This window comes from Klebsiella sp. KP20-425-1, assembly GCF_025813515.1.
In the GTDB taxonomy this organism is placed as follows: Bacteria; Pseudomonadota; Gammaproteobacteria; order Enterobacterales; family Enterobacteriaceae; genus Klebsiella; species Klebsiella pneumoniae.
On the sequence record NZ_CP109614.1, the window covers coordinates 4,003,231 to 4,464,603 of the forward strand.

Annotated in this window: 424 protein-coding genes, 8 tRNA genes, 3 rRNA genes, 4 pseudogenes, 1 riboswitch and 1 other annotated feature (2 of these 441 cut by a window edge); of the genes and pseudogenes, 194 read left to right on the forward strand and 245 right to left on the reverse strand. The window is 57.3% G+C overall.

What is annotated here, in order from left to right; genetic code table 11:
* Both dxs and OHJ17_RS19665 read left to right on the forward strand, forming a co-directional pair.
* Nucleotides 1-896: the end of a 1-deoxy-D-xylulose-5-phosphate synthase gene (gene dxs / locus OHJ17_RS19660; protein WP_023287303.1), read on the forward strand. The gene continues 967 nt to the left of window position 1, outside the view; 896 of the gene's 1,863 nt are visible here — the last part of the coding sequence; its start codon lies beyond the left edge, outside the window; its stop codon occupies nt 894-896.
* Between the two features lie 60 nt (nt 897-956).
* Nucleotides 957-1,931 (forward strand): aldo/keto reductase, encoded by a 975-nt coding sequence (locus OHJ17_RS19665; RefSeq protein WP_004147313.1) that lies wholly within the window; start codon nt 957-959, stop codon nt 1,929-1,931.
* Between the two features lie 45 nt (nt 1,932-1,976).
* Here the strand turns inward: OHJ17_RS19665 and pgpA are convergent, their stop codons facing one another.
* The 6 genes from pgpA to nrdR form a co-directional block, all read right to left on the reverse strand.
* Complete coding sequence (gene pgpA / locus OHJ17_RS19670; protein WP_004204830.1) at nt 1,977-2,444, reverse strand: phosphatidylglycerophosphatase A; 468 nt, start codon at nt 2,442-2,444, stop codon at nt 1,977-1,979.
* Between the two features lie 28 nt (nt 2,445-2,472).
* Nucleotides 2,473-3,444 carry a thiamine-phosphate kinase gene (gene thiL / locus OHJ17_RS19675; RefSeq protein WP_004177267.1) on the reverse strand — a complete coding sequence of 324 codons (972 nt, stop codon included), beginning with the start codon at nt 3,442-3,444 and terminating at the stop codon, nt 2,473-2,475.
* A 71-nt stretch (nt 3,445-3,515) separates the two neighbouring features.
* Nucleotides 3,516-3,935, reverse strand: coding sequence for a transcription antitermination factor NusB (gene nusB / locus OHJ17_RS19680; protein WP_002891356.1), 420 nt, complete (start codon nt 3,933-3,935; stop codon nt 3,516-3,518).
* Between the two features lie 19 nt (nt 3,936-3,954).
* Entirely contained in the window at nt 3,955-4,425 is a 471-nt protein-coding gene (gene ribE, locus OHJ17_RS19685; protein WP_001021161.1) for a 6,7-dimethyl-8-ribityllumazine synthase, read from the reverse strand.
* Nucleotides 4,426-4,512: 87 nt separating this feature from the next.
* On the reverse strand, nt 4,513-5,616 hold the full coding sequence (gene ribD / locus OHJ17_RS19690) for a bifunctional diaminohydroxyphosphoribosylaminopyrimidine deaminase/5-amino-6-(5-phosphoribosylamino)uracil reductase RibD (RefSeq protein ID WP_004144650.1): 1,104 nt from the start codon (nt 5,614-5,616) through the stop codon (nt 4,513-4,515).
* 3 nt (nt 5,617-5,619) lie between these two features.
* A complete protein-coding gene (gene nrdR / locus OHJ17_RS19695; RefSeq protein WP_002890417.1) occupies nt 5,620-6,069 on the reverse strand; it encodes a transcriptional regulator NrdR in 450 nt (149 codons plus the stop codon).
* A 147-nt stretch (nt 6,070-6,216) separates the two neighbouring features.
* On the opposite strand from nrdR, the gene OHJ17_RS19700 reads away from it, so the two are divergent.
* On the forward strand, nt 6,217-6,756 hold the full coding sequence (locus OHJ17_RS19700; protein WP_002890414.1) for a SadB/YajI family lipoprotein: 540 nt from the start codon (nt 6,217-6,219) through the stop codon (nt 6,754-6,756).
* A 298-nt stretch (nt 6,757-7,054) separates the two neighbouring features.
* Nucleotides 7,055-7,939 (forward strand): nucleoside-specific channel-forming protein Tsx, encoded by an 885-nt coding sequence (locus OHJ17_RS19705; protein ID WP_002890412.1) that lies wholly within the window; start codon nt 7,055-7,057, stop codon nt 7,937-7,939.
* 54 nt (nt 7,940-7,993) lie between these two features.
* On the opposite strand, the gene OHJ17_RS19710 is transcribed toward OHJ17_RS19705, so the two are convergent.
* The 8 genes from OHJ17_RS19710 to OHJ17_RS19745 all read right to left on the reverse strand — a co-directional run bounded on the left by OHJ17_RS19710 (nt 7,994) and on the right by OHJ17_RS19745 (nt 14,907).
* Nucleotides 7,994-8,689: a helix-turn-helix transcriptional regulator gene (locus OHJ17_RS19710; RefSeq protein WP_004144646.1), complete on the reverse strand. Its 696-nt coding sequence runs from the start codon at nt 8,687-8,689 to the stop codon at nt 7,994-7,996.
* A 23-nt stretch (nt 8,690-8,712) separates the two neighbouring features.
* Nucleotides 8,713-9,078, reverse strand: a complete 366-nt coding sequence (locus OHJ17_RS19715; protein ID WP_002890404.1) for a VOC family protein — start codon at nt 9,076-9,078, stop codon at nt 8,713-8,715.
* A 136-nt stretch (nt 9,079-9,214) separates the two neighbouring features.
* Nucleotides 9,215-10,186 carry a protein translocase subunit SecF gene (gene secF / locus OHJ17_RS19720; protein ID WP_002890403.1) on the reverse strand — a complete coding sequence of 324 codons (972 nt, stop codon included), beginning with the start codon at nt 10,184-10,186 and terminating at the stop codon, nt 9,215-9,217.
* 10 nt (nt 10,187-10,196) lie between these two features.
* Nucleotides 10,197-12,044, reverse strand: coding sequence for a protein translocase subunit SecD (secD, locus tag OHJ17_RS19725; RefSeq protein WP_002890400.1), 1,848 nt, complete (start codon nt 12,042-12,044; stop codon nt 10,197-10,199).
* Between the two features lie 26 nt (nt 12,045-12,070).
* The gene (gene yajC / locus OHJ17_RS19730) at nt 12,071-12,403 is read right to left on the reverse strand and encodes a preprotein translocase subunit YajC (RefSeq protein WP_002890398.1); all 333 of its coding nucleotides are present in this window, start codon (nt 12,401-12,403) and stop codon (nt 12,071-12,073) included.
* 22 nt (nt 12,404-12,425) lie between these two features.
* Nucleotides 12,426-13,553, reverse strand: a complete 1,128-nt coding sequence (tgt, locus tag OHJ17_RS19735; RefSeq protein ID WP_002890395.1) for a tRNA guanosine(34) transglycosylase Tgt — start codon at nt 13,551-13,553, stop codon at nt 12,426-12,428.
* A gap of 108 nt (nt 13,554-13,661) precedes the next feature.
* The gene (gene queA / locus OHJ17_RS19740) at nt 13,662-14,726 is read right to left on the reverse strand and encodes a tRNA preQ1(34) S-adenosylmethionine ribosyltransferase-isomerase QueA (RefSeq protein ID WP_002890390.1); all 1,065 of its coding nucleotides are present in this window, start codon (nt 14,724-14,726) and stop codon (nt 13,662-13,664) included.
* A 64-nt stretch (nt 14,727-14,790) separates the two neighbouring features.
* The gene (locus OHJ17_RS19745; RefSeq protein ID WP_004218831.1) at nt 14,791-14,907 is read right to left on the reverse strand and encodes a hypothetical protein; all 117 of its coding nucleotides are present in this window, start codon (nt 14,905-14,907) and stop codon (nt 14,791-14,793) included.
* A 74-nt stretch (nt 14,908-14,981) separates the two neighbouring features.
* Between OHJ17_RS19745 and acpH the strand changes: the two genes are divergently transcribed.
* Both acpH and OHJ17_RS19755 read left to right on the forward strand, forming a co-directional pair.
* A complete protein-coding gene (gene acpH, locus OHJ17_RS19750; protein WP_012737492.1) occupies nt 14,982-15,563 on the forward strand; it encodes an ACP phosphodiesterase in 582 nt (193 codons plus the stop codon).
* Nucleotides 15,564-15,690: 127 nt separating this feature from the next.
* Nucleotides 15,691-16,293 (forward strand): peroxiredoxin, encoded by a 603-nt coding sequence (locus tag OHJ17_RS19755; protein WP_004178733.1) that lies wholly within the window; start codon nt 15,691-15,693, stop codon nt 16,291-16,293.
* Between the two features lie 123 nt (nt 16,294-16,416).
* Here OHJ17_RS19755 and OHJ17_RS19760 read toward each other — a convergent pair.
* A pseudogene (locus OHJ17_RS19760) lies at nt 16,417-16,584 on the reverse strand (hypothetical protein).
* Nucleotides 16,585-16,639: 55 nt separating this feature from the next.
* On the opposite strand from OHJ17_RS19760, the gene OHJ17_RS19765 reads away from it, so the two are divergent.
* From OHJ17_RS19765 to fba, 5 genes are all read left to right on the forward strand, one after another.
* Nucleotides 16,640-17,083 carry a PTS sugar transporter subunit IIA gene (locus tag OHJ17_RS19765; protein WP_002890380.1) on the forward strand — a complete coding sequence of 148 codons (444 nt, stop codon included), beginning with the start codon at nt 16,640-16,642 and terminating at the stop codon, nt 17,081-17,083.
* 5 nt (nt 17,084-17,088) lie between these two features.
* Nucleotides 17,089-17,376 (forward strand): PTS sugar transporter subunit IIB, encoded by a 288-nt coding sequence (locus tag OHJ17_RS19770; RefSeq protein ID WP_002890376.1) that lies wholly within the window; start codon nt 17,089-17,091, stop codon nt 17,374-17,376.
* A gap of 20 nt (nt 17,377-17,396) precedes the next feature.
* A complete protein-coding gene (locus OHJ17_RS19775) occupies nt 17,397-18,788 on the forward strand; it encodes a PTS ascorbate transporter subunit IIC (protein WP_032432656.1) in 1,392 nt (463 codons plus the stop codon).
* Between the two features lie 65 nt (nt 18,789-18,853).
* Nucleotides 18,854-19,816, forward strand: coding sequence for a carbohydrate kinase family protein (locus OHJ17_RS19780; protein ID WP_002890372.1), 963 nt, complete (start codon nt 18,854-18,856; stop codon nt 19,814-19,816).
* Between the two features lie 35 nt (nt 19,817-19,851).
* Nucleotides 19,852-20,706 carry a class II fructose-1,6-bisphosphate aldolase gene (gene fba / locus OHJ17_RS19785; protein ID WP_004218830.1) on the forward strand — a complete coding sequence of 285 codons (855 nt, stop codon included), beginning with the start codon at nt 19,852-19,854 and terminating at the stop codon, nt 20,704-20,706.
* 58 nt (nt 20,707-20,764) lie between these two features.
* Here the strand turns inward: fba and OHJ17_RS19790 are convergent, their stop codons facing one another.
* The 3 genes from OHJ17_RS19790 to OHJ17_RS19800 all read right to left on the reverse strand — a co-directional run bounded on the left by OHJ17_RS19790 (nt 20,765) and on the right by OHJ17_RS19800 (nt 24,031).
* Nucleotides 20,765-22,633 carry an amidohydrolase gene (locus OHJ17_RS19790; RefSeq protein ID WP_002890368.1) on the reverse strand — a complete coding sequence of 623 codons (1,869 nt, stop codon included), beginning with the start codon at nt 22,631-22,633 and terminating at the stop codon, nt 20,765-20,767.
* A gap of 24 nt (nt 22,634-22,657) precedes the next feature.
* The gene (locus tag OHJ17_RS19795; RefSeq protein ID WP_002890365.1) at nt 22,658-23,203 is read right to left on the reverse strand and encodes an antibiotic biosynthesis monooxygenase; all 546 of its coding nucleotides are present in this window, start codon (nt 23,201-23,203) and stop codon (nt 22,658-22,660) included.
* 186 nt (nt 23,204-23,389) lie between these two features.
* Nucleotides 23,390-24,031 carry a hydrolase gene (locus tag OHJ17_RS19800; protein ID WP_002890357.1) on the reverse strand — a complete coding sequence of 214 codons (642 nt, stop codon included), beginning with the start codon at nt 24,029-24,031 and terminating at the stop codon, nt 23,390-23,392.
* 266 nt (nt 24,032-24,297) lie between these two features.
* On the opposite strand from OHJ17_RS19800, the gene OHJ17_RS19805 reads away from it, so the two are divergent.
* Nucleotides 24,298-25,200, forward strand: coding sequence for a LysR substrate-binding domain-containing protein (locus OHJ17_RS19805; protein WP_004218829.1), 903 nt, complete (start codon nt 24,298-24,300; stop codon nt 25,198-25,200).
* Here OHJ17_RS19805 and malZ read toward each other — a convergent pair.
* The 5 genes from malZ to phoB form a co-directional block, all read right to left on the reverse strand.
* The gene (gene malZ / locus OHJ17_RS19810; RefSeq protein ID WP_004147293.1) at nt 25,197-27,014 is read right to left on the reverse strand and encodes a maltodextrin glucosidase; all 1,818 of its coding nucleotides are present in this window, start codon (nt 27,012-27,014) and stop codon (nt 25,197-25,199) included. The genes OHJ17_RS19805 and malZ overlap by 4 nt on opposite strands.
* 151 nt (nt 27,015-27,165) lie before the next feature.
* The gene (gene proY, locus OHJ17_RS19815) at nt 27,166-28,539 is read right to left on the reverse strand and encodes a proline-specific permease ProY (protein WP_002890348.1); all 1,374 of its coding nucleotides are present in this window, start codon (nt 28,537-28,539) and stop codon (nt 27,166-27,168) included.
* Nucleotides 28,540-28,625: 86 nt separating this feature from the next.
* The gene (gene brnQ, locus OHJ17_RS19820) at nt 28,626-29,945 is read right to left on the reverse strand and encodes a branched-chain amino acid transporter carrier protein BrnQ (protein WP_004144627.1); all 1,320 of its coding nucleotides are present in this window, start codon (nt 29,943-29,945) and stop codon (nt 28,626-28,628) included.
* A 414-nt stretch (nt 29,946-30,359) separates the two neighbouring features.
* Nucleotides 30,360-31,655, reverse strand: a complete 1,296-nt coding sequence (gene phoR, locus OHJ17_RS19825; protein WP_002890344.1) for a phosphate regulon sensor histidine kinase PhoR — start codon at nt 31,653-31,655, stop codon at nt 30,360-30,362.
* Nucleotides 31,656-31,676: 21 nt separating this feature from the next.
* Nucleotides 31,677-32,366 carry a phosphate response regulator transcription factor PhoB gene (phoB, locus tag OHJ17_RS19830; protein ID WP_002890343.1) on the reverse strand — a complete coding sequence of 230 codons (690 nt, stop codon included), beginning with the start codon at nt 32,364-32,366 and terminating at the stop codon, nt 31,677-31,679.
* Nucleotides 32,367-32,548: 182 nt separating this feature from the next.
* Here phoB and sbcD point away from each other — a divergent pair, with 182 nt between their 5' ends.
* A complete protein-coding gene (gene sbcD, locus OHJ17_RS19835; protein WP_032432655.1) occupies nt 32,549-33,754 on the forward strand; it encodes an exonuclease subunit SbcD in 1,206 nt (401 codons plus the stop codon).
* A complete protein-coding gene (gene sbcC, locus OHJ17_RS19840) occupies nt 33,751-36,888 on the forward strand; it encodes an exonuclease subunit SbcC (RefSeq protein WP_023300788.1) in 3,138 nt (1,045 codons plus the stop codon). The genes sbcD and sbcC overlap by 4 nt, the downstream gene beginning before the upstream one ends.
* A gap of 73 nt (nt 36,889-36,961) precedes the next feature.
* Here sbcC and mak read toward each other — a convergent pair whose 3' ends face one another.
* Nucleotides 36,962-37,876 carry a fructokinase gene (mak, locus tag OHJ17_RS19845; RefSeq protein ID WP_002890286.1) on the reverse strand — a complete coding sequence of 305 codons (915 nt, stop codon included), beginning with the start codon at nt 37,874-37,876 and terminating at the stop codon, nt 36,962-36,964.
* Nucleotides 37,877-37,967: 91 nt separating this feature from the next.
* Here mak and rdgC point away from each other — a divergent pair, with 91 nt between their 5' ends.
* Nucleotides 37,968-38,879, forward strand: coding sequence for a recombination-associated protein RdgC (gene rdgC, locus OHJ17_RS19850; RefSeq protein ID WP_002890285.1), 912 nt, complete (start codon nt 37,968-37,970; stop codon nt 38,877-38,879).
* Between the two features lie 71 nt (nt 38,880-38,950).
* On the opposite strand, the gene ppnP is transcribed toward rdgC, so the two are convergent.
* From ppnP to aroL, 4 genes are all read right to left on the reverse strand, one after another.
* On the reverse strand, nt 38,951-39,235 hold the full coding sequence (gene ppnP, locus OHJ17_RS19855) for a pyrimidine/purine nucleoside phosphorylase (protein ID WP_002890284.1): 285 nt from the start codon (nt 39,233-39,235) through the stop codon (nt 38,951-38,953).
* Between the two features lie 77 nt (nt 39,236-39,312).
* On the reverse strand, nt 39,313-39,993 hold the full coding sequence (locus tag OHJ17_RS19860) for an AroM family protein (protein ID WP_072196906.1): 681 nt from the start codon (nt 39,991-39,993) through the stop codon (nt 39,313-39,315).
* 250 nt (nt 39,994-40,243) lie between these two features.
* Nucleotides 40,244-40,435 carry a YaiA family protein gene (locus OHJ17_RS19865; RefSeq protein WP_002890278.1) on the reverse strand — a complete coding sequence of 64 codons (192 nt, stop codon included), beginning with the start codon at nt 40,433-40,435 and terminating at the stop codon, nt 40,244-40,246.
* Between the two features lie 71 nt (nt 40,436-40,506).
* Nucleotides 40,507-41,040, reverse strand: a complete 534-nt coding sequence (gene aroL, locus OHJ17_RS19870) for a shikimate kinase AroL (RefSeq protein ID WP_002890276.1) — start codon at nt 41,038-41,040, stop codon at nt 40,507-40,509.
* A 328-nt stretch (nt 41,041-41,368) separates the two neighbouring features.
* Between aroL and OHJ17_RS19875 the strand changes: the two genes are divergently transcribed.
* A complete protein-coding gene (locus tag OHJ17_RS19875) occupies nt 41,369-42,079 on the forward strand; it encodes a DUF2076 domain-containing protein (RefSeq protein WP_002890273.1) in 711 nt (236 codons plus the stop codon).
* On the opposite strand, the gene OHJ17_RS19880 is transcribed toward OHJ17_RS19875, so the two are convergent.
* The gene (locus OHJ17_RS19880; protein ID WP_002890230.1) at nt 42,076-42,534 is read right to left on the reverse strand and encodes a YaiI/YqxD family protein; all 459 of its coding nucleotides are present in this window, start codon (nt 42,532-42,534) and stop codon (nt 42,076-42,078) included. The genes OHJ17_RS19875 and OHJ17_RS19880 overlap by 4 nt on opposite strands.
* Nucleotides 42,535-42,650: 116 nt before the next feature.
* Between OHJ17_RS19880 and proC the strand changes: the two genes are divergently transcribed.
* Nucleotides 42,651-43,460, forward strand: coding sequence for a pyrroline-5-carboxylate reductase (gene proC, locus OHJ17_RS19885; protein WP_002890227.1), 810 nt, complete (start codon nt 42,651-42,653; stop codon nt 43,458-43,460).
* 67 nt (nt 43,461-43,527) lie between these two features.
* Here the strand turns inward: proC and OHJ17_RS19890 are convergent, their stop codons facing one another.
* The 5 genes from OHJ17_RS19890 to OHJ17_RS19910 form a co-directional block, all read right to left on the reverse strand.
* A complete protein-coding gene (locus tag OHJ17_RS19890; protein WP_032432652.1) occupies nt 43,528-43,845 on the reverse strand; it encodes a PsiF family protein in 318 nt (105 codons plus the stop codon).
* Nucleotides 43,846-43,936: 91 nt separating this feature from the next.
* The gene (phoA, locus tag OHJ17_RS19895) at nt 43,937-45,367 is read right to left on the reverse strand and encodes an alkaline phosphatase (protein ID WP_032432650.1); all 1,431 of its coding nucleotides are present in this window, start codon (nt 45,365-45,367) and stop codon (nt 43,937-43,939) included.
* Nucleotides 45,368-45,456: 89 nt separating this feature from the next.
* On the reverse strand, nt 45,457-45,717 hold the full coding sequence (iraP, locus tag OHJ17_RS19900) for an anti-adapter protein IraP (protein ID WP_002890221.1): 261 nt from the start codon (nt 45,715-45,717) through the stop codon (nt 45,457-45,459).
* A gap of 298 nt (nt 45,718-46,015) precedes the next feature.
* Nucleotides 46,016-47,215: a multidrug efflux MFS transporter gene (locus tag OHJ17_RS19905; protein WP_002890219.1), complete on the reverse strand. Its 1,200-nt coding sequence runs from the start codon at nt 47,213-47,215 to the stop codon at nt 46,016-46,018.
* A gap of 169 nt (nt 47,216-47,384) precedes the next feature.
* Nucleotides 47,385-48,068, reverse strand: a complete 684-nt coding sequence (locus OHJ17_RS19910; RefSeq protein ID WP_004151347.1) for an extensin-like domain-containing protein — start codon at nt 48,066-48,068, stop codon at nt 47,385-47,387.
* Nucleotides 48,069-48,167: 99 nt separating this feature from the next.
* Here OHJ17_RS19910 and ddlA point away from each other — a divergent pair, with 99 nt between their 5' ends.
* Nucleotides 48,168-49,265, forward strand: coding sequence for a D-alanine--D-alanine ligase (gene ddlA / locus OHJ17_RS19915; protein WP_004151348.1), 1,098 nt, complete (start codon nt 48,168-48,170; stop codon nt 49,263-49,265).
* 32 nt (nt 49,266-49,297) lie between these two features.
* Here ddlA and OHJ17_RS19920 read toward each other — a convergent pair whose 3' ends face one another.
* Nucleotides 49,298-49,501 carry a DUF2754 family protein gene (locus tag OHJ17_RS19920; RefSeq protein WP_002890215.1) on the reverse strand — a complete coding sequence of 68 codons (204 nt, stop codon included), beginning with the start codon at nt 49,499-49,501 and terminating at the stop codon, nt 49,298-49,300.
* A 252-nt stretch (nt 49,502-49,753) separates the two neighbouring features.
* Here OHJ17_RS19920 and OHJ17_RS19925 point away from each other — a divergent pair, with 252 nt between their 5' ends.
* Complete coding sequence (locus tag OHJ17_RS19925; protein ID WP_002890210.1) at nt 49,754-50,056, forward strand: YaiY family protein; 303 nt, start codon at nt 49,754-49,756, stop codon at nt 50,054-50,056.
* Here OHJ17_RS19925 and OHJ17_RS19930 read toward each other — a convergent pair.
* The 3 genes from OHJ17_RS19930 to OHJ17_RS19940 form a co-directional block, all read right to left on the reverse strand.
* The gene (locus tag OHJ17_RS19930; protein WP_002890207.1) at nt 50,053-51,159 is read right to left on the reverse strand and encodes a DUF1615 domain-containing protein; all 1,107 of its coding nucleotides are present in this window, start codon (nt 51,157-51,159) and stop codon (nt 50,053-50,055) included. The two genes, OHJ17_RS19925 and OHJ17_RS19930, sit on opposite strands and share 4 nt — an antisense overlap.
* Before the next feature lie 18 nt (nt 51,160-51,177).
* Nucleotides 51,178-52,398, reverse strand: a complete 1,221-nt coding sequence (sbmA, locus tag OHJ17_RS19935; RefSeq protein ID WP_002890204.1) for a peptide antibiotic transporter SbmA — start codon at nt 52,396-52,398, stop codon at nt 51,178-51,180.
* A 117-nt stretch (nt 52,399-52,515) separates the two neighbouring features.
* The gene (locus OHJ17_RS19940; protein ID WP_072143249.1) at nt 52,516-53,028 is read right to left on the reverse strand and encodes an isochorismatase family protein; all 513 of its coding nucleotides are present in this window, start codon (nt 53,026-53,028) and stop codon (nt 52,516-52,518) included.
* Between the two features lie 218 nt (nt 53,029-53,246).
* On the opposite strand from OHJ17_RS19940, the gene ampH reads away from it, so the two are divergent.
* The 4 genes from ampH (at nt 53,247) to OHJ17_RS19960 (ending at nt 58,134) form a co-directional block, all read left to right on the forward strand.
* A complete protein-coding gene (ampH, locus tag OHJ17_RS19945; protein WP_004178722.1) occupies nt 53,247-54,407 on the forward strand; it encodes a D-alanyl-D-alanine-carboxypeptidase/endopeptidase AmpH in 1,161 nt (386 codons plus the stop codon).
* 106 nt (nt 54,408-54,513) lie between these two features.
* Complete coding sequence (gene hemB, locus OHJ17_RS19950) at nt 54,514-55,488, forward strand: porphobilinogen synthase (RefSeq protein WP_002890201.1); 975 nt, start codon at nt 54,514-54,516, stop codon at nt 55,486-55,488.
* Between the two features lie 255 nt (nt 55,489-55,743).
* On the forward strand, nt 55,744-56,235 hold the full coding sequence (locus tag OHJ17_RS19955) for an REP-associated tyrosine transposase (protein WP_004178721.1): 492 nt from the start codon (nt 55,744-55,746) through the stop codon (nt 56,233-56,235).
* Between the two features lie 180 nt (nt 56,236-56,415).
* Nucleotides 56,416-58,134 carry a bifunctional ornithine lipid synthase OlsF gene (locus OHJ17_RS19960; RefSeq protein WP_032432648.1) on the forward strand — a complete coding sequence of 573 codons (1,719 nt, stop codon included), beginning with the start codon at nt 56,416-56,418 and terminating at the stop codon, nt 58,132-58,134.
* A gap of 155 nt (nt 58,135-58,289) precedes the next feature.
* On the opposite strand, the gene tauD is transcribed toward OHJ17_RS19960, so the two are convergent.
* From tauD to OHJ17_RS19995, 7 genes are all read right to left on the reverse strand, one after another.
* On the reverse strand, nt 58,290-59,141 hold the full coding sequence (tauD, locus tag OHJ17_RS19965) for a taurine dioxygenase (RefSeq protein WP_004147277.1): 852 nt from the start codon (nt 59,139-59,141) through the stop codon (nt 58,290-58,292).
* The gene (gene tauC, locus OHJ17_RS19970; protein ID WP_004215304.1) at nt 59,138-59,965 is read right to left on the reverse strand and encodes a taurine ABC transporter permease TauC; all 828 of its coding nucleotides are present in this window, start codon (nt 59,963-59,965) and stop codon (nt 59,138-59,140) included. Before tauC ends, tauD begins: the two co-directional genes overlap by 4 nt.
* Nucleotides 59,962-60,729 (reverse strand): taurine ABC transporter ATP-binding subunit, encoded by a 768-nt coding sequence (tauB, locus tag OHJ17_RS19975; RefSeq protein WP_004183141.1) that lies wholly within the window; start codon nt 60,727-60,729, stop codon nt 59,962-59,964. The genes tauC and tauB overlap by 4 nt, the downstream gene beginning before the upstream one ends.
* Before the next feature lie 11 nt (nt 60,730-60,740).
* On the reverse strand, nt 60,741-61,703 hold the full coding sequence (tauA, locus tag OHJ17_RS19980) for a taurine ABC transporter substrate-binding protein (RefSeq protein WP_002890192.1): 963 nt from the start codon (nt 61,701-61,703) through the stop codon (nt 60,741-60,743).
* Nucleotides 61,704-61,942: 239 nt separating this feature from the next.
* The gene (gene mmuM / locus OHJ17_RS19985) at nt 61,943-62,875 is read right to left on the reverse strand and encodes a homocysteine S-methyltransferase (RefSeq protein WP_004144601.1); all 933 of its coding nucleotides are present in this window, start codon (nt 62,873-62,875) and stop codon (nt 61,943-61,945) included.
* Nucleotides 62,862-64,271, reverse strand: a complete 1,410-nt coding sequence (gene mmuP / locus OHJ17_RS19990; protein WP_002890161.1) for an S-methylmethionine permease — start codon at nt 64,269-64,271, stop codon at nt 62,862-62,864. The genes mmuM and mmuP overlap by 14 nt, the downstream gene beginning before the upstream one ends.
* Nucleotides 64,272-64,353: 82 nt before the next feature.
* Nucleotides 64,354-64,482, reverse strand: a complete 129-nt coding sequence (locus tag OHJ17_RS19995; protein WP_012737473.1) for a hypothetical protein — start codon at nt 64,480-64,482, stop codon at nt 64,354-64,356.
* Between the two features lie 62 nt (nt 64,483-64,544).
* Between OHJ17_RS19995 and eat the strand changes: the two genes are divergently transcribed.
* The 3 genes from eat to eutC are packed head-to-tail and all read left to right on the forward strand — an operon-like array spanning nt 64,545 to nt 68,095.
* Complete coding sequence (eat, locus tag OHJ17_RS20000; protein WP_004177284.1) at nt 64,545-65,924, forward strand: ethanolamine permease; 1,380 nt, start codon at nt 64,545-64,547, stop codon at nt 65,922-65,924.
* A 9-nt stretch (nt 65,925-65,933) separates the two neighbouring features.
* Nucleotides 65,934-67,322: an ethanolamine ammonia-lyase subunit EutB gene (locus OHJ17_RS20005; protein WP_004183139.1), complete on the forward strand. Its 1,389-nt coding sequence runs from the start codon at nt 65,934-65,936 to the stop codon at nt 67,320-67,322.
* Nucleotides 67,319-68,095: an ethanolamine ammonia-lyase subunit EutC gene (gene eutC, locus OHJ17_RS20010; RefSeq protein ID WP_004183137.1), complete on the forward strand. Its 777-nt coding sequence runs from the start codon at nt 67,319-67,321 to the stop codon at nt 68,093-68,095. Before OHJ17_RS20005 ends, eutC begins: the two co-directional genes overlap by 4 nt.
* A gap of 439 nt (nt 68,096-68,534) precedes the next feature.
* Here eutC and OHJ17_RS20015 read toward each other — a convergent pair whose 3' ends face one another.
* Nucleotides 68,535-68,678 carry a hypothetical protein gene (locus OHJ17_RS20015; RefSeq protein WP_004144596.1) on the reverse strand — a complete coding sequence of 48 codons (144 nt, stop codon included), beginning with the start codon at nt 68,676-68,678 and terminating at the stop codon, nt 68,535-68,537.
* Between OHJ17_RS20015 and OHJ17_RS20020 the strand changes: the two genes are divergently transcribed.
* The 5 genes from OHJ17_RS20020 to OHJ17_RS20040 are packed head-to-tail and all read left to right on the forward strand — an operon-like array spanning nt 68,671 to nt 73,202.
* Entirely contained in the window at nt 68,671-69,777 is a 1,107-nt protein-coding gene (locus tag OHJ17_RS20020; protein WP_004147267.1) for an ABC transporter substrate-binding protein, read from the forward strand. The genes OHJ17_RS20015 and OHJ17_RS20020 overlap by 8 nt on opposite strands.
* Nucleotides 69,778-69,796: 19 nt before the next feature.
* A complete protein-coding gene (locus OHJ17_RS20025; RefSeq protein ID WP_002890128.1) occupies nt 69,797-70,696 on the forward strand; it encodes a branched-chain amino acid ABC transporter permease in 900 nt (299 codons plus the stop codon).
* Entirely contained in the window at nt 70,696-71,745 is a 1,050-nt protein-coding gene (locus OHJ17_RS20030) for a branched-chain amino acid ABC transporter permease (protein ID WP_004183134.1), read from the forward strand. The genes OHJ17_RS20025 and OHJ17_RS20030 overlap by 1 nt, the downstream gene beginning before the upstream one ends.
* Complete coding sequence (locus tag OHJ17_RS20035) at nt 71,732-72,514, forward strand: ABC transporter ATP-binding protein (protein ID WP_004183132.1); 783 nt, start codon at nt 71,732-71,734, stop codon at nt 72,512-72,514. The genes OHJ17_RS20030 and OHJ17_RS20035 overlap by 14 nt, the downstream gene beginning before the upstream one ends.
* Complete coding sequence (locus tag OHJ17_RS20040; RefSeq protein ID WP_002890126.1) at nt 72,507-73,202, forward strand: ABC transporter ATP-binding protein; 696 nt, start codon at nt 72,507-72,509, stop codon at nt 73,200-73,202. Before OHJ17_RS20035 ends, OHJ17_RS20040 begins: the two co-directional genes overlap by 8 nt.
* 116 nt (nt 73,203-73,318) lie before the next feature.
* Here the strand turns inward: OHJ17_RS20040 and OHJ17_RS20045 are convergent, their stop codons facing one another.
* Entirely contained in the window at nt 73,319-73,489 is a 171-nt protein-coding gene (locus OHJ17_RS20045) for a hypothetical protein (RefSeq protein ID WP_002890108.1), read from the reverse strand.
* Between the two features lie 334 nt (nt 73,490-73,823).
* Here OHJ17_RS20045 and OHJ17_RS20050 point away from each other — a divergent pair, with 334 nt between their 5' ends.
* Genes OHJ17_RS20050 through OHJ17_RS20065 form a run of 4 tightly spaced genes read left to right on the forward strand, consistent with a single transcriptional unit; the run spans nt 73,824 to nt 76,881 of the window.
* A complete protein-coding gene (locus OHJ17_RS20050; protein ID WP_002890106.1) occupies nt 73,824-74,633 on the forward strand; it encodes an ABC transporter substrate-binding protein in 810 nt (269 codons plus the stop codon).
* Between the two features lies 1 nt (nt 74,634).
* Nucleotides 74,635-75,453 carry an amino acid ABC transporter ATP-binding protein gene (locus tag OHJ17_RS20055; protein WP_004151355.1) on the forward strand — a complete coding sequence of 273 codons (819 nt, stop codon included), beginning with the start codon at nt 74,635-74,637 and terminating at the stop codon, nt 75,451-75,453.
* Nucleotides 75,450-76,202 (forward strand): amino acid ABC transporter permease, encoded by a 753-nt coding sequence (locus OHJ17_RS20060; protein WP_004178715.1) that lies wholly within the window; start codon nt 75,450-75,452, stop codon nt 76,200-76,202. The genes OHJ17_RS20055 and OHJ17_RS20060 overlap by 4 nt, the downstream gene beginning before the upstream one ends.
* Nucleotides 76,192-76,881: an amino acid ABC transporter permease gene (locus tag OHJ17_RS20065; RefSeq protein ID WP_004178714.1), complete on the forward strand. Its 690-nt coding sequence runs from the start codon at nt 76,192-76,194 to the stop codon at nt 76,879-76,881. The genes OHJ17_RS20060 and OHJ17_RS20065 overlap by 11 nt, the downstream gene beginning before the upstream one ends.
* Nucleotides 76,882-76,884: 3 nt before the next feature.
* On the opposite strand, the gene OHJ17_RS20070 is transcribed toward OHJ17_RS20065, so the two are convergent.
* The 6 genes from OHJ17_RS20070 to ecpR form a co-directional block, all read right to left on the reverse strand.
* On the reverse strand, nt 76,885-77,595 hold the full coding sequence (locus tag OHJ17_RS20070; RefSeq protein WP_002890061.1) for a fimbria/pilus periplasmic chaperone: 711 nt from the start codon (nt 77,593-77,595) through the stop codon (nt 76,885-76,887).
* Complete coding sequence (ecpD, locus tag OHJ17_RS20075) at nt 77,564-79,207, reverse strand: fimbrial adhesin EcpD (protein WP_002890060.1); 1,644 nt, start codon at nt 79,205-79,207, stop codon at nt 77,564-77,566. The genes OHJ17_RS20070 and ecpD overlap by 32 nt, the downstream gene beginning before the upstream one ends.
* Nucleotides 79,197-81,722, reverse strand: a complete 2,526-nt coding sequence (locus OHJ17_RS20080) for a fimbrial biogenesis outer membrane usher protein (protein ID WP_032432647.1) — start codon at nt 81,720-81,722, stop codon at nt 79,197-79,199. The genes ecpD and OHJ17_RS20080 overlap by 11 nt, the downstream gene beginning before the upstream one ends.
* Nucleotides 81,723-81,747: 25 nt before the next feature.
* Complete coding sequence (locus tag OHJ17_RS20085) at nt 81,748-82,416, reverse strand: fimbrial chaperone EcpB (protein ID WP_004144586.1); 669 nt, start codon at nt 82,414-82,416, stop codon at nt 81,748-81,750.
* Nucleotides 82,417-82,474: 58 nt separating this feature from the next.
* Nucleotides 82,475-83,062, reverse strand: coding sequence for a common pilus major fimbrillin subunit EcpA (gene ecpA, locus OHJ17_RS20090; protein WP_002890053.1), 588 nt, complete (start codon nt 83,060-83,062; stop codon nt 82,475-82,477).
* Nucleotides 83,063-83,136: 74 nt separating this feature from the next.
* Nucleotides 83,137-83,679 (reverse strand): ECP biosynthesis operon DNA-binding transcriptional regulator EcpR, encoded by a 543-nt coding sequence (ecpR, locus tag OHJ17_RS20095; protein WP_004144585.1) that lies wholly within the window; start codon nt 83,677-83,679, stop codon nt 83,137-83,139.
* An 848-nt stretch (nt 83,680-84,527) separates the two neighbouring features.
* Between ecpR and phnC the strand changes: the two genes are divergently transcribed.
* The 6 genes from phnC (at nt 84,528) to OHJ17_RS20125 (ending at nt 90,168) form a co-directional block, all read left to right on the forward strand.
* Nucleotides 84,528-85,370, forward strand: coding sequence for a phosphonate ABC transporter ATP-binding protein (phnC, locus tag OHJ17_RS20100; RefSeq protein ID WP_004177295.1), 843 nt, complete (start codon nt 84,528-84,530; stop codon nt 85,368-85,370).
* Nucleotides 85,371-85,392: 22 nt separating this feature from the next.
* The gene (gene phnD / locus OHJ17_RS20105) at nt 85,393-86,331 is read left to right on the forward strand and encodes a phosphonate ABC transporter substrate-binding protein (RefSeq protein WP_002890002.1); all 939 of its coding nucleotides are present in this window, start codon (nt 85,393-85,395) and stop codon (nt 86,329-86,331) included.
* Between the two features lie 66 nt (nt 86,332-86,397).
* Complete coding sequence (phnE, locus tag OHJ17_RS20110) at nt 86,398-87,270, forward strand: phosphonate ABC transporter, permease protein PhnE (RefSeq protein ID WP_002890001.1); 873 nt, start codon at nt 86,398-86,400, stop codon at nt 87,268-87,270.
* Nucleotides 87,267-88,151: a phosphonate ABC transporter, permease protein PhnE gene (gene phnE, locus OHJ17_RS20115; RefSeq protein WP_032432646.1), complete on the forward strand. Its 885-nt coding sequence runs from the start codon at nt 87,267-87,269 to the stop codon at nt 88,149-88,151. The genes phnE (OHJ17_RS20110) and phnE (OHJ17_RS20115) overlap by 4 nt, the downstream gene beginning before the upstream one ends.
* A 95-nt stretch (nt 88,152-88,246) precedes the next feature.
* A complete protein-coding gene (locus OHJ17_RS20120) occupies nt 88,247-88,417 on the forward strand; it encodes a LysR family transcriptional regulator (protein ID WP_085386411.1) in 171 nt (56 codons plus the stop codon).
* Nucleotides 88,418-88,804: 387 nt separating this feature from the next.
* Nucleotides 88,805-90,168, forward strand: a protein-coding gene (locus OHJ17_RS20125) for an IS3-like element ISKpn1 family transposase (RefSeq protein ID WP_085955203.1) whose coding sequence is annotated in 2 segments (ribosomal slippage) — nt 88,805-89,273 and nt 89,273-90,168 — 1,365 coding nt in all. Because the reading frame shifts where the segments join, the coding sequence is not laid out codon by codon here.
* Between the two features lie 169 nt (nt 90,169-90,337).
* Here OHJ17_RS20125 and OHJ17_RS20130 read toward each other — a convergent pair.
* Nucleotides 90,338-91,003, reverse strand: coding sequence for an HAD family hydrolase (locus OHJ17_RS20130; protein ID WP_004177299.1), 666 nt, complete (start codon nt 91,001-91,003; stop codon nt 90,338-90,340).
* 95 nt (nt 91,004-91,098) lie between these two features.
* Nucleotides 91,099-91,968: a DMT family transporter gene (locus OHJ17_RS20135; RefSeq protein ID WP_032432643.1), complete on the reverse strand. Its 870-nt coding sequence runs from the start codon at nt 91,966-91,968 to the stop codon at nt 91,099-91,101.
* A 412-nt stretch (nt 91,969-92,380) separates the two neighbouring features.
* On the opposite strand from OHJ17_RS20135, the gene OHJ17_RS20140 reads away from it, so the two are divergent.
* The gene (locus OHJ17_RS20140; RefSeq protein ID WP_004222859.1) at nt 92,381-92,947 is read left to right on the forward strand and encodes an NlpC/P60 family protein; all 567 of its coding nucleotides are present in this window, start codon (nt 92,381-92,383) and stop codon (nt 92,945-92,947) included.
* A gap of 44 nt (nt 92,948-92,991) precedes the next feature.
* Here OHJ17_RS20140 and phoE read toward each other — a convergent pair whose 3' ends face one another.
* Nucleotides 92,992-94,044 carry a phosphoporin PhoE gene (gene phoE, locus OHJ17_RS20145; RefSeq protein WP_004144576.1) on the reverse strand — a complete coding sequence of 351 codons (1,053 nt, stop codon included), beginning with the start codon at nt 94,042-94,044 and terminating at the stop codon, nt 92,992-92,994.
* Between the two features lie 289 nt (nt 94,045-94,333).
* Between phoE and proB the strand changes: the two genes are divergently transcribed.
* The 5 genes from proB to OHJ17_RS20170 all read left to right on the forward strand — a co-directional run bounded on the left by proB (nt 94,334) and on the right by OHJ17_RS20170 (nt 98,779).
* Nucleotides 94,334-95,437 (forward strand): glutamate 5-kinase, encoded by a 1,104-nt coding sequence (proB, locus tag OHJ17_RS20150; protein ID WP_004144574.1) that lies wholly within the window; start codon nt 94,334-94,336, stop codon nt 95,435-95,437.
* A 10-nt stretch (nt 95,438-95,447) separates the two neighbouring features.
* A complete protein-coding gene (gene proA / locus OHJ17_RS20155) occupies nt 95,448-96,701 on the forward strand; it encodes a glutamate-5-semialdehyde dehydrogenase (RefSeq protein ID WP_004147253.1) in 1,254 nt (417 codons plus the stop codon).
* Between the two features lie 113 nt (nt 96,702-96,814).
* Nucleotides 96,815-96,890 (forward strand) — tRNA-Thr (locus tag OHJ17_RS20160).
* A gap of 163 nt (nt 96,891-97,053) precedes the next feature.
* Nucleotides 97,054-98,235, forward strand: a complete 1,182-nt coding sequence (locus tag OHJ17_RS20165) for a tyrosine-type recombinase/integrase (RefSeq protein ID WP_032432628.1) — start codon at nt 97,054-97,056, stop codon at nt 98,233-98,235.
* 397 nt (nt 98,236-98,632) lie between these two features.
* A complete protein-coding gene (locus OHJ17_RS20170; protein ID WP_153244818.1) occupies nt 98,633-98,779 on the forward strand; it encodes a hypothetical protein in 147 nt (48 codons plus the stop codon).
* Between the two features lie 517 nt (nt 98,780-99,296).
* On the opposite strand, the gene OHJ17_RS20175 is transcribed toward OHJ17_RS20170, so the two are convergent.
* From OHJ17_RS20175 to OHJ17_RS20215, 9 genes are all read right to left on the reverse strand, one after another.
* Nucleotides 99,297-99,845, reverse strand: coding sequence for a helix-turn-helix domain-containing protein (locus OHJ17_RS20175; protein WP_071557759.1), 549 nt, complete (start codon nt 99,843-99,845; stop codon nt 99,297-99,299).
* A 241-nt stretch (nt 99,846-100,086) separates the two neighbouring features.
* Nucleotides 100,087-100,986 (reverse strand): DUF6685 family protein, encoded by a 900-nt coding sequence (locus tag OHJ17_RS20180; RefSeq protein WP_004147225.1) that lies wholly within the window; start codon nt 100,984-100,986, stop codon nt 100,087-100,089.
* Between the two features lie 362 nt (nt 100,987-101,348).
* A complete protein-coding gene (locus OHJ17_RS20185) occupies nt 101,349-102,146 on the reverse strand; it encodes a hypothetical protein (RefSeq protein ID WP_123677157.1) in 798 nt (265 codons plus the stop codon).
* Nucleotides 102,147-102,492: 346 nt separating this feature from the next.
* Nucleotides 102,493-102,990: a fimbrial protein gene (locus OHJ17_RS20190; RefSeq protein WP_023279257.1), complete on the reverse strand. Its 498-nt coding sequence runs from the start codon at nt 102,988-102,990 to the stop codon at nt 102,493-102,495.
* Nucleotides 102,991-103,000: 10 nt separating this feature from the next.
* Nucleotides 103,001-103,669 (reverse strand): fimbrial protein, encoded by a 669-nt coding sequence (locus OHJ17_RS20195; protein ID WP_023279258.1) that lies wholly within the window; start codon nt 103,667-103,669, stop codon nt 103,001-103,003.
* Nucleotides 103,670-103,720: 51 nt separating this feature from the next.
* The gene (locus OHJ17_RS20200; RefSeq protein WP_004147220.1) at nt 103,721-104,503 is read right to left on the reverse strand and encodes a fimbria/pilus periplasmic chaperone; all 783 of its coding nucleotides are present in this window, start codon (nt 104,501-104,503) and stop codon (nt 103,721-103,723) included.
* Between the two features lie 85 nt (nt 104,504-104,588).
* The gene (locus OHJ17_RS20205) at nt 104,589-107,147 is read right to left on the reverse strand and encodes an outer membrane usher protein (protein ID WP_267302563.1); all 2,559 of its coding nucleotides are present in this window, start codon (nt 107,145-107,147) and stop codon (nt 104,589-104,591) included.
* A 65-nt stretch (nt 107,148-107,212) separates the two neighbouring features.
* Entirely contained in the window at nt 107,213-107,749 is a 537-nt protein-coding gene (locus OHJ17_RS20210; RefSeq protein ID WP_004213863.1) for a fimbrial protein, read from the reverse strand.
* A gap of 99 nt (nt 107,750-107,848) precedes the next feature.
* On the reverse strand, nt 107,849-108,385 hold the full coding sequence (locus tag OHJ17_RS20215; RefSeq protein WP_004213865.1) for a fimbrial protein: 537 nt from the start codon (nt 108,383-108,385) through the stop codon (nt 107,849-107,851).
* Nucleotides 108,386-108,820: 435 nt separating this feature from the next.
* Here OHJ17_RS20215 and OHJ17_RS20220 point away from each other — a divergent pair, with 435 nt between their 5' ends.
* The 3 genes from OHJ17_RS20220 (at nt 108,821) to OHJ17_RS20230 (ending at nt 111,532) form a co-directional block, all read left to right on the forward strand.
* Nucleotides 108,821-109,618: a winged helix-turn-helix domain-containing protein gene (locus OHJ17_RS20220; RefSeq protein ID WP_023302523.1), complete on the forward strand. Its 798-nt coding sequence runs from the start codon at nt 108,821-108,823 to the stop codon at nt 109,616-109,618.
* Nucleotides 109,619-109,731: 113 nt separating this feature from the next.
* Nucleotides 109,732-110,106, forward strand: coding sequence for a hypothetical protein (locus OHJ17_RS20225; RefSeq protein WP_179208155.1), 375 nt, complete (start codon nt 109,732-109,734; stop codon nt 110,104-110,106).
* Between the two features lie 106 nt (nt 110,107-110,212).
* The gene (locus tag OHJ17_RS20230) at nt 110,213-111,532 is read left to right on the forward strand and encodes a tetratricopeptide repeat protein (RefSeq protein WP_123677156.1); all 1,320 of its coding nucleotides are present in this window, start codon (nt 110,213-110,215) and stop codon (nt 111,530-111,532) included.
* Nucleotides 111,533-112,248: 716 nt separating this feature from the next.
* Here OHJ17_RS20230 and OHJ17_RS20235 read toward each other — a convergent pair.
* Nucleotides 112,249-115,014, reverse strand: coding sequence for a LuxR C-terminal-related transcriptional regulator (locus tag OHJ17_RS20235; RefSeq protein WP_032432626.1), 2,766 nt, complete (start codon nt 115,012-115,014; stop codon nt 112,249-112,251).
* Nucleotides 115,015-115,266: 252 nt separating this feature from the next.
* On the opposite strand from OHJ17_RS20235, the gene OHJ17_RS20240 reads away from it, so the two are divergent.
* From OHJ17_RS20240 to OHJ17_RS20295, 12 genes are all read left to right on the forward strand, one after another.
* Complete coding sequence (locus OHJ17_RS20240; protein ID WP_002889884.1) at nt 115,267-116,226, forward strand: thiamine pyrophosphate-dependent dehydrogenase E1 component subunit alpha; 960 nt, start codon at nt 115,267-115,269, stop codon at nt 116,224-116,226.
* An 11-nt stretch (nt 116,227-116,237) separates the two neighbouring features.
* The gene (locus OHJ17_RS20245; RefSeq protein ID WP_002889881.1) at nt 116,238-117,257 is read left to right on the forward strand and encodes an alpha-ketoacid dehydrogenase subunit beta; all 1,020 of its coding nucleotides are present in this window, start codon (nt 116,238-116,240) and stop codon (nt 117,255-117,257) included.
* Nucleotides 117,258-117,260: 3 nt separating this feature from the next.
* Nucleotides 117,261-118,796, forward strand: coding sequence for a 2-oxo acid dehydrogenase subunit E2 (locus OHJ17_RS20250; protein ID WP_004152032.1), 1,536 nt, complete (start codon nt 117,261-117,263; stop codon nt 118,794-118,796).
* Nucleotides 118,786-120,183 carry a dihydrolipoyl dehydrogenase gene (lpdA, locus tag OHJ17_RS20255; protein WP_032432625.1) on the forward strand — a complete coding sequence of 466 codons (1,398 nt, stop codon included), beginning with the start codon at nt 118,786-118,788 and terminating at the stop codon, nt 120,181-120,183. The genes OHJ17_RS20250 and lpdA (OHJ17_RS20255) overlap by 11 nt, the downstream gene beginning before the upstream one ends.
* 218 nt (nt 120,184-120,401) lie before the next feature.
* A complete protein-coding gene (locus OHJ17_RS20260) occupies nt 120,402-120,611 on the forward strand; it encodes a hypothetical protein (protein WP_004213874.1) in 210 nt (69 codons plus the stop codon).
* Nucleotides 120,612-121,124: 513 nt separating this feature from the next.
* Nucleotides 121,125-121,916 (forward strand): class I fructose-bisphosphate aldolase, encoded by a 792-nt coding sequence (locus tag OHJ17_RS20265; RefSeq protein ID WP_002889868.1) that lies wholly within the window; start codon nt 121,125-121,127, stop codon nt 121,914-121,916.
* Nucleotides 121,917-121,930: 14 nt separating this feature from the next.
* A complete protein-coding gene (locus tag OHJ17_RS20270) occupies nt 121,931-122,482 on the forward strand; it encodes a glycerol-3-phosphate responsive antiterminator (protein WP_002889866.1) in 552 nt (183 codons plus the stop codon).
* 20 nt (nt 122,483-122,502) lie between these two features.
* Nucleotides 122,503-124,041 (forward strand): FGGY-family carbohydrate kinase, encoded by a 1,539-nt coding sequence (locus OHJ17_RS20275; protein WP_002889863.1) that lies wholly within the window; start codon nt 122,503-122,505, stop codon nt 124,039-124,041.
* Between the two features lie 11 nt (nt 124,042-124,052).
* Nucleotides 124,053-124,814 carry an SDR family NAD(P)-dependent oxidoreductase gene (locus tag OHJ17_RS20280; RefSeq protein WP_032432624.1) on the forward strand — a complete coding sequence of 254 codons (762 nt, stop codon included), beginning with the start codon at nt 124,053-124,055 and terminating at the stop codon, nt 124,812-124,814.
* Nucleotides 124,815-124,830: 16 nt separating this feature from the next.
* Entirely contained in the window at nt 124,831-125,826 is a 996-nt protein-coding gene (locus tag OHJ17_RS20285) for a 2-hydroxyacid dehydrogenase (protein ID WP_002889854.1), read from the forward strand.
* An 88-nt stretch (nt 125,827-125,914) separates the two neighbouring features.
* Nucleotides 125,915-127,177, forward strand: coding sequence for a PTS galactitol transporter subunit IIC (locus OHJ17_RS20290; RefSeq protein ID WP_002889852.1), 1,263 nt, complete (start codon nt 125,915-125,917; stop codon nt 127,175-127,177).
* Between the two features lie 217 nt (nt 127,178-127,394).
* Nucleotides 127,395-128,033 carry a glutathione S-transferase family protein gene (locus OHJ17_RS20295; protein ID WP_002889850.1) on the forward strand — a complete coding sequence of 213 codons (639 nt, stop codon included), beginning with the start codon at nt 127,395-127,397 and terminating at the stop codon, nt 128,031-128,033.
* A gap of 40 nt (nt 128,034-128,073) precedes the next feature.
* Here OHJ17_RS20295 and OHJ17_RS20300 read toward each other — a convergent pair whose 3' ends face one another.
* Together OHJ17_RS20300 and OHJ17_RS20305 are read right to left on the reverse strand one after the other, a co-directional pair.
* Entirely contained in the window at nt 128,074-128,823 is a 750-nt protein-coding gene (locus tag OHJ17_RS20300; protein WP_002889849.1) for an SAM-dependent methyltransferase, read from the reverse strand.
* Nucleotides 128,824-128,880: 57 nt separating this feature from the next.
* The gene (locus OHJ17_RS20305) at nt 128,881-129,138 is read right to left on the reverse strand and encodes a YjhX family toxin (RefSeq protein WP_002889848.1); all 258 of its coding nucleotides are present in this window, start codon (nt 129,136-129,138) and stop codon (nt 128,881-128,883) included.
* A gap of 461 nt (nt 129,139-129,599) precedes the next feature.
* Here OHJ17_RS20305 and glaH point away from each other — a divergent pair, with 461 nt between their 5' ends.
* From glaH to csiR, 6 genes are all read left to right on the forward strand, one after another.
* Nucleotides 129,600-130,577 (forward strand): glutarate dioxygenase GlaH, encoded by a 978-nt coding sequence (gene glaH / locus OHJ17_RS20310; RefSeq protein WP_002889847.1) that lies wholly within the window; start codon nt 129,600-129,602, stop codon nt 130,575-130,577.
* Between the two features lie 27 nt (nt 130,578-130,604).
* Nucleotides 130,605-131,873 (forward strand): L-2-hydroxyglutarate oxidase, encoded by a 1,269-nt coding sequence (lhgO, locus tag OHJ17_RS20315; RefSeq protein ID WP_023300766.1) that lies wholly within the window; start codon nt 130,605-130,607, stop codon nt 131,871-131,873.
* A 25-nt stretch (nt 131,874-131,898) separates the two neighbouring features.
* On the forward strand, nt 131,899-133,347 hold the full coding sequence (gene gabD / locus OHJ17_RS20320) for an NADP-dependent succinate-semialdehyde dehydrogenase (RefSeq protein ID WP_004178683.1): 1,449 nt from the start codon (nt 131,899-131,901) through the stop codon (nt 133,345-133,347).
* A 12-nt stretch (nt 133,348-133,359) separates the two neighbouring features.
* Nucleotides 133,360-134,643 carry a 4-aminobutyrate--2-oxoglutarate transaminase gene (gene gabT, locus OHJ17_RS20325; protein ID WP_032432623.1) on the forward strand — a complete coding sequence of 428 codons (1,284 nt, stop codon included), beginning with the start codon at nt 133,360-133,362 and terminating at the stop codon, nt 134,641-134,643.
* Nucleotides 134,644-134,792: 149 nt separating this feature from the next.
* Nucleotides 134,793-136,193: a GABA permease gene (gene gabP / locus OHJ17_RS20330; RefSeq protein ID WP_002889795.1), complete on the forward strand. Its 1,401-nt coding sequence runs from the start codon at nt 134,793-134,795 to the stop codon at nt 136,191-136,193.
* 45 nt (nt 136,194-136,238) lie between these two features.
* The gene (csiR, locus tag OHJ17_RS20335; protein WP_004191866.1) at nt 136,239-136,931 is read left to right on the forward strand and encodes a DNA-binding transcriptional regulator CsiR; all 693 of its coding nucleotides are present in this window, start codon (nt 136,239-136,241) and stop codon (nt 136,929-136,931) included.
* A gap of 85 nt (nt 136,932-137,016) precedes the next feature.
* On the opposite strand, the gene crl is transcribed toward csiR, so the two are convergent.
* The 3 genes from crl to gpt all read right to left on the reverse strand — a co-directional run bounded on the left by crl (nt 137,017) and on the right by gpt (nt 139,281).
* A complete protein-coding gene (gene crl / locus OHJ17_RS20340) occupies nt 137,017-137,415 on the reverse strand; it encodes a sigma factor-binding protein Crl (protein WP_004177332.1) in 399 nt (132 codons plus the stop codon).
* A gap of 57 nt (nt 137,416-137,472) precedes the next feature.
* Entirely contained in the window at nt 137,473-138,717 is a 1,245-nt protein-coding gene (frsA, locus tag OHJ17_RS20345) for an esterase FrsA (RefSeq protein WP_002889742.1), read from the reverse strand.
* A gap of 105 nt (nt 138,718-138,822) precedes the next feature.
* The gene (gene gpt / locus OHJ17_RS20350) at nt 138,823-139,281 is read right to left on the reverse strand and encodes a xanthine phosphoribosyltransferase (protein WP_002889733.1); all 459 of its coding nucleotides are present in this window, start codon (nt 139,279-139,281) and stop codon (nt 138,823-138,825) included.
* Between the two features lie 257 nt (nt 139,282-139,538).
* On the opposite strand from gpt, the gene pepD reads away from it, so the two are divergent.
* Nucleotides 139,539-140,996, forward strand: coding sequence for a cytosol nonspecific dipeptidase (gene pepD, locus OHJ17_RS20355; RefSeq protein ID WP_016530034.1), 1,458 nt, complete (start codon nt 139,539-139,541; stop codon nt 140,994-140,996).
* A 42-nt stretch (nt 140,997-141,038) separates the two neighbouring features.
* Here the strand turns inward: pepD and OHJ17_RS20360 are convergent, their stop codons facing one another.
* Nucleotides 141,039-141,491: a GNAT family N-acetyltransferase gene (locus OHJ17_RS20360; protein ID WP_032432622.1), complete on the reverse strand. Its 453-nt coding sequence runs from the start codon at nt 141,489-141,491 to the stop codon at nt 141,039-141,041.
* A gap of 2 nt (nt 141,492-141,493) precedes the next feature.
* On the reverse strand, nt 141,494-142,549 hold the full coding sequence (gene dinB / locus OHJ17_RS20365; protein WP_002889726.1) for a DNA polymerase IV: 1,056 nt from the start codon (nt 142,547-142,549) through the stop codon (nt 141,494-141,496).
* A 159-nt stretch (nt 142,550-142,708) separates the two neighbouring features.
* On the opposite strand from dinB, the gene OHJ17_RS20370 reads away from it, so the two are divergent.
* Nucleotides 142,709-143,569: a glycerophosphodiester phosphodiesterase family protein gene (locus OHJ17_RS20370; protein ID WP_032432621.1), complete on the forward strand. Its 861-nt coding sequence runs from the start codon at nt 142,709-142,711 to the stop codon at nt 143,567-143,569.
* 222 nt (nt 143,570-143,791) lie between these two features.
* On the opposite strand, the gene nqrM is transcribed toward OHJ17_RS20370, so the two are convergent.
* From nqrM to OHJ17_RS20405, 7 genes are read right to left on the reverse strand one after another with little or no spacing between them, the layout of a single operon-like run.
* Nucleotides 143,792-144,007: a (Na+)-NQR maturation NqrM gene (nqrM, locus tag OHJ17_RS20375; protein ID WP_004178678.1), complete on the reverse strand. Its 216-nt coding sequence runs from the start codon at nt 144,005-144,007 to the stop codon at nt 143,792-143,794.
* A gap of 2 nt (nt 144,008-144,009) precedes the next feature.
* Entirely contained in the window at nt 144,010-145,233 is a 1,224-nt protein-coding gene (gene nqrF / locus OHJ17_RS20380; protein WP_002889720.1) for an NADH:ubiquinone reductase (Na(+)-transporting) subunit F, read from the reverse strand.
* Nucleotides 145,234-145,245: 12 nt separating this feature from the next.
* Nucleotides 145,246-145,842 (reverse strand): NADH:ubiquinone reductase (Na(+)-transporting) subunit E, encoded by a 597-nt coding sequence (nqrE, locus tag OHJ17_RS20385; protein WP_004177335.1) that lies wholly within the window; start codon nt 145,840-145,842, stop codon nt 145,246-145,248.
* A 6-nt stretch (nt 145,843-145,848) separates the two neighbouring features.
* Complete coding sequence (locus tag OHJ17_RS20390; protein WP_002889716.1) at nt 145,849-146,487, reverse strand: NADH:ubiquinone reductase (Na(+)-transporting) subunit D; 639 nt, start codon at nt 146,485-146,487, stop codon at nt 145,849-145,851.
* Nucleotides 146,480-147,274: a Na(+)-translocating NADH-quinone reductase subunit C gene (locus OHJ17_RS20395; RefSeq protein ID WP_004177336.1), complete on the reverse strand. Its 795-nt coding sequence runs from the start codon at nt 147,272-147,274 to the stop codon at nt 146,480-146,482. Before OHJ17_RS20395 ends, OHJ17_RS20390 begins: the two co-directional genes overlap by 8 nt.
* Nucleotides 147,267-148,505, reverse strand: coding sequence for an NADH:ubiquinone reductase (Na(+)-transporting) subunit B (locus OHJ17_RS20400; RefSeq protein ID WP_004147186.1), 1,239 nt, complete (start codon nt 148,503-148,505; stop codon nt 147,267-147,269). The genes OHJ17_RS20395 and OHJ17_RS20400 overlap by 8 nt, the downstream gene beginning before the upstream one ends.
* 3 nt (nt 148,506-148,508) lie before the next feature.
* On the reverse strand, nt 148,509-149,852 hold the full coding sequence (locus OHJ17_RS20405) for a Na(+)-translocating NADH-quinone reductase subunit A (protein WP_032432620.1): 1,344 nt from the start codon (nt 149,850-149,852) through the stop codon (nt 148,509-148,511).
* Between the two features lie 411 nt (nt 149,853-150,263).
* Between OHJ17_RS20405 and dpaA the strand changes: the two genes are divergently transcribed.
* A complete protein-coding gene (gene dpaA / locus OHJ17_RS20410) occupies nt 150,264-151,004 on the forward strand; it encodes a peptidoglycan meso-diaminopimelic acid protein amidase (protein ID WP_002889699.1) in 741 nt (246 codons plus the stop codon).
* Here dpaA and OHJ17_RS20415 read toward each other — a convergent pair.
* Nucleotides 150,975-151,742, reverse strand: coding sequence for a class II glutamine amidotransferase (locus tag OHJ17_RS20415; RefSeq protein WP_032431499.1), 768 nt, complete (start codon nt 151,740-151,742; stop codon nt 150,975-150,977). The genes dpaA and OHJ17_RS20415 overlap by 30 nt on opposite strands.
* 74 nt (nt 151,743-151,816) lie before the next feature.
* Entirely contained in the window at nt 151,817-152,398 is a 582-nt protein-coding gene (gene lpcA, locus OHJ17_RS20420) for a D-sedoheptulose 7-phosphate isomerase (RefSeq protein ID WP_004145825.1), read from the reverse strand.
* Nucleotides 152,399-152,637: 239 nt separating this feature from the next.
* On the opposite strand from lpcA, the gene fadE reads away from it, so the two are divergent.
* Together fadE and OHJ17_RS20430 are read left to right on the forward strand one after the other, a co-directional pair.
* Nucleotides 152,638-155,082 carry an acyl-CoA dehydrogenase FadE gene (gene fadE / locus OHJ17_RS20425; RefSeq protein ID WP_004191884.1) on the forward strand — a complete coding sequence of 815 codons (2,445 nt, stop codon included), beginning with the start codon at nt 152,638-152,640 and terminating at the stop codon, nt 155,080-155,082.
* A 178-nt stretch (nt 155,083-155,260) separates the two neighbouring features.
* Nucleotides 155,261-156,031, forward strand: a complete 771-nt coding sequence (locus OHJ17_RS20430) for an amidohydrolase (RefSeq protein ID WP_002889689.1) — start codon at nt 155,261-155,263, stop codon at nt 156,029-156,031.
* A gap of 30 nt (nt 156,032-156,061) precedes the next feature.
* Here OHJ17_RS20430 and eamB read toward each other — a convergent pair whose 3' ends face one another.
* The gene (gene eamB / locus OHJ17_RS20435; protein ID WP_029602781.1) at nt 156,062-156,652 is read right to left on the reverse strand and encodes a cysteine/O-acetylserine transporter; all 591 of its coding nucleotides are present in this window, start codon (nt 156,650-156,652) and stop codon (nt 156,062-156,064) included.
* A gap of 103 nt (nt 156,653-156,755) precedes the next feature.
* Between eamB and OHJ17_RS20440 the strand changes: the two genes are divergently transcribed.
* Nucleotides 156,756-157,637, forward strand: a complete 882-nt coding sequence (locus OHJ17_RS20440; RefSeq protein WP_004177340.1) for a LysR family transcriptional regulator — start codon at nt 156,756-156,758, stop codon at nt 157,635-157,637.
* A gap of 59 nt (nt 157,638-157,696) precedes the next feature.
* Here the strand turns inward: OHJ17_RS20440 and OHJ17_RS20445 are convergent.
* Both OHJ17_RS20445 and dnaQ read right to left on the reverse strand, forming a co-directional pair.
* Nucleotides 157,697-157,773 (reverse strand) — tRNA-Asp (locus OHJ17_RS20445).
* Nucleotides 157,774-157,906: 133 nt separating this feature from the next.
* The gene (gene dnaQ, locus OHJ17_RS20450) at nt 157,907-158,638 is read right to left on the reverse strand and encodes a DNA polymerase III subunit epsilon (protein ID WP_004152034.1); all 732 of its coding nucleotides are present in this window, start codon (nt 158,636-158,638) and stop codon (nt 157,907-157,909) included.
* Between the two features lie 64 nt (nt 158,639-158,702).
* Here dnaQ and rnhA point away from each other — a divergent pair, with 64 nt between their 5' ends.
* Nucleotides 158,703-159,170 carry a ribonuclease HI gene (rnhA, locus tag OHJ17_RS20455; protein WP_029602780.1) on the forward strand — a complete coding sequence of 156 codons (468 nt, stop codon included), beginning with the start codon at nt 158,703-158,705 and terminating at the stop codon, nt 159,168-159,170.
* On the opposite strand, the gene OHJ17_RS20460 is transcribed toward rnhA, so the two are convergent.
* Nucleotides 159,167-159,889, reverse strand: coding sequence for a class I SAM-dependent methyltransferase (locus OHJ17_RS20460; protein WP_002889685.1), 723 nt, complete (start codon nt 159,887-159,889; stop codon nt 159,167-159,169). The two genes, rnhA and OHJ17_RS20460, sit on opposite strands and share 4 nt — an antisense overlap.
* Nucleotides 159,890-159,921: 32 nt before the next feature.
* On the opposite strand from OHJ17_RS20460, the gene gloB reads away from it, so the two are divergent.
* The gene (gene gloB / locus OHJ17_RS20465; protein ID WP_004145833.1) at nt 159,922-160,677 is read left to right on the forward strand and encodes a hydroxyacylglutathione hydrolase; all 756 of its coding nucleotides are present in this window, start codon (nt 159,922-159,924) and stop codon (nt 160,675-160,677) included.
* A 71-nt stretch (nt 160,678-160,748) separates the two neighbouring features.
* Complete coding sequence (gene mltD, locus OHJ17_RS20470; RefSeq protein WP_002889632.1) at nt 160,749-162,116, forward strand: murein transglycosylase D; 1,368 nt, start codon at nt 160,749-160,751, stop codon at nt 162,114-162,116.
* Between the two features lie 57 nt (nt 162,117-162,173).
* On the opposite strand, the gene OHJ17_RS20475 is transcribed toward mltD, so the two are convergent.
* The 3 genes from OHJ17_RS20475 to OHJ17_RS20485 form a co-directional block, all read right to left on the reverse strand.
* Entirely contained in the window at nt 162,174-162,944 is a 771-nt protein-coding gene (locus tag OHJ17_RS20475; RefSeq protein ID WP_032432615.1) for a class I SAM-dependent methyltransferase, read from the reverse strand.
* Nucleotides 162,945-163,035: 91 nt separating this feature from the next.
* A complete protein-coding gene (locus tag OHJ17_RS20480) occupies nt 163,036-163,833 on the reverse strand; it encodes an endonuclease/exonuclease/phosphatase family protein (RefSeq protein ID WP_002889629.1) in 798 nt (265 codons plus the stop codon).
* A gap of 102 nt (nt 163,834-163,935) precedes the next feature.
* Entirely contained in the window at nt 163,936-165,126 is a 1,191-nt protein-coding gene (locus OHJ17_RS20485; protein WP_004147174.1) for an MFS transporter, read from the reverse strand.
* Nucleotides 165,127-165,230: 104 nt separating this feature from the next.
* Here OHJ17_RS20485 and yafC point away from each other — a divergent pair, with 104 nt between their 5' ends.
* Entirely contained in the window at nt 165,231-166,136 is a 906-nt protein-coding gene (yafC, locus tag OHJ17_RS20490) for a DNA-binding transcriptional regulator YafC (protein ID WP_002889616.1), read from the forward strand.
* A gap of 45 nt (nt 166,137-166,181) precedes the next feature.
* On the opposite strand, the gene dkgB is transcribed toward yafC, so the two are convergent.
* The 8 genes from dkgB to gmhB all read right to left on the reverse strand — a co-directional run bounded on the left by dkgB (nt 166,182) and on the right by gmhB (nt 173,394).
* The gene (gene dkgB / locus OHJ17_RS20495) at nt 166,182-166,985 is read right to left on the reverse strand and encodes a 2,5-didehydrogluconate reductase DkgB (RefSeq protein WP_002889598.1); all 804 of its coding nucleotides are present in this window, start codon (nt 166,983-166,985) and stop codon (nt 166,182-166,184) included.
* Between the two features lie 164 nt (nt 166,986-167,149).
* Nucleotides 167,150-167,226, reverse strand: a tRNA-Asp gene (locus OHJ17_RS20500).
* Nucleotides 167,227-167,283: 57 nt separating this feature from the next.
* Nucleotides 167,284-167,399: ribosomal RNA gene (rrf, locus tag OHJ17_RS20505) — 5S ribosomal RNA — on the reverse strand.
* A gap of 189 nt (nt 167,400-167,588) precedes the next feature.
* Nucleotides 167,589-170,490, reverse strand: a 23S ribosomal RNA gene (locus tag OHJ17_RS20510).
* Between the two features lie 169 nt (nt 170,491-170,659).
* Nucleotides 170,660-170,735, reverse strand: a tRNA-Ala gene (locus OHJ17_RS20515).
* Between the two features lie 36 nt (nt 170,736-170,771).
* Nucleotides 170,772-170,848: transfer RNA gene (locus OHJ17_RS20520), tRNA-Ile, on the reverse strand.
* A 71-nt stretch (nt 170,849-170,919) separates the two neighbouring features.
* Nucleotides 170,920-172,459: ribosomal RNA gene (locus OHJ17_RS20525) — 16S ribosomal RNA — on the reverse strand.
* The 16S, 23S and 5S rRNA genes sit together here with 3 tRNA genes alongside, the layout of an rRNA operon.
* Before the next feature lie 368 nt (nt 172,460-172,827).
* Complete coding sequence (gmhB, locus tag OHJ17_RS20530; RefSeq protein ID WP_002889452.1) at nt 172,828-173,394, reverse strand: D-glycero-beta-D-manno-heptose 1,7-bisphosphate 7-phosphatase; 567 nt, start codon at nt 173,392-173,394, stop codon at nt 172,828-172,830.
* Nucleotides 173,395-173,582: 188 nt separating this feature from the next.
* Here gmhB and metN point away from each other — a divergent pair, with 188 nt between their 5' ends.
* The 7 genes from metN to OHJ17_RS20565 all read left to right on the forward strand — a co-directional run bounded on the left by metN (nt 173,583) and on the right by OHJ17_RS20565 (nt 180,071).
* Entirely contained in the window at nt 173,583-174,614 is a 1,032-nt protein-coding gene (metN, locus tag OHJ17_RS20535) for a methionine ABC transporter ATP-binding protein MetN (protein WP_002889450.1), read from the forward strand.
* Nucleotides 174,607-175,260, forward strand: a complete 654-nt coding sequence (locus tag OHJ17_RS20540; RefSeq protein ID WP_002889448.1) for a methionine ABC transporter permease MetI — start codon at nt 174,607-174,609, stop codon at nt 175,258-175,260. The genes metN and OHJ17_RS20540 overlap by 8 nt, the downstream gene beginning before the upstream one ends.
* 43 nt (nt 175,261-175,303) lie before the next feature.
* The gene (metQ, locus tag OHJ17_RS20545) at nt 175,304-176,119 is read left to right on the forward strand and encodes a methionine ABC transporter substrate-binding lipoprotein MetQ (RefSeq protein WP_002889445.1); all 816 of its coding nucleotides are present in this window, start codon (nt 175,304-175,306) and stop codon (nt 176,117-176,119) included.
* Nucleotides 176,120-176,226: 107 nt separating this feature from the next.
* On the forward strand, nt 176,227-176,634 hold the full coding sequence (gene rcsF / locus OHJ17_RS20550) for an Rcs stress response system protein RcsF (RefSeq protein ID WP_002889443.1): 408 nt from the start codon (nt 176,227-176,229) through the stop codon (nt 176,632-176,634).
* A complete protein-coding gene (gene tsaA / locus OHJ17_RS20555) occupies nt 176,631-177,338 on the forward strand; it encodes a tRNA (N6-threonylcarbamoyladenosine(37)-N6)-methyltransferase TrmO (protein WP_004191907.1) in 708 nt (235 codons plus the stop codon). Before rcsF ends, tsaA begins: the two co-directional genes overlap by 4 nt.
* A gap of 112 nt (nt 177,339-177,450) precedes the next feature.
* Nucleotides 177,451-179,169, forward strand: coding sequence for a proline--tRNA ligase (proS, locus tag OHJ17_RS20560; RefSeq protein ID WP_004151928.1), 1,719 nt, complete (start codon nt 177,451-177,453; stop codon nt 179,167-179,169).
* 59 nt (nt 179,170-179,228) lie between these two features.
* Nucleotides 179,229-180,071 (forward strand): YaeF family permuted papain-like enzyme, encoded by an 843-nt coding sequence (locus tag OHJ17_RS20565; protein WP_002889437.1) that lies wholly within the window; start codon nt 179,229-179,231, stop codon nt 180,069-180,071.
* Nucleotides 180,072-180,202: 131 nt separating this feature from the next.
* Here OHJ17_RS20565 and nlpE read toward each other — a convergent pair whose 3' ends face one another.
* The 3 genes from nlpE to OHJ17_RS20580 are packed head-to-tail and all read right to left on the reverse strand — an operon-like array spanning nt 180,203 to nt 181,899.
* Nucleotides 180,203-180,901: an envelope stress response activation lipoprotein NlpE gene (nlpE, locus tag OHJ17_RS20570; protein WP_002889435.1), complete on the reverse strand. Its 699-nt coding sequence runs from the start codon at nt 180,899-180,901 to the stop codon at nt 180,203-180,205.
* Between the two features lie 42 nt (nt 180,902-180,943).
* Nucleotides 180,944-181,357 carry an alternative ribosome rescue aminoacyl-tRNA hydrolase ArfB gene (gene arfB, locus OHJ17_RS20575; RefSeq protein ID WP_002889433.1) on the reverse strand — a complete coding sequence of 138 codons (414 nt, stop codon included), beginning with the start codon at nt 181,355-181,357 and terminating at the stop codon, nt 180,944-180,946.
* Nucleotides 181,354-181,899: a YaeQ family protein gene (locus OHJ17_RS20580; RefSeq protein ID WP_002889431.1), complete on the reverse strand. Its 546-nt coding sequence runs from the start codon at nt 181,897-181,899 to the stop codon at nt 181,354-181,356. The genes arfB and OHJ17_RS20580 overlap by 4 nt, the downstream gene beginning before the upstream one ends.
* Before the next feature lie 196 nt (nt 181,900-182,095).
* Between OHJ17_RS20580 and OHJ17_RS20585 the strand changes: the two genes are divergently transcribed.
* A complete protein-coding gene (locus tag OHJ17_RS20585) occupies nt 182,096-182,296 on the forward strand; it encodes a YaeP family protein (protein WP_002889429.1) in 201 nt (66 codons plus the stop codon).
* The gene (gene rof, locus OHJ17_RS20590; RefSeq protein WP_002889424.1) at nt 182,283-182,543 is read left to right on the forward strand and encodes a Rho-binding antiterminator; all 261 of its coding nucleotides are present in this window, start codon (nt 182,283-182,285) and stop codon (nt 182,541-182,543) included. Before OHJ17_RS20585 ends, rof begins: the two co-directional genes overlap by 14 nt.
* Nucleotides 182,544-182,556: 13 nt before the next feature.
* Here the strand turns inward: rof and tilS are convergent, their stop codons facing one another.
* The 20 genes from tilS to rpsB all read right to left on the reverse strand — a co-directional run bounded on the left by tilS (nt 182,557) and on the right by rpsB (nt 206,236).
* Nucleotides 182,557-183,870 carry a tRNA lysidine(34) synthetase TilS gene (gene tilS, locus OHJ17_RS20595; RefSeq protein ID WP_021469579.1) on the reverse strand — a complete coding sequence of 438 codons (1,314 nt, stop codon included), beginning with the start codon at nt 183,868-183,870 and terminating at the stop codon, nt 182,557-182,559.
* 53 nt (nt 183,871-183,923) lie between these two features.
* Nucleotides 183,924-184,313 carry a VOC family protein gene (locus OHJ17_RS20600; protein ID WP_004191919.1) on the reverse strand — a complete coding sequence of 130 codons (390 nt, stop codon included), beginning with the start codon at nt 184,311-184,313 and terminating at the stop codon, nt 183,924-183,926.
* A 46-nt stretch (nt 184,314-184,359) separates the two neighbouring features.
* Entirely contained in the window at nt 184,360-186,513 is a 2,154-nt protein-coding gene (locus OHJ17_RS20605) for a lysine decarboxylase LdcC (RefSeq protein WP_002889384.1), read from the reverse strand.
* Between the two features lie 112 nt (nt 186,514-186,625).
* Nucleotides 186,626-187,585, reverse strand: coding sequence for an acetyl-CoA carboxylase carboxyl transferase subunit alpha (accA, locus tag OHJ17_RS20610; RefSeq protein WP_004145855.1), 960 nt, complete (start codon nt 187,583-187,585; stop codon nt 186,626-186,628).
* Between the two features lie 12 nt (nt 187,586-187,597).
* Complete coding sequence (gene dnaE, locus OHJ17_RS20615) at nt 187,598-191,080, reverse strand: DNA polymerase III subunit alpha (RefSeq protein ID WP_004177353.1); 3,483 nt, start codon at nt 191,078-191,080, stop codon at nt 187,598-187,600.
* Between the two features lie 17 nt (nt 191,081-191,097).
* Nucleotides 191,098-191,697 carry a ribonuclease HII gene (rnhB, locus tag OHJ17_RS20620; RefSeq protein WP_002889376.1) on the reverse strand — a complete coding sequence of 200 codons (600 nt, stop codon included), beginning with the start codon at nt 191,695-191,697 and terminating at the stop codon, nt 191,098-191,100.
* Nucleotides 191,694-192,845 carry a lipid-A-disaccharide synthase gene (lpxB, locus tag OHJ17_RS20625; RefSeq protein WP_002889374.1) on the reverse strand — a complete coding sequence of 384 codons (1,152 nt, stop codon included), beginning with the start codon at nt 192,843-192,845 and terminating at the stop codon, nt 191,694-191,696. The genes rnhB and lpxB overlap by 4 nt, the downstream gene beginning before the upstream one ends.
* Entirely contained in the window at nt 192,845-193,633 is a 789-nt protein-coding gene (gene lpxA, locus OHJ17_RS20630; protein WP_004178647.1) for an acyl-ACP--UDP-N-acetylglucosamine O-acyltransferase, read from the reverse strand. Before lpxA ends, lpxB begins: the two co-directional genes overlap by 1 nt.
* Nucleotides 193,634-193,636: 3 nt before the next feature.
* The gene (gene fabZ, locus OHJ17_RS20635; protein ID WP_004145858.1) at nt 193,637-194,092 is read right to left on the reverse strand and encodes a 3-hydroxyacyl-ACP dehydratase FabZ; all 456 of its coding nucleotides are present in this window, start codon (nt 194,090-194,092) and stop codon (nt 193,637-193,639) included.
* Between the two features lie 105 nt (nt 194,093-194,197).
* Nucleotides 194,198-195,223, reverse strand: coding sequence for a UDP-3-O-(3-hydroxymyristoyl)glucosamine N-acyltransferase (gene lpxD, locus OHJ17_RS20640; RefSeq protein ID WP_002889327.1), 1,026 nt, complete (start codon nt 195,221-195,223; stop codon nt 194,198-194,200).
* 3 nt (nt 195,224-195,226) lie between these two features.
* The gene (gene skp, locus OHJ17_RS20645; RefSeq protein ID WP_004178645.1) at nt 195,227-195,712 is read right to left on the reverse strand and encodes a molecular chaperone Skp; all 486 of its coding nucleotides are present in this window, start codon (nt 195,710-195,712) and stop codon (nt 195,227-195,229) included.
* A 121-nt stretch (nt 195,713-195,833) separates the two neighbouring features.
* The gene (gene bamA / locus OHJ17_RS20650) at nt 195,834-198,263 is read right to left on the reverse strand and encodes an outer membrane protein assembly factor BamA (RefSeq protein ID WP_004145860.1); all 2,430 of its coding nucleotides are present in this window, start codon (nt 198,261-198,263) and stop codon (nt 195,834-195,836) included.
* Nucleotides 198,264-198,294: 31 nt separating this feature from the next.
* The gene (rseP, locus tag OHJ17_RS20655; protein ID WP_032433851.1) at nt 198,295-199,647 is read right to left on the reverse strand and encodes a sigma E protease regulator RseP; all 1,353 of its coding nucleotides are present in this window, start codon (nt 199,645-199,647) and stop codon (nt 198,295-198,297) included.
* A gap of 11 nt (nt 199,648-199,658) precedes the next feature.
* The gene (cdsA, locus tag OHJ17_RS20660) at nt 199,659-200,516 is read right to left on the reverse strand and encodes a phosphatidate cytidylyltransferase (protein ID WP_002889318.1); all 858 of its coding nucleotides are present in this window, start codon (nt 200,514-200,516) and stop codon (nt 199,659-199,661) included.
* Nucleotides 200,517-200,528: 12 nt separating this feature from the next.
* The gene (gene ispU / locus OHJ17_RS20665) at nt 200,529-201,287 is read right to left on the reverse strand and encodes a (2E,6E)-farnesyl-diphosphate-specific ditrans,polycis-undecaprenyl-diphosphate synthase (RefSeq protein WP_002889316.1); all 759 of its coding nucleotides are present in this window, start codon (nt 201,285-201,287) and stop codon (nt 200,529-200,531) included.
* A gap of 237 nt (nt 201,288-201,524) precedes the next feature.
* Nucleotides 201,525-202,727 (reverse strand): 1-deoxy-D-xylulose-5-phosphate reductoisomerase, encoded by a 1,203-nt coding sequence (ispC, locus tag OHJ17_RS20670; protein WP_004178642.1) that lies wholly within the window; start codon nt 202,725-202,727, stop codon nt 201,525-201,527.
* Nucleotides 202,728-202,955: 228 nt separating this feature from the next.
* Nucleotides 202,956-203,513: a ribosome recycling factor gene (frr, locus tag OHJ17_RS20675; RefSeq protein ID WP_002889308.1), complete on the reverse strand. Its 558-nt coding sequence runs from the start codon at nt 203,511-203,513 to the stop codon at nt 202,956-202,958.
* A gap of 150 nt (nt 203,514-203,663) precedes the next feature.
* Entirely contained in the window at nt 203,664-204,389 is a 726-nt protein-coding gene (pyrH, locus tag OHJ17_RS20680; RefSeq protein WP_002889306.1) for a UMP kinase, read from the reverse strand.
* A 150-nt stretch (nt 204,390-204,539) separates the two neighbouring features.
* The gene (gene tsf, locus OHJ17_RS20685; protein WP_004151930.1) at nt 204,540-205,391 is read right to left on the reverse strand and encodes a translation elongation factor Ts; all 852 of its coding nucleotides are present in this window, start codon (nt 205,389-205,391) and stop codon (nt 204,540-204,542) included.
* 119 nt (nt 205,392-205,510) lie between these two features.
* Complete coding sequence (gene rpsB / locus OHJ17_RS20690; RefSeq protein WP_002889299.1) at nt 205,511-206,236, reverse strand: 30S ribosomal protein S2; 726 nt, start codon at nt 206,234-206,236, stop codon at nt 205,511-205,513.
* A 322-nt stretch (nt 206,237-206,558) separates the two neighbouring features.
* Here rpsB and map point away from each other — a divergent pair, with 322 nt between their 5' ends.
* The 4 genes from map (at nt 206,559) to OHJ17_RS20710 (ending at nt 211,423) form a co-directional block, all read left to right on the forward strand.
* Entirely contained in the window at nt 206,559-207,353 is a 795-nt protein-coding gene (gene map / locus OHJ17_RS20695) for a type I methionyl aminopeptidase (RefSeq protein WP_002889297.1), read from the forward strand.
* 57 nt (nt 207,354-207,410) lie between these two features.
* Nucleotides 207,411-210,074 (forward strand): bifunctional uridylyltransferase/uridylyl-removing protein GlnD, encoded by a 2,664-nt coding sequence (glnD, locus tag OHJ17_RS20700; protein ID WP_004151931.1) that lies wholly within the window; start codon nt 207,411-207,413, stop codon nt 210,072-210,074.
* A gap of 30 nt (nt 210,075-210,104) precedes the next feature.
* Nucleotides 210,105-210,929 carry a 2,3,4,5-tetrahydropyridine-2,6-dicarboxylate N-succinyltransferase gene (gene dapD, locus OHJ17_RS20705; RefSeq protein WP_002889295.1) on the forward strand — a complete coding sequence of 275 codons (825 nt, stop codon included), beginning with the start codon at nt 210,105-210,107 and terminating at the stop codon, nt 210,927-210,929.
* Between the two features lie 107 nt (nt 210,930-211,036).
* Entirely contained in the window at nt 211,037-211,423 is a 387-nt protein-coding gene (locus OHJ17_RS20710; RefSeq protein ID WP_002889292.1) for a DUF3461 family protein, read from the forward strand.
* 118 nt (nt 211,424-211,541) lie between these two features.
* On the opposite strand, the gene cdaR is transcribed toward OHJ17_RS20710, so the two are convergent.
* The 3 genes from cdaR to dgt all read right to left on the reverse strand — a co-directional run bounded on the left by cdaR (nt 211,542) and on the right by dgt (nt 215,948).
* Nucleotides 211,542-212,699, reverse strand: a complete 1,158-nt coding sequence (cdaR, locus tag OHJ17_RS20715) for a DNA-binding transcriptional regulator CdaR (protein ID WP_002889289.1) — start codon at nt 212,697-212,699, stop codon at nt 211,542-211,544.
* 166 nt (nt 212,700-212,865) lie between these two features.
* Nucleotides 212,866-214,299, reverse strand: a complete 1,434-nt coding sequence (gene degP, locus OHJ17_RS20720) for a serine endoprotease DegP (protein WP_004177363.1) — start codon at nt 214,297-214,299, stop codon at nt 212,866-212,868.
* 134 nt (nt 214,300-214,433) lie between these two features.
* Nucleotides 214,434-215,948, reverse strand: a complete 1,515-nt coding sequence (gene dgt, locus OHJ17_RS20725; protein WP_032433850.1) for a dGTPase — start codon at nt 215,946-215,948, stop codon at nt 214,434-214,436.
* A gap of 83 nt (nt 215,949-216,031) precedes the next feature.
* Here dgt and mtnN point away from each other — a divergent pair, with 83 nt between their 5' ends.
* The 3 genes from mtnN to OHJ17_RS20740 are packed head-to-tail and all read left to right on the forward strand — an operon-like array spanning nt 216,032 to nt 218,183.
* Complete coding sequence (gene mtnN / locus OHJ17_RS20730; protein ID WP_002889282.1) at nt 216,032-216,730, forward strand: 5'-methylthioadenosine/S-adenosylhomocysteine nucleosidase; 699 nt, start codon at nt 216,032-216,034, stop codon at nt 216,728-216,730.
* A complete protein-coding gene (btuF, locus tag OHJ17_RS20735) occupies nt 216,723-217,523 on the forward strand; it encodes a vitamin B12 ABC transporter substrate-binding protein BtuF (protein WP_002889279.1) in 801 nt (266 codons plus the stop codon). The genes mtnN and btuF overlap by 8 nt, the downstream gene beginning before the upstream one ends.
* Before the next feature lie 36 nt (nt 217,524-217,559).
* Entirely contained in the window at nt 217,560-218,183 is a 624-nt protein-coding gene (locus tag OHJ17_RS20740; protein WP_002889277.1) for a TRIC cation channel family protein, read from the forward strand.
* 71 nt (nt 218,184-218,254) lie between these two features.
* Here the strand turns inward: OHJ17_RS20740 and erpA are convergent, their stop codons facing one another.
* A complete protein-coding gene (erpA, locus tag OHJ17_RS20745; protein ID WP_002889275.1) occupies nt 218,255-218,599 on the reverse strand; it encodes an iron-sulfur cluster insertion protein ErpA in 345 nt (114 codons plus the stop codon).
* Between the two features lie 81 nt (nt 218,600-218,680).
* On the reverse strand, nt 218,681-220,099 hold the full coding sequence (gene clcA / locus OHJ17_RS20750) for a H(+)/Cl(-) exchange transporter ClcA (protein WP_004191940.1): 1,419 nt from the start codon (nt 220,097-220,099) through the stop codon (nt 218,681-218,683).
* 180 nt (nt 220,100-220,279) lie between these two features.
* Here clcA and hemL point away from each other — a divergent pair, with 180 nt between their 5' ends.
* Nucleotides 220,280-221,560: a glutamate-1-semialdehyde 2,1-aminomutase gene (gene hemL, locus OHJ17_RS20755; protein WP_002889272.1), complete on the forward strand. Its 1,281-nt coding sequence runs from the start codon at nt 220,280-220,282 to the stop codon at nt 221,558-221,560.
* A 136-nt stretch (nt 221,561-221,696) separates the two neighbouring features.
* Here hemL and fhuB read toward each other — a convergent pair whose 3' ends face one another.
* The 5 genes from fhuB to mrcB form a co-directional block, all read right to left on the reverse strand.
* Nucleotides 221,697-223,679: a Fe(3+)-hydroxamate ABC transporter permease FhuB gene (gene fhuB, locus OHJ17_RS20760; RefSeq protein ID WP_004147134.1), complete on the reverse strand. Its 1,983-nt coding sequence runs from the start codon at nt 223,677-223,679 to the stop codon at nt 221,697-221,699.
* A complete protein-coding gene (gene fhuD, locus OHJ17_RS20765) occupies nt 223,676-224,566 on the reverse strand; it encodes a Fe(3+)-hydroxamate ABC transporter substrate-binding protein FhuD (protein WP_032433849.1) in 891 nt (296 codons plus the stop codon). Before fhuD ends, fhuB begins: the two co-directional genes overlap by 4 nt.
* Nucleotides 224,566-225,363, reverse strand: coding sequence for a Fe3+-hydroxamate ABC transporter ATP-binding protein FhuC (gene fhuC, locus OHJ17_RS20770; RefSeq protein WP_002889212.1), 798 nt, complete (start codon nt 225,361-225,363; stop codon nt 224,566-224,568). The genes fhuD and fhuC overlap by 1 nt, the downstream gene beginning before the upstream one ends.
* A gap of 45 nt (nt 225,364-225,408) precedes the next feature.
* Complete coding sequence (gene fhuA, locus OHJ17_RS20775; RefSeq protein WP_004178624.1) at nt 225,409-227,616, reverse strand: ferrichrome porin FhuA; 2,208 nt, start codon at nt 227,614-227,616, stop codon at nt 225,409-225,411.
* 234 nt (nt 227,617-227,850) lie between these two features.
* The gene (mrcB, locus tag OHJ17_RS20780) at nt 227,851-230,409 is read right to left on the reverse strand and encodes a bifunctional glycosyl transferase/transpeptidase (protein WP_032433848.1); all 2,559 of its coding nucleotides are present in this window, start codon (nt 230,407-230,409) and stop codon (nt 227,851-227,853) included.
* A 390-nt stretch (nt 230,410-230,799) separates the two neighbouring features.
* Here mrcB and OHJ17_RS20785 point away from each other — a divergent pair.
* Nucleotides 230,800-230,871: pseudogene (locus tag OHJ17_RS20785) on the forward strand (hypothetical protein); the annotation flags it as partial.
* A 125-nt stretch (nt 230,872-230,996) separates the two neighbouring features.
* Entirely contained in the window at nt 230,997-231,371 is a 375-nt protein-coding gene (gene gspS / locus OHJ17_RS20790; RefSeq protein ID WP_032433912.1) for a type II secretion system pilot lipoprotein GspS, read from the forward strand.
* A gap of 38 nt (nt 231,372-231,409) precedes the next feature.
* On the opposite strand, the gene gspB is transcribed toward gspS, so the two are convergent.
* Together gspB and pulA are read right to left on the reverse strand one after the other, a co-directional pair.
* The gene (gene gspB, locus OHJ17_RS20795) at nt 231,410-231,967 is read right to left on the reverse strand and encodes a type II secretion system assembly factor GspB (RefSeq protein ID WP_032433847.1); all 558 of its coding nucleotides are present in this window, start codon (nt 231,965-231,967) and stop codon (nt 231,410-231,412) included.
* A gap of 256 nt (nt 231,968-232,223) precedes the next feature.
* Nucleotides 232,224-235,532 (reverse strand): pullulanase-type alpha-1,6-glucosidase, encoded by a 3,309-nt coding sequence (gene pulA / locus OHJ17_RS20800; protein WP_023279842.1) that lies wholly within the window; start codon nt 235,530-235,532, stop codon nt 232,224-232,226.
* A gap of 184 nt (nt 235,533-235,716) precedes the next feature.
* On the opposite strand from pulA, the gene OHJ17_RS20805 reads away from it, so the two are divergent.
* Genes OHJ17_RS20805 through OHJ17_RS20870 form a run of 14 tightly spaced genes read left to right on the forward strand, consistent with a single transcriptional unit; the run spans nt 235,717 to nt 247,457 of the window.
* Nucleotides 235,717-235,854: a hypothetical protein gene (locus OHJ17_RS20805; protein WP_004219434.1), complete on the forward strand. Its 138-nt coding sequence runs from the start codon at nt 235,717-235,719 to the stop codon at nt 235,852-235,854.
* The gene (gspC, locus tag OHJ17_RS20810) at nt 235,839-236,681 is read left to right on the forward strand and encodes a type II secretion system protein GspC (RefSeq protein WP_019705882.1); all 843 of its coding nucleotides are present in this window, start codon (nt 235,839-235,841) and stop codon (nt 236,679-236,681) included. Before OHJ17_RS20805 ends, gspC begins: the two co-directional genes overlap by 16 nt.
* Before the next feature lie 9 nt (nt 236,682-236,690).
* The gene (pulD, locus tag OHJ17_RS20815) at nt 236,691-238,664 is read left to right on the forward strand and encodes a GspD family T2SS secretin variant PulD (RefSeq protein ID WP_004194880.1); all 1,974 of its coding nucleotides are present in this window, start codon (nt 236,691-236,693) and stop codon (nt 238,662-238,664) included.
* Nucleotides 238,661-240,154 carry a type II secretion system ATPase GspE gene (gene gspE, locus OHJ17_RS20820; RefSeq protein ID WP_004151936.1) on the forward strand — a complete coding sequence of 498 codons (1,494 nt, stop codon included), beginning with the start codon at nt 238,661-238,663 and terminating at the stop codon, nt 240,152-240,154. Before pulD ends, gspE (OHJ17_RS20820) begins: the two co-directional genes overlap by 4 nt.
* 1 nt (nt 240,155) lies before the next feature.
* Nucleotides 240,156-241,370 carry a type II secretion system inner membrane protein GspF gene (gene gspF, locus OHJ17_RS20825; protein ID WP_004177382.1) on the forward strand — a complete coding sequence of 405 codons (1,215 nt, stop codon included), beginning with the start codon at nt 240,156-240,158 and terminating at the stop codon, nt 241,368-241,370.
* A gap of 20 nt (nt 241,371-241,390) precedes the next feature.
* Complete coding sequence (gspG, locus tag OHJ17_RS20830; protein WP_002889054.1) at nt 241,391-241,813, forward strand: type II secretion system major pseudopilin GspG; 423 nt, start codon at nt 241,391-241,393, stop codon at nt 241,811-241,813.
* Nucleotides 241,813-242,328: a type II secretion system minor pseudopilin GspH gene (gene gspH, locus OHJ17_RS20835; RefSeq protein WP_032422016.1), complete on the forward strand. Its 516-nt coding sequence runs from the start codon at nt 241,813-241,815 to the stop codon at nt 242,326-242,328. The genes gspG and gspH overlap by 1 nt, the downstream gene beginning before the upstream one ends.
* Nucleotides 242,325-242,690, forward strand: coding sequence for a type II secretion system minor pseudopilin GspI (gene gspI / locus OHJ17_RS20840; RefSeq protein WP_002889025.1), 366 nt, complete (start codon nt 242,325-242,327; stop codon nt 242,688-242,690). The genes gspH and gspI overlap by 4 nt, the downstream gene beginning before the upstream one ends.
* The gene (gspJ, locus tag OHJ17_RS20845; RefSeq protein WP_032433846.1) at nt 242,687-243,283 is read left to right on the forward strand and encodes a type II secretion system minor pseudopilin GspJ; all 597 of its coding nucleotides are present in this window, start codon (nt 242,687-242,689) and stop codon (nt 243,281-243,283) included. Before gspI ends, gspJ begins: the two co-directional genes overlap by 4 nt.
* Nucleotides 243,280-244,266 carry a type II secretion system minor pseudopilin GspK gene (gene gspK / locus OHJ17_RS20850; RefSeq protein WP_077255453.1) on the forward strand — a complete coding sequence of 329 codons (987 nt, stop codon included), beginning with the start codon at nt 243,280-243,282 and terminating at the stop codon, nt 244,264-244,266. The genes gspJ and gspK overlap by 4 nt, the downstream gene beginning before the upstream one ends.
* Complete coding sequence (gene gspL, locus OHJ17_RS20855; RefSeq protein ID WP_032416685.1) at nt 244,253-245,446, forward strand: type II secretion system protein GspL; 1,194 nt, start codon at nt 244,253-244,255, stop codon at nt 245,444-245,446. The genes gspK and gspL overlap by 14 nt, the downstream gene beginning before the upstream one ends.
* Nucleotides 245,439-245,924: a type II secretion system protein M gene (locus tag OHJ17_RS20860; protein ID WP_004145896.1), complete on the forward strand. Its 486-nt coding sequence runs from the start codon at nt 245,439-245,441 to the stop codon at nt 245,922-245,924. The genes gspL and OHJ17_RS20860 overlap by 8 nt, the downstream gene beginning before the upstream one ends.
* A complete protein-coding gene (locus OHJ17_RS20865) occupies nt 245,914-246,660 on the forward strand; it encodes a type II secretion system protein N (protein ID WP_004145897.1) in 747 nt (248 codons plus the stop codon). The genes OHJ17_RS20860 and OHJ17_RS20865 overlap by 11 nt, the downstream gene beginning before the upstream one ends.
* Nucleotides 246,657-247,457, forward strand: coding sequence for a prepilin peptidase (locus tag OHJ17_RS20870; protein WP_004191960.1), 801 nt, complete (start codon nt 246,657-246,659; stop codon nt 247,455-247,457). The genes OHJ17_RS20865 and OHJ17_RS20870 overlap by 4 nt, the downstream gene beginning before the upstream one ends.
* A gap of 47 nt (nt 247,458-247,504) precedes the next feature.
* Here the strand turns inward: OHJ17_RS20870 and hrpB are convergent, their stop codons facing one another.
* On the reverse strand, nt 247,505-249,934 hold the full coding sequence (hrpB, locus tag OHJ17_RS20875; protein WP_032433845.1) for an ATP-dependent helicase HrpB: 2,430 nt from the start codon (nt 249,932-249,934) through the stop codon (nt 247,505-247,507).
* 72 nt (nt 249,935-250,006) lie between these two features.
* On the opposite strand from hrpB, the gene thpR reads away from it, so the two are divergent.
* The 9 genes from thpR (at nt 250,007) to panD (ending at nt 257,001) form a co-directional block, all read left to right on the forward strand.
* Nucleotides 250,007-250,543: an RNA 2',3'-cyclic phosphodiesterase gene (gene thpR, locus OHJ17_RS20880; protein WP_004145901.1), complete on the forward strand. Its 537-nt coding sequence runs from the start codon at nt 250,007-250,009 to the stop codon at nt 250,541-250,543.
* Entirely contained in the window at nt 250,543-251,259 is a 717-nt protein-coding gene (gene sfsA / locus OHJ17_RS20885) for a DNA/RNA nuclease SfsA (protein ID WP_002888848.1), read from the forward strand. The genes thpR and sfsA overlap by 1 nt, the downstream gene beginning before the upstream one ends.
* 162 nt (nt 251,260-251,421) lie before the next feature.
* Nucleotides 251,422-251,877 (forward strand): RNA polymerase-binding protein DksA, encoded by a 456-nt coding sequence (gene dksA, locus OHJ17_RS20890; protein WP_002888845.1) that lies wholly within the window; start codon nt 251,422-251,424, stop codon nt 251,875-251,877.
* A 59-nt stretch (nt 251,878-251,936) separates the two neighbouring features.
* Nucleotides 251,937-252,818 (forward strand): tRNA glutamyl-Q(34) synthetase GluQRS, encoded by an 882-nt coding sequence (gene gluQRS, locus OHJ17_RS20895; protein ID WP_004177391.1) that lies wholly within the window; start codon nt 251,937-251,939, stop codon nt 252,816-252,818.
* Nucleotides 252,819-252,880: 62 nt separating this feature from the next.
* On the forward strand, nt 252,881-254,275 hold the full coding sequence (gene pcnB, locus OHJ17_RS20900) for a polynucleotide adenylyltransferase PcnB (RefSeq protein ID WP_071526609.1): 1,395 nt from the start codon (nt 252,881-252,883) through the stop codon (nt 254,273-254,275).
* Nucleotides 254,272-254,751, forward strand: coding sequence for a 2-amino-4-hydroxy-6-hydroxymethyldihydropteridine diphosphokinase (folK, locus tag OHJ17_RS20905; protein ID WP_032433844.1), 480 nt, complete (start codon nt 254,272-254,274; stop codon nt 254,749-254,751). Before pcnB ends, folK begins: the two co-directional genes overlap by 4 nt.
* A 119-nt stretch (nt 254,752-254,870) precedes the next feature.
* Nucleotides 254,871-255,662 (forward strand): 3-methyl-2-oxobutanoate hydroxymethyltransferase, encoded by a 792-nt coding sequence (panB, locus tag OHJ17_RS20910; protein ID WP_002888841.1) that lies wholly within the window; start codon nt 254,871-254,873, stop codon nt 255,660-255,662.
* An 11-nt stretch (nt 255,663-255,673) separates the two neighbouring features.
* Nucleotides 255,674-256,528, forward strand: coding sequence for a pantoate--beta-alanine ligase (gene panC / locus OHJ17_RS20915; RefSeq protein ID WP_002888835.1), 855 nt, complete (start codon nt 255,674-255,676; stop codon nt 256,526-256,528).
* A 92-nt stretch (nt 256,529-256,620) separates the two neighbouring features.
* The gene (gene panD, locus OHJ17_RS20920) at nt 256,621-257,001 is read left to right on the forward strand and encodes an aspartate 1-decarboxylase (protein WP_002888834.1); all 381 of its coding nucleotides are present in this window, start codon (nt 256,621-256,623) and stop codon (nt 256,999-257,001) included.
* Between the two features lie 35 nt (nt 257,002-257,036).
* Here panD and OHJ17_RS20925 read toward each other — a convergent pair whose 3' ends face one another.
* The 4 genes from OHJ17_RS20925 to OHJ17_RS20940 form a co-directional block, all read right to left on the reverse strand.
* Nucleotides 257,037-258,290, reverse strand: coding sequence for a polysaccharide deacetylase family protein (locus tag OHJ17_RS20925; RefSeq protein ID WP_004145907.1), 1,254 nt, complete (start codon nt 258,288-258,290; stop codon nt 257,037-257,039).
* 58 nt (nt 258,291-258,348) lie between these two features.
* A complete protein-coding gene (locus tag OHJ17_RS20930) occupies nt 258,349-258,789 on the reverse strand; it encodes a PTS sugar transporter subunit IIA (RefSeq protein WP_004177394.1) in 441 nt (146 codons plus the stop codon).
* Nucleotides 258,790-258,911: 122 nt separating this feature from the next.
* Nucleotides 258,912-259,682 (reverse strand): ABC transporter permease, encoded by a 771-nt coding sequence (locus tag OHJ17_RS20935; protein WP_002888827.1) that lies wholly within the window; start codon nt 259,680-259,682, stop codon nt 258,912-258,914.
* Nucleotides 259,679-260,605: an ABC transporter ATP-binding protein gene (locus tag OHJ17_RS20940; RefSeq protein WP_002888823.1), complete on the reverse strand. Its 927-nt coding sequence runs from the start codon at nt 260,603-260,605 to the stop codon at nt 259,679-259,681. Before OHJ17_RS20940 ends, OHJ17_RS20935 begins: the two co-directional genes overlap by 4 nt.
* 184 nt (nt 260,606-260,789) lie before the next feature.
* Here OHJ17_RS20940 and can point away from each other — a divergent pair, with 184 nt between their 5' ends.
* Nucleotides 260,790-261,452: a carbonate dehydratase gene (can, locus tag OHJ17_RS20945; protein WP_002888821.1), complete on the forward strand. Its 663-nt coding sequence runs from the start codon at nt 260,790-260,792 to the stop codon at nt 261,450-261,452.
* A 59-nt stretch (nt 261,453-261,511) separates the two neighbouring features.
* On the opposite strand, the gene hpt is transcribed toward can, so the two are convergent.
* Complete coding sequence (gene hpt / locus OHJ17_RS20950) at nt 261,512-262,048, reverse strand: hypoxanthine phosphoribosyltransferase (RefSeq protein ID WP_002888819.1); 537 nt, start codon at nt 262,046-262,048, stop codon at nt 261,512-261,514.
* A 4-nt stretch (nt 262,049-262,052) separates the two neighbouring features.
* The gene (locus tag OHJ17_RS20955) at nt 262,053-262,172 is read right to left on the reverse strand and encodes a hypothetical protein (protein WP_012542835.1); all 120 of its coding nucleotides are present in this window, start codon (nt 262,170-262,172) and stop codon (nt 262,053-262,055) included.
* Between the two features lie 80 nt (nt 262,173-262,252).
* Between OHJ17_RS20955 and OHJ17_RS20960 the strand changes: the two genes are divergently transcribed.
* Complete coding sequence (locus tag OHJ17_RS20960; protein WP_002888816.1) at nt 262,253-264,643, forward strand: glucose/quinate/shikimate family membrane-bound PQQ-dependent dehydrogenase; 2,391 nt, start codon at nt 262,253-262,255, stop codon at nt 264,641-264,643.
* Between the two features lie 83 nt (nt 264,644-264,726).
* Here the strand turns inward: OHJ17_RS20960 and cueO are convergent, their stop codons facing one another.
* Nucleotides 264,727-266,325, reverse strand: a complete 1,599-nt coding sequence (cueO, locus tag OHJ17_RS20965) for a multicopper oxidase CueO (RefSeq protein ID WP_032433843.1) — start codon at nt 266,323-266,325, stop codon at nt 264,727-264,729.
* A 145-nt stretch (nt 266,326-266,470) separates the two neighbouring features.
* Here cueO and OHJ17_RS20970 point away from each other — a divergent pair, with 145 nt between their 5' ends.
* The 5 genes from OHJ17_RS20970 to speD all read left to right on the forward strand — a co-directional run bounded on the left by OHJ17_RS20970 (nt 266,471) and on the right by speD (nt 271,161).
* The gene (locus OHJ17_RS20970; protein WP_002888808.1) at nt 266,471-266,818 is read left to right on the forward strand and encodes a YacC family pilotin-like protein; all 348 of its coding nucleotides are present in this window, start codon (nt 266,471-266,473) and stop codon (nt 266,816-266,818) included.
* A gap of 247 nt (nt 266,819-267,065) precedes the next feature.
* Entirely contained in the window at nt 267,066-267,476 is a 411-nt protein-coding gene (locus OHJ17_RS20975; RefSeq protein ID WP_004145917.1) for a hypothetical protein, read from the forward strand.
* Between the two features lie 437 nt (nt 267,477-267,913).
* Nucleotides 267,914-269,332: an FKBP-type peptidyl-prolyl cis-trans isomerase gene (locus OHJ17_RS20980; protein ID WP_223174960.1), complete on the forward strand. Its 1,419-nt coding sequence runs from the start codon at nt 267,914-267,916 to the stop codon at nt 269,330-269,332.
* Between the two features lie 149 nt (nt 269,333-269,481).
* Entirely contained in the window at nt 269,482-270,342 is an 861-nt protein-coding gene (gene speE / locus OHJ17_RS20985; RefSeq protein WP_002888741.1) for a polyamine aminopropyltransferase, read from the forward strand.
* A 24-nt stretch (nt 270,343-270,366) separates the two neighbouring features.
* The gene (gene speD, locus OHJ17_RS20990) at nt 270,367-271,161 is read left to right on the forward strand and encodes an adenosylmethionine decarboxylase (protein ID WP_002888739.1); all 795 of its coding nucleotides are present in this window, start codon (nt 270,367-270,369) and stop codon (nt 271,159-271,161) included.
* Between the two features lie 72 nt (nt 271,162-271,233).
* Here speD and yacL read toward each other — a convergent pair whose 3' ends face one another.
* Together yacL and acnB are read right to left on the reverse strand one after the other, a co-directional pair.
* Nucleotides 271,234-271,596, reverse strand: coding sequence for a protein YacL (gene yacL, locus OHJ17_RS20995; RefSeq protein ID WP_002888737.1), 363 nt, complete (start codon nt 271,594-271,596; stop codon nt 271,234-271,236).
* 186 nt (nt 271,597-271,782) lie between these two features.
* Nucleotides 271,783-274,380: a bifunctional aconitate hydratase 2/2-methylisocitrate dehydratase gene (gene acnB / locus OHJ17_RS21000; protein ID WP_002888735.1), complete on the reverse strand. Its 2,598-nt coding sequence runs from the start codon at nt 274,378-274,380 to the stop codon at nt 271,783-271,785.
* Between the two features lie 431 nt (nt 274,381-274,811).
* Here acnB and OHJ17_RS21005 point away from each other — a divergent pair, with 431 nt between their 5' ends.
* Nucleotides 274,812-276,419, forward strand: coding sequence for a DUF3300 domain-containing protein (locus OHJ17_RS21005; RefSeq protein ID WP_032433841.1), 1,608 nt, complete (start codon nt 274,812-274,814; stop codon nt 276,417-276,419).
* Between the two features lie 11 nt (nt 276,420-276,430).
* A complete protein-coding gene (locus tag OHJ17_RS21010; RefSeq protein WP_016531566.1) occupies nt 276,431-277,237 on the forward strand; it encodes a DUF2950 family protein in 807 nt (268 codons plus the stop codon).
* Between the two features lie 44 nt (nt 277,238-277,281).
* On the opposite strand, the gene OHJ17_RS21015 is transcribed toward OHJ17_RS21010, so the two are convergent.
* From OHJ17_RS21015 to pdhR, 5 genes are all read right to left on the reverse strand, one after another.
* Nucleotides 277,282-277,566 carry a hypothetical protein gene (locus tag OHJ17_RS21015; protein ID WP_004177403.1) on the reverse strand — a complete coding sequence of 95 codons (285 nt, stop codon included), beginning with the start codon at nt 277,564-277,566 and terminating at the stop codon, nt 277,282-277,284.
* A gap of 164 nt (nt 277,567-277,730) precedes the next feature.
* Nucleotides 277,731-279,155 (reverse strand): dihydrolipoyl dehydrogenase, encoded by a 1,425-nt coding sequence (lpdA, locus tag OHJ17_RS21020; protein ID WP_002888731.1) that lies wholly within the window; start codon nt 279,153-279,155, stop codon nt 277,731-277,733.
* Between the two features lie 206 nt (nt 279,156-279,361).
* The gene (gene aceF, locus OHJ17_RS21025; RefSeq protein WP_004147092.1) at nt 279,362-281,260 is read right to left on the reverse strand and encodes a pyruvate dehydrogenase complex dihydrolipoyllysine-residue acetyltransferase; all 1,899 of its coding nucleotides are present in this window, start codon (nt 281,258-281,260) and stop codon (nt 279,362-279,364) included.
* Nucleotides 281,261-281,274: 14 nt separating this feature from the next.
* The gene (gene aceE, locus OHJ17_RS21030) at nt 281,275-283,938 is read right to left on the reverse strand and encodes a pyruvate dehydrogenase (acetyl-transferring), homodimeric type (RefSeq protein WP_002888700.1); all 2,664 of its coding nucleotides are present in this window, start codon (nt 283,936-283,938) and stop codon (nt 281,275-281,277) included.
* A gap of 136 nt (nt 283,939-284,074) precedes the next feature.
* A complete protein-coding gene (pdhR, locus tag OHJ17_RS21035; RefSeq protein ID WP_002888699.1) occupies nt 284,075-284,854 on the reverse strand; it encodes a pyruvate dehydrogenase complex transcriptional repressor PdhR in 780 nt (259 codons plus the stop codon).
* A gap of 643 nt (nt 284,855-285,497) precedes the next feature.
* Here pdhR and aroP point away from each other — a divergent pair.
* The 3 genes from aroP (at nt 285,498) to OHJ17_RS21050 (ending at nt 289,409) form a co-directional block, all read left to right on the forward strand.
* The gene (gene aroP, locus OHJ17_RS21040; RefSeq protein ID WP_004147090.1) at nt 285,498-286,868 is read left to right on the forward strand and encodes an aromatic amino acid transporter AroP; all 1,371 of its coding nucleotides are present in this window, start codon (nt 285,498-285,500) and stop codon (nt 286,866-286,868) included.
* A gap of 184 nt (nt 286,869-287,052) precedes the next feature.
* Nucleotides 287,053-288,459 carry a glycoside-pentoside-hexuronide (GPH):cation symporter gene (locus tag OHJ17_RS21045; RefSeq protein ID WP_004145929.1) on the forward strand — a complete coding sequence of 469 codons (1,407 nt, stop codon included), beginning with the start codon at nt 287,053-287,055 and terminating at the stop codon, nt 288,457-288,459.
* On the forward strand, nt 288,459-289,409 hold the full coding sequence (locus OHJ17_RS21050) for a glycoside hydrolase family 43 protein (protein ID WP_004177405.1): 951 nt from the start codon (nt 288,459-288,461) through the stop codon (nt 289,407-289,409). Before OHJ17_RS21045 ends, OHJ17_RS21050 begins: the two co-directional genes overlap by 1 nt.
* 235 nt (nt 289,410-289,644) lie before the next feature.
* On the opposite strand, the pseudogene ampE reads toward OHJ17_RS21050, so the two are convergent.
* Nucleotides 289,645-290,498 (reverse strand): annotated as a pseudogene (gene ampE / locus OHJ17_RS21055) (beta-lactamase regulator AmpE).
* Complete coding sequence (gene ampD, locus OHJ17_RS21060; protein ID WP_002888692.1) at nt 290,495-291,058, reverse strand: 1,6-anhydro-N-acetylmuramyl-L-alanine amidase AmpD; 564 nt, start codon at nt 291,056-291,058, stop codon at nt 290,495-290,497. Before ampD ends, ampE begins: the two are co-directional and overlap by 4 nt.
* A 133-nt stretch (nt 291,059-291,191) precedes the next feature.
* Here ampD and nadC point away from each other — a divergent pair, with 133 nt between their 5' ends.
* From nadC to hofC, 4 genes are all read left to right on the forward strand, one after another.
* Nucleotides 291,192-292,085, forward strand: coding sequence for a carboxylating nicotinate-nucleotide diphosphorylase (gene nadC, locus OHJ17_RS21065; RefSeq protein ID WP_002888684.1), 894 nt, complete (start codon nt 291,192-291,194; stop codon nt 292,083-292,085).
* Between the two features lie 181 nt (nt 292,086-292,266).
* Nucleotides 292,267-292,698, forward strand: coding sequence for a prepilin peptidase-dependent pilin (gene ppdD / locus OHJ17_RS21070; RefSeq protein WP_002888683.1), 432 nt, complete (start codon nt 292,267-292,269; stop codon nt 292,696-292,698).
* 10 nt (nt 292,699-292,708) lie between these two features.
* A complete protein-coding gene (gspE, locus tag OHJ17_RS21075; RefSeq protein ID WP_004145935.1) occupies nt 292,709-294,094 on the forward strand; it encodes a type II secretion system protein GspE in 1,386 nt (461 codons plus the stop codon).
* Complete coding sequence (hofC, locus tag OHJ17_RS21080) at nt 294,084-295,289, forward strand: protein transport protein HofC (protein WP_011977654.1); 1,206 nt, start codon at nt 294,084-294,086, stop codon at nt 295,287-295,289. The genes gspE (OHJ17_RS21075) and hofC overlap by 11 nt, the downstream gene beginning before the upstream one ends.
* 36 nt (nt 295,290-295,325) lie before the next feature.
* Here the strand turns inward: hofC and OHJ17_RS21085 are convergent, their stop codons facing one another.
* Nucleotides 295,326-296,369 (reverse strand): GMP reductase, encoded by a 1,044-nt coding sequence (locus tag OHJ17_RS21085; RefSeq protein ID WP_032433840.1) that lies wholly within the window; start codon nt 296,367-296,369, stop codon nt 295,326-295,328.
* A 343-nt stretch (nt 296,370-296,712) separates the two neighbouring features.
* On the opposite strand from OHJ17_RS21085, the gene coaE reads away from it, so the two are divergent.
* The 3 genes from coaE to yacG are packed head-to-tail and all read left to right on the forward strand — an operon-like array spanning nt 296,713 to nt 298,280.
* Complete coding sequence (gene coaE, locus OHJ17_RS21090; RefSeq protein ID WP_004145940.1) at nt 296,713-297,333, forward strand: dephospho-CoA kinase; 621 nt, start codon at nt 296,713-296,715, stop codon at nt 297,331-297,333.
* Nucleotides 297,333-298,076 (forward strand): cell division protein ZapD, encoded by a 744-nt coding sequence (gene zapD, locus OHJ17_RS21095; RefSeq protein WP_002888645.1) that lies wholly within the window; start codon nt 297,333-297,335, stop codon nt 298,074-298,076. The genes coaE and zapD overlap by 1 nt, the downstream gene beginning before the upstream one ends.
* Nucleotides 298,077-298,085: 9 nt before the next feature.
* Entirely contained in the window at nt 298,086-298,280 is a 195-nt protein-coding gene (yacG, locus tag OHJ17_RS21100; protein ID WP_002888644.1) for a DNA gyrase inhibitor YacG, read from the forward strand.
* 52 nt (nt 298,281-298,332) lie between these two features.
* Here yacG and mutT read toward each other — a convergent pair whose 3' ends face one another.
* From mutT to leuO, 23 genes are all read right to left on the reverse strand, one after another.
* The gene (gene mutT, locus OHJ17_RS21105) at nt 298,333-298,725 is read right to left on the reverse strand and encodes an 8-oxo-dGTP diphosphatase MutT (RefSeq protein ID WP_002888641.1); all 393 of its coding nucleotides are present in this window, start codon (nt 298,723-298,725) and stop codon (nt 298,333-298,335) included.
* 58 nt (nt 298,726-298,783) lie between these two features.
* Nucleotides 298,784-301,489: a preprotein translocase subunit SecA gene (secA, locus tag OHJ17_RS21110; RefSeq protein ID WP_002888638.1), complete on the reverse strand. Its 2,706-nt coding sequence runs from the start codon at nt 301,487-301,489 to the stop codon at nt 298,784-298,786.
* A gap of 62 nt (nt 301,490-301,551) precedes the next feature.
* Nucleotides 301,552-302,049 (reverse strand): secA translation cis-regulator SecM, encoded by a 498-nt coding sequence (secM, locus tag OHJ17_RS21115; RefSeq protein WP_002888635.1) that lies wholly within the window; start codon nt 302,047-302,049, stop codon nt 301,552-301,554.
* Nucleotides 302,050-302,371: 322 nt separating this feature from the next.
* On the reverse strand, nt 302,372-303,289 hold the full coding sequence (gene lpxC, locus OHJ17_RS21120) for a UDP-3-O-acyl-N-acetylglucosamine deacetylase (RefSeq protein WP_002888632.1): 918 nt from the start codon (nt 303,287-303,289) through the stop codon (nt 302,372-302,374).
* A 100-nt stretch (nt 303,290-303,389) separates the two neighbouring features.
* Nucleotides 303,390-304,541, reverse strand: a complete 1,152-nt coding sequence (gene ftsZ / locus OHJ17_RS21125; protein WP_002888628.1) for a cell division protein FtsZ — start codon at nt 304,539-304,541, stop codon at nt 303,390-303,392.
* Between the two features lie 62 nt (nt 304,542-304,603).
* Nucleotides 304,604-305,866, reverse strand: coding sequence for a cell division protein FtsA (ftsA, locus tag OHJ17_RS21130; RefSeq protein WP_002888625.1), 1,263 nt, complete (start codon nt 305,864-305,866; stop codon nt 304,604-304,606).
* Complete coding sequence (gene ftsQ / locus OHJ17_RS21135; protein WP_002888624.1) at nt 305,863-306,693, reverse strand: cell division protein FtsQ; 831 nt, start codon at nt 306,691-306,693, stop codon at nt 305,863-305,865. The genes ftsA and ftsQ overlap by 4 nt, the downstream gene beginning before the upstream one ends.
* A 1-nt stretch (nt 306,694) precedes the next feature.
* Complete coding sequence (locus tag OHJ17_RS21140; RefSeq protein ID WP_002888623.1) at nt 306,695-307,615, reverse strand: D-alanine--D-alanine ligase; 921 nt, start codon at nt 307,613-307,615, stop codon at nt 306,695-306,697.
* Nucleotides 307,608-309,083: a UDP-N-acetylmuramate--L-alanine ligase gene (gene murC / locus OHJ17_RS21145; protein ID WP_004145947.1), complete on the reverse strand. Its 1,476-nt coding sequence runs from the start codon at nt 309,081-309,083 to the stop codon at nt 307,608-307,610. Before murC ends, OHJ17_RS21140 begins: the two co-directional genes overlap by 8 nt.
* Nucleotides 309,084-309,130: 47 nt before the next feature.
* Entirely contained in the window at nt 309,131-310,201 is a 1,071-nt protein-coding gene (gene murG, locus OHJ17_RS21150; RefSeq protein ID WP_002888566.1) for an undecaprenyldiphospho-muramoylpentapeptide beta-N-acetylglucosaminyltransferase, read from the reverse strand.
* Entirely contained in the window at nt 310,198-311,472 is a 1,275-nt protein-coding gene (ftsW, locus tag OHJ17_RS21155; protein ID WP_002888565.1) for a cell division protein FtsW, read from the reverse strand. Before ftsW ends, murG begins: the two co-directional genes overlap by 4 nt.
* The gene (gene murD / locus OHJ17_RS21160; RefSeq protein ID WP_004151364.1) at nt 311,472-312,788 is read right to left on the reverse strand and encodes a UDP-N-acetylmuramoyl-L-alanine--D-glutamate ligase; all 1,317 of its coding nucleotides are present in this window, start codon (nt 312,786-312,788) and stop codon (nt 311,472-311,474) included. Before murD ends, ftsW begins: the two co-directional genes overlap by 1 nt.
* A 2-nt stretch (nt 312,789-312,790) precedes the next feature.
* Nucleotides 312,791-313,873: a phospho-N-acetylmuramoyl-pentapeptide-transferase gene (mraY, locus tag OHJ17_RS21165; RefSeq protein ID WP_002888562.1), complete on the reverse strand. Its 1,083-nt coding sequence runs from the start codon at nt 313,871-313,873 to the stop codon at nt 312,791-312,793.
* The gene (murF, locus tag OHJ17_RS21170; protein ID WP_004177411.1) at nt 313,867-315,225 is read right to left on the reverse strand and encodes a UDP-N-acetylmuramoyl-tripeptide--D-alanyl-D-alanine ligase; all 1,359 of its coding nucleotides are present in this window, start codon (nt 315,223-315,225) and stop codon (nt 313,867-313,869) included. The genes mraY and murF overlap by 7 nt, the downstream gene beginning before the upstream one ends.
* Complete coding sequence (gene murE / locus OHJ17_RS21175) at nt 315,222-316,709, reverse strand: UDP-N-acetylmuramoyl-L-alanyl-D-glutamate--2,6-diaminopimelate ligase (RefSeq protein WP_023328788.1); 1,488 nt, start codon at nt 316,707-316,709, stop codon at nt 315,222-315,224. Before murE ends, murF begins: the two co-directional genes overlap by 4 nt.
* Nucleotides 316,696-318,462 carry a peptidoglycan glycosyltransferase FtsI gene (locus OHJ17_RS21180; protein ID WP_002888559.1) on the reverse strand — a complete coding sequence of 589 codons (1,767 nt, stop codon included), beginning with the start codon at nt 318,460-318,462 and terminating at the stop codon, nt 316,696-316,698. Before OHJ17_RS21180 ends, murE begins: the two co-directional genes overlap by 14 nt.
* 15 nt (nt 318,463-318,477) lie before the next feature.
* The gene (gene ftsL, locus OHJ17_RS21185) at nt 318,478-318,843 is read right to left on the reverse strand and encodes a cell division protein FtsL (RefSeq protein WP_002888550.1); all 366 of its coding nucleotides are present in this window, start codon (nt 318,841-318,843) and stop codon (nt 318,478-318,480) included.
* A complete protein-coding gene (gene rsmH / locus OHJ17_RS21190) occupies nt 318,840-319,781 on the reverse strand; it encodes a 16S rRNA (cytosine(1402)-N(4))-methyltransferase RsmH (protein ID WP_002888547.1) in 942 nt (313 codons plus the stop codon). The genes ftsL and rsmH overlap by 4 nt, the downstream gene beginning before the upstream one ends.
* 2 nt (nt 319,782-319,783) lie before the next feature.
* Nucleotides 319,784-320,242 (reverse strand): division/cell wall cluster transcriptional repressor MraZ, encoded by a 459-nt coding sequence (gene mraZ / locus OHJ17_RS21195; protein WP_002888541.1) that lies wholly within the window; start codon nt 320,240-320,242, stop codon nt 319,784-319,786.
* Nucleotides 320,243-320,882: 640 nt separating this feature from the next.
* Complete coding sequence (cra, locus tag OHJ17_RS21200) at nt 320,883-321,887, reverse strand: catabolite repressor/activator (RefSeq protein ID WP_004145952.1); 1,005 nt, start codon at nt 321,885-321,887, stop codon at nt 320,883-320,885.
* A gap of 180 nt (nt 321,888-322,067) precedes the next feature.
* Nucleotides 322,068-322,559 carry an acetolactate synthase small subunit gene (gene ilvN / locus OHJ17_RS21205; RefSeq protein WP_002888536.1) on the reverse strand — a complete coding sequence of 164 codons (492 nt, stop codon included), beginning with the start codon at nt 322,557-322,559 and terminating at the stop codon, nt 322,068-322,070.
* Between the two features lie 2 nt (nt 322,560-322,561).
* Nucleotides 322,562-324,286 carry an acetolactate synthase 3 large subunit gene (gene ilvI / locus OHJ17_RS21210; protein WP_002888534.1) on the reverse strand — a complete coding sequence of 575 codons (1,725 nt, stop codon included), beginning with the start codon at nt 324,284-324,286 and terminating at the stop codon, nt 322,562-322,564.
* A 394-nt stretch (nt 324,287-324,680) separates the two neighbouring features.
* Nucleotides 324,681-325,649 carry a transcriptional regulator LeuO gene (leuO, locus tag OHJ17_RS21215; protein WP_004192013.1) on the reverse strand — a complete coding sequence of 323 codons (969 nt, stop codon included), beginning with the start codon at nt 325,647-325,649 and terminating at the stop codon, nt 324,681-324,683.
* Nucleotides 325,650-326,262: 613 nt separating this feature from the next.
* Here leuO and leuL point away from each other — a divergent pair.
* From leuL to aroD, 9 genes are all read left to right on the forward strand, one after another.
* On the forward strand, nt 326,263-326,349 hold the full coding sequence (leuL, locus tag OHJ17_RS21220) for a leu operon leader peptide (RefSeq protein ID WP_004222662.1): 87 nt from the start codon (nt 326,263-326,265) through the stop codon (nt 326,347-326,349).
* 95 nt (nt 326,350-326,444) lie between these two features.
* The gene (gene leuA / locus OHJ17_RS21225; protein WP_004178594.1) at nt 326,445-328,016 is read left to right on the forward strand and encodes a 2-isopropylmalate synthase; all 1,572 of its coding nucleotides are present in this window, start codon (nt 326,445-326,447) and stop codon (nt 328,014-328,016) included.
* Complete coding sequence (gene leuB, locus OHJ17_RS21230; RefSeq protein ID WP_002888487.1) at nt 328,016-329,107, forward strand: 3-isopropylmalate dehydrogenase; 1,092 nt, start codon at nt 328,016-328,018, stop codon at nt 329,105-329,107. Before leuA ends, leuB begins: the two co-directional genes overlap by 1 nt.
* A gap of 2 nt (nt 329,108-329,109) precedes the next feature.
* Complete coding sequence (gene leuC / locus OHJ17_RS21235) at nt 329,110-330,510, forward strand: 3-isopropylmalate dehydratase large subunit (protein ID WP_004177417.1); 1,401 nt, start codon at nt 329,110-329,112, stop codon at nt 330,508-330,510.
* A gap of 10 nt (nt 330,511-330,520) precedes the next feature.
* Nucleotides 330,521-331,126, forward strand: a complete 606-nt coding sequence (gene leuD, locus OHJ17_RS21240; RefSeq protein WP_002888481.1) for a 3-isopropylmalate dehydratase small subunit — start codon at nt 330,521-330,523, stop codon at nt 331,124-331,126.
* 395 nt (nt 331,127-331,521) lie between these two features.
* Complete coding sequence (locus tag OHJ17_RS21245; protein ID WP_004147052.1) at nt 331,522-333,555, forward strand: oxidoreductase; 2,034 nt, start codon at nt 331,522-331,524, stop codon at nt 333,553-333,555.
* Between the two features lie 11 nt (nt 333,556-333,566).
* Nucleotides 333,567-334,430 (forward strand): shikimate dehydrogenase, encoded by an 864-nt coding sequence (locus OHJ17_RS21250; protein WP_032424068.1) that lies wholly within the window; start codon nt 333,567-333,569, stop codon nt 334,428-334,430.
* A 10-nt stretch (nt 334,431-334,440) separates the two neighbouring features.
* A complete protein-coding gene (locus tag OHJ17_RS21255) occupies nt 334,441-335,655 on the forward strand; it encodes an MFS transporter (RefSeq protein ID WP_002888458.1) in 1,215 nt (404 codons plus the stop codon).
* A gap of 30 nt (nt 335,656-335,685) precedes the next feature.
* Nucleotides 335,686-336,441, forward strand: a complete 756-nt coding sequence (aroD, locus tag OHJ17_RS21260) for a type I 3-dehydroquinate dehydratase (RefSeq protein ID WP_032419403.1) — start codon at nt 335,686-335,688, stop codon at nt 336,439-336,441.
* A gap of 37 nt (nt 336,442-336,478) precedes the next feature.
* Here the strand turns inward: aroD and OHJ17_RS21265 are convergent, their stop codons facing one another.
* Complete coding sequence (locus tag OHJ17_RS21265) at nt 336,479-337,375, reverse strand: LysR family transcriptional regulator (RefSeq protein WP_002888455.1); 897 nt, start codon at nt 337,373-337,375, stop codon at nt 336,479-336,481.
* Between the two features lie 231 nt (nt 337,376-337,606).
* Here OHJ17_RS21265 and OHJ17_RS21270 point away from each other — a divergent pair, with 231 nt between their 5' ends.
* The gene (locus tag OHJ17_RS21270) at nt 337,607-338,917 is read left to right on the forward strand and encodes an MFS transporter (RefSeq protein WP_032433838.1); all 1,311 of its coding nucleotides are present in this window, start codon (nt 337,607-337,609) and stop codon (nt 338,915-338,917) included.
* Nucleotides 338,918-338,950: 33 nt separating this feature from the next.
* Here OHJ17_RS21270 and OHJ17_RS21275 read toward each other — a convergent pair whose 3' ends face one another.
* Both OHJ17_RS21275 and sgrT read right to left on the reverse strand, forming a co-directional pair.
* Nucleotides 338,951-340,135, reverse strand: coding sequence for a sugar efflux transporter (locus tag OHJ17_RS21275; protein ID WP_032433837.1), 1,185 nt, complete (start codon nt 340,133-340,135; stop codon nt 338,951-338,953).
* Nucleotides 340,136-340,402: 267 nt separating this feature from the next.
* Nucleotides 340,403-340,555: a glucose uptake inhibitor SgrT gene (gene sgrT, locus OHJ17_RS21280; RefSeq protein ID WP_002888448.1), complete on the reverse strand. Its 153-nt coding sequence runs from the start codon at nt 340,553-340,555 to the stop codon at nt 340,403-340,405.
* An 87-nt stretch (nt 340,556-340,642) separates the two neighbouring features.
* On the opposite strand from sgrT, the gene sgrR reads away from it, so the two are divergent.
* The 4 genes from sgrR (at nt 340,643) to thiQ (ending at nt 345,842) form a co-directional block, all read left to right on the forward strand.
* The gene (gene sgrR / locus OHJ17_RS21285; RefSeq protein ID WP_004145968.1) at nt 340,643-342,298 is read left to right on the forward strand and encodes an HTH-type transcriptional regulator SgrR; all 1,656 of its coding nucleotides are present in this window, start codon (nt 340,643-340,645) and stop codon (nt 342,296-342,298) included.
* A 37-nt stretch (nt 342,299-342,335) separates the two neighbouring features.
* A riboswitch (TPP riboswitch) is annotated at nt 342,336-342,555 on the forward strand.
* A gap of 32 nt (nt 342,556-342,587) precedes the next feature.
* Nucleotides 342,588-343,571: a thiamine ABC transporter substrate binding subunit gene (thiB, locus tag OHJ17_RS21290; RefSeq protein WP_004178584.1), complete on the forward strand. Its 984-nt coding sequence runs from the start codon at nt 342,588-342,590 to the stop codon at nt 343,569-343,571.
* Complete coding sequence (thiP, locus tag OHJ17_RS21295) at nt 343,547-345,157, forward strand: thiamine/thiamine pyrophosphate ABC transporter permease ThiP (protein WP_002888430.1); 1,611 nt, start codon at nt 343,547-343,549, stop codon at nt 345,155-345,157. Before thiB ends, thiP begins: the two co-directional genes overlap by 25 nt.
* Nucleotides 345,141-345,842 (forward strand): thiamine ABC transporter ATP-binding protein ThiQ, encoded by a 702-nt coding sequence (gene thiQ / locus OHJ17_RS21300; protein WP_004178579.1) that lies wholly within the window; start codon nt 345,141-345,143, stop codon nt 345,840-345,842. Before thiP ends, thiQ begins: the two co-directional genes overlap by 17 nt.
* Here thiQ and OHJ17_RS21305 read toward each other — a convergent pair.
* Both OHJ17_RS21305 and araC read right to left on the reverse strand, forming a co-directional pair.
* Nucleotides 345,829-346,596, reverse strand: a complete 768-nt coding sequence (locus OHJ17_RS21305) for a DedA family protein (RefSeq protein WP_002888373.1) — start codon at nt 346,594-346,596, stop codon at nt 345,829-345,831. The two genes, thiQ and OHJ17_RS21305, sit on opposite strands and share 14 nt — an antisense overlap.
* Nucleotides 346,597-346,724: 128 nt before the next feature.
* Nucleotides 346,725-347,570 (reverse strand): arabinose operon transcriptional regulator AraC, encoded by an 846-nt coding sequence (araC, locus tag OHJ17_RS21310; protein ID WP_004145972.1) that lies wholly within the window; start codon nt 347,568-347,570, stop codon nt 346,725-346,727.
* A gap of 337 nt (nt 347,571-347,907) precedes the next feature.
* On the opposite strand from araC, the gene araB reads away from it, so the two are divergent.
* The 6 genes from araB (at nt 347,908) to rluA (ending at nt 358,262) form a co-directional block, all read left to right on the forward strand.
* Nucleotides 347,908-349,617, forward strand: coding sequence for a ribulokinase (araB, locus tag OHJ17_RS21315; RefSeq protein ID WP_011977646.1), 1,710 nt, complete (start codon nt 347,908-347,910; stop codon nt 349,615-349,617).
* Between the two features lie 10 nt (nt 349,618-349,627).
* Nucleotides 349,628-351,130, forward strand: coding sequence for an L-arabinose isomerase (araA, locus tag OHJ17_RS21320; RefSeq protein ID WP_011977645.1), 1,503 nt, complete (start codon nt 349,628-349,630; stop codon nt 351,128-351,130).
* 137 nt (nt 351,131-351,267) lie between these two features.
* Nucleotides 351,268-351,963: an L-ribulose-5-phosphate 4-epimerase gene (gene araD / locus OHJ17_RS21325; RefSeq protein WP_002888353.1), complete on the forward strand. Its 696-nt coding sequence runs from the start codon at nt 351,268-351,270 to the stop codon at nt 351,961-351,963.
* A 175-nt stretch (nt 351,964-352,138) separates the two neighbouring features.
* Complete coding sequence (gene polB / locus OHJ17_RS21330) at nt 352,139-354,496, forward strand: DNA polymerase II (RefSeq protein ID WP_032433836.1); 2,358 nt, start codon at nt 352,139-352,141, stop codon at nt 354,494-354,496.
* 187 nt (nt 354,497-354,683) lie between these two features.
* Nucleotides 354,684-357,590 (forward strand): RNA polymerase-associated protein RapA, encoded by a 2,907-nt coding sequence (gene rapA / locus OHJ17_RS21335; protein ID WP_032433835.1) that lies wholly within the window; start codon nt 354,684-354,686, stop codon nt 357,588-357,590.
* Between the two features lie 12 nt (nt 357,591-357,602).
* Nucleotides 357,603-358,262 (forward strand): bifunctional tRNA pseudouridine(32) synthase/23S rRNA pseudouridine(746) synthase RluA, encoded by a 660-nt coding sequence (gene rluA / locus OHJ17_RS21340; protein ID WP_004145980.1) that lies wholly within the window; start codon nt 357,603-357,605, stop codon nt 358,260-358,262.
* Between the two features lie 74 nt (nt 358,263-358,336).
* On the opposite strand, the gene citX is transcribed toward rluA, so the two are convergent.
* Nucleotides 358,337-358,876, reverse strand: coding sequence for a citrate lyase holo-[acyl-carrier protein] synthase (gene citX, locus OHJ17_RS21345; protein ID WP_002888347.1), 540 nt, complete (start codon nt 358,874-358,876; stop codon nt 358,337-358,339).
* Nucleotides 358,877-359,055: 179 nt separating this feature from the next.
* Complete coding sequence (locus OHJ17_RS21350; protein ID WP_002888345.1) at nt 359,056-360,420, reverse strand: 2-hydroxycarboxylate transporter family protein; 1,365 nt, start codon at nt 360,418-360,420, stop codon at nt 359,056-359,058.
* A 262-nt stretch (nt 360,421-360,682) separates the two neighbouring features.
* On the opposite strand from OHJ17_RS21350, the gene OHJ17_RS21355 reads away from it, so the two are divergent.
* A complete protein-coding gene (locus OHJ17_RS21355; protein ID WP_002888340.1) occupies nt 360,683-362,308 on the forward strand; it encodes an ATP-binding protein in 1,626 nt (541 codons plus the stop codon).
* Nucleotides 362,298-362,996, forward strand: a complete 699-nt coding sequence (locus tag OHJ17_RS21360) for a response regulator (RefSeq protein ID WP_002888337.1) — start codon at nt 362,298-362,300, stop codon at nt 362,994-362,996. Before OHJ17_RS21355 ends, OHJ17_RS21360 begins: the two co-directional genes overlap by 11 nt.
* A gap of 32 nt (nt 362,997-363,028) precedes the next feature.
* Here the strand turns inward: OHJ17_RS21360 and djlA are convergent, their stop codons facing one another.
* The gene (gene djlA, locus OHJ17_RS21365) at nt 363,029-363,856 is read right to left on the reverse strand and encodes a co-chaperone DjlA (protein WP_012737388.1); all 828 of its coding nucleotides are present in this window, start codon (nt 363,854-363,856) and stop codon (nt 363,029-363,031) included.
* Nucleotides 363,857-364,099: 243 nt separating this feature from the next.
* Between djlA and lptD the strand changes: the two genes are divergently transcribed.
* The 6 genes from lptD to apaH are packed head-to-tail and all read left to right on the forward strand — an operon-like array spanning nt 364,100 to nt 370,835.
* Nucleotides 364,100-366,448 carry an LPS assembly protein LptD gene (gene lptD / locus OHJ17_RS21370; RefSeq protein ID WP_032433833.1) on the forward strand — a complete coding sequence of 783 codons (2,349 nt, stop codon included), beginning with the start codon at nt 364,100-364,102 and terminating at the stop codon, nt 366,446-366,448.
* Between the two features lie 54 nt (nt 366,449-366,502).
* Nucleotides 366,503-367,789, forward strand: coding sequence for a peptidylprolyl isomerase SurA (surA, locus tag OHJ17_RS21375; protein ID WP_002888329.1), 1,287 nt, complete (start codon nt 366,503-366,505; stop codon nt 367,787-367,789).
* A 5-nt stretch (nt 367,790-367,794) separates the two neighbouring features.
* Nucleotides 367,795-368,784: a 4-hydroxythreonine-4-phosphate dehydrogenase PdxA gene (pdxA, locus tag OHJ17_RS21380; RefSeq protein WP_002888327.1), complete on the forward strand. Its 990-nt coding sequence runs from the start codon at nt 367,795-367,797 to the stop codon at nt 368,782-368,784.
* Complete coding sequence (gene rsmA / locus OHJ17_RS21385) at nt 368,781-369,602, forward strand: 16S rRNA (adenine(1518)-N(6)/adenine(1519)-N(6))-dimethyltransferase RsmA (protein ID WP_002888324.1); 822 nt, start codon at nt 368,781-368,783, stop codon at nt 369,600-369,602. Before pdxA ends, rsmA begins: the two co-directional genes overlap by 4 nt.
* A 2-nt stretch (nt 369,603-369,604) precedes the next feature.
* Nucleotides 369,605-369,982: a Co2+/Mg2+ efflux protein ApaG gene (apaG, locus tag OHJ17_RS21390; protein WP_002888323.1), complete on the forward strand. Its 378-nt coding sequence runs from the start codon at nt 369,605-369,607 to the stop codon at nt 369,980-369,982.
* Nucleotides 369,983-369,986: 4 nt separating this feature from the next.
* Nucleotides 369,987-370,835, forward strand: coding sequence for a bis(5'-nucleosyl)-tetraphosphatase (symmetrical) ApaH (apaH, locus tag OHJ17_RS21395; protein WP_004177431.1), 849 nt, complete (start codon nt 369,987-369,989; stop codon nt 370,833-370,835).
* Nucleotides 370,836-371,087: 252 nt separating this feature from the next.
* Here apaH and folA read toward each other — a convergent pair whose 3' ends face one another.
* From folA to citC, 12 genes are all read right to left on the reverse strand, one after another.
* Nucleotides 371,088-371,567, reverse strand: a complete 480-nt coding sequence (folA, locus tag OHJ17_RS21400) for a type 3 dihydrofolate reductase (protein WP_004177432.1) — start codon at nt 371,565-371,567, stop codon at nt 371,088-371,090.
* 173 nt (nt 371,568-371,740) lie between these two features.
* Nucleotides 371,741-373,606, reverse strand: coding sequence for a glutathione-regulated potassium-efflux system protein KefC (gene kefC / locus OHJ17_RS21405; RefSeq protein ID WP_004145992.1), 1,866 nt, complete (start codon nt 373,604-373,606; stop codon nt 371,741-371,743).
* The gene (gene kefF, locus OHJ17_RS21410; RefSeq protein WP_002888068.1) at nt 373,599-374,132 is read right to left on the reverse strand and encodes a glutathione-regulated potassium-efflux system oxidoreductase KefF; all 534 of its coding nucleotides are present in this window, start codon (nt 374,130-374,132) and stop codon (nt 373,599-373,601) included. Before kefF ends, kefC begins: the two co-directional genes overlap by 8 nt.
* 131 nt (nt 374,133-374,263) lie before the next feature.
* On the reverse strand, nt 374,264-374,497 hold the full coding sequence (locus tag OHJ17_RS21415) for a YgdI/YgdR family lipoprotein (RefSeq protein WP_002888059.1): 234 nt from the start codon (nt 374,495-374,497) through the stop codon (nt 374,264-374,266).
* 169 nt (nt 374,498-374,666) lie between these two features.
* Entirely contained in the window at nt 374,667-377,891 is a 3,225-nt protein-coding gene (gene carB, locus OHJ17_RS21420) for a carbamoyl-phosphate synthase large subunit (RefSeq protein ID WP_002888056.1), read from the reverse strand.
* Between the two features lie 159 nt (nt 377,892-378,050).
* Complete coding sequence (gene carA, locus OHJ17_RS21425) at nt 378,051-379,199, reverse strand: glutamine-hydrolyzing carbamoyl-phosphate synthase small subunit (protein WP_004177433.1); 1,149 nt, start codon at nt 379,197-379,199, stop codon at nt 378,051-378,053.
* Between the two features lie 457 nt (nt 379,200-379,656).
* A complete protein-coding gene (gene dapB / locus OHJ17_RS21430) occupies nt 379,657-380,478 on the reverse strand; it encodes a 4-hydroxy-tetrahydrodipicolinate reductase (RefSeq protein WP_004177440.1) in 822 nt (273 codons plus the stop codon).
* Nucleotides 380,479-380,706: 228 nt separating this feature from the next.
* On the reverse strand, nt 380,707-381,615 hold the full coding sequence (citG, locus tag OHJ17_RS21435; protein ID WP_032414500.1) for a triphosphoribosyl-dephospho-CoA synthase CitG: 909 nt from the start codon (nt 381,613-381,615) through the stop codon (nt 380,707-380,709).
* Between the two features lie 18 nt (nt 381,616-381,633).
* Nucleotides 381,634-383,160: a citrate lyase subunit alpha gene (gene citF, locus OHJ17_RS21440; protein ID WP_032433050.1), complete on the reverse strand. Its 1,527-nt coding sequence runs from the start codon at nt 383,158-383,160 to the stop codon at nt 381,634-381,636.
* A gap of 10 nt (nt 383,161-383,170) precedes the next feature.
* Nucleotides 383,171-384,040 carry a citrate (pro-3S)-lyase subunit beta gene (citE, locus tag OHJ17_RS21445; protein WP_004151372.1) on the reverse strand — a complete coding sequence of 290 codons (870 nt, stop codon included), beginning with the start codon at nt 384,038-384,040 and terminating at the stop codon, nt 383,171-383,173.
* The gene (gene citD, locus OHJ17_RS21450; protein ID WP_009309208.1) at nt 384,037-384,330 is read right to left on the reverse strand and encodes a citrate lyase acyl carrier protein; all 294 of its coding nucleotides are present in this window, start codon (nt 384,328-384,330) and stop codon (nt 384,037-384,039) included. Before citD ends, citE begins: the two co-directional genes overlap by 4 nt.
* A gap of 30 nt (nt 384,331-384,360) precedes the next feature.
* Nucleotides 384,361-385,389, reverse strand: coding sequence for a [citrate (pro-3S)-lyase] ligase (citC, locus tag OHJ17_RS21455; RefSeq protein ID WP_004222626.1), 1,029 nt, complete (start codon nt 385,387-385,389; stop codon nt 384,361-384,363).
* 256 nt (nt 385,390-385,645) lie between these two features.
* Between citC and citS the strand changes: the two genes are divergently transcribed.
* The 6 genes from citS to OHJ17_RS21485 all read left to right on the forward strand — a co-directional run bounded on the left by citS (nt 385,646) and on the right by OHJ17_RS21485 (nt 392,989).
* Nucleotides 385,646-386,986 (forward strand): citrate/sodium symporter CitS, encoded by a 1,341-nt coding sequence (citS, locus tag OHJ17_RS21460; protein WP_023282163.1) that lies wholly within the window; start codon nt 385,646-385,648, stop codon nt 386,984-386,986.
* Between the two features lie 155 nt (nt 386,987-387,141).
* Nucleotides 387,142-387,393, forward strand: a complete 252-nt coding sequence (locus tag OHJ17_RS21465) for an oxaloacetate decarboxylase subunit gamma (RefSeq protein WP_032433615.1) — start codon at nt 387,142-387,144, stop codon at nt 387,391-387,393.
* 15 nt (nt 387,394-387,408) lie between these two features.
* Nucleotides 387,409-389,175 carry a sodium-extruding oxaloacetate decarboxylase subunit alpha gene (oadA, locus tag OHJ17_RS21470; protein ID WP_250949999.1) on the forward strand — a complete coding sequence of 589 codons (1,767 nt, stop codon included), beginning with the start codon at nt 387,409-387,411 and terminating at the stop codon, nt 389,173-389,175.
* 15 nt (nt 389,176-389,190) lie between these two features.
* On the forward strand, nt 389,191-390,492 hold the full coding sequence (locus OHJ17_RS21475) for an oxalacetate decarboxylase subunit beta (RefSeq protein WP_004181423.1): 1,302 nt from the start codon (nt 389,191-389,193) through the stop codon (nt 390,490-390,492).
* A 171-nt stretch (nt 390,493-390,663) separates the two neighbouring features.
* Nucleotides 390,664-392,292, forward strand: a complete 1,629-nt coding sequence (locus OHJ17_RS21480) for a citrate sensor histidine kinase CitA (RefSeq protein WP_045327963.1) — start codon at nt 390,664-390,666, stop codon at nt 392,290-392,292.
* Nucleotides 392,285-392,989 (forward strand): citrate response regulator transcription factor CitB, encoded by a 705-nt coding sequence (locus tag OHJ17_RS21485; protein WP_004222618.1) that lies wholly within the window; start codon nt 392,285-392,287, stop codon nt 392,987-392,989. Before OHJ17_RS21480 ends, OHJ17_RS21485 begins: the two co-directional genes overlap by 8 nt.
* Nucleotides 392,990-392,994: 5 nt before the next feature.
* Here OHJ17_RS21485 and OHJ17_RS21490 read toward each other — a convergent pair whose 3' ends face one another.
* Entirely contained in the window at nt 392,995-393,624 is a 630-nt protein-coding gene (locus tag OHJ17_RS21490; RefSeq protein ID WP_032433832.1) for a serine-tRNA(Ala) deacylase AlaX, read from the reverse strand.
* 92 nt (nt 393,625-393,716) lie between these two features.
* Here OHJ17_RS21490 and OHJ17_RS21495 point away from each other — a divergent pair, with 92 nt between their 5' ends.
* Complete coding sequence (locus OHJ17_RS21495; RefSeq protein WP_032433830.1) at nt 393,717-394,646, forward strand: LysR family transcriptional regulator; 930 nt, start codon at nt 393,717-393,719, stop codon at nt 394,644-394,646.
* Here the strand turns inward: OHJ17_RS21495 and OHJ17_RS21500 are convergent.
* The 8 genes and pseudogenes from OHJ17_RS21500 to OHJ17_RS26480 form a co-directional block, all read right to left on the reverse strand.
* Nucleotides 394,594-394,959 carry a DUF805 domain-containing protein gene (locus OHJ17_RS21500; protein ID WP_016529043.1) on the reverse strand — a complete coding sequence of 122 codons (366 nt, stop codon included), beginning with the start codon at nt 394,957-394,959 and terminating at the stop codon, nt 394,594-394,596. The two genes, OHJ17_RS21495 and OHJ17_RS21500, sit on opposite strands and share 53 nt — an antisense overlap.
* 30 nt (nt 394,960-394,989) lie before the next feature.
* A complete protein-coding gene (gene rihC, locus OHJ17_RS21505) occupies nt 394,990-395,904 on the reverse strand; it encodes a ribonucleoside hydrolase RihC (RefSeq protein ID WP_002887981.1) in 915 nt (304 codons plus the stop codon).
* Nucleotides 395,905-395,970: 66 nt separating this feature from the next.
* Entirely contained in the window at nt 395,971-396,921 is a 951-nt protein-coding gene (gene ispH, locus OHJ17_RS21510) for a 4-hydroxy-3-methylbut-2-enyl diphosphate reductase (RefSeq protein WP_002887979.1), read from the reverse strand.
* 1 nt (nt 396,922) lies between these two features.
* Nucleotides 396,923-397,372, reverse strand: coding sequence for an FKBP-type peptidyl-prolyl cis-trans isomerase (gene fkpB, locus OHJ17_RS21515; RefSeq protein ID WP_267302612.1), 450 nt, complete (start codon nt 397,370-397,372; stop codon nt 396,923-396,925).
* 115 nt (nt 397,373-397,487) lie between these two features.
* Entirely contained in the window at nt 397,488-397,988 is a 501-nt protein-coding gene (lspA, locus tag OHJ17_RS21520) for a signal peptidase II (protein WP_002887973.1), read from the reverse strand.
* Nucleotides 397,988-400,804 carry an isoleucine--tRNA ligase gene (gene ileS, locus OHJ17_RS21525; protein ID WP_032433908.1) on the reverse strand — a complete coding sequence of 939 codons (2,817 nt, stop codon included), beginning with the start codon at nt 400,802-400,804 and terminating at the stop codon, nt 397,988-397,990. Before ileS ends, lspA begins: the two co-directional genes overlap by 1 nt.
* Before the next feature lie 43 nt (nt 400,805-400,847).
* Nucleotides 400,848-401,786 carry a bifunctional riboflavin kinase/FAD synthetase gene (gene ribF, locus OHJ17_RS21530; RefSeq protein ID WP_002887969.1) on the reverse strand — a complete coding sequence of 313 codons (939 nt, stop codon included), beginning with the start codon at nt 401,784-401,786 and terminating at the stop codon, nt 400,848-400,850.
* 7 nt (nt 401,787-401,793) lie between these two features.
* A pseudogene (locus OHJ17_RS26480) lies at nt 401,794-401,999 on the reverse strand (DUF2575 domain-containing protein); the annotation flags it as partial.
* A 116-nt stretch (nt 402,000-402,115) separates the two neighbouring features.
* Between OHJ17_RS26480 and rpsT the strand changes: the two are divergent.
* Nucleotides 402,116-402,379 carry a 30S ribosomal protein S20 gene (gene rpsT / locus OHJ17_RS21535; protein WP_002887965.1) on the forward strand — a complete coding sequence of 88 codons (264 nt, stop codon included), beginning with the start codon at nt 402,116-402,118 and terminating at the stop codon, nt 402,377-402,379.
* A 119-nt stretch (nt 402,380-402,498) separates the two neighbouring features.
* Here rpsT and nhaR read toward each other — a convergent pair whose 3' ends face one another.
* The 4 genes from nhaR to dnaK form a co-directional block, all read right to left on the reverse strand.
* Nucleotides 402,499-403,395 carry a transcriptional activator NhaR gene (nhaR, locus tag OHJ17_RS21540; RefSeq protein ID WP_002887961.1) on the reverse strand — a complete coding sequence of 299 codons (897 nt, stop codon included), beginning with the start codon at nt 403,393-403,395 and terminating at the stop codon, nt 402,499-402,501.
* 54 nt (nt 403,396-403,449) lie between these two features.
* The gene (nhaA, locus tag OHJ17_RS21545) at nt 403,450-404,625 is read right to left on the reverse strand and encodes a Na+/H+ antiporter NhaA (protein WP_032433829.1); all 1,176 of its coding nucleotides are present in this window, start codon (nt 404,623-404,625) and stop codon (nt 403,450-403,452) included.
* 177 nt (nt 404,626-404,802) lie between these two features.
* Entirely contained in the window at nt 404,803-405,936 is a 1,134-nt protein-coding gene (dnaJ, locus tag OHJ17_RS21550; protein ID WP_002887955.1) for a molecular chaperone DnaJ, read from the reverse strand.
* A gap of 87 nt (nt 405,937-406,023) precedes the next feature.
* Nucleotides 406,024-407,940: a molecular chaperone DnaK gene (gene dnaK, locus OHJ17_RS21555; protein ID WP_004146997.1), complete on the reverse strand. Its 1,917-nt coding sequence runs from the start codon at nt 407,938-407,940 to the stop codon at nt 406,024-406,026.
* Nucleotides 407,941-408,325: 385 nt separating this feature from the next.
* Between dnaK and OHJ17_RS21560 the strand changes: the two genes are divergently transcribed.
* The 3 genes from OHJ17_RS21560 to satP all read left to right on the forward strand — a co-directional run bounded on the left by OHJ17_RS21560 (nt 408,326) and on the right by satP (nt 410,162).
* Nucleotides 408,326-408,730, forward strand: coding sequence for a DUF2541 family protein (locus OHJ17_RS21560; protein ID WP_002887909.1), 405 nt, complete (start codon nt 408,326-408,328; stop codon nt 408,728-408,730).
* Nucleotides 408,731-408,757: 27 nt separating this feature from the next.
* A complete protein-coding gene (msyB, locus tag OHJ17_RS21565) occupies nt 408,758-409,507 on the forward strand; it encodes an acidic protein MsyB (protein WP_023282157.1) in 750 nt (249 codons plus the stop codon).
* 88 nt (nt 409,508-409,595) lie between these two features.
* Entirely contained in the window at nt 409,596-410,162 is a 567-nt protein-coding gene (gene satP / locus OHJ17_RS21570) for an acetate uptake transporter (RefSeq protein ID WP_011977632.1), read from the forward strand.
* 62 nt (nt 410,163-410,224) lie between these two features.
* Here the strand turns inward: satP and OHJ17_RS21575 are convergent, their stop codons facing one another.
* The 3 genes from OHJ17_RS21575 to tal form a co-directional block, all read right to left on the reverse strand.
* Complete coding sequence (locus tag OHJ17_RS21575; protein ID WP_004146012.1) at nt 410,225-411,529, reverse strand: MFS transporter; 1,305 nt, start codon at nt 411,527-411,529, stop codon at nt 410,225-410,227.
* Between the two features lie 119 nt (nt 411,530-411,648).
* Nucleotides 411,649-412,236, reverse strand: a complete 588-nt coding sequence (mog, locus tag OHJ17_RS21580) for a molybdopterin adenylyltransferase (RefSeq protein WP_002887898.1) — start codon at nt 412,234-412,236, stop codon at nt 411,649-411,651.
* A 99-nt stretch (nt 412,237-412,335) separates the two neighbouring features.
* Complete coding sequence (gene tal, locus OHJ17_RS21585) at nt 412,336-413,289, reverse strand: transaldolase (RefSeq protein WP_023312646.1); 954 nt, start codon at nt 413,287-413,289, stop codon at nt 412,336-412,338.
* A 202-nt stretch (nt 413,290-413,491) separates the two neighbouring features.
* On the opposite strand from tal, the gene OHJ17_RS21590 reads away from it, so the two are divergent.
* Together OHJ17_RS21590 and yaaA are read left to right on the forward strand one after the other, a co-directional pair.
* Nucleotides 413,492-414,922, forward strand: a complete 1,431-nt coding sequence (locus OHJ17_RS21590; RefSeq protein WP_002887871.1) for an alanine/glycine:cation symporter family protein — start codon at nt 413,492-413,494, stop codon at nt 414,920-414,922.
* 77 nt (nt 414,923-414,999) lie between these two features.
* Nucleotides 415,000-415,773, forward strand: a complete 774-nt coding sequence (yaaA, locus tag OHJ17_RS21595; protein WP_016946255.1) for a peroxide stress protein YaaA — start codon at nt 415,000-415,002, stop codon at nt 415,771-415,773.
* 68 nt (nt 415,774-415,841) lie between these two features.
* Here yaaA and OHJ17_RS21600 read toward each other — a convergent pair whose 3' ends face one another.
* From OHJ17_RS21600 to yjjY, 7 genes are all read right to left on the reverse strand, one after another.
* Nucleotides 415,842-416,219 carry a hypothetical protein gene (locus OHJ17_RS21600; protein WP_032433828.1) on the reverse strand — a complete coding sequence of 126 codons (378 nt, stop codon included), beginning with the start codon at nt 416,217-416,219 and terminating at the stop codon, nt 415,842-415,844.
* 315 nt (nt 416,220-416,534) lie between these two features.
* A complete protein-coding gene (thrC, locus tag OHJ17_RS21605) occupies nt 416,535-417,815 on the reverse strand; it encodes a threonine synthase (protein WP_032433826.1) in 1,281 nt (426 codons plus the stop codon).
* Between the two features lie 3 nt (nt 417,816-417,818).
* On the reverse strand, nt 417,819-418,748 hold the full coding sequence (gene thrB, locus OHJ17_RS21610) for a homoserine kinase (RefSeq protein ID WP_032433825.1): 930 nt from the start codon (nt 418,746-418,748) through the stop codon (nt 417,819-417,821).
* A 1-nt stretch (nt 418,749) separates the two neighbouring features.
* A complete protein-coding gene (thrA, locus tag OHJ17_RS21615; RefSeq protein ID WP_002887848.1) occupies nt 418,750-421,212 on the reverse strand; it encodes a bifunctional aspartate kinase/homoserine dehydrogenase I in 2,463 nt (820 codons plus the stop codon).
* Between the two features lie 25 nt (nt 421,213-421,237).
* Nucleotides 421,238-421,355: a sequence feature (Thr leader region), on the reverse strand.
* Nucleotides 421,294-421,362 (reverse strand): thr operon leader peptide, encoded by a 69-nt coding sequence (thrL, locus tag OHJ17_RS21620; protein WP_004222578.1) that lies wholly within the window; start codon nt 421,360-421,362, stop codon nt 421,294-421,296. Its footprint overlaps the feature before it by 62 nt.
* 211 nt (nt 421,363-421,573) lie before the next feature.
* Nucleotides 421,574-422,260, reverse strand: a complete 687-nt coding sequence (locus tag OHJ17_RS21625; RefSeq protein WP_004182880.1) for a tRNA/rRNA methyltransferase — start codon at nt 422,258-422,260, stop codon at nt 421,574-421,576.
* 396 nt (nt 422,261-422,656) lie between these two features.
* Entirely contained in the window at nt 422,657-422,797 is a 141-nt protein-coding gene (gene yjjY, locus OHJ17_RS21630) for a YjjY family protein (protein WP_004146984.1), read from the reverse strand.
* 95 nt (nt 422,798-422,892) lie between these two features.
* On the opposite strand from yjjY, the gene arcA reads away from it, so the two are divergent.
* Nucleotides 422,893-423,609 carry a two-component system response regulator ArcA gene (gene arcA, locus OHJ17_RS21635; RefSeq protein WP_002887843.1) on the forward strand — a complete coding sequence of 239 codons (717 nt, stop codon included), beginning with the start codon at nt 422,893-422,895 and terminating at the stop codon, nt 423,607-423,609.
* Nucleotides 423,610-423,671: 62 nt separating this feature from the next.
* On the opposite strand, the gene creD is transcribed toward arcA, so the two are convergent.
* From creD to creA, 4 genes are read right to left on the reverse strand one after another with little or no spacing between them, the layout of a single operon-like run.
* Nucleotides 423,672-425,030 carry a cell envelope integrity protein CreD gene (gene creD / locus OHJ17_RS21640; protein WP_004214415.1) on the reverse strand — a complete coding sequence of 453 codons (1,359 nt, stop codon included), beginning with the start codon at nt 425,028-425,030 and terminating at the stop codon, nt 423,672-423,674.
* 60 nt (nt 425,031-425,090) lie between these two features.
* Nucleotides 425,091-426,515 (reverse strand): two-component system sensor histidine kinase CreC, encoded by a 1,425-nt coding sequence (gene creC / locus OHJ17_RS21645; protein WP_004146982.1) that lies wholly within the window; start codon nt 426,513-426,515, stop codon nt 425,091-425,093.
* Nucleotides 426,515-427,204 (reverse strand): two-component system response regulator CreB, encoded by a 690-nt coding sequence (gene creB, locus OHJ17_RS21650; protein ID WP_002887820.1) that lies wholly within the window; start codon nt 427,202-427,204, stop codon nt 426,515-426,517. Before creB ends, creC begins: the two co-directional genes overlap by 1 nt.
* 12 nt (nt 427,205-427,216) lie before the next feature.
* Nucleotides 427,217-427,690, reverse strand: coding sequence for a protein CreA (gene creA / locus OHJ17_RS21655; RefSeq protein WP_032433824.1), 474 nt, complete (start codon nt 427,688-427,690; stop codon nt 427,217-427,219).
* A 209-nt stretch (nt 427,691-427,899) separates the two neighbouring features.
* Here creA and robA point away from each other — a divergent pair, with 209 nt between their 5' ends.
* On the forward strand, nt 427,900-428,769 hold the full coding sequence (gene robA / locus OHJ17_RS21660; protein ID WP_002887812.1) for an MDR efflux pump AcrAB transcriptional activator RobA: 870 nt from the start codon (nt 427,900-427,902) through the stop codon (nt 428,767-428,769).
* Here the strand turns inward: robA and gpmB are convergent.
* Nucleotides 428,766-429,413, reverse strand: coding sequence for a 2,3-diphosphoglycerate-dependent phosphoglycerate mutase GpmB (gene gpmB, locus OHJ17_RS21665; protein ID WP_002887811.1), 648 nt, complete (start codon nt 429,411-429,413; stop codon nt 428,766-428,768). The genes robA and gpmB overlap by 4 nt on opposite strands.
* Before the next feature lie 113 nt (nt 429,414-429,526).
* Between gpmB and yjjX the strand changes: the two genes are divergently transcribed.
* Entirely contained in the window at nt 429,527-430,042 is a 516-nt protein-coding gene (gene yjjX / locus OHJ17_RS21670; protein ID WP_002887810.1) for an inosine/xanthosine triphosphatase, read from the forward strand.
* Here the strand turns inward: yjjX and trpR are convergent.
* The gene (gene trpR / locus OHJ17_RS21675; protein WP_002887809.1) at nt 430,029-430,358 is read right to left on the reverse strand and encodes a trp operon repressor; all 330 of its coding nucleotides are present in this window, start codon (nt 430,356-430,358) and stop codon (nt 430,029-430,031) included. The genes yjjX and trpR overlap by 14 nt on opposite strands.
* Before the next feature lie 88 nt (nt 430,359-430,446).
* Nucleotides 430,447-432,384, reverse strand: coding sequence for a murein transglycosylase (sltY, locus tag OHJ17_RS21680; RefSeq protein ID WP_004182874.1), 1,938 nt, complete (start codon nt 432,382-432,384; stop codon nt 430,447-430,449).
* Between the two features lie 228 nt (nt 432,385-432,612).
* Between sltY and ettA the strand changes: the two genes are divergently transcribed.
* A complete protein-coding gene (ettA, locus tag OHJ17_RS21685) occupies nt 432,613-434,280 on the forward strand; it encodes an energy-dependent translational throttle protein EttA (RefSeq protein WP_002887805.1) in 1,668 nt (555 codons plus the stop codon).
* A gap of 93 nt (nt 434,281-434,373) precedes the next feature.
* On the opposite strand, the gene nadR is transcribed toward ettA, so the two are convergent.
* From nadR to serB, 3 genes are read right to left on the reverse strand one after another with little or no spacing between them, the layout of a single operon-like run.
* Nucleotides 434,374-435,606, reverse strand: coding sequence for a multifunctional transcriptional regulator/nicotinamide-nucleotide adenylyltransferase/ribosylnicotinamide kinase NadR (gene nadR / locus OHJ17_RS21690; RefSeq protein ID WP_002887802.1), 1,233 nt, complete (start codon nt 435,604-435,606; stop codon nt 434,374-434,376).
* A 21-nt stretch (nt 435,607-435,627) separates the two neighbouring features.
* Nucleotides 435,628-437,010: a DNA repair protein RadA gene (radA, locus tag OHJ17_RS21695; RefSeq protein WP_002887800.1), complete on the reverse strand. Its 1,383-nt coding sequence runs from the start codon at nt 437,008-437,010 to the stop codon at nt 435,628-435,630.
* A 9-nt stretch (nt 437,011-437,019) separates the two neighbouring features.
* The gene (gene serB, locus OHJ17_RS21700) at nt 437,020-437,991 is read right to left on the reverse strand and encodes a phosphoserine phosphatase (RefSeq protein WP_004177487.1); all 972 of its coding nucleotides are present in this window, start codon (nt 437,989-437,991) and stop codon (nt 437,020-437,022) included.
* Between the two features lie 104 nt (nt 437,992-438,095).
* On the opposite strand from serB, the gene OHJ17_RS21705 reads away from it, so the two are divergent.
* On the forward strand, nt 438,096-438,743 hold the full coding sequence (locus OHJ17_RS21705; RefSeq protein ID WP_002887794.1) for a YtjB family periplasmic protein: 648 nt from the start codon (nt 438,096-438,098) through the stop codon (nt 438,741-438,743).
* Nucleotides 438,743-439,759 (forward strand): lipoate--protein ligase LplA, encoded by a 1,017-nt coding sequence (lplA, locus tag OHJ17_RS21710; protein WP_004146971.1) that lies wholly within the window; start codon nt 438,743-438,745, stop codon nt 439,757-439,759. The genes OHJ17_RS21705 and lplA overlap by 1 nt, the downstream gene beginning before the upstream one ends.
* 80 nt (nt 439,760-439,839) lie before the next feature.
* Here lplA and deoD read toward each other — a convergent pair whose 3' ends face one another.
* From deoD to OHJ17_RS21775, 13 genes are all read right to left on the reverse strand, one after another.
* On the reverse strand, nt 439,840-440,559 hold the full coding sequence (deoD, locus tag OHJ17_RS21715) for a purine-nucleoside phosphorylase (protein ID WP_002887789.1): 720 nt from the start codon (nt 440,557-440,559) through the stop codon (nt 439,840-439,842).
* 102 nt (nt 440,560-440,661) lie between these two features.
* Nucleotides 440,662-441,885 (reverse strand): phosphopentomutase, encoded by a 1,224-nt coding sequence (gene deoB, locus OHJ17_RS21720; RefSeq protein WP_032433823.1) that lies wholly within the window; start codon nt 441,883-441,885, stop codon nt 440,662-440,664.
* A gap of 52 nt (nt 441,886-441,937) precedes the next feature.
* Complete coding sequence (deoA, locus tag OHJ17_RS21725; protein ID WP_032433822.1) at nt 441,938-443,260, reverse strand: thymidine phosphorylase; 1,323 nt, start codon at nt 443,258-443,260, stop codon at nt 441,938-441,940.
* A 113-nt stretch (nt 443,261-443,373) separates the two neighbouring features.
* A complete protein-coding gene (gene deoC / locus OHJ17_RS21730; protein WP_002887784.1) occupies nt 443,374-444,153 on the reverse strand; it encodes a deoxyribose-phosphate aldolase in 780 nt (259 codons plus the stop codon).
* A gap of 416 nt (nt 444,154-444,569) precedes the next feature.
* Nucleotides 444,570-445,847 carry a NupC/NupG family nucleoside CNT transporter gene (locus OHJ17_RS21735; RefSeq protein WP_004146034.1) on the reverse strand — a complete coding sequence of 426 codons (1,278 nt, stop codon included), beginning with the start codon at nt 445,845-445,847 and terminating at the stop codon, nt 444,570-444,572.
* 130 nt (nt 445,848-445,977) lie between these two features.
* Nucleotides 445,978-446,772, reverse strand: coding sequence for a metal-dependent hydrolase (locus OHJ17_RS21740; protein WP_004192101.1), 795 nt, complete (start codon nt 446,770-446,772; stop codon nt 445,978-445,980).
* Nucleotides 446,769-447,842, reverse strand: a complete 1,074-nt coding sequence (locus OHJ17_RS21745; RefSeq protein ID WP_004146038.1) for a patatin-like phospholipase family protein — start codon at nt 447,840-447,842, stop codon at nt 446,769-446,771. Before OHJ17_RS21745 ends, OHJ17_RS21740 begins: the two co-directional genes overlap by 4 nt.
* 153 nt (nt 447,843-447,995) lie before the next feature.
* The gene (locus OHJ17_RS21750; RefSeq protein WP_002887716.1) at nt 447,996-448,157 is read right to left on the reverse strand and encodes a DUF1328 domain-containing protein; all 162 of its coding nucleotides are present in this window, start codon (nt 448,155-448,157) and stop codon (nt 447,996-447,998) included.
* A 129-nt stretch (nt 448,158-448,286) separates the two neighbouring features.
* Nucleotides 448,287-448,907: a molecular chaperone OsmY gene (gene osmY / locus OHJ17_RS21755; RefSeq protein WP_004146042.1), complete on the reverse strand. Its 621-nt coding sequence runs from the start codon at nt 448,905-448,907 to the stop codon at nt 448,287-448,289.
* 219 nt (nt 448,908-449,126) lie between these two features.
* Nucleotides 449,127-450,716 (reverse strand): peptide chain release factor 3, encoded by a 1,590-nt coding sequence (prfC, locus tag OHJ17_RS21760; protein WP_002887711.1) that lies wholly within the window; start codon nt 450,714-450,716, stop codon nt 449,127-449,129.
* A gap of 90 nt (nt 450,717-450,806) precedes the next feature.
* Nucleotides 450,807-451,484, reverse strand: a complete 678-nt coding sequence (gene yjjG, locus OHJ17_RS21765) for a pyrimidine 5'-nucleotidase (protein ID WP_004146044.1) — start codon at nt 451,482-451,484, stop codon at nt 450,807-450,809.
* 14 nt (nt 451,485-451,498) lie between these two features.
* Nucleotides 451,499-451,945 (reverse strand): ribosomal protein S18-alanine N-acetyltransferase, encoded by a 447-nt coding sequence (gene rimI, locus OHJ17_RS21770; protein WP_004222533.1) that lies wholly within the window; start codon nt 451,943-451,945, stop codon nt 451,499-451,501.
* Entirely contained in the window at nt 451,914-452,327 is a 414-nt protein-coding gene (locus tag OHJ17_RS21775) for a DNA polymerase III subunit psi (RefSeq protein WP_004146046.1), read from the reverse strand. Before OHJ17_RS21775 ends, rimI begins: the two co-directional genes overlap by 32 nt.
* Before the next feature lie 102 nt (nt 452,328-452,429).
* Here OHJ17_RS21775 and rsmC point away from each other — a divergent pair, with 102 nt between their 5' ends.
* The 4 genes from rsmC (at nt 452,430) to OHJ17_RS21795 (ending at nt 453,949) form a co-directional block, all read left to right on the forward strand.
* Complete coding sequence (gene rsmC, locus OHJ17_RS21780) at nt 452,430-453,458, forward strand: 16S rRNA (guanine(1207)-N(2))-methyltransferase RsmC (protein WP_004177499.1); 1,029 nt, start codon at nt 452,430-452,432, stop codon at nt 453,456-453,458.
* A 171-nt stretch (nt 453,459-453,629) separates the two neighbouring features.
* Nucleotides 453,630-453,716, forward strand: a tRNA-Leu gene (locus OHJ17_RS21785).
* Nucleotides 453,717-453,744: 28 nt separating this feature from the next.
* Nucleotides 453,745-453,831, forward strand: a tRNA-Leu gene (locus OHJ17_RS21790).
* A gap of 31 nt (nt 453,832-453,862) precedes the next feature.
* Nucleotides 453,863-453,949, forward strand: a tRNA-Leu gene (locus OHJ17_RS21795).
* A gap of 20 nt (nt 453,950-453,969) precedes the next feature.
* Here OHJ17_RS21795 and OHJ17_RS21800 read toward each other — a convergent pair.
* The gene (locus OHJ17_RS21800) at nt 453,970-454,209 is read right to left on the reverse strand and encodes a DUF1435 domain-containing protein (protein WP_002887654.1); all 240 of its coding nucleotides are present in this window, start codon (nt 454,207-454,209) and stop codon (nt 453,970-453,972) included.
* Nucleotides 454,210-454,279: 70 nt separating this feature from the next.
* On the opposite strand from OHJ17_RS21800, the gene OHJ17_RS21805 reads away from it, so the two are divergent.
* The 3 genes from OHJ17_RS21805 to fhuF all read left to right on the forward strand — a co-directional run bounded on the left by OHJ17_RS21805 (nt 454,280) and on the right by fhuF (nt 456,415).
* Nucleotides 454,280-454,450: a hypothetical protein gene (locus OHJ17_RS21805; RefSeq protein ID WP_004221147.1), complete on the forward strand. Its 171-nt coding sequence runs from the start codon at nt 454,280-454,282 to the stop codon at nt 454,448-454,450.
* Between the two features lie 23 nt (nt 454,451-454,473).
* Nucleotides 454,474-455,520, forward strand: coding sequence for a GGDEF domain-containing protein (locus OHJ17_RS21810; RefSeq protein ID WP_032433821.1), 1,047 nt, complete (start codon nt 454,474-454,476; stop codon nt 455,518-455,520).
* 106 nt (nt 455,521-455,626) lie between these two features.
* Nucleotides 455,627-456,415, forward strand: coding sequence for a siderophore-iron reductase FhuF (gene fhuF, locus OHJ17_RS21815; RefSeq protein WP_002887652.1), 789 nt, complete (start codon nt 455,627-455,629; stop codon nt 456,413-456,415).
* A gap of 49 nt (nt 456,416-456,464) precedes the next feature.
* Here fhuF and OHJ17_RS21820 read toward each other — a convergent pair whose 3' ends face one another.
* Nucleotides 456,465-457,808 (reverse strand): PTS cellobiose transporter subunit IIC, encoded by a 1,344-nt coding sequence (locus tag OHJ17_RS21820; protein WP_002887650.1) that lies wholly within the window; start codon nt 457,806-457,808, stop codon nt 456,465-456,467.
* Nucleotides 457,809-458,145: 337 nt separating this feature from the next.
* Here OHJ17_RS21820 and OHJ17_RS21825 point away from each other — a divergent pair, with 337 nt between their 5' ends.
* Nucleotides 458,146-458,604, forward strand: coding sequence for a YbaK/EbsC family protein (locus tag OHJ17_RS21825; RefSeq protein ID WP_004151383.1), 459 nt, complete (start codon nt 458,146-458,148; stop codon nt 458,602-458,604).
* Between the two features lie 5 nt (nt 458,605-458,609).
* On the opposite strand, the gene bglJ is transcribed toward OHJ17_RS21825, so the two are convergent.
* The 4 genes from bglJ to pobA all read right to left on the reverse strand — a co-directional run.
* Complete coding sequence (gene bglJ / locus OHJ17_RS21830) at nt 458,610-459,284, reverse strand: DNA-binding transcriptional activator BglJ (protein WP_012737371.1); 675 nt, start codon at nt 459,282-459,284, stop codon at nt 458,610-458,612.
* Entirely contained in the window at nt 459,245-459,967 is a 723-nt protein-coding gene (locus OHJ17_RS21835; protein WP_002887645.1) for a helix-turn-helix transcriptional regulator, read from the reverse strand. The genes bglJ and OHJ17_RS21835 overlap by 40 nt, the downstream gene beginning before the upstream one ends.
* Before the next feature lie 265 nt (nt 459,968-460,232).
* A complete protein-coding gene (locus OHJ17_RS21840) occupies nt 460,233-461,114 on the reverse strand; it encodes a helix-turn-helix domain-containing protein (protein WP_009485342.1) in 882 nt (293 codons plus the stop codon).
* Nucleotides 461,115-461,130: 16 nt separating this feature from the next.
* A protein-coding gene (gene pobA / locus OHJ17_RS21845; RefSeq protein WP_004178539.1) for a 4-hydroxybenzoate 3-monooxygenase crosses the window boundary here: on the reverse strand, nt 461,131-461,373 show its 3' end. Its footprint extends 942 nt past the window's final position; 243 of the gene's 1,185 nt are visible here — the last part of the coding sequence; the start codon falls outside the window, past its right edge; it ends in the stop codon at nt 461,131-461,133.

The window sequence follows — 461,373 nt, forward strand, 5'->3', positions numbered from 1 at the left end:
AAATCTTCGGCGACTGGCTGTGTGAAACGGCGGCCAAAGACAACAAGCTGATGGCGATCACGCCGGCGATGCGCGAAGGTTCAGGGATGGTGGAGTTTTCGAAGAAATTCCCCGATCGGTACTTTGACGTCGCCATTGCCGAGCAGCATGCGGTCACCTTCGCCGCCGGGCTGGCGATTGGCGACTACAAGCCGGTGGTGGCGATCTACTCCACCTTCCTGCAGCGAGCCTACGATCAGGTGATCCACGATGTGGCTATCCAGAAGCTGCCGGTGCTATTTGCTATCGACCGCGCCGGGATCGTCGGCGCAGACGGCCAGACGCATCAGGGAGCGTTCGATCTCTCCTTCCTGCGCTGTATTCCGGATATGGTGGTAATGACCCCGAGCGATGAAAATGAATGTCGCCAGATGCTGTACACCGGCTACCACTACAGCGACGGCCCCTGCGCGGTGCGCTATCCGCGCGGTAGCGGCACCGGCGCGACGCTCGAGCCGCTGGCATCGCTGCCGATCGGCAAAGGGGTGGTGAAACGTCAGGGCGAGAAAATAGCGATTCTCAACTTTGGCACCCTGCTGCCGGAAGCCGCGGCGGTAGCGGACAAACTCAACGCCAGCCTGGTGGATATGCGCTTTGTGAAGCCGCTGGATACCGCGCTGATCCTCCAGCTGGCCGGCGAGCACGACGCGCTGGTGACGCTGGAAGAGAACGCCATCATGGGCGGCGCCGGCAGCGGCGTGAACGAAGTGCTGATGGCCCACCGCCGGGCGGTACCGGTGCTCAATATTGGCCTGCCGGATTATTTTATTCCTCAGGGCACTCAGGAAGAGATCCGCGCCGACCTCGGCCTTGATGCCGCCGGTATTGAAGCCAAAATCCGCGACTGGCTGGCATAATTGCCCCTTCCGCTCCTGCTATGCTTAAGGGATACCCTTGATGAATAGCAGGAGCGCACTATGCACTATATCCCCCTCGGTGATACTGCCTTACGTGTTTCCCGACTCTGCCTCGGCTGCATGACCTTCGGCGAGCCGGACCGCGGCAGACACGCCTGGACGCTTCCGGAAGAGAGCAGCCGCCCGCTTATCCAGCACGCCATTGAAGGCGGCATCAACTTCTTCGATACCGCAAATAGCTACTCCGACGGCAGCAGCGAAGAGATCGTTGGCCGCGCCCTGCGCGACTTTGCCCGCCGTGACGAGGTGGTTGTCGCCACCAAGGTGTATCACCAGGTCGGCGATCTGGCGGAAGGACTTTCCCGGGCGCAGATCCTGCGCTCCATCGACGACAGCCTGCGCCGTCTCGGGATGGACTATGTCGACCTGCTACAGATCCACCGCTGGGACTATACCACCCCGATTGAAGAGACGCTCGAAGCGCTGGACGAGGTGGTGAAAGCCGGCAAAGCGCGCTATATCGGCGCCTCGTCCATGCATGCCCGACAGTTTGCCCAGGCGCTGGCGCTCCAGCAGCAGAACGGCTGGGCGCGCTTCGTTACCATGCAGGATCACTACAACCTGATTTACCGGGAAGAAGAGAATGAGATGCTGCCCCTGTGCCAACGTAACGGCGTAGCGGTGATCCCATGGAGTCCGCTGGCGCGCGGCAGGCTAACCCGCCCCTGGGGTGAGACCACCGCCCGGCTGGTCTCAGATGAGTTCGGCAAATCGCTGTACAGCGCCAGTGAAGAAAACGATGCGCAGATCGCCGGGAATCTCGCGGACGTGGCGGAAGAACTCGACGCCAGCCGCGCCCAGGTCGCCCTCGCCTGGCTGTTAAGCAAACCCGGCGTCGCCGCGCCGATTATCGGCCCGTCGCGTCAGGAACAGCTCGATGATCTGCTGCAGGCGGTGGATTTGACGCTCTCCCCGGAACAGATCGACAAGCTGGAGGCGCCGTATCAGCCGCATCCGGTGGTGGGATTTAAGTGAAGGGCGTGGTTTCCCCGGCAGCGTAGCGTTGCCGGGGAGAGGCGGTTAAAGCAGACCGATGGGCCAGTGATGGCCAATGACGTACAGCACGCCAGCGGAGATCACGCCGGCGACGATATCGTCGACCATAATCCCCATTCCGCCGTGGATATTGCGATCAAACCAGCGAATCGGCCACGGCTTCCACATATCGAAGATACGGAAAATCACGAAGCCGGCGGCCACCCACTGCCAGTCCAGGGTCGGCAGCGCCATCAGGGTGATCCACATCCCGACGAACTCGTCCCAGACGATGCTGCCGTGGTCATGGGTGCCCATATCTTTGGCCGTGCGATGGCACAGATAGACGCCGATACAGATGCTCATCATCACCACCAGCGAGTAAAGCTGCCAGGGGAGAAAGGTCATCAGATACCAGAACGGGATCGCCGCCAGCGAGCCCATCGTCCCCGGCACCACCGGGCTTAAGCCGCTGCCAAAACCGGTCGCCAGCAGATGCCACGGATTACGCATGCTCAGGCGGCTAAGCGCCTCGTCTCGACTACGCAAAGTGATCGTATCCCTTTAAATCAAGCGCGACCGGCTTACCGTCGCGGATAAACTGCAGCCCTTCGCTCTCCGGCGCAATCTGTCCGATACAGGTAAAACGCGCGCCAAGATGGCCAAGAGCCACGTCCAGCGCCCCGCGGTTCAGCTCCGGTACGGTAAAGCACAGCTCGTAATCTTCCCCGCCGGCGAGCGCCCAGCGCAGCGCCTGCTCAGAATCAACCTGGCGCAGCATCGCATCGGAGTACGGCATGGCATCGAGATCGATACGTGCGCCGCAGCCGCTGGCTTTAAGAATATGGCCCAGATCGGAGATCAGTCCGTCGGAAAGATCGATAGCCGATGTCGCCAGGTCACGCAGCGCCTGGCCCTGCAGCACGCGCGGCATCGGCCGCAGATGACGGGCCAGCAGGTAGTCGGCGTCAGACGGTTCATCCACCGTTAGACGATTCTGCAGTACCGCCAGACCGGCGGCGCTGTCTCCCGGAGTGCCGGTAACATAGATCCAGTCCCCCGGCTTCGCGCCAGCGCGTTTCATGGCGCGTCCCGGCGGCACAAAGCCGTGGATACCCAGCGTCATGGAGAGCGGGCCACGGGTAGTGTCGCCGCCAATCAGTTGCATATCGTAATAGTCCAGCTGGACAAACAGGCTGTCGCTGAAGGCTTCCAGCCAGGTTTCATCCACCTCCGGCAAGGTCAGCGCCAGCGTGAGCCACGCCGGCTCCGCGCCCATCGCCGCGAGGTCGCTCAGGTTCACCGCCAGCGCTTTATAAGCGAGGTCGGCAGGGTCGATATCGGGTAAGAAGTGATTGCCCGCCACCAGGGTGTCGGTGCTGATTGCCAGCGTTTTTTTCTCGGGAATATGCAGGAGCGCGCAGTCATCGCCGATGCCGGTTTCAACATCAAGGCGGGCGCTTTTAACGCGATCAAAATAACGGGCAATCAGGGAGAATTCGCCGCATGCCATACGTTATGCCTCAGCAAAATAATAAATAAGGCCGGGCTGCGAGGCGACCCTCGCAAAACCCGGCCTGCAGTTTACTTCTTGTGGGGACGAATTACCGGAGCCGCTTTGTCCAGCACGCCGTTAACGAACTTGTGGCTATCTTCAGCGCCGAAGGTTTTCGCCAGTTCGATAGCTTCATTGATGGCCACTTTATACGGTACGTCATCACGTTTGGACAGCTCAAACAGCGCGATACGCAGCACCGCTTTTTCAACCTGGCCCAGCTCTTCCAGCTGGCGGGACAGGTAGGGCTTCATCAGGCCGTCGAGGTACGCGCTGTTAGTCGCCACTCCGGACAGCAGTTCGCGGAAATACAGAACATCAACATCTTTTACGTCCTGTTCCGCCAGGAACTGGTATTCGACATCAGCGATGTCGTTGTGGGACAACTGCCAGGAGTAGAGCGCCTGAACGGCACACTCACGGGCGCGGCGACGAGCAGCAGGTTTCACGGAATTCCCCTTACAAAAATCAGGCCTTGATGGCTTTCAATACGTTAATCATTTCCAGCGCGGTCAGCGCAGCTTCTGCACCTTTGTTACCGGCTTTGGTGCCAGCGCGCTCAATGGCTTGTTCAATACTTTCAGTGGTCAGAACACCAAAGGCTACCGGGATTTCGCTGTCCTGAGCGACATGCGCCAGGCCATTGCTGGCACCGCCTGCCACATATTCAAAGTGGGCGGTACCGCCGCGAATCACCGTCCCCAGCGCGATCACCGCGTCATATTTACCGGTTTTCGCCAGTGCGCCAGCCGCCAGCGGCAGCTCATACGCGCCTGGAACCCAAACGACGGTGATGTTTTCATCTTTTACCTGACCAATGCGTTTCAGGGCGTCAATCGCGCCTTCCAGCAGGCTGTCATTGATAAAGTTGTTGAAACGCGCAATGGTGATGGCGACGCGAGCGTCCGGGGTAGCAACGTTAGCTTCAATAATGTTCATACTCTTCCTTCGGGTTCATGTGCCCCGCAAGGGGGGCGGATTTTATCATATTATTCTGAGCGCTGCTTCCTAATAATCAGGAAAGCCTCACGCAGTGGTTAAATGCAGGCAGACATCCGGGCCAACCTGACGTATCTCATTGAATTTAAAATGGGGGGCCTGGCTCAGCTCTTCAAGCCCCGGTAGCGCGCATAATCCACGCGCCGCATTGCCTAACAGTTTAGGCGCAATATAGACGATAAGCTCGTCGACCAGACCCGCCTGCAGCAGCGCCCCGGCAAGCGTAGCCCCTGCCTCAACCCAGACGCTGTTGATCTGCTGTTTGCCAAGCAGCATCATCAGCAGCACCAGATCGAGATGGCCGTTATGCTCCGGAACCAGCAGCGTGCGGGCGCTTTCCGGCCACTGCCGTTCATCGGCGCGCAGGCGGGCAAACAGCGTTTCCCCCGCCTGCTGCACAATACGATGCTCAGGCGTGACGCGGTTCTGGCTGTCGATGACGACGCGCAGCGGCTGGCGCAAATTCTCTTCGGGATAAAGCGCCTGGGTATCGGCGCTCAGCTCCTGCCAGCGCACGGTCAGCGCCGGATCGTCCGCCAGCACGGTGGCGCTGCTGGTCAGGATGGCATGGCTCTGGGCGCGCAGACGCTGCACGTCGCGTCGCGCCTGCGGGGAGGTGATCCACTGGCTTTCGCCGCTGGCCATCGCCGTGCGGCCGTCCAGCGAGGCGCCCAGCTTCAGCTGCACCCAGGGAAAACCGGTGCGCATCCGCTTCAGAAAGCCCTTATTCAGCGCTTCCGCTTCGTTCATCATCAGCCCATGGCTGACCTCAATGCCGGCCTGCTGCAGGCGATACAAACCGCGCCCCGCCACCTGCGGGTTCGGATCCTGCATCGCGGCGACCACGCGGCTGACGCCGGCGGCAATCAGCGCATCGCAGCATGGCGGCGTACGGCCATGGTGGCTGCAGGGCTCAAGAGTGACGTAGGCGGTGGCGCCGCGCGCCTTTTCGCCAGCCATGCGCAGGGCGTGCACTTCAGCATGCGGCTCGCCGGCGCGATAGTGAAACCCCTCGCCGACGATCTCGCCGTCTTTCACAATGACGCAGCCGACGTTAGGGTTAGGATGGGTAGTAAAGCGACCGCGCGCGGCAAGCTTCAGCGCACGCGCCATGTACATTTCGTCCTGCATGGCTTAGTCCTGTAAGCGGGCGATCTCTTCGCCGAATTCTTTAATATCTTCGAAGCTGCGATAGACCGACGCGAAGCGAATATAGGCGACTTTATCCAGCTTTTTCAGCTGCTCCATCACCAGGTTGCCGATCATTTTGCTGGCCACTTCGCGCTCGCCGGTGCCGCGCAGATGAGTCTTGATATGGTTGACCGCCATTTCCACGTCGTCGGCGCTAACCGGACGTTTCTCCAGCGCTTTCAGCATCCCGCTGCGCAGCTTGTCTTCGTTGAAGGGTTCGCGCACATCGTTACTCTTCACCACCCGCGGCATCACCAGCTCCGCCACTTCGAAGGTGGTAAAACGTTCGTTACAGACCAGGCACTGCCGACGGCGACGCACGGAAGAGCCTTCCCCCACCAGACGAGAGTCGATCACTTTGGTATCCACGGCGAAACAGAAAGGGCAATGCATAGCGCGTCCTGACAGGTAGTTAAACTGAAGAGTAGTTTACCGCGAAGTGACCGGACTACAAAGAAAGAGCTTTTGAGACAAAGGATCTATGGGAGATGAGGCCGGTTTGGCTACCATTAAGCATCCTCTGTAAACGGAATCCTGACCATGACAAGACGTTACCTGAAGCTCGCCATCGCGGGCTGCCTGTTCACCCTGACCGCCTGCGCCCAGCAAAGCGAAATCCGCCAGATGCACCAGAGCGTGAGTACGCTGAGCCAGGAGATGACCCAGCTCAACCAGCAAACGATCAAAATCACCCAGCAAAACGCGCTGAACGCCAAATCCACCCGCGGCGTCTATCTGCTGCCGGAGGCCAAGACCCCGGCGCGGCTGGAGAGCCAGATCGGCACCCTGCGCATGTCGGTGGGCAGTATTACCCCGGATGGCGATGGGTCACGCCTGACCTTACGCATTCAGGGCGAATCCAACGATCCGCTGCCGGCCTTTACCGCCACCGTCGCTTCCGGACAGATTACCGGCACCACCCACAGCTATCAGGAAGTCAATGTTCAGGATCAGCTGATTAGCGCGCCGGCCAGCACCCTCGCCCCCAGCGATGTCGATATCCCGTTGCGCCTCAATGTAACGCCAGATAAAGTCGGTTTTATTCGCGTACACGATATCCAGCCCGCCGCCGCCCAGTAAGCCTTCAGCCGGGCCTGCCCCGCCCGGCTACGTCCTGCCCCGTCTTTCTTATCCACTTACAACTTTTCGCAAGAGTTCATTAGAAATCGTTCTGCAGCGCGATTTTCAGTAGCATTTTGTCAAGAAATGCATAGAATCGTGAACGCAATCGATTACGCATGTTCTGGTTATGTGAAACAACACGTATTTTTGTGAGCAATGATTCCTATAATAGACCCCCACAGAAAGACGAAATATTTAGAAACGCTTCGGCACTTCTTTTAACGCCTTCAGGCTCAATTTAAACAGTGGCATTACTATGAAAAAAACATTACTGGCAGCGGGTGCGGTTGTGGCGCTCTCCACTACTTTTGCCGCCGGCGCGGCAGAAAACGACAAACCGCAGTATCTGTCTGACTGGTGGCACCAGAGTGTTAACGTGGTGGGCAGCTACCACACCCGTTTTGGACCGCAGATCCGTAACGATACCTACCTGGAATACGAAGCGTTCGCCAAAAAAGACTGGTTTGATTTCTACGGCTATATTGATGCCCCGGTATTCTTCGGCGGCAACAGCACGGCAAAAGGTATCTGGAACAAAGGTTCCCCGCTGTTTATGGAGATCGAACCGCGTTTCTCTATCGATAAGCTGACCAATACCGACCTGAGCTTCGGGCCGTTCAAAGAATGGTATTTCGCCAACAACTATATCTACGATATGGGCCGCAACGACTCCCAGGAGCAGAGCACCTGGTATATGGGTCTGGGTACCGATATCGATACCGGCCTGCCAATGAGCCTGTCGCTGAACGTCTACGCCAAGTACCAGTGGCAGAACTACGGCGCCTCCAACGAAAACGAATGGGACGGCTATCGCTTCAAAGTGAAATACTTTGTGCCGCTGACCGACCTGTGGGGCGGTTCGCTGAGCTACATCGGCTTCACCAACTTCGACTGGGGTTCTGACCTCGGCGATGACAACTTCTACGATCTGAACGGGAAGCACGCGCGCACCAGCAACTCTATCGCCTCCAGCCACATCCTGGCGCTGAACTACGCGCACTGGCACTACTCTATCGTCGCCCGTTACTTCCATAACGGCGGCCAGTGGGCTGATGATGCGAAGCTGAACTTCGGCGATGGTCCGTTCAGCGTTCGCTCGACCGGCTGGGGTGGTTACTTCGTGGTCGGCTACAACTTCTGATTGCTGATACAGCAAGACAGCGCCCGGGCCGCAGCTCCTGCTGCCCGGGCTTTTTTATTTCTCCCGCACCTCGCACCGGACCTTGCGCAGAAAATCGCTTAACGAGCGGTCGGCGCACTCGCTGAATCGACGTTCGGTCCTTCTGACCTCCAGGCAACGATCGAGGCGAAAATTGCGGTAATCATTGCGCAGTTCGCACCAGGCTACCAACAGCCAGCGTTCGCCCCAGAAAAACAGCCCCAGGGGCAGCACTTCACGCCACGTCACCTGACCGGATTCATCCTGGTAGTGAAGCTGTAATACCTGCTGATTGGATACGGCCTGGTGGATAACGTCAAAATGGGTTTTAGCATAGCGATGCGCGCCAAGGTCAGGGGCAAACAGGCGAGTCTGCTCCGCCTGGCGCCGACGCGCCTCCGGCAGGATCGCCAGCATTTTTTCCTGGGCGGACTCCAGCGACTGCGACAGCGCCTCACCGCCCCAGGTTTTTAGCAGCCGAATCGCAGCGATCAGCGCCTCGGACTCTTTGGTGGTCAGCATCAGCGGCGGCAGATCGTAGCCCGCCAGCAGCCGGTAGCCGCTGCCCGCTTCGCCCTCCACCGGTACGCCGGAGAGGGAGAGATCGCGAATATCGCGATAGACGGTACGCTCCGACACGCCCAACCGCTCCGCCAGCAGCGCGGCGGTAGTGAGCCGCCTGCCGCGCAGGATCTGCACAATCTGAAATAAACGGTCGGCGCGTCGGGTCATGTCTCACTTCACAAAAGTTAAGGTTAAGCCGGCTGGTGCAGGCCGACGCGGTTGCCCTCGCTGTCGGTAAACAGGGCGATGGTGCCAATATCATTCGGCAGCGTCAGCGGGCCGAAGACACAGGCCCCACCCGCCGAGGCAACGCGCTCCAGCGTGGCGGCAAGATGATCAGTATGCAGATAAATAATAGCGCCCTGCGCCGAGGGCGCGATACCTTCAAATTTGGCCAGCGCGCCGCCGGGGGCCGGATCCTGATGCGGGAACACCGCCAGCTCGGCGCAGTCCATGGTTTCGCGACGCAGCGACACTTGCATCACCGGCTCATAAAACGCGACGGCGCGATCCATATCGGCGACCGGAATTTCAAACCAGTTAATCACGTTATTCATACTTCCTCCTGCTCGTTAGTGAGTTTAGAGGCAGTGTATGGGAGGGCTCCTGACAGCATACTGTCAGCAGGTTTTGTCGCGGGCAAAAAAATCCCGGCCGCAAGGGCCGGGATAGCTTTATCTCAACTGAACTCTATTACGGCAGAATGGACGGCTGATCCGCCCCTTCTTTTTCGACCTTCTGCTGGATCAGATGCTCGCGCTTCATGCCCAGCTTCAACGCCAGCGCGGAGGCGACGTAGATAGAGGAAGCCGTACCGATGGAAACACCGATCAGCATGGTCAGCGAGAAGCCTTCCAGAATCGGGCCGCCGAACAGGAACAGCATCAGGATCACCATCAAAGTGGTACCAGAGGTGATCAAGGTACGGTGCAGCGTCTGGGTCAACGACACGTTAAAGATCTCGTACGGCGTACCGCGGCGGATCTTACGGAAGTTTTCACGGATACGGTCCGATACCACGATACTGTCGTTCAGCGAGTAGCCGATAACCGACATCAACGAGGCCACGATGGTCAGGTCGATCTCGATATGGAACAGCGACAGCACGCCCATGGTGATCACCACGTCGTGCGCCAGGGCGATAACCACCCCGGCGGCCAGACGCCATTCGAAGCGGAAGCCGACGTAGATCAGGATACAGACCAGCGCCGCAATCAGCGCCAGGGCGCCGGTTTGCGCGAGGTCCGCGCCGACGCTCGGGCCGACAAACTCAATACGCTTCACTGCCGCATTCTGGCTGGTCGATTCGTTAATCACCGTCACGACCTTGCTGCCCAGCTCCTGGCTGCCGTTGGCGTCATGCACCGGCGGCATACGTACCATGATGTCGCGGCTGCTGCCAAAGTTCTGCACCTGCGGCTCTTCAAAGCCCGCTTTCTGCAGGGAATCGCGCATCTGGTCCAGATCGACCGGTTTCTCAAGGGTAATTTCAATCACCGTACCGCCGGTGAAATCGAGCCCCCAGTTAAACCCGCGAACGCCGATGATGGCGATCGACACAATCAGCAGAAAACCTGAAATGCCGAAGGCCCAGTAGTCCCAGCGCATAAAGTCCCAGACTTTACGGCCGTGGTTCAATTGTTCAACAGTATATTCCTGTGCCACAACGCACTCCTCAGATAGACAGCTTTTTAACGCGCTTGCCGCCGTACAGCAGGTTCACGATGGCACGGGTGCCGACGATAGCGGTAAACATTGAGGTCGCGATACCGATACCGGTGGTAATCGCAAACCCTTTAATGGCACCGGTACCGACCGCGTACAGGATGATCACTTTGATAAGCGTCGTCACGTTGGCGTCGAAGATCGAGCTGAACGCGCCGCGATAACCTTCGTCAATCGCCTGCTGAACGGTACGCCCGTTGCTCAGCTCTTCTTTGATACGCTCGTTGATCAGAACGTTAGCATCGACCGCCACCGCAAGGGTTAACACGATCCCCGCGATGCCCGGCATGGTCAGCGTCGCCCCCGGGATCAGGGACATAATGCCGACAATCAGTATCAGGTTGGCAATCAGCGCCGAGGTCGCAATCAGGCCGAACTTCTTATAGAAGAGGATCATGAACAGGATAGAGACCACCAGACCGGCCAGACAGGCTTCCAGACCCTGCTTGATGTTCTGCATTCCCAGGGTTGGGCCGATAGTCCGCTCTTCGACGATCTGAATCGGCGCAATCAGCGCGCCGGCACGCAGCAGCAGCGACAGCTGACGCGCTTCGTTCGGATTGCTGATACCAGTGATACGGAAGCTGTTACCCAGACGCGACTGGATGTTGGCGATGTTAATCACCTCTTCCTCTTTCGCCAGGATAGCGCGACCGTTAGCGTCTTTCTTACCGCTGTCTTTATACTCCACGAACAGGGTCGCCATCGGCTTGCCGATGTTGTCCTTAGTGAAGTTAGACATGATGTTACCGCCCGCGCTGTCCAGCGAGATGTTAACCTGCGGCTGGTTGTACTCATCCATGCTGGAGGTCGAGTCGGTGATATGGTCCCCGGTCAGGATCACCCGCTTGTACAGCACTACCGGCTGGCCTTCACGCGTCTGCTTCACTTCCGAGTCGCCCGGCACGCGGCCAGAGGCGGCGGCGGACTGGTCCACGTTAGTATTGACCAGACGGAACTCGAGGGTCGCGGTCGCGCCAAGGATTTCCTTCGCACGCGCGGTATCCTGGATACCCGGCAGCTCAACCACGATGCGGTCAGCGCCCTGACGCTGAACCAGCGGCTCGGCGACGCCCAGCTGGTTCACACGGTTACGCAGGATATTAATGTTCTGCTGAACCGCGTACTCACGGGCTTCTTTCAGGCGCTCATCGGTCATCACCGCTTTCAGGCTGTTGTCACCCTGAGAGGAAATAACCAGATCGCGATGGCGAGGGCTGAGATAAGAGATAGCCTGGTCGCGCGCCGCGCTGTCGCGGAAGACGATGCTCAGACCGTAGTTGTCTTCTTTACGCACGGTCGCGTAAGGAATGCCTTTGTCGCGCAGCTCGCTGCGCAGGCTATCGATGTTCTGTTCCTGCAGTTTGCCTAACGCGGTGTCCATGTCGACTTCCATCAGGAAGTGCACGCCGCCGCGCAGATCAAGACCCAGCTTCATCGGCTCGGCATAGAGCGCCGCCAGCCAGCGTGGGGTTGCCGGAGCAAGGTTCAGCGCCACGACGTATTTGTCACCCAGCACGTTAAGCAGCGCTTCGCGCGCGCGCAGCTGGGTATCAGTGGTGTCGAAGCGCGCAAGAATAGCGCCCTCTTCCAGTGCCACAGACTTCGCGGTTATTTTTTCTTCTTGTAAAGTTTTCTGGACCTGGATCAGCGTTTGCTCACTGGCGGCGACGCCGCGCGCGCCAGTGATTTGAACAGCCGGATCCTCACCATACAGGTTGGGAAGCGCATAGATCAGGCCGACGACAATGACGACGACCAGCATGACGTACTTCCACAAAGGATAACGGTTTAACACGGCAGTTCCCTTTGGGAAAAGTTAGATTACAGCGCCTTCATGGTGCCTTTCGGCAGAACGGCAGCAACGAAGTCACGTTTGATAACCACTTCAGTGGTATCGTTCAGCGCGATAGCAATGTAGCCAGTTTCCGCTACTTTGGTCACGCGACCGACCAGACCGCCGTTGGTCAGCACTTCATCACCTTTGGCGATGGAGTTCATCAGGTTCTTATGTTCCTTGGTGCGCTTCTGCTGTGGACGCAGGATCATGAAGTAAAAAATCAGACCGAACACCACCAGCATCAGAATCAGAGACATCGGGCTGCCCTGCGCCGGTGCACCCGTTGCCGCTACCGCATCAGAAATAAAAAAGCTCATTGAAATTCCCTCATTATTAAAATTAATCAACGTTCAAAGGAGGCACGGTGCGCCCCTGACGTTGGTAAAAATCGGTCACGAAGCTCTCTAATTTACCCTCTTCGATAGCCTTGCGTAAACCAGCCATTAAACGCTGATAGTAGCGCAGGTTATGAATGGTATTGAGACGCGCGCCCAATATTTCGTTGCAACGGTCGAGGTGATGCAAGTAAGCGCGTGAATAATTGCGACATGTATAGCAATCACACTCGGCGTCCAGCGGCGCGGTATCGCTTTTGTGCTTCGCGTTGCGGATTTTCACCACGCCGTCGGTGACGAACAGGTGGCCGTTACGCGCGTTGCGCGTCGGCATGACGCAGTCGAACATATCGATACCGCGACGTACCCCTTCCACCAGATCTTCCGGCTTCCCGACGCCCATCAGGTATCGTGGTTTATCGGCCGGGATCTGCGGGCAGACGTGCTCCAGAATACGGTGCATGTCTTCCTTCGGCTCACCAACCGCCAAACCGCCGACAGCGTAGCCATCAAAGCCAATCTCTACCAGACCTTTCACCGAGATATCGCGTAAATCTTCGTAAACGCTACCCTGAATAATGCCGAACAGCGCATTTTTATTGCCAAGGCTATCGAAACGGTCGCGGCTGCGCTTCGCCCAGCGCAGAGACATCTCCATTGAGCGCTTGGCGTAATCCCAGTCCGCCGGGTACGGCGTACATTCGTCGAAGATCATCACGATGTCAGAGCCGAGATCGTACTGAATCTCCATCGATTTTTCCGGATCGAGGAAAATCGGATCGCCGTTGATCGGATTGCGGAAGTGGACGCCCTGCTCGGTGATCTTACGGATATCGCCAAGGCTGAACACCTGGAAACCGCCGGAGTCGGTCAGGATCGGTCCTTTCCACTGCATAAAATCGTGCAGATCGCCGTGCAGCTTCATGATCTCCTGACCCGGGCGCAGCCACAGGTGGAAGGTGTTGCCGAGAATAATCTGCGCGCCGGTGGCTTCCACCTCTTCCGGCGTCATCCCTTTGACGGTGCCGTAGGTGCCAACGGGCATAAAGGCCGGTGTTTCCACCACGCCGCGCTCAAACACCAGGCGACCGCGGCGGGCGCGACCGTCGGTGGTATCCAGTTCAAATTTCATGCTTGCTCCTGCGTCAGAAAAACAGTCCGACGTTTTCATACTCGCCACGGAATGATTCCGTAGCTAAAAAATGCGTTATGGCGTCTACAAGCCGGCGTACCGGCCTTTTCAGGGACGCTCAGAAATAGCCTGCGGATTGTACGTGATAAACATCGCATCCCCGTAGCTAAAAAAGCGATATTTCTGCTCAACCGCCACCTTATAGGCGTTCATGGTGTGCTGATAACCCGCAAACGCCGACACCAGCATAATCAGTGTGGATTCAGGGAGATGGAAGTTAGTCACCAGCGCATCGATCACCTGGTACTGATAACCCGGGTAGATGAAAATCTGCGTATCGTCGAAGAACGGCGCGATCAGCGCGTCTTTCGCCGCCTGCGCCGCGCTCTCCAGCGAACGTACCGAGGTGGTGCCCACCGCGATCACGCGGTTGCCGCGCGCTTTCGCCGCCAGCACCGCATCGACCACCTCCTGCGGCACTTCGGCATATTCGGAGTGCATGGTGTGCTCTTCAATGCTGTCGACGCGCACCGGCTGGAAGGTGCCCGCGCCCACATGCAGGGTGACAAACGCCATCTCAACGCCTTTGGCGCGCAGTTTGTCCAGCAGCGGTTCGTCGAAATGCAAACCGGCGGTCGGGGCGGCTACCGCGCCCGGCCTGGTGCCATAGACGGTTTGATAGAGCTCGCGGTCGGCGTCTTCGTCCGGGCGGTCAATATAGGGCGGCAGCGGCATATGGCCGATCCCGTTAAGGATCTCCAGCACCGGGCGCTCGTCGTTAAACTCCACTTCAAACAGCGCGCCATGGCGCGCCAGCATCGTGGCCTTAATGCTCTCGTCATCGCCCAGCAGCAGCTCGGCGCCCGGCTTCGGCGCTTTTGAGGCGCGAATATGGGCCAGGATGCGCTTATCATCCAGCATCCGCTCCACCAGCACTTCAATCTTGCCGCCGCTGGCCTTGCGGCCGAACAGACGCGCCGGGATCACCCGGGTGTTGTTAAACACCAGCAGATCGCCGGGATTGAGCTTATCGAGGATGTCGGTGAAGGTGCCATGCGTCAGCGCGCCCGTCGGCCCGTCCAGGGAGAGCAAGCGACAGCTACTGCGCTCAGGCATCGGATAGTGGGCGATCAGAGATTCGGGTAGTTCAAAAGCAAAATCGGTAACGCGCATGACGGTAACTCAGACTGAATAAAGAGGCGGGTAGTCTAGTGCCGGGGCGGTCTGGCTGCAACCTTTACCCCTCCGGATGAATGACATAATCTATATTCCAAATCATTCCGAATGCCGCCATGCGGCAACCGAATGCCTTACCGGTGGCAAAGGTGCCGCGCGCGGCCAGACAGCATGCCATTCGGCCACCGAGGCGGCGTTCAGCGCAACATCGGTGTTTCCACCTGCCCGCTCGTATTTAAAGGATGTCGTTTTATGAATTTTCTCGCCCACCTGCACCTGGCCCATCTCGCCGACAGTTCGCTGCCCGGCAACCTGATGGCCGACTTCGTGCGCGGCAACCCGCAGGGCGACTATCCGGCGGAGATCATCGACGGCATCTATATGCATCGGCGGATTGACGTGATGACTGACAACCTGGCGGAAGTCAAAGAGGCGCGGGAGTGGTTTCGCCCGCAGACCCGCCGCGTCGCCCCCATCACCCTCGACGTTATGTGGGATCATTTCCTGTCCCAGCACTGGGCGCAGCTCTCCCCTGACCTGCCGCTGGACGAGTTCGTACGCTACGCCGAGCGGCAGATCGTCCCCATCCTGCCCGACTCGCCGCCCCGCTTCGTCAATCTCAATCAATATCTGTGGTCGGAGCGCTGGCTGGAGCGCTATCGGGAAATGGATTTTATTCAGCGCGTGCTGAACGGCATGGCCAGCCGCCGTCCACGTCTCGAGGCGCTACGCGACTCCTGGCAGGATCTGGATATCCATTACGACCGTCTGGAGACGCAGTTCTGGCGCTTTTATCCGCAGATGATGCGCCTGGCAGAAAACAAACAGCTGTAATAGCCACGTCATTGATAGGTAAAAGCTGGCTGAACGATTGTTAGCGCCTCTTTGTGTTATTGCCGGGCAGGCTCTATACTTGCCCGCGTTGCGTTCCAAATAACCTTAGTAATTACAGGAGAATCAAATGGTTCTGGTCACTCGTCAAGCGCCGGATTTTACTGCAGCCGCTGTGCTGGGTAATGGTGAGATCGTTGAGAAATTCAATTTCAAACAGCACACCAACGGTAAACCTACCGTTCTGTTCTTCTGGCCGATGGACTTCACCTTCGTGTGCCCGTCTGAGCTGATCGCGTTCGACAAACGTTACGAAGAATTCCAGAAACGCGGCGTGGAAGTGGTTGGCGTTTCCTTCGACTCCGAGTTCGTGCACAACGCATGGCGTAACACCCCGGTAGACCAGGGCGGTATCGGCCCGGTTAAATACGCGATGGTTGCTGACATCAAACGTGAAATCCAGAAAGCTTACGGTATCGAGCATCCGGACGAAGGCGTAGCGCTGCGCGGCTCTTTCCTGATCGACGCTAACGGCGTGGTACGCCACCAGGTGGTTAACGACCTGCCGCTGGGCCGTAACATCGACGAAATGCTGCGTATGGTTGACGCCCTGCAGTTCCACGAAGAGCACGGCGAAGTCTGCCCGGCGCAGTGGGAAAAAGGAAAAGAAGGTATGGCCGCCTCTCCGGAAGGCGTTGCAAAATACCTGACCGAAAACGTTTCCAGCCTGTAATCGGCACGCGTTTTAATAAAAGGCTCGCTCAGGCGGGCCTTTTTTGTTAGCGGCGTCAAAATTTAAGAAAATGACCCGCCGATATTTGTGACCAGCGATACACTTCTGGCGAAAAAATTCGCCCTACCTCTCACTTTTTCTCTGCCAAATTTCAGCGTCAAAATACAAAGCCTTCATAACAGCCTGAAAAACTTATAAATTATTTATATCTTTTTCTGCCGGTACTTTGCCGTCGATGTGATCCCCATCAATATTTAAAACCGCGGATGTGATCTCATCCATCATTTTCATCAATGTATTTGGTCATGATTTAACTCAGGAACAGGAATACGTTCAGGAGCTGAGGATGGAAATTATTTTTGACCCGTCGTTAATCGCCCTTAAGCAGAATATTTCCCGTGCGGAAGAGGCCATCGAACTGGCGGGTTCATTACTTGCCAGGCGCCAGATTTGCAGCGCCGAATATGTCAACGAGATGCTGACGGTATATGAAGATTTTGGCGCCGCCATCGTGATAGATGACGGGATTGCCATGCCGCATGCCCGGCCGGAAAAAGGGGCATTACAGACCGGGTTCTCACTTGTCACCACCGCCACGCCAATCTCCTTCGGCCACGATGAGTTCGATCCGGTTTCCGTGGTCATCGCGATCGCCGGCGCCGATGCTGACAGTCATATCAAAATGATCCAACTGATAGCCTCGCTGATCGAGTCAGATATTGTGACCTTTCTTCAGCAGGAAAATGACGTTAATTCAGTCTTACATTTCATTCAAAAACAAATGGAGTAGTCATTATGTTAGTTATCAGAACGGTTTGTGGTAACGGTATTGGCAGCTCATTGATGGCTGCGAATAATGTGAAAAAGATCTGTGACGAATTAGGCATCAAAGCGGACGTCGCCTCGGTCGATTTTGCTAACGCCGTCGGGGAAAAAGCCGACCTTTACGTCACGATCAAAGAACTAGCAAATCAATTTCCGGCCCACTGTCATGTCGCCATCATTCGCAGCTACGTCCATAAAGCGAAGATCGCCGAGGATATTACCGATGCGCTGATGAAAATTGCTGCGACTCACTCTTAATCAGCATAGAGGGAACGACCATGCAGGCTATTCTTAGTTTCTTAACGGAAATATTCAGTCAACCCGCCTTTTTAATGGGGCTTATCGCCTTTGTTGGTTTAGTGGCGCTGCGCTCCCCCGGTAACAAACTGCTTACCGGCACATTAAAGCCGATTTTAGGCTATTTGATGTTGAGCGCTGGGGCAGGCGTTATCGTTGCCAATCTCAATCCGCTGGGCGGTATTATCGAGGCCGGATTTAATATCCGCGGCGTTATTCCGAACAATGAAGCCATTGTCTCCGTCGCCCAGAAAATGCTGGGCGTGGAAACCATGAGTATTTTACTGTTAGGCTTTATTTTCAATCTGATTATCGCCCGCTGTACCAAGTATAAATATATCTTTCTGACCGGCCATCATTCGTTCTTTCTCGCCTGCCTGTTCTCCGCCGTTCTGCAGGCGGCGGAGTTCCAGGGCTGGATGTTGATCCTGATCGGTGGATTCCTGTTGGGCTCATGGTCGGCCATCTCCCCGGCCATCGGTCAGCGTTACACCAGGCAGGTAACCGAAGACGGCGGGATCGCCATGGGCCATTTCGGCTCTCTCGGCTACTACCTCTCGGCATGGATCGCCAGCCGGACCGGCAATCCGGCAAATTCCTTCGCCGATACCGAAATTTCAGAAAAGTGGGGCTTTCTGCGCGATACCACGGTCACCACCGGTATCGTGATGTTTATTATCTACTTTGTCTGCAGCGCTGTCGCCGGGTCGGCGTACCTGAGCACCATCACCGACCAAAACATGCTGATCTTCTCGGTGCTGACCGGTCTGCAGTTCGCCGTTGGCGTAGCCATTGTCTATAACGGCGTGCGGCTGATCCTCGGCGATCTGGTGCCGGCGTTCCAGGGCATCAGCCAGAAGCTGATCCCGGACTCCATCCCGGCCGTTGACTGCGCGGTGTTCTTCACCTTTAGCCCCACCGCGGTGGTGGTGGGATTCATCAGCTCCTTTGTGGGCGGGCTGGTCGGGATGCTCTTGCTCGGCGGGCTGGGCATGGCGCTGATTATTCCCGGCATGGTGCCGCACTTCTTCTGCGGCGGCACGTCCGGCGTCTTCGCCGACAAACTGGGCGGTAAGCGCGGATGTATCATCGCCTCCTTTATCGGCGGGATCTTCCTCGCCTTCCTGCCGGCGATGCTGCTGCCGGCGCTCGGCAACCTCGGGTTTGAAAACAGCACCTTCGCCGATTTCGACTTCGCGGTATGGGGCATCATTATCGGGAATGCGTTCACCCAGTTTGGTCAGATCACTATCTATCTGATTTGTCTGGCGCTGCTCGTCGCGCTGCTGGCGCCTTTCTGCTTCCGTCACGTCCAGGTGGTGGGCAACACGCTCAGCTATGAGGAGCTGACGGCGAGGCAGAAAAATGAATAAGCGAGGTCATTTTTCCCGGCGGGAGGGCCACGCTTTCCGCCGCTGACAAATAATCAGGAGTGGTTATGGCTATTTTGTCCATTGGATTTGCTTGTTTCGATCAGTTTTTCTTTCTCAATGAATGGCCCCAGGAGAATACCAAAAACTTTTGTCATGATTTTATTGAAAGCGGCGGCGGTCCGGCGGCCAATGCGGCCTGGCTGCTGGGATTATGGGGCGAGGAGGTTTATTACATTGGTCATCTGCAGCAGGACCTTTACGGTCAGCGCATTATCGATGAGTTTGCCGAGGCGGGGGTGGATACCAGCCAGGTGGTTTTCTCCGATGACATGATCACCCCGCTGGCCTCGGTGCTGGTCAATCGCTTAACGGGTTCGCGGACGATTATTACCCGCAAGATGCAAACGCCGCCTTCCCTGACCTACGAGCAAAAGCTCAAACTGGACGACCTCGCCGAGCGACTGATTGCCAGCGAGGAGCCGGTCACCATTTTAATTGACGGCCATGAGGCGGAAATCAGTGAATATTTAATTAAGAAACTGCCCAACGCCAGGGTCGTGATGGACGGCGGGTCACTGCGCGCCAGCAATATTAAACTGGCGGCCTGGACTGACTATTTTGTAGTGAGCGAACATTTCGCCCGCGATTATATGAGCTATCGCTCGCTGAGCACCGAAGCAGAAATTAAAGCGGCCCTGATTGAGTTGAATAAAATTTGCCGCGGTGAAGCATTTATTACCCTTGGCGAAAAAGGCTGCGCTTTTTTAAAAAGCGGTATGCTGCAGATCGTCCCGTCCTGGCTGTGCAATGCCGTTGATACCACCGGCGCCGGGGATGTATTTCACGGCGCCTTCACCTATGGCGTCCATTACTCATGGCATATCGATAACATTATTTTATTTGCCAGCCTGACCGCCGCCATTTCTATTGAGAAAAAAGGGGTTCGGGAATCGATGCCGGACCTGGCGGTCGTCCACCACTCGTTAAATAGCTACGAGAGAAACTTAACGCAATATTTTGAAGAATAACTGCATTTAATAAATATCAAGAGGTGAATATGTTAGTGTCGATGAAGGACATGCTTCAGCATGCCCTGCGGGACGGCTACGCCGTCGGTCAGTTCAACATTAATAATCTGGAATGGGTCGGCGCCGTATTAAGCACCGCCCAGCAGTGCCGCTCACCGGTTATTTTGGGGGTGTCCGGCGGCACGGTTAAGCATATGCTCGGGTTAAAATGTATTCATGACATCGTGGTTAACGCCATGGAGTATTTGCATATTGATGTTCCGGTGGCGCTGCATCTGGATCATGGCACCTCCCGGGAGGCCTGCGAAGCGGCGATCGCCGCCGGCTTCAGTTCCATTATGTTTGATGGCTCGCATCTGCCGTTCAGGGAAAACCTGGCCATTACTCGCCACCTGGTGACGCTGGCCCACAGCAAAGGTATCTCTGTGGAGGCCGAACTGGGGACCATCGCCGGCAGTGAAGACGGCATTGTCAATTCCGAAGTCATCTACGCCGATCCGCAGGAGTGCTACACCCTGGTGACAGAAACCCAGGTGGATTGCCTCGCCGCCGCGCTGGGCTCCACCCATGGTCTGTATAAAGGTAAAGCCCGGCTGGGATTTACCGAGATGAAAGCCATTGCCGAGCAGGTGAAGGTTCCGCTGGTGCTGCATGGCGGCACCGGAATTGCCGATGAGGATATGCGCCGGGCGATTGCCTGCGGCACCGCCAAGATTAACGTTAATACCGAAAATATGTACGCCTGGTGCCAACAGGTGAAAGCAATTTTCGCCGCCGACACCGGACACGATGTGAACGATCCGCGGAAAGTCATCGCCCAGGGACTGCAGCCGGTACGCGAGATGATTGCCCGCCGCATGGCGCTCTTTGGCTCAGAGCAGCGCTATTGACGCCGGGCCTGCGGCTGAAACCACCGCCCCGACGCTGCCGGGGCGGTGGCGTCAGGTATCAAAAGGCAAAGCAGGAGCAGCCCAGCACGCCCCAGAAGGCCTGCTCGTCAGAGACCGGAATCGACGACTTACGCGCAATATCATGCTGATGGCCGTGGACGCCACAGCTACCGCAGCACTGGTGCATCTGCACCATGGCGCCGATTTTAGCCGTCGCCGGCGGAGCGGAACGGTAATGGCCCGGGACCTTCACCACCGGCGACCACTCCGGCAGCACCGGGATCGGCGGCGGCGCCAGCGGCGAGAAGTGACCGGCGGCGTACACCACTTTGCCGTCAACCACCGTCAGCACCGACTCAATGCCTTTGATCTCCTCTTCCGCGACGCTGAAGTAGTCTTTCGACAGCACCACCAGATCGGCAAGCTGACCGGCGGCCAGACGGCCTTTCTTGCCCTGCTCGCTGGAGAACCAGGCGCTGCCCGCCGTCCACAGCTCCAGCGCGACATCGCGCGGCAGGCGGTTGGCGTCGTCATACATCGCCATCCCGCCAACGGTGCGCCCGGAGACCAGCCAGTACAGCGCGGTCCACGGGTTATAGCTGGCGACGCGGGTCGCATCGGTGCCCAGCCCCACCGGCACGTCCAGCGCCAGCATCTTTGCTACCGGCGGGGTATGTTTCACCGCCTCTTTGCCGTAGCGATCGACAAAATATTCGCCCTGGAAGGCCATCCGATGCTGCACCGCAATACCGCCCCCCAGCGCCTTCACCCGCTCAATGTTACGCTCGGTAATGGTCTCGGCATGATCGAAGAACCAGTGCAGGCCATTAAACGGGATATCGCGGTTCACCTTCTCAAACACGTCCAGCATCCGGCTGATGGACTCATCGTAGGTGGCATGCAGGCGGAACGGCCAGCGATGCTCCACCAGATGGCGTACCACCCGCTCCAGCTCATCCTCCATGCCTTGCGGCAGATCCGGCCGCGGCTGCAGGAAATCTTCAAAATCCGCCGCCGAAAATACCAGCATCTCGCCGGCGCCGTTGGCGCGATAGAAGTCAGTCCCCTGCCCCGGCTTCAGCATGTCGGTCCAGCGTTCAAAATCCTCCAGCTCCTGCTTCGGCCGCTGAGTAAACAGGTTGTAGGCGATGCGCACGGTCATCTGATCTTTCGCGTGCAGCTGTTCGATAATTTCGTAATCTTCCGGATAGTTCTGGAAGCCGCCTCCGGCGTCGATGGCGCTGGTCAGCCCCAGTCGGTTCAGCTCGCGCATAAATTGACGGGTGGAGTTCACCTGCAGATCCAGCGGCAGCTTCGGCCCCTTGGCCAGCGTAGCGTAAAGGATCATGGCGTTCGGTTTGGCGATCAGCATCCCGGTCGGGTTGCCGTGGCTATCGCGGACGATCTCGCCGCCCGCCGGATCCGGCGTCTCTTTGGTATATCCCACGGCTTTCAGCGCCGCACGGTTCAACAGCGCGCGATCGTAGAGATGGAGCACAAACACCGGCGTATCAGGCGCCGCCTCGTTCAGCTCTTCCAGGGTCGGCATCCGCCGCTCGGCGAACTGAAATTCGCTCCAGCCGCCGACCACCCGCACCCACTGCGGGGACGGCGTGCGATCCGCCTGATCCTTCAGCATTCGCAGGGCATCCGCCAGCGAGGGGACGCCCTCCCAGCGGAGCTCAAGGTTGTAGTTCAACCCACCGCGGATCAGGTGCAGGTGAGAATCGTTGAGGCCCGGGATCACCGTATGCCCTTTGAGATCGACGATTTGCGTCCCCTCGGCGGCAAAGCTCATGATCCGATCGTGACTTCCGGTGGCAACAATTTTTCCGTCGGCGATGGCCACGGCTTCCGCCAGGGGATTCGCACGATCGAGGGTATGAATCTGACCGTGGGTCAGAATCAGTGTGGCAGTTTGCGACATAACGCACTCCTTGAGGAGGCTGACTCAGTTTTTCTTCAACCAGCCAGCAAACAGGCGGGTCACGATGGGCATCCAGAACCAGACCACCAGCGCAACCACGCAGGCATCATTGATGAGGTGCAGCAGCAGGCTCCCCTTAAGCGACGGCAGCAGCATGCCGGTCACCGCAGGCACCAGGTTGGTGCTGGGGAAAATCACCAGCAGGGTGATCAGAAACTGTTTCCAGCGCCGCGGCTGGCGTACGTTCACCGTCGGCGGGGTAAACCAGAAGGCCGGTTCAGTCCGCACCTCAGTCCGATCGCCTTCCGTCAGCAGTGGGGCAATCTCAGCCACCAGTTGCCGACGGGTTTCCGACTGCGTCCAGGCGTAGAGGTGCTCCAGGGTATCGAAGCGGATTATGACGCTCCACAGATTCTGCCCTGCGGCGGGCCGGATCACATTTGCCCCAAGATGGCCGGGAAATTCTGCCGCAATGGGCATAATTTTACCGAGCCACTCTTCGTAGCGCTGGCTGTGTTGCGGATCGAGCAGATGGCTGATAACCAGGGTCACCGATTTTTGCTGCGCCATGACGAGTTCCTTGCTTCAGGGAAATGGCCGGTTTTCTCCTGCCACTCTCCATAAATGATCTGACACAACATCCTTCATGCTGCGTTGAAGCGGCAGGCGGGCACGTCCCCGTGAACTTGAATAAATTCAGTAGCTGGGGACGGACAAATGCAGCCAACAACGCAACAGCCTGAAGGATGGAGTGATTTACGCTTTACGCTCCGGCGCGCCATGCACCATGGTATAAGCGTAATCCACGCCCATCCCGTAGGCGCCGCTGTGTTCGCGCACCAGGTCCATTACCGCATCGTAGGTCGCTTTGCGCGACCAGTCGCGCTGGTACTCCAGCAGCACCTGCTGCCAGGTCACCGGCACCGCCCCCGCCTGCACCATCCGGTCAATAGACCGCTCATGGGCGTCGACAGAGGTGCCGCCGGAGGTATCCGTCACTACATAGACCTCGTAGCCCGCCTCCAGCGCCATCAACGCCGGGAAAGTCAGGCAGACTTCGGTCCACAGAGCGGAGATCACCAGCTTTTTACGGCCGGTCGCTTTCACCGCTGCCACAAACGCATCGTCTTCCCAGGAGTTCATGGAGGTACGTTCAATCGGCTTGACGTCAGGATGCACGGCCAATAATTCCGGCCAGATATAGCCGCTAAAGCTTTTGGTCTCTACGGAGGTATAAATCACCGGTACATTAAAAATTTTGCCCGCTTTCGCCAGCGCCACGGTGTTATTTTTCAGGGTCTGGCGATCGATATTCGCCACGCCAAAGGACATTTGCGGCTGATGGTCAATAAAGATAAGCGCGGAATTAGTGGGATCGAGCAGTTCACGAATAGACATTAAATACCTTCTTAATCAATTAGTTAAAAAGATTACATGATGATTAATGCGTCGTGTGGATCCTGACTGATAAAGCATGGTGAGTATAGCCAGTTATTTCTAACAAGTTATTAAGGATTTTTTATGGTTTATATTTTTTGCCGCGACCAGGATTTATTCACGCCTGTTTTAATCAAATTTTTACGCCAAACTGTTCTGATTTATTCACTGGCTTTGATTATTGCGCTTAGGTACAACAGAGAAAACAAATTAATGGATAGCTTCATATGCGCGTAAACTTTGATGTTTTGATGATCCTTGATGCCCTTGACCGCCACGGATCCTTCGCCACCGCCGCGGAGTCGCTGTATAAACCCCCCGCCGCTCTGAGCTATATGATCCAGAAGCTGGAGAGCGATCTGAACATCGTGCTGTTGGATCGTTCCGGCCATCGGGCAAAATTTACCGATACCGGGCGGCTGATGCTGGAGAAGGGGCGACAGCTTTTAAGTGCCGCCAGAGATCTGGAAAAGCAGGCCCAGCAGCTGAGCGCGGGCTGGGAGCGAGAGCTAGCCATCGCCCTTGACGCCTCATTTCCCTTTTCGGCCCTGCTGCCGCTGATCGCCGAGTTTTACGCGCAAAACCCACAGACGCGACTGAACTTCAGCCATCACACCCTCGCCGGTTCGTGGGAAGAGCTGACCCATCATGGGGCGGATATTATCCTCGGCGCCATCAATGAGCCGCCCACCTCCGCGGAGTGGTCATGGCAAACCCTCGGCGCGTTGGATAACATCTTCGTCGTCGCCCCCCATCACCCGCTGGCTCAGGCGAAGGAGCCACTGGCCAATAAACAGCTCAGCCAGCATCGGGCCATCGTGATCCGCGACAGCGCCCGCTATTGCCATCCGCTCAACAGCAATCTCCTCGACGAGCAGCCGCAAATCGGCGTCGATGATTTCGCCAGTAAAGTCGAACTATTGTGCGCCGGGCTGGGCTGCGGCTTTCTGCCGCGCCATATCGCTCGCCCGTGGCTGGTAAAAGGCAGTCTGGTGGAGAAAAGCGTCGCCTGCTGGCGGGAAAAGGATATTACCTATATGGCCTGGCGCAGCGGGAATGATGGGCTGGCTCAGCGCTGGTGGCGGGAGGCGCTCCTCCGCGGCGACCTGCTGAGCCAGCTCTACCATTAACGGCCGGACCAGACGTTGGCGGAGATGGCCGGGAGGGTCAGCACCCCGTCCTGGAAGGCGCCGGCGCCCTCCTGCAGCGTCCACCCGGCCACGTTCAGCAGCGGGGAATCTTCAATAACCACCTCGCAGGCTTCCCCGCGGTTAATCGCCACCAGCACCCGCTGCTGTTTGTAGACGCGGACAAACACCACCACGTTATCCTCGGCGTAAATCACCTGACAGCCGCCATAGCGCAGCGCCTGGTGGGCCTTACGCAGTTTCGCCATCCGCTGATACAGCGCCAGCAGCTGGGTATCCTGCAGCGCCGGATCCCACGGGAACGGTTTGCGGCAGAACGGATCGTTATTGCCATCCACGCCCACCTCGTCGCCATAGTAGATGCACGGTACCCCCGGCCAGCTGAACAGCCACACCACCGCCAGCGGCAGGCGCGCTACGTCTTTGCCAAGAAGAGATTTAAAACGCGCCGTATCATGGCTGTCGAGCTGGTTGAACATCCGCAGCTGCTGCTGATGCGACAGCCCGGCGCGATAATTATCCATCCACGCCATACAGGTCTGGGCGTCTATTTTCTGCGGATCGTAAGAAATATCGGTATTGGCGAGGAATCCCCAGATCGGGAAGGTGAAGCCGCGATAGTTCATCGCCGCGTCTTCGGCATCCGCCTGCAGCCACTGGCGCGCGTCGCCAAAATGTTCGCCAAAGACAAAAGCTTCCGGCTGCGCTTGCTTCGCTGCCTGGGTAATGCCGGCGATATGCTGCAGGTTATTCCGCGCCCCGCCGCCTTCGCCCAGCATATGCACCACGTCCAGACGCCAGCCGTCCATGCTCCATGGCGCCTTCAGCCAGTGGCGTACGATACTGTCTTCACCGGCATAGATCTCGTTGACCAGGCTGGTCGACCGATAGTCGAGCTTCGGCAGACTGGCATAGCCCAGCCAGTTGTGCGCCTGCCCCTCCTCTGAGAAGGTAAACCAGTCGCGCCACGGGGAGTCCGGATCGTGGCCGGCGCCGCCGCTGCCCTGCTGGTGACGATCGAACCAGGGATGGGAATCGCCGGTATGGTTGAACACGCCGTCGAGGATCATGCGCATTCCCGCCCGCTGGGTGTTGTGGCGCAGCCGGAGCAGCGCCGCGTCGCCGCCAAACTGCGGATCGACGCGCCGATAATCCTCGGTATCGTATTTATGCACGCTGGGGGCGGCGAAAACCGGGTTCAGATACAGAGCGGTTACGCCGAGCTGCTTCAGGTAGGGAAGTTTTTCGCTGATGCCGTCGAGATCCCCGCCGTAGAACGTCGACCCGCCCGCCTCGCCGGTAAGCGGGTCGTCCCACGCCTTGCGCACAATCTCCCGCCCCGCCGCGTGATGGTAATAGACCGCATCCTGGTCGGCGTCACGCGCGGCGCTGCGGGCAAAGCGATCGGGGAAAATTTGATAGAACACCTGATCGGCCACCCATTGCGGGCCGGCGTCCGGCAGGTCAATGGCGAACTGCTCCAGTCTGGCCGGCGGAAATCGGGTGAAGCCTTGTGGCGTAAACCAGCGCTGATGGTCGGCCCACAGCAGCTTAAAGCTGTAGCGGCGGCGCGGCTGACCGCTGGCGAGAGAGATTTCGCCGCGCCATGCCACCACGCCTGGCTGTGGCGCCTGGCGGAGCCGCTGCATCGGCAGCGACAGCTCTTCGTTATCCTCTTCCGCGCGCAGCGTGATCCGCTGCGGCAGCGACTCACCGCTTAACCACAGAGTAATAAACAGTCGGTCCTGTTGCACCTTGATAAAGGGTGCAACCGGAAGGTGCCATGCCTTCAACATCGTGAATCCTCATTGTGCAGAATGGGCACACCTTGCCATAGCCGCCGGGCGCAGAACTCATCATCTCAGAACTTTTTGGGGGAGGATAACGGGGGAGGACGCGGGACCGCAAGCCGCCCCGGCCGCGCGATGCTGACCGGGGCGATGTCGATTACTGAGCCTGCGCCAGGCGGCGCTCACGGCGGGTCTTAAAGACCCAGCCGAGCAGCAACAGCGCAATCCACGCCATACCGACGTACAGCGAGATGCGGGTGTCCGGATGATAGCCGATAAGGGCGATAATAAAGGCCAGGAACAGCAGGCCGATCACCGTGGTCACCACCCCGCCAGGGACTTTGAATTTCAGCGCCTTAACCTCTTCGGGCGACAGACGGCGGCGGAAGGCTATCTGTGACAGCAGGATCATAATCCACACCCACACCGTGGCGAAGGTGGCCAGGGAGGCGATCACCAGGAAAACGTTCTCCGGCATGATGTAATTTAGGTATACCGCAAACAGCAGCGCAATGGTCATCACCATCACCGTCACCCACGGAATACCGCGACGCGACGTTTTAGCGAACACCTTCGGCGCGCTGCCCTGCTCAGCCATGCCGTGCAGCATACGGCCCACGCCAAACACGTCGGAGTTAATCGCCGACAGCGAAGCCGTCAGGACCACGAAGTTAAGAATACTGGCCGCGAAGGTAATGCCCAGATGCTGGAAGGTCAGGACGAAGGGGCTGCCGTCGGTTCCCACCTGATTCCACGGGTAGATGGACATAATGACGAACAGCGTGCCGACGTAGAACACCAGAATGCGCATCGGCACCGAGTTGATGGCGCGCGGAATGGATTTCTCCGGGTCCTTCGCCTCACCGGCGGTAATGCCGATGATTTCGATGCCGCCGTAAGCGAACATCACCATCTGCAGCGACATCACCATTCCCAGCCAGCCGTTGCTGAAGAAGCCGCCGTTGCTCCACAGGTTATGAATCCCCGTCGGCTGGCCGCCGTTGCCGATCCCCCAGATAATGATGCCGAACCCGGCGAGGATCATGATGATAATGGTGGCCACTTTGAAGAACGAGAACCAGAACTCCAGCTCGCCAAACACCTTGACGCTCATCAGGTTGACGGCGCAGATGATCAGCACCACGCTGAGCACCCAGATCCAGTGCGGCACCGTCGGGAACCAGACGCCCATGTAGATGCCGAAGGCGGTAACGTCGGCGATGGCGACGATCAGGATTTCAAAGCAGTAGGTCCAGCCGGTGATATAGCCCGCCAGTCCGCCGAGGTTTTCCTGGGCATAGCGGGAGAATGAGCTGGCGGCAGGGTTATGCACCGACATCTCACCGAGCGCCCGCATAATGATATATGCCGCGACGCCGCCGATAATGTAGGCCAACAGTACGCTGGGTCCGGCCATTTTAATGGCGTCGGCCGAGCCGTAAAAAAGCCCGGTGCCGATGGCGGAACCCAGGGCCATAAAGCGAATGTGCCGGGTGCTTAGCCCGCGCTTAAGCTTGTTACTACTTTCCATCGTGGTTTTTCAATGCCGTTTAACACAAAAAATAAAAAACCACGGAACCCGAAGTCCCGTGGTTAAACGCTTGTCCTCACCGCCGGTTAATGCGCGCTGGAAGTCACCTGACGTCCGGCTGCGCGATCCCAGATCACCGCGAGAATGGTCATCACGGCGGTGGGCATCAGCCAGGCCAGGCCCTGCTCCGCCAGCGGCAGACGCGCGGTCCAGTCCGGCAGAATCGCGGCAAATGCCGATGACTTAATCCCGTCAATGATACCAAACATCAGGCTGATAAACATGGCCGGCGCGATAACGCGGGACGAATTATGCCACCAACTGCGGGTAAAGCTTAATACAACCAGTGCGATACACGGCGGATAGATAGCGGTCAGCACCGGAATCGATACCTGGATCAGATGGCTAAGGCCCAAATTGGAGACCGCCATGGAGAACAGGCCGAGAACAAAGACCAGCGTGCGATAGGAGAACGGCAGATACTGGGCAAAGAACTCAGCGCAGGCGCAGGTCAGGCCCACCGCCGTCACCAGGCAAGCGATGAAGATCAGCGCCGCCAGCAGGAAACTGCCCGCCCCGCCGAAGGTGTGCTGCACGTAGGCATGGAGGATCGCCGCGCCGTTGGCGGACTGATCCACGAGAGTAGCGCTGTCAGAGCCCAGACGGAACAGCGCCAGATACAGCAGGGTCAGGCCGACGCCCGCCATCAGACCAGCCCAGACGGTATAACGGGTCAACAGACGCGCTTCGCTGACGCCGCGTGAGCGAGCGGCATTAACAATCACGATGCCGAACACCATCGCGCCGAGGGTATCCATGGTCAGGTAGCCGTTGACGAAGCCATTGGAGAATGGCGCCGTACGATACGCTTCCAGCGCGTCGCTGATCGGGCCCGCTGGCCAGATGATGGCGGCGACCGCCAGCACAATCAGGGCGATAATTTTCAGCGGCGCAAGGAAATTGCCCACGGTGTCCAGCAGTTTGCCCGGATAGAGGGAGACCAGAATCACCAGCGCGAAGTAAATAACGCTGTAGATCAGCAGCGGCAGCGGGCCGTCGCCGGTCAGCGGCGCAATACCGACCTCAAAGGAGACGGTCGCGGTACGCGGCGTCGCGAACAGCGGTCCTACCGCGAGATAGCACACCACCGCCAGCAGGATACCGGCCACTTTACCAATCGGGGTGCTCAGGCTTTCAACGCCGCCGCCGACTTTCGCCAGCGCCACCACCGTCAGCACCGGCAGACCCACCGCAGTGATCAGGAAGCCGATCGCCGCCGTCCAGACGTGCTCGCCCGCCTGTAAGCCAACCATCGGAGGGAAAATAATGTTGCCTGCGCCAACGAACAACGCGAAGGTCATAAAGCCCAACGCTATGATGTCGCGAGATTTTAACTGATGGGTCATAAATTCATTACTGCCTGTGGATGTGGTGTTGTAAAAAAAATGGAAAAATACCGCGCTCCCCTCTCAGGGACGATACAGCGGCCATTGCCGGTAAACTCAGCGAGATATGCTCCCGAAGCGGCGTGGGAAAGAATTGTTTTTGGTATTACCACGCAAAAGCAGTCTGTCATCGACTGCGCAGGCGCAATTTAAACGCTTATAACGTTTTAAAGCAAGGCACGATCGCAAAAGCAGATGATTATGCTGGTTATGTCTTTCACACCAGAATCATTTACCATATTGATAGAAAACCCATGGCTTATCATGCGAACAAAAAAGCAGCGCACGCTCATTAAATAGGCGAGAAAAAACGACTGCCAATGAAAATGACCAGCTGAAGCTGGTCATTGGCAAGATAAACTGACAGCGCGTCGATCAGGCGTCATTTTTGGCAATTAATCGTTCCGGGAGCAGGAAGCTAAAGCGGGTTCCCTTGCCCACCGTGCTGTCGATTTCCAGCCGGCTGTCATGATGGTTAACCGCGTGTTTGACGATCGCCAGTCCCAGGCCACTGCCCCCCGTTTGCCGGGAACGGGCTTTATCCACCCGATAAAAACGCTCGGTCAGACGGGGAATATGCTCTGGCGCAATGCCTGGCCCGTTATCCTCGACGCTGAACAGCGCTCCCTGCGGGGTCCGCTGCCAGCTGACGCGAATTTCGGTCCCCGGCGGGGTGTGGTTCACCGCGTTATAGACCAGGTTGGAGATGGCGCTGCGCAGTTGCTCCTCATTACCCAACACCTTGAGCTGCTCATCGACGGTGAAGATCAGCGTCTGTTTCTCCTGGCTGAGAGTTTGCGCCTCGCGCTCCACCACCCGCAGCATCATCGGCACGTCGATGCGATCATTCATCGCCAGCGCCGGCGCGGCTTCAATACGCGACAGCGTCAGCAGCTGCTTCACCAGACCTTCCATACGCTGAGTTTGCTCCCGCATGGTGTGCAGGGCTTTTTCTCGGGTCGCCCCCTCCAGCACCTGCTCCTGCATCATCTCCAGATAGCCCTGCAGCACCGTCAGTGGGGTGCGTAACTCATGGCTGACGTTGGCGAAAAAGTTCCGCCGCGCCCCTTCCAGCTGATGCATCTGCGTCACGTCGCGCGCCACCATCAGCCACTGCTTGTCGCTGTAGGGCATCACGCGAATTTCCAGATGACGGGCGTTATTCAGCACCAGATTGAGCGGCTTTGAAAAATCGCGCTGTTTCAGATAGTTGGCGAATTCGGGATAGCGCAGAAGGTTAAGAATGTTTTGGCCACTGTCGTCCGGCCAGCGCAGGTTTAGAATCTGCTGCGCCAGGCCATTACACCAGAAAATAGCCCCCTCTTCCGTGGTCAGGACGACCGCATCCGGCAGCGATTCCGCCCCGCTGCGAAAGCGTTTAATCAGGCTTCCCAGCTCGCGCCGACGCTTTTTATTACGCATCTGCATCTGGTGCAGACCATACAGCAGCGGCTCCCAACTGCCGCGGCCAGGCGGAGGAGTCATGCTCCGGTCCACCCACAGCCACCACGACAGGCGCATCAAATTCCAGAAATGCCAGATCAGCAAACCGGTCACTGCCGCCAGTAAAAACCACGGCAGATGACCCACAAACGCCCCCAGAATCAGGGCCGGAATACACGCTAAAAAGAGCTCCAGCGCCAGCCTTTTCCATGACAGCCGTTCCAGCACGGGTCACACTCCTGTCAAAATTCAGAAACGGGCGGAGAAACGATACCCCGTGCCGCGAACCGTTTGCACCATACGATCATGGCCACTGTGTTCCAGCGCTTTGCGCAGGCGGCGAATATGGACGTCCACCGTGCGGTCTTCCACATAAACGTTGGTCCCCCAGACGTGGTTCAGCAGCTGTTCACGGCTGTACACCCGCTCCGGATGGGTCATAAAGAAGTGCAATAATTTAAATTCCGTCGGTCCCATATCCAGCGGACTGTCGCCGGTCATTACCCGGTGCGATGAAGGGTCGAGGCTCAGCCCCTGCATTTCGATCACCTCTTCCACCGCCATCGGTGAAATACGGCGCATCACCGCTTTGATTCGCGCCACCAGCTCTTTCGGAGAGAAAGGCTTGGTGATGTAGTCATCCGCGCCGGTCTCCAGACCGCGAACGCGATCCTCTTCTTCTCCACGCGCGGTCAGCATCACTACCGGAATATCCCGCGTCATCGCCTCGCGCTTGAGCAGTTTAATAAACTGCAGCCCCGAACCGCCCGGCAGCATCCAGTCCAGGAGAATCAAATCAGGCCAGGGTTCATTGAGTTGATTCACCGCGCTGTCATAATCTTCCGCTTCGACAGGCTGAAAGCCATTTTGCTCCAGAACAAAGCAGACCATTTCGCGGATTGGAGCTTCATCTTCAACGACCAGAATTCTTCTCGCCATTATTTACCCTGTGTTTTTTAGCCATCAGTATAGAAGTGCGGCGTCATTATGCGTCACTTTTGTGACAGATTTATGAAAAAAATGACCGTCTGATGATCGGGTATTTTGAAGCACGACGCGGACTTACCCCTCACTAACAAGTGGTATACTGCCGCCCATGCTTTTTTCGCTAGGGAAGATTTATGCGCCTCCTTCACACCTCCGACTGGCACCTGGGCCAGAATTTTTACAGCAAAAGCCGCGCGGCCGAACACGACGCTTTTCTTACCTGGCTACTGGACCGCGCGCAGGAGCATGAAGTCGACGCCATTATCGTGGCTGGCGATATTTTTGATACCGGCTCGCCGCCGAGCTACGCCCGCGAACTGTATAACCGTTTCGTCGTCCAGTTGCAGCAGACCGGCTGTCGCCTGGTGGTGCTGGCGGGCAACCACGACTCGGTGGCGATGCTCAATGAATCCCGCGATATCCTCGCCTTTTTACACACCACCGTGGTGGCGAACGCCGGCTACGCGCCTATTGAGCTGCCGCTGCGCGACGGCACGCCGGGCGCCATCTTCTGTCCGGTGCCGTTTTTACGCCCGCGCGAGCTGGTGACCAGCCAGGCCGGTCACTCCGGTCGGGAAAAACAGCAGCAGCTGCTGCACGCCATCAGCGGCTATTATCAGGAGCAGTATCAGCAGGCCTGCGCGCTGCGCGGCTATCGGCCGCTGCCCATCATTGCCAGCGGCCATCTGACCACCGTCGGCGCCAGCAAAAGCGATGCCGTCCGCGACATTTACATCGGCACACTGGATGCCTTTCCGGCACAACACTTCCCCCCTGCCGACTACATTGCGCTGGGCCATATTCACCGGGCGCAGATGGTCGGCGGCTGCGAGCATATCCGCTACAGCGGCTCGCCGCTGCCGCTGAGCTTCGATGAAACCGGCAAAGCGAAATCGGTGCATCTGGTGAGCTTTAGCGAGGGGCGACTTAGCGCCGTGGAAACCCTGGAGGTGCCCGTGACCCAGCCTCTGGCGGTAATCAAAGGCGATCTGGCCGCCATCACCGCCCAGCTGGAGCAGTGGCGCGGCGTCGAGCAGGACCCGCCGGTGTGGCTGGATATCGAAATCACCACCGAGGACTATCTGCACGATATTCAGCGGCATATTCAGGCGCTAACGGAGGATCTGCCGGTGGAAGTGCTGCTGGTGCGCCGCAGCCGCGAGCAGCGCGAGAAAATACTGCTCAACGCCCAGCGGGAGACGCTCAGTGAACTGAAGGTGGAGGAGGTTTTCGAGCGCCGGCTGGCGCTGACCGAAATTGACGATATGAAGCGCGCCCGGCTGCATGAGCTGTTCGCCCATACGGTGCATACGCTCACCGCGGAGGATGAAAACGCATGAAAATCCTCAGTCTGCGTCTGAAAAACCTCAACTCCCTGAAAGGGGAATGGAAGATAGACTTTACCGCCGAGCCGTTCGCCAGCAATGGCCTGTTCGCCATTACCGGCGCCACCGGGGCCGGGAAAACCACGCTGCTCGATGCCATTTGCCTGGCGCTCTATCATGAGACGCCGCGCCTGAACAAGGTCTCCCAGTCGCAAAACGACCTGATGACCCGCGATACCGCCGAGTGTCTGGCGGAGGTCGAGTTTGAAGTAAAAGGCATCGCCTACCGCGCTTTCTGGAGCCAGAACCGGGCCCGTAACCAGCCGGATGGCAATCTGCAGGCGCCCCGCGTCGAGCTGGCGCGCTGCGCTGACGGCAAAATCCTCGCCGATAAAGTCTCGGACAAGCTGGAGCAAACCGCGACGCTTACCGGCCTCGACTATGGCCGCTTCACCCGCTCGATGCTGCTTTCCCAGGGGCAATTTGCCGCCTTCCTGAACGCGAAGCCGAGCGATCGCGCGGAGCTGCTGGAGGAGCTGACCGGCACGGAAATCTACGGCCAGATTTCAGCCATGGTCTACGAACAGCACAAAGCCGCTCGCCACGCGCTGGAGAAGTTCGAAGCCCAGGCGGCGGGCATCGTCCTGTTGACGGAGGCCCAGCAGCAGGCGCTGCAGGAAAGTTTGCAGGTACTTACTGACGAAGAAAAAGCCCTGCTGGCCCAGCAGCAGAGCCAGCAGCAGCAGCTCCAGTGGCTGACCCGCCGCGACGAGCTGGCGCAGCAGCAGCAGCAGGCCGCCACCCGGCAGCAGCAGGCCCGCCAGGCGCTGGCGGACGCCGCCCCGGCGCTGGCGAAGCTTGAGCTGGCCCAGCCCGCCGCCCAACTGCGTCCCCTGTGGGAGCGCCAGCAGGAGCAGACGGCAGGCCTGGCGCAAACCCGGCAGCGGATCAGTGAAGTAAATGCTCGCTTACTTGCCAGCACGGCGCTGCGCGCGCGCATCCGCCAGGGCGCCTTGCGCGCTCAGCAGCAGCGTCAGGCTGAATTGGCCGATCTGGCGCAGTGGCTGGCCGCCCATGAGCGTTTCCGCTTATGGGGTCAGGAGATCGCCGGCTGGCGAGCGCAATTCTCGCAACTGACGCGGGATAAACAACAGCTAACGGCTCAGAGCACCCGCCTGGCCGCGCTACGCCAGAAGCTGGCCACGCTGCCAGCCAGCCCTCTCACCCTGAGCGCGGATGACGTTGCCGCAGCGATAGAACAGCAAACCCAATCGCGGCCGCTGCGCCAGCGCCTGCTCTCCCTGCATGAGCAGCATCAGCTGCTGCGCAAGCGTCTGCGCCAGAACGCCGAGAGCGTCCAGCAGGCGCAGGCGGAGCAGGTAAAACTTAACGCTACCCTGACGCTGCGCCGGGAACAATATAAAGACAAAAACCAGCACTATCTCGACCTGAAGGCGCTCTGCCAACGGGAAGAAACGATTAAAGACCTGGAAAGCTACCGCGACCGGCTCGAGGCGGGTAAGCCCTGTCCGCTGTGCGGCGCCTGTGAACACCCGGCGATTGAACAATACGCCTCGTTGACGCTCACAGATAATCAGCGCCGCCGCGATGCGCTGGAAAAGGAGGTCGCCGCGCTGAAAGAAGAAGGCCTGCTGATCCTCGGGCAGGTCAAGGCCCTGACGCAACAGCTTCAGCGTGACACCGAAGCGGCCGGGCGGCTCGCAGAGGAAGAGCAAGCGCTTACTAAAGCGTGGCAGGAGACCTGCGCCTCTCTGCACATCACGCGGGATATTGCGCAAGAGATAAACGACTGGATGCAGGAGCAGGAGCGCTACGAGCAGCAGCTCTATCAGCTCAGCCAGCGCCTGATGTTGCAGAGTCAGCTTAACGATCAGCAGGCGCTGGAGCGCCAGGCCGAGCAGCAGCTGGCGGCCACGCGCCAGGGACTGGAGAGCGCCCTGCAGGCCCTGGCCCTGAGCCTGCCGGCAGAAGGGACAGAAGCCGCCTGGCTGCACGCTCGCGAAAGCGAATTTGCCCAGTGGCAGGCGCAACAGACCCAACATGATGCCATTCAGCAGCAAATCGCTGCTCTGCGGCCACTGCTGGAGACGCTGCCGACCAGCGACGAGACAGAGGTTGAAGCTGAGTCGGCCATCCCGGACAACTGGCGCGAAATCCACGAGGAATGCCTGTCGCTGCACAGCCAGCTTGTCGCCCAGCAGCAGCAGGAAACCCAGGAAAAGGCGCGTCTGGACCAGTCGCAGGCGCAATTCACCTCCGCCCTGGCCGCCAGCCGCTTTAGCGATCGGGAGGCGTTCCTCGCCGCGCTGCTGGATGACGAGACCGCCCAGCGGCTGACGCAGTTAAAACAGACGCTGGAGCAGCAGCTTCAGCAGGCGGCCGCGCTCTGCGAGCAGGCGACCCGGCAACATGAGGCGCACCTGGCGCTGCGTCCGCAAGGGGTGGACGCTGACGTCCCCACCCTGCAAACCCAGCTGCACGCCCTGGCCCAGCGGCTGCGGGATAACACTACCCGCCAGGGTGAGATCCGCCAGCAGCTCAGGCAGGACGCAGAGAGCCGTCAACAGCAGCAGGCGCTGGGGCAGCAGATTGCAGAGGCGGCGCAGCTGGCGGACGACTGGGGCTATCTCAATTCGCTGATCGGCTCCAGCACCGGCGACCGGTTCCGCAAATTCGCCCAGGGGCTGACGCTGGATAATCTGGTCTGGCTGGCAAACCAGCAGCTCAACCGCCTGCATGGCCGCTATCTGCTACAGCGCAAGGCCAGCGAGGCGCTGGAGCTGGAGGTTGTCGATACCTGGCAGGCCGACGCCGTGCGCGACACCCGCACCCTCTCCGGCGGCGAAAGTTTCCTCGTCAGCCTGGCGCTGGCCCTGGCGCTGTCAGACCTGGTGAGCCATAAGACGCGGATTGACTCCCTGTTTCTTGATGAAGGCTTCGGCACCCTCGACAGCGAAACGCTGGACACGGCGCTGGACGCCCTGGATGCCCTTAACGCCAGCGGTAAGATTATCGGGGTGATCAGCCACGTGGAGGCGATGAAAGACCGCATTCCGGTGCAGATCAAAGTGAAGAAGATTAACGGCCTGGGCTATAGCCGGCTGGACAAAGCGTTTGCGGTGGAGTGAGGTCTGAATTATGGCGATGTCCCCGCCCCCTAACCCTCTCCCTCGGGAGAGGGTTAGGGGGCGGGGAAGCGGTTCAGGTCCCCTGGAGCGGCCACAGCCAGGCCGCGCCGCGTACCCCGCTGGAGTCGCCGTGCATCGCTTTGCGGATCGGCGTTTCACACTCGCCGCCGAAGACCCACTGCTTCACCAGGTCCGGCACCGTCTGATACAGTCGTTCGACGTTACTCATCCCGCCGCCCAGCACGATAACGTCCGGGTCGAGGATATTCACCACGTGGGCCAGCGATTTCGCCAGCCGCTGTTCATAGCGGCTCAGCGCCAGTTCAGCCTTTTCGTCACCTTCTCCCACCAGGCGCATAATCTCGCTGCCGGTTAACCCTTTGCCGCTCAGCCGCTGATAGTCGGTGGCGAAACCGGTGCCGGAGATAAAGGTTTCGATACACCCCTGTTTGCCGCAGTAGCAAGGGACTTCCGCACGGTAGCGTAGCTCATCGTCGTTCATCCACGGCAATGGGTTATGTCCCCATTCGCCAGCGTTACCATTGCCGCCGATATGCGCCCGCCCGTTGAGCGCCACCCCGGCGCCGCAGCCGGTGCCGATAATCACCGCGAATACCGTTTGCGCCCCCGCCGCCGCGCCGTCCACCGCTTCCGACACCGCCAGACAGTTGGCATCGTTAGCCAGCCGGACTTCCCGCTCAAGGCGCAGGCTGAGGTCCTTATCAAAGGGCTGGCCGTTGAGCCAGGTCGAGTTGGCGTTTTTCACCACCCCGGTATAAGGCGAAATTGAGCCAGGAATGCCCATCCCCACGGTACCCTGCTGTCCGGTCGCCTGCTCGGCCATCGCCACCAGGGTGGCGATGGTCTCGATGGTTTGCCGGTAGTCCTCCCGCGGCGTGGGTAACCGGTGGCGAAACAGCTGCTCTCCCTGGTCGCTCAGGGCTATCACTTCGGTTTTTGTTCCACCTAAATCAATACCAATACGCACGCTCAGCTCCTCACCCCGATTAACAATGCAAGCATAGCGACAATTCGCTATCATGCCCGCCTGATTTAACGACAAAGCCGTGGAAATTATCATGCTGTGGTTCAAAAATTTAATGGTTTACCGTCTCAGCCGCGATATCGAATTGCGCGCCGAGGAGATGGAAAAACAGCTGGCCGAGCTGACATTTACCCCTTGTGGCAGCCAGGATATGGCGAAAACCGGTTGGGTGTCGCCGATGGGATCGCACAGCGACGCGCTGACGCATACGGCAAACGGCCAGATCATTATCTGCGCGCGTAAAGAAGAGAAGATCCTGCCGTCGCCGGTGATTAAGCAGGCGCTGGAGGCAAAGATCCAGAAGCTGGAAGCCGATCAGGGCCGCAAGCTGAAGAAGACCGAGAAAGATTCCCTGAAAGATGAAGTGCTGCACTCGCTACTGCCGCGCGCCTTCAGCCGCTTCAGCCAGACAATGATGTGGATCGACACCGTCAACGGCCTGATCATGGTCGACTGCGCCAGCGCGAAGAAAGCGGAAGATACTCTGGCCCTGCTGCGTAAAACCCTCGGCTCGCTGCCGGTGGTGCCGCTGACCCTGGAGAATCCGATTGAGCTAACGCTGACCGAGTGGGTCCGCTCCGGCACCGTGGCGCAGGGCTTCCAGCTGCTGGACGAAGCCGAGCTGAAAGCGATGCTGGAAGATGGCGGCGTGATCCGCGCCAAGAAGCAGGATCTGGTTAGCGACGAAATCGCTGTACACATTGAGGCCGGGAAGGTCGTCACCAAGCTGGCGCTGGACTGGCAGCAGCGTATTCAGTTTGTGATCTGCGACGACGCGTCAATTAAGCGCCTCAAGTTCTGCGATGAACTGCGCGACCAAAACGAAGATATCGATCGGGAAGATTTCGCCCAGCGCTTTGACGCCGACTTTATCTTAATGACCGGCGAGCTGGCTGCCCTGATCCAAAGCCTGGTGGAAGGGCTCGGCGGCGAAGCGCAGCGCTAAGCGCCGCTTTCCTTCCTGCCGGGCAGGAAGGAAAAAACAACCCGGCGGCAGACGCCGGGCGTCACGCTGGCTTACAGATAGCGGCACAGATAAGAGGTTGGCTCAGCCACCTGCAGATGAAATTCGCTGTTGCCTGGCACATTGAAAACTTCGCCGGCAGCGTAAACTTTCCACTCAGTCTCACCCGGCAGCAGGACATTCAGCGCCCCGCTGACTACCGTCATCTCTTCCGGCTGCGCCGTACCAAAGGTGTATTCCCCTTCCGCCATCACGCCAACGCTGGCGCGACCGGTACTGCTGCTGGTGAAGCCAATGGATTTCACTTTTCCGTCAAAGTATTCATTGCTTTGAAGCATAAACAAGCCCTTCTGATCGTCGGTTAAAGGCTCAATATAGGGGGCGCTCCTTGCCCCTGTCACGCGAAATTAACACATTAGACCAATAGTTCTGCCGCCAGTCGGGAAACCAGCACATTCGACAGCAAAACCGGAACATCGAGGGCTTTTTGTAACACATCGCGATGATGCTGATAGTAACCGAGACAGTCGAGGACCAGCACGTCGGCGCCCTGCTCCAGCAGCGTTTTGCCGGCGGTTAATAGCTCGCTGTCGCTGCCGGTAAACGGATTGGCCAGCGCGTAGTATGGCGGCTTTTCCAGCGAGAGCCACTTTTGCCGCTGCATGGGCATGATCTCTTCCACCGGCACGATCACCCCTACCTGGTGCCCATCGACGATCGATGCCACCAGCGGCGGGATGATCCGCTGCGGCTCGAGGAGGATCGCGTGGTGGGTGGTAAAACCGGTCAGCTGTTCGGAGCTGAGCAGCAGGATCACATCATAATGTTGTCGATCCAGCATCGCGATCGCGCTGCGGACATCGCGTTCAATTTTCTGTCGCGACACCATCACCAACTGGTTATTACTGAGCAAGGTCAGGAGTCCTTTCTCGCCGTCACCTACGGCGTACTCGGCCATTACCTCGTCAGGCGTCATCTCGCCCAGCAGGCTGATGTGGGCGATCTGTTCTTCCCTGATATGTTCGGTCAGGAGCGGCAATACTCCCGCCAGCGGCACAACGCCGATGGTCAAAATTGCCATCGTTGCACTACTCATATCATGTACCTTTTCACAACCACTGCTTCAACACAGGCTTTCCACACACAGCATCCGCCCCCCTGGTGAGTAAAAATCAACCGTCGAGAAGCGTAGCAGCTCCACGCCGCGGTTGAATGTAAAGATTGCCGGGCGGCGGCGCCGTGCCTGAAAAATCCGTGTGTTAGATATTCATTAGTACGACTGATAAATAAAAAATGTGAGATACGCCCGATATTGCCAGCATGGCGGGCAATTCGGGCTCAGGGGGTTACGACTTGTCAGGATCTTCATAACGCCGTTTGGCATCCACGGCTTCCTGCTCGGTAGGATGTTCGCTGATAAGCGAATCAGGCTCAGGATAATCCGCACGGAGCTGATACCAGGTCACCGTCTGACCCTGAGGACCTTTCTCTACCGCAACCACGCGCGCTTCTCTCGGATATGGGGGCCTGTTTGGCATAGTTCTTCCTTCTTCTGGTAGCAGAACTATTAAGTATAGGCGCCCCTCGCCGCCTTAATGTAAGTAAATTCTTAACTTACCGGGGTTGCCGTCGCGCTGCATAGCATGGACATAATCTGCTCCACCACCCGATCCGGCGAGGCCGTGGCATCCACAATATGGTGGGCAGCGTCCCGGTATAACGCTTCGCGCTGCGCCAGCACCTCGCCCACTTCCTCGCGCACCGGTTTTCCGGTCAGCGTCGGCCGCTGTTCGGCTTTCGGGTAGGCTTCCAGACGGTCAATCAGCGCCGACACCGAGGCCTGCAGATAAATCACCACGCCATTCTCCCGCATAAACTGACGGTTACCTTCCGCCAGCACAATACCGCCGCCGGTGGCGATTACCGTATTCGGCAGGGTCACGGCCTTCAGCGACAGGGTCTCCAGTTCGCGAAAACGCGCCCACCCTTCCGCCTGCACGATCTCAGCCACCGTCCGCTGCTCATGGGCCTGTAGCCGATGATCGGTATCGGAGAACTGAAAATGCCGCGCTCGCGCCAGCGCATGGCCGACGGTGGTTTTACCGCAGCCGCGTGGCCCAATAAGAAAGATAGGCTGTGTCATAACCGAAGACCCCCTGGTTCCGTCTGTCGCAAAAAAATGAAAACGAAAGCACGTATTATCGCTGTCTGTCCCGCAATGCATACGTAAAGAAAAAATTACACAACTTCTTTACACCCCATTACCACGGTGAGAAGAGGGGCTATTAATGTAAACTTATCATTGCATTTAGTGTTTAACCAGCTTTACTTTCCGCTTGGCGTTATTTTTTATCCACCGCTGGCGTAAACGGTAACACATTTATGCATAGCTTTACGAAGCAACATATTTACAACATCATGTTTCAGAAGCACCCTGATGCCTATTCGACAGTGTGACAGAGGAATGTAACATGCAATCTGAAGAACAACGCCTTATTGATGGACTGTTTTCCCGGCTGAAAGAGGCTGAGGCGCACAGCGCATCGCGCGATGCCAGCGCCGAGGAGCGGATTGCCCAACACGTGAGCGCGCAGCCGGCGGCCCCCTACTATATGGCGCAAACCATTCTTATCCAGGAAGCCGCGATTAAACAGCTTAACGATCGCATCCAGGCGCTGGAGAGTCAGGTCAGCCAACTGCAGGCGGCAAAGCCCAGCAGCGGCGGCTTCCTCTCTGGCCTGTTTGGCGGTGGCGGCTCGTCACGCGGTTCTGACCCTATCCCGGGCGCGGAGCAATATGGTCGCCCGCAGGCCAGCGCTCAGCCGCAGTATACGCCACCACCGCAGCAGAACTATGCCCCGCAGGCTGCCGCACGCGGCGGCGGCTTTATGGCGGGCGCGCTGCAAACGGCCGCTGGCGTGGCAGGCGGCGTGGTGCTGGGCAATATGCTGACCAATATGTTCAGCGGCTCGCACCCGCAGGAGATCGTCAATATCATCGAAGAGAAGCCGCAGCCTGATGCCGCCTCCGCGCAGGACAGCATCGCGCAGGACACCACCGCAGGTGACGATCCGTTCCGCCAGGGAGACGATCAGTTCCTTGCCGACAATACCTGGAACGACGACTTCGACGCCGGCTTTGGCGACGATGATTTTGGCAGCGATGACGATAGCTGGGTTTAACCCTGGCGACGCTTAACCGCCAGCAACCACTTCTCCAGCTCGGCGGCAAACTGTTGCCGATCGCGCTGCGATAAACTATCCGGGCCGCCGGTCTGAACGCCGCTGGCCCGTAATGTCTCCATAAAATCCCGCATCGTCAGCCGCTCGCGGATCGTCGCCTCGCTGTAACGTTCCCCGCGCGGGTTCAGCGCCGCCCCGCCCTTCGCCAGCACCTCCGCCGCCAGCGGGATGTCGGCGGTGATCACTAAATCTCCCGCCGCGCACTGACGAACGATTTCGTTATCCGCCACGTCAAAACCCTGCTCAACCCGCAGGGTGCGGATGAAACGCGACGGCGGCACGCGCAGCGGCTGGTTCGCCACCAGCGTCAGCGGAGTCTGGGTCCGCTCTGCCGCGCGGAACAAAATCTCTTTAATCACGTTCGGACACGCGTCCGCATCCACCCAAATGGCCATGCCAGCTCCTGGTACCTGCAATAAGTGACGCCAATGTTACCTGCTTTTCTCCCCCAGGAAAGCACCAGGATGGTAAGCTAATCAGATCGTAACGAAAAAAGCAGAGGGGAATGGTGATGGATAAGAAAATTGGCTTTATCGGCTGCGGCAATATGGGTAAGGCCATTCTGGGCGGGCTGATCGCCAGCGGTCAGGTACAGCCGGGACAAATCTGGGTCTACACCCCGTCGCCGGACAAGGTTGCAGCTCTGCGCGACCAGTATGGCATCAACGCCGCCAGCAGTGCCCAGGAAGTGGCGCAGATTGCCGATATCGTCTTCGGCGCGGTTAAACCGGGGATCATGACCAAAGTGCTGGGCGATATCGCCTCCAGCCTGAATAAAGAGTCGCTGGTGGTCTCTATCGCCGCCGGCGTTACGCTTGAGCAGCTGGCGCGCGCCCTTGGCCACGATCGCAAAATCATTCGCGCGATGCCGAATACGCCGTCGCTGGTTAACGCCGGTATGACCTCCGTCACGCCTAACGCCCTGGTGAGCAGCGAAGATGTTGCCGAAGTGCTGACTATTTTCCGTTGCTTTGGCCAGGCGGAGCAAATTGCCGAGCCGATGATCCATCCGGTGGTGGGGGTAAGCGGTTCGGCGCCGGCCTATGTCTTTATGTTTATCGAAGCGATGGCCGATGCCGCCGTCCTCGGCGGAATGCCGCGCGCTCAGGCCTATAAATTCGCCGCCCAGGCGGTGATGGGCTCCGCCAAAATGGTGCTGGAGAGCGGAGAACACCCAGGGGCGCTGAAAGATATGGTCTGTTCCCCTGGCGGGACCACCATCGAAGCCGTGCGCGTGCTGGAAGAGAAAGGGTTCCGCTCGGCGGTAATCGAAGCCATCACCCAGTGTATGGAAAAATCAGAGAAACTGAGCCGCTCCTGAAGCTGAGCCGGCGGGCTTCAAGCCCTGAGAGGTTAAAGAACAAGGGAGCGCGTGCGCTCCCTTTTTTTCAGGCTTTCTTCAGGCAGCTACTCATGAAGGTACTGCGTTCATCGCCCTTCAGTGATTTCGCCGTGGCCGCTTTGCTGCAGTCGCTCATTTTCTGCTGCTGAGGGGTGAGCGCCTTTCCCTGCGAGGTCGTGGTCTCTTTTTTCAGACACTGGCTCATAAAGGTTTTGCGCTCCTCACCTTTCAGCATTTTGGCTGACGCTTGCTGATTGCAGTCCGTCATCCTTTGCTGCTGAGGAGTGGGCCTTTTTTCTGCCGCGCCAACCGCGCTGATAAAGATCAAGCCAAACAGTAGGGTCATCAATAAAGTTATTTTCATCGCACCATCCTTCTGTGAGTGGAACGTTGTAAGTCTGGACGCAGATAGAAAAAAAACCAGCCGGTGACGCAATTTCGCCACCGGCAGCGACTTATTTGAGACTCAGGGCAGCTTTCATGGTCGTGAACAGGTCGGTCTGATCGGTCAGGCCGACGACGTTAGCCGCATGCGGACCGTAGGCCGCAATGCGCAGTTGGGTGCCGGTGTGCTCCATCGACTCTTCCTCAGAGTTGCCGTAGCTCATCACCATCACCGCGCCATCGTGCGTGTTCAGAGCCTGGGTCAGCCCCGGGGCTTTGCTATCCGCCGGGATGATCTGGCTGGCATGCGCATGGTCGGCGGTGACGATCACCAGGGTATTACCGTCTTTTCGCGCGAATTCCAGCGCCTTCTGCACCGCTTCGTCAAGATCAACCGTTTCGCCGATCTGGCCGCACGGATTGGCCGCATGGTCCTGCTTATCGATGGACGCGCCTTCGACTTGCAGGAAGAAACCTTTCTCGTTGCGACTCAGCAGGTCAATCGCTTTCTCCGTCATTTGCGCCAGCGTCGGCACCGAGGCGTCACGCTTCGGGTTTGGCGTACAGGTCACCGGCGGCTTATCGATATTACCGTGATAAGACGCCTTCGGCCCTTCCCAGCGTACCGGCATATTGCCATCGGCAAAGAGTCCCAGCAGCGGTTTATCCTGACTGGCTTCCGTCGCGGCGGCAAGAGAAGCCGAGTCGGTCACAATCTGGTAGCCGCGCGCTTGCGCCTGCTCGCGCAGGGTTTTGCCCTGCCACTCGCCCGCCGTCGCCGTTTCGGCAAAGGTCTTCGCGCCGCCGCCCAGGGTGACATCCGGTCGGGCGTTCAGCAGCTGTTCGGTAATGGAGCCTTTGCCCCCTTTTTCCAGCGCATTGCTGGGGCATTTTTCGCTGGTGACCGTCGGGCCGTAGCATTTACGCGATGTCACATGCGCTACCAACGCCGCGGGGGTGGCGTCCTGCAGCTCGGCGGTGGAAACGTTGCCGGTGGCCAGCCCCGCCGCTTTCGCCAGCTCGAGGATGGTCTGATGCGCATTCTCATGAATATCGACGCCCAGCGCGCCGTTATAAGTCTTCACGCCGGTGGTCCAGGCGGTGGCGGAGGCCGCCGAGTCGGTCACGTAGTCCGGTTTCCCGGTTTTTTTATCCAGCGAATAGTGCGTGTACTGCCCGGTTAACGGCAGAGCATCAATTCCTTTAAAGAAACCGCCCGCCCCCTCGGCATAGTTTCGCGCAGCGGTAATTTCCGAATCACCCATGCCATCGCCAATCAGCAAAATAACGTTTTTAGCTGGCTTATTGATTAACGAGGCGCGCAGCGCTTCGGTTTGATCGCCTGTTAAACGACGCGCGCCGCCAGGAGTGGTGATATCTCCCTGCGCAGCGCGATTTTCCAGAACCGGCGCAGCAGTAGTTTCTGCATGAATAACCGGCGAGCCCAGTAGAGGAATCAGGGCAATAAACAGGGCGCTTAATTTCACTTTTGTCATCTCCATGTAAAAAATACTTAAAAAAACAAAACGAGGGAGACTTTATAAAAGGGAGATGACAGAAAAATGACGGCATCCTTGTCGTGTCACAAAGACTAGCTACGAGGATGCCGCAACAGCTTCTTTAGATATTGCTGCAACAGCATCGCATCATGGTCGTTGACCGGCGGACAGGGGGTCACCTGGTCAATCGCCTGTTCAATATCCTGAATCAATGCCTGCTGGGCATCATGCTCCATATGGCGCAATAATGCGGTGACCACGATCTCCAGCGCTTCAACCTGCACCGTCAGTTCCTTTGCTTCTTCTTCCTTTTGCGCCAGTTTAACCAGTAACTCAGCAATGAGATTCTTCATAGCACCAGTTCCTTATGCGAGGCCTGTTTTGATTGGGATGTCATACGCGATGACGGACCTCAGAATTACTTAAATTAAGAATCATCGCAACACCCAATATACAGCGAAACGTTTTACCACAATAAAATACCACTATAAATAGTATTGTTTAATCATGACCGGGGTTGCTTATAACCAGATTGCCTGGAAAATAATAAAATGGAATAGCGTTCACGCCATGACGATAACAAAAAGTAATAGTAAATCCGCTGAGGCGAATAATGCTGACGGTATCGCAATAAATACCGTCAGCAGAGGTTCAGGCGTTAGCCCGGCGGGTTTGGCGCAGCATCCACGCCAGCTGCCAGAGGTTAATGAAAACGATAATGGCGGTGGCAATAAACACCCAGCGGAAGCCGGCCATGGCTGACACAGAGGCGCCAATTAGCGGCCCGGCGACGTTGCCCAGATACATAAACGACTGGTTATAGCCAAAGATACGCCCGGTGACGCTGTCGCTGCTGTACTTCAGCAATAAGGTCTGCACCGCCGGGAGCATCGCGCCATCGGCAAAGCCGAGCAGAAAACGCAGCGTACCCAATTGCAGCGGGGTGGTGACAAAGGACATGGCGAAGAACATCACCACCGCGCAGCAGAGCGTCGCCAGCAGGATCCGCGAGGTGCCGATGCGGTCGCCAAGCTTACCCAACCGTGGCGCAGAAATCAGTGCCGACACGCCGGGCACCGCGGCGATCATCCCGGCCAGAAAAGCGATATTGTTGCTGTCCGGCGCCATCGACTTAATAAACAGCGCCAGAATCGGGCCGATTGAGCCGTTGCACAATTGGATCACCAGGGTGGTGAAGAACAGGCTGATCACCAGCCCCGGATAGGGCAAAGAGGCAAAGACTTGTTTCCCGGTGAGACGCTCGCTTTTGCTGACCTGCGGGCGAACGCCCTCTTTAATCAGAAACAGGGTCACCAGAAAACTGATGGTCAGCAGGATCGCCGTAATAAAAAAGACCATCCGCAGCCCGACGTGGTCCGCCAGGAAACCGCCCAGCAGCGGACCGCCGATCACCCCGCTAATTTGCGCCGTCGACAGCGTGCTTAGCGCCCAGCCGCTGCGCTCGCGCGGCACCTGGGAGGCCACCAGCGCCATGGCGTTGGGGATATAACCGGAGGTTAAGCCCATGATCGCCCGCAGGATAAACAGCTGCCAGACGTTGGTGGCGAAAGCCTGCAGTAAAATGGCAATCGCCATCCCCAACGAGGCGCGCAGCAGCATGAGCTTGCGGCCTTTACGGTCCGCCAGGCTTCCCCACATTGGCGAGACGATCGCCGAGACAAGAAAAGTGACGCTGAAGGTCAGCCCCGACCACATCGATAGCGCTTCATGCGAGGTGACGCCGAGCTGGGAGACGTAGAGGGGTAAAAAGGGGAGAATTTGACTGATCGCCAGGCCGGTAAAAAAGCAACCAAACCAGACGGAGATGAGATTAACCTTCCAGGATTCCATAACTACGCGTATTCATTAATGATTTGCCAATTATTATCTAGCTTAGCAATTTCATCCCACTGGTGTACTACCATAGATGCGCTGGCGGTGAGTTTGGTGTTTTATGGCTGCGGATGAGAGCCTGACGAAGCATTTTCTGGTCATTTAGGCTGCTCATAGCGCTTTATGCTCAAAAGCAGAAGCCCTGCCCGCGCATGCCGAAATGAAAATGGTTGGCGTGAGCCGCGTTGTACTCTGGCCCCAGCGCGTTACCGAAGTAATGGCAACTGCTGCTCAACAGCGCCGCCAGCCAGGGGCGCGAAGTCTCGCTCCGCCAGCCCTGCAGGACGCTAACGCGTCTACCGTCCGCCAGACGGAAACCGCTGACGTCCAGCGCGTCCGCCGTGGCGTGTTCACTGCGCCGCGCCTGTTGACGATGGTAAATATTGCGGCAGGCAAAGCTGCCGAGATGATCGATCTGACGCAGATCGCTCGCCATCAGCTGCCGGGTCAGCGGCTTCGCCTGCTGCTCGATGTACAGCGCGCTGCTCAGCGCCAGCGGGCAGCTGGCGAGAAAACTACTGCTCAGCTGCACCGAGCCAAAATTCGCCACCCGCACCACGTTACGCAGAGGGCAGCTTCCCTCGCTGTCGGCCACCGGCCGGCTGGCGATAAGCCGCCGGCGATTGGCTTCCGCCAGCAGGGAGGCGCACTGGTCTGCCGTCAGCCTGCGCAGCTTAAACGACGTCAGCCAGCCCGGGGGATCGTCCAGCGCCAGCGGCGCCAGCGGATTCAGGTGCGGCGGCAGATTGCGGTATCCCAACAGGCCCGCGCCGAGCAGCCCGGCCAGCACCAGCAGCGTCTTTCCTCTCACGCCCACTCCCGTCAATTGATCAGGTAAATATTATGGCAGCCAGGCAGCGGTTTCACATGGTATGTTATGCCCTTTGATGTTATCTGGATGGAAGTTGAAATGGCAAAGATGAGGGTTGGGATCGTTTTTGGCGGCAAGTCGGCGGAGCATGAAGTGTCGCTGCAGTCAGCGAAGAATATCGTGGAAGCGATTGATAAATCGCGCTTCGATGTGGTTCTGTTGGGTATTGATAAACAGGGGCTGTGGCACATCAACGACGCCGGCAACTACCTGCTCAACGCACAGGATCCTGCCCGCATTGCCCTGCGCCCTTCCACGGTGACTCTGGCGCAGATCCCGGGCCGCGAAGCGCAGCAGCTGATTAACGCCGAAAGCGGCCAACCGCTGGCGGCCATCGATGTGATTTTCCCGATCGTCCACGGCACGCTGGGTGAAGATGGCTCCCTGCAGGGGATGCTGCGCATGGCGAATCTGCCGTTCGTCGGCTCCGATGTGCTGGGCTCTGCAGCCTGTATGGACAAAGACGTGACCAAACGTCTGCTGCGCGACGCCGGGCTCGCCGTCGCCCCGTTTATCACACTCACCCGCGCCAACCGCGCGCAGTTCAGCTTTGCCGATGTCGAAGCGAAGCTTGGCCTGCCGCTGTTCGTTAAGCCGGCTAATCAGGGCTCGTCGGTTGGCGTCAGCAAAGTTAAAAACGAAGAGCAGTACCATCAGGCGGTGGCCCTGGCCTTCGAATTTGACCATAAAGTGGTGGTGGAGCAAGGCATTAAAGGGCGGGAAATTGAGTGTGCGGTGCTGGGTAACGACCACCCGCAGGCCAGCACCTGCGGTGAAATCGTCCTCAACAGCGAGTTTTACGCCTACGACACCAAGTATATCGACGATCAGGGCGCGCAGGTGGTAGTCCCGGCCGCTATCGCCCCTGAGATCAACGACAAAATTCGCGCTATCGCGGTGCAGGCCTACCAGACCCTGGGCTGCAGCGGCATGGCTCGTGTCGACGTGTTCCTCACCGCCGACAACGAGGTGGTGATCAACGAGATCAACACCCTGCCGGGCTTTACCAACATCAGCATGTATCCGAAGCTGTGGCAGGCCAGCGGTCTCGACTACACCAGCCTGATCACCCGCCTGATTGAGCTGGCGCTGGAGCGCCATGCCGCGGACCGGGCGCTGAAAACCTCCATGAACTAAAACGCGTTTTACCCCGCCTGGCAGCGGCGGCCTCAGGCCTCTTCTGCCGGGCGGCGGCGGATCACAAAGCCCGCAATCCAGAAGCTAATGACCCAGGTGATCAGACCGACGGCGTAGGATTGCCACCCCTGTGTTTCAAACCCCAGCAGCCCCACCACGCCATTAAGAATAAAAATCAACCCCAGCGCCACGGCGTAGTAGTGCCAATCGCGGCGAATTTTATCAGTGAGCTTCATGCGGCCTCCAACAGCAAAAAACGCATCTTCGCATAGCCGCCCGCGGCGGTCTGTAGCGATATGGAGAATGTTGCTGGATTGCGACGCCGCTCTCCCTTTTGTGCTCCTGTGGCGCGGTTAACACAACGGCGAAAACAGGATTATTCCTGGACGGCAATTACCAGCAATCTGATACTGATGATGGCCCCTGACTGCCAGAATACCTGACATAGAGCTGGAGAAAAAACCAGCAGCGCAGATGTGGGAGGGCCTATGGCTGAATTCAGTTTTTCAAAATCGCTTTTGGGAAATAAAAAAAGGGGCGCGCTGACCGGCAGCCATGTCGCCTACGGGCTGTTCGTGTTGATCTGCTGCTGGGCCGGCGCGCAGATGCTCAGCATGCTGATCCACGCCCCGGGGGTATTTGAACGCCTGATGCAAGCCCAGGACGCCAGCCGTCCGCAAGTCGACATCAGCCTCGCCGTGGGTACCCTCTTTGGTCTGATCCCTTTCCTGATCGGCTGCACGTTCATCGGGGTACTGGCGCTTATCGTGCGCTGGCGTCAGCGCCGTTAACGCCGCGCCATACAGTTTGCCCGCCGCTCATCAACCCGTTTCGCAAACCACGCCGTCGTCAGATTTCGGGTGATTTTTGGACTCTCCAGCTGGATCCCTGGCAACATCTCCCGCGGCAGGGTTTTGCCCGTCTTTTTCTCGGCGAGACGGAAAACCTGCTGATAGAGATCGGTCTTCTCAAACGCCAGGCTGTCGCCCTTTTTCAACTGACGATGGATCTCGCTGTCGCTCATCCCCAGCTGGCTCGCCAGGCGACGCACCGCCAGCTCGGTGCTGCCCGGCTCCTCGCTGTCGTAGCGGATAAGGTCGCCGTCGAGCGCCAGTTTTACCCCGCTGGCTTTCACCACCGCGTTCTGGAAGGCGGCGTTACGGCTGGCATACCAGCCGGCGTTGAAGTCGGCAAAGCGGTACAATGGCGCACTATAACTGGCCGGATAGTTCAGCAGATGATAGGTGCCAAACCACAGGCCACCGCGCAGACTGAAGACCTCCTGGCGCACCGTGCCGTTCATTTTCCACGGGTAGCCGGAGGTGTGCTGCTCGGCAAAAGCAATGCTGACCTGCATCGGCCCCCCGGTGTGCACCGGGTTAAGGGAACCGAACAGCTTCTGCCCCATCGGCACCATCCCGATAAAGTCATCAAAAATGGCGCTCAACTGCTTTTCCGTCTTCACATTGTCCAGACGGTCGCTATAGCTTTTACCGTTTGGCGAGGTGATCTTCAGCGCGGTATGGACCAGAAACGGCGGAATGTGCATTTTTTCCGCCCGGCGGTCAATTTCCTGCCAGGCGATTTTATTCAGCCCCGGCACCACCGGATCGGACTGATAGTTAGACTCTTGCTGCGCGACCGCCAGCACCGAGCAGACGTTTTCTTCCGTCGGCGCCAGCTTCTGGCTGTCAAACGCGGTGGCGATGGCTTGCGCCCAGGCCTCCCGATCCTTGACGCTGGCCGGCATTTTCTGCCGCACCACCGACGCCACGTCAACAGGCTTCTCGCCCTCTTTCAGCGCCGGAGCCTGCTGGCTGGTACAGGCGCTCAGCGCCATGGCCGCCAGCAGCGTCAATGAAACGGGAATAATGCGCGATAAACGTGCGGCCATTATGCTTCCTTGTCTTGATTAACGTAATGTCGGGATCGCTTCCTGCAGCGGTTTGCCGTCCAGCTCGCGTTCAAAACTGCGCAGACGTTTGTAGATGGACATCAGTTCCACCAGAGTTGTCCACGAGCTGATCAGGTACTGGAACGAGCCGCGCACCTGGCCGAAGACGTTAGTAATTTGCGTCATCAGCCCGAGGGTAATCGTACCGGCAACGATCGACGGAAACAGCAGGAAAAGGCCGAAAACGTTATCCACCTGCAGATAGAGGATGCGGGCGATATTGAAATACATATAGTGGAAATAGAGACGGAAATAGTTGCGACGCACCGCGCGGAATAGCTCGCGCACCGTCGGCGGCGTGGCGCGAGTTTCATCGTCCTCGCCATAAACCAGCTCTTTACGATAGGCCGCTTCCACGCGCTGGTTTTTAAACTCCAGGCCCGGCAGCTTAATCCCCACCACCGCCAGCAGGCCGGTACCCATCAGCGACCAGACGATAGCGGCAATCACCAGGCCATACGGCAGATGGCCGACGATAGGCAGGTCGGGAACATGTTCGGAGAGCGTCACCAGCACCGGCAGGAAGGCGATCAGGGTCATCACCGCGTTGATAAAGCTCACGCCCATATCTTCGAGGGTGGAAGCAAAACGCATGGTATCTTCCTGCACACGCTGCGCGGCGCCTTCGATATGGCGCAGATGCTGCCAGTGGGCCATATAGTGCTCGTTCATCGCCGTGCGCCAGCGGAAGACGTAGTGGCTGACGAAGAAGTTGTTCATCACGCCAATAATCACCGCGATGATCGCGATGCCGAGAAAGACGCCGATTTCCTGATAAAACTGGTTGATGCTGACCTTATGCGGGGTGGCCAGCGCGCTCTGGATCAGGTCGTAGAACGGCGCATACCAGGCGTTGATCGCCACCCCGACTTCTACCAGAAACCAGGTGACGAAGATGATGAGCGAGGTGCCGAGAATCGACCAGTACTGCCAGCGGTGCGGGCAGTAGACAAACCAGAACAGCGCGAACACGCCGACGCAAAACAGATAGTAAGCGTAGAACACCAGATAGTTGAGCGACCAGAAGCGCGCCGCGCTGATCGCCACATTTTGCGATGCCCCGGTGACCCGCAGCAGCCAGTCGCCGCCGCCCGCCTGCCAAAAGATCACGGCCAGCAGCGACCAGATAAAGGCAGAAATAAAAAACGGCCCCGGTTTGGGGAAAAAAGATTTAAACATCATTGTCTCCTGCTAACTTCTTATCGTTCTGCTATTGCTGTGTACGACGCATACGTCGGCCGCCGCGTGGATGAGCCCTCGCGGGACAGACGAATGATAAGACCGGATATCAACAGCTTAGTTCTGCTGCCATGCGTGCAGAATTGTTTCTGTGGGTTTCACCTGTAAAGGATTGCCAGGAATGGTCAGCGTACGCCACACCTCATTGTAGTGGGCGATAAGCGTCGCGGCCTGCGCGGCGGGGCGGTCGGCGGTGGTGTGGGCATCTTCCGCGATAACAATACCGTACCCGCGGCTGGCGCCATTTTTAATGGTGGTATCGAGGCAGTAGTCGGTGGCGCAACCGCAGATGACGAACTGCTGAATGTCGTGTTCGTCCAACACCTGCGCCAGCGAGGTGTGATAGAAGGCATCGCAGGCGGTTTTGGTGACATACAGCGCGCCAGCCGGCTGCTCCAGCTCAGGAAGCAGGGCGAAGCCTTCGCTGCCGGCTTCGAGGCCGCCGGCTTCATCATGCTGAATGAAAATAACCTTGTCCGCCGCGCGCACCAGACGATTAATTTGCGCGACGCAGCGCTCGCGCGCCAGACGCGGCGTGGCGAACACGCCGTTTTGCATATCCACGACCATCACTACCCGTTGAGCCGTCATTGTTCTCTCCCATGAACCTTCAGCCAAACGGTCATCATACGCGCCGGCGAAAAAAGCCGGTATCCGAAAGCGTAAAAAAGTCTTTTTTACGCACCGTTACCTTTTTCCTGCAGGAATGTCGTGAATCCCGCTTTGTTCTGCGCCACTTCGTAGTATAAATACCCTCTTCTTTTTATTTATTTAATGGATGATCTCCGTTGAAACGTAGTTTGCTCATTTTTGCTGCGCTGTGCGCGGCGTCGTGGACCTCGGTGCAGGCCGCACAGCCTACCGTTGACCCGGTTTTCGCCTCGGATGTGGTCGATCGTTACGCCAATCATATCTACTACGGCAGCGGCGCCACCGGCATGGCGCTGGTGGTTATCGATGGCAATCAGCGTGTTTTTCGCAGCTTTGGCGAAACCCGCCCGGGGAATAATCAGCACCCGCAGCTCGACTCGGTGATCCGTATCGCCTCCCTCAGCAAACTGATGACCAGCGAGATGCTGGTGAAGCTGCTCGACCAGGGGGTGGTGAAACTCAACGATCCGCTGAGTAAATACGCCCCGCCGGGCGCCCGGGTGCCTGACTGGCAGGGAAAACCAATCACCCTGGTTAACCTCGCGACCCATACCAGCGCCCTGCCGCGCGAGCAGCCTGGCGGCGCCGCTCATCGTCCGGTGTTTGTCTGGCCGACCCGCCAGCAGCGCTGGAACTGGCTCTCTACCGCGACCCTGAAGACCGCGCCGGGCTCGCAGGCGGCCTACTCCAACCTGGCCTTCGATTTACTGGCGGACGCGCTCTCCACCGCCGCCGGCAAACCGTATCCGCAGCTGTTTGAAGAGCAGATCACCCGGCCGCTGGGGATGAAGGACACCACCTTTACCCCGTCACCGGATCAGTGCCAGCGGCTGATGATCCCGGAAAAAGGCGCCAGCCCATGCAACAACACCCTGGCGGCGATCGGCAGCGGCGGAGTCTACTCGACGCCGGGGGATATGATGCGCTGGATGCAGCAGTTCCTGTCATCCGATTTCTATACCCGCAGCCAGCAGGCCGACCGGATGCAGACGCTGATTTATCAGCGTAACCAGCTGACCCGGGTGATTGGTATGGACGTGCCGGGCCGCGCAGACGCGCTGGGCCTCGGCTGGGTGTATATGAAGCCGAAGAACGGCCATCCGGGGATTATTCAGAAAACCGGCGGCGGCGGCGGGTTTATCACCTATATGGCGATGAATCCGCAGGCTAACGTTGGCGCCTTTGTGGTGGTAACCCGCTCGCCGTTAACCCGCTTCAACAATATGAGCGATGGCATCAACGACCTGGTCAGCGAGTTGAGCGGCGCACAGCCCAACATGCAGACGGCCAGCCAGTAAGCCCGGGGAAGGTTTCGCCGATGCGCCATAACGATCGTTTTGGCGAAACATCCCGCTGCCATTTCAGTTACACTATCGTCTTTCATTTCACAAAATCAGGCAAACCATGACAGATTTAATCACTCGCCCCCGCCGCCTGCGTCAATCCGCTGCGCTGCGCGCCCTGTTTGAAGAGACAACACTGAGTTTGAACGACCTGGTGTTGCCGATCTTTGTTGAAGAAGAAATTGATGATTACAAAGCGATAGAGGCCATGCCCGGCGTGATGCGCATTCCGGAAAAATATCTGGCGCGCGAGATCGAACGCATCGCCAACGCCGGGATCCGCTCGGTGATGACCTTTGGTATTTCTCATCACACCGATGCCACCGGCAGCGATACCTGGAATGAAAATGGTCTGGTGGCGCGTATGTCGCGGATTTGTAAGTCCACGGTGCCGGAGATGATCGTCATGTCCGATACCTGCTTCTGCGAATATACCTCCCACGGCCACTGCGGCGTGCTGTGCGACCACGGGGTGGATAACGACGCGACCCTGGAAAACCTCGGCAAACAGGCCGTTGTCGCCGCCGCCGCGGGGGCGGATTTCATCGCTCCTTCCGCCGCGATGGACGGTCAGGTGCAGGCGATTCGCCGCTCGCTGGACGCCGCCGGCTTCACCAATACGGCGATCATGTCCTACTCGACCAAGTTCGCTTCTTCCTTCTACGGTCCGTTCCGCGAAGCGGCCGGTACCGCGCTGAAGGGCGATCGGAAAACCTATCAGATGAGCCCGATGAATCGCCGGGAGGCCATTCGCGAGTCGCTGCTCGATGAAGCCCAGGGCGCCGACTGCCTGATGGTGAAACCGGCTGGCGCCTACCTGGATATACTGCGCGATATCCGCGAACGCAGCGATCTGCCGCTCGGCGCCTATCAGGTCAGCGGTGAGTACGCGATGATCAAATTTGCTGCCCAGGCGGGCGCTATCGATGAAGAGAAAGTGGTTCTGGAAAGCCTCGGCGCTATCAAACGCGCAGGCGCCGACCTGATCTTCAGCTATTTCGCCCTCGATCTGGCCGAGAAAAAGATCCTCCGTTAAACCCGCCCCTCCCCGGTGGCGCTGCGCTTACCGGGGCTACCAAACCTCATCTCCGGTGCGCTGTATTTATCGCGACCACCACACCGTAGCCCGGATAAGGCGCTTGCGCCGCTATCCGGGGACAGGCGCTAACCAATATCTGTAGCTAAAACTTTGCGCGCCGCTTTCCACCTTCTGCGCCTTCTCCTTGGCGTACCGGATTTCGCCTTCTAACGTGTTAAACCACATCATAAATACCGAATTCCAGGAGATCCTGTGGTGGCTTATCGACGTTATTACATTAAGGGGGGAACCTGGTTCTTCACTGTTAACCTTAAAGACCGTAGAAGCATGCACCTAACTGAAAACATAGAATTATTGCGCTACTCTGTCGCCGTTGTTAAACAACATCGCCCCTTTATTATTGATGCCTGGGTGGTGTTGCCTGAACATCTGCATTGCATCTGGACACTACCTCATAATGATGACGATTTTTCTTCACGCTGGAGAGATATCAAAGGCTGTTTTAGCAGAACGTTAAAACGACAACCCCTCTGGCAACCGCGCTTCTGGGAGCATGCCATACGCGATGAAGATGATTACCGCCGACACGTTGATTACATCCATATCAATCCACTTAAGCATGGCTGGGTCACCCGGGTGATCGATTGGCCATTTTCAACCTTTCATCGCGATGTCCAGCGCGGGCTATATCCCCCAAATTGGGCTGGCGATAGCTTTGATCTTAGCTGCGGTGAACGCCGATAGCCTCTCCCCGGTGGCGCTGACGCTTACCGGGGCTACAAATCGGCGCCAACCGTAGCCCGGATAAGGCGCTTGCGCCGCTATCCGGGGAACCTCGCTTGCTGCGACCGAAACTTCACCCAACTGTAATCTGAACGACATCTCCACCTTCTACTGTCTGGGCAGGACGGAGGAGGAGCCACTATGTTTAGTCTCGACAACGTACTCGATGACCTGTGGCCTCAGGCGAGGCCCGCCCCCTGGCAAAAGAAACTGTTAAAAAAGCTGTTTCATGAGGAAGAGTTTCAACAATTTGCCGATCGTCATCGCCACCTGAAGGGGCTTGATACGGTCGAACAGGTGCTGGAATACCTCAATATCCGCTGCGCCATCCCGGCGCACGATCTCGAACAAATCCCCGAATATGGCCCGCTGGTCATTATCGCCAACCACCCCACCGGCACCCTCGACGGCCTGGCGCTCCTGTATGCGGTATCCCGCGTGCGCCGCGATGTCAAAGTGGTCACCAACCGCATGCTCACCCACCTTGAGCCCCTGAGCTCGCTGTTTATCCCGGTAGATAATATTCATGGCCGCACCGCTAAAGCGGCGCTGCAGCAGATGGACCAGCAGCTGCAGGCCGGCGGGGTGCTGATCTTCTTCCCGGCGGGGGAAGTCTCCCGCCTCACCCGTCGCGGCATCCGCGATAAAAAATGGCACTCCGGCTTTATTAAGCTGGCGGCAAAATACCGTGCCCCGCTGCTGCCGGCGTGGATTAACGCCCGCAACAGCGCCCTGTTTTACGCCAGCACGCTGATATCAGACAACCTGCCGCTGCTCCTGCTGATGCAGCAGATGTTTCGCCGGCGCAACAGCAGCCTGCCGGTGCGTATCGGCCAGCAGATCCCCTGGTCGAACTGGTTCGATGCCCAGTCCAGCGCTCGCGAGCTTACCGGCCGCTGCTATCAGCACCTTGAACAGCTGCGCAAAGGGCTGCCGGGGCGGTTTAAAACCGAAAGCGCTATCGCCCGTCCGGAAGACCGGGCGCTGCTCAAACGCGAACTGCACAAGGCCGAATGCCTGGGCCGCACCGCCGATGGTAAAGTGATTTACCTCTGGCAGCGCAACGGCCAGGAGGACGCGCCGCTGCTGCGCGAGCTGGGACGCCTGCGGGAAATCGCCTTCCGCGCGGTCGGGGAAGGCAGCGGCAAACGGCGGGATATCGACGGGTATGACGACGACTATCTGCATCTGATCCTGTGGGATGAAGAAGACCTCGAGATCGTCGGCGCTTACCGCTTTATGCCGACGGCCATCCAGCTGGCAAAGCGCGGCCTGGAGGGGATCTACAGTTACAGTCTGTTCCATTACGACGGGCGGATGGACGATGTCCTGCAGCACGGCATTGAGCTGGGGCGCAGCTTTATCCAGCCGCGCTACTGGGGGCGTCGCGGGCTGGACTACCTGTGGTCCGGCATCGGCGCTTATCTGGCGCGCTATCCGCACTATCGCTATCTGTTTGGTCCGGTGTCGATTTCTGGCGGATTGCCGCCCGCCGCCCGCGATCTGCTGGTGGCATTCTACCGGATGTGGTTCCCGGCGACGCATCCGCTGGCGGAGTCGCGTCGCCCTTATCCGGCGTCGCTGCCCGACGTGCTGGCGCAGTTTGGCGGGGAGGATTACAGCGACGACCTGGCCCGGCTGAAGTCCCTGCTCGGCAACCTCGGCTGCGCGATCCCCCCGCTGTATAAGCAGTACTCGGAAGTGTGCGAGCCGGGCGGCGTGCAGTTTATCGATTTCGGCAGCGACCCGGATTTCAACAACTGCGTGGATGGTCTGGTGCTGGTGGATTTGACCTATCTGAAAGCGAACCGCTATCAGCGCTATATTGGCGCGCATCTGGGTGCGCAAAAATCGGCATAAACGCTTTTTCCCGGCTTGCGGCGCGTTGCGCCTTAGCCGGGCTACCGTTTCCGACGGATCGGTAGCCCGGAAAAGGCGCGTCAGGCGCCGCCTCCGGAAAGCAGCGGGCAATGTTCTCCGCGGCTCGCGGCTGATGCCTTAACCGGCTACAAGCCTTACCCCGCCCGGTAATACGGCTTATCGCCGAGGATCGTCGCCCGGTGCATGATCCGCCGCTGCGGCAGATAGTCGGCGTTGGCGTAATGCTGCGTCACCCGGTTATCCCAGATAGCGACATCGTTCGGCTGCCAGCGCCAGCGCACCTGAAACTCCGGTTTAGTGACATGAGCAAACAGGAAGTTCAGCAGCGCTGCGCTCTCTTTCTCACTCACCTCGACAATTCGCGTGGTAAAGCCTTCATTAACGAACAGCGCCTGCTTGCCGGTCACCGGGTGGGTACGCACCACCGGGTGCAGCAGCGGCGGATGCTTCGCCACCGCTTCCTGCCAGCGCCGATGCTCGGCTTCGGTCTTGTTGTACTTATACTCCTGGAACGATTTGCGGAAATCGTGTTCGGCATGCAGGCCGCTCAGCAGCTGCCGGAAAGGTTCTGACAGCGCTTCCCAGGCGGCGATGCCGCTGGTCCACAGGGTGTCCCCGCCGGTCGTCGGCAGCTCTTTCGCCGCCAGAATGGCGCCGGCGGGCGGCGTGTCGATAAAGGTGACATCGGTATGCCAGTTGTCATTATCCGGCGGATTATCGTTGTGGGTATCGAGGACGATAATCTCCTCCACCCCTGGGGCGTGAGGGTAGACCGGATGGATATGCAGGTCGCCAAAACGCAGCGCCAGGTCGCGCTGTTGCGCCGGGGTGATATTCTGCTCGCGCAGGAATACCACCTGATGACGCAGCACCGCGTGATACAGCTGTTCAAACTGGTTGTCGCTCAGCGGACGGGTTAAATCCGCCCCGCTCACCTGCGCGCCAATATAGGGCCCCAGCGGGGTAATGCTCAGACGTTCACTCATTGTACTTCTCCATGCCAGGGCGTCAGGCGCCGCTGCAGCGCGCGCAGACCCAGTTCCAGTAAAAAGGCGATAATGGCAATCACCGCGATCCCCGCCAGCACCACATCGGTGGCGAGAAACTCGCCGGCAGACTGCACCATAAATCCTAATCCGCGGGTGGCGGCGATCAGCTCAGCGGCCACCAGCGTTGACCAGCCCACCCCGAGACCAATGCGCAGTCCGGTGAGGATCTCCGGCAGCGCGCCGGGCAGGATCACCAGCCACAGCACCTGCGCCCGGCTGGCGCCAAGCGAACGGGCAGCGCGAATCCGCACCTGCTGCGCGCTTTTTACCCCTGCCAGCGCCGACATGGCTACCGGCGCGAAAATCGCCAGGTAGATCAGCAGGATCTTCGAGGTTTCACCGATGCCAAACCAGATCACCATCAGCGGTAAGTAGGCCAGCGGCGGCACCGGACGATAGAGTTCGATCAGCGGGTCGAGGATCCCGCGCACCGTCGAGTTGAGCCCCATGGCGATCCCCACCGGTACGCCAATAAGCACTGCCGCCAGCAGGGCGATAACGATCCGCGTCAGGCTCGCCGCCAGGTGCTGCCAGAGCGTCGCATCCATAAAGCCCTGCGGCCCGGCGATGGTGATAAGCTTCTGCAGCACCTGGCCTGGCGGCGGCAGAAACAGCGGGTTAATCAGCTGCAGCGCCGCGACCGCCCACCAGACGGCCAGCAATACCGCCAGGGTCGCCACGCTGAGGGTGAGCTGGCGGGAGAGCGGCCAGCGCCACTTCAGCGTCGACTGACGCGGTTTGTCGTTCAGTACCACGCTCATGAGAAAGCCTCCCGTTGGTCAAACACCCGGCTCAGAATGTATTCCCGCTGTTCAATAAAGCGCGGGTCGGATTTGATGCTGCGGCAGGATTCGCCCGCGACAAAGCGACGGCTGAAATCAAGTCGCAGCCTCTCCACCACCCGTCCCGGCCCCGGCGACAGCAGCACCAGCTCGGTCGCCATGAAGATGGCCTCTTCAATATCATGGGTGATCAGCAGCACCTGTTTGCCGGTCTCATGCCACAGTTTCAGCAGCAGCGTCTGCATCTGCTCGCGGGTAAAGGCGTCAAGCGCGCCGAAGGGCTCATCCAGCAGCAACAGCTGCGGATTCGCCGCCAGCGCCCGGGCGATGCCCACCCGCTGGCGTTGACCGCCGGACAGTTGCCAGATAAAGCGCTTTTCCGCCCCTTCGAGCCCCACCTTCTTCAGCATCTGCGCCGCCGCTTGCCGGCGCTGCGCTTTATCCACGCCCGCCAACTGGAGGCCCAGCGCCACGTTATCCTGCACATTGCGCCACGGCAGCAGACCTTCATTCTGGAAGACCACCCCGCGCTCTGCGCCCGGCCCGGTCACCTGCTGACCTTCGAGGGTGATGCTGCCGTGCTGATAGGGCACGAATCCGGCAATCAGGTTCAGCAGGGTAGTTTTACCGCAGCCCGAAGGCCCCAGCACCACCAACAGCTCCCCACTCTCCAGCGTCAGGTTGATATCCGCCAGCGCCGGTTTACCGCCGTAGTCGGCGGAAAGATGCGAGATTTGCAGCATCGCCGCCTCCTTTACTTCACAAAGCGGTCAGTAACGTACTGACGATAATCGGTTCCCGCCGCAGGCACTTTGCCCTGCTCTTTCAGGAAGCGCGCGGTATCGACGATGGCCTGATTGACCGGCCCGTTCAGCGCCTGCGCCTGCTCAGCGGCGGTGAGATAGGTATTGCCCTTCACCAGCCCGGGGACATCGGCTTCCGGCACGCCGCTCAGGCGCGCCAGCTTGCTGATGTTGTCCGGCTGTTTCAGCCATGCCTCCGGGTTGGCGATGTAGGGTTGCTGGGCGTCGATGGCGCTTTTAGCAAACGCTTTGACGATCTCCGGATGCTGCTCGGCGAAGTCCTTACGGACCACCCAGACGTCAAGGGTCGGCGCGCCCCACTCCCCAACCTGAGAAGAATCGGTCAGCACCTTGCCCTCTTTTTCCAGTTCGTTAACCGCTGGCGCCCAGACGTAAGCGCCATCGATATCCCCGCGCTGCCAGGCGGCGATAATCGCCGGCGGCTGCAGGTTAATAATCTGTACCTGGCCCGGCTTGATGCCCCAGTGTTTGAGCGCCGACAGCAGGCTGTAGTGGGTGGTGGAGATAAACGGCACGGCGATGCGCTTGCCGATCAGATCTTCCGGTTTGGTAATGCTTTTCTTCACCACCAGCGCTTCGGAGTTGCCGAGCTTTGAGGCAAGCAGGAACACTTCAATCGGCACCTGCTGGCTGGCGGCCACCGCCAACGGGCTGGAGCCAATATTACCGATCTGCACATCGCCGGAGGCCAGGGCGCGTACCACGCTGGCGCCGCTGTCAAATTTCCGCCAGTCGACGGTCGCCCCGCTGGTTTTGGCGAAGGTGTTGTCCGCCTGGGCGACTTTCGCCGGCTCAGCGGAGGTTTGATACGCCACGGTAACGTTGACCGCCTGCGCCTGGAAGGCGGCGACAGCCAGCGCCGCCAGAAGAGTAATTCGCGATGTGAATGCCATAATGTCTGCTTCCCCTGAGTTGTTATAGGTGCAGTATTTCCGGCATCAGGATGGAGATGAAGTAATTAAAAATTCTGGCTAATAGCGAATCGTTTTTAGAACAAAAGCGGGAAAGGATAGTTGGTTTTGTGCGGTGAGTTAGTGGCAGATGGTTGGCGCCGGGCGGCGGCTACGCCTTACCCAGCATCCGGTTCGCGCAATATGTAGGCCGGGTAAGCGCAGCGCCACCCGGCAAAAATTTAGCGCTTCGCGTTAAGCGCGGCGATGTCCTTCGGCGTGGTGCGGCAGCAGCCGCCGATCAGCTTCGCCCCGGCGGCCAGCCACTGCGGCAGATAATCCGCCAGGCTGGCGCAGGCTTCGCCATGATGGTGCCAGGTCTTGCTCACCGCATCATAATGTTCGCCGGAGTTAGGATAGACCACCAGCGGCAGGGCCGTCAGGCTGTGCAGATGCGCCAGCGCCGCGGGCGTATTTTCCAGGGCGATACAGTTGATCCCCACCGCCACCACCTGCGGATTATCCGCCAGGGCGGCCATCACCTCGCGCAGCGGCGTGCCGTCGCTGAGATGTTCGGCGTCGCGCAGCGTGAAGGAGTACCAGGCGCGGGCGCGGGGATACTCCTGCAGCAGGGCCGCCAGGGCCTGGATCTCAGCGAATGACGGCAGGGTTTCACAGGCCAGCAGGTCGGCGCCGGCATCCAGCAGCGCTTCGACGCGCGGGCGGTGGAAGGCCTGGAACTCTGCCGCGCTGCGCTGATAATCGCCGCGATACTCCGAGCCGTCGGCGAGAAACGCGCCATACGGCCCCACCGAACCGGCCACCAGCAGCGTACCGGCCTGCGGGTTCTCGGCGAGGTACGCCTCGCGCGCTTTGCGCGCCAGCTCGACGCTTTTGCCGATTAGCGCCCGGGACTGCGCCTCATCCAGCCCGCGCGCGGCAAAGCCCGCCGGAGTGGCCTGATAGCTGGCGGTGATCGCCACCTGCGCCCCGGCGCGAAAGTAGTCGAGATGCACATCGCGGATCAGCTGCGGGTTCTCCAGCAGCACTTTCGCCGACCACAGGCTGTCGGCCAGATCGCAGCCGCGGGCCTCCAGCTCGGTGGCCATGGCGCCGTCCAGCAGCACGAAAGGCTGGGCGGCAAGCAGGGCGGTAAACGGATTAGTCTGCGACATGTTGGGGCTCCTGAGTCATATTCCGTGAACGAGTAAGATACCAGGCACCATAGCACAGGGCCACAAAGGGGATCCCGCACCACAGCGCAATTCTCTGGCTCGGGTCAAAAGCGAGGCCCACGCAGGCCACCAGGCACAGCACAAAGCCCAGAACGGGCACTACCGGATACCAGGGAGCGCGATACTGCAGATCGCTCAGCGCCTTACCCTGCTGCAGATGGCGGCGGCGGAACATAAAGTGCGAGGCGCAGATGCTCAACCACACCGCCACCACCGCAAAACCGGAGATCGCCGACAGCGCGACAAACACCGTATCTGGCGCCACCACGCTGGAGAACAGCGCCAGCACGCCGCCCAGCATACTCACCGACAGGGCGGTCACCGGCACGCCCCGTTTATTGACTTTGGCAAAGCAGGCCGGCAGCGTCTTCTCGTTCGACAGCGACCACAGCATCCGCCCGGAAGCGTACAGGCCGGAGTTAGCCGCCGACAGGATCGCCGTCAGGATCACGAAGTTGAACATGTCCGCCGCATAAGGGATGCCCACCTTCTCAAACACCAGCACGAAGGGGCTTTTCTCCACTCCCGCCTGCTGCATCGGGATCAGCGCCGCCAGCACAAACACGGTGCCGATAAAGAAAATAATCAGCCGGGCGATGGTGGTGCGGATGGCAACCGGAATAACCTTATGCGGGTTTTCCGTCTCTCCGGCGGCAATGCCGATAAGCTCCGTCCCGGAGAAGGCGAAGTTCACCGCCACCATGGTCATCAGGATCGGCAGGCCGCCGTGCGGGAACCAGCCTTCGGCGGTGATATTGCGCAGGCCCGGCGCCGGGGAGCCATCCTGCATCGGAATGATGCCGAAAATGGCCGCGCCGCCGAGAATAATAAACGCGACGATGGTGATCACTTTCACCAGCGAGAACCAGAACTCGCCTTCGGCGAAGAAGCGCGTCGAAATGATGTTAAGGCCGAAGATCACTGCGCAGAACACCACGCACCAGATCCAGACCGGCACCTGCGGGAACCAGTACTGCATGCAGAATCCCGCCGCGGTGAAGCTCGACCCCAGCGCCACCGTCCACGTTAGCCAGTAGAGCCACGCCACGGTATAGCCCGTCGCCGGGCCAAGATAGCGCGCCGCGTAAACGTGGAAGGCGCCGGTCTCTGGCATCGCCACCGACAGTTCGCCAAGGCACTGCATCACCAGCCAGACCACCAGGGCGCCAATCAGATACGCCAGCAGCGTCCCGGCCGCGCCGGTGGTGGAGATGATATAGCCGGTATTAAAGAATAAGCCGGTGCCAATCACGCCGCCGAGCGACAGCATGATCAGATGGCGCGTTTTCATGGTGCGCTTCAGCTGCCCACCTTGTTGTTGTGTTGTGCTTTGCATTTTATTTTCTCACGCCAGCCCGCTTGCCCGGGTCATGATGCGTATAAACGTATAGACATCTAAACATCCAAAAGAAGAAGTGTTATACCGTGCCGCCGCTGAAAAAGCAAAGCCGCTGCACCAGGGCGCGCGCCGACAGCGTGCAGCCTGCCCCATTTTTGCGCAGCGCCAGCGGGCGCGCCACGGACTGACGCCTTATCGCGGCAGACAACGTTCTGGCACTCTCTTTGCAGCCTGTCGTTCAGCACCTTTCTATCTGGCGAGGCAATACGTATGACAGAGCACACCACCACCTTAAAAAGAACGCTCGGCAGTTTTCGTTTATGGGGGATCGCCGTCGGACTGGTGATATCCGGGGAGTACTTCGGCTGGAGCTACGGCTGGTCGCAGGCGGGCACGATGGGGTTTATGGTCGTCGCCCTGGCGGTCGCCGCGATGTACTGCGCCTTTATTTTCAGCTTTACCGAGCTGACCACCGCCATCCCGCACGCTGGCGGCCCTTTCGCCTACGCCTACCGCGCCTTCGGGCCCACCGGCGGCTTTATCGCTGGTTTTGCCACCCTGATTGAATTCGTCTTCGCCCCGCCGGCCATCGCCATGGCCATCGGGGCCTACCTCAACGTGCAGTTTCCGGCGCTGGATCCGAAATGGGTCGCCTGCGGCGCCTACGTGATCTTTATGACGCTCAATATTCTCGGCGTCGGCATCGCCGCCACCTTCGAGCTGATCGTCACCCTGCTGGCCATCTTCGAGCTGCTGGTGTTTATGGGCGTGGTCGCCCCCGGCTTCTCCTGGAGCCACTTCACCACTAACGGCTGGGCGGGCGCGGACAGCTTCAGCGGCCTGGCGCTGCCGGGGATGTTCGCCGCCATTCCGTTCGCCATCTGGTTCTTCCTCGCCATTGAGGGGGCCTCCATGGCGGCCGAAGAGGCCAAAGATCCGCAGCGCACCATTCCCCGCGCCCTGGGCGGCGGCATTCTGACGCTGACGGTGCTGGCGATCGGCGTGATGGTCTTCGCCGGCGGCGTCGGCGACTGGCGCGCGCTGTCCAATATTAACGATCCGCTGCCCCAGGCGATGAAGACGGTGGTGGGCAACGGCAGCGGCTGGCTGCATATGCTGGTGTGGCTGGGGCTGTTTGGCCTCGTCGCCTCCTTCCACGGCATCATTATGGGCTACTCGCGGCAGATCTACTCCCTCGCCCGCGCCGGCTATCTGCCCGCCGGGCTGGCCTCCCTCAACCGCCGCACGCGCACCCCGCATCTGGCAATCCTCGCCGGCGGCGTGGTGGGGATCGCCGCGATCTTCTCCGACTCGCTGATCACTATCAGCGGCATGCCGCTGACCGCCTGCATCGTCACCATGTCGGTATTTGGGGCTATTGTTATGTATATCACTTCCATGGCGGCGCTGTTCAAACTGCGCCGTAGCGAGCCGAAGCTGATCCGTCCGTTCCGCGCCCCGCTCTACCCGCTGGCGCCGGCCTTTGCCCTCGGCATGGCGGTGCTCTGCCTGGTGGCGATGGTCTGGTATAACCTGCTGTTGGCGCTGATTTTCGCGGCGATGATGCTCGGCGGCTACCTGTGGTTCCGCAAAACCGCAGCGGCCCGTGAACGGGCGCCAGTGGATCCTCAACTGCGCACGGTCTCCTGAGGAGGCGGCATGTATAAAACCACGCTATCGGGCCAGGTATGGCGCTTTGATAGTCTGAAAACGTTGATGGCGAAAGCGTCGCCGGCCCGCTCCGGCGACGCCCTCGCAGGGATTATCGCCACCTCAGCCGAAGAGCGGATGGCGGCGAAAATGGCCCTCGCCGAGGTGCCGCTGACCGACATTCTCGACAACCCGCTTATCCCTTACGAGCAGGACGAAGTGACTCGCCTGATCCTCGACACCCATGATGCGCAGGGCTTTGCCGCCCTGCGTCACCTGACGGTCGGCGATTTTCGCGACTGGCTGCTGGATGATGCTACCGATACCGCCACGCTGCAGCGGGTCGCCCGCGCCATCACCCCGGAGATGGCGGCGGCGGTCAGTAAGCTGATGCGCAATCAGGATCTGATCCTTGCCGCCAGCAAATGCCAGGTGGTGACGCGCTTTCGCAACACCATCGGCCTGCCCGGCCACCTCAGCGTACGCCTGCAGCCCAACCATCCTACCGACGACCTGAAAGGCATCGCCGCCAGTATGCTCGACGGGCTGCTGTACGGCGCCGGGGACGCGGTGATCGGCATCAACCCGGCCAGCGACAGCTTACCGGTGCTGGCGCAGCTGAACGTGATGCTGGACGATATTATCCAGCGCTTCGCCATTCCCACCCAGTCCTGCATTCTGACCCATGTGACCAATACGCTGCAGCTGATTGAGCGCGGCGCGCCGGTGGATCTGGTGTTTCAGTCGGTGGCGGGAACCGAAGCGGCCAACAGCGGCTTCGGCATCAACCTTGCCATGCTGCAGGAGGCCCGCGAGGCGGCCCTGAGCCTCAGGCGCGGTACCCTCGGCAACAATGTGATGTATTTTGAGACCGGCCAGGGGAGCTGCCTGTCGGCCAACGCCCACCACGGCGTCGATCAGCAAACCTGTGAGGCGCGGGCCTACGCCGTCGCCCGTCACTTTGAACCGCTACTGGTCAATACCGTGGTCGGCTTTATCGGTCCGGAGTATCTCTACGACGGCAAGCAGATTATTCGCGCCGGGCTGGAGGATCATTTCTGCGGCAAGCTGATGGGCCTGCCGATCGGCTGCGACGTCTGCTATACCAACCACGCGGAAGCGGATCAGGATGATATGGACACCCTGCTGACCTTGCTGTGCGCCGCCGGGCTCACCTTCCTGATAGGCGTGCCCGGAGCGGACGATATCATGCTCAATTACCAGAGCACCTCGTTCCATGACGCGCTGTACGCCCGTCGTCTGCTGGGCTTAAAGCATGCCCCGGAGTTCGCCGACTGGCTGGCGAAGATGCAGATTATCGATCCGCACGGCGCGCTGCGGCTCACCGACGCCCGCCATCCGCTGCTGTCCGTCCTGCCGCAAGGAGCCTCCGTATGAACCGTCCCGATGCCTGGAACCCGCTGCGTGAATTTACCGATGCGCGGATCGCCCTGGGGCGCAGCGGCGCCAGTCTGCCGACCCGCGAAGTCCTCAACTTTGGTCTGGCCCATGCCAGAGCGCGGGATGCCATTCATCAGCCGTTCGCCAGCCAACAATTGGTGGCGCCGCTGGCGGCGCTCGGCCTCGAGGCCCTGACGGTGCACAGCGCCGCGCCGGACCGTCATACCTATCTGCGGCGCCCGGATCTCGGGCGGCAGCTCGCCGATGAGAGTCGCGCCGACCTCGCCGCCAGCGGCGTCCGCCCCGCCGACCTGCTGCTGGTGATCGGCGACGGCCTCTCTTCCTGGGCGGTAGAGCGCCAGGCGGTGCCGTTGATCCGCGCCCTGCTGCCCTATCTGCAGACGCTGGGTATCGGCCTGGCGCCGGTGGTGCTGGCGCATCAGTCGCGGGTAGCGCTGGGAGATGATATTGGCGAAACCCTGAAAGCCCGCGCGGTGGCGATCCTGATTGGCGAACGACCGGGTCTCTCCTCGCCGGACAGCCTCGGCGTCTACCTCACCTGGCAGCCTCATCGTCAGCGCCTGGAGTCTGAGCGCAACTGTATCTCCAATATTCGGCCGGAGGGATTAAGCCATGACGCCGCCGCCTTTAAACTGGCCTGGCTGCTGGAGCAGGCTTTTTTGCGCCGGCTTACCGGGGTGGGTCTGAAAGATGAAAGCGATAATCCGGCGCTGCATGGTAAAATAAAACCGTTGCCCCCTTTAAAATAATAAGTCACGCGAGCAGCAGAATAGATTTTTAATATTATCTTGTGCACCTGACTTTATATTCCGCCGCGTGCTGAAATTGCCCGGCGGCGCTTCGCTGGTACGGGTTTACGGAAGCCGTGCCAGCGGTTTATATGGCGTATTTTTCAGGCCGGGTAAGGCGCCAGTCGCCCCCCGGCAAAATGCTTTCACCGTACCAAAAGCCGTGTTGTCGCCAGCCTTATGCCCTTCCCTGCAGGTAATAAGAATATTGCATGAGTAAAAACGAAACGGACGTTGTAAGGTAAATCAGCGCATTAAAAATACCCGTCATACTTCAAGTTGCATGTGCGTTGGCTGCGTTCTCTCCCCCAGTCACTTACTTCTGTAAGCGTCTGGGGACTCGCTTACTTGCCGCCTTCATGCGACTCGAATTATTTAGGGTATATATCTCGTTATCTATTCAACATAACAGCCAATAATTCGCCGGATACGCTGGCGCATTATTCCTCAATGTTATGCAGTCATTGATGGTTAAAGATAAATAATCGACCGACGGAGAAATACCAATGAAATCGTTTTCCGGGAAAGCGTCTTTAATGGCCACGCTGGTTGCCGCGCTGGTCGGCGCCAGCAGCGCGCAGGCAGCGGAAATTAAAATCGGGGTGGTATTACCCCTGAGCGGCGCCCTCAGCGGCTATGGCCAGCCGTCGCAGAAAGGGCTGGACATTATTCAGGCCATCACCCCAACGTTAAAAAATGGCGATACCATCAAGCTTATCGTTATCGATGATAAAAGCGACAAAGTCGAAGCGGCCAACGCCATGCAGCGCCTGGTCTCCAGCGATAAAGTGGATGCCGTGATCGGGGAAGTCACTTCCTCCAACACCCTGGCGATGACCAAAATCGCCGACGACAGCAAAACGCCGCTGGTCTCCTCCACCGCCACCAACGACCGCGTCACCCGCAACCATCCCTACGTCAGCCGGGTCTGCTTCTCGGACAGCTTTCAGGGGGTGGTCGGGGCCAATCTGGCCTCCCGCGATCTGAAAGCCAAAACCGCCGCCATCGTGTTTGACAGCAGCAACGACTACTCCGTCGGCCTGGCGAAAGCGTTCCGCACCCAGTTCCTGAAAAACGGCGGCACCATTCCCATCGAGGTCCAGGCCCCGGGCGGCAGCAAGGACTTTAAAGCCCAGCTGGCGAGCGTCAAGGCGAAGAATGTCGACATGATTTACATGCCGATCTACTACACCGAAGGGGCGCTGATTGCCGTGCAGTCTAAACAGCTGGGGCTCAACAAACCGGTGGTGGGCGGCGACGGTCTGGCCGCGGATCAGGTCTTCTTCGATGTCGGTAAAGACGCGGTCAACGGCTATATGACCACCGATTACTACTCGCCGAACGCCAAAGAGCAGACCCCGGCGGGGGAAACCTTCATCAAAGCCTGGGAAGCCAAATACCAGCAGCCGACCCATACCTGGGGCGCAATGGCGGCGGACGCCTATAACGTCATCGTCAACGCCATGAACCAGTGCAGCGATCCCCACGATCGGGTCTGCGTGAATGAAAAAATCCGCGCCACCAAAGATTTCCAGGGCGTGACCGGCACGCTGACGTTACAGAACGGCGACGCCATTCGCAGCGCGGTCATCAACGAAGTGAAAGATGGCAAGCTGGCGTTTCGTACCGTGGTTAACCCTTAAGTTGTGACGAGGCTACAAAATGGACGGCGCCATTTTTCTCCAGCAAGTGGTCAATGGAATGAGTCTTGGGGGCATGTACGCCCTGATTGCCATCGGTTATACGATGGTTTATGGCGTGCTGCGGCTGATCAACTTCGCCCATGCGGACGTGATGATGGTCGGCGCGTTTAGTACGCTGTTTTTATTTTCTTCGGTTGGGCTACCCTTCGGGGTAGCCGTTTTCCTGACCCTCGGGCTGTGCGGCCTGTTTGGTATGCTGATTGACCGGGTCGCCTATCGTCCGCTGCGTCAGGCCTCGAAAATCTCCATGCTGATCACTGCCATCGGCGTCAGCTTTTTTCTCGAAAACCTGTTTAACGTACTGTTTGGCGGCAGCTCGCGCTTCTTCTCCGCCCCCGACTTTTTCAACCAGACCCGGGCCTTCGGCAGCGTCATCATTACCAACGTGGCGTGGATTGTGCCGCTGATCACCGTCCTGCTGCTGCTGGCGATCCTCTGGCTGCTGTACCGCACCCGCTATGGGATGGCGATCCGCGCGGTGGCCTTTGACGTCAACACCGTGCGCCTGATGGGTATTGACGCCAACCGGATCATCTCCCTGGTCTTCGCCCTCGGCAGTAGTCTCGCGGCGCTCGGCGGCGTGTTCTACTCCATCAGCTACCCGACGATCGATCCCCTGATGGGCGTGCTTATCGGCCTGAAGGCCTTCGCCGCCGCCGTGCTGGGCGGGATTGGCAGCGTCACCGGCGCGGTGCTGGGCGGCTTTATCCTCGGTTTTACCGAGGTGGTCGCCGTGGCGATCTTCCCCGAACTGGGCGGCTATAAAGACGCTTTCGCCTTCCTGTTCTTGATTCTGGTCCTCTTGTTCCGCCCGGTCGGCATTATGGGCGACGAACGTCTGGAAAGGAGCCGTTTCTGATGCTCAACGCGACGACGACCGCCGGGGCGCAGCTGCGCAACCTGGTCATTATTGTCATCTGTATCGCGCTGCTGGCCGGAATCAACGTGGTTTTCAATGACTACATTGTTCGTGTCATCAGCACCATTTTTATCTTTATGATCCTCGCGGTCAGCTACAACCTGATCAACGGCGTGACCGGCCAGCTGTCGCTGGAGCCGAACGGCTTCGTGGCGGTGGGCGCCTACGTCACCGCCCTGCTGATCCTCTCCAGCGACAGCAAGGTAGACATGTTTGAAATGGCCGCCCCCAGCCCGTGGATCCTCAGCCTGCACGCGGGCTTCCTCCCTGCCCTGCTGATAAGCGGCCTGTGCGCGGCGGCGCTGGCGGTGTGCCTCGCCGTGCCGGTCTTCCGGGTACGTGGCGACTACCTGGCCATTGTCACCCTCGGCTTTGGGTTTATCATCAAGATCCTCGCCATTAACAACCCGCAAATCACCAACGGCGCCATCGGGCTGAACGATATTCCGCAGCAGCCGCATCTCCTGTTCTGGTGCGGACTGTTCGCCCTGCTGGCCACCGGCATGATCCTCCAGCTGGTGTGGTCGAAGTATGGCCGGATGATGAAAGCTATTCGCGACGATGAAGATGCGGCGATCGCCATGGGGGTCAACACCTTCCGCATTAAAACCTGCGCCTTCGCCACCAGCGCCTTCTTCGAAGGGATCGGCGGCGGTCTGCTGGCTTCCCTGCTGACCACCATTTCCCCGGGACTGTTCGACTTTATGCTCACCTTCCAGCTGCTGATTATTATCGTCCTCGGCGGGCTCGGCAGCACCACCGGCGCCCTGCTCGGCACCGTGCTGGTGGTCGGCAGCGGCGAGTGGCTGCGCTTCCTCGATCAGCCGCTGCAGTTCTTCGGTCACGATCTCGGCGCGTACCCGGGCCTGCGAATGGTGGTCTTCTCCCTGCTGTTGCTGATTATCATGCTCTTCGCCCGCGAGGGGCTGCTGGGGAAAAAAGAGATTTGGCAGATGGGAAGAAGGAACAGCAGCTATGGCGGAAAATAACGTTATCCTGCAGGTGCAGGACGTCACCATGCAGTTCGGCGGCCTGCGGGCCATCGACAACGTCAGCTTCCATGTTGACGAGTCGGAGATCTTTGGCCTTATCGGCCCTAACGGCGCGGGCAAAACGACCCTGTTTAACGTCATTACCGCCAACTATAAACCCACCAGCGGCAGCGTCACCCTGGCGGGCACGTCGCTGAAGGGGCTGAAGCCCAACCAGGTGGTGAACGCCGGGATCGCCCGCACCTTCCAGAATATCCGCCTGTTTAACTCCATGACGGTGCTGGAGAACGTGATGGTCGGGCTCGACCGCGCCAGCCGCTACTCGCTGCTGGAGGCGGCCCTGCATATTGGTCGCTACTTTCCGGCCGAGCGGGCGGCGAAAGCCAAAGCGATGGCCATCCTGGAGGATATCGGCATCGCCCACTTCGCCCATATGCAGGCCACAAACCTAAGCTATGGCAACCAGCGCAAAGTGGAGATCGCCCGCGCGCTGGCCACCGCGCCGAAGCTGCTCCTGCTCGATGAGCCGGCCGCCGGGATGAACCCGAAGGAGACCGAGGATCTGGCGGAGCTGATCTTCCGCATGCGCCATGACTATCAGCTAAGCGTCCTGTTAATCGAGCACGATATGCCCTTCGTCAACCGCCTGTGCGAGCGGGTGATGGTTCTGGAGTACGGTAAGCCGTTGTTCAGCGGCCTGATGGCCGAGGCGATCCAGCATCCGGACGTCATTTCCGCTTATCTGGGAGAAGCCAATTATGCTTAACGCCCGGGAACTGAAGGTCTTTTACGGCGTGATCCAGGGTCTGAAGGGCGTCGATATCGACGTCTATGACCGGGAAATCGTCACCCTGATCGGCAGCAATGGCGCCGGTAAAACCTCCACCCTGAACGGGATCGTCAACCTGGTGCGCTCCAGTGGGCGCGTCAGCTTCCTCAACGACGATATCTCACGCAGCCAGACCCACCAGATCGTGCGTCGCGGGCTGGCGCTGGTGCCGGAGGGACGGCGCGTCTTTACCAACCTGACCATCGAAGAGAACCTGCGCATGGGCGCTTACAATAATCTCGCCGGCTACGCCCGCCTGCGCGATCGCATGTACGCCCTCTTTCCGCGGCTCAAGGAGCGGCGCCATCAGATGGCGGGCACCATGAGCGGCGGCGAGCAGCAGATGCTGGCCATCGCCCGGGCGCTGATGAGCGAGCCGGTGTTATTGATGCTGGATGAACCGAGCCTCGGGCTGGCGCCGAAAATTGTCGGCGAGCTGTTCGGCATCATTAAGCAACTGCGCGAAGAGAATATGACGGTGCTGCTGGTGGAGCAGAATGCGACGGCCGCGCTGGCGATCGCCGATCGGGCGTATGTCCTGGAGAATGGCCGGATCACCTTGTCAGGCGCGGCGCGGGAGATGCTGACTAATCCGGAAATTAAGCGGATGTATCTGGGGGGATAGGCATGGTCAAAACTGCCTGGGCTGCGGCGGCGCCTCCCGCGAGGCCGCAACCTCAGGCAGTCTCTTGCTACACAAAGCACACCTCGTTCCAGTAGGCTTCTCGCGTCCTGCGTCGCTCAGTATGTCTTATCATGACGGAACCACCGGGTTTCCACGTTGCCAATGTCCACGCCGTAGAGGCTGGCTACCGGCAGGATCGCCTCCATGACGCGCTGGGTATCCTGCTGTCCGGCTTCACCGTTGGACAAAAAAGCCAGCCAGCCCGTTAACCGTTGCCACAATGCCACTTTCGTTTTCTCCTCTGTCGGGAAGCGAATCGCCTGGGTCTATTTCAACCACAGTTGGCCGGGCGCGGGAAATATTAATTCCGAATTTGCAATCCTGGCTGGCGCATATTACCCCCGGTCCTATCACTCTCTCCCTGGCCCTCTCCCTGAGGGAGAGGGGACCGCCCGGCAGTCGTTGTCGTCCTCGTAAAACGCCAGCGACGCATAAAGAATACCCATAGGTTTGTTAAGTTCTTTTTGGTTATAGATAAGAATTTTTTCTTCTTTGCCGCCGACGGGCAATTTGTGGGAGCGTGATGTCCACAAAACAAAACAGGGATTCAGGGGAAAAACTATGCGCAATAAAACCACAAAAATCGCACTGGCGCTGGGTATGCTGCTGCTCGCCTCGCAGGCACAGGCGGACCAGCTGGCTGACATCAAAGCCGCCGGCGTCGTAAAAGTCGCCACCTTCGACGCCAACCCGCCGTTCGGCTCCGTGGACGCCAAAACCCACCATATCGTCGGCTACGACGTTGACTTTGCCCAGGCGCTGGCGAAAGCGCTCGGCGTCAAACTCGAGCTGGTGGCCACCAACCCGGCCAACCGTATTCCGCTGCTGCAGTCCGGCAAAGCCGACCTGATCGTCGCCGACATTACCATCACCCCGGAGCGGGCCCAGGTTATTGATTTCTCAACGCCGTATTTCGTCACCGGCCAGCAGTTCCTCGTGCCGGCCGGCTCTCCGGATAAGCTCGATGAGTACAGCAAAGCGCGCATCGGCGCGGTGAAAGGCACCACCGGCGAACAGGCCCTGCACCAGCGTTTCCCGCAGGCTCGCGTCCTCTCCTATGACGATATTCCGCTGGCCCTGACCGCCCTGCGCAACGGCAACGTCCAGGCCATCACCCAGGACAGCACCATCCTCGCCGGTCTGCTGGCGGAAGCGCCGGATAAAGCCAAGTTTAAAATTCTGCCCGACCTGCTCAGCAAAGAAGAGATTGGCGTGGGCGTGAAGAAAGGCGAACCGGCCCTGCTGAAGGCCGTCAACGATGAGCTGGTGAAGCTGGAGAAAACCGGCGAAGCCGCGAAAATTTACGATGTCTGGTTTGGCCCTGCCACCAAAACGCCGCAGCCGCGCGCCTTTACCATAGAAGCGAAATAATATGTTCTCGGGTTTACTCTCCCACTCCGCGGCTCCGGCCGCGGATTTTTCACGTCTGCAGCGCGCCAGCATTACGTTCCGTGATGTGGCCAAGCGCTACGGCGATCATCAGGTACTTAACGCCATCAACCTACAGGTCGAGCCCGGCGAAGTAGTGGCGATCCTCGGCCCTTCCGGTTCGGGAAAATCGACGCTGATCCGCTTGATCAACCAGCTCGAATCCTTAAGCGGCGGCGAGATCCTGATCGACGGCAAACCCACCAGCCGGCTGAGCGGCAGCGCCTTGCGCCAGCTGCGCAGCCGCGTCGGCTTTGTCTTCCAGCAGTTCAACCTTTATGCCCACCTGACGGCGCAGGAGAACATCACTCTGGCGCTGGAGCGCGTTCATGGCTGGGAAAAAAGCGCGGCTCAGGCGCGGGCGCTGGCGCTGCTGCGTCAGGTCGGACTGGAAGAAAAAGCGCAGCAGATGCCGGCGCAGCTCTCCGGCGGCCAGCAGCAGCGGGTGGCCATCGCCCGCGCCCTGGCCTCCTCGCCGCAGATTATCCTGTTCGATGAGCCCACCTCGGCGCTCGACCCGGAGATGATCGGCGAAGTGCTGCAGGTGATGAAAACCCTCGCCCACAGCGGGATCACCATGCTGGTGGTGACCCACGAAATGCAGTTTGCCCGCGAAATTGCCGACCGGGTGGTGTTTATCGACGGCGGCGACATCCTCGAAGTCGCCCCGCCGGCTGAGTTTTTCGCCCATCCGCAGCATGCCCGCGCGCGGCGTTTTCTGCAGAAGGTGCTGGATCCGCTGCACCAGGAGAGCCTCGAGTGACGCCGATGCTTGACTGGCACGGCGTCCTGAGCGGGCAGCCGTTGCAATGGATTATCTCTGGTTTTCTCACCACCGTCTGGGTCAGCGTCGCCGGGATCCTGCTCGCCACCCTGCTGGCGGTCCTGCTGCTGGCCCTGCGCCTCGGCGGCGGACGCGCGGGGCGCGGACTGGTGGCCGCGTGGGTCTCGTTGTTTCGCAATACCCCGCTGCTGGTCCAGCTGCTGTTCTGGTACTTTGCCGCCTGGAACCTGCTGCCGCTGGCGGTGAAGGAGGTGGTGAACGACGAACACGCCTGGTCCATTCTGCCGGGCAACGTCTGGTGGCTGACGCCGGAGTTCCTCTGCTCGATGTGGGGGCTGGGGGTCTTTACCTCCGCCTTTCTGGTGGAAGAGATCGCCTCCGGACTGCGCGCCGTCAGCCACGGGCAGCGGGAAGCCGCGCTGTCGCAGGGCTTTACGCCGTGGCAGGAGCTGCGCTTTATCCTCCTGCCGCAGGGGCTGGCCAACGCCTGGCAGCCGATTGTCGGCCAGTATCTTAACCTGATGAAACTCTCATCGCTGGCCAGCGGCATCGGCTTTGCGGAACTGACCTATCAGGTGCGGCAGATTGAGAGCTATAACGCGCACGCCCTGGAGGCGTTTGCCGTCGGCACCGCGCTGTACCTGGCGCTGGGGGTGGCGATGGGCGTGGCGCTCACGCGTCTCGGCCCGGGAAGAAAACTGCAACGGAGCGCCCGACATGAACGCTAATCTGGCGGTGATCGCCGATAACCTCGATTACCTGCTGTGGGGCCGACTGGCGGAGGGCCAGCCCGGCGGCGTGGCGCTGACCCTGCTGATGGCCATCGGCGCCACCCTGCTGGCGCTGCCGGGAGGCATTGCGCTGGCGGGCCTGGCCTGGCGCTACGGCGGGCTGGTGCGGCGTCTGCTGTTTCTGTGGGCGGAAATTATCCGCGGCATCCCGCTGATATTTGTCATCTTCTGGCTGTGGTATCTGCTGCCGATGCTGACCGGCGGCGATCTGCCCGGCGCGGTGACCGTGACCCTGGCGCTGGCGTGGTTTACCGCCGCCTCGGTGATGCACTCGGTGCTGGCCGGGCTGCAGTCGCTGCCGAAAGGACAGTATGAGGCGGCGCTGACCCAGGGGTTCGCTCCCGGGCAAACGCTGCGCCTGGTGCTGCTCCCGCAGGCGCTGCGCAACGTTCAGCCGTCGCTGGTGGGGATCTTTATCGGCCTGCTGAAGGACACTTCGCTGGCGTTTATCGTCAACGTCCCGGAGCTGACCACCGTGGCCGGCCAGGTCAACAACCGGGTGCAGATCTATCCCCTGGCGATCTTCGTCTTCACCGGCGCGGTGTACTACCTGCTGTGCTGCGGTCTGAGCCTGCTGGCCAGCCGGCGCTTTACCCGCCGCGCGACCACCAGATAAGGCTCACTCCGCGGGACGGGGCTTCAGCGGACAGGTATCGCTGATCTTAATAAATTTGTCGTTATAGACCAGATAGTGGTTCCCCGGCTGGCGCAGCGCCGGCTGGCGAACCACGTCCCCGGGACGCAGATACCACGCGTCCCCCTCCTCTTCGGTCGAATCGCATCCGGGCTTAATCAGCAGCTTAAACCAGGTATTGCCGGTGTTGCTCACCGTCCCGGCCACCTTATCGAAAGACCATTTAAACTGTACCTCGCGCGGGCGCACCACCAGAATGGTATCCATCACCACCACCGGCTCCATGCTGACCTCGCCGCCGGTCGGGCTGCGCCTCGTCAGGTTGCGGGTGGGGATTTCGCGAAACGAGACCCGATAGTAGCGCTCGCGGTTATCCCGCGGCCCATGATAGTAAAATTTAAAATACTCGCTCTCACCTGCCTGCAGCACCAGCTGGCGGGGGGCGAACAGCAGTTCGCCATCCACCGGCCGGGAGCGGACTTCGCTGCCGCCCGGGCGATCGATGGCGCTGACGGCGATGCGGTACAGCCGCGCGCTTTTATTGTTGTTGACCACCCGTTTGCTGGCGAAATCCGCTTCGGCAGGCAGGGAAAAGGTCAGGTTACCGACCGAGATCGCCTGCGCCAGCGGCGCTGCCAGCAGGCAGCCCACCGTCAGCAGGGCCTTAGTTAATGTTGCGCCACGTCGCCTGGACATGAATCTCTCCTGAAGCGCTGACTTCGCCAAACCAGCCGTTATCGTCTACCGTCCGCAGCGAAATGGCGTTATCCATCGGAATCGAAAATTTCACCGTGGTCTTATCCATCTGCCCCACTTCGCCGGAGATATCGGTCCACGGCGTGGTCAGCCACAGCGCATCGGTCATATCCCGCCAGCTGTCATCGCACCCGGCATCGTAGGTCTGAGTCGTGCCGCTGCGGGTGATAAAAGAGAGCGTCGCCGGGAACGGCACTTTCGCCGTACCGTCATCGGAGCTGAAGAGACAGTAGGAACGCCCGCCAATCACCTGCGCCGGTCCGGTCACCTTGATCAGCACTTCATCGGCGGCCGTTTTACCGCTGGTGGTGACGATGTAGCCGAAATCGAGCGCCGGTTCGCCGCTGCCGACATACCCCTCGCGCGACGGCGCCGAGGTATATTCGTCGGAGATAATGCTGATGCTGAAATCACGGGGCTTGATAATCAGCGTGTTGGAGGTGGAAAACTCATACCAGCCTGACTCCGGCGAGGTGGTGTTCTGAAAGCGAAAGTTGAACAGATCCTTGGTGTTGATATCGCTGATCCCGAGGTTCACCATCTGCTTAAAGAAGTTGCTGGAGAAGAAAACATAGATCGAGTCTGAGCTCTTCATCTCGTTGAAAGTGTAGTAATAAGCGGTATTGCTCACCGGCTTCCAGGAGCTGCCGTTGAGGCTGAACTGCATATCGTACGCCCCGACGGCCGAGGCCAGCGACGAGTTGGCGATCGCCGGGAAAATATGGATCGAGGTGTTGCTTAAGCCGTTGGTCTGCAAGGTATAGTTGACCATCTTACAGCTTAATCCTGAGCGGCTGCCGATGGTCTGCGTCCGGCAGTCGGCGTTCCCTTCCCCGAGGGTCGGCACGCCATCGCTGTTGATAAACACCTCCGCCAGCGAGTGGGTATTAATCAACCGCAGGTTCGCGGCTTTGGTGTGGGTGACGTTGCGCACATACCAGTTACCGGAGGCCTGATCCTTACAGCGCGCGCCGCTGCTGGCATCGTAGTTCACCGAGGTCTGACAGGCATTGATGGTCATCGTAAAGCTGCCGCCGACCGGCATCTGCTGCAGATATTGATAGAAGGCGTCTGACATCATGCCGTGCATCCACTTCGCGCCGCCGCTGGTCACCGTCGCGCCGTAAAACCCGCTGGCGTCGGTGGTCTGCGGCAGGATCAGGCTGGTAGCCATATCGCACCCGGCGTACCAGTTGATGCAGCGCAGGCCGGTTAAGGGGTGTGAAACCGGTGAGTTTTCCAGCCACATATCAAACTTCCAGTTGGCATTGAGCCCGGTGTTGTAGCCATTATCGATATAGCCGAGACTCTGCTGATAGATGGTCCCGGAGCCGGTGTATTTTAAGCCGGTCCAGCGGTTAGCGCCGGTCATACGCGGATCCAGCGCCCCGCCGGGGGTGACGAAAAAGTTGTCGTCGGAGTTGTTTTCCACAAACACAAACTCGCGCGCCGGCGCATCCGACCAGGTGGTCTTGGTCACCGCCGCCCTGAGCGCGGCTGCCGGCCAGAGCAGCGCGAGGATCGCCAGCGCCATCAGTGCATTAACTTTCATTCTCTTCTCCTGACTGCTTCACCGCCGCCCACGACGAGAGGCCGCTGCAGACCACATCCCCCACCCAGACGGCGCCGCGCGCCTGGCTGAGCTCCAGCGCCACTTCGCAGGTTTTATTGCCGCCGTAGCTGAAATCGATAGTGGGGTATTTCTTATCCACGTCCATGACAAACTCGCCGTTTTCATCGGTGCGGGTACGGCCGATATGGTTGTTAATCCGCGCATTCGCCAGCAGCGTGCCGTCTTCTGCACGAATACGGCCGGAGACGGTGACCATCTGCTTCACCTCTGGCTCAATCACCGCGACGTTGCCCGGATAAAGGGTCAGATGACTCTTGCGCCCGCTGACGATGTCGTAGCTGTCGAGCGAGTTTTTGCTGTTCTGCAGCTCCACCTCATAGCGACCATAGGGAGAGAGCGGCAGGTAGTTACGCTTGCCGCTGAGCGGGAAGATCCGCCCGTTAACCCTGGCGCTGATCTGACCATCGTCCTCCAGCCCGGTGTTGAAGATCACCCCGGCGTTGCCGTCGGTTCGTCCGCTGGCGGCGATGTTTTTGCCCTGCCAGCCGACGCTGCCGCTGGCGGTGAGGTTGGTGTTGACGTAGCCGTCCGCCGCGCTGTTGACGTTCAGCGTGCCGCTGGCGTAGCGGGCGTCGAACTGGGCATACGCGCCGCCGCTGAGGGTTTTGTCATCCCCGGTATCGCCGGAGATGGCCCGCGACAGATTGGCGCCGATGGTGCGAATAGTGCCTTCATCAAACTGCTTGCGCGCTGAGAGATTAGCCATGGTGTAGCCGTTCTGATGGGTCATCCCGGCGCTGAACCAGTTGCCCAGCGGCAGCGACAGATCGAGGGCGATATATTTCCCGGTGTTGGCGCTGCTGTCGCCATTGTTATAGCGCTGGATCCCCGCCCGCAGGCCGAGCGAGCCAAAGGCGCCGCTGTAGACCGTCTGATAGTAATCCGCGGTGTAGTAATGGCTGTTGTAGCGACGGTCATCGTTGTAGCTGACGCTGAACGTCCCCAGCTTTGACCACAGCGCGTTCAGGTTGAGGGTGCCGCCGATCGCCCGGTTGTCGGCATCGCTGCGCCGCAATTGATCGCCAATGCGGGTTCTCTCCTGGTTAACCCACACTGAACTGAATCCCCCGGGCAACGTGGCGCTGATGCTGCCGACGCTGCTCCACGAGCTGTCGCTGGCCAGCATGTTTTGCAGGTTAACGTTGATCGACTCGCCCAGCGGTAGCGTCAGGCGGGTTTCCCCCACCGCCTGGTTGTCGTAGCCATAGCCCGTAGCCGCCCAGCTCAGGGTGCTGAGCGACCCGGAGGCCGAAAGGCCTGCCAGCCAGCTCTCTTTCGCCGGCCGGGTCTTTTTCCCGCTCTCTGACCAGCGATCCATATGAAAACTGCCGCCCCATACCTGCCACGCCAGCGGCGCGCCGGCGCCGCGTCCCCGGCTGAACAGCTTATTGACCCGCTGGGTGCGTTTGCTGACCACCCGACCATTGACGATCACCTCCACTTCCACGTCGTAAATACCGTACGGCAGGCCGCGGGTATCCACTTCATGGTTGCCCATAGCGAAGTTCTGGACGCTCAGCAACCGACCGTCACGGGTGAGATGCACCTCGCCCGCCGCCGGCAGAAAGGCGATCACCGGCGTGGCGGACTGGCTGTTGTCGAAGACGGTGGAGCTGGCCTGGTTCCCCCAGGAAAGGCCGTAAATCTTACCGGCCGAAATAGCGGTCATCGGTCCCAGGGACTGCAGGTTCCAGGTGTCAAGCATCCCGCCGGCAAAGCGGTGGCCGGCGAAATCGCGCTCATACATGGCCTTATATAATTCACTGTCCTGCTGACCGCTGCCGATGCCGTATAGCGAGCCGTCGAGCACCACGTGATGCTCCCGCAGCGCCGTGACGTTGTTCAGCGACAGGTAGCTGGAGGTGTTGCTCCCGCCGTTACGCATCTGGTTGTTATAGACGCCGAGGTTATAGCTCAGGTTGCTGCTGAGGGTGTTCACGCTGGACTGACCGATATCTTCGCTGCGCGAGCGCAGGACGGTGCCCAGCGCCTCGCGCTTGACCACCAGCTGCAACAGCAGCTGGCGCAGGCTGAGATCCAGCTGTGCGCTGTCGGTCAGGGGAATGGTGAGCGCCTCGCTGAACGGGGCGTTGGCCAGGCCGATCAGCTGCTGGCGGGTCTGTTCGCTGACGCTGGCGTTACCTTCGCTCTCCTCCAGCTGGATCTGCCGGACGCGCAGCTGGCCGCCGTCCAGCCAGATAAAGGCGCTGCCGATCCGCTGATCGTCCCGGGTGCTCTGGCTGCCGGCGAGATGAATATAGAGCGGGACGCTCATGCCGTCCTGCAGCGCCTGGCTGAAGGCCTGCGGAATAATCACCCCGCCAATCTGCTGCGCGCCTGGGGCAGCTGCGCTGACGTCGGGCTGAACGAACAAAAAGATCATGCCGAAGGCAAGCCGCGTTTTCAGTCCTGGGGTAATCCATCGTTGAGGCATCGTCGTTATCCATCTGCACAGCTGTCTATTTCACGGGAACAAACTGCTCACCCTGCCAAAGCGCCACCCGTCCTTTTTTATCCGCCGTGTCCACGCGCGTAAAACGGCGCGATTTACCCGGCATCAGGTAGTAATTCTCTTTACATTCCTTACCATCGGCGGCCTTCAGGCAGGGGCCGTAGGCGAGGATCCGCAGCGTCGCATTCCCGGTGTTGGTCAGAGAGCCGTTGGCGTACTGAAAGCGATAGTTCACCTGCCGGGGCGCCACCACCAGGATGGTGCCGATGCGGGCGGAAGCAGTGGCCACCGCGCTGCGGTTGGCGTTATCGCGTTGGGCATCGCTGAGCGCCTGATCGAACCAGACAATGCGGTAGTAGCGCTCTTTGTCATCCGCCGGGCCTTTGTAGAAGAAGCGGATCACATCGCTGGCCTGGGCGGGTAGCAGCAGGCTGGCGGGAGTGAGCAATACCTCATCCGGTTTGTCCATCGGGATAACCTGCCCGCCGTCCAGCGGGGAAGAGAGCCGTTCGAGATGGATATTGATCAGTCGACCGCTGTCTGTGCTGTTCTTGATCGTTTTGCTCAGCGTGCTGCTGCCGCTGTTCATAAAGGATGAAATATCGCCGACATCCAGCGCCTGCGCCGGCGACACCCCGGCAAGCAGCAGCCCGAGGGCCAGAAGGTGCTTTTTCATAACAATTCCGTCCGTGAAAAAAGCAGGGGGAGATCCCCCTGCTGGTGCATCAGAAGGATCAGCTGGTCCAGGTGGCGTCGAACTGTACGCTGACGTCGCCGCTCCAGATCCCTTCCGGCAGAGTGCTGTAATCGGTCACGGCGGTGGTGCCGTTGGTGGTGCCGCTGATGATGGAGAAAGTGAAACCATCCTGCGCTGTGGTACGGCCGCTGGCGTTGTAGCCATTAGCCAGCGCGCTGAGGTTGCCGCCCATAATATTGTTGGCGGTATCGATCATCACGGTATCGCCAGTTTTTTCCACCGCGGCGCCGTTATAATCCACGCCCACGCTCAGCGTGGAGCCGGAGGTATCCAGCTGGGTTAAGGTGTTGGTGATAAGACGCGAGGTCAGCTTAAAGGCGGTCGCCGTTGTGTCCCCCTCAATCGCCACGTCAAACAGACCTTTCTGCGAGTTAAAGCCTTTAATGCCTTCGGCGTACTGGAACGCCAGGCTGCCGAGCGGGGTCACAACCAGCTTGCTGGTGGTGTCTTTTTTAGCGGTCGCAGACCAGGTCGCTACAGCCTGAGCCGTTACGTCAGCAGCCTGCGCCACGCCCATACCGGTAAACGCCGTTACCAGAGCTATTGCCAGAACCTTTTTTTTCATCGCTTTTTCATCCTGAGTTGAATTAAGGACATGATGTCCCGGTGAACCATTTAAAAAACAGAATTGCCTGGGTATTACTGAACTAACTTATATATTTTGGAATACAGTTTGGCCTCAGCATTACGCCGATGGGTATACACTGTCTTCACGCTACAATTTTCAATTCTGGCGATCGATTTCGGCTGCATGCCCTGGGCGGTCATGCGGATAATTTTCATTTCCCGATCTGTAATTTTATCTTTCTTAATATCTTTGCGGAGAAACCTGCCATTAATTACATAGGCCAGTTCTTTTCGAATATCGCGACTCAGACCAACATATACCACCCCGCGAATATCGCTATTGTAATACCAGTAGTTCGCTAAGGCCTCTGATTTCCTGGCCGCAATCAATACGACCTGTTTCCCCTTTACCGCGGATAGCCATTCGCTGTCGCGCCTGATAAATTCGTTTAATGAAGCCGTATTGAGATTGATAAACACAAAATCTTTTCTGATTTTCTCCAGTGAGAGATAAATTAATTCGTCGATGTCTACAATCAGTTCGGACAGTCCTTTATAGAAATAGGAGTCATCGGCAGACCAAATATACTTATCGGAACAGCTTTTATATTCCATATAGTTTTTAACCTCATAGTCCTTGAAGTAATCATTTTTACAACGTCACTGCTTGCCAGGCCTATAAAGTTTACTGGCGTATTCGTTTCCTTTAATAAATCGCCATTAAATAAGACACGCATTACTTATCAATATTGGATAAGCGGGGGATTAAACTATAATTATTTTCTGCTTGGCGTTGAATTTAAGTTTTTTCCTATGGAGTGTCAACATGCGGAAAGGCAATGAATTTCGCGCCCAGGTCAATATTTACAAAAACTGAAAATATCAAATTTTTGAGCGCCAGAAAAAGACATTTATTTTCATAAGGTTATTGGTAATATAACCGTCAATTCTTATCTGCGCTTTATATTATCCAGGATCTTCGCCCTATTATGTTAGGAATATTCTTAATGGAACTCTTGAATGGCTTATCAAATAAACCGGATTTAGCACAAAAGAAAGGATATAAATCTACAAATAAACAAAAACCAGGATGATTCACCAACACATAAGACTCATGAATAGATTAACCTGCCGCACAAAATAGTTATGTATATGTTAATACATGCGGGATGTTGAATGCTAAACAAAGGCAGACGCATTATCTATTCGATTAAACGGTCTTCTTCATCAAGATTAAGCGAAGATTGCCGAAGGCTGCCTACGCCTACGAACCGGTCTGTCTCCGCGCCCTCCAAAGCATAGCGGCTTTTCGGCGCTTCGCCAGCCGCCAGCATGCCGCACGCGTTGAGCCGCTGGCCGTCGCTCTTTCACGCCAGTTCACGCTTTGTTCGCAATACCGTCATCGAAATTTCATATAAAGACCTATTAATAGTGGCCAGTTAATGACGAACCTGGACACTCTTATGAACAGCTCTCTTGCCGCGGTGGCCGAAACTGATTTCCAGCCGTTCACCGATCTCGCTGCCGGCCGGCAGCGGAAGGTCTTAAGCGTGCGTAATCTGAGTAAAGCTTATCAAGCCCAGCACAAAGTGCTGGACGGCATCAGCTTTGATCTGCACGCCGGGGAAATGGTCGGGGTCATTGGCCGCTCCGGCGCCGGTAAATCGACGCTCCTGCATGTCCTCAACGGCACCCACAGCGCCAGCGGCGGAGAAATTCTTAGCTACCCGGAAGTCGGTACCCCGCACGATGTCTCACAGCTGAAAGGCCGCGCGCTCAATGCCTGGCGTAGCCACTGCGGAATGATTTTTCAGGACTTCTGCCTGGTGCCGCGCCTCGACGTGCTCACCAACGTCCTGCTGGGCCGCCTCAGCCAGACTTCAACCCTGAAATCGCTGTTTAAAATCTTTCCCGCAGCCGACCGGGCGCGCGCCATTGCGCTGCTTGAGTGGATGAACATGCTGCCGCACGCGCTGCAGCGGGCGGAGAACCTCTCCGGCGGGCAGATGCAGCGGGTGGCGATCTGCCGGGCGCTGATGCAAAACCCCGGGATCCTGCTGGCCGACGAGCCTGTCGCCTCGCTGGATCCGAAAAACACTCAGCGCATCATGGATGTGCTGCGCGAGATTAGCGAGCAGGGTATCAGCGTGATGGTAAACCTGCATTCGGTGGAGCTGGTCAGGGCCTACTGCACCCGGGTTATCGGCGTCGCCAGCGGCCAGCTTATTTTTGACGATCACCCCTCCCGGCTGACGCAGGATGTGCTGCAGCGGCTGTACGGCGATGAAGTTAGCCAATTGCATTAATTTCACTCACACGGGCAACATAATGAAAAAATATATGACTGGCGCAGTTCGTTTATCCGCAATGGTCGCGGGCATGATGATGGCATGGCAGGCAGCGGCGGCGCAGCCGAAAGAGCTCAATCTGGGCATTCTCGGCGGCCAGAACGCCACCCAGCAAATCGGCGATAACCAGTGCGTGAAGGCCTTCCTCGATAAAGAGCTGAACGTGGATACCAAACTGCGCAACTCTTCCGACTATTCCGGGGTGATCCAGGGCCTGCTGGGAGGGAAAGTTGACGTGGTGCTGAGCATGTCCCCCTCCTCCTACGCCTCGGTTTATCTCAATAATCCGAAAGCGGTGGATATCGTCGGCATCGCCGTGGACGACAAAGATCAGTCTCGCGGCTATCACTCAGTGGTGATCGTCAAAGCCGACTCCCCCTACAAAACGCTGGACGATTTAAAAGGCAAAGCCTTCGGCTTCGCCGATCCGGATTCCACTTCCGGGTATCTGATCCCTAACCATGCGTTTAAAGAAAAATTTGGCGGTAACGCCGACAATAAATACAACAACACCTTCTCCAGCGTCACCTTCTCCGGCGGCCATGAGCAGGACATCCTCGGCGTGCTGAATGGCCAATTCGCGGGCGCGGTCACGTGGGCCTCGATGGTTGGCGATTACAACACCGGCTACACTACCGGCGCGTTCAACCGCCTGATTCGCATGGATCATCCGGATCTGATGAAGCAGATCCGCATTATCTGGCAATCGCCGCTGATCCCGAACGGCCCGATCCTGGTGAGCAATGCGCTGCCGGCGGACTTTAAGGCGAAGGTCGTGGCGGCAGTGAAAAAGCTGGACACCGAGGATCACGCCTGCTTTATCAAAGCGATGGGCGGTACTCAGCACATCGGCCCGGGCAGCGTGGCTGACTTCCAGCAGATTATTGATATGAAACGCGAGCTGGTGAGCGCGCGTTAATCCTGCCTCAACGCCGCCTGCTTGCCCCAGGGTAAGCGGCGGCGCTACGTTGAAGATCCCCGACGCATGAAGACAACCCACACCGAATTTGAACGCTATTACCAGCAGGTACGCTCGCGGCAAAAGCGCGATGCCGTCTGCTGGTCGCTGCTGCTGCTGGCGCTCTATTTTGCCGCCGGCAGCGCCGCGGAATTTAATCTGCTGACTATCTGGCACTCGCTGCCCCACTTCTTTGACTATATGGCAGAGACCATTCCGCCCCTGAGTGCCGGCAACCTGTTCGCCGATGTGCAGACCAAAGGGTCGCTGGCCTGGTGGGGCTATCGCCTGCCGATCCAGCTGCCGCTGATCTGGGAAACCCTGCAGCTGGCGCTGGCCTCGACCCTGGTGGCGGTCGCCATCGCCACGGTTTTCGCGTTTCTTGCCGCCAATAACGCCTGGTCCCCGGCGCCGGTGCGCTTTGCCATTCGCGTGCTGGTGGCGTTTTTGCGCACCATGCCCGAGCTGGCGTGGGCGGTGATCTTTGTGATGGCGTTCGGCATCGGCGCGATCCCGGGCTTTCTGGCGCTGATGCTGCATACCGTCGGCAGCCTGACCAAACTGTTCTACGAGGCGGTGGAAAGCGCGCAAAACAAACCGGTACGCGGCCTGGCGGCCTGCGGCGCGTCCCCGCTGCAGAAAATTCGCTTCGCCCTGTGGCCGCAGGTGAAACCGCTGTTTCTCTCCTATGGCTTTATGCGGCTTGAAATCAACTTCCGCTCGTCGACCATTCTCGGGCTGGTGGGCGCGGGCGGCATCGGCCAGGAGCTGATGACCAACATCAAGCTCGACCGCTACGATCAGGTGAGCATCACCCTGCTGCTGATCATTCTGGTGGTGTCGGCGCTGGACATGCTGTCCGGTCGTCTGCGCCTGTGGGTTCTGGAGGGTAAGAAATGAGCGTCTGGCACATGCAACCGGATCTCGCCGCCAGCCGGCGGCAGCATAAGCAGCTCTATCAGGTCCAGGGGCGCTACCTGCTCTACGTCGGGCTGGTGGCGCTAGCCTGCCTGCTCTATTACGTCTGGTTTTTTCTGCAGTTTGGTATCAGCGGCGAGCAGCTGACCACCGGCCTGCAGCAGATTGGCCGCTACCTGGCGCGGATGTTCGTCTGGCACGACTTCTGGAACTGGCCGTTCGGCTATTACTTTACGCAAATCGGCGTCACCCTGGCCATCGTCTTCGCCGGGACGCTGACTGCCACGGTGCTGGCGCTGCTGCTCTCCTTCTTCGCCGCCCGCAACATCATGCGCGGCGTGGTGCTGGGGACCCTCGCCCTGCTGATGCGCCGCCTGTTTGATGTGCTGCGCGGGATCGACATGGCTATCTGGGGGTTGATTTTTGTACGCGCGGTAGGCCTCGGGCCGCTGGCCGGGGTGCTGGCGATCATCATGCAGGACACCGGTCTGCTGGGACGGCTGTACGCGGAAGGACACGAAGCCGTGGACCGATCTCCCGGGCGCGGGCTGACCGCCGTGGGCGCGAATAGCCTGCAAAAGCATCGCTTTGGCATTTTTACCCAGTCGTTCCCGACCTTCCTCGCGCTTAGCCTGTATCAGATTGAATCCAACACCCGCTCCGCGGCGGTGCTGGGCTTCGTCGGCGCCGGCGGTATCGGGCTTATCTATGCCGAGAATATGCGTCTGTGGAACTGGGATGTGGTGATGTTTATCACCCTGCTGCTGGTGGCGGTGGTAATGATCATGGACACCCTCTCCGCCTGGCTGCGCCGTCGTTATATCGGCGGCGCCGCGGTGCCGCTGTATCAGAGCGGACGCTAGCGCACATTTGCGCCGGATGGCGGCTTCGCCTTATCCGGCCTACTCGTTCGGCTCTGACTGTCTCCAGGCCCGGCAAGCAACTGCGCCGCCGGGCGATGGCATCAGGCACGGAGCTGCGTTTATGCCGGGTGGCGGCTGCGCCTTACCCGGCCTACAACCCCAAATCACCGCTGGCGCAGGGGCTGCTGAAACTGCCGGTGCTGGCGGCCTCAACATCGCTGAGACGTTCCCGGAAGGCCGGGGCAGCCCGCATGGATGCGGGCTGAGGGCCGTGTTTTGCAGGGACGCTGCCTCGGCCCGACCCGAAGCCTGCAGGGATAAGTCGAAGGCACCGCGCAGCGGCGATGTTGCTGGCCGGAGCCCGGGGGTACAGGGGGCGGCGGCGACTGGCCGCCCCCTGTGCGCTCCCAGCGCCATGAGTGACATAGCGCAGAAAAAATATTGGGAGCGCAATCTGTCCGGAAATAACATAGAAGTTGTAGCCCTGCCAGGCGCTGTATGCACAGGGAAATTTACGCTTGTACCGTTATTCCGCCGGGTGGCGGCTGCGCCTTACCCGGCCTACTCGTCCGGCTCCGACTGTCTGTAGGCCCGGCAAGCAACTTGGACTGCACCCCAAAAGTTGGACACCCAACTGAGTAAGGTGCAGTTTTATGGCTAAACCAAAGTATTCCCCTGAAACAAAACTGGCTGTGGTTAATCATTATTTGTCCGGTAAAGACGGAGAACAGAGTACAGCCGACCTTTTTGGTATTGAAAGAACATCTGTCCGTCGCTGGGTCAGGGCATGGCAGTTCCACGGTGCAGAAGGCCTGACTGCAAAAAATAATCATTATTCCGATGAATTTAAACTCGTGGTCGTCCGGGCGGTTATCAGTGACCGCCTGACGATGCGTGAAGCGGCTGCCCGGTTTAATCTCTCCGCAGAAATACTTGTCCGGCGCTGGCTCGACGTGTACAACGATGCCGGAGCGGAAGGTCTTTTAAACATGCAATGCGGACGGCCCGGACAAATGACAAAGCCAAAAAATATCCCACCACTGACAGATAAAGAGCTGGAAAAACTCTCCCCCGAAGAGCTCAGGGCCGAACTGCGTTATCTGCGGGCAGAGAATGCCTATCTAAAAAAGTTGAAAGCCTTGGTTCAGAGCGAAAAAAATGGCAAAAAGCCCTGATAATCAGTGAACTAAGGCATGAACACGCTCTGCGGGACCTTCTGCGGGCGGCCGGTATGTCCCGTAGCACGTGGTATTACAATATGAATGCACTGAAGCAAGGGGACAGGTATGCGGGTCTTAAAGAGAACATCAGGAAGATATACCACTATCACAAAGGTCGTTATGGCTACCGCAGGATCACGCTCGCACTGAGAAAACAGGGGCTGCGGATAAACCATAAAACAGTGCAGCGGCTGATGGCAGAACTGTCACTCCGGTCTGTGATAAGGGCGAAAAAATATCGTGCCTGGAAAGGGAGAACGGGCGAGGCCGCGCCCAATATCCTGAGCCGGAACTTCGGTGCGTCAAAAGCCAACGAAAAATGGGTAACAGATGTGACAGAGTTCCCGGTACAGGGAAAAAAGCTTTACCTGTCGTCAGTTCTCGATCTGTTTAACCGGGAGGTTATCGCCTACAGCCTGTCGGAAAGGCCGGTGATGGAGATGGTGAATACGATGCTGGACGGTGCGTTCCCGAAGCTCAGACCGGGAGATGCTCCGCTGCTGCACTCGGATCAGGGCTGGCATTACAGGATGAGGAGCTATCAGGAACGTTTAAAGGCGCATGGGATGACGCAGAGTATGTCGCGTAAAGGAAACTGCCTGGATAATGCAGTGATGGAAAACTTCTTCGGGACCCTGAAATCGGAGTGTTTTTATCTGAGGGAGTTCAGGAGTGTCAGTGCGCTAAGAAAAGCCGTAGAGGACTATATCCATTACTACAACAACGAGCGGATAAGCCTGAAATTAAAAGGCCTGAGTCCGGTAGAGTACCGAACCCAGGCTCTGAGAGCCGCTTAATATGAACCATCCAACTTTATGGGGTCAGTCCAACTGCGCCGCCGGGCGATGGCATCAGGCACGGAGCTGCGTTTATGCCGGGTGGCGGCTGCGCCTTACCCGGCCTACAGGGCTTATCCGGCCTGGAACGACTGAACCCGCAGGCCTGTAGAAAAATTTATCCGCTCCGCTATTCCAACCGCCAGCTCAGCACCGGCCAGCCGTATCCGGCACCGGCCGCCTGCAGCTGCGGACAGGGATTGACCAGCCGCACGCGATCCGCATGCAGGCACAGCGGCAGATCGTTAATGGAATCGGTATAGAACGTCACCTCGCCGTCATACTGCGGATGCGCCTCGCGCCACTGCGCCAGACGCGCCACCTTCCCCTGCTGATAGCTGGGGATCCCGGTGATTTCACCGCTGTAGCCGCCGTCGACCATCGCCACGTCAATCCCCAGCGCCTGATCGATCTCCAGCGCGGCGGCCACCGCCTGCACCAGCAGGCTAACCGAGGCGGAGATAATCAGCATCTGCTCTCCCTCGGCCCGCAGACGACGAATGAGCTCCCACGCCTGCGGATAGACCCGGGGCAGGATCGCCTCGCGCACGCAGCGGGCCACCAGCGCGTCAACGTCCGACTTCGGTATTCCGGCCAGCGGCGCCTGGATCAGGGCCACATAATCGGCGATATTCATCTCTCCCCGGTCATAATCCGCCATTAGCCGCGCCTCGCGGGCAAGATACCCCTTCTGCGTCGCCAGCCCTTCGCGAACCATAAACTGGCTCCAGACCGTACTGCTATCGCCCTGTATCAGGGTGTTATCGAGATCAAAAATCGTCAGCGTGTTGCCCATGGTACTTTCCCTTACTGGTCAAAATAAGCTGCCGGGAGCATGCGTAAAAAAGATGACAGGAAAATGAACCGGACGCCGCAGCGCCCGGCTCGCCATCAGCCGGCGCGGACCTTCGCGGTGCGGAACACCAGCACGATCCCGCCGACGATCGCCATCATACCGATCATCGTCGCCGCCGGCAGCCGGTTGCCCAGCAGCAGATAATCCAGCAGCGCCGTGATCGCTGGCACCAGATAAAAGAGGCTGGTGACATTGACGATATTTCCCGCGCTCAGCAGACGGTACAGCAGTAGCTGGGCGACCACCGAAATCAGCAGCCCGAGAAACAGCACCGGAATAATCAACCCGGCGTTAACGGTAAACCGGAAGCCGCTGACCGGGGCAATCAGCAGGCACAGCCCCAGACTAACGGCATACTGCAGCGGCAGGACATCCGCCGGCGCCTGACGGCTGCGCTTTTGCCACAGCGCGCCAAAGGTCATCAGCAGCAGCGCCGCCAGCGCAAACAGGATCCCCGCCGTCGCCATCGGCGAGGCCGCCAGGCTGCGCCACACCAATAGCACCAGCCCCGCCAGGGCAAGCAGCAGTCCTGACAGCCGCCGCCCCTGCAGGCGGCGCTCCACCACGCAAAGCGTAAGGATGGGCTGGATCCCCATGATGGTGGCGATAAGTCCCGGCGTCACGCCGTTGGCCATCGCCTCGAAGTAACAGACCGAATAGCCGCCAATCAGCATCAGACCGGTGGCCGCTGTCTGCAGGCGGGTGCCCGGCGCGGGCAGCCAGCGCCGACGGACGATAGCCAGCGGCGTCAGCGCGACCAGGGCAACCAGAAAACGAAAGACCAGCAGCGCCATCGGCGAGGCGTTATCCAGTCCCCAGCGGGTGAAGATGGCCGCGCTGCCCCACAGCAGCACAAAAAGGGCCGTTGTCGCCTGCGAGGCGAGCAGAGAATAGCGAACGTGCATAGCATGCTCCAGAACGTCAAACACAAGGTATCAAGCGTCATACCGGCAGGTAAGCGCCTGCTAAAGACGGCGTTAAGCGCCGAAAACTACCCGGTCTGGAGGGGGAGGCGGTGGGCAGAGCGTGGCGAAGCGATGATGAGGCGCAGACGTCATCCACCCCGCGTCGAAAGCGGCGCCGGGCAAAGTCTCGCTAGAGATGGCGTAATGCGTCATGGAATGCCTCGTGAAATGTTCCTGTCAGCATCCTGGCACAGACCGTTGCGGAGTGACAACTGCCCTTTATGGCTGATCCATCCCGAGGTTGTTTATTTTTAATCGTAAATAAACGTAAAGGCGGCCTCGGCTTATTCAGCCGTGGTTTTTAATCGGCTATAAAACAAAGCAGTCTGCTTGCTACTTCGAAAATAACGATATGAAGCCAAAACTGACGCATGCTCTCTTTTTAATTCCTTTTTTGTTGTTGGCAGGATGCTCCTCCTCACCGAAACAGGCAAAGAACACAAAATCTCATGCGGATATGACCATTGACGGCGGATCGGACGATCTGATCCCGGTGGTAGCGGCCCTGCATGATCAGATGCACACCTGGCAGGGAACCCCCTATGAATGGGGCGGTACTGAACAAAGCGGCGTCGACTGCTCGGGTTTCGTCTGGCGCACGCTGAAGGATCGCTTTAACCTGCCGATGGAGCGGATCACCACCCGCGAGCTGCTGCACATGGGCGTGCGGGTCAATAAGCGGGATTTACGTCCCGGCGATCTGGTGTTCTTCCGCACCCGGGCCGGGATGCACGTTGGCTTTTACGATACCGATCATAATTTCCTTCACGCCTCGAGCAGCCAGGGCGTGATGCGCTCTTCGTTGGACAACCCTTACTGGGAATCGGCGTTCTATCAGGCGCGTCGTCTGCCGAAGGAGTATAACGCGCAGATCACCATGAACAGCGACACCCTGCATCTGGCGAAGAATCGCCGCTAAAAAAAAGCCGCAGCCAGGGCTGCGGCGGGTGGTTCTGCGGTTAATCAGAACTGGTAGGTCATACCCAGCGCGACGATGTCGTCATCGTTGATGCCGAGTTTGTTATCGCTTTTCAGCTGGTTGATTTTGTAATCCACGAAGGCGTTCATGTTTTTGTTGAAGTAGTAGGTCAGGCCCACGTCAATGTAGTTAACCAGATCCTCACTCCCCACCCCTTCGATATCCTTCCCTTTCGACAGCACATAGCCGAGGGACGGACGCAGACCGAAGTCGAACTGATACTGCGCCACCGCTTCAAAGTTCTGCGCTTTGTTGGCAAAGCCGCCGCTGATCGGGGTCATTTTGCGGGTTTCAGAGTACATGGTCGCCAGGTAGATATTGTTGGCGTCATATTTCAGGCCGGTCGCCCAGGCTTCCGCTTTCGAACCCTGGCCGCGGGCCAGCAGGTTCTGATCGTTGGTACGGTCGGAGCTGGTGTAGGCTGCGCTGACGGCGAAGTCGCTGCCGCCGAAATCATAGCTTAACGAGGTGCCGACGCCGTCGCCGTTCTGTTTCTTCGCTTCACGGCCTTCGTTTTTACCCTGGTACTGCAGGGTCAGATCCAGGCCATCCACCAGACCGAAGAAGTCGGTGTTGCGGTAGGTCGCCAGGCCGCTGGCGCGCTTGGTCATAAAGTTATCGGTCTGGGCAGAGGAATCGCCGCCGAATTCCGGGAACATATCGGTCCAGGCTTCCACGTCGTACAGGGCGCCAAGGTTACGACCGTAATCGAAGGAGCCGTAGTTCTTCAGCTTCACGCCGGCGAACGCCAGACGGGTTTTCTGGCTGGAGTCGCTCTCGGTTTTGTTACCGGAGAATTCAGATTCCCAACGGCCATAGCCGGTCAGGTCGTCGTTAATCTGCGTTTCGCCTTTAATACCGAAACGCACGTAGGTCTGATCGCCATCCTTGCTGTCATAGTCGCTGAAATAGTGCATGGCTTTGATCTTGCCGTACACATCCAGCTTGTTCGCGTTCTTATTATAAACTTCCGCTGCCTGCGTCGCTGTTGAAGCCACAAAGCCCATCATCATTAATGCCAGAGTACTCTTTTTCATTATTCAGTCCTGGTGATTTATTTATACGCGCTATTCAATTGCGGGCGCTCGCCCATCAAAAACTGGAGGTTTTTTAACGCCGGGATATTAAATATTTATGACAAGATGGAACTTTTTATAAAAAAGGGTATTTAAATGTATCTGACATATTTTTGTCACATTCCCTCTCCAGAATGCCCGATCCCGCGCAATAAAATGGCGCGCCCGCCGCCCCGGGTGTTGGCAAGCGGGCCGACTCCTGCTACAACATCAGCTCGATATCGATATTCCTTTTGAACGGCAGAGAATCATGAGTGAAAGCCAGACGCTGGTGGTAAAACTGGGCACCAGTGTTTTAACAGGCGGGTCCCGTCGCCTGAACCGCGCCCATATCGTCGAGCTTGTGCGCCAGTGCGCACAGTTGCACGCCATGGGACACCGTATTGTCATCGTGACCTCCGGGGCCATTGCCGCCGGGCGCGAGCACCTTGGTTACCCGGAACTGCCCGCCACCATCGCCTCCAAGCAGCTGCTGGCGGCGGTGGGACAAAGCCGTCTGATCCAGCTGTGGGAACAGCTGTTTTCTATCTATGGCATTCACGTTGGCCAGATGCTGCTGACCCGCGCCGACATGGAAGACAGAGAACGGTTCCTCAACGCCCGCGACACTCTGCGCGCGCTGCTGGATAACAGCATCGTCCCGGTCATTAACGAAAACGACGCCGTCGCCACCGCGGAAATCAAAGTGGGCGATAACGACAATCTCTCCGCGCTGGCCGCGATCCTCGCCGGGGCGGATAAGCTGCTGCTGTTAACCGACCAGCCAGGCCTGTTCACCGCCGACCCGCGCAGCAACCCGCAGGCGGAGCTGATTAAAGACGTTTACGGCATCGACGACGCGCTGCGCGCCATCGCCGGCGATAGCGTCTCCGGACTCGGCACCGGCGGCATGGGCACCAAGCTGCAGGCCGCGGACGTCGCCTGCCGGGCGGGGATTGATACCATCATCGCCGCCGGCAACCGTCCGGACGTTATCGGCCATGCCATGGCAGGCCTGCCGGTAGGTACCTGCTTCCACGCCCAGGAGTCTCCGCTGGAGAACCGTAAGCGCTGGATCTTCGGCGCGCCGCCGGCGGGGGAAATCACCGTCGATGCGGGCGCGACCCAGGCGATCCTCGAAAGAGGCAGCTCGCTATTGCCAAAAGGGATCAAAATCGTCAGCGGCAACTTCTCCCGCGGCGAAGTGATCCGCATCCGCAATAGCGAAGGACGCGACATCGCTCACGGCGTCAGCCGCTACAACAGCGATGCGCTGCGCCTTATCGCCGGCCAGCACTCGCAGCAAATCGATGCCATTCTGGGCTATGAATACGGCCCGGTGGCCGTCCACCGCGATGATATGATCATCCGTTAAGGAGCTGAAAATGCTGGAACAAATGGGCATTGCCGCCAAAGCGGCCTCCTGGCAGCTGGCGTTACTCTCCAGCCGGGAAAAGAATCAGGTACTGGAAAAGATCGCCGATTATCTGGAAGCGCAGACCGACGATATTCTGCGCGCCAACGCGGAAGATTTAGCCGAAGCTCGCGCCAATGGCCTGAGTGAAGCGATGCTCGATCGCCTCGCGCTGACCCCGGCGCGTCTGAGCGGCATCGCCAGCGATGTACGCCAGGTGTGCAATCTGGCCGATCCGGTCGGCCAGGTGATCGACGGCGGGCTGCTGGACAGCGGTCTGCGTATTGAACGTCGCCGCGTCCCGCTGGGGGTGATTGGCGTGATTTATGAAGCGCGTCCTAACGTGACGGTCGACGTCGCCTCCCTGTGTCTGAAAACCGGCAACGCGGCGATCCTGCGCGGCGGGAAAGAGACCTGGCGCACCAACGCCGCCACGGTGAAGGTGATCCAGCAGGCGCTGCAGGAGTGCGGTCTGCCGGCCGCCGCGGTACAGGCTATCGAGAGCCCGGATCGCGCGCTGGTGGGCGAAATGCTGAAGATGGATAAATACATCGATATGCTGATCCCTCGCGGCGGCGCGGGCCTGCACAAGCTGTGCCGTGAGCAGTCAACGATCCCGGTGATCACCGGCGGGATTGGCGTGTGCCATATCTTCGTGGATGAAACCGCCGAGATCGCCCCCGCGCTGAAGATCATCGTCAACGCCAAGACCCAGCGGCCGAGCACCTGCAATACCGTGGAAACGCTGCTGGTGCACCGCAACATCGCCGATACCTTCCTGCCGGCGTTAAGCAAGCAGATGGCCGAGAGCGGCGTCACCCTGCACGCCGCCCCTTCCGCCCTCCCCGCGCTGCAAAACGGCCCAGCGAAGGTCGAGCCGGTGAAAGCGGAGCAGTATGACGACGAGTATCTGTCGCTGGATCTAAACGTCAAAGTGGTGGCTGATATGGACGAGGCTATCGCCCATATCCGCGAACATGGCACCCAGCACTCCGACGCCATCCTGACCCGCACCCTGCGTAACGCCAACCGCTTTATCAATGAAGTGGACTCTTCCGCGGTATATGTGAACGCCTCCACGCGCTTCACCGACGGCGGCCAGTTCGGCCTCGGCGCGGAAGTGGCGGTCAGCACCCAGAAGCTGCACGCCCGCGGCCCGATGGGGCTGGAAGCGTTAACCACCTATAAGTGGATTGGTTTCGGCGACGATACCATTCGTGCGTAAATGAGAACGGGCGATGCAAAAATAGGCAGTTGATTCCACTGGCTATTGACGCATCGCCCGCTAAGTTCTAACCTTTTGCCTCGTGATTCACGCTCGTGAACACCTCTTGCAGGGCCGATATAGCTCAGTTGGTAGAGCAGCGCATTCGTAATGCGAAGGTCGTAGGTTCGACTCCTATTATCGGCACCATTTCAAACTCTTCCCAAGTCTACCGAAATCAACTTAAAGCCCGTATACTGCGGTTTCTGGCCCGTATTTTATCTCCTGTTATCAACGGGACTCAACCGGAATCAAGTTACAGTTGGGGGCATAAGTGGGGGCATTCTGTGTTCGGTCCAGGGAGATGCCCCCAATGAAGTTAAATGCGCGGCAGGTAGATGCTGCTAAACCCAAAGAGAAAGCCTACAAGCTGGCAGATGGTGCTGGTTTGTATCTTGAGGTTGTTCCCTCTGGTTCACGATACTGGCGGATGAAATATCGCTTCAATGGAAAAGAGAAGCGTATGGCTTTTGGAGTCTATCCAGCAGTGTCCCTTGCACAAGCGAGGGCGCTACGTGATGAAGCCAAGAAAAAACTGGCCGAGGGTATCGATCCATCGTTTGCCAAGAAAGAAGAAAAGCTGGTTCGGGATGTGCGGCTCCATAATACATTTCAGGCTGTGGCGCTTGAATGGCACGGAACGAAGGTGAGCCGATGGTCAGAGGGTTATGCCTCCGACATTATCGAAGCTTTCAATAAAGATATTTTTCCCTATATCGGCCAGCAGCCGGTGAATGAAATCAAACCACTGGTTCTGCTGAATGTGCTGCGTAGAATGGAAAGCCGTGGTGCGACAGAGAAGGCTAAGAAGGTTCGTCAGCGCTGCAGTGAAGTCTTTAGTTACGCCATCGTTACTGGACGCGCGGAATACAATCCTGCTGCAGATCTAACCAGTGCGATGTCAGGGCATGAATCGAAGCATTATCCCTTCCTTACCGTTGAGGAGTTACCAGACTTCTTTAAAGCTCTCTCTGGCTATACAGGCAGCCCGTTAATTGTTCTTGCCGCACGTTTGCTGATCCTTACGGGAGTTCGTACCGGCGAGCTTCGAGGTGCTTTCTGGAGTGAGTTTGATCTTGAAAAAGCGGTGTGGGAAATTCCCGCGGAGCGTATGAAGATGAAACGCCCTCACCTTGTCCTCCTCTCTACCCAAGCGCTGGAGATCGTACAGCAGCTCAAAGTGATGTCTGGGCAATATCCTCTTGTGTTTCCAGGGAGGAATGATCCCCGCAAAACGATGAGCGAAGCGAGTATTAATCAGGTGTTTAAGCGGATTGGGTATACGGGGAAGGTAACGGGGCATGGTTTCCGTCACACCATGAGCACAATCTTACATGAGGAAGGATTTAATACTGCGTGGATTGAGACCCAACTTGCGCACGTGGACAAGAACGCGATTCGTGGGACGTATAACCATGCGTTGTATCTGGAAGGGAGGAAAGAGATGATGCAGTGGTATGGGGATTACGTGGATAGTTGCGAGAGTAACAATTAAGTTAGCGTATAAATACCGCCCCAAAAAAGACTAAAAGAAATGCTGTAGCTATATGTTGCAGCGTTTTTTCACGTAACGCAGGATTTTTGATCATGTTTAGGCATAACAAGGCCTGAAAATTGTCAATGCGCAATTTAATGAATTGTCTGCTTAGCACAAAGCGGACGATCGTGAACAAGAGGCACAAATTTTCCCCAAATGGAACCATCGGAGCCGCAAAGCGGTGACGCTCACCCTGTAAGGACGCTACGTTCAAAACAAGCTTAAAATTCCCCATATCCAAACTGATCCGTATTAATGGGCACTGATCGCTCTCGGCCATCAACAGCTCTGGCTCCGCCCTCCTGAAGATTATGGTGTAAATACTTGGCTGATTGTCACCTGGGACGGTCTGACGGTGGCTGAACGTATTCTGGTCTCAGGCTCCTGGTGGCTGACCGCGAATGCCAGCGTCATCTACACCAATCCTGAAGGGATTGTTCCAGGCGATCTGGAAGAACTCACTTGGCTCTCGGTGCAGCGGCGAATGAAGAACAGAATCTGAACCGGCCGGGAAATAAATGGCAGGACGGGATTTATTAACAGATCATCGGTACAGAAAAAGCTATTTAAAAAAAAACGTCAGAACCGGAGATATTAGCAAGCGACAGCGACTGACAGAATAACGCATGTTTGAATTACATGCCTGATCACGGTACAGCTTAAACCGAAGGTTACCGGCGTGCTTCGGACATTCTGATTGGTCATATTGATGCGTCGGGACGGGACCAGGATTTTCTGGTTTAACCGGTTTTTTTCTCGTCAGGCATCACATCGAGCTCCTTATCAAATAAATTATTGGACTGTCTCTGGTACTAGGTGAATAGATCTTTACGTATGATGAACTCCTCAAGGGACATAATCAGTATGTTAGAAAATCACTAAAGGTGAATGGTCCGCTTTATCGAGATGCTTACACTTGATGCCCTCTGCTTTTTATCTATGAGCGCCATATCTATCTTTATCCGGCTTTATTGTGTAAGACGTTTCCTGTTATGTTTCTATTCATTTGGCTCAACTATTTATTCCAAATAAATCATCTTAATTAAAAGCCTGCAATGAAATAAATTACAAGCCTTATCCACCCCAAGTTTATTACAAGCATTACTCCTGTGAGCATATACGGTTTTTATTTGCAAGCCTAATCTTTTGGCAATGTTTTTCACGCTGATTCCTTTTATTGATAAATTTAAAACACATACCTCCCGAGGGGAAAGGACCACCTTTTTAAAATATCCGCAATTTTTTTCATTTATTAAAAATGTAAATTTTTTAATATTCATTGATGTGAAATCTTTACTTAAAATTTCTATAGGGTTTATAATAAAATTAGCAGGCGACTCACAAGAATGCATGCAAATTATATTTAATGATAAGTTATTCACTACCATACCTTCCAATAAACAAACAACATCAATACTATCATCGAAAAAAATAGTATCACCTGCACTAAAATTTAGATGTTTTGGATTATTGCGTTTAATTGTGCGAATTTTTTTGCTTTTATAGGGCTTCAGTAAAGAATCCAAACCAACAAAAAGATAATGATTATTAGTGGCTATGTAAAACATTTTTCAGGCTATCCTGTTACGTGTTTATTAAAATGATTAGTTTGTAAATTATTTTGTAAGGAATCTTTCTAAGGGAAGAAAGATTCACGACTGGGTTTTCTCCATGCGTAATTACTCTGAAAATCATCAATCATTTGCATATATGTCTAAAGGTTGTTTTTTTAATTTCCGTCTGAACCCGAAGTTAGTGTGATAAAGAGATACGTACGCCTTTGAGGCCAGTTACTTTGTACAATTCATTTTATTTTTGCTGTAATAAATACTGATTAACTGAAGCAAATCCAGCCTGTGTCAAAAAACGTGATACACGCGCTGGAATGATTTTATCCCGTTCTAGCCAGATAATCCGATATTTTGTGTTTTCCCCGTTTTCCCAATCTGGAGCATTTGATATACCGAGGGGAATTTTCACTCTCAACAAACAGTCTAGTAATATTCCGTACACCTCTTTATCGGGCAACAAATATAAATCCCACACATCTGTCAGTTGCTGTACTTTCTTTAAATTTAAATTAAAAGAATTCAGTTCACCTTTCAGTTGAACAGGAACCCCTAACTGAATCGACAAATACCTGACGGCAGTAAAGTGTTGAATGCCATCAATATTGTTCCAGTACAGGCGACCTGGCATCCAGGAATATTGGCTGAAAAACATTTTATATAGTCGTAATCTATGATGGTCAAGGTTTTTCCTGAGTTGGTCGACACTAATCGGTGTAGCTAATTCCCGGCTAAATTCCAACGCGAAATCATCTAGTGTGGCAATATTTATATCAGAGTTATTAGACGAACTTAGCCCCCCGACACTGGAAATGTCGCACCGATAATTTTTTATTACGGTATTACTGACCAGACCATCCAGCTGAGGTATATGGCGATGGAGCAAATCGTAATCACCATTATGACCAGGATGCAGATAGCATATATGATTTTCTTCGTAATTGAGCCATGTTTGCCATTTAATGACCGAACGTAGCCATATTGTATTCTGTATATGTGGCCTTTTAGCTTTCAAAACGCCATAATGGACTCGCCGACTTAATGTAGCCGGATAGCCAAGGGAGTCCCAAAAACCATCATGTATGGAGTGAATGATTTTTTTCCATATAGGTCGGTTAGGTATGATATCCATTTTATCCATTCAGTTTATTCTTTTTTTAGGCTAACTACTGATTTTCTATCTGGCAACTCAATCTTTGGAGGGTTGTGCGATTTATCAAAATCAATGCCAACTCAGCGAGTTAATTAATAAATACAGTGTCATTTTAGGTTTTTCTCGTTTAAGCAATAGTTGACTAACTTTTGTGTATTTAAATTTATGCAGAGCGTTTTAATAACCATCTAAAATATTTGTAGTTTCGATGGTAATTAACCTTTAAAATGCACTGGCAGATATTTTTAGTTGTTCGGATACATAATTTCACATAGCTAGACAGTGATGTATATATTTATTTCCTGCACAACCAGAACCTCAAGGTGAATCCGCCTTTCCTGTTCTCATATTTATTGCACCGTAACATATATCACGCCATAGGCTTCGTAAGCACCGGGTTTTGCCCCAGGGAGTACGGTCAACCGCACCGATGCCAAGGGATCTACTGATACATACCGCTTGACAGATAATTTAGTGGTATTCGAAACAGAAGAACGTCCCACAGTCATCAGTCCGGTAACCCCTGGGCTGAAGGTTAGTATTTCTTTACCTTCTAGTGACTGTATTGTGACAGATAAATCTGCATCTCCATCGCATACCAGGGTAGTTGGGATAGCAATAGCAGGTGACTGTGTCCCCGGTTGAAAGTCCCCTAAATCAACATTTGATGCCGTAATCCAGCACTGAACAGGTTCTGCTTGCACTTGCTCAGCCCAGTAGGTGGTCCCGACCTTAGTAGGATTAGTATCTCCGATGCTTATCCAGATGCCGACATAAACCCCGTCTCTTCTTCCGTTGCAGTAATTTTCGGAATACGGTCTCTGCATCGGCGACATGGGACTCGTTAATATATGCAACGAGCTTAAGATAGCAGCAGGGCCATTTTTCGGGTACAAATACTTTACTGTACCTCGCCATAGGGTTCTTATTATATTTGCACTCATATTCCCGGCACTGCAGGTAAAGACATCAAGAGTCGTACGCGTTAGTCCAATATCGTTTGGTGGTGACACATTCATCGGTTCAGCCAATGTTGGTATATCACTTGTACTCAACCATGCCGGAAGTTCAGCACTCGCACCACAAGCTATTCCCCACGTTAGAACTGCTCCCCAGCCTCTGAATATATACTTAGTCATCCACTTCATTTCTGTGCCCCTTCTTCGTAAAAATCTGATTTTACTCATCCATGCCATATCTTGGCCAAAATACCTGCAAGGACAGCCAATGTTTTCTTATGCATCAATAATGCTCGAGAACCACTTCCTGATATTTTCGATAGTTTGTTCTTTCCACCTTGTTAACATTTACTCGTTCATCAAAGTTAATGTCTATTCTATCGATATCACTGATGGTATACGGCTGCGATACTATATGAATGCAGAGAAAGGTCGCGTCTCCATTATCATCCATGGCCTATGCCATCTTCTTAGTCCCTACCAGGCCGCAGGACAGCAGCTGGAACTTTATCGTTCTACTTATGTTATGCTCATATTACTGGTAATCTATTTTCAATGTGGCAACCGCAAAGAATTCTCCCGTCGAGAGAGTTACCCCACTATGTTTCACTGGGACAGCCCAAAGTTCGGGTTTGTCGGGGTACGTGAAATTCATCCAGGTATTGACAGATAATGGAGTCGCGTCGTTGAGTATTTTAATGCCCAGCGCCGGATTATCGGTTCCGAGCAATGTACCGTCAAAGCTCGTACTGGAACCCTGCATCTGCAACTTCATTGCGCGGGAAGAAGTATTTTTGCAGTCCAGCGTATAATTCACCGGCACACGGTAGTGATTTCCATCAACACGAGTGGCCATCATTTCTCCAAACGAAACGATAATATCCTCGTTGTTGTTGATGATGCAGGGAGGACTCACGATATTGACCTTCACCAGAAAAGCGGAGTTAGGAACTCCAGTTGCCTGAGTCGACAATCCACTCAATATGTTACACAACGCAAAAACAACCAAACGTCGTATCGTTATCACTCGCATTAACCCAACCTCACTCATAACTCAGATTAAAATCCACTACCGCCATATAACTGCCTGAGTTAAGATTGGCTAATGTCCGTTCCGGTATAACGGCATAACTCAGGGTGTTTTGTTCTGGCCTCAGGAAAAGCGGTTTCCCTTTGCTTCCCAGACGAACATCTTCTCCCTGCGCATCTACAAGCCGTAGACCCAATCCAGAGACTCCCTCCACCTTCACCAGTTGTGGGTTATCGACATCACGCATTGCTCGGAAACTCACCGTTACTGCTGGTTGATCTTCTGACCAGGTGAGAGCGCCTGTACGTTTATCGCGACCAATGACCGGACTGCGCAGACAATCTTCCAGATGCAATTCAATCCAGACAGGTTCTCCACGGGAGCCTATCTTCTGCAAGCGACCTGTTCCAATCTCGCCCAGCAGGACATCCTGATGCGCGCTTGCCATCTCGAGTCGACAGGCGCTTTCTGTCAACGCCCCATGTACAAATAGTGTACCGCTGGAGCCTTCAACATCCCCTTTTCCCTGTCCCAGGGCATATACTGGTGACAGTAAAAACACCATTGCTCCCAGTATCATCGGGATCATCAGCACTCCCCTAACAAATATGCAGTAATACTTCAGTTCAACCCCTCCGCATATCTTCCGTTGGCTTATGCCAACCTTGTAGGTCATGACCATATATTGCCCCTCTTCCCATAAATGACACCTGTTCTGCTAACTTTCACTTTGTCATGCTTTCGTCACTGCCTTCACCGCACATAAGTTGCCAGTACAACTGAAATTCAGTTGTGGTCGACCACCATAATCATTAACGTAGGTCAGCACAGGACTATTACCCATCTCCGCCACGCTCACCCGTAGAGGTAAGCTGCTCTTTGGCGGCACCATCACAGGCTCGAAGTTTTTGATACCCAAACCGTCTTTTTTAGTGGCAGCATCTACCAAAGTTATGTAATACGCTGTCGGATTGATGACTACATACTTGTCGTTTTCCTTACGCAAGGTCAGTTGCTCCTGCGGTGGCGGTGCGTTTTTGACCATCGCAATAGCTGCTGGGCGGTAGAACAGCTTGATGCGCGTTTGCAACGCAATTTGTAGCGTATTCGGCTTGTTACTCTTTGGCGGGATTTCTCGCAGGTTGAAGTAATAGACTGTCTCACGGTCCTGCGGCAGGTTTTTTGTCGCTGGCATTCCCTGGATTTTTACCTGGCTCGGCTTACCCGGTTCGATGCGTTGCACCGGAGGAAGTACTGTTAGCGGACTCTGGATTTTATTGCCCTGCTCATCTTCAATCCAGCCCTGTGCTAAATACGGTAACTGTTTGTTCTGGTTGCTGATGTTCAAGCTCACCGACTTCTGGCTGCCGTCAAAAATCACTCGAGTGCGGTCCAGCGCAATGGCCGCTTGCGTATTCTGGACTATCATCCCTCCGAAAAGGGCGATGGTAAACAATGCCCTCGAGAAGGTGCTGCTGTGAGAAGTAATTATCGTGTTCCGTAAATTGTTCTGCATTATTTCTTCCCCATAACGGAGGCCTGTGAATATTGTTAGTTAAGATCTTAAGCAGCTCTCGCCACTTCGCGACGCATGGTTGTTATCACGCAGCCGGCTTAATATCGTCGGCTCCAGGTATGCCCCCATCAAGCGGCTTACACAGTAGTCGCAATGTATTCATCAACATATCTGGTTGCAGAAGTGCAGGCATCCTCACTTCACACTGTGCTGAGCCTCCCCAATGCACCACCATGGTTTCTCCGGCATTAATACCGCTTAAATAAACGTTTTCACTATCATTGACGATACCCGTCTCCTGCTTTCGCTTATTTATAACAGTCGCACCGAACGGTGGTTCACTGCCATCAGCCAGCTTTATAGCTGCCATCGCTTTAGCGCCAGAAATTACATCAAATTTTCTGTAACCAATCGCCCCTTCAGTCAGCGTAGCCTGTACCACCGACACAGTGGCTTCAATGTTGTCACCCAACTGGTTCAAATCAATGCTTGCCTTGTTTCGGTAATAGCTGTTAACGTCACTAATTACCGCCTTGCCCCAGGCATTGGTACGGCTGGTACTGCCATAGCCACGGACCGGTACGTCCGGAACACCTTCAGTATCAATTAGCATCCTCGTCCCCCCCATCATTCCAGAGCGGTGCATTGCACCGCCTTCGGAAGTGAGAGTGAGTCCGCCCTGCATTGTTAAACCGATGGCACTGTAACGACCATCCTGGTAGCTGGCATTGGCACTCATGCGTGCCATGTCACCTTCATGGCTGTAATAACCGCTCACGCTCACTCCTCTGCTGGAGTTCCCTGCACTCAATTGATAGTTGTTGTGTTCGTCAACACGGTCGTAATATCCAACCCGATGGGTATTGTCGTTATGGCTGACCATCGCGTTGTAGCTAACCGTCGAACTATCACTCCACGGAATTGACATGGATACGTAAGCCCCATTATCTTCGGTTCCATTGTACTGGTTGCGATAAGCCGATAACGATATACTCACACCACGGAACCGTCCTAAATCAAAATAATGTGATAAGGTAATGTTATAGCGGTCTGTAGTTGGCCGGTCCCAATAGGTTTCTCGGCTAAAGTTGATATAGCTACTGAGTTCCAATTTGCGAAAATGTTTGTTTAAGTTGACGGTGTACATCTCTTTGCCATTGCCATTGCTGCGTGTACCATAAGATCGTGCGTCCAGATACTCACTCATGGTCATGAAGTCTTGTTCTGAAAAGCGGTAACCTGCAAAAGTTACCTGGCTATCGTACTCGTCGAAGTTTTTCGAATAACTCAGTCGATAAGAATCCCCATTGAGCGTAAGATCTTCCCAGGGCAGACGAACACGCGAATGTGTTGCGTCAAATGACAGCGCTCCCAGGAACATAAGATCACGTCCGATGCCCAGTGATAGAGCGTTATAATCCCCGCCCCTCAGAATTCCACCATACAAAGACCAACCGTTACTGATCCCCCAGGATAATTCGCCGGTACCGAACATCGGATCGCGTAAATGATGTTGCCAATCTGATGGTTTTCCCATAGTTAATTTGAATCGCACCGAGCCTGGCCGCGTCAGGTATGGGATATTCGCAGTATTGACTACAAACTCCTGCACACCACCGTCCTGCTCTTCCACCCGGACGTTCAGTTCACCGCTCACAGCTTCGTTAATATCCTGAATGCGGAACGGCCCCGAGGCCACTGAGGTCTCATAAAGCACTCTCCCCTGCTGACTGATAATAACCTTTGCATTAGTCTTCGCTATTCCCGTAACTTCCGGAGCATAACCACGCAAGTTAGGTGGCAGCATATTGTCATCTGAAATCAAACTCACACCGGTAAAGCGAAAACTGTCAAACATTCCCGAGTCAAGGTAGTTTTCTCCCAGTGTCAACTTTGAGTGCAAACCCGGTATTGCCCGGTAAGCGTAGTAACGACTCAAGTCGAACTGTTTTTGTGTCGACTGTTCCGAACCGTTGCTATGATCTAAATTGGCCTGCCAGTCGGCTCGAAAACGCCAACTACCTAGATTTCCTCCCGCTGTTCCATTACCACTGAGAGCTTGGGTATTGCTGCCCTCACTCTGCTGGTGTTGACTGCTGGCGTTGAGATTGTAATCCAGCAACAAGCCCGCAACGCCTTCATCCCACCGTGACGGAGGGTCCCAGTTCTCGTCGGTGTATTCCAAATATGCCTGCGGTATACTCAGGTAAAGAGAGGTCGTTGGAAGATCGCCTCGTATTTCCATTCCCTTCACACTTCTCTTGTCCAGGCATCCCCCCTTATGCCACCAAGCAAGGTCTTTCAGTACCCCGGGTTTCAGTCCAAGTTGTTCAACCAGTTTGGGATTTATGCAGGCGCGACTGCCATTTGGGTCATCATCCGGCTCATAAAAGGGAATTTCTTGCTCCGGTAGAGTATTCTTATTGATATGAACAACCATGTCGTAGGTTCCAGGCATGATGTAACCACTTCGCGAAAATTGGCTCAAATCAATGTTCTTTCGGTCGCGAACATCCAATACATCTGTGTTAAATTGAATATTATCTGTTGCATAAGCCTTCATAACTAAAGGACTTAATGAAACAAAAATAAATAATCCTAACGAATGTACATTCGCAATTTTTCCAAGAGAACAAAACACCATGCCATTACCTTTCCAGTATAAATAGAACTATAGCACGAGGCAAAATAAGCCTGTCAGGAAATTAACTAGAAATAATCAAGTCTAAATTTAATGTGAGACCAGAAAATTCCAGATTTTAATGTCTGCCTATCAGTAATCAATCTGATGGCATAATCCAATTGATTATATTCTGGACTGGAATCTATTAATGGCATAGACTTCCCTGGTTCTATTACATGCCCATGAGTATCGATAATTTGGAGTGCCACGCCAGTGGCATCACCTTTAATACCAAATGATTTTCCATCACGCTCACCATCAAAAGTAACATTGAATTTTTTTAAGCTATCAGCTTTATTATATCCAGACATACAGTTAGTTAATTTAATTGAGAAAAACCAGCTGCGGCTTGTTCCATGATGAACAAGTTCAGACAAGGATAACATACCCATGTCAATGGTTTGCTTTTGATTTCCAAAACTAATAGTGCATGCAGTGTCAATAATGGCTCCTTGCATGTTTACCCGTCCCAATATAAAAGAGTTTTCTTTTGCCAGGACAACCCCAAAAAAGGAGATAAACAGGTAAGAAACCATTACTAAAGTAGCGTTGAACAGCCCCATAAATACACTCCATATTTTGTATATCCTTCTAAAAATGCATGCGATTTATCGCATGCATTTACATGCACATAGAAGATTAATATTTACACAAAATATATTTTAGTTATAGGCCAGTGTGAAATCAGTTACTGCCTGAAATTCTCCCTCAGTAACAACGTTAGTTGAGTCACCATCGCCTTGTAAGTAAGCAGCAAAACTTAACGTGTTATTACCGTCCTGTAATACCTGCTCTTTAGTTGGTACCCCCAGCTTGATGATTTGACCATCTGCCTGAGTAATGGCAACACTGGCACCTTTAGCAGTTCCGGTAATCCCCAGAAGACCATTCTTAGCTGCAGACTCCATACCCGTAAAGGTAACCTGAACCTTATTTTTAGTTGCAGGTGAGCCGAAAGAACAGTTTTCCAGGCCAATGGAGAAATTACGAGGAGTAGATTTCCCTCCACTGAGTAAAGCTTCCTTTGAGATCTGCCCTAAATCCACAGTTTGATCAATAGATTGTGGAGTAATAGAACAAGGAGCATCAATAATAGAGCCTGTAAAGGTAACTTTACCATGACCCTGGTCTGCTGCCTGTGCGCCAGAGACAGTACTAAATGCCAAAACTAATGCCATCACAATTTTATTCAGTTTCATTTTCACTTTTTCCTTAATAAAGGTCTGTCCCACATATTGGTGAAGCTGCCATTATTTCGATGCCAAACATACAGCGAGAGGATGGTGAAAATGCATCTTCCTGCTTGCAATGTTATGACTTCCGGCAACTGCACAACATGGTAACCAAAAAAAAACAAAATAGCTTAATAATCTATTTAATTGGCCAAAATTAGATAAAATCACCAAAAAAACACAATAAAAAACATTTTATTAGATTAAAAAACTTAATGTTCGTAAATGATTAAATAAATACTCTCACTAATTTTCGACTAAATTCACGTCAGAAAAAAAACTGCTAAAAACCAGTTGACGGGTAGTTTCTTATCCAATAAATTTTACAACCCTTAACCTAAGATGGACCTTATTTTTTTGGTTTGGATTCAGCTCCTGCTCCAAAAAAGAGAGAGTATCCTTATGAAATACATAATAAATTTTACTATCACTTTCGATCCGGACAGTAGATTATTAAAACTTAGAAATAAGGACCAACTTACGATTGAGTTATCCAAGCCAGCCACTCGTTTGTTAATCGAACTCATAAAAAACAATAAAAATGAGATGCCACGAGAGACGCTCATCAAGCACGTCTGGGAGGATTACGGATTCTCTCCCTCTAGTGCAACCTTAAGCAACCATATTAGTGAATTAAGAAAAGCTTTCGAAGCACTTGGGATAAATAAAGATATTTTGATCACGGTGCCGAGGGTTGGTTTTAAAATGGAGGCTGAAATTCATCCTGAAACTAAAAACAAAGAGCTAGATACATCAACTGACGGCTTTGGAAGAAATGATATTACGGAAGACTCAGTAGTCCAGAAAAAAATGATAAAAAAGCCTGCGGGATCATACGGCAAAAAGGAACTGCATCGTGTGTTGAAACCAATTCTGGCGCTCATTTTTATCTTGCTTTTAATAATTACTATAATAACTATATTAGCCCGCGAGAGAAATGAAGAACCAAAACCATTAGGCACAATGAATAAATGCAAGATTTATGCGTTGGGAGATGACTATCCGGACCCGGAATTGTTTTCTCATGCGCGAATAATGCTCTCTGATATAGAGATAGATTGCACTAAGGAAAATCGTGACATCTTCTTTATGGAGTCACTTTCTGCCAATGGATTACGAAAGACTTCTTTTATGGTAGTTTGTACAAAAAATTCCGAGATGAACTATAAAGCCTGTCAAAATTATAAACGGATTGATTAAAATATATGCGCCGAGTAATTTTTTTTGTGTTCATACTTATCGTCATTTCTGTCTGTCTGTTCTTATTTTCAATAGATAATAACGCCTGGGATCCATTTCGCTGCAGTACCCATTTGAGTGCTGACGTTGCAAAAAAAAATGGCGACAGGATTGAATTCAACATAAATATAAATGTTGTTGCATTTCATAAAGAAAACAGTGAAGTTATAGTGAAAGGTACCCTGCAAGATAAAGATAAAAGTTACAGCATATACAGGAGGATTTTTATTCCTCAAAAACCATCACCTCTAAAAGATTATAGTGCAACAGTGATAACATGTGAAAAGCGACATCCAAAAGATAACGTTCCTGACATACTTTGGCAAAATTACGTATTGCCAGAAGTGCCCGGAATTATGTTCTATATGGAAATAACACATTTAAGGAAAAACGCTTTGTTTTTTAATGGATTAGATAAACCAATTTTTATTTGTACTATGCCCGAATGATAACTCATCATCAATAATGCTAGACCGAGGAAGTATCCGTTTAGTCATTCAGGAGCTGCATGCTGTCGATCTGAATGCGCAGATTTAGCCCTTGCGGTGTGTTTTCTTGTGGTTAAGATACCAGCCAGACTTACCGCCGCAGTATTATTTTGAAGAAATTCCTGAACTAAATGTGCAAGAAAGAAGGGGGTTGCTCAAGAGATATGCTACGTATAAGTGCTTAGATTTATCTTCAGAAGATTTACGTTTTTTCTCTGATCTTTTATCTGGATATCCTGAGCAAGTTTTATTTGCGGTTGATAGCATTTCAGATTTAGGTCTTTATGCTGTAAGAAAAGATTCTCACTTAATAAGGGAATATGCTGATGATAAAGCAAAAGTTATAGTTGAAAGCTTTTCTAATGATCAGAAAAAACTCGAATTTCTTTACTTCCTTTCTAAGTTTGAATTTATAAGCTATGAATTTTTATTTTCATTGGTAAATGAAGATGAGTTTTACCCAATCACGCAAGGCTTTATAAGTATGTCTGTTTGCGATCAATTAGGTGTTAATAATGACTATATTAGAGTAAATCAAGTAATACAGGACTATATTTCAAGAAGTAAGTTTGGCACTACAAGCGAATATGATACTATCCTAAGTGAACATATCAAGAAATTCATAGAGGAATATACCGATGATAATAGAGATATATCAGACTATATTTTCTCGATCCAAGAAGCAATCAAGGCTGGAAAGGACGTTGATAATAGAGTATTAGTTCCGTCATATTTTGTAAAGACAATAAGATCTTTATACGAAAAAGGCGGCTCTGCGAATTATAAAGAAGCTGTACGATTGGCTGATCAGATACTTTCGAATTCCCAATACATGCATTCGAGTGTTATCAATCATATATTATTCATGAAGTGTCAATCACTCGCTAGACTACATGATAGAGAGTTTTTTAATGCGGTTAGGGATGTCTCCGAGCCTGAATATTCGTTCTTACATGGTTTTTATTACAGGATCACGCGACAGCGTCCAAAAGCAATTGAGAGTTATATGCGAGTATTACGCCAAAGGCCAAGTGATTATCGTTCAAAAAGTGAATTGGTTTTGTTGTATTTACAAAATGACGAGCATGAGCTTGCTTTAGGATTAGCAAAAGAAGTTTATGAAAGACAGAAAAATAATCCGATCAATGCTAATAATTACTTGAATTGCCTGTTTTACAAAGATGATGCTAATATTGAGCCCGGTTTGGTAGAGGAAATTCTTGAACGGTTGCATTCGAATCAGGCTCAACGTGCTCAAGAGATGTATTGCTCAGCTAAGGCGAAAGCTCTTGCACAATTTGAGAATAAAGTTGAAGAGGCTTTTGAACTCATAGAGAAAGGAATTGTGGATTTCCCGGATATTAAATATCCCGTTCTGACACTCTGAGACTTAGCAATTCAGTATAGAAGAATTGATAAGCTTGAATATGCTCTAGATATTCTTGAAAGAACAGACTCACCAAAATCTCAAACATATGGAAGTTTTATACGATTTAAAGCTATATGGTTAACTTTGACTTCTAGATTTGATGATGCTGTCCGTATTTGCAAAAATGAGTTAACAGAACTTACATATGCAGAAGTGGAGCAGTTTATTGAAAAGCTAAAGCAGTACCAAGTAAAGGTTTGACATTATGTTAGGTAAGGAGGCTCACTGACGTGAGCCTTTTTGCCAAGTATGAGGGCAACAACCATTTAATACGTCACACACTTTATTTATAAATCTAATTGAAAATAAATTTGGGGATACTTTTGGGGATATCTATAAAGCATATAACATGTATTTTTATTTAATTCAATATGTTAGGTGTTACGTATTGTTCCTATTATCGCACCACCTCAATCAAAACGTTACAGAAAACACTTCTTTAAAAGCCTCTCTGGGTTTACACCAGGGTTGCTTTCCCCGGAGACCGATGCACTTAAATTCCATGCTCTTATCGCTGAGCCAAGGCATCAAAACTACCATCACGGTCAGTGATAAAAGCTCCCGCGGGCTCAGAAGTATCTCGATTATCCATGGCTCATAGCACCGTAACGTAAGCGGCAATGAGCAATGCCATCTTAATAATATTTTATATCCAGCCCTCCCTCTTCAAACCGTTAATCCAGTAATTTCATCTCCAGCGCCCTGCTCATCGCTTGAGTGCGACTATTCACTTTAAGCTTCGCGTAGATGTTTTTGATATGCCATTTGACCGTCTCGGCAGAAATAGCGAGGGAGCGAGCGATTTCTTTGTTCATCTGACCTTCAGCAATTAGCTGTAATATCTGAAACTCACGCTCGCTGAGCTCGCCAGGAATATCGGGGCTTCCACTATTAAACGGTGTTCCGTCTGCAGGCGCGCGCTTGTCGGCCCAGGGTTCATGCACTCCCCCTTTCTCTTTGCAAGCCGAAGAGGTTTCATTCATACCGGCAAGCAAAGGTTGCAAGGTATCGCCAGCGTCAAGAAAGAGGCCCGTGAGATGCTGTTGTTCAGCCAGCTGCACGACTGGCTGAAATGTCGTGCGCGCAGCGGCCGTTTTGCCACTGTTCCACAAGGCCAATGACCAGAGCGTACGCAGACGCGCTGCGGTTAACCTGTCCCCCCGGCTTTCCTGATCGGAGACCATCTCAGCCAGTAAAACGCAGGCTTGCGGTGCCTGGCCTCTGGCGAGAAGAAGCCGGCTGCGGCTAAGGGATGCAGACATAACGATGGCGCGTTGGCAGGGATGTTCGGCATCCATTCTGAAGCTGGCGGCCATTTGTTCAAGCTGTCGCTGCAGTTGCTCTGCGCCGGTGAAATTGCCGCGCTGCAGTCGCACCCTCACCTGCTCGGCTAACAACATGGCCTGGAGCCGTTGCCAGCCGCGAGACACCGCAAGACGCTGCGCATGCTCCAGCAATCGCTCGGCCTCATAGGGCATATCGTTATCTAAGGCCTGACGCGCGAGATAGGTATAGCAACGACTCAGCGCGTCGGGTGGACTGAATCGGTCGATGAATTCGAGCCGGTCGGCTGGCAGATGCTCGGGCGAGTCACCCCTCTGACATTCATAGGCTATCTCCGCCAGCAGCGGCGCCAGCGTCGCGCCACTGGTCGACTGGGTACCGGTATAACATTCAGCCTGGCGCAACGTTTTCTCTGCATACCACCCGGCTTTTCCCAGATCGCCCTGACAAAGATGGCACTGGGCAATAATAAACGCGCGATAAACCGAAACAAACAGATTATCTAAAGGACTTTCCGGAGAGGGCATATGCTGTTGAACCTCCAGCGCGTCGTGATAGCGCTGGTTAACAACATGGCAATAGCTGAGAATATTGCATATCAGACCATCAACCCAGGTGTCGCCGCAGGGCACTTCGGCCAGCAACGGCTGAACTATAGCCAGACTCTCCGGGATGTTTTCCGCAAAGGCTTCGCAAATTGCCCGCACAACGCGCAATTTACACCAGGTGCTGCGGGTTAAATCCTCACGATGATGAAGTACCATCTGATCGAGGTTATCAAGCAGCTGCCTCGACTCATCAAAGTGGAAATAATGCGCCAGTGCCCAGGCCAGGTTAATTTGCAGGTCAATGCGCGACGGATCGGTGCTGGGCGGTAAATGATGCATCCATGAGATCAGAGTATCGATATCCCCTTCTTCCGCCAGTGACTGAGCGCTTGCGCCGTCCTGCACGGGGCTATGCACCGGCTTGCCTGCGCTGAGCGCATGGCGTACCGCCTCAGACCACAGCTTCTGTTCGACGAACCAATGACTGGCTAATTCATGCAGCTGTTTGCGGTCAATATCGTTGTTCTGCTGCAGCATGGTCCGAAGATTTTCCTGCAACAGAGGATGGTAGCGAAACCAGTAGCCTTGTTCGTCAAGGGCTGACAAAAAAAGGTTGTGTCGCTCAATCCATGCCAGCATCGCTTTACTATCATCACGTCCAGTCACTGCATTGCATAGTTCGGCATTTAACCGACTGAGGAAGGACGTTTTCACCAGGAAATCGAGAACCTCTTCCGGCAGCGGATCCAGTACCACCTCTTTCAGATAGCGGGCAATGGATCGTGTTCCTCCATGCATATTACGCAACAGATGCTCGGGATCATTCTGTAATTCTGCCGACAATGAAGCGATCTTCATGCCCGCGATCCAGCCCTCTGTCACGGACTGTAGCCGCTGTGCATGATGGTTGCTGAGGGGTAGCGCAACCGTGCGGCTAAAATAGTGTTTTGTTTCTTCGAGCGTGAATTGCAGGTCTCGATCATAGATCTCCACCAGTTGGTCCTGGGCCTGCAGCTGGCTCAGCGCAAGATTCGGGTGGAAACGGCTGCCAATGATCAAATGCAAGGCGGCAGGCGCATGCTTGATTAAATACCCCAGCGCTTCATAGACCCCACGATCGTTAATCACGTGGAAGTCGTCGATAATCAGGTACACGTCATGCGGGCAGTAGTGTAGCTGGTTAATGAGCCCGGCCAGCAGTTGCTCGGAGCTGGAGAGCTTCTGCTCTTCCATGTCACGCCAGAAATCGGCGTCCCAGTCAGCATAGAGTGGACGCAATGCTTGCAGCAGATAAGGAATAAACTGCCATACGTCATCATCATCCTCATCGAGGCTCAGCCAGGCAATACGTTCGCCCTGGGCGACCATCTGCTGATGCCATTGCGCCAACAGCGTGGTTTTGCCAAATCCAGCGCCGGCGCAGACGACGCCCAGCCGGCACTGCTGAACGGGACTGAGAAGCTGAAGCAGCCGGGGGCGCTCCAGCAATTGTATTGAGGAGCGAGGCGGGACGAATTTGGTCAGGATTAGCGGCAAGCCTCGCGTCAGCCGCAATGGCCCGGAGACCAGTGAGGGTGATTGGCGACCTTCTAAATCCAATGGCTTCATCCGAGGTGTCTACTCACTTTGTTTTTTTCAATTGTACGCCAGCCCCCGGGATGACATGGGGCAGCCAAACTTTATTGCTACACAAAATTTAGAAAGTTTGACCTCAAGCATGAAAACCCCCACCTACCCCCCCATGAAGGTGGCTTCGCACTCCCTTTAACCGCTCGTAGATTCATTGCATGGGTGTGGCCAGGGTTATCCGCCCTGTCTGTTGGCCCCGCCTGGGTGACCTTTATTGAGGAGAATTAAACGATGCTCAGCAAACAGGCGTTATTGCAGGCTTACCGCAAGATGCGGGAGATCAGAACATTTGAAGAGCGGTTGCATCAGGAAAATACCAGCGGTGATATTCCGGGCTTCATTCACCTTTACACCGGTGAGGAGGCCATCGCGGTGGGGGTCTGCGAAAATTTAACGAGCGCAGATTTTATTGGTTCAACACACCGTGGACATGGCCACTGTATTGCTAAAGGTTGCGACATTCACGGCATGATGGCCGAAATATTCGGTAAGGACAGCGGGTTATGTCGCGGTAAGGGCGGGTCGATGCACATTGCCGATCTGTCGAAAGGAATGCTGGGGGCGAACGCTATCGTTGGGGGAGCCCCTCCCCTGGCCATCGGCGCCGCGCTAACGGCAAAGACGCTAAAAACCGGCAACGTCGGTGTCTCTTTTACGGGCGATGGTGGTTCTAATCAGGGCCTGGTCTTTGAAGCCATCAATATGGCCGTCGTGCTCCAGCTTCCAGCCGTCTTTATTTTCGAGAATAACGGTTACGGCGAAGGGACCGGCCATGACTACGCCGTGGGTGGGCGTGATATCGCCCGGCGCGCCGCTGGCTTCGGCCTGCCGGCAGTGACCGTCGATGGCACCGATTTCTTTGCCGTTTATGAGGCAACCTCAGAGGCGGTCAAGCGTGCGCGAGAAGGCGGTGGCCCAAGCGTCATTGAGGCCAAAGCCTTCCGCTGGCATGGTCATTTTGAGGGCGATCCCGCGCTATACCGCGCGGAAGGTGAAGTGCAACGCCTGCGTGAACAACATGATCCGCTGAAGATTTTCACCGCTAAGGTCAAGCAGCATATCACCCAGGAAGAACTGGCGGCGATTGACGAGGAAGTAGAAGCCCTGGTCAACGATGCCGTATTGAAGGCCCGCGCCGCTGCCTACCCGGCTCCGGAAGACCTGCTGACAGACGTGTACGTCTCATACTGAGGGTGATAACCATGACAATAAAAACCTATCGTGAAGCGGTCAAGGAAGCCCTGGCTCAGGAAATGGAACGCGATGAACGCGTGGTGCTCATCGGTGAAGACTTGCGTGGCGGTCATGGCGGAAATGCGCCCGAAGAGGCTAAAATAGAAGCCTTTGGCGGTGTGCTGGGTGTCACTAAAGGGCTGTGGACGCAGTTCGGCTCCGATCGGGTGATCGACACGCCCATTACCGAGTCGGCCATCATCGGTATGGCGGCCGGCGCCGCAGCGACGGGTTTGCGGCCGGTCGCGGAATTGATGTTCATGGATTTTTTTGGCGTGAGCCACGATGCACTGTACAACCAGGCGGCTAAGTTCCGCTACATGTTTGGTGGCAAAGCCAGAGCTCCGCTGGTGATGCGAGGGATGATCGGCGCGGGGTTTTCTGCCGCAGCCCAGCATTCACAGTCACCCTATAATATCTTTGCCACCACGCCTGGACTGAAGGTGGTGGTGCCCTCGACGCCTTATGACGTCAAGGGTCTGTTAATACAGTCCATTCGCGACGACGACCCGGTGGTATTCTGCGAGCATAAAATGCTGTACGACCTCAAGGGCGAGGTACCGGACGAGATCTATACCATCCCGCTAGGTGTAGCCAACTACACTCGCGAAGGGGAGGACGTCACCATCATTGCGTTGTCGGCAATGGTACATAAAGCAAACCAGGTGGCGGACAAACTGGCCAGAGAGGGGATCTCGGTCGAGGTGGTCGACCCGCGAACCATTTCGCCGCTGGATGAGGAAGGTATTCTGGAATCGGTGGCGTCCACGGGGCGGGTCGTGATTGTCGACGAATCCGCTGCACGCTTCGGTTTTGCTCATGATGTCGCGGCGCTGATTGCGTCCCAGGCATTCCATTTCCTCAAAGCGCCCGTTCTGCTGGTGACGCCGCCACACACGCCGGTCCCGTTCTCCCCTGCTCTCGAAAAACTCTGGATCCCTGGCGTTGAACGTATCGAAGCCGCCGTCCGTCAAGTGCTGGAGGATTAACCTATGAGCGAAATCAAGACGCTTGAAATGCCAAAGTGGGGGCTTTCCATGGAGGAAGGCTTGCTCGCTCGATGGGCAATCCAGGAGGGTGACGATTTCACCAGAGGGCAGGAAATATGTGAGATTGAAACCAGTAAAATCGTCAATGTGCTGGAGGCCCCCTTTGCCGGTACGTTACGTCGGATACTCGCCCGCGAGGGTGAGACGCTTCAGGTAGGCGCCGTGCTGGCCCTGGCGGCTGACGCGTCGGTCAGCGATGCTGAACTGGACGAATTTGTTGCCCGCCTGGCGACGGCGAAACCCGCAGCCCCAGGCCCGGAGGCTGCCGCGCCGGACGTAGCGGCACAGGCAGGCGCTAAGCCAGCTTCCGTTGTTTCGCCGCCATCCAACAGCCCCGAGCCCCCTGTTGGGCAGACCGTCATCCCCGTCAGTCTGCAAGGTGTGACCGATGTGACTCAGGTTAATGCCACGCCCCATGCGTTACGACTGTCTGCCCGCTGGGGTGTCGACCTGAAAAAAGTCCGCGGCAGCGGGCGCGGGGATCGTATCTCTGTTTCTGATCTGGAAAGCGCGATCGTTGCCGCCGGCGGTCGCCTGGCCTCTCCGACGCCCCCCGTTCGTCGCAGCAAAGCGCCCCGCTCGCATGCCGATGACAGCCAGGTATCGGCCACCCCGCTGGCGCGCCGCCTGGCCGGCAAACTGGGTATCAACTTGCATGACTGCCGAAGCAGCGGTTCACGCGGTCGGGTAAGTCGCGATGATGTGCTGGCCGCGGCGTTGTTACTCGACGAGCACCCGCAGACCAGTCCTGTGCAGGAGAGTGCCCCGGCCCCCTTTGAGAGCATCCCGATGTCCGGTATGCGGCGGGCTATCGCTTCTCGCCTGCAAACGTCCAAGCAACAGTCTCCCCATTTCCGTTTGAGCGTCGATCTCGATCTGGAGCGACTGTTAGCGTTACGTCAGGACATTAACCGCGAAGTACCCGGCGTCAAGATTTCGGTGAATGACCTGCTGGTGAAGGCCTGCGCCCTGGCGCTGGTGGCCGTGCCTGACGTCAATATCCAGTTTGATGAAGCGGCACAAAGTATCCGCCGCTTTACGGATGCCGACATTTCGGTGGCCGTTGCGCTGCCTGCCGGGCTAATTACCCCTATTGTTCGCTCGGCGAACCGGAAATCGATTAGCGACATATCGAACGAAATTCACTCGCTGGTGACCAGAGCCAAAGCGGGCACGCTGAAGCCGGAAGAGTTCCAGGGCGGGACCTTTAGCCTGTCAAATCTGGGGATGCTCGGCGTCCGGCAGTTTGACGCCATCATCAATCCACCGCAAAGCGCAATCCTCGCCATTGGCGCCGGCGAGGTCCGGGCGGTAGTACGCGACGGGCAAATCGTCGCGCGACAGCAAATGACGGTATCGCTATCCTGCGATCACCGGGTCATCGATGGCGCGGCAGGTGCGGCTTTTCTCCGGGAACTCAAGCGACTGATTGAAACCCCGACCTTGATGTTTATCCAGGAGACGAGCTATGCACGATAAATACGATGTGCTGATCATCGGCGGGGGTCCTGGGGGATACGTTGCCGCCATCCGTGCCGGCCAGCTAGGGCTTCGTACCGTATTAGTGGAAAAACAACATCTGGGCGGCATCTGCCTGAACTGGGGATGCATTCCAACCAAGGCGCTGCTGCATGGCGCTGAGGTTGCGCACACTATCACCCATGCCAGTCAGCTGGGCATCAGCGTGGGCGAGGTGAACGTCGATCTGCAGAAACTGGTGCAGTTTAGCCGTACCGTATCGCAACAGCTCACCGCTGGGGTTGCGTACCTGTTGAAGAAAAATGGCGTGAGGGTGATTGATGGCACCGCGCGGCTGCGCGGCAAGGGGCAAATCACGGTCGAGGATGCCCGAGGGGAGGCGCGCGATTACCGGGCCGATCACGTGATCCTGGCAACCGGCGCCCGACCACGCGCATTGCCAGGCATAGCGCCAGATGGCGAACATATCTGGACCTATTTCGAGGCGCTGCGGCCTAAGCTTTTACCCAAGTCGCTCTTAATCATCGGTTCAGGGGCGATTGGCGTCGAGTTCGCCAGCCTTTATAACGATCTGGGCTGTAAAGTGACGCTGGTCGAGCTAGCGTCGCAGATTTTGCCAGTGGAAGATGCCGAGGTGTCTGCAGCAGTGCGTAAGTCATTCGAAAAACGCGGTATTCAGATCCATACCCAGACCCTGGTGACGCAAGTACAGCTCACCGATACCGGGGTGCGCTGCACACTAAACAACACCGGCGGCGAATATTCTCAGGATGTCGAACGTGTGCTGCTGGCGGTCGGCGTACAGCCGAATATTGAAGATCTGGGGCTGGAAACGCTGGGCGTTGAGTTAGACCGCGGTTTTATCAAGACGGACGCGGCTTGTCGCACTAACGTATTTGGGCTTTATGCCATCGGCGATGTAGCCGGCCCGCCGTGTCTGGCGCACAAGGCCAGCCACGAAGGCGTGCTCTGCGTTGAGACCCTGGCCGGTGTCGAAGGCGCCCACCCTCTCGATCGCGACTATGTGCCTGGTTGCACTTATGCCCGGCCCCAGGTTGCCAGTCTGGGCCTGACGGAATCGACGGCCCTGGCAAGGGGACGGCCCATCAGGATCGGTAAGTTCTCTTATCAGAGCAATGGTAAGGCGCTGGCCAGCGGCGAGACAGAGGGTTTTGTGAAGACGATTTTCGATGCTGAAACCGGCGAGTTGCTGGGCGCGCATATGGTTGGCGCACAGGTCACGGAACAGATCCAGGGCTTTGGCATCGCCCGTCACCTGGAGGCCACAGACGAAAGCCTCCTGTCGATGATCTTTGCGCATCCGACACTTTCCGAAGCGATGCATGAGTCAATCCTCGCGGCCTGCGACCAACCGTTGCATCAATAAAAAATAAGGGAGGCGATAGCTGCGCGATACGGAGTAAGTTCCCGTTATCCCTCCCGCACTCCCCGGCAGAAGATCCACAACAACGGTTACGGCAGGATCTATTGATCTGAAACGCTAAGCGCCATGCGTAAATTCTGTATGTTTAGTAGACAACCAAACGACAGGAGGAGCGCTCTATGACACAGCACGAAAGGTTTTGCCAGGCCTGCGGAATGCCGATGTCCGCACCCGATGCGCAAGGGGCCAGCGATAAATATTGCGCGTATTGCAGCGACAGCGACGGTAATTTGAAATCCTGGGAAGAGGCCGTATCCGGTCTGGCGGCTTTTCTCGACGCCTGGCAAAAGGTGGGCGTAGCGGAATCACGGAAACGGGCAAAACGTTACCTGACGGCGATGCCTGCCTGGGCGCACAAAGCGGACGAGTAATTTGCCCGGGCGGCTGGAGGAAATCATCCCGGGGACAGACCGCCATGCCGACAACATTGCTATAGCGTTTTCGTACGCCATCCGGACAGGAATAAATGCGCGTTTGGGGATGACGACCTGAAGGCTGGAGCATGCATGGATGCGTTCTTCATGCGGATGAAATAAACGCCTGGCGTTCTCCCCTTGTCCGGATGCGTTATTGCCTGGTTTTTAAGGGGTCGGTTTCTGTATTTAACCCAGAACTTCTCAGGTAATACAACATATTGATGTGATGAATCTCTCATTTCAACGATACCAACTGGACAATAAGTTATCGCGTGTGTTAGTTATTTAATCACGCAAGAGAACAGATTTAATTTAAACAAAAGTTAAACCTTTCTCACTTTGCTAAAAAATTGCATTGATAATGCTTTGGATCCCTGAACCATTATCAAAAGGGTATGTGAACAGAAAGCCCTCAGAGACGCGAGTCTCTGAGGGCTTTTTTTGTTTTTTTATCTCAGGAGTAAATAAATGTCTAAAGAACGTCGTCTCTCAAGAATATTCGCAAAAGACGGTAAATCCGTGACCTTAGCGCTGGATGGCTACTATTTTTCCACGAAAACAAATGGTATTGATAATACGATAAATCAGCTCCCTGCTCTGGTGGAACACGGCCTGGATTGCGCGCTCGTCACGTACGGCATGTTGAAGAATTATCGGGAAGCATTGAACAGCGTTCCCGTTGTGTTACGCGTCGACAGCACGGTCAGTATCTTTGACAATACCGTTCCCGATACTACCCCCGTTTTTTCCGTCGAAGATGCGCTTAAAGTCGCTGCCGAGGGCGTGGTCTGCATGACCTTCCCCGGCGCCTTCAATGAAGAAAAAACCCACATTATGGCGATGCAACTCGCACAGGCAGCGGATCGCTGGAATGTACCGCTGATTGTCGAATCGCTCCCGTATGGTTATCCCGTCACCAGCGATGACTCTAACAATCCGGCCATCATCGCTGCATCGGCCCGCGCAGCGGTGGAGCTGGGCGCGGACGTCATCAAAACGCGTTTTACCGGTTCACCAGAGGACCGACTGATCGTTGAAGCTGCTGGCGTGCCGGTGCTTGCCTTAGGAGGGCCAAAAACCGGCATCGACGGTTACTTCAAATTTGTTCAGCACTGTATGCAGATGGGTGCGAAAGGCGTGGCTGTGGGACGAAACATTACCCAGGATCCGCAGCCGGCGAAAGTGGTAGCAGGTCTGAATGCCATCATCCATGAAAACGCAACAGCGGAAGATGCATACAGCCTCTACATGGCTAAATAACATCGGAAATTAATATGATTTCAAATAACACCATCATCCCTTCCATCAGGAAGTATAAATACTTTGAGAAAGCATTATCCTGCCAGTCAGAATATGTGCTGCTATCCGAAGCGAATATCGGCAATCTGCAGTCGCTGATTGGCAAATGCCATCAAAGCGGTAAGAAGGTCCTCGTTCACCTTGAATTACTGGGCGGCTTTAAACCGGATCAGGCGGGGATCAATCTGCTGAAAAATTATTACAAGGTTGATGGTGTTATTTCTTCCAATCTCTCCGCGCTACGCTACGCCAAAAAAGAGGGATTGCTGACCGTATATCGGGTTTTACTTATCGATTCGCGATCGCTTGATCAGTCGCTCGATATTGTTAAACACAGTCCACCGGACGCAATTGAAATCTTACCTGCTGAATATGCCTGCCAGTGTCTGGAGTTGATTAGCCGAAATTTGAAAGGCTTTGATGTGGTATTCATCGCCGGAGGCTTTGTTAAGCGCAAATACCTTGTAGATAAAATATTCCATGCCGGATTTAAAGGGATAACCACCAGCGAGCCCGGCTTATGGTAACCAATAAGGAGTCCACGCGAATGAAAGATGAATACGTCATGGGCATCGACAATGGTGGAACCGTCACCAAGGCAGCCATCTATGACCGTAAAGGACAGGTGCTCGCCATCGCCTCAAAATCCACGCAGATGCTGACACCCCGGGAATTCCACACAGAGCGCAGTATCGATGAGCTGTGGGCCGCGAATGTCGAAGTGATTAAAAAAGCGATTGAGCAATCAGGTATCGACGCCAGCCAGATAAAAGGAGTGGCCGTCACCGGTCATGGTAACGGTCTGTATCTGGTCGACGAAGAAGGTCACCCGGTGCGTAACGGCATTATATCCACCGATAGCCGGGCAAAAGAGTACGTTGAGAGATGGCAACGCTCACCAGAATTCCTTACCGACATTTTGCCAAAAACGATGCAGTCCATCTGGGCCGGACAACCTGTCGCCCTGCTGGCATGGCTGAAGGATTTCGAGCCCGAGACGCTGCAAAAAGCGCGTTATATTTTTATGGTCAAGGACCTGATCCGTTTTTACCTGACCGGAGAGGCTTTTCTTGAGCTGACCGATATCTCAGGGACCAACCTGATCAACGTACGTGACTGCAAGTATGACGATGAACTACTGGCATGGTGGGAACTTGATGAACTGCGGGACAAATTGCCCCCCATCAAACGCTCAACAGAATGCTGCGGAAAAATCACTGACGACGTGGCCCGTCTGACCGGTTTATGCGCAGGTACGCCGGTTTCTGGCGGGGTGTTTGATATCTCGGCCTCTTCCATTGCCTCGGGGATTAACAGTCTCGATAAGATGGCGATCGTCACCGGCACCTGGAGCATAAACGAATACGTTACCGACCACCCGGTTATTGATAAAGATCTGTTTATGACCTCCATTTATCCCATTGAAGGTAAATGGCTCATCACCGAGGCCAGCCCCACCTCCGCGAGCAACCTGGAGTGGTTTATTAACAACTTTATGGAGAGCGATCGGAAAACCTCCGCCGAACAAGGATCGTCGGTCTATGACCTGTGTAATAAGCTGGTTTCATCAACGACGCCGGATGAAAGCCACCTGCTGTTCTTTCCGTTCGTGTTTGGCTCTAACACCATTCCCGATGCCTCGGCCGGCTTTATCGGTGTCAACAGCTTCCATAAAAAAGCCCATTTTCTGCGGGCGATTTATGAGGGCGTGGCCTTCAGCCATCTCTACCACACCGAGCGCTTACGCAATATTAACCCGAAGCTAAGCCACACTATTCGTATTGCTGGCGGCGTCACGAACTCCCCGGTCTGGCTGCAGATATTCGCCGATATCTTCCAGGCCACGCTGGAAATCGTTGACGTCAAAGAGCACGGGACCTTGGGTACCGCGATGACCGCCGCCGTTATGGTGGGCTGGTTTGCGGAGGTATTTGCTGCCTCAAACGATATGGTCCATGTCTCACGCACCGTCTCCCCTAATCCGGAAAACCACCGGGTCTACCAGACCAAATACCAGCTTTATAAAAACCTGTTATCAGAAATGCAGTCGCCGTGGAAAAGCTGCAGTAACTACATCGCGCACTAAGTGAGGAAAAAATGGATCTGAATTTAACGAATCGTACGGCCATCGTGACAGGCGGCGCAACCGGCCTGGGGAGAGAGTTTGTTCTTTCTCTCGCCAAAGAAGGCGTCAATATCTGCTTTACCTATATGCGTGAGGAAGAGCATCCCGAACGGCTGATCGAAACGGTGAAGACCAGCGCGAACGTAGAGATCATCGCGGTCAAAACCGATCTCTCTGACGAGCAGAGCCGGGAAAATCTGTTTGCCACCTGTATCGACAGACTGGGCAAAACCGACATTCTGGTGAATAACGCCGGGATCTGGCTGAGCGGCTACGTCACCGAGATCAGCCCGCAGGACTGGGATCTGGTGATGAATGTCAATCTGAAAGCCATCTTCCATCTCAGCCAGCTGTTTGTAAATCACTGCCTGCAGCATGACCAGATGGGCAGCATTCTGAATATTACCTCGCAGGCTGCGTTCCACGGCTCCACGACAGGACATGCGCACTACGCGGCAAGTAAGGCCGGCCTGGTCGCCTTTGCTATCTCACTGGCGCGGGAAGTCGCCAAACAAAAAATCAATGTGAACAATATCGCCGTCGGGATCATGGATACTGCGATGATCCGTAAGAACATTGAGCAAAACCCTGACTATTACGTCAGTCGTATTCCGGTGGGCCGCGTGGCCCAGCCGCAAGAAATTGCCGACATCGGTGTCTTCATGGTTTCTCCTAAGACCAGCTATATGACGGGAGCAACTCTGGACGTTACCGGCGGTATGTTGATGCGTTAATCTAGGGAGAATCATTATGAAATGTCTGGCAATTGCCGATCTGTTTATCAATGCAGCGATGATGGAATCAGGACTGAAAGCGCTCAGGGATAACGGGATTGAAGTAGAAGTACGCGAGTGGTCACATGACTCCGTTGAGAAACTTCAGGAAGATAATCTGCGGGTTGAACAGGAAGGAGCAGAAGCCGTGGCCTTACCGGAAGCGCTGCTTCAGGGAACGGATGATATTGACATCCTGATCACTCAGTTTGCCCCGGTCAATACTGCGGTGTTCGATAAACTACCAAAGCTGAAATATGTAGGCGTGCTCCGCGGTGGCGTGGAAAACGTGAATCTTCAGGTGGCGAACGCCCGGGGCGTTGAGGTGATGAACACCCCGGGGCGTAACGCTCGCAGCGTCGCCGAATTCACGGTCGGCATGATCCTGGCGGAAATGCGCAATATCGCCCGTTCACACGATGCCCTGCGTGACAAATACTGGCGTAAAGACAGTCCGAACCATCAGGCGATCCCGGAGCTTGGCGGAAAAGTCGTGGGGCTGGTTGGCCTCGGTCATATTGCCCAACTGGTCGCGGGATTTCTCAGCGGCTTTGGCACGGAGATTATCTTTTACGATAAGTACGTTGCAGGCCATGAACGTTATGAGAAAGTCGATTCTCTGGACGAACTGGTACAACGCGCCGACGTTATCTCGTTACATGCTCGCCTGACGCCGGAAACCGAAAATCTGATTAACGCACACCATTTCGCGCTTATGAAGCGCAGTGCCATCATTGTTAACACGGCACGCTCCGGGTTAATCAATGAAAAAGAGATGATTGATGCGCTCAGATCCGGGCAAATCATGGGCGCCGCGCTTGATACCTTTGATGACGAGCCGCTTCCAGACGACAGTGCATTCTATACTCTGAATAACGTGACCATTACGCCGCATATTGCCGGGAGTACCATTGACGCATTCAGTAATTCGCCCAAACTCTTCGCTGAGATCCTTTTAAAGAAACTCAGTTAAATATTAAAAGAACCATTAAAGGTATTAACAGGGCCCAATGGGCACGGGTTTACTCGTGCCCAATTCGCCCGCCTTTTAAGGAATCATTATGGATATTATCAACAGCATTATTAGTCTGGGGGCATCAGTAATGATGCCAGTAATATTCTTTATTATCGCGCTTTGCTTTGGCGTTAAAATCGGTACGGCATTTAAAGCAGGGATGCTGGTAGGCATTGGTTTTGAAGGGGTGGGGCTGGTGATTGGCCTGCTGCTGACAAACCTGGGCCCGGCATCGCAGGCGATGGTTGAGCGTATCGGCCTGCAGTTAACGGTCGTTGATACCGGTTGGCCTACCGCATCGACCATTGGCTGGGGTTCGCCGCTGATGCTGCCCGTCGTGGTGGGCTTTATCGTCATCAACCTGGCCATGCTTCTGTTGAAATTAACCAAAACGGTGAATATCGATATTTTTAACTACTGGATTTTCCTGATCATGGGGTCTGTGGTCTATGCCGGAACGGGAAATTACTGGCTTTCGGTCGGTATTACATTCGCTATTTTTGTGTTGACGCTATTGGCGGCAGATTTAACGGCGCCGTATTTACAAAAAAACTATAATCTTAAAGGGATATCATTCCCCCATCTTACCTGTATAGCTTACGTGCCGTTTGGCATTGCCTGTAATTACATCATTGAAAAGACCCCGCTTATCAATAAAATCAATTTCGATCCGGAAAGTATTAATAAAAAATTCGGCGTTTTTGGCGAGCCTCTTACTCTGGGGTTCGTACTGGGACTGCTGTTGGCCTTCCTGGCGGGATATGACGTTTCCGCGGCCGTTTCACTGGCCATTAAGGTTTCAGCCGCCATGCTGCTGCTGCCTAAAATGATTGAAATTCTGGTGCAGGGATTGTTGATTGTCCGTGATGCCGCTGAAGCAAAACTGAAGGCTAAATTCCCGGGGCGCGATTTTTACATCGGGATGGATACGGCGTTACTGATCGGTGAACCTTCGGTACTGGCGACCGGTCTGCTGTTAATCCCTATGGCTGTGGTGCTGTCTATCATTCTGCCCGGCAACCGCGTACTGCCCTTTGTCGATCTGGCTTCCTTAATGTTCCTGCTGGCAATGGTCACGCCGTTCTGTAAACGAAATATGTTCCGCATGTTCATAACCGGAACCCTGATCGTGACCTGCATCCTGTATGTCGGGACGGACATTTCGCAAGAATACACTCAGGCGGCGGTGAACTCGCATATTCCGGTGCCGGAAGGGATGGCCGAGATCACCAATATCGTCGGCGGCGCCACGACGCCTGTCGGCTGGCTGGCCGTCAAATTTGGCGAGTTTTTTAGCGCCACACATTAGTACAAGACCACTCAAGTAAACAGAGGGCAAACTGCTGCCCTCTGCTTCTTCCTCTTATACTGTGCACTGAATAGCTGGCTCAGCTACGCCCCTGGTTTGAACATCTGACCAGCGCGTCCGCCCCCTGCGCGGCGAGGTGGCTCATTTCTTTTGTACCCCCTCCCGTTTTCAACCCAACCTGCTATGCTCCTTCTTTCCCTGTTCTCTGGAGATCCCGATGCTGACCATCTGGGGCCGAAAAACCTCCTCTAACGTGCAGGCGCTGATGTGGTGTGTTGGCGAGCTTGGGTTGGACTATCTCCGGTTCGACGTGGGGCATCGCTATGGCGGTACCGACAGCGAGGCGTTTTATCAGCTCAATCCCAATCGTACGGTACCAGTGCTGCAGGATGACGAAAATCCGCCGCTGTGGGAAACCGGCGCGATCCTTCGCTATTTAGCCAGTCGCTACGCCGACGACGCCTTCTGGCCGGGCGAACTGCTGGCTCGTACTGAGGTTGATCGCTGGGCCGAGTGGTCAAAGCAGAATATCGCCCTCGGCTTTACGACGCCGGTGTTCTGGCGCGTGGTGCGCACGCCTGCCGCCGAGCGGGATCCGCAGGCCATCGCCGCGGCGGTGACGGCCCTGGAGCAAAAGCTGGCGATTGCCGAGGCACGTCTCGCCGGGAGTCGCTATCTGGTGGGCGATACGTTCACCCTGGCCGATATCCAGTTTGGTCATGTGCTGTACCGCTACTTTGCAATCGATATCCCCCGTCGTCCCCTCCCCCACCTTGCGGCGTATTATGCACGGCTAACCTCACGGCCCGCCTTTCGCCAGCACGTCATGGTCAGCTACGACGAACTGAAGGTCTGAAGGTGGTCGGTAGCGCCTCCTGACGCTACCGACATACCGGTTAACGCGCCATCAGGACAAACACGCCCCAGCCGAGATATTCCCGGGTCCAGGTGACGTGGTGTAGCGGCGCAGTGGTCAACTGCTGGCGAACCTCCGGTGCGAAGTCATCGTGCGGATTGGCCTCCAGCCAGCGGCGCATTGTCAGCCATTTCGCCGCTTCATAACGATCCCAGCCCTCCTGGTCGGCCAGCACCATCTCCACCACGTCATAGCCCAGTTCGCCAAAGTGGGCGACCAGCGCCGGTAGCGTCAGGAAGTCATCGGGTGACTGCGCGCCGCAGGCAATCGCCTCTTCTGCCGTGGCCGGACGTTTGCGCCACCATGGCTCGCCGATAAGCAACATGCCGCCTGGGGTAAGGCTCTGCTTCAGCAGCTCGATTGTGCCTGCCACCCCGCCGCCGATCCACGTGGCCCCCACGCAGGCGGCAACATCGCACGGCTGGCTGGCGACATATCCGCTGGCATCCTGGTGCACAAAGGTTACCCGGTCGCTTACCCCGAGCTCCTCTGCCCGGGCGGCCGCCTGCTGACTGAACAGCAGGCTCATGTCTACGCCGGTGCCGACGATCTGATGATCGCGCGCCCAGCTACAGAGCATCTCGCCGGAGCCGCTGCCGAGGTCGAGAATGGTGGTGCCCGGCGCCATTCGCAGCGCCCGTCCCAGCGTGGCGTACTTTTCCGGGGTAAAAGGGTTATGGATACGGTGCTCGCTTTCACTGATGGTAAAAATGCGAGGGATATCGATCATGAGGTTTTCTCCTTGAGAGCCATACGCCCGGGCAGCGACCCTGCCCGGGTCGCTATTTCAGCGGTTGTCCGCTTGCGCGCGAACGTTATTCAAACCGGTCGTGTTGATCCGGTACGGCTGGCCGTTCACCGACTTAATCAGCTTTTTGGTTTTGAGCTTTTTGAAGACCGCAAGGGTGCAGTCGCTCAGCAACAGCCCTTCGCGGGTGTAACATTCAACGGCGGTAATGCGGCCGGAGGTATCGCGGACGTGCGCAATACGGCCACCTTTGGCGAGAACGTGTAAGGTCCGTTGTTCCTGACGGGATAAATTCATACTGAAACCTGTTCATTATCATGTGCGAAAACATGCCTACACCCGCAGGTGTGTGCGTAAGGTTTAAGCGCAGCGATAATCAGTCCGGCCTGGGCAGGTCGGGAAACTGATTATCTGATAATGACATTCTCCAGCATCGAAGCCTCAGTGAGCATTGAAAGGTATTTACCAGCTGAATATTAACACCTTCATCTGGTAAGGATATTGTGCAGATTAAAAACTGTGACCGGTATTACGATTTCCCTCGGCCCTATCCCCATTTTGCGCTATCCGCCACCCGCTCTGTTCCGCAACTTTCACCACCACCTTATCCCCCCTCCCGTATTGTTAAATAATTGTTGTCAGATCACAAAATGGAAACAAAAAGGCCATTTCGTACGCATTTTATAAAAATGTAGATATTTTTAATTTATGGCTACGAAATGAACATCACCCTGACCTTACAGCGAGGAACGATCCTGATGAACGCCCTGACCGCAGTAAAACCGACACCCGCGCCGGTAGCCCAGCAATACCCTGGCTTTTCTTTCACCCCTTCCGCCCAGTCGCCGCGCCTGCTGGAGCTCACCTTTTCCGCCGAAACGACCACGCAGTTCCTGCAGCAGGTCGCGCAGTGGCCGGTGCAGGCGCTGGAGTACAAATCTTTCTTACGCTTCCAGGTCGGCAAGATCCTCGACGATCTGTGTGGCAATCAGCTGCAGCCGTTGCTGATCAAAACATTGCTCGATCGCGCGGAAGGCGCGCTGCTTATCAACGGCGAAGGGATCGATCACGTCAGCCAGGCCGAGGAGATGGTCAAGCTGGCCACCGCCGTCGCCCACCTGATTGGTCGTTCCAACTTCGACGCCATGAGCGGTCAGTATTACGCCCGCTTCGTGGTGAAAAATGTCGATAACTCAGACAGCTACCTGCGCCAGCCGCACCGGGTGATGGAGCTGCACAACGACGGCACCTACGTCGAAGAGCAAACCGACTACGTATTAATGATGAAGATCGACGAGCAGAACATGCAGGGCGGCAATTCCCTGCTGCTGCATCTCGACGACTGGGAGCATCTCGACGAATTCTTCCGCGACCCGCTCGCCCGCCGCCCGATGCGCTGGGCCGCGCCGCCGAGCAAAAACGTCAGCAAGGATGTTTTCCACCCGGTGTTCGACGTCGATTCGCTGGGCCGCCCGGTAATGCGCTATATCGACCAGTTCGTCCAGCCGAAAGATTTCGAAGAAGGCACCTGGCTGAGCCGCCTCTCCGACGCGCTGGAGACCAGCAAAAACATCCTTTCCATACCGGTGCCGGTGGGCAAATTTCTGCTCATTAACAACCTGTTCTGGCTGCACGGCCGCGACCGCTTTACGCCGCACCCGGACCTGCGCCGCGAGCTGATGCGCCAGCGCGGCTACTTTGCGTATTCCACGAATCATTACCAGACTCATCAATAAGGGTTTTCAGGCGAAGGAATTGAGCGGATGTATGATTTCGTGATTATCGGCGGCGGCATCATCGGCATGTCGACCGCCATGCAGTTAATTGAGATTTACCCGGACGCCCGCATTGCGCTGCTGGAAAAAGAGGCCGGCCCGGCCTGCCATCAGACTGGCCACAACAGCGGCGTGATCCACGCCGGGGTGTACTACACGCCCGGCAGCCTCAAGGCGCAGTTTTGCCTCGCCGGCAACCGCGCCACCAAGGCCTTTTGCGAGCAGAACGGCATCCGCTATGACGTCTGCGGCAAAATGCTGGTCGCCACCTCACCGCTGGAGATGGAGCGGATGCGCGCCCTGTGGGATCGCACCGTCGCCAACGGCCTGCAGCGCGAGTGGCTGAGCGCCGGGGAGCTACGCGAGCGCGAACCGAACATTACCGGGCTCGGCGGGATCTTCGTCCCTTCCAGCGGCATCGTTAGCTACCGCGAAGTGGCGGCGGCAATGGCGAAGAACTTCGAAGCGAAAGGCGGAACGATCGTCTACAACGCCGAAGTCAGCGCCCTGAAAGAACATGCCAGCGGCGTGGTGATCCGCACCCGCCAGGGCGGAGAATATGAGGCCTCGACGCTGATCGCCTGTTCGGGCTTGATGGCCGATCGGCTGGTAAAAATGCTCGGCGTCGACCCCGGGTTTATCATTTGTCCGTTCCGCGGCGAGTATTTCCAGCTGGCGCCGCAGCACAACCAGATCGTCAACCATTTGATCTATCCGATCCCCGATCCGGCGATGCCGTTCCTCGGCGTCCACCTGACCCGCATGATCGACGGCAGCGTCACCGTCGGCCCCAACGCCGTGCTGGCTCTGAAGCGCGAAGGCTACCGCAAGCGCGATATCTCGCTGGCCGATACCCTGGAGATCCTCACCTCGCCCGGCATCCGCCGGGTACTGCAAAACAACCTGCGCTCCGGACTGGGCGAAATGAAGAATTCGCTGTGCAGAAGCGGCTATCTGCGGCTGGTGCAAAAATACTGCCCGAGCCTGACGCTCAGCGATTTACGCCCGTGGCCCGCCGGCGTGCGGGCGCAGGCCGTGTCGCCGCAGGGCAAGCTGATCGACGATTTTCTCTTCGTTACCACCGCGCGTTCGATACATACCTGCAATGCGCCATCGCCAGCGGCCACCTCCGCTATCCCGATCGGCGCGCATATCGTCAGCAAGGTGCAGAGCCTGCTGGCCAGCCAGAGCAATCCCGGACGCACGCTGCGTGCGGCACGTAGCGTGGAGACACTACACGCCGCTTTTACCCGTTAACCCCCCCTGAAGACAGGAAGCAATTATGCAACTCAACGATATGACACTGTTTCGCCAGCAGGCGATGATCGATGGCCAGTGGCGCGATGCGCCCAACGGCGACGTGATTGCGGTCACCAACCCGGCCAACGGCGAGCAGCTCGGCAGCGTGCCGAAAATGGGCGCCGATGAAACCCGCGAAGCGATTGAAGCCGCCAATCGCGCCCTACCCGCCTGGCGCGCCCTGACCGCCAAAGAGCGGGCGAACATTCTGCGCCGCTGGTTCGATCTTATGATGGAGAATCAGGACGATCTCGCTCGCCTGATGACCCTCGAGCAGGGAAAACCGTTGGCGGAAGCCAAAGGCGAAATCAGCTACGCCGCCTCCTTTATTGAGTGGTTCGCCGAAGAAGGTAAGCGCATCTACGGCGACACCATTCCGGGCCACCAGGCCGACAAGCGCCTGCTGGTGATTAAGCAGCCCATCGGCGTTACCGCCGCCATCACGCCGTGGAACTTCCCGGCGGCGATGATCACCCGCAAAGCGGGCCCGGCGCTGGCCGCCGGCTGCACCATGGTCCTGAAACCGGCCAGCCAGACGCCGTTTTCCGCGCTGGCGCTGGCCGAACTGGCGAATCGCGCCGGGATCCCCGCCGGAGTATTCAACGTGGTCACCGGCTCCGCCGGCGCGGTCGGCGGCGAACTGACCAGCAACCCGCTGGTGCGCAAGCTCTCCTTTACCGGCTCTACCGAGATTGGCCGCCAGCTGATGGAGCAGTGCGCGAAAGACATCAAAAAAGTCTCCCTGGAGCTGGGCGGCAACGCGCCGTTTATCGTCTTTGACGATGCCGACCTCGATAAAGCCGTCGAGGGGGCGCTGGCGTCGAAGTTCCGCAACGCCGGGCAGACCTGCGTCTGCGCCAACCGCCTGTACGTCCAGGACGGGGTGTATGACCGTTTCGCCGAGAAGCTGCAGCAGGCGGTGGAAAAACTGCGCATTGGCGACGGCCTGCAGGACGGCGTCACCACCGGCCCGCTGATCGACGAGAAAGCCGTGGCCAAAGTTGAAGAACACATTGCCGATGCCATCGCCAAAGGCGCGAAGGTGGTCACCGGCGGCAAACCGCACGCCCTGGGTGGCAACTTCTTCCAGCCGACCATCCTGGTCAACGTTCCCGACAGCGCCAAAGTGGCGAAAGAGGAGACCTTCGGCCCGCTGGCCCCGTTGTTCCGCTTTAAAGATGAAGCCGACGTCATTGCCCAGGCCAACGATACCGAGTTCGGTCTCGCCGCCTATTTCTACGCCCGCGATCTGAGCCGCGTCTTCCGCGTCGGCGAAGCGCTGGAGTACGGCATCATCGGCATCAATACCGGCATTATCTCCACCGAAGTCGCGCCGTTCGGCGGCGTTAAGGCCTCCGGCCTCGGCCGCGAAGGGTCGAAGTACGGCATCGAAGATTACTTAGAAATCAAATATATGTGCATTGGCCTTTAACAGGAGCGACGGATGAACAGCAATAAAGCAATGATGGCGCGTCGCAGCGACGCGGTCCCGCGCGGCGTCGGCCAGATCCACCCTATCTTCGCCGAACGCGCGGAGAACTGCCGGGTGTGGGACGTGGAAGGCCGGGAATATCTCGATTTTGCCGGCGGTATCGCGGTGCTCAATACCGGCCACCTGCATCCGCAGGTTGTCGCCGCCGTCGAAGACCAGCTGAAAAAGCTGTCGCATACCTGCTTCCAGGTGCTGGCCTATGAGCCTTATCTGGCGCTGTGCGAAAAGATGAATCAAAAGGTGCCCGGTGATTTCGCCAAGAAAACCCTGCTGGTCACCACCGGGTCGGAAGCGGTGGAGAACGCGGTGAAGATCGCCCGCGCGGCAACCGGGCGCAGCGGCGCTATCGCCTTCACCGGCGCCTATCACGGCCGCACCCATTACACCCTGTCGCTGACCGGCAAAGTGAATCCTTACTCCGCCGGTATGGGCTTAATGCCGGGCCATGTCTATCGCGCCCTCTACCCGTGCGCGCTGCACGGCGTCAGTGATGACGAGGCGATCGCCAGCATCCATCGCATCTTCAAAAACGATGCCGCGCCGGAAGATATCGCCGCCATCATTATTGAGCCAGTGCAGGGTGAAGGCGGGTTCTATGCCGCCTCCCCGGCCTTTATGCAGCGCCTGCGCGCCCTGTGCGACGAGCACGGCATTATGCTTATCGCCGATGAGGTCCAGAGCGGCGCGGGCCGCACCGGTACCCTGTTCGCCATGGAGCGGATGGGCGTCGCGGCGGATATCACCACCTTCGCCAAATCCATCGCCGGCGGTTTTCCGCTGGCGGGCGTCACCGGCCGCGCGGAGGTGATGGACTCCATCGCCCCCGGCGGACTGGGCGGCACCTACGCCGGCAACCCCATCGCCTGCGCCGCCGCCCTGGCGGTATTACAGATTTTCGAGCAGGAGAATCTGCTGGAAAAAGCCAACCAGCTCGGCGACACCCTGCGCCAGGGCCTGCTGGCGATCGCTGAAGATCATCCGGAGATCGGCGACGTGCGCGGTCTGGGGGCGATGATCGCCATTGAGCTGTTTGAAGAGGGCGACCGCAGCAGGCCGAACGCCAGGCTGACGGCGGATATCGTCGCCCGCGCCCGCGACAAAGGCCTGATCCTGCTCTCCTGCGGGCCGTACTACAACGTGCTGCGCATCCTGGTGCCGCTGACCATCGAAGAGGCGCAGATCGAGCAGGGGCTCAAGATCATCGCCGACTGCTTTAGCGAGGCGAAACAGGCATAGAGAAACAGGCATAGAACAGAACACATGCGGAAGCGAAGTACGTTCGTAAGGGAATGAAGACGAGACCTGCAAAACAACAATAATACGCGTGCCCCGGCGCGGGAACGTCGGGGCGCTCTCCCAGGTGACACACTTCGAGAGGGTAAATGATGGGGCAACTGTCGCAATCACAGGATTTAGGGGCGGGGCTGAAGTCGCGCCACGTCACGATGTTATCTATCGCCGGGGTGATCGGCGCGAGTTTATTTGTCGGCTCCAGCGTCGCCATTGCCGAGGCAGGCCCGGCGGTGCTGCTGGCCTATTTGTTTGCCGGGCTGCTGGTGGTGATGATTATGCGTATGCTGGCCGAAATGGCGGTCGCCACGCCGGATACCGGCTCCTTTTCCACCTACGCCGATAAAGCCATCGGCCGCTGGGCGGGGTATACCATCGGCTGGCTGTACTGGTGGTTCTGGGTCCTGGTTATTCCGCTGGAAGCCAATATCGCGGCGATTATTCTGCATTCGTGGGTGCCGGGCGTCCCGGTGTGGTTGTTCTCCCTGGTCATCACTCTCGCCCTCACCGGCAGTAACCTGCTGAGCGTCAAGAACTACGGCGAATTCGAGTTCTGGCTGGCGCTGTGCAAAGTGATCGCTATTCTGGCGTTTATCGTACTGGGCGCGGTCGCCATTACCGGCTTTTACCCCTATGCCGAAGTGAGCGGCATTTCGCGGCTGTGGGATCACGGCGGCTTTATGCCTAACGGCTTCGGCGCGGTGCTGAGCGCGATGCTGATCACCATGTTCTCGTTTATGGGCGCGGAGATCGTCACCATCGCCGCCGCCGAATCGGATACCCCGGATAAACATATCGTGCGCGCCACCAACTCGGTGATCTGGCGTATCTCTATTTTTTATCTGTGCTCGATCTTTATCGTCGTCGCCCTCATCCCATGGAATATGCCGGGGCTGAAGAGCATCGGCTCCTACCGCTCGGTGCTCGAGCTGCTGCATATTCCCTATGCCAAGCTGATTATGGACGGCGTGATCCTCCTGTCGGTCACCAGCTGTCTGAACTCGGCGCTGTATACCGCCTCGCGGATGCTCTACTCCCTGAGCCGTCGCGGCGATGCGCCGGCCATTATGGGCCGGACCAACCGCAGCAAAACGCCATACGTGGCGGTGCTGCTCTCCACCGGCGCGGCGTTCCTCACCGTAGTGGTGAACTACTATGCCCCCGCCAAGGTGTTTAAATTTCTCATCGACAGCTCTGGCGCCATCGCCCTGCTGGTCTATCTGGTGATCGCCGTTTCACAACTGCGGATGCGCAAAATCCTTCAGGCGCAAGGCGGCGAGATCCGTCTCAGAATGTGGCTCTATCCATACCTGACCTGGCTGGTGATCGCCTTTATCACCTTCGTGCTGGTGGTGATGCTGTTTCGTCCGGCGCAGCAGCTGGAGGTGATCTCTACCGGCCTGTTAGCTCTGGGAATTATTTGTACGGTACCGATTATGTCACGCTGGAAAAAGCTGGTATTGTGGCAAAAACTGCCGCTGCAAAATACGCGTTAACCCTGTTCCCGGCGCCCGCCGGGAAGAGTATTCAGGAGTAAGAACATGACCGCCATTCCCCAGGCGACGGCCATTGACGGATACCGTTGGTTAAAAAACGACATCATCCGCGGGGTTTACCACCCCGATGAGAAGCTGCGGATGAGCCTGCTGACGTCGCGCTATGGCCTGGGGGTCGGTCCGCTGCGCGAGGCGCTTTCGCAACTGGTGGCCGAGCGGCTGGTAACGGTGGTCAATCAGAAAGGCTATCGGGTGGCGCCCATGTCGGAACAGGAGCTTCTCGATATCTTCGACGCGCGCGCCAACATGGAGGCCATGCTGGTGCGTCTCGCCATTGAACGCGGCGGCGACGAGTGGGAAGCCGAGCTGCTGGCCCGCGCCCATCTGCTCAACAAGCTGGAGTCGTGCGAAGCGAGTGAGCGCTTACTGGATGAATGGGACCAGCGCCATCAGGCGTTTCACACCGCCATCGTCGCCGGCTGCGGCTCCCAGTATCTGCTGCAGATGCGCGAACGGCTGTTCGATCTGGCGGCGCGCTACCGCTTCATCTGGCTGCGCACCACCGTGCTGTCGGTGGAGATGCTGGAAGATAAGCATGTCCAGCATCAGACCCTGGTGGACGCTATTCTGGCGCGCGACGCCGAACAGGCCAGCGCGCTGATGCGCGAGCACTTACTGACTCCGATCCCGATTATTCAGCAGGCGATGGCTGGCAAGCTGTCGCCGCAGGCAGGGTGAGTCAGATGGAGGGGTGGAAATTACGGGTATGGCGGCACGCATCTCCACGCCGCACGGGCGTGGAGAAATCGTATCCGTAGATCAATCAGGCTCGCAGGCGAACCGGTTCGCTGAAATCGTCGGCCGGTTCCAGCTTCAGATTAAAGGTGGTCAGCAGCGCTGCCGCGCGCTCGTGAAACTCGCGCAGCGTTTTTTCCAGCCTGTCGCTCACTTCCGGGTCGCCAATGTCGACCGCCTGCCATGATCCTTCCTTATTGAACAGGCCAAACTGGTAGCTATAGGTGAAACGTGACTCTTGTGCTTCCATTTCCATCCACCAGCCCCAGAATTCACGCTTCTCCGGTGCGGGCTTAACATTGACGCAAACTGCCAGGCAATCGAAAAAGAAACGGTTGTCATGGCACTGCTCTTCGCGAATGTAAGGCCCCAGCGCCGTGAATTTCTTGATCAACTTACTTTTCAGGTGTCCACTCGGTAACGTCATTGCGATCTCCTTTAGTGATGCAACTGTTTTACCAAACCAATAGAATTTAGCAATAAATTAACCAAATCTATGATTGATCCAGCGGGCGATCTGTCGCAATGCGTGATCAAAATTGCGATACACCGGGTTAAACGGGATCTCAAGCAGTTTGCCATCGGCAGATGACGAGGTGATTAACCGCGACTCCTCTTCGGGGCTGAACGGATCGTCCTTCCAGAAGCCGGAAAGCATCGGCGTCGGGCAACGGCGCCCCAGCAGTCCCTGGGTTTTTAACGAATAGCGGTTGAGCTCCACGCGTAGCGCTTCATCGGACGCATCATGCATGCCCAGCCGCGAAGCCAGCACGTCAAGATACATCTCCGGCACGCGCCCCTGATGCAGGGGATCCACCAGCAGACCATGAACGACCGGGCCCAGACAGGCTACAGCCTTCAGCCGCTGCGGCTCCAGATAGCCCAGACGCACCGCGATATTGGCGCCAAAGCGGAAGCCGAAAGCGGCGACCCGGGTATGGTCAATCCACGGCACATTTTCCAGATGGCGCAGCGCGTGCTGATGCAGCAGGCTGGTGTCCTGATTTAGCGTCCATTTTGACGAGAAGCCGATGGAGGGCATATCAATGGTCAGCATGGCAATGCCGAGCGGTGAGAAGTAGTTCTCATACAGGTTGTAATAATCGGTCTGCAGCGAGTCCAGCCCCCCGCACATCAGCACCGTCGGAAACGGCCCCTCGCCTTTCGGCATATGCAAAAAGCCGGTTATCGGCGAGCCGCCAGGGATGGTGAACTCCAGCTCGCGCAGCGAGCCCGGCAGCCGCTGGGCGGCTTCTTCATACGCCCGGTTGGCTAAAGCCTGCGCCTGTTCCGCCAGCTCATCGCCTTTAATATGCGGATAAGCGGCAATGCTATACAGGTTCGAGGCATGCAGCCAGTGGCGGCCGCTCAGCAAAGGATCGGCTTCCTGCCCGGCCTTTTGCTGCCACTGCATGGCTTCTTTCGCCCACTCGAAGATCCAGTTGCCGCCGCGATAGCCGATGACGGTATCGAACAGCTCAGGATCGGTTCGTTCGGCCTCGCTCATCACAATGCGCGCTTGCACATCGAGGATCTCCTGCGGAGTTACGCCGCGCCAGATCCACATCAAACGGTTGATCAGACGGTACCAGTGATCGACGTGATTGCCGCTCAGCGCCGACTGCATCGCCTGGGGTTTTCCGGCAGAAAACCGACGCACCAGCGTAGAAGTTTCGGGATGTTTGAAGCGAGGTTTAAACAGCGTTTCGCTGAGGTTAGCCTGTGACATGTGCAGTCTCCGTCGTAGTGCCACTCCGGATATTGTAACCTGCTAAAGGATAAAAAAAACCACGCCCGGCAAGCCGGGCGTGGTAAATAGCACTGTCCTGAAGAATTAACGACCTGCGATAGGCGGTACAAACACCACGCCCATATCCCACGGCTGTTCAATCCAGGTATCCTGCGGAATATCCACAACGTAATCGTCCACCAGCGGGCGGCCTGCCGGCTTGGCGAAAATGGTGACAAAGTGCGCTTTGGGATACATTTCGCGGATCGCCACGGCGGTACCGCCGGTATCCACCAGATCGTCGATGACGATAAAGCCTTCGCCATCGCCTTCCGCACGTTTCAGCACTTTCAGCTCGCGCTGGTTATCATGGTCGTAGCTGGAGATGCATACGGTATCAACATGACGAATGCCCAGTTCACGCGCCAGTAAGGCTCCCGGTACCAGTCCACCGCGGCTAACGGCAATAATGCCTTTCCATTGCTCAACCGGCAGCAGACGGCTGGCCAGTTTGCGGGCGTGAATCTGCAACATGTCCCAGGTGACGACGTATTTTTCGCTCATGTGAAGTGTCCCAGCCTGTGTAATACGGCTTAAATAATGTTCGAGGGGGAAAATGGTTGCGCGAGATTATAGAGATCTGACGCACTAAAAACCAGTGCTAAGCGGTTTGCGCAACGCTTTTTGCGTTGTTTACACTACCTGCGGCGGTGGAAAGTGGTATTCTCAACCCCATCGCGCAAGCCCGGGCTTGTTGTGTATTTTAACGCTAACCCTCGTCCTGCAACCGCTGTATGCAGGAGTCTGTAAGGAGACTTACCGTGTCTGAACTGTCTCAACTATCCCCGCAGCCGCTTTGGGATATTTTTGCCAAGATTTGCTCCATCCCGCACCCGTCCTATCACGAAGAACAGCTCGCCGAGCACATTATGGGTTGGGCAAAAGAAAAAGGCTTACATGCGGAACGCGACCAGGTTGGCAACATTCTGATTCGTAAAGGCGCGACTGCCGGTATGGAAAACCGTAAGCCGGTAGCGCTGCAGGCACACCTCGATATGGTGCCGCAGAAAAATAACGACACCGTCCACGACTTCGTTAAAGATCCGATCCAGCCGTACATTGACGGCGAATGGGTGAAAGCGCGCGGCACCACGCTGGGCGCGGACAACGGTATCGGAATGGCGTCCGCACTGGCGGTACTGGCCGATGATAGCGTCGCTCACGGCCCGCTGGAAGTGCTGCTGACCATGACCGAAGAAGCCGGTATGGACGGCGCGTTCGGTCTGCAGGCCAACTGGCTACAGGCCGATATCCTGATCAACACCGACTCCGAAGAAGAAGGCGAAATCTACATGGGTTGCGCCGGCGGGATCGATTTCACCTCTAACCTGGCGCTGACCCGCGAAGCGATTCCCGCCGGGTTCCAGAGCTTTAAAGTCACCTTAAAAGGGCTGAAAGGCGGCCACTCCGGCGGTGATATTCACCTTGGTCTGGGTAACGCCAACAAGCTGCTGTCGCGCTTCCTCGCCGGCCACGCCGATGAGCTGGATCTGCGTCTGGTCGATTTCAACGGCGGCACGTTGCGCAACGCCATCCCGCGTGAAGCTTACGCTACTGTCGCCGTCGCCGCGGATAAAGCCGATGCGCTGAAAGCGCTGGTGAATACTTACCAGGCGCTGCTGAAAAACGAGCTGGAGGCCAAAGAGAAGAACCTGGTGGTGCTCCTGGAAGCGGTCGATAACGACAAAGCGGCGCTGACTCAGGCTTCCCGCGACACTTTCATCCGTCTGCTGAACGCCACGCCGAACGGGGTTATCCGCAACTCTGACGTGGCGAAAGGCGTAGTGGAAACTTCGCTGAACGTCGGCGTCGTCACCATGACCGATGACAACGTACAGATCCACTGCCTGATCCGCTCGCTGATCGACAGCGGCAAAGACTACGTGGTCAGCATGCTGGATTCTCTGGGTAAGCTGGCGGGGGCGAAAACCGAAGCCAAAGGCGCTTACCCTGGCTGGCAACCGGACGCCAATTCGCCGGTGATGCACCTGGTGCGCGAGACTTACCAGCGTCTGTTCAACAAGACGCCGAACATCCAGATCATTCACGCCGGTCTGGAATGCGGTCTGTTCAAAAAACCGTATCCGGAGATGGACATGGTCTCCATCGGGCCAACCATTACCGGTCCGCACTCCCCGGATGAGCAGGTCCATATCGAGAGCGTCGGTCAGTACTGGACGCTGCTGACCGAGCTGCTGAAAGCCATTCCGGCTAAATAAGCCCCACAACCGGCGGCGGCCCGCCGCCGGTTTTACCCCGCATCACCTTAGCGCCACGCGTTTTTCCATCCGGTAATTAATAAACCACTCCCCGCGCGCCGCCACCCGTTGCTCAGCCACCACCTTAAAACCATGAGCCGTAAAACAGGGCTTTGCGGTAATGCTGGCGTCCACCGTCAGGATTTGCGCTGGATACTGAACGCAGAGCGCCTCGATAAGCGCGCCGCCGATACCCTGGCGGGCACGATCCGGCGAGACGAACAGCAAATCGATATGCGTCCCGATGGCGGTGATAAAGCCAAACGGCTGGCTGTTGACCACGGCCACCAGGCCGATTGAGTCGGCCAGCTTTTGTCGCCAGCGCGTCTCATCCACCTGCGCCCAGGCCGCGATCTGCCCCGGGGTATAGTCCCGACTGGCGGTTTCCCGCACCGCGCGCAGAAAGATCTGGCAGAGCAGTGGCAAATCGCTGTCGCGGTAAGCACGAATATGCATGGCTAAATCCCTAATAAAAGCTGCCTTTCCAGCTGCGGATCGAGCAACGTCACGTGGAGCCCAACCAGGCGCACGCCCCGTCCGCCGCGGCGCTCATCCCAGGCTTTGTGCGCGGTGGCGATCAGATCCTCTTTGTTCAGCCGCGGCCAGACGTGCTCCTGGGTGGTCAGCTGGAAATCATTGAATTTCAGTTTAATGCCCTGGCGGGCGATCAGCAGATCAGGTTTGACCTTCGCCAGTCGCCTCTCCAGCTCGGGATAGAGGTTTTCGATAATCGCTTCGCACTCCGGCCATTCATGTATATCTTCCGCTAAGGTGCGCTCCACGCCCACCGATTTACGCTGCCGATCGTTATGAATTTCCCGCTCATCAATCCCGTGGCTGCGCTCCCACAGAATACGCCCGAATTTACCGAAGCGCTTAAGCAGCATGGCCAGATCGCTGTTCTGCACATCGCCACAGGTTCGCAGGCCCATATTTTCCAGCTTCGCTGCCGATACCTTCCCGACGCCGGGTATTTTCGCCAGCGGCAGCGCCCGCACAAACTCTGCCACCTGATGGGGGGCGATAACGAACTGGCCGTTGGGTTTATTCATATCTGAAGCGATTTTAGCGAGAAACTTCACCGGCGCCACCCCCGCCGAGGCGGTGAGGCGCAGCTCCCGTTCGATGGTCTGGCGGATCTCCTGGGCTATCAGGGTGGCTGACCCGTGACAATGCTCGCTGTCGCTGACGTCAAGATAGGCTTCATCCAGCGACAGCGGCTCAATGCGCGAGGTATAGCGGGAGAAAATTTCGCGGATATGGTTCGAGGCTTCTTTGTAGGCATCAAAGCGGCCGGGAAGCAGCGTGAGATGCGGGCACAGCTTGAGCGCCGTCGCCGTCGGCATGGCGCTGCGCACGCCAAACTTACGCGCAGGATAGTTCGCGGTACTAATCACGCCACGTTGTACCCGACTGCCGCCTATCGCGAGGGGAATATCGCGCAACGCTGGGTTGTCGCGCATCTCCACCGCCGCAAAGAAACAGTCCATATCGACATGGATAATTTTACGCATCGTCAGACTCAACACTGTATACCCATACAGCATAGCAAAAACAGATGCGAATTTTATGCTTTTTTTATTTCATCGGCTAAAAAAGCGGTTAAAACATAAAACTGCAATAAATTATGTTTATTTTCATTGAGTTAAAAGATAAACCAGGAAGATATAATCATGAAGAAAATACTTACCGCGCTTTGCCTGCTGGCCACCGCCGGCGCCTGGGCCGCTCCACAGCTGATAGCCCACCGCGGCGGCACCGGCGATGCGCCGGAAAATACCCTGCCGGCCATTAAGCTGGCGCTGGAGAATAACGCCGAAGCCATCTGGGTCACGGTGCAGTTAAGCCGCGACGGCGTACCGGTGCTCTACCGGTCAAGCGATCTTTCCGCATTGACCAATAGCGAGGGCAAAGTTTCCAGTTTGACCGCCGCCGAGCTGGCGAAAGTCGACGCCGGCTGGAAATGGGGGGATGACAGCCACCCGTGGCGCGGTAAGCAGGCCACCATTCCGACCTTGCAAAGCGTTTTACAGCAATGGCCGCACACTTTTTTCTATATCGATATCAAATCTCCGGATGCCGATCCGACCGTGATGGGCCAGCGCCTGCTTGAAGTGTTAAAAACCACCGATAACCTCGATCGCGTGCGGGTCTATTCCACCGAAGACCGCTATATCGCCGCCCTGCCGCCAGCCATCCCTCGCTTTGTCACTCGCAGTGAAACCCGCACCAGGCTTGCCAATATTTCGCTCAGCCATCAGTGCCAGCCAGCGAGTCAACGCGATGGTGAGCAATGGTATGGACTGGAGCTGAAGCGCAAAGTCGAGGTGGTGGAGAAATTCACCCTTGGCGAAGGGATCTCCCCGGCGACGCTCACCTGGGATAAAGAGGCAATGGATTGCTTCCGCTCGCAGGATAAAGCGCACATTATCTTCTTCGGCATCAACAGTGCGGAAGACTACCGCACGGCGATAGAACTGGGCGCCGACGGGGTGATGGTGGATTCTCCGGCGCAGGCGAAAAGCTGGCAGTAAGGGAGTCAACGGCTAAAAAAGCCGCGAAAGCGGCCTCACATTGCTGGCATGTTGTTGCCGGGTGGCGGCTGGCGCCTTACCCGGCCTACAAAACCGAAGCAGCAGCCCCGGCAAGCGCAGCGCCGCCGGGCACGGAGCCGCTTTATGCCGGGTGGCGGCTGGCGCCTTACCCGGCCTACAAAACTGAAGCAGCAGGTCCGGCATGCGCAGCGCCGCCGGGCATTACAAAATACGCCGCTGCTGACGCTGCGCCTCGCGGGCGAGGCGCTTTTTACGCGCGTCGCACGGTTCCGGACAATCGCAGACTTTCTCCAGCCCCAGCGCGGAGATCCCACCGCAGCTGCCCTGGATGCTCTTGCGCTTCACCAGGTAGCCCAGCGACATGCCGAAGATCACCAGCGCAAAAATCACAAAGGTCGCGATAAATACCGTCAGCATCGTCAGCCTCCAAAGTCGTCGAGGAGAATATTCTCGTCCTCGACGCCCAGATCTTTGAGCATCTTAATTACCGCGGCGTTCATTACCGGCGGCCCACACATGTAGAACTCGCAGTCTTCCGGCGCCGGGTGATCGCGTAGATAGTTCTCGTACAGAACGTTATGGATAAAGCCGGTATGCCCGGTCCAGTTATCTTCCGGCAGCGGATCGGAGAGCGCGACGTGGAAGGTAAAGTTTGGATTGTCGCGCGCCAGCTGTTCAAACTCCTCATCGTAGAACATTTCGCGCAGCGAACGGGCGCCGTACCAGAAGCTGATTTTGCGCGTGCTGTGCAGGCGCTTGAGCTGGTCGAAAATATGCGAACGCATCGGCGCCATCCCGGCGCCGCCGCCGATAAACACCATCTCGGCGTCGGTTTCTTTAGCAAAGAACTCGCCAAACGGCCCGGAAATCGTCACCTTATCGCCCGGCTTCAGCGACCAGATATAGGATGACATGATCCCCGGCGGCGCATCCGGGACCTTCGGCGGCGGCGTCGCGATGCGCACATTGAGCATAATGATGCCCTTCTCTTCCGGATAGTTAGCCATTGAGTAGGCGCGCAGGGTCGGCTCTTTCACCTCAGAGACATAGCGAAACAGGTTGAACTTATCCCAGTCTGAACGGTATTCATCGGGAACATCAAAATCTGCATAGGCTACTTTATGCGGCGGGCATTCAATCTGAATATAGCCCCCGGCGCGAAACGGCACCACCTCCCCCTCCGGGATCCGCAGCTTGAGCTCTTTAATGAAAGTGGCTTTGTTATCGTTAGAGATAACTTCACACTCCCATTTTTTGACGCCGAAAATCTCTTCCGGCAGTTCAATCTTCATGTTCTGCTTCACCGCCACCTGACAGGCCAGACGGCAACCGGCTTTGGCATCCCGCTTGGTAATATGCGAAAGCTCGGTCGGCAGGATATCCCCGCCGCCCTCTTTAACAGTTACCCGACACTGGCCGCAGGAGCCGCCGCCGCCGCAGGCGGAGGAGACGAAGATCCCGTTGCTGGACAGCGTGTTCAGCAGTTTGTCACCCGCCGGGGTGCGGATCTGTTTATCCGCTTCGTTATTGATCTCAATAACCACGTCGCCCGCGTTCACCAGCTTTGAGCGCGCTGCCAGGATAAGCCCCGACAGCACCAGCACAATCAGCGTGAACATCACGACGCCAAGAATAATTTCCATACTTATTCGCCCTTATAGCTGCACGCCGGAGAAGGACATAAAGCCCAGCGCCATTAGTCCGGTGGTGATAAAGGTGATCCCTAACCCGCGCAAACCGGCGGGCACGTTGGCGTACTTCATTTTTTCGCGGATCCCCGCCATCGCCACGATCGCCAGCATCCAGCCAATGCCGGAGCCGAAGCCGTAGACGATGGACTCCGGGAAGTTGTAATCGCGCTGCACCATGAACGACACGCCGCCGAAAATCGCACAGTTAACCGCAATCAGCGGCAGGAAGATGCCCAGCGCGTTGTACAGTGCCGGAAAATACTTATCGAGGATCATCTCGAGGATCTGCACCAGCGCGGCGATCACTCCGATAAAGGTGATGAAGTTAAGAAAGCTGAGATCCACCCCCTCAACCAGCGCGCCGTCGCGCAGCACCAGGTTATAGACCAGGTTATTGATTGGCACGGCAAGCCCCAGCACTACCGTCACCGCGACGCCGAGGCCGAAGGCGGTGGAGACCTTTTTCGACACCGCAAGAAAGGTGCACATCCCGAGGAAGAAGGCCAGCGCCATGTTCTCAACGAACACCGCGCGGACAAACAGGCTGATGTAATGAGCCATCACCGATTACTCCTTTTCCTGCTGCTCAGGCTTCCAGCTACGCAGGGCCCAGATCAGCAAACCGATAATGAAGAACGCGCTCGGCGCCAGCAGGAACAGGCCGTTCGGCTGATACCAGCCGCCGTTCTGCACCGTTTCCAGCACCGTGATACCGAACAGCTTGCCGCTACCGATAAGCTCGCGCAGGAAGCCGACGATAATCAGGATCGCGCCATAGCCGAGACCGTTGCCAATACCATCCATAAAGCTCGCCAGCGGCGGCGACTTCATGGCGTAGGCTTCGGCGCGGCCCATCACGATGCAGTTGGTGATGATAAGCCCGACGAATACCGACAGCTGTTTGGAGGTCTCATAGGCGAAAGCCCGCAGCAGCTGATCCACCACGATCACCAGCGAGGCGATGATCGCCATCTGCACGATGATGCGCACGCTATTGGGAATATGGTGGCGGATCATCGAGATAAACATGCTGGAGAACGCCGTCACCAGGGTCACCGCAATGGTCATCACGAAGGCGGTTTCCAGTTTGGTGGTTACCGCCAGTGCGGAGCAGACACCCAGCACCTGCAGGGCGATGGGGTTATTGGCGATGAGCGGCCCCACCAGCACGCGCTTCACCTCTTTCATATCGCTCTGTTCAGCCATTATTCAGCTCTCCCTCACGAACCTTTTTCAGGAACGGACCAAAGCCCAGTTCGCCCATCCAGAAATCAAAGCTATGCTGCACGCCATTGGACGTCAGCGTGGCGCCGGATAAACCGTCAACCGCGTGGAGATCGCCTGCGCGCGCGCCGCCTTTCACCACCTTCAGCGCCGGCATGCCGTTGTCATCCAGCACCTGCTTGCCGACAAACTGCTGGCGCCAGTTCGGGTTTTCCACCTCGCCGCCCAGCCCCGGCGTTTCGCCCTGATCGTAGTAAGTAATACCTTTTACCGTGCGGCCATCGACGTCCAGCGCCACGAAGGCATACATCATTGACCACAGGCCGTTGCCATAAATGGGCAGCACCACCTGCTCAATCTTCTGCTGCGCGTCGCGCACCAGGTAAATTTCCGCCAGATTACTGCGTCGCTTTATACCAGCCGGATCCTGACTGGCATCCAGGGCCATACTCTGCTGCGGATCCTTCAGCGCCTGAGCCTGATTAAATTTACCCGGGTCTTTCTCCAGCAGTTCGCCGGTGGCCAGATTCACCAGTCGCGGGGTAATGCGCGCCGCGAAGGTGTCCGCTACCGCATCCGCATCCATACCGGGGTGCATCAGCCCTGACACTGCCAGGATATTGCGCTGCTTATCCAATGCCCGCTGCGCCTGCTGGCGGGATTTCAGCCCCACGGCCGAGCCCGCCACCACGATGGAGCAGACCAGACAAAGCACCAGCACCACCAGCAGCGTTTTGCCGATGCTATCGTTACTTTTCTTCTCAGCCACGCGACTTCCTCCGCTTAATATTGGCCTGCACCACCAGATAATCGAACAGCGGTGCGAAGAGGTTGGCGAAGAGGATCGCCAGCATCATCCCTTCCGGATAAGCCGGGTTCACCACGCGGATCAGCACGCACATCACGCCGATCAGCACGCCGTAACTCCATTTCCCTTTATCGGTAAACGAGGCGGATACCGGGTCCGTCGCCATAAACATCATCCCGAAGGCGAAACCGCCGAGCACCAGATGCCAGTACCATGGCATAGCGAACATCGGGTTGGTGTCGGAGCCGATAACGTTAAACAGGGTGGCGGTGGCGATCATGCCGATCATTACCCCGGCGACGATGCGCCAGGACGCGACGCGGCCAAAGAGGATGATCGCCCCGCCGATGAAGATCATCAGCGTTGACACTTCGCCAATTGAGCCGGGAATATTGCCGAGGAAGGCGTCCATCCAGCTCACCGGCACGCCAGTCGCCACGTTCACCAGCGCTTCACCGCCGCCGCTGGCCCACTGGGAGAGCGGCGTGGCGCCGGAGAAACCGTCCGCCGCGGTCCATACGAGATCGCCGGAAATCTGCGCCGGATAGGCGAAGAACAGGAACGCGCGCCCCGCCAGCGCCGGGTTGAGGAAGTTGCGCCCGGTGCCGCCGAAAATCTCTTTGGCGATCACCACGCCGAAGGAGATCCCCAGCGCCGCCTGCCACAGCGGCAGCGTGGGCGGCACAATCAGCGCGAAGAGAATAGAGGTAACGAAAAAACCTTCGTTAATCTCATGCTTGCGCACAATCGCGAACAGCACCTCCCAGAAGCCACCGACGATAAAAACGGTAATATAGATCGGCAGGAAAAATACCGCGCCCAGGGTCATCATGCTCAGCCAGCCGGCGTCGGCACTGAAGCTCACCCCTAACCACTGGGCGACGCTGTAGTGCCAGTTGTTGGCGATCGCCTGCTGCAGCTGTTCGGCGCCGTATAGCTTGTGCAGCGCCGGAATGGTCTGCAGCCCAACGTTGTACATGCCCCAGAACATCGCCGGGAATACGGCAAACCACACGAGGATCATCATCCGCTTCAGGTCGATGGCGTCGCGCACGTGCGCCGCGCCGCGGGTTACCTGGCCCGGCGTGTAGAAGATGGTCGCCGCCGCCTCATACAGCGGGTAATATTTTTCCAGCTTGCCGCCATGCGTGAAATGCGGCTCAAGTTTCTCAATCAGGTGCTTTAAGCCCATCTCTTATCCTTCCTGCTCAATCCGGGTTAACACGCTGCGCAGCGCCGGGCCATATTCATACTTTCCAGGGCAAACATAGGTGCACAGCGCCAGATCTTCTTCATCCAGCTCCAGACAGCCCAGCGCCTGAGCGCTGTCGGTGTCTCCGGCCAGCAGATCGCGCAGCAGTATGGTCGGCAGGATATCCAGAGGCATCACCCGCTCGTAGTTGCCGATCGGCACCATCGCCCGCTCGCCGCCGTTGGTATCGGTGGAAAAATGAAAGCGCTTGCGCTTGAAGAAATGGCCCAGCGTGGTGCGGGTAATCGAGAATTTCTCTTTGCCCGGCATCACCCAGCCGAAGAGCTCTTTTTCCCGCCCTTCTTTGACCACGCTCACCTGCAGATGGAAGCGCCCCAGGAAGGCGTGAGGGCCATGGGCGCGGGCGCCGCTAAGCACCGAGCCGGAAATGACCCTGTTTTCCCCCTCCTGCAGCTCACCTGCCAGCAGATCCTCCAGGCTGGCGCCGAGCGTCGTTTTGACCAGCCGCGGAGATGTTACCTGCGGGCCGCCGAGCGCAATTATCCGTTCGCAGTAGAGCTCCCCGTCGAGGAAAAGCTTACCAATGGCGATCGCGTCCTGATAATTGAGGTGCCAGACCTGCTTATTCAGGCTCACCGGCTCCAGAAAGTGAATATGCGTTCCCGGCAGCCCCGCCGGGTGCGGCCCGCTGAACTGATTGAAACGAACCTGGCCGAGAGGATGACCGCCCAGCTTGCCGCCGCTGGGCTGGCAGACGTGCACTTTCCCGTCGGTCAAGCGCGTGAGCACGGTAAGACCGGCGTCGAAGGCGGCACGTTCGGCCAGAATAATCGGCTGCGGCTCCGCCGCCAGCGGATTGGTGTCCATGGCGTTAACAAAGATAGCGGCGGGCGTGCTCCCCGGGAGCGGCGTTTTGCTGAACGGTCGGGTACGCAGCGCCGTCCATTGGCCCGACGCCAGCAGCTGCTGCTGTACGGTGTCGCGCGGCAGTTCGGCCAGCGCGTCCGCGGCGTAACGGGTAAACGCCACCGCGTCATTGCCCTCGATATCAATCACCACCGACTGCAACACGCGCCGTTCGCCGCGGTGGATCGCGCTGACGATCCCGCTCGCCGGGGCGGTAAAGCAGACGCCAGGGATCTTTTTATCTTCGAACAGGATCTGACCTTTTTTGACCCGATCGCCTTCTTTAACCGCCATCGCGGGACGCATGCCAACGTACTCTTCGCCGAGTAGCGCGACGCGCTTCACCGCTGGCGCGGGAGAAATCTGCTGTAATGGCATGCCAGCTATGGGCAAATCCAGCCCTTTCGTGATTTTAATCATATCGTTAGCAGGTATCCGTAACCTCAACCCCGACGCAGGTCAGGGCCAGCTTATTGACAGAATGGCAGAGAAGAAAGGGCGAAACGGCGCCAGTAGCGCTCAGGACGGAAGAGAAGCATCCTTTCTTACTCTGATGATGAACCGGCGCAAGTGTAACATTTCGTGAGCGGCGGCTGTAGCGCAAGGGGCGATAAGTGCTTCTAAAATGCGAGCTATTGCGCAAAGTTCTCACTGTGTTTTCGTCGCTGGCAGGGTATAAAGTGAGGCTGATTTGTAAACGCCGCCACGTCGCCCTTGCGAAAAAATGCCGTGATGCTAATGTGAGCGCTCTAAATCCAGAAAACTCTGATTTCGGGTCTCTCTTGCCGTCCTGGCAATGTGGCTATTTTGTTTTATCAAGGAACAAGCAGTATGCGCAAAATCGCATTATTTATTGCGATGCTTCTGTTGCCGTGCGTGTCATTTGCCGGGCTGCTCAGCAGCAACAGCCCGACAACGCCGGTAAGCAAAGAATATAAGCAGCAATTAATGGGTTCACCGGTTTACATTGAGATCTTTAAAGAAGAGCGCATGCTCGACCTTTACGTCAAAATGGGTGAGACCTACCAGCTCCTCGACAGCTACCGGATCTGCAACTACTCCGGTGGCCTCGGTCCGAAACAGCGCCAGGGCGATTTCAAGAGTCCGGAAGGGTTCTATAACGTCACCCGCAGCCAGCTCAAACCCGACAGCCGCTTCTATAAAGCGATTAACATCGGCTTCCCGAACGCCTACGATCGCGCCCATGGTTATGAAGGGAAATACCTGATGATCCACGGCGACTGCGTCTCAGTCGGCTGCTACGCCATGACCGACAGCGGTATCGATGAGATCTTCCAGTTCGTGACCGGCGCCTTAGTCTTCGGCCAGCCAAGCGTGCAGGTGAGTATCTATCCGTTCCGCATGACCAACGCCAACATGGAACGCCACAAATACTCCTACTACGCGGATTTCTGGAAACAGCTCAAGCCTGGCTATGACTATTTCCAGCAGACCCACAAACCGCCGGTCGTATCAGTGACCGACGGCCGCTATGTGGTGAGCAAGCCGCTCAGCCACGAGGTTGTCCAGCCGCAGCTGGCCTCAAACTACACGCTCCCCGAGACAAAATAACGCCCACTCGCCTGGCATGATCTTATGCCAGGTTTCATTGGCCGTCAGCGGCTGCGTGGCGATAACCGTGACCACATCGTTGGGTGTGGTCTCGCGTTGAAAGTCGATCTCCACATCCTGGTCCAGCAGTTTTGCCACGCCGAACGGCGCTCGCCGGGTGATCCAGTGCAGATTGGTCGAGCAGAACGCCATTACGTAGCGCCCGTCCGACAGCAGCATGTTGAACACCCCTTTCTCACGTAGTTCACCCGCGAGGGTGGCGATATTCTTGAAAACGCCCAGCATATTGCCCGGCGTGCGCGGATAGCGCTCGGTTAAACGGTGCAGCAGCCAGCAAAACGCTTTTTCACTGTCGGTTTCACCTACCGGATGAAAATTACCGGTTTTCAGCGACTTATAGCCTTTTAGCTGCCCATTGTGCGCATAGGTCCAGTTGCGCCCCCACAGTTCGCGGGTGAAGGGATGGGTGTTCTCCAGGGCCACCCTCCCGCGGTTGGCCTGACGAATATGGGCGACGACGGAACAGGACTTAATGGGGTAATCCTGAACCAGTTTCGCGATCGGCGACTGAAAGCTCGGCTGGGGATCCTTGAATGTGCGACAGCCTTTACCTTCATAGAAGGTGATGCCCCAGCCGTCTTTATGCGGCCCCGTCCCGCCGCCGCGCTGCACCAGCCCGGTAAAGCTAAAACAGATATCGGTTGGCACATTGGCGCTCATCCCGAGCAGTTCGCACATAGATCACCTCACCCTCACAAATCACGACGGCGCCGGAGCGAGGCCACCGTCAACAGTACACACTCACCTGCCTGTTAGCCTTTCGCCATCTCTTTTTCGATCAGCATAATCAGAATGTGGATCACTTTGATATGGATCTCCTGGATGCGGTCGGCGTAGCCAAAGTGCGGCACGCGAATTTCAACATCAGCGCTACCGGCCATTTTACCGCCGTCTTTACCGGTCAGGGTGATCACTTTCATCCCCTGCGCCCGCGCGGCCTCAATGGCCTTAATCACGTTGCCGGAGTTGCCAGACGTGGAGATACCGAGCAGCACATCGCCTGCGCGGCCAACGGATTCAACGTAGCGGGAGAACACATACTCATAGCCAAAATCATTGCTCACGCAGGAGAGGTGGCTGACGTCGGAGATCGCGATGGCCGGGTAACCCGGGCGGTTTTCGCGATAACGTCCGGTCAGCTCTTCCGCAAAATGCATCGCATCGCAATGGGAACCGCCATTACCGCAGGACAGCACTTTCCCACCCGCCTTAAAGCTATCCGCCAGCAGGACAGCGGCACGCTGGATAGCATGGATATTGGCTTCGTCCTGCAGAAAGTTAGCCAGCGTTTCCGCGGCTTCGTTCAGTTCGTTACGAATAAGATCCTGGTACATGAGGATAATCCTTCAGTATGAGTGGAATAACCCCGGCAGTGTACCGGATAGCCGTCGAAGCGAGAAGCAGCAGGCAGCGTTATCCCTCGCTCTTTTGATTTTATGTGCCGCTTTTGCATACAACAATGTGAGCAAGGTTGTAATTATTTTGTAAACACATTGCTAAATAAAAACGCATGCACTACAACCAATACATCACAAGTGGTCAGACCTCCTACAAGCTCAGGGAGCATTTCTCTATGATGATTTTGAGTATTGTTGCAACCGTCGTTTTACTCGGCGCGCTCTTCTATCACCGGGTCAGCCTGCTGCTCAGCAGCGTGATTTTGCTCGCCTGGACCGCGGCGCTCGGCGCGGCCGGAGTGTGGAATATCTGGCTGCTGCTGCCTCTGGCGATCATACTGTTGCCGTTTAACTTTGCGCCTATGCGTAAATCCATGATTTCCGCACCGGCGTTTCGCACATTCCGCAAGGTGATGCCGCCGATGTCGCGCACGGAAAAAGAAGCCATCGACGCCGGCACCACCTGGTGGGAAGGCGATCTGTTTCGCGGCAATCCTGACTGGCAAAAGTTACATAACTATCCGCAGCCGCGGCTGACCGCCGAAGAACAAGCTTTCCTCGACGGCCCAGTTGAAGAAGCCTGCCGGATGGCTAACGACTTCGCCATCACCCACGAAATGGCCGATTTGCCGCCGGAGCTGTGGGCCTATCTGAAAGAGCACCGCTTCTTCGCGATGATCATTAAGAAAGAGTATGGCGGACTTGAGTTCTCCGCTTACGCTCAGGCACGAGTACTGCAGAAACTCTCTGGCGTCTCCGGCATCCTGGCGATCACCGTCGGCGTCCCGAACTCGCTGGGCCCGGGCGAACTGCTGCAGCATTACGGTACCGAAGAACAGAAGAATCATTATCTGCCGCGTCTGGCACGCGGCCTGGAAATCCCTTGCTTCGCTCTCACCAGCCCGGAAGCGGGCTCTGACGCCGGCGCCATCCCGGATACCGGCGTGGTGTGCATGGGCGACTGGCAGGGTCAACAGGTGCTGGGGATGCGCCTGACCTGGAACAAACGTTATATCACGCTGGCGCCTATCGCCACCGTGCTGGGGCTGGCTTTCAAACTCTCTGACCCGGATCGTTTGCTGGGCGGAGAAGAAGAGCTGGGTATCACCTGCGCGCTGATCCCCACCTCCACCCCGGGCGTGGAAATCGGCCGTCGCCACTTCCCGCTGAACGTGCCGTTCCAGAACGGTCCAACCCGCGGCAAAGATATCTTCGTGCCTATCGATTACATCATCGGCGGCCCAAGCATGGCCGGTCAGGGCTGGCGCATGCTGGTTGAATGTCTATCGGTCGGCCGCGGTATTACTCTGCCGTCCAACGCCACCGGTGGTCTGAAATCCGTTGCCATGGCGACTGGCGCTTACGCCCATATTCGCCGCCAGTTCAAAATCTCCATCGGCAAAATGGAAGGGATTGAAGAGGCGCTGGCGCGTATCGCCGGTAACGCCTATGTGATGGACGCTGCGGCGTCGCTGATCACCTACGGCATCATGCTCGGCGAGAAACCTGCAGTGCTGTCCGCTATCGTGAAATATCACTGCACCCACCGCGGCCAGCGCTCCATTATCGACGCGATGGATATTACCGGCGGGAAAGGCATTATGCTGGGCGAAGGCAACTTCCTCGCCCGGGCCTATCAGGGCGCGCCTATCGCCATCACCGTGGAAGGCGCAAACATTCTGACCCGCAGCATGATGATCTTCGGTCAGGGGGCGATTCGCTGCCATCCGTACGTACTGGAGGAGATGGCCGCCGCGCAGAATAATGACCTGAACGCCTATGACAACCTGCTGTTCAAACACATCGGCCATGTCGGCAGTAATAAAGTGCGGAGTTTCTGGCTGGGCCTGACCGGCGGGCGCACCAGCAGCGCGCCGACCCGTGACGCCACCCGTCGCTACTATCAGCAAATGAACCGTCTGAGCGCCAACCTGGCACTGCTGTCAGACGTCTCAATGGCGGTGCTCGGCGGCAGCCTCAAGCGACGCGAACGTATCTCCGCCCGTCTGGGGGATGTGTTAAGCCAGCTGTACCTGGCCTCGGCGGTGCTGAAACGCTATGACGATGAAGGACGCAATGAAGCCGATCTGCCGCTGGTTCACTGGGGGGTACAGGACGCGCTGCACCAGGCCGAGCAAGCCATTGACGATCTGTTGGACAATTTCCCGAACCGTCTGGTGGCAGGCGTAATGCGCCTGGTCATCTTCCCGACCGGCCGTCATCATCATGCGCCGTCGGATAGGCTGGACCACCAGGTCGCCAAAATTCTGCAGGTGCCCAGCGCCACGCGCTCCCGCATCGGTCGCGGTCAGTACCTGACGCCGAGCGAGCATAACCCGGTAGGCCTGCTGGAAGAGGCCCTGCTGGAAGTGATGGCGGCCGATCCTATCCACCAGCGGATCTGCAAAGAGTTGGGTAAAAATCTGCCGTTCACCCGTCTGGATGAGCTGGCCCACAACGCGCTGGCCAAAGGATTAATCAGTCAGGATGAGGCCGCCATTCTTACCCGTGCAGAGCATAGCCGTCTGCGCAGCATTAACGTCGACGACTTTGCGCCAGAGGAGCTGGCGACAAAGCCGGTAAAGCTGCCGGAAAAAGTTCGTAAAGTTGAAGCTGCATAATAAAACCACTACCACATCACACGCCGGGCGGGGAACTTTCCCCGCCTTTTTTTCGCCCTCTCCTCCCCTTTCGTTTCCATCAGTAGCATTTTTTTAACAAAATATTCCGCGGACCGCCGCGCGGCTGATATGGTGTTACAGTTAACCTAACCCCCTCATGAGAATGGAGTTGACCATTGTGCCTGGCCTGAAAATTTCGCTGTTGCAACAACCGCTGGTCTGGATGGACGGCCCTGCCAACCTGCGCCATTTTGATCGCCAACTGGAAGGAATCACCGGGCGCGATGTGATTGTTTTACCAGAGATGTTTACCACCGGCTTTGCCATGGAAGCGGCAAAACAGTCTTTACCCGAGGCCGACGTGGTGGAGTGGATGCATGCCCGGGCCGCGCAATCCCAGGCGCTGATTGCCGGCAGCGCTGCGCTGCAAACTGAACACGGCGCCGTTAACCGCTTCCTGCTGGTCGAGCCTGACGGTACGGTGCACCATTATGATAAACGGCACCTGTTCCGTATGGCCGATGAACATCATCACTATGAGGCCGGAAACCAGCGCGTGGTCTTTGAATGGCGTGGATGGCGGATCCTGCCGCTGGTCTGTTACGACCTGCGCTTTCCGGTATGGTCGCGTAATCAGAACGACTATGATTTGGCGCTGTATGTCGCCAACTGGCCGGCGCCGCGCTCGCTGCACTGGCAGTCGCTGCTGATCGCCCGCGCGATTGAAAACCAGGCCTATGTCGCCGGCTGTAACCGGGTTGGCACTGACGGCAACGGCCATCATTACCGCGGCGATAGTCGGATTATCAATCCCCAGGGGGAGATTATCGCCACCGCCGATCCGCATCAGGCCACTCGTCTTGATGCCGAGCTGTCGCTGAGCGCCCTTCAGGAATATCGTGAAAAATTCCCCGCCTGGCGCGATGCCGATCCTTTCACGATCGGCTAATCACCCTTCGGGAGCCGCTGCGCTCCCTTTTTATTCCACCACGATCCGCACAGCACAGTAGACCAATAACGCAGCCAGCATCCAGTTCAGTTGCCGCCCGTACAGCAAAAACAGGCGTTGAAACAGATGCCCCGCCAGCGCCCAGCACAGATTTCCCAGCGCGCCAATCGCCGCCAGCAGCAGACTCACGCTGATAAGCCAAACAGGCTCGCGAGTAACGGGCAGAACAAAGGTAGAAAGCGCGGTGATGCCATACAGAATAATTTTAACGTTGACGAACTGTAGCCCCAGACTCGCCCAAAAGCCTACCGGTTCTACACTCGGCGTCCCTGTCGCCGGTTTGTTTTTGGCAATCTGCCAGGCCAGCCACAGGATGTACGCCGCGCCAATCCATCCCAATACCAGGGTAAAGCGTGAGTCGAGTTCAACCAGCGAAAAGGTTAAAGCCGCGCAAATCAACATAGTGATAATAAACCCGACGCTCATCCCGGCCAGCACCCGCAGGCTGCGGCGTAGACCATGGGAGGTGACGCTGCTCAGCGCCAGGATATTGTTGGGCCCGGGTGTCAGGGCGGTGATCAAAGTGTAAGTTAAAAAGGCGCTTATCAGGGTAGGTGTCACGGGTTTTCTCCTCTTGTCTGGCAGACACTACCCGAAGCTGATAATTTAAAAAAATGAATATTTTTTCATTCTCGCTTCGATAATATCGATACAAAGAGGAAATATGGATCTGCGACGCTTCATCACCTTCAAAACTGTTGTCGAAGAAGGTTCCTTTCTGCGCGCGGCGCAGAAACTATGCTGCACTCAGTCCACCGTGACTTTTCATATCCAGCAGCTGGAGCAGGAGCTTGCCATCCCGCTGTTTGAGAAAATCGGCCGGCGGATGTGTCTCACCGCCGCCGGTAAGAAGGTCCTGCCGCATGTCTACGACCTGACTAAAGTGATGGCCTCGATTCGTCAGGCGGCACGCCAGGACGATGAGCCCGGCGGCGAACTTCGCGTCGCCACTGGCGAAACGCTGCTGGCGTATAAAATGCCGCGGGTGCTGCAGCGTTTTAAGCAACGCGCTCCGAAAGTGCGCCTGTCGCTGCAGTCGCTCAACTGCTACAGCATCCGCGATGCGCTGCTTGCCGACGAGGTCGATTTGGGGGTGTTTTACCGGGTGGGTAACGATGACGCGCTCACGATAATGGAGCTTGGCCAGCAGTCGCTGGCGCTGGTCGCATCGGTCGAGCAGGCGCCGGTAGACTTCATGCGCCCGCGGCAGCATATCCCGCTGAGCTTTATCATCAACGAACCCCAGTGCGTGTTCCGGCAGATTTTTGAAAGCACCCTGCGCCAGCGCGAAATTACTCTGGAGAACACCATTGAGCTGTGGAGTATTGAGAGTATCAAGCAGTGCGTGGCGGGAAATCTGGGAGTGAGTTTTCTGCCACGCTTTGCGGTGGAGGACGAGCTCAAGCGCGGGACGCTGGTTGAGCTGCCATTCAGCGAGACGCCGTTGACGATCCATGCGCTCTGCGCCCACCATGCCGGGAAGGCTATCAGTCCGGCGATGCGGGTATTTATGCAGTGCATGCAGGAGGAACAAGAGGCGCGCTGAAATTCGGCGACGAAAACGACGAAAGCCTGAATCATTGCTGATTCAGGCTTTCTGAATAGTGGCGGAACGGACGGGACTCGAACCCGCGACCCCCTGCGTGACAGGCAGGTATTCTAACCGACTGAACTACCGCTCCGCGTTGTTGTTCCGTTGGGAACGAGGCGAATATTACGGATTCCCCTCTACCCCGTCAACGCTTTTTCTACCATTTTGAATCGTTTGCTGCAAAAATCACCCAACCGCCTATTTTTAATTCATTTTAGTGGCTATCAGGCACGCCACAGGCAGCTTCCGCCTTTCTTTTGTACCAGGTCGAGGCGGGATTCATGGTTCGCCAGTTCTTCATCTGAGGCATAAACCACGCGTAACTGACTGCCGGCGCGGACGACGCGCTGAATTCCCATCTCTCCCGCCTGCTGCTGGCTTTCGCCTTCCATAGAGAACGCCATCGAAGTCTGGCCGCCGGTCATCATCAAATAGACATCGGCAAGGATCTGGGCATCGAGCAACGCCCCGTGCAGCGTACGCTTGCTGTTGTCTATTTCGTAACGCGAACATAGCGCATCGAGGCTGTTGCGCTTGCCTGGAAACATTTTCCGCGCCAGCGCCAAACTGTCGGTGATTTTACAAAAGGTCTCGGTTTTTCCGATGCCGCGGTTTAGCTTACTGAATTCATAATCCATAAAGCCGATATCGAACGAGGCGTTATGGATCACCAGCTCCGCGCCGCGGATGTAATCCATAAACTCATCAGCCACGTCGGCAAAGGTAGGTTTATCCAGCAGGAACTCATCGGCGATCCCGTGTACGCCGAATGCTTCAGGATCCACCAGCCGATCGGGCTTCAGATAGACGTGAAAATTGTTACCGGTCAGGCGGCGGTTGATCACCTCCACGGCGCCGATCTCAATGATCTTGTGTCCTTCGTAGTGTGCCCCGATCTGGTTCATACCGGTGGTTTCGGTATCGAGAACAATCTGGCGCGTAATTGCAGTGCTCATAGCGGTCATTTATGTCAGACTTATCGTTTACAAATCGATTTCAATTACAGGAAGTCTACCAGAGATGCTCAAACAGGTAGAAATTTTCACCGACGGCTCTTGCCTGGGTAATCCAGGACCTGGCGGCTACGGCGCCATCATGCGCTACCGCCAGCACGAAAAAACCTTCAGCGCTGGCTACCGTCTGACCACCAATAACCGCATGGAACTGATGGCGGCAATTATTGCCCTGGAAGCGTTAAAAGAGCATTGCGAAGTGGTGCTCAGCACTGACAGCCAGTATGTTCGTCAGGGGATCACCCAGTGGATCCACAACTGGAAAAAGCGCGGCTGGAAAACGGCAGAGAAAAAGCCGGTGAAAAATGTCGACCTCTGGCAGCGGCTGGACGCCGCGCTTGGCCAGCATAAAATTAAATGGGAATGGGTAAAGGGCCACGCCGGCCATCCTGAAAATGAACGCTGCGACGAGCTGGCGCGCGCGGCGGCCTCCCACCCCACACTGGACGATGTCGGCTACCTGCCTGAGAGTTAATTCTGCCCTTTGCGCCACTGCCGGGTGGCGCCCACCGCCGGCCGCAGCTGAGTTTTCGCTTTGCCGGATTTCATCGGATTGAGCGTCAGCGGAATGGTCCGTTTGCGGGCGACAATCAATTGCAAACAGCCCAGCGCCGGCAGATGGGTGCTCAACAATTTGCCGCCATGGCGCGACCAGGGCAAAACCTGGTAACGTCCATAGTGCAGCACTTCAAAGTTGAGCAGCGCCAGCCAGTCCAGCTGGCGCATCAGCGTAAACATACGGCTATTATAAGGCGTTCCTTTGCGCAGGACCGGCACCAGCTTACGCAACCCCATCAGGCTGACCGGATTAAACCCGGTCAGGATCATCCAGCCATCATCGATCAGTACACGATCGGCTTCCCGCAGCAGACGATGCGGATCGCTACACCACGGCAGGGTGTGCGCCAGCAGGCAGGCGTCAACGGACTTTTCGGCAAAGGGTAAATGCAGCGGGTCAGCCCGGACCTGCATTGGATTTCCCGCCAGCGAGACATTCACCTGGTGCGAGATGGCGCAAGCTTCGGTATTGATTTCCGCGCTCAGATTGCCAATCTTAAGCAGATGAAAGCCATATAATTTAGCCAGCCACGGTTTCATCTGCTGCTCCAGCGTTTCGCGATAGTATTCGCCCCACGGCATACTGGACCAATGCTCAGGCGCTGTCACTGTGTGAGGTATCCTTGCCGGCTTCATTGCCACCTTCCGCTACGCTTTAGAGGTAATTTATGAATCTTATCAGTATTCCCGCGTTTCAGGACAACTACATCTGGGTTCTCAGTGAGAATAACGGCCGCTGCATCATCGTAGATCCAGGCGAAGCCGCGCCGGTTCTGGCAGCCATCGAGGAAAACCAGTGGCAGCCCGAGGCTATTTTATTGACCCATCATCATCAGGATCACGTCGGCGGCGTAAAACAATTACGTGAAAAATTCCCTTCTATAGTGGTTTACGGGCCGGCGGAAACCCAGGATAAAGGCGTCACTCAGGTGGTAGGCGATGGCGATCGGCTGTCAATTCTCGGGCACGATTTTTCCATTTTCTCTACGCCAGGTCACACATTAGGACATATCTGTTACTACAGCGAACCTTATCTGTTCTGTGGCGATACGATGTTTTCCGGCGGCTGCGGAAGGCTGTTCGAAGGTACAGCAGAGCAGATGTATCAATCATTTATGAAAATTAATGCCCTTCCTGAAGAAACCCTCATATGTTGCGCACATGAATATACGTTAGCGAATATGAAGTTTGCATTGAGTATCCTGCCAGATGATAGGGACATAAACGATTACTATCATAAAGTTAATGAGTTACGTGCAAAAAAACAAAAAACACTACCCGTAACTCTGAAAAATGAGCGGCGTATAAATTTATTTTTACGCGTAAATGATATTGATTTAATTGACAAAATTAACAAAGAAACAAATTTGCAACACTCTGTGGCGCGATTTGCATGGTTAAGGTCAAAGAAAGATGACTTCTGATATTTAATTCTTGTCATCGGCCAACTTCGCCGTTATCCTTGGTCGTCTTTTAAGCAACTATTGACACACACATGAAGGCACGAGCGATATTACTCGCCTCTGTCCTGCTGGTGGGGTGCCAGGCGTCTAAGCACGATGGCACCGTCGAACAGCGAGCACAGAGCCTTTCTGCGGCTGGTCAAGGGGAAGCAGGCAAGTTCACAAGTCAAGCGCGCTGGTTAGATGATGGAACCTTCTACGCGCAAGACCAGGATCTGTGGACTTCCATAGGCGACGAGCTAAAGATGGGAATACCGGATAATCCCCGGATTCGCGAACAGAAACAGAAGTACTTAAGAAATAAGAGCTATCTCCACGATGTAACTTTACGGGCAGAGCCGTATATGTACTGGATAGCCGGGCAGGTTAAGAAACGTAACATGCCAATGGAACTGGTATTACTACCCATAGTGGAGAGCGCTTTTGACCCACACGCGACGTCTGGCGCCAATGCCGCAGGCATTTGGCAGATCATTCCGAGCACAGGGCGCAATTATGGTTTAAAACAGACCCGCAGTTACGATGCGCGTCGTGATGTCGTCGCATCTACTACCGCGGCGCTGGACATGATGCAACGTCTGAACAAAATGTTCGACGGCGACTGGTTGTTAACGGTCGCAGCCTATAACAGCGGCGAAGGCCGGGTCATGAAGGCAGTAAAAGCGAACCGTTCGCGTGGCAAACCCACCGATTTCTGGTCGCTGTCTCTGCCGCATGAAACGAAAATCTACGTCCCGAAAATGCTGGCATTGAGCGACATTCTCAAAAACAGCAAACGTTACGGCGTAAAGCTGCCTACGGCTGATGAAAGCCGTGCGCTGGCGCGCGTTCGCCTCGACAGTCCGGTTGATATTTCTCAGCTCGCGGACATGGCCGGTATGCCGGTCAGCAAGCTGAAGACGTTCAATGCGGGCGTAAAAGGGTCAACGCTGGGCGCGAGCGGGCCAAAGTACGTCATGGTGCCGCAGAAGCACGCCGCACAGCTGCGTGAATCGCTGGCCTCTGGCGACATTGCCGCCGTGCAGCCGACGCAGCTCGCGGACAATACGCCGCTAACCAGCCGTAGCTATAAGGTGCGTTCCGGCGACACCATTTCCGGGATAGCTTCCCGTCTTGGTGTGACGACCCGCGATCTGCAGCAGTGGAATAACCTGCGCGGCTCTGGATTAAAGGTTGGGCAGAATCTGGTTATTGGCGCAGGCAGCAGCGCCCAGCGTCTGGCGAACAACAGCGATAGCATCACCTATCGCGTTCGTAAAGGCGATTCGCTGTCGAGCATCGCCAAACGTCACGGCGTTAATATTCGCGACGTGATGCGCTGGAACAGCGATACCGACAACCTGCGCCCAGGCGATCAGCTAACGTTGTTTGTGAAAAACAGCGATCGACCAGAGTCCTGATACCTCTGGTTCGACAAAAAGGCACCGACTTCCCCGGTGCCTTTCTTGTTGCCTAAATTAAACCGCTTTATGCGCTTCGAACAGAATGGTATCGCTGGTAAACGATCCGTCCTCCTGTAACTCGAAGTACGCTTTGACCTCCGCCGAAGCGCTCTGCTGATATAAGCGAATCGCCTCCACCAGCGGCTCAGAAGTACGCATCCGCGCCACCCATGAACTGAACTCCAGCGGCAGGCGATCGGTCAACAACTGGTTAACCACCAGCCCCGCTTCAGTCGCCAGCGTCAACCACTCGCCGCTGGAATAATTACGCACATGCGAGGTGTCGCGCAGGGCTTCCACCGTCTGCAGCCAGACATCACGTACCGGATGACCCGGCGACATCACGTCCATCACGATAATCACCCCGCCCGGCTTGAGAACACGTTTCACCTCACGCAGCGCCTGGCCAACGTCATGCCAGTGGTGAGCGGAGTAGCGGCTAATCACCACATCAAAGCAGGCATCAGCGAACGGCAGCGTTTCGGCGTACCCCTGCTGGGTCACGATATTGCTAAAACCTTTCTCCTTTGCCGCGGCGGCAACGACCTCCAGCATCTGGCTCGATAAATCATAGGCGGTCACCTCGGCAACCTGTCCCGCCGCGGTAAAGCTGGCGTGCCCTGCCCCGCAGCCCATATCCAGCACTTTCGCCTGAGGAAAATCAGCCAGCCGTTCCGCCAGCCGCTGCAGATCGCGACCAGAGGCGTGTACGGCGCTGGTCAGATAGGCGCTGGCCTGGGAGCCGAACTGCTTTTCGACGTTGTCATGGTGAGAGCGTGTTGTCATGTTGTCTTGTCCTTACGGTTTTTTTTGAGTAATAAAAGGCAGCACCATGCATGCGCAGGCCTGCCCCATGGCAGGCCTGACCAACCTTAAATTAATCAGGCTTGCCGGGACTGAATTCGACTAGTAGCGGGTTGTGGTCGGAGGCGCGGGTCACCAGCACGGAAGCATCGTGCACGCTTAACCCACGGTAGAACACAAAATCGAGGGGACGACCAAACGCGCGGCGGCGCTGATCGTCTGAGAAACGAACTTCGCGTAACGACATCTCACGCGCAAAGCGGTACAGCGCATTCATCCGCGGCCGGCTCCAGGCATTGAAGTCGCCGGCCATGATCACCGGCCCGCTGTGATGGGCGATCTGATCGCCAATTGGCAGCAGCTGTTTGCTGTAGACGTCGACGCCAAGGCTAAAGTTGACGGCATGGATATTGACTACCATCAACAACCGCGCATCCGGCAGCGGATAAACGGTCACTAACGCCGATTTCGGCAATCGCAAAATAGGCTCGCGCTCGCGCAGCGGACAGCAATAGATGGGGTGCGCGGAGGCCAGCGTCATTACGCCGGAAGGATGCTGCGGCAATACCAGCGCCGGCACCTGATCGGCGGCCAGATAGTTTGAAGTCGCGAACCGGACCAGTTCTGGGGTGGTTTGCGCCTCCTGCAACAGGACCAAATGCGCATCTTTGCCGAAATTTTTGAGGACCGACTGCCACTCTGCGCGCTGCTGCTTGAAGATATTCCATACCAGCACGCGGATCTTCTCATCGCTGCTTAATGGCGTACCGGCGGGATAAACCGGACTCACGCCCGCAAACGCCCCCGGAGGCAATATTCTCTCCGCAGGTTGTCCGGCGACATAGCGCATGGCGTAGGTGTTCTTTCGCAATTTGGGCATTAATCCTCGATAACAGAAACCAGCCCGACGACGACTGGTTATTCTGTTATAGGGATTTTCCCATACACTTTCAATGCAAATTGCGAGAAACCCTTAGCCTTCGGGAGAAAGCGCTGCCGAACGGCGTGGCAATTTATCTAAACGTCCGCTCAGGACCACCAACAGCAAAGCGACCAGCACAATCATCGCGCCAATCCACGGCGTCTGCGCCAGACCGTACCGCTCGACCGTCTGTCCGCCGACGATGGACCCCAGAGCAATGCCGACGTTAAAGGCGGCAATATTCAGGCCGGAAGCGACGTCGACGGCGCCAGGCGTGTACTGCTCTGCTTTTTGCACCACATACACCTGCAAACCCGGCACGTTGCCGAAGGCGAAGATGCCCATCACCAGTACCGTTGCCAGCGCGGCATAGTGAACGCTGGCGGTCAACTGGAAGACCAGCAGCAGCACCACCAGCGCAGCGAAGATAAACTTCAGCGCGGAGACGGCGCCATGCTTATCGGCCAGTTTGCCCCCCCACACATTACCGATAGCGACCGAGACACCATAGCCCAGCAGGATCCAGCTCACCGCTGACGGACTGAAACCGGCCAGCTCCTGCATCATCGGCGCAAGGAAGGTAAAGGCGGTAAACACGCCGCCGTAGCCCAGCGCGGTAATGGCGTAGATCATCAGCAGGCGAGGATGAGTTAATACTTTCATCTGATCGCGCAGGCTGGCGCTGGCGCGGCCCGGAATATTATTCGGTACCAGAATCAGGCTGCTGATAAGGGCAATGACGCCCAGAATCGATACCGCGAGGAACGTTTCCCGCCAGCCAAAATGCTGGCCGATGAAAGTCCCGAACGGTACCCCGGTTACCAGCGCGACCGTCAGGCCGCCGAACATAATGGCGATGGCCGAGGCCGCTTTCTCTTTTGCCACCAGGCTGGTAGCAATTGTCGAGCCAATAGAGAAGAACACGCCGTGTGCCAGGCCGGTCAGCAGTCGCGCCAGGATCAGCGTTTCATAGCCAGGGGCCTGCCAGGCCAGCACATTACCCGCCGTAAACAGGACCATCAACGCCAGCAGCAGCTGTTTACGCGGCATACGCCCGGTCAACGCCGTCAGCACCGGAGCGCCGATCGCCACGCCCAGCGCGTAGATAGAGACCAGCAGTCCCGCCGAAGGCAGGGAGATAGAGAGTTGCTGAGCAATGGTCGGGACCAGGCCGACAATCACAAATTCAGTGGTGCCAATTGCGAAGGCACCGATGGTTAAGGCAAATAGCGCCAGTGGCATAATTTACTCCGTAGCATCAGGATTAAGATGACACGTAGTATGAAGGGTTGTATAAATAACAAAAACTATCAAAGTATCAATAGAATTTTGCTATAGGTGCAATAATGAGAGCCACATCAGAGGAGATCGCCATCTTTGTGGCGGTGGTGGAAAGCGGGAGTTTCAGCCGGGCGGCCGAGCAGCTCGGACAGGCCAACTCCGCCGTCAGCCGGGCGGTCAAAAAGCTGGAATCAAAGCTAGGCGTAAGCCTGCTCAATCGGACCACCCGCCAGCTCAGCCTGACAGAAGAAGGCGAGCGCTACTTTCGCCGGATGCAGGTGGTCTTGCAGGAAATGGCGGCGGCAGAGAACGATCTGCTGGAGACGCGCACGACGCCGCGGGGCCTGCTGCGGGTAGATGCCGCGACGCCGGTGATGCTGCATTTTCTCATGCCGCTGGTGAAGCCATTTCGCGAGCGCTACCCGGAAATGACGCTGTCGCTCGTCTCGTCTGAGACGTTTATCAATCTGATTGAACGGAAAGTGGATGTGGCCATTCGGGCCGGGACCTTAACGGATTCCAGCCTGCGCGCCCGACCGCTGTTTACCAGCTATCGTAAGATCGTCGCCTCGCCCGACTATGTCGCGCGCTACGGTATGCCGCAGCATCCATCCGATCTGAAACAGCATCACTGCCTCGGCTTCACCGAGCCGGTATCGCTGAATACCTGGCCGGTCTCCTGTTGCGATGGCCAGCTGTTAGAGATCGAAGCGGCGGTGTCATCCAATAGCGGCGAAACGCTCAAGCAGCTGTGCCTGACCGGCAACGGTATTGCCTGCCTGTCGGATTACATGGTGGATAAAGAGATTGCCAGCGGAGAGTTTGTCGAGCTACTGGCGGATAAGCGCTTACCGGTGGAAATGCCTTTCAGTGCCGTCTATTACAGCGACCGGGCGGTCAGCACTCGCATCAGGGCATTTATTGATTTTCTGAGCGACCACGTAAAACAGCTCCCGAAGGAGCTGTCGTAATACCATCTCGGTCTGCAAGGCGAACGGCATACCGGTAGCGAGTGATTAATCCCACTGCGGCGCCAGACCTTCCGGGCTCACCAGCCGATCGTTGCAATCCAGCGCAGCGATCGCCTGTCGATCTTCATCATCCAACTGCAGATCCAGCGCCTTCAGGTTGCTGGCCAGGTTATCACGCTTCGTCGAGGACGGGATCACCGCGTACCCCTCGCCCATCGCCCATGCCAGGATAACCTGCGCCGGAGTCGCATTATGTTTCGCCGCGATACGGGCAATCACTTCATCTTTCAGCGCCTTACCATAAGCCAGCGTCATGTAAGAGGTGATGTGGATGCCGTGCTCACGTGCCCAGTCGACGACTTTACGGTTTTGCAGATACGGCGAGAGTTCAATCTGGTTGGTCGCAATGTTTTCAGCGCCAACGGCGGCAATCGCGCGCTCCATCAGTGGAATAGTGAAGTTGGAGATACCAATCTGACGGGTCAGACCCAGCTTCTTCGCTTCCATCAAGGCTGCCATAAACTCTTCAACGGCAACCGCATCGTTCGGTGCCGGCCAGTGGATGAGCGTCAGGTCAACATAGTCCGTGCGCAGCTTCTGCAGACTTTCTTGCAGGCTGGCGATGAGTTTGTCTTTGCTCAGGTTCTCGATCCAGATTTTGGTAGTGATGAACAGCTCATCACGCGGCACGCCGCTTTCGGCGATAGCCTGACCCACCGCGGCTTCGTTGTCATAGATTTGCGCGGTGTCGATAGCACGATAGCCCAGCTCCAGCGCGGTTTTTACGGATGCGATAACAACATCATCTTTCAGACGGAAGGTGCCAAGACCAAATGCAGGGATTGCCATGATTTTCCTCGTTATTTATTCATTTCGGTTAACGGATGAAATTATGGCTGATGGTGTGGAGGGGAAAAAGAGCGATTAATGCAGAGGATTTTTGCTGAATTAGCAATAATAGAGAACAGATCAAACAAAAAAGCCCTGAGCAAATGCTCAGGGCTCTTAATAAGTGGCGGAACGGACGGGACTCGAACCCGCGACCCCCTGCGTGACAGGCAGGTATTCTAACCGACTGAACTACCGCTCCACCGAATTTCTTCGCTTTTTTACCACCGGTTGTCACCCCGGCTTACTGCAATTTGATGCCTGGCAGTTCCCTACTCTCACATGGGGAGACCCCACACTACCATCGGCGCTACGGCGTTTCACTTCTGAGTTCGGCATGGGGTCAGGTGGGACCACCGCGCTAGTGCCGCCAGGCAAATTCTTTGTGCTCGTCCTGTGTCTTTTGCGCTTATACTGCGTTGGCTGCTCTCGCGAGTGTCAGTCACATACTTATGTATGCTCCTTCCATCGCGTCGTTTGCCGCCTTGTCTCAGCGCAAAATCCTTCGGACTCTGAATCAGAGCTGAAAATTCTCTCAAATCGCCAAAACATCTTCGGCGTTGTAAGGTTAAGCCTCACGGTTCATTAGTACCGGTTAGCTCAACGCATCGCTGCGCTTACACACCCGGCCTATCAACGTCATCGTCTTTAACGTTCCTTCAGGAGACTTAAAGTCTCAGGGAGAACTCATCTCGGGGCAAGTTTCGTGCTTAGATGCTTTCAGCACTTATCTCTTCCGCATTTAGCTACCGGGCAGTGCCATTGGCATGACAACCCGAACACCAGTGATGCGTCCACTCCGGTCCTCTCGTACTAGGAGCAGCCCCCCTCAATTCTCCAGCGCCCACGGCAGATAGGGACCGAACTGTCTCACGACGTTCTAAACCCAGCTCGCGTACCACTTTAAATGGCGAACAGCCATACCCTTGGGACCTACTTCAGCCCCAGGATGTGATGAGCCGACATCGAGGTGCCAAACACCGCCGTCGATATGAACTCTTGGGCGGTATCAGCCTGTTATCCCCGGAGTACCTTTTATCCGTTGAGCGATGGCCCTTCCATTCAGAACCACCGGATCACTATGACCTGCTTTCGCACCTGCTCGCGCCGTCACGCTCGCAGTCAAGCTAGCTTATGCCATTGCACTAACCTCCTGATGTCCGACCAGGATTAGCTAACCTTCGTGCTCCTCCGTTACGCTTTGGGAGGAGACCGCCCCAGTCAAACTACCCACCAGACACTGTCCGCAACCCCGGTAAGGGGCCAACGTTAGAACATCAAACATTAAAGGGTGGTATTTCAAGGTTGGCTCCACGCAGACTGGCGTCCACGCTTCAAAGCCTCCCACCTATCCTACACATCAAGGCTCAATGTTCAGTGTCAAGCTATAGTAAAGGTTCACGGGGTCTTTCCGTCTTGCCGCGGGTACACTGCATCTTCACAGCGAGTTCAATTTCACTGAGTCTCGGGTGGAGACAGCCTGGCCATCATTACGCCATTCGTGCAGGTCGGAACTTACCCGACAAGGAATTTCGCTACCTTAGGACCGTTATAGTTACGGCCGCCGTTTACCGGGGCTTCGATCAAGAGCTTCTCCTTACGGATAACCCCATCAATTAACCTTCCGGCACCGGGCAGGCGTCACACCGTATACGTCCACTTTCGTGTTTGCACAGTGCTGTGTTTTTAATAAACAGTTGCAGCCAGCTGGTATCTTCGACTGGTCTCAGCTCCATCCGCAGGGACTTCACCTACACACCAGCGTGCCTTCTCCCGAAGTTACGGCACCATTTTGCCTAGTTCCTTCACCCGAGTTCTCTCAAGCGCCTTGGTATTCTCTACCTGACCACCTGTGTCGGTTTGGGGTACGATTTGATGTTACCTGATGCTTAGAGGCTTTTCCTGGAAGCAGGGCATTTGTTACTTCAGCACCGTAGTGCCTCGTCATCACACCTCAGCCTTGATTATCCGGATTTGCCTGGATAACCAGCCTACATGCTTAAACCGGGACAACCGTCGCCCGGCTAACATAGCCTTCTCCGTCCCCCCTTCGCAGTAACACCAAGTACAGGAATATTAACCTGTTTCCCATCGACTACGCCTTTCGGCCTCGCCTTAGGGGTCGACTCACCCTGCCCCGATTAACGTTGGACAGGAACCCTTGGTCTTCCGGCGAGCGGGCTTTTCACCCGCTTTATCGTTACTTATGTCAGCATTCGCACTTCTGATACCTCCAGCAACCCTCACAGGTCACCTTCGCAGGCTTACAGAACGCTCCCCTACCCAACAACACATAGTGTCGCTGCCGCAGCTTCGGTGCATGGTTTAGCCCCGTTACATCTTCCGCGCAGGCCGACTCGACCAGTGAGCTATTACGCTTTCTTTAAATGATGGCTGCTTCTAAGCCAACATCCTGGCTGTCTGTGCCTTCCCACATCGTTTCCCACTTAACCATGACTTTGGGACCTTAGCTGGCGGTCTGGGTTGTTTCCCTCTTCACGACGGACGTTAGCACCCGCCGTGTGTCTCCCGTGATAACATTCTTCGGTATTCGTAGTTTGCATCGGGTTGGTAAGTCGGGATGACCCCCTAGCCGAAACAGTGCTCTACCCCCGAAGATGAATTCACGAGGCGCTACCTAAATAGCTTTCGGGGAGAACCAGCTATCTCCCGGTTTGATTGGCCTTTCACCCCCAGCCACAAGTCATCCGCTAATTTTTCAACATTAGTCGGTTCGGTCCTCCAGTTAGTGTTACCCAACCTTCAACCTGCCCATGGCTAGATCACCGGGTTTCGGGTCTATACCCTGCAACTTAACGCCCAGTTAAGACTCGGTTTCCCTGCGGCTCCCCTATACGGTTAACCTTGCTACAGAATATAAGTCGCTGACCCATTATACAAAAGGTACGCAGTCACACCCGAAGGTGCTCCCACTGCTTGTACGTACACGGTTTCAGGTTCTTTTTCACTCCCCTCGCCGGGGTTCTTTTCGCCTTTCCCTCACGGTACTGGTTCACTATCGGTCAGTCAGGAGTATTTAGCCTTGGAGGATGGTCCCCCCATATTCAGACAGGATACCACGTGTCCCGCCCTACTCTTCGAGTTCACAGCCTGTGCATTTTGGTGTACGGGACTATCACCCTGTACCGTCGGACTTTCCAGACCGTTCCACTAACACACAAGCTGATTCAGACTCTGGGCTGCTCCCCGTTCGCTCGCCGCTACTGGGGGAATCTCGGTTGATTTCTTTTCCTCGGGGTACTTAGATGTTTCAGTTCCCCCGGTTCGCCTCGTTAACCTATGTATTCAGTTAACGATAGTGCAACGAATTGCACTGGGTTTCCCCATTCGGACATCGCCGGCTGTAACGGTTCATATCACCTTACCGACGCTTTTCGCAGATTAGCACGTCCTTCATCGCCTCTGACTGCCAGGGCATCCACCGTGTACGCTTAGTCGCTTAACCTCACAACCCGAAGATGTTTCACTTCTGATTGCGAAAATTTGAGAGACTCGAACACACATTGACTGTGTGTCGTTTCAATTTTCAGCTTGATCCAGATTTTTAAAGAGCAAAACTTCGCAGTGCACCTTTTCAGGTTCACTCTGAAGTTTTCTTGTGTTCGCAGTAAAGATGGTGGAGCTATGCGGGATCGAACCGCAGACCTCCTGCGTGCAAAGCAGGCGCTCTCCCAGCTGAGCTATAGCCCCATCGTTTGCAACCTCTTCAAATTTGCTTCGCAAATTTGGTAGGCCTGAGTGGACTTGAACCACCGACCTCACCCTTATCAGGGGTGCGCTCTAACCACCTGAGCTACAAGCCTGCAGAGATTACTTACTGCTCTATTTTCATCAGACAATCTGTGTGAGCACTGCAAAGGCAGGTTCTTTAAGGTAAGGAGGTGATCCAACCGCAGGTTCCCCTACGGTTACCTTGTTACGACTTCACCCCAGTCATGAATCACAAAGTGGTAAGCGCCCTCCCGAAGGTTAAGCTACCTACTTCTTTTGCAACCCACTCCCATGGTGTGACGGGCGGTGTGTACAAGGCCCGGGAACGTATTCACCGTAGCATTCTGATCTACGATTACTAGCGATTCCGACTTCATGGAGTCGAGTTGCAGACTCCAATCCGGACTACGACATACTTTATGAGGTCCGCTTGCTCTCGCGAGGTCGCTTCTCTTTGTATATGCCATTGTAGCACGTGTGTAGCCCTGGTCGTAAGGGCCATGATGACTTGACGTCATCCCCACCTTCCTCCAGTTTATCACTGGCAGTCTCCTTTGAGTTCCCGGCCGAACCGCTGGCAACAAAGGATAAGGGTTGCGCTCGTTGCGGGACTTAACCCAACATTTCACAACACGAGCTGACGACAGCCATGCAGCACCTGTCTCACAGTTCCCGAAGGCACCAATCCATCTCTGGAAAGTTCTGTGGATGTCAAGACCAGGTAAGGTTCTTCGCGTTGCATCGAATTAAACCACATGCTCCACCGCTTGTGCGGGCCCCCGTCAATTCATTTGAGTTTTAACCTTGCGGCCGTACTCCCCAGGCGGTCGATTTAACGCGTTAGCTCCGGAAGCCACGCCTCAAGGGCACAACCTCCAAATCGACATCGTTTACGGCGTGGACTACCAGGGTATCTAATCCTGTTTGCTCCCCACGCTTTCGCACCTGAGCGTCAGTCTTTGTCCAGGGGGCCGCCTTCGCCACCGGTATTCCTCCAGATCTCTACGCATTTCACCGCTACACCTGGAATTCTACCCCCCTCTACAAGACTCTAGCCTGCCAGTTTCGAATGCAGTTCCCAGGTTGAGCCCGGGGATTTCACATCCGACTTGACAGACCGCCTGCGTGCGCTTTACGCCCAGTAATTCCGATTAACGCTTGCACCCTCCGTATTACCGCGGCTGCTGGCACGGAGTTAGCCGGTGCTTCTTCTGCGGGTAACGTCAATCGCCAAGGTTATTAACCTTAACGCCTTCCTCCCCGCTGAAAGTGCTTTACAACCCGAAGGCCTTCTTCACACACGCGGCATGGCTGCATCAGGCTTGCGCCCATTGTGCAATATTCCCCACTGCTGCCTCCCGTAGGAGTCTGGACCGTGTCTCAGTTCCAGTGTGGCTGGTCATCCTCTCAGACCAGCTAGGGATCGTCGCCTAGGTGAGCCGTTACCCCACCTACTAGCTAATCCCATCTGGGCACATCTGATGGCATGAGGCCCGAAGGTCCCCCACTTTGGTCTTGCGACATTATGCGGTATTAGCTACCGTTTCCAGTAGTTATCCCCCTCCATCAGGCAGTTTCCCAGACATTACTCACCCGTCCGCCGCTCGTCACCCGAGAGCAAGCTCTCTGTGCTACCGCTCGACTTGCATGTGTTAGGCCTGCCGCCAGCGTTCAATCTGAGCCATGATCAAACTCTTCAATTTAAGTTTGATGCTCAAAGAATTAAACTTCGTAATGAATTACGTGTTCACTCTTGAGACTTGGTATTCATTTTTCGTCCGAGGACGTTAAGAATCCATGTCACTTTGAGTGCCCACACAGATTGTCTGATAAATTGTTAAAGAGCAGTTGCGACGCGCTTTAGCGCTCTGTCGCGAGGTGGCGTATATTACGCTTTCCTCTTTCAGAGTCAACCCGTTTTTCAGGATTTTTCTCTGCAACCGAACCGGCTGTTTGTGTGAAGTGATTCACATCTGCCGTGTCGATGGAGGCGCATTATAGGGAGCTCTCCGGGAATGACAAGCGGAAAAATACAATTTTATTTCAACCGCTCATCTTTTAAACGCAACGCTTATTTTTGCTGCTTTTTAATCGCCGCCGGCAGCTCTGCCAGGCTATTTAGCACCCAATCCGCCGCTTTTTCCGCTTCTTCAGTCAGGGGTTTACCGGTGCGCACCAGTACTTTAGTCCCGACATCCGCAGCCGCTGCCGCCTGCATATCTTCCAGTTTGTCCCCTACCATATAAGAAGCAGCCATATCGATATGCAGATAGTCGCGGGCGGAAATCAGCATCCCCGGATGCGGTTTACGACAATCACAGGTCTGGCGGTACTCCTCAACCGCACCCTGCGGGTGATGCGGGCAATAGTAGATACCGTCGAGGTCGACGCCGCGGTCTGCCAGAGACCAGTCCATCCATTCGGTCAGCGTTTCAAACTGGGCTTCGGTAAATTTACCGCGGGCAATACCGGACTGGTTAGTGACCAGCACCAGCGCGTAGCCCATCTCTTTTAGTTCGCGCATCGCGTCAATGACGCCATCGATAAATTCAAAATTGTCGATTTCGTGGACGTAGCCATGATCGACATTAATAGTGCCGTCACGGTCGAGAAAAATTGCGGGTACTGACTTTGCCACCGGTTTGCTCCTGAAAAAGACTAGTGCCGCTAGTATCGCATGTTTCCGCATGCAAGAAAGTGCTCATTATAAAGAGTCAGATTGATTTAGACGTCTGGATGCCTTAACATCCATTTCATTGCCAGGCATCGCCTGGATACGGCAGAAGAAAATGCCACGGCAAACGGCTAAACGATAATAAATAACTGATGATTAAACTTTCCAATATCACCAAAGTATTCCAGCAGGGGAATCGCAGCATTCAGGCGCTGAATAACGTCAGCCTGCATGTCCCTGCCGGACAGATTTACGGCGTCATCGGTGCCTCCGGCGCCGGTAAAAGTACGCTGATTCGCTGCGTGAACCTGCTGGAGCGCCCGACCGAGGGCAGCGTACAGGTTGACGGTCAGGAACTGACTGCCCTGTCGGAGAAAGAGCTAACCCGCGCTCGCCGTCAAATTGGCATGATTTTCCAGCATTTTAACCTGTTGGCCTCGCGGACCGTTTTCGGCAACGTGGCATTACCCCTGGAGCTGGATAACACGCCGCAGGCTGAAATCAAACGCCGTGTCACGGAGCTGCTGGATCTTGTCGGCCTGGGTGATAAGCACGACAGCTACCCGGCCAACCTCTCCGGCGGCCAGAAACAGCGCGTGGCGATTGCCCGCGCGCTGGCCAGCAATCCTAAAGTATTGCTGTGCGATGAAGCCACCAGCGCCCTGGATCCGGCCACTACCCGTTCCATTCTCGAACTGCTGAAAGACATTAACCGTCGTCTGGGGCTGACCATTCTGTTGATCACCCATGAAATGGACGTGGTTAAACGTATCTGCGACTGCGTGGCGGTCATTAGTAATGGTCAATTGATCGAGCAGGACACCGTGAGCGAAGTCTTCTCCCATCCGAAGACGCCGCTGGCTCAGCAGTTTATTCAGTCCACTCTGCACCTCGATATTCCGGATGACTATCAGGCGCGCCTGAAACCTACCGCCACAGCGGATAGCGTACCGATGCTGCGCATGGAATTTACCGGCCACTCCGTCGATGCGCCGCTGCTCTCTGAAACCGCGCGTCGCTTCAACGTGAATAACAACATTATCAGCGCGCAGATGGATTATGCCGGCGGGGTGAAGTTCGGCATCATGCTCACCGAAATGCACGGTACACAGGAAGACACTCAGGCGGCCATCGCCTGGCTGCAGGAACATCATGTAAAAGTAGAGGTATTGGGTTATGTCTGAGGCAATGATGTGGCTGCTATTGCGCGGCGTATGGGAAACGCTGGCAATGACTTTTGTCTCTGGCTTCTTCGGTTTTGTCCTCGGCCTGCCGGTGGGCGTGCTGCTGTACGTTACCCGTCCGGGGCAAATCGTCGCCAATGCCAAACTGTACCGCACGCTGTCGGCGCTGGTGAATATTTTCCGCTCCATCCCGTTCATTATCCTGCTGGTCTGGATGATTCCGTTTACCCGCGTGATCGTCGGTACCTCTATCGGCCTGCAGGCAGCGATTGTGCCATTAACAGTTGGCGCCGCGCCGTTTATCGCCCGCATGGTGGAGAACGCCCTGCTGGAAATCCCCACCGGCCTTATTGAAGCCTCCCGCGCGATGGGTGCCACGCCGCTGCAGATCGTGCGCAAAGTCCTGCTACCTGAAGCACTGCCGGGTCTGGTCAACGCCGCCACCATCACGCTCATCACGCTAGTGGGTTATTCCGCAATGGGCGGCGCGGTGGGCGCCGGTGGCCTGGGTCAGATTGGTTATCAGTATGGCTATATTGGATATAACGCCACCGTGATGAATACCGTACTGGTATTGCTGGTTGTTCTGGTTTATTTAATTCAATTCTCTGGCGATCGCATCGTCCGGGCTGTGACTCACAAATAACGTTATTGGCAGACAACACTCATTCTTACAGGAAGGAAATAACATGGCCTTTAATTTCAAAACTTTTGCGGCAGTTGGCGCGTTAATCGGTTCTCTGGCGCTGGTGGGTTGCGGTCAGGATGAAAAAGATCCGAATCATATTAAAGTCGGCGTTATCGTCGGGGCGGAACAGCAGGTCGCTGAAGTTGCGCAGAAAGTGGCAAAAGAGAAGTATGGCCTCGATGTTGAGCTGGTGACCTTCAACGATTACGTTCTGCCGAACGAAGCGCTGAGCAAAGGCGATATCGACGTGAACGCCTTCCAGCATAAACCGTATCTCGATCAGCAGATTAAAGACCGCGGCTATAAGCTGGTGGCTGTCGGTAACACCTTCGTCTACCCGATCGCGGGTTATTCGAAGAAAATCAAATCGCTGGACGAACTGCAGCCGGGCTCGCAGATCGCCGTCCCTAACGATCCGACCAACCTCGGTCGTTCTCTGCTGCTGCTGCAGCAGGTGGGCCTGATCAAACTGAAGGATGGCGTAGGCCTGCTGCCGACCTCGCTGGACATCGTCGAGAACCCGAAAAACCTGAAGATTGTTGAACTGGAGGCGCCGCAGCTGCCGCGTTCCCTGGACGATGCGCAGATTGCGCTGGCCGTTATCAACACCACTTACGCCAGCCAGATTGGCCTGACCCCGGCGAAAGACGGCATCTTTGTTGAAGGTAAAGAGTCTCCTTACGTGAACCTGATTGTGGCGCGTGAAGACAATAAAGATGCTGAGAATGTGAAAAAATTCGTTCAGGCTTACCAGAGCGATGAAGTTTACGAAGCAGCGAACAAGATCTTTAACGGCGGTGCCGTGAAAGGCTGGTAATCTTTTCTCACCGTAATATCATTCAGGACGGGCTTCACGCCCGTCTTGTCATTTATGCAAGCACCTGATTCAATAACGCCCTGTTTTTTATTCATTGAGGAAATACTATGCGTGCTTTACCGATCTGTTTGTTAGCACTCATGTTAAGCGGTTGTTCCATGCTAAGCAGATCTCCCGTTGAGCCTGCTCAAAGCACTGCAACCCCGCCAGTTAAATCTGAGCCGAGCAAACCGCGCGCCACCCGCCCGGCCCCAGTACGTATTTACACCGATGCGTCAGAGCTGGTTGGTAAACCGTTCCGCGATCTGGGTGAAGTATCTGGCGAGTCCTGCCAGGCTTCGAATCAGGATTCTCCGCCGAATATCCCCACCGCGCGCAAGCGCCTGCAAATTAATGCCGCGCGTATGAAAGCCAATGCCGTCCTGCTTCACCGCTGCGAAGTGACCAGCGGTACGCCAGGCTGCTACCGTCAGGCCGTTTGCCTGGGTTCAGCGCTTAACGTCTCGGCGCAATGAGCGCATTTCAGTTCGCGCAAATAGGCGTCATCCGTTCGCCGTATAAAGAGAAGTTTGCCGTTCCTCGCCAGCCAGGCCTGGTGAAACACGGCGGCGGAGAACTCCATCTGGTCGCGCCCTATAACCAGGCCGACGCCGTGCGTGGCCTGGAGAGCTTCAGCCATCTGTGGATCCTGTTTGTGTTTCATCAGACAATGGCAGGCGGTTGGCGTCCGACGGTGCGACCTCCCCGACTGGGCGGCAATGCGCGGATGGGCGTCTTCGCCACCCGTTCAACGTTTCGCCCTAATCCCATCGGCATGTCGCTCGTTGAGCTCAAGGGCATTCGCTGTCAGAAAGATCAGGTAATACTGGAACTCGGCAGCCTCGATCTCGTCGACGGGACGCCGGTGGTTGATATCAAACCGTATCTTCCTTTCGCCGAAGCCCTGCCGGACGCCAGCGCCAGCTATGCACAGCAGGCGCCGCTGGCGGGTATGAACGTCAGCTTTACGCCGGAAATAGACGCACAGTTACTCACGCTGGAAAAACGTTACCCACATATCAAAGCGTTTATCCGCGAGGTGCTGGCGCAGGATCCGCGTCCGGCCTACCGAAAAGAGGAACAAGCGGGAAAAACATATGCCGTCTGGCTGCTGGATTTCAACGTCCGCTGGCGGGTGACTGCCTCCGGTTTTGAAGTCTTTGCCCTCGAAGCGCGCTAATTTTATTTTCCTCTCTTTTGGCATCTTTGCCACACTGGTAAACTAAACCACTTTTTTTGTTTCAGGCTGGGCAACCAGCCTGTTCCGCTCGTTTAACTGGAACCGTTACAACATGCGTACTAGCCAATATCTGCTCTCCACTCTGAAGGAGACACCTGCCGACGCCGAGGTAATCAGCCATCAGCTGATGCTGCGCGCCGGGATGATCCGCAAGCTGGCCTCCGGGTTATACACCTGGCTGCCGACCGGCGTGCGCGTCCTGAAAAAAGTCGAAAACATCGTGCGTGAAGAAATGAACAACGCCGGTGCGATCGAGGTGTTAATGCCGGTCGTTCAGCCATCTGAACTGTGGCAGGAGAGCGGGCGCTGGGAGCAGTACGGCCCGGAACTGTTGCGCATTGCCGATCGCGGCGATCGTCCGTTCGTCCTCGGCCCAACCCACGAAGAGGTCATTACCGATCTGATCCGCAACGAGCTGAACTCCTATAAACAGCTGCCGCTGAACTTCTATCAGATCCAGACCAAATTCCGCGACGAAGTACGCCCGCGTTTCGGGGTGATGCGCTCCCGTGAATTCCTGATGAAAGATGCCTACTCTTTCCATACTTCGCAGGAATCGCTGCAGGAAACCTACGACGCGATGTATGCCGCTTACAGTAAAATCTTCAGCCGTATGGGGCTGGATTTCCGCGCGGTACAGGCTGACACCGGTTCTATCGGCGGCAGCGCCTCTCATGAATTCCAGGTGCTGGCGCAGAGCGGCGAAGACGATGTGATCTTCTCCGACAGCTCCGACTACGCGGCAAACATCGAGTTTGCGGAAGCCGTTGCGCCGAAAGAGCCGCGCGCAGCCGCCACCCAGGAGATGACCCTGGTCGATACGCCGAACGCCAAAACCATCGCTGAGCTGGTGGAGCAGTTCAACCTGCCGATCGAAAAAACCGTGAAAACTCTGCTGGTGAAAGCGGTTGAAGATAGCGCTTCCCCGCTGGTTGCCCTGCTGGTGCGCGGCGATCACGAGCTGAACGAAGTGAAAGCGGAAAAACTGCCGCAGGTCGCCAGCCCCCTGACCTTCGCCACCGAAGAAGAGATCCGCGCCCTGGTGAACGCCGGTCCGGGCTCCCTGGGCCCGGTGAACATGCCGGTTCCGGTGATTATCGACCGTACTGTAGCGGTGATGAGCGATTTCGCCGCTGGCGCCAATATCGATGGCAAACACTACTTCGGCATCAACTGGGACCGCGATGTCGCGACGCCGGAAGTGGCCGACATCCGTAACGTCGTCGCCGGCGACCCGAGCCCGGACGGTAAAGGTACCCTGCTTATTAAGCGCGGTATCGAAGTGGGTCATATCTTCCAGCTGGGGACGAAGTACTCCGAGGCGATGAAAGCCGCGGTCCAGGGCGAAGATGGGCGTAACCAGATCCTGACCATGGGCTGCTATGGTATCGGGGTGACTCGCGTGGTAGCGGCGGCGATTGAGCAGAACTTTGACGATCGCGGTATCGTCTGGCCGGATGCGATTGCGCCGTTCCAGGTGGCGATCCTGCCGATGAACATGCACAAGTCTTACCGTGTGCAGGAGCTGGCGGAGAAACTGTACGCCGAGCTGAGCGCCCAGGGTATTGAAGTGCTGATGGACGATCGTAAAGAGCGTCCGGGCGTGATGTTCGCCGATATGGAGCTGATCGGTATCCCGCACACCATCGTGCTGGGCGATCGTAACCTCGACAACGATGATATCGAATACAAGTATCGTCGCAACGGTGAGAAGCAGCTGATTAAGACCGGGGATATTGTGGAATATCTGGTTAAAGCGATAAAAGGCTAACACCCACCTCAGGGCCCTGAACGGATGTCAGGGCCTTTTTTTTTACAAGGACAGTACCAATGACTGCACATCTCCTCCGCAGCGGACTGCTTACTTTTGCCCTACTCCTACTTACCGCCTGTACCCTGGACGTCGGCCGCAGCTCGCCTTCCACATCTGCTGCCGATGACCATTCATCATCCTGGGCTGTTACCCTCCAGCGTCAAAGCTCGATTGCCGGCAGCGGACTGCGCGAAATCGCCGAAAGCGACCTGCGCTCCGGCGACCTGCTGTTCTCCTCCAGCCTGGGCGTCACATCGCTTGGGATCCGCGCCTTCAGCGCCTCTTCCGTAAGCCACGTCGCGCTGTATGTTGGCGAAGGTCAGGTTGCGGAAGCCACCGGCGCCGGCGTACAAGTGATTACCCTTCAGCAGGCGCTGGCGCACAGCGATAAACTCTTTGCTCTCAGGGTGCCTGACCTGACGCCGGACCAGGCAACGACGATGAAAAGTTTTGCCTGGCAGGTCAAAGACAGCGGGTATAACTATCGCGGCATTATTCAGTTTATCCCTTATATGGTCACCAAACCGCTCTGCTCGCTCAACCCCTTCTCACGAGACTTTCGCCAGCAGTGCGTCAGTGGCCTGGCTAAAGCGCAGCTGGGCGATGCGGCAAGCGGCGACAAGAAAGCGTGGTTTTGCTCGGAGTTTGTCAGCGAGGCCTTTGTCCGAGCCGGGCATCCGCTGACGCTCGCGCAGGCGGCGTGGATCAGTCCTTCCGATCTGCTGCACATGCGGGAAGGAGACGTCGCCACGTTTAAACCCGAAACGCAGCTCCAGTATGTCGGGCATTTGAAACTGGGAGTTTATCTTCAGGCCGGTAAGCTGGTGGGGCTGAACAAACCGAAGGACGGTGCGGAGTAAAGAAACGATTGACGCTTTTCCGCCAGCCAGATCCACGCTCACTCTTGATGTGACAGGGCTAATAACAGGAGGAAGTAGGTGGTACTGCGCGGGATCATCCCCTGCCCGTTACCCGGACAGGGGCCTGACAATCAATGGCTGCAGTCTTTACCGGGAATAAATTTGCCGGCTTGATCCGTCATCAGCGTTTTCATCATCTCGCCGGTATCCGGGTTCGCTTCGAGAGTAAAGTGCCCTTCTACCACCAGCAGTACCGGGCGAGTATCGGTCCCGCGCGCGGCGGCATAATCCCGTTCAAGCTGGGCATTGTTCGCCACCGCGACGCGTTTACCGGTCGCGCAATCGGTAAAGGTTGCCGCATCGGCCATATAGAAATACATGCCGCGCATCGCCATCGGCGTCGTCGGCAGGCTGGCCTTCACTGGCTCCAGGGTATAGTTGAGAGGAGACTGAATGGGGCTTCCGTTGCGGTCGAGCATCTCCAGCTTGTCGCCTTTCGCGCGAAAGTAAGATTTCTCGCCCTTGCTGTTGGTCAGCACCAGCTTATCCGCGGTGCGTGCCCAGGTGCCGTACGAGGCAAAGGAAGACGGCTCACGACGGGCGCCCTGGTAGTGCTCATTCATCACCCAGGTCCCGTCTTTTTCCAGGAACAGCGAGGTGTCGATACCTTCGCAATCCGCGCAAGGCAGCACGCCTCGCCAGCTTTGCTGCATCGGCTTGAGCTCTTCCATCGCCGCTGGCTGGACCGTGTCAGTCTCGGCGCGATGGTTACAACCAAACAGCGCGAACAGCGAACAGGCCGCTATCACGGAGAATACGATTTTCTTCACTTTGCTTTCCTTATCATCCATTTCACCCGTTCGCCGACGCCTTCACTGGCGAACTTTCCCACGCAGCGCCTTGACTGAGGACTTCTGTGCCTTGGAAGCAAGGCGTCGCTCTTTCGATGCCCGAGTCGGTCGCGTCTCCCGGCGACTTTTTTGCACTGCGGTTAATTCTTTAATAAGGGCCACCAGCCGGGCGATCGCCGCTTCACGGTTCATCTCCTGGCTGCGGTATTCCTGAGCCTTAATGATAACCACACCGTCAGCAGAAATTAAGTGGTGGCTGGCGGCGAGCAGGCGCTCTTTGTAAAACTCCGGCAGGCTTGAAGCTTTAATATCAAAGCGCAGATGGATCGCCGTCGACGCTTTGTTCACATGCTGCCCCCCTGCTCCCTGGGCGCGAATGCCTGACAAGACGATCTCGTCGTCGGCAAGGGCTACGCTGCGGCTAATAGTAATCATGCCGACGCTTGCCAGGCGGTAAGCTGAATTTCCAGATTATTCCGAGCATCGGATAACCAGATACTGCCCTCCTGCAGAGTGGCCTGCAGCGTCATGGTACGATCGGCAAAGGCGCTAAGCAGTGCCAGTTGCGCATCATCAAGATACCAGATGGTCAGCTTCGGGTACGCCGCAAGCTTGCTCTGATTCTGCTGCCACCAGATTTCAGCTGCCCGGCTATTATAGGCAAACAGCGCCACCGCCTGCGCCCGTGAGCAGGCTTTCTTAATCCGCCGCTCATCCGGCAGACCCAGTTCGATCCACAGATCGACCCCGAGATGATCGTTAAGCAGCCACAGCTCCGGCTCGTCATCCGACGACAGACCGCGGGTAAACTGTAGCCGTTCATCGGCATATTTGATCCATGCCAGCAGGCGCAGCATCATGCGCTCCTGGGTTTCTGACGGATGCTGAGCCAGCGTCAGGTTAGCATCCAGAAACTGGTTGCGATCCAGATCGGCTACATTTACCGCAGCTTTATATATTGTCGCTTTCAGCGCCATGAATAAACTCCTGAAAAGAATGGCGTACATTGTAGCGAAACTGGCGGCAAAAGGCTGTCGTCAATCGCAGCAACCTGTTTCATCCTGCTGAAATTGCTTAAATGACTATGATATAGTTCCCTTGCTAAACAGAGTTTATCTTCGTAGGCTTAAACTTGCATCCCACGGTTGAGTCAGAACGCTGACAGGAGGGCATGTGGACCACTATTGTGAGTTAATACGCAAGCGGTATGCGGAAATAGCCAGCGGAGACTTAGGGTATATCCCGGATGCGCTGGGTTGCGTGTTGAAAGTATTGAATGAGATTGCGGCGGATGAGGCCCTTTCGGAGTCAGTCAGGGAAAAGGCCGCTTATGCGGCAGCAAACTTACTGGTGAGCGATTATGTCAATGAATGATACTTATCAACCCATTAACTGCGATGATTACGACAACCTGGAGCTGGCCTGCCAGCATCACCTGGTGCTGACGCTGGCGCTGAAGGATGGCGAACAGCTGCAGGCAAAGGCCAGCGATCTTATCTCGCGAAAAAATATCGAGTATCTGGTGGTCGAACTCGCCGGCAACGTCCGCGAGCTGCGCCTGGATAAAATCGCCAGCTTCAGTCACCCGGAAATCGGCACCGTGGTGGTGAGCGAATCCTGAATCAAAAACGGGCTTAATCGCCCGTTTTCCTCCACATCAGCCTGACCCCTTCCCCGTCCTTCACTTCACCTTCTGTGGTCACAAACAGATCGTCCGCTGCGGCAATCGGCGTTTCGCCGTAAAACAGCAGCGGCGTGGTGTCTCGTCGCCACGGAGCAACGCCCAGCTCCTGCCAGAGCTTCTTGAGCTTGCGTCCGCCATGGCGCCCGACAATATGCAGGTGGCCGCTGGCGCGAAAGCGGACGGTGACCGGCTCATCCGCCGACGGCGGGCGCAGCCTGCCGCCGGGCCGCAGCGTCAGCTCGCCGAGACCGTCCGCCAGCCGCAGCGGCTGGCGCCAGTCGGGCCAGCGCTGAACGCTGTCCGTCTGACCGGGAAGATACTTCACCCAGTACAAACGCTGTTGAAAACGGCGGACGGTAAATTCCCCCAGCCGCAGACAGGGGCTGGCATCTTCCCGCGCCAGCGCCACCTCGTGCCAGAGGCGCTCAGGCACCTCGCGGGCGGGCATCGGCGCCTGCTGCCCGGCGAGCCAGCGACGCAGCAGCGCCGCTCGGCGCGGCGGACTCATCGTCGCCAGCGGCGCGATAGCCAGCGAGCCATCTTCGGCCACCAGCGACGCCAGCTCCGCCGCCAACATCTCGTCCAGCAGTTGTTCCTGCTCGGCGCACAGGCTGGCGCTGCGGGCGACGGCCTCGCTAAAGTGCGGCCAACGCTCGCGCAGCACCGGGATCACCCGCAGGCGCAGGAAATTGCGGTCATAGGTATCATCCTGATTACTCTCATCTTCGATCCACGACAGCTGATGGGCGAGCGCCCACTGGCGTAGTGATTCGCGGGTTTCATTGAGGAGAGGACGCAGTAGTCGACTGCCGGCAAAGGCAGAGGATGGCGCCATCGCCGACAGGCCGGTAGGACCGCTGCCGCGTTTTAACGCCAGCAGCAGGGTTTCGCACTGATCGTCCTGGTGCTGGGCGGTCACTAACACCTCGCCGGCATTGAGCGTATCCTGAAAGGCCTGATAGCGCGCCGCACGAGCGTGGGCCTCGACGCCCAGCCCTCCCCGGGCTAACGTCACGCGATGCACCACCAGCGGCACCTGCCACTGCTGGCAAATCTGCCGACAATGCGCCACCCAGTCGTCTGCGTGGGCGCTAAGGCCGTGGTGAACATGCACCGCCCGCAGCGTCAGCGAGGGATCCTGTTCCCGCAGCAGCACCAGCTGATGCAGAAGAACCGTCGAGTCCAGACCGCCGCTGAAGGCCACCAGCAGCTGGCGATGGGGATGAAGCGTATGCGCAATATCAGCCGTCATATCCACGAACATACCGAGAAGTGATGGCCCGGCACGTTACCGGGCCAGGGCCGCGCTGGCAAGATTTACTGCTGATATATTTCCAGCGGCAGGTCGTCCGGATCGCTAAAGAAGGTAAAGCGTTTACCGGTAAAGGGATCGACACGAATCGCTTCGCACTCCACGCCATGCGCGGTGAGATGGGCTACCGCGGCGTCGATATCATCCACGCTAAAGGCCAGATGACGCAGCCCGCAGGCTTCCGGACGACTGGGGCGGGCTGGCGGAAACGGGAACGAGAACAACTCAATTATATACTCGCCGTTGAGCGCCAGATCGCCTTTCCAGGAATCGCGCTCGGCGCGATAAAACTCACTTTGCAGCGTAAACCCCAGAATATCGCAATAGAACGCTTTACTGCGGGCGTAGTCGGTCGCAATGATGGCAATATGGTGAACCCGTTTCAAACCCAGCATGGTTAAACTCCTTCTGTTAAGCCAGCCACGTTACTCGTGCGCGCCGTTAACGCGCAAGCCTTTCGTCATTTTTTAAGACTCGTACCCGATACACACCGTCCTCATCGCGCTTGGCGCCGTGAATATCGGTCTCAAAGCCCGGGTAATGACGGCCGATAGAGCAAAGCATCAGCAGAAAATCGAGCACCGCCCGGCTTTCCTCGGTGATCATCTCTCCCGGCATCAGCAGCGGAACCCCCGGCGGATAAGGGAGGATCATGTTGGCCGAAATCCGCCCCACCAGGTTCTCCAGTTCAATAGTTTCCACCTCCCCCTTGATCTGGCGCTGCCAGGCGTGATGCGGCGTCATTTTCATTTCCGGCAGGACGTCAAAGGCGCTGAGCATCAGCTGCGGCAGCTGATGCTGACGGATCAAGCGGTGGATCCCCTGCGCCAGATCCTGGATCCGCATGTTGCGGTAGAAGTCGGGATCTTCGGCGTACAGATCCGGCAGCATATTTTTCACCCGCAGATTGAGATCGTAGGCGCGTTTAAACTCGGTCAGGCCGCGCAGCAGCCCCATCGCCCGGGTTTTATCGATGCCGATACTGAACAGGAACAGCAGATTGTAGGGGCCTGTTTTCTCTACCACCACGCCCCGCTCGTCGAGGAACTTCGCCACCAGCGCCGCCGGGATCCCCTCTTCATCCATATTCCCCTGCTCGTCCATGCCCGGCGTCAGAATGGTGACCTTCACCGGATCGAGATACATATGATCCGCATCGGCATCTTTGAAACCGTGCCAGTCCTCGCCCGGCGCTACCGGCCAGCACTCGGCTTTATCCACGGCTTCCGGCTGCCAGATATCAAAGAACCAGCCGTCCGACTCCTCGCGCAGTCGCTGCACCTCTTTGCGGAAGTCCAGCGCCCGCTCAATGGAGCGCTGGATCAGACGTTTACCGGAGTTGCCGCGCAGCATCGCCGCCGCGGTCTCAATCGACGCGACGATGGGGTAGCTCGGCGACGTAGAGGTATGCATCATAAAGGCTTCGTTAAAGGTCTCTTCATCATAGTTGCCTTTAATGTGGATCAGCGAGGCCTGCGACAGCGCGGCCAGCATCTTATGCGTCGACTGCGTCTCGAAGATGACTTTCCCGGGGATCCGCTCCCCGCTCATACCACTTTTCCCCTGATATATCGGATGGAAATGGGTATAGGGCACCCAGGCGGAATCGAAATGGATCGACGGGACATCGAGCGTCTCCTTAAGCCAGGTGGTGTTATAGAGCAGACCATCGTAGGTGGAGTTGGTGATCACCGCATGCACGGGCCACTGCGCCCCGCCCGTGTCGCGCACTTTCTGCTGAATGCTGTCGCGGGTAAATTCGCGCCGGGGGATACCGCCGAGGATCCCCAGCGCGTTGCGGGTCGGCTTCAGCCACAGGGGAACCACATCGCTCATCATCAGCAGGTGGGCCAGCGATTTGTGACAGTTACGGTCAATCAGCAGGGTGCTGCCGGCGGGCGCCGAGTACATGCCGACAATTTTATTGGACGTCGAGGTGCCGTTGGTCACCATATAGCTTTGCTCGGCGCCAAAGGCGCGCGCGATATACTCCTCCGCCTCCAGGTGCGGGCCGGTATGATCCAGCAGGGAGCCCAGCTCGGTGACCGAAATCGAGACATCCGCCTTCAGCGTATTCCCGCCAAAAAAATCATAGAACAGGCAGCCCACCGGGCTTTTCTGATAGGCGCTGCCGCCCATATGGCCCGGCGTACAGAAGGTATATTTTCCCTCCTGGACATAGTTGAACAGCGCGCGGGTAAACGGCGGAGTGATATTCTCCAGGTACTCGCGGGTGTACTGCCCAATGCGGGTGGCGATCTCTTCGGAGAGTCCCAGCGCATATTCGAAGAACCACAGCGTCATGCGCAAATCCTGACTGCTGACATCCATCGTCGAGTGGGCGTTAATAAAGGCGTACAGAGGAAGGTATTCATTGAGCTGATTGATATCGCTGCACAGATCGACGCTGTATTCATCCCAGTCGAAGATCACCCCGCAGATGCGCGGGTTGTGCTCGATAAACTGCAGCAGGTCGGCGCTGTTTTGCGGCCAGATGGTCTGGAAGCCCTGGCGCTGCAGCGCCGCTTCCAGTTCTTTGATCGGCTCGTCTTTGTGGTAGACGCCGTGAGGCCCCATGATGGCGATGATATTCACGCTTTCCTCCTGGTATTCACCTAAGTCAAGCATCATAGCAATCCCCCGGGCGCATCGCACATAAAAAAGGGCCGGAAAATCCGGCCCTTAGTGTTTAGTCCTGACGAAAAAGTTAAGCGTAACCGTAGCTCATCAGACGCTGATAGCGGCGGTTCAGCAGCTCTTCTTCGCTGAGCAGATCGAGGTCTGCCAGGTCTGCCAGCAGCTGCGCCTTCAGGCTTGCCGCCATCGCTTCCGGGTTGCGGTGAGCGCCGCCCAGCGGTTCCGGAACGATAGAATCGATCAGCTTCAGCTCTTTCAGACGCGGGGCGATAATGCCCATCGCTTCCGCAGCCAGCGGCGCTTTATCCGCGCTCTTCCACAGAATGGAGGCGCAGCCTTCCGGCGAAATGACCGAATAGGTGCTGTACTGGAGCATGTTGACCTTGTCGCCCACGCCGATCGCCAGCGCGCCGCCGGAGCCGCCTTCACCGATTACGGTGCAGATAACCGGCACGCTCAGACGCGACATCTCACGCAGGTTGCGGGCGATCGCTTCCGACTGGCCACGCTCTTCCGCGCCGACGCCCGGGTAGGCGCCCGGGGTGTCGATAAAGGTGATGATCGGCATTTTAAACCGCTCAGCCATCTCCATCAGGCGTAGCGCTTTGCGGTAGCCTTCCGGCGCCGGCATCCCAAAGTTGCGGCGAATTTTCTCTTTGGTTTCACGACCTTTCTGGTGGCCGATGATCATCACCGGACGACCGTCAAGACGCGCGATACCGCCGACAATCGCTTTATCGTCAGCGAAGGCGCGGTCACCGGCCAGTTCGTCAAATTCGTCGAACGCCAGGCGGACATAATCCAGGGTGTAAGGACGGCGCGGGTGGCGCGCCAGTTGCGCAACCTGCCATGCACCGAGATCGGCGAAGATTTTGCGCGTCAGCTCTACGCTTTTCTCACGCAGACGATGCACTTCTTCGTCGATGTTAATATCCAGTTTCTCATCCTGACGGCTTACCGCAGTCAGGGAATCGATTTTCGCTTCCAGCTCTGCAATCGGCTGTTCAAAATCTAGGAAATTCAGACTCATAGTATTCCTGTATTAGTCAAACTCCAGTTCCACCTGCTCCGAGCCGATAAGGCCCCGCAGATCGTTAAGTAAACGATCGCTCGGAGAGACGCGCCATGTTGCGCCGAAACGCAACCGCGCGCGTGCATCCGCCCTCTGATAGTAGAGGTGCACTGGAATGGTTCCCGAACGGTGGGGTTCCAGAGACTGACGGAGTCGGTTTAAAAGCTGGTCATCAATTTGCCTGTCCGTCAGCGAGATAGCAAGCCCGCGAGCATATTTTTCCCGGGCTTCGTCAATGTCCATGACTTCACGGGCGGTCATTTTAAGCCCCCCGCTAAAGTCATCAAAGCTGACCTGTCCGCTGACGATAAGTATGCGGTCTTTTTCCAGCAACTGCTGATATTTATCCAGCGCGTCGGTGAATAACATCACTTCCAGCCGCCCGGAACGGTCATCCAGGGTACAGATGCCGATACGATTGCCGCGCTTGGTGACCATTACCCGCGCCGCAATCACCAGCCCCGCCGCCGTGGTGACTTTCCCACGTTCGGTCGGATGCATGTCTTTGAGCCTCACGCCGCCGACGTAGCGCTCAATCTCCTTCAGATACTGGTTAATCGGGTGTCCGGTGAGGTATAGCCCCAGGGTCTCCCTTTCACCATCCAGCACCACCTGCTCAGGCCATGGCTGGCAGCTGGCGTAGGATTGCTCAATTTGCTCGGGCTCTTCCGCCAGCACGCCGAACATATCAGCCTGGCCGATGGCCTCGGCTTTCGCGTGCTGGTCAGCGGCTTTCAACGCATCGCCCAGCGAATTCATCAGCGCCGCGCGATGTGGGCCGAGACGATCGAACGCCCCGGACATAATCAGCTTTTCCAGCACCCGACGGTTGAGCTTTTTAATATCGGTTCGCGCGCAGAGATCGAACAGCTCGCGGAAATAGCCGCCATTGTTGCGCGCCTCAATAATCGCTTCGATCGGTCCTTCGCCGACGCCCTTGATGGCGCCAATGCCGTAGACGATCTCGCCATCGTCGTTGACGTGGAAATGGTACAGGCCGGAGTTAATATCCGGGGGCAGGATTTTTAGCCCCATTCGCCAGCACTCATCCACCAGGCCAACCACCTTCTCGGTGTTGTCCATATCGGCGGTCATCACTGCCGCCATAAACTCGGCCGGGTAGTGCGCCTTAAGCCACAGCGTCTGGTAGGAGACCAACGCGTAGGCGGCGGAGTGCGATTTGTTAAATCCGTAACCGGCGAATTTCTCCACCAGGTCGAAGATTTTCATCGCCAGTTCGCCGTCTATGCCGTTTTTCTTCGCCCCATCCTCAAAGATAGAACGCTGCTTGGCCATCTCCTCCGGCTTTTTCTTACCCATCGCACGACGCAGCATGTCCGCGCCGCCGAGGGTATATCCGGACAGCACCTGGGCAATCTGCATGACCTGTTCCTGATACAGGATGATGCCGTAGGTTGGCTCCAGCACCGGTTTCAGGCTTTCATGCTGCCACTGCACGTCCGGATAAGAGATCTCCTCGCGGCCATGCTTACGGTCGATAAAGTTATCTACCATCCCCGACTGCAGCGGGCCCGGGCGAAACAGAGCCACCAGCGCGATCATATCTTCGAAGCAGTCCGGCTGCAGGCGTTTAATCAGATCTTTCATGCCGCGTGATTCAAGCTGGAAGACCGCGGTGGTTTCCGAGCGCTGCAGCATGTCGAAGCTTTTCTTGTCATCCAGCGGGATGGCGGCGATATCCAGCGGCCCTTCGCCGTTCTTCTCACGGCGCTTGTTGATCATCTCCAGCGCCCAGTTAATGATAGTGAGCGTACGCAGACCGAGGAAGTCGAATTTCACCAGCCCGGCGTATTCCACGTCGTTCTTATCAAACTGGGTAACCGGATGCAGCCCCTGCTCATCGCAATACAGTGGCGCGAAATCGGTGATTTTGGTTGGAGCGATAACTACCCCACCGGCATGTTTACCGGCGTTTCGCGTCACCCCTTCCAGCTTACGCGCCATGTCGATCAGCGCTTTCACTTCTTCGTCCGCCTCGTAGATCTCCGGCAGCTGCGGCTCGGCCTCAAAGGCTTTCGCCAGCGTCATGCCCGGATCGGGCGGCACCAGCTTGGAGATACGATCGACAAATCCGTACGGGTGACCCAGCACGCGACCGACATCGCGGATGACCGCTTTCGCCGCCATGGTACCGAAGGTGATGATCTGCGATACCGCGTCGCGGCCGTACATATCCGCCACGTGCTCGATAACCTGGTCGCGTTTCTCCATGCAGAAGTCGACGTCGAAGTCGGGCATCGAGACACGTTCCGGGTTAAGGAAACGTTCGAACAGCAGGTCGAACTCCAGCGGGTCAAGATCGGTTATCTTCAGCGCGTAGGCCACCAGCGAACCGGCGCCGGAACCGCGTCCCGGGCCAACCGGCACGCCGTTATCCTTCGACCACTGGATAAACTCCATCACAATCAGGAAGTAGCCCGGGAACCCCATCTGGTTGATAACCTGGAGCTCAATATCCAGACGCTGGTCATACTCCGGGCGCTTTTCAGCACGGACGGCAGGATCCGGGAAGAGGAATTCCAGCCGCTCTTCCAGACCCTCTTTCGATTTCATGACCAGGAAATCTTCCGTGGTCATATCGCCGGTCGGGAACTGCGGCAGGAAATATTCGCCAAGCCGCACGGTGACGTTGCAGCGCTTGGCAATTTCAACGCTGTTCGCCAGCGCTTCCGGAATATCGGCGAACAGCTCGCACATCTCTTCCTCGCTGCGCATATATTGCTGCGGCGAGTAGTTGCGCGGCCGTTTCGGGTCGTCGAGCGTAAAGCCGTCGTGGATCGCGACGCGGATTTCATGGGCGTCGAAATCGCTGGTGTCGAGAAAGCGGACATCGTTGGTCGCCACCACCGGCAGGCCGCGCGCTTCCGCCAGCGCCACGGCGGCGTGGAGATAGGCCTCTTCATCCTGTCGACCGGTACGGATCAGCTCCAGAAAATAGCGGTCCGGGAAATGCTCTTCGTAGAAGGCGACGCACTGTTCAACCAGCGGCATATTGCCGCGGATCAGGCTGACGCCGACGTCACCTTTCCGGCCGCCGGAGAGCAGAATCAGCCCTTCCTGATGTTCCACCAGCCAGTCGCGATCGATCCACGGCCCCAGGGCGCCGTAGCCGCGCTGATAGGCACGGGAAATCAACAGGGTCAGGTTCTGGTAGCCGGTGTTGTTCGCCGCCAGCACGGTCAGCTCGGTAAATTCGTCGCCGAGCAGGTCGCACTGCACGTGAAAGTCGGCGCCGACGATCGGCTTAATCCCCGCGCCGTGTCCCGTCCCGTAGAACTTCACCAGTCCGCAGAGGTTGGTGAAATCGGTGATCGCCAGCGCTGGCATGCCAAGCGAGGCCGCCTTCTTCACCAGCGGCCCGGTCTTTGCCAGCCCATCGATCATGGAATAGTCGCTGTGCACCCGCAGGTGTACGAAACGTGGTTCAGCCATCTTTAGATCCCGGTGACTTAGTTGGACGCCAGGCCCAGGGCACGCTTCACCGGGCCAAAACTGCGCCGGTGATGCTCTGTTGCGCCGTGTTCCTGCAGCTTCTGCAGGTGAACAGCGGTGGGATAGCCTTTATGCTGGGCAAATCCGTAGTGGGGAAATGCGAGGTCCAGCGTGGCCATTTCGGCGTCACGAGTGACTTTTGCCAGAATAGACGCTGCGCTGATTTCTGCCACCCGGCTGTCGCCTTTCACCACCGCCTGGGAGGGCATCGGTAGCGACGGACAGCGGTTGCCATCGATCAGGACAAACTCAGGAACAATGCTCAGGCCGGCGACGGCGCGCTGCATCGCCAGCATAGTGGCATGCAGAATATTCAGCTCGTCGATTTCGTGCGGCTCGGCGCGCCCCAGGCTCCAGCACAGCGCTTTCTCTTTAATCTCATCGAACAGCGCCAGACGACGCTTCTCGCTGAGTTTTTTGGAATCATTCAGACCCACAATCGGCTTCGCCGGATCGAGGATCACCGCCGCGGTCACCACCGCGCCAACCAGGGGGCCACGCCCGACCTCATCGACGCCGGCAACCAGATGGGTATGCGGATAGACGAACTCCATCATTGTTTTGCTAACTCCAGTACGGCGTCCGCCGCCTGCTCATCGGCGTTGCAGCGGATCTGCTGATGCAGGGCGCGGAACGTCTCATGCATCTCATGGCTGGTTTTGCCATCGGCCAGCAGCGGCTGCAGAGCGGCTGCCAGCGCCTGGGGCTCGCACTCATCCTGCAGCAGCTCTTTAACCAGTTCGCGACCGGCCAGCAGGTTCGGTAACGAGACGTAGTCGGTTTTTACCAACCGCTTCGCCAGCCAGAAGGTGAACGGCTTCATCCGGTAGCCAACCACCATCGGGCATTTCGCCAGCATACACTCCAGCGCTGCCGTCCCGGAGGCCAGCAGCGCGGCGTCGCTGGCGATCATTGCATCGCGCGCCTGACCGTCCAGCATATGCACGATCATATCCGGCGCCGTCTCAGCTTTAATACGCTCAAACTGCTCCCGCCGTTTAGCATTAACCAGCGGCACCACCACCTGCAGATCGGGATAGGTGGCGCGCAGAAGCTGCGCGGTTTTCAGGAAGTCGGCGCTAAGCATTTCGACTTCCGCGCCGCGGCTGCCGGGTAGCAGAGCGAGGCAGCGCACGCTGTGCGGGATCCCTAACCGGTCGCGCGCAGCGCCTTTGTCAGGATCCAGCGGCATCGCATCCGCCATGGTATGGCCAATAAAGCGGCAGGGGACGTTAAATTTGTCATAAAACGCTTTTTCGAAAGGCAGAAAGGCTAGCACCAGATCGGTGGATCTGCCGATTTTGAAAACGCGTTTTTGTCGCCAGGCCCAGACCGACGGGCTGACGTAGTGAATGGTTTTGATGCCCTGCTTTTTCAGATTTCCTTCGAGGGTGATATTAAAGTCAGGGGCGTCGATGCCGACGAAGACATCGGGACGCAGCTCGCCGAAGCGGCGGGTCAAATCGGCGCGAATATGGAGTAAGCGACGCAGGCGACCGAGCACTTCAACAATGCCCATCACCGCCAGCTCTTCCATTTCATACCAGGCTTCGCACCCTTCCGCCTGCATTAGCGGCCCCGCCACGCCGACAAAGCGCGCATTCGGGATGCGTGCTTTAAGCGCGCGGATGAGACCAGCGCCTAGAATATCGCCGGAGGTTTCTCCGGCGACCAGGGCAATCGTCAGGGGACGCTGTTCAGCCATTAACGAATCAAGCCGCGGGTAGAACGAGCGAAGAAATCGACAAACGGCTGAACCTCAGGATGCTGAGCAGCCAGTTCGGCGATTTCCGGCTTGGCTTCTTCCAGCGTTTTGCCGCTGCGGTACAGCAGTTTATACGCGTTGCGGATCGCGGTGATTGCTTCCCGGCTGAAGCCGCGGCGTTTCAGCCCTTCGATGTTAACGCCGAACGGCGTCGCATGGTTGCCCTGGGCAATTACGAACGGCGGAACGTCCTGCGCCACGCCGGAGCAGCCGCCAACCATAACGTGTGAGCCAATGACGCAGAACTGATGCACCGCCGTCATGCCGCCGATAATGACATAATCATCCAGCGAAACATGGCCCGCGAGCGTCGCGTTATTGGCCAGAATGCAGCGATCGCCAAGCGTACAATCGTGCGCCACGTGGGCGTTGATCATCAGCAGGTTATCGTTGCCCACCTTTGTTAATCCACCGCCCTGTACTGTGCCGCGATGAATGGTGACGCTTTCGCGAATGCGGTTGCGATCGCCAATTTCCACCCGGGTCGGTTCGCCAGCATATTTCAGATCCTGGTTAACTTCGCCGATGGAAGCGAACTGATAGATCTCATTGTCACGGCCGATTTTGGTGTGGCCGTTAACGACAACGTGAGACTTCAGCACGGTGCCTTCGCCGATTTCGACGTTAGCGCCAACAATACAAAACGGACCAATGTGGACGTTAGCGCCAATCACGGCGCCTTCTTCTACAATGGCGGTAGGATGAACAAAAGCGGTTTTATCAATCACGTATCAGGCCTCCCGGCTACGCGCACACATCATCGTCGCTTCGCAAACCACTTTACCGTCAACCAGCGCAACGCCTTTGAAACGAGTCAGGCCGCGGCGGGTTTTCTCGAAAGTGACTTCCATAATCATCTGATCGCCTGGTACTACCGGGCGTTTGAAGCGTGCTTCATCGATACCCGCGAAGTAGTACAGCTCGCCTGGTTCCAGTTTTCCGACGCTTTTGAACGCCAGAATCCCGGTGGCTTGCGCCATTGCTTCCAGAATCAGGACGCCCGGCAAAATCGGCTTACCAGGGAAGTGCCCCTGGAAAAACGGCTCGTTTACAGAAACATTTTTTACTGCGCGCAGAAAACGACCTTCTTCAAAATCCAGCACGCGGTCTACCAGCAGGAACGGGTAACGGTGAGGCAGAAGTTCCAGAATCTCTTCAATGTGCAGAGTATGAGTGTCAGTAGTCAAAATACTCTTCCTGTCTAAATGTACTAAAAGGCAATAATAACACGGCCTGCGGCAATCTTTTAGCGAATGCAACAGGCCGGAAATGTCATGTGACCAAATGATGAATTAGTCTTGTTGATTAACCTTGCGCTCAATCGCTTTCAGGCGCTTGCTCATCTCGTCAATATTCATCACCAGCGCAGCGGTTTTACGCCACGCCTTGTTCGGCTGCAGCGGAATACCGGAGGAATATACGCCAGGTTCGCTGATAGGACGCATCACCATCCCCATCCCCGTGACGGTGACCTTATCGCAGATTTCCATATGGCCGTTAATCACGCTGGCGCCGCCAATCATGCAGTAGCGGCCAATTTTCAGGCTGCCCGCCATGATAACGCCGCCAGCGACCGCGGTATTGTCGCCAATCACCACGTTATGCGCAATCTGGCACTGGTTATCAATGATAACCCCGTTGCCAATCACGGTATCGTCCAGCGCACCACGGTCAATCGTGGTGCAGGCGCCAATCTCCACGCGATCGCCAATAATGACGCGACCCAGCTGCGGGATCTTTACCCAGTTACCGCGATCGTTAGCGTAGCCGAAGCCATCCGCGCCAATCACCGTGCTGGACTGAATCAGGCAATTCTCGCCGATCTCAATCTCATGGTAAACGGTCACATTAGCCCACAAACGCGAGCCGGCGCCTATTTTCGTATTTTTCCCAACGAAGCAGCCTGCGCCGATAACTACGTTATCGCCCAGCACTACGCCGGATTCGATAACCGCGTTGGCGCCGATGGCAACGTTGCTACCCAGCTTCGCCGACGGATCGATGACCGCGCTCGGCGCGATATCCTGAGCCGGCTGCGGCGTGGTATCAAGAATTTGAGCCATGCGCGCGTAGGTCAGGTAGGGGTTACGCACTACCAGCGCGGCGCTATGGGCAAAAGGTAAATCATCCTGCGTCATCACAACGGCAGAAGCCTGGCAAGCGGCCAGGTGCTCACGGTACTTAGGGTTGACCATGAAAGTGATTTGGCCCGTTTTCGCGCTCTGCATGGACGCAACGCCGGTGATGACGATATCGCCATCACCGTGTAATTCTGCATCCAACTGCTGCGCGAGATCAGCCAGTCGAATTGAAGGCATTACTTATTTAACCTGTTTCAGCACATCAGCGGTGATGTCTTTTACATCGCTGCTGTTATATGCAACGGCATTCGCGTCAACCACCAGATCGATGCTCTGATCTTTCGCTACGCTCTGTACGGCAGTCTGGATACGGGTAACCAGTTTGCCACGCTCTTCGTTGGAACGACGTGCGCGATCCTGTTCAAACGCCTGCGCTTTCTGGGAGAAGGTCTGGCGCTGAGCCATCACGTCTTTTTCCAGTTTGGTACGTTCGGCGCCCGGCTTCATGGACTGCAGACGCTGCATTTTGGATTGCAGGTCGCCTTCCATACGCTGCAGTTCGCTAGCGCGGCCTTTGAACTCGTTTTCCAGCGTGTTGGAAACGCCAGTTTTCTGGGCAACCTGTTGGAACAGGCTGTTCATGTTCACCAGGGCAATTTTATCTGCCGCCTGAGCGGAAGTTACCATTGCCAAACCCAGACCTGCAGCTAATAACCACTTTTTCACAATAAACTCCTTACCATCCCATGAGTACCCAGGGGTACCGTTATTTGCGTGGCGAGGCGATAAACGCGTTATCGCCTACAGTCAGCGCTATACTGCACTTGCATTCCGTTGCCGCCAACAATTACCAAGTTTTACCAATGTTAAACTGGAACTGTTCGGCTTTGTCTCCATCGTACTTTTTGAACGGTTGGGCGTAGGAGAAGACCAACGGCCCCAACGGCGACATCCACTGCACGGCAATACCCGCAGACATACGGATGTTGCTCGGATCGCTGTAATCCGGATAACCAGCGTACGCGCTCGAATCCCAGTGAGTATCCCATACGGTACCCATATCCCAGAAGACGGAAGTACGGACCGAGTTCGCATATTTGTCACTAATAAACGGCGTCGGGGTAATCAGCTCAAGGCTGGCCACCGCCATCGCGTTACCGCCCACCGCATCATCGGATTTACACGGTGCGGATTCGGTGCTCTTACATTCATTATCGTAACTATCGTCATCATCATGACGACTGCTTGCCGGGAAGTACACCGCCTTCGGACCAATGGTGTTCGACTGGAAGCCACGCACGGTGCTGGAACCACCGGCATAGAAGTTCTCATAGAACGGCATCTCTTTGCCGCCGATACCATCGCCATAACCAAAGCGCGTACGACCCAGTACTACCCACTGATGATCGTTGTCGATCGGCACGTAGGTCGCGGTATCCAGCGTCGCTTTGTAGTACTCGTTGTCTGAGCCCGGAATGGTCACCTTACCGTTCAGGTTGACGCGCGAACCTTCCGTTGGGAAGAAGCCGCGGTCAAGCTTGTTATAGGTCCAACCGTAGTTGAAGGTGAAGTCATTCGCACTGAACGAGTTCCGGTCGTTGGTGTTGTCCGGATACTGGCCCATCGAGTTAAGGTAACGCCACATTGCCACCTGCGGCTGCATATTGGACAGGGAGTTATGCACATAACCGACGCCGGCGCGCAGCGTGTTGTATTCATTGACCGGGAAGCCCAGCGTAATGTCTGTACCATAGCTTTTGTTGGTATAGTCAGACAGATCCGCATCGTTCGCATCAAAGTCATTATAGAAGACACGACCGCCGAGGCTTACACCGTCTACGGTGAAGTACGGGTTGGTCACCGACAGCTCGGTATAGGTCTGGTAGTCGTTTTTGGTACCGTTGATCCCGACAGCATAACCAGTACCTAACCAGTTATCCTGCTGAACGCCCGCCTGGAAGCTGACGCCGCTCTCGGTGCCGTAGCCGATACCGAAGTTGAAGCTACCGGTGTTACGCTCTTTCACCTTGTAGACAACGTCGACCTGGTCCGGGCTGCCCGGCACGCGCTGGGTATCAGTGTCCACCGTTTCAAAGAAACCTAAACGGTTGAGACGGTCTTTACCCTGATCGACGAGGTCGCTCCCCAGCCATGCGCCTTCCATCTGGCGCATTTCGCGGCGCAGTACGGCATCTTTAGAGGTGTCGTTGCCTTCGAAGCGAATTTTACGCACGTAATAACGGTTTCCTGCGTCGACGTTAACGTGCAGCTTAACGGTTTTATCGCTGTCGTTGATCTCCGGCTGCGACTGCACGCGCGGATAGGCGTAACCATAACGACCCAACAATTTCTTGATGTCGTTTTCCATCTTGGTCACTTTCGCGCCGTTGTACAGTTCGCCTGGCTCAACTTTAGTCAGCGCTTCGATTTCCGCGGAATGGCCAGCGAGGTTGCCCGTCACCTGCACTCCGGAAAACTTGTACTGATCGCCTTCGGTGATGTTGACGGTGATGTAGATCCCTTTCTTATCCGGCGTCAGGCTGACCTGGGTAGAATCGATGTTGAAACGGGCATAGCCGCGATCCAGGTAGTAGCTGCGCAGGGTTTCAAGGTCGCCCGCTAGCTTCTGCTTCTGGTATTTACGGTCGCCGACCACGTTCCACCACGGCACCTCATCGCGCAGCTGGAAGTGGGAGATCAGCTCATCGGTCGAAAACGCATGGTTGCCGACGATGTTGATCTGTTGAATTTTTGCGGAGACGCCTTCCTGGAAGACCAGCTTCAAATCGACACGGTTACGCGGCAGCGGCGTAACGACTGCTTTGACGCTGGCGCTGTATTTACCGACGCTGTAGTAGAAGTCTTCAAGACCCTTCTCGATATCCGCGATGGTCGTGCGGTCAAGCGACTCGCCCACCCGAACGCCTGAGGCCTCAAGGTTCTGCTTGAGCATGTCATCTTTCACCGACTTGTTGCCGGAGAAGGTGATGCTGGCGATCGTCGGACGCTCTTTCACCTGCACCAGCAGGGTATCACCATCGCGCAGGACGCGGACGTCCTCGAAGTTGCCAGTGGCAAACAGCGCGCGAATAGTGTTACTGATATCATCGTCGGTCACCGTATCGCCAGGACGCACTGGCATACTGAGGAGGGCCGCACCAACAGCGACACGCTGCAAGCCTTCGAAATGAATGTCCTTCACCACGAACCCTTCAGCACCGTATACAGTCGCGCTGCTAAACAGCAGCGACGCTATGAGCAACTTTTTCATCGCCATCGTTATTATGCGTTCTTCCTAACAAACTCTCTTATAACCGAGAGAAATCATTGAAAAGTGCAAGCCCCATTAACAGCACCAGCAGTATTGAGCCAATGCGATAACTAAAGTCTTGAACTCGCTCGGATACCGGCCCGCCCTTCAGCTTTTCAATCGCTAAAAACAGCAGATGTCCCCCATCCAGTACGGGTAGAGGGAACAGGTTGATGATTCCGAGGTTCACGCTAATCAGCGCCAGGAACATCAGATAATAAATCAACCCAAACTCCGCTGACATTCCAGCCCCCTGAGCGATAGAGATCGGCCCACTGAGGTTGTTCAGTTTGACATCACCGGTTATCAATTTACCCAGCATCCTGACCGTCAGCGACATCAGCTGCCAGGTTTTATCCGTGGCTTCAGCGATGGCGGCAAACGGTCCGTACTGACGTACTGTCTTGTATTCTTCAGGCAGCGGGATGACCTTTGGCACCACCCCTGCGAACCCTTCCGCCTTACCTTTCACCGTTTTCGCATCCGGCGTCAGGGTTAACGGCAGCGCACTTCCCTGCCGTTCAATCTCCAGCGCCAGCGTTTTGCCCGGATTATCGCGCACCAGATTAACAAACGTCATCCACTGCGTTAACGGTTGACCATCGACTTTAACGATCCGGTCGCCCGCTTGCAAACCCGCTTTCTGGGCTGCCGATCCCGCCTGAACCTCAGCCAGCACCGTATCAATCTGCGCGCTGCGCGGCTGGATCCCCAGCGAGGTCACGGGATCTTGCTTGTCTGGCTCAAACGACCAGTGCCGCAGATCGACGATTTTATCCTGGCGCTGATTGGTCCCGAAAGGGGCGACGGTAACTATTGTTTGCGGGTTGCCGATTTTGGCCACCAGCTGCAGACGCACCGCATCCCAATCAGGCGTTTCGATACCATCTATCGCTTTAAGTTCCGTTCCTTTTGCAATTTGTGCTTGCGCGGCAACCGAATTGGGCGTTATTTCACCCACCACCGGCCGCACGCCGGGAACGCCGATGATAAAGACCAGCCAGTAAGCAAAGATAGCGAAAATGAAGTTAGCGATGGGGCCGGCGGCAATCACCGCCGCACGCTGACCGACGGTTTTATTGTTGAAGGCATAATGACGCATCTCCGGCGCCACCGCTTCAACACGCTCATCCAGCATCTTGACGTAGCCGCCCAGTGGGATCAGGGCGATGACGAACTCTGTGCCCTGCTTATCCATCCGCCGCCACAGCGCTTTGCCGAAGCCGATAGAAAAACGCTCAACCCGGATACCGCAGCGGCGCGCCACCCAAAAATGGCCAAACTCATGCACCGTAATCAGTACGCCAAGCGCAATGATAAAAGCCGCCAGATTCCAGAGCACGCTCAGCATATAACCTTCCGTCAAATCGTCCTGAAGACCAACAGTAGCAGACAGGCGAAGACCGGTACCGCCGCCGTCAGGCTGTCGATACGATCGAGAATACCACCATGTCCGGGAATCAAGTGCCCGCTATCCTTAATGCCGGCCTCGCGCTTAAACATACTTTCCGTCAGGTCGCCCAGCACCGAAGCCAGGGCCGCCACCACCGAACAGACCAGCAGCACCGTCGGCGTGACGTCAAGATGGGCCCACACGCCGTAGGCCCAGGAAATCACTGCCGCGGTCAGCAAACCGCCAAAAAAGCCCTGCCAGGTTTTACCCGGTGAGACCTTCGGCGCCAGCTTGTGCTTGCCAAACATTTTACCAAACATATAGGCGCCAGAGTCCGCGCCCCACACCAGGATCATGACGTACAGCAGCCACAGCGCGCCGCTGTAGTGGTTATCGGCATAGTGCCAGGCGCGCAGCGCCAGCATGCCCCAGAAAAACGGGACGATGGTCAGGATGCCGAAGATGAGGCGCAGCACCTTTGAGTGGCGCCAGAATGCCGCCGACGCCGGGTATGAGAGCACCAGCAGTAACGCGACGATCCACCAGGCAAAAGAGGCCCATAGCGACCCTTCAACCATCGGTTGATGAACGTCATAATGGTATTCAGGCAGCAGAAAAAGCATCGCCGCCAGCAGAAGGCCGCACAGCACCGCCAGCCAAACCCGCTGCGACGTCGAGGTAAAACCGCTCAGTTGTCCCCACTCCCAGGCGGCGAGCATACAGACCACCAGGGTGACGATAGCAAAGCCCATCGGCGGCAATAAAAACAATGCCGCAATGACGATGGGGATTAAGACGAAAGCAGATATCAGGCGATACTTCAGCAAAAGTGACCCCCATCAGGCATGACTGCCACCCGGCTCAGTGCCGCCGAAACGACGCTCTCGATTAACAAAGGCATGGAGTGCACCTTCAAAGTCCTGTTCAGCAAAATCGGGCCAAAGAACATCCGTAAAGTAAAGTTCGGCATAGGCAATTTGCCAAATCAGAAAGTTACTTATTCGGTGCTCTCCCCCGGTCCTAATAACTAAATCAACGGGAGCCAGTTCATGCATGCAGACCTGCTGACTCAGCATGTCTTCCGTGATCTGCTCAGGCAGCAGCGTCCCGTCCTGTACCTGTTTCGCCAGCAAACGAACGCCCTGGGTAATATCCCAGCGACCGCCGTAATTGGCTGCAATATTCAGCGTTAAGCCGGTATTGTTTGCGGTTAGCGCTTCCGCTTTGCGGATCCGCTCCTGCAGGCGCGCATTGAAGCGCGTGGTGTCGCCAATAATCCGCAGACGCACATTGTGTCGGTGCAGGCTTTTGACTTCGCTATCCAGCGCCCAGACGAACAGTTCCATCAGCGCACTGACTTCCTGAGCCGGACGGTTCCAGTTTTCGCTGCTGAACGCGTATAACGTTAACGCCTCAATCCCATTATTCGCCGCGAAGGAGACCGCGCGACGCACGGATTTCGCCCCGGCCTTATGCCCGAAAGCGCGAATTTTACCTTGCCGTTTCGCCCAACGGCCGTTGCCATCCATAATAATGGCGACATGACGGCAGCCATGGGTGGGCGATATTTCGCTGACAGTTTGATTAGCAGACAACATCACGCGTTTTAAGTCCATAATAAGGATTAACTAGCCACCAAACAGAGGCCACCGGGCCGCGCTGGATACGCATTTTTATCCGGTGCCGGGGCTGCAGCCAATCGCAGAGAACAACCAAAAGCTTTACGCAAAAAAGCCGTGTTTTGTCACGGCCACCGTAATCTTTAACAACAAAATGCAACGATCGGGTGGCGCAGACTATATCACCGAAGCCTTGCGCCCACAAATATCACCGCGTTACGCCTGCGCAACCAACCGCTGCAGCTGCTGGTGAGCGATTGCGCGCGCCTCGGCGTCGATAACCAGAACATCATCAATGCTTTGCGGCTCCTGCAGGTCCATCTTATCCAGCACCGCCAGGTTAACCGCCGCAATATCGGTAAAGCGGATATCGCCATGCAGAAACGCGGCAACCGACTCTTCATTAGCCGCATTCAGCGTCGTGGTCGCGGCCTGGCCGACGTCAAACGCGTCCATCGCCAGCTTCAGGCACGGATATCGCGTATAGTCCGGCGCGGAGAAGCTCAGATTGCTCAACTGACAGAAGTCCAGCGGTTTAACGCCGGAATTCAGTCGCTGCGGCCAGCCCATGGTATGGGCGATCGGCGTACGCATATCCGGCTCCCCAAGCTGGGCCAGCACGCTGCCATCCTGATAGCGAACCATCGAGTGGATCACCGACTGCGGATGGATCAGCACTTCCATCTGCTGGGCCGAGGCGTTAAACAGCCAGCGCGCTTCAATATATTCCAGGCCTTTGTTCATCATCGTGGCCGAATCGACGGAGATCTTGCGCCCCATCGACCAGTTGGGATGACGGCAGGCCTGATCCGGGGTCATCGCCGCCAGTTCAGCCACGGCCGTCTCGCGGAAAGGTCCACCGGAGCCGGTCAGCAGGATAGACGAGACGCCGTTCCGGGCAAGATCAGCGTATCCCAGATGCTGCTGAATTGTCTCCGGCATACTCTGAAAAATAGCGTTATGCTCGCTATCGACCGGTAGCAATCGCGCCCCCGACTGTTGCACCGCCTCCATGAATAAGCGACCGCAGGTCACCAGCGATTCTTTATTCGCTAACAATACCGTTTTCCCGGCGCGGATCGCCGCCAGCGTCGGCACCAGTCCCGCCGCGCCGACGATTGCCGCCATGACCTGATCGACCTCATCCAGCGCCGCGACCTCGGCCGCCGCCTGCTGGCCGCTCAGCACCTCGGTGCGACAGCCATGCTCATGCAGACGGGTGCGCAACCGCTCAGCGCTTTGCGCATCGTCCATCACCGCGTAACGGGGGGTAAATTCCAGGCATTGTTCAACCATACGGTCAACGTTTTTCCCCGCGACCAGCGCGGCGACGGAAAAGCGACCAGGGTTATGGCGCACCACGTCCAGCGTGCTACAGCCAATGGAGCCGGTCGAACCGAGAACGGTTAATTGCTTCATGAGACGTCCAGAAGAGTGGAAACAGAATAAAAAGCAAAACGCCGCCAGCAAGCCCCTACGCAGCAACTATCGGGGATGAGACGGCGGCATTAGGCCTTCAACTAAGCGCTAAAGGCTACAAGGCCAGCGGTCGCAACGCAATCCCGAGAATTGAGCGTACAGTCTTCTGTACGGCGTTTCAGATTTTACTCAGGCCAGAGCCTGTCTGGCCTGAGTAAGGGCAGAGCATTAGAACTGCATCAGTTCCGCTTCTTTGTCTGCCAGCGCCGCGTCAACTTTTTTGATGGCGGCGTCAGTCATTTTCTGCACGTCGTCCTGAGAACGGCGATCGTCATCTTCGCTGATCTCTTTTTCTTTCAGCAGCGCTTTGACTTTATCGTTCGCGTCACGGCGAACGTTACGCACGGCAACGCGCGCCTGCTCGGCTTCACCACGCACGATCTTGGTCAGATCTTTACGACGCTCTTCGGTCAGCGGCGGCAGCGGGACACGAATATCGCTGCCGGCAGAGCTTGGGTTCAGACCGAGGTCTGACGCCATGATCGCTTTTTCAACGGCCGCGGACATAGAACGGTCAAAGACGTTGATTTTCAGGGTACGGGAGTCTTCGACGGTGACGCTGGCCAGCTGGCGCAGCGGGGTCGGAGTACCGTAGTATTCAACAACAATCCCGTCCAGCAGGCTCGGAGAAGCACGACCCGTGCGAATTTTGCTGATTTGGTTTTTGAATGCTTCGACGCATTTTTCCATGCGGATTTCAGCATCTTTTCTGATATCGCTAATCACGTTACGAATCCTTGAAAGCTTGTCTCAGTCAGACCAGACGGGGCACCCGTCGGAAAATGAGCTAAGTATAGTCAGATTTAATGAAAATCACCGGGCAATATCCCCGCGAAAGTAAAGCGGAATATTACCCGGATTTGGCGCTGACGGGAATTATTCCGTGATCAATGTGCCTTCTTTTTCGCCCATCACCACGCGACGCAGGGCGCCAGGTTTGTTCATGTTGAAGACGCGAATCGGTAATTTATGGTCACGCGCCAGGGTGAAGGCCGCCAGATCCATGACTTTCAGCTCTTTTTCCAGAACTTCGCTGTAGGTCAGCTGATCGTACATGGTGGCAGAAGGATCTTTTGCCGGGTCAGCGGTGAATACGCCGTCAACCTTGGTGGCTTTCAGCACCACATCGGCTTCAATTTCGATACCGCGCAGGCAGGCTGCGGAATCGGTGGTAAAGAACGGGTTGCCGGTACCAGCGGAGAGGATCACTACGCGGTTGTTGCGCAGCAGGCTGATCGCCTCTGCCCAGCTGTAGTTGTCGCATACGCCGTTCAGCGGGATGGCGGACATCAGACGAGCGTTCACATAGGCGCGGTGGAGCGCATCACGCATTGCGAGGCCGTTCATGACCGTTGCCAGCATGCCCATGTGGTCGCCCACAACGCGGTTCATACCCGCTTTCGCCAGACCAGCACCACGGAACAGGTTACCGCCACCAATTACTACGCCAACCTGAATACCCAGCTCAACCAGCTCTTTGATCTCCTGAGCCATGCGGTCAAGTATGCTTGCATCAATACCGAAGCCTTCTGAGCCCTGCAGCGCTTCGCCACTTAATTTCAGCAGAATACGTTTGTAGACGGGTTTTGCATTGGTAGCCATGTTTCTTTCCTGAGACTGTCAACGAATGAGATGTGATAATTCCGGCGACATTGTATGTCGCATTTCAGCGCGGCCACTATAAGCAGTTGGCTGAATTTACAAAATGGGCGCAAAAAGAAGCCGCCCTCAGGCGGCTCCTTTTTTTAAAAATTAAGACTGCTTGGACATCGCAGCAACTTCTGCTGCAAAGTCAGTCTCAACTTTCTCAATGCCTTCGCCCACTTCAAAGCGGATGAAGCCAGTCACGTCAGCGTTGTGCTCTTTCAGCAGTTGGCCAACAGATTTGCTCGGCTCCATAACGAAAGGCTGACCAGTCAGAGAAACTTCGCCGGTGAATTTCTTCATGCGGCCTTCAACCATTTTCTCTGCGATTTCTTTCGGCTTACCGGACTGCATCGCGATGTCCAGCTGAACCTGGTACTCTTTCTCTACCACTTCAGCAGACACGTCTTCCGGCTTAACGAATTCCGGCTTGCTTGCAGCAACGTGCATTGCCAGCTGCTTAACCAGCTCTTCGTCAGCGCCTTTAGCGGCAACCAGAACGCCGATACGCGCACCGTGCTGGTAGCTGCCCAGAACGTCGCCTTCCAGAACAGCGATACGACGGATGTTGATGTTCTCGCCGATTTTAGCAACCAGCGCAACACGTTCTTCTTCGAACTGCGCTTTCAGAACTTCAACGTCGGAGATTTTACCTGCAACAGCGGCGTCCAGTACTTTGTCGGCAAATGCCTGGAAACCACCATCTTTAGCAACGAAGTCAGTCTGGCAGTTAACTTCCAGAATGTAACCGTAGTTGCCTTCGATTTTGGTTTTGATCACGCCGTCAGCAGCCACGTTGCCTGCTTTCTTCGCCGCTTTGATCGCGCCGGATTTACGCATGTTTTCGATTGCCAGCTCGATGTCGCCATTCGCTTCAGTCAGCGCTTTTTTGCAATCCATCATGCCTGCGCCAGTACGTTCGCGCAGCTCTTTTACCAGGGAAGCGGTAATTTCAGCCATTCTAAAATCCTCGGGAGATGTGGATACTGCCCGGCCAACGGCCAAACAGCGTAAATTGAAAAAAGGGGCCGATAATGGGCCCCTATTCATACACGGTACTAATAAGGGCTTAAACCTTATTATTCAGCTTCTACGAAGCTTTCTTCCGCCTGAGAAGCCAGGTCCTGAGAGCGACCTTCACGAACGGTAGCAGCAACAGCGCCCAGGTACAGGCTTACTGCGCGGATTGCATCGTCGTTACCCGGGATAACGAAGTCTACGCCGTCCGGATCAGAGTTGGTATCAACGATAGCAAATACCGGGATGCCCAGGTTGTTTGCTTCTTTGATAGCGATGTGCTCGTGGTCAGCGTCGATAACGAACAGTGCGTCCGGCAGGCCGCCCATATCTTTGATACCGCCCAGGCTGTTTTCCAGCTTGTCCAGCTCACGAGTGCGCATCAGCGCTTCTTTCTTGGTCAGCTTGTCGAAAGTACCGTCCTGGGACTGAGTTTCCAGGTCTTTCAGACGTTTGATGGACTGACGAACGGTTTTCCAGTTAGTCAGCATACCGCCCAGCCAGCGATGGTTCACGAAGAACTGATCGCAGCTCAGAGCAGCGTCTTTTACCGCTTCGCTTGCAGCGCGCTTAGTACCAACGAAAAGGATTTTACCTTTACGAGCAGCGATCTTGTTCAGTTCAGCCAGAGCTTCGTTGAACATCGGTACGGTTTTCTCAAGGTTGATGATGTGAACTTTGTTACGCGCGCCGAAGATGAAAGGCTTCATTTTCGGGTTCCAGTAACGGGTCTGGTGACCGAAGTGAACACCAGCCTTGAGCATGTCGCGCATGGAAACAGTTGCCATGTTTAAAACCTCTATAGATTAAATTGGGGTTATGCCTCCACGTATCCCATATTACCGACCCCGAAGGGCACCCCGGAATATGTGCCGATACGTGTGTGTTATTACACAAAGTGAGCTATGTCGCTTACGTCCATCCTTGTGTATCTGAGATGGAACGGAAGTCCGGCGCGCTTTATACCACAAAATCCATCCAGACACCAACTCTTGTTGACGTCGCGTGCTGTTAATGATTCTCAGTTTGGCACCAGCCTGCCCGGACTGTTACCATTGACAGGACTTACTCTATTATTGTCGAAAATATCGACACTGCTGGACATACTCCATGGCTATCTCTATTAAGACATCTGAAGACATCGAAAAAATGCGCGTTGCCGGCCGCCTGGCCGCCGAAGTGCTGGAAATGATCGAACCCTACGTCAAACCGGGCGTCAGCACCGGCGAACTGGACCGCATCTGTAACGACTATATCGTTAACGAGCAGAAGGCCATTTCCGCCTGCCTCGGCTATCACGGCTATCCGAAATCCGTCTGCATTTCGGTCAATGAAGTGGTCTGTCACGGTATCCCTGATGACGGCAAGCTGCTGAAAGATGGCGATATCGTGAATATCGACGTGACCGTCATTAAAGATGATTTCCATGGCGATACCTCCAAAATGTTTATCGTCGGCAAACCGACGATTCTCGGCGAGCGCCTGTGCCGCATCACTCAGGAAAGCCTGTACCTGGCGCTGAGAATGGTGAAGCCAGGCATCAACCTGCGCACCATCGGCGCGGCGATCCAGAAATTTGTGGAAGCCGAAGGTTTCTCCGTGGTGCGTGAGTACTGTGGCCACGGCATCGGCCGCGGCTTCCATGAAGAGCCTCAGGTACTGCACTACGATTCGCCGGAGACCAACGTCGTACTCAAACCAGGCATGACCTTCACCATCGAGCCGATGGTCAACGCCGGTAAAAAAGAGATCCGCAGCATGAAAGACGGCTGGACGGTGAAAACCAAAGACCGGAGCTTGTCTGCGCAGTACGAGCATACTATTGTGGTGACAGACAACGGCTGCGAAATTCTGACGCTACGCAAGGATGACACCATCCCGGCGATAATCTCGCACGATGAATGATGAAAAGCCGGCGCCCGCCGGCTTTTTTATTAGATAGTTTTTTCTTATGGTGACGCGATGAGCAACTCATTACCTGACACAGCCTCCCCTCTCCTGCCCGTCCCGCCGGAACACCCGGTGAGTTGGCCCCAGGGCGATCTGAACTGTGCCGCAATCAAGGCGCACATCGATACCTTCCAGCACTGGCTGGGCGAGGCGTTTGACTCCGGCATCGTCGCGGAGCAGCTCATCGCGGCGCGCACCGAATTTATCGACCAGTTGCTGCAGCGATTATGGATCGCCTGCGGTTTTGAATCCGTCAGCGACCTGGCGCTGGTCGCCGTCGGCGGCTATGGCCGTGGCGAACTGCACCCGCTCTCAGACGTCGATCTGCTGATCCTCAGTCGTAAAAAACTGCCGGACGACCAGGCGCAAAAAGTCGGCGAACTGCTCACCCTGCTGTGGGACGTCAAGCTGGAGGTAGGCCACAGCGTACGCACCCTCGAAGAGTGCCTGCTGGAAGGTCTCTCGGATCTGACCGTTGCCACCAACTTAATCGAATCGCGCCTGCTGATCGGCGACGTCGCGCTGTTCCTTGAACTGCAAAAACATATTTTTAGCGACGGCTTCTGGCCATCGGAAAAGTTCTTCGCCGCCAAGGTCGAAGAGCAGAACGTCCGTCATCAGCGCTATCATGGCACCAGCTATAACCTCGAGCCGGACGTGAAAAGCAGCCCCGGCGGCTTGCGCGATATCCATACGCTACAGTGGGTGGCTCGCCGCCATTTCGGCGCCACCTCAATGGATGAGATGGTCGGCTTCGGCTTTCTGACCGAAGCCGAGCGCAATGAACTCAATGAGTGTCTGCATCAGCTGTGGCGCATCCGTTTCGCGCTGCATCTCGAACTCACGCGCTATGACAACCGTCTGCTTTTCGACCGCCAGCTCAGCGTGGCCCGCCGGCTAGGCTATGAAGGCGACGGCAACCAGCCGATTGAGCATATGATGAAGGACTTCTTCCGCGTTACCCGCCGGGTGAGCGAGCTGAATCAGATGCTGCTTCAGCTGTTTGAGGAGGCTATCCTCGCCCTGACCGAGGATGAAAAACCACGCCCGATCGATGATGATTTCCAGCTGCGCGGCACCCTTATCGATCTGCGTGACGACACGCTGTTTATTCGCGAACCGCAGGCCATTCTGCGCATGTTTTATATCATGGTGCGCAACAGCACCATCACCGGCATCTACTCAACGACGTTGCGCCATCTGCGCCACGCCCGCCGTCATCTCACCCAGCCGCTGTGCTATATCCCGGAGGCGCGCACGCTCTTTCTTAGTATGCTGCGCCATCAGGGAGCGGTAAGTCGCGGGCTGCTGCCGATGCATCGCCACAGCGTACTGTGGGCCTATATGCCGCAGTGGTCGCATATCGTCGGCCAGATGCAGTTCGACCTGTTTCACGCCTACACCGTCGATGAACACACCGTCCGGGTGATGCTCAAGCTGGAAAGCTTTGCCAAAGAAGAAACCCGCAGCCGCCACCCGCTGTGCGTGGAGCTGTGGCCGCGCTTAACGCACCCGGAGCTGATCTTAATTGCCGCCCTGTTCCACGACATCGCCAAAGGGCGCGGCGGCGACCACTCGATCCTCGGCGCGCAGGATGTGCTGAAGTTTGCCGAGCTGCACGGGCTGAACTCGCGCGAAACGCAGCTGGTCGCCTGGCTGGTGCGTCACCACCTGCTGATGTCGGTCACCGCCCAGCGGCGCGATATTCAGGATCCGGAGGTGATTAAGCAGTTCGCCGAGGAGGTGCAAACGGAAAATCGTCTGCGCTATCTGGTGTGTCTGACCGTCGCCGATATCTGCGCCACCAACGAAACCTTATGGAACAGCTGGAAGCAGAGCCTGCTGCGTGAACTCTATTTCGCCACCGAGAAGCAGCTGCGTCGCGGCATGCAAAGCACCCCGGACATGCGCGAACGAGTGCGTCACCATCAGCTGCAGGCGCTGGCCCTGCTGCGGATGGACAATATTAATGAAGAGGCACTGCATCAGATCTGGAACCGCTGCCGCGCCAACTATTTCGTGCGACATACGCCGACGCAGCTCGCCTGGCACGCCCGCAACCTGCTGCGCCACGATCTGAATAAACCGATGATCCTGCTGAGCTCGCAGGCCACCCGCGGCGGTACGGAGATTTTTATCTGGAGCCCGGATCGTCCTTACCTGTTCGCCGCGGTGTGTGGCGAACTTGACCGTCGCAACCTCAGCGTCCACGACGCGCAGATCTTCACCACCCGCGACGGTATGGCGATGGATACCTTTATCGTCCTTGAGCCCGACGGCAGCCCCCTTTCCGCCGACCGCCACGAGGCGATCCGCCAGGGGCTGGAGCAGACCATCACTCAGCGCAGCTGGCAGCCTCCGGCCCCGCGTCGTCAGGCGGCAAAGCTACGCCATTTTTCCGTGGACACCGAGGTGAATTTCCTGCCGACCCATACCGACCGAAAATCGTTTCTGGAGCTGATAGCGCTCGACCAGCCCGGGCTGCTCGCCCGCGTCGGGCAGGTGTTCGCCGACCTCGGGATATCGCTTCACGGGGCGCGAATTACGACAATTGGTGAGCGAGTAGAAGATTTATTTATAATCGCCACCGCCGACCGGCGTGCCCTTAATAATGAGCTGCAACAAGAAGTGCAACAACGGTTGACAGCGGCCCTCAATCCAAACGATAAAGGGTGACGTATTTTTTTTAGTGAATGGAAAGAAACAATGCAGCAGTTACAGAACGTTATTGAGTCCGCTTTCGAGCGTCGCGCCGACATTACGCCGGCTAATGTGGATACCGTGACCCGCGAAGCGGTTAACCAGGTTATCGCCCTTCTTGATTCCGGCGCGCTGCGCGTCGCTGAGAAGATTGACGGTCAGTGGGTGACGCATCAGTGGCTGAAGAAGGCGGTACTGCTCTCTTTCCGTATTAACGATAACCAGGTTATCGATGGTGCGGAAAGCCGCTACTTCGATAAAGTGCCGATGAAATTCGCTGACTACGACGAAGCGCGTTTCCAGAAAGAAGGTTTCCGCGTGGTGCCGCCGGCCGCCGTGCGCCAGGGCGCGTTCATCGCCCGCAACACTGTGCTGATGCCGTCCTACGTTAACATCGGCGCCTACGTTGACGAAGGCACCATGGTTGATACCTGGGCCACCGTCGGCTCCTGCGCACAGATCGGTAAAAACGTGCATCTGTCCGGCGGTGTCGGCATCGGTGGCGTACTGGAGCCGCTGCAGGCGAACCCGACCATCATCGAAGATAACTGCTTCATCGGCGCGCGCTCTGAAGTGGTTGAAGGGGTGATTGTCGAAGAAGGCTCCGTCATCTCCATGGGCGTTTACCTCGGTCAGAGCACCAAAATCTACGATCGCGAAACCGGCGAAGTCTTCTACGGCCGCGTACCGGCTGGCTCGGTGGTGGTCTCAGGCAACCTGCCGTCGAAAGATGGTAAATACAGCCTGTACTGCGCGGTGATTGTGAAGAAAGTCGATGCAAAAACCCGCGGCAAGGTCGGCATTAACGAGCTGCTGCGCACCATCGACTAAAGCAAATAAAAAGCGGGAGATATCCCGCTTTTTTTATATTTGATGCTGGCGAAAATGGATTTTTTCGTTAATTATTCAATGGTTATGATGCTATCAAAGGTACCGTTATGTACGATAATCTGAAAAGTCTTGGCATTACCAACCCTGATGAGATCGATCGCTATAGCCTGCGGCAGGAAGCTAACAACGACATTCTGAAAATCTATTTTCAGAAAGACAAAGGCGAATTCTTCGCCAAGAGCGTGAAGTTCAAATATCCGCGTCAGCGCAAAACCGTCGTCGCCGACGGCGTCGGCCAGGGCTACAAAGAGGTCCAGGAGATCAGCCCCAATCTGCGCTACGTTATCGACGAGCTGGATCAGATCTGCCAGCGCGATCGCACTGAAATTGATCTCAAGCGTAAAATCCTCGACGATTTACGCCATCTGGAAAGCGTGGTCACCAATAAGATCAGCGAAATCGAAGCCGATCTGGAAAAGCTCACCCGTAAGTAAGAGCATCCCGGCGGCGCGTTGCCTGGCCGGGCTGGTGGTCTCTATCCACTCCAGACAGCATGCATCGTCCAGGCCGGGTATGGCGCGTCGCTACCCGGCATTTTTTTGCCTCCACGTCTTAGCGTTGTTCGTCCAGCTGCAGCGCGATATACAGCAGCAGCCTGTCGTCAAAGCTACCGAGATCCAGGCCGGTCAGCTCCGAGATACGGTTCAACCGGTACTCCAGCGTATTGCGATGAATAAACAGCGCCTTTGACGTCGCCAGCGGCTGCACGTTATGGCGAAACCACGCCTGCAGCGTCCGCCGCAGCAGCCCGTTGTTGTCCATGGCCTTCAAACGCGCCAGCGGACGGGCCAGCTCATTGGCCTGCCAGCCGCCGCGCAGGCTGTCAAGCAGCACCGGCAGCATTAGATCCTGATAGAAATAACTGCGGCTCTCCGGCATCCGCTGCTTGCCAACCATCATTGTCGTCCGTGCGGTACGGTAAGAGCGGGCGATACTTCCTGGGCCGGTGAAGAAGTTGCCCAGCGCCACGCGAAAGCGCAGCTGGCCATTCTCTTTCATCCTGGCGATAAGCTGCTCGACGCGCCGGACGTGATCGTCAGCGTCCCAGCGGCCAAAGCTGTTCAGCGCCGGTTTCAGCACCACCATTTCCGTGAGCGAGACAATGGCCACCAGATTATTGCGATCGGGGGTGGTCAGCGCGTTCTGTAACTGTTGCAGTTCCGCCATCGCGCTGTCCACGCCGAGCTGACCGCTGTCTACCTCAATCATCGCCACCACGCGCGGCTGATTGAGATCGATGCCTAAACGCTGAGCCCATTCGTTCAGCGCCGGGGTATGCTCTTCCGCCTGAATCAGGTTCATCACCAGCTCTTCGCGCAGACGGCTGTCCTGGGCCAGGAGATGCATCAGCCGCGACTGCTCCAGCATCATCTCTGCTGTCATGCACACCAGCTCGCCATATTTTCGCAGCGACTCCGGCTCGCCGGTCAGGCCGATCACCCCGACGATCTCCCCCTCCAGGCGCAGCGGCAGGTTAATCCCCTGGCGAACCCCGTGCAGATGGCGAGCGACCGCGTCGTCGATATCCACCACCCGCCCCTGGGAGAGGACCAGCAGCGCGCCTTCGTGCAATTCACCAATCCTTTCCCGATCGCCGCTGCCGATGATCCGCCCGCGGGCATCCATCACGTTGATATTGGTATCGATGATGCGCATGGTCCGCGCCACAATATCCTGCGCCATTTTGGTATCAAGATGCCAGCCAGCCATGTAGTCCCCCCCTTTGCTGGGCACCAGCATAAAAGAGTCATCGTCGCGCTGCATTGTGCATTTGCACTAAGCCGGGGTGAGATATGTGGAGTTGTGGGGGCGGTCACAGAACGAAAAAAGCCCCTGCCCTCGGCGAGGGAAGGGGCTGGGAAGCGAGCGCTGGCGGTTACTGCAACAGCAGATAGATAGAGGCGTCGCCGCGCTGAATGTTCAGCGCCAGTACGGACGGTTTGGCGTCGAAGATTTTCCGCAGATCGGCGATGTTTTTCACCGGCTGCTGATTCGCCCCGACGATGACGTCGCCTTTCTTGAGGCCAATCTGTGCCGCCGGGGTACCGGCTTTCACATTATTGACCACCACGCCCTTATCCTGACCCTTATTGCTCATTTCCGCCCCTTCAATCCCGTTGAAGATGGTGCTGGAGTCAACCTGGGTCTGGTTGCTCTGCTGCAGTTCGACGGTCACGGTCACCGGTTTGCCGTCGCGCAGCAGACCAAGCTCAACTTTGCTGCCGATAGGCATGGTGCCGACCTGGGCACGCAGCGCGGCGAAGCTGCTGATCGCTTTCCCGTTGAGGGAGGTGATGACATCACCGGCTTTAATGCCCGCTTTCGCGGCCGCCGAACCTGGCATTACCTGGCTGACGAAGGCCCCGCGCTGGGCATCGACTTTCATCGCTTTCGCCAGCTCAGAGTTCAGTTCGGTGCCCATAATGCCGAGCTCACCGCGTTTCACCTGGCCATATTTCACCATCTGCTCGGTCAGGTTTTTCACCATGTTGCTCGGGATAGCAAAACCGATACCGATGTTGCCGCCGTCCGGCGCCAGAATGGCGGTGTTGATACCGATCAGCTCGCCGTTGAGGTTCACCAGCGCGCCGCCGGAGTTCCCGCGGTTAATCGCCGCATCGGTCTGGATAAAGTTTTCGTAGTTTTCCACGTTGAGGCCGCTACGGCCCAGCGCGGAGACAATCCCGGAGGTCACGGTTTCGCCCAGACCGAACGGGTTGCCGATAGCCACGGTGTAATCACCGACGCGCAGCGCATCGGAGTCGGCAAGCTTAATCGCCGTCAGGTTTTTTGGCTCCTGAATCTGAATCAGCGCGATATCAGAGCGCGGATCTTTGCCGACGACTTTGGCATCAAACTTACGGCCATCGCTCAGCTGAACCTTAATCGTGGTGGCGTTGTCCACGACGTGGTTGTTGGTCACCACATACCCTTTGGCGGCATCAATGATGACGCCGGAGCCCAGCGCCATAAATTTCTGCTGCTGGCCGCCGTCAGGCTGACCGCCCTGTCCGCCGCCCTGGCAAAACGGCGAACTCTGGAAAGGAGAACCATCCTGGCAGAACGGCGAATTATCGCCAAAGAACTGCTGGAAGTTACGTGGCATCCGTGGGGTATTAACGGTGGTGCTACCTTCAACGTTAATGCTCACCACCGACGGCATCACCTTCTCCAGCATTGGGGCCAGGCTTGGCATCTGCTGTGCATTAGTGGCCGAAGATGCCGTTTCTGCCGCGCTCGCAGAGAGCGGGGACAACGCCAGACCTAAACTCAGAGCCAGTGCACTCATTGCTAACGTGGTTTTTTTCATCAGTTTCAATCTCAATATCAGGTAACGAAAGTTGCTGTGTACGTGACTATCAGAGTCATTTTATAACGCTAAGTTCCGGAATTAAGTTTCTGGAAAAAGTAAAAATTTATTGTCCATCTTTACAAAACTCCAGCCTATTCCACCGCCATGAGTCGCCGATATTCATCCCACGCATACAAATCCGTCATCCCGCTGATATAGTCCTGAATCAGACGGCAGCGATAATAGTATTCCATCAGCGCAAATTCGGGCGCCGTACGCGCCAGTTTATTTACCGCTTCAACATAGGCCAGCCGGTGACGGGTCGAAAGTTTCTGATACAGCCGGGAGGCAATGGGTAAACGCCGTACCCGCTCCTGCGCTACTAATTCGCTGAAATCCTCCAGCGATAATTTCAGCAGCGGCTGATAGATATCCAACAGGCCGCTGATCACCCGGTAGCCCTGCAATTCCAGCTGCTCAACATCCGGATGGCTAAAGACCTGTTTCATCGCCACATTTTTATAGAGCTCCAGTAGCTGACTGCAATCGCTGTCGTCCTCCAGCAACGCATGATTAAAGTCCCCTGTGAAGATTGCCGGTAGGTTGTCAATAAATCGGCGCGCCGCGTAGGGCACCAGCTTATTCAGCGTATTCACCCGCAAATACATAAAAAACTGATCTTCCGCGCTCTGCTTCAGATAATTGGTTCGCGATTTCTCCCAGGCATTTTCTACTACCTGCGAAAATAACGAGCCTTTTTCATGACTGCCCCAGGCGTCGTAAAGATGCTGATAGAGCTGTTCTGCGCTAAAAATACGTTTTTCCACCGCGTCCTCGAGATCCGCGACGCAATATGAGATGTCATCCGCAGCCTCCATAATCCAGGTTAATGGAAACCGATTGTAAGGCGCGAGATCCAGTTCTTTACGCAAACGCGCGACATACTCTTCTTCGGCTAAATAATAGCCAGGTTTCTTCATTAAATAACTGTGGCTGGCCGGCGTCTCCTCAGACCACCACGCCGGACGAGTATATTTCAGGATACATCCCACCTGCGCCCAGGTCAGGTTCATACGCATTAGCGTATGGACCAGACGAATGCCCTGCGCGTTGCCCTCAAAGCTGCAGAGATCCTGGCGCACTTTACGGCGCAGCGCATTAAGCGATGTCTCTCCGTCATGCAGGCGTAAGGCCTGCACTTCGCAGCGATCGTCGGTCAGCGGCTGCCCGAGCGCATCGCCGGGCGCCAGGCGCTGACGGAACCAGTCGTTAATCGCCGCTTCGCCAAAATGGCCAAACGGGGGATTGCCGATATCGTGCATCAGGCAGGCCATCTCCACCACGCTCTCGAATGGCCCGGTCAGCTCTTCCAGGCCATACTCTTCCAGCAGCCTCAGCTCTTTCAGCCGGCTCAGCACCTCTTTGGCGATATAGCGCCCCACCTGCTGCACCTCCAGCGAGTGGGTCAGGCGAGTGCGCACCGCCGCGTTGCGCTCGAGCGGGAAGACCTGAGTTTTTTGCTGCAGGCGGCGGATTGCCGGCGAGTTGACGATCCGTCCCCGATCGCTTTCAAAGATCCGCAGGATGTCGCGCTCCGTCTCCACCCGCGGCGGCGAACGGAAGCGTCGACGCCAGTTTATCTTGTTGCGAAAATCAATCTTTGCCATAGCCTCTCCCGCGCGAGCAATACGCTTCCCCTTAAGCGCATGATAGACTATGCAACTAAACCTGACACATCGCGAGTAAATCTATGAAAATTGGCATTATTGGCGCTATGGAAGAGGAAGTTACCCTTCTGCGCGACAAAATCGAAAACCGCCAGACCATCACCATTGGCGGAAGCGAAATCTATACCGGCCAACTTCACGGCGTTGACGTCGCTCTGCTGAAGTCTGGTATCGGAAAAGTAGCGGCGGCGATGGGCGCGACCCTGCTGCTGGAGCGCTGCCAGCCTGACGTGATCATTAATACCGGTTCTGCCGGCGGCCTGGCGTCGACGCTGAAGGTCGGCGATATCGTCGTCTCCGATGAAGCGCGCTACCACGACGCCGACGTCACCGCCTTCGGCTATGAATACGGCCAGCTCCCTGGCTGCCCGGCGGGTTTTAAGGCGGATGAAAAACTGGTGGCCGCCGCAGAGAGCTGCATTAAAGCGTTAGATCTCAACGCCGTTCGCGGCCTCATCGTTAGCGGGGATGCCTTCATTAACGGCTCTGTCGGTCTGGCGAAGATCCGCCATAATTTCCCGCAGGCGATCGCCGTGGAAATGGAAGCGACCGCCATCGCCCACGTCTGCCATAACTTTAAGGTTCCCTTCGTGGTGGTTCGCGCTATCTCCGACGTGGCCGACCAGCAGTCCCACCTCAGCTTTGAGGAGTTCCTTGCGGTCGCCGCCAGACAGTCCACCCTGATGGTGGAGAATCTGGTACAGAACCTGGCACGTGGCTAAGTCGCTATCCTTCGCGCTTGCCGCGCTGCTGTTACTCGCCCCGGCGTGGCTGCTGGCCGCGCCGCGGGTGATCACCCTCTCCCCCGCCAATACCGAACTGGCCTTTGCCGCCGGGATCACGCCGGTCGGCGTCAGCAGCTATTCCGATTATCCTTCGCAGGCCAAAACGATCGAACAGGTTGCCAGCTGGCAGGGAATGAACCTGGAACGCATCGTGGCGCTCAAGCCAGACGTGGTGCTGGCCTGGCGCGGGGGCAATGCCGAACGCCAGGTTAACCAGCTGCAGTCTCTGGGTATTCACGTCCTGTGGGTACAGACCTCGACCATAGAAGAGATCATCGCTACCCTGCGTGAGCTGGCGCAGTGGAGCCCGCAGCCGGAAAAAGCGCAGCAGGCGGCGCAGGCGATGCAGCAGGAATACGATGCGTTGAAAGCGCGCTATGCCAACGCGCCGAAGAAACGCGTCTTCCTGCAGTTCGGCTCCGCACCGCTGTTCACCAGCGGCCCCGGTTCGATTCAGGATCAGGTGCTAAGGCTTTGCGGCGGCGAGAATATCTTCGCCACCAGCCGCGTTCCCTGGCCGCAGGTGAGCCGCGAACAGGTGCTGGCCCGCCAGCCGCAGGCGATCGTGGTGACCGGGGATGCCAGCCGCATTGCCGAAGCGCAGCGCTTTTGGCAACATCAGCTCACCATTTCGTTGATTGCGTTACACAGCGACTGGTTTGAACGCGCCGGCCCACGTATTATCCTCGCCGCCAAACAACTTTGTGCGGCGCTTGACCAGGTAAAATAATCATCCGGCACACCGGATGTTCAGTGGGAATCAACGATGCTTGTCTATTGGCTGGATATTATTGGCACAGCTGTCTTCGCGATCTCCGGCGTACTGCTGGCCGGAAAACTGCGTATGGACCCATTCGGCGTGCTGGTGTTAGGGGTAGTGACGGCGGTAGGCGGCGGGACCATCCGCGACATGGCGCTGGCGAATGGCCCGGTATTCTGGGTCAAAGATCCCACCGATCTGGTGGTGGCGATGGTCACCAGCATGCTGACCATCCTGCTGGTCCGCCAGCCTCGCCGGCTGCCGAAATGGATCCTGCCCGTTCTTGATGCCGTCGGTCTGGCGGTGTTTGTCGGCATTGGCGTCAATAAAGCTTTTCTCGCTGGCAGCGGCCCGCTGGTCGCGGTGTGCATGGGGGTGGTGACCGGCGTCGGCGGCGGGATTATTCGCGACGTGCTGGCGCGGGAAATTCCTATGATTCTGCGTACCGAAATCTACGCCACCGCCTGTATCGTCGGCGGTATTGTCCACGCCACGGCACACGACACCTTTCATCTCCCGCTGGAGAATTCGGCAATGATGGGGATGGTGGTCACCCTGGTAATTCGTCTGGCGGCTATTCGCTGGCATCTGAAGCTGCCGACGTTTGCCCTGGACGATAACGGTCGGTAATAAAAGCAAAACGGTAACCTTAAGGTTACCGTTTTTAGGGTTTGCTCCCTCCCGCTGGGGGAGAACTCGCTTTAAACGCTGAACGAGGAGCCGCAGCCGCAGGTGCTTTTCGCGTTCGGATTGGTCACGATAAAGCGCGAACCTTCCAGCCCTTCGGTATAGTCGACCGAGCCGCCGACCAGATACTGCAGGCTCATCGGGTCAACCACCAGGCCGACGCCCTGTTTCTCAATGGTCATATCCCCTTCGTTCACCTGATCGTCAAAGGTGAAGCCATACTGGAAACCGCTGCAACCGCCGCCGGTGATATACACGCGCAGTTTCAGGTTCGGATTATCTTCATCCGCAATCAGGTGTTTTACTTTATTGGCTGCGGCTTCGGTAAACTCCAGCGGCAACGCTACGTCATCACTCATTTTCTGCTCCCATTGATACTTCCGGCCGGTTAAAGAATAACCGGACCTTTTGAGCCATTATCTAATACCCTGGTAAATCGTTCAAGTATTCTCCCGGGGAGCCTGCTGCGCTTTTGCCGCCTGCTCGGCTTCCTGCTTCGCCAGAGTACGCTGCAGAATGGTCGAATACAAAGGCTTACCGCCGAGGAATTGCGCCAGTAGTGTTGCGCCAAGGCAGGTAATAATCATTGGCAAAATGAGCTGATAGTTATCGGTCATCTCCAGCACCAGCACGATCCCGGTCAGCGGCGCACGCACCGAGGCGGCGAGCAGCGCCCCCATACCGGCAATCGCGAAGGTGCCGGCATCGAGATGGTAGGCCGGAAACAGCGGAATAGCCGCCATGCCGAACGCCGTGCCCAGCAGCGTGCCGAGCGCCAACATAGGCGCGAAAATGCCCCCTGGCGCGCCGGAAGAGAAGCAGATCAGCGTGGTCACCACGCGGGCAATAAAGATAAACAGCAGCAGTCCGACGGAGAAGTTACCGGCAGCGGCGATAGGGATCAAGTTAAAGCCACCGCCCACCGCGGAGGGCTGCATCAGCCCCAGCAGACCGCAGAGCCCGCCGATTAATCCGCCAATAAACACCCATTTTTTGATGTTGCCGCCGTGGATGCGCTGGAACAGATCCTGAGTGCGCAGCACCAGAAAATTAAACAGCGGGCCAAAGCAGCCAAACAGCATGCCCAGCACCAGATACAGCCATAGGGTATTTACCGGGGCGTTGCTTAGTTTACCCACCTCAATGATCGCCGCTTCGCCGTTGAAAATGCGAAACACAATGCTCGACATGATCACGCCGGTAAACACCGCTTTAATGGAGATCAGATTGTAGCGGAACTGCGGGCGCATCTCTTCGATGATAAACAGAATACCGGCCAGCGGCGCATTAAAGGCCGCCGAAAGCCCCGACGCCGCACCGGTCGCCAACAGCGTATGCCGCGCTTCCGGACTGCGCATGCGGAAAACGTCCAGCACCATGCGCCCAATGTTGCCGCCAAGCTGTACCATCGGTCCTTCACGACCCAGCACCATCCCGGCGCCAAGGGTCCCCATGCCGCCAACGAATTTCACCGGCAGCACGCGCCACCAGCGCACCGGCCGCAGCTCCTCCAGCGCGCCCTCAATTTCCGGAATCCCGGAGCCGCCGGCCTCCGGCGCAAAGCGACGCACCAGAAAATAGCCGACCATCGCCAGCAGCGCCGACAGGATAAACGCCAGCGGCCAGACCAGATACCAGTGGTCCGCCACCTGCGCCAGCGCGCCGATCCGCTGGTTCTGCACCCAGTTCACGCTCTTTTCAAAGGCGACGCCCACCAGCCCCGCCAGCGTGCCGACCACTGCCGCCATAAACAGCACCGCCAGCGGCGTTTTATCGCGTTGAATCAGACGGCGCACCGCATCGCCGCGACGCACCCGCACAAACTGATGTGCTTCAAAAGAGGGAGTTTCTGCTTTCATGCCGTTATCAATTATTGGTAATACAAATGAAGAGAGCGGCATTTTAGCCGTCCCGGCGCGCTGCGTCGTCAAAAAAATGCCCTTGCGGCACATTGTTTCAATTGGGCAAAACTTTCATAACCATCCTGGAATAACTTAGAATAGCCGATAAAACATTTTTCACGAACCAGGACCCTGGCCATGAGCAAATCTGAAAATCTGTACCACGCTGCGCGCGAACTGATCCCCGGCGGCGTTAACTCGCCGGTGCGCGCTTTCACCGGCGTCGGCGGCACACCGCTGTTTATCGAACGCGCGGATGGCGCTTACCTCTATGACGTGGATGGGAAAGCCTATATCGATTATGTCGGTTCCTGGGGTCCGATGGTGCTGGGCCACAACCACCCGGCTATCCGCAATGCGGTGATCGAGGCGGCATCCCGCGGCCTGAGCTTTGGCGCGCCGACCGAAATGGAAGTGAAAATGGCGGCCCTGGTGACCGAGCTGGTGCCGACCATGGATATGGTGCGGATGGTGAACTCCGGTACCGAAGCCACCATGAGCGCCATTCGCCTGGCGCGCGGCTTCACCGGACGCGACAAAATCATTAAGTTCGAAGGCTGCTACCACGGCCATGCCGACTGCCTGCTGGTGAAAGCCGGTTCCGGCGCGTTGACCCTCGGCCAGCCGAACTCGCCGGGCGTCCCGGCCGATTTCGCCAAACATACCCTGACCTGCACTTATAACGACCTCGCCTCGGTGCGCGCGGCGTTCGAGCAGTATCCGCAGGAGATCGCCTGCATCATCGTCGAGCCGGTGGCCGGAAATATGAACTGCATTCCGCCGCAGCCGGAATTCCTGCCGGGCCTGCGCGCCCTGTGCGACGAATTTGGCGCCCTGCTGATTATCGACGAAGTGATGACCGGCTTCCGCGTGGCGCTGGCAGGCGCTCAGGCTTACTACGGCGTGGAGCCGGATCTGACCTGTCTGGGGAAAATCATCGGCGGCGGGATGCCGGTAGGCGCCTTCGGCGGCCGCCGTGAGGTGATGGACGCTCTGGCGCCCACCGGTCCGGTCTATCAGGCGGGCACCCTCTCCGGCAACCCGATCGCCATGGCGGCTGGCTTCGCCTGCCTGAACGAAGTGGCGCAGCCGGGGGTCCATGAAACCCTGACTGAACTGACTAACCAGCTGGCGCAAGGCCTGCTGGACGCGGCGCGTGACGCCGGGATCCCGCTGGTGGTCAATAACGTCGGCGGCATGTTCGGCATCTTCTTTACCGATGCCGAAACCGTCACCTGCTATCAGGACGTGGTGAAGTGCGACGTTGAACGATTCAAGCGCTTCTTCCATCTGATGCTGGAGGAAGGCGTGTACCTCGCGCCGTCAGCGTTTGAGGCCGGCTTTATGTCCGTGGCCCACAGCGAAGAAGATATCGACAACACCATCGACGCCGCGCGCCGGGTATTTGCCAAGCTGTAAGGTGCTTGAATGCCTGGTGGCGCAGGGATTTTCCCGGAGGAGGCGCATTGCGCCTTATCCGGGCTACCAAATCGCACAGCGCTGTAGCCCCGGTAAGCGATAGCGCCACCGGGGATGTTGAAGCCATCCAGGACCGTTAGCGACTCTGCTTTCTCAGCAAATAAATAAAGTAAGGCGCGCCGATAAAGGTCGACAGTAGCCCCGCCGGGATCTGATACGGGAACATCATCATCCGTCCGCACCAGTCGGCGAAGACCAGCAGCAGCCCGCCAGTCAGCCCGGAGATCACCATATGCGGTAGGGTTCGCCGGAAGCCCATCATCCGCGCGATATGCGGCGCCATCAGCCCGACAAAGCTCAGCGGGCCGATGGTCAGCGTCGCCGCCGCCGTCAGGCAGGCCGCCAGCAGCAGCAGAACAATCCGCGATGACGTCAGCGCCATGCCCACCGCTCGCGCCGCCTCCCCGCCCAGCGGCAGGATGGTTAACCAGCGACGACAGAGCGGCGCCAGCGCCAGCAGCGCCAGCATTACCGCGCCGCTACGCACCACCCTCTCCGGCGTCGCGCTATATGTCGACCCCGAGATCCACGTCAGGATCTGCGCCATACGCGGATCGCCGCTGGCCTGCAGCATCATCAGCAGCATTGTGAAGGCGGTGCTCAGCGCCATCCCCGCCAGCAGCATCCGATGCGGCGAGAAGCCGCCGCGCCCGGCGGCAAGCATAATGATCAGCAAGGTGGCCGCCGCGCCAAGGCTGCCGGCCGGCAGCAGCCAGCCAAAGGCGTCGCCAGGCACGAAGAACAGCATCAGCACCACGCCAAAAGCCGCGCCGGAGCTGATGCCCAGCACTTCCGGGCTGGCCATCGGGTTGCCGGTCAGGCGCTGGATAATACAGCCGGCGACCGCCAGCATGACCCCGGCGAACAGCGCCGACAGCACCCGCGGCCAGCGCCAGGGCAGCAGTTGCTCCAGCAGATCGCCGTGGGCCCACAGCCAGCCGTGGGCATCGCGACCAAAGGCCAGCGCCACGCTCACCGCCAGCAGCAGCAACGCGACGCCTGCGAGAACAAACCATTGCACATGATAGCGCTCAGGCTGCACATTATCGCCGCCGTTCATCACCGGGGCGCTGATGCTGCGCAACCGCGGCAGCAGCCAAAGCAGCAGCGGCGCGCCAATCAGGGCGGTGACCGAGCCAGTGGAGACTTCCCGCCATACCCGGCTCAGCCAGAGGATCACCTGATCGGAAAGCCACAGGAGCAGCGCGCCGATCAGCGCCGCCAGCAGCAGCCGCGCCAGCAGCCGACGGGCGCCAAGCATTTTCGCCAGCAGCGGCGCGAACAGGCCGATAAAGCCGATAATCCCTACCGCGTTCACCAGCAGCGCACTGATGACAATCGCCAGCGTCAGGGCGCCGAGGCGCGCCAGGGACAGCGCCAGCCCAAGGTTACGCGCCACCCCGTCATCGAGCCCCATCAGGGTCAGCGGCCGCAGCAGCAGCAAGGTGAGTATTGCCCCGCCAAGCAGCTGCGGCCACAGGCGCTGCGCTACGCTCCAGTCGGTCTGCGTCAGCGTCCCGGTGCTCCACAGGAACATGCTTTGCAGCTGGTCGTGATGGAAAATCACCATCAGCTGGTTAAGCGCGCCACAGTAAAGGCTGACCACCAGCCCCGCCAGGATCAGCGTTACCGGCGACAGGCGCTTGCCCCACGAGACGCCAAACACCAGCGCGCCCACCAGACAGGCCCCGGCCAGCGCGGCGAATTGCGACGCCAGCACGCCGGGAATAGCCCATAACGTGGTGACCGTTATCCCCAGCTGCGCGCCGGTGGCGACGCCAAGGGTGGTCGGTTCCGCCAGCGGATTACGCAGCACCTGCTGGAACAGGACGCCAACCAGTCCCAGCCCGGCGCCCACCAGCAGCGCAACAGCCAGTCTCGGTAACAAACTGTAATGAAACAGCATTTGGGCAATATCATCGACATCCGGCTGCCACAGCGCCTGCCGCCACTGCGCATAGGGCAAGGCGACATTGAGGTTGACGATGCTCAGCGCGAAGGCGACGCCCAGCAGCCCGGCCAGCAGGATAATAGCTAACGGCGAGAGACGCGTATTCATGCCGGTCTCCCCTGGGCATCAGCCAGCACGCGGGCAAAATGCATCGCTGACAGCGTCGCGCCGTAGAACCAAACCGCCGGAACGCGCTGGAAGCGGCCCGCGCGCACGAAGGGCATCGCCTGCCATAGCGGCGTCGCCAGCAGTTGAGCCATATCTCGCTCATTGCCATGGTCGAAACAGATGACATCGGCTTCGTTAAATGCCGCCAGCCTGTCGATGCCAACGCTAACGCTTCCCCAGAATGCCGCTTCGCCGTGCCAGGCGTTTTTAATACCGAAGCGATCAAGCACCTCCTGGAACAGGCAGTTTTCGCCAAACACCAGCACGTGGCGAGGATCGAGCAGAGAGATCATCAGCAGCGGACGATCGCCGCGCCCGGCAAAACGCGGACGCAGGCTCTCCATCAGCGCGTCGAACTCCGCCAGATGGCGCTTCGCCTGCCGCGTTTTGCCCAGCAGATCGGCCATTTCCAGTAGCGAACGCTGGGCCATCGCCAGCGGCCGTTTGCCGTCGCTGAAGGTGAAACCGCGGCCGGGCGCGATACGCGCCAGCTTCTCCGGCGACGGGCCGTAGCCCGCCGACCAGACGATAAACGACGGTTTCATCTGCGTCAGCAGTTCAAGGTTGGGTTCGGTACGCAGACCAACATCGATCACCGAGTCGGGCAGCGCGGGTTCGTTCACCCACAAGCGATAGTTGGGAATATCAGCCACGCCATAGGGCGTCACGCCGAGCGCCAGCAGCAGCTCCGCGGGCAGCCACTCCAGGGCGACCACGCGCTGCGGGTCGACGTCGGCCGCCTGCGCGCCGCGCATCTGCCACAGCAGCGGCGAGAGCGCCATCGCGATCAGCAGGCGGCGTCGGGTTATCAGAGTTGGGTTCATCATCAATAGACAAAGCTTACCGGCGCCGCACCGGCCGGGTGTGGCAGGATCCCCATCGGGATGCCATAGATCTGTTCCAGAGTGTCGCTGCGCATCAGTTCCGCCGGCGTCCCCTGAGCAATCATTTCTCCGCCGCGCAGGGCCACCAGATAGTCGCAATAGCGGGCCGCCATATTAATATCGTGCAGGACGGCGATCACCGTCAGGCCGCGCTGCTGGCTGAGACGATGCACCAGCGCCAGAACATCGACTTGATGAGCAATATCCAGCGCCGAGGTGGGTTCATCGAGCAGCAGGCAGCGACTGTCCTGCGCCACCAGCATGGCGATCCACGCCCGCTGGCGTTCACCGCCGGAGAGGCTGTCCACCAGACGATGAGCGAGCGGCTTCAGCCCCACCAGCGCAATCGCCTCTTCTACTTTCTCACGGTCCGCTGCGCCAAAGCGACCCAGCGCGCCGTGCCATGGATAGCGGCCGATCGCCACCAGCTCGCGCACCGTCATACCTTCGGCCGGCGGCAGCTGCTGCGGCAGATAGGCCACTTTGCGGGCAAAGGCTTTGCTGCCCCAGCTCTCCAGCGGCTGCCCGTCCAGCAGCACTTCGCCTGCGGAGGGCGGCTGATGACGGCCAAGCATTTTCAGTAACGTCGATTTGCCGGAGCCATTATGGCCGATCAGGCCTGTGACTTTTCCGGTCGGGAAGGTGAGCGAGAGCGGATGGAGCAATGTGCGGCCAGGCACACGGAAAGTGACGCGATCCAGCGCGAAGGTGGTTTCTGCGTGCGGAGTCTGTTCCTGCATAGCGATAACCTGATAGAGGGCGCGGCGAACCGCGCCCGTAGGTGGTTAGAAACGGAAGGTGGCGGTGGCGACGACCTGACGTCCGGCGCCCCAGTAGCAGGCGTATTCGCTGTAGCAACTGGAGACATATTCGCGGTCGAACAGGTTGTTGACGTTGACGCCGACCGACGATCCCGGCAGGCCAAAGCGCGCCAGATCGTATTTCACCGTCGCATCCATCAGCGCATAACCGGCCACACTAAAGGCATCATTTTTCTTACCGGTGCTAGTGTCATTTTTGTAGTAGCTGACCGTTGAACCGATATAGCGCGCCCCGGCCCCAATCGTCAGACCGCTCAGCGCGGTTTCGTGGAAGGTATAATCCGCCCACAGGGAGGCCATGTTACGCGGCACTTCCGCCGGACGTTTGCCGTTGAACACCGTATCGTGAGTGTATTCCGCATCGGTGTAGCTGTAGGCTGCGGTGACGTTAATATTGGCGTTCACCGCCGCCTTCGCCTCCAGCTCAAGGCCGCGGGAGCGGATCTCGCCGGTCTGGATGCTGAACGCCTGGTTAGCCGGATCAGCCGTCAGGTTCTTGTCTTTGGTCAGCTGATAGACCGCCGCGGTGACCACCACCGGCATATCTTTCGGCACGTATTTCACGCCGGCTTCATACTGCTTACCGCGCGACGGATCGAACGGCTGGCCGCGGCTGTTGGAACCCGATACCGGTTCAAACGATTCGCTGTAGCTGAAGTACGGAGAGATGCCGTTATCGAACAGGTAGTTGATGCCGCCGCGCCAGCTGAACTGCTGGTCGTGATTCTCCGCCAGGCTGTTGGTGGCGCGGGTTAACGTTGAGGTCGTGGCGTAATCGTAACGGCCGCCCAGGGTCATCACCCATTTATCCCACTCCATCTGATCCTGCGCGTACAGGCCGGTCTGCTCCATCCGGTTGAGGACCGCGTACGGGAAGGTGACCTGAATATTCGGATTGCCGTACTGCGGATTGCTCATACTGATAGGATCCGCCGTCCCGTAGTCGGCATCCACATCGTTACGCATCCGCGAGTAGTCCACGCCGGTCAGCAGCGTATGGCTGACCGCGCCGGTGGCGAAATCAGACTGCAGCTGGGTATCGACGGTGAAGGTGTTCAGGTGCTCGTCGGAGCGCACGTAGGCGCGATTCATGTAGCCCGGCGCGACATAGCCGTTGCCGTATACGGAACGATAGAGCGTATGCACATCGGCATAGCGCAGGTTCTGCCGCACGGTAAAGGTGTCATCGAACTGATGGGAGAAGCTGTAGCCCACCATCTTCTGGCGGCGGGAGATTTTATTATCGGACTCGCCTTCGTTGAAATCGGTCGGCAGCTTGTGCGCCTTACCGTTGGCGTCGTAATACGGCACCACGGTGCCTTCGCGCGGCAGCCAGCCGTAGTAGCCCGCATCCGGGTCATTCTGGAAGTTGCTCAGGAAGGTGAAGTCGGTTTTATCGTCCGGACGCCAGCTAAAGGAGGGCGCCACCGCGTAGCGAGTCGATTTCGCCATCTGCTGCTGGGCATCCTGACTGCGGCCAAGGCCGGTCAGGCGATACGACCAAACGCCGGCATCATCAATGGCGTCGCTAAAGTCAAACCCGGTCTGCCACAGATTGTCGGTGCCCATCTTAAACTGCACTTCTTTCAGCGGCTCGGTAGTCGGGCGCTTGCTGACCATGCTGACGATACCGCCCGGGTTGCTGTTGCCGTACAGCACCGAGGTTGGCCCGCGCATCACTTCCACACGCTCGAGGAAGTAAGGATCCATGGAGACTTCAGAGTAGTTATTCCCCTGCAGCTTCATGCCGTCCAGATACTGGTTGGTGTTGACGGTCGTCGAGGTGGTGAAGCCGCGAATGGTGACCACGTCATAGGTGGTCGAACTGCCGCGAGTGGAGAAGACGCTTGGCGTATAGGAGAGCGCCTCTTTTACCGTCGTCGGCTGGCGCATCTCCATCTCCTGGCGCGTGACCACCGACACAGACTGCGGCGTTTTTTCAATCGGGGTATCGGTTTTGGTCGCCGTGGCGGAGCGTTTTGCCGCGATAGTCGGCGCCGGTCCCCAGGCGCTTTCCTGGGCGGCCGGGGCGGCAACGACGGTGATGGTTTCTTCTTGCTTCGGTTGTTCTGCTGCCTGTGCGTAGACAGACATGCCGCTAACCGCCGTGGCTACTACAGCTGCGACTTTACGCAGCGAGTGATTTGGCTGAGCAGTTTTTGGACGCGCCATGGGTATATCTCTGATGAAAGTGAATGATAACGTAAACGAGAATTATTATTATGACGGGCGATATAATAGGCGAAACGTCGAAGGCAAGGCAAGCGATATGCCTGTCGCCGCCGGTCGAAGGCTGAATTAATAACCAGATAGTTATTATGGAGTTAAAGAGCCGTTAACTTTTTTACAGGCATAAAAAAACCCCTTAATACTTTCGTATTAAGGGGTCTGGTCGTGCGGTCAAAATCAGTTACTGCCGAACATATCCTTGATCCAGCCCGCGACGCCGTCGCTCTTTTCCTGCTGCTTCGGCGGCTGTTGCTGCTGTTGCTGCTGCGGCGGCTGCTGCTGCCCGGACTGATTAAACGGATTTTTCGCTTCCTGTTGCTGCAACTGCTGCTGTTGTATCATTTCGCCCTGACGGCACAGCGCATCCGGCTGCGTGGTCCAGACCGGCAGCGAACGCATACCGCCGCTGCAGACGAAGTTGCCGTTGCTGTCCACGCCCATATCAACCACGTCTTCCGGCACCGTCAGCACCAGCGGCGTTGGCGTCTGGTTCGCCAGATAGCGCTGGTAAATCGACATCGCGCCGCTGGCGCCGTACAGTTTGGTCGGCTGGTTATTGTCGCGACCCACCCAGGTGATGGTCACCTGACTACCGTCGATGCCGGCGAACCAGGTATCGACGTTATTGTTGGTGGTCCCGGTTTTCCCCGCCAGATGCAGGCCCGGATACTTCGCCCCCAGCTGACGCCCCGTACCGCGCTGCACCACCTGCTGCATAGTCCACAGCGTCATGTAGGCCGCCTGGGCAGGCACCGCGCGCTCCGCCTGCGGATAGCTCTGGTAGAGCACAGTGCCATCTTCGGCAATCACTGACCGCAGCGCGGAAAGCGGCGCACGGTTCCCACCGCTGGCGATGGTCTGGAAGGCCTGGGCCACTTCAATCGGCGTCAGGTTCAGCGCGCCAAGCAGCATCGACGGCACCGCGTTGAGCTGATTCTTCGGCGCCCCCAGTTTAGTCCAGGTATCGACTACCGCCGGCAAGCCCAGCGCCATCCCGAGGTTAACCGTCGGGACGTTCATCGAGCGAGTCAGGGCATCGACCAGCATCACCTGACCGCTGAAACGACGATCGTCGTTCTGCGGGGACCACGTCTGACCGTTGGACAGGCGAATCGTCACCGGCGCATCGGCGATCCAGGTATTCAGGCGATACTGATTCGGCTGGCTCAGCGCGGTCAGATAGGTCGCCGGCTTGGCCAGAGAACCAATCGATCGGCGGGCCTGCATCGCGCGGTTATAACCGGCGAACTGCGGCTCCGCGCCGCCGACCATCGCCCGCACTTCGCCGGTGAAGCGGTCAACCACCACCATGGCGGTTTCCAGGTCCGCCAGCTTACGCTGTTTCTTCAGAACCGGGATCCCTTCGGAGGCCGCTTTTTCCGCCGCATCTTGCGCCACCGAGTCGAAAGTGGTGAAGATCTTCACGCCGGAGAGATCTTTCACTTTATCGCCCAGCTTCGCCTGCAGTTCCTGACGAACCATCTGCATAAACGCCGGCTGCGGTGAAATCACCCCGCCGCGCGGCTGCACGCCCAGCGGACGGGCGCTGAGCATGTCGTACAGCTCCTGGTCGATAACCTGCTGCTGCTGCAGCAGACGCAGCACCAGATTGCGTCGTTCAAGGGCCAGTTTCGGGTTACGCCACGGGTTATAGACCGACGCCCCTTTCACCATCCCCACCAGCAGCGCCTGCTGGTCGAGGCTCAGCTCTTCCACCGGACGGCCGAAGTAATACAGGCTGGCCAGCGGGAAGCCGCGAATTTCGTTATCGCCGCTCTGGCCGAGGTACACCTCGTTCATATACAGCTCAAGGATGCGATCCTTGCTGTAGCGGGCGTCGACGATCAGCGCCATATACGCTTCGTTGGCTTTACGCCAGTAGGAGCGTTCGCTGGAGAGGAACAGGTTTTTCACCAGCTGTTGGGTCAGGGTACTCGCCCCCTGCACCGTTCGGCCTGCCGTCAGGTTCGCCAGCACCGCGCGGCCGATGGAGTAGAGACTGATCCCATCGTGCTCATAGAAGTGGCGGTCTTCGGTCGCCAGCAGGGTATCCACCAGCAGATCGGGGAAGCCGCTGCGCTTCACGAACAGGCGCTGCTCGCCGTTCGGCGACTGCAGCATGGTGATAAGACGCGGATCGAGGCGGAAGAAACCGAACTGGCGGTTATTATCCATATTCTCGATGGTCTCAAGATGGTCGCCGTCGAAGGTAAGACGCGCGCGCACCTGCCCTTCCTTACTGTCCGGGAAATCGAACGGACGACGGATCATCTCGATGCTGTTAGCCTGCACGGTATATTCGCCGGGGCGCGTCATCGCGCTGACCTGGCGATACTGCGTGGCGTTGAGCAGACGCACCATCTCGTTTTTGCTGATCTGCATGTCCGGCTCAAGGTTGACCATCCGGCCATAGACCGCGGCCGGCAGCTCCCAGACTTTACCGTCAATGCGGCTGCGGATTTTCTGGTCGAGGTAGACGCCATAGGCGGCAATCAGCACCGCGAAGACAATCCCCAGCTTGACCAGCAGCCACAGCCAGCTGCGCTTCCGACGAGGCTTGCCACCTTTGCCTTTGGCTTTGGCTTTTCTCGGCACCGGTTTCTCATCCTCATAATCATTGTCATCATACTCGTCGTCGTAGTCCTCTTCCCGGACCCGGCGACGGGTGACTTTCTGTTTAGTCGGACGTGAGGGTCTTCCCTTACGTCCGATAGGCTCGCGGTCATCTCCCGCCATGCTTTTTCTCCGCAACGTTCAGGCGCAAAGGCCTGATTCTCAATACTTCCCCTGTTCAGAGGAAGAAGAAATCTCTCAAATTAACGTCCAGGCTGCTTATCCTTCGGACGACAACCTGCTGGCAGGCAGGACGCGCCGCCAGCCTTTCAGAGGGTTGGTTTGCTTCATGTTACATGATACTAACAATAAAAATTCACCATAAAATCATTGTGTTAAACGCATCATCGGCAGAATAAGTCAGAACATAGCACGTAATGTTCAGGGCATACAGGATAGCACTAAAATGCGACATTCTTAACCAGCATTTTACCTCCTGCGCACGTAACAAGATGGGAAAGAGTATGTTTTTTAATAACATAAAAAACGGCGCGCTTCCTGCCGGTCAACGCAGTGGCATCATCCGCAGATGAAAATATATTTTCCCAGCGCCAACGTTTATTATTGATAAAAGTAAAGTCGATTTAGCGCCTTTCCGTTGATAAAAATGAGAGTCTGTTAACATTTATGCAGAATAATATTTTATGATGACACCAGGGAAATATTTGTTAAACTAGCGGCCAGTGATTCATTATTTTGATTACTCTATGATGCGTATTCCGCTTATATTTCCGCTTTGCATGGTAGCCCTTCTCTCTGGCTGCCAACAAAAACCCGCCTCAACGCTCAGCCCGGCTATCAGCAGCCAGGCGCAGCTCGAGCAGCTCTCGTCCGTGGCGGCCGGGACGCGCTATCTCAAGAATAAATGTAATCGTAGCGATCTCCCCGCTGATGAAACGATATATCGGGCAGCGGTGAAGGTCGGTAAAGCGCGCGGATGGGGAAATATTGACGTGGCGACGTTAAGCCAAAATAGCGACCGGCTTTACCAACAGCTATTACAGGACAGTACCCCGGAAGCCACACAGTGCAGTCAATTTAATCGTCAGCTCGCGCCATTTATTGCCAGCTTGCGCAGCGACTAAGCGAAATATCCTCAGCGCGCCGGTTATTGTGCGCGCTTTTATTCCTCTTTCGGCTCCTCGTCAATTTTTCCGCCCGGCCAGTCCTCCAGCGCCGCGAGGGTAAAGGTCGTGCCGTTGAAGCTGAAGATCGTCACATCCTGCTGGATCTGCTCCACCACCAGGTTCGGCAGGGGTGAATCGCCCTCCGTCCACGCTTTGCCGTTTAACACAATGCTGCGCTTTTCCGGTCGCGAGGCGTAGACATGGGCGCTGTAGCGCAGAGGCGGCAGCGTATCGCTGTCCACTTCCGGCGCCGCGGGCGCGCTGGCTTTTGCCGCCGGCGGCGGCGTCTTTGGCGCGGTCTCCCCGGCGGCGGTTAACGGCAGAAGCGCCGCATGCGCCACCGGCAAGGGCAGCGTTTGCGGCGGTGCCGGGTGACGCCACTGCTCGCCGCCAAACCAGCCGAGCGCGATAAATAATCCGGCGTACAGCGGGATAATCCAGCCGGGGATCTGCACCATCCGACCGCGGCTCACCGGCGCATCATCCAGCGAGGACGGCGGCTGATGCGTCACCAGCGGCGGGATGCCTCTTTCACTGTCATCACGAACAATCACAACCGTCTCCTGTTCCCTCACGATAACGAGAAGGCGCCCTTACGGATGCCCCAGACTGCTGACAAAGTGCAATCTTCAGGAAGTGCCCGGCGGCGCTACGCTTGCGCGGGCCTACAGATAACTGCATAACTGTTTGAAATTGCAATCTTTCGTAGGCCGGGTAAGGCGAAAGCCGCCACCCGACAGAAAGGCGAGCACAATAACGAAACAGGTTTGTCATCAGCCAGAGGCGCCCTTACGGGCGCCCTACGTTATGTTATTTACTGCTCACCGGCAGGCCAGCGCCCTGCGACTCGCCCTGCGGCAACTCGAGAACGGCAACCGACCAGGCCGGCAGCGTGACCGAACCGTCAGCGGCAACCTGCACGCCGCTCGCCAGCGACCGGTCGCCCGCCGCCTGCTGAATAGCGCTCAGCTGGAGCGATGTGCCGGCGAAGTCCTGCAGCGTCCGGCTTTCCGGCGCGGCGTTGATCGCCACCACGATGCCGTCGACACGGCTGTCCAGACTGGCGCCAGCCTGCATCCCGTCATCGATGGTCATCACCAGCAGACCCGTCTGCTGATCGGCGCCAGTATTGCGGAAGTCCACGCGCTTCATCACCGTCGCGCCGTCGCCGAGGGTAAACAGCGGAGACGATTTACGCAGCGCGGTCAGCTCCTGATAAAACGCGGTCATCTGCTTGAGCTCCGTTTCACCCGGAGTAGCCACCGCGTCTTTCACCCGGGCGATAATGTCATAATTGCTGCCATCATCGCTGCTGCGCGGCATACCGACGTTGTAGTTGTTGTCCTGCAGGGAGTAGTCCACGCGGTTAAACCAGTCGCCGGAATCATACGAATCGCGGGTAAAGGATTTAGAGCGCAGCAGCTCCGAGCCCTGCTGGTCAAAGGCGATCCCCTGGCCGAGCATCACCGTCGCCAGCGACACCGCCTGCATCCGGACGCGGGTATCGATATCCGCCTCCTGAGCGGCTTTATAGCTGATCATGTCCCACAGCGTCTGGTTATCGTGTTTTGACACATAGTTCACGACTTCCGTCGGATCAGCCGCATAGCCGCCTGGCGCGCCGTTATAGTCAATCTCGCTGCCTCTCTTCACCGCGCCGTCTTTGTCGATCAGCACAAAGTCCGCAAGGTTACCGGCCATGCCGAGACGGGTCAGATCGGCGAGGTGACGCGCCTGATCGTCGGTCAGGGTGGTCAGCTCATTCGGCAGAACGCCGGCCCCGCTGCCCACGCCCTGGTTCTGGCGTAATGCGTCACCGGAGTCGAACGGCCCGCCGCCGCGCACGGCGTCGCGCAGACGATCGGAGAACGTGCCGATCCCGGTGCCTTTGAGATTGATTTGCGAGGCAATTTCAAAGCGATCGCTCTGGTTGGAATCCCAGCCTTCGCCAAAGAAGTAGATATCCGGGTTCAGCGCTTTAATGCGTTCCCAGGCCGAGAGGATCTGCGCTTTCGGGTGGTAGCCCATCAGGTCGAAGCGGAAGCCATCGATCTTATAATCGGTGGTCCATACCGCCAGTGAATCGGCGATAAGCTTGGCGAACATCCGGTGCTCTGGCGCCGAGTCGGAGCAACAGGTAGCCGATTCCACGCTGCCGGTGGTTTCGTTCAGACGCTGGTAGTACCAGGGGACGATCTTATCCAGTACCGAGGTGCGATCGGTCGGGCCGGCGGCGTTGGTGTGGTTGTACACCACGTCCATAATGACGTTCATTCCCAGATCCTGCTTGATCGCCTGAATCATGGTGCGGAACTCTTTAATACGCGCCGTGCCTTCCGGATCGGTGGCGTAGGATCCTTCCGGTACCGTGTAGTGGAACGGATCGTAGCCCCAGTTATAGGAGTCGGTCTGCGCCACCAGCGTATTCAACGCCTGCACCTGCGGGTTATCCTTGCTGTCGTTCTGCTTCAGCTGGGTCAGCACCTCTTCGACCGTCGAACCGCTGTCGCAATAGCCCGCGAACTCGCTGCTCTTCACCGCGCTATTGACCTCGCACAGGCGGCTGAACGGCTGCTGAATATCGGCGACCTTGTCGCTGAACTCATTGACCGTCGCCAGATCGAAGACCGGCAGCAGCTCAATATGGGTCACGCCCGAGGCCGACAGCTGTTTCAGATGCTGGACCATATTGCTTTCCTGGGCGGTGAGCGCCAGATACTTACCGCGCAGCTCCGCAGGCACGGTTTGATCCCAGGCGGAGAGATCGCGAATATGCGATTCGTGAATCGTCATTTTCGCCAGATCGGCTTTGGTTTTCTGCGCGTGCGGCATCGTCAGCCCGTCCCAGCCTTCCGGCTTCAGCGCGCTGTCGTTGAGATCGACCACCTGGCTGTACTCCGAGTTGGTCGACAAACTGTGGGCGTAGGGATCGGTCACTTCGTACTGCTCGACTTTACGCGACTGCGGGTGGTAGACCGTCATCGCGTAGCGGTAGAAGGCGCCCTTCAGGTCGCTTCCCCCCTGCCAGGACCAGGCGCCGGAGGCGCTATCGCGGGTCATCGGGTGACTGGCTATCACTTTCTTGTCCGCGCTATAGATCACCAGCTCGACCTGCTGCGCCGTGGGCGCCCAGACGCGGAAGGTCACGCCGCTATCGGTTAGCTGGGCGCCATAGCTCAGCGCCTCGGCGGCGGCGGCATAGGTATCGTCCAGCACGCCGGCGGTCTGCACCTGGGTGGCTGAGCTCAGGATCCCATCGCTTTCCGCGGCTATCGCCACCGTCTCGCCCTGCAGCAATTCATCGACGTTAACATCATCCGGCAGTTTAAAGGCTGGATAGCTGGCGAGATGCGGGAAGCGCATGCTTACCTGCTGGCTGACGGTGGTGGGGGTCAGCTTGACATATTTATCGCTAAATTCGCCGTTACTGTCGGCGGCCACCTTACTGCTGTGGCTGTAATAGAGGCGCACAATGGGTTTATTTTCCCCACCCGGCCACAGCAGAGTAGTCTTATCGACCCAGTGCGCATCGGCCAGCGCCACGCCAAAGGCGGCGCGGAAGGCGTCGGCGCGGGAGTCATAGACCGCGCTGTTGCCGGCGATGACCGATACCGTCCGATCGGTGAAATCACTGAAAGAGACGCGCAGGTCGCTGTCGATAAGCTTATTGGTGCCATCGCGGACGATAACGTTGATGCATCCGCTCTCTTTAGTCAGCGGGATCACCCAATAAGGGCCATATTTGTCGCTGCCGGTCGGGGTGGTGCTGACATCATTCCAGTCCGCCACCGGCGCGCTCAGCGCGTCACAGGTTTCGTTGTTCCATAAATAGAGGTTTTTCGTCGCATAGTCGGCCGGCGTGCTGCTGGTGATGCCGGCGATATCGACGAGATGAATGACAGCCTGCCTGGCGGAAGCCTGCACCGCTTCGCCTGGGACGGCAACGTCCGGTAAGCGGACGACGACATCCTGCGGGTCGGGCGTGCCGGGAGTGCCTGGGTTGCCAGGATTGCCTGGTGAACCCGGTGAGCCAGAGGTAGAAGAGGAAGAGCTGTTATCACAGCCACTCAATAATACTAACGATCCAAGAAATAGGGCATGACAGGTATATCTGAGCATTCGATAGTCCCTAATATGCTTATTAAATTATAAAAGGTAAGAAAGGATGAATATCTTTACAGCGCGCTAATTAGATATTTTTGCTTTCCCAGGCGCAATCATCCCCCACAAATGAGCGGGGGGCGTAGGAAGCCGGGGGAGTAAATCAATAAAGGGAATGACGACCCGAAACCGCAAACTGATTATGATTCGCCACGCTTATCGCCACTCTCCGGCAATAAATAATTCAAAAGCCAATAATCACCTACCTGTTTCGGTAGGGTATTACGCCAACGTGCAGAAAAATAAATTAGCAAAGGAATTAAAATGCCAGTTTCTGTGATGAGGTTAACAAATATAAATAAAGGGATAATTAAATTATTACCACAAATTGTGACGCTCATCATATTAATAACCGCTATCCCACAGCTGGCGAAATTAACCTGGCGCGTGGTATTCCCTGTGAGTCCTGAGGATATTTCCGCCCTACCGTTAACCATGCCTCCGCCGGCAGATCCGGAATTAAAAAATGTGCGGCCCGCATTTACCCTGTTTGGCCTGGCGGTGAAAAATAGCCCCACGCCAACGGATGCTGCCAGTCTCAATCAGGTGCCGGTTTCCAGCCTGAAGCTACGCCTGGCCGGGCTACTCGCCAGCAGCAACCCGGCGCGCTCCATCGCTATTATCGAAAAGGGAAATCAGCAGGTTAGCCTTAGCACGGGCGATCCCCTCCCAGGATATGATGCGCGGATCGCCGCCATTCTGCCTGACCGGATCATCGTCAACTATCAGGGGCGCAAAGAGGCCATTTTATTATTTAACGACAGTCGCGCGCCGTCGCCGCCGCCCACCGCCGCGGGCAACCCGCCCCTCGTGAAGCGACTCCGCGAACAGCCGCAAAATATCCTCACTTATTTATCTATTTCGCCGGTACTCAGCGGCGACAAACTGCTGGGTTATCGACTAAACCCAGGCAAAGACGCCTCGCTGTTTCGCCAGTCCGGCCTGCAGGCAAATGATTTGGCGATTGCCTTAAACGGCATCGATTTACGCGACCAGGAGCAAGCGCAACAGGCGCTGCAGAATCTGGCCGACATGACCGAAATAACGCTAACCGTTGAGCGGGAAGGCCAACGACACGATATTGCTTTCGCGCTGGGGGATGAATAATTGCCAACCATGAAACGCCTGCGAAAAATGCTGCCTGCGCTGCTGATATTAACCCCGCTGCTATTTTCTCCGGCCGCCGCGGAGGAATTTTCCGCCAGTTTTAAAGGCACCGATATCCAGGAATTTATCAATACCGTCAGCAAAAACCTGAATAAAACGGTGATTATCGATCCCAGCGTACGCGGCACTATCACCGTGCGCAGTTACGATATGCTCAATGAAGAACAATATTATCAATTCTTCCTCAGCGTGCTGGATGTATATGGCTTCGCCGTGATCAATATGAATAACGGCGTGCTAAAAGTGGTCCGCGCCAAAGACGCCAAGACCTCGGCCGTGCCGGTCGCCAGCGCGGCCGCACCGGGCGAAGGCGATGAAGTGGTCACCCGGGTGGTGCCCCTGACCAACGTCGCCGCCCGCGATCTCGCCCCGCTGCTCCGCCAGCTGAACGATAACGCTGGCGCCGGCAGCGTGGTCCATTATGAGCCCTCCAACGTACTGCTGATGACCGGCCGCGCGGCGGTTATCAAACGCCTGCTGACCATTGTCGAGCGCGTCGACAACGCCGGGGATCGCAGCGTGGTGACCGTGCCCCTTTCCTGGGCCTCCGCCGCGGAAGTGGTCAAACTGGTTACCGAGCTTAATAAAGATACCAGCAAGTCGGCGCTGCCGGGCTCGATGGTGGCGAACGTGGTGGCCGATGAGCGCACCAACGCGGTACTGGTGAGCGGCGAACCAAACTCGCGCCAGCGCATCATCGCCATGATCAAACAGCTCGACCGCCAGCAGGCGGTACAGGGTAACACCAAAGTGATCTACCTGAAGTACGCCAAAGCCGCCGATCTGGTGGAGGTTCTGACCGGGATCAGCAGCTCGCTGCAGAGCGACAAGCAAAGCGCCAGGCCAGTGGCCGCGATCGACAAAAATATTATTATCAAAGCCCACGGCCAGACCAACGCCCTGATCGTCACCGCGGCGCCGGACGTGATGAACGATCTTGAGCGGGTGATCGCCCAGCTCGATATCCGCCGCCCGCAGGTGCTGGTGGAGGCGATTATTGCCGAAGTGCAGGATGCCGATGGCCTTAATCTCGGTATCCAGTGGGCAAACAAGAACGCCGGCATGACGCAGTTCACCAACAGCGGTTTGCCGATATCGACGGCTATCGCCGGCGCCAACCAGTACAACAAAGACGGTACCATCAGCAGCTCGCTGGCCAGCGCCCTCGGCTCGTTTAATGGTATCGCCGCCGGCTTCTATCAGGGGAACTGGGCGATGCTGCTCACCGCCCTCTCCAGCAGTACCAAGAACGATATTCTGGCCACCCCCAGCATCGTCACCCTCGATAACATGCAAGCCACCTTTAACGTCGGCCAGGAAGTTCCGGTATTAACCGGCTCGCAAACCACCTCCGGCGACAACATCTTCAATACCGTCGAGCGCAAAACCGTCGGCATTAAACTGAAGGTGAAGCCGCAGATTAACGAAGGCGATGCGGTGCTGCTGGAGATTGAGCAGGAGGTATCGAGCGTTGCCGACTCGGCCTCCAGCACCAGCAGCGATCTCGGGGCGACCTTCAATACCCGGACGGTGAATAACGCCGTGCTGGTCGGCAGCGGCGAAACGGTGGTGGTTGGCGGGCTGCTGGATAAAACCGTCACCGATACCGCTGACAAAGTGCCGCTGCTCGGGGATATTCCGGTGATCGGCGCCCTGTTCCGCTCCGACAGCAAGAAAGTGTCGAAACGCAACCTGATGCTGTTTATCCGCCCGACCATCATTCGCGATCGCGATGAGTACCGCCAGGCTTCTTCCGGCCAGTACACCGCATTCAACAATGCGCAAACTAAACAGCGGGGTAAAGAAAGCAGCGAAGCGTCGCTCAGCAACGACCTGCTGCACATCTATCCGCAGCAGGAGACCCAGGCCTTCCGCCAGGTCAGCGCCGCCATTGACGCCTTCAATCTCGGAGGCCGCCCATGACGCCAGCCGCCGAACGCCGTCCGCTGTTGCCCTTCGCCTGGGCCCGCGCGCACCATCTTGTGCTGCTCAGCGACGGCGAATGCTGCGAAGCGCTGTGCCGCCCCGATACCGCCGCCCGGGCGCTGCTGGAAGCGCGCCGCCTGGCGGACGGCCCGATGCGCGTCAGCCGTCTGGCGCCGGACGCGTTCGAGAAAGTGCTGGTGCTCAGCTATCAGCGTGATTCGGCGGAGGCGCACCGCATGATGGCCGACATCGGCAACGAGCTCGACCTCTATACCCTCGCCGAAGAGCTGCCGGACACCGACGATCTGCTCGACAGCGAGGACGACGCGCCGATCATCCGCCTGATCAACGCCATGCTCACCGAGGCCATCAAAGAAAAAGCCTCGGATATTCATATCGAAACCTACGAGCGCCATCTGCAGATCCGCTTTCGCGTCGACGGCGTGCTGCGGGAAATTCTGCGCCCGCAGCGGCGGCTGGCCGCCCTGTTAATTTCGCGCATCAAGGTGATGGCCAGTCTGGACATTGCCGAAAAGCGGGTCCCTCAGGATGGCCGCATGGCGCTGCGCATCGGCGGGCGAGCAATCGACGTGCGCGTCTCCACCCTGCCCTCCAGCCACGGCGAACGCGTCGTCCTGCGTCTGCTGGACAAAAACAGCGTCAACCTGGATCTGCTGACGCTGGGCATGCCGCCCGCCCTACTCGATCGGGTCGATGCGCTGATCGCCCGCCCGCACGGCATCATCCTGGTCACCGGTCCGACCGGCTCCGGGAAAAGCACGACGCTCTACGCCGCCCTCAGCCGCCTCGACGCCCGGGAGCGCAACATCATGACCATTGAAGATCCGGTGGAGTATGAGCTGGAGGGCATAGGCCAGACCCAGGTCAACGCCAAAGTCGAGATGACCTTCGCCCGCGGCCTGCGTGCCATCCTGCGCCAGGATCCGGACGTAGTGCTGGTGGGCGAAATCCGCGATGGCGAAACCGCCCAGATCGCCGTTCAGGCCTCGCTGACCGGGCACCTGGTGCTGTCGACCCTGCACACCAACAGCGCGCTGGGCGCCATTTCCCGTCTACAGGATATGGGCGTGGAGCCTTTTTTACTCTCCACCTCGCTGCTGGCAGTGATGTCGCAGCGGCTGGTGCGCCAACTCTGCCCGCACTGCCGTCAGCCCTGGCAGGCGGATGCCAACACCGCCCGGCAGATGGCGGTCCCGGTCGGCGCGCGGCTGTGGCAGCCCAAAGGCTGTCCGGAGTGTAATTTCATCGGCTATCGCGGGCGTACCGGGATCCATGAACTGCTGCTAATCGACGATCGCGTGCGCGCCGCCATCCACCGCGGCGAGAACGAGATCACCCTGATCCAGCAGCTGGGGCCAGCCTGGCAAACCCTGCGTCATGCCGGACGCGACAAAGCGCTGGCGGGGATCACCAGCTGGGAGGAGGTGATGCGGGTCACCGAACAGCAAACGACGGAAAGCGTCTAAGATGGCCCTGTTTCGCTATCAGGCGCTGGACGCGCAGGGCAAAACCCGCCGCGGCCTTCAGCAGGCCGACTCCGCCCGCCACGCCCGCCAGCTGCTGCGGGACAAGGGCTGGCTGGCGCTGGAAGTGACAACTGCCGACCCGGCGCGGCGACTGTGGGCCGGCGGATCCCTTACCCGGCGTACCAGCGCCGGTGATTTAGCCCTGCTCACCCGCCAGCTGGCGACTCTGGTTGCCGCCGGGATCCCGCTGGAAAAGGCGCTCGATGCCGTCGCCCAGCAGTGCGAAAAGCCGTCGCTAAGAACGTTAATGGCCGGGGTGCGCAGCAAAGTGCTCGAAGGCCACTCGCTGGCGGAGGCGATGCGCGGCTATCCCGCCTGCTTCGACGGGCTGTTCTGCGCCATGGTGGCGGCCGGCGAAACCTCCGGCCATCTCGACGGCGTACTGAACCGGCTTGCTGACTATACCGAGCAGCGCCAGCAGCTCCGCGCCCGCCTGCTGCAGGCGATGATCTACCCCATCGTACTGACGCTGGTCGCTATCAGCGTGATCGCCATTCTGCTCTCCACCGTAGTCCCGAAAGTCGTTGAGCAGTTTGTCCATCTTAAACAGGCCCTGCCCTTCTCTACCCGGCTGCTAATGAGCCTGAGCGACATCGTGCGCAGCGCGGGCCCCTGGCTGGCGCTGCTGTCGTTACTGGCGCTGCTGGCGCTGCGCTATCTGCTGCGCCAGCCCGCCCGGCGGCTCGCCTGGGACCGGGCGCTGCTGCGCCTGCCGGTCATCGGCCGCGTGGCCCGCAGCGTCAACAGCGCGCGCTACGCCCGCACCTTAAGCATTCTCAATGCCAGCGCGGTGCCGCTGCTGCTGTCGATGCGCATCAGCGCCGACGTCCTCAGCAACGCCTGGGCGCGCAGCCAGCTGGCGGCGGCCAGCGAATCGGTACGCGAAGGCGTCAGTCTGCATCGGGCGCTGGAATCCACCGCCCTGTTTCCGCCGATGATGCGCTACATGATCGCCAGCGGCGAACAGAGCGGAGAACTGACCGCCATGCTGGAGCGCGCGGCGGAGAACCAGGACCGGGAGCTGAGCGCGCAGATCCAGATGGCCCTCAGCCTGTTTGAGCCTCTGCTGGTGGTCACCATGGCCGGCATGGTGCTGTTTATCGTGCTGGCCATCCTGCAGCCGATCCTGCAACTGAACACCCTTATGAGTATGTAACTGTATTAATGGAGAAAACTATGCAACGGCAACGCGGTTTCACGTTACTGGAAATTATGGTGGTGATCGTCATTCTCGGCATTCTCGCCAGCCTGGTGGTGCCTAACCTGATGGGCAACAAGGAGAAAGCGGACCGCCAGAAAGTCGTCAGCGATCTGGTGGCGCTCGAGGGAGCGCTGGACATGTATAAACTCGACAATAGCCGCTACCCCAACACCGAGCAGGGGCTGCAGGCGCTGGTGACCGCTCCGGCCGCCGAGCCGCATGCCCGCAACTACCCGGAAGGCGGCTATATCCGCCGTCTGCCGCAGGACCCGTGGGGGAATGAGTATCAGCTGTTAAGCCCGGGTCAGCATGGCGCCATCGACGTCTTCAGCGTCGGCCCGGACGGGATGCCCGACACCAATGACGATATCGGCAACTGGACCCTCGGGAAGAAATAGTGTCTCAGCGCGGTTTCACCCTCCTGGAGATGATGCTGGTCCTGCTGCTGATCGGCGTCAGCGCCAGCATGGTGCTGCTGGCGTTTCCCTCCGCCCGCACCCAGGAGGCCACACAGATCCTGGCGCGCTTTCAGACGCAACTGGATTTTGTCCGCGAGCGCGGGCAGCAAACCGGTCAGCTCTTCGGCATTATCATCCACCCTGAGCGCTGGCAGTTTATGCGCCTGCAGCCTGCCGACGATAGCGCCCCGGCGGCGGCTGACGACCGGTGGGGCAACGCGCAGTGGCTGCCGCTGCAGGCCGGACGCGTCGCCACGGCGGAAACCCTCCCGCGGGCCAGGCTGACGCTGCGCTTTCCCGACGGCCAGGCGTGGACGCCGGGCGAGCAGCCCGACGTGCTTATTTTTCCCGGCGGTGAAGTCACGCCGTTTCAGCTGCGGATTGACGCCGCGACGGGCATCAACGTCGACGCCCAGGGCGACAGCCAGCCGCTGGCGGCGCGGGAGCAGCCATGAAGCGTGAAGCCGGAATGACGCTTATCGAAGTGATGGTCGCGCTGGTGATTTTCGCCCTCGCCGGCCTGGCGGTGATGCAGTCCACCCTGCAGCAGACGCGCCAGCTCGGGCGTATGGAAGAGAAAATCCTCGCCAGCTGGCTGGCGGATAACCAGCTGGTGCAGCTGCGGCTGGAGAAACGCTGGCCTGCCCTCAGCTGGTCTGAAACCACCGTGGAGGCCGCCGGGACGCGCTGGTTTGTCCGCTGGCAGGGAGTGGAAACCGCGCTGCCGCAGCTGCGGGCGCTGGACGTGGAGGTCCGGCGGCAAAAAAGCGATCCCGCGCCGCTGGCCACCCTGCGCACCTGGGTGACGCCGCCATGATAACGAAAATGCGCGGTTTCACTCTGATCGAAACGCTGCTGGCGCTGGCTATCCTCGCCGTCCTCAGCGCCGCCGCCGTGATGGTGCTGCAGAACGTCATCCGCGCCGATGGCCTGACCCGCGAGAAAAGCCAGCAGATCGCGGCCCTCCAGCGCGCCTTTCGCCAGATCGCCGACGATGTCACCCACATCATTCCCCGTCGCGCCAGAAACAGCGACACGTTTTTCTTCGCCGGACGTTTCCAGTTGCAGAGCGACGACTGGGGACTGGCCTTCAGCCGCAGCGGCTGGCCAAACCCGCTGGGGATCCTCCCGCGCTCGGAGATCCAGAACGTCAGCTACCGTCTGCGCCAGCAGCGGCTTGAGCGTCTGAGCTTCGATCAGCAGGATCCGCTGACCGGCAGCCAGCCGACGGTCCGGGTGCTGCTGCGCGAGGTAACCGCGTTTCGCCTGCGGTTTTACGCCGACGGGCGCTGGCAGGAGACCTGGGACCGCCCGCAGAGGCTGCCGCAGGGGCTGGAGATCACCCTGACGCTGGCGAACAGCGGGGAGATAACCCGCCTGTTTTTACTCACCCCTGGAGGCGGCCAGTGATAAATCGGCAACGCGGCGTCGCGCTCCTGATGGTGCTGTTCATCCTCGCCCTGATGATGATCCTCGCCAGCGCCATGACCGAGCGCACCGCGGTCATGTATCAGCATACCGTCGTGACCCGCGATAATTTGCAGGCCAGATGGTACGCCCTGGCGGCGGAAAACATGGCCGCCGCGCTGCTGCAACGCGATGCGCTGGACTCGCCCAGTCAAACGAATCTGGCGCAAACCTGGGCGCAGGAGGGACGCCGCTTTACCCTCGACGATGGCGAAATCCGCGCCACGATCCGCGACGGGCACGCCTGCTTCAACCTCAATGCCATCAACCATCGCGCGGATGAGGCTGGCGACGGAACGCCCTACCCGACCGACGTCTTCGTTCGGCTGCTGGCGCTGCTCGGCGAGCCGCCGCTGCGCGCCAGCCAGATCGCCGCCGCCCTTGGCGACTGGACGGACAGCGACGGCCAGCCGCGGCCGAACGGGGCGGAGGACGAGGTCTATATGGCGCAAACCCCGGGCTATCTCGCCGCCAACCAGCCGATGCAGGATGTCAGCGAGTTGCGCCTGCTGGCCGGGATGGACGCCGCGCTCTATCAGCGCCTGCTCCCCTTCGTCTGCGTCCAGCCGGATGACGCGCTGCAGGTCAATGTCAACACCCTGCGCCCCTCCCAGGCCGCCCTGCTGGTGGCCCTCTTTCCCGGCGATCTGACGCTGCAAGAGGCGCAACAGCTGCTGCACAACCGCCCGCGAACCGGGTGGAGCAGCGTCGCCGCCTTTCTCGCGCAGCCGACGCTGCAGAAAACCGATACCACGCTTGCCCGTCCCTGGCTGACGGTGCACAGCGCACGCTTTATCGCCGCTTTTACCGTGGTGACTGGCAATCTCCGCTTTCAGCTGCACAGCGTCCTGCAACAATCGGGGCGCACGTTTACCGTCGTCCAGCGGCGATATGGACTCTCTATGGTGGTCGATGAACAAGATTAATGCTTCTCCCCAGGCCATGCTGATCGTGCACCTCGCCGCCGCGCAGGCGCCGCTGCACTGGCAACTCTTCGCCCCCGGCGAGCCGCACCACGAGGCCAGCGGCCGGTGGCCGACTGACGACGCCAGCCCTTTCCCGGCGCTGGCTGAGCAGTACCCGGCCTGGGTGCTGATCCCGGCCAGCGACTGCGCGTTTCACTCGCTCACCCTACCGGCGGGCCTGCGTAAACCGCCGCTGCAGGTGGCCCCGTTTCTGCTGGAAGAGCAGCTGGCAGACGATGTGGAAGCCACCCATTTTGCTCTGCTCCACCGCCAGCAGGCCCAGTGCGAGATCGTCGCCGTACAGCGGCAAAAAATGCGCGACTGGCTGGCGCGCTGCGAATCGCTCTCCTTACAGCCCCTGGCGTTGACGCCCGACGTGCTGGCCCTGCCCTGGCAACCGCCGGCGTGGAGCGCGGTGCAGGTGGACGAGCAGTGGCTGATCCGCCACCAGCCGTGGGGCGGCATGGCGGCGGAAAACGTCTGGCTGACGGAGCTGCTGCAGAGCGAGGCGGAAGAGCACGTCATCGACAGCTATTCGCCGCCGCCCGCGGCGCCGGGCGTCTGGCGGGAGCAGCCTGCGCAGACATTGCTGACCCTTGCCGCACGCCATCCGGCAGCGCAGAAACTCAGTCTGCTGCAGGGGGAGTTCGCCGTCCGGCGGCGGTCTGCGCAGGCGAGCTGGCGTCCGGCGCGGTATGCCGCGCTGGCTCTGGCGTTACTGGCAGGGGCAAACAGCGTGCTGGACCATCGCGATCTGGCGCGTCAGGCCGAGGCGGCGCAACAGGCCAGCCGGGCCTTCTATCACCGCTGGTTTCCGACGGAGAAAAAGGTGATTAACCCACGACTGCAGATGCAGCAGCACCTGCAAACCCTCACCCGTCAGGCGCAGCATGCCCCCCTCGTCGACCGCCTAAGCGCCTTGCAAAACATCCTCAGCGAAACGCCGGGGATCCGTCTGCGAGCGCTGAGCTGGGATGCCGCGAGCAATCGTCTGCAGCTGGATATCGCCGCGGTCTCTTCCCGGGCGCTGGAGCAGTTTACCCAGCGGGCGCAGCCGCGGTTTCGCGTCCGGCCGGGCGACATGATCACGAAACCGGATGGCATTGAGGGACAACTGACGCTGGAGGAAAACGATGGCTAATCTGCTTATCTGGTGGCGGCAGCGCACGCCGTCGGAGCAGCGCCTGTTGCTTGGTCTGACAGGGCTGCTGGCGGCATGCGCCTTCTGGTATGGGCTGTGGCAGCCCTGGCGAGCCCGCGAGGCGCAGTGGCGGCAAACCCTGGTGAAAGAGCAGGCCAGCCTGCGCTGGATGACGGAGCAGGCTCCGCGCCTGCAGCAGCTCAGCCAGCAGCCCGCGCCGGCGGCAAAAGAGGCGCTCACCGCGCTGGTGATGCGCGAGGCGGCGAGCCACGGACTGACGGTCGTCCGCCTGCAGCCGCAGGGAAAACGTCTGCAGATCACCCTTCAGCCCTGCGCTTTCCAGGCGCTGATCGACTGGCTGGACGCTCCGGCGATGCGCGGCGTCAACGCGATCTCGCTGTCCGTGACCGGGCAGCCGTCGCGACCCGGCTGGGTCACGGTCAACCATCTGCTGCTGGAGCGCGACGATGAAGGCTAACTGGATCGCGGGCGGACTGCTGCTGGTCCTCTATCTGTTGTGGCTCACCGCCACCGCTCCGGCGCGCCTGCTGGCTCCCATGCTGCCGCCCGGCGTACAGGTGGGGCAATTTAGCGGCAGCGTCTGGCGCGGCGCGGCGCAACCGGTCTACTGGCATGGGGAACGGCTTGAACGACTGGCGTGGTCGCTGACCCTGGCGGGCTGGCAGGTCTCTCTCAGCGATCCCCGCGGCGTGATGGGTCAGGCCCGGCTGTGGGGCCTTCGCGATCTGCGCCTACAGGAGGGGCGGCTCACCGCCCCCGCCAGCCTGCTCAGCCGCTGGTTGATGTCGACTATGCCCGTCAAGGCCGCGGGGGAGGTCACCTTCAGCCTGACCGAAGGGCGGTTCAGCGACGGACGCTGCCGGCATATCATCGCCGGAGGCGCGCAGTGGCGGCAGGCCCGACTGCACTCCCCGGTCGGCAGCCTGGAGCTGGCCCAGGTTAATGGCACCTTCCGCTGTACGGTGGACGGCGCCGTGGCGCTGACTCTCCGTCAGGACTCTCATCAGCTGAGCCTCAGCGGCCAGGGGACTCTGTCGCCCGATGGCCGCTATCTGTTTCGCGGCACGCTACAGCCCCGGCAGGGAATGCCGCCGCTGCTGGCGCTGCTGGTCACGCGCCCGACAGCGAATAACGCCCCGGGCCCGACGCCGTGGCAGCTGCAGGGAAAATGGTTACCACAGGAGCAAAAATGACGACACTAGCCGCGTTATCGCTGCACTTTCCCTTTGTCTGGTATGGCTTTCTGCTGCTGTTCGGCCTGGCGCTGGGCAGCTTTTACAATGTGGTGATCTATCGTCTGCCGCGCATGTTGACCCAGACCGCGGACGACGAGCGGATAACCCTCAGCACCCCGGGATCTTCCTGCCCGCAGTGCCGCCAGCCGATCGCCTGGCGGGACAATATCCCGCTGCTCAGTTTCCTCTGGCTGGGCCGTCGCGCCCGCTGCTGTCAGGCGCCCATCGCGTGGAGCTATCCGCTGACCGAGCTGGCCACCGGCCTGCTGTTTATCCTCGCCGGAGCTTTGCTGGCGCCGGGCCTGCCGCTGGCGGGCGGCCTGGTGCTGCTCTCGTTCCTGCTGATACTGGCGCGGATTGACGCCCGGACCCAGCTGCTGCCCGATCGCCTGACTCTGCCCCTGCTGTGGGCCGGGCTGCTGTTCAATCTTAACGAGGTGTACATTGCCCTGCCGGATGCGGTCGCCGGGGCGATGGCCGGTTATCTGGCGCTGTGGTCGGTCTACTGGCTGTTCCGCCTGCTGACCGGGAAAGAGGCGCTGGGCTATGGCGATTTTAAGCTGCTGGCGGCGCTGGGCGCCTGGTGCGGCTGGCAGGTTCTGCCGCAGGTGCTGTTGCTCGCTTCGGCCAGCGGGCTGGTGTGGACCCTACTGCAACGCCTGTGGACCCGGCAGTCGCTGCAGCAGCCGCTGGCCTTCGGCCCCTGGCTGGCGCTGGCCGGCGGGGGTATTTTTCTCTGGCAGCAGATGATCTAGCGTTTGCGAACCGACTGGCCGGGCAGGATGCCGCCCGGCAGCGGCGGCTACGAGTATTTTTTGCTGCGGCGGGTCGGGGCGGCGTTGGCCGGATCGTCCGGCCAGACGTGCTTCGGATAGCGTCCCTTCATCTCTTTCTGCACCTCGCGGTAGCTCCCTTGCCAGAAGGCGCTCAGATCGCGGGTGATCTGCAGCGGACGCTGGGCAGGCGACAGCAGCTCCAGCACCAGCGGCACCCGCCCCTCGGCGATCACCGGCGTCGTGGCCTCGCCGAACATCTCCTGCATACGCACCGCCAGCGCTGGCGGGTTCTCCGCATGGTATCGGATCGCCAGGCGGCTGCCGGTCGGCACGGTATAGTGCGTCGGCAGCTCGCGATCCAGCTTTTGGCGCAGCGGCCATGGCAGCCAGTCCTGTAGCGCCTGACGCAGATCCAGCGCCTTCAGCGCCCGCAGGGAATGAACGCCGTTCATCTGCGGCAGCAGCCATGTCTCCAGCGAGGCCAGCAGCGAAGCGTCATCCACTGCGGGCCATGCCTCTTCTGGCAGCCACTGCGCCGCACAGTGCAGCCGCAGGCGCAGCTGCTCAGCCTCTGGCGTCCAGTTGAGCACCCCGAGGCCTTTCTCACGAATACCGTTGAGCATCGCCTGATGCAGCTCTGCCTCAGAGGGCTTCGCCAGCGGCTGGGTCTTGATCACCAACTGGCCGATCACCGTCCGCCGCCAGGCTTTCAGCGTCCCCTGCGCTTCATCCCACTCCACCGTGTCGGAACTTTTCGCCAGTTCAGGGCGGGCGGCGATCAGCTCGCCGATTTCCACTGGCAGAGCCAACAGCATGCGGGCATCCGGCGAAGCGCTACCCTGCAGCAGCAGCGGAGCGATAAGCCATTCATGACGGCCCAGCGCGTCGTCGGCGTCCAGCATCGCGCCCATGCCGTTCGCCAGCTGGTAGCGCCCCTCCTGACCGCGGCGGCGGGCGATGCGATCGGCGAAGGCCGACGCCAGCAGCCCCGCCATTAGCCCGGCATCGGGCTGGCCGCCGCGGCGGGCCAGGCGTTTCATCAGCTGCTGCGATCGCTGCTGCCAGTTGGCCTGCTGACGGGAAAAGACGGCCCCCAAATCCACCAGTCCGCCGCGCGGCGGCTCCTCGAGGATCGCCGCCAGCTTTGCCGCTGTCGCCGCCTCGTCATCGGTCTGCGCGGCGGCCAGCATCGCCGCCAGCCGCGGCTCGTTGCCAAGCGCTGCCATTTTGCGGCCAAACGCCGACAGCCGCTCGCCGTCCAGCGCCGACAACGCCTCCAGCAGGCGACGCGCGGCGGCCAGATTGACCGCGGGCGGCTGATCCAGCCAGGCCAGCGCGGACGGATCGTGGCAGCCCCACTGCAGCAGCTCCAGCAACAGCGCCGACAGATCGCTGTGCAGGATCTCCGGCTCGCTCTGCGCCGCCGCCCGTTCCGCCTGTTCTTTGCCGAGCAAATGCAGGCAGATCCCCGGGGAGAGACGACCGGCGCGTCCGGCACGCTGCGTCATCGATGCCTGGCTGATGCGCTGCGTCACCAGCCGGGTCAGGCCGGTGCGCGGGTCAAAGCGGGCGACCCGCTCCTGGGCGCTGTCGACCACCAGGCGGATCCCCTCGATGGTCAAACTGGTCTCGGCAATATTGGTGGCCAGCACCACTTTGCGCTTCCCGGCCGGCGCCGGGAGGATCGCTTTGCGCTGTTCGCTTAAGGGCAACGCGCCATACAGCGGGCAGAGAATGACATCCTCCGCCACGCGCTCCGTCAGCTGTTCCAGAACGCGCTGGATCTCGCCGACGCCGGGCAGAAACAGCAGCATCGATCCCTGTTCATGCCGCAGGAGCTCCGCCGCCGCTACCGCCACCGCCTCATCAAAACGCTGGTGCGCGGAGAGCGGGCTGAAGCGACGCTCCACCGGATAAGCGCGCCCCTCCGAGACCACCACCGGCGCCTCCGGCAGCAGACGCTGCAGGCGATCGTTATCGAGGGTCGCCGACATGATCAGCAGCTTGAGATCGTCACGTAACCCCTGCTGGACGTCCAGCAGCAGGGCCAGGGCCAGATCCGCCTGCAGGCTGCGCTCGTGAAACTCATCGAGGATCACCAGCCCCACGCCCGTCAGCTCCGGATCGCGCTGGATCATGCGCGTCAGGATCCCCTCCGTAACCACCTCCAGGCGGGTCTGCGGTCCGACGCAGGTTTCGGCGCGCATGCGGAAACCCACGGTCTCCCCCGGCTTTTCGCCAAGCAGTTCAGCCAGCCGCTGCGCGACATTACGCGCCGCCAGGCGCCTCGGCTCGAGCAGGATAATGCGTCCCGCGATGTTGCTCTCGGCGAGGATCTGCAGCGGCAGCCAGGTCGACTTCCCGGCGCCGGTCGGCGCGTTGAGCAAAACCTGCGGCGCATGCTGCAGGGCGGATAACAGTTCTGGAAGGACAGCGGCAACCGGCAATGAGGACACAAAAGGCTCCGGGGGTTAACATTCAGGGGTTCGCATTGTAGCATCCCCCTAATTCATTACCGAGTCTCTATCATGTCTGAGCCGAAAAGGCTGTTTTTTGCGCTTGAACTGCCGTCTGCCGTCCAGAAGCAGATTGTCCAGTGGCGGGCAACGCACTTCCCCGAAGATGCCGGCAGGCCCGTCGCGGCGGATAATCTTCATCTGACGCTGGCGTTTCTCGGCGAGGTGAGCGCGGAAAAACAGCGGGCGCTGGCCGCTCTCGCTGGCCGGCTGCGCCAGCCGGGCTTTACCCTGACGCTGGACGATGCCGGACAGTGGCTACGTTCGCGAGTGGTGTGGCTCGGAACCCGCCAGCCGCCGCGCGGCCTGCTGCAGCTCGCCAGCATGTTGCGCGCTCAGGCGGCGCGCAGCGGCTGCTATCAGAGCCCGCAGCCGTTTCACCCGCATATTACCCTGTGGCGCGATGCTCGCCGGGCGGTGCCGATCCCGGCCCCCGGCTTTCGCTGGACGTTTCCGGTGAACGAGTTCGTGCTCTATGAGTCCAGCTTTAGCCGCGGGCGCACGCGCTACACGGCGCTGGAACGTTATCCGTTTGATAAGGAAAGTTGATGCAGTTTGATCCGCCGTTGCAGCCCGCCATTTTGCTTAAACGTTACAAACGATTTCTTGCTGACGTGGTCACCCCCGATGGCCGCGAGCTGACGCTCCACTGCCCGAATACCGGGGCGATGACCGGCTGCGCCGCCCCGGGCGACACCGTCTGGTATTCCACCTCGGACAATGCGAAGCGCAAATATGCCCACACCTGGGAATTAACTGAAACCCAGCAGGGCGCAGTTATTTGCGTCAATACGCTGCGCGCGAATTCTTTGGCGAAAGAGGCGATTTCCGCCGGAATAATTCCTGAACTTTCAGGCTATAACCAGCTGAAAAGCGAAGTGAAATATGGCGAAGAGAATAGCCGTATCGATATTATGTTACAGGCAGATGACCGACAAAACTGCTATATTGAAGTGAAATCGGTTACGTTGGCGGAGAAAGAATACGGTTATTTTCCCGATGCGGTGACCACGCGCGGTCAGAAGCATCTGCGGGAACTGATGGCCGTCGCGGCAAATGGCGACCGCGCGGTGATTTTATTTGCCGTCCTGCATTCGGCAATTGACCGTTTTTCTCCCGCGCATCATATTGATGCCAGATACGCACAGCTGTTAACAGAAGCCCAGGACAAGGGGGTGGAAATTCTCGCCTGGAAAGCGGAACTTTCTACGACGAGGATGACTCTGAATAAGCCGATCGCCGTGGTGTTAAACCCCGGTAAATAAGTGGCTAAATAGTGTTCGGGTCGCAAGCGCGAATACGCTTTTCTTCACAGGGTTGTCAAGTGTAACGTTTAGATAATTGCTATCCGGAAAAGCATCTGCTATTTATAGCGGCCTGATTTTCCCCCACATGGGGATCGATAGTGCGTGTTAAGGAGAAGCAACATGCAAGAAGGGCAAAACCGTAAAACATCGTCCCTGAGTATTCTCGCCATCGCTGGGGTGGAGCCGTACCAAGAGAAACCGGGCGAAGAGTATATGAACGAAGCCCAGCTGGCGCACTTCAAGCGTATTCTTGAAGCATGGCGTAATCAACTCAGGGATGAAGTGGATCGCACCGTATCGCACATGCAGGATGAAGCAGCTAACTTCCCGGACCCGGTAGACCGTGCCGCCCAGGAAGAAGAGTTCAGCCTGGAACTGCGTAACCGCGACCGCGAACGTAAACTGATCAAAAAGATCGAGAAAACGCTGAAAAAAGTTGAAGACGAAGACTTCGGCTACTGCGAATCCTGCGGCGTGGAGATCGGCATTCGCCGTCTGGAAGCGCGTCCGACAGCGGATCTGTGCATTGACTGCAAAACCCTGGCGGAAATTCGCGAAAAACAGATGGCGGGCTAATCCCCTGCTGCCTCACTCTCTGGCGGGAGTCTCTCCCGCCTGGTTCTGTTGTCCGTACCATGACTGACTCACGCTATATAGGGCGCTTCGCCCCCTCCCCCTCCGGCGAACTCCACTTCGGCTCTCTGATCGCCGCGCTCGGCAGCTACCTGCAAGCCCGCGCGAACCAGGGCATCTGGCGTGTTCGTATTGAAGATATCGACCCGCCGCGCGAAGTCCCCGGTGCCGCCGATACCATCCTGCGCCAGCTTGACCACTACGGTCTGCACTGGGATGGCGACGTGCTGTGGCAGTCGCAACGGCACGAAGCCTACCGCGAGGCGCTGACGTGGCTGGGCGAGCAAGGGCTGAGCTATTACTGCACTTGCACCCGCGCGCGGATCCACGCCGTGGGCGGGATCTACGACGGCCACTGCCGCGATCTCGGGCTGGGGGCGGAAAACGCCGCGCTGCGCCTGCGCCAAACCCGTCCGGTGCTGCAGTTTAGCGACCGTCTGCGCGGCACGCTCATCGCCAATGAGCCGCTGGCGCGTGAGGATTTTATTATCCACCGTCGCGACGGGCTGTTCGCCTACAACCTGGCGGTGGTGGTCGACGACCACTTTCAGGGGATCACCGAGATTGTCCGCGGCGCAGACCTGATTGAGCCGACGGTGCGGCAGATTTCGCTGTATCAGCATTTTGGCTGGCAGGCGCCGGATTACCTCCATCTGCCGCTGGCTCTCAATGGCGACGGCAATAAACTCTCTAAACAAAACCACGCGCCGGCGCTGCCGGAAGGCGATCCGCGCCCCGAAATCGTCCGGGCGCTCCGCTTTCTGAATCAGGCGATCCCCGAGGAGTGGCAGGCCCTGAGCATCGATGATTTACTCGTCCAGGCCGTCGCCAACTGGCAGCCGGCGAAAATCGAGCATTCTCAAATGGCTCCCGCTGAGCTATGATTAGCCGCTATTTTTACACTGTACAGTTGATCTGAAGTCCGTCTGACACTACGAGGTGCACCATTTTTACCCGAGTCGCTAATTTTTGCCGTAAGGTGCTAAGCCGTGAGGAGCGCGAGGCAGAAGCCGCCGTCGAACCAACGCCTATGACGGTGATCCCGCGTGAGCAGCATGCTATTTCCCGCAAAGATATCAGTGAAAACGCCCTCAAGGTCATGTACCGCCTCAACAAGGCGGGCTACGAATCCTGGCTGGTCGGCGGCGGCGTCCGCGACCTGCTGCTTGGCAAAAAGCCAAAAGATTTTGACGTTACCACCAACGCCACGCCGGATCAGGTACGCAAGCTGTTCCGCAACTGCCGTCTGGTTGGGCGACGTTTCCGCCTGGCGCATGTGATGTTCGGGCCGGAAATCATTGAGGTCGCCACCTTCCGTGGCCATCACGAAGGGCATACCACCGATCGCGTCACCTCCCAGCGGGGCCAGAACGGCATGCTGCTGCGCGACAACATCTTCGGCTCGATCGAGGAGGATGCCCAGCGTCGCGACTTCACTATCAACAGCCTCTATTACAGCGTGGCGGACTTTACCGTTCGCGACTACGTCGGCGGCATGAAGGATCTCCAGGACGGCGTGATCCGTCTGATCGGCAACCCGGAAACCCGCTATCGCGAGGATCCAGTGCGCATGCTGCGCGCGGTGCGCTTTGCCGCCAAGCTCAATATGACCATCAGCCCGGAAACGGCTGAACCGCTGCCGCGCCTGGCCGCCCTGCTCCACGATGTGCCGCCAGCGCGTCTGTTCGAAGAAGTGCTCAAGCTGCTGCAGGCCGGGTATGGCTACCAGACCTACATGCTGCTGCGGGAATACAGCCTGTTCCAGCCGCTGTTCCCGACCATCACCCGCTACTTTACCGAGCGCGGCGACAGCCCAATGGAGCGGATCATCAGCCAGGTGCTGAAGAATACCGATACCCGCATTCATAACGATATGCGCGTCAATCCGGCCTTCCTCTTCGCGGTGATGTTCTGGTATCCGCTGCTGGAGACGGCGCAAAAAATCGCTCAGGAGAGCGGCCTGGCGTACTACGACGCCTTCGCCCTGGCGATGAACGATGTGCTGGACGAAGCCTGCCGTACGCTGGCGATCCCTAAGCGCATCACCACCCTTATTCGTGATATCTGGCAGCTGCAGCTGCGCATGTCCCGTCGTCAGGGCAAACGCGCCTGGAAGCTGATGGAGCATCCGAAATTCCGCGCCGCCTATGACCTGCTGGAGCTACGCGCCGGCGCCGAGAACAACCACGAACTGCAGCGCCTGACCAAATGGTGGGGCGAATTCCAGGTCGCCGCACCGCCGGCGCAAAAAGATATGCTCAACGACCTCGGGGACGATCCTGCGCCGCGCCGTCGTCACCGTCGTCCGCGCAAGCGCGCGCCGCGCCAGGGTAGCGCATGACTCTGGTCTATATCGCTCTTGGCAGCAACCTTGCTTCTCCACTGGAGCAGGTACAGGCGGCTATCCGCGCCCTGGGCGAAATTCCGCACAGCCGCGTGGTCGCCGTCTCTTCGTTCTACCGCACGCCGCCGCTGGGCCCGCAGGATCAGCCGGACTATCTCAACGCCGCCGTTGCGCTGGAAACCGCCCTGCCCCCCGAGACGCTGCTCGATCATACTCAGCGCATCGAACTGCAGCAGGGGCGAGTGCGCAAAGCCGAACGCTGGGGGCCGCGCACGCTGGACCTCGATATCATGCTGTTTGGCGATGCTGTCATTAACAGCGAGCGCCTGACCGTTCCGCACTACGATATGAAAAACCGCGGCTTTATGCTCTGGCCGCTGTTCGAGATCGCCCCGGACCTTCACTTTCCTGACGGCCCGGCGCTGCGCGACGTACTGGATAATCTCGGCGCGGCAAAGCCCGCCAGCTGGTAATCCCCTCGCCTTTTTTAGCATTTGCGGCAATCGTCGTAATCGGTTGCCCAAAATCATTGCCCCTCTGAATGCTGCTGTTAGAATGCCGGTTAATATGACTTTCATCATCAGGAAATGTTATGAAACCGACTACCATTGCCCTGCTGCAGAAATGCAAACAGGAAAAGAAGCGCTTTGCCACCATTACCGCCTACGATCACAGCTTCGCGAAGCTGTTCGCCGATGAAGGCATAAATGTGCTGCTGGTAGGCGACTCGCTGGGAATGACGGTGCAGGGTCACGACTCCACCCTGCCGGTTACCGTGGAAGATATCGCCTATCACACCCGCGCCGTCCGCCGCGGCGCGCCAAACAGCCTGCTGCTTGCCGACCTGCCGTTCATGGCCTATGCCACCCCCGAGCAGACCTTTGCAAATGCCGCCATCGTGATGCGCGCTGGCGCCAATATGGTCAAACTCGAGGGCGGCGCCTGGCTGGCCGACACCGTGAGGATGCTGGCGGAGCGCGCGGTGCCGGTTTGCGGCCATCTTGGCCTGACGCCGCAGTCGGTGAACGTATTCGGTGGGTATAAAGTGCAGGGTCGCGGCGATGCGGCGCAGACCCTGTTTGAAGACGCGTTAGCGCTGGAGGCGGCGGGTGCGCAGCTGTTGGTCCTGGAGTGCGTGCCGGTTGAACTGGCGAAGCGCATCACCGACGCTCTGACCATTCCAGTGATCGGCATCGGCGCGGGCAATGTCACCGACGGGCAAATCCTCGTGATGCATGACGCTTTCGGCATTACCGGCGGCCACATTCCTAAATTTGCCAAGAATTTCCTTGCCGAAGCGGGCGACATCCGCGCCGCGGTGCGGCAGTATATTGCCGAAGTCGAATCCGGAGTCTATCCGGGCGAAGAACACAGTTTCCATTAAGGAGTCTTGTTGTGCTGATTATTGAATCCGTACTGCTGCTGCGGCAGCATATCCGCCGTCTGCGTCAGGAAGGTAAGCGTATCGCGTTGGTCCCGACAATGGGCAACCTGCATGATGGTCATATGAAGCTGGTTGATGAAGCCAAAGCCAGTGCGGACGTGGTGGTGGTCAGTATTTTCGTCAATCCGATGCAGTTTGACCGCGTCGACGACCTGGCGCGCTACCCGCGCACCTTACAGGATGATTGCGAAAAGCTGAACAAACGTCATGTCGACTTTGTCTTCGCGCCGACGCCGGCGGAAGTGTACCCCCAGGGTACTGAAGGCCAGACCTACGTCGACGTTCCGGGATTATCCACCATGCTCGAAGGCGCCAGCCGCCCGGGCCATTTCCGCGGCGTGTCGACCATCGTCAGTAAGCTGTTCAACCTTGTTCAACCAGACGTCGCCTGCTTCGGCGAGAAAGACTTCCAGCAGTTGGCGCTGATCCGCAAGATGGTCGCCGACATGGGCTACGACATTGAGATCATCGGCGTGCCGATCGTCCGCGCGAAAGATGGCCTGGCGCTGAGTTCGCGTAACGGCTACCTGACCGCCGATCAGCGCAAAATCGCGCCAGGCTTGTATAAGGTGCTGAGCGCGGTGGCGGAAAAGCTGGCCGCCGGCGATCGCCAGCTCGATGAGATCATCGCTATCGCTGAACAGGAGCTGAATGAGAAAGGCTTCCGCGCCGACGACATTCAGATCCGCGATGCCGACACCCTGCTTGAGCTGACCGATGCCAGCCAGCGCGCGGTGATCCTGATGGCCGCCTGGCTGGGGCAGGCCCGCCTGATCGACAACCGGATCGTCACGCTCGCTCAGTAGACAGCGGGTAAAAATCGGGCAATACTGCCCGGGCTTTTCTCAGGGCGGGCGCCGTGTCCGCTCTGCTACATTAAGGTTGAAGGGTAGAAGTTATGATGCGTAATATGCTGCAGGGCAAGCTCCACCGCGTAAAAGTCACGCAGGCGGACCTGCACTATGAAGGTTCTTGCGCCATTGACCAGGACTTCCTGGATGCGGCCGGTATTCTGGAGAATGAAACTATTCACCTCTGGAACGTCACCAACGGCAACCGTTTCTCCACCTACGCCATTGCCGCCGAACGGGGCTCCCGGATCATCTCCGTTAACGGCGCCGCCGCGCACTGCGCCAGCGTCGGCGATATTTTGATCATCGCCAGCTTCGTTACCATGTCGGACGAAGAGGCGCGCAGCTGGCAGCCTAACATCGCCTACTTCGAAGGCGACAACGAAATGAAGCGCCAGGCAAAAGCTATTCCGGTACAGGTCGCCTGATGGCCGCGACGCTGCGCTCAGGCGCAGCGTCGGTATTACCCCTGCGGCTGGTTACTGATCAGCCGCGACATCGTCTCCAGCGAATCCGTGCGTAAGATATATAACCGCTTTAACAGAAACGGATTGTCCCCCGGCTTCACCTTCCCACGCACCGTCGTTACCGCCATATGAAACCCGGCGTCATTCGCCGCCTGCACCGCCGTAGCGTTATAGCCGCCGAAGGGATAGGAAAGGTAGAGAACGTGCGGATTAAACTGGCTCAGCGCCCGGCGCGAGCGGGCGAAATCAAACAGAATATTATGGTAATTGCGACTGAATAAAATCGGCCGCCGGCCGGCGTCAACCCGATGCAGGAAGTGAGTATGCGACTGAATATCAAAGACGTCCTGGATCTGGCGTAGCTCGGAAATGCTCATAAACTGCAGGGATTTCGGATCCCACTTCTGCGGATGGCGCTTAATACGCGAGGAGATAATAAACGCGGTGGCATGGAAACCGTACTGTTTCAGCACCGGATAGGCGTAGCGGTTCACCGATTTCAAGCCATCATCGAAAGTGATCGCCACCGCCCGCGCCGGGAGATTGATTTTATTACGCACATAGCCTTCCAGCTGATACAGGGTCAGCGTGGTATAGCCCTGATCGCGCAGCCAGGTCATCTGATTCGTGAAGGCGCGAACCGAGGTGGTGGTCGACGTATGACGAAAACGGGTGTTCTCTTCATCGCGCAGAATATGGTGATAGGTCAGCACGGGAATACCGTGATCCTCCTGCGCGTCCAGACTACTGACCCACGCCAGCCGGTCGCCAATGCGGATCTGAAACCAGGTCTGATTGAGCCGGTCCTTCAGCTTGCTGAGGATCGGATAGCGCAGATTGTTGGCCAGCGTGCCGAACGGCGCGCTGCTTACCGAGGGAGCGTCATAGAGCGGTGTATCTTTCCAGGTGAGTAAATTTTGGTTACTCAGCGGTTTATTAAGATCCCCCAAACGGTCCTCCACCCGCTGCTTGCCCTGCACCGGCTCGAGATGCCCTTTATCAATAAACCCGGTGCCAAAGCCGAAACGAAACTCATAGTAGTCAGCCGCCGTCGGGACGACTGCGAGGATCTGCCCGGCACGAACATTGCCGACGCTGACCACATGGTTTCCCACCTGCGCCCAGATGACCGCGTCTTCGGTGGTTTGCATATAGCGCACAGCCTTGCCCTGCTGGCTAAGCAGGCTGGCGGAGGCGCTGAGTGAGGTCAGGAAAAGAAGCAGGGTCAAAAATCGGGCAAGCATACGCATCAAACCGTTATACCATCAACGGCGGTTATTGTAACAAAAGCGGTATCTGTCCCGCTGCTTAATTTCCCCAGGCATCATGGCGCAACCGGAACGGGGGGTTCTTCTGCTGCTGATGCCACAGGCTGCTCACCATCGGCCCGCCCGCGCTGACGATCGCCTGGCGAAACGCCACGCTGCTTAACGTGCCTCGCAGGAGATACATTCGCTCAAGGAGTGGATAGCTGACGCCGGAGATCACTTCGCAGTGGGTATGTTTGTGGCTCATCAGCGCCGCGGCCCGATAAGGCGCCGCACCGGTTTTGTCAGTGAGAAAAATGACCCCGTCCCCGGAGTCGGTGGCATGCAGCGCATCGCACATCATCCGGCTCAACATATTGCTGCTGAGATTGCGCCAGTAATTGACCGCCCGGCACTGGGCCAGCGGACCAAACTTTTGTTCAAGACGATCCAGCATCTCCTGCGCCAGCTCATCGTGACAGGTAATGACCCATCCGAGCATGCTTCCCTCCTTAGCCAGCGAATAATGTAGCAAGGTGAAGATGACGTATCGGTGATGGGAGTCAAAGATAAGCGGTTAGCGCTTCGCATATTTACTTCAGGAAGCGCTAACCATGATGAGTATCAGCTACGCAGGCCGCGACCGCGCTGAATTAACGACCAGCACAGCAGATAGAAGGCGACAATGAACACCACCAGCACGGCGAAGGTGGTCGCCAGCGGGACGTCGTTGATACCGAGGAAGCCGAAGCGAAAACCGCTGATCATGTAGACGATGGGGTTCAGATGCGACAGCCCCTGCCAGAACGGCGGCAGCAGGGTCAGCGAGTAGAACACCCCGCCGAGATAGGTCAGCGGCGTCAGCACAAAGGTCGGGATCAGGCTAATGTCATCGAAGGTCTTGGCAAACACTGCGTTCAGCAGCCCGGCCAGCGAGAACAGCACCGCGGTGAGGAGCAGCGTCAGGGCGACAAACAGCCAGGAGTGAACCTGGAACGGCACAAAGAATAGCGACACCGCGGTCACCAGGATACCTACGCACAGTCCTCGCGCTACCCCGCCGCCCACGTAGCCGGCGATAATCACATGCGTCGGCACTGGCGCCACCAGCAGCTCTTCAATATTGCGCTGAAACTTGGCGCTGAAGAAGGATGAGGCGACGTTGGCGTAAGCATTAGTGATCACCGCCATCATGATCAGGCCTGGGACGATAAACTGCATATAGGTAAAACCATGCATCTCACCAATGCGCGAGCCGATCAGGTTGCCAAAGATCACGAAATACAGGGTCATGGTGATCACCGGCGGCACCAGCGTCTGTACCCAGATGCGCATAAAACGGTGGATCTCTTTGGTCCAGATGCTTTTCAGCGCGACCCAATAAAGCTGCATCATGCTGATTCTCCTTTTCGCTCATGCACCAGCGTGACAAACAGCTCTTCCAGACGGTTAGCTTTGTTACGCATACTCAGTACCTGCACCCCCTGGGCGCTCAGCTGCGCGAAGACGCTGTTAATTCCCTGCTCACGCAGAACCTCCACTTCCAGCGTCGAGGTATCGACCAGCTGGTACTGGTAGCCTTCGAGCTTCGGCACCGGGCTTTTTGGCGCGAGGTCAAGAATAAAGGTCTCTGACTTCAGCTTCGACAGCAGCGCTTTCATCGAGGTGTTTTCCACCAGCTCGCCGTGCTGGATGATGCCGATGTTGCGACATAGCATTTCGGCCTCTTCGAGATAGTGGGTGGTCAGGATAATGGTGGTTCCGCGATCGTTGAGATCCTTGAGAAAGCCCCACATCGAGCGACGCAGTTCAATATCGACGCCGGCGGTCGGTTCGTCGAGGATCAGCAGCTTCGGCTCATGCATCAACGCGCGGGCGATCATCAGACGGCGCTTCATCCCGCCGGAGAGCATCCTCGCGCGTTCGTTGCGTTTTTCCCACAGGTCGAGCTGTTTTAAATACTTTTCACTGCGGGAAAGGGCTTCTTTACGCTCAACGCCGTAGTAGCCCGCCTGGTTAACGACGATCTGCTGCACGGTTTCGAACGGGTTGAAGTTAAACTCCTGCGGCACCAGGCCAAGCTGGCGCTTGGCATTGACGACGTCTTTCTCCAGATCGTAGCCAAAGACATTGACCTGACCAGAGGTTTTGTTCACCAGCGAGCTGATGATGCCGATGGTCGTGGATTTTCCGGCCCCGTTCGGGCCCAGCAGGGCATAAAAATCCCCCGCTTCGACCTGCAGGTCGATCCCCCGCAGCGCCTGAACCCCGCCGGGATAGGTTTTTTTGAGCTGTTTTAATTCCAGAGCAATGGTCATTAAATATCTCTTCTCGTGTCGTGACACGTCATTAACCCGCCTGACTCACGTTTGCGCTGGACCGGCGCTGACGCCGCCAACGCATCTGCAGCCTGAAGTATCACGGGTTAAGATGGTTTTAAAAAAGGTGAGCTTACCCTATATTAGCGCAACGCACTTACTTGGTTACAGGCCGATAACGTCCATGAATGATATAGATACACTCATCAGCAACAATGCACTATGGTCAAAAATGCTGGTGGAAGAGGACCCCGGCTTTTTTGAGAAACTGTCGCAGACGCAGAAACCGCGCTTCCTGTGGATTGGCTGTTCGGACAGCCGCGTTCCCGCTGAGCGACTCACCGGCCTGGAGCCTGGCGAACTGTTCGTGCATCGTAACGTAGCGAACCTGGTGATCCACACCGATCTCAATTGTCTGTCGGTGGTGCAGTATGCCGTCGATGTCCTGGAAGTCGAGCACATTATTATCTGCGGCCACTACGGCTGCGGCGGCGTGCAGGCGGCGGTGGAGAACCCGGAGCTGGGGCTTATCGACAACTGGCTGCTGCATATCCGCGATATCTGGTTTAAGCACAGCTCGCTGCTCGGTGAAATGCCAGAGGAGCGCCGTCTGGATACCCTTTGTGAACTGAACGTGATGGAACAGGTGTACAATCTGGGACATTCGACGATTATGCAATCCGCGTGGAAGCGCGGACAGAAGGTGACCATCCACGGCTGGGCTTACGGGATTCACGACGGACTGCTGCGCGATCTGGATGTCACCGCTGTGAGCAGGGAAACCCTCGAACAGCGCTATCGCCACGGGATCTCCAACCTCAAGATCAAGCACATCAACCACAGATAGCCTTCAGACTTCGCCACCCTGGAGAGCGCGGCGCGCGCTGTCCAGAGTGGGATATCCCCTTACTCGTCCAGCAGGGTGACTTTGCCGATATACGGCAGATGGCGGTAGCGCTGAGCATAGTCGATACCGTAGCCCACCACGAACTCATCCGGAATCGCGAAACCGACGTATTCAACCGGGACGTTCACTTCGCGGCGGCTGGGTTTATCAAGTAGCGTACAAATGGCCAGCGATTTCGGCTCGCGCAGGCTGAGGATTTCGCGAACTTTAGACAGGGTATTGCCGGAGTCGATGATGTCTTCCACGATCAGAACGTCTTTACCACGGATGTCTTCATCCAGATCTTTAAGGATTTTCACATCACGAGTGGTGGACATGCCGCTGCCGTAGCTGGAGGCGGTCATAAAATCGACTTCATGCGGCACCTGCACTTCACGGCACAGGTCGGCCATGAACATAAACGAGCCGCGCAGCAGCCCCACCAGCACCATTTCGCTGCCGCTGTTCTGATAATGTTCGTTGATTTGACGACCCAGTTCCGCGATACGCGCTTTGATCTCGGATTCCGGGATCATCACTTCTACAGTATGTTTCATAATACTAACCATTTGATTCTAAATATAAATCATCAAAGCCGCTGCTTTCGCCCCGACGATGACCGGCAAGCCATCCAGTATACCAGCAAAAAGAAATCTTCGGTGCAGGGATTAATAAAGCCATATTTGTGATTCCGATCACACTTGTTAAATCCTATAATTAATTGCAGTTAAAAAATTTAACAAACACATGAGTAACTTTTTATGGCTGAAACAAAGTCTCAACAATCAAGGCTCCTGGTGACGCTGACTGCGCTATTTGCAGCGTTCTGCGGCCTCTATCTATTAATCGGCGGGGCATGGCTGGTCGTGCTTGGCGGCTCCTGGTACTACCCTATCGCCGGGCTGGTGATGCTGGGCGTGACCGTAATGCTGTTCCGCGGCAAGCGCGCTGCTCTGTGGCTGTACGCCGCGCTGCTGCTGGCGACCATGATCTGGGGCGTCTGGGAAGTTGGTTTCGACTTCTGGGCGTTGACGCCGCGTAGCGATATCCTCGTCTTCTTTGGCATCTGGCTGATCCTGCCCTTTGTCTGGCGTCGTCTGCCGGTGCCTTCCGCTGGCGCCGTTGGCGCGCTGGTCGTCGCCCTGCTGATCAGCGGCGGCATGCTGACCTGGGCTGGTTTTAACGACCCGCAGGAAGTCAACGGCACCCTGAGCGCCGACGCTACGCCGGCCGCACCGATTTCCACCGTCGCCGACGGCGACTGGCCGGCCTATGGCCGTAACCAGGAAGGCCAGCGCTTCTCCCCGCTGAAGCAGATTAACGCCGATAACGTGAAGAACCTGAAGGAAGCCTGGGTGTTCCGCACCGGCGACCTGAAACAGCCGAACGATCCGGGTGAAATCACTAACGAAGTGACGCCGATTAAAGTCGGCGATACGCTCTTCCTGTGTACCGCTCACCAGCGCCTGTTTGCGCTGGACGCCGCCACCGGTAAAGAGAAGTGGCATTTTGACCCGCAGCTGAACGCCGATCCGTCGTTCCAGCACGTCACCTGCCGCGGTGTTTCTTATCACGAAGCGAAAGCGGATAACGCCCCTGCCGACGTCGTCGCCGACTGTCCGCGCCGCATTATCCTGCCGGTGAACGATGGTCGCCTGTTCGCGGTAAACGCCGACAACGGTAAGCTGTGCGAAACCTTTGCTAATAAAGGTATTCTCAATCTGCAGACCAACATGCCGGTCACCACGCCGGGCATGTATGAACCCACTTCACCGCCGATCATCACCGATAAAACCATCGTGATTGCCGGCGCGGTCACCGATAACTTCTCTACCCGCGAGCCGTCAGGCGTGATCCGCGGCTTTGATGTGAATACCGGTAAACTGCTGTGGGCCTTCGATCCGGGTGCGAAAGATCCGAACGCCATCCCGAGCGATGAACATCACTTCACGCTCAACTCGCCGAACTCATGGGCGCCTGCCGCCTACGACGCTAAGCTGGATCTGGTCTATCTGCCGATGGGCGTGACCACTCCGGACATCTGGGGCGGCAACCGTACGCCGGAGCAAGAGCGTTATGCCAGCTCGATTGTGGCACTGAACGCCACCACCGGTAAGCTGGCCTGGAGCTATCAGACCGTCCATCACGATCTGTGGGATATGGACATGCCTTCCCAGCCGACGCTGGCTGATATTGAGGTCAACGGCAAAACCGTACCGGTCATCTATGCCCCAGCGAAAACCGGCAACATCTTCGTGCTGGATCGTCGTAACGGCGAGCTGGTGGTCCCGGCGCCGGAAAAACCAGTACCGCAGGGCGCTGCCAAAGGTGATTACGTTACCAAAACCCAGCCCTTCTCCGATCTGAGCTTCCGTCCGAAGAAAGATCTGACCGGCGCGGACATGTGGGGTGCCACTATGTTCGACCAGCTGGTGTGCCGCGTGATCTTCCACCAGCTGCGCTATGAAGGTATCTTCACCCCGCCGTCTGAGCAGGGCACGCTGGTGTTCCCGGGTAACCTGGGGATGTTTGAATGGGGCGGTATCTCCGTCGATCCGAACCGTCAGGTGGCTATCGCCAACCCGATGGCGCTGCCTTTCGTCTCTAAACTGATCCCGCGCGGGCCAGGCAATCCGATGGAGCCGCCGAAAGATGCGAAAGGCTCTGGTACCGAGTCCGGCGTGCAGCCGCAGTACGGCGTCCCGTACGGCGTAACGCTGAACCCGTTCCTGTCGCCGTTCGGCCTGCCGTGCAAACAGCCGGCCTGGGGGTATATCTCCGCCCTGGATCTGAAAACCAACGAAGTGGTATGGAAAAAACGTATCGGTACTCCGCAGGACAGCCTGCCGTTCCCGATGCCGGTTAAACTGCCGTTTACCATGGGGATGCCGATGCTGGGCGGTCCGATCTCCACGGCCGGTAACGTCCTGTTCATCGGCGCGACTGCAGATAACTACCTGCGCGCGTACAATATGAGCAACGGCGAGAAGCTGTGGGAAGCCCGTCTGCCAGCCGGCGGTCAGGCGACTCCGATGACCTACGAAGTGAATGGCAAACAGTATGTTGTCATCTCTGCCGGCGGTCACGGCTCGTTCGGTACCAAAATGGGCGATTATATTGTCGCCTATGCGCTCCCGGATGACGCCAAATAAAACGCAAAACGGCAACGAAAGTTGCCGTTTTTTTTGGTGTTCCGTCCTTCTTCCCGTTGGGGATCGCAGCAGGTCGCAGAGACTTAAACCGTGAACCCCAACATCATCCCGGTGTCTTCATGTTCCAGCAGGTGGCAGTGTGCCATATAGGCAAACTCCTTCGGCGCCGGATGATCAAACTTCACTAATACTTCACTCACGTCCCCTTCCACACGAACGGTGTCTTTCCAGCCGCGACGATGCGCCGCTGGCGGCTTGCCGTTTTCGCTGAGGATACGGAACTGGGTGCCGTGGATATGGAACGGATGCAACATCATGTCGCCCTTACCAGAAATCACCCAGCGCTCATACTGGCCTCTGGCGGCGGCAAACATCGGCTCATTCATGTCGAAGGCTTTGCCGTTGATGCGGTTGGCGTTATGGAAATCAAAGCCCTTGCCTGACGACATGCCATGCTCCATGCCGGATCCGTGGTTCATGCTCATGTCGCCGTGATGCATATTCCCCATGTCGCTCATGTCGCCATGCCCCATCATGCCGTGATCCATTCCGGCCATCGCCTGGTCGCCATACTTCTCCATCAGCGCCTGCATGCCCATCCGGTCGAGCATCGGATCCATCGACAGCTGGAGCTGACGCTGCGTCAGCCCCGTCAGGGACGGTAACGCCGGGAGAGCGGCCAGAGTATCCAGCAGCTTGCCGGAGGCGGGAATGACCAGCGGCTGGACGCGCAGTACCGGCTGTGGTTTATCAAAAGGCGCAATCGCCATGCCCATCTGGCTCACCGGCAGGGTCACCAGATCGAAAGGTTTACCGTCGCTGGTGTCCACCAGCACCTCAAAGCGTTCACCCATCAAGACCGGCAATTCATCGACCTTGACCGGCTCGGCCAACAGACCGCCATCGCTGGCCACTACGTACAGCGGGCGCTTATCGCTGGTGGCAAAATTGAGGGAACGGGCATTACAGCCGTTCAGCAAGCGCAGGCGCAGCCAGCCGCGCGGCGCGGCATGTTCGGGATAGAGGGCCCCATTGGTCAGTAGCGTATCGCCAAACCAGCCGACGGCGGCGCTCATCACATCCAGCTGATAGTCGATCTCGCCGGCGGCGGTGAACTTCTTATCCTGGACGATCACCGGCACATCATCGATTCCCCACTGCTTAGGCAGCAGCAGGCGCCCGCTCTCTTCATCCTCGATCAGCACCAGGCCGGCCAGGCCCATCGCCACCTGCCGGCCGGTGCTTCCATGCTGATGCGGATGAAACCAGCAGGTCGCCGCCCGCTGCGTTGGCGTGAAGCTTACCGTGCGGGTGGCGCCCGGCGCGATAACCCCCTGTGGCCCCCCGTCGACCTCGCCCGGTACCTCCAGACCATGCCAGTGCAGCGTGGTCTCTTCCGCCAGCTGGTTAGTAATATCCACCGTGACGGTCTTCCCCTGCGTCAACTGCAGCGCAGGGCCCAGCAGCGACCCGTTGTAGCCCCAGGTAGTGGCATTCAGGGCGCCAAACCGCGTTTTGCCCGCCTGGATCCTGAGCGCGATGCAGTTGCGCGCATCGGCGGCTAACAGCGACGGTATCGGCAGAGCCGGGCGACTGGCGGCAAAGACCGCCCGGCTCCATAACGGCAATGCGCTGGCCATGCCGACCGCGGCGGTCAGTTTGAGGAAGTCTCGACGTTGCATATTCACATCCTTTTATTCTGCGGGCGAATATTTGAGCTTAAACCCTACCGTAACGGGAAGGTCAAGCAGAAGAGTAAGAATAAAGATCGGCGCTGTGTAAAGAAGTATGCTAATTTGAAGCGTCGGTGATCTAATGGTAGAAAAAATGAAGACGCTTTTCAGAACAATGGTACTCGGCAGCCTGCTTGCTCTCTCCGCCAACAGCTACGCGCTCAGCGAATCCGAAGCGGAAGATATGGCTGATTTAACCGCGGTTTTTGTGTTTCTGAAAAACGACTGTGGCTACCAGAACCTGCCCAACACGCAGATCCGTCGCGCGCTGGTGTTCTTTGCCCAACAGAACCAGTGGGACCTGAGCAACTATGACAGCTACAACATGAAAGCGCTTGGCGAAGACAGCTATCGCGATCTTAGCGGCATTAACATTCCGACGGCGAAAAAATGTAAAGCGCTGGCCCGCGATTCGCTCAGCCTGCTGGCTTACGTTAAATAATTCCCTGCGCGGGCGGCAACGCTCCGCGCCTTTAGCATTTCAATTTCCCCCTTTAAATATTTATATTTATTATTGTATATAAACAAACCTTATTTAATTGCGAACCTATCAATTTGCCAAATAAAGTAAACTCATAATAATGAAGAATGACTAAAAAACTAATAAAATATCATTATTCATATATTGCAAAATAAAAAGCACCCTTCTAGAATCCGGTAAAAATATACCTACTTCATGGACTGAAATTGTGAATATCTCGCTGACTCTTCGTGTTATCCCTCTCGCCGCGCTGTTAGTAGCCGGCTGTAGCAATACCTCTTCCCGCCAGCCGGTTAAACCGATCGCCACGCCGCTGACGTCACAGCAGCAGGCAGAGCAGGAGCGGGCGGCCAGCGAACAAGCGCGCATTGAATCCTGTCGCCAGGCGCTGGATTCGCTAAAAGAGGTTAACCCACAGCAAGCCACTAAACTCAGCAATGACTTTAACGCTTTAGTGCGCGCGGCGTCACAATACAATAGCGTGCGCGAGAAAGTGGCGGATCCTACCCGGCTTGGCATTGACTCCATGTATCAGTTTAAATCCATCAAACTGTGCGCCGATATCCAGAAAACGCTGATCGATAGCCTGGTACAGCGTGGTGAAAGCAAACAGCCATGAACAGAGCCGCCACGCTGACCCTCAACGCGCCCCTGCTGATGCTCGTCGCTGCGCTGGCGCTTTCAACCCCCTTCACCGCCGGCGCCGCGCCGGCCTTTCTTGATTACGCCCAACAGCAAACCCAGCAATCTCAGGCGCAAGAAAAAAACGATGCCGCAAGCGCAAAACAAACACAAGAAAGCCGCCAGAGCGCAGATAATAAAAAAACCGGTACCAACACCTCACAATTACAAAAAAGAATCACCAGCCAGCAGGCGGCGATTGCACAAAAAGATAAGCTTATACAGCAATTAAAAAAACAGCTTGCCGCTACGCCGCAAACGGATACTGCCGGAGCGAATGAGCAAGCGGCGTTGAATAAGAGAATTAATGAATTACAGGTCGCCTTAAGCGCCGCTACTGCAGAAAAAGAGGCATTAATAAAAAAAGCAGGCGTTGTGCAGAATAATAATCTACAGCAAAGCCAGGCCGCGGCGCGTCAGCAGATCCAGCAATTAACGACGCAGATTCAGCAAGCCGAAGCTGAAAATAAACGCCTCAGCGCCAGCTTTACCACGCTTAATAAAGATAAACACGCGCTAATGACCCAACTGGCCGCAACGGAAAAAGAGAAACAGGCCGCTCTTGAGCAGGTCAAAGCGCTTAACGCTGACAAACAGCCGCTGACGACCCGGCTGGCCGCCGCGGAAAAAGAGAAACAGGCCGTCCTCGAGCAGGTTAAGGCCCTTAACGCCGATAAACAGTCGCTGACTATTCGCCTCGCCGCTGCGGAGAAAGCGCAGCAGGCCGCTGTTGACCAGGCTAAAGCGCTTAACGCTGACAAACAGCCGCTGGCTACCCGACTGGCCGCCGCGGAAAAAGAGAAACAGGCCGTCCTCGAGCAGGTTAAGGCCCTTAGCGCCGATAAGCAGTCGCTGACTATTCGCCTCGCCGCTGCGGAGAAGGCGCAGCAGGCCGCTCTTGACCAGGCTAAAGCGCTTAACGCTGACAAACAGCCGCTGGCGACCCGGCTGGCCGCCGCGGATAAAGCGCCGCATGGCCCCGCTAACGACGCCGCTGCGCCAAAAAATGAGCCACCAGAGATGGCGGCCATAGTGGCAGCCTATCGCCTGCAGGCGGATAAAGACAACGCCCAGCTACGGATGAAAGAAGATGAAATCGAACTGCTGAGAACGCAGCTTTCTGTACAGTCCAAAACGCGCAGCGGCGAGAGCGCCGCCGCCAAACTCAGCGCATCGGGAGAACAGCAGGCTTATGCGATCGGCGCCTCGATGGGAAGCGAGGCGCTCAACGTCCTTACCACCCGTCGCACTCAGGGAGTTACCGTCGACGCAGGCCTGGTGTTGCAGGGCATCGAAGATGCCTTTCGCGGCCAGCTTCGTCTCGGAGAGCAGGAACGTAACAAAGCGCTGTTTGATGTGTCGCAGCAGGTTTATCAGAACCTGAATAAAATAGAGCAGAAAAACATCAGTGCCGGCAAGAAATATCAGCAGGCGTTTGCGCGCAAAAAAGATGTGGTCTTTAAAGAGGGCGTCTACAGCCGCGTCGATTACCCGGGTAAAGGAAAAATAAGCGGTAACGACCTGGTTACCGTGGTGATCAAAGAGATGCTGACGGACGGGACGGTGATCAACGATATGGAAGCGAAAGATCAGGCGCTTACGCAAAAGCTGGATGCCTATCCCCCGGTGTTTCGCGAACCGCTGAAGCGTCTACAGAACCACGGCTCTGTGACGCTCGTCGTCCCGCCTGAAAAGGCCTATGGCAGTAAAGGATTACCGCCAAAAATCCCGCCAGGCGCCACCATGGTTTATTCCGTGCGGATAGTAGATAGCCAACCCGAGCCGGCAAAATAGCCTCATCCTCTCCACCGCCCTTCCAGGGCGGTGGCTGTTATTCCTGCCTCATTGCTGCAATAACCGCCGTGCATCCTCATCTATAGTTGTCTATGATGTTGCACTCGTTTTACGGGTGTAACAGATGTTAACGAAGGAGGAGCCTTATCGTGGCCGATAATCCACTGTGGCATGAAACGCTGCATGACCATTTTGGTCAGTATTTTAGCGTTGATAACGTGCTGTACCACGAAAAAACCGATCATCAGGATCTGATCATCTTTGATAACCGCGCCTTTGGCCGGGTGATGGCGCTGGATGGCGTCGTACAAACCACCGAACGCGACGAGTTCATCTATCACGAAATGATGACCCATGTGCCGCTGCTGGCTCACGGCAACGCGAAGCATGTGTTGATCATTGGCGGCGGCGATGGCGCGATGCTGCGCGAAGTCTCTCGTCACCGTAGCATCGAAACCATCACCATGGTGGAAATCGACGCCGGGGTAGTTTCATTCTGCCGCCAGTACCTGCCGAACCATAACGCCGGCGCCTATGACGATCCGCGCTTTACGCTGGTGATTGATGATGGCGTCAATTTTGTTAATCAGACGACGCAAACGTTTGACGTGATCATTTCGGACTGTACCGACCCTATCGGCCCGGGAGAAAGCCTGTTCACCTCGGCTTTTTATGAAGGCTGCAAACGCTGCCTGAACCCGGGTGGGATCTTTGTTGCCCAGAATGGCGTCTGCTTCCTGCAACAGGATGAAGCGGTAGGCAGCCATCGCAAGCTAAGCCACTATTTTCGCGACGTCAGCTTCTACCAGGCGGCAATTCCAACCTATTACGGCGGGATCATGACCTTTGCCTGGGCGAGCGACAATGAGGCGCTGCGCCATCTCTCCAGCGAAATCATTCAGGCGCGCTTTCACAAAGCCAACCTGACCTGCCGTTACTACAATCCGGCAATCCATACGGCGGCCTTCGCCTTACCACAATATCTGCATGATGCTCTGTCCGCACCGTGACGCGAAATAAGGGGGTGAACTAAATTGAAAAAATTGAAGCTGCACGGCTTTAACAACCTGACCAAAAGCCTGAGTTTTTGTATCTACGATATCTGTTACGCCAAAACGGCAGAAGAGCGCGACGGCTACATCGCCTATATCGACGAACTCTATAATGCCAATCGCCTGACGGAGATCCTGACAGAAACCTGTTCTATTATTGGCGCCAATATCCTGAATATCGCCCGTCAGGATTATGAACCCCAGGGCGCCAGCGTGACCATTCTGGTCAGCGAAGAGCCTGTCGATCCCAAGCTGATTGACCAGACCGAACATCCTGGCCCGCTACCGGAAACCGTGGTCGCCCATCTCGATAAGAGCCATATCTGCGTGCATACCTACCCGGAGAGCCATCCGGAGGGCGGCCTGTGCACCTTCCGCGCCGATATCGAAGTTTCAACGTGCGGCGTCATTTCCCCGCTTAAAGCGCTGAACTATCTGATTCACCAGCTGGAATCGGACATTGTGACCATTGACTACCGTGTGCGCGGCTTTACCCGCGATATCAATGGGATGAAGCATTTTATCGATCATGAAATCAATTCGATTCAGAACTTTATGTCCGACGATATGAAGTCGTTGTATGACATGGTCGACGTCAACGTTTATCAGGAAAATATCTTCCATACCAAAATGTTGCTCAAGGAGTTCGACCTTAAGCACTACATGTTCCATACCCGACCGGAAGAGTTGACTGCCGAAGAGCGCAAGGTCATTACCGACCTGCTATGGAAAGAGATGCGCGAGATTTACTACGGCCGCAATATTCCTGCCGTGTAATCTATGAAATGCCCGGCGGCGCTTTTGCTTGCCGGGCCTGTAGTTCTGCGCCACCCGACATAAAAGGCGTCATTAACGCTGCTGCATAAACTCACGATAGGCGGCGACCACCTGCAGGAAATCCTCAACACCGCACAGAGAAAGACTTTCTTCGTCGTAGTAGCTCATCCCCTCCTCGATTTCGTCGCCGGAAAACTCCAGCTGATTGGCGCGGATCATCACCTCTTCGCCATCCAGCCACAGCGTATATTCATGCCCGGCACGCTGCCAGGAACGCTCGCTGCCCTTCACGGTGCGCGCAGCCTGCTCCACTTCGTCCAGCAGAGCAAGATTGCCTTTCACCTCCTCGTTGAACCAGTGGCCGATCGCCTCGTGATCCATCGACATTCGCACCTTTACCACTCCGGTAATATCGCGCAGAAATTCGTAATCCATAGTCTTTTCCTCTGCAAGGGCAATGCGTCACCGCTGCACTGTACCCATGCAGTAATTATCGCAGCAGACAGAAAGAAAAAAAGCGTAGCGGGCGGGAGGTTTGGAAATAAAAATGCCCGCTGATGCAATGTTCACCGGGCATTGGAGAGTTTATCGCCAAACGGTCAGCCGGGCTGACCGAATGGTTTACACCGCGGTCTGGAAGATCACGCCGTCAGCTTTTTCAGTGTACTGATCCAGCTGGTTGAAGTTCAGATAACGGTAGGTATCTTCCGCCGTCTTATCCACCTGCGCCACGAAGGTCTGGTACTCTTCCGGCGTCGGCAGTTTGCCGAGCAGCGAAGCCACCGCTGCCAGTTCGGCAGAGGCCAGATAGACGTTAGCGCCGGTACCTAAACGGTTCGGGAAGTTACGGGTAGAGGTGGAAACCACCGTCGCGCCGTCGGCCACGCGCGCCTGGTTACCCATACACAGGGAACAGCCAGGGATTTCGATACGCGCCCCGCTCTTACCAAACACGCTATAGTAGCCTTCTTCGGTCAGCTGCGCGGCATCCATACGGGTTGGCGGCGCCACCCACAGGCGAGTCGGCAGTTGGCCTTTGTGGCTGTCCAGCAGCTTACCGGCGGCACGGAAGTGGCCGATGTTGGTCATGCAGGAGCCGATGAACACTTCGTCGATCTTCTCGCCCTGCACATCAGACAGCAGGCGGGCATCGTCCGGATCGTTCGGCGCGCACAGAATCGGCTCTTTAATATCCGCCAGATCGATGTCGATCACTGCCGCGTATTCCGCGTCAGCATCGGCTTCCAGCAGCTGCGGATCCGCCAGCCATTTTTCCATGCCCTGGATACGACGCTCCAGGGTACGGCGGTCGCCGTAGCCTTCGGCGATCATCCACTTCAGCAGAACGATGTTGGAGTTCAGATACTCAACGATCGGCTCTTTATTCAGCTTGATGGTGCAGCCGGCGGCAGAACGCTCCGCCGAGGCATCGGTCAACTCGAACGCCTGCTCGACTTTCAGATCCGGCAGACCTTCGATCTCGAGGATGCGACCAGAGAAGATGTTTTTCTTACCTTTCTTCTCCACGGTCAGCAGGCCCTGCTTGATGGCGTACAGCGGGATGGCGTGGACCAGGTCACGCAGGGTGATCCCCGGCTGCATTTTACCTTTGAAACGCACCAGCACCGATTCCGGCATATCCAGCGGCATCACGCCGGTCGCGGCGGCGAAGGCCACCAGACCAGAGCCCGCCGGGAAGGAGATGCCGATTGGGAAACGGGTGTGGGAGTCACCGCCGGTACCCACGGTATCCGGCAGCAGCATGCGGTTCAGCCAGGAGTGAATCACGCCATCGCCCGGACGCAGAGAAACACCGCCGCGGTTCATGATGAAGTCCGGCAGAGTGTGGTGCGTGGTAACGTCAACCGGCTTCGGGTAGGCCGCGGTGTGGCAGAAGGACTGCATCACCAGGTCTGCAGAGAAGCCCAGGCACGCCAGGTCTTTCAGCTCATCACGGGTCATTGGACCGGTGGTGTCCTGAGAACCGACGGAGGTCATTTTCGGTTCGCAATAAGCGCCCGGACGGATACCGGCAACGCCGCAGGCGCGGCCAACCATTTTCTGCGCCAGCGAGAAGCCGCGGGTGCTTTCCGCCACGTCTTTCGCCTGACGGAAGACATCGCTGTGCGGCAGGCCCAGCGCTTCACGCGCTTTGGTGGTCAGACCGCGACCGATGATCAGCGGAATACGGCCGCCGGCGCGCACTTCGTCGATCAGCACATCGGTTTTCAGCTCGAAGCTGGCCAGCAGTTCGTTGGTCTCGTGGTTACGCACTTCGCCTTTGAACGGGTAAACGTCGATTACGTCGCCCATGTTCAGGTTAGACACATCAACTTCGATAGGCAGCGCGCCCGCATCTTCCATGGTGTTGAAGAAAATTGGCGCGATTTTACCGCCCAGACACAGGCCGCCGCCGCGCTTGTTCGGCACGTTCGGGATATCGTCGCCCATAAACCACAGCACCGAGTTGGTGGCGGATTTACGTGAAGAACCGGTCCCGACCACGTCGCCGACGTAGGCCAGCGGGTAGCCTTTCTGCTGCAGGGCTTCGATCTGTTTGATTGGGCCAACCACGCCCGGCTGATCCGGCTCAATGCCTTCGCGGGGGTTTTTGAGCATTGCCAGCGCATGCAGCGGGATATCCGGGCGCGACCACGCATCCGGCGCCGGAGAGAGATCATCGGTGTTCGTTTCGCCGGTGACCTTGAAGACGGTAACAGTGATTTTCTCTGCCAGCTGCGGACGGTTCAGGAACCACTCGGCGTCAGCCCAGGATTGCATAACCTGTTTAGCATGCTCGTTACCCGCTTTGGCTTTCTCTTCCACGTCGTAGAAGTTATCGAACATTAGCAGGGTATGGGAGAGCGCTTTCGCGGCAATCGGCGCCAGTTTCGCGTCGTCCAGCGCATCGATCAGCGGATGGATATTGTAACCGCCCTGCATGGTGCCCAGCAGTTCAACGGCTTTTTCAGGGGTAACCAGGGGGGAGGTCGCTTCGCCTTTGGCGATCGCGGCAAGGAATCCAGCTTTAACATAGGCGGCTTCGTCGACGCCCGGCGGTACACGGTTAATCAGCAGGTCTAACAGGAATTCTTCTTCGCCCGCAGGCGGGTTTTTCAGCAGTTCTACCAGCGCGGCCATTTGGGTTGCATCTAAGGGTTTGGCAACAATCCCCATGGCGGCACGCTCAGCTACGTGCTTACGGTATTCTTCTAGCACGACGGTTCTCCTCGCTCTCATTGTCATAATGCGGCCTACACGTCTTCAATCAATCTGCCTCTGTCCTGGCTTAGCTTGCCGCGTGACGCATCTTGAAGGATTTAGTGGCTGGGCGATTTTCTTCACGCTCCTGTGAGACAGCAGTTTGTAGGGTAAATGCCCGATACCGCGTCGGCAGCATAGCAGGATTTTTGAAAGGTGTTAATCTGTTTACAAAAAAGCAACATTAAAATTTAGCTGAATCGTTAAGGGCAGGATATTGCAGGCTTTCTGTTCAAATCCCACGACAAAAATTCCTTTACGCGTACAACGCCACGGGCCGATCCCAACAATAATCAATAAAAAGCCATACCGCTTACTTATACTCAGCAAACGCGCCGTTTTCGCAGATACTTTAGCGAGATGGGTTACTTTTTGGGTCAGGAGTTTCCATGTCACTGCCGTTCAAACCCCATATTATCGCCCTGCTCTGTAGCGCTGGCTTACTCGCGGCGGCAGGAACACTCTATGTGCAAAGCCGAACCCCAGCGACGATCGCTGAACCGCCTGCGCAGCAAGCGCCAGCGCCCGCAGCGTCGAAGACACAGCCGGTGGCCGCCACTTACACCCAGGCGCAAATTGATCAATGGGTCGCCCCTATCGCGCTCTACCCGGACAGTCTGCTGTCGCAGGTGTTGATGGCCTCCACTTATCCCGACAACGTCCTGCAGGCGGTCCAGTGGTCCCAGGATAACCCCGCGATGAAAAGTGATGCGGCCGTGCAGGCGGTTGCCAGCCAGCCGTGGGACCCTAGCGTCAAATCTCTTGTCGCTTTCCCTGCCCTGCTGGCGATGATGGGCGAGAATCCGCCCTGGGTGGAAAATCTTGGCAATGCGTTTTTGGCCCAGCCGCATGATGTGATGGATTCAGTGCAGCGCCTGCGCGCCATTGCCCAACAAACCGGGACGCTGAAATCCACACCGCAGCAGAAAGTGATTGTCACCCCTGCCGCACCGGTTTCAGCCAGCAGCAGCACGGCAGCAACCGCAACCGCCCACACAGCGGCGCCTGCGCCCAAGCAGGTCATTAAAATAGAGCCGACCAATCCACAGGTGGTCTATGTTCCCAGCTATAACCCCTCCACCGTCTATGGTACCTGGCCGAACAGCGCCTATCCGCCGGTCTATCTGCCGCCCCCTCCCGGGGAGCAATTTACCGATAGCTTCGTCAAAGGCTTCGGGTACAGCCTCGGCGTGGCCACCACCTGGGCGCTGTTCAGCAGTATCGACTGGGATGATGATGACCATCACCATCACGATGACGACTACCACCACGGCGATTACTCGCATAATGGCGATAACATCAATATTAATGTAAATAATTTCAATCATATAACAGGAGAAAACCTGCCGGGAAACCACGTTAACTGGCAGCACAATCCTGCCTATCGCGGACACACACCGTATCCCGATAATACGGTAGCTCAGCGCTTCCATCAGACCAACGTTTCCGGCGGACTGAGCGCGACCCAACATGCGCCAGTCGATCGCGAAGCGCAGCGCCAGGCAGCGATGACCCAGCTGCAGCATAACGTACCGACGGCCACAGCGGGCAATCTGGCGGCAAACAACACCTCACGCGACGCCCAGCGTCAGGCGGCCTCAGCGCAGCTGAAGCAAGCCACCCAACGCAGTAATTACCGCGGTTACGACAGTACGCCGACCCAACAGCAGCGTCGCGAGGCGGCAAAAACGCAGCTGAAAAACCCCACGCCGCAGCAACAGCAGCGTCGAGAAGCCGCCAGGAGCCACGAGCAGAACCGCACACCTCAGCAGCAGCAGCGCCGGCAGCAGTTCCAGTCCGCCACGCCAGCCCAGCGTCAGCAGACGCTCAGCCATCTGCGCGCCAACGCCCTTAGCGGCAACGAAAGCCGCGCCCCCTCCTGGCAAGCGCAGCAGGAACGAGGACTGCAGAGCCGCCAGTTTTCCGGCGTAAACCGCGAGTTACGCGATGGCACCAGAGAACGTCTTTCCGAACACCATGAACTGCGTCGCCGCTAAGGATGAGCAGAATGAGAAACCCATTATCCGTTGCCCTGTTTACGTTAATGCTGTCGCCGCTTGCCGCCTTCGCCCAACAGCAGTTTGCCACGCCGGAACAGGCCGCAACTGCGCTGGCCGAAGCGATCAGCCAGCCTAATGAAGCCGCGCTGAGCGAAGTACTCGGCGATAACTGGCAGCAGTTTTTACCCACGGACGGGATCGACCCTGCCGCCGTCGATCGCTTTCAACGCGACTGGCAGGTGAAACATGTCATCATCCAGCAGGGTGGCAAAGCCTGGCTCGATGTCGGTAGCGAGGCATGGCGTCTGCCCGTGCCTATCGTAAAAGCGTCTGAGGGATGGCGCTTTGATATGGCCGCTGGCGAAGAGGAGATCCTCACCCGCGCCATCGGCCGCAATGAGCTGTCGGCGATCGCCGCCATGCATGCCTATGTTGATGCCCAGCAGGATTATTATCATCTGAACCACCGCTGGGCGCAGAAAATCATCAGTAGCGAAGGCAAAAAAGATGGCTTGTACTGGCCAACTTCGCCGGGCGAAGCGCCAAGCCCGCTCGGTCCGGCCTTTAGCCCGACGGTGCCCGGTAGCGGCTACCATGGCTATCGCTTTCGAATTATCGCCGGTCGCGATGACCAGAGCGTCGCCTTGCTGGCCTGGCCGATAGCCTGGGGTGAAACCGGCGTGATGAGCTTTATGATCGATCAGCAGGATAGGGTCTATCAGGCCAATCTCGGTGAAGAGAGCGCCGCAAAGGCACAGGAGATAACGCGTTTTACCCCCGACGCTGACGCCGGCTGGCAGGTGGCAGAACCTTAAAAAAACGCCCGGTTGCACTCACGCAACCGGGCGTTTTCATTCACTTAGCCCTGGTGAGGCATCAGAGAAGGATCGCCGGCAAAGGCTGGTTTTGTGCTGGATAATGCCGCTTCGTCAGCGCTGATGCTACCGGAATTCGCCGCCCATACCCCTTCATTGGTCTTCGTCACCTGCTGATGCTGGGCATTCAGATCCTGGCCCATCGCCGCAATGTGGGTCGTTTCCGTACCGCCGCTGTTGTCCGCCCAGGGAATGTTGGCGTCAGCGGCGTAAGCCACACCGGTAAAAAACGTTGCAGCGACCAGCGCTGTGGTTAAAAAGCGTTTCATCTCACACCTCATCGATATCGTTAACTACCTATAAGTTTACTGAGTGACTATTTTCAAAGTATGTATGAGGTGTAGCGGTTTATGAACAGTGACATAGTTCTAAACATCAGGCATAAAAAAAGCGGCTCCCGGAGCCGCTTATGCTTTTTTCCTGAAAGAAAAAGTTACTTTTTCTTCGCTTTGGCGTTTGGCAGGTCGGTGATGCTGCCTTCGAACACTTCCGCCGCCAGGCCAACGGACTCGTGCAGAGTCGGGTGAGCGTGGATGGTCAGGGCGATGTCTTCAGCGTCACAGCCCATCTCGATAGCCAGGCCGATCTCACCCAGCAGCTCGCCGCCGTTGGTGCCGACAATCGCGCCGCCGATAACACGGTGGGTCTCTTTGTCGAAGATCAGTTTGGTCATACCATCTGCGCAGTCAGAAGCGATAGCACGGCCGGAAGCAGCCCACGGGAAGGTGGCGGTTTCGTAGCTGATGCCTTTCTCTTTCGCTTCTTTCTCGGTCAGACCGACCCATGCCACTTCTGGTTCAGTGTAGGCGATGGATGGGATCACTTTCGGATCGAAGTAGTGTTTCAGACCGGAGATAACTTCTGCGGCAACGTGGCCTTCATGGACACCTTTGTGCGCCAGCATCGGCTGACCGACGATATCGCCGATAGCAAAGATGTGCGGCACGTTGGTGCGCATTTGTTTGTCAACGCGGATGAAGCCGCGATCGTCAACTTCCACGCCAGCTTTACCTGCATCGAGGTTTTTACCATTCGGTACGCGGCCGATAGCGACCAGCACTGCGTCGTAACGCTGCGCTTCCGCCGGTGCTTTTTTACCTTCCATGGAAACGTAAATACCGTCTTCTTTCGCTTCAACGGCAGTCACTTTGGTTTCCAGCATCAGGTTAAATTTCTTGCTGATGCGTTTGGTGAAGACTTTCACCACGTCTTTGTCGGCAGCCGGGATAACCTGGTCGAACATTTCCACCACGTCAATCTCTGAACCCAGCGCATGGTATACGGTACCCATTTCCAGACCGATGATACCGCCGCCCATCACCAGCATGCGTTTCGGTACAGATTTCAGTTCCAGCGCGTCGGTGGAGTCCCATACGCGCGGATCTTCATGCGGGATAAACGGCAGCTGAATCGGACGGGAACCCGCCGCGATGATAGCGTTGTCGAAGTTGATCACGGTTTTGCCGTTTTCGCCTTCCACTTCCAGGGTGTTAGCGCCGGTAAATTTACCCAGACCGTTAACCACCTTCACTTTACGACCTTTGGCCATGCCAGCCAGACCACCGGTCAGCTGAGTGATGACTTTTTCTTTCCAGGTGCGGATCTTGTCAATGTCAGTTTTCGGTTCGCCGAAAACGATGCCGTGTTCGGCCAGCGCTTTCGCTTCTTCGATAACTTTTGCCACGTGCAGCAGCGCTTTAGAAGGGATACAACCCACGTTCAGACAAACACCACCGAGGGTGCTGTAACGTTCTACGATGACGGTTTCCAGACCTAAATCAGCGCAACGGAAGGCTGCAGAGTAACCTGCGGGGCCTGCCCCAAGTACCACGACCTGAGTTTTGATTTCAGTACTCATCATGACCTCTGTAATTTATATCCGGCGGGTCTGACGCTATTATTCTTACGCCCAAGTCCACCGGGACGTTCTATCCGCGTGTATTTTACAAAATTGTTAACAATTTTTAAACAACAAACGGCAAACGATTTTGTCCTTTGTTGCTGATAATCCCCAACAGCCTGAGGTTATCAGAAAAAAGCCGGCCGTCAGGCCGGCTTTTTCGATTACATCACCAGGCGGCGAATGTCGCTCAGGGTGTTGTTAATGATGGTAATGAAGCGGGCACCATCAGCACCGTCGATGACGCGGTGGTCGAAGGACAGAGAGATTGGCAGCATCAGGCGCGGCACAAACTCTTTACCATTCCATACCGGCTCCATCGCGGACTTAGACACGCCGAGGATGGCCACTTCCGGCGCGTTAACAATCGGCGCGAAGTGGGTGGTACCCAGGCCGCCGATGCTGGAGATGGTGAAGCAACCGCCCTGCATTTCGCCAGCCGTCAGTTTGCCATCGCGCGCTTTCTTCGAGATGGTGGTCAATTCACGAGACAGCTCGGTGATGCTCTTCTTGTTCACGTCTTTGAAGACCGGAACCACCAGACCGTTCGGGGTATCCACCGCCACACCGATGTTGATGTATTTCTTCAGCGTCAGGCGCTGACCATCTTCGGAGAGCGAGCTGTTGAAGCGCGGCATCTGCTCAAGCGCAGCGGCAACCGCTTTCATGATGAAGACCACTGGAGTGAATTTCACGTCCAGTTTACGCTTCTCAGCTTCGGCATTCTGCTGCTTGCGGAACGCTTCCAGATCGGTGATATCGGTTTTGTCGAAGTGGGTAACGTGCGGGATCATCACCCAGTTACGGCTCAGGTTGGCGCCAGAGATTTTCTGGATACGACCCAGCTCCACTTCTTCGACTTCGCCAAACTTGCTGAAGTCAACCTTCGGCCACGGCAGCATGCCCGGGATACCGCCGCCAGCGGCAGCCGCCGGTGCGGATTCAGCGCGTTTAACCGCGTCTTTCACGTAGGCCTGAACGTCTTCGCGCAGGATACGACCTTTACGGCCGGTGCCTTTCACTTTCGCCAGGTTAACACCGAACTCGCGCGCCAGGCGGCGAATCAGCGGGGTCGCGTGAACGTAGGCATCGTTTTCAGCGAATTCGCTTTTACCTTCTGCTTTCGCAGCCGGCGCAGCGGCAGGCTTAGCGGCCTGAGCCGGGGCAGCAGCTGGTGCCGGGGCAGCAGCCTGAGCCGGAGCGGCGGCAGGCGCAGCGCCTTCCACTTCGAAGACCATGATCAGGGAACCGGTTTTGACTTTATCGCCGGTGCTGATTTTGATCTCTTTAACGGTACCCGCGAACGGCGCCGGAACTTCCATAGAGGCTTTGTCGCCCTCTACGGTGATCAGGGACTGTTCCGCCGCGACTTTATCGCCGACTTTAACCATCACTTCGGTGACTTCAACTTCGTCGCCGCCGATGTCCGGGACGTTAACATCTTTCACGCCTGCTGCGGCAGCCGGAGCCGCAGCAGCCGGCGCGGCAGCCTGTGCCGGAGCGGCTGCAGGCGCAGCGCCCGCCACTTCGAAGATCATAATCAGGGAGCCGGTGGAAACTTTATCGCCGGTATTGATTTTGATCTCTTTGACGGTACCGGCGAACGGCGCCGGAACTTCCATAGAGGCTTTATCGCCTTCTACGGTGATCAGGGATTGCTCAGCGGCGATGGTGTCGCCCACTTTAACCATGATCTCGGTGACTTCGACTTCATCGCCGCCGATATCCGGGACGTGAACTTCTTTCGCTGCCGCGGCAGCCGCTGGAGCAGCGGCGGCCGGAGCGGCTTCTTTCTTCTCTTCCTGCGCAGGTGCAGCGGCGGCTGCACCCTCGGCGGAATCGAAAATCATAATCAGTTTGCCAGTCTCGGTTTTGTCGCCGACGGAGACTTTAATCTCTTTCACGACGCCAGCCTGCGGAGACGGGACTTCCATAGAGGCTTTGTCGCCTTCTACGGTGATCAGCGACTGTTCAGCTTCTACTTTGTCGCCAACTTTGACCAGGATCTCAGTGATTTCAACTTCATCAGCCCCGATGTCCGGTACTTTGATTTCGATAGCCATTATTCTTTTACCTCTTACGCCAGACGCGGGTTAACTTTTTCTGCATCGATGTCGAATTTCGCGATAGCGTCAGCCACCACTTTCTTATCGATTTCACCACGTTTAGCCAGTTCGCCCAGCGCTGCTACGACCACATAGGAAGCATCGACTTCGAAGTGGTGACGCAGGTTTTCACGGCTGTCGGAACGACCGAAGCCATCGGTACCCAGTACGCGGTAATCATCAGCCGGTACGTAAGTACGAACCTGCTCAGCGAACAGTTTCATATAGTCAGTGGATGCCACTGCCGGAGCGTCGTTCATTACCTGAGCGATATACGGCACGCGCGGGGTTTCCAGCGGGTGCAGCATGTTCCAGCGTTCGCAATCCTGGCCATCACGCGCCAGTTCGGTGAAGGAGGTAACGCTATACACGTCGGAACCCACGCCGTAGTCTTTCGCCAGGATCTGCGCTGCTTCACGCACGTGACGCAGGATAGAACCGGAGCCCAGCAGCTGAACTTTACCTTTGCTACCTTCGATGGTTTCGAGTTTGTAGATACCTTTACGGATACCTTCCTCGGCGCCTTCCGGCATGGCCGGCATGTGGTAGTTTTCGTTCAGCGTAGTGATGTAGTAGTAAACGTTCTCTTGCGCTTCGCCGTACATACGGACCAGACCATCATGCATGATGACAGCCACTTCATAGGCGTACGCCGGGTCGTAAGAGATACAGTTCGGGATAGTCAGCGACTGAATGTGGCTGTGACCATCTTCGTGCTGCAGACCTTCGCCGTTCAGGGTAGTACGACCGGAAGTCCCGCCAATCAGGAAGCCGCGAGCCTGCTGATCGCCAGCCGCCCAGCACAGATCGCCGATACGCTGGAAGCCGAACATCGAGTAGTAGATGTAGAACGGGATCATCGGCAGGTTGTTGGTGCTGTAAGAGGTCGCAGCAGCCAGCCAGGATGCGCCTGCGCCCAGCTCGTTGATCCCTTCCTGCAGAATCTGGCCTTTCTCGTCTTCTTTGTAGTAAGCAACCTGCTCACGGTCCTGCGGGGTATACTGCTGGCCGTTCGGGCTGTAAATACCGATCTGACGGAACAGACCTTCCATACCGAAGGTACGCGCTTCGTCGGCGATGATCGGCACCAGACGATCTTTGATCGACTTGTTCTTCAGCATCACGTTCAGGGCGCGAACGAAAGCGATAGTGGTAGAGATTTCTTTGTTTTGCTCTTCCAGCAGCGCGCTGAAGTCGGCCAGGGTCGGCAGCTCGAGTTTCTCAGTGAACTTCGGCTGACGAGTCGGCAGATAGCCGTTCAGCTTCTGACGCTGAGCGTGCAGGTAAGTGTGCTCTTCGGAACCTTCCGGGAAGGTTACGTACGGCAGTTTTTCGAGATCGGCATCCGCCACCGGCACATTGAAACGATCGCGGACGTAGCGAACACCGTCCATGTTCATTTTCTTAACCTGGTGCGCGATGTTCTTACCTTCAGCGGTATCGCCCATACCATAACCTTTAATGGTATGCGCCAGGATCACGGTCGGCTGACCTTTGGTCTCCTGCGCTTTCTTCAATGCAGCGTAGACTTTCTTCGGATCGTGACCACCGCGGTTCAGAGCCCAGATCTGCTCGTCAGTCCAGTCAGCGACCAGGGCAGCGGTTTCCGGATATTTGCCGAAGAAGTGCTCACGAACGTAAGCGCCGTCTTTGGATTTGAAGGTCTGGTAGTCGCCGTCAACGGTTTCGTTCATCAGCTGAATCAGCTTACCGCTGGTGTCTTTACGCAGCAGCTCATCCCAACGGCCGCCCCAGATAACCTTGATAACGTTCCAGCCAGCACCACCGAAGATGCCTTCCAGTTCGTTAATGATTTTGCCGTTACCGGTGACCGGGCCGTCCAGACGCTGCAGGTTGCAGTTGATGACGAAGACCAGGTTGTCCAGTTTTTCACGGGTGGCGATGGTGATGGCGCCTTTTGATTCCGGCTCATCCATCTCGCCGTCGCCCAGGAAGGCGTAAACGGTTTGTTCGGAGGTGTCTTTCAGACCGCGGTGTTCCAGATATTTCAGGAATTTGGCCTGATAGATAGCGCCCAACGGCCCCAGACCCATGGATACGGTCGGGAACTGCCAGAATTCCGGCATCAGTTTCGGGTGCGGATAAGAGGACAGACCCTTGCCGTGAACTTCCTGGCGGAAGTTGTCCATCTGCTCTTCGGTCAGACGGCCTTCCAGGAACGCACGTGCATATACGCCCGGAGAGATGTGACCCTGGAAGTACACCAGATCGCCGCCATCTTTCTCAGTACGCGCACGGAAGAAGTGGTTGAAGCAGACTTCGTAGAAGGTCGCGGAAGACTGATAGGACGCCATGTGGCCGCCCAGTTCGAGATCTTTTTTCGACGCGCGCAGAACGGTCATGATGGCGTTCCAGCGAATCGCAGAACGAATGCGACGTTCCAGATCCAGATTGCCCGGGTATTCCGGCTCATCTTCAACGGCAATAGTGTTGACGTAGTTGCCGGCGGAAGCGCCTGCAGCAACCTTCACTCCGCCTTTACGGGCTTCAGAAAGGAGTTGGTCAATCAGATACTGAGCGCGCTCAACACCTTCTTCACGGATGACCGATTCGATCGCCTGTAGCCAGTCGCGAGTTTCGATCGGATCCACGTCATTGTGTAAACGTTCTGACATGGGGGTATTCCTTATCTATCTAATCGTTGATTAATCTGGAACCTGTCCCATTGAACTCTTCGTTCTTCACGCTGGAACAACCAAAAATTCAATAAGACAGGTTCTGCGTTTAGTTGCCGCGCTCTAAAAATGGCGCTTAAGAACCGGAGTTCTCGTCCTTTCGTTGCTGTAAACGACGCAGTGAGCGCTCTCGACGGCTCTGCTCACGACTACGATCCAGCAAAATTTCCTCAATGAACGCCAGGTGACGGTGCGACGCTTCACGCGCCTGCTCCGGCTCCCCGGCCATTATCGCCTCGAAAATGCGAGTGCGATGGTTGCTAACCAACGGGAGCATTTCCCGCCGGGCATACAGCAATTCAAAGTTCTGACGCACGTTTTGCGCCAACATCGGCTCCATACACCTTAGCAGATGAAGCAACACCACATTGTGTGCCGCCTCGGTGACGGCGATTTGATACTGGACGACGGCGCCGGACTCAGCGTCCAAATCGCCCGACTGCTGAGCGCGTTCAATAGCCTGATGCAGCTCACGGATACGGTCGCGATCCTCATCATTGCTGCGCAGCGCCGCGTAATAGGCCGCGATGCCTTCCAGCGCGTGACGGGTCTCAAGCAGATCGAATTGGGATTCAGGGTGATCGGACAGCAGCTCAACCAGCGGATCGCTGAAGCTCTGCCACAGGCGGCTCTGAACAAACGTTCCACCTCCCTGACGACGAAGCAACAAGCCCTTGGCTTCGAGGCGTTGAATCGCCTCACGCAGCGAGGGGCGGGAAACGTCGAACTGTTTAGCCAGTTCGCGTTCTGGCGGGAGTTTTTCACCGGGGCGCAAGGTCCCCTCAAGAATCAGAAACTCCAGCTGCTGCTCTATCACATCGGATAATTTTGGTTGGCGGATTTTGCTGTAGGCCATATTCCCTGTCTCTGCCATTAGCCCGGAGTCAATTGGTCTTACCAATTTAAAGTTCGTAGCGCTAAAGTAACAAAGTATTCACCTTCTGTCCATACAGGTTTTGATTGAAATCAGTAAACCCGGGACATTTTAACAACCTTACAGAAATAACATTTCAGAAATGTAACCTTGCACAAATGTTACGTTTACTCACAAAGAGGTAGCCTTAACTTTATAGAAACGAAAAATTACGCTTTCTGAACCGATTCAACGCTGCAATAAATGAATACATAGTCATTTAAAGTGAATAAATAACGACAAAGCAGCATGCATCAAAATACGACAGATTGTGACTATTGATGTCTTTTTAGACACATCGTCATCATCCTTTCATAAAGCAGGTGCATTCAAACGCGCTTACCACTATTCTGCCGGAGACGAAAGGCCTTTTTCGGAATTATCACACAGCCTTCCGTAAACAAAACAATACAGAAACGGAAGTTCCTGAATACACAAACACAACAATATGTGCGCGCCATCACTCAGGTAAAAAGTGGGCCACTTCGCCCAAAATTTCGCTGGCTATGCTTTCAGGCAGGGACAGCAGTGAAGCAGCAACCTGACGGATGACGTACACAAAAAATAACCACACACGAGGTTTCATATGGAAGGTCAACAGCACGGCGATCGGCTGAAGCGCGGCCTGAAAAACCGTCACATTCAGCTCATCGCGCTGGGCGGGGCTATCGGCACCGGCCTGTTTCTGGGGAGCGCGTCCGTCATTCAGTCCGCCGGCCCGGGTATCATTCTTGGTTACGCTATCGCCGGTTTTATCGCTTTCCTGATCATGCGTCAGCTGGGCGAAATGGTGGTGGAAGAGCCGGTGGCCGGCTCATTTAGCCACTTTGCTTACAAATACTGGGGCGGTTTTGCCGGCTTCGCCTCCGGCTGGAACTACTGGGTACTGTATGTCCTGGTGGCCATGGCGGAACTGACCGCCGTTGGCAAATATATCCAGTTCTGGTGGCCGGAAATCCCTACCTGGGCCTCGGCGGCGGTCTTCTTCATCGCCATCAACGCCATTAACCTGACCAATGTCAAAGTGTTCGGTGAAATGGAATTCTGGTTCGCGATTATCAAAGTGGTCGCCGTAGTGGCGATGATTTTGTTCGGCGGCTGGCTGCTGTTCAGCGGCAACGGCGGCCCGCAGGCGACGGTACGTAACCTGTGGGACCAGGGGGGCTTCCTGCCGCACGGCTTTTACGGGCTGGTGATGATGATGGCGATCATCATGTTCTCCTTTGGCGGCCTGGAGCTGGTGGGGATCACCGCCGCGGAAGCGGATAATCCGGAGCAAAGCATTCCTAAAGCCACCAATCAGGTTATTTACCGTATTCTGATCTTCTATGTTGGTTCGCTGGCGGTGCTGCTCTCCCTGCTGCCGTGGACCCGCGTCACCGCGGACACCAGTCCGTTCGTCCTGATCTTCCATGAACTTGGCGATACGCTGGTGGCAAACGCTCTGAACGTGGTGGTGCTGACGGCAGCGCTGTCGGTTTATAACAGCTGCGTCTACTGCAACAGCCGTATGCTGTTCGGCCTTGCTCAGCAGGGCAACGCGCCAAAAGCGCTGCTCAGCGTCGACAAACGCGGCGTGCCGGTGAATACCATTCTCGTCTCGGCCCTGGTCACTGCGCTGTGCGTGCTGATCAACTACCTGGCGCCTGAATCTGCTTTCGGTCTGCTGATGGCGCTGGTGGTCTCGGCCCTGGTCATCAACTGGGCGATGATCAGCCTCGCGCATATGAAATTCCGTCGCGCCAAAAAGCAGCAGGGCGTGGTCACGCGTTTCCCGGCCCTCTTCTATCCGCTGGGCAACTGGCTGTGCCTGCTGTTTATGGCGGCGGTGCTGGTGATTATGCTGATGACCCCGGGGATGGCGATTTCCGTCTGGCTGATCCCGGTATGGATTGCGGTGCTGGGCGTGGGCTATCTGTTTAAAGAGAAAGCCGCCGCCACCATAAAAGCACAATAATACATCTCATCAATACTTCACTTTGCTCTGCGCCCTCCCCTGAATAATGGGCGCAGGGCATTGTTATCTGCTTCACACTTTCGCCTCCATAGCTTATTTATCCATATCGTCAACGAGTTCTTGCAACGTATTTCTGCCAACCGCAGCCAATAATTCTCTCCATACTGCAACGGAGAGACCGCACATGGCAGAGAACACGCTTTCAATAAGAGAAAAGATTGGTTACGGGATGGGTGATGCCGGATGCAATATTATCTTTGGCGCCATCATGCTGTTTGTGAACTATTTTTACACTGATATATTCGGACTGGCGCCGGCGCTGGTCGGCGTACTTCTGCTCTCGGTGCGAGTCATCGATGCGGTAACCGACCCTATCATGGGCGCTCTTGCCGACCGCACCCGTAGTAAATATGGTCGCTTTCGTCCATGGCTGCTGTGGATCGCCTTCCCCTACGCCCTGTTCAGCGTCCTGATGTTCACCACTCCTGAGTGGACCTACAATAGCAAAGTCATCTATGCGTTTGTGACCTACTTTCTGCTGTCGATTACCTATACCGCGATTAATATTCCCTACTGCTCGCTAGGAACGGTGATGACCGCCGATCCGAAAGAGCGTGTTGCCTGCCAGTCTTATCGTTTCGTCATGGTGGGTATCGCCACGCTCCTGCTGTCATTGACGCTGCTGCCAATGGCCGACTGGTTCGGCGGCGCCGATAAAGCGAAGGGCTACCAGATGGCGATGACCGTGCTGGCCTTTATCGGTATGTGTATGTTCCTGTTCTGCTTCGCCACCGTGCGCGAACGTATCCGCCCGGCGGTGCAGACGAATGACGAACTGAAAAAAGATCTGAAAGACGTCTGGAAAAATGACCAGTGGGTGCGCATCCTGCTGCTAACGCTTTGCAACGTCTGTCCGGGCTTTATCCGCATGGCCGCCACCATGTACTACGTCACCTGGGTGATGGGACAAAGCACCCATTTTGCCACCCTGTTTATCAGCCTCGGCGTAGTTGGGATGATGATTGGCAGCATGCTGGCGAAAGTCCTGACCGACCGCTGGTGCAAACTGCAGGTTTTCTTCTGGACCAATATCGTGCTGGCCGTGTTCTCCTGCGCCTTCTATTTCTTTAATCCACACGCCACCACGCTGATTATGGTGCTCTACTTCCTGCTCAACATTCTGCATCAAATCCCTTCCCCGCTACACTGGTCGCTAATGTCCGACGTTGATGACTACGGCGAATGGAAAACCGGCAAGCGCATCACCGGTATTAGCTTCTCCGGTAATCTGTTCTTCCTGAAGGTCGGCCTGGCGGTCGCCGGGGCAATGGTCGGTTTCCTGCTGTCATGGTACGGCTACGACGCCGGCGCGAAAGCGCAAAGCGCCTCCGCGCTGAACGGTATCGTGCTGCTATTCTCAGTCATTCCCGGCGTCGGCTATCTGATCACCGCCGGCGTGGTGCGCCTGCTGAAGGTTGACCGTACCCTGATGCGCCAGATTCAGAGCGATCTGGAGAAGCGCCGCAGCAACTACAGCGAGCTGAACGAATACCAGGAACTGAAAACCAGTGAACACGTAAGGAAAGCCTGATGAACAACTGGCCAAACCCCTTTATTGAACAGCGTGCAGACCCCTTTATCCTGCGCCATCTTAGCCACTACTACTTTATTGCCTCGGTGCCGGAATACGACCGGCTGGAGATCCGGCGCGCGGTAACCCTTGAAGGATTACGCGATGCTGAGCCGGTCGTGGTTTGGCGCGCGCCGCAAAGCGGGCCGATGAGCCAGCTGATTTGGGCGCCGGAGCTGCATGAAATAGACGGTAAGTGGTATATCTATTTTGCCGCCACCCATACTCACGATCTGGATGCGCTGGGGATGTTCCAGCATCGCATGTTCGTTCTCGAGTGCGCTGACAGCGATCCGCTGACCGGCCGCTGGCAGGAAAAAGGCCAGGTGGTCACGCCTTTCGATACCTTCGCCCTCGATGCCACCACTTTTACCCATCAGGGGAAACGCTGGTATCTGTGGGCGCAAAAATCCCCGCATATCGAAGGCAACTCAAACCTGTATCTCGCCGAAATGGCTAACCCGTGGACGTTAAAAGGCGAGCCGGTCATGCTGAGCAAGCCGGAGTTCGACTGGGAGTGCCGGGGATTTAAGGTCAACGAAGGGCCTGCGGTACTGATGCATGGCGATAAGCTATTTATCAGCTATTCCGCCAGCGCCACCGATGAAAACTACTGCATGGGGTTGTTATGGATCGACCGGCAGGCCGATCCGCTGCAGCCGGCAAACTGGCATAAAGCTCCGCAGCCGGTGTTCCGCACCAGCTATGAAAACCGCCAGTATGGCCCAGGTCATAATAGTTTTACCCAAACGCCGGAAGGGGAAGATGTGCTGGTGTATCACGCGCGGAATTACACCGAGATAGAAGGCGACCCGCTGTATGATCCCAATCGCCATACGCGGTTAAAGCTGGTCAGCTGGCGGGAAGACGGGATGCCCGACTTCGGTATTCCACCGGCGGATACGCTGTAGCGGTTCGGAATGTTACCCGCTGGCGCGGGTTCTCCAGGCCGGGTCAGGCGAAGCCGCCACCCGGCAACATGACCAGCACGGCGTCTGATATATCTCCCGGCGGCGCTGTTGCTTGCCGGGCCTACGTGACGTGAGCCTGCGGGTGACTCGCCAGGCCGGATAAGCGCAGCGCCATCAGGCAACAAAAGCCCCGCAGGTACGTACATCGTGGCAGGCAGCGCGCGTGCTCAGGCCGTTAAACCAGGGTACCGTAAATCGTCAGCAGCGCCATAATCACCACTACCACCAGCGAAGTCTTCTTAGCCATCGATACCGCAGCCTTCGGCGTCGCTACTTTATCCACGTGCGGCTCACGGGCCAGGGAATACTGCGCCAGGCGGGTCAACACCTGATACTGCGACGAATGGCGGTCGCCCAGCGAAGCAAACCACGCCGGGAGCGCTTTTTCACCATGGCCCACCAGGGCATAGACCACCCCCACCAGACGCACCGGCAGCCAGTCCACAATATGCAGGATACCATCGATCCCGGACTGCAACCGGTGGTGCGGCGTCTGGTAGCGCGCCAGCCATGTCTGCCAGGCGCGCAGTACGCTGTAGGCGATAAGCGTCAGCGGGCCCCAGGCCCCCCCACGACAAACCAGAAAAGCGGCGCCAGATAGTATCGATAGTTAATCCACAGCAGCGCATTTTGCAGTTCGCTAAGGTACTCACGCTCATCACAGCCCGGCGGCACGCCGTGAATCAGCGTCAGCTCGCTGGCCATGGCATCGCAGGCGCGACTGTCATTGCGCGACGCCGCTTTCAGATAGGCATGGTAGTGCAGCCGAACTTTGCCGGCACCAATGCATAGCAGGCCCAGTAAAATCCAGAACACCAGCAGCGGTATGTTAAACAGCTGCCCCTGCAGCAGACGCTGAATGATATACACGACCGCGACGGCCACCAGCGTCATCAGCAGCGTGCCCGGTAGCGAGAAATGTTTTATCCGGCGAAACGCCACCTCCAGCCGATGATCAAGCTGCCAGTGTCCGCCCAGCTTAAACAGCCGTTCGGCGATAAGCACCAACAGCGTCGTAAACAGCGTCATGAGGTCTCCTTTTCTGACGGGGCGCTGAGCAGCGCACGGTATTTTATCCAGTCAAAGGCCGGTCCTGGATCGGTTTTCCGCACGGGCGCGATATCGCTGTGGCCCGCAATGTTTTCGGCGATAGCCGGATAAAGCGCGATCAGCAGATCCGTCACCGCCGCCAGCTGCCGGTACTGCGCGTCGGTATACGCCAGAGTATCGGTGCCTTCCAGCTCTATGCCGATGGAAAAGTCATTGCAGCGTTCGCGTCCCTGATAACAGGAGACGCCCGCATGCCACGCCCGCTTATCGAAAGGCACATACTGCACGATTTCGCCATCACGGCGAATCAGACAATGCGCCGAAACGCGCAGATGAGCAATCTCGGCAAAGAAAGGATGCGCGTGCGGATCCAGGGTACCAGTGAACAGCGCATCAATCCACGGACCACCAAATTCCCCCGGTGGCAGGCTAATGTTATGCACCACCAGTAAGGAAGGGGTCTCTTCATCCGGACGGCAGTCATGGTGCGGCGAGGGAACCCGACGCGCGCCGACCAACCACCCCTCGTTCAACTGCATGCGGGATCTCCTTTCGCGAACTCATGCTTCCGGGCCACACGCCGGCCCAAAGGATGAAGTGTGTATGGTACTGAAACGTCGTTCAGGTTAGCATGTTTCCCACTTCTGAATCTTATCTATCTGGAGCTTTATCATGTCGCCTCGTCGTTACAACCCCGACCGCCGCCGTGACGTGCTGCTGGAACGTATTAATCTCGATATTACCGATGCTGTCGCACACTCCCTGCGGGAAGATCTGGGCGGCGAAGTCGACGCCAACAACGATATTAGCGCGCAATTATTGCCGCAGGATGCACGCTCCCATGCGGTGGTCATTACTCGTGAAGATGGCGTCTTCTGTGGCAAACGCTGGGTGGAAGAGGTCTTTATTCAGCTCGCCGGTGACGACGTGAATATCACCTGGCACGTGGCCGACGGCGATGCGGTCAAAGCCGACCAGCCGCTGTTCGAATTGGAAGGCCCGTCGCGTATTCTGCTCACCGGCGAACGCACGGCGCTGAACTTTGTGCAAACCCTCTCCGGCGTCGCCAGCGTCGTCCGTCGCTATGTCGACCTGCTCGCCGGCACCAAAACCCAACTGCTGGATACGCGCAAAACGCTGCCAGGGCTGCGTACCGCGCTGAAATACGCGGTACTCTGCGGCGGCGGCGCCAACCATCGACTGGGCCTGTTCGACGCGTTCCTGATTAAAGAAAACCACATTATCGCCTCCGGATCGATCCGTCAGGCAGTGGAAAAGGCGTTCTGGCTGCATCCTGATGTGCCGGTGGAAGTGGAAGTGGAAACCCTGGATGAACTGGAGCAGGCGTTAAAAGCCGGGGCCGATATCATTATGCTCGATAACTTCACCACCGACCTGATGCGCGAGGCGGTGAAAATTACCGCAGGCCAGGCGGCGCTGGAGGTCTCCGGCAACGTTACCTTTGACACCATCCGCGAATTCGCCGATACCGGCGTCGACTATATTTCCGTCGGCGCCCTGACCAAACATGTGCAGGCGCTCGACCTGTCGATGCGCTTCCGCTGAGCAACAGGCCTTCACGCTTCCGGGCGTGAAGGCCTGAATTTGCGGCCCGCCTCGCAGTCGCCCGTGCTCACCATGAAATCCAGATAAAAACCCTGGAACCCGCTTTCCCGGATCGTTTTCGCCCCCTCGCCTGCGCCCCTCAATCCCTTCACAGTGCTCCTGTCACAACAAGGAGCGACTTATGGATAAACAACGAGGTTTTACCCTGATTGAACTGATGGTGGTTATCGGAATCATCGCCATTCTTAGCGCCATCGGCATCCCGGCCTACCAGAACTACCTGCGTAAAGCCGCCCTCACCGACCTGCTGCAGACCTTTGTCCCTTACCGGACAGCCATCGAACTTTGCGCGCTCGATCATGGCGGCCTAACGCCATGCGACGGCGGCAGCAACGGCATTCCCTCGCCGACAACCACGCGCTACCTCTCCGCCATGAGCGTGGCCAAAGGGGTCGTCACCCTCACCGGTCAGGAGAGTCTGAACGGACTGGGGGTCACCCTGACGCCGACCTGGGACAATGCCGAGGGCGTCACCGGCTGGCAGCGCGTCTGCACCATCACCGGCAATAGCGCGCTTCAGCAGGCCTGCGAAGACGTTTTCCGGGTGAAGTGAGGGCGAATGCATGAAAACAGAACAGCTGATCCCTCTCTGCCGTCGCTACCACGCCATGCTGCTGCATAGCGATGAACAGACAATCTCTATTGCGGTGGTTAATACCCCGCCGGCGGAGTTAATGGAGGCGCTACGCTTCGCGACGCAAAAGCGGATCGACATTGAATGCTGGAGCCAGGAGCAGATGGATAAGCGTCTGCAGGCCCAGGAAAAGCAGGCGCAACTGGCGCAGAACGACGGGCCGGAAAATATCGCCGAACGGGTCAACCAGATCCTCGAACAGGCCCTGCGTCAGCGGGCGTCTGATATTCATATCGAGCCCACGGAAACGCACTTACGCATCCGCCTGCGGGTCGATGGCGTCCTTCACGCCCTACCGTTGCTGGCTCCCGAACTGGCCGCACCGGTTATCGCGCGACTCAAGGTCCTGGCCAGTCTCGATATCGCCGAGCACCGTTTACCGCAGGATGGCCAGTTCGCGCTGAATCTTGCGGGACGACCGCTCTCTTTTCGCATCGCCACTCTGCCTTGCCGCTATGGCGAAAAGATTGTCCTGCGCCTTCTGCATCAGGTTGACCAGGCGCTGGATCTGGAAGCACTCGGACTCTCATCCTCCCAGCTGGCGGCCTTTCGCCAGGCGCTGAACCAGCCGCAGGGTCTGCTGCTGGTCACCGGCCCAACCGGAAGCGGGAAAACGGTGACCCTCTACAGCGCCCTGCAGGCCAGAAACCGTGAGCAAGTGAATATCTGTAGCGTGGAGGATCCACTGGAGATCCCCATCGCCGGGATGAACCAGACGCAAATCAATCCCCGCGCCGGACTCACTTTTCACAGTGTGCTGCGCGCCCTGTTACGCCAGGATCCGGATATTGTCATGGTGGGCGAGATCCGCGATGCCGAGACCGCTGAAATCGCGCTCAAAGCCGCCCAGACCGGTCATCTGGTGCTCTCCACCCTGCACACCAATTCCACCAGCGAAACCCTGACCCGCCTGCAGCAAATGGGCATCGCCCGCTGGATGATTTCCTCTGCGCTCTCGCTGGTCATCGCCCAGCGTCTGGTTCGCAAGCTGTGTCCCCACTGTCGGCGTAATGCCGGCAGCGCCGCCGACCTGCCGCACAGCCTGTGGCCCCGCCCGCTGCCACGCTGGCAGGCAGCGGGCTGCGAACATTGTTACCACGGATATTACGGCCGGCTGGCGCTGTTCGAAGTGCTGCCTGTTACCCCCGGGCTACGCCAGGGGATAGTCCAGGGACTTAACGCCATTGAGATTGAATCTCTGGCGCGAGCCGCGGGGATGATGACGCTTTTTGAAAGCGGCTGTCAGGCTATCGAACAGGGATTGACCAGCCTCGAAGAGGTGGTGCGGGTGCTGGGGATCCCCCATGGCGACTAAGCGTCTCTGGCGCTGGCGCGGTATTGATGTGCAGGGCGCCCCCTGTCAGGGGATGCTATGGCAAACCAAGCGTCTGGAGGTCCTGCAGCACCTCCAACAGCAGCGAGTCATACCGCTGGCCGTACGCCGCTGTGCGGTGAAGCAGAGCCTCTGGCACCCGCGCTACAGTTGCGAAACGATCCGCCAGCTGGCGACCCTGCTGCAGGCCGGCCTGCCGCTGGCGGAAGGGTTATCGCTGCTGGCGCAGCAGCAGTCGCATGCCCAGTGGCAGGCGCTGCTTGAGGCGCTAGGCCGCGAGCTGGCCCAGGGCGTGGCGTTCTCTGCCGCGCTGGCGCAGTGGCCCCAGGCTTTTCCGCCCCTATATCTGGCGATGATTAGCACCGGCGAACTGACGGGCAAGCTCGATATCTGCTGCCTGCAGTTGGCGAATCAGCAGCAGGAGCAGCAGCGGCTCGCCAGCAAAGTCAAAAAAGCGCTGCGCTACCCGCTGATCGTGCTCTCTCTGGCGCTGTTGGTGGTGCTGGGGATGCTCTATTTTGTCCTGCCCGAGTTCACCGCCATCTACCAGACGTTCAGTACGCCGCTACCGCTATTGACGCGGATGGTCGTTGCGGCAGGCGACATGCTAAGTCGCGGCTGGCCGCTGCTGCTGGCCTCGCTGCTGAGCCCGCTGCTGCTCAACCAGCTGATCCGGCGGCGCAGCGACTGGTTGCTGCGCCGCCAGCGGTTGCTTAACGCGCTCCCTCTCATTGGCTCCCTGATCGGCGGACAACAGCTGAGCCTGATCTTCACCATCCTGGCGTTAACCCAAAGCGCCGGTATTAGCTTTCTGCAGGGGCTGCAAAGCGTTGAAGAGTCCCTGTCGTGCCCGCTATGGCGCCAGCGTCTGGCGCAGGCCCGCGCGCTGATCGTTCAGGGGGAGCCGATTTGGCAGGCGTTAAGCCGCTGCGGCGGTTTTACACCGCTGTGCCTGCAGCTCATCCGCACGGGGGAAAGCGCGGGAGCGCTGGATCAGATGCTGGAAAACCTGGCGCATCACCATCGCCAGCAAACCTATCAGCGAGCCGATAGTCTGGCTGCGCATCTTGAACCCATGATGCTGGTGATAACCGGCTCGCTGGTCGGGATTCTGGTGGTGGCAATGTATTTGCCCGTTTTTCACCTGGGCGATGCCATTGGCGGGGTGGGAGGATGAGAAACACTGGCGCCGCGCAGGCGCCAGTGCAGCCGATTACAGGCTATTGAATACCCGGTTCTCTTGTTCCTGAACGCGGATAAAGGTCGTACGCTTGGTCAGCTCTTTCAGACGCGAGGCGCCAACGTAGGTGCAGGCAGAACGCAGGCCGCCGAGAATATCACGTGCGGTATTCTCCACCGGTCCACGCAAAGGCAGCTTAACGGTTTTGCCTTCCGCCGCGCGGTATTTCGCGACACCGCCCACATGGCGGGTCATCGCCGACTCGGAGCTCATGCCGTAGAACAGCATGAATTTCTCTCCGTTCTCTTCAACGATGGTTCCGCCGCTCTCTTCATGGCCCGCCAGCATGCCGCCAAGCATCACGAAATCAGCGCCGCCGCCGAAGGCTTTCGCCACATCGCCCGGCATGGTGCAACCGCCGTCGCTGATGATCTGGCCGCCAAGGCCGTGCGCCGCATCGGCACACTCAATCACGGCGGAGAGCTGCGGATAGCCGACCCCGGTCTTAACGCGGGTGGTGCAGACGGATCCCGGGCCGATGCCAACTTTGACGATATCGGCGCCGGAGAGGATCAGCTCTTCGCACATTTCACCGGTGACCACGTTCCCGGCGATGATAGTTTTTTGCGGCCAGGCTTCGCGCGCCTTCGCCACGAACTGTACAAAGTGCTCGGAGTAGCCGTTGGCGACGTCGATACACACAAAATTCAGCTGTGGGTTCTGAGAGAGGATCTGCTGGGTTTTTTCGAAATCCGCATCGGACGTGCCGGTGGAAACCATCACATGCTTGAGTACGTCTTCGGATGCGCCCTGGGTAAACGCCAACCATTCTTCAGCGGTGTAGTGCTTATGTACCGCGGTCAGAATACCAAAAGTGGCCAGCGCTTTAGCCATGCTGAAGGTGCCGACGGTATCCATGTTAGCCGCAATAATCGGCACGCCGGACCAGGTCAGGCCTGAATGTTTAAAGGTGAATTCACGTTCCAGCTCAACATCAGAACGGCTTTTGAGGGTAGAGCGTTTCGGGCGGATAAGAACGTCTTTGAAACCAAGCTTCAGATCTTCTTCAATACGCATGTGCGAATTCCTGGGGTTAATGGCATGAATGTGAGAGCACAACTCCAGTGACGTTATCATACGCGCGAATCAGGCCCGCGCAAGACTGCGATTTTCACTTTTTTTACGCTACAATCGTATAAATTTACCTGGTGAATGGAGAAAAAGGCGCCTATGCCTTCCCCTGCCGGAGTATTGTTTTTAACCATTTGATTTGCTTGATTAAAACAAACAGTATAGCGGACGGCGATCCCGGTTGGCGCGGGGCCCTCACGACATGCTCACTGTCGCCTCCCCGGCGCGCTGCCAGTCATCGCTGTCTGCCTGCAAAAAATACGAGCAATCCGTTTCAGGGTCAGAAGATATGGGGTACACAGTCGCGTTAACAGGCGGGATCGGCAGCGGTAAAAGTACGGTCGCCGACGCCTTCGCGCAGCTTGGGGTTAAGGTTATCGATGCCGATGTTATCGCCCGTCAGGTGGTCGAGCCCGGTACCCCGGCGCTCCAGGCCATTGTCGGCCACTTCGGACCACAGATGATTGCCCCCGACGGCACGCTGAACCGCCGCCTGCTGCGGGAAAAAATTTTTGCTCACGTGGAGGAAAAAGCCTGGCTCAATGCGCTGTTGCACCCGCTGATTCAGCAGGAAACGCGCCGCCAGATGCAGGCCGCCACCTCCCCTTATCTCCTCTGGGTCGTACCTTTGCTGGTCGAAAACCGCCTGTCCAGTCTGGCCGATCGCGTACTGGTCGTCGATGTGCCGAAAGAGACGCAAATCGAACGCACCATGCTGCGCGATAAGGTCAGCCGCGAACATGCTGAACATATTCTTGCCGCCCAGGCCACGCGCCAGCAGCGCCTGGCCGTCGCGGACGATGTTATTGAAAACACTGGCACGCCGGATGCAGTGGCATCGGATGTTGCCCGCCTGCACGAAAAGTATTTAACGCTGGCATCGCAGGCCGCCTCACAGGAAAACTCGTAATGCATACCCCCGTTCTGTTTGAACATCCTCTTAATGAGAAAATGCGCACCTGGCTGCGCATCGAATTTCTGATCCAGCAGATGGCTTTCCATCCGCAGATTGCCAGCCATGCCGATGCGCTCCATTTTTTCCGTAACGCCGGCGATCTGCTGGATGTCCTGGAGCGCGGCGAGGTGCGCACTGACCTGGTTAAAGAGCTGGAACGCCAGCAGCGTAAGCTCCAGTCATGGGCAGAAGTGCCGGGCGTCGATCAGGAGCGCATAAACGAGCTGCGCCACCAGTTGAAGCAGTCCTCCAGCACCCTGATGGCCGCGCCGCGCATTGGTCAGTTTCTGCGTGAAGATCGCCTGATTGCGCTGGTGCGTCAGCGCCTGAGTATTCCTGGCGGCTGCTGCAGCTTCGATTTACCGACCCTGCATATCTGGCTCCATATGCCACAGGCGCATCGCGACGAGCAGGTGGCCAGCTGGCTTGCCAGCCTCGATCCGCTGGTCCAGTCCCTGAGCCTGATCCTCGATCTTATCCGCAACTCCGCGCTGTTCCGCAAACAGACCAGCCTCAACGGCTTTTATCAGGATAATGGCGAAGATGCCGATCTGCTGCGCCTGCGTCTCGATCTGGCTCACCAGCTTTATCCGCAAATTTCCGGCCATAAGAGCCGTTTCGCCATCCGTTTCCTGGCGCTGGACAGTGAATATGGGATCGTGCCGGAGCGCTTTGATTTTGAACTGGCCTGCTGTTAAGGAGATAACATGTCAGAAGAGACTATCGTCAACTGCCCGACCTGCGGCAAAACTGTGGTGTGGGGCGAGCAGAGTCCGTTTCGTCCGTTCTGTAGCAAGCGCTGCCAACTGATCGATCTGGGAGAATGGGCTGCGGAAGAGAAGCGCATCCCCAGCGCGGGGGATCTCTCCGATAGCGATGACTGGAGCGAGCAGCAACCCTGATTTGATGGCAAGCTAACCCGGCGCCTGGCGGGTTAGCCTCGCGACCCGGGGCTCAGCCCTGGGCGATAAGTTTGCTGATAACCGGTTCATTCGCCGGAGGAAACGCCGCCGGATCCAACGTTGGTCCCGCCATCCACCGACCCGGCTGCCCTTCTTTACCCCACGGCTCGCCTTGCCAACTTTCCACGAGGAAAAACCACAGCGTAATATGGCGATCGGGGAACTGATACTCCAGCTTATCAAAGAGCGAAGAGGCGGTGACCGTAATCCCAACTTCCTCCTGCAGTTCGCGGATTAGCGCCTGCTCAGGCGTCTCATCAGATTCAATCTTCCCGCCCGGGAACTCCAGCTTATTCGCCATATGGGCATCGGCGGCGCGCTGGGTAATAAAGATTTCGCCTTGCGGATTGCGAATTATCCCGACGGCGATTTGCAGTTTTTTCATTGAATGCGCTCCATAAAAAAGGCGCAGAACTCTGCGCCTTTGTTTGTTTTATCAGACCTTAGCTCAGACGGCCGTGGCACTGTTTGTACTTTTTGCCGGAGCCGCACGGGCACGGATCGTTACGGCCCACTTTACGTTCGCCGGTTTGCGCCGCCAGATCCTGGGCTGCGGCTTCATCATCGCTCTGATGGCTGAGCTGCTGCATCTGCGCCAGGCGCTCGGCCTCTTCACGACGCTGCTGTTCCATCGCCTCGACTTCTTCCGGCATCCGCACCTGGACTTTGCTCAGGGTGCTGATCACTTCATACTTCAGTGACTCCAGCATCGCGGCAAACATTGAGAACGATTCGCGCTTGTACTCCTGCTTCGGATCTTTCTGCGCATAGCCGCGCAGGTGGATACCCTGGCGCAGGTAATCCATCGCCGCCAGGTGCTCTTTCCACAGCGAATCCAGAGTCTGCAGCATCACGCCTTTCTCGAAGTGGCGCATCATCTCGGCGCCGACCACTTCTTCTTTACGCTGGTAGGTTTCTACCGCGCTCTGCAGAATACGTTCGCGCAGGGTCTCTTCATGCAGCTCCGGCTCTTTATCCAGCCACTCTTTGATTGGCAGGTCGAGGTCGAAGTCGTTTTTCAGACGCTCCTGCAGACCTTCGATATCCCACATCTCCTCCAGCGACTGCGGCGGAATATGGGCATCGATCGTCGCCTTAAAGACGTCTTCGCGGATACTGTTGATGGTTTCGCTGACGTCAGACACGTCCAGCAGCTCGTTACGCTGGGTGTAGATCGCCCGGCGCTGGTCGTTGGCCACATCATCATATTCCAGCAGCTGCTTACGGATATCGAAGTTACGGCTTTCCACTTTACGCTGGGCGTTGGCGATCGCCTTGGTGACCCACGGGTGCTCAATCGCCTCACCTGGTTTCATTCCCAGTTTACGCATCATGCCAGACACGCGATCGGAGGCGAAGATACGCATCAGGGCATCTTCCATTGACAGGTAGAAGCGGGAAGAACCGGCATCCCCCTGACGACCAGCACGGCCGCGCAGCTGGTTATCGATACGGCGAGATTCATGACGCTCGGTACCGATGATGTGCAGACCGCCTGCGGCCAGTACCGCATCGTGGCGTACCTGCCAGTCGGCTTTGATTTTCTCAATCTGCTCTGGCGTTGGGTTTTCCAGCGCAGCGACTTCCGCCTGCCAGCTACCGCCGAGCATAATATCGGTACCACGACCCGCCATGTTGGTGGCGATGGTCACCGCGGAAGGGTAGCCCGCCTGGGCGACGATATCCGCCTCGCTGGCGTGGAATTTGGCGTTCAGGACGTTGTGCTTGATGCCGGCTTTAGTCAGTTCGCGGGAAACCACTTCAGATTTTTCGATCGAGATAGTCCCCACCAGCACCGGCTGACCGGCAGCGGTACGAGTTTTGATATCTTCGATAATTGCCTGAATTTTTTCCGCTTCGGTCATATAGACCAGATCCGCCATGTCTTTACGGATCATCGGACGGTTGGTCGGTACAACCACGGTATCCAGCTTATAGATAGAGCTGAATTCAAAGGCTTCGGTATCGGCTGTACCGGTCATCCCCGCCAGCTTCTCGTACAGACGGAAGTAGTTCTGGAAGGTGATAGAGGCCAGAGTCTGGTTCTCGTTTTGGATCTCCACGCCCTCTTTGGCCTCAACGGCCTGGTGCAGACCATCGGACCAGCGGCGGCCCTGCATCGTACGGCCAGTGTGCTCATCGACGATGATAACTTCGCCATCTTTGACAATGTAGTCAACGTCGCGGGTGAACAGCGCATGGGCGCGCAGCGCGGCGGTAACGTGGTGCATCAGCATAATGTTGGTTGGAGAGTACAGGGACTCACCTTCATCCATAATGCCTTCCTGTACCAGCAGCTCTTCAATCAGCACCAGACCACGTTCGGTCAGGTTAACCTGACGCGCTTTTTCATCCACCGAGAAGTGGCCTTCGCCAGTGAAAGTATCCGAATCCTCTTTTTCCTGGCGGATCAGATGCGGGATGATTTTGTTTACCTTGCGGTACATTTCAGAGCTGTCTTCCGCCGGGCCGGAAATGATCAGCGGCGTACGCGCCTCATCGATCAGGATGGAGTCCACCTCATCCACCAGCGCATAGTGCAGTTTACGCTGAACGCGCTCTTCCGGGCTGAAGGCCATGTTGTCGCGCAGGTAGTCGAAGCCGTATTCGTTGTTGGTGCCATAGGTGATATCGGCAGCGTAAGCTTCACGCTTCGCCGGCGCCGGCAGGCCGGACATGTTGATGCCAACTGTCATGCCCAGGAATTCAAACAGCGGGCGGTTATTTTCGGCGTCACGCTGGGCCAGATAGTCGTTGACGGTCACTACGTGAACGCCTTTGCCGGTTAGCGCGTTGAGGTACGCCGGCAGGGTCGCGGTCAGGGTTTTACCTTCACCGGTACGCATCTCAGCGATGCAGCGATCGTTAAGCACCATACCGCCCAGCAGCTGGACGTCGAAGTGGCGCATGCCGAATACGCGCTTACTGGCTTCGCGAACGACGGCGAAAGCTTCAGGGATCAGGCTTTCCAGCGTTTCGCCTTTTTCCAGGCGCGCGCGGAATTCAGCGGTTTTCGCTTTCAGCTCGTCATCAGAGAGTTTTTCCATCGCCGGTTCCATGCCGTTGATGATATTGACGACTTTGCGCATACGACGCAGCGTACGGTCGTTACGGCTGCCGAAAACCTTGGTTAACATTTTGATAAGCATAATAAAATCTCAAACGCCCCGCGGTGCGGAGTCACAAAAAATAGGATGGTCCGTGGTTATTTTCAGCTGAGACGTTGAGGCCCTGCGCGGATCCCCGCCACCTGGCTTATCCAGGCGCTGACGCGGAAGGCAGAATATGAAGAAGGGATGTAACCCGCCTGGCGGATCACCACCGGCGGCGTGCTGTCCTGCGTCAGCAGCGCGCTGAGGGTGTCGAGCAGCGCCAGATGCTGAGCCTGCAGCGGGGAAGTTTCTTCCGCGACCGGCAGCGCCTGCGGCGCCATGGCGAAGGAGAGATGACGAATAACGGTGCGAATGGCGTGCTGATGCCAGTAGTCGACGGTAAAGCTGGGCCTGCGATTCGTCTCCAGAAGCGCCAGCTGAGAGAAATTAACCTTGCTCGGATTGTGATTGCTGGCGGTCGCCTTCGCTGGCGCCGCGGTCTCGTGACCGTTGCTTAGCGCAGGCAGGCCGAGGCTGGCCGCGACCATCCCCAACAGGAGATGCGGCCAAAAATACCGTCTGCCAAACTGTCGCCAGCGCGTCAGCAATCCACTCACGTTCATTACCTTTCTTTGCTAGACCCGTCGTCGTTCAGGCTGTCTCTTTATTGATGTTTTTCGCAGGACAACCTGATGTCCACGGGGTAAAGCAACCCTGAGAAATAATTTTGCGCTCAAATACTAACATTAATACCGGCCTGAGGCAGCATGAATGAAGGCGATTGCCCGGCGAAAACGCTTAATAAAGCAGCGAACGCACGCTAATTATTATCCAGGGATCGCAGCGAAAATAACTGGAGGGTGCTATAAAAGAAAAACGACTGGCTCCCTGGTCGGAGAGAGTACCAGGTTACCAGTCGAATTTACTGAATGGTCAGGCTTACGCCAGAACCATCGACGGTGCGCGGAACGCCATTGGCAGTTTTGCGTCGTCTTCGAAGGTCACATACTCCCAGGCTTCCTGTTTTGCCAGAACCGCCTGCAGCAGTTTGTTGTTCAACGCGTGACCCGATTTGTACGCCGTGAATGCGCCGATAATGTTGTGACCACACATAAACAGGTCACCGATCGCATCCAGCATTTTGTGGCGAACAAATTCGTCTTCAAAGCGCAGACCGTCTTCGTTCAGTACGCGATAATCGTCAACAACGATGGCACAATCGAAGCTGCCGCCCAGGCACAGGCCGCGGGACTGCAGATATTCGATATCGCGCATAAAACCGAAGGTACGCGCACGGCTAATCTGACGCATGAACGCATCGGCCGAGAAGTTCAGCGTATAGCGCTGGGTGCTGGCATCAATCGCTGGATGGTTAAAATCGATGGTGAAGTCCAGCGAAAAACCATTGTACGGTTTGAATTCAGCCCATTTGTCGCCATCTTCAACGCGAACCGTCTCTTTGATACGTACAAATTTCTTGGCGCAGTTCAGTTCATCAATGCCGGCGTCCAGCAACAGATAAACGAACGGAGCCGCACTGCCGTCCATAATCGGGATTTCCGGCGCATCGACTTCAACAATAATGTTGTCGATACCCAGGCCAGCCAATGCGGCGTTCAGGTGTTCAACCGTAGAAATCCGCACGTCATGCTCATTAACCAGGCAAGTACAGAGCATGGTATCACGCACAGATTTGGCATCAGCCGGAAAATCTACCGGTGGATTCAAGTCGGTGCGACGATAGATGACCCCGGTATTTGCCGGCGCAGGGCGTAACGTCAGTGTGACTTTCTTGCCGGTATGCAAACCGACGCCAGTCGCCTGAACGATACGTTTAAGAGTCCTTTGTTTGATCATCGTATAATCTCGCCAATTTACCTATCCAACCGAAGTGTACACCACTATCGGGAGGCCAGTTTAGCACAAAGAGCGCAGATGCCCAACTTCCAGTCGATTCTTAATCGGCTTGCTTACGCAGGAAGGCTGGGATATCCAGATAATCCGGCTCTTTCGCGGTTTGCGGCGTATTGTCGTTCACCACTTTGGCTGCCGGCTTCTGCTCTTGCGTCAGCGGCGACATACCATGCTGCTGGTAACGATCCATCACCGGCTGCTGAACCTGCTTGTTGGTTACCAGGGTGATTTCCGGACGCTTATCCATGCCAATACCGGTCGCCACTACGGTCACGCGCAGCTCGTCGTTCATATCCGGGTCCAGAGAGGTACCGATAACCACGGTCGCATTATCCGAGGCAAAAGCACGGATGGTGTTACCCACAGTTTCGAACTCGTCCAGACGCAGGTCGAAGCCCGCAGTAATGTTGACCAGCACGCCGCGCGCGCCTGACAGGTCGATATCTTCCAGCAGCGGAGAAGAGATAGCCATTTCAGCCGCTTCTTCCGCACGGTCTTCACCGCTCGCCACCCCGGAGCCCATCATCGCGTAGCCCATTTCAGACATCACGGTACGGACGTCCGCGAAGTCGACGTTCATCAGACCCGGACGGGTGATCAGTTCGGCGATACCCTGCACCGCGCCTTTCAGGACGTCGTTTGCCGCGCCGAATGCGTCGAGCAGGGAAATTCCACGACCCAGGACCTTCAGCAGCTTGTCGTTCGGGATGGTGATCAGTGAGTCAACGTGCTTGGACAGCTCGGTGATCCCCTGCTCAGCGAACGCCATGCGCTTCTTACCTTCAAAATTAAACGGCTTAGTGACCACCGCAACGGTGAGGATCCCCAGATCTTTCGCCACTTCCGCGACTACGGGCGCCGCGCCGGTACCGGTACCGCCGCCCATGCCTGCCGCGATGAACACCATGTCTGCGCCATCAAGGGCTGCGCGCAGCGCTTCACGGTCTTCATCAGCCGCGTTACGGCCGACTTCCGGGTTCGCGCCCGCGCCCAGACCTTTGGTAATACCGCTACCGATCTGGATAGTCTGGCCAACCGCCGTCTTACGCAGCGCCTGCGCATCGGTATTTACCGCGAAGAATTCAACACCCTCAATGCGCTCGCGCACCATGTGTTCAACGGCGTTACCGCCGCCGCCACCGACGCCGATGACTTTAATCACCGCGTCGTTGGTCAGTTCCATAGGTTCAAACATAGTTTCTCTCCGTCTTGTGCCTGTCGCCTGAGAACGCTAATTGTCTGCGTTCTCTTAAAAAATTAAAACTCTTTTCGCAGCCAGCTGTTGAGTCGCTTAATCCACGAGCCCACTGAGGCCGTCACGCGTTTTTCTACTTCCGCTTCACCACTGAGATGTGACTCTTTTCCGTAGTGCAGCAGCCCCACCGCCGTTGAATAATACGGCTCCTGGGCATAGTCGGTTAAACCGGTGATGTTCAGCGGCGCGCCAATGCGCACCTGAGTATGGAACACGCGCTGCGCACAGGCCGCCAGACCTTCAATTTGCGCCGCGCCGCCGGTTAACACAATCCCCGCCGCCAGATGATGTTTAACACCCTGCTGGCGGAGCTGTTCCTGCAGCTGCAGGATCTCTTCATTGACCAGGTTAAGCAGCTCGGTATAGCGCGGTTCAATCACCTCTGCCAACGTCTGACGCTGCAGGCTACGCGGAGGACGTCCACCGACGCTCGGTACTTCGACGTTTTCGTCTTTACCGACGATGGAACCCAATGCGCATCCGTGACGAACCTTAATCGCTTCGGCATCGCTCGGCGGCGTACCGAAGGCATAGGCGATATCGCTGGTCACCACGTTACCGGCATACGGGATCACTTTGGTGTGACGCAATGCGCCGCCGGTGTAGACGGCGATATCCATTGTACCACCGCCGATATCCACAACGCAGACGCCCAGCTCACGTTCGTCTTCTGTTAATACCGAATAACTGGCCGCTAACCCGGCGAAAATAAGTTGGTCAACTTTCAGACCACAACGTTCCACTGCTTTAACAATGTTTTTTGCCATATCGTTATGGCAGGTGATCAGATGCACCTTCGCCTGCATACGCACGCCGGACAGCCCTACCGGGTTTTTAATCCCTTCCTGGTAGTCGATAGCATATTCCTGCGGAATCACGTGCAGGACACGATGTTCATCGCGAACGCGAACCGACTTCGCGGTGTGGACCACGTTCTCGACGTCGTCCTGCGTCACTTCTTCTTCCGAAATCGGTACCATCCCGATTTCATTCTGACAGCTTATATGTTTACCCGAAAGTGCCAAATAAACTGATGAAATCTGGCAATCCGCCATCAGTTCGGCCTGGTCGATGGCGCGCTGTACGCATTTCACCACCGACTCGAGGTCGTTCACACCGCCTTTATCCATACCACGCGATGGGCAACTGCCCACGCCGATGATATTGATCATGCCGTCGGGCAGAACTTCCCCTACTAAAGCGGCCACCTTGGCGGTGCCAATCTCCAGTCCAACTACCAGTTTTCTGTCCGTCGCCTTGATCATTGTTGTTCTGCCTGTGCCTGATTCTGTTGTTGATTAGTTTCCTCTGCGGGAGCAGGTACCCAGCCCACTGCCGCACCCGAGTCATAACGCAAATCAACGTAGCTAATCCGTTTGCCGTCGGTCTGCGCCTGCTGCTGAAGAACCGGGTAGAGTTCCATAAAGCGCTGAAGCCGTTTCATGGTATCGCCACGGCCAAGGTTGAGCTTGATGTCATTATTAAGCGTCAACTGCCAGGAGCGACGGGCGGTCATCGCCGCCACTTTCAACGTGAATTTATCCTTTGCCAGCACCTGCCCCATGTCACGATACCCCTGCAGCACTTCGTTCTCGCTGCCTTCGGGACCGTATAACATCGGTAAATTCTGTTTGCTGGTGCGATCCGCCGGCACGCTGAAGGCATTTCCTTCTGCATCCACCATATGTTGATCATTCCAGCGCGCAATCGGCACATATTCAACCAGATGAATCTTCAATTCATCGGGCCACTGCTTTCGGACGCTCGCCTGCTTAATCCACGGCAGACGTTCAATCTGGCTCTGGATGATGTTCACATCCTGAGTCATAAAGGTACCCGGCGAACCCAGCGCCAGGATCGCCTGACGGATGTCATCATTGCGCGTATAGTGGCGCTCGCCGGTCACCACCATCTTCGACAGCGGTAAGCGCTGCGCATCTTCCATCCAGCCAAGAACCATCCACCCGCTGACCAGCACGGTAAACAGCACCGCCAGCAGGAAAACGATCCCTGCCAGCCGCGTTCCATTACTCCGACGCGAAGAAGAAGCCTCTTCTTCATGGTTCCGCGTATTCAGCGCAGCCTGCGACATATCACCCCGCCAGGTCCAGAATTCGTACAACAAGCTGGGAGAAGCTCATTCCTGCCTGACGCGCCGCCATTGGCACAAGGCTATGGCTGGTCATGCCCGGGGAAGTATTCGCTTCCAGCAGATAAAACTGGCCATCGCTGTCCAGCATCACGTCAATACGGCCCCAGCCTTTGCAACCCAGAACATTCCAGGCTTTAAGCACCAGGTTCTGAATAGCGGACTCACGCGCGGGATCTTCAAATCCTGGGCAGAAATATTGCGTCTCATCAGAGAGATACTTCGCCTCATAATCATAGAAGGTTCCCGCGGCCTGGATACGTATTGACGGTAAAATTTCTTCACCGACTATGGCGACGGTAAATTCCGGTCCACTGAGCCATTTTTCGACCAAAACTTCATCATCATGCTGAAAAGCCAACGCCAATGCACTCGCTAAATCACAACTTTCGCTGACTTTCGACATCCCGACGCTGGAGCCTTCACGGCTCGGCTTGATGATGACCGGCAGACCCAGCGCCGCAATTTGCTGTTCGACGTCAGTAGACAGCCCGGCGGCAAACTGGGCGCGGGTCAGCGCCACCCACGGCGCGACCGGTAATCCGGCGCCCTGCCACAGCCACTTGCTGCGCAGTTTATCCATTGAAATCGCCGAAGCCATCACGCCGCTGCCGGTATAAGGCAGCTGGATTAACTCCAGCAGCCCCTGCAGAGTGCCATCTTCCCCGCCGCGGCCGTGGAGGGCAATAAACGCTTTCTTAAAGCCCTGCTTTTTTAGCTGGGTAATATCAACATCGCGCGGGTCGACCGGATGGGCGTCCACCCCGCCTTCACGCAGCCCGGCCAACACCGCCGCGCCTGAATTCAGCGACACTTCACGTTCAGCGGAGGTTCCACCGAAAAGCACCGCGATTTTATCAGCCATGGCGCTCCTCCTCCGTTTTTTGCGGGATCAGTTTGATTTCAGCCAGGTGGCGGGCGATTTTACCGATGTTACCGGCGCCCTGCACCAGTACTAAATCGTTGCCGGTCAGGACTGACGCCAGCATCTCCGCGGCCTGGGCCGAATCGGGCACCAGGATCGGATCCACTTTCCCGCGACCGCGAATGGTGCGGCACAGCGAGCGGCTGTCGGCGCCCGGGATCGGCGCTTCGCCCGCCGGATAGACGTCCAGCATCAGCAGGGCATCCACCTGGGTCAGCACGTTGGCAAAATCATCATACAGATCGCGGGTACGGGTATAACGGTGCGGCTGGAATACCATCACCAGGTTTTTATCCGGCCAGCCGGCGCGCGCTGCTTTAATGGTGGCGTCCACTTCCGTCGGGTGGTGACCGTAATCATCGATCAGCATCGCGCTGCCCGGTTTGCCGTTGACTTCGGCCAGCGGAAACTCGCCAAGAAAATCAAAGCGGCGTCCAGTTCCCTGGAAGCTCTCCAGTGCGCGCAGAATAGCCCGATCGTCAATCCCCTCTTCCGTCGCCACGGCGACGGCCGCCGCCGCGTTCAGCGCGTTATGGCGTCCCGGGGCATTGAGCGTCACCTGCAGGATCGCTTTATCCTGGCGCACCAGGCGGAAATGCCCCTGCGCCCCAACCTGACGATAGTCCTCGACGCGTACGTCGGCGTCGTCGCTAAAACCGTAGGTGGTGATCTGCCGGCCAACGCGCGGCAACAGTTCCCGGATCACCGGATCGTCCACGCACATCACCGCGCGTCCGTAGAACGGCAGGTTGTGCAGGAAGTTGATAAAGGTCTGCTTCAGATTCTCGAAGTCGCCATGGTAGGTATCCATGTGATCGGCTTCGATGTTGGTGACAATGGCCACCATCGGCTGCAGATGCAGAAACGACGCGTCGCTCTCATCCGCTTCCGCGATCAGGTAACGGCTATGGCCAAGGCGGGCATGTACGCCCGCCGCTTTTACCAGCCCGCCGTTGACAAAGGTCGGGTCCAGCCCGGCCTCGGCGTAAATGCTGGATACCATCGCGGTGGTGGTGGTTTTGCCGTGGGTCCCGGCAATGGCGATCCCGTGGCGAAAGCGCATCAGCTCCGCCAGCATTTCGGCACGACGGATCACCGGGATACGCGCCTCATGCGCGGCAACGATTTCCGGGTTATCTGCCGAAATCGCGCTGGAAACGACAACCACGCTGGCATCACGCACGTTTTCCGGGCGATGGTTGAAATAAATGGTGGCGCCAAGCTGCGACAGCTGCTGGGTCACCGGATTCGGCGCCAGGTCGGAGCCGCTGATCTGGTAACCTTCGTTAGCCAACACTTCGGCAATACCGCCCATACCGGCACCGCCGATGCCGACAAAGTGAATGTGCCGAACGCGACGCATCTCGGGCACTATGGAACGCAGTTTTGCCAAATCTTGTGTATTCATTCTTTACGCCATCAACTTCTGTATTCGGGCGGTGAAAATCACCGCAATTAGCGCGCCAAAGCTACGGCGCTGACCTCTTCTGCTACCCGCTCGGTAGCGTCCGGAATCGAAGCGCCACGCGCTCGTTCCGCCATATCCAGCAAGGTTTCCCGATCCCAGCTCGCCAGGGTAGAGGCAACCGCCTCTACCGTGAACTCAGGCTGTTCAAGAATTTTCGCCGCGCCGGCTTTCTCCAGCGGCAGCGCATTCCAGTACTGCTGACGATCTTTGTGCTGGAACGGGACAAACAGCGCTGGTAAACCTGCGGCCGCGATTTCGCTAACCGTCAGCGCGCCGGAACGGCAAACCACAACATCTGCCCAGGCATACGCCGCGGCCATGTCATCAATAAATTCCGTCACTTTATGCTGCGGCTGTCCGGCGGCGGCATAGGCCTGCTGCACGGTTTGCTGGCCGCCTTTGCCGCTTTGATGCCAGATGGTCACCGTAGCGCCGAGCTTCGCCGCCACCTGCGGCATCGTCTGGTTCAGGACGCGCGCGCCCTGAGAGCCACCGACCACCAGCACGCGAATCGGTCCCTGACGGCCAACCAGACGCTGACCTGGCAGCGGCAGCGCCAGTACATCGGTGCGCACCGGGTTCCCAACGACGTCCGCATGCGGGAACGCGCCGGGAAACGCCTGCATCACTTTCTTCGCAATCTTCGCCAGCCACTTGTTAGTCAGGCCGGCAATGCCGTTTTGCTCGTGGAGGACCACCGGGATCCCCAGCGACCACGCCGCCAGACCGCCAGGCCCGGAAACATAGCCGCCCATGCCCAGCACCACGTCCGGCTGGAAACGCTTCATGATCGCCCGCGCCTGACGCCAGGCGTTAAAGATACGCACCGGCGCCAGTAGCTGCGCTTTGATACCTTTGCCACGCAGGCCGGAGATGCGGATAAAATCAATTTCGATGCCGTTTTTCGGCACTAAATCCGCTTCCATACGATCGGCGGTACCCAGCCAGCGAACCTGCCAGCCCTGGTCCATTAAATGGTGCGCGACCGCCAGTCCCGGGAACACATGCCCGCCGGTACCGCCCGCCATCACCATCAACCGCTTTTCCTGACCGCTCATCGCACACCCCGTGTAAACGCCTGGGCTTTTTCCAGACGCGTTTCATAATCAATTCGCAACAACAACATAATGGCCGTCGACATAATCAACAGACTGGAACCACCATAACTGATCAGCGGCAGCGTCAGACCTTTCGTCGGCAGCATCCCCGCCGCCGCGCCGACGTTAACTAACGCCTGGAAGCTAAACCAGATACCAATCGCACAGGCGAGGAAGCCGGAAAAGCGATGATCGATCTCCAGCGCTTTACGGCCAATCGACATGGCGCGGAAAGCGACGAAGAATACCATTAAAAGCGCCAGTACCACACCGATATAACCGAGTTCTTCGCCGATAATGGCGAAGATAAAGTCAGTGTGCGCTTCCGGTAAATACTCCAGTTTTTGCACCGAGTTGCCGAGGCCCTGCCCCCACATCTCGCCGCGGCCGAAAGCCATCAGCGACTGGGTCAGCTGGTAGCCGCTGCCGAACGGGTCTTCCCACGGGTTCCAGAAGGAGGTCACGCGGCGAATACGGTATGGTTCGGCGAGGATCAGCAGGACCACCGCCGAAATACCCATGCCGATAATGGCGATGAACTGCCACAGCTTCGCGCCGGCGAGAAACAGCATCGCCAGCGTGGTGACGAACAGGACCACCACGGTACCGAGGTCAGGCTGCGCCAGCAGCAGGATGGCCAGTACGAAAATCACGCCCATCGGTTTTAAGAAGCCGCGCAGGTTGTTACGCACTTCGTCGGCTTTACGCACCAGATAGTTGGCGATGTAGCAGAACAGCGACAGCTTGGTGAACTCCGCCGGCTGAATACGCAGCGGACCAAGGGCTATCCAGCGCGATGCGCCGTTTACCGAGCTGCCTACTACCAGTACGATCAGCAGCATGACGATCGAGGCGATCAGCATCGCGGTACTGTGGCGCTGCCAGAAATCCATCGGCAGACGTAGCGTAATCATCGCCAGCGCGAAGGCCAGTACAATGTACAGGCCGTCACGCTTGGCGAAGAGGAAAGGATCGTTCGCCAGGCGCTGTCCGACCGGCATCGACGCCGAGGTCACCATAATAAAGCCGATCGCCGCCAGGCCGAAGGTCAGCCATAGCAGCATCCGGTCATACATCACCAGACTGTCGTTATCTTTCGGGCGCGAGCCCATCACCCAGCCTTTCAGCGCAGCGAATAGCCAGGCGAAAATAAACATCCCCGGCAGTCGCGGCAGTCTCAGCCGAGGCAGGCTCAGCTGCGGCATTCTCAGGCGTGGGAGAGAGAAACGCATCAACCTAACTCCTTCGCCAGACGGGCAAACATCTCGCCCCGTTGTTCAAAGTTCTTAAACTGATCCAGGCTGGCGCAGGCCGGCGACAGGAGCACCATGTCCCCCGCTTTCACCAGGGGAGCAATCTGACGCATCGCCTGTTCCATAGTCTCAGTTTGTACCGCCACCTCAGGACGCAGCTCAGCGAGCTCGGCGCCATCGCGACCAAAGCAGTACAGGCGAATACGATCGCCGCCGAGGTAGCGCTTCAGCGGGGTAAAATCAGCGGACTTGCCGTCGCCGCCCAGCAGCAGATAGAGCGTGCCGTCCAGCTGCAGGCCGTTCAGCGCCGCCTCGGTGCTGCCGACGTTGGTCGCCTTCGAGTCGTTAATCCAGCGTACGCCGTTGTGATCCAGCACCAGCTGGAAACGGTGCGCCAGACCGGTAAAGGTGGTCAGCGCCTTCAGGCTGCTGGCCCGCGGCAGACCTGCGGCATCGGCCAGCGCCAGCGCCGCCAGGGCGTTGCTGTAGTTATGCTGACCGGTGAGAGGCATCTCTTTCACATTGAGGACTTTCTCACCTTTAACGCGCAGCCAGGTTTCGCCCTGCTGGCGGTTAAGGTGGTAGTCACCGACATCGACGCCAAAGCTAATGCAGCGTTCGTCCGCCCCGCGTACCGGCATGGTGAGCGCATCGTCCGCATTCACCACGCAGGTCTTCGCATTCTCGTAAATCCGCAGCTTCGCCGCGCGATACTGCTGCAGTCCCAGCGGGTAGCGGTCCATATGGTCCTCAGTCACGTTGAGGATGGTTGCCGCCACCGCCTGCAGGCTGGAGGTGGTTTCCAGCTGGAAGCTGGAGAGCTCCAGCACATACAGCTCTCGATCGGTGTCCAGCAGCATCAGCGCCGGCAGGCCGATATTGCCGCCCACGCCGACGTTAACTCCAGCGGCTTTCGCCATCTCGCCCACCAGGGTAGTAACAGTGCTTTTGCCGTTAGAACCGGTAATGGCGATAATCGGCGCCTGCGCTTCGCGGCAGAACAGTTCGATATCGCCAACGATCTCTACGCCAGCGTCGGCCGCTGCGCTGAGCGAAGGATGGGCCAGCGCAATCCCCGGACTGGCGACAATCAGGTCCGCCGCCAGCAGCCAGGTATCATTGAGTCCGCCGACATGGCATTCGACCGATTCGGGTAATTTATCCAGCCCCGGAGGCGCGACGCGGGTGTCCATCACGCGCGGGGTTACGCCGCGCGCCATGAAAAAGTCCACGCATGACAGGCCGGTCATGCCCAGCCCAATTATGACGACTTTTTTACCCTGATAATCTGCCATGATTAACGTACCTTCAGCGTCGCCAGGCCAATCAGCACCAGCATCAGCGAAATAATCCAGAAGCGCACGATAACGCGCGGCTCCGGCCAGCCTTTCAGTTCATAGTGGTGGTGGATCGGCGCCATGCGGAAGATGCGCTGACCGCGCAGCTTAAAGGAGCCGACCTGCAGAATAACCGACAGCGTTTCCACCACGAAAACCCCGCCCATGATCACCAGCAGGAACTCCTGACGCAGCAGCACGGCGATAATGCCCAACGCGCCGCCGAGCGCCAGTGAACCGACGTCGCCCATAAAGACTTGCGCCGGGTAGGTGTTGAACCACAGGAAGCCCAGCCCCGCCCCGACAATCGCCGTACAGACGATCACCAGCTCGCCGGCGTGGCGCAGATACGGGATATGCAGGTAGTTGGCAAAATTCATGTTGCCGGTGGCCCATGCCACCAGCGCAAAGCCTGCCGCGACGAAAACGGTCGGCATAATCGCCAGGCCGTCGAGGCCGTCGGTCAGGTTGACGGCGTTGCCGGTACCGACGATAACGAAGTAGGCCAGCAAGATATAGAACAGCCCCAGCTGCGGCATTACGTCTTTAAAGAACGGCACCACCAGCTCGGTTGCCGGGGTATCTTTCCCCGCCAGATACAGCGCGAAGGCCACGCCCAGGGCGATCACCGACATCCAGAAATACTTCCAGCGGGCGATCAGGCCTTTGGTATCTTTGCGCACGACTTTACGGTAATCATCAACGAAACCGATGATGCCGTAGCCGATTAATACCGTCAGTACGCACCAGACGTACGGGTTAGATGGATAGGCCCACAGCAGAACGGAAACGGTGATCGCGGTGAGGATCATGATCCCGCCCATGGTCGGAGTACCGCGTTTACTGAAATGAGACTCCGGGCCGTCGTTACGTACGACCTGGCCAAAGGCGAGTTTTTGCAGACGGGCGATCATGCGCGGGCCCATCCACAACGAGATGAACAGCGCGGTCAGCAGGCTGACGATGGCGCGAAACGTCAGATATGAAAAGACGTTAAAGCCGGAATAATATTTGACCAAGTGTTCGGCCAGCCATACTAACATGTCCCAGTCTCCTGTAATGCGCGTACTACCTCTTCCATGGCGGCACTACGTGAACCCTTCACTAAAATGGTCATTATTTTGTGCTCCGCCAGCAGCTCGCGCAGGCGAGCCACCACGGCGGCTTTATCGTTAAAATGTTCGCCCACGCCGCTGGCGCGGCTGATATCCGCGCTCAAGGCGCCGACGCTGAGGACGCAATCCAGACCCGCCGCTTTCGCCGCTTCGCCGACTTCGCGATGGCAGGCCGCGCTCTCCGCGCCAAGCTCTGCCATATCGCCGACCACCATCGTGCGAAAGCCGGGCATCTCTGACAGCACCTGCACCGCCGCGGTCATCGAACCAACGTTAGCGTTATAGGAATCATCCAGCAGCAGCTGGCTCTCGGTCAGCCGGATCGGGAACAGACGTCCCGGAACGGCCTGCAGCTGCGCCAGTCCGGCTTTCACCGCCGCCAAATCGGCGCCTACCGCCATCGCCAGCGAAGTGGCGGCCAGCGCATTAGCGATGTTGTGGCGTCCCGGCAGCGGCAGCAGTACGTCAACGTTACCGGTTGGGGTCTGCAGCGTAAATTCGGTGCCGTGGCTGGTGATCTGCACATTGGTCGCCGTGAAATCGCTGTTCGCCGCGTTCGGCGAGAAGCGCCACACTTTGCGATCGCCAATCACCGCCTGCCAGTTCAGCCAGTCGTTATTGTCGGCATTGAGGATGGCGATGCCATTTTCCGGCAGACCGGTATAGATTTCGCCCTTCGCCTTCGCCACGCCCGCCAGCGAACCGAAACCTTCCAGGTGCGCCGCAGCAAGGTTGTTGACCAGCGCCGCTTCCGGACGCGTCAGGCTGACGGTCCAGGCGATTTCGCCCTGGTGGTTGGCGCCGAGTTCGATCACCGCGTACTGATGCTCTTTGGTCAGCCGCAGCAACGTCATCGGGACGCCGATATCGTTGTTCAGGTTGCCGGCGGTATACAGTGTGTTGCCGCACTGGCTGAGGATCGCCGCGGTCATCTCTTTAACCGAGGTTTTACCGGACGAGCCGGTCAGGGCGACGACGCGAGTCGGCACCTGCTGACGCACCCAGGCGGCTAACTCACCGAAAGCCTGCCGGGTATCGTTCACAATCACCTGCGGGAGATCGCAGGCCAGCGGACGACTCACCAGCAGCGCGCCGGCGCCCGCCGCTTTCGCCTGTTCGGCAAAATCATGGGCGTCGAAACGCTCCCCTTTCAGCGCCACAAACAGGCAGCCCGCCGTCACTTTACGGGTATCGGTGGTCACCTCGTCGATAGCGACATCGCTACCCTGCCGTTCGCCATGGGCGATCGCGGCAAGTTGACTTAACGTAAAGCGAATCATGCTACCGCTCCCAGCAGACGCGCGACGGTCACGCGGTCGGAATAATCCAGACGGCGGTTGCCGACGATCTGGTAATCTTCATGGCCTTTACCCGCCACCAGCACCACGTCGTTCTCTTTCGCCTGCATCACGGCGTTGGTCACCGCTTCCGCGCGGCCTTCCATCACCTTCGCCTGAGCTGCATCGAGCATGCCGGCCAGAATATCGTTGATAATCGCCCGCGGCTCTTCGGTGCGCGGGTTATCGTCAGTCACGACCACGATGTCGGCAAATTCTTCCGCGATAGCGCCCATCAACGGACGTTTACCTTTGTCGCGGTCGCCGCCGCAGCCGAAGACGCACCACAGCTTGCCGCTGCAGTGCAGGCGTGCCGCCTGCAGCGCTTTTTCCAGCGCGTCAGGCGTATGGGCATAATCCACCACCACGGCAGGTTTACCCGGCGCGCTGAACACTTCCATACGGCCGCACACCGGCTGTAAACGCGCTGCGCTCTTCAGCAGATCGGCCAGCGGATAGCCCAGCGCCAGCAGCGTGGCCAGCGCCAGCAGCAGATTGCTGACGTTAAAGGCGCCCATCAGGCGGCTTTCGATTTCGCCCTTGCCCCAGCTGGAGTCAAACTGGATGGTCGCCCCGCTGTCGTGATAGTTCACCGCGGTGGCCTTTAGCCAGCGGCCGTGGCAATTCGGGTTGATATGATCTTCCATCGATACCGCCACCGCGTCCGGCAGCTTCGCCAGCCAGCGACGACCGACTTCATCGTCAGCATTGACGATGGCCTGACCGCAATGATGGGTGGAGTACAGCAGCCATTTCGCCGCTTCGTAGTGCTCCATGTCGCCATGGTAGTCGAGATGATCGCGGCTGAGATTGGTAAACACCGAGGCGGCAAACTGCAGGGCCGCTACGCGGTGCTGTACCAGACCGTGGGAGGAGACTTCCATCGCGCCGAAGGTAGCCCCCTGCCCGACCAGACTGGAGAGCACATGTTGAACGTCCACCGCGGAACCGGTGGTGTTTTCAGTTGGAACGACTTTATCCAGCAGACCGTTACCGACGGTCCCCATCACCGCGCTGGTTTCGCCGAGCAGCTTTGCCCACTGCGCCAGCAGCTGAGTGGTGGTGGTTTTCCCGTTGGTGCCGGTGACGCCCACCAGACGCAGCTGCTGCGACGGCTGATGATAAAAACGCCCGGCCAGCGCCGATAAGCGTTCGTTAAGCTGGCTCAGGTAGATAACCGGCACGCCGTGCATTTCACGGATCTCACCGTCTTTAGCTTCGCCCTGCGCTTCAGCAATAATGGCAGCCACACCTTGCGCTATCGCCTGCGGGATATAACGACGCCCGTCCGCCTGATGACCCTGTACCGCGATAAAGAGATCGCCGGAAGCAGCCACCCGGCTGTCCAGCGTCATCTCTCGCAGAATGCGCTCCGGTGCGTTTGGCACCCATGGAGCGAGTAGGTCGCGCAAATTACGATCTGCCACCTGTTCCCTCGCCTTGATTAATTACAAATTCACTTTTTTCGCCCGTTGCCAGCGCATCCGGCTCGATGTTCATGGTGCGCAATACGCCGCCCATGATGGCACCGAAGACCGGCGCGGAAACGGCGCCACCGTAGTATTTACCTGCCTGCGGGTCGTTGATCACCACCACCAGCGCGAAGCGCGGATGGCTGGCGGGCGCAACGCCTGCGGTGTAAGCAATATATTTGTTGATATAGCGGCCATCCGGCCCCACTTTTTTCGCCGTACCGGTTTTAATCGCGATGCGATAGCCTTTGATCGCCGCTTTCACACCGCCGCCGCCGGGCAGCGCCACGCTTTCCATCATATGAACGACGGTACGAACGAGTGATTCCGGGAAGACGCGCTCGCCCGGAACCGGAGGATCAACCTTGGTAATCGACAACGGGCGATAGATGCCATAGCTGCCAATCGTTGCGTAGACTCGCGCTAACTGTAACGGGGTTACCATTAGCCCATAGCCGAAAGAAAAGGTGGCCCTCTCTATGTCAGACCACCGTTGTTTTTGAGGATATAAGCCACTGCGTTCTCCGACCAACCCCAAATTGGTCGCCTTTCCAAGCCCAAAACGTGAGTAAGTATCTACTAACGCTGAGGACGGCATCGCTAACGCCAGCTTAGAAACACCGACGTTACTCGACTTCTGTAGCACCCCGGTCAGGGTCAATTCGCTGTAGCGCGCCACGTCTTTGATTTCGTGGCCGTTAATTCGATAAGGCACGGTATTGAGCACGGTATTTTCGTTGACGATACCGCGCTGCAGCGCCGTCATGACCACCATCGGTTTCACCGTCGAACCCGGCTCAAACACGTCGGTAATCGCACGGTTACGCATGGTGTCTTTTGCCGTACCGGCGAAGTTGTTCGGGTTATAGGATGGACTGTTGGCCATCGCCAGCACTTCACCGGTGTTAACATCCACTAACACGGCGCTGCCCGACTCGGCTTTGTTAAAGGCCACGGCGTTGTTTAGCTCGCGATAGACCAGCGCCTGCAGGCGTTCGTCGATACTCAGCGCCAGGTTGTGCGCTGCCTGGCTATCGGTAGAAGAGATGTCTTCAATTACCCGGCCATAGCGGTCTTTACGCACGATACGCTCGCCCGGCTGACCGGTAAGCCATTTATCAAAGCTTTTCTCAACCCCTTCAATCCCCTGGCTATCGACGTTGGTAAAGCCGATGAGGTGAGCGGTTACTTCCCCGGAAGGGTAGTAACGACGGGATTCTTCGCGCAGATGAATGCCCGGCAGCTTCAGCTTCTTGATGTAATCGGCCATGTCAGGGTTAACCTGACGCGCCAGATAGATAAACCGCATCCGCGGATTGGTATTGATGCGCGTCGCCAGCTGATCCAGCGGCATATTGAGGGCATCCGCCAGCGCCTTCCAGCGCGTATCCAGGGTAACCCCGCCGGCGTCATGGAGCTCTTTCGGGTCGGCCCAGATAGCCTTCACCGGCACGCTGACCGCCAGCGGACGTCCGGAGCGATCGGTAATCATCCCGCGCGCGGTGGACACTTCCTGTACGCGCAGAGAACGCATATCGCCCTGGCGCACCAGCATATCGGGGCTGATCACCTGTAGCCAGGCGACGCGCCCCAGCAGAAAAGCCAGCGCCAGCAGAATACAGCCGCACAGCAACGCAAAACGCCAACTGATAAAGTTGGCCTGTTCTTCCTGACGTTTTGCTTTAGGCGTTTTTGGCGCTGCTTTCATCCGTCGCAATAATCCTTATTTCTGTACAACGATATTTTCTTGTGATGGATCGACGTGTTGCATCTGTAACTTCTCGGTCGCGATCCGCTCAACCCGACTGTGATCGCCGAGCGCGTTCTCTTCGAGGATCAGGTTGCGCCACTCAATATCCAGGGCGTCGCGCTCCAGAACCAGCTGTTCACGCTGCGCGGTCAACAGGCGCGTGTGATGCGCAGTGGTGACCACGGTAATCGCCGTAATAATGATGCAAATGAACAGGCAGAGTGGCAGTTTCCCAAACCGCAGAAGGTCGTCCCCGATCACGCCAGGCAAAGCATGGCGCTCGTTGCTTCCAATCGACCCTTTAACCTTGCTTAAGGCCTCTGTCACTCTGCCGATCATGCGTTCGTCCTCTCTGCGATACGCAGCACTGAACTACGGGCGCGTGGATTCTCTGCCACCTCTTCTTCGCCCGGCATCAACTTGCCTAGTGCTCGCAACTCACGGCCGCCCAGTTTTTTGAGCTGCGCTTCGGTCATCGGTATTCCCGCCGGAACCTGCGGACCGCGGCTTTGCTCACGCATAAAGCGCTTCACAATGCGGTCTTCCAGCGAATGAAAACTAATGATCGACAGCCGCCCGCCCGGGGCCAGCACGCTGAGCGAGCTTTTTAGCGCCTGCTCTATCTCCTCCAGTTCACTGTTTACCCATATGCGCACCGCCTGGAAGGTACGGGTCGCGGGATGTTTGTGCTTATCTTTTACCGGCATCGCCGCGGCGATGACTTCCGCCAGCTCTTTGGTGCGGGTCATCGGCTGAATGCGATTACGTTCGACGATCGCGCGGGCGATACGTTTGCCGAAACGCTCTTCGCCAAAGGTTTTAATCACCCAGGCGATATCGTCTTCTTCAGCCGTCTGCAGCCATTCGGCCGCGGACTGACCGCGCGTCGGATCCATGCGCATATCCAGCGGCCCGTCACGCATAAAGGAAAAGCCGCGTTCCGCATCGTCAAGCTGCGGGGAAGAGACGCCGAGATCGAGCAGAATGCCGTCGATCTTACCGGTAAGATTGCGCTCGCCGACGTACTCAGCGAGTTGTGAAAAGGGACCATGTACGATGGAAAAGCGGGGGTCATCGATGGTTTGCGCGACGGCAATCGCCTGCGGGTCGCGATCGATAGCCAGCAAGCGTCCTTCCGCACCCAGCCGGGAGAGGATCAGGCGCGAGTGACCGCCGCGGCCAAAAGTACCATCAATATAGATACCGTCTGGACGAATATTGAGGCCGTTGACGGCTTCATCCAGAAGTACCGTAGTATGTTTATAATTTTCCATCATTTTTATAAGGACAAATCCTGCAGGCGCTCCGACAGTTCACCGGTCGCGGACTGCTCAGCGTCGATATCTTCCTTGACCCGTTGATACCAGGTCGTTTCATCCCACAGTTCAAATTTATTAAACTGCCCGACCAGCATCACTTCTTTTGTCAGCCCGGCATGCTGCCGTAACACCGGCGCAATCAGCAAGCGGCCGGCATTATCCATCTGACATTCGCTGGCATGACCCAAAAGCAAACGCTGTACGCGCCGCTCAACGGGATTCATGCTCGATAAACGCGACAATTTCTGCTCGATGACTTCCCATTCAGGCAATGGATAAAGCAGCAGGCACGGGTGATGAATGTCAATGGTGCATACCAATTGACCGGCAGCGTCCTCGATCAGCCCTTCGCGATAGCGCGTTGGCACGGCCAGGCGGCCTTTGCTGTCGAGATTGACTAACGTTGCTCCACGGAACATGCCAGCCTCACCCCTTTTCGCCACTTTACCCCACAAATTCCCACCAGAAGGAGTTTACGGAGCGGAGGAAAAGCTTGTCAAGCCAGCACGGATGCCAACGGAGCTCAAAAACCCATTATTTACAGCCGACATTAGCCCTGATGAAAAAATCATCAACAGGCGAGGCAAATTAACGTTATGAATACGTGTAAGAAAATAACCAACAAACTCGTAACAGTTATAAACAACAGAATATCTTCGGCGGGAAAATATAAAGTGTCAGTTTGCGACGCGAGCGGCATTTTAGGCCATTATGCCGGCCGTTAACAGTACCTGTTGCTGGCAGAGGGACTGGCCAGGCGCGGGATATGACGGGGAAGAAAGCGTGGCGCGTACAAAATGAGTGTTAATTCAGCAATTAACCTGATGAATGTAACAAAATAATACAATTAAAGTCCGCGCAGTCATTTTTTGTACCCCATTTGGAGTCACAAAACGATGGTCAGTGAATAAAATAAAATAACGAGTAAAGAAGTTTAGGGATTTGTCTGAAATATATTCAGTTTTGCATTTTGCACGTCAATTGCCTGATTTATCGCCAGCGGCCTGCTTACGGTCAGGCCTGCCAGGTTTATACCTGGGCGCTGGCGATATGGCGCCCTTAGCGGCGATTCAGGCTACCGCGACGATAGAGATTACGGCGAATACGGCTAAGACCCGGCTTCGGCTTGCGAGGTTCGTCGAGGCTGGCGAGGACGATCTCCAGCACCCGCTCAGCGACATCGCGATGACGCTGGGCCACGGCCAGTACCGGACACTGCAGAAAATCGAGCAGCTCATTATCACCGAAGGTGGCGATCGCCAGCTCGGAGGGCAGTTTACCCTCGCGACGCAAGGTCACATCCATTACGCCCTGCAGCAGCGGGAAAGAGGTGGTAAACAGCGCCTGTGGCATCGGATGGGTTTCAAGCCATTTCTCAAACAGCTGGGCCGCCGCTTCGCGCTCATAGCTGTTGGCATAGAGATAATGCACCTCACGCGGATCGTCCTGCCAGGCTTTACGGAAGCCCTGTTCACGCAGGAAGCTCACCGACAGCTCCGGCAGCGCGCCGAGATAGAGCACCGTTTCGCCAGGAAACGTCCGCAGCTCAGCTGCGAGCATCTCGGCGTCATCCTGGTCAGCGCCAACCACGCTGGTGAAGTGCTCGCGATCGAGGGCGCGGTCGAGGGCGACAATCGGAAACGGGTCGTTAGCCCAGCGCTGATAAAATGGATGCTCCGGCGGCAGCGAAGTAGAGACAATGATAGCGTCCACCTGGCGCTGCAGCAGATGCTCAATGCAGCGCATCTCGTTATCGGGCTGATCCTCCGAGCAGGCAATCAGCAGCTGATAGCCGCGCTGACGCGCCTGACGTTCGAGATAATTTGCAATCCGGGTATAGCTGGTGTTTTCCAGATCCGGGATCACCAGACCGATAGAGCGTGTGCGTCCTGCACGCAGGCCAGCAGCGACCGCATTTGGGTGATAGTTGTGCTCTCGCACCACAGCCATCACTTTTTCGACCGTTTTATCGCTTACGCGGTACTGCTTCGCTTTGCCATTAATCACATAGCTCGCGGTGGTTCTTGAAACACCGGCCAGCCGGGCGATTTCATCCAGTTTCACAATTGCCCCTTGGGTAAGAAGTGCCAAACATAACCATTATTCAGGTATGGAATCCTTTTTATAACATCTAAGCGCAGAATAGTTAGCGCAGCAACCGCTTTCGCTTACAGTTCCTACTGATTTCGCAAAAAAAAAGCCCGACAGTCTCTGCCGGGCTATTTTTACAGCAGTTCCCGATCCTTAGCGCATGATTTTATCACCGCGAGACAGGCCGACCACGCCGGAGCGAGCCACTTCCACAATCCGAGCGACATCGCGCAGCGAGGCCAGAAATGCATCCAGCTTATCGCTGGTGCCGGCGAGCTGGACGGTATAGATAGAAGGCGTCACGTCGATAATCTGTCCGCGGAAGATTTCGGTGTTGCGCTTCACTTCTTCACGGCCATAGCCGCTGGCCTGAACCTTCACCAGCATAATTTCGCGTTCAACATGAGCCCCCTGCCCCAGCTCGCTGACCCGCAGGACATCCACCAGCTTGTGCAGTTGCTTTTCAATCTGCTCAATCGCTTTTTCATCGCCCACGGTCTGAATGGTCATTCTGGAGAGAGTGGGATCGTCCGTCGGCGCGACAGTCAGGCTTTCTATATTATAGCCACGCTGGGAAAAGAGGCCGATAACGCGGGACAATGCGCCCGATTCGTTTTCCAGTAATACCGATAATATCCGGCGCATAATCAGGTCCTCTCCGTTTTGCTCAACCACATTTCATCCATGCCGCCGCCGCGGATCTGCATGGGGTACACATGCTCACTGCCGTCGACGGTCACATCGACAAACACCAGCCGACGCTGGCGCACCTGCTCCAGAGCTTCAGCAAGCTTCGTCTCCAGCTCCTGCGGCTCGCTGATGCGGATCCCGACGTGGCCATAGGCTTCCGCCAGACGGACAAAGTCCGGTAGCGATTCCATATAGGACTGCGAGTGACGCCCGGAATAGAGCATATCCTGCCACTGCTTCACCATCCCGAGATAGCGGTTGTTGAGGTTAAGCACCAGGACCGGCAGCTCATACTGCAGCGCAGTGGAGAGTTCCTGAATGTTCATCTGGATACTGCCGTCACCGGTCACGCAGACCACCATTTCGTCCGGCAGAGCCATTTTGACCCCCAGCGCAGCCGGTAGGCCAAAGCCCATGGTGCCGAGACCACCGGAGTTAATCCAGCGCCGCGGTTTATCGAAGGGGTAATACAGGGCGGCGAACATCTGATGCTGACCCACATCGGAAGTGACGTAGGCATCGCCCTGGGTCAGCCGCCAGATAGTTTCAATTACCGCCTGCGGTTTGATTTTATCGCTCTGGTCGTCGTAGCGCAGACAATGACGGGCACGCCACTGCTCGATCTGTTGCCACCAGTCGCGAATGTCGTCCAGCGGCTGCTGCGCTTCCTCCTGCTCCAGCAGCTCCAGCATCTGCTCCAGCACCAGCCGGGCATCGCCGACGATCGGCACATCTGCCGGCACGGTTTTCGAGATTGAAGTCGGATCGATATCAATATGCAGTACCGTCGCGTTCGGACAATACTTGGCCAGGTTATTGGTGGTCCGGTCGTCAAAGCGAACGCCGACGGCAAAAATCACGTCCGAGTGGTGCATGGTCATGTTGGCTTCATAGGTGCCGTGCATCCCCAGCATCCCCAGCGCCTGCGAGTGTGTCGCCGGGAAAGCGCCAAGTCCCATCAAGGATGAGGCCACCGGCAGCTTCAGTTTTTCCACCAGCTCGCGCAGCTGAGGTTCGCAATGCGCATTGATCGCCCCGCCGCCGACGTAGACGACCGGCTTACTTGCGGCCACCAGGGTCTGCAGGGCGCGTTTAATCTGCCCTTTATGGCCACTGGTGGTTGGGTTATACGAGCGCATGCTCACTGCGTCCGGCCAGACGTAAGGCAGCTTCTTCGCCGGATTGAGAATATCCTTCGGCAGATCGACCACTACCGGACCGGGGCGACCGCTGGCCGCCAGCCAGAAGGCTTTCTTCAGCACGCCGGGAATATCTTCGGTCTGCTTCACCAGGAAACTGTGCTTCACCACCGGACGGGAAATCCCCACCATGTCGCACTCCTGGAAGGCATCGTAGCCGATAAGCGAGGTGGCTACCTGCCCCGAGAGGATCACCAACGGAATAGAGTCCATATAGGCTGTCGCAATGCCAGTGATGGCGTTCGTCGCCCCAGGCCCAGAGGTCACCAGCACCACGCCGACCTCCCCGGTCGCCCGCGCCAGGCCATCCGCCATATGCACCGCCGCCTGCTCGTGACGAACCAGCACATGATCGATACCGCCAAGGGTATGTAACGCATCATAGATATCGAGGACAGCGCCTCCGGGATAGCCGAATACTTGCTTGACGCCCTGATCGACAAGCGATTGGACGACCATCTCGGCTCCTGACAACATCTCCATGGTTTGCCTCCAGGCTTATTGTTTTACGACAGCGGAACTCAATTTCCGCGCGCTCGCACGATGCGAAGGAGTGGTCCTCCGCATTGAGGTGAATGTACTGCATGCCACTACCATAACTGCTCGCCAGCAGGCAGGCAATTCGCCGCAGCTGAGGCCTTATTTCTTGAATAAGAAGAAAAGAAAGCGGTGAGGGGAAAATATGGTGAATTGCTTCAGAGATAAGAAAAGAGAATGGTAAATACTCGGCGAAAAAGGGTGATAACAGGAATAGATCCATTTTTCACGAACACAACGAACTCCTCGCGCAAGGTAAACAGAATAAAATTCTGTTTTATTTGATTTATGTCATATAAAAAAAGGAGCCGAAGCTCCTTTGCTATCTATCGTCGTCGGGTCAGCGCTTGCAAATGTCCACCAGCAGCTCTTCCATCCACTGGTGGCCTTTATCACGACCAGCGGCTTCGTGCCAGGAGAGATAGCAGGTCCGACTGTTGACCTTCAACGGCAAAGGTAATATTTGCAGGGCAAGCTTGTCAGCAAATTCATCTGCCAGCCAGCGCGGGGCAATGGCCACCATCTGGGTTTGCGATACTACGTTTAATACGCTGACCATCGCATTACCCTGATAGGCGATACGCGCTTGTTTATCGGCCGTGTCATACCACGGCAAACTAAATGAGGCATACCGGTCGAGAGCAACGGCGGCATGCTCCTCGCGATAAATATCCGCCTCCATCATCGGCCCGGAAATACGCGGATGGTTGCGACTGGCGACCAGGACCATTTCGTCTTTAAATAACGGAACGCAGGCAAACTCAGGGCGACGGAACTCTTCATAACCGATTACGAATTCTGTTTCCTGATAACGTAGCTGATGTTCCGTATTTTGATTCAGCGCAGACTTAAAGACTAAATGAATATTGGGTGCTATCTCTGCAACTTTATTAAAAATAACCGACGTCAGGATGTTATCCAGCGGGCTGCAGACGCACAGATGGAACACGCGCTCACTGCTCAGCGGTTCAAAACCGGAGCCTGGCAATTCGTTTTGGACCAGCTGCAGCGCCTGGCGTACCGAGCCAAACAGCTGATAGGCGCGCGCCGTCGGCTGAATACCGCGGCCATAGCGCACAAAAAGCTCGTCATTAAACATCACTTTCAGTCGTGAAACCGCATTGCTCACCGCGGGTTGTGACATGCCGAGCGTATGGGCGGCACGAGTAATATTCTGCTCTTGCATAACCGCATCAAAAACGGTAAGCAGATTGAGATCAACCATCCGTAGTTGAGGTTTAACGACTTCCTGTCCGGGGGCTGATTTATATTCTGGAGTTTCAATTAACATATCTAATTCCGCCGTCACGATGAATTCCCTTCACTAAACCGCTATAATTAGCGCCGAAAATATCATTTACCATGCAAATGACATTTACAAAATAGCAAAAGAAATTTTTAGGAATATATCAAGGCTATGAGTGGCAGTGAAGAAACGGTCCTGATCAAAAAATTGAGCCGCTCAAACCATACTGATTACTTAATGATGATAAGTGTAACCATAATCCATAAAAATAAAAACAGCACCACGAGTTAACTGTAACTTAAGCAATAATAAAGTATTTTATTTTTCCCTCCATAAAATTAACAAATCCTTATCATTGAAAAATAATCCGCTAGCGTTCGAATACATTCACAGGAAAAATAAATTTAATATTTTCATCCAGATACCGTTTTTTGTCCCTTCATTGGCGACACCTCTTCGACGATGCCTTGAATGCAAAGCACTTTTTCAAATGAAACAAATGGGGATAAACCGCCTTCGGTCCAAAATAGGATCTTCGGCAAAATGGGGCTTACATCAGCACATTTTGCTAATTCATTTAGTCAGCCCAAAACGCTTTTTCCATGCCAGGGGTTGACTTTAAAACAGCTATCCAGTAACTCTAAAAGCATAACGATTTCATCTGGAGTTTGACGCAATGATTCGCACCGCTCGTATCACCAGCCTACTACTACTAAACGCATGCCATTTGCGCGGTAGGCTGTTGGGCGACGTTCAGCGTTAAGTCATCTTCCAGCAAGACTATAAAACCCGCGCCTTGGCGCGGGTTTTTTTATGCTCGTCAACAAGGCGCCAGGACACAGACTAAGGATCCAAACCATGAGCCAGCAAGTCATTATTTTCGATACGACCTTACGTGATGGCGAACAAGCGTTACAGGCAAGCCTGAGTGTCAAAGAGAAGCTGCAGATCGCACTGGCCCTTGAGCGAATGGGGGTCGACGTAATGGAAGTCGGTTTCCCGGTATCCTCGCCGGGCGATTTTGAATCGGTGCAAACCATCGCACGCACCATTAAAAACAGCCGCGTGTGCGCTCTGGCGCGCTGCGTTGAGAAAGATATCGACGTGGCGGCGGAATCGTTAAAAGTGGCCGAGGCTTTCCGTATTCATACCTTTATTGCCACCTCGCCGATGCATATCGCCACCAAACTGCGCAGTACGCTGGATGAGGTTATTGAGCGCGCGATCTATATGGTGAAGCGGGCACGCAACTACACTGACGACGTTGAGTTCTCCTGTGAAGACGCCGGCCGTACGCCGATTGCCGATCTGGCTCGCGTCGTGGAAGCGGCGATCAACGCCGGCGCCACCACCATTAATATCCCGGATACCGTCGGCTATACCATGCCGTTCGAATATGCCAACATCATCAGCGGCCTGTATGATCGCGTGCCGAATATCGACAAAGCAATTATTTCCGTCCACACCCATGATGATCTGGGCATCGCTGTCGGTAACGCCCTCGCCGCGGTCCACGCCGGTGCGCGCCAGGTAGAAGGTGCGATGAACGGTATCGGCGAACGCGCCGGCAACTGCGCGCTGGAAGAAGTGATCATGGCGATCAAAGTGCGCAAAGACATCATGAACGTGCACACCAACATTAATCATCATGAAATCTGGCGCACCAGCCAGACCGTCAGCCAGATCTGCAATATGCCGATCCCGGCGAACAAGGCCATCGTCGGCACCGGCGCCTTCGCCCACTCCTCCGGCATTCACCAGGACGGCGTGCTGAAGAACCGCGAAAACTACGAGATCATGACCCCGGAATCTATCGGCCTGAACCAGGTGCAACTGAACCTGACTTCCCGCTCCGGCCGCGCGGCGGTGAAACACCGGATGGAAGAAATGGGCTACCAGGAGAGCGATTACAACCTGGATCATCTGTACGACGCATTCCTGAAGCTGGCGGACAAAAAAGGCCAGGTCTTCGATTACGATCTGGAAGCGCTGGCCTTTATCAACAAGCAGCAGGAAGAGCCAGAGCATTTCCGCCTCGATTACTTCAACGTCCAATCCGGATCCAGCGATATCGCCACCGCCTCGATCAAACTGGTCTGCGGGGATGAGATCAAAACCGAAGCCGCCAACGGCAACGGTCCGGTCGATGCTATCTACCAGGCGATTAACCGCGTCACCGACTACAACATTGAATTAGTGAAGTATGGCTTAAGCGCGAAAGGCCACGGCAAAGACGCCCTGGGCCAGGTGGATATCGTCGTTGACTACAATGGCCGCCGCTTCCATGGCGTTGGTCTGGCAACGGATATCGTAGAGTCGTCAGCCAAAGCGATGGTTCACGTGCTGAACAACATCTGGCGCGCCGCCGAAGTCGAAAAAGAATTGCAACGCAAAGCTCAGAATAAAGAGAACAATAAGGAAACCGTGTAATGTCGAAGAATTACCATATTGCCGTTTTGCCGGGTGATGGCATTGGCCCGGAAGTGATGAACCAGGCGATGAAAGTACTGGAAGCCGTGCGCCAACGTTTTGCCATGCACATTACCACCAGCCAGTATGACGTTGGCGGGGCGGCCATCGACCGTCAGGGAACTCCCCTGCCGCAGGCGACCGTCGCCGGATGCGAGCAGGCGGATGCGATCCTGTTCGGCTCCGTCGGCGGTCCGAAATGGGAGCACCTGCCGCCGGCGGAACAACCAGAGCGTGGCGCGCTGCTGCCGCTGCGTAAACACTTTAAACTGTTCAGCAACCTGCGCCCGGCCAAACTGTATCAGGGGCTGGAAGAGTTCTGCCCGCTGCGCGCCGACATCGCTGCTAACGGCTTCGACATTCTCTGCGTACGCGAACTGACCGGCGGCATCTACTTCGGCCAGCCGAAAGGCCGCGAAGGCAGCGGTCAGCATGAGAAAGCCTTTGATACCGAGGTGTATCACCGCTTTGAGATCGAGCGTATCGCGCGCATCGCTTTTGAATCCGCCCGCAAGCGTCGTCACAAAGTGACTTCCATCGATAAGGCCAACGTTCTGCAGTCCTCCATCCTGTGGCGCGAAATCGTCAGCGAGATCGGCAAGGAGTATCCGGACGTTGAGCTGGCGCATATGTATATCGATAACGCCACCATGCAGCTGATTAAAGATCCGTCCCAGTTCGACGTGCTGCTGTGCTCCAACCTGTTTGGCGACATCCTCTCCGACGAGTGCGCGATGATCACCGGCTCGATGGGTATGCTGCCGTCCGCCAGCCTCAATGAACAAGGTTTTGGCCTGTACGAGCCGGCGGGCGGTTCCGCACCGGATATCGCCGGCAAAAATATCGCCAACCCGATCGCGCAGATCCTCTCCCTGGCTCTGCTGCTGCGCTACAGCCTCGACGCTGACGAAGCGGCGACCGCCATTGAAAACGCGATCAACCGCGCCTTAGAAGAAGGGGTTCGAACCGGCGACTTAGCGCGCGGCACGGCGGCGGTCAGCACTGATGAAATGGGCGATATTATTGCCCGCTATGTCGCAGAAGGGGTGTAATCATGGCGAAGACGTTATACGAAAAATTATTTGATGCGCACGTAGTGTATGAGGCGCAGAACGAAACCCCGCTGCTGTATATCGACCGCCATCTGGTGCACGAAGTCACCTCTCCGCAGGCGTTTGACGGTCTGCGCGCCCATGGCCGCCAGGTGCGCCAGCCGGGTAAAACCTTCGCTACCATGGATCATAACGTCTCGACGCAGACCAAAGACATTAACGCGTCCGGTGAGATGGCCCGCATTCAGATGCAGGAGCTGATTAAGAACTGTAAAGAGTTCGGCGTTGAACTGTACGACCTGAACCACCCGTATCAGGGCATCGTCCACGTCATGGGCCCGGAACAAGGGGTTACCTTGCCGGGGATGACGATCGTGTGCGGTGACTCCCATACCGCTACCCACGGCGCGTTCGGTGCGCTGGCGTTCGGTATCGGCACCTCCGAAGTGGAGCATGTGCTGGCGACCCAGACCCTGAAACAGGGCCGCGCGAAGACCATGAAAATCGAAGTCCAGGGCAAAGCGGCGCCGGGCATTACCGCCAAAGATATCGTGCTGGCCATCATTGGTAAAACCGGTAGCGCCGGCGGCACCGGCCATGTGGTTGAGTTCTGCGGCGAAGCGATCCGCGATCTGAGCATGGAAGGGCGTATGACCCTGTGCAACATGGCGATCGAGATGGGCGCCAAAGCGGGCCTGGTCGCGCCGGACGAAACCACCTTCAATTACGTACGCGGCCGTCTGCATGCGCCGAAAGGCAAAGATTTTGACGATGCCGTAGCGTACTGGAAAACCCTGAAAACCGACGACGGCGCGACGTTTGATACCGTGGTGACGCTGCAGGCGGCGGAAATTGCCCCGCAGGTGACCTGGGGCACCAACCCGGGCCAGGTGATCTCGGTGACGGATAACATCCCCGATCCAGCGTCGTTCAGCGATCCGGTGGAACGCGCCAGCGCCGAAAAAGCGCTGGCCTATATGGGGCTGAAATCCGGGATCCCGCTGACGGAAGTCGCTATCGATAAAGTGTTTATCGGCTCCTGCACCAACTCGCGCATCGAAGATTTACGCGCCGCGGCGGAAATCGCTAAAGGGCGTAAAGTGGCGCCGGGCGTCCAGGCGCTGGTGGTGCCGGGTTCTGGTCCGGTGAAAGCGCAGGCGGAAGCGGAAGGTCTGGATAAGATCTTTATCGAAGCCGGCTTTGAGTGGCGCTTACCTGGTTGCTCTATGTGTCTGGCAATGAATAATGACCGCCTGAATCCGGGCGAACGCTGTGCCTCAACCAGCAACCGTAACTTTGAAGGCCGTCAGGGCCGCGGCGGACGCACGCACCTGGTGAGCCCGGCAATGGCCGCGGCGGCAGCCGTTACCGGCCATTTCGCCGATATCCGTAATCTGAAGTAAGGAGACCATCATGGCAGAGAAATTTACCCAACATACCGGCCTGGTGGTTCCGCTGGATGCTGCAAACGTCGATACCGACGCGATCATCCCTAAGCAATTTTTGCAGAAGGTCACCCGCACCGGCTTTGGCGCGCACCTGTTTAACGACTGGCGCTTTCTCGACGATAAAGGTCAACAGCCGAACCCGGAGTTCGTGCTGAATTTTCCTGAGTACCAGGGGGCATCGATACTGCTGGCGCGGGAAAACTTCGGCTGCGGCTCCTCGCGCGAGCACGCGCCGTGGGCGTTGACCGATTACGGCTTTAAGGTCGTTATCGCCCCGAGCTTTGCCGATATTTTTTACGGCAACAGCTTCAATAACCAGCTGCTGCCGGTGACCCTGAGCGACGAGCAGGTCGACGAGCTGTTCAAGCTGGTGCAGGCCAACCCGGGCATTACGTTTGAAGTGGATCTGGAAGCGCAAGTGGTTAAAGCCGGGGATAAAACCTACAGCTTTAAGATCGACGATTTCCGCCGCCACTGCATGCTCAACGGCCTGGATAGCATCGGCCTGACGCTGCAGCATGAAGCGGCGATCTCCGACTATGAACGCAAGCTGCCGGCATTTATGAATTAACCTTTGGGCCCGGTCATTTGATCGGGCTTTTTATTTTATTGCGGAGAAAATTGCGATCTCACGCACAAAAACCAATTTTAATTTGCTGATTGTCAGACCTTACCGCCACCCTGCCCTACCGCCTAAAGAAGAATTATTCCGCTTTCCTCCCCTTCTCCAGCACTGTTTATGTATTTTCCCTGCACTGCAAGTAAAAATAAGGCACGAGTGTTTAATATAAAAATATAAGAATGTGAAGAAAGCGTTAATCTCATAGAGAACCCCTATGGCTATGCACAAAAAAAAGCATTATTTTTCGATTTTTCCCCTCGTTATCTTTTGCCACAGAGAAATATTAACTAAGGACACGCCTGGGCCCCGCATATCGGCCTCCCGGCCTCCTGTGGAGAGAAGAGATGAGCCACTATCCGCACCTTTTCAGTCCGTTGACCATCAACGGTATGACGTTAAAAAACCGCATTATTATGCCCCCTATGGGCACCAATATGGCCACGCTCAATGGCGAGGTGTCGCAGGAACAGCTGGAATACTACGAACTGCGGGCCAAAGGCGGCACTGGGCTTATCACCATCGAAAATATTTGTATTGATTTCCCCTTCGCCTCCAACGGCACCACCCAACTGCGCATCGATAACGATCAATATATTCCACGGCTGTTTAAATTAACCGAGACCCTGCATAAACATGGCGCCTGCGTATCCATTCAGTTAAATCATGCCGGCGCTTCCGCTTATGCCTACCGACTGGAAGGCCAGACGCCGCTCTCCTCTTCTACAACGCCATCGAAGAAGCACGGTAATATTCCGCGTCCGATGACCCATGAGGAAATTTATCATGCGGTAGAGAAATTTGGTGACGCCGCGGAGCGCGTTCGGCGCGCAGGTTTTGACTGCGTCGAAATTCATGCCGGTCACTCCTATTTAATTAGCCAGTTTTTATCGCCGCTGTTTAATAAGCGCACTGATGAATTTGGCGGCAGCGTCGAAAATCGCACTCGGATACTGAGTCTGATTGTCGATAAGGTTCGCGCCTGCGTGGGGCCGCGTTTTCCGGTCAGCCTGCGCATCAGCGCCGACGACTTCCTCAAGGGCGGCAATACCCTCGAAGATTCCCTGCGTATCCTTGAGCTCTGCCAGGAGAAGGTCGATATCATCAACGTCTCTGCGGCGCAGAACGACAACCTGAATCTGCAAATCGATCAGATGTCGCTGGAGGATGGCTGGAAGCGCTATCTCTCCCGCGCGGTGCGCGATAAATTCCATAAACCCACGGTCATCGCCGGCAATATTCGCACTCCGCAGGTAGCCGAAGATATCCTCGCCAGCGGCGATGCCGATCTTATCGCCATTGGCCGCGGTCTGATTGCCGAGCCGGAGTGGGTGCAGAAAGTGCAAGGCGGAAAAGAGCGTCTGATGCGCAAATGTATCTCCTGCAACATCGGCTGCGCCGACCATCGCATCGCCCGCTCGCGCCCGCTGCGCTGTTCGATTAACCCGGATATTATTCACGGTGACGCCTATAAAATGCGGCGCGTGAATCGCGACACTAACGTGGTGGTCATCGGCGCCGGCACCGCCGGGATGGAAGCCGCCTGCACCGCGGCGGAAGTTGGTTGCCATACCTGGCTGCTGGAAGCGAAAAACCACGTCGGCGGCCTCGCCAGCGAAATCTCCCGCCTGCCGGAGAAAAAACGCATCGCTGATTTCCCGCAGTTTATGAAAAATCGTATCGCCTCGCTGGACAACCTGATGCTGCAGATCGGCAAGCGGGCCGACGTGGCTTCAGTTTCCGCCCTGCGTCCGCATCTGATTGTCAACGCCACCGGCTCAACGCCGCTGCTGCCGCCCATTGAAGGCTTGCGGGAAAACATTGACGTCGAGAACGGCAAGATCTTTTCCATTACCGGCATGATCGACAATCTGGCGAAATTTACCGATATCAAGGGCAAACGCATCGCCGTAGTCGGCGCCGGCGCCGTTGGCCTTGACGTTATCGAATACTTTACCGCTCGCGGCGCACAGGCGGTGCTAATCGAGATGCAGGACGCCGCCGGTCGCGATCTCGACATCATTACCAAAAATGCCATGTTGACCATGCTCGACGAGCACCAGGTCGAACAGCACATGAATACCCAACTGATGGCGGTCGCTGCCGACCATTTCCAGGTGAAAAATACACAGCAAACCTTCGATATTCCCTTCGACTACGGCTTTGTCTGTCTGGGGATGCGCGCCAACCGGACGGGTCTCGACGAGATCGAGCGCTGGGCCAATGCCAATAACGTCAAAATCATGAACATCGGCGACAGCGTGATGGCGCGACGCATTATCGATGGCGTCCGCGAAGGCCGCAACGTACTGGATGCACTGGAAGACATGGGTGCGCTGGGCAGCCGCGAAGCACAACGAATTCCCTTTCTAACTTATTGAGGATTTTTGTCATGGCAGAACGTATTACTGGACACACTGAGCTGATTGGCCTGATCGCCACCCCGATTCGTCACAGCATGTCGCCCACCATGCACAACGAGGCTTTCGCCCATCTCGGGCTGGACTACGTCTATCTCGCTTTTGAAGTCGGTAACCAGGAGCTAAAAGACGTGGTGCAGGGCTTCCGGGCGATGAAGCTGCGCGGCTTTAACGTCTCTATGCCGAACAAAACCGAGATTTGCCAGTATCTCGATAAACTGTCGCCGGCGGCACAGCTGGTCGGGGCGGTCAATACCGTGGTCAACGACGACGGCGTACTGACCGGACATATCACCGATGGCACCGGCTACATGCGCGCCCTTAGCGAAGCCGGTATCGATATCATCGGCAAGAAGATGACCGTACTCGGCGCCGGCGGCGCGGCAACGGCGCTCTGCGTCCAGGCAGCACTGAATGGCGTGAAGGCGATCTCCATCTTCAACCGCCGCGATAAATTCTTCGCCAACGCAGAAGAAACCGTGGCCAAGATCCGCCACAACACCGACTGCGAGATCCATCTGTTCGATCTCGACGATCATGACAAACTGCGCGCCGAAATTGACAGCAGCGTGATCCTGACCAATGCCACCGGGGTCGGCATGAAGCCGTTCGAAGGCCAGATGCTGCTACCTGACGACAGCTTCCTGCGTCCGGACCTGATCGTCTCCGACGTCGTCTACAACCCGCGCAAAACCCACCTGCTGGAAGTGGCCGAGAAAAAAGGCTGCCGCACGCTGAACGGCCTGGGGATGATGCTGTGGCAAGGCGCGCGCGCGTTCGAAATCTGGACGGGCAAACAGATGCCGGTTGATTACATCAAGAGCATTCTGTTCTAAGAGGCGAATGATGAAAAATAAATACATCCCTACTGCGGCAGGGCTGTATCTCAACTACCTGATCCACGGTATGGGGGTGCTGTTAATCACCCTCAACATGGCCCATCTTCAGGAACAGTGGGGAACAGACAAAGCCGGCGTATCGATCGTTATATCTTCGTTAGGTATTGGTAAGTTAGCGACCATCGTGACCGGATTTCTCTCGGATCGCTTCGGTCGCAAGCCCTTTATCTATCTTGGGATCCTGAGCTATCTGATCTTTTTCGTCGGCATCCTGCTGACCAAAAATATCTATCTGGCTTACGTGTTCGGCATTATGGCGGGCCTGGCGAACAGCTTCCTCGACTCCGGTACCTATCCGGCGCTGATGGAATCTTTCCCGCACTCTGCCAGCCGGGCCAACGTGCTGATCAAAGCCTTCGTCTCTGCAGGGCAGTTCCTGTTGCCGTTCATTATCAGCTTCCTGATATGGGCAAATCTGTGGTTCGGCTGGTCGTTCGTGATTGCGGCAGCACTCTTTGTACTGAGCGGGATTTATCTGCTTAAAATGCCGTTCCCTGACAGCCAGGCGGCGAAAAAAGAGGAAGCCCCTACGGCACAGGCGGAAACAGCCGTCCGGCCACAGGCTAATAAGCTGGATATGGTGATCTTCACCCTGTACGGTTATATCGGCATGGCGACCTTCTATCTGGTCAGCCAATGGCTGGCGCAGTACGGCCAGTTCGTCGTCGGCCTGCCCTATGCCTCGGCGATTAAACTGCTTAGCATCTATACCGTCGGCTCGCTGGTCTGCGTCTTTGTAACTGCCGCCTTCGTCAAAGAGGTGTTTAGCTCGGCCATTGCGATGATTATTTATACTGGCCTGTCGATGATTTCGCTGCTGTTGGTGTGCCTGTTCCCGACGCCGATGATGGTGACCGGCTTTGCTTTTGTCATCGGCTTTGCCGCCGCTGGCGGAGTGCTGCAGCTGGGTGCGACAATCATGGCGATGAGCTTCCCGAATGGAAAAGGCAAAGCAACCGGCATCTTCTACACCGCCGGCAGTATCGCCAGCTTCACGATCCCGTTGATCACCGCAAAGCTTTCGCAGATCAGTATTGCCAGCATTATGTGGTTTGATTTTCTGATCGCCGTTATCGGCTTTGTGATCGCCCTGTACATCGGCTATCGTCAACTGCAGGCTCGGGCGGCGCAAAAAGTGTCACGCACCGCAGTCACCGCCTGAAGTACAACGCGAAAAATAATGGATACCTACATGACAAATGCAGTAACCGTAAAGAACATCACCTTTCAGGAAGGGGAAACCCTCATTTGTGTACCGCTGATCGGTAAAACCCTGGATGAGATACTGGGTAACGCCCACGGCCTGGTCGATGCCGGCGCTGATATTATCGAATGGCGCGTTGACCACTTTACCCAGGTCAGAGAGATGGCCCAGGTGATGGCCGCGCTGGCGGAAATCCGTGGCGCGCTGAAAGCGCTTCCGCTGCTGTTTACCTTCCGCAGTAAGAAAGAAGGTGGCGAAACCGAGCTCAGCGACGAAGCCTATTTTGCGCTCAACCGCGAGGCCGCACGCAGTGGACTGGTTGATGTTATCGATATCGAACTGTTCAATGATGAAGCGCAGATCCGCGCGCTGGTTGACGATGCGCATGCCGCGGGCGTCAAGGTGATCATGAGTAATCATGATTTCCATAAGACCCCCGCTCAGGAAGATATTATCTATCGCCTGCGCCGCATGCAGGATCTGGGGGCCGATCTGCCGAAGATCGCGGTGATGCCGCAGTCGCCGCAGGACGTACTCACCTTGCTCGCCGCCACGCTGACCATGAAAGAGAAGTATGCGACGCGTCCGCTGATCACCATGTCGATGGGCAAATCCGGTGGCGTTAGCCGGGTCACCGGGCGCTTGTTCGGTTCGGCGATGACCTTCGGTACCGTTGGTCAGGCCTCCGCGCCGGGGCAGATCGCCATCGCTAAGCTGCGTGAAGTGATGGATATTCTCTCCTGATATCCGGATGGCCCGGAGGTCACATCCGGGCCATCCGTTAACAGATCTTCTGGCTGTCGTGGATAACCACATTTTTAAATGACTCCAGCGCCGGAGAGAGCCCCTTGTCTTTCATGGTCGCCAGATAGATATAGCGGGGGGGGATGGTGTTTTTAATCTTCAGGATATGGACGTTGTAATAGGAGAGCGCGGTGATGCGCGGCATAATCGCGATCCCGTAGTCAATACTCACCAGCCCGGCCATCGCCGTATCCTCATCCACATAGCAGGCGATCTCCGGCACCAGCTTTTGCTGCATAAATACATTATCGATAAACGGACGTAAGCCGCTATTTTCTGAAAAATAGATATACGGATAATGAATCGTCTCCACCAGATCGACTTCATGTTCATATAGCCGGGCCAGCGGATGATCCTTTGCCGTGACCACCACCAGTTCCTGCTGGATCACCGGAATAAAATCGATATCGGGTTCATCGGCAATATAAGAGCAGATCGCCAGATCGACTTTTCCGGCCTTCAGCTCCTGCAACAGCGTCAGCGATGTCCCTTGAGTAAAAGAAAAAGTCACATTGTGACATTCAGGTGAAAGAGAATATTTATTAATTAACTGTGGAACAACATACTCCCCCATCGTGTAAATAAAGGCGATGCGAATATTCTCTTTATTCTCAGCGCCATTTTTTTGCAATATCATGCGTCCGTTCTCCAGCGAGGCCAGCGCATCTTCAACATACGGCAAAAAACGCTTGCCGTTTTGGGTAATTTTTACGTTCCGCCCCTGTCTGGCGAATAGCGCGACCCCTAACTCCTTCTCCAGCTCCGATATCGCGTGGCTTAGCGAGGGCTGGGTGATGCACAGACTGGAGGCGGCTTCGGTGTAATGCTCAGTTTCAGACAGACGTTTAAAATAATAAAGTTGCTTTAGGTTCATTATTTTTACCCGTATAATATAAGAATAAATGCACTGACGCTAATATACCATGCAAGCCACCAATAATGCGCATGAACGGGTAAATATCGGCGTTACATCAAATATTATTTGACGAAGGGCATGAATGTGCCACAAGGCATTGCCATTCATAGATACTACCTATAGCTCCTTGAGATATTTTTGCATATTAGAATATATGCAAAAATATTTTAAACTTTAAAGGAACTCGCTATGAGTATGTCAAACTCTCAGGAAGTCCTCACTTCCACATTGGGGGCGAAAAAAAGAAGCCGCGTACGGATAGTTATTCTGCTGCTACTCTCCGTCGGAACGATGATCAATTATCTCGACCGTACCATCCTGGGTATTGTAGCGCCACAGTTAAGCAAAGAAATCCATATCGATCCGGCGATGATGGGCATCATCTTCTCCGCCTTCGCCTGGACTTATGCGCTGGCGCAGATCCCCGGCGGGATGTTTTTAGACCGCTTTGGCAACAAAGTGACCTATGCCCTGTCAATTTTCTTCTGGTCGCTGTTTACCCTGCTGCAAAGTTTCACCCTCGGCCTAAAATCCCTGCTGCTTCTGCGCCTGGGACTCGGCGTCAGCGAAGCGCCCTGCTTTCCGGCCAACAGCCGCATCGTCAGCACCTGGTTCCCTCAGCATGAGCGCGCGCGGGCAACGGCAACGTATACAGTTGGTGAATATATAGGGCTGGCCGCTTTCTCGCCGCTGTTATTTTTAATTCTCGAACATCATGGCTGGAGAACGCTTTTTTTCCTCACCGGCGGATTAGGTATTTTATTTACTTTAGTGTGGTGGCGTTTTTATCATGAACCGCATGAATCGCGCACGGCTAATCAAGCGGAGCTGGAGTATATCGGCGCAAACGGCATTAACAATAAAATCCAGAACGTTCCATTTAACTGGCGTGACGCCAGACGCCTGCTGGGCTGTCGCCAGATCCTCGGCGCCAGCCTGGGTCAGTTCGCCGGCAACACCACACTGGTCTTTTTCCTGACGTGGTTTCCCAGCTACCTCGCCAACGAGCGCCATCTTCCATGGCTGCACGTCGGCTTCTTCGCCACCTGGCCCTTCCTTGCCGCCGCGATTGGCATCCTCTTCGGCGGCTGGATCTCCGACCGGTTGTTGAAGCGAACCGGCTCCGTCAACATCAGTCGAAAGTTACCAATAATTTCCGGTTTATTGCTGTCCAGCTGTATTATCGCGGCGAATTGGGTAAGCGCCAATAGCACCGTAATTATTATCATGTCGGTGGCTTTTTTTGGCCAGGGGATGGTCGGTCTGGGCTGGACCTTAATTTCGGATATTGCCCCGGAAAATATGGCAGGCCTCACCGGCGGCATATTTAATTTCTGTGCCAATATGGCCTCGATTATCGCACCACTGATAATTGGTGTGATTATTTCCGCCACGGGTAATTTCTTTTACGCGCTGATCTACGTCGGCCTGACGGCGCTGATTGGGGTGATTGCCTACATTTTTATCATCGGCGACATTAAGCGTATCGAACTCAAGTAGGCCTGGTCGCCCCGGCGATGCCGGGGCGAGTAGTCAGATATCCTTCACCTTGCTGGTCAAAAACAGCGTCACCAGCGAAATGGCCGCGATCGTCCAGTAGACGCTGGCGTGACCATAGCTCTGGGACAGCGCCCCCTGCATCACGCCGGCAAGGATCACGCCGGTGGAAATACTGTTGGTGAACAGGGTGGTCGCCGCTCCCGCCCGTCCCGGCATTAAATCCTGGAACCACAGCATGCCTATCCCGGCGATAATGCCGATAAAGATGGCATTGAACAGCTGCAGAGCCAGCAGCGCCGTGCGACCATGAAACAGGATCAGTCCGGCATAAAACAGCACGCCGGCGGCCACCGCCGCCACCATCATTTTACGTTTGCCAAAGCGCTTTACGTAGTAGCCGGCGAGGATCATCGCCGGTATCTCCAGCCCGGCGGCAGTGCCCATCAGGATCCCGGCCAGGCTGTCGGGAAGCCCGAGATCGCTGCTGATCCACAGCGGCATATCAATGATGTACATGGTGTTGCAGGTCCACATCAGGGTGGAGGCGATAAACAGCATACGCACGTTCTTGTCCTGCCAGCCGCCGGCCTGCGCTAGCGCCGCCGCCTCCTCCGAGGGCTGTTCCACACGCGGAACCGAAGGCAGTTTGATGGCAATCAGAGCGAGGCTAATGACAAAAATGCCCGCCGCAATGGAGAACATGGTGGTGAAGCCATAGTTGAGCGCCAGCATAAAGGCCAGCGGCGGGCCAATCACCCAAGCCAGCGACAGCTGGGCGCGCATGACCGAGCTGAACATCACCACTTCCCGCGCCGAGCTGTCGGCGTACTCCCGCGCCAGCGCGAAGAGCTGCGGCATGGCCGCGTTGGCAATGGATGCCAGCATCACGCCGCAGGTGATCAGCGTCAGATAGTGGCGGTTGAAGGCAAACAGCAGCGCATTACCAACCGCCATCAGACAGCAGAACATAATCAACCGCCGCCGGTCGCCGCGGCTATCGGAGCGCTTGGCCAGCCACAGGCTAACCAGGATCCCGGCGATGGCGTTTACGGTATAGAACAGGCCCACCCAGAACGGTTGCGCCTCCACTTCGCGGCTGAGAAACAAACTCAACGTCGGCGCCTGCAACGCGCCCGCCACGCCCATCATAAAAGCAACCAGCATAAAGGCGGCATAGACGCCGTTAAGCCGTCGTCCCATCGTCATCAACCACAGCATGGAATGTCCTTAACACACGCGAAGAAAACGAAAAAAGCCAGCAGAGGCTTTCTGCTGGCGGGTGATTCTATACTCTATGGATTTCATGCTGCAGGACAAAACGGTTAACCATTTTGCGCCGCGCTCGCGCTGGCCCTGAAAAGGTGAGTCCCGTAGAGGCGAATCACGCAGCCCGAACATACGGCCCAGGAAGCATCGACAGCGCACCTGCAGTTTGAAAAACGACGAGTATAACACCAATACTCAGTCACACATGATGTCTGCAAGTCAATGATCAGAGGTCGTTGACGTCACTCCCCACTGCATCAGTTCCCCCAGAATTTCCTGCTGTCGTCCTGCCATCAGGCGGGCCAGCCAGGACGCTTCCTGCGTCGCAGAAAAGTAGCGTTGGTAGAACGATTTTGCGGTAGACCTCATCATATTCACCTCCTCGCTTCATCGGGATTCATTATTGGCTTAATATAGGAAGTAATAAATTGCTGAGTTTTGCGCAGGAGTTCCCCTTTTATGTCTTCCGGCCGTCTGCAACAACAGTTCATTCGCCTATGGCAGTGCTGCGACGGCAAGTCGCAGGAGACCACCCTTAACGAGCTGGCGGAAATGCTGAGCTGCTCGCGCCGCCATATGCGCACCCTGCTCAATATGATGGAGTCCCGCGGCTGGCTGACCTGGGAAGCGGAGGCAGGCCGCGGCAAGCGTTCGCGGCTAACCTTTCTCTATACCGGCCTCGCCCTGCAGCAGCAACGTGCCGAAGATCTCCTTGAGCAGGATCGCATCGATCAGCTGGTGCAGTTGGTCGGCGATAAGGCTGCCGTCCGCCAGATGCTGGTCTCGCATCTCGGCCGCAGCTTCCGCCAGGGGCGGCACATCCTGCGCGTGCTCTACTACCGACCAATGAAGAATTTGCTGCCCGGTAGCGCGCTGCGGCGTTCGGAAACGCATATTGCCCGGCAGATTTTCAGCGCCCTGACGCGGGTAAATGAGGAAAATGGGGAACTGGAAGCCGATATTGCCCACCACTGGCAGCAGCTGACCCCCACCCACTGGCGCTTTTTCCTCCGTCCCGGCATCCATTTTCACCATGGCCGTGAGCTGGAGATGGCCGATGTGATCGCCTCTCTGCAGCGCAGCAATGCCCTGCCGCTCTATTCACATATCGAACGCATCGAATCGCCCACCGCCTGGACCCTGGATATTCATCTGCGCCAGCCCGACCGCTGGCTGCCCTGGCTGCTGGGGCAGGTGCCGGCGATGGTGCTGCCGCAGGAGTGGCAGACCATGAACCACTTTTCCTCCATGCCGGTCGGCACCGGCCCCTATGCCGTGGTGCGTAACAACCAGAATCAGCTCAAGATCCATGCCTTTGAGGACTATTTTGGCTACCGGGCGCTGATCGATGAGGTGAACGTCTGGGTGCTGCCGGAGATTAGCGAAGAGCCCAACGGCGGCCTGACGCTGCAGGGCAATACCGAAAGCGAAAAAGCGGTAGAGAGTCGCCTGGAAGAGGGCTGCTATTACCTGCTGTTCGACTCGCGAAGCCCGCTGGGGGCCAACGACGCGGTGCGCCGCTGGCTAAGTTATCTGTTTCAGCCCGCCAACCTGCTCTACCATGCGGGCGAACACTACCAGGGCAACTGGTTTCCCGCCTACGGCCTGCTGCCGCGCTGGCATCACGCCAGCAACCACGCCTGCGAGAAGCCGGCGGGGTTGGAGACAGTCACCCTTACCTACTACCGCGATCACGTCGAACATCGGGTGATCGGCGGGATCATGCGCGACCTGCTGGCGGCGCATCAGGTAAAGCTGGAGATCCAGGAGCTGGAGTACGATGCCTGGCATCGCGGCGAGGTGGTCAGCGATATCTGGCTCAACAGCGTGAACTTCACCTTACCGATCGAATTTTCGCTCTTCGCCTATCTGTACGAAGTCCCGCTGATTCAGCGCTGCATTCCCATTGACTGGCAGGCAGACGCCTGCCGCTGGCGAGCAGGAGAGTTTAATCCGGCCACCTGGAGCCAGCGGCTGCTGGCCGGGCAACATATCGTGCCGCTGATCCACCACTGGCTGATGATTCAGGGTCAGCGCAGTATGCGCGGCGTGAGGATGAATACCCTCGGCTGGTTCGATTTTAAATCCGCATGGTTTGCGCCGCCGGAGCCGTAAGCGCTTTCCGTCATCTGACAAAATCATTACACTAAGGCCGTTCTCAACGGGGTGCTAATAAACATACGCAATATCATTCAAGTTGCATCAAGGCAGCAAGCGGGTGAATCCCCTGGAGCATAGATAACTATGTGACTGGGGTGAACGCGCGAAGCTAACGCAGATGCGGCTTGAAGGATGAAGCGTATGGGCTGAGAAAATACCCGTCGAACCTGATCCGGATAACGCCGGCGAAGGGATTTGAGGCTCACTCAAAATCCTTTGCCACCCCTTTTTTCTGAGGTGCAAAGTGTTGAAAAAATTACTCCCGCTGCTGGCGCTGGTCGCCATGCCCGCTTTGGCTAAGCCTGTTCTTACCGTCTATACCTATGACTCCTTCTCTGCCGACTGGGGCCCCGGCCCGGCGGTCAAAAAAGCCTTTGAAGCGGAGTGCGGCTGCGAGCTGAAGTTCGTCGCGCTGGAAGATGGCGTTTCGCTACTGAATCGCCTGCGCATGGAAGGCAAAAACAGCAAGGCCGACGTCGTGCTTGGCCTTGATAACAACCTGCTGGAAGCCGCGGCGCAGAGTAAACTGTTTGCCAAAAGCAACGTACCCGCCAGCGCGGTCAGCGTGCCGGGCGGCTGGGATAATGACACCTTTGTTCCCTACGACTACGGCTATTTCGCCTTCGTCTATGACAAAAACAAACTGGCTAATCCACCGAAGAGCCTGAAAGAGCTGGTCGAGGGCCCGCAAAAATGGCGGGTCATCTATGAAGATCCGCGTACCAGCACCCCGGGACTGGGCCTGCTGCTGTGGATGCAAAAGGTCTATGGCGATCAAGCGCCCGAGGCCTGGCAGAAGCTGGCCGCGAAAACCGTTACCGTCACCAAAGGCTGGAGCGAAGCCTATGGTCTGTTCCTGAAAGGGGAAAGCGACCTGGTGTTGAGCTATACCACCTCGCCGGCCTACCACATGATTGAAGAGAAGAAAGACAACTATGCGGCGGCGAGCTTCGCCGAGGGCCACTATCTGCAGGTCGAAGTTGCCGCGCGTACCGCCGCCAGCAAGCAGCCGGAACTGGCGGAAAAATTCCTCAAATTTATGGTCTCTCCTGGCTTCCAGAACGCCATCCCTACCGGCAACTGGATGTATCCGGTGACCAAGGTCACCCTGCCGGCCGGGTTTGATACCCTGGTGAAGCCGCAGACCACCCTGTCCTTTACCCCGCAGCAGGTCGCCAGCGAGCGTCAAACCTGGATTAGCGCATGGCAACGCGCCGTCAGCCGCTAAACCTTCGCGGGCTGATGCCGGGCCTGTTCGCCGCTACGCTGCTGTGCGCTGTCGCGCTGGCGGCGTTTCTGGCGCTGTGGTTTAGCGCCCCCGGCGCGGGCTGGCAATCGGTCTTCAGCGATAGCTACCTGTGGCATGTGGTCCGCTTCTCCTTCTGGCAGGCGTCGCTGTCAGCGCTGATCTCGGTGGGACCAGCCATCTTTCTCGCCCGCGCGCTTTACCGGCGTCGCTTCCCGGGCCGTACGCTGCTGCTGCGCCTGTGCGCGATGACCCTGATCCTGCCGGTGCTGGTGGCGGTGTTCGGTATCCTCAGCGTCTATGGCCGCCAGGGCTGGCTGGCCTCACTATTTAACGCGCTCGGCTGGCAATGGGAGTTCTCGCCCTACGGTCTGCAGGGCATCCTGCTGGCGCACGTCTTTTTCAATATGCCGATGGCGACCCGCCTGCTGCTGCAGGCGCTGGAGAACATTCCCGGCGAGCAGCGGCAAATTGCCGCCCAGCTTGGCATGCGCGGCTATGCCTTCTTCCGCCTCGTCGAATGGCCGTGGCTGCGCCGGCACATTCCCGCCGTCGCCGCGCTGATTTTTATGCTCTGCTTCGCCAGCTTCGCCACCGTGCTCTCGCTGGGCGGCGGCCCGAAAGCCACCACGATCGAGTTGGCTATCTACCAGGCGCTGAGCTTTGACTACGATCCGGCGCGAGCGGCAATGCTGGCGCTGATCCAGATGCTCTGCTGCCTTGGGCTGGTGCTGCTTAGCCAGCGTCTGAGTAAAGCCGTCGCCATCGGCGTCAGCCATGTGCGCGGCTGGCGCGACCCTGACGATCGCCTGCATAGCCGCCTGAGCGACGGGTTGCTGATCGGCGCCGCCCTGCTGCTGCTGCTCCCGCCGCTGCTGGCGGTCATCGTCGACGGGATCAACCGTAATATGCTGGACGTGCTGGCGCAGCCAGCGCTCTGGCAGGCATTGAGCACCTCTCTACGCATCGCCATCGCCGCCGGGCTATTGAGCGTGACCCTGACGATGATGCTGTTATGGAGCAGCCGGGAGCTGCGCGCTCGCCAGCGGCCGTTGGCCGGGCAGGCAATGGAGCTGAGCGGCATGCTGATCCTTGCGATGCCGGGAATTGTGCTGGCGACCGGCTTCTTCCTGCTGCTCAATAACACTATCGGCCTGCCGGAGTCCGCCGACGGCATCGTCATCTTCACTAATGCCCTGATGGCGATCCCCTATGCGCTGAAAGTACTGGAAAACCCGATGCGCGACATTGCCGCCCGCTACAGCATGCTGTGCCAGTCGCTGGGTATTGAAGGCTTTGCCCGGCTGCGGGTGGTCGAGCTTCGCGCTCTCCGGCGCCCGCTGGCCCAGGCGCTCGCCTTCGCCTGCGTACTGTCGATTGGCGATTTCGGCGTGGTGGCGCTGTTCGGCAACGAGGCGTTCCGCACCCTGCCTTTCTATCTGTACCAGCAGATAGGCGCCTACCGCAGCCAGGACGGGGCCGTCACCGCCCTGCTCCTGCTGCTGCTCTGTTTCTTGTTGTTTACGCTGATTGAAAAACTTCCGGGGCGTGATGCTAAAACTCAATGATGTGACCTGGCTATACCAGCATCTGCCGATGCGCTTCACCCTCGACGTCGCGCGCGGGGAGCGCATCGCGGTGCTCGGCCCCAGCGGCGCCGGAAAGAGCACCCTGCTGAATCTGATCGCCGGGTTTCTGCCGCCCGCCAGCGGCAGCCTGCTGATTAACGGCGAGGCGCATAACGCGACGCCGCCGGCGCAGCGTCCGGTCTCGATGTTGTTTCAGGAGAATAACCTGTTTAACCATCTGACCATTCGACAAAATATCAGCCTCGGCATCCACCCAGGCCTTAAACTGAACCGCGAGCAGCAGGCGCAGGTCACGGCGATAGCTGGACAGATGGGAATTGATGCGCTGCTGGAACGTCTGCCCGGCGAGCTCTCCGGCGGTCAGCGGCAGCGCGCGGCGCTGGCCCGCTGTCTGGTGCGCCAGCAGCCGGTGCTGCTGCTGGATGAACCCTTCTCGGCGCTCGATCCGGCGCTGCGCCAGGAGATGCTGTCCCTGGTCGCCGATGTCTGCGAGCAGCAGCAGCTCACCCTGCTGATGGTCTCCCACAGCGTAGAGGACGCCGCGCGCATCGCGCCGCGCTCGATGGTGGTCGCCGAAGGGCGCATTGTCTGGGATGGCGCCACCGCCGAGCTGTTAAGCGGCCACAGCAGCGCCTCGCATTTGATGGGGATCAGCGCGCGATGACTTTATGCAGGATCGCCAGATAGACCGGCATCAGCGGATGGCGGAAGACAAATGTTAACGCTGTAGCCGCCAGCGCGACCATCAGCGGCGACAGCCACAGCAGTCGGCCGCGCGGCAGCCAGCGGGTCAGCCGATCGCCTGAGGTTTTCGCGCTCCGCCACAGCCGCCAGCACAGCCATCCCGCCAGCCAGGCCAGCAGCGCCGCCCCCAATAGCAGCCATTTAAAGCTGGCGCTGTTTTCATCAGCCGGAATATCAATCGCCGCCCCGGCGAGGATGCCCGGAAGGAAATAGAGCGGCGGCCAGAGCAGGCAGCCGATAATATTCGGTAGCACGAACTTGGCCACCGGCAGGTCGAGCATCCCGGCGACCATTGGCACCAGCGGACGCGTCGGTCCGACAAAGCGGCCAATCAGAATGGTGATCATGCTGTGCTGATGCAGCGCATGCTCGGTTTTCTCCAGCAGGGCGCGGTTTTTCTTCATAAACGACCAGCGGTGCAACGGCTTCTTAAAGCGCCAGCCGAGCCAGAATGAGATCCAGTCGCCCAGCAGGCAGCCGACAATCCCCGCCAGCCACGCCTGCCAGAAGTTAACTTCGCCGCCGCCGATGAGCGCCCCAAGGCCAGCCATCATCACCGTGCCGGGTAAGATAAGCCCCACCAGCGCCAGCGACTCGAGAAAGGCCACCAGCATCACGGCTAACAATGAGTAGACCGTGGATTGGGTAATAAAGTGTTCGAGCAATGCTTGCATAATGTACCCGGTTAAAAAACGAAGCCCGGATTCTCCGAAGCCATCGCGCCGTCGTCAAGCCATCAATTGTCTTAATAGTTTACTGGCTGTGACATTTAAGCGGGTCATCATTTCACTTTCTTTACTTTTTATTCACAACCCGCGCGGAATTCGCTCGGGCTGGCCCCGGTGCATTTTTTAAACACGCGGGAAAAATAGAGCTGATCTTCGAAGCCGACGTTGCGCCCAACGGTGGCGATCGGCATCCGCGTGGTGCTGAGCAACAGTTTGGCCTGGCTGATGCGCTGATCCTCCCGCCAGCCGAGGACGCTGACCCCCAGCTGCTGGCGGAACAGGTGCGACAGACGCGAGGGCGACAGGCAAACGTGTTGGGCGACGCTGGCGATATCAAAATGGCTGTCCGCCAGATGGTCGCTGATGTACTGGCAGGCGTCGCGCACCCGGTTGTCCAGCGGGGGATGCAGCGATTCGTTGATCGCCTCCATCCGCCGCAGCAGCAGCTGTTCCAGCAGGTTTATCGCCAGCAGTTCGGAATAGCGCCCCGCCCCCTGCCCGGCATCGACGATCTGGCCGAACAGCTCGCCAAAGCGCGCCTGCCACTGTTCATCCGGACGGAAAAAGCCGGTCTGGGCAAAAATCGTTGGCCAGTTGAGCCACTCGTGCCAGTAGGCGCGCGGGCGGAAGTAGACCCACTGGTGATACCACTCGCTGGCGTCGGGATGGCGGCCATAGTGATGAATTTCCCCGGGCGGGAACAGCAGCATATCGCCCGGCCGGCAGACAAACTGTTCGCCGTGGTTGTTGATCACCCCCTCGCCGCGGATCGTCAGATTGAGAATATAGCCTTTCATACCCAGCGGGCGGTCGATAAAGAAATCCAGGTATCCCTGCGCCTCAATCGGCGTCAGGCCGGTAACCAGATGAGCGTTAAAAGAGTAGCCCGGCAGCAGCGGATCGTTTTGCGTTTCGGCCATACGCGTGGTTCTCCCCGAAGGTATCAGTGGCACCAATTGTCCATATTCATCATTTTATCGCTCTCGGCCCTGTCGCGACTGCGACGGCGGTGGGAATTTGGCGAAAAACCCGCACAGCAAGCGAAAAAAGCGCCAGTAGCGTGCATTCCACCGTGATATGCCGGGTAACAAAAGTGTCTATAAATACGGCAGAAAAGTCCACATCGAATATTTGCACGGCGTCACACTTTGCAAGGTAACAGCAAAATAATCCATAAGATTAGCGAATCCGGCCTGACGGATTTTGCCGGGGATATCTACTGTTGCTGCATGAATGATTTCTGCATGGAGTAACAAGATGGCAATTGCGATTGGCCTCGACTTTGGTAGTGACTCAGTCCGCGCTCTGGCGGTGGAATGCGCGTCCGGCGCAGAGCTGGCGACCAGCGTGGAGTGGTATCCGCGCTGGCGGGAAGGACAGTATTGCGATGGCGCTAACAACCGCTTCCGCCATCACCCGCGAGATTACATCGAGTCCATGGAAGCGGCGCTGAAAAGCGTGCTCGCTTCGCTGAGCGCCGAACAGCGCGCCGACGTCGTGGGCATTGGCGTCGACAGCACCGGCTCAACTCCGGCTCCCGTCGATGCCGAGGGCAACGTGCTGGCGCTGCGCGAAGAATTCGCTGACAACCCTAACGCCATGTTTGTCCTGTGGAAGGATCACACCGCGGTCGAGGAAGCCGAGGCGATCACCCGCCTGTGTCACCAGCCGGGCAAAGAGGATTACTCGCGCTATATCGGCGGGATCTACTCCAGCGAATGGTTCTGGGCCAAAATCCTTCACGTCACCCGCGAAGATAGCGCCGTCGCCCAGGCAGCCGCCTCGTGGGTAGAGCTTTGCGACTGGGTGCCCGCCCTGCTCTCCGGTACTACGCGTCCGCAGGATCTGCGCCGCGGCCGCTGCAGCGCCGGACATAAATCGCTGTGGCATGAGAGCTGGGGCGGTCTGCCGCCGGCCAGCTTCTTCGATGAGCTTGATCCCATCATCAACCAGCATCTGGCCTGGCCGCTGTTCACCGATACCTGGACGGCCGATGTGCCGGTCGGCACGCTGAGCGCAGAGTGGGCCCAGCGCCTGGGTCTGTCGCAGAGTGTGGCCATCTCTGGCGGCGCCTTCGACTGCCACATGGGCGCCGTTGGCGCCGGCGCGCAGCCTAACGCGCTGGTGAAAGTCATCGGCACCTCCACCTGCGACATTCTGATCGCCGATAAAGAGAGCGTCGGCGAGCGCACGGTCAAAGGCATCTGCGGCCAGGTCGACGGCAGCGTGGTTCCGCACTTTATCGGCATGGAGGCAGGCCAGTCCGCCTTCGGCGATATTTACGCCTGGTTTGGCCGCATTCTCGGCTGGCCGCTGGAGCAGCTGGCTCAGCAGCAGCCGGCGTTGCGCGAGCAAATCAAAGCCAGCCAAAAACAGTTACTGCCGGCGCTCACCGAAGCCTGGGCCAACAATCCATCGCTGGAGCATCTGCCGGTGGTGCTCGACTGGTTCAACGGCCGCCGCACGCCGAATGCCAACCAGCGCCTGAAAGGGGTGATCACCGACCTTAACCTGGCCACCGACGCGCCGGCGCTGTTCGGCGGTCTGATCGCCGCCACCGCCTTCGGCGCTCGCGCCATTATGGAGTGCTTCACCGAGCAGGGGATCCCGGTTAACAACGTCATGGCGCTTGGCGGTATCGCGCGGAAAAACCAGGTCATCATGCAGGCCTGCTGCGACGTGCTGAACCGTCCGCTGCAGATTGTCGCCTCCGATCAGTGCTGCGCGCTGGGGGCGGCTATCTTCGCCGCCGTCGCCGCCGGCGTCTATGACGATATTCCTGCCGCCCAACAGCGGATGGCAAGCCAGGTGGAAACTACCCTGCAGCCGCGTCCGGCGCAGGCACAGCGTTTCGAACAACTCTATCAGCGCTACCAGCAATGGTCGGTCAGCGCGGAACAACACTATCTCCCTTCGGCTGCAAAGGCGGAAAAAGCCCCGCAATCTCAGGCAGCGCTCACCCATTAAGGATACGAAAATGACGATTTTTGATAACTATGAAGTATGGTTCGTTATTGGCAGCCAACATCTGTACGGCCCGGAAGCCCTGCGCCAGGTGACGAAGCATGCCGAACATGTGGTGAACAGCCTGAATGCGGAAGCCAAACTGCCGTGCAAACTGGTCCTTAAGCCGCTGGGCACCACCCCGGACGAGATCACCCATATCTGCCGCGACGCCAACTACGATGACAAATGCGCCGGGTTAGTGGTCTGGCTGCATACCTTCTCGCCGGCAAAAATGTGGATCAATGGCCTGACCATCCTCAACAAACCGCTGCTGCAGTTCCATACTCAGTACAACGCCGCGCTGCCGTGGGACAGCATCGATATGGACTTTATGAACCTGAACCAGACCGCGCACGGCGGCCGCGAGTTCGGCTTCATCGGCGCCCGTATGCGCCAACAGCACAGCGTGGTCACCGGCCACTGGCAGGATAAAGAGGCCCACCAGCGTATCGGCGGCTGGATGCGTCAGGCGGTCTCCAAACAGGATACCCGTCATCTGAAAGTGTGCCGTTTCGGCGATAACATGCGCGAAGTGGCGGTGACCGACGGCGATAAAGTCGCCGCGCAGATTAAGTTTGGCTTCTCGGTGAACACCTGGGCGGTCGGCGATCTGGTGCAGGTGGTGAACAGCATCAGCGACGGCGATATCAGCGCCCTGGTCGATGAATATGAGAGCAGCTACCGTCTGACCCCGGCAGCGCAGGTTCACGGCGACAAGCGCCAGAACGTGCTGGACGCCGCGCGCATTGAGCTGGGGATGAAACGCTTCCTCGAACAGGGCGGTTTCCACGCCTTTACCACCACCTTTGAAGATCTCCACGGCCTGAAACAGCTCCCGGGTCTCGCCGTACAGCGCCTGATGCAGCAGGGCTACGGCTTTGCCGGCGAGGGCGACTGGAAAACCGCCGCTCTGCTTCGCATCATGAAGGTGATGTCAACTGGTCTGCAGGGCGGCACCTCCTTTATGGAGGATTACACCTACCACTTCGACAATGGTAACGATCTGGTGCTCGGCTCGCACATGCTGGAAGTGTGCCCGACGATCGCCACTGCCGAGAAACCGATCCTCGACGTTCAGCCGCTGGGCATCGGCGGCAAAGCGGATCCAGCGCGCCTGATCTTCAATACTCAAACCGGCCCGGCGATCGTCGCCAGCCTGATCGACCTGGGAGACCGCTTCCGTCTGCTGGTCAATACCATCGAAACCGTCCCAACGCCGCACGATCTGCCGAAGCTGCCGGTGGCCAACGCCCTGTGGAAAGCGCAGCCGGATCTGCGTACCGCGTCGGAAGCCTGGATCATCGCCGGCGGCGCGCACCATACCGTCTTCAGCCATGCGCTGAACCTCGACGATATGCGCCAGTTCGCCGAGCTGCATGATATCGAGCTGACCGTCATTGACAACGATACCCGTCTGCCGTCCTTCAAGGACGCGCTGCGCTGGAATGAAGTGTATTACGGTTCAAAACGCTAAGAGGCTGTCCCCTCACCCTTCCCCTCTCCCCGTTGGGGAGAGGGGACCGACCGGGCGCCATGCCGCCTTTCTCCCTCTCCCGCCGGGAGAGGGTCGGGGTGAGGGATACCCGACTCGCCTGCTATTCGGAGCACACTATGTTAGAAGATCTTAAACGCCAGGTGCTGGAAGCTAACCTGGCCCTGCCAAAGCATAATCTGGTGACCTTAACCTGGGGCAACGTCAGCGCCGTCGACCGCGAGAAAGGGGTGTTCGTGATCAAACCCTCCGGTGTGGATTACCGCGTGATGACCGCCGACGATATGGTGGTGGTCAGTCTGGAGAGCGGCGAAGTGGTAGAGGGTAATAAAAAGCCCTCGTCGGATACCCCGACCCATCGCCTGCTGTATCAGGCCTTCCCGACGCTGGGCGGCATTGTGCATACCCATTCGCGCCACGCCACCATCTGGGCGCAGGCCGGGCAATCTATTCCCGCGACCGGCACTACCCATGCCGACTACTTTTATGGCCCGGTGCCCTGCACCAGGTTAATGACCGATGCGGAGATCAACGGCGACTATGAGTGGGAAACCGGCAACGTGATTGTCGAAACCTTCCGCCAGCAGGGAATCGACCCGGCGCAGATGCCCGGCGTGCTGGTCCATTCCCACGGCCCGTTCGCCTGGGGCAAGAACGCCGAAGACGCGGTGCATAACGCCATCGTGCTGGAAGAGATCGCCTATATGGGGATTTTCTGCCGCCAGCTGGCGCCGCAGCTGCCGGCTATGCAGCAAACCCTGCTGGATAAGCACTATCTGCGTAAGCATGGGGCCAAAGCCTACTACGGCCAATAATCACCCTGCTCGCGCTGCGCTTAGCAGGGCCAGGGCTCTGCGCCATCTGGTAGCCTGGATAAGGCACAAGCCGCAATCCGGGGCAACATTAGCGCCGAACACCTGTATAAAACCCCAGCACCCTTCATGAAACCAGGCTATAATCAGGCCTGGTTTTTTATCGGCGAGAATACCCGTGACCCAGCCACGAGCAGGATTTTTACTCACCCGTCACTGGCGGGACACTCCGCAGGGCACCGAGCTCTCCTTCTGGCTGGCCACCGACGACGGTCCGCTGCAGGTCACCCTCCCGCCGCAGGAGTCCGTCGCCTTTATTCCCGAAGCGCAGCGGGCGCAGGCTGAACGGCTGCTGCAGGGGGAGAAAGGGCTCCGCTTCGCCCCGCTGGCCCTGAAAGATTTCCACCGTCAGCCAATTGTTGGCCTCTACTGCCGCGCCCATCGCCAGTTGATGCGTCTGGAGAAGATGCTCCGCGACAGCGGCGTCACCGTTTACGAAGGCGATATCCGCCCGCCGGAGCGCTATCTGATGGAGCGCTTTATCACCGCCCCGGTGTGGGTGGAAGGCGAAACGCGCGGCTCGCAGCTGGTCAACGCACGCATGAAGCCGAACCCTGACTATCGTCCGCCACTGAAATGGGTGTCGCTGGATATCGAAACCAGCCGCCACGGCGAGCTGTACTGCATCGGTCTGGAAGGCTGCGGCCAGCGGGTGGTCTACATGCTGGGCCCCGAACCGGAAACGCCGCCAGACGTCGACTTCGAGCTGGTCTTCATCGCCAGCCGTCCCCTGCTGCTGGAAAAGCTCAACGCCTGGTTTGCCGAACACGACCCCGACGTGCTGATCGGCTGGAACGTAGTGCAGTTCGATCTGCGCGTTCTGCAAAAGCACGCCGAACGCTATCGCATCCCGCTGCGGCTCGGCCGCGGCAACAGCGAGCTGGAGTGGCGTGAGCACGGCTTTAAGAACGGCGTCTTTTTCGCCCAGGCCAACGGGCGGCTGATTATCGACGGCATCGACGCGCTAAAATCGGCGTTCTGGAATTTCTCCTCCTTTTCGCTGGAGGCGGTGGCCCGCGAGCTGCTGGGAGAAGGCAAAGCCATCGACAACCCATGGGATCGGATGGATGAGATCGATCGCCGGTTTCATGAAGACAAACCGGCGCTGGCCATCTATAACCTGCAGGATTGCGAGCTGGTGACGCGGATCTTCCACAAAACGGAGATCATGCCGTTTTTGCTCGAACGAGCGACGGTCAACGGTCTGCCCGCCGACCGCCACGGCGGCTCGGTCGCCGCCTTCAGCCATCTCTATTTCCCGCGCATGCACCGCCTGGGCTACGTGGCGCCGAATCTCGGCGACGTACCGCCGCAGGCGAGCCCCGGCGGCTACGTGATGGACTCCCGCCCCGGCCTGTATGACTCGGTGCTGGTGCTGGACTATAAAAGCCTGTATCCGTCGATTATTCGTACCTTTTTAATCGATCCGGTCGGCCTGGTTGAAGGGCTGGCGCAACCCGATGATCAGCACAGTATCGAGGGCTTCCTCGGCGCCCGCTTCTCGCGAGATAAGCACTGCCTGCCGGGGATTGTCAGCCAGATCTGGCACGGCCGGGATGAAGCCAAACGCCAGCACAATAAGCCGCTCTCCCAGGCGCTGAAGATTATCATGAACGCCTTCTACGGCGTGCTGGGCACCAGCGCCTGCCGCTTCTTCGACCCGCGTCTCGCCTCGTCGATTACCATGCGCGGCCATGCGATCATGCGCCAGACCAAAGCGCTAATTGAAGCCAAAGGCTACGACGTTATCTACGGCGATACCGATTCCACCTTCGTCTGGCTGAAACGCCCGCATAGCGAAGCACAGGCAGCGGAGATCGGCCGCGAGCTGGTCAGCGACGTCAACGCCTGGTGGGCGCAGGAGCTTGGTAAAAGCCAGCTGACCAGCGCCCTGGAGCTGGAGTATGAAACCCACTTCTGCCGCTTTTTAATGCCGACGATCCGCGGCGCCGATACCGGCAGCAAGAAGCGCTATGCCGGGATGATTCAGGAGGGCGATGCCCAGCGCATGGTGTTCAAGGGGCTGGAGACGGTACGCACCGACTGGACGCCGCTGGCCCAGCAGTTTCAACAGGAGTTATACCTGCGCATCTTCCGCAACCAGCCGTATCAGGATTATGTGCGGGAGACTATCGCCAGGCTGATGAACGGCGAGCTCGACGAACAGCTGGTTTATCGCAAACGCCTGCGCCGGCCGCTGGCGGAGTATCAGCGCAACGTACCGCCGCACGTGCGCGCCGCCCGGCTTGCCGATGAACACAACCTGAAGCTTGGGCGGGCGCAGCAGTATCAGCAGCGCGGCACCATCAAATACGTCTGGACCACCAGCGGCCCGGAGCCGGTGGATTACCAGCAGTCGCCGCTCGATTACGATCACTATTTAACAAAGCAGTTGCAGCCGGTGGCGGAAGGGATCCTGCCCTTCGTCAACGATGACTTTGCTACAATAGTGACAGGACAGTTGGGGCTATTTTGATTTTTTGTCACCCATTCCACGGGCACGAAAGCCTAAAAATGAAGCGTGAGGAGAACGTGACGAACGTTCTGCCATCCAGTAATATAGCGCCCTTTCCATTCCTGGCCCCAATTTTGACGCATCTCCGATTGTTCATGGAGATGATCAACTATTGCCTGCAATTAAAGAACTAAAGAGCCGAACATATATGCCTTTTACACTTGGTCAACGCTGGATTAGCGACACAGAGAGCGAACTAGGATTAGGGACGGTGGTAGCGCTGGATGCGCGCATGGTCACTCTCCTTTTCCCCGTCATCGGCGAAAACCGTCTGTACTCTCGCAACGATTCCCCGATCACCCGCGTAATGTTTAACCCGGGCGACACCATCACCAGCCATGAAGGCTGGCAGCTCCACGTTGACAAAGTGAATGAAGAGAACGGGCTGCTGTCCTACACTGGCACCCGCCTGGACACCCAGGAAGCGAACGTCACCCTGCGTGAAGTGCTGCTCGACAGCAAACTGGTATTCAGCAAACCGCAGGACCGCCTGTTCGCCGGCCAAATCGACCGCATGGATCGCTTTGCCCTACGCTACCGCGCGCGCAAGTTCCAGAGCGAACAGTACCGCATGCCGTGGAGCGGCCTGCGCGGCCAGCGCACCAGCCTGATCCCGCACCAGCTGCATATTGCCCACGATGTGGGCCGTCGTCACGCGCCGCGCGTCCTGCTGGCCGATGAAGTGGGCTTAGGTAAAACCATTGAAGCCGGGATGATCCTGCACCAGCAGCTGCTCTCCGGCGCCGCCGAGCGCGTGCTGATCGTGGTCCCGGAAACCCTCCAGCACCAGTGGCTGGTGGAGATGCTGCGCCGTTTCAACCTGCGTTTCTCGCTGTTCGATGACGAGCGCTACGCCGAAGCGCAGCACGATGCCTACAATCCGTTCGAAACCGAACAGCTGGTGATCTGCTCTTTAGACTTCGTGCGTCGCAGCAAGCAGCGCCTGGAGCACCTGTGCGACGCCGAGTGGGACCTGATGGTGGTCGACGAAGCGCACCACCTGGTGTGGAGCGAAGAGGCGCCGAGCCGTGAATATCAGGCTATTGAACAGCTGGCTGAGCGCGTGCCGGGTATCCTGCTGCTGACCGCGACGCCGGAACAGCTGGGAATGGAGAGCCATTTTGCGCGCCTGCGTCTGTTGGATCCGAACCGCTTCCACGATTTTGAACAGTTTGTCGAAGAACAGCAGAACTACCGTCCGGTGGCCGACGCCGTCGCGCTGCTGCTGGCGGGCAACAAGCTGAGCGATAGCGAACTCAATACCCTGGGCGATCTGATCGGCGAGCAGGATATCGAGCCGCTGCTGCATGCCGCCAACAGCGATCGCGAAGATGCCCAGGCCGCGCGCCAGGAGCTGATCTCGATGCTGATGGACCGCCACGGCACCAGCCGCGTGCTGTTCCGTAATACCCGTAACGGCGTCAAAGGTTTCCCGAAACGCGAGCTGCACACCATTCGTCTGCCGCTGCCGACCCAGTACCAGACGGCCATCAAAGTGTCCGGCATTATGGGCGCGCGCAAAACCGCGGAAGAGCGCGCGCGCGACATGCTCTATCCGGAGCAGATCTATCAGGAATTTGAAGGTGATACCGGTACCTGGTGGAACTTCGACCCGCGCGTCGAGTGGCTGATGGGTTACCTGACCAGCCATCGCTCGCAGAAGGTGCTGGTAATCTGCGCTAAGGCCGCCACCGCCCTGCAGCTGGAACAGGTACTGCGCGAGCGCGAAGGCATCCGCGCCGCGGTGTTCCATGAAGGGATGTCGATTATCGAACGCGACCGCGCCGCGGCGTGGTTTGCTGAAGAAGACACCGGCGCCCAGGTGCTGCTGTGCTCCGAGATCGGCTCCGAAGGACGCAACTTCCAGTTCGCCAGCAACCTGGTGATGTTCGACCTGCCGTTTAACCCGGATCTGCTGGAGCAGCGTATCGGTCGTCTCGACCGTATCGGCCAGGCGCACGATATCCAGATCCACGTTCCGTACCTGGAAAAAACCGCGCAGTCGGTGCTGGTGCGCTGGTATCACGAAGGGCTCGACGCCTTCGAACATACCTGCCCGACCGGTCGCACCGTCTACGACAGCGTGCACGATGAACTGATCAACTATCTTGCGGCGCCGGAATCCACCGACGGCTTTGACGATCTGATCAAATCCTGCCGCCAACAGCATGATGCCCTGAAGGCGCAGCTGGAGCAGGGCCGCGACCGTCTGCTGGAGATCCACTCCAACGGCGGCGAGAAAGCCCAGGCCCTGGCGGAGAGCATCGAAGAGCAGGATGACGACACCAGCCTGATCGCTTTCTCGATGAACCTGTTCGATATCGTCGGCATCAACCAGGACGACCGCGGTGAAAACCTGATCGTCCTCACCCCTTCCGACCATATGCTGGTGCCGGATTTCCCGGGCCTGCCGGAAGACGGTTGCACCATCACCTTCGAACGTGACGTGGCGCTGTCGCGTGAAGATGCGCAATTTATTACCTGGGAACACCCGCTGATACGCAACGGTCTGGACCTGATCCTTTCCGGCGATACCGGCAGCAGCACCATTTCGCTGCTGAAGAACAAGGCGCTGCCGGTCGGCACCCTGCTGCTGGAGCTGATCTATGTCGTCGAAGCGCAGGCGCCGAAGCAGCTGCAGCTCAACCGCTTCCTGCCGGCGACCCCGGTTCGCATGCTGCTGGATAAAAACGGCAACAACCTCGCCGCGCAGGTGGAGTTCGAAAGCTTCAACCGCCAGCTGAGCGCGGTCAACCGCCATACCGGTAGCAAGCTGGTCAATGCGGTGCAGCAGGACGTTCACGCGATTCTGCAGCAGGGTGAAGCGCAGATCGCCAAAGCGGCGCAGGGGCTGATCGACGCGGCGCGTAACGAAGCCGATGAAAAGCTGACGGCGGAGCTGTCGCGTCTGGAAGCGCTGAAGGCGGTGAACCCGAACATCCGTGACGACGAACTGGCGGCGATCGAAAGCAACCGTCAGCAGGTGATGGATGCGCTGGCGCAGGCCGGATGGCGTCTGGACGCGCTGCGTCTGATCGTCGTCACTCACCAGTAACGGAACGCGAACATGGCGATGGAAAACTACAATCCGCCGCAGGATCCCTGGCTGGTGATCCTGTATCAGGATGAGCACATCATGGTGGTCAACAAGCCGAGCGGCTTGTTGTCCGTCCCCGGTCGTCTTGAGGAGCATAAAGACAGCGTGATGACGCGCATTCAGCGCGACTTCCCGCAGGCCGAATCGGTGCATCGCCTGGATATGGCCACCAGCGGCGTGATTGTGGTGGCGCTGAATAAAGCCGCCGAGCGTGAACTGAAGCGTCAGTTCCGCGAGCGCGAGCCGAAGAAGCAGTACGTCGCCCGCGTCTGGGGCCATCCGCAGCCGGCGGAAGGCCTCGTGGATTTACCGCTGATTTGCGACTGGCCGAACCGGCCAATGCAGAAGGTGTGCTATGAAACCGGCAAAGCGGCGCAAACCGAATATGAGGTGCTGGAGTACGCAGAGGATAACACCGCCCGCGTGCGCCTGAAGCCGATTACCGGACGGTCGCACCAGCTGCGCGTGCATATGCTGGCGCTGGGGCATCCGATCCTTGGCGACCGCTTCTATGCCACGCCGGAGGCGCTGGCGATGGCCCCGCGCCTGCTGCTGCACGCCGAGACGCTCACCATCACCCATCCTGCCTACGGCAACGCGATGACCTTTCGCGCGCCGATCGACTTTTAACGCTCATACTTCGAGTTGCATGCGGGTTGGCTGCGTGCAACTCGGATTAGTGAGGATACAGAAAACAATCCCGATTAATCGCGGGCGAACCACGCGTCAATCATCTGCTCAACGCGGGCGACGACGAGATCGGTGTCGTGACGACGGCTGCGCGCACAGGCGTGCGCCGGCTCATCGCACAGCAGGCAGCGGCGCTGCGATTCGCCCAGCGACTGGCGTCCCACCAGCCCGTTCTGCGGACAGATTACATCGATATCCCACAGGCGTCCCAGCGGATGGCTCTGCTCCAGCGTACTGCACATCGCTTTGATTTCGCTGGCCGGATGCGCTACGCACCACAGCGCTTCTGGCCCGGTCGGCAGCCATAGCACCTGACGATCCAGCGTTTGCCAGCGGTGCTTCCACAGCAGCTGATCGCAGGCCTGGAGGGCAACGCCCATCATATTGCGATAGCGAATGCTGTCCTTCACCGCCCCCGGGGTCACCAGGGTCAGGGAAATAACAGGCTGCTGATAATGGGCCAACCAGTCGGCCTGGCGGGCTGCACGCTGCTCTTTCGCCGCCAGCAATGCGTCGATGCTGACGCCCGCCTGGGCGGGAGTATCCACTGACATTAATTCCTCTCCTACATATGATAAATACGACAGCGCCTGGACTGTCATGATGATGGTTGCGATAGCCGATCGCGCGCTGATTGTAACGCTAAATGCGGAGCATTTAGGATACAGAACGCAGATATTTTCGGCGTTCTGTAGCGGAAAATAGCAGATTTATCGCTGAGCGTAGCGTTATATCACGCCAGATAGTGGCTGAGGAACAGCAACCCCAGCGAGACATTTATCGCCCCGCCGATGCGGGTAGCGATCTGCGCGAACGGCATCAGGCTCATGCGGTTGCCGGCGGTCAGGATCGCCACATCGCCGGTGCCGCCCTGCCCGCTCTGGCAACAGGAAACAATCGCCACATCGATCGGGTGCATCCCTATCTTTTTACCAACCAGGAAACCGGTCGCCACCAGCGCGGAGACGGTACTGACGATCACCAGCAGGTTGGTTAAAGTGAAGGCGTTTACCAGTTCCTGCCACGGGGTGATCGCCACGCCGACGGCAAAGAGGATCGGGTAGGTGACCGCGGTGCGGAAGAATTTATACACCATCTGCGACCCCTCCTGCAGACGCGGAGACACCACGTTAGCCAGCTTTAACAGCACCGCGAGGAACAGCATGCCTACCGGCGCCGGCAGACCAATCAGTTTGTGGCCGAGCATCCCCATCATATACAGCAGTACCGCCAGCAGCGCGCCGGAGGCGAGGGTCCCAACGTCGGTCTTACCGCTCACGCCTTCGCTCTCGCTGAGGCTGCGGGTTTCATGGCTGCGGTTCGGCATCAGTTGCCCTTCGCCGGTCAGATGCGGGAAGCGCTTGCCGAGCTGGTTGAGGCAGCCGGAGATGACGATCGCCGTCAGGCTGCCAAGCATCACCATCGGCAATACCCGGCCCAGGGCCACGCCCTGCTCCATATGCATCAGCGCGGCATAACCCATTGACAGCGGGATCGCCCCCTCTCCCACGCCGCCGGCCATAATCGGCAGCACGATAAAGAAGAACACCTGGAACGGCTCCATGCCCAGCAGCGTGCCGACGCCGATGCCCACCAGCATGCCGACCACTTCGCCGCACAGCATCGGGAAGAAGATCTTCAGAAAGCCCTGAATCAGCGTGGTGCGGTTCATACTCATGATGCTGCCGACAATGATGCAGCAGATATAGAGATAGAGGATGTTAGTGGATTTATAGAATTTGGTCGTGGATTCAATAACCACGTCAGGCAGCAGACCATAGTGGACCAGCGCGGAAGGAATAAAGGTGGCGCAGATCGCCGCCGCACCGAGTTTCCCCAGCACCGGGAGGCGTTTACCAAACTCGCCGCAGGCGAAGCCAAAGAAAGCCAGGGTGGCCACCATCACCACGATATCGCTCGGCAGTTTGCCGCCAAGGCAGTCGAGGGCAATCAGTCCTCCGGCCAGCAGAAACAGCGGCAGCGGGACGATCCCCACCTTCCAGTTATCCATAATATGCCACCAGCGCTGCTTGAGCGTGGTTTTCGGCGTATCGATCGGTTCAAGGGTTGCAGAGAATGCATTGTCTGTGGTGCTCATAAATTCAGCCCTGTCGTTATTATTCATTTTCAGCGTAAAGGGACAGCGGCGTCGTTAATGTGAAGCTTCCCAGATTAAAAAAGAAGTTTTAATGGTCACTATGGTTTTTATGGTTTTTATTTCCCGCCGGCCGCCTATTTCCGCCGCGACCGCTGGCGGCAGCCCGCGCCTGCGCCGCTGATCACAACTTTCCCTTAACATTTACGTCACGTGACAGAAAAATGATAGAGTGCCGGTATGGTTAATACGTCGTCCGGGGCCTATGAAATTATCTTTTCAATATAAGCTGTTTATTTCTCTGGTCGCTTTTTTCTCGGTCCTTTTTATCGCACTGGGCATTTATTATTATTTTGACGCCAGCCGCCAGCTTTATCAGGAGATGAGCGCCCGGGCCAAAATACAGGCCGAAGAGATAGCCCTGATGCCGAATTTACGTCAACAGGTCAGCCGGCACGACCCACAGGCGATTCAGGCGTTTATGCAGCAAATCGCCGCCCATAGCGACGCCAGCTTTATCGTCATCGGCGACCGTCAGGGAGTTCATCTGTTTCATTCCGTCCATCCGGAGTGGGTCGGCACCCGACTGGTCGGCGGCGACAACCAGGCGGTACTGGAAGGAAAATCCATCACCACCATTCGCAAAGGCGGCCTCGGGGTCTCGCTGCGCAGCAAAACGCCCATCGTTGATGACGCAGGGCGAGTGATCGGTATTGTCTCCGTCGGCTACCTCACCAGCTATCTCGACAGCATTACTCTGACTAAAGTGATCAATATTTTTATCGCCGCCGTCCTGCTGCTCATCGCCCTGTTTATCTTCTCCTGGTACTTTACCCGCAGTATCAAGAAGCAGATTTTTTCGCTCGAGCCGCGGGAAATTGGCCTGCTGGTTCGCCAGCAAAAGGCGATGATGGAGTCGATCTTTGAGGGGGTGATCGTCATCGATCGCCAGCGGCGTATTGAGGTGATAAACCATGCCGCCCGCAGCCTGCTGGGGCTCAGCCAGCCCGCCCGCCAGCTGCGCGGTCAGTCGATCGACAGCGTCATTTCGCCGCAGCCCTTTTTCGCCAGCGGCGACATGCTCGAACGCGATACCCACGATGAGCTGTGCCGCTTCAACCAGTTGACCGTGCTCGCCAGTCGGGTGCGCATTATGCTGGAGAATACCCTGCAGGGCTGGGTGATCACATTCCGTGACCGCAATGAAATCAATGCCCTCACCGCCCAGCTGAGCCAGGTGAAGCGCTATGTCGACAATCTGCGCATCATGCGCCACGAGCAGCTCAACCGGATGACTACCCTCTCCGGCCTGCTGCATATGGGCCATTATGACGAAGCGATCCGCTATATTCAGGCCCAGTCGGAACATGCTCAGGAGCTACTGGATTTTATCTCCTCGCACTTCCACTCGCCGACGCTATGCGGTCTGCTGCTCGGCAAAGCCACCCGCGCCCGCGAAAAAGGCGTGGCGCTGAGCTTCGACCCGGCCTGCCGCATCGACCGCCCCCTGCCGTCGCTGATGGAATCCGAGCTGATCTCCATCATCGGCAACCTGCTGGATAACGCCATCGAAGCCACGCAGCGTGCCGAGCTGCCGCATGAGCCGGTGGAAGTCCTGATCCAGCTCAACGCCCGGGAGTTGATTATCGAAGTGGCCGACCGCGGCGTCGGCATCCGCCCCGATATCCGCGAGCGCATTTTTGAACGCGGCGTCACCACCAAAACCCGTGGCGATCACGGCATTGGTCTGTATCTTATTGAACATTATGTCACTCAGGCGGGCGGCACCATCGAAGTCGCCGATAACGCGCCGCGGGGAACGATCTTCACCCTATTTATCCCGGCCGACGCGCACGCCTGTCCGCAACCGGAGGCCCACGATGCATCATGACCTGGTCGATGTGCTAATCATTGAAGATGAGAGCGAACTGGCGCGCCTGCACGCCGAGCTTGTGCAAAAACACCCGCGACTGCGGCTGGCAGGCATGGCGGCCTCCCTCGCCCAGGCGCGGCAGCTGCTTCACGCCACGCCGCCGCAGCTGGTGCTGCTGGATAACTATTTACCGGACGGCAAAGGCGTCACGCTGATGACCGACCCGGCGCTGGCGACCAGCCAATGCTCGGTGATCTTTATCACCGCCGCCAGCGATATGGAAACCTGCAGCCAGGCCATCCGCAACGGCGCCTTCGACTATATCCTTAAGCCGGTATCATGGAAGCGGCTGAGCCAGTCGCTGGAGCGCTTTATCCAGTTCTACGATCAGCAACGGGAGTGGAAAATCGTCGATCAGCAAAACGTCGATTCCCTCTATCAACTGCAGGCGAAGAACTATCGCGTGGATAGCGGCAGCAAGGGGATTGAAGAGAAAACGCTGGCGCTGGTGCAGGGACTGTTTAGCGACCGGGAAGCGCACTGTTTTTCCGTTGATGAAGTGGTCAGCGCCGCCGGGCTTAGCAAAACCACCGCCCGTCGCTATCTGGAGCACGGCGTTGAGACCGGTTTTCTGGAAGTGGAGATGCTGTACGGAAAAATTGGCCATCCGCGGCGGCTGTATCGCCGCGCTAAGGTCAAAAGTTAAAACCCCTCGCCGGACGGGAGGGGCTGAAAACGTCAGAAGCCGCGCTGCTCTTTGATCAGCTCCCAGGCCTTCTGGATCTCCTGGGCCTTCTGTTTGGCCATCTCCATCATCTCCGGCGGCAGACCTTTCGCTACCAGCTTGTCCGGATGATGTTCGTTCATCAGCTTGCGATAGGCGCGCTTCACCGTCGCCGCGTCGTCGGTCGGTTTTACTCCCAGCACATTGCAGGCATCTTCGAGGGTCGGCCCACGCTGCGCCTGCTGCCAGCCGGCGTTACCGCCATGCTGGCCATAAGAGCGCTGCTGCGAACCGCCGCCAAACTGGGCGCCGCCCTGCATCATCCGCAGGAATTGATCGAACTGGGCGCGGGAGATGCCGAGCTCGTCGGCAATGATGAACAGCACTTCCCGTTCGTTAGGATGCAGTTCGCCATCAGCGAACGCCGCCTGCAGCTGAATTTCCAGAAACATCCGAATCAGATCGAAACGGCCAAAGCAGACGCTACGCAGCTGACGCATTTTCTCGCGCAGGGGATAGTTGTCGGCCTTACCGTCGCGAAACGCCTGCTGCGCCGCGGTGCGCGAGGCGCCATGCAGGTTCATGCGATCCATTAGCACATTGGCGACATGAATATCCGCTTCGGTAACGCGGCCCTTGGATTTGGTCAGGTGCCCCATCACTTCGAAGGTGGTGGAAAAGAAGAGCGACTGACGCTCCTGCTGATTGGCGAAGAGATTTAACCGGCGGCTGCGCGCCCGGTCAAACATATGGCCGACCAGAAAGCCAAGCACCACGCCCCAGAACCCACCACCCATCAGCAAAGCCACTGCCACGCCAATCACTTTACCCAAATACTGCATAGACTCCCCAACTGTTTATCGCCGTTAAGCTCGAATATGACCGCACGTTACCCGGCACTCGCGCCTCGGTCAATTGTGGGACATAGCCTATAATTTGCTTTATCATACTCGTCATTCAACAGGGTGCCTAACGCTCGGGCTCGAAACGGGCAGGATTAACACTAGCGTGATAATGTTGAGTAAGTTAGGCTCTGACCGTTTGCAAGCCGCTGTCACAAGATGATGGAACAATAAATACAACGTATGAAAAAACGTATTCCCAGCCTCCTGGCTACGATGATTGCCAGCGCCTTGTATAGCCAACAAGGCCTCGCTGCCGATCTCGCAACGCAATGTATGCTTGGCGTGCCAAGCTATGATCGTCCGCTCGTGGAAGGTCGTCCTGGCGATCTGCCGGTGACGATTAACGCCGATCATGCGAAGGGCAACTACCCGGACAACGCCGTCTTTACCGGCAACGTCGATATTAACCAGGGGAATAGTCGCCTCCGCGCCGACGAAGTTCAGCTGCACCAGCAGCAGGCCGCGGGCCAGGCGCAGCCGGTGCGCACGGTGGACGCGCTGGGCAACGTGCATTACGACGATAACCAGGTGATCCTCAAAGGGCCAAAAGCCTGGTCGAATCTGAATACCAAAGATACCAACGTCTGGCAGGGCGATTATCAAATGGTCGGACGCCAGGGACGCGGCACCGCCGACCTGATGAAACAGCGCGGTGAAAACCGCTATACCATTCTCGAAAACGGCAGCTTTACCTCCTGTCTGCCGGGCTCCGACACCTGGAGCGTCGTCGGCAGCGAAGTTATCCACGATCGCGAAGAGCAGGTTGCCGAGATCTGGAACGCCCGCTTCAAGCTTGGCTCTGTGCCGATTTTCTATAGCCCCTACCTGCAGCTGCCGGTGGGCGATAAGCGTCGTTCAGGCTTCCTGATCCCGAACGCGAAATACAGCACCAAAAACGGCGTGGAATTCTCCCTGCCGTACTACTGGAACATCGCGCCAAACTTCGATGCCACCATTACTCCGCACTATATGAACAAACGCGGCGGCGTGATGTGGGAAAACGAGTTCCGCTATCTGACCCAGCTCGGCAGCGGCTTAACTGAATTCGACTACCTGCCGTCGGATAAAGTCTACGAAGACGACCACTCGAGCGACAGCAACAGCCGCCGCTGGCTGTTCTACTGGAACCACTCGGGGGTTATCGATCAGGTATGGCGTCTGAACGCTGACTACACCAAGGTCAGCGATCCTGACTACTTCAACGACTTCAGCTCGAAATATGGTTCCAGTACCGACGGCTATGCGACGCAGAAATTCAGCGCCGGTTACGTCAACCAGAACTTTGACGCCACGGTATCGACCAAACAGTTCCAGGTCTTTGACCGCGAATCGAGCAACTCCTATTCGGCTGAGCCGCAGCTCGACGTCAACTACTACCAGAATGATGTCGGTCCGTTCGATACCCATCTCTATGGACAGGTTGCCCATTTTGTTAACTCGAATAACAACATGCCGGAAGCGACCCGCGTTCACTTCGAACCGACGATCAACCTGCCGCTGTCCAACGGTTGGGGCAGTCTGAATACCGAAGCCAAGCTGCTGGCGACTCACTACCAGCAGAGCAACCTCGATAAGTACAATGCCGCCAACGGCACTGACTATAAAGAGTCCGTCAGCCGCGTAATGCCGCAGTTTAAAGTCGACGGCAAAATGGTCTTTGAACGCGACCTGCAGGAGGGATTCACCCAAACGCTGGAACCGCGCGTGCAGTATCTGTACGTGCCGTACCGCGATCAGAGTGAAATCGGCAACTACGACTCCACGCTGTTGCAGTCGGATTACACCGGTCTGTTCCGCGACCGTACCTATAGCGGTCTGGACCGCATCGCGTCGGCTAATCAGGTCACCACCGGCCTCACCTCGCGCGTGTATGATGCCGCCGCGGTGGAACGTTTTAATATTTCCGTTGGTCAAATCTACTATTTCACCGAGTCACACACCGGTGATGACAACATCAACTGGGAGAACAACGATACCACGGGTTCACTGGTCTGGGCCGGCGATACCTACTGGCGCATTGCCGATGAATGGGGTCTGCGCGGGGGGATCCAGTACGATACGCGTCTGGATAACGTTGCCACTGGTAACGGCACCATTGAATACCGTCGCGATGAGAACCGCTTAGTCCAGCTTAACTATCGTTACGCCAGCCCGGAATATATTCAGGCCACGCTGCCGTCATATTCCACCGCGGCACAATATAAACAGGGTATTTCGCAGGTGGGGATGACCGCCAGTTGGCCGATTGTCGATCGCTGGTCCGTGGTCGGGGCCTACTACTACGATACTAATACCCGGAAAGCAGCAAACCAGATGTTGGGTGTGCAGTATAACTCCTGCTGCTACGCCATCCGTCTTGGCTACGAACGTAAAGTCAACGGCTGGAACAGCAACGACAACGGCGGCGAGAGCAAATACGATAACACCTTCGGAATCAATATCGAATTGCGCGGTCTGAGCTCTAACTACGGCCTCGGCACCCAGCAGATGCTGCGCTCGAACATTTTACCGTACCAGAGCTCCCTGTGATGCGGCTGGTTTACAACATCATCCGCATTTGCGGTTAATCGAAATGGAAAAAGTATGAAGAACTGGAAAACGCTGCTTCTCGGTATCGCCATGATCGCGAATACCAGTTTCGCTGCCCCCCAGGTGGTCGATAAAGTAGCGGCCGTCGTCAATAATGGCGTCGTGCTGGAAAGCGACGTCGATGGTTTGATGCAATCGGTTAAGCTCAATGCTGGTCAGGCTGGCCAACAGCTGCCGGATGACGCCACCCTGCGCCATCAAATCCTCGAAAGACTGATCATGGACCAGATCGTGTTACAGATGGGGCAGAAGATGGGCGTGAAGATCTCTGACGACCAGCTCGATCAGGCTATCGCCAACATCGCCAAACAAAATAATATGACCTTGGATCAGATGCGCAGCCGTCTGGCCTATGAAGGCATCAACTACAACACCTACCGTAACCAGATCCGTAAAGAGATGCTGATTTCGGAAGTGCGTAACAATGAAGTGCGTCGTCGCATCACCGTGCTGCCGCAGGAAGTGGAAGCGCTGGCGAAACAGATCGGCGACCAGAACGACGCCAGCACCGAGCTCAACCTGAGCCACATCCTGATCCCGCTGCCGGAGAACCCGACCTCTGATGAAGTCGCCGCGGCCCAGGAGCAAGCAAACTCCATCGTTGAGCAGGCGCGCAACGGCGCCAACTTCGGCAAACTGGCGATCACCTACTCCGCTGACCAACAGGCGCTGAAGGGTGGCCAGATGGGCTGGGGCCGTATCCAGGAGCTCCCGGGCATTTTCGCTCAGGCGTTAAGCACCGCGAAGAAAGGGGATATCGTCGGTCCGATTCGTTCCGGCGTTGGTTTCCACATTCTGAAAGTCAACGACCTGCGCGGTGGTACCCAGAATATCTCCGTTACCGAGGTTCACGCCCGTCATATTCTGCTGAAACCGTCGCCGATCATGAACGACGCCCAGGCTCAGGCTAAGCTGGAACAGATCGCAGCCGAGATTAAGAGCGGGAAAATCACGTTTGCTCAAGCGGCGAAAACCTATTCGGAAGATCCGGGCTCGGCAAACCAGGGCGGTGATTTAGGCTGGGCCACGCCGGACATCTTTGACCCGGCGTTCCGCGATGCGCTGATGCGTCTGAACAAAGGGCAGACCAGCGGACCGGTGCACTCTTCCTTTGGCTGGCACCTGATCGAACTGCTGGATAGCCGTCAGGTCGACAGAACCGACGCCGCGCAGAAAGATCGTGCTTACCGCATGCTGATGAACCGCAAATTCTCTGAAGAAGCGGCAACCTGGATGCAGGAACAGCGCGCCAGTGCGTATGTTAAAATTCTGAGCAACTAATATCGATGCCTGAAACCCGTAAAGTTGTTATCACTCCCGGCGAACCCGCCGGGATTGGCCCTGACCTGGTCGTGCAGCTTGCCCAGCGCGACTGGCCAGTTGAGCTGGTGATTTGCGCCGATGGCGCCCTGTTAACTGACCGAGCCAAGCGGCTCGGTCTTCCTTTATCTCTCCTCCCTTACGATCCCGCGCAACCTCCTGTTCCTCAGCGCGCCGGTACCCTGACGCTGCTGAACGTGCCGCTAAACGTCCCGGCGGAGCCCGGCGTGCTGAATGTGCAAAACGGCGCCTACGTAGTGGAGACGCTGGCGCGCGCCTGCGACGGCTGCCTTAGCGGCGAGTTTGCGGCGTTAGTGACCGGCCCGGTGCATAAAGGCAACATCAACGACGCCGGTATCGCCTTTACCGGTCATACCGAGTTCTTTGAAGAGCGCGCGAAGGCCAGCAAAGTGGTGATGATGTTGGCGACCGAGGAGCTGCGGGTGGCGCTGGTCACCACCCATCTGCCGTTGAAAGCCATCAGCGAAGCGATTACCCCCGAGCTACTGCGCGAGATCATCACCATTCTCGATCACGACCTGCGCACGAAATTTGGCATTGCCCAGCCGCATGTGCTGGTTTGCGGGCTTAACCCGCACGCTGGCGAAGGCGGCCATATGGGAACAGAAGAGATAGACACCATCATTCCGGTGCTGGAAGAGATGCGCGCAAAGGGGATGAACCTCAGCGGTCCGCTGCCGGCAGACACCCTCTTTCAGCCGAAATATCTTGATCATGCCGATGCGGTACTCGCGATGTACCACGATCAGGGCCTGCCCGTGCTAAAATACCAGGGCTTTGGCCGCGGCGTGAACATTACGCTCGGTTTACCTTTTATTCGTACCTCCGTCGACCACGGCACCGCACTGGAATTAGCGGGCCAGGGAAAAGCGGACGTCGGCAGTTTTATCACGGCGCTTAATCTCGCCATCAAAATGATTGTTAATACCCAATGAATAATCGAGTCCATCAGGGCCATTTAGCCCGTAAACGCTTCGGGCAGAACTTCCTCAACGATCAGTTTGTGATCGACAGCATCGTCTCGGCGATTAACCCGCAGAAAGGCCAGGCGATGGTTGAAATCGGCCCCGGCCTGGCGGCCCTGACCGAGCCGGTCGGCGAACGCCTTGACCAGCTGACCGTCATCGAACTGGACCGCGATCTGGCGGCTCGCCTGCAGACGCATCCGTTCCTCGGTCCAAAGCTGACCATCTATCAGCAGGATGCGATGACCATGAACTTTGGCGAACTGGCGGAGAAAATGGGCCAGCCGCTGCGCGTCTTCGGCAACCTGCCGTACAATATCTCGACCCCGCTGATGTTCCATCTGTTCAGCTATACTGATGCCATTGCCGATATGCACTTTATGCTGCAGAAGGAAGTAGTGAATCGTCTGGTTGCCGGACCGAACAGTAAGGCGTATGGTCGGTTAAGCGTGATGGCGCAATATTATTGCCAGGTGATCCCGGTACTCGAAGTGCCGCCGAGCGCGTTTACCCCGCCGCCTAAGGTCGACTCCGCGGTGGTACGCCTGGTGCCGCACAGCACCATGCCGTATCCGGTCAAAGAGATCCGGGTGCTGAGCCGCATCACCACCGAAGCGTTCAACCAGCGCCGCAAGACTATCCGCAACAGTCTCGGCAATCTGTTCAGCGTGGAAGTGCTGACCGAGCTGGGCATCGACCCGGCCATGCGCGCCGAAAATATTTCCGTGGCGCAGTACTGCCTGATGGCCAACTGGCTGTCTGACAATCTGCCAACGAAGGAGAGCTAACCATGATTCATTCGCCCCGGGTGTGTGTCCAGGTACAGAGCGTCTATATCGAATCGCAGTCTTCCCCGGAAGAAGAGCGCTACGTCTTCGCTTACACCGTCACCATTCGCAACCTGGGGCGGAGTCAGGTTCAACTGCTTGGCCGCTACTGGCTCATCACTAACGGCCACGGTCGTGAGACTGAAGTTCAGGGTGAAGGGGTGGTCGGCGAGCAACCGCATATTCCCGCCGGCGGTGAATATCAATATACCAGCGGCGCAGTGATTGAAACGCCGCTGGGAACCATGCAGGGTCATTATGAGATGATCGATATCGACGGCGCGCCGTTCCGTATTGAGATCCCTGTTTTCCGTCTCGCAGTTCCAACGCTCATTCATTAAAACAATGTCAACATACCTTATTGGCGACGTTCACGGTTGCTACGATGAACTGATCGCATTATTAGCGCAGGTTGAATTCGATCCGCGGAGAGATACGCTGTGGCTGACCGGCGATCTGGTGGCCCGAGGCCCGGGATCGCTGGAGGTCCTGCGCTATGTCAAATCTCTGGGCGACAGCGTACGACTGGTGCTGGGCAACCATGACTTACACCTGCTGGCGGTCTTTGCCGGTATCAGCCGCAACAAGCCGAAGGATCGTCTGAAATCACTGCTGGAAGCGCCGGATGCCGATGAGCTGCTCAACTGGCTGCGTCGCCAGCCGCTGCTGCAGGTGGATGAAGAGAAAAAGCTGGTGATGGCCCATGCCGGCATTACGCCGCAGTGGGATCTGGAGACCGCCCAGCAGTGCGCGCGCGATGTTGAAGCAGTGCTCTCCAGCGACTCCTATCCTTTCTTCCTCGATGCCATGTACGGCGACATGCCGAACCACTGGAGCAACGAGCTGAGCGGCCTGGCGCGCCTGCGCTTTATCTCTAACGCCTTTACCCGCATGCGCTACTGTTTCCCGAACGGCCAGCTGGATATGTATTCGAAGGAAGCGCCCGAGGACGCCCCGGCGCCGCTGAAGCCGTGGTTTGCCATTCCCGGCCCGGTCAGCAATGCCTACAGCATTGCCTTTGGCCACTGGGCTTCGCTGGAGGGACGCGGCACGCCGGAGGGGATTTACGCCCTGGATACCGGCTGCTGCTGGGGCGGGGAACTCACCTGCCTGCGCTGGGAAGATAAGCAGTACTTCACCCAGCCGTCAAACCGGCAGAAAAGCCTCGACGAAGGCGAAGCCGTCGCGTCCTGACTCTTCCCGGATAGCGGCGCGTTGCGCCTTATCCGGGCTACCTGCGGCGTCGTTTTGTCGGGTGGCGGCTAACGCCTTACCCGACCTACATTTCCTTGCCATTTGTAGCCTTGGGCAGCGCTCCAGGAAGACGAAGCCCGCGACGGGAAACATGACGAGATACTGAGTGCGCCATCGTCGCGCAATTCATGCAAAAGAAAACCCCGGTCACGCCAGACGCGACCGGGGTTTTTTTATCGCTATCCTGCCCGCTTAACGGCGTTCGAGGATCTCAAAGCAGTAGCTATTGGAGTTCTGCGCGTCGGCGTCATGAAACTCGCTGAACACCGACTCCCATTCGTCCGGATCGTAATCCGGGAAATGGGTATCGCCTTCCACTTCCGCATCAATATGGGTCAAGTAGAGCTTCTGCGCTTTCGGCAGGAACTGCTCATACACCCGGCCGCCGCCGATCACCATAATCTCTTCCACATCGCCGCAGGCGGCAATTGCTTCTTCTACGGAGGAGACCCACTGCACGCGATCGTCGCTGCCGGGTTTGCTGCTGATCACGATATTTTTACGCCCCGGCAATGGGCGCCCAATGGATTCCCAGGTCAGACGCCCCATCACCACCGGCTTATTTAACGTGTTGCGTTTGAACCAGGCGAGATCGGCAGGCAGGTTCCATGGCATGGCGTTTTCCATACCAATGACGCGATCTACCGCTAACGCCGCAATCAGACTGATCATTCATTCATTCCCGAGTGCAAAAAATTGTCGCCACTATACGGAAAGCGTACAACTTCGTCGACTGGCCGGAGGGTAAAGAATAAGAAAATTTTCTGATTTGCTGGCAAGCCCACGTTCACACCGTGGGCCGCCAGAAGAGGATCCAAACGAAAACAAAATGTTACTGGTCAGCCTCAGGCTGAGGGCTTATTTTCCGGCTCATCGGCGATATCCCCGGTGTGCCTGCCCTCTTCCGTACCCTGCCAGCCATGACGCTGCACCAGCGACAGATGATGACGATCTTCGTTGATGATGCCGGTCAGCATATCGCTGGTCCGCTTGAAGACCGCCACCCGCGACGCGGCATCGTTTTCCGCCATCGCCACCATCTCTTCGACCATTTGCAGGTTGAATCGACGAAACAGATCGGCCCGCTCGCGCGCTTCATAGGCGCCGAGCCCCAGCGCCTCCAGCGTCATTCGGCCGGACTTCAGCGCCGCCTCGAAGGTTTCACGCTCCGGGGCCTCGACGCCAGCCTGGCGCAGCTGAATGTAATGATCGACATCGCGGGCGCGGGAGATGATCTGCAGATGCGGAAAATGCTCTTTTACCCTCGCCACCAGCTCCAGGCTGACGTGCGGATCGTCAATGGCATTGATCAGCACTTCCGCCTTTTCGGCCCCGGCCGACTCCAGCAGATCGACCCGGGTGGCATCGCCGTAGAAAACCTTCATATCAAATTTGCGCAGGGTATCGACATGGTCCGGGTCATGATCGAGGATCACCATCTTCACCCCGCTCGAGAGCAGCAATCGCCCGGCAATCTGCCCGAAGCGGCCAAAGCCGGCGACAATCACCCGCGGCTGCTCTTCATCAATCTCGTCAGCATCACGCGCCTGGCCGCTGGACGATTTCTCCAGACGGGTCAGCAGCACCAGCAGAATGGGGGTTGCCGCCATCGACAGGGCCACCGCCAGGGTCAACGCTTTTGCCCATTCGCCGTCCAGTACATCCGCCATCCGCGCGGCGCCAAACACCACAAACGCGAACTCACTCCCCTGCCCCAGCAGCACCGCAAACCAGCGGCGCTGGGCGCGCGGTACGCCAAGCGGCCTGGCGATAAGCCACAGCATCAGCATTTTTATCGCCAGGAAACCGACCAGCAAAATCACAATACGCAGCGGATGGGTGACCAGGGTGCCGAAATCAATCGACATGCCGACGCCGATAAAGAACAGCCCCAGCAGCAGCCCTTTGAACGGCTCAATATCACTCTCCAGCGCATGACGATATTCGGAGCTGGCCAGCAGCACCCCGGCGAGAAACGCCCCCATCGCCATCGACAGCCCCACCTCTTCCAGCAATAAGCCAAAGCCGAAGACCAGGAACAGGGCCACGGCGCTGAACACTTCGCGCAGGCCGGAACGGGCGACAAAGCGCAGCAGCGGGCGGGTCAGATAGCGCCCAAGGACCACCACCAGCGCCAGCGCTGCGGCCACTTTCAGCGCGGAGAGGGCAAAAGCCATCAGCGAAGTGGCGCCGCCGCTGGCCGCCAGCAGCGGGATCATCGCCACCAGCGGGATCGCGGCGATATCCTGGAACAGCAGCACCGCAAAGGCGCTGCGCCCCATCTGCGACACCGTCAGATTGCGCTCATTCATCGCCTGCATAGCGATCGCGGTTGAGGAAAGCGCCAGAGTCATACCAATCAGCTCGGCCACCTGCCAGCGCAGGCCCAGCAGCATGCAGAACAGACCGATCAACACCCCGCAGGCCACCATCTGCAGTGCGCCGCCGCCAAACACCGAGGCGCGCAGCTTCCATAAGCGCTGCGGATCGAGCTCCAGACCAATGACGAACAACATCAGCACCACGCCAATCTCGGCAAAGTGCAGAATCGCCTCGGCATCGGTCACCAGCCGCAGCGCCCACGGGCCGATAATACAGCCGGCGATGAGATAGCCCAGCACTGACCCCAGCCCCAGACGGACGGCGATGGGCACAATCAGCGCCGCGGCGCCGAGGTAAATCAACGCCTGTATCAGCGTATGGCTATCCATTCTGGTGTGCCTCCTGCCAGTCGATTAAGCGTTGACGATAGCGGCGGGCCTGCGCCTGCAGCGTTTCATCATCGCAGATAAAGGTGCAGTGCATAGCGAACGGCGGCAGCCATTTCATTCCGCAGTAAAGCGCGGTTGCCTGCAACGGCTGCGCCAGCACCGGAAAACCGGGGAATGAGCCGATGTCGAAGTGGCTTTCACCGCCGCCGGTGGTCACCGCCCACATCAGCGATTTACCGCGCAGGGCAATACCGTTGTGACCATAGGCCCAGCCGTGCGACAGCACCTTGTCCATCCACAGCTTGAGCAGCGGCGGTACGCTATACCACTGCATAGGATGCTGCCAGATAACCAGATCGGCACGGGCCAGCGCCGCCTGCTCGGCGGCGACATCGATATTAAAGTCGGGATAGAGTTGATAGAGGGAGCGTATCTCTACGCCTTCAAGCGTCCCTGCCTGTTCAAGCATTCGCTTATTCGCATGAGAATGCTGCGGATAAGGATGCGCATAAATTATCAGAATCATTGATTGGCCTGCGTTTGCTCTTGTCGTAATCAGCAAGAGTGTAGACAGTTAAGCGAACCGCTTACAATGATAACTGTGATTTATGTCGCGAGGGCTTACGCAACGCGCGCCCTGAGGGTTAACGTCAGGCCTTAGTTATCCAGCTCGTCCATGGACTTCACCTGGTCGCGGTTAATCTGCTCCACGCGGCCGGTTTCGGCATTTTTGTATGAGACAAGGCCGGTGTCATCATCCACCTGCGGTTTGCCGCTGGTGACAATGGTCTTGCCGTCGGTGGTTTTGATCGACTGATTCGATGAGCAGCCGGCCACGAACATGATTGCCGTCGCTGCCAGTGCGGATGCCACCAGAATATTGTTCCGCATTGTATCCTCCTGTCTTTTCATCAATAGGTATCGTTATGGTGCTAACTATAGTTAGCCTGACCCGACAGGGGGTTAAAAGCAGAACTCTCTGAAGATGGCTGCGGCTAAAAAAAATAGGCTGACGATGTCGTCAGCCCAGGATTGTTGCTATCCGGCCTGGCCGGGAAGCTTATTTAGTGATTTGCGCGTGCATTTCCTGCACCGAAATCACCTTCTCGGTGGCGTCAGCGTTCAGCGCCATCGCGGTGGCAAAGCCGCCGTTCAGGGTGGTGTCGTAATGCACTTTGTACTGCAGCGCGCTGCGGCGAATCAGCTTGGAGTCTTCAATCGCCTGGCGACCTGCGGTGGTGTTGATGATGTAGGTATATTCGCCATTCTTGATGCGGTCCTGAATGTGCGGACGACCTTCATGCACCTTGTTCACCAGACGCGGGTTAATGCCCGCTTCACCCAGCACAATCGCCGTACCGTGAGTCGCATCCAGCTCGAAGCCAAACTTCAGCAGCTTCGCCGCCAGGTCAACCACGCGTTCTTTATCGCCTTCGCGGACGGAGAGCAGCGCGCGACCCTGTTTCTTCATGGTCGAGTTGCTGCCCAGCTGCGCTTTGGCGAACGCTTCGGCAAAGGTGCGGCCGACGCCCATCACTTCCCCGGTGGAGCGCATTTCTGGCCCTAACAGCGGGTCAACGCCCGGGAATTTATTGAACGGCAGGACCACCTCTTTCACCGAGTAGTACGGCGGGATGATCTCTTTGGTCACGCCCTGCTGCGCCAGTGTCTTACCGGCCATCACGCGCGCCGCCACTTTCGCCAGCGGTACGCCGGTGGCTTTGGAGACGAACGGTACGGTACGCGCCGCACGCGGGTTGACCTCAATCAGATAAACTTCGTTATCTTTCACCGCGAACTGGACGTTCATCAGGCCGCGAACCTGCAGCTCGAAGGCCAGCTTCTGCACCTGCTCGCGCATTACATCCTGAATCTCTTTGCTCAGGGTGTAGGCCGGCAGGGAACAGGCGGAGTCGCCGGAGTGAACGCCTGCCTGCTCGATATGCTCCATGATGCCGCCAATCAGCACCATTTCGCCATCGCAGATGGCATCGACATCCACTTCAATCGCATCGTCGAGGAAGCGATCCAGCAGCACCGGCGCGTCGTTGGAGACGCTGACCGCGGTCTGGAAGTAGCGGCGCAGATCCTGCTCGTCATAGACGATCTCCATCGCCCGGCCGCCGAGCACATAAGACGGACGCACCACCAGCGGGTAGCCAATCTCTTTCGCTTTCTCTACCGCCTGCTCAATGGCGGTGACGGTGGCGTTCGCCGGCTGCTTCAGCTTCAGACGGTCAACCGCGTGCTGGAAGCGCTCACGGTCTTCCGCCCGGTCGATAGCGTCCGGACTGGTACCGATAACCGGCACGCCGGCAGCTTCCAGGGCACGAGCCAGCTTCAGCGGGGTCTGGCCGCCGTACTGAACGATAACGCCTTTTGGCTTCTCGATGCGCACGATTTCCAGCACGTCTTCCAGGGTCACCGGCTCAAAATACAGACGGTCGGAGGTGTCGTAGTCGGTAGAGACGGTTTCCGGGTTACAGTTGACCATGATGGTCTCGTAACCGTCCTCGCGCAGCGCCAGCGAGGCGTGTACGCAGCAGTAGTCGAATTCGATACCCTGACCGATACGGTTCGGGCCGCCGCCGAGGACCATGATTTTATCGCGGTCAACGGACGGGTTGGACTCACACTCTTCTTCATAAGTGGAGTACATGTAGGCGGTATCGGTAGCAAATTCCGCAGCGCAGGTGTCCACGCGCTTGTAGACCGGGTGCAGGTCATACTGGTCGCGCAGCTTGCGGATTTCCGCTTCCCGCACGCCCGCCAGCTTCGCCAGACGCGCATCGGCAAAGCCTTTACGCTTCAGGGTGCGCAGGAAGTCAGCGTCGAGGCCGTTGATGCCCACTTCCGCCACTTTCTCTTCCAGACGGACCAGCTCTTCAATCTGTACCAGGAACCAGCGGTCGATGTTGGTCAGGTTGAAGACGCCGTCAACCGAGAGGCCCGCGCGGAACGCGTCAGCGATATACCAGATACGCTCAGCGCCGGCATCTTTCAGCTCGCGGCGGATTTTGGTCAGCGCTTCCGGGTCGTCGAGGCTCACTTTCGGGTCAAAGCCGGTAGCGCCCACTTCCAGACCGCGCAGCGCTTTCTGCAAAGATTCCTGCTGGGTACGGCCAATCGCCATCACTTCGCCGACAGACTTCATCTGGGTGGTCAGACGGTCGTTGGCGCCGGCGAATTTTTCGAAGTTAAAGCGTGGGATTTTAGTGACCACGTAGTCGATGGACGGTTCAAAGGAAGCCGGGGTGCGGCCGCCGGTGATGTCGTTCATCAGCTCGTCAAGGGTATAACCTACCGCCAGCTTGGCTGCCACTTTAGCAATCGGGAAGCCGGTGGCCTTAGAGGCCAGCGCCGAGGAGCGGGAGACGCGCGGGTTCATTTCGATAACGATCAGGCGACCGTTTTTCGGGTTGACCGCGAACTGCACGTTAGAGCCGCCGGTTTCGACGCCGATTTCACGCAGCACCGCCATCGAGGCGTTACGCATGATCTGGTACTCTTTGTCGGTCAGGGTCTGCGCCGGGGCAACGGTGATGGAGTCACCGGTGTGGATCCCCATGGCGTCGAAGTTTTCGATGGAGCAGACGATGATGCAGTTATCGTTCTTATCGCGCACCACTTCCATCTCGTACTCTTTCCAGCCGATCAGCGATTCATCGATCAGCAGTTCGTTGGTCGGAGAGAGATCCAGGCCGCGTTCGCAAATTTCTTCGAACTCTTCGCGGTTATAGGCGATACCGCCGCCGGTGCCGCCCATGGTGAAGGACGGACGGATGATGCACGGGAAACCAACGTCGGCGGCAACCGCCAGCGCCTCTTCCATCGTGTGGGCGATACCAGAGCGCGCGGTGTCGAGGCCGATTTTTTTCATTGCGATATCGAAACGGCGACGGTCTTCGGCTTTATCAATCGCATCGGCGGTGGCACCAATCATGGTCACGCCGAATTCAGCCAGTACCCCCTGACGCTCCAGCTCGAGCGCGCAGTTCAGCGCCGTCTGGCCGCCCATGGTCGGCAGCACCGCATCCGGGCGCTCTTTTTCGATGATTTTACGCACCACTTCCCAGTGAATCGGCTCGATGTAGGTGGCATCGGCCATTTCCGGGTCGGTCATGATGGTCGCCGGGTTAGAGTTCACCAGGATAACGCGGTAGCCCTCTTCGCGCAGCGCTTTACACGCCTGGGCGCCGGAGTAGTCAAACTCACACGCCTGACCGATAACAATCGGGCCCGCGCCCAGAATCAGGATACTTTTTATGTCTGTACGTTTTGGCATTGCTTTCTTCTCCGAAGAACCTGTTTATGGTCGTCGCGAGCGATGGGTAGACAAGGAAAAAATTTGTGAGAAAGCGCAGTTTACAAAACGTAAATGAGCATTTTGAACAAATTTTTAACGCCGTATTCCCGAGCACAGCAGAACATAAACAGGTTCTGATTATTTCGCGGACTGACGGTAGAGCTCAATTAACTCGATAAAGTGGTCGAACAGCGGCGCGGCATCGTGCGGCCCCGGGCTCGCTTCAGGGTGCCCCTGGAAGCTGAACGCCGGTTTGTCGGTACGATGGATCCCCTGCAGGGTGCCGTCGAACAGCGACTTATGGGTCACGCGCAGGTTGGCCGGCAGCGTCGCCTCATCTACGGCGAAACCGTGGTTCTGGGCAGTGATCATCACCACGTTGTTATCAATATCTTTCACCGGGTGGTTGCCGCCGTGGTGGCCGAACTTCATCTTAATGGTCTTGGCACCGCTCGCCAGCGCCAGTAGCTGATGGCCAAGGCAGATGCCGAATACCGGAATATCGGTCTCAAGGAATTTTTCAATCGCCTCGATAGCGTAATCGCACGGCGCCGGGTCGCCAGGGCCGTTGGAGAGGAAGATACCGTCCGGATTGAGCGCCAGCACGTCCGCGGCGGAGGTCTTCGCCGGCACCACCGTCAGGCGGCAGCCGCGGTCAACCAGCATTCGCAGGATGTTGCGTTTCGCGCCGAAGTCATATGCCACAACGTGGAACGGCAGCTCGCTTTCCGCTTTCGCTTCCGGCAGGTCGCCCGCCAGGGTCCAGCTGCCTTGCGTCCAGCTATAGGTTTCTGCGGTGGTCACTTCCTTCGCCAAATCCATGCCGTTCAGGCCTGGGAACGCTTTCGCTTTTTCCAGCGCCAGCTGGGCATCCGGGCTGTCGCCCGCGATGATGCAGCCGTTTTGCGCCCCTTTCTCACGCAGCAGACGCGTCAGCTTGCGGGTATCGATATCGGCAATCGCCACGATGTTATGGCGCTTCAGATAAGAAGAGAGGTCTTCAGTACTGCGGAAGTTGCTGGCAATCAGCGGCAGGTCGCGAATAACCAGCCCCTGCGCATGTACCTGAGAAGATTCTTCATCGGCGGCGTTGGTGCCGACATTACCAATATGAGGATAAGTAAGAGTGACGATTTGGCGGGAATAGGAAGGATCAGTGAGGATTTCTTGATAACCGGTCATTGAAGTATTGAAAACGACTTCCCCAACCGCCGTGCCGGTTGCCCCGATGGCCCGACCGTGAAACTGGGTTCCGTCTTCCAGAACCAATAGCGCTGACTTAATCAAAACATCCTCCAGAGAATATCCACTCACTTTATTTGCATATTAATTCATAAACACGATCTGAATCAATGCAAATCTGTTGCCCGCAGATTTTTGGCAAACGGCGGCATTCTGGAGAGATGTCGGATAAAAGTCAACTTAAAGCGGATATTTTTAATGTCATTTTACGCCACTGGTGCGTAACACGTGATTTTTACGCCAAAAAGATCAACAAACCTGGCTGAGAAAACGCTTGCGGATGTGGAAGAGTGTAAAACAGAGCGATGATCGACAAAAAAGTGGACCAAATGGTCAAAATTTACATTTCATTCACTAAAAAACACGCTAATATTGTATTTTTTACGCATTAGACTTAAGAAACACACCGTAATTCGCAAAAATAAAAAAGGGCAACAAAATATTGCCCCTTGCATCAATAACTTATTGATAGCAATAACCACATCACGATGGGTAATAATCGTTATAAACTATTCAGATCCAGCACATCACGCATATCAAACAGGCCATTTTTCTTGTCTTTCAGCCATAACGCTGAACGAACGGCGCCATTTGCAAAGGTCATGCGGCTGGACGCTTTATGGGTGATTTCAATACGCTCACCGATGTCGGCAAACATTGCCGTATGCTCCCCGACAATATCCCCCGCGCGAACGGTCGCGAAGCCGATGGTGCCCGGGACGCGTTCGCCAGTGTAGCCTTCACGACTGTAGACCGCGCAGTCCTTGAGATCTTTGTTCAATGCCCCGGCGATCGCTTCGCCCATCGCCAGCGCGGTGCCTGACGGCGCATCCACTTTATGCCGGTGGTGCGCTTCGATAATTTCGATGTCGGTATAGTCGCCCATCACCTTCGCCGCCTTCTCCAGCAGCTTCAACAGGACATTGACGCCAACGCTAAAGTTAGCGGCGAAGACAATGGCAATGTCCTGCGCGGCATCGCGAATCGCCTGTTTGCCAGCGTCGTCAAAACCGGTGGTGCCGATGACCATCCCTTTGCCGTGCTCGCGGCAAAACGCCAGATGGTTCAGCGTGCCTTCCGGGCGGGTAAAATCGATCAACACGTCGAAATCATCTTTTACCGCCGCCAGGCTGCTCTGCACCGCGACGCCCGCTTTGCCGGCGCCCGCCAGCTCGCCGGCGTCGCTGCCCACCAGGCTTGACCCTTCGCGCTCCAGCGCCGCGCCCAGCGCCACGCCTTCCATCTGCAATGCAGCCTGAATTAACTGGCGTCCCATCCGGCCGCCCGCGCCGGCGATGGCCACGCGGATTTGTGCATCATGCATAGCTATTCTCTTTTGTTAACATTACGTAAATTGTTTTCAGAGTAACCAGCCCGTCAGCGGGCCGCTACTCAAAAACGCCGATAATTAGAAATTTATGACAAACGGCGGACGATATCAGTAAAAACTATACGATTGTGCCGCAATTCCGTGTTTACCTGGTGACAACCGGGAAGGCTAATGATGGCGCTTTCGCCCGTACAGTGCGGGCGAAGGCGGTATTGCAGTGGGTTACAGCGGGAAAAGCGCACCGGCGGGAAACGCGGATAAAAACCAGGTCACCGCCAACAGATCGGCGCTGCCGCCGGGGCTGAGATGGCGGGCAATCAGCTCATCGTCAAACTGTCGCAGCGCCTCCAGCCCGCCGTCCACCAGCACGCCGCCCTGCCACAGCAGTCGCTGCGCCTCCTGCTGGACAAAGTTCAGCCCGGCAAGCCCGCCGCGCGAGACCAGGTTGGTGTCATCATTCCACGCCATCAGATGCAGCAGGGTTTGCAGTAGCGCCAGATTACTGTCGCCGGTCTCTTCCATCATGCGGGTAAAGACTGGCATGGCCTGGGTACGCACCGTCAGGAAACCGCTCTCCGCCTCGCCGCGGGCCCCGGAGAGACCATAGCGCAGAAAATGAGCCTCGCCTTTACTGAGCCGTTCCCCGCCAGCAGAAGACAACTCCTGCATAACCATGCCGCGACAGAAGCGCGCCACCTGGTCGCAAAGCCGGTGCTGCTCTATCGGCTCACCTTTCGACACCAGCCTGCCCGCCGCCGCGCTGAGCAGGCCAAAAGCGAAGATCGCCCCGCGATGGGTATTCACCCCGCCGGTGGCCTCCAGCATATCGTTCTCACAGGCCATCCCTACCGGGCGCAGCATCATCAATACCTGTTCCGGCGCGACCGCCGCAGTATCGTGGCCCATGATGAAAAATTTCTCCATCCACGGAGCCACCACCGCGGTGCTGGCCTCAAACGAGGCCAGATCCATATCCCAGTGCGCGCCAGCGTTACGAATATCCACCAACCCGGGCTTTGGGGTCAGGCGAACTTCGGTCAACAGCGCGCGCTCTACCGCGCTGACCACCTCTTCGGCACTCAGTGGCTTCACGCGCCGCACACGCGCTGGATTAATTAACACGTCGCTCATGGCCTTTCCCCTCTGCGTTTAGTCGCTGTTTTTCACCTGACGAATCACATCGATGACCGAACCGTCGCGATAGCGCACCACCGCCACCACCCGATCGGTGAATTCGATCGGCTGCGGCTTGCCAGTCAACAGCTCAGCACGCTGCTGCAGTTCCTCAATGGTCATCAGCGGAATGCCTGCGCTGCGCAAATTGTCGATCAGGTCCTGACGTGCCGGGTTGACCGCAATGCCGTGGTCAGTGACCAGCACATCCACGCTGGCCCCCGGCGTGACGCGGGTCAGCACCTTTTCCACGACGCAGGGAATACGGCCGCGAACTAACGGCGCGGTAATAATGGTCAAATCCGCACCGGCGGCGGTATCGCTATGGCCACCGGACGCCCCGCGCAGCACACCGTTAGAACCGGTCATCACGTTAACGTTAAAGTCGATATCAATTTCCAGCGCGCTGAGCATCACCACGTTTAAGCGCTCGCAGGAGGCGCCTTTGGAGCCCGGGCTGGCATACTGATTGGTGGAGATCTCGACATGGTTCGGGTTCTGCGCCAGCGAACGCGCCGCGTCGCCATCGAAGGACTGGGTATCGAGCAGCGTTTTGATCAACCCTTTTTCGTGCAAATCGACCATCGTCCCGGTGATACCGCCGAGGCCGAAGCTGGCGGTAATGCCGTTACGGCGCATTTTATCTTCAAGGAAGCGAGTTACTGCCAGCGAGGCGCCGCCGGTACCGGTCTGCAGCGAGAAACCCTCTTTAAAGTAACCGGAGTGCTCAACGACTTTCGCCGCCTGGCGGGCGATCAGCAGCTCGCGCGGGTTGCTGGTCAGACGGATGGCACCCGCGGTAATTTTTTGCGGATCGCCGACTTCATCTACCTGGACTATCAGATCCACCTGATCCTGGGCAATACTGGCCGGATAGTTAGGATAATCCACCCACTCTTCGGTGAGCAGCACCACGCATTTAGCGTGCTCGGCATCGACGCGCGCGTAGCCCAGCGAACCGCAGCGTGATTTACCGCTAAAGCCATTGGCGTTGCCAAACTCATCGCAGCAGGGGACGCCGAGAAACGCCACGTCAATCGACAGCTCGCCGCTTTGAATCAGCTGTACGCGACCGCCGTGGGAGTGGATCTGCACCGGGTTTTCCATTAAACCGGCGGAGATCTCCTCGCCCAACTTGCCGCGCAGGCCGGAGGTGTAGATCTGGCGGATCACGCCATTTTTAATATGCTCGATCAGCGGCCAGTGGGCGTCGATCAGCGAACTGGATGCCAGGGTGAGATCGCGAAAACCCATTTCCGCCAGCTTCGCCACTACCATATTGACGACTTTGTCACCGCCGCGAAACGCGTGGTGAAACGAGATGGTCATGCCGTTTTGCAAACCGGAACGACGAATCGCCGTTTCCAGCGAATCGCAGATTTTGCGCTGGCGCTTTTCGCTCTCACTCGCCAGCCAGGGACTTTTCGCCGTTACGCCGGCATAAGATGTCAGTCCATTCGGCATCACGTACTGCTGATTAAGCATTGCTACTGTCTCTTTCATCTTATTCCCCTTAATCACGAATACCGGAAGCCGAGAGCGCCACCACTTTGCGAGCATGGTCGATAATCGGTCCATCGATCATCTTGCCGTTCAGCGATACCACACCCAGACCTCGCGTTTCGGCTTCTTCCGCCGCGGCAATCACTTCCAGCGCGTGATCGACCTCTTTGCGCGTCGGGGCATAGACCTGATGCAGGAGTTCAATTTGTCGTGGGTTAACCAACGATTTGCCGTTAAAGCCGAGGTTTTTGGCCAGATTCGCTTCCGCCAGGAAGCCCTCTTCATTATTGATATCCGACCACACCACGTCATAGGCGGCGATGCCGGCAACGCGGGCGGCATGCAGTACAGCGCAGCGGGCGTAGAACAGTTCAGTACCGTCGCCGCGGGAGGTGCCCATATCCATCACGTAATCGAAGGCCGCCAGCGCGATCGCCGCCAGACGCGGGCTGGCACGGGCGATTTCCACCGCGTTCACCACGCCCAGCGCCGACTCGATCGCCGCCATTAACTTGGTGCTGCCCACTTCCCGGCCGCACTCGCGTTCAATCCGCTCAACATGCGCTTCCAGCTCATGGATATCTTCTTTGCTGTCGGTTTTCGGCAGACGCACCATATCCACGCCCGCGCGGACTACCGCTTCAAGGTCGGCAAGACCGAACGGCGTATTCAGCGGGTTAATGCGCACCACGGTTTCGATATCCTGATACAGTGGATGCTGCAGCGCCTGATACACCAGCAGACGAGCGGTATCTTTCTCGCGCAGCGAAACGGCATCTTCCAGGTCGAACATCACCGCATCGGCGCCGTAGACGAATGACGTGCTTAACATGGCGGCATTGGCGCCAGGGATGAACAACATACTGCGACGTGGTTTCATAGCTGGCTCCATTGTAATTGGGTCTGTTGCGCCGCGCGCAGCGCCGCGGCCTGTACGCGAGCTCGCAAAACACATTCCAGCGCGCCTTTATCATCGACCACCACGCTGGCCTGTTTCACGCCAAGCTGAGCCAGCGTTTCTCTCACTACCTGCTCAATCGCAGCGCCAAACTGTTGTTTCACAATGCTGTCGATTTCCAGCTGAATGCCCGGCTGCGCCGCCGGTCCAATCCTGACCATCACATCGCTGGACTCCAGCGTGCCGGCCAGGGCGTCAATCTTCATTTCCATAGGGGAAAATCCTTAGTTAGGGCATAAAAATCAGGCGGTTTGATGTTCGCTTTCCGCCAGTTGCATCAGAAAAGAGAGGGTCCCCGGCGGTACCAGCGCCGCGACCGCCTGCCAGTTGCGCTGTCGATAGAGTTCGCGCACTCGGGAGGCCGACACGGGTCCACCATTTTTTTCGATTCGCGCAAGCTCAACTACTTCAATGGGCGGCGCGTCGCCTGGCGCTTCCAATAGTGACTTCATGCGCTGGTTGTAATTACGGGTCAGGGGACACAACGGCTCGGTGCCGACAAAGCGATGGGTAATCTGCAGCGCCGGGGCCAGGCGCTCGCGGAAGAGCTGCAGGTCAATCTGGCTGTGGCAGTCATCAACCACCCCCTGCTCTTTCAGGAAATAGCCGGGGAACGTCGCCCGCGAGATCAGATACGCCGAACCGGGATGCAGCGTCACCTTATCGATGCCGGTAATCCCCTGTTCAATGAGCTTGAAGCGATCGTGATAGGAAAAGCAGGACGCATCTTCTTTGACCACAAACAGATGCAGCCAGTCGCACTGGCTGGCCGCCTGTTCTACCAACCAGCGGTGGCCGAGGGTGAATGGATTGGCGTTCATCACGATAGCGCCGATTTTTCTTCCCGGCTGACGGTACATCGCCAGCTGTCGGCAGTAACGAGTCAGTCGTTCGCGGCTATTTTCCATTAGCACGGCGCGGTCGCCCGCCTGGGCTATCGGCCAGAAGCCGGCGCCGGAAAATAACGCAGCATTGCAAGGTTTAGTGAACAAAAACAGTTCGCTGCGCCCCAGCTCATAGGCCAGCGTCAGGAGCTCGGTCAGTAATTTAAGGCTCAGCCCCTCCCCCTGCAGCGAGGGATCGATGGCGATGCATTTCAGCACATTGCCGGCGATAGCACCGCAGCCGACCAGCCGCTGCTGATACTCGGCGATAATCGCCATTTCGCAGTCGGCCTCTAACGACAGTTGATGCTGGCGGAGAAACCGATCGATCGCCTCTCGCCGCGGTTTATCTTTTAATAGTTGAACGCGTTTTAATATCAGTGTCATTTTTTAGCGCTTCGTCATTTCAAAACGAACTGTATTTCGCCAGCGTTCGGCTATGGATTCTTGTATTTAAGTCACAGTTTTTCTCGTGGCTTAATTGGCTTTATGGTTTTTATGTTGTTAATTAATTCAGAATCATAAAAACAATTAAATTAATAAAAAACACGAGTATTCAGTGAAGATAATCACACCTTACCCCTGGGTCTATTTATTACTATGCGCCGGTCTTACTACTCCATCAATAAACAGGATAACGTTTATGACTAACATGAGTCAGGCTCCGGCGACGGAGAAAAAGGGCGTTAGCGATCTGCTGGGATTTAAAATCTTCGGCATGCCGCTCCCCCTTTACGCATTTGCGTTAATTACACTATTACTTTCACATTTTTATAACGCATTACCCACCGATATCGTCGGCGGCTTTGCCATCATGTTTATTATCGGCGCTATATTCGGGGAAATTGGCAAACGCCTGCCAATATTCAACAAATATATCGGTGGCGCTCCGGTGATGATTTTCCTGGTGGCGGCTTATTTTGTCTATGCCGGTATTTTTACGCAGAAAGAAATCGATGCTATCAGCAACGTTATGGATAAGAGTAACTTCCTTAACTTATTCATCGCGGTATTAATTACCGGAGCAATTCTGTCGGTAAACCGCCGCCTGCTGCTGAAATCACTGCTCGGCTATATTCCAACTATCCTGATGGGCATTGTCGGCGCGTCTATTTTTGGCATCGCTATCGGCCTGGTGTTCGGTATTCCAGTGGATCGCATCATGATGCTGTACGTCCTGCCGATCATGGGCGGCGGCAACGGCGCGGGCGCGGTCCCCCTGTCGGAGATTTACCACTCCGTCACCGGTCGTTCTCGCGAAGAGTATTACTCAACCGCTATCGCTATTCTGACCATCGCTAACATCTTCGCCATCGTCTTTGCCGCCGTCCTCGATATCATCGGCAAAAAACACGCCTGGCTGAGCGGCGAAGGGGAACTGGTGCGTAAAGCCTCGTTCAAAGTGGAAGAAGATGAGAAAGCGGGACAAATCACCCATCGCGAAACCGCCGTCGGTCTGGTGCTGTCCACTACCTGCTTCCTGCTGGCCTACGTCGTGGCGAAGAAAATTCTGCCCAGCATTGGCGGTGTGGCTATTCACTATTTCGCGTGGATGGTGCTGATCGTCGCCGCGCTGAACGCCTCCGGGCTGTGCTCACCGGAAATCAAAGCCGGTGCTAAACGCTTGTCTGATTTCTTCTCCAAACAGCTGCTGTGGGTGCTGATGGTCGGGGTCGGCGTCTGCTACACCGACCTACAGGAAATTATCAACGCCATCACCTTCGCTAACGTTGTTATCGCCGCCATTATCGTTATCGGTGCGGTGCTCGGCGCGGCGATCGGTGGCTGGCTGATGGGCTTCTTCCCAATAGAATCGGCCATCACTGCAGGCCTGTGTATGGCCAACCGCGGCGGCTCCGGCGACCTGGAAGTTCTCTCTGCCTGTAACCGTATGAACCTTATCTCTTATGCGCAAATCTCCTCCCGTTTGGGCGGCGGTATTGTGCTGGTCATCGCCAGCATCGTGTTCGGCATGATGATTTAACCCATACGCACGATGGCACGTTGAACTGACAGGTGAAGAACGAATCAGGGTCCCATGCCGGGAGCGGCAGAGGGAAATCCACCCTGCTCCTTAGCCGGAAACGCCAGAAACCTTGTCAGACAGCGCGTCATCGTGCCCCTATTTGAGATGTATAAATGACTGACAATGCCATCCTGTTAGGCGAAGGCTTCACCCTGATGTTTCTCGGCATGGGCTTTGTGCTGGTGTTCCTGCTGCTGCTCATTTTCGCCATCCGGGGAATGTCCCTCGCCGTCAACCGCCTGTTTTCCGAGCCGCCCGCCGCCCCCAAACCGGCGCCGGCCGCCGTCGCGCCCGCCGACGATTTCGCCCGCCTGAAGCCGGCGATTATCGCCGCCATTCACCACCATCGCCGTCTTCACCCTTAATTCACGGAGGAATTCATGACCGTTGCCATTACCGATGTCGTCCTGCGCGACGCCCACCAGTCCCTGTTCGCCACCCGTCTGCGCCTTGACGATATGCTCCCCGTCGCCGCTCAGCTGGACGACGTCGGCTACCGCTCGCTGGAGTGCTGGGGCGGCGCCACCTTTGACGCCTGCATCCGCTTTCTCGGCGAGGACCCGTGGGTCCGCCTGCGCGAGCTGAAAAAGGCGATGCCGAAGACCCCGCTGCAGATGCTGCTCCGCGGCCAGAACCTGCTCGGCTACCGCCACTACGCCGACGACGTGGTGGAGCGCTTCGTGGAGCGCGCCGTCAAAAACGGCATGGACGTCTTCCGCGTCTTTGATGCCATGAACGACCCGCGCAACATGCAGGCCGCCCTGCAGGCGGTCCGCCGCCACGGCGCCCACGCCCAGGGCACCCTCAGCTATACCACCAGCCCGGCCCACACCCTGCAGACCTGGCTCGACCTCACCGAACAGCTGCTGGAGACCGGCGTTGACTCCGTCGCCATCAAGGACATGTCCGGCATCCTCACCCCGCATGCCGCCTTTGAGCTGGTCAGTGAAATCAAGAAGCGCTACGACGTCACCCTGCACCTGCACTGCCATGCCACCACCGGGATGGCGGAGATGGCGCTGCTGAAGGCCATTGAAGCCGGGATCGACGGCGTCGACACCGCCATCTCCTCGATGAGCGCCACCTATGGCCACCCGGCCACCGAAGCGCTGGTGGCCACCCTCGCCGGCACACCGTACGACACCGGCCTCGATATCCACAGGCTGGAGAGCATCGCCGCGTACTTCCGCGAGGTGCGCAAAAAATACCACGCCTTCGAAGGCCAGCTGAAAGGCACCGACAGCCGTATCCTCGTCGCCCAGGTGCCGGGCGGGATGCTCACCAACCTTGAAGGCCAGCTGAAGCAGCAGAGCGCCGCCCACCGTCTGGATGAGGTGCTGGCGGAAATCCCCCGCGTGCGCGAGGACCTCGGCTTCATCCCGCTGGTGACCCCGACCTCGCAGATTGTCGGCACCCAGGCGGTGCTCAACGTGCTGGGCGGCGAGCGCTACAAAACCATTGCGAAGGAGACTGCCGGTATCCTGAAAGGCGAATACGGCCACACCCCGGCGCCGGTTAACGCCGCCCTGCAGGCGCGGGTGCTCGACGGCGCCGACGCCGTCACCTGCCGCCCGGCGGATTTACTCAAGCCGGAGCTGGCCGCGCTGGAAGCGGATGTGAAACGCCAGGCGCAGGAGAAGGGCATCACGCTTGCCGAAAACGCCATCGACGACGTGCTCACCGTGGCGCTGTTCCCGCAGCCCGGCCTGAAATTCCTCGAAAACCGCCACAACCCGGCGGCCTTTGAGCCGGTACCGCAGGCGGAAGCCGCGCAGCCAGTGGCAAAAGCAGAAAAACCTGCCGCCTCCGGCGTCTACACCGTGGAGGTGGAAGGCAAAGCCTTTGTGGTCAAAGTCAGCGACGGCGGTGACGTCAGCCAGCTGACGGCGGCTGCTCCTGCCTCTGCACCCGCCGCTGCCGCCCCGGCCGGCGCCGGTACCCCGGTGACCGCCCCGCTGGCGGGCACTATCTGGAAGGTGCTGGCCAGCGAAGGCCAGACGGTGGCCGCAGGCGAGGTGCTGCTGATTCTGGAAGCCATGAAGATGGAGACCGAAATCCGCGCCGCGCAGGCCGGGACCGTGCGCGGTATCGCGGTGAAAGCCGGCGACGCGGTGGCGGTCGGCGACACCCTGATGACCCTGGCGTAAGGAAAAGGAACGGAAATGGAAAGTCTGAACGCCCTGATTCAGGGCATGGGGCTGATGCACCTCGGCGCCGGCCAGGCCATCATGCTGCTGGTCAGCCTGCTGCTGCTCTGGCTGGCGATTGCGAAGAAGTTCGAGCCGTTACTGCTGCTGCCGATTGGCTTCGGCGGCCTGCTCTCCAATATCCCGGAGGCCGGGCTGGCGCTCACCGCCCTGGAGAGCCTGCTGGCTCACCACGACCCGGCGCAGCTGGCGGTGATTGCCGCGAAGCTCCACTGCGCGCCGGACGTCCACGCCATCAAAGAGGCACTGGCGCTGGCCCTGCCGTCGGTACAGGGGCAGATGGAGAGCCTCGCGGTGGACATGGGCTACTCCGCCGGGGTGCTGGCCATCTTCTATAAGGTGGCGATTGGCTCGGGCATCGCGCCGCTGGTCATCTTTATGGGCGTCGGGGCGATGACCGATTTCGGCCCGCTGCTGGCTAACCCGCGCACCCTGCTGCTGGGGGCGGCGGCGCAGTTCGGGATCTTCGCCACCGTGCTCGGGGCGCTGACGCTGAACTACTTCGGCATCATCAGCTTCACCCTGCCGCAGGCGGCGGCCATCGGCATCATCGGCGGCGCCGACGGCCCGACGGCGATTTACCTGTCGGGCAAGCTGGCGCCGGAGCTGCTGGGGGCCATCGCGGTGGCGGCGTACTCCTATATGGCGCTGGTGCCGCTGATCCAGCCGCCGATCATGAAGGCGCTGACCACGGATAAGGAGCGGAAGATCCGCATGGTGCAGCTGCGCACGGTGAGTAAGCGGGAGAAGATCCTCTTCCCGGCGGTGCTGTTGCTGCTGGTGGCGCTCCTGCTGCCGGACGCCGCGCCGCTGCTGGGGATGTTCTGCTTCGGCAACCTGATGCGCGAGAGCGGCGTGGTGGAGCGGCTGAGCGATACGGTGCAGAACGCGCTGATCAACATCGTCACCATCTTCCTCGGGCTGTCGGTGGGGGCCAAGCTGGTGGCGGACAAGTTCCTGCAGCCGCAGACGCTGGGGATCCTGGTGCTGGGGGTGATCGCCTTCTGCGTGGGGACCGCCGCCGGGGTGCTGATGGCGAAGCTGATGAACGTGTTCAGCCGGCACAAAATCAACCCGCTGATCGGCTCGGCGGGGGTGTCGGCGGTGCCGATGGCGGCGCGGGTGTCGAACAAGGTGGGTCTGGAAGCGGACGGGCAGAACTTCCTGCTGATGCACGCGATGGGCCCGAACGTGGCGGGGGTGATCGGCTCGGCGATCGCCGCCGGGGTGATGCTCAAGTACGTGCTGGCGATGTAGGCCGACATCCTTCCCGGAGGTGTGGCTGTCGCCCCACCTCCGGGCTGATTTGATACCCACTCTTGGCATGACGGGGCCGGGCACATGTCTGAAATTTTCTGTTCTGTGCTCCACCTGTCGGCGCCGGGGGCGCAAAACGGGGAGAATAACAATTTAATGTCTATCTACCCAATGTATACCCGAAAAATCACCCACTGGTTTGCCAGGCGATCGTTTCAGAATCGCATCTTCCTGCTGATCTTATTCACCTCGACGATCGTCATGCTGGCGATGTCATGGTATCTGACAGACATTACCGAGGAGCGTCTGCATTATCAGGTCGGGCAACGGGCGCTGATTCAGGCGATGCAGATTTCGGCGATGCCGGAGCTGGTGGAGGCAGTGCAGAAACGCGATCTCGCCAGAATCAAAGCCCTTATCGACCCCATGCGTTCGTTCTCCGACGCCACCTACATCACCGTCGGTGATGCCAGCGGCCAGCGCCTCTATCACGTCAATCCTGATGAAATCGGCAAATCGATGGAAGGCGGCGATAGCGATGAGGCGTTGATAAACGCTAAAAGCTACGTGTCAGTGCGCAAAGGCTCGCTGGGATCGTCGCTGCGCGGTAAATCGCCGATTCAGGACGCAACCGGCAAGGTGATCGGCATTGTGTCGGTAGGCTATACCATTGAGCAACTGGAAAACTGGCTCAGCCTGCAGATAAGTTCGCTGCTGATCCCGATGGCCATCATGTTACTGCTTCTGCTCTTTTGCGCCCGCCGCTTCTCACTGCATATCAAAAAACAGATGCTCAATATGGAACCCCAGCAGCTGTCACAGCTGTTGATCCAGCAAAGCGTGCTGTTTGAATCGGTGTTCGAAGGGCTTATCGCCATCGACTCCGATTATAAAATCACTGCGATTAATCAGACTGCGCGTCGCCTGCTCAATTTGAGTCAGCCGGAACCGACGCTTATCGGCAAACGGATCAGCAGCGTTATCTCGCAGGAGGTCTTCTTCTACGATGCGCCACAGACCAATAAAAAAGACGAAATCGTTACCTTCAATCAGATCAAAGTGATCGCCAGCCGGATGGCGGTGATCTTAAACAATGAGCCACAGGGCTGGGTGATCAGCTTTCGCAGCAAAGACGATATCAACACCCTTAGCCTGCAGCTTAGCCAGGTACAACAATATGCCGATAACCTGCGCGCCGTACAGCATGAGCATCGCAATCTGATCTCCACTATCGCCGGTCTGCTGTTTCTTAAACGCTATAACCAAGCGCTGGAACTGATCCAACAGCAGTCGGAAAGTCACCAGAAGGTGATCGATTTTATTGCACGCAATTTCCAGGACAACCACCTGGCCGGGCTGTTGATCGGCAAATATTACCGGGCCAAAGAGCTTGGACTTGAGCTGATTTTCGATCCGGCCTGCTTCGTTGATAGATTACCTACCGCCCTTTCGCACAACGAATGGATCTCGATCGTGGGGAATCTACTTGATAACGCCTACAATGCCAGCCTGCGTCAACCGCAGGGTTCAAAACAGATCGAATGCCTGATCAACAGTGATGGCCAGGAGGTGATCATTGAGATCGCCGACCAGGGATGCGGCATTGACGAGGCGCTGCACGATCGGATCTTCGAGCGCGGCGTCACCAGCAGCACCAGCAAAGATCATGGTATCGGACTCTGGCTGGTACGCAGCTACGTGGAACAAGCAGGCGGCAGTATCGTCGTCGAAAATAATATTCCTTTTGGCACCATTTTTACGCTTTATATCCCCCTGACCCGAGATGAACATCATGGATAGCATCACTACTCTTATTGTTGAAGACGAACCTATGCTGGCGGAGATCCTGGTGGATAACATTAAACAGTTTCCCCAGTTCGACGTCATTGGTATTGCGGATAAGCTTGAGAGCGCCAGGAAACAGCTCAGACTGTATCAACCGCAGCTGATCCTGCTGGATAATTTTTTACCCGACGGCAAAGGTATCGATCTGATCCGCCATGCAGTCAGTACACATTACAAGGGAAGGATTATCTTTATTACTGCGGATAATCACATGGAAACCATCAGCGAAGCGCTGCGTCTTGGGGTGTTTGATTACCTGATTAAGCCGGTGCACTATCAGCGCCTGCAGCACACGCTGGAGCGCTTTGCCCGCTATCGTAGCTCGCTGCGCTCCAGCGAACAGGCCAGCCAGCTCCATGTCGACGCGCTGTTTAATATTCAGGCCCGGGAACAAACGGAACCCGCCAGCGCACCACTGCGCGGGATCGATGAAAGCACCTTTCAGCGCGTGCTCCAGCTGTTTGCCGACCCGACGGTGGTGCATACCGCCGACTCGCTGGCCCGTATCCTCGGCAGCAGCAAAACCACCGCTCGCCGTTATCTGGAACAAGGAGTGAAGAACGACTTTCTGGAAGCGGAAATCAGCTACGGCAAGGTTGGCCGACCTGAGCGTATCTATCACGGCAAGCAGACCTATCCTGAGCAGAGATAAAACGCTTACGCCAGGGTGTAGCTGACCACCAGCTGCCCCTTCTTCATCTTAATCTGACTAATGACAATGTCGCCCAGCTCCGCCAGACGGGCGACGTGGGTGCCTCCGCAGGGATAGGCTGGCAGTTCGCCGAATCCCACCTTGCGCATGCCATTAGCGAACGTCACCTGACGCGGTAAGTCCTGCGCCTGCCATGCCTTCACTAGCGCCAGTAGCGCACTGGCTTCCGGCAGCGCGGCGCTATTCCTGCTGGCAAAGGTTATCCGCCCTTCGCCGGGCCAGTGGTGCGCTTTCACCGGTTGCCAGCCAAGCTGTTCGCCCGCCAGGCCAAGCAGGTGGCCGGCAGAATGCAGACGAGCATGCAGCTGTCTCGCGGAGGCATCAATTTTCATCTCCACTTCACCGAGGGGAAGGGGTTGCGACAGAATATGCAGCACCCTTTCGCCGCGCACAGCCACCGTCTCAACCACCTGCCCGGCAATCCATCCACGGTCCGCCGGTTGACCGCCCCCTTGCGGGTGAAACAGCGTCCGATCCAGTTCGATGGCGTAACGGCCATCCGCTTCTGCAGTGCAGGCGATGATCTGGGCGCGCCCGTCGGTAGCATCGCTGGTGTAATAAACCCGTTCAGTCATAGTGATTCTCCTCTCTGTCCGGCCAGTATATTATTAATGCCGACAGCGATAATCCCACCACCAGCCAATGCACTCTTGCTCCGGGAGCACAAATGAATCTGAACCTCCTGCCCGACCTCGCTCTTTTCGTTCAGATAGTCGACCAGGGCAGCTTCTCCGCCGTCGCCCGCCAGAACGGCATTACCCCTTCAGCCGTTAGCCGCAGCGTGTCACGGCTGGAGCGAGAGATGGGCTGCAAACTGCTGCAGCGTACCACCCGCAAGCTGCGTCTTAGCGATGCCGGGGAAACGATATATCAGCATGCCCAGCAGATGCTGGAAGCGGCGCGACAGGCAATGGATTCCGCAGGCAGTCGCCAAACGGTCGCCCAGGGAAAGCTGACGCTAAGCGTCCCGAAAGCCGTCGGCCGCTTTGTGATCCACCCGCTGATGATGGCGTTTTTCCACCGCTACCCGCAGGTGGACGTCTGCCTGCGGCTGGAAGATCGCCCTCTCGATTTTATCGATGACGGTATTGATCTGGCGCTACGCATCACCGATACCCCCTCCCCCGGCCTGCATGGCAAACCGCTGATGCCAATCAGGCACATTATCTGCGCCACTGAGGCCTATTTACAGCAGCACGGTACGCCGTACACGCCGCAGGATCTGCGCGCGCATAGCTGCATTAGCCTTGGCGAAACGCCCGCCGATGCGCGCTGGAAGTTCCGTCGGGAAGGCAAAACAGAAACGGTGCAAACCTACGGGCGGTACGCCGCCAACCATACCGCCGTACGCCTCGACGCGGTCAGGCAGCATTTAGGGATCGGCAGCCTGCCGCTGTTCACCGCCCGTGAGGCGCTGGCGAACGGCGACATCGTGCAGGTGCTGCCCGAGTGGGAATTTATCAGCAGCTACTCCGGCGATCTGTGGCTGCTGTGGGCGGGAGATAAGCATATGCCCGCCAGGATGCGGGCGATGATCGATTATCTCAGCGAGACGGTGCCGGCGCTGAGCGCAGGCAGCACAGAGCCAGCGAAATAATTGCAAACCACGGAATGATAACCCCCAACACAAACCAGATCCCGGAGCGGCCGATATCATGCATCCGCCGGCAGCCTACAGCCAGCAGGGGGATCGCCATCAACAGCAGCCACAGCGCCGCAAAGGGTATGACAACAAAACTGAGGATCCCGTAGTGAGGGTCAACAAGGGTGGCCAGACTCCAGGCGGCCACTGGCGCGGCGGCGATCAGCACATTGATAAGAAAAAACGTCCAGAACTGCTGCCGGCTGGCGCGTCCGCTAAAATTAAAGGTCTCTTTCCAGCCGCTCAAATACGCCTGTCCATAGGTCATTGCTTCTCTCCTTGAAAATCGAGTGATATATCACGGCGCCAGGGCAATCACCTCCGCCGCCCAGCGCTGAAACCCTTCGACGTCGATATCCAGCGCCACCTGGGCGTTCGCCGGCTGGCCCAGTCGTCCTTCGATATCCACCACCGTGGTGCCGGCGGTCCAGGTCCCCTGCGTCTCCACCGCCACAAAGCACGGCTGGAGAGTGAACAGTTCCGGGCGGGCCAGCCACGCAATAGCGCACAAGTCGTGCATGCGCAGACCACTGCTCATGCTGCCGCTGCGATAGTGGCTAAACAGCGCATGGAGCATTTTACCGGTCTGGTTCAGCGTCGGCAGCGTCGCCAGATAATCCGCCGCCAGCAGCGCCCGGTTGGTGACGTCCAGCCCGCACATCACAATCTCCAGCCCACTATGGAACACTTTCGCGGCGGCTTCCGGGTCGATAGCGATATTGAATTCCGCATTCGGCGTGAAGTTGCCGCGGCCCGCCGAGCCGCCCATGATCACCAGCCGGCGAATATTAAACACGCATTCCGGGTACTGGGTCAGCAGCAGCGCTATATTGGTCAGCGGGCCAATCGCCACCAGGGTGATCGGCTCGGCAGCATGCATAAGCGCATCACGGATCGCCTGGAAGGCCGGCTTCGCCAGCGGTTGACGTTGATGCTCAACAAAGTCATACCCCTCCATGCCGGATTCGCCATGCACCGAGGCGGCGTCGCGCAACGGACGCACCAGCGGCATCGACGCCCCCTGCGCCAGCGGTACATCGGCATTCCAGAAATGCAGCAATTGCAGCGCGTTACGGGTCGTCTTCTCCACCGAGACATTGCCCGCTACGGTGGTCATCAACTGCAGATCCAGCTCAGGCGCGAACAGCGCCGCGGCAATGGCGGCGGCATCGTCGATGCCCGGATCGGTATCAAGAATGATTGGTAAGCGCATGGTTTCTCCCTAAAAAAATGCCAGACGTTAAGTCTGGCATCTTCTCATACTGCTGGAGGAAAGAACTTACTCTACTTCACGGACATCCACACGCAGCTCTTTCGGCACTTCAAAGACGATATTCTCTTCCCGGCCTTCCAGCGGCACGGCTTCGCCGCCGCCCAGCTCCTGCAGGCGGGTAATGACGTTCTGCACCAGAATATCCGGCGCCGACGCGCCCGCCGTCACGCCGACGCAGGCCGCATCCTTGACCCACGCTTCCTGGATATCGGAGGCGTCGTCAATCAGGTAAGCCGCCTTACCCATCCGCTGCGCCAGCTCGGCGAGGCGGTTAGAGTTGGAGGAGTTTTTCGACCCGACCACCAGCACTACGTCAGCCTGCTCCGCCAGCGCGCGCACGGCTTCCTGACGGTTAGTGGTAGCATAGCAAATGTCGTCTTTGCGCGGGCCGACGATTTTCGGAAAACGCGCGCGCAGGGCGTCAATCACATCCGAGGTATCGTCGACGGAGAGCGTGGTCTGGGTCATAAACGACAGCCGGGCGTCATTTTTCACTTCCAGCTTCAGCACGTCTTCCGGCGACTCGACCAGGTACATCCCCCCTTGCGGGTTGTTGTACTGTCCCATGGTACCTTCGACTTCCGGGTGGCCGGCATGGCCAATCAGAATCGACTCTTCGCCGCGGCGGCTGGCGCGGGCGACTTCCATATGGACTTTGGTCACCAGCGGACAGGTAGCATCGAACACCGTCAGGTCGCGGCTCTTCGCTTCGTTGCGTACCGCCTGCGACACGCCGTGGGCGGAGAAAATCAGGATCGCGCCGTCCGGCACTTCGCTGATCTGTTCGATAAAAATGGCGCCACGCTTGCGCAGGCTATCCACCACATAGCGGTTGTGCACCACTTCATGACGAACATAGATCGGTGCGCCATACAGCGTCAGCGCGTTTTCTACAATGCTGATAGCGCGGTCAACGCCAGCGCAAAAACCGCGCGGGTTAGCCAACAGGATCTGCATGTTACTCCTCCAGCGCCGGATCGATCTCCAGCACTTCAATATCAAAATGAACAGTGCGCCCGGCCAGCGGATGGTTGAAGTCAACGGTGATGAAATCGCCGTTCACTTCGCGGATCACGCCAGGCATTTCGCTGCCATCCATTGCGGTAAAGAGCATAATCGCGCCGATCTCCGGCTCGCCAGCGTCGATAAACTCGCGGCGAGAGAAATACTGAATCAGGTCCGGGCTGGGTACGCCAAAGGCGGCGTCAGGCTCCAGCGAAAAGGCCTTTTTCTCCCCCTCTTTCAAACCGAGAAGCTGTTGCTCCAGCCCTTCAGACAAAGAGGTGTCGCCGAGGCGAAACAGCGCCGGTTTGCCGTTGCTGCGGGTGGACTCGGCAGTGGAGCCGTCGTCCAGTTTCAGAGTGAAGTGCACCAGTACCGCGCTGTTGCTCTGTACGGATTTAGACATGCAAATTGCTCGCTTGTTTAGGTCACCCGGTGCCCGGCGGCATTACGCTTACCGAGCCTACGGGGGCCAAAAATTCTGTAGGCCGGGTAAGCGTCACGTCACCCGGCATTGAGATTTACGCCTGCTCTTTCACAGTCGGTTTCGGCAGGAAGCCTTCCAGCACAATCAGCGCTGCGCCGATGCAGATCGCGCTATCGGCGAGGTTGAAGGTGGCAAAATGCCAGTCGCCGACGTAGAAGTCGATCATATCGACCACAAAGCCATGCCACAGGCGATCGAACAAGTTGCCCAGCGCGCCGCCGATAATCAGCGCGTAGGCAATATTGTTCAGCTTTTGCGTCGCCTTCGAACGGTACATCAGCACCGTCAGCACCACGCAAATACCGATCGCGATCCCGGAAAAGAACCAGCGCTGCCAGCCGCCGCTGTCGGCGAGGAAGCTAAAGGCCGCGCCATAGTTGCGGGCATAATGCAGATTAAGCGACGGGAACAGCGGAACCGTCTCCCCCAGAGCGAAGTTCTGGAGGATCAGGAATTTGCTGCCCAGATCGATAATCAGCACGGCTACGACCACCCACAGCCAGCGTAGCCCCGTTGAACAGATCGATTTACTCATCAGGCGAATTTACGTTGCTCGCCGTCACCGGCGACGTTGCTCACACAGCGTCCGCAGATTTCCGCGTGTTCCGCCACCTTGCCGATATCGGTGGTGTAATGCCAGCAGCGCGGGCATTTCTCACCTTCAGCTTTACTCAATGCGACTTTCAACCCTTTGAGCAGTTCGCTTTGCTGCGCATCAGCGGACGCGCTCGCATAGTCTGCGACGTTCGCCCCGGAGGTCAACAGGACAAATCGCAATTCATCGCCCAGCGCATTGAGCTTAGCCGCCAGATCGGCATCAGCATACAGCGTGACTGCCGCTTCCAGCGAGCCGCCGACTTTCTTATCCGCACGCGCCTGCTCGATCACCTTGTTGACTTCGCCACGCACCTTCAGCAGCTCGTCCCAGAAATCGTCGTTCATCGCTTCGTCGTCGGCCAGGCCGAACAGACCTTCATACCACTCGCCGGTGAAGACATATTTCTCACGCTCGCCAGGCAGATAGCCCCAGATTTCATCTGCGGTGAAGGACATGATCGGCGCCATCCAGCGCACCAGCGCTTCCACGATATGGAACAGCGCGGTCTGGCAGCTGCGACGCGCCACGCTGTCCGCCTTGGCGGTGTACTGGCGGTCTTTGATGATGTCGAGGTAGAACGAGCCCATCTCGATGGAGCAGAAGCGCATCAGGCGCTGCACCACTTCATGGAAGTCGTAGGATTCGTAGGCTTTCAGGATATCTTCCTGTGCCGCCTGCGCGCAGCCGACCGCCCAGCGGTCCAGCACCACCATCTCTTCCGGTTTAACCATGTCTTTCGCCGGATCGAAACCGTTAAGGTTCGCCAGCAGGAAGCGCGCGGTGTTACGGATACGACGATAGCTGTCGGCGGCGCGTTTGAGGATCTCGTCAGAGACCGCCATTTCGCCGGTGTAGTCGGTGGAAGCCACCCACAGGCGCAGGATATCGGCGCCGAGCTTGTTCATCACGTCCTGCGGGCTAACGGTGTTGCCGATAGACTTGGACATTTTGCGGCCCTGACCGTCGACGGTGAAGCCGTGGGTCAGTACCTGACGATATGGCGCTTTGCCTTTCATCGCCGTGGAAATCATCAGCGAGGACATGAACCAGCCGCGATGCTGGTCAGAACCTTCCAGATACATATCGGCGGCGTGACCGGCGAATTCCGGACGCACGTCAACCACGGAAGAGTGGGTCGACCCGGAGTCAAACCAGACGTCGAGGGTATCCGGCACTTTCTCGTAGCTGTCGGCGTCATCGCCAAGAATGTCGCGGGAATCGAGATCCCACCACGCCTGGATGCCGTCAACTTCAACGCGTTTTGCCACTTCTTCCATCAGTTCAAGGGTACGCGGGTGCAGTTCATGGGTTTCTTTATGCACGAACAGCGACATCGGCACGCCCCAGGTGCGCTGACGGGAGATACACCAGTCAGGGCGGTTAGCGACCATCGATTCGATACGCGCCTGGCCCCAGTCCGGGATCCACTGCACGCCTTTGATCTCTTTCAGCGACTGCGCGCGCAGGCCTTTCTGATCCATGCTCACGAACCACTGCGGAGTGGCGCGGAAGATGATCGGCGACTTGTGGCGCCAGCAGCATGGATAGCTGTGCTGCAGTTTCTCAACGTGTAACAGCGCGCCACGCTCACGCAGCATCTCAACGATGATGTCATTGGCTTTGAAAACATTAATGCCGTCCAGAGACGGCCAGGTGCCAGGCAGGTAAGCGCCGTCCGGGCCAACCGGGTTGGCGATTTCCAGACCGTATTTCTGGCTGATAGTGTAGTCGTCCGGACCGTGGCCGCCAGCGGTATGCACCGCACCGGTACCGGCATCCAGCGTCACGTGGTCGCCAAGGATCGCCGGCACGGCGAAATCGAGGAACGGATGCTTAAAGCGCATCAGCTCAAGCTCAGAACCTTGTACCGCCGCCAGAATAGTGTAGTCCGTCGCGCCAACGCGCTTCATTACGCTCTCAACAAGGTCTTTCGCCAGGATCAGCGCCTGGCCGTCAACCTGCACCAGCGCATAGTCGAACTCAGGAGACAGAGAGATAGCGCGGTTGGCCGGCAGGGTCCACGGCGTGGTGGTCCAGATAACCAGCGACACCGGACCGTTGACGTCGGCTACGCCGAATTTCGCCAGTACCGCGGCTTTGTCTACCGCGTGGAACGCGACATCGATAGACGGAGAGGTTTTGTCGTAATACTCCACTTCCGCTTCCGCCAGCGCGGAACGGCAGTCTACGCACCAGTGCACCGGTTTGGCGCCTTTATGCAGGTGGCCATTACCAATGATTTTGCCCAGCGCGCGGATGATGTTGGCTTCGGTTTTGAAGTCCATGGTCAGGTACGGATGCGACCAGTCGCCCAGCACGCCGAGACGGATAAAGTCTTTACGCTGGCCATCGATCTGCTCGGCGGCATATTCGCGGCACTTAGCGCGGAATTCGGCAGCGGTAAATTTCTCACCCGGCTTGCCGTATTCCTGCTCCACTTTCAGCTCGATCGGCAGACCGTGGCAGTCCCAGCCCGGAACGTAAGGCGAGTCATAGCCCGTCAGTCCTTTGGACTTAACGATAATGTCTTTCAGAATCTTGTTTACCGAGTGACCAATATGAATGCTGCCATTCGCATAAGGAGGGCCATCATGCAGAATGAAGGTTTTTTTGCCTTTTTTGGCTGCACGAATGATGCCGTACAGGTCATCATCGGTCCAACGCGCCAGCATTCCCGGTTCGCGTTTGGCGAGGTCGCCACGCATAGGGAACCCTGTTTCCGGCAAATTCAGGGTCGATTTATAGTCACTCATCAGATTCTCGGTTCCGTATTTCGGTTTGATAAACACCAGTGGCTCAGGCCTGGCTGGTCAGCCCAAATAATTCGCGGGCCGTTAACTCATCACGTGCGATTTGCGCCTTCAGCTCGTCCAGCGACGCAAACCGCTGCTCGTTACGTATCTTTTTACGCAGTATTACATTGATATGGCGACCGTAGAGGTCCATTACAACGTCCAACAGATGTACTTCGAGCTGCTGACGCACGCCCGCAACCGTTGGACGGGTGCCAATATTGGCGACGCCCGCTATCGGTTTGTCGCCCAGCCCTGTCACTTCTACCGCATAGACCCCTTTAACCGGGGAAACCTGACGACGCAGCGGTAAGTTCGCCGTCGGAAAACCTATGGTTCGGCCTAGTTCATCACCATGCACGACGCGTCCGGAGATGCTAAACGGATGGCCGAGCAGCGTCTCCGCCAGCAGGAGATCGTCATCGGCCAGCGCCTGGCGTACCGCCGTGCTGCTGATTCGCACCCCGCCTTCGCAGAAGGTTTGGGTACTGGTGACGTCGAAACCATATTCCGCCCCCGCCTTTTGTAATAACAAGAAATCCCCCTGGCGACCAGCGCCAAAGCGGAAATCGTCACCAACGGCGAGGAACTGCACGCCCAGGCGACGCACCAGCAGTTCACTGATAAAATCCTGCGCGGTTAGCGCGGCGAACCGGCGGTCAAAGCGAACGCACAATACATAGTCAACCCCGCTTTCAGCCAGATAGCCCAGCTTTTCACGCAGGCGGGTCAATCGCGCCGGGGCTTTATCAGCGGCAAAGAGCTCCAGCGGCTGGGGTTCAAAAATCATCACCACGACCGGTAAACCGCGCTGGCGGCCCTCTTCGCGCAACCGCTGCAGCAGCGCCTGATGCCCACGATGCACGCCGTCGAAATTACCAATGGTCAGCACGCACCCGTGCGGGGCCTGACTGAGATTATGTATGCCGCGTATCAGCTTCATGTCTGGCTCAAAACAGTGAAAATCGTCCGAGTATACCTTGTACAACTGTCAACGTTAACCAGCGATTGCACCTCGGCAACGAAAGTTCTCAGGAATTCATTCACTCAGCGCGAGAAAGCGGGAAAACTGGCCGCGCCCGGCGATTTTTATGGTGGAAAAGCTGTATTCGCCTGCAACAAGCTGGTAGAATCTTGCGCCATCACTACGTAATGAAGCGCTGTGGTGTTAAACGGCGCTTATTTGCACAAATCCATTGACAAAAGAAGGCTAAACGGGCATATTCCTCGGCCTTTGAATTGTCCATATAGAACACATTTGGGAGTTGGACCTTGGCTAATATCAAATCAGCTAAGAAGCGCGCCGTTCAGTCTGAAAAGGCTCGCAAGCACAACGCAAGCCGTCGCTCTATGATGCGTACTTTCATCAAGAAAGTATACGCAGCTATCGAAGCTGGCGACAAAGCTGCTGCACAGAAAGCATTTAACGAAATGCAACCGATCGTGGACCGTCAGGCTGCTAAAGGTCTGATCCACAAAAACAAAGCTGCGCGTCATAAAGCAAACCTGACTGCACAGATCAACAAACTGGCTTAATCGCCTGCTTGCTGAACTTTGTTAAAGAAACCCGCGAAAGCGGGTTTTTTTATGCCTATCATCTTCCCCCGGTAGCGCACGCTGGCGCGATCTGAGCCACGCCAGCCCACGCCTTCCGGCTATCGGGGTTCGGTGAACAGCGACGAATAATCGCGATTACAGATACGCTGTACCGCCGGGTGCTGAATCATTCGTTCAGCGAAAATAGCGTGATACTCCTCCATCACGCTATCCATACGGCCAATTTCGACAATCGATTCATCATGGTAGAAATCATGCGCGTAGAGCGTCGGCGCGACAAATATCGCATTATGTGCGGCGCCGAAGGCTTTCATGAGCGCCGCGTCGTCAAACTCGCCGAGGATCTCCACCTTCAGGCCCTGCACGTTAATCCAGTTCAGCAGCTTACGTCCCAGCATCGATCGCCGGCCGGGGATCAGCAGCCGCCGCTCTTCGAGGCAGGCCGGGAACGGCTTCGTCGGCGCCGGATTCATGCACCAGAAGCTGACGCTGCACTCGCCAATCTTCACCGAAAATAGCCCTTCCTGCTGCGTCGAGTCGATCGGGCAGTCAGAGATAATCATGTCGAGCTTATGCTGGCTCAGCTGCTCCAGCAGCAGCTCATGAGTGGATTCAAAACAGCGCAGATGAATCTGCTCGCTCTCTACGACGGCGGCATCCAGCACGCCGCTGACCAGCCGTTTCGAGAGCGCATCGGCCACGCCGACGTCAAACAGCAGGTTCGACTCTTTGCGATAGTTGACGATGTCGAGCATCTCCTGGCTGAGGGTAAACATCCGGTCGGCATAGCGAAAAACCAGCTCCCCCAGCTCGCTCGGCTCAAGCCCCCTTCCCTTTCGCTTAAATAATTTCCCCTGCAGGCGCTCCTCCAGGGCTTTGATCTGCCCGGTAATGGTCTGCGGCGTCAGAAACAGCGCCTCCGCCGCGCCCACGACGGACCCTTCTTTATACACGTGCCAGAAGTAGTACAGATGATTGTAGTTAATATGTGACATGCTTCTCTCCCTGATAATGTCCAGGAGAGCCTGACGGGCTCTCCTGCAGAAAGGTTATACCGCGAGGCGAGTATCCGTCACGCGCTGACGCAGTATGAGGTAGCCGACGACCGCTGATAGCACTGAGCCGATCAGAATGCCAAGCTTGGCCCAGTTGATCAACGCGGGTTCCACGCTGCCAAAGGCCAGGGTGGCGATGAAAATCGACATCGTAAAGCCAATCCCGCACAGGATCCCCACCGCCATAATTTGCTTGCAGGTGGTTCCCTCCGGCAGCGAAGCCCACTTCAGCTTCAGGGCCAGCCAGCAGAACAGGCTAATCCCCAGCGGCTTACCGATAAACAGGCCAGCCATAATGCCCAGCGGCAGGAGCGACGTCAGCCCGGCAAGGGTGACCCCCTGCAGTGACACCCCCGCGTTCGCGAAGGCAAACAGCGGCAGGATCATAAACGCCACCCACGGGTGCAGGACATGCTCAAGCGCTTTGGCCGGCGACTTGCCATGCTTTTCCTCGAGCGGGATCATAAAGCCGACAATCACCCCGGCAAGGGTCGCGTGAACGCCAGACTTCAGCACCGCCGTCCACAGCACCGCGCCAACCAGAATATAGATCCCGGTACGCCGCACGCCGCTCAGATTCAGGGCCACCAGCACCGCGATCGCCGCCGCCGCCACGCCCAGCGAGAGCATGGACAGGTCGTGGGTATAAAACAGCGCGATAATCACGATAGCCCCGAGGTCATCAATAATCGCCAGCGCCATCAGGAAAATCTTCAGCGCCGTCGGGACCCGGCTACCTAACAGCGCCAGCACGCCGAGGGCAAAGGCAATATCCGTCGCCGCCGGGATCGCCCACCCTTCTCTGGCGACAGGATCCTGGGCGTTAAAGGCCAGGTAGACCAGGGCCGGGACGATCATGCCGCCCAGCGCGGCTATCACCGGGAAGACCGCCTGACGGCGGCTCGCCAGCGACCCCTGAATCAGCTCACGCTTGACCTCCAGGCCAATCAGCAAAAAGAACACCGCCATCAGGGCATCATTGATCCATAACAGCATGTTCTTGTTGATCTCCAGCGCGCCCACACGCAGCTGTACTGGCGTCTCAAGGAAGGAGTGATACAGACCGCTGGTCACGCTGGTATTGGCCATCACCATCGCCAGCGCGGCGGCGATAATTAAGACAATGCCGCCGGAAGCATCGCTACTAAAGAATCGTTGCAGATGTTTCACTTTTACTTTCATCCTGTTGGTGAATAACTCGATAAAAGCATAATACACACACTGATAACTCGAAAAAATCAGATTTAAGTTGCGCTAATATTCGCTTTTTACGAGTTAAAGGGGAGTTCTAAGGCGAAAAAAAGCCCGGGCAGCAAAGGCCCGGGCCGGATATCAACAAAGGCGGAATTAGCGGGTCAGGTCGTCGAAGAACTTCTTCACGCCGTCAAAGAAGCTTTTCGAACGCGGGCTGTTGTTTTCCCCGGTCGGACCGCCGAAGCTCTCCTGCAGCTCTTTCAGCAGCTGCTTCTGCTTCTCATTCAGCCCCACCGGCGTCTCCACCACTACGCGGCACAGCAGATCGCCCTGCGCGCCGCCGCGAACGGATTTCACGCCTTTTCCACGCATGCGGAACAGCTTGCCGGTCTGGGTTTCACCTGGAATTTTCAGGTTCACGCGGCCGTCGAGCGTTGGGACCTCGATCTCACCGCCCAGCGCCGCCATGGTGAAGTTGATCGGAACTTCGCAGTACAGGTTATTGCCTTCACGCTCAAAGATAGCGTGCTGCTTCACCTGAACCTGAACGTACAGATCGCCTGCCGGCGCGCCATGTTCGCCGGCCTCGCCTTCGCCCGCCAGACGGATCCGGTCACCGGTATCCACGCCCGCCGGAATTTTAACCGACAGGGTTTTGGTTTTTTCTACGCGGCCATGGCCATGACATTTATTGCACGGATCTTTAATTAGCGTACCGCGTCCCTGGCAGTGCGGACAGGTCTGCTGTACAGCAAAAAAGCCCTGGCGCATCTGCACCTGGCCCGCGCCATGACAGGTCGGACAGGTCTGCGGTTTGCTGCCGGCCTTGGCGCCGCTGCCGTGGCAGACGTCGCACTCTTCCAGCGTCGGAATACGGATCTCTTTAGTGACGCCGCGCACCGCTTCTTCCAGCGTCAGCTCCATGTTGTAACGGAGATCGGCGCCGCGTGCCGCGCGCTGACGACCACGCCCGCCGCCAAAGATATCGCCGAAAACATCGCCAAAGATATCGCTGAAGTCGGCACCGCCGCCAAAACCGCCGCCGCCGCCCATGCCGCCCTGTTCGAAGGCCGCGTGGCCGTACTGATCGTAGGCCGCACGCTTCTGGGCATCAGTCAGGATTTCATACGCTTCTTTGATTTCTTTAAATTTGGCTTCAGCCTCTTTATCACCCTGGTTGCGGTCCGGGTGATATTTCATGGCCAGGCGCTTATAAGCCTTTTTGATTTCACGCTCTTCCGCTGTTTTGGAAACGCCTAAAATCTCGTAGTAATCTTGCTTTGCCATCGGTGTTTTTCAGCCCCTTAACATGCGTGCACGGGCGGAGAGGAAACCTCTTCGCCCGTGCCAGTGTTTTACCCGTTCAAAGGGCGATTATTTTTTATCTTTCACTTCTTCGAACTCAGCGTCGACAACATCGTCGTCTTTCGCGTTGCTCGCCTGAGCGTCAGCGGAACCCGCCTGCTGCTGAGCGTGCTGCTGCTGAGCAATTTCCATCAGCTTCTGAGAAGCCTGCGCCAGCGCCTGCATTTTCGCTTCGATATCCGCTTTGTCTTCGCCTTTCAGAGAAGATTCCAGCGCGGTCAGCGCAGACTCAATGGCAGTTTTGTCGTCAGCCGGCAGTTTATCGCCTGCTTCTTCAACCTGCTTACGAGTGCTGTGCAGCAGATGGTCGCCCTGGTTGCGGGTCTGTACCAGCTCTTCGAACTTACGGTCAGATTCGGCGTTAGCTTCTGCTTCGCGAACCATTTTCTGAATTTCTTCTTCATTCAGACCGGAAGACGCTTTGATGGTGATCTTCTGCTCTTTACCGCTGTTTTTGTCTTTCGCGGAGACGTGCAGGATACCGTCAGCATCGATGTCGAAGGTCACTTCGATCTGCGGCATGCCGCGCGGCGCCGGGTTAATACCATCCAGGTTGAACTGACCCAGAGATTTGTTATCAGACGCGCGTTTACGCTCACCCTGCAGCACATGGATGGTTACCGCAGACTGGTTGTCTTCAGCGGTAGAGAACACCTGGCTGTGCTTGGTCGGGATGGTGGTGTTTTTGCTGATAAGCGCAGTCATCACGCCGCCCATGGTTTCGATACCCAGCGACAGCGGGGTTACGTCGAGCAGCAGAACGTCTTTCACATCGCCAGTCAGTACACCGCCCTGAACGGCAGCACCGATCGCCACGGCTTCATCCGGGTTAACGTCTTTACGCGGTTCTTTACCAAAGAACTCGGCCACTTTCTTCTGCACCATCGGCATACGAGTCTGACCACCAACGAGGATCACGTCGTTGATATCGGAAACGGACAGACCGGCATCCTGCAGAGCGACTTTCAGCGGCTCGATGGAACGGTTAACCAGGTCTTCTACCAGGCTTTCCAGTTTCGCGCGAGTCACTTTGATGTTCATGTGTTTCGGACCGGTCGCATCTGCAGTGATGTACGGCAGGTTAACGTCGGTCTGCTGAGCAGAAGACAGTTCAATCTTCGCTTTCTCAGCGGCTTCTTTCAGGCGCTGCATGGCCAGCGGGTCGTTGCGCAGGTCAATGCCCTGATCTTTCTTGAACTCATCAACGAGGTAGTTGATCAGACGAGTATCGAAGTCTTCGCCGCCCAGGTGGGTATCACCGTTGGTCGCCAGAACTTCAAAGGTTTTTTCGCCATCAACTTCGTCGATTTCGATAATCGAGATATCGAAAGTACCACCACCGAGGTCGTAAACCGCGATAGTACGGTTGCCCACTTCTTTATCCAGACCGTAAGCCAGCGCGGCCGCGGTTGGTTCGTTGATGATACGTTTGACTTCCAGACCGGCGATACGGCCGGCATCTTTTGTTGCCTGACGCTGCGCATCGTTGAAGTAAGCCGGTACGGTGATAACCGCTTCAGTTACCGGTTCACCCAGGTAATCTTCAGCCGTTTTCTTCATTTTCTTCAGCACTTCAGCAGAGATCTGCGGCGGTGCAGTTTTGGTGCCTTTCACATCCAGCCATGCGTCGCCATTGTCTGCGGCAACAATTTTGTATGGCATGATAGAAACGTCACGCTGAACTTCTTCGTCCTGGAAGCGGCGGCCAATCAGGCGTTTAATCGCAAACAGGGTGTTTTGCGGGTTTGTCACTGCCTGACGTTTAGCCGGCTGACCAACCAGAGTTTCACCATCCTGGGTATAGGCAATGATAGAAGGCGTGGTGCGATCGCCTTCGGCGTTCTCCAGCACGCGTGCAGTAGTGCCATCCATAATCGCTACACAAGAGTTGGTAGTACCCAGGTCGATACCAATAATTTTACCCATCTAAACGTCTCCACTAAAAATTCGATCAACATGTGGTTGTGAACCTGTAATAAGGGCGAAACGTGCGGTTTCAACTGCCCAGACATCATTTTTTTTCAGGTTCTTCACTGCGGTTGACTACAAGATGGGGTCGCCCACACCGGCATCAAGGGGCAAGCATAAAAATTTTTTGCCTCGGATTCGCACAGGGTTACGGATGACTTGCCGAACAAGGTTGTTGGATGGCAAAAACGACGGCGAAATATACATACAAAAAACGGATTAAAATAGGAAATACATTCATAATATCATTGACATAACCCGCAATACTTGCGCGCTAAAAGCCCCGTTTTCGCAGTGATAAACTTCCCCGCCATCGCACTTCGCTTATTCAGGGGACAAATTAATGAAATCGCTATACCGGCTTTCCGTAGGGCTTATCCTCGGCGTGTCATTTATCACCTCGGCGGCCGCTAACGACCATAAAATTCTCGGCGTGATAGCTATGCCGCGCAATGAAACCAACGACCTGACGCTGACGCTCCCCGTCTGCCGGGTAGTCAAACGCATTCAGCTCAGCGCCGACCGCGGCGATGTACAACTCTCCGGGGCGACGGTCTACTTTAAGGCCAGCCGCGGCGCCAGCCACACGCTGAACGTCCCCGCCGGGATCAAAGAGGGCAGCACCACCGGCTGGATCAACATCAATAGCGATAACGACAACAAACGTTGCGTGAAGAAAATCGCCTTCTCCGGCCACACGGTGCACTCCTCAGATATGGCATCACTGAAAATTATCGGCGATGACTAACGTCGCCCCTGCCCGAGAGAAAACGTTATGCATATTAATTACCTGGAGGATGACGATCTCGCCTTTCTGCCTGAGTGCAGCGAGGCGCATCTGGAAGCCTTTACCCGCATTCTGACCCACGGGGAAAATGGCAAACCCCGTCTCTCCAGCACGCTCCTGCGCAACGAGACATTTTTAGCGATGGAGGGGCACCCGGAGCGTTATCGCCGCAACTGGCAGCTAATCGCCGGTGAGCTACAGCATTTTGGCGGCGATAGCATCGCCAACACGCTGCGCCGCCATGGCAAATTTTATCGCGCGATCCTGCTGGATGTATGTAAACGACTGAAAGCGAAGGTCGACAAACAGCTGTCGACGCCGCAGATCGAGCAGCAGTTGCTGGCGCATTTTCTGCAGCACAGCTGGAATAAACTGAACGCGGAGCAAAAAGCGCACTTTCTAGCCGCGGTGGAGTGCCGGAGCCATGAGCTGGACAGCCTGATGGCTCATCTGCTGAGGCATCGCAAGCTAAGCGAAGGCGTCACTTTGTTGCTGGACGAACGCTTAACCGCCATCCTGCGCACGCACGCCGCGGTGAGCGTCATCGGTCATGGCCTGGTGCGCGGCGCCGGGCTGGGCGGACCGCTCGGCGCCGCGCTGAACAGCGTTAAAGCGGTGAGCGGCAGCGCCTACCGGGTCACCATCCCCGCGGTCCTGCATATTGCATGTTTACGGCAAATGCTCCAGCCGCCGTCAGACACCGCGGAAATTGGTGAAAAATACCCCGCCAGATCATAGACAGCCCTTCAGCGCCTCATTATTATGCCGCGCCCCGCCGCCAAGTCGCGGGGTAATGCTTCCCTTTTAATGATAATTTTGAGGAATTATGGGCAACACTAAGTTGGCTAATCCGGCACCGCTGGGCCTTATGGGCTTCGGCATGACCACTATTCTGCTTAACCTGGCGAATAGCGGCCTGTTCGCATTCGATGTAGCTATCCTGGCGATGGGCATTTTTTACGGCGGCATTGCGCAAATTTTTGCCGGCCTGCTGGAATACAAAAAAGGCAACACTTTTGGCTTAACCGCTTTTACCTCCTACGGCAGCTTCTGGCTGACGCTGGTGGCGATTCTTCTGATGCCGAAAATGGGCCTGGCAGACGCGCCAAACGCGCACTTCCTCGGTATGTACCTCGGCCTGTGGGGCGTCTTTACCCTGTTTATGTTCTTTGGCACCCTGAAGGCAGCCCGCATGCTGCAGTTTGTCTTCCTGAGCCTGACCGTACTGTTCGCGCTGCTGGCGATTGGCCATTTGGCCGATAACGAAGGCATTGTGAAGGTAGCCGGCTGGGTCGGCCTGGTTTGTGGCGCCAGCGCTATTTACCTGGCGATGGGTGAAGTGCTGAACGAACAGTTCGGCCGCACCGTGCTGCCGATCGGCGAACCGCGCTAATCTTCCGCCGCCGTCCGGTCACAGGGCGGCGGCAGGTCATTATCAGCATCAGCTAGCCATCGTTAACGCTGCAGCTCCCCTTCCGGCATCCCCGTCGGCGCCGTCAGCTCCTGACGCAGCCAGATACCTAATCCCAGCCCCATCAGCGACAGGGCCAGCACATACCAGGCCGGCGCCATCGGCGACACCCCCATCAGCATGGTGACCGCAATCGGCGTCAGGCCGCCAAAGATCGCGTACGACAGGTTGTAGGAGAAAGAGATGCCGGTGAAGCGTACTTCCGCCGGGAAGGCCCGCACCATCACATAGGGCACCGCCCCCACCACGCCGACGCACAGCCCCACCGTACCGTAGAGCAGAAACAGCCGCTGCGGGCTGGCGCCGGCAAGATGGTAAAATGCCCAGCTGGCAACCGCCAGCAGCAGGCTGCCGACGATAAAAGTGCGGCTGGCGCCGAAGCGGTCCGCCGCCAGCCCGGCGAGCAGACAGCCGATGCACAACATAATGGTGGCGATGCTGTTGGCCTGCAGGGTAATGGCCGGCGCAAAACCATAGTGCTTCTGCAGCCAGACCGGCGACATCAGGATCACCACCACCACGCCAGCCGACAGCAGCCAGGTCAGCAGCATAGAGATCACCACCGCCTTCTGGTGCTTGAGCGCCACCGCTTTTACCGGCAGCTCCTGCGCCAGCGCTTTGCGCTGCTGCATCTCAAGAAAAATCGGCGTCTCCTGCAGCCAGCGGCGCAGATACATCGCTATCAGACCAAATACGCCGCCCAGCAGGAAGGGGATCCGCCAGCCGCCGTCGTGGATCCCCTGCGGCGTCAGACTGGTATTGATAAGCGTGGCCACCACCGACCCCAGCAGAATGCCAACCGTCAGGCCGGCCGTCAGCGTGCCGCAGGCGATACCAATGCGTTTTTCCGGGACATGCTCAGCGACAAACACCCAGGCGCCTGGAACTTCACCGCCGATCGCCGCTCCCTGCAGAATACGCATCAGCAGCAATAGCAGCGGGGCGATGATACCTACCGAGCTATAGGTCGGTAGCAGACCGATCGCCAGGGTTGGCAGCGCCATCAGCAGGATGCTGAGGGTGAACATTTTCTTGCGCCCCACCAGATCGCCAAAGTGGGCCATGATGATGCCCCCCAGCGGACGCGCCAGGTAACCGGCGGCGAAAATGCCAAAAGTTTGCACCTGGCGCAGCCATTCGGGAATATCCGCAGGGAAGAAGAGCTCGCCGACGACGGCGGCGAAGAAAACGAAAATGATAAAGTCATAAAACTCCAGCGCGCCGCCCAGGGCGGCCAGCGTCAGCGTTTTATAATCCTGGCGGTTGAGCGGTCGGTTTGCATATGACATAACGCAATTTCATCCTGAGGTGTGCAGCGTGTTTTATAGTGTGTAAAGTAAAAATCACTATATCGTAAATAAAACGGCACACCATTAGCGATGCAGGTTATATCAAAAATGCATCAAATTCAGGATAAAGTTTCGCGTCTGGCGCTCTTGGGACGAAAAGCTTCTACTACACGGCCATCGGTTTCCACATAAGGCCCTTCAAGCAACTGTACACAATAAGGTACACTTGCGAAAATACCGTGCACCAGCACGTTGCCGTCAGCATCTTTCACCCCTTCCAGAGTCTCCTGAATTGCTTTCGGTTGCCCGGGAAGGTTGAGGATCAGCGCCTGCTTGCGGATCACACCGACCTGCCGGGAAAGGATAGCCGTCGGCACAAAGTGTAGGCTAACCTGGCGCATTTGCTCGCCGAAGCCCGGCATCTCGCGATCGGCGATCGCCAGCGTTGCGTCGGGCGTCACATCGCGACGCGCAGGGCCGGTTCCGCCGGTGGTCAGCACCAGATGGCACCCCATTTCGTCAACCAGTTCGCACAGCGTTTGCTCAATGATGGCCTGCTCATCCGGAATCAGACGGGTTTGCAGCTCGAAAGGGGTGGTCAGGGCGCGTGCCAGCCACTCTTCCAGTGCCGGGATGCCTTTGTCCTGATAGACGCCGCTGGAGGCGCGATCGGAAATGGAAACTAAGCCGATTCGTAAGGTATTCATGGTTATTCCGTTCAAACTGTGGCGTTAAACGAAATGATACACTGCCGGAGGCGGGACAGACAGTGTAATGTGGCCGACGGGCGTCGGCCACCTGCGCGATTACAGCAGTTCGTCGATCATTTTTTCCAGTTTTTCCTGGTCGATCGCAAACTTACGGATACCTTCCGCCAGTTTGTCTACCGCCATCGGATCCTGGTTATGCTGCCACAGGAACTCAGATTCGGTAATACGCTCCGGACGCGCTTTCACTTCACCGGTATATACCAGCTTACGCTCAACGGCGCCTTCGCTTTCGGACAGCTCTTTCAGCAGCGCCGGGGCGATGGTCAGGCGGTCACAGCCAGCCAGTTCCAGAATTTCGCCAACGTTACGGAAGCTTGCGCCCATCACGACGGTTTCATAGCCGTGCTGCTTGTAATACTCGTAGATTTCGCTGACGGAAATCACGCCCGGATCTTCTGCCGGTGCGTACTCTTTCTTGTCGGTGTTGGCTTTGTACCAGTCGAGGATACGGCCAACGAACGGCGAAATCAGGAAGACGCCCGCTTCGGCGCAAGCGCGAGCCTGAGCGAAGGAGAACAGCAGCGTCAGGTTACAGTTAATGCCTTCTTTTTCCAGCTGTTCAGCGGCGCGAATGCCCTGCCAGGTGGAGGCCAGTTTGATCAGAATGCGATCGTTGCTGATGCCCGCGTCGTTGTACAGCTTGATGATGCGCTTGGCTTTCGCGATAGACGCTTCGGTGTCATAGGAGAGACGAGCGTCCACTTCGGTGGAGATACGGCCCGGGATCAGTTTCAGAATTTCGAGACCGATGTTCACCGCCAGCTTATCGGAAGCATCGAGGATCTGCTGCGCGCGATCGCTGCTCTGGCTACGAGCCCAGGCGACAGCGTCGTCAATCAGCTTACGGTACTCAGGGATCTGAGCCGCGCCGAGAATCAGGGAAGGGTTAGTGGTGGCATCCTGAGGCTGATACAGCTTCATTGCCGCAATATCTCCGGTGTCAGCGACGACAGTGGTGTACTGACGCAGAGAAGTTAATTTATCCGTCATGATATATTTCTCTTAAACAGCAGTTAAGGGGATGTAACCGGTCTGCCCAGATGATAACACGCTGCCGGGTCAGCGCAACCGCCGACGAGAGAAGAGCGCAGAGTGTGATAAACTATGCAGATTAATTTGCTGAAAGCGAAAGGATTGTCACTTAATTGGTAACGCTTACACTGGCGTACCGGCATGGACAAGAGGATGTTTAATGCCTGATTTTCTCTCATTTATCAATGAAATACTCTGGGGCTCAGTGATGATTTATCTGCTACTGGGCGCCGGTATCTGGTTTAGCTGGCAAACCCGGGGTATTCAGTTTCGTTACGTGCGCAAATTCGGCCGCAGTCTAAAAAAAAGCCTGCACCCGCAGCCGGGTGGTTTAACGTCCTTTCAGGCGCTCTGTACCAGCCTTGCCGCCCGGGTCGGCAGCGGCAATCTTGCCGGGGTGACGCTGGCGATCGCCGCCGGTGGGCCCGGCGCCGTATTCTGGATGTGGGTTTCCGCCCTGCTCGGCATGGCCAGCAGCTTTGCTGAATGTTCCCTTGCTCAGCTGTATAAAGAACGCGATAGCCGCGGACAGTTTCGCGGCGGCCCGGCCTGGTATATGGCGCGCGGGCTCGGCATGCGTTGGATGGGCGTCCTGTTTTCGATCCTCCTCCTGCTGGCCTATGGTTTTATCTTCAATACCGTGCAGGCTAACTCCGTGGCCCATGCCTTGCGCTATGCGTTCGATCTGCCGGCGGCGGTCAGCGGCGGCGTGCTGGCCGTTGTCGTTTTGCTGGCGATCCTCCGTGGTTTACGCGGCGTGGCGCGTCTGATGCAATGGATCGTTCCCTTTATGGCGCTGTTGTGGATCGCCACCAGCCTGCTCATCGGCCTGTGGCACATCACCGCCCTGCCGACGATTTTCGCCACCATCTTTCGCTGCGCCTTCGGCTGGCAGGAGGCCGCCGCCGGCGCGGTGGGCTACACCATCAGCCAGGCGCTGACCAGCGGCTTCCAGCGCGGCATGTTCTCCAATGAAGCAGGGATGGGCTCTTCGCCTAACGCCGCCGCGGCCGCCGCCTCCTGGCCGCCGCACCCGGCGGCGCAGGGGATCGTGCAGATGATTGGCGTGTTTATCGATACTATCGTGATCTGTACCGCCAGCGCGATTATCGTCATGCTGGCGCCGCGGCCCGACAATGAATATACGCTCAACGGTATTCAGGACTTGCAACACGCGATGAGCGTGCTGGTCGGCGGCTGGGGAGCGGGTTTTATCGCCCTCATCGTGCTGCTGTTCGCCTTTAGCTCTATCGTAGCCAACTACGTGTACGCGGAAAATAATCTGGTCTTCCTGCGCCTGGATAAGCCACGCTATATCTGGGGGCTGCGAATACTCACCGTCCTGATGGTGCTGTTGGGGACCATGGTTAGCCTGCCTGTCGTCTGGCAGAGCGCGGATATCATCATGGCGCTGATGGCGATGACCAACCTGACGGCCATTCTGTTGCTCTCCCCGACGGTGCGGATTATCGCCAGCGATTATCTGCGTCAGCGGCGGCTGGGTATCCAGCCGACTTTCGATGCCACTCGTTACCCGGATATTGACCAACAGCTGGCCCCGGGCGCCTGGAATGAATTGCCGCGCGAATAGCGCGGCAATTGCAGCTATCGATCCCACCATGCACTTTTTTTGTTAAAATTCGTCGAAATTACCTGCAAGGACTGGATATGCTGATTCTGATTTCACCTGCTAAAACGCTCGATTATCAAAGCCCGCTGGCAACGACTCGCTATACCCAGCCCGAACTCCTCGAGTATTCTCAGCAGCTTATCGGCATCGCCCGTAAGCTGACCGCGCCGCAAATCGGCAAGCTGATGAGCATTAGCGACAAGCTGGCGGATCTAAACGCCACCCGCTTCCACGACTGGCACCCTGACTTTACGCCGCAAAATGCCCGCCAGGCGATCCTCGCCTTTAAAGGCGATGTCTACACTGGCCTGCAGGCAGAGACACTCACCGAGGACGACTTTGACTTCGCCCAGCGACACCTGCGCATGCTCTCCGGGCTGTATGGCGTGCTGCGCCCGTTAGACCTGATGCAGCCCTACCGCCTGGAGATGGGGATCCGTCTGGAAAATCCGCGCGGCAAAGATCTGTACCAGTTCTGGGGGGATACCATTACCGAGAAGCTGAATCAGGCGCTGCGCGACCAGGGCGACGATATCGTCATCAACCTGGCTTCCGATGAATATTTTAAATCGGTGAAAACGCCAAAATTGCAGGGTCAGCTGATCAAGCCGGTATTCCTCGATGAGAAGAACGGCAAATTCAAAGTGATCAGTTTTTATGCGAAGAAAGCCCGCGGCCTGATGAGTCGCTACATTATTGAAAACCGCTTAACCCAGCCGGAGCAGCTCAAAGCTTTTAATAGCGAAGGCTATTTCTTTGATGCGGATGCCTCAGAGAAAGGCGAACTGGTGTTTAAACGCCACGAGCAGTAACACGTTACGGTAATAAAAAAGGGGAGTCATTCCCCTTTTCAATATAATTAAGCAGATTATTACTTATTTTAACGCACCCAGTTTTCCACCACGCCTTTTTCATCGAAGAAAATCATCAGCGAGTTCGAATCTTTTTGGCTGGACTTATCGACCGCATCGGCAGCTTGCGATGCCCCGGTTACCGGGATCACGGAACCCGCGAGGCTGACCAGGTTGATCCCTTTATCTACTGAATAATACCAGCTCTCTTTACCCGACGCCGTCACCGTCGTATGACCAGAATCCGGGGCACCAAAATACTGACGAACCTCGGCCTTGGTGGTTTTTCCGACAATGAGATGTTGTTTCAGATAGGCTGGCGTTAATTTATCTTCATTACCGCCAATCGTTGTCCCGGAGCAGCCTGTTAAAGCGAACACCACCAAAAAAAGAGATAAAATACGCATGTTTCCTCCTTGAAAACCTTGTGCATTAACAATGCATCTATAACAAATGATATCTATAGCTGCTTCATAATAAAATCAGCAGCATAAATATAAGCAGCATGAAATAATAAATAAAAAAGATAATCCAGTGGAATTATCCGGCAAAGAGGACAATCCGTAAAAGAGTTTGCAATAAAAGCAGTGCGCTGACAATAAAATAGTGTGGGGAATTTTATGGAGAGAAATTTTGCTGATATGGAAAAAGTGCGTTAAATATAAAAACCGGGCAATAGCTGCCCGGTTTGGTCGATCATGTTGCCGATATTATTGCCTGGCTTAGCCCATCATCAGCTTACGCAGCGCGGCGAAATCCGCCGGCAGGTTGTGAGACAGCAGCGGCAGGTCGGCGCGGTCGGCCAGCTCCTTCGGCAGCGGCAGAGTCTCCTGCAGGATCTCCTCCACGCTCTCTTTGAACTTCGCCGGATGGGCGGTGCCGAGGAACAGGCCGTACTCTCCCGGCTGCAGCTGATCGCGCAGCGCGCGCCAGGCAATCGCCGCATGCGGTTCAGAGATGTAGCCGATGGCCTTCAGCTCGCGCATCGCTGCTTTGGTGGTCTCATCATCGACCGCGGCATAGCCCAGCTCGCTGAGACGCCAGATTTTACGGCGGAACAGCTCTTCAACGCGCGGCCAGTTGTTCGGCTGGCTGACGTCCATGGCGTTGGACAGCGTCGCCTGGGTGGCTTTTGGCGCCCACTCGCCGCCCTGCAGATAGCGCGGAACGGTGTCGTTGGCGTTGGTGGCGGCGATAAAGCGCTTGATCGGCAGCCCCAGCGACTTGGCCAGCAGACCGGCGGTCAGATCGCCGAAGTTGCCGCTCGGCACGGAAATCACCAGCTGATTGCGGGCTTCCTGCGGCAGCTGCGCCGCCGCTTCGAAATAGTAACAGATCTGCGCCAGAAGGCGGCTGATGTTGATGGAGTTAGCCGAGTTGAGACCCAGCGTCGCCTTCAGCTCTTCATCGTCAAACGCCTGCTTCACCAGCGCCTGGCAGGCATCAAAGTCGCCATCAATCGCCACGGTTTCAATATTGCCGCCGAGGGTACAGAACAGCTTCTCCTGCAGCGGACTGATCTTGCCGCGCGGATAGAGGATCACTACCTTGACGTTCGGCAGGCTGTAGAAAGCATGCGCCACCGCCGCCCCGGTGTCGCCAGAGGTCGCGGTGAGGATGGTGACCGGCTTATCGCCTGCGATGTGGGTCAGCATCTGCGCCATAAAGCGGCCGCCGAAATCCTTGAACGCCAGCGTAGGGCCATGGAACAGCTCCAGACAGCCGACATCTTCCTGAACCTTGCTTACCGGCGCCGGAAACGCAAACGCCGCGCGCACCCGCTGCTGCAGGACATCCTGCGGGATCTCATCGCCGATAAAGGCGGATAAAATTTTGGCGCTACGGGTGACAAAGTCCTGCGCCAGCATGTCGTCAATTTCAGTCAGGCTGAATTCCGGCAGATCGTGCGGAAAGAACAGGCCCTGATGCTTGCCAAGTCCCTGGGTGACGGCCTGCGCAAAGCTGACCTGCTCGTTATGATCTTTTAAGTTATACAGTTTCATTGGTTATCCCACTACGCGTGCGCCCGCCGTGTCCAGCCGGCAAATATGAACAAAGCCTTCCTGATTCTGCAGATAGTGCGCGCCAAGCCAGTCGGCGACGCGCTGTGCGGTATCCGGTTTATCACACAACGCGAACAGCGTTGGGCCAGAGCCGGAGATGCCGCAAGCCTGGGCGCCCATCTCCATGGCCGCCTGACGCGCTTCGCTAAAGCCCGGCAGCAGTTTGGTTCGGTACGGTTCGGCAATCACATCTTTCATCAATTTTGCCGCCAGCTGCGGCTGGCGGGTGTAGCAGGCGTGAATAAAGCCCGCGAGGTGGCGACCATGGGCGATACAATCCTGGCGGCGATACTGCGCCGGCAGAATCGCCCGCGCTTCAGCAGTAGAGACTTTAATCCCCGGATAGGCCAGCACCCACAGCCACTCATCAAACCCGGGCACCTGCTGACTGATAATCCCATTCTCTTCGATCATCAACTGCATGCCGCCAAGATAGCACGGCGCCACGTTGTCGTAGTGAATGCTGCCGGAGATACGCCCTTCCATCTCTCCCATCAGCGCCAGCATGCGCGTCTCGTTCAGCGGCTTGCCGCAGAACTCGTTCATGGCCACCAGCGCAGCGACCACCGAGCAGGCGCTGGAACCCAGCCCGGAGCCAATCGGCATGTTTTTTTCCAGCGTCATCGCCACCGGCACCGTCTTGCCGATCTCCCGGCAAAAGCTTTCCCAGCACTGGTAAACAATGTTCTCCTGCTGCGCCGTCGGCAGTTTGCTGGCGAAGCGTCCAAGATTCTGCAGGCTAAATTGCTCCGCCGCTTCGACAGTGACGTTGTCGCCAAGCAGCGTGCCATCGACCGGCGTGACCGCCGCGCCCAACACATCAAACCCGACGCTCATATTGGCACTGGAAGCCGGGGCATATACTTTGACCATCTTAAACTCCTAACTTCCAGGACAGGGTGCGCAGCAGGTCGGCGAATACGCCGGCCGCCGTGACGTCGTTCCCGGCGCCATAGCCGCGCAGCACCAGCGGCAATGGCTGATAATAATGGCTATAAAAAGCCAGCGCGTTCTCACCATTCTTAACTTTGAACAGCGGATCGTTGCCGTCAACCGCGGCTATTTTTACCCGGCAGGTACCATCCTCTTCGATGTTACCGACGTAGCGCAAGACTTTACCTTCATCGCGCGCCTTAGCAACCCGCGAGGCAAAACCATCGTCCAGCGACGGCAGGCGGGCCATAAAGGTCTCGACATCGCCGCTGGCGTCGAAGTCCGGCGGCAGCGCCGACTCGACGATAATGTCCGCCAGCTCCAGTTCACGCCCGGTCTCACGGGCCAGAATCAGCAGTTTACGCGCCACATCCACCCCGGATAAATCGTCGCGCGGATCCGGCTCGGTATACCCCATCTCACGGGCCATCGCCGTCGCCGCGGAGAAACTCACCCCCTCATCCAGCTTGCCGAAGATAAACGACAGGGAGCCGGACAGGATCCCGGAGAAATGGCGCAGCTCATCGCCGGCGTTGAGCAGGTTCTGCAGGTTCTCAATCACCGGCAGGCCCGCGCCAACGTTAGTGTCATAGAGGAACTTACGCCGCGAGCTGCTGGCCGCATGGCGCAGCTGGTGATAGTAATCCAGCGAAGAGGTATTGGCCTTTTTGTTCGGCGTCACCACATGGAAACCTTCGCGCAGGAAGTCGGCATACTGATCGGCGACCGCCTGGCTGGAGGTACAGTCGACGATCACCGGATTGAGCAGGTGGTACTCTTTCACCAGGCGGATCAGGCGGCCAAGATTAAACGGCTCTTTCGCCTCCGCCAGTTCCGCACTCCAGTTTTCCAGATTCAGGCCATGCACGCTGGTCAGCAGCGCCTGAGAATTGGCTACACCGCAGACGCGCAGATCGATATGTTTGTTCTTCAGCCACCCCTGCTGGCGCTTGATCTGCTCTAGCAGCGCGCCGCCGACGCCGCCGACGCCGATGACAAACACTTCAATCACCTGGTCGGTGTTGAACAGCATCTGATGGGTCACGCGCACGCCGGTGGTGGCGTCGTCATTGCTGACCACTACCGAAATTGAGCGCTCGGAAGAGCCCTGGGCAATCGCCACGATATTGATATTGGCGCGGGCCAGTGCCGCAAAGAATTTCGCCGAGATACCGCGCAGGGTACGCATTCCGTCGCCCACCACGGAGATGATCGCCAGACGCTCCATAATCGCCAGCGGCTCCAGCAGCCCCTCTTTCAGCTCCAGATAAAACTCATCTTCCATCGCCCGTTTGGCACGTGCGCAGTCGCTCTGCGGCACGCAGAAACTGATGCTGTACTCGGAAGAAGATTGAGTGATCAACACCACCGAGATGCCAGCGCGGGACATGGTGGCGAAGACGCGGGCCGCCATGCCGACCATCCCTTTCATCCCCGGCCCGGAGACGTTGAACATCGCCATGTTGTTCAGGTTAGAGATGCCTTTCACCGGCAAATCGTCCTCGTCGCGGCTGGCGCCGATAAGCGTTCCCGGCGCCTGTGGGTTGCCGGTATTTTTAATCAGGCATGGGATTTGGAACTGGGCGATAGGGGCGATGGTGCGCGGGTGCAGCACTTTCGCGCCAAAGTAGGAGAGCTCCATCGCCTCCTGATAAGACATCGATTTCAGCAGGCGCGCATCCGGCACCTGACGCGGATCGCAGGTGTACACTCCGTCGACATCGGTCCAGATTTCGCAGCAGTCAGCGCGCAGGCAGGCGGCCAGTACCGCAGCCGAGTAGTCGGAGCCGTTACGCCCCAGCACCACCAGCTCGCCTTTCTCATTGCCGGCGGTAAACCCGGCCATCAGGATCATATGGTCTGCCGGGATCTGGCTGGCGGCAATGCGGCGGGTGGATTCGGCGATATCGACGGTGGATTCCAGATAGTGGCCCACGGCGAGCAGTTTTTCGACCGGGTTAATGACACTGACTTTATGTCCACGGGCTTCCAGCAGACCCGCCATGATGGCGATGGAGAGCTTTTCGCCGCGGCAGATCAGCGCGGCATTGACGCTGTCCGGGCACTGACCCAGCAGGCTGATGCCGTGCAGAACATGCTTAATCTGAGCAAATTCCTGCTCCACGAAGGCTTTTAACTGGGCAAGCGGGAAAGCGGGCTGGGCGTCGGCAAGGCCCTGAAGAAGTTCGGCAAAAATGCGTTCGGCGTCGGCAATATTGGGGAGGGCATCCTGGCCGCCAATGGTCTTTTCAATCATCGCTACCAGGTGGTTAGTGATCTTCGCCGGGGCAGACAGGACCGTCGCTACCTGCCCCTGCCTGGCATTACTCTCCAGAATATCGGCAACCCGCAGAAACCGTTCCGCATTTGCCACTGATGTACCGCCGAACTTCAACACTCGCATGGTTCTTACCCCTTGATCTCTTGTCAAAAAAAAAGCCCGCACTGTTCAGGTGCGGGCTTTTTTCTGTGTTTCCTGTACGCGTCAGCCCGCACCGTTACCTGTGGTAATGGTGGTGGTGATAATGGTGGTAATCATGCCGATGCGATTCATGGATGTTGTGTACTCTGTATTTTTATCTGTCTGTATGTCCTGCCTATATTGGTTAAAGTATCTGCCGTCTTAAGTCAATGAATTTCTCAATTTGCCCCATTTCAGCAGGCTTACGTATTTTCCCGCTGCCGTGAGAAAAAACATCCAGATCGGCGGAAAACCAGCCCATAGAACAGCATACACATCCATAAATAAAAAATATGACAGAGTTTTATTCTGGCAGGTTTTTTTCAATATCATGCAGCAAACGATGCAACATTGCCGTGTCGCGCTGCTGCAGCAGGCCCAGCCGTTGCGACAACCAGTCGGCCAGTTTGGCATCATCCTCCACGCCCAAACGCGAAAGTAACGCCAGGGTACGAGTACGTAAGGCCTGCAGCTGATGATGGTCTGCCGCAGCGGCGGCGGGCGCCGTTTGTTGCATTAGCGATGCTAATTGATAACAGTAGACCATCACCGACTGGCCGAGATTCAGCGACGGATAATCCGCAGCCATCGGCACACCGGTCAACACATCAGCCAGCGCCAGCTCCTCATTGCTCAACCCGGAGTCTTCACGGCCAAAAACCAGCGCCGCGTGCGTCATCCACTGCGCCTTCTCCTCCAGCAGCGGCAACAGCTGCTGCGGCGTGGCGTAATAGTGAAAACGCGCGCGGCTGCGGGCGGTGGTGGCGACGGTAAAATCAACGTCATGCAGCGCCTCGGCAAGGGTGGGATAGGTGGTGATACCATCGAGGATGTCGCCTGAGCCATGCGCCACCCAGCGTGCCGGCGGCGCCAGGTGGGCTTCGCTATCGACGATCCGTAGTTCGCGAAATCCCATGGTTTTCATCGCCCTGGCGGCAGCGCCGACGTTCTCGGCCCGGGCAGGACCGACTAAAATAATCGTTAAACGCATTGCGGTTTCTTTCTCTCTCTCAGGCGTTATCGAGGCGCAGCGCCCCCCATTTTACGCGGTGAAAATTTACAAATTTGCAACAAAAATCACTAAAATTGCGTTTTCTTACCCATAAAAAAATCTAAACTGTTCTCAGGAGTCCGTGACAAGGAGTATGTTAACAGAACCCATTTATCCATATGATGGGCAATGCAATTTCATCTGATGCATCGTTTCAGGCTTTGGATTCACTGTATTTATTAATTTATCCACGCAACTAGTTGAGCCGGGTAAAGATTGTGACTATAAAGAGCATGGCGATGCAATGATTTCACAAGACTGTTAACGTGCTACAATTGAACTTGATATATGTCAACGAAGCGTAGTTTTATTGGGTGTTCGGCCTCTCTTAGCCTGTTATGTTGCTGTTAAAATGGTTAGGATGTCAGCCGTTTTTGACACCGTCGGGTCCAGAGGGAAAGTACCCACGACCAAGCTAATGATGTTGTTGACGTTGATGGAAAGTGCATCAAGAACGCAATTACGTACTTTAGTCATGTTACGCCGCGCATGTTAATTTGCGACATGCAGCAGGCAGGTCAGGGACTTTGGTACTTCCTGTTTCGATTTAGTTGGCAATTTAGGTAGCAAACATGCAGACCCCGCACATTCTTATCGTTGAAGACGAGTTGGTAACACGCAACACGTTAAAAAGTATTTTCGAAGCAGAAGGTTACGATGTATTCGAAGCGACCGATGGCGCGGAAATGCATCAGATCCTGTCTGAAAATGATATCAACCTGGTGATCATGGATATCAACCTGCCGGGTAAAAATGGTCTTCTGCTGGCGCGCGAGCTGCGCGAGCAGGCTGACGTCGCGCTGATGTTCTTAACCGGTCGCGACAACGAAGTGGATAAGATCCTTGGCCTCGAAATCGGCGCTGACGACTATATCACTAAACCGTTTAACCCGCGTGAACTGACTATTCGCGCGCGCAACCTGCTCTCCCGTACCATGAACCTCGGTACCGTGAGCGAAGAGCGTCGCAGCGTGGAAAGCTACAAGTTCAACGGCTGGGAACTCGATATCAACAGCCGTTCCCTGGTTAGCCCGAACGGCGAACAGTACAAGCTGCCGCGCAGTGAATTCCGCGCGATGCTGCACTTCTGCGAAAACCCGGGCAAAATTCAGTCTCGTGCCGAGCTGCTGAAGAAAATGACCGGTCGCGAGCTGAAGCCGCATGACCGTACCGTTGACGTGACCATTCGTCGGATTCGTAAACACTTCGAATCCACTCCGGATACCCCGGAAATCATCGCTACCATTCACGGTGAAGGCTACCGTTTCTGTGGCGATCTGCAGGAATAATACGATTTATTCCGCAGCCATGATGCGAAAACGGCGCCCCAGGGGCGCCGTTTTTTATACCGTCACTCTTTCCAGAGACGCAGCTTATCGTCATCGGCAGCCGGTGTCGGAGGCACTGTGCCTTTCGGCAGCGATAATGCATACCAGTCCACGCGACGGGTCAAAAACATCAGGACGCTCAGCGCCAGCGCCAGCACCCCGGTACCCAGCAGCAGCGCGCTATCCTCAGAATGCAACAGAAACCACATCACGCCATCCAGCAGCAGTAGCGCGGCGACAAACAGCAGGCTGTTACGCCATCCTCTGAGCACCGCCTGAAGGTAGATCCCATTCATCACCGCGCCAGACAGGCTGGCCGCCAGCCAGGCGGCGGTAAAACCAATGTGCTCTGAGAGCGCCAGCAGCACCAGGTAAAACAGCACCAGCGATAAGCCCACCAGCAGATATTGCATCGGATGCAGGGGACGACGGGTCAGGCTCTCGAACACGAAAAAAGCCATAAAGGTCAGCCCGATTAACAGGATGGCATATTTTGTCGCCCGATCGGTTAGCTGGTACTGGTCGGCAAGGGACATCACATCGGCACTGAACGCCGGCAGTCGCGACCACGGGATCTCCATATCATCCTTGAAATAGCTCCCCATATCGTTGGCGAACCAGCTGCTTTGCCAGTGGGCGCGATAGCCGGCAGCACTCACTTCCCGTTGCGTTGGCAGGAAGCTGCCGAGAAAACCGGGATGCGGCCAGTTACTGGTCAGCTGCAGCTCGCTGTTACGCCCGAGCGGCACCAGTGAAAACTCTCCCGTCCCGTTCAGATCGAGTGAAAAGGCAATCTCAAGCGGCTTGTTGTCCTCCGCCAGCGCAGGCATTGGCATATGAATACCTGCGCCATCGCCGCTTATCCCCAGCCCCGGCTCCACGCTTAATACGTTACCGTTGACCTCCGGGGCATGGATGGCGCCAATGCCGCGGGCATCGCCGACGCTCACCACCAACCGCGGCTGGCCTAAGACGATATTCGTTTTTCTCAGCGCCGCCAGACGCAGCGGATCAAACGAGGCCTTAATCTGCAAGGCGTTATGCCAGACCTGGCCGCTGTAGATGCCCACCCTCCTCGACTCCACGGTCTGTTTGCCGGTGACCGCCAGCGACTCCGGCAGCCAGTAATACACCCAGTTCCGCTGATAGTTGACCTCTTTTTGGTTCTCCATGCGGGTCAGGGTCTCGGTTATCGGAATAGCGATCAGCGGTCCGGCGAGTTTTTGCGAGCCGCTGGTGCTTTGCTCAATGGCGTCCACCACTTCGCTACGATAATCCGCTCGCTCATTAATAAGCTCCCTGACCATCATTAACGGCAAAGATAGCAGCACAATACAGCCTATTAACGTGGTGATTTTCCAGAATAACGGTGATTTCAACATAGCCTTTCTCCCTATCGTGATGGCCTCACAATAGGACGGCTGTGTGGGGAGAATTTGAAGCTATGTGAAGGGACGGTGAAGTCGCAGCGTGGCGACCACGCCGCCTTCGGGCCGATTGTGCAGATTGATATCGCCGTGATGCAGGCGCGCGACTTCACGAACGAACGCCAGCCCAAGGCCGCTGCTCTTATGGCCGTCTTCGCGCGGCAGCGAATAGAATCGCTCAAAGATTCGTTCCAGGGCATAGTCCGGAATACCGCACCCGTTGTCGATAACGCTCAATTGCACCTCTTCATTTCGCTTCTCCGCAGCCAGGGCGATCTCACCGCCCTGGGGGGTAAAGTCAATCGCGTTGTCGAGCAGATTACCCAGCGCCTGGGCCAGCAGCTCGCCATCGCCATTGACCAGCATCCCACTCTCCCGCCAGCGCAGGGTGATAGCTTTCGCCGCCAGAGCGATGTTGCGCTCCTCCGTCAGCCGTTGGTATAGCGCATCTATCGACACCGGATGCTGCTTTATCTCCAGCCGGCTTTCCAGTCTCGCCTGCTGGAGCAGCCGCTCCACCAGCAGTTGCATCCGGGTGTTTTGCGCGAGGATATTATCAGTAAACCGCGCCGCCACCTCAGACGGCGGCCCTTCGCGCAGGATCTCCGCCGCGCCGCGGATGGCCGCCAGCGGGCTTTTCAGTTCATGGGTCAGGTCATAGACATAGTTTTCGATGGCATTCTTACCTTCGAGCTTTACCCGCATGCTCTCCAGAGCCTGGGCCAGCTTGCGCAATTCGCTGCTGCCAACCTCCGGCAGCGGCAGCGGGCGCTCAGCGGTCACCGAGTCCGCATAGCGCACCAGCTTGCCGATAGAGAAATTGATCCACCAGACGACGCCGCCGCCAATCAACAGCGCAATGCCCAGCAGGGCGCCGCCGGCCCAGAGGATCCGCCGCTCGCTGCGCTTAATGACCGGCGTCATCGCCAGGTTGGGTTTACCGACGCTCAGCACGCCGATAATCCGCCCCTTATCCATCACCGGCGCGGCGATATACATCACCGAGCTGGCTTCATCATGCGGATCGCTGCGCGTACTGCGCGCGCCGTACTGGCCGCGCAGGGTGAGCCAGACATCGTTCCAGCGCGAATAGTCCTGCCCTGTCGCCTGCCCGCTGGAGTCAAACACCACCTTGCCCCGGGCATCGGTCAGATAGACGCGGTACTCATTACGTACCTTTTTAATTCCGCCAATATTGGCGTTGAGCGGCTGCTGGTTGAGCTGGTGAAAGGCCTGCGCCAGCCTGCCCTGCTGCGGGTTTGCCGCCAGCAGATCCTCACGCGCCAGCGCCGCCAACAGGGTAGCGGTATCATTGAGGGTCCCCTCTGTCGCCCGGCGCACGCCCGGCTTCACTTCCTGGACAAAGATCGACAGCACAAACCACGCGGCGATCGCGACGATAAGAAAATAGCCCAGCAGCAGGCGCATGCCGATGCGCATCAGCCGCGCCCCAGGCTATAGCCCATACCGCGATGGGTATTGATTGGCGCCTTTTCAGGATTCACAGCCCGCAGCTTAGCGCGCAGGGTTTTGATATGGGTATCGACGGTACGGTCGAGGCTTTCCCAGGCATCGATCCACACCAGCTCCATCAACTGCTGACGGGAGAAGACGCGACCGGGCGCGTGAAGCAGGGTTTTCAACAGCAGAAATTCGTAGCGCGTCAGATTCAGCGGCTGGCCGAACCAGCTGATCGCCGCCGCCTGCTCATCGAGCACAAACTCGCCGACGCGTACCACCGGCGATGGCGCGGCAAACTTCTGCAGCCGCCGCAGCACGGTTCGCACCCGCGCGCAGACTTCGCGTGGTGAAAACGGCTTGGCGATGTAATCGTCAGCGCCGATTTCCAGCCCCAGCAGCTTATCGACCTCGTCGCTACGCGCCGTCAAAAACAGCACCGGCAGCGCCGGATAACGCGTCAGCAGACGCCGACAGAGCTCGAAGCCGCTGATATCCGGCAAGCCGACGTCGAGGATGGCGACATCTGGCGCCTGATGCGCCGCCGCCTCCAGCGCGGGCAAACCGCGGCCAAAGACGCTGACCTGGAAGCCCTCCTGCTGCAGCATGTAAACCAGGGTATCAGCGATACTCTGTTCATCCTCAACTAACCAAATCCGTGGCTGCTGCATGCGCGCTCCCGTTTATTTATTCCATGGCATGATCGGCACGGCGCTGATGGCGTTCTTCGGCGAGCCATCAACCACTTTATCCGAGTAGGTCAGATAGACCAGCGCATTGCGCTTCGCATCATAGAAACGCACGACCTGCAGTTTTTTAAACACCAGCGAGGTGCGCTTCTGGAACACCACGTCGCCCTGGCTTTTGCCGTTTTTGATTTTGTCCGTTAGCTCAATCGGCCCGACCTGCTGGCAGGAAATCGCCGCGTCAGAGGTATCTTCCGCCAGCCCCAGCCCGCCTTTGATGCCACCGGTTTTCGCCCGGCTGATATAGCAGGTCACGTTCTGTACATCCGGATCGTCAAAGGCTTCGACGACGATTTTGTGATCCGGCCCTAACCATTTGAAGACCGTATCCACGGAACCAATCTGCTCCGCCTGAGCCAGCTGGCTACCGGCCAGCAGGAGCAGCCCCATCACAAACTTCTTGTATTTCATATTGTTACCATTATTAAAAAATATAGCTGAGTGATTATCACGCACTTAGCAGAAAAGGTTTATAGATCACAGCTTTACAAAATTATCGTCCAAATCCCCTGACCTACCGCATTTAAAAGCAAAAAAAACACTGAATGCTAAAACATCAAAAAATGCTATTATCCGCTACTTTAATATCAGGCACCTGTGTTTAAGGATGGGGACATTTTATGGATCAAGCAGGGATTATTCGCGATCTCCTTAGCTGGCTGGAAGGTCACCTGGATCAGCCGCTTTCTCTGGATAATGTGGCGGCGAAGGCAGGTTATTCCAAGTGGCATTTGCAGCGAATGTTTAAGGATGTCACCGGCCATGCCATCGGTGCCTATATTCGCGCGCGCCGCTTGTCGAAATCTGCTGTCGCATTACGCCTGACCGCCCGTCCAATCCTTGATATTGCGCTGCAGTACCGTTTCGACTCCCAGCAGACCTTCACCCGAGCGTTTAAGAAACAATTCTCGCTGACGCCGGCGCTCTACCGCCGCTCGCCGGACTGGAGCTCGTTCGGTATGCGCCCGCCGCTGCGTCTTGGCGAATTTACCCTGCCGAAACATGAGTTTATCACTCTGCCCCCTACTCAGCTGCTTGGCGTGACCCAGAGCTATACCTGTAAGCTCGAGGAAATCTCCGATTTTCGTAACCAGATGCGGGTCCAGTTCTGGCGAGACTTCCTCGGCAACTCACCGTCAATCCCCCCGGTGCTCTACGGGCTGCATGAGCCGCGTCCGAGCCTGGAAAAAGACGATGAGCAGGAAGTATTCTATACCACCGCGCTGACGCCGGAGATGGCTAACGGCCACCTGCAGCATGCCCATCCAGTGACCCTGGAGGGCGGCGAGTATGTCATGTTTACGTATGAAGGGCTGGGTACCGGTCTGCAGGAATTCATCCTGACCGTCTACGGCACCTGCATGCCGATGCTGAACCTGACGCGTCGCAAGGGGCTGGATATTGAACGCTTCTACCCTGAAGATGAAAGCCGGGATCAGGCCACGCCGATTCAGTTGCGCTGCGAGTATCTGATCCCGATCCGCCGTTAACGCTGCAGCTCGTCCATTGCGGGGGCGTCAAGATGCGAGACGTCGCCCGCCGTTTCCACCACCCAGCCGGAAGCAAGCCACGGGCTTTGCTGATAGTCGACGCGCGAAATAGAGCAGTTGCGCAGCCGCAGACGACGCTCAGCGTACGCCGGCAGCCCTAATATCGTGCTCACCAGGCAGCCCAGCGCGATCCCATGACTCACCAGCAGCGGCCGGCTACCGGCGGGTAATTCCAGACAGGATGCCAGCGCCGCATGCATACGCTCGCTGAGCTCCTGCATCGATTCGCCCTGCGGAATACGACCGTCCGGTGTGCCGTTGACCAGCTGGCGACGCCAGCCTTCTTCTTCTTCGCTGAGCGAGTCGATATGGCGCTTCTCCAGCACCCCCATATCCAGTTCGCGCAGGCGCGCATCGGCGATCACGCTGCAGCCGCAGGCTTCGGCGATAATTTCTGCTGTGCGGCGGGTTCGCCCCAGATCGCTGGTAATGATATGGGTGATCCCCAGCGTTCTGGCGCGCTCGCCCACCTGCCAGGCCTGGCGCTCACCATGGGCGGTCAGCGGGCTGTCGGACTGACCCTGAATACGTCGCTCGGCGTTCCACTGCGTTTCACCGTGGCGAACAAGGTATACTTGTAACATGCTTTTTTTCCGTTCTGGACTCGTTATCAACCGCTTTCGGGCATTACCGCCTGCCCTCGGGGTGATTTAGAGTATACTGCGATGACGTTAGTTTATTCTGAGTTGTTTTGATTATGCACCATGTTGTCTCAGCGACCACTAATCCCGCCAAAATTCAGGCAATTCTGCAGGCTTTTGACGAGATTTTCGGCGAAGGATCCTGCCACATTGAGTCCGTCGCCGTCGAGAGCGGCGTGCCGGAACAGCCCTTCGGCAGCGAGGAAACGCGCGCTGGCGCACGAAATCGCGTCGCCAATGCGCGCCTTGCCCAGCCAAATGCCGATTTCTGGGTAGCCATCGAAGCCGGTATCGACGATGACAGCACCTTTAGCTGGGTGGTCATCGAAAGCGCCAGCCAGCGCGGAGAAGCGCGCTCAGCCACGCTGCCGTTGCCTGACGTTATTCTTGAGCAGGTTCGCGCTGGCGAAGCCCTCGGCCCGGTCATGTCGCAGTATACCGGCATCGATCAGATCGGTCGTAAAGAGGGGGCGATTGGGGTTTTCACCGGCGGCAGATTAACCCGCAGCAGCGTTTACCACCAGGCGGTCGTGCTGGCGCTAAGCCCGTTCCATAACGCTATTTATCGCTAGCCAGCAGCGTCTGCTCCAGCCACTGGCGCAGCTCTACCGGCGCCGATTTCAGGCTGTTGGACCCGCGGGTAATGGTCGCAATTCCGGCGCCGAGCTCATTTTTCAGCTCACGCTGGCTCATCTCGCCGCGCAGCAACTCTTCGATAATGCGCACCCGGGTACCCAGGGCTTCGCGCTCGTCGGGCGTCAGCATCAGCTGCAGCAACGGCAGATGCAGATCCTCAGCATAGGCCTGCTGAAGCAGGGCAACAAAGCGCAGCCACTCCTGATGACGTTGTTCGGCAACGGCCGCGGAATAGGGAGATTGTTGGGTCATATCGCGCCACCATATTGAGACGGGCAGCTTACGCTGCCCGTCGAATGTACTCTTCAACGAGTACAAAGCATAACATACTTCCCGGCGATCAGTAACGCTGGCGCCACTCCGCATCGCTGAGGATCTTATCCTGCTGCCCCATAAAGTAGCGGTAGTAGGCGTCATAGGAGAGGACATTCTTCACGTAGCCGCGGGTTTCCGAAAACGGAATACTCTCGACAAACGCCACGGCGTCGATCCGTCCGGCGCTATTCCCCTGCCAGCTGCGTACCCGGCCCGGCCCGGCGTTATAGGCCGCTGAGGCGTAGATACGGTTATTGCCGAACTGCTGATAAACGTACTGCAGATAGCTGGTGCCGATATTGATGTTGGTTTCCGGATCCAACAGCTGCGACGGGCCGCTGTAGCCGGGAATGCTGAACATACTGACGGTATGCGTCGCGGTGCCCGGCATAATCTGCATCAGTCCGCTGGCGCCGACCGGCGAGCGCACTTTCGGGTTCCAGGCGCTCTCCTGACGGGCAATCGCCATCGCGTAGCTCTGCGGAATATCTTTGCCGCTAACATAGCGGGCAAACAGGTCGTTATAGGCCAGCGGGAAACGTTCTTCCAGCTGATCCCACAGCTTACCGGCGATCGTCGCCTGCACGCTCAGATCCCACCAGTGCTGATCGAAGGCATAGCGCGCCAGCTGCGCCTGCTGGGATTTGGTGCGACTAGTGACCAGGTTGGCCCATTCGGTGCGCGCGGTGTTATCCATATTCCAGTACATCAGCTCACGTACCCGCGCCATCTCCGGCCCGGAGGCCAGCGCCGGATCGATGGTGCCCGAGGCTTTATCGATGCGGAAGGTATACTCCTCGCCAAGACGCTGCGCGGCGACCATCGGGTAGAAGCCTCGCTGTTGCATCAACGAGCGAAGGATCGCCTGCGCCTCCTCATCCCTGCCGCGCTCCAGCAGCAGATCCGCCTGCCAGTAGCGCCATTCGTCTTTCTCTTTCGCCTCCATCGGCAGGCGCGCCAGCCAGGTGTTGAGGCCATGGCGATCGCCCGTCCCCAACGCCATCCGTACCCGCCGCTCCACCAGCGGCGTGGACTGCGAACGCATGATTGCGTCATCGCGCCAGATGGCCTGCTCTTCGGTTACATCGCTACCCATCAGGCGCCAGGCGACAATATCGCGCAGTTCCTGGGTCTGATCCTCATTGAGCTGCTGAGCCTGTACCAGCGAAGGGATCATCAGGCGGGCATTTTCCACGTCCTGGCGGGCGACGCTGGCGAAGGCGACGGCGGCCATCTGACGGGTAAAGTCCGTCGCCCCGGTGGTACGGGCGAAGGTGAGGACGCTGTTTGGATCGTTAGCCAGGGCGACCACGGCGCTGGCGATGCTCTGGTAGTTGGCGGGCATTTGCTGGGCCAGCGATTTCACCAGCCCGATATTGCCGGCCTTCATCGCCAGGCGGATCCGTTCGAGATAGGCCAGCGGATCCTGCTGACCGGAGTCGCGCCAGGCGCTGAACAGCGGTTCACAGGCGCCGGGCTGATTCTTGCCCGTCAGCCACAGCTCTTTCGCCCCGCTCCAGGCCTCCTGCGACTGCCCCACGCTCAGCTTGGCGTAGTAATAGTTGCACTGCGCCTCGGTGCTGGTCGGCTTATCCGGGCTAAACGCCAGCAAGCCGCGCCAGTCGCTGCGCCGGGCCAGTTCATTCACGAAGCGCGAACGTAATGAACGCGCAGGGGGCAGCGTCGGATTGGCGTCAATAAAGTTTTTCACCACCAGCGCCGGCTGGTTCATCAGATCGTCGGTGATCTGTCGGTACTGCAAATAGGGATACAGGGGATAGGTGCTTAACGTGGGCATCAGCTGGTCGACTACATCCATCTGCCGGTTATCCCACGCCTGCTTAATTTGTGCGTAGCGGCTGCGCTGTTCATCCAGTGAATCCGCATGCGCCAGCTGACTCAACGTCAACAAACCAACGCTGGCAGCCAAAAGATGCCACGCCATTTTTTTGGCTTTTTCCACAAGCTCTTCCTCTTTCCGGTGCATTTTCGCAGCATCGTGCCGCTTAAAAACCCCTGCCGGTTCGGCAGGCGGCTTTACTTATGCTAATCAGACAACGCTAAACGCGCCATGTCCTGGACATTTTTTTACGCTTCTGTGAATCCTGTCGCCTCGCTGGGATTAGCGCGCGAAAAAGGCTACACTTCGGCTTTGAACTATCTATCAAAATAGAAAGAGGCGAAGTCCAACGTGGCTCAATTCGTTTATACCATGCATCGTGTCGGCAAAGTGGTTCCGCCGAAACGTCATATTTTGAAAAATATCTCCCTCAGCTTTTTCCCTGGCGCGAAAATCGGTGTGCTCGGTCTGAACGGCGCCGGTAAATCTACCCTGCTGCGCATCATGGCCGGTATCGACACCGAGATCGAAGGTGAAGCGCGTCCGCAGCCCGGCATCAAAATCGGCTACCTGCCGCAGGAGCCGCAGCTCAACCCGGAGCACACCGTGCGCGAGTCCGTGGAAGAAGCGGTCGCCGAAGTGGTTAACGCGCTGAAGGGTCTGGACGAAGTCTATGCCAAATACGCCGAGCCGGATGCGGACTTCGATAAGCTTGCCGCACAGCAAGGCAAGTTCGAAGAGATTATCCAGGCGCACGACGGCCACAATCTGAACGTCCAGCTGGAGCGCGCGGCCGACGCCCTGCGCCTGCCGGACTGGGATGCGAAAATCGCTAATCTTTCCGGTGGTGAACGCCGCCGCGTCGCGCTGTGCCGTCTGCTGCTGGAAAAACCGGATATGCTGCTGCTCGACGAACCGACCAACCACCTCGACGCCGAGTCCGTCGCCTGGCTGGAACGCTTCCTGCACGACTTCGAAGGCACCGTGGTGGCGATTACCCACGACCGTTACTTCCTTGATAACGTCGCCGGCTGGATCCTCGAGCTTGACCGCGGCGAAGGTATTCCGTGGGAAGGCAACTACTCCTCCTGGCTGGAGCAGAAAGACCAGCGTCTGGCGCAGGAAGCTTCTCAGGAAGCCGCACGCCGCAAATCTATCGAGAAAGAACTCGAGTGGGTTCGCCAGGGCGCGAAAGGCCGTCAGTCTAAGGGCAAAGCCCGCCTGGCGCGCTTTGAAGAGCTTAACAACGTTGAATATCAGAAACGTAACGAAACTAACGAACTGTTCATTCCGCCAGGCCCGCGTCTGGGCGATAAAGTTCTGGAAGTCAGCCATCTGCGCAAATCCTACGGCGACCGCGTTCTGATTGACGATCTGAGCTTCTCGGTACCGAAAGGCGCTATCGTCGGCATCATCGGTCCGAACGGCGCGGGTAAATCCACCCTCTTCCGCATGATGTCCGGCCAGGAACAGCCTGATTCCGGCACCATCACCCTGGGTGAAACCGTTAAGCTGGCTTCCGTCGATCAGTTCCGCGACGCGATGGACAACAGTAAGACCGTGTGGGAAGAAGTGTCTGGCGGCCTGGATATCATGAAGATCGGCAACACCGAGATGCCGAGCCGCGCCTACGTGGGCCGCTTTAACTTCAAAGGCGTCGACCAGGGTAAACGCGTTGGCGAGCTGTCCGGCGGTGAACGTGGTCGTCTGCACCTGGCGAAACTGCTGCAGGTCGGCGGTAACGTCCTGCTGCTCGATGAACCAACCAACGACCTGGATATCGAAACCCTGCGCGCGCTGGAAAACGCCCTGCTGGAGTTCCCGGGCTGCGCGATGGTTATCTCGCACGACCGCTGGTTCCTTGACCGTATTGCCACCCACATTCTGGATTACCAGGATGAAGGTAAGGTTGAGTTCTTCGAAGGTAACTTTACCGAGTACGAAGAGTACAAGAAACGCACTCTCGGCGCCGACGCGCTGGAGCCGAAGCGAATCAAGTACAAACGTATCGCGAAATAAAACGCAAAAAGGCAACGCAAGTTGCCTTTTTTAATGTTTGCTCCCTCTCCCATTGGGAGAGGGTTGGGGTGAGGGCTACAGCCCGCAGAGCACCTACCCCTGCTCGCCCATCAGCTGTTTCACCAGCTCGACGCAGCGCAGGAACCGGGCATCGTAGTCCGACTCCTTCACATGGACGAATTCGATCTCGTTCTCTTTCAGCAGCGATACCAGCAACGACTGAAACTCTTTACGATCCACCGAGCTCCCAAGACTGCGCAGTCCATCGGCCACCCACGGGGTATTGTTCTCCAGCAGGATCACCAGGTCGAAGCGGTATTCATCAATCAGCGCCTGCACAAACGGGTGCTCACGTCCCTCGTACTTCAGACAGAAGGCCTGAGTGCTGACGAAGTCGGTATCGATGAACGCCACCTTGTTGGCATATTTCACCGCAAAATCAATATACTGCGCATGCCCAAGGGCAATTTTATCGTAATCCGAATACTGGAGCGCCATCTCATCGCCGCCGAGATGCGAAAAAACATAATCCCGGCCATATTCCCAGGCGCTGGTGGTATTGAAGATATTGGCGAGTTTATTGACCAGCGTCGATTTACCGCTCGACTCGCCGCCGAGGATCGCCACCGTCCGCACAAAGAACGGTTTCACTTCCGTCGGAATATATTCCCAATAGCGGAACGGGTTCTCGCGGATCTGCCCGCCGCTAATATTCATAAAGGTCCGCTTAGGATCGATAAGCACCGTCTCGATCCCCAGATGCTCAAGGTACTGCGGCGCATCGGCCTCTTCCGAGGTATAGATCCGGTTCGGCTCGATCCCTTTTTCGCTCATAAAAGCGCGGATCCCATGGCTCCACACGTCCCAGCCGTGCGGATAGGGCTCCATCCCCTCTTCATTGAAGGCGTGGATGCGAATATTCTTCTGATATTTAAAGGTTTGCAGCAGCCAGCGCAGGCGGTCAGGCACCGTCGGCTGTTGCGACATGGCGCTCTCTTCAAACAGCTCGCGGTCGCGGGTATCGTCATAGCCCATAATGATATGCAGCTCATCGACCTGGCTACAGGCGCGCTGTATCAGGTAGATATGCCCGGTATGCAGCGGGTAAAACTTACCAAACACCACCCCGACGCTTTTCTGTCGGCGGGGAAACTCCAGCCCGAGGAAACGATGCAGCGCTTCAAGCTTCTGCGCGCTCGGGCTTTTGATTTTGGCATTCAGCAGCTGGCTAAGATACCCCTTGGTCATTCCGCTGGCTTCCGCCACCTGCTGCAGGGTACAGCCTTTCTGCTTAATGGCGCTTTTTAAATAGTCAAATGACGACATCGCTAATCTCCTTTTAACTTATTATAAGTCGTCAAAAACGCTTAGCGCGTCTGAAAGCTTTTTCACGCCAAAGATTTGCATGCCTTCCGGCACTTTTTTCGGCACATTGGCCGCCGGGACGATGGCGCGGCGGAAGCCGTGCTTCGCCGCTTCGGAGATACGCTCCTGACCGCTCGGTACCGGGCGAATTTCCCCGGCCAGCCCCACTTCGCCAAAGACCACCAGATCCTGCGGCAGAGGACGGTCGCGCAGGCTGGAGACCATCGCCAGCAGCAGCGCCAGGTCGGCGCTGGTTTCCGTGACCTTCACCCCGCCGACCACATTGACGAAGACGTCCTGATCGGCCATCTGTAGGCCGCCGTGACGGTGCAGCACCGCCAGCAGGATCGCCAGACGGTTCTGTTCCAGCCCCACCGCCACGCGGCGCGGGTTGGACATCATTGAGTGATCGACCAGCGCCTGGATCTCCACCAGCAGCGGGCGGGTCCCTTCCCAGACCACCATCACCGAGCTACCGGAGGTGATTTCATCTCCCCGGCTGAGGAAGATAGCGGACGGGTTGCTCACTTCGCGCAGGCCCTGCTCGGTCATGGCGAAGACGCCCAGCTCGTTCACCGCGCCAAAGCGGTTTTTATGGCTGCGCAACGTGCGGAAGCGGGAGTCGGCATCCCCGTCCAGCAGCACCGAGCAGTCGATACAGTGCTCCAGCACCTTCGGACCGGCCAGCGAGCCGTCTTTGGTGACGTGGCCGACCATCACAATCGCCACGCCGCGAGTTTTAGCAAAGCGCGTCAAATAGGCCGCGGTTTCCCGTACCTGGGCGACGCTGCCCGGCGACGACTGTACGTCGGCCATATGCATCACCTGGATGGAGTCGATCACCATCAGCTGCGGCTTTTCTTCATCGGCGATCTGACAGATCTGCTCAATGCTGGTTTCCGAGAGCATGTTCAGGTTGGCCGTTGGCAACCCGAGACGATGGGCGCGCATCGCCACCTGCTGCAGGGACTCCTCCCCGGTGACGTACAGAGTTTTCATCCCTTCTGCCAGTTTGCAGAGGGTTTGCAGCAGCAGCGTCGATTTGCCCGCGCCGGGGTTGCCGCCAATCAGGATCGCGCTGCCCGGCACCACGCCGCCGCCCAGCACGCGGTCAAATTCTTTAAAGCCGGTGGAGAAACGCGGCAGCGCCTCCAGGCTGATATCTGACAGCTTCTGCACCTTCGACACGCCGGCGTTACCGGCATAGCCTGAAAGACGCTCGTTTCTCGCCACCTGCGGCGACGCGGCGATGCGCATCTCGGTGATGGTGTTCCAGGCATGGCAGGCGCTGCACTGCCCCTGCCAGCGCGGATAATCCGCACCACATTCATTACAGACAAATGCGCGTTTTGGAGCTTTCGCCACGTTTACCTCTTACTTTTGGTTCATGCTGCCCGAGAGGATACAGAATACCCCCATCAGGTCAGCGTGGCGGATAGTCACTTCCGCCTGTTCATTCACTTTGGGCTTCGCGTGATAGGCGATGCCAAGCCCTGCTGCCTTAATCATCGGCAGGTCGTTGGCGCCATCGCCGATAGCCACGGTTTGCGCCGTTGGGATCTCATACTTTTCCGCCAGCTTGCGCAACGTATTGGCTTTATATTTCGCATCGACGATATCGCCGAGCACGTTGCCGGTGAGCTTGCCGTCGCGGATCTCCAGCTCATTGGCGAATACCGCGTCGAGATGCAGTTTGTCGCGCAGATACTCGGCAAAGAAGGTGAAACCGCCGGAGGCGATCGCCACTTTCCAGCCCAGCGTTTCCAGCTTGAGCACCAGCTGCGCCAGGCCCGGCATCAGCGGCAGCGCGTCGCGAACCTGCAGCAAAATACTGGCATCGGCGTCTTTCAGCGTCGCCACGCGCTGGCGCAGGCTGGCGGTGAAGTCCAGCTCGCCACGCATCGCCCGCTCGGTCACTTCCGAGACCAGCTCGCCGGTGCCGGCCAGTTTCGCAATCTCATCGATGCATTCGATCTGAATCGCCGTGGAGTCCATGTCCATCACCAGCAGGCCCGGGGTGCGCAGATGGGGGATTTTACCCAATGGCGCGACGTCCAGCCCCGCCTCATGCGCCAGTCGCGTCGCACGGGGAGTCAGCGAACCGGCCAGGCGGATCACCTGGTAATCCTCGACCACCCAGGAGGCAACGATCACTAACGCGGCGCCCAGCTCACGCTGCCACGCCGTCAGCCGACGTTTATCCAGACCGCGACCATACAGCAGCCAGCCGCTGCGCCCGGCGTGATAATCCAGCGGCATGACCTCGTCGCCGCTCAGGGAAAGCGGCAACCCAGGCCACAGGGAAACGTCTTCAGGCAGGTCGCACCAGGTCAAACTGTTAGGCATTACGGCTCCACATCTCTTCATTCAGGCGAGGAAAATAACGCATGAGGCTACCTTGTAACCAGCGCTTCTGGCAACATTAAGCTGCAAATTTTCAAAGGTGGAATATGGTTCGCGCAAAACTGAAATTCCGGCTGCATCGTGCGGTCATTGTTCTTATCTGTCTCGCCCTGCTCGTCGCGCTGATGCAGGGCGCTTCGTGGTTCAGTCAGAACAGTCAGAAACAACGCAATCCGCAGCTGGAAGAGCTGGCCCGCACGCTGGCGCAGCAGGTGGTGCTGAATCTCGCGCCGCTGATGCGCAGCGAGACGCCTGACGAGAAGCGCATCAATCAGCTGTTGACCCAGCTAACCCATAACAGCCGCGTCCTGGACGCCGGGGTATATGACGAACAGGGCGACCTGGTGGCGCGCTCTGGCGAAAGCGTCGAGGTTCGCGACCGGCTGGCGCTGGATGGTAAAAAAGCCGGCGGCTACTTCAACCAGCAGATTGTCGAACCGGTGCCAGGAAAAAACGGCCCGCTGGGCTACCTGCGTCTGACCCTCGATACTCATACCCTGGCGACCGAGGCGAAGCAGGTGGATAATACCACCAATATCTTACGCCTGATGCTGTTACTGTCCCTGGCTATCGGCGTGGTACTGACCCGCACGCTGCTGCAGGGCAAACGCACCCGCTGGCAGCAATCGCCCTTCCTGCTCACCGCCAACAAGCCGGTTGAGGATGAAGACGATGAAAAGAAAGGAAATCTATAATGTCCACATTGCGCCTCCTGCTCTCTGACTCTTACGACCCGTGGTTCAACCTGGCGGTCGAGGAGTGCATTTTCCGCCAGATGCCCGCCACCCAGCGGGTGCTGTTCCTGTGGCGCAATGCCGATACCGTGGTCATCGGCCGCGCGCAGAACCCGTGGAAGGAGTGTAATACCCGCCGCATGGAGGAAGACCATGTGCGGCTGGCCCGTCGCAGCAGCGGCGGCGGCGCGGTGTTCCACGACCTCGGCAATACCTGCTTTACCTTTATGGCAGGCAAACCGGAGTACGACAAAACCGTCTCCACCGCTATTGTGCTGACGGCGCTTAATTCACTCGGCGTAACCGCCGAAGCCTCCGGGCGCAACGATCTGGTGGTCAAAACCGACAGCGGCGACCGCAAAGTCTCCGGCTCCGCCTATCGTGAAACCATGGACCGCGGTTTTCATCACGGCACCCTGCTGCTCAACGCCGATTTAAGCCGTCTCGCCAACTACCTCAACCCGGACCAGAAAAAGCTGCAGGCTAAAGGCATTACCTCGGTGCGCGGACGGGTGGCGAACCTGGTTGAGCTGCTGCCGGGCATTACCCATCAGCAAGTTTGCGAGGCGATCCAGGAAGCATTCTTCAGCCATTACGGCGAACGGGTGGACGCCGAGGTGATCTCCCCCGACAACACGCCGGATCTACCAAATTTTGCTGAGACCTTCGCCCGTCAGAGCAGCTGGGAGTGGAACTTCGGCCAGGCGCCGGCCTTCTCTCATCTTCTGGACGAGCGCTTTCGCTGGGGCGGCGTTGAGCTGCATTTTGACGTCGAAAAAGGGCATATCACCCGCGCGCAGGCCTTTACCGATAGCCTGAACCCGGCGCCGCTGGAGGCCCTGGCGGCACGCTTAGTCGGCTGTCAGTATCGGGCGGAAGTATTACAGCAGCAGTGCGAGGCGCTGGTCGGCGATTTCCCGGAGCAGGAAGCGGAACTGAAAGAACTGTCGGCGTGGATTGCCGGCGCGGTGCGCTGATAAAAAAAGCCCGCTGCGCTTAGCGGGCCTGGAAAACCGTAGGCCGGGTCAGACGAAGCCGCCACCCGGCACAACAGCTCTTACTCTTTATCGCCCAGCAGCACGGATTCCAGTGCGATTTTGATCATGTCGTTGAACGTGGTCTGACGTTCAGCGGCAGTGGTCTGCTCGTGGGTACGGATGTGGTCGGAGACGGTGCAGATGGTCAGCGCTTTCGCGCCGAACTCCGCCGCCACGCCGTAGATACCCGCCGCTTCCATTTCCACGCCCAGAATGCCGTATTTTTCCATCACGTCGAACATGGACGGGTCCGGCGTATAGAACAGGTCTGCGGAGAAGATGTTGCCGACGCGCGCGTCAACGCCCAGCGCTTTCGCCGCGTCTACCGCATTACGCACCATGCCGAAATCGGCAATCGCCGCAAAATCATGGTCTTTGAAACGCAGACGGTTCACTTTAGAGTCGGTGCACGCGCCCATGCCGATCACCACGTCACGCAGTTTGACATCTTCACGCACCGCGCCGCAGGAGCCCACGCGGATGATTTTCTTCACGCCGAAATCGGTGATCAGCTCTTTGGTGTAGATAGAGCAGGACGGGATACCCATCCCGTGGCCCATCACGGAGATTTTGCGGCCTTTATAGGTACCGGTGAAGCCCAGCATGCCGCGCACGTTGTTCACTTCACGCACGTCTTCGAGGAAGGTTTCTGCAATGTGCTTCGCGCGCAGCGGGTCGCCCGGCATCAAAACGACGTCAGCGAAATCGCCCATTTCTGCGTTAATGTGAGGAGTTGCCATCTTCAGTTCCTTTTACATTGTTGTTTTTGCCGGGTGGCGGCTACGCCTTACCCGGCCTACAAATCGTAGGCCCGGATCGCTGTGCGCCACCGGGCAATGACCTCAGAACATGGCTTTGCCATATTCCATGTCAGACGTACCAAAGTATTTCGCAATAGTCTGGCCGATGTCCGCGAAGGTTTCACGGTGACCGAGCGAACCTGATTTCACTTTCGGGCCGTACACCAGCACCGGGATATGCTCGCGGGTGTGGTCAGTACCGGTCCAGGTCGGGTCGCAGCCGTGGTCGGCGGTGAGGATCAGAATGTCGTCTTCACCAACCAGCTCCATCAGCTCCGGCAGACGGCGGTCGAACAGCTCCAGACCCGCCGCATAGCCAGCGACGTCACGACGGTGGCCCCAGGAGGAGTCAAAATCGACGAAGTTAGTGAAGACGATAGTCTCGTCGCCCGCTTCCTTCATCTCTTTGATGGTCGCGTCGAACAGCGCGTCCAGCCCGGTGGCTTTCACTTTCTTAGTGATACCGCAGTTGGCGTAGATATCGGCGATTTTACCCACGGACACCACGTGGCCGTTTTTCTCGTCGACCAGCTTCTGCAGCACGGTCGGCGCCGGCGGCTCTACCGCCAGGTCGTGACGGTTACCGGTACGCTGGAAGTTACCGGCTTTGTCGCCCACGAAAGGACGAGCAATCACGCGACCAATGTTATAGCCGCCTTCGGTCAGCTCTTCACGCGCGATTTCGCACAGCTCATACAGCTTGTCGAGGCCAAAGGTCTCTTCGTGACAGGCGATCTGGAACACCGAGTCAGCGGAGGTATAGAAGATCGGTTTCCCGGTTTTCATATGCTCTTCGCCGAGCTGATCGAGGATCACCGTCCCGGAGGAGTGGCAGTTGCCGAGATAGCCCGGCAGGTTGGCGCGTTTCACCAGCTTATCCAGCAGCTCCTGCGGGAAACTGTTTTCATGGTCGCTGAAGTAGCCCCAGTCAAACAGCACCGGCACACCGGCGATTTCCCAGTGGCCGGACGGGGTATCTTTACCGGAAGAAAGTTCATGCGCCCAGGCATAGGCGCCAATCACTTCGGCATTGCCATCCATACCCGCGGCAATTTTACCGGTGGAGCCTTCATGCGCTTTCACCAGACCCAGACGGGTCAGGTTCGGTAAATTCAGCGGGCCTTTGCGGCCGTGGTCAGCCTCGCCTTTGGCGCAGGCTTCTGCAATGTGGCCCAGCGTATCGGCGCCGACGTCGCCAAAGCGGTCTGCGTCTTCCGTTGCGCCAATCCCAAAGGAGTCCAGCACCATGATAAATGCACGTTTCATCTTGTTCTCCATACATCTTGCGCTGCAAAAAAGCGATCAGATCAGTATATCGCTATTCAGTGATACGGCGATAGACTGTCGGTGTAATTTCCGGGGCTTTATCGTCCAGTTTAATGGCCGCTTTGACCGCTTTCGCGGCCTCCTGCCAGCTGTTCTCGTCTTTGGCATGGATCACCGCCAGCGGACGCTGTCCGTCGACGCGGTCACCCAGACACGCCATCTCGGTAAAGCCAACGCTATAGTCAATGGTGTCCGATGCCTGACGGCGGCCGCCGCCCATAGAAACCACTGCCATGCCCAGCGCGCGAGTATCCATCGCGCTGATAAAACCTTCGGTATCAGCATAGACTGCTTTGCTCAGCATCGCCGTCGGCAGATAATTAGCATAATTCTCGACAAAGTCGCTCGGCCCTTTCTGCGCCGCGACCATGCGGCCAAACACTTCCGCCGCTTTACCGTTATCCAGCACCGCCTGCAGCTTCGCGCGCGCCTCGGCATCGTCCGCCGCCAGCTTGCCGGAGATCAGCATTTCCACACACAGCGCCATTGTCACGTCGAACAGGCGCGGGTTGCGGTATTCGCCGGTCAGGAACTGCACCGCTTCGCGAACTTCAACGGCGTTGCCGGCGCTGGAGGCCAGCACCTGGTTCATATCGGTTAACAGCGCGGTGGTGCGCACGCCGGCGCCGTTGGCGACACCCACGATCGCTTCGGCCAGCGCGGCAGAGAGTTCATAAGTCGGCATAAACGCGCCGCTGCCGACTTTGACGTCCATCACCAGCGCATCCAGCCCTTCCGCCAGCTTCTTCGCCAGAATCGAGGCGGTAATCAGCGGGATGGAGTCCACCGTCGCGGTAATATCGCGGGTGGCATAGAAACGTTTGTCGGCCGGGGCAAGGGAGCTGGTCTGCCCGATAATTGCCACGCCAACATCTTTAATAATCTCGCGGAAGCGGTTGTCGTCCGGGAAGATATCGAAGCCCGGGATCGCTTCCAGTTTGTCCAGCGTACCGCCGGTATGGCCGAGGCCGCGGCCGGAGATCATCGGTACGTAACCACCGCAGGCGGCCACCATCGGCCCCAGCATCAGCGAAGTGACATCCCCGACGCCGCCGGTAGAGTGTTTATCGACGATTGGACCGTTAAGGTTGAGGCTTTTCCAGTCCAGAACGGTACCGGAATCCCGCATCGCCATGGTCAGCGAAACGCGCTCCGGCATAGACATATCGTGGAAGAAGATGGTCATCGCCAGCGCGGCGATCTGCCCTTCAGAGATAGTATTGTCGCGGATGCCGTTGATGAAAAAGCGGATCTCTTCATCGCTTAATGCCTGACCATCACGTTTTTTACGAATAATTTCTTGTGCGAGAAACACGGTAACCTCCCAAAGAGAATAAATTGCCGGATGACGGCGCGAGCGCCTTATCCGGCCTACAGGCATCAATTCGTAGGCCGGATAAGCGCAGCGCCATCCGGCAAATCAAGGGATTAGTAGCTGCTGGCGCTCTTGCCGTCGCCGTGACCCAGGGCTTTCAACAGGCTAGCCAGCAGGCTGGATGCGCCAAAACGATAGTGACGAGAATCGGCCCAGTCGGCGCCGAACAGTTCATCAGCGATCGCCAGGAACTGCTGCGCGTCTTCCGCGCTGCGCACGCCGCCCGCCGGTTTGAAGCCAACGGTTTTCTCAACGCCCATATCGCGGATCACTTCCATCATGATGCGCGCGCTTTCCGGCGTGGCATTCACCGGCACTTTACCGGTCGAGGTTTTGATGAAATCGGCCCCAGCTTTGATAGAGATTTCAGACGCTTTACGGATCAGCGCTTCTTCTTTCAGCTCACCGGTTTCGATGATCACTTTCAGCAGCACGTTAGCCGCCGCACAGGCTTCCTTACAGGCTTTCACCAGCTCGAAACCGACCTGCTCGTTGCCGGCGATCAGCGCGCGGTACGGGAAGACCACGTCCACTTCATCTGCTCCGTAAGCGATCGCCGCGCGGGTTTCCGCCAGCGCAATGTCGATATCGTCATTCCCGTGCGGGAAGTTGGTGACCGTGGCGATGCGAATATCCGGCGTCCCCTGCTCATTCAGCGTTTTACGGGCGATCGGGATGAAGCGCGGGTAGATGCAGACCGCCGCGGTGTTACCCACCGGCGTTTTCGCCTGATGACACAGGGCAATGACTTTCTCATTGGTGTCGTCGTCATTCAGGGTGGTCAGGTCCATCAGTTTTAACGCGCGCAGGCTGCTTGCTTTTAAATCAGTCATTTCATACTCCGCCGGCGTCATGCCGGATCAATAGTTTGTTCACCTTGCGAGTCTGTTACTATTGTAACATTCGCTCGTCGTTACACTTCGACACTCATCACAGTTAATGAAAACTACTTACTAATTTGCATTACTGTAACGTGATTAAGATCACAAATTACCACTCAATACCGCAGCAATTATCGTTAGTCCCCTCTTAAGCATAATCGATACTATACCGCCGATGAGAATGTGATAATTCTAACACACAATAACAGATGCACTCGATAGCGTGGCGCACATTTTGCCCAATTTACGGGCAATAAAAACGCTACAAATTGAAATATAAATCTTTTTTCAAAAAAGAGAGTGGTGATGGAATTATCACATTTACAGCAACACCAGCGGCACGGTGGCCGCTGGTTCAGGAGACAGGCTTACAGGGCGAGAAAAACCCCGGCGATGGTGGCGCTCATCAGGTTGGACAGCGTCCCCGCTGCTACCGCACGTAGCCCAAGCTGAGCGATATCCTGCCGCCGGTTGGGCGCCATTCCCCCGAGTCCGCCAATCAGAATGGCGATCGATGACAGGTTGGCAAAGCCGCACAGCGCGAAAGAGATAATGGCTTTGGTGTGATCTGAAATGACCTGCAGCCCGGCCGCCGCCACTTCGGCATCCGCCTTTAAATATTCGCCAAAGTTCATGTAGGCCACGAACTCGTTAATGATCAGCTTCTGGCCGATAAACGACCCCGCCACCGTCGCTTCGTGCCACGGCACGCCAATCACCCACGCCAGCGGTGAGAAGATCCAGCCGAGGATCATCTGCAGCGACAGCTCAGGATGGTTAAACCAGCCGCCGACGCCGGAGAGTATGCCATTCAGCAGGGCGATCAGCGCAATAAACGCCAGCAGCATCGCGCCGACGTTGAGCGCCAGTTGCATACCAGACGCGGCGCCGGAGGCGGCGGCATCCAGCACGTTGGCCGGTTTATCCGCGTCAGCGCTTTGGCTGTCATGAGCCGGGTTATCGTCCGGTTTTTCCGTTTCCGGTACGATAATTTTGGCAAACAGCAGGCCTCCCGGCGCCGCCATAAACGACGCGGCAATAAGGTACTCCAGCGGAACGCCCATCTGCGCATAGCCCGCCAGTACCGAGCCCGCCACCGAGGCCAGGCCGCCGCACATGACCGCAAACAGCTCCGAGCGAGTCATGGTGGCGATATAAGGACGCACCACCAGCGGCGCTTCGGTCTGGCCAACAAAGATGTTCGCCGTGGCCGACAGCGATTCGGTACGTGAGGTCTTCAGCACTGCCCGCAGCGCGCCGCCGAGAATGCGAATGACCAGCTGCATAATGCCCAGGTAGTAAAGCACGGCAATCAGCGACGAGAAGAAGACGATCACCGGCAGCACGCGCAGGGCAAAGACGAAGCCGCCGCCGCCAAACACCTCGAACATTTTATCGGAGACCAGCCCGCCGAAGATGAAACTAATCCCTTCATTGCCGTAGGCAATAACGCTGGCGACGCCATTCGACATCGCTAATAGCGCCGCGCGCCCGGCCGGTACATACAATATTAACGCGCCGATACCCACCTGGATTATCCAGGCGCCGAGCACGGTGCGCAGGTTAATGGCTTTTCGGTTATTGGAGAGCAGCACAGCAATGGCCAATAGCGCCACCATGCCGATAAGTCCCATGAGGATTTGCATACAGATTCCCTGTGTTTTTGATAGTCCAGTACTAACCGCGTGATTATATCGGCCTGAAACTATCCTGCCCGTCTGGCTTCACACATTTTAAGCAAATCAATGATATGGATGGACAATTATGAGAAATCGATCACCATACAGAGACCGGGGGAAGGGAAAACAAGGCGAGCGTATTGTGCATGATCCCTTCTTCTATGGCTGCCGGCGACTCCGGACGCAGTTCGCACAGCGCCTCAAATACCCGTGCAGCTTGTTCCGGTCGATTGGGCTGTCCCTGAAAGCCATTTAGCGGCATATCCGGGGCATCGGTCTCCAGCAGCAGAGCGGAAAGCGGCAGACGCGCCATCACTTCACGGGTTTTACTGGCGCGGGGATAGGTAATGGTGCCGCCAACGCCGATCTTATAGCCAAGCTGAACGAAGCGCTCGGCCTGCTGCAGGCTGCCGGCAAAGCCATGGATGACTCCGGTACGCGGCAGGGCATGTTTTTTCAGCAGCATCGCCAGCTTATCGTGGGTGCGTCTGGAGTGGAGGATCACCGGCAGATCGTAACGCTTCGCCAGCCTCAGCTGCGCTTCCAGCAGCGCCTGCTGACGATCAAACTGCGGATCGTCGCGATAAAGATCGAGGCCAATCTCTCCCACCGCCACCAGTTTAGGCGGCCGCTGCGCCATCAAGGCTTCCAGCTGCGCCAGTCCCTCATCAGTATGCTCTTCGATGACGATCGGATGCATACCCAGCGCGGCGTACAGCGCTTCGTGCTGAGCTGCCAGCGCCAGCACGCGGCTAAAACGCTCAGCAGAGATGGCTGGAACGATAATTCGCCCGACGCCGGCCTGCGCCGCACGCGCCAGGCTGGCGACCTCATCTGCCGCGAAGGGGGGAAAATCAAAGTGACAGTGGGTATCGATAAAACGGTGCGTCACGCCAGATCCTCATGATCAAAACTGGGGTCATTCGCCTGGGGCGCAGGAATGATGGTCGCCTGGGGCGCTTCATTGGCCACCGGCACCGGCGGCACCACCACCGGCGCGGGCCGGGCAATACGCGGCGCGTGGCGCAGCAGCGGCGGCTGGTCGGCCAGTAGTTTACCCACCGTTGCCAGGAAATAACGGCCGCACTGGCGCCCGGTTTTGTAGTCCTCCAGCAGCGCCGGTAGTCGGCTGCCAAGCGCCATGCTGCGCAGCGGCCGCTGCGGATAGATTTCGAAGATCCGCAACTTACCCGGCGGTTTCTCGATGAACTGCTGGATGGCGCGGTAGGTGGTTTCGTGATGATGCACCAAATTGACCAGCGGTTGCAGACTACTCTCTCCCAGCCAGCGCTCCATCCGCTTGAACCACTGCGGGGTATAAAACATCTGCGAAGGGACGGTACGGATCACCACGATGGTCTGGGCGCCGCGGCGGGCCGCCTCCTGCACCGGGATCGCATCGCTGACGCCGCCGTCCAGGTAGCTAACGCCGTCGAGCAAAACGCCGCTGCGATAAAAGCCGGGGATGGCGCTGGAGGCGCGGATCAGATCCAGCCACGTTTGCGGCGTCGGCGAAAAATAGCTGGCGGAGTAATCGTCACCGCGGCAAGCGCATAGCCACAGCTCTTTCCCCAACGCGAACTGCGCTTCGGCATAGTTCATGGCAAGCGGCATTTGCTGCGAAGTGGCCTCAACCAGCCAGTCGAGATCGATAAGGTTGCCGCCGCGCACAAAGCGCATCGGATCGAAAAACTGGCGTGAAGTGGTGTAGCGGGTGATAACTTTGCGGGCATAGCCTTGCTGATTACACATGTAGGCGGAGAGGTTTTGCGCGCCGGCGGAAGTACCCAGCATCAGGTCAAAGGGGTTAAATCCGGCGCGCATAAATTCGTCCAGCACCCCGGCAGTAAAAATCCCTCGCTGTCCTCCGCCTTCGCATACCAGCGCCAGCTTGCCTGGTCGGAAGGGTTTAACCGCCAGCGGGGCGATATTGCCCAGCGTGACGGGAATGCGTTGCCCCACCCTGCTTTCCTGTTCGATTGATCTTCTCCTGACAAGGTAACGCAATTTGCCCGCCGCTTAAACCGCGAAAGCCAGTCCTCAGGACTGGCTTTGTGTAAGATGACGTGTCAGTAAAAATGCTTAGGCTTCAGTATCGCCCGCATCGCGGGCCGCCTAAGGACGTCTGCGTCCTGTAAACAGGCTCACCAGGAACAGGATAATCCCGACGACAAAGACGATTTTCGCAGCGCCAGCGGCCGTACCCGCCAGACCACCAAAGCCCAGAGCCGCAGCAATTAATGCAATGACCAGAAAAATAATTCCCCATCGAAACATACTTTTCTCCTTACCATAATGGACGGTGAACAGCGGTTTGCGCACCCTTTCTGTATAGCTCATCGCTCAGTGGATGCTGCTATTCGTTCGGCAACCTTGGCCAGACAACACTTTTGTTAATAACTCGGTTTACTTAACGCTAAGATCGTTGCGCACGCTTTTCACACCGGAGACCGCTTTCGCAATCTCTGCGGCACGCTCCGCCTGCGCCGCGGAAGCCACCGTACCGGTCAGATGTACCGCGCCGGCGTTGGTTTCGACTTTCACATTGCGCGAAGGGACAATGTCATCCGCCAGCAGCTTGGCTTTCACTTCGCTGGTAATGGCGGTATCCCCGGCATAGCCTTTCAGCGTCGCCGTCTCGCTCGATGATTTATGATGGACCGTCAGCTTGTCGTTAACGTGTGAGACGCCTTTGACCTCTTTCGCTACGCTCAGTGCCTGACTTTTCTGTTCAGCACTGGTGACGTCGCCGCTGAGGGTGACCACTTTATTCTCCGTTTTCACCGAAATATCGCCGGAGTTAATATCTTTATGGTCGATCAGCGCCGCTTTTACCCGTGCGGTAATGGTACTGTCATCCATAAAATCGCCGACTTTGTTAATCGAATTATCTACCGCCTCTCCCGCATTGCTGGCAGCCGACTTCGCACTGTCTACCGTTGTTTTTTCCGTCTCTGCCGAGGCGTTCAACGCGGCTAAGCCTAAGAAGAGCGCCAGCAACATATTGGCATTCTTTAGTCTGGTCATCGTTATGTCCTCGTTTTTTCACCAGCGCTGGCGTCTTATCGCAGTGAATTACGCCAGCATTTTTAAAAACACGAATTAAATATAGTAGACAGACGAAGGGGTTGCGGAGGATATGGATAAAAAACAGACGAATTAGCGGTGTTTTAAGAACTTTCCAGAAGGAAGGGAACGGGGGCGTAATCAGAAAAAAGCGCGGCCTGCGCCGCGCTTCGTCAGGGATTAGTGCTCGCGCGTTTTGCGGAACACCACGTCAGGGTAACGCTCCTGCGTCAGGTTCAGGTTGACCATTGTCGGGGCGATGTAGGTCAGGTTATCGCCGCCATCCAGCGCCAGCTGAACTTCATTTTTCCGCTTGAACTCTTCGAACTTCTTCACGTCAGTAGATTCAACCCAGCGCGCGGTGGCCACGTTGACCGATTCGTAAATCGCTTCCACGTTGTATTCGCTTTTCAGACGCGCTACCACCACGTCAAACTGCAGCACGCCGACGGCGCCAACGATCAGATCGTTATTAGCGATCGGGCGGAAGACCTGGACCGCGCCCTCTTCAGAGAGCTGAACCAGCCCTTTCAGCAGCTGTTTCTGCTTCAGCGGATCCTTCAGGCGAATACGACGGAACAGTTCCGGCGCGAAGTTCGGAATACCGGTGAACTTCATCATCTCGCCCTGGGTAAAGGTATCGCCAATCTGAATGGTGCCGTGGTTATGCAGGCCGATGATATCGCCTGGGTACGCTTCTTCAACGTGCGAGCGATCGCCCGCCATAAAGGTCAGCGCGTCGGAAATCACTACGTCCTTGCCGATACGCACCTGACGCAGCTTCATGCCTTTTTCATATTTGCCGGACACCACCCGCATGAAAGCCACGCGGTCGCGGTGTTTCGGATCCATGTTGGCCTGAATTTTAAACACGAAGCCGGTGAATTTCTCTTCCGTGGCGGTGACTTCACGCGTGTCGGTGTTGCGCGGCATCGGCGCCGGGGCCCACTCCACCAGGCCATCCAGCATATGGTCAACGCCGAAGTTACCTAACGCGGTTCCGAAGAAGACCGGGGTGATTTCCCCGGCCAGGAACAGATCTTTATCGAACTCGTTCGACGCCCCCTGCACCAGCTCCAGCTCGTCACGCAGCTGCTGCGCCAGGTCTTCCCCCACCGCCGCGTCGAGATCCGGGTTGTTAAGCCCCTTCACGATACGCACTTCCTGGATGGTGTGGCCTTTACCGGTCTGATACAGGTAGGTTTCGTCTTTGTAGAGATGATAAACGCCTTTGAACAGCTTGCCGCAGCCGATAGGCCAGGTAATCGGCGCGCAGCCGATTTTCAGCTCGTTCTCGACCTCATCCAGCAGCTCCATCGGATCGCGGATATCACGGTCGAGTTTGTTCATAAAGGTGAGGATCGGCGTATCGCGCAGACGGGTGACTTCCATCAGCTTACGGGTCCGATCTTCGACGCCTTTTGCCGCGTCAATCACCATCAGGCAGCAGTCCACCGCCGTCAGGGTACGGTAGGTATCTTCGGAGAAGTCTTCGTGCCCCGGGGTATCCAGCAGGTTCACCAAGCAGTCATGATACGGGAACTGCATTACCGAGGTGGTGATCGAGATACCACGCTGCTTTTCCATCTCCATCCAGTCGGATTTCGCGTGCTGGCTGGAACCACGACCTTTTACTGTACCGGCGGTCTGAATCGCCTGTCCGAACAGCAGCACCTTTTCGGTGATGGTGGTCTTACCGGCATCCGGGTGAGAAATAATGGCAAAAGTGCGGCGTTTGGCCACCTCTTGCAGATAAGGAGACAACGTCATAATTAATCTTCTAAGTAAACGCGGCCATGGGCCACGCATGTGGAATACGAAAAATTGCGGCTATTTTACCCATCAACGGGGGGGAGGCAATCAGTGTTTACACAGGAGCTGCTCCAGTTCGCTTAACGAGGTCACCGTCCAGTCCGGCTCGAGGTCCGCCGGCAGCTCGCGCTGATGCGCATTGAGCCAGCAGGTCGCCAGTCCGGCGTTCACGCCGCCGCGAATATCCGACTCGGCGGTATCACCGACCATCAGCACCCGCGAGCGCGGTGGGTTACCCGCCTGCGCCAGCGCATAATCGAAAATACGCGCGTCCGGCTTGGCGACACCCACCTGTTCAGAAATAATCAGCAAATCAAAGTGATCGCGTAAACCTGTCCGCTCCAGACGAGTCTGCTGCAGCGAGGTAAAGCCGTTGGTGATGATGCCCATTCTGACCTTGCCCTGCAGCGCGTTGAGCAGCGAGACCGCGCCCGGCAACGGGGCACAGATTTCCGCCATCGCATTCATAAACGCGTCGTTGAGTTCCCCGGGCGGCACATTCAAACGTTCCGCCCAGCTGTCAAAACGCTGGTGCTGCAGCTGCAGCGAGGTGATGGCGCCGTTTTGGTAATCCACCCATAGCGGCTTGTTCACGGCCTGATAGTCCTGAAAATCTTCGGCGGTAAAGGTCACGCTGTAGTCGAGAAACATCCGCTGCAAGCCGCTGAAAGAATCAAACGTAAACAGCGTTTCATCGGCATCAAAGAAAATCCAGTCCCATTTCATCGTATCACCTTGTGTTACATACTGATTGGCAGAGCCATAATAATGGCGTCTTCGCGTCCGTCGGCCGTAGGATAGTAGTTGCGGCGGATGGTTGCCTCATTGAAACCTACGCTCTCATACAGCGCGATGGCGGCAACGTTGGATGCTCGCACCTCCAGCCACAGCGTGACGACGCCGAGTTTTTCGACTTCATCAATGACATGCTCCAGCAGCGCTCGCCCCAGGCCGCGGCGCTGGTACGCGGGATCGACGGCGATATTGAACAGCGTCGCCTCATCCAGCACCACTTGCGTAATGGCGAAAGCCGCCATTTCGCCATCTACCGATAGCTGATAGTTGCGATAGCGCTCCCCCTGGTTACTGGCCAGAGTCTGTTCGCTCCACGGGAAAGCGTGGGCGCGTTTTTCGATGTGCCAGGCTCTGGTTAAATCAGCCGTGCTGAGGGTAGAAATCGTGTTCATGTGCGCAGATTTGTTGCCAGAGCGCCCTGCGAGCCGGCGCGCTGGTCTGGAGTTCATCAAAAGCGGGGGTGGACACCTGGGCGCCCGCCAGCGGCAGCGACGCCTCTGTGCCCAACCGCCAGCTGTTGCAGCGGCTGTCCTGCGGCAGCATCGCCACCCGCTCCGGGGTCAGCTGCAGGACCTGATCTGGCGTCACGGCCAGCGCGCGTAATATGTCGCCAATCAGCGGCTCTGTCAGCGACGGCGGGGTTTCCGCCACCATCACCAGACGAATATGTTCAGGAAGCGAGATAGCGATTTCGCCCTGCAACGCCCCCGGTCGGCGCAGCGACCACTGGGTAATGCCCAGCTGCTGTAATTGCCAGTCTCGTCGGGATGTCATAGCGAAACACTCCTGTTAAAAAAGCGCGCAATATAGCAAATCCGTCGTATCTGCGCCAACAAACTACTATAATCGGCGCCAGTCTTAATGAAGGAGTGTTTCATGTCCGCTTTTACCCCGGCAAGTGAAGTCTTGCTGCGCCACAGTGATGATTTCGAGTCCGCCCGCGTTCTGTTTGCCGGTGACCTGCAGGATGACCTGCCTGCGCGTCTGGATACCGCGGCCAGCCGCGCCCACACCCAACAGTTTCACCACTGGCAGGTCCTCAACCGCCAGATGGGTGACACCGTCCGTTTTAGCTTAGTGGCTGAGGCCGCTGACGTCGCCGAATGCGACACCCTGATCTACTACTGGCCAAAGAACAAACCAGAGGCGCAGTTCCAGCTGATGAACCTGCTCTCTCTGCTGCCGGTGGGAAGCGACATTTTCGTCGTCGGTGAAAACCGCAGCGGCGTCCGCAGCGCGGAGCAGATGCTGGCTGAATACGCGCCATTAAACAAAGTGGATAGCGCGCGCCGCTGTGGCCTCTATCATGGCCGTCTGGAAAAGCAGCCGACCTTCGACGCCGACGCATTCTGGGGCGAATACACACTGGATAATCTGACGATTAAAACCCTGCCGGGCGTCTTCAGCCGCGACGGTCTGGACGTCGGCAGCCAGCTGCTGCTCTCCACCCTCGAGCCGCATACCAAAGGGAAAGTGCTCGACGTCGGCTGCGGCGCGGGCGTGCTGGCCGCCGCGCTGGCCAGCCATTCACCGAAAGTGCGCCTCACCCTGTGCGACGTCAGCGCCCCGGCGGTTGAAGCCAGCCGCGCGACGCTTGCCGCCAACGGCCTGGCTGGCGATGTGTTTGCCAGCAACGTCTTCTCCGAGGTCAATGGTCGCTTCGACATGATCATCTCCAACCCGCCATTCCATGACGGCCTGCAGACCAGTCTCGAAGCCGCCCAGGCGCTGATCCGCGGCGCGGTTCGCCATCTGAACAGCGGCGGCGAGCTGCGCATTGTCGCCAACGCCTTCCTGCCGTATCCGCAGGTGCTGGATGAAACGTTCGGCTTCCATGAGGTGATCGCTCAGACCGGGCGCTTTAAGGTCTATCGCACCATCATGACCCGTCAGGCGAAAAAATAATCGTCTTTTCACGCCGGCGGCCCGCTCCTGGTACCGCTGGCGCTTCCCGCGGGCAAATCCGCCCATTTTTGCAGCAATCGATACAACCTGCATAATTAACTATTGACGTGTCGCCGAAAACCACTAGAATGCGCCTCCGTGGTAACGATACTTTCAGAGTATCGATGGTATGCGAAGGTGGCGGAATTGGTAGACGCGCTAGCTTCAGGTGTTAGTGTCCTTACGGACGTGGGGGTTCAAGTCCCCCCCCTCGCACCATAATCCACGAAGATATTGCTCGCACTGGGCGAAGGTGGCGGAATTGGTAGACGCGCTAGCTTCAGGTGTTAGTGTCCTTACGGACGTGGGGGTTCAAGTCCCCCCCCTCGCACCAACGAGGCAATATCTCAAAGAAAGAATACTGTGCGAAGGTGGCGGAATTGGTAGACGCGCTAGCTTCAGGTGTTAGTGTCCTTACGGACGTGGGGGTTCAAGTCCCCCCCCTCGCACCAATATTCTTCCCTCTCCGGCATTATCCTCTCAGTTTAATATCCACAATCATCAGCATTATTCCGCCGATCAACGCGACACACGATGGCAGCAGGATAAAATGGCGCAATTGACGATGCCAGATCATCGCCGCGGACATCAGCATGCCCACCGCGACCAGTACCCGCCATACGTCAGCCGACACTCCGGCATACCCGAGAGCGACAATTAGCGCGCCGGGAATCATCACTCCCCAGCCGCTTCCTAATGCTCGCTGCAGCATGGTTTCACCTCTTACAACGATAATGATAACCAATATCATATGATAATCTTTATCATTTGTCATTTGCGACGTGCTCTGCCCCTTTTTCTTTACGTTCGCGGTAATGACATACATTCATGAAGGTGATAAATTAAGCGGATTATCGATATATATTAAATATTTTGCTTATTTTGCAAATAACCTTTTTTTGCACATTGTTATCAGACTCTTCATTTTTGGCTTTCATCATTTTGAAATTTAACGACTAATAATGATTCTTCCGATATGACTGCACAAACCTGGCGAGCACACTACGCACAAAAATATCAATATTCCTTACGGCTTTTTTTACTGCTTAATTTCATTTCTTCCTCGCTGTCGCTGGTCACCCCCCTATTTACGGTAGTTCGTTTTACGCTGCCCTGCGCCCTGATCGTCGTCTGCAGCGCGCTGCTGCTGCTCTGGCACTGGAAATGGCCGCAATCGAAAATAAATATTCCCACTATCTCGTTGTTATTTGGCATGCTATGGGCATGGCACGTAGTGACAAAAGCGATGCTATTGACACCACCGCATTTTAACTATCTGGTGATCGCCCTATTAAGCATTCTGTTTATCGGCACCATCGCTTTTTCCAATAATATCACTGCCTTTACCCTCCACTCTTTACCAACTTTCCTTGCCTGCCTGATAATGGCGGAGGGGGAACAATGGTTGCGTATGACTTACTGCTTTATGCTGCCTATAGCCGGTATTACCCTGCAAAATATTATCCAGAAGCGCAGCGATGCCTTTACGCAGGGTTTAATGGATAAACTGATGCATGAACGCAATACGCTCAACGATCTCAGTATGCTCGATCCCCTGACCGGTTTGTATAATCGCCGCGGACTGCAGAACCGCCTCGATACCCTGCTGGCGCTGGACGGCGACAACCACTACGTGCTGCTCCTCGATATCGATCACTTCAAGGCCTATAACGATCACTATGGTCATATGATGGGTGACCAGGCGCTTATTCGCGTCTCTGCTGCCATTCGCAACGCTGTACGCTCACGCGATATTGTTGCCCGCTTTGGTGGAGAGGAGTTTATGGTGCTGCTGACCAATAGCAGCGAAGAAACGGCCTGGCAGACAGCCGAACGTATACGTCAGCGGGTCTATGACCTGAAGATCCCGCATATGTTTAATGAAAGCGTCGCCACCAACGTCACCATCAGTATTGGCCTGACGCCGCTCATTAATGACAACATTGAACAAGCGCTGGCGCGCGCCGACGGCGCACTCTATGAGGCCAAAAATAAAGGCCGCAACATTATTCTTGCCAGTTGACCTGCGCGCGCTGCGACATCGCGGCGCCGATAAAAGCCTTGCCATGCCGCCTGCAAGCAACTAATATCAGTAATCATTATCATTTAGATTTGTATCTGGAAATCGAATGGCCTGGCGTTCCCTTCCTCTCAGCGATGAACTTATCTGGCGGGCTCCTTTGCCGACGGCTGAGCATGCCCTGGCGGAGAGTATTCGGGAAAAAATCGCCACCCTGCGTCCACACCTGCTTGATTTCCTGCGACTTGACGAACCCGCCCCACGGCACGCGTTAACGCTTGCCGAATGGTCGCAACCCATCGCCTTGCGCTCCCTGCTGGCCACCTGGTCCGATCATATCTATCGTCATCAGCCGACGCTGCCTCGGGAACAGAAGCCTCTGCTCTCGCTCTGGGCGCAATGGTATATCGGCCTGCTGGTGCCGCCGCTGATGCTGGCGCTGCTCAATGAACCGCAAGGCCTCAGCCTGGCGCCAGAACATTTCCATGTCGAGTTTCATGAAAGCGGCCGGGCGGCCTGCTTCTGGATTGATGTGCATAGCGATGCCGACATCGAGAGGCTTTCACCGCAGGCGCGAATGGATGCCCTGGTAACGCGCACCCTGCAGCCGGTTGTTGAGGCGCTGGCAGCGACGGGCGAAATCAATAGCAAACTTATCTGGAGCAATACCGGCTATCTGATTAACTGGTATCTTGGGGAAATGCGCGCGCTGCTGGGTGATGAGCGGCTTGCCGCGCTACGTCAGCACTGTTTTTTTGAAAAACAACTCGCCGATGGCCAGGATAACCCGCTGTGGCGAACGGTGATGCTGCGTGAAGGGCAGTTAGTCCGACGCACCTGCTGTCAGCGCTATCGCCTGCCGGATGTCCAACAGTGCGGCGACTGTACGCTTAAATAATTACCACTTACCTGAAAAGTAACGGGCGGCCTTTACCGCCCGTTGCTATTTATGCGGTCTGTTGACTCTCCTGCTCCGCCCGCTCGGCCTCTTCCGCTTCCTGAGCAAGCAGCTGTTTCTCATATACCTTAAAGAATGGGAAGTAGATGATTGCCGACACGCAGGCCAGAACAATGACCAGAATCGCCGCCCGGAAATCCCAGCCCAACGCCCAGGCGCCGCCAATTGGCGCTGGCGCCGTCCATGGTACGACGGAGATGACGCGGCCAATCAGATCCAGCTTCATTGCCGCCCAGGCCAGCACCGCGTTCACCATCGGCGCCAGCAGGAACGGAATAAAGAACACTGGGTTCATGACGATAGGCGTCCCAAAGATCACCGGCTCGTTGATATTGAACAGGCTTGGCACCACGCTCAAACGACCAATGGAGCGCAAATGCGCTGAACGGCTGCGCAGATAACAGAACACCAGTCCCATGGTCGCCCCGGAACCTCCGACCACGATAAAGAAGGTCCAGAACGCCTCCATAAAGATATGCGGCAGAGGCGCGCCCTGGGCCAGCGCCTGCTGGTTCATACCGAGGTTAGTCAGCCAGAACATCTGCAGCATCCCGGACACGATCGCCGCACCGTGGATCCCGGCAAACCACAGCAGGTGGCCGATCAGCACCGCCAACAGAATTGCCGGCAGAGAGTCGGCTGCCGAAACCAGCGGCTTGAAAATGGCCATAATGGCCTGCGGGATCAGCATGTCAAAATGGTGCTGGATAAACAGGCTCAGCGGATAGAGCGTCAGCACGACCACCAGCACCGGGATCAACAGATCAAACGAGTTTTTGATCATCGGCGGAACCTGGTCCGGCAAGCGGATCCCAATGTTGTGCGCTTTCAAGAAACGCATCATCTCCACGCAGTAGATCGCCACCAGAATGGCGGTAAAGATCCCGGTCCCCCCGAGGCTATCCACCGGCAGCGTGCCATTGGTTTTCGGCGCGGCAATCAGCAAAAAGGCCATGATCGACAGCATTGCGCACATAAAGGGATCGAGCTGATTGGATTTCTCGTAATGCTTACCGAGGTTATAGGAGATTGCCGCGCAGATGTAGATCGACATGATCCCCATCGTCATATCAAAGGGGGTCAGAATACGCCCCTCAAACTCTTTCGCCAGATCCAGCCAGGCGCGGGCAAAACCCCAGGTGGTATCCGGTGAGAACGGTGGATAAGCAAACACTAACAGGAACGATCCGACGATCATAAACGGCATCGCTGAGATAAATCCGTCACGGATAGCCATGACGTGGCGCTGCGACGAGATCCGCCCTGCTATGGGGCTTATGTAATTTTCTACAAAGCGAAATATCAAATTAAACGCAGCATGGTTAGCAGACATAGTAGCCCTCCTGACAGGCTATTGATACTGGCCCAACAACGATTACCCTGCCGTTACGATGACCGCTTTTTGACGCAGCAGGCCGCTGGCGGATGTGCAACCGGCTATACTGCTCATGAGGCAACGATTCATACACGGCTCTTTTGTTATAAATAAAAGGAGAAGTGACTGTTCCAGTATTCATCTCAATGCAGATAACCGCAACCGGTTACAGTAACCGGTTACGGCGATTGTGAAGGAGATCGACAAAATAGAAAGAATCTGGATTGTCCGCGCTGATATTTACACTCCGCCAGGCTTGTGACAGATTTAACCAGGCTTAAATCAGGAGAATCCAATGAGTCTGCAGTCTGTACGGCAGTTTTTTGCCGAACACGCCCCCGATATCGAAATTATTGAGTTAAATCAGAGTACCGCCACCGTCGCACTTGCCGCTGCCGCACACAACGTTGAGCCGGGGCAAATTGCCAAAACGCTGTCGCTCAAGATCAAAGATAAGATTGTACTGATCGTCGCCAGGGGCGATGCGCGGCTGGATAATAAAAAGCTGAAAGAGACCTTTGGCGCGAAAGCACGCATGCTAAGCAGCGATGAAGTGGTTACCTGGACCGGTCATCCGGTCGGCGGCGTTTGCCCGTTTGGTCTGGAAAACCCGCTGGCAGTCTACTGCGACGTCTCTCTCAGACATTATCAGGAAGTACTACCCGCAGCGGGAGCCATCCATAGCGCGGTTCGCATTGAACCAGAACGCATGGCGCAGCTCACCGATGCAACATGGGTAGATGTGTGTTTATAGACGCATTACGCTACCTGTTTAACGGCGCTGGTCGTACTATTGAGCGGTAAATGCAACAGGATATCCGCCGCGTTTAATAAACCAATGTCTGAGCGAACTCCGAGCTTGGTCATGGCGTTAAACTTATGCGCGCGGATCGTTTTAATATTCCGGTTGAGCTGTATCGCAATATCAGAAAGCGAATATCCCCACGACATATACCGAAGGATGGCGTGCTCCGTCGGGCTTAGCGGATCGTTGCACGCCTCTCTGTCGCAAAATTGTTCGCTGCCGCTGAGATGATGATTGTCCAGTAGCTGCAGCAAACACTCCTGTAGCCCGCGTCGCGGCGCGGATTTATTCAGTATGCCGTGCAAACAGGCCGGCATAAGATGGCCGATCAGGTGCATTTCACTTTCATTATTAGCCAGAATAATCGTTTGGACTTCCGGCCGGCACCGCGCCATTTCATGAACAAAGAGCAGACTCTCGGCTCGTGAAGAACGACTTCCCGAAAGAGAAAAAATAATGGTTGACCAGGGAAACGGTATTTCCGCCGCCCTGAGCATACTGACATTTTTAAACAGATGAATATGATAACGGCGATTATCTTCACGACTAAAGATATAGCGCCATGCCATTTCCGTCATCACGCATTTTTCTACGATGGCGACATGGCGGGTTGTACTATTTTTTTCCATTCCATTTGCTCCCCGTAAGCTGAATTGATATTCAGCTCTTGCATTCCCTGCGCGCTGTTGATCCAGGCATACATTTCAGCGTTGCTGCGTAGCGATAAGCGACGCATTGCGCTGTTTTTCTGCGCGCTGATCGTCTTATTACTCTTTTTCAACAGCGCGGCGATCTGGTTTATTCCCCACCCCTTCGCCAGAAGGCGCAGAACTTTACGCTCTGAAAGAGTGAGCATCGCCGCAGAGTGGTAGCTTGCGAAATCGCTGTCCTCATCCCCGGCAAACAGCGTACGGCTAATCTGTTCAGCCGCACGGCTACCGGCGCAAATCACCTCAATCAGCCGGTTAACCGGCTCGCTCTCGGAGATCAACGAGCTTTCAGGACGAATTAATAGCTCAACGGCCAACGGATAGAGGCTGTCGCTGACCATAAAAACCCAGTGAATATCACGGTACTGAGTCATGAGGGAGTAATAACGCTCGCAGACGGCTCGGGGGTGCGCAATCTCGCCGGAGATATCCGCGACAACCAGCACCGCCCGCCGCAGTTGTAAAAGGGTGAGCTCATCATGAGAACGACAAAAACTCAGTTCGTAATCAGGGAGGTTCTCATTGAAGATCACCTTTAACCCTGATTGCATGACGGGAATTTTACTAATAACGACGCCAAACTTACCTTGTCCTGGTAACATAACACCTCCGCTTCCTGTCGAAGTTCCTTCGCTTGCCTGCAAACGATCGGCGAGCGACTTTATCGCCATATCATTTCCTGGATGAATATTAAAATCATATTCATGGCCTGCGCACACGATATACGTAACGACCGAACCGTGGTCATACCGTGTAAAATATTATTGCCGTGTATACTTGCGATTAATATTAACACAGACGTTCCTGCGCTAATAAATTAGAAAAGATAAAAACATTATTTAGCAAAAATAATTTCAGTACTGAACATTATGAAGCATTATCTTTAATTGTTTCTCTAAATGCTTTGGGTGACATACCGCTATAGCGACGGAAAAAACGCGAAAAATAGGCTGCATCGCTAAACCCCAAATAATCAGAGAGTTGTGTAATCGTCATGCGGGTGTACTGCAGATTGCGTCGCGCTTCAAGCATCAACCGCTGATGCAATACTCCAAGAGCGCTACAGCCATAAAACTCACGACATAAATAATTTAAGTGCGTAACCGACAGTCCAATCAGCTTCGCATACTCCGCCAACGGGAGATGCTGTCGGTAGTGGCTCTCGATAAGGCGGGCGAAGTGGCGCATCATGCTGCGCTTCCGCTCCGCTTTATCTTCCGCGGGGGACGCGGGATGGCACTGTCGGTTCAGCCAGACCAACAGCGTCCCCAGCAGCGAATAGAGCATCATTTCTCGCGCATCGTGCTCTTCGCAGTACTCCTCGCGAAGCGCTGAAAACAGCGTATGCATGCGCCCGCGAGAACGGCCCACCGGCACACACTGCGGCACGCTAAGCACATCCAGAGGGCGACCGAACTGATTTTCAAACCGGCTCAGCAGCGGCAGCGCCAGAGAGAGCACAAACCCTTGCGTCCCGGGTGAAAAATTAAACCCGTGAATACAGAGGGCGGGAACCACCTGGATGCAGGACTCCGTCATCACCTCGGTGGCACCTTCAATTTCGATCTCCGCCCGCCCCTGATGCAGATAGAGAAGCTGGACCATTTCCGCATGCTGATGGACGCGAATATGCCACTGATACAGGCTGCTGCGCTGTAAAATCGACTCACAGTGCAGCAGGTCCGGCGTCGGCCAGCCGCACTCTTCGCCATACAGCTTAAATACGGGCACGGTTTGAACGAACGGCATGATGACTCCTCTTAATTCAGGCGACACGCTCCATGGGCAAGCCCACGTAGTTTTCCGCGATGGTGGTCAGCCCGGCGCGCGAGCCCAGATAGTAGCGGCGGTCGGCGGCCTGCATTTTAGCGTCGAACGCGTTCTGATCCGGAAAATCATGCAGCAGGCGGGTCATAAACCAGCTAAAGCGTTCCCCTTTCCAGACCCGATCCAGCGCCAGTTGCGAGTAGGTCGCCAGCAGATCGCTGCGGCCACGATGGTAGTATTC

Bases quoted from the DNA above. Each gene is read 5' to 3' on its own strand.
- map (WP_002889297.1), top strand. From the start codon at position 206,559: ATGGCTATCTCTATTAAGACATCTGAAGACATCGAAAAAATGCGCGTT.
- OHJ17_RS20245 (WP_002889881.1), top strand. From the start codon at position 116,238: ATGACAATAAAAACCTATCGTGAAGCGGTCAAGGAAGCCCTGGCTCAG.
- OHJ17_RS20080 (WP_032432647.1), bottom strand. From the start codon at position 81,722: ATGCCTCAACGATGGATTACCCCAGGACTGAAAACGCGGCTTGCCTTC.
- OHJ17_RS20940 (WP_002888823.1), bottom strand. From the start codon at position 260,605: ATGACCATTGCTCTGGAATTAAAACAGCTCAAAAAAACCTATCCCGGC.
- OHJ17_RS20260 (WP_004213874.1), top strand. From the start codon at position 120,402: ATGTCCGCACCCGATGCGCAAGGGGCCAGCGATAAATATTGCGCGTAT.
- frsA (WP_002889742.1), bottom strand. From the start codon at position 138,717: ATGTCACAGGCTAACCTCAGCGAAACGCTGTTTAAACCTCGCTTCAAA.
- OHJ17_RS21810 (WP_032433821.1), top strand. From the start codon at position 454,474: ATGACTGCACAAACCTGGCGAGCACACTACGCACAAAAATATCAATAT.
- OHJ17_RS20220 (WP_023302523.1), top strand. From the start codon at position 108,821: ATGAAATACATAATAAATTTTACTATCACTTTCGATCCGGACAGTAGA.
- ribD (WP_004144650.1), bottom strand. From the start codon at position 5,616: ATGCAGGACGAAATGTACATGGCGCGTGCGCTGAAGCTTGCCGCGCGC.
- citX (WP_002888347.1), bottom strand. From the start codon at position 358,876: ATGTCAGTGGATACTCCCGCCCAGGCGGGCGTCAGCATCGACGCATTG.
- OHJ17_RS20600 (WP_004191919.1), bottom strand. From the start codon at position 184,313: ATGCTGGGTTTGAAACGGGTTCACCATATTGCCATCATTGCGACCGAC.
- araB (WP_011977646.1), top strand. From the start codon at position 347,908: ATGGCAATTGCGATTGGCCTCGACTTTGGTAGTGACTCAGTCCGCGCT.
- OHJ17_RS20030 (WP_004183134.1), top strand. From the start codon at position 70,696: ATGCTCAACGCGACGACGACCGCCGGGGCGCAGCTGCGCAACCTGGTC.
- ftsW (WP_002888565.1), bottom strand. From the start codon at position 311,472: ATGCGTTTCTCTCTCCCACGCCTGAGAATGCCGCAGCTGAGCCTGCCT.
- OHJ17_RS21415 (WP_002888059.1), bottom strand. From the start codon at position 374,497: ATGCGGAACAATATTCTGGTGGCATCCGCACTGGCAGCGACGGCAATC.
- csiR (WP_004191866.1), top strand. From the start codon at position 136,239: ATGACCGCCATTCCCCAGGCGACGGCCATTGACGGATACCGTTGGTTA.
- pdhR (WP_002888699.1), bottom strand. From the start codon at position 284,854: ATGGCCTACAGCAAAATCCGCCAACCAAAATTATCCGATGTGATAGAG.
- OHJ17_RS20190 (WP_023279257.1), bottom strand. From the start codon at position 102,990: ATGCGAGTGATAACGATACGACGTTTGGTTGTTTTTGCGTTGTGTAAC.
- OHJ17_RS21265 (WP_002888455.1), bottom strand. From the start codon at position 337,375: ATGAACCTAAAGCAACTTTATTATTTTAAACGTCTGTCTGAAACTGAG.
- OHJ17_RS20050 (WP_002890106.1), top strand. From the start codon at position 73,824: ATGCGCAATAAAACCACAAAAATCGCACTGGCGCTGGGTATGCTGCTG.
- zapD (WP_002888645.1), top strand. From the start codon at position 297,333: ATGCATACCCCCGTTCTGTTTGAACATCCTCTTAATGAGAAAATGCGC.
- OHJ17_RS19710 (WP_004144646.1), bottom strand. From the start codon at position 8,689: ATGACCCGACGCGCCGACCGTTTATTTCAGATTGTGCAGATCCTGCGC.
- OHJ17_RS20925 (WP_004145907.1), bottom strand. From the start codon at position 258,290: ATGCGTATGCTTGCCCGATTTTTGACCCTGCTTCTTTTCCTGACCTCA.
- OHJ17_RS21480 (WP_045327963.1), top strand. From the start codon at position 390,664: ATGTATACCCGAAAAATCACCCACTGGTTTGCCAGGCGATCGTTTCAG.
- OHJ17_RS20400 (WP_004147186.1), bottom strand. From the start codon at position 148,505: ATGGGCTTAAAGCACCTGATTGAGAAACTTGAGCCGCATTTCACGCAT.
- citS (WP_023282163.1), top strand. From the start codon at position 385,646: ATGACTAACATGAGTCAGGCTCCGGCGACGGAGAAAAAGGGCGTTAGC.
- gloB (WP_004145833.1), top strand. From the start codon at position 159,922: ATGAATCTTATCAGTATTCCCGCGTTTCAGGACAACTACATCTGGGTT.
- rsmA (WP_002888324.1), top strand. From the start codon at position 368,781: ATGAATAATCGAGTCCATCAGGGCCATTTAGCCCGTAAACGCTTCGGG.
- osmY (WP_004146042.1), bottom strand. From the start codon at position 448,907: ATGACCAGACTAAAGAATGCCAATATGTTGCTGGCGCTCTTCTTAGGC.
- OHJ17_RS20235 (WP_032432626.1), bottom strand. From the start codon at position 115,014: ATGAAGCCATTGGATTTAGAAGGTCGCCAATCACCCTCACTGGTCTCC.
- lpdA (WP_032432625.1), top strand. From the start codon at position 118,786: ATGCACGATAAATACGATGTGCTGATCATCGGCGGGGGTCCTGGGGGA.
- yjjG (WP_004146044.1), bottom strand. From the start codon at position 451,484: ATGAAATGGGACTGGATTTTCTTTGATGCCGATGAAACGCTGTTTACG.
- acpH (WP_012737492.1), top strand. From the start codon at position 14,982: ATGAATTTTCTCGCCCACCTGCACCTGGCCCATCTCGCCGACAGTTCG.
- ecpD (WP_002890060.1), bottom strand. From the start codon at position 79,207: ATGAAAGTTAATGCACTGATGGCGCTGGCGATCCTCGCGCTGCTCTGG.
- OHJ17_RS20005 (WP_004183139.1), top strand. From the start codon at position 65,934: ATGTATAAAACCACGCTATCGGGCCAGGTATGGCGCTTTGATAGTCTG.
- OHJ17_RS19905 (WP_002890219.1), bottom strand. From the start codon at position 47,215: ATGGAATCCTGGAAGGTTAATCTCATCTCCGTCTGGTTTGGTTGCTTT.
- dksA (WP_002888845.1), top strand. From the start codon at position 251,422: ATGCAAGAAGGGCAAAACCGTAAAACATCGTCCCTGAGTATTCTCGCC.
- ispU (WP_002889316.1), bottom strand. From the start codon at position 201,287: ATGTTGTCTGCTAATCAAACTGTCAGCGAAATATCGCCCACCCATGGC.
- OHJ17_RS20960 (WP_002888816.1), top strand. From the start codon at position 262,253: ATGGCTGAAACAAAGTCTCAACAATCAAGGCTCCTGGTGACGCTGACT.
- araA (WP_011977645.1), top strand. From the start codon at position 349,628: ATGACGATTTTTGATAACTATGAAGTATGGTTCGTTATTGGCAGCCAA.
- fhuF (WP_002887652.1), top strand. From the start codon at position 455,627: ATGGCCTGGCGTTCCCTTCCTCTCAGCGATGAACTTATCTGGCGGGCT.
- creB (WP_002887820.1), bottom strand. From the start codon at position 427,204: ATGCAGCAGCCACGGATTTGGTTAGTTGAGGATGAACAGAGTATCGCT.
- OHJ17_RS21050 (WP_004177405.1), top strand. From the start codon at position 288,459: ATGAACAACTGGCCAAACCCCTTTATTGAACAGCGTGCAGACCCCTTT.
- mraY (WP_002888562.1), bottom strand. From the start codon at position 313,873: ATGTTAGTATGGCTGGCCGAACACTTGGTCAAATATTATTCCGGCTTT.
- iraP (WP_002890221.1), bottom strand. From the start codon at position 45,717: ATGAAGAATCTCATTGCTGAGTTACTGGTTAAACTGGCGCAAAAGGAA.
- glaH (WP_002889847.1), top strand. From the start codon at position 129,600: ATGAACGCCCTGACCGCAGTAAAACCGACACCCGCGCCGGTAGCCCAG.
- OHJ17_RS20805 (WP_004219434.1), top strand. From the start codon at position 235,717: ATGATTCGCCACGCTTATCGCCACTCTCCGGCAATAAATAATTCAAAA.
- lpdA (WP_002888731.1), bottom strand. From the start codon at position 279,155: ATGAGTACTGAAATCAAAACTCAGGTCGTGGTACTTGGGGCAGGCCCC.
- leuD (WP_002888481.1), top strand. From the start codon at position 330,521: ATGGCAGAGAAATTTACCCAACATACCGGCCTGGTGGTTCCGCTGGAT.
- ppdD (WP_002888683.1), top strand. From the start codon at position 292,267: ATGGATAAACAACGAGGTTTTACCCTGATTGAACTGATGGTGGTTATC.
- phnC (WP_004177295.1), top strand. From the start codon at position 84,528: ATGAACAGCTCTCTTGCCGCGGTGGCCGAAACTGATTTCCAGCCGTTC.
- gspE (WP_004151936.1), top strand. From the start codon at position 238,661: ATGACGCCAGCCGCCGAACGCCGTCCGCTGTTGCCCTTCGCCTGGGCC.
- proS (WP_004151928.1), top strand. From the start codon at position 177,451: ATGCGTACTAGCCAATATCTGCTCTCCACTCTGAAGGAGACACCTGCC.
- deoC (WP_002887784.1), bottom strand. From the start codon at position 444,153: ATGACTGATTTAAAAGCAAGCAGCCTGCGCGCGTTAAAACTGATGGAC.
- OHJ17_RS20285 (WP_002889854.1), top strand. From the start codon at position 124,831: ATGAAATGTCTGGCAATTGCCGATCTGTTTATCAATGCAGCGATGATG.
- creC (WP_004146982.1), bottom strand. From the start codon at position 426,515: ATGCGCATCGGCATGCGCCTGCTGCTGGGCTATTTTCTTATCGTCGCG.
- OHJ17_RS20215 (WP_004213865.1), bottom strand. From the start codon at position 108,385: ATGAAACTGAATAAAATTGTGATGGCATTAGTTTTGGCATTTAGTACT.
- OHJ17_RS20360 (WP_032432622.1), bottom strand. From the start codon at position 141,491: ATGCATATTCGTGCTTACCGCGACAGCGATTTGCCACTGCTCTGCCAG.
- rnhA (WP_029602780.1), top strand. From the start codon at position 158,703: ATGCTCAAACAGGTAGAAATTTTCACCGACGGCTCTTGCCTGGGTAAT.
- OHJ17_RS19665 (WP_004147313.1), top strand. From the start codon at position 957: ATGCACTATATCCCCCTCGGTGATACTGCCTTACGTGTTTCCCGACTC.
- ilvN (WP_002888536.1), bottom strand. From the start codon at position 322,559: ATGCGCCGGATATTATCGGTATTACTGGAAAACGAATCGGGCGCATTG.
- OHJ17_RS20370 (WP_032432621.1), top strand. From the start codon at position 142,709: ATGAAGAAAATACTTACCGCGCTTTGCCTGCTGGCCACCGCCGGCGCC.
- OHJ17_RS19705 (WP_002890412.1), top strand. From the start codon at position 7,055: ATGAAAAAAACATTACTGGCAGCGGGTGCGGTTGTGGCGCTCTCCACT.
- metN (WP_002889450.1), top strand. From the start codon at position 173,583: ATGATTAAACTTTCCAATATCACCAAAGTATTCCAGCAGGGGAATCGC.
- cdaR (WP_002889289.1), bottom strand. From the start codon at position 212,699: ATGGCTGGCTGGCATCTTGATACCAAAATGGCGCAGGATATTGTGGCG.
- apaH (WP_004177431.1), top strand. From the start codon at position 369,987: ATGTCAACATACCTTATTGGCGACGTTCACGGTTGCTACGATGAACTG.
- OHJ17_RS20540 (WP_002889448.1), top strand. From the start codon at position 174,607: ATGTCTGAGGCAATGATGTGGCTGCTATTGCGCGGCGTATGGGAAACG.
- OHJ17_RS21015 (WP_004177403.1), bottom strand. From the start codon at position 277,566: ATGAAACGCTTTTTAACCACAGCGCTGGTCGCTGCAACGTTTTTTACC.
- aroP (WP_004147090.1), top strand. From the start codon at position 285,498: ATGGAAGGTCAACAGCACGGCGATCGGCTGAAGCGCGGCCTGAAAAAC.
- deoD (WP_002887789.1), bottom strand. From the start codon at position 440,559: ATGGCAACTCCTCACATTAACGCAGAAATGGGCGATTTCGCTGACGTC.
- degP (WP_004177363.1), bottom strand. From the start codon at position 214,299: ATGAAAAAAACCACGTTAGCAATGAGTGCACTGGCTCTGAGTTTAGGT.
- OHJ17_RS19770 (WP_002890376.1), top strand. From the start codon at position 17,089: ATGTTAGTTATCAGAACGGTTTGTGGTAACGGTATTGGCAGCTCATTG.
- OHJ17_RS20930 (WP_004177394.1), bottom strand. From the start codon at position 258,789: ATGCTCGGATGGGTCATTACCTGTCACGATGAGCTGGCGCAGGAGATG.
- OHJ17_RS21590 (WP_002887871.1), top strand. From the start codon at position 413,492: ATGCCTGATTTTCTCTCATTTATCAATGAAATACTCTGGGGCTCAGTG.
- ftsA (WP_002888625.1), bottom strand. From the start codon at position 305,866: ATGATCAAGGCGACGGACAGAAAACTGGTAGTTGGACTGGAGATTGGC.
- OHJ17_RS20070 (WP_002890061.1), bottom strand. From the start codon at position 77,595: ATGTCCAGGCGACGTGGCGCAACATTAACTAAGGCCCTGCTGACGGTG.
- OHJ17_RS19875 (WP_002890273.1), top strand. From the start codon at position 41,369: ATGCAATCTGAAGAACAACGCCTTATTGATGGACTGTTTTCCCGGCTG.
- apaG (WP_002888323.1), top strand. From the start codon at position 369,605: ATGATTCATTCGCCCCGGGTGTGTGTCCAGGTACAGAGCGTCTATATC.
- araD (WP_002888353.1), top strand. From the start codon at position 351,268: ATGTTAGAAGATCTTAAACGCCAGGTGCTGGAAGCTAACCTGGCCCTG.
- OHJ17_RS20270 (WP_002889866.1), top strand. From the start codon at position 121,931: ATGATTTCAAATAACACCATCATCCCTTCCATCAGGAAGTATAAATAC.
- accA (WP_004145855.1), bottom strand. From the start codon at position 187,585: ATGAGTCTGAATTTCCTAGATTTTGAACAGCCGATTGCAGAGCTGGAA.
- OHJ17_RS19780 (WP_002890372.1), top strand. From the start codon at position 18,854: ATGGCTATTTTGTCCATTGGATTTGCTTGTTTCGATCAGTTTTTCTTT.
- OHJ17_RS20865 (WP_004145897.1), top strand. From the start codon at position 245,914: ATGAAGGCTAACTGGATCGCGGGCGGACTGCTGCTGGTCCTCTATCTG.
- ribF (WP_002887969.1), bottom strand. From the start codon at position 401,786: ATGAAGCTGATACGCGGCATACATAATCTCAGTCAGGCCCCGCACGGG.
- OHJ17_RS19715 (WP_002890404.1), bottom strand. From the start codon at position 9,078: ATGAATAACGTGATTAACTGGTTTGAAATTCCGGTCGCCGATATGGAT.
- metQ (WP_002889445.1), top strand. From the start codon at position 175,304: ATGGCCTTTAATTTCAAAACTTTTGCGGCAGTTGGCGCGTTAATCGGT.
- mog (WP_002887898.1), bottom strand. From the start codon at position 412,236: ATGAATACCTTACGAATCGGCTTAGTTTCCATTTCCGATCGCGCCTCC.
- lptD (WP_032433833.1), top strand. From the start codon at position 364,100: ATGAAAAAACGTATTCCCAGCCTCCTGGCTACGATGATTGCCAGCGCC.
- OHJ17_RS21475 (WP_004181423.1), top strand. From the start codon at position 389,191: ATGGAAAGTCTGAACGCCCTGATTCAGGGCATGGGGCTGATGCACCTC.
- oadA (WP_250949999.1), top strand. From the start codon at position 387,409: ATGACCGTTGCCATTACCGATGTCGTCCTGCGCGACGCCCACCAGTCC.
- OHJ17_RS20935 (WP_002888827.1), bottom strand. From the start codon at position 259,682: ATGATGCAGCTTTATTGGGTCGCGCTGAAAAGCATCTGGACCAAAGAG.
- OHJ17_RS21600 (WP_032433828.1), bottom strand. From the start codon at position 416,219: ATGCGTATTTTATCTCTTTTTTTGGTGGTGTTCGCTTTAACAGGCTGC.
- OHJ17_RS19790 (WP_002890368.1), bottom strand. From the start codon at position 22,633: ATGTCGCAAACTGCCACACTGATTCTGACCCACGGTCAGATTCATACC.
- phnE (WP_032432646.1), top strand. From the start codon at position 87,267: ATGAGCGTCTGGCACATGCAACCGGATCTCGCCGCCAGCCGGCGGCAG.
- OHJ17_RS20025 (WP_002890128.1), top strand. From the start codon at position 69,797: ATGGACGGCGCCATTTTTCTCCAGCAAGTGGTCAATGGAATGAGTCTT.
- can (WP_002888821.1), top strand. From the start codon at position 260,790: ATGAATGATATAGATACACTCATCAGCAACAATGCACTATGGTCAAAA.
- eat (WP_004177284.1), top strand. From the start codon at position 64,545: ATGACAGAGCACACCACCACCTTAAAAAGAACGCTCGGCAGTTTTCGT.
- OHJ17_RS20475 (WP_032432615.1), bottom strand. From the start codon at position 162,944: ATGACAACACGCTCTCACCATGACAACGTCGAAAAGCAGTTCGGCTCC.
- OHJ17_RS21800 (WP_002887654.1), bottom strand. From the start codon at position 454,209: ATGCTGCAGCGAGCATTAGGAAGCGGCTGGGGAGTGATGATTCCCGGC.
- mmuM (WP_004144601.1), bottom strand. From the start codon at position 62,875: ATGTCGCAGACTAATCCGTTTACCGCCCTGCTTGCCGCCCAGCCTTTC.
- gspG (WP_002889054.1), top strand. From the start codon at position 241,391: ATGCAACGGCAACGCGGTTTCACGTTACTGGAAATTATGGTGGTGATC.
- cueO (WP_032433843.1), bottom strand. From the start codon at position 266,325: ATGCAACGTCGAGACTTCCTCAAACTGACCGCCGCGGTCGGCATGGCC.
- sgrT (WP_002888448.1), bottom strand. From the start codon at position 340,555: ATGATGAGGTCTACCGCAAAATCGTTCTACCAACGCTACTTTTCTGCG.
- OHJ17_RS20970 (WP_002888808.1), top strand. From the start codon at position 266,471: ATGAAGACGCTTTTCAGAACAATGGTACTCGGCAGCCTGCTTGCTCTC.
- gspS (WP_032433912.1), top strand. From the start codon at position 230,997: ATGCGTATTCCGCTTATATTTCCGCTTTGCATGGTAGCCCTTCTCTCT.
- fhuA (WP_004178624.1), bottom strand. From the start codon at position 227,616: ATGGCGCGTCCAAAAACTGCTCAGCCAAATCACTCGCTGCGTAAAGTC.
- rluA (WP_004145980.1), top strand. From the start codon at position 357,603: ATGGCGATGGAAAACTACAATCCGCCGCAGGATCCCTGGCTGGTGATC.
- OHJ17_RS21250 (WP_032424068.1), top strand. From the start codon at position 333,567: ATGGCAGAACGTATTACTGGACACACTGAGCTGATTGGCCTGATCGCC.
- pulD (WP_004194880.1), top strand. From the start codon at position 236,691: ATGAAACGCCTGCGAAAAATGCTGCCTGCGCTGCTGATATTAACCCCG.
- OHJ17_RS21825 (WP_004151383.1), top strand. From the start codon at position 458,146: ATGAGTCTGCAGTCTGTACGGCAGTTTTTTGCCGAACACGCCCCCGAT.
- OHJ17_RS19925 (WP_002890210.1), top strand. From the start codon at position 49,754: ATGGCTGAATTCAGTTTTTCAAAATCGCTTTTGGGAAATAAAAAAAGG.
- sbcC (WP_023300788.1), top strand. From the start codon at position 33,751: ATGAAAATCCTCAGTCTGCGTCTGAAAAACCTCAACTCCCTGAAAGGG.
- OHJ17_RS19880 (WP_002890230.1), bottom strand. From the start codon at position 42,534: ATGGCCATTTGGGTGGATGCGGACGCGTGTCCGAACGTGATTAAAGAG.
- phnD (WP_002890002.1), top strand. From the start codon at position 85,393: ATGAAAAAATATATGACTGGCGCAGTTCGTTTATCCGCAATGGTCGCG.
- OHJ17_RS20175 (WP_071557759.1), bottom strand. From the start codon at position 99,845: ATGTTTTACATAGCCACTAATAATCATTATCTTTTTGTTGGTTTGGAT.
- kefC (WP_004145992.1), bottom strand. From the start codon at position 373,606: ATGGATAGCCATACGCTGATACAGGCGTTGATTTACCTCGGCGCCGCG.
- gabT (WP_032432623.1), top strand. From the start codon at position 133,360: ATGAACAGCAATAAAGCAATGATGGCGCGTCGCAGCGACGCGGTCCCG.
- OHJ17_RS20390 (WP_002889716.1), bottom strand. From the start codon at position 146,487: ATGGCTGAACAGAGCGATATGAAAGAGGTGAAGCGCGTGCTGGTGGGG.
- clcA (WP_004191940.1), bottom strand. From the start codon at position 220,099: ATGAAAGCAGAAACTCCCTCTTTTGAAGCACATCAGTTTGTGCGGGTG.
- OHJ17_RS21625 (WP_004182880.1), bottom strand. From the start codon at position 422,260: ATGCGTTTAACGATTATTTTAGTCGGTCCTGCCCGGGCCGAGAACGTC.
- OHJ17_RS21350 (WP_002888345.1), bottom strand. From the start codon at position 360,420: ATGAGCACCACAGACAATGCATTCTCTGCAACCCTTGAACCGATCGAT.
- OHJ17_RS21360 (WP_002888337.1), top strand. From the start codon at position 362,298: ATGCATCATGACCTGGTCGATGTGCTAATCATTGAAGATGAGAGCGAA.
- OHJ17_RS19800 (WP_002890357.1), bottom strand. From the start codon at position 24,031: ATGTCTATTCGTGAACTGCTCGATCCCACTAATTCCGCGCTTATCTTT.
- OHJ17_RS21500 (WP_016529043.1), bottom strand. From the start codon at position 394,959: ATGACCTATGGACAGGCGTATTTGAGCGGCTGGAAAGAGACCTTTAAT.
- OHJ17_RS19890 (WP_032432652.1), bottom strand. From the start codon at position 43,845: ATGAAAATAACTTTATTGATGACCCTACTGTTTGGCTTGATCTTTATC.
- glnD (WP_004151931.1), top strand. From the start codon at position 207,411: ATGAGCAACTCATTACCTGACACAGCCTCCCCTCTCCTGCCCGTCCCG.
- leuA (WP_004178594.1), top strand. From the start codon at position 326,445: ATGAGCCAGCAAGTCATTATTTTCGATACGACCTTACGTGATGGCGAA.
- tsf (WP_004151930.1), bottom strand. From the start codon at position 205,391: ATGGCTGAAATTACCGCTTCCCTGGTAAAAGAGCTGCGCGAACGTACT.
- msyB (WP_023282157.1), top strand. From the start codon at position 408,758: ATGCATATTAATTACCTGGAGGATGACGATCTCGCCTTTCTGCCTGAG.
- OHJ17_RS19930 (WP_002890207.1), bottom strand. From the start codon at position 51,159: ATGGCCGCACGTTTATCGCGCATTATTCCCGTTTCATTGACGCTGCTG.
- murF (WP_004177411.1), bottom strand. From the start codon at position 315,225: ATGATTCGCTTTACGTTAAGTCAACTTGCCGCGATCGCCCATGGCGAA.
- nhaR (WP_002887961.1), bottom strand. From the start codon at position 403,395: ATGTCACATATTAACTACAATCATCTGTACTACTTCTGGCACGTGTAT.
- OHJ17_RS20250 (WP_004152032.1), top strand. From the start codon at position 117,261: ATGAGCGAAATCAAGACGCTTGAAATGCCAAAGTGGGGGCTTTCCATG.
- OHJ17_RS21005 (WP_032433841.1), top strand. From the start codon at position 274,812: ATGTCACTGCCGTTCAAACCCCATATTATCGCCCTGCTCTGTAGCGCT.
- citE (WP_004151372.1), bottom strand. From the start codon at position 384,040: ATGAAACCACGTCGCAGTATGTTGTTCATCCCTGGCGCCAATGCCGCC.
- proB (WP_004144574.1), top strand. From the start codon at position 94,334: ATGAGTGAAAGCCAGACGCTGGTGGTAAAACTGGGCACCAGTGTTTTA.
- gspC (WP_019705882.1), top strand. From the start codon at position 235,839: ATGCCAGTTTCTGTGATGAGGTTAACAAATATAAATAAAGGGATAATT.
- OHJ17_RS20290 (WP_002889852.1), top strand. From the start codon at position 125,915: ATGGATATTATCAACAGCATTATTAGTCTGGGGGCATCAGTAATGATG.
- yacL (WP_002888737.1), bottom strand. From the start codon at position 271,596: ATGGATTACGAATTTCTGCGCGATATTACCGGAGTGGTAAAGGTGCGA.
- proY (WP_002890348.1), bottom strand. From the start codon at position 28,539: ATGGAAAGTAGTAACAAGCTTAAGCGCGGGCTAAGCACCCGGCACATT.
- thiP (WP_002888430.1), top strand. From the start codon at position 343,547: ATGGCAACGCGCCGTCAGCCGCTAAACCTTCGCGGGCTGATGCCGGGC.
- OHJ17_RS20565 (WP_002889437.1), top strand. From the start codon at position 179,229: ATGACTGCACATCTCCTCCGCAGCGGACTGCTTACTTTTGCCCTACTC.
- trpR (WP_002887809.1), bottom strand. From the start codon at position 430,358: ATGACCCAACAATCTCCCTATTCCGCGGCCGTTGCCGAACAACGTCAT.
- citC (WP_004222626.1), bottom strand. From the start codon at position 385,389: ATGACACTGATATTAAAACGCGTTCAACTATTAAAAGATAAACCGCGG.
- hemL (WP_002889272.1), top strand. From the start codon at position 220,280: ATGAGCAAATCTGAAAATCTGTACCACGCTGCGCGCGAACTGATCCCC.
- OHJ17_RS21705 (WP_002887794.1), top strand. From the start codon at position 438,096: ATGGTTCGCGCAAAACTGAAATTCCGGCTGCATCGTGCGGTCATTGTT.
- mmuP (WP_002890161.1), bottom strand. From the start codon at position 64,271: ATGCAAAGCACAACACAACAACAAGGTGGGCAGCTGAAGCGCACCATG.
- leuB (WP_002888487.1), top strand. From the start codon at position 328,016: ATGTCGAAGAATTACCATATTGCCGTTTTGCCGGGTGATGGCATTGGC.
- eutC (WP_004183137.1), top strand. From the start codon at position 67,319: ATGAACCGTCCCGATGCCTGGAACCCGCTGCGTGAATTTACCGATGCG.
- sbcD (WP_032432655.1), top strand. From the start codon at position 32,549: ATGCGCCTCCTTCACACCTCCGACTGGCACCTGGGCCAGAATTTTTAC.
- dnaE (WP_004177353.1), bottom strand. From the start codon at position 191,080: ATGGCTGAACCACGTTTCGTACACCTGCGGGTGCACAGCGACTATTCC.
- OHJ17_RS21840 (WP_009485342.1), bottom strand. From the start codon at position 461,114: ATGCCGTTCGTTCAAACCGTGCCCGTATTTAAGCTGTATGGCGAAGAG.
- gpt (WP_002889733.1), bottom strand. From the start codon at position 139,281: ATGAGCGAAAAATACGTCGTCACCTGGGACATGTTGCAGATTCACGCC.
- OHJ17_RS20085 (WP_004144586.1), bottom strand. From the start codon at position 82,416: ATGAAAAAGCACCTTCTGGCCCTCGGGCTGCTGCTTGCCGGGGTGTCG.
- secA (WP_002888638.1), bottom strand. From the start codon at position 301,489: ATGCTTATCAAAATGTTAACCAAGGTTTTCGGCAGCCGTAACGACCGT.
- OHJ17_RS19865 (WP_002890278.1), bottom strand. From the start codon at position 40,435: ATGCCAAACAGGCCCCCATATCCGAGAGAAGCGCGCGTGGTTGCGGTA.
- OHJ17_RS21560 (WP_002887909.1), top strand. From the start codon at position 408,326: ATGAAATCGCTATACCGGCTTTCCGTAGGGCTTATCCTCGGCGTGTCA.
- tauD (WP_004147277.1), bottom strand. From the start codon at position 59,141: ATGAGTGAACGTCTGAGCATTACCCCGCTGGGGCCCTATATTGGCGCG.
- OHJ17_RS20020 (WP_004147267.1), top strand. From the start codon at position 68,671: ATGGCCACGCTGGTTGCCGCGCTGGTCGGCGCCAGCAGCGCGCAGGCA.
- OHJ17_RS20140 (WP_004222859.1), top strand. From the start codon at position 92,381: ATGAAGCCAAAACTGACGCATGCTCTCTTTTTAATTCCTTTTTTGTTG.
- OHJ17_RS19920 (WP_002890215.1), bottom strand. From the start codon at position 49,501: ATGAAGCTCACTGATAAAATTCGCCGCGATTGGCACTACTACGCCGTG.
- ecpA (WP_002890053.1), bottom strand. From the start codon at position 83,062: ATGAAAAAAAAGGTTCTGGCAATAGCTCTGGTAACGGCGTTTACCGGT.
- gspE (WP_004145935.1), top strand. From the start codon at position 292,709: ATGAAAACAGAACAGCTGATCCCTCTCTGCCGTCGCTACCACGCCATG.
- OHJ17_RS19795 (WP_002890365.1), bottom strand. From the start codon at position 23,203: ATGGCGCAGCAAAAATCGGTGACCCTGGTTATCAGCCATCTGCTCGAT.
- leuL (WP_004222662.1), top strand. From the start codon at position 326,263: ATGATTCGCACCGCTCGTATCACCAGCCTACTACTACTAAACGCATGC.
- OHJ17_RS20035 (WP_004183132.1), top strand. From the start codon at position 71,732: ATGGCGGAAAATAACGTTATCCTGCAGGTGCAGGACGTCACCATGCAG.
- mutT (WP_002888641.1), bottom strand. From the start codon at position 298,725: ATGAAAAAACTGCAAATCGCCGTCGGGATAATTCGCAATCCGCAAGGC.
- OHJ17_RS20265 (WP_002889868.1), top strand. From the start codon at position 121,125: ATGTCTAAAGAACGTCGTCTCTCAAGAATATTCGCAAAAGACGGTAAA.
- proC (WP_002890227.1), top strand. From the start codon at position 42,651: ATGGATAAGAAAATTGGCTTTATCGGCTGCGGCAATATGGGTAAGGCC.
- citF (WP_032433050.1), bottom strand. From the start codon at position 383,160: ATGAAAGAGACAGTAGCAATGCTTAATCAGCAGTACGTGATGCCGAAT.
- OHJ17_RS20180 (WP_004147225.1), bottom strand. From the start codon at position 100,986: ATGGATAAAATGGATATCATACCTAACCGACCTATATGGAAAAAAATC.
- ppnP (WP_002890284.1), bottom strand. From the start codon at position 39,235: ATGCTTCAAAGCAATGAATACTTTGACGGAAAAGTGAAATCCATTGGC.
- rsmC (WP_004177499.1), top strand. From the start codon at position 452,430: ATGTCCGCTTTTACCCCGGCAAGTGAAGTCTTGCTGCGCCACAGTGAT.
- rapA (WP_032433835.1), top strand. From the start codon at position 354,684: ATGCCTTTTACACTTGGTCAACGCTGGATTAGCGACACAGAGAGCGAA.
- panD (WP_002888834.1), top strand. From the start codon at position 256,621: ATGATGCGTAATATGCTGCAGGGCAAGCTCCACCGCGTAAAAGTCACG.
- OHJ17_RS20295 (WP_002889850.1), top strand. From the start codon at position 127,395: ATGCTGACCATCTGGGGCCGAAAAACCTCCTCTAACGTGCAGGCGCTG.
- tauA (WP_002890192.1), bottom strand. From the start codon at position 61,703: ATGGCATTCACATCGCGAATTACTCTTCTGGCGGCGCTGGCTGTCGCC.
- erpA (WP_002889275.1), bottom strand. From the start codon at position 218,599: ATGAGTGATGACGTAGCGTTGCCGCTGGAGTTTACCGAAGCCGCAGCC.
- creA (WP_032433824.1), bottom strand. From the start codon at position 427,690: ATGAAATACAAGAAGTTTGTGATGGGGCTGCTCCTGCTGGCCGGTAGC.
- yjjX (WP_002887810.1), top strand. From the start codon at position 429,527: ATGCACCATGTTGTCTCAGCGACCACTAATCCCGCCAAAATTCAGGCA.
- fadE (WP_004191884.1), top strand. From the start codon at position 152,638: ATGATGATTTTGAGTATTGTTGCAACCGTCGTTTTACTCGGCGCGCTC.
- phoE (WP_004144576.1), bottom strand. From the start codon at position 94,044: ATGAAAAAGAGTACTCTGGCATTAATGATGATGGGCTTTGTGGCTTCA.
- OHJ17_RS20280 (WP_032432624.1), top strand. From the start codon at position 124,053: ATGGATCTGAATTTAACGAATCGTACGGCCATCGTGACAGGCGGCGCA.
- tauC (WP_004215304.1), bottom strand. From the start codon at position 59,965: ATGAGCGTGGTACTGAACGACAAACCGCGTCAGTCGACGCTGAAGTGG.
- murG (WP_002888566.1), bottom strand. From the start codon at position 310,201: ATGAGCGGTCAGGAAAAGCGGTTGATGGTGATGGCGGGCGGTACCGGC.
- gabD (WP_004178683.1), top strand. From the start codon at position 131,899: ATGCAACTCAACGATATGACACTGTTTCGCCAGCAGGCGATGATCGAT.
- OHJ17_RS19775 (WP_032432656.1), top strand. From the start codon at position 17,397: ATGCAGGCTATTCTTAGTTTCTTAACGGAAATATTCAGTCAACCCGCC.
- OHJ17_RS21465 (WP_032433615.1), top strand. From the start codon at position 387,142: ATGACTGACAATGCCATCCTGTTAGGCGAAGGCTTCACCCTGATGTTT.
- phoB (WP_002890343.1), bottom strand. From the start codon at position 32,366: ATGGCGAGAAGAATTCTGGTCGTTGAAGATGAAGCTCCAATCCGCGAA.
- proA (WP_004147253.1), top strand. From the start codon at position 95,448: ATGCTGGAACAAATGGGCATTGCCGCCAAAGCGGCCTCCTGGCAGCTG.
- OHJ17_RS21305 (WP_002888373.1), bottom strand. From the start codon at position 346,596: ATGCAAGCATTGCTCGAACACTTTATTACCCAATCCACGGTCTACTCA.
- ispH (WP_002887979.1), bottom strand. From the start codon at position 396,921: ATGCAGATCCTGTTGGCTAACCCGCGCGGTTTTTGCGCTGGCGTTGAC.
- citD (WP_009309208.1), bottom strand. From the start codon at position 384,330: ATGGAAATGAAGATTGACGCCCTGGCCGGCACGCTGGAGTCCAGCGAT.
- OHJ17_RS21255 (WP_002888458.1), top strand. From the start codon at position 334,441: ATGAAAAATAAATACATCCCTACTGCGGCAGGGCTGTATCTCAACTAC.
- OHJ17_RS20240 (WP_002889884.1), top strand. From the start codon at position 115,267: ATGCTCAGCAAACAGGCGTTATTGCAGGCTTACCGCAAGATGCGGGAG.
- bamA (WP_004145860.1), bottom strand. From the start codon at position 198,263: ATGGCGATGAAAAAGTTGCTCATAGCGTCGCTGCTGTTTAGCAGCGCG.
- nqrE (WP_004177335.1), bottom strand. From the start codon at position 145,842: ATGGCTCATTACATCAGCCTGTTTGTCCGCGCGGTGTTCGTTGAGAAC.
- queA (WP_002890390.1), bottom strand. From the start codon at position 14,726: ATGCGCGTTACCGATTTTGCTTTTGAACTACCCGAATCTCTGATCGCC.
- fhuD (WP_032433849.1), bottom strand. From the start codon at position 224,566: ATGATGAACCCAACTCTGATAACCCGACGCCGCCTGCTGATCGCGATG.
- thrA (WP_002887848.1), bottom strand. From the start codon at position 421,212: ATGCGAGTGTTGAAGTTCGGCGGTACATCAGTGGCAAATGCGGAACGG.
- OHJ17_RS20130 (WP_004177299.1), bottom strand. From the start codon at position 91,003: ATGGGCAACACGCTGACGATTTTTGATCTCGATAACACCCTGATACAG.
- OHJ17_RS20210 (WP_004213863.1), bottom strand. From the start codon at position 107,749: ATGGGGCTGTTCAACGCTACTTTAGTAATGGTTTCTTACCTGTTTATC.
- satP (WP_011977632.1), top strand. From the start codon at position 409,596: ATGGGCAACACTAAGTTGGCTAATCCGGCACCGCTGGGCCTTATGGGC.
- dnaK (WP_004146997.1), bottom strand. From the start codon at position 407,940: ATGGGTAAAATTATTGGTATCGACCTGGGTACTACCAACTCTTGTGTA.
- gspL (WP_032416685.1), top strand. From the start codon at position 244,253: ATGAACAAGATTAATGCTTCTCCCCAGGCCATGCTGATCGTGCACCTC.
- tgt (WP_002890395.1), bottom strand. From the start codon at position 13,553: ATGAAATTTGAACTGGATACCACCGACGGTCGCGCCCGCCGCGGTCGC.
- OHJ17_RS20405 (WP_032432620.1), bottom strand. From the start codon at position 149,852: ATGATTAAAATCACGAAAGGGCTGGATTTGCCCATAGCTGGCATGCCA.
- rnhB (WP_002889376.1), bottom strand. From the start codon at position 191,697: ATGATGGAGTTCGTCTATCCGCATACCCATCTGGTTGCCGGCGTCGAT.
- OHJ17_RS20200 (WP_004147220.1), bottom strand. From the start codon at position 104,503: ATGCAGAACAATTTACGGAACACGATAATTACTTCTCACAGCAGCACC.
- OHJ17_RS20165 (WP_032432628.1), top strand. From the start codon at position 97,054: ATGAAGTTAAATGCGCGGCAGGTAGATGCTGCTAAACCCAAAGAGAAA.
- OHJ17_RS20065 (WP_004178714.1), top strand. From the start codon at position 76,192: ATGAACGCTAATCTGGCGGTGATCGCCGATAACCTCGATTACCTGCTG.
- lpxB (WP_002889374.1), bottom strand. From the start codon at position 192,845: ATGGCTGAACAGCGTCCCCTGACGATTGCCCTGGTCGCCGGAGAAACC.
- OHJ17_RS21735 (WP_004146034.1), bottom strand. From the start codon at position 445,847: ATGCAAATCCTCATGGGACTTATCGGCATGGTGGCGCTATTGGCCATT.
- OHJ17_RS20195 (WP_023279258.1), bottom strand. From the start codon at position 103,669: ATGGTCATGACCTACAAGGTTGGCATAAGCCAACGGAAGATATGCGGA.
- pulA (WP_023279842.1), bottom strand. From the start codon at position 235,532: ATGCTCAGATATACCTGTCATGCCCTATTTCTTGGATCGTTAGTATTA.
- OHJ17_RS20305 (WP_002889848.1), bottom strand. From the start codon at position 129,138: ATGAATTTATCCCGTCAGGAACAACGGACCTTACACGTTCTCGCCAAA.
- OHJ17_RS21750 (WP_002887716.1), bottom strand. From the start codon at position 448,157: ATGTTTCGATGGGGAATTATTTTTCTGGTCATTGCATTAATTGCTGCG.
- ecpR (WP_004144585.1), bottom strand. From the start codon at position 83,679: ATGGAATATAAAAGCTGTTCCGATAAGTATATTTGGTCTGCCGATGAC.
- dapB (WP_004177440.1), bottom strand. From the start codon at position 380,478: ATGCATGATGCACAAATCCGCGTGGCCATCGCCGGCGCGGGCGGCCGG.
- aroL (WP_002890276.1), bottom strand. From the start codon at position 41,040: ATGACACAGCCTATCTTTCTTATTGGGCCACGCGGCTGCGGTAAAACC.
- arfB (WP_002889433.1), bottom strand. From the start codon at position 181,357: ATGATTACTATTAGCCGCAGCGTAGCCCTTGCCGACGACGAGATCGTC.
- lplA (WP_004146971.1), top strand. From the start codon at position 438,743: ATGTCCACATTGCGCCTCCTGCTCTCTGACTCTTACGACCCGTGGTTC.
- murD (WP_004151364.1), bottom strand. From the start codon at position 312,788: ATGGCAGATTATCAGGGTAAAAAAGTCGTCATAATTGGGCTGGGCATG.
- malZ (WP_004147293.1), bottom strand. From the start codon at position 27,014: ATGTTGAAGGCATGGCACCTTCCGGTTGCACCCTTTATCAAGGTGCAA.
- thrB (WP_032433825.1), bottom strand. From the start codon at position 418,748: ATGGTCAAAGTATATGCCCCGGCTTCCAGTGCCAATATGAGCGTCGGG.
- OHJ17_RS19700 (WP_002890414.1), top strand. From the start codon at position 6,217: ATGACAAGACGTTACCTGAAGCTCGCCATCGCGGGCTGCCTGTTCACC.
- gspF (WP_004177382.1), top strand. From the start codon at position 240,156: ATGGCCCTGTTTCGCTATCAGGCGCTGGACGCGCAGGGCAAAACCCGC.
- OHJ17_RS20415 (WP_032431499.1), bottom strand. From the start codon at position 151,742: ATGTGCGAACTGCTCGGGATGAGCGCCAATGTGCCAACCGATATCTGT.
- OHJ17_RS21775 (WP_004146046.1), bottom strand. From the start codon at position 452,327: ATGACATCCCGACGAGACTGGCAATTACAGCAGCTGGGCATTACCCAG.
- tilS (WP_021469579.1), bottom strand. From the start codon at position 183,870: ATGTTCGTGGATATGACGGCTGATATTGCGCATACGCTTCATCCCCAT.
- OHJ17_RS20485 (WP_004147174.1), bottom strand. From the start codon at position 165,126: ATGCCACTGGCGCTATTTGCCTTAACCATCGGTGCCTTCGCAATTGGC.
- rpsB (WP_002889299.1), bottom strand. From the start codon at position 206,236: ATGGCAACTGTTTCCATGCGCGACATGCTCAAGGCTGGTGTTCACTTC.
- OHJ17_RS19745 (WP_004218831.1), bottom strand. From the start codon at position 14,907: ATGGCATGCTGTCTGGCCGCGCGCGGCACCTTTGCCACCGGTAAGGCA.
- robA (WP_002887812.1), top strand. From the start codon at position 427,900: ATGGATCAAGCAGGGATTATTCGCGATCTCCTTAGCTGGCTGGAAGGT.
- leuC (WP_004177417.1), top strand. From the start codon at position 329,110: ATGGCGAAGACGTTATACGAAAAATTATTTGATGCGCACGTAGTGTAT.
- prfC (WP_002887711.1), bottom strand. From the start codon at position 450,716: ATGACGTTGTCTCCTTATCTGCAAGAGGTGGCCAAACGCCGCACTTTT.
- OHJ17_RS21010 (WP_016531566.1), top strand. From the start codon at position 276,431: ATGAGAAACCCATTATCCGTTGCCCTGTTTACGTTAATGCTGTCGCCG.
- OHJ17_RS21355 (WP_002888340.1), top strand. From the start codon at position 360,683: ATGAAATTATCTTTTCAATATAAGCTGTTTATTTCTCTGGTCGCTTTT.
- OHJ17_RS21270 (WP_032433838.1), top strand. From the start codon at position 337,607: ATGAGTATGTCAAACTCTCAGGAAGTCCTCACTTCCACATTGGGGGCG.
- OHJ17_RS20740 (WP_002889277.1), top strand. From the start codon at position 217,560: ATGCTTGTCTATTGGCTGGATATTATTGGCACAGCTGTCTTCGCGATC.
- OHJ17_RS19940 (WP_072143249.1), bottom strand. From the start codon at position 53,028: ATGGTCGTGGATATGCAAAACGGCGTGTTCGCCACGCCGCGTCTGGCG.
- gpmB (WP_002887811.1), bottom strand. From the start codon at position 429,413: ATGTTACAAGTATACCTTGTTCGCCACGGTGAAACGCAGTGGAACGCC.
- rcsF (WP_002889443.1), top strand. From the start codon at position 176,227: ATGCGTGCTTTACCGATCTGTTTGTTAGCACTCATGTTAAGCGGTTGT.
- djlA (WP_012737388.1), bottom strand. From the start codon at position 363,856: ATGCAGTATTTGGGTAAAGTGATTGGCGTGGCAGTGGCTTTGCTGATG.
- hofC (WP_011977654.1), top strand. From the start codon at position 294,084: ATGGCGACTAAGCGTCTCTGGCGCTGGCGCGGTATTGATGTGCAGGGC.
- pyrH (WP_002889306.1), bottom strand. From the start codon at position 204,389: ATGGCTACCAATGCAAAACCCGTCTACAAACGTATTCTGCTGAAATTA.
- OHJ17_RS21495 (WP_032433830.1), top strand. From the start codon at position 393,717: ATGAATCTGAACCTCCTGCCCGACCTCGCTCTTTTCGTTCAGATAGTC.
- ampD (WP_002888692.1), bottom strand. From the start codon at position 291,058: ATGCAGTTGAACGAGGGGTGGTTGGTCGGCGCGCGTCGGGTTCCCTCG.
- pdxA (WP_002888327.1), top strand. From the start codon at position 367,795: ATGCCTGAAACCCGTAAAGTTGTTATCACTCCCGGCGAACCCGCCGGG.
- OHJ17_RS21180 (WP_002888559.1), bottom strand. From the start codon at position 318,462: ATGAAAGCAGCGCCAAAAACGCCTAAAGCAAAACGTCAGGAAGAACAG.
- OHJ17_RS20860 (WP_004145896.1), top strand. From the start codon at position 245,439: ATGGCTAATCTGCTTATCTGGTGGCGGCAGCGCACGCCGTCGGAGCAG.
- panB (WP_002888841.1), top strand. From the start codon at position 254,871: ATGAAACCGACTACCATTGCCCTGCTGCAGAAATGCAAACAGGAAAAG.
- rseP (WP_032433851.1), bottom strand. From the start codon at position 199,647: ATGCTGAGCGTGCTCTGGAATCTGGCGGCTTTTATCATTGCGCTTGGC.
- OHJ17_RS19765 (WP_002890380.1), top strand. From the start codon at position 16,640: ATGGAAATTATTTTTGACCCGTCGTTAATCGCCCTTAAGCAGAATATT.
- yjjY (WP_004146984.1), bottom strand. From the start codon at position 422,797: ATGACTAAAGTACGTAATTGCGTTCTTGATGCACTTTCCATCAACGTC.
- nadC (WP_002888684.1), top strand. From the start codon at position 291,192: ATGTCGCCTCGTCGTTACAACCCCGACCGCCGCCGTGACGTGCTGCTG.
- OHJ17_RS20955 (WP_012542835.1), bottom strand. From the start codon at position 262,172: ATGGCTTTATTAATCCCTGCACCGAAGATTTCTTTTTGCTGGTATACT.
- lpxD (WP_002889327.1), bottom strand. From the start codon at position 195,223: ATGCCTTCAATTCGACTGGCTGATCTCGCGCAGCAGTTGGATGCAGAA.
- lpxC (WP_002888632.1), bottom strand. From the start codon at position 303,289: ATGATCAAACAAAGGACTCTTAAACGTATCGTTCAGGCGACTGGCGTC.
- fhuC (WP_002889212.1), bottom strand. From the start codon at position 225,363: ATGCAGGAACAGACTCCGCACGCAGAAACCACCTTCGCGCTGGATCGC.
- OHJ17_RS19755 (WP_004178733.1), top strand. From the start codon at position 15,691: ATGGTTCTGGTCACTCGTCAAGCGCCGGATTTTACTGCAGCCGCTGTG.
- yajC (WP_002890398.1), bottom strand. From the start codon at position 12,403: ATGAGCTTTTTTATTTCTGATGCGGTAGCGGCAACGGGTGCACCGGCG.
- rimI (WP_004222533.1), bottom strand. From the start codon at position 451,945: ATGAACACGATTTCTACCCTCAGCACGGCTGATTTAACCAGAGCCTGG.
- fkpB (WP_267302612.1), bottom strand. From the start codon at position 397,372: ATGTCTAAATCCGTACAGAGCAACAGCGCGGTACTGGTGCACTTCACT.
- dgt (WP_032433850.1), bottom strand. From the start codon at position 215,948: ATGGCAAAGATTGATTTTCGCAACAAGATAAACTGGCGTCGACGCTTC.
- ddlA (WP_004151348.1), top strand. From the start codon at position 48,168: ATGGCAAAGATGAGGGTTGGGATCGTTTTTGGCGGCAAGTCGGCGGAG.
- brnQ (WP_004144627.1), bottom strand. From the start codon at position 29,945: ATGACCCATCAGTTAAAATCTCGCGACATCATAGCGTTGGGCTTTATG.
- yaaA (WP_016946255.1), top strand. From the start codon at position 415,000: ATGCTGATTCTGATTTCACCTGCTAAAACGCTCGATTATCAAAGCCCG.
- OHJ17_RS20055 (WP_004151355.1), top strand. From the start codon at position 74,635: ATGTTCTCGGGTTTACTCTCCCACTCCGCGGCTCCGGCCGCGGATTTT.
- carB (WP_002888056.1), bottom strand. From the start codon at position 377,891: ATGCCAAAACGTACAGACATAAAAAGTATCCTGATTCTGGGCGCGGGC.
- OHJ17_RS21490 (WP_032433832.1), bottom strand. From the start codon at position 393,624: ATGACTGAACGGGTTTATTACACCAGCGATGCTACCGACGGGCGCGCC.
- sgrR (WP_004145968.1), top strand. From the start codon at position 340,643: ATGTCTTCCGGCCGTCTGCAACAACAGTTCATTCGCCTATGGCAGTGC.
- nqrM (WP_004178678.1), bottom strand. From the start codon at position 144,007: ATGCTGACGGTATTTATCGCGACCTTTGTGATTTTTGCGCTGGTGATC.
- lpcA (WP_004145825.1), bottom strand. From the start codon at position 152,398: ATGTACCAGGATCTTATTCGTAACGAACTGAACGAAGCCGCGGAAACG.
- OHJ17_RS20135 (WP_032432643.1), bottom strand. From the start codon at position 91,968: ATGCACGTTCGCTATTCTCTGCTCGCCTCGCAGGCGACAACGGCCCTT.
- phoA (WP_032432650.1), bottom strand. From the start codon at position 45,367: ATGGAGATGACAAAAGTGAAATTAAGCGCCCTGTTTATTGCCCTGATT.
- murC (WP_004145947.1), bottom strand. From the start codon at position 309,083: ATGAATACACAAGATTTGGCAAAACTGCGTTCCATAGTGCCCGAGATG.
- thiL (WP_004177267.1), bottom strand. From the start codon at position 3,444: ATGGCATGCGGCGAATTCTCCCTGATTGCCCGTTATTTTGATCGCGTT.
- nrdR (WP_002890417.1), bottom strand. From the start codon at position 6,069: ATGCATTGCCCTTTCTGTTTCGCCGTGGATACCAAAGTGATCGACTCT.
- OHJ17_RS20185 (WP_123677157.1), bottom strand. From the start codon at position 102,146: ATGAAGTGGATGACTAAGTATATATTCAGAGGCTGGGGAGCAGTTCTA.
- rsmH (WP_002888547.1), bottom strand. From the start codon at position 319,781: ATGATGGAAAATTATAAACATACTACGGTACTTCTGGATGAAGCCGTC.
- ileS (WP_032433908.1), bottom strand. From the start codon at position 400,804: ATGAGTGACTATAAATCGACCCTGAATTTGCCGGAAACAGGGTTCCCT.
- mltD (WP_002889632.1), top strand. From the start codon at position 160,749: ATGAAGGCACGAGCGATATTACTCGCCTCTGTCCTGCTGGTGGGGTGC.
- gspJ (WP_032433846.1), top strand. From the start codon at position 242,687: ATGATAACGAAAATGCGCGGTTTCACTCTGATCGAAACGCTGCTGGCG.
- coaE (WP_004145940.1), top strand. From the start codon at position 296,713: ATGGGGTACACAGTCGCGTTAACAGGCGGGATCGGCAGCGGTAAAAGT.
- kefF (WP_002888068.1), bottom strand. From the start codon at position 374,132: ATGATTCTGATAATTTATGCGCATCCTTATCCGCAGCATTCTCATGCG.
- citG (WP_032414500.1), bottom strand. From the start codon at position 381,615: ATGAGCGACGTGTTAATTAATCCAGCGCGTGTGCGGCGCGTGAAGCCA.
- OHJ17_RS21835 (WP_002887645.1), bottom strand. From the start codon at position 459,967: ATGTTACCAGGACAAGGTAAGTTTGGCGTCGTTATTAGTAAAATTCCC.
- araC (WP_004145972.1), bottom strand. From the start codon at position 347,570: ATGGCCGAAACGCAAAACGATCCGCTGCTGCCGGGCTACTCTTTTAAC.
- OHJ17_RS19805 (WP_004218829.1), top strand. From the start codon at position 24,298: ATGCGCGTAAACTTTGATGTTTTGATGATCCTTGATGCCCTTGACCGC.
- OHJ17_RS20120 (WP_085386411.1), top strand. From the start codon at position 88,247: ATGGCATCAGGCACGGAGCTGCGTTTATGCCGGGTGGCGGCTGCGCCT.
- folA (WP_004177432.1), bottom strand. From the start codon at position 371,567: ATGATCAGTCTGATTGCGGCGTTAGCGGTAGATCGCGTCATTGGTATG.
- thiQ (WP_004178579.1), top strand. From the start codon at position 345,141: ATGCTAAAACTCAATGATGTGACCTGGCTATACCAGCATCTGCCGATG.
- rihC (WP_002887981.1), bottom strand. From the start codon at position 395,904: ATGCGCTTACCAATCATTCTTGATACCGATCCGGGCATCGACGATGCC.
- OHJ17_RS21820 (WP_002887650.1), bottom strand. From the start codon at position 457,808: ATGTCTGCTAACCATGCTGCGTTTAATTTGATATTTCGCTTTGTAGAA.
- crl (WP_004177332.1), bottom strand. From the start codon at position 137,415: ATGACGTTACCGAGTGGACACCTGAAAAGTAAGTTGATCAAGAAATTC.
- rdgC (WP_002890285.1), top strand. From the start codon at position 37,968: ATGCTGTGGTTCAAAAATTTAATGGTTTACCGTCTCAGCCGCGATATC.
- aceF (WP_004147092.1), bottom strand. From the start codon at position 281,260: ATGGCTATCGAAATCAAAGTACCGGACATCGGGGCTGATGAAGTTGAA.
- bglJ (WP_012737371.1), bottom strand. From the start codon at position 459,284: ATGGAAAAAAATAGTACAACCCGCCATGTCGCCATCGTAGAAAAATGC.
- OHJ17_RS19860 (WP_072196906.1), bottom strand. From the start codon at position 39,993: ATGAGTAGTGCAACGATGGCAATTTTGACCATCGGCGTTGTGCCGCTG.
- lhgO (WP_023300766.1), top strand. From the start codon at position 130,605: ATGTATGATTTCGTGATTATCGGCGGCGGCATCATCGGCATGTCGACC.
- ispC (WP_004178642.1), bottom strand. From the start codon at position 202,727: ATGAAGCAATTAACCGTTCTCGGTTCGACCGGCTCCATTGGCTGTAGC.
- OHJ17_RS20040 (WP_002890126.1), top strand. From the start codon at position 72,507: ATGCTTAACGCCCGGGAACTGAAGGTCTTTTACGGCGTGATCCAGGGT.
- gabP (WP_002889795.1), top strand. From the start codon at position 134,793: ATGGGGCAACTGTCGCAATCACAGGATTTAGGGGCGGGGCTGAAGTCG.
- mrcB (WP_032433848.1), bottom strand. From the start codon at position 230,409: ATGGCGGGAGATGACCGCGAGCCTATCGGACGTAAGGGAAGACCCTCA.
- dapD (WP_002889295.1), top strand. From the start codon at position 210,105: ATGCAGCAGTTACAGAACGTTATTGAGTCCGCTTTCGAGCGTCGCGCC.
- OHJ17_RS20300 (WP_002889849.1), bottom strand. From the start codon at position 128,823: ATGATCGATATCCCTCGCATTTTTACCATCAGTGAAAGCGAGCACCGT.
- dkgB (WP_002889598.1), bottom strand. From the start codon at position 166,985: ATGGCAATCCCTGCATTTGGTCTTGGCACCTTCCGTCTGAAAGATGAT.
- OHJ17_RS21275 (WP_032433837.1), bottom strand. From the start codon at position 340,135: ATGCTGTGGTTGATGACGATGGGACGACGGCTTAACGGCGTCTATGCC.
- hpt (WP_002888819.1), bottom strand. From the start codon at position 262,048: ATGAAACATACTGTAGAAGTGATGATCCCGGAATCCGAGATCAAAGCG.
- aroD (WP_032419403.1), top strand. From the start codon at position 335,686: ATGACAAATGCAGTAACCGTAAAGAACATCACCTTTCAGGAAGGGGAA.
- folK (WP_032433844.1), top strand. From the start codon at position 254,272: ATGACTCTGGTCTATATCGCTCTTGGCAGCAACCTTGCTTCTCCACTG.
- creD (WP_004214415.1), bottom strand. From the start codon at position 425,030: ATGTTGAAATCACCGTTATTCTGGAAAATCACCACGTTAATAGGCTGT.
- dnaJ (WP_002887955.1), bottom strand. From the start codon at position 405,936: ATGGCAAAGCAAGATTACTACGAGATTTTAGGCGTTTCCAAAACAGCG.
- sbmA (WP_002890204.1), bottom strand. From the start codon at position 52,398: ATGTTTAAATCTTTTTTCCCCAAACCGGGGCCGTTTTTTATTTCTGCC.
- deoB (WP_032433823.1), bottom strand. From the start codon at position 441,885: ATGAAACGTGCATTTATCATGGTGCTGGACTCCTTTGGGATTGGCGCA.
- serB (WP_004177487.1), bottom strand. From the start codon at position 437,991: ATGCCTAACAGTTTGACCTGGTGCGACCTGCCTGAAGACGTTTCCCTG.
- arcA (WP_002887843.1), top strand. From the start codon at position 422,893: ATGCAGACCCCGCACATTCTTATCGTTGAAGACGAGTTGGTAACACGC.
- OHJ17_RS20440 (WP_004177340.1), top strand. From the start codon at position 156,756: ATGGATCTGCGACGCTTCATCACCTTCAAAACTGTTGTCGAAGAAGGT.
- lspA (WP_002887973.1), bottom strand. From the start codon at position 397,988: ATGAGTAAATCGATCTGTTCAACGGGGCTACGCTGGCTGTGGGTGGTC.
- OHJ17_RS20870 (WP_004191960.1), top strand. From the start codon at position 246,657: ATGACGACACTAGCCGCGTTATCGCTGCACTTTCCCTTTGTCTGGTAT.
- surA (WP_002888329.1), top strand. From the start codon at position 366,503: ATGAAGAACTGGAAAACGCTGCTTCTCGGTATCGCCATGATCGCGAAT.
- dpaA (WP_002889699.1), top strand. From the start codon at position 150,264: ATGCGCAAAATCGCATTATTTATTGCGATGCTTCTGTTGCCGTGCGTG.
- OHJ17_RS20205 (WP_267302563.1), bottom strand. From the start codon at position 107,147: ATGGTGTTTTGTTCTCTTGGAAAAATTGCGAATGTACATTCGTTAGGA.
- hemB (WP_002890201.1), top strand. From the start codon at position 54,514: ATGACAGATTTAATCACTCGCCCCCGCCGCCTGCGTCAATCCGCTGCG.
- mtnN (WP_002889282.1), top strand. From the start codon at position 216,032: ATGAAAATTGGCATTATTGGCGCTATGGAAGAGGAAGTTACCCTTCTG.
- mraZ (WP_002888541.1), bottom strand. From the start codon at position 320,242: ATGTTCCGTGGAGCAACGTTAGTCAATCTCGACAGCAAAGGCCGCCTG.
- OHJ17_RS20580 (WP_002889431.1), bottom strand. From the start codon at position 181,899: ATGGCGCTGAAAGCGACAATATATAAAGCTGCGGTAAATGTAGCCGAT.
- phnE (WP_002890001.1), top strand. From the start codon at position 86,398: ATGAAGACAACCCACACCGAATTTGAACGCTATTACCAGCAGGTACGC.
- OHJ17_RS21085 (WP_032433840.1), bottom strand. From the start codon at position 296,369: ATGCGTATTGAAGAAGATCTGAAGCTTGGTTTCAAAGACGTTCTTATC.
- sfsA (WP_002888848.1), top strand. From the start codon at position 250,543: ATGCAGTTTGATCCGCCGTTGCAGCCCGCCATTTTGCTTAAACGTTAC.
- aceE (WP_002888700.1), bottom strand. From the start codon at position 283,938: ATGTCAGAACGTTTACACAATGACGTGGATCCGATCGAAACTCGCGAC.
- yafC (WP_002889616.1), top strand. From the start codon at position 165,231: ATGAGAGCCACATCAGAGGAGATCGCCATCTTTGTGGCGGTGGTGGAA.
- ribE (WP_001021161.1), bottom strand. From the start codon at position 4,425: ATGAACATTATTGAAGCTAACGTTGCTACCCCGGACGCTCGCGTCGCC.
- OHJ17_RS20460 (WP_002889685.1), bottom strand. From the start codon at position 159,889: ATGAAGCCGGCAAGGATACCTCACACAGTGACAGCGCCTGAGCATTGG.
- rof (WP_002889424.1), top strand. From the start codon at position 182,283: ATGTCAATGAATGATACTTATCAACCCATTAACTGCGATGATTACGAC.
- nadR (WP_002887802.1), bottom strand. From the start codon at position 435,606: ATGTCGTCATTTGACTATTTAAAAAGCGCCATTAAGCAGAAAGGCTGT.
- OHJ17_RS20275 (WP_002889863.1), top strand. From the start codon at position 122,503: ATGAAAGATGAATACGTCATGGGCATCGACAATGGTGGAACCGTCACC.
- tsaA (WP_004191907.1), top strand. From the start codon at position 176,631: ATGAGCGCATTTCAGTTCGCGCAAATAGGCGTCATCCGTTCGCCGTAT.
- fhuB (WP_004147134.1), bottom strand. From the start codon at position 223,679: ATGAATACGCGTCTCTCGCCGTTAGCTATTATCCTGCTGGCCGGGCTG.
- yacG (WP_002888644.1), top strand. From the start codon at position 298,086: ATGTCAGAAGAGACTATCGTCAACTGCCCGACCTGCGGCAAAACTGTG.
- tauB (WP_004183141.1), bottom strand. From the start codon at position 60,729: ATGCTGCAAATCTCGCATCTTTCCGCCGACTACGGCGGTAAACCGGCG.
- thpR (WP_004145901.1), top strand. From the start codon at position 250,007: ATGTCTGAGCCGAAAAGGCTGTTTTTTGCGCTTGAACTGCCGTCTGCC.
- thrC (WP_032433826.1), bottom strand. From the start codon at position 417,815: ATGAAACTGTATAACTTAAAAGATCATAACGAGCAGGTCAGCTTTGCG.
- OHJ17_RS20710 (WP_002889292.1), top strand. From the start codon at position 211,037: ATGTACGATAATCTGAAAAGTCTTGGCATTACCAACCCTGATGAGATC.
- ftsQ (WP_002888624.1), bottom strand. From the start codon at position 306,693: ATGTCGCAGGCTGCGCTGAATACGCGGAACCATGAAGAAGAGGCTTCT.
- gspI (WP_002889025.1), top strand. From the start codon at position 242,325: ATGAAGCGTGAAGCCGGAATGACGCTTATCGAAGTGATGGTCGCGCTG.
- ftsZ (WP_002888628.1), bottom strand. From the start codon at position 304,541: ATGTTTGAACCTATGGAACTGACCAACGACGCGGTGATTAAAGTCATC.
- ftsL (WP_002888550.1), bottom strand. From the start codon at position 318,843: ATGATCGGCAGAGTGACAGAGGCCTTAAGCAAGGTTAAAGGGTCGATT.
- nqrF (WP_002889720.1), bottom strand. From the start codon at position 145,233: ATGGAAATTATTCTTGGCGTCGTGATGTTCACGCTGATTGTGCTGGTG.
- pgpA (WP_004204830.1), bottom strand. From the start codon at position 2,444: ATGCGTAATCCGTGGCATCTGCTGGCGACCGGTTTTGGCAGCGGCTTA.
- dnaQ (WP_004152034.1), bottom strand. From the start codon at position 158,638: ATGAGCACTGCAATTACGCGCCAGATTGTTCTCGATACCGAAACCACC.
- OHJ17_RS21245 (WP_004147052.1), top strand. From the start codon at position 331,522: ATGAGCCACTATCCGCACCTTTTCAGTCCGTTGACCATCAACGGTATG.
- gluQRS (WP_004177391.1), top strand. From the start codon at position 251,937: ATGACTGACTCACGCTATATAGGGCGCTTCGCCCCCTCCCCCTCCGGC.
- tal (WP_023312646.1), bottom strand. From the start codon at position 413,289: ATGACGGATAAATTAACTTCTCTGCGTCAGTACACCACTGTCGTCGCT.
- dinB (WP_002889726.1), bottom strand. From the start codon at position 142,549: ATGCGTAAAATTATCCATGTCGATATGGACTGTTTCTTTGCGGCGGTG.
- OHJ17_RS21140 (WP_002888623.1), bottom strand. From the start codon at position 307,615: ATGGCTGATAAAATCGCGGTGCTTTTCGGTGGAACCTCCGCTGAACGT.
- OHJ17_RS21485 (WP_004222618.1), top strand. From the start codon at position 392,285: ATGGATAGCATCACTACTCTTATTGTTGAAGACGAACCTATGCTGGCG.
- ilvI (WP_002888534.1), bottom strand. From the start codon at position 324,286: ATGGAGATGTTGTCAGGAGCCGAGATGGTCGTCCAATCGCTTGTCGAT.
- OHJ17_RS21045 (WP_004145929.1), top strand. From the start codon at position 287,053: ATGGCAGAGAACACGCTTTCAATAAGAGAAAAGATTGGTTACGGGATG.
- OHJ17_RS21575 (WP_004146012.1), bottom strand. From the start codon at position 411,529: ATGTCATATGCAAACCGACCGCTCAACCGCCAGGATTATAAAACGCTG.
- OHJ17_RS19960 (WP_032432648.1), top strand. From the start codon at position 56,416: ATGTTTAGTCTCGACAACGTACTCGATGACCTGTGGCCTCAGGCGAGG.